This window comes from Pseudomonas sp. R3-18-08, assembly GCF_003852065.1.
GTDB lineage: Bacteria > Pseudomonadota > Gammaproteobacteria > Pseudomonadales > Pseudomonadaceae > Aquipseudomonas.
Window position 1 is genome coordinate 913,621 of sequence record NZ_CP027729.1, and the last position, 455,078, is coordinate 1,368,698.

The window sequence follows — 455,078 nt, forward strand, 5'->3', positions numbered from 1 at the left end:
CGCACCTACGCAAGCAAGGACCGCCAGGAGTATTCGCGCATTCTCGACTGGGGCCTGCGTCTGTGCTTCCTGCTGGTGCTGCCATGCGCCTTGGCCTTGGGAATCCTGGCTGAGCCCTTGACGGTCTCGCTGTTTCAATACGGCCAGTTCGACGCCCATGACGCCTTGATGACCCAGCACGCGCTGGTGGCTTACTCCGTCGGCTTGCTCGGTATTATCGTGATCAAGGTGCTGGCGCCGGGCTTCTATGCCCAGCAAAACATCCGCACGCCGGTAAAGATCGCGATTTTCACGCTGATCGTCACGCAACTGCTCAACCTGGTATTTATCGGCCCGCTGGCCCATGCCGGCCTGGCGTTGGCGATTAGCGCCGGTGCGTGCATCAATGCCGGCCTGCTGTTTTATCAACTGCGCAAACAACAGATGTACCAGCCGCAGCCAGGCTGGGGGGGATTCACCCTCAAGCTGCTCGTGGCGGTCGCCGCGATGTCCGCCGTGTTGCTGGGCCTGATGCATGTCATGCCGGCCTGGGACCAGGGCCATATGCTGGAGCGCTTCATGCGCCTTGGCGTGCTGGTGGTGGCGGGCGTGATGGTGTACTTCGGGATGTTGCTGCTGCAGGGTTTCCGCCTGCGCGATTTCAATCGCAAGTCCCTGGGGTAGAGAGTTAGCCGCGATAAAACGGCTGTTTTATCGAATCGATCCATTTGGCCTGTGCTGTTGCCTGTCGTCCGGGGCCGGGTGTGGTTATAATCGACCACTTTATGAGCAAGAAGCGCGTTATGCAGCTGGTTCGAGGTCTCCACAACCTGCGCCCCGAGCATCGGGGCTGCGTCGCCACTATTGGCAACTTTGACGGTGTTCACCGTGGCCACCAGGCTATCCTGGCCAGGCTGCGCGAGCGTGCGGTCGAGTTGGGCGTGCCCAGCTGCGTGGTGATTTTCGAGCCGCAGCCGCGGGAATATTTCACTCCCGAGACCGCGCCGGCCCGTCTGGCCCGCCTGCGCGACAAGCTGCAACTGCTGGCTGAAGAAGGCGTCGACCGTGTGCTCTGCCTGGCCTTCAACCAGCGCTTGCAAAGCCTGAGCGCCGCCGAGTTCGTCGACCGCATCCTCGTCGATGGCCTGGGCGTGCAGCATTTGGAAGTCGGCGACGACTTCCGTTTTGGTTGCGACCGCGTCGGAGATTTCGATTTCCTGCAACACGCCGGCGTCAACCAGGGGTTTACCGTCGAAGCCGCGCAAACCGTCGAACTGGACGGCCTGCGCGTGAGCAGTACCCAGGTGCGTAACGCCCTGGCCGCTGCCGACTTCGCCTTGGCCGAGCGTTTGCTCGGTCGCCCGTTCCGCATCGCGGGGCGGGTGCTGCACGGCCAGAAGCTGGCGCGCCAACTGGGCACGCCAACTGCCAACGTGCAACTCAAGCGCCGTCGTGTGCCACTCACCGGGGTTTACCTGGTGAGTGTCGACATCGATGGCCAATCGTGGCCGGGAGTCGCCAACATAGGCGTCAGGCCCACGGTTGCAGGTGATGGCAAAGCCCACCTGGAAGTTCACCTTCTGGATTTTGCCGGTGATTTATACGACCGGCGTTTAACGGTGGTTTTCCACCAGAAGCTGCGTGAAGAGCAGCGTTTCGCCTCCCTTGAGGCGTTGAAAACGGCGATCAATGCGGATGTCGCCGCCGCCCGTGCACTAGCCGCACCTAGCGCCCATCGCTAACCGAAGAGCCTTAAATGACCGACTATAAAGCCACGCTAAACCTTCCGGACACCGCCTTCCCAATGAAGGCCGGCCTGCCACAGCGCGAACCGCAGATCCTGCAGCGCTGGGACAGTATTGGCCTGTACGGAAAGTTGCGCGAAATTGGCAAGGATCGTCCGAAATTCGTCCTGCACGACGGCCCTCCTTATGCCAACGGCACGATTCACATCGGTCATGCGCTGAACAAAATTCTCAAGGACATGATCCTGCGTTCGAAAACCCTGTCGGGCTTCGACGCACCCTATGTCCCGGGTTGGGACTGCCACGGCCTGCCGATCGAACACAAAGTCGAAGTGACCTACGGCAAGAACCTGGGCGCGGATAAAACCCGCGAACTGTGCCGTGCCTACGCCACCGAGCAGATCGAAGGGCAGAAGTCCGAGTTCATCCGTCTGGGTGTGCTGGCCGAGTGGGACAATCCGTACAAAACCATGAATTTCAAGAACGAGGCCGGTGAAATCCGCGCCTTGGCCGAAATCGTCAAGGGCGGCTTCGTGTTCAAGGGCCTCAAGCCCGTGAACTGGTGCTTCGACTGCGGCTCTGCGCTGGCCGAGGCGGAAGTCGAGTACGAGGAAAAGAAATCCTCGACCATCGACGTGGCCTTCCCGATCGCCGACGACGCCAAGCTGGCCGAGGCCTTTGGCCTGGCATCGCTGGCCAAGCCCGCTGCCATCGTGATCTGGACCACCACGCCATGGACCATCCCCGCCAACCAGGCACTGAACGTGCACCCGGAGTTCACCTACGCGCTGGTCGATGTTGGCGATCGCCTGTTGGTGCTGGCCGAAGAAATGGTCGAGTCGTGCCTGGCGCGCTACGAGCTGCAAGGTTCGGTGATCGCCACCACCACCGGCTCCGCGCTGGAACTGATCAACTTCCGTCACCCGTTCTATGACCGCCTGTCGCCGGTATATATGGCTGACTACGTCGAGCTGGGTTCGGGCACGGGCATCGTTCACTGCTCGCCTGCCTATGGCGTGGACGACTTCGTGACCTGCAAGAAGTACGGCATGGTCAACGACGACATCATCAACCCGGTACAGAGCAACGGCGTGTATGTGCCGTCGCTGGAATTCTTCGGCGGGCAGTTCGTCTTCAAGGCCGACCAGCCGATCATCGACAAGCTGCGTGAAGTCGGCGCGCTGATGCAGGCCGACACCATCAAGCACAGCTACATGCACTGCTGGCGCCACAAGACCCCGTTGATCTACCGCGCCACCGCGCAGTGGTTTATCGGCATGGACAAAGAGCCGGCCAGCGGCGAAACCCTGCGCATACGCTCGCTCAAAGCCATCGAAGACACTCAGTTCGTCCCGGCCTGGGGCCAGGCGCGCCTGCACTCGATGATCGCCAACCGTCCTGACTGGTGCATCTCCCGCCAGCGTAACTGGGGCGTGCCGATCCCGTTCTTCCTGAACAAGGAAAGCGGCGAACTGCACCCGCGCACCGTCGAACTGATGGAAGAAGTGGCCCAGCGCATTGAACAGGAAGGCATCGAAGCCTGGTTCAAGCTGGACGCCGCCGAGCTGCTGGGCGATGAAGCGCCGCAGTACGACAAGATCAGCGACACCCTCGACGTGTGGTTCGACTCCGGTACCACCCACTGGCACGTACTGCGCGGCTCGCACCCGATGGGGCACGACAGCGGCCCGCGTGCCGACCTGTACCTGGAAGGTTCCGACCAGCACCGTGGCTGGTTCCACTCCTCGCTGCTGACCGGCTGCGCCATCGACGGCCATGCGCCATACCGCGAACTGCTGACCCACGGCTTCACCGTCGACGAAAACGGTCGCAAGATGTCCAAGTCGCTGAAGAACGTGATCGAGCCGAAAAAGATCAACGACACCCTGGGCGCCGACATCATGCGCCTGTGGGTAGCGTCGACCGATTACTCGGGCGAGATCGCCGTGTCGGACCAGATCCTGGCCCGCAGCGCCGATGCCTACCGTCGCATCCGTAATACCGCGCGCTTCCTGCTGTCGAACCTGACCGGCTTCAACCCGGCCACCGACCTGCTGCCGGCCGAGGACATGCTCGCCCTCGACCGTTGGGCCGTGGACCGTACCCTGTTGTTGCAGCGCGAGTTGCAGGAACACTACGGCGAGTACCGTTTCTGGAACGTCTATTCGAAGATCCACAACTTCTGCGTGCAGGAGCTGGGTGGGTTCTACCTCGACATCATCAAGGACCGCCAGTACACCACCGGCGCCAACAGCAAGGCGCGCCGCTCGGCGCAGACCGCGCTCTACCACATCAGCGAAGCGCTGGTGCGCTGGATCGCACCGATCCTGGCGTTCACCGCCGACGAACTGTGGGAGTACCTGCCGGGCGAGCGTAACGAGTCCGTCATGCTCAATACCTGGTACGAAGGCCTGACCGAACTGCCGGCCGACTTCGAACTGGGTCGCGCGTACTGGGAAGGCGTGATGGCCGTGAAGGTTGCGGTGAACAAGGAACTGGAAGTGCAGCGCGCGGCCAAGGCCGTGGGTGGCAACCTGCAAGCCGAAGTCACCCTGTTTGCCGAGGATGGCCTGAGCGCCGACCTGGCCAAGCTGAGCAATGAACTGCGCTTTGTGTTGATCACCTCCACCGCCAGCCTGGCGCCATTCGCCCAGGCTCCGGCAGACGCCGTGGCGACTGATGTACCGGGCCTGAAGCTCAAAGTGGTCAAGTCGGCGTTCCCTAAATGCGCGCGTTGCTGGCACTGCCGTGAAGATGTCGGCGTGAACCCGGAGCATCCGGAAATCTGCGGTCGCTGCGTGGATAACATCAGCGGTGAAGGCGAGGTTCGCCACTATGCCTGATGCAACCAGTCGTTTCGGACGTCTTGGCTGGCTCGTATTGAGCGTGCTGGTCCTGGTCATCGACCAGGTCAGCAAGGCTCATTTCGAAGGCACCCTGGAAATGTTCCAGCAAATCGTGGTGATCCCGGATTACTTCAGCTGGACCCTGGCCTACAACACCGGCGCGGCCTTCAGCTTCCTCGCCGATGGCGGCGGCTGGCAGCGCTGGCTGTTCGCACTGATCGCCGTGGTGGTCAGTGCGGTGCTGGTGGTCTGGCTCAAGCGCCTGGGCCGTGATGACACCTGGTTGGCCATTGCCCTCGCCCTGGTGCTGGGCGGCGCGCTGGGCAACCTGTACGACCGCATTGCCCTGGGCCATGTGATCGACTTCATCCTGGTGCACTGGCAGAACCGCCATTATTTCCCGGCGTTCAACTTCGCCGACAGCGCCATCACCGTTGGTGCAATCATGCTGGCGCTGGATATGTTCAAGAGCAAAAAAACCGGAGAGACCGTCAATGACTGATCAGGTATTGGCTGAGCAACGCATCGGCCAGAACACGGAAGTCACTTTGCACTTTGCATTGCGCCTGGAGAATGGCGATACGGTCGACAGCACTTTCGATAAAGCCCCGGCGACCTTCAAAGTCGGCGATGGCAACCTGTTGCCGGGTTTTGAAACGGCGCTGTTCGGATTCAAGGCTGGCGATAAGCGCAACCTGCAGATCCCGCCGGAAAATGCCTTTGGCCAGCCCAACCCGCAAAACGTGCAGATCATCCCTCGTTCGCAGTTCGAAGGCATGGACCTGTCGGAAGGCCTGCTGGTGATCTTCAATGATGCGGCGAATACGGAATTGCCCGGCGTGGTCAAAGCCTTCGATGACGCGCAAGTGACCATCGACTTCAACCATCCGTTGGCCGGCAAGACACTGACCTTTGACGTCGAGATCATCAACGTCAAGGCGCTGGTCTAAAATGTGGGAGGGGGCTTGCTCCCGATAGCGGTGGGTCAGTCTGACAATTCGCTGACTGACACTGCCATTCGGGAGCAAGCCCATTCCCACCTTTGATCTCCATTGTCCCTTCGGTCAGCAACACATCTGACCCTAAGTGGCTGCAAGACACGAGGCACAGCATGCAAATCAAACTCGCCAACCCCCGTGGCTTCTGCGCCGGCGTGGACCGGGCGATCGAAATCGTCAACCGCGCCCTGGAAGTCTTCGGCCCGCCGATTTATGTGCGGCATGAAGTTGTCCACAACAAGTTCGTGGTCGAAGACCTGCGTGCTCGCGGCGCCATCTTCGTCGAAGAGCTCGACCAGGTGCCCGATGATGTCATCGTTATCTTCAGTGCTCATGGCGTGTCCCAGGCCGTACGCACCGAAGCGGCTGGCCGTGGCCTGAAAGTGTTCGACGCCACGTGCCCGCTGGTGACCAAGGTGCACATTGAGGTGGCGCGCTACAGCCGTGATGGCCGCGAATGCATCCTGATCGGCCACGCCGGCCATCCGGAGGTCGAAGGCACCATGGGCCAGTATGACGCCAGTAATGGCGGCGCGATCTACCTGGTAGAAGACGAAAAAGACGTTGCCAGTTTGCAGGTGCAAAACCCTGAACGCTTGGCCTTCGTCACCCAGACCACCTTGTCCATGGACGATACCAGCCGCGTTATCGACGCCCTGCGCACGCGATTCCCGGCCATCGGCGGCCCGCGCAAGGACGACATCTGCTACGCCACGCAAAACCGCCAGGATGCAGTCAAGCAGCTGGCCGATGAGTGTGATGTGGTGCTGGTGGTCGGCAGCCCTAACAGCTCCAACTCCAACCGTTTGCGCGAGTTGGCTGAGCGCATGGCGACGCCGGCGTACCTGATCGACGGCGCCGAGGACATGCAGCGTAGCTGGTTCGACGGCGTAGAGCGCATCGGCATTACGGCAGGCGCCTCGGCCCCGGAAGTTCTGGTGCGCGGCGTGATCCAGCAATTGCACGCCTGGGGTGCCACCGGCGCCGACGAGTTGGCGGGCCGGGAAGAAAACATTACGTTTTCAATGCCCAAGGAATTACGGGTTCGCTCGCTGCTCTGAACCCCTGGCGGCTGGGTTAACCTCGGCATAGCGCCTGCTCGGTCTTGTCACTGCGCAGGCTGATACGCCCGCTGGGAGCGAGCACGACCTGATACAGGCTCTGGGCCTGTTGTGTGTCGCACACATGCACGGTGCCGGCACGAAATCCCCCGCCCGCAAACACCGGTTCTCCCAAACCGCTGAAACGAACCTGGCTGCTGACCGGGCCATTGCCGGCAACCGGTACTTGCCCGCTGTCCTGTCGCTCCAGTAGCACCGGATTCTCGTCGTCCAAGTGGCCGCGCCCACTGATATCCAGTATCACCCGCCATCCTTGGCTCCAGTCTTCATCCCGCGCATGGATCACCACCGCACGATTGCGTGCAATCGCCTCGGTGCGCGCGTAACGCAGCCCGTCGGCCAGTGCCTGGGCCACGCTTTGTCGCTGCTGCGATTCCAGCAAACCCTTGAAGTTGGGTATGGCCAGCTGCGCCAGAACACCCGTCACGATCAATCCCAGTAGTAATTCGATCAGGGTGAAACCTCGTTGTGTCATGTGCGCTCCCTCCGTGGATGCGGGTGATCTTCAAGTGGCAGGCATAGGTATAGCGCTTGGTCCCTGGTGCTGAATGATGGCCTTTACGTCCAATGTATTTCCCTTTGTTCCGGTAGCGGCAGCGGCGGAAAACCGACGCTAGTCTTTGGGCACACAGCAGGTTTTTCCTGTTTCCCTGAGGCCTTCGACATGGATGACGACGGTATGCCTTTCTGCCGGAATACACTTTCTCTACGCGCTTTTCATCGGCGCCAATCCGGCATGACGCTGATCGAGGTGCTCGTCGCGGTGCTGGTTTTGTCGATCGGACTGCTGGGGGCTGCGGCGATCCAGCTCAACGCGCTCAAGTCCACCGACAGCGCAAGGATGACCAGCCAAGCCAGTTTTATTGCCTACGACATGCTCGACCGTATTCGCGCCAACGCCGCTGCCGATTACTCCCGAGTTAGCGCTGGCAGCACCTCGACCACCAGCGTGCGTGACCTGGACCTGCGTGACTTCAAGTCCAATATCACTGGTTTTGCCGGCAAGGACGCTGAGGGTGCGATAGCGGTCAGCGGCGATGAGGTCACTGTCAGCATCAGTTGGGAGGATGTCAGGAGCAGGCTGGGTGAGCGGCAAACCTTCACCCTGACCAGTCGGATCGCCAATGGGCAAGGGCGGTTGCAATGATCCGTCCTGCGCGAGGTTTCGGGCTGGTGGAGTTGCTGCTGGCGCTGGCCGTCGGGCTGGTGGTAGTGCTCGGGGCGAGCCAGGTGCTGATCGGTTCGCGGTTGACCCAGGCCAGCCAGCAGGCCGCCATGGTGCTGCAGGACGATGCGCGGTTCGTCCTGAGCAAGATGACCCAGGATATTCGCCAGGCGGGCATGCTGGGGTGTCTGGCCACGGCTTTTATCGACAACGCCCCGGCGGCCTTTGATCGGCCGATTGGCTGGGAAGTGTCGGCAAGCGCAAAGTCACTGACTCTGGTGACCGCCAATGCCAGCGACGGTGCAGGCAAGCCCGACTGGACGGTGGTGTCCGACTGCAAGGAGGCCGCTCAGGCCTTCACCGGGACGCCGTCTGGGATTGCGCCCGGGCAGATTCGTTTCGCCATACGCGAGCTCACCTACACCTATGAGACGGGCCAGTTGAAGATCAGTACTCCGTCAGCTCCGGCCAAGGCCGTATTAATGGATAACGTACGGGCCTTCGAGATCAGTTTTGGTGTGGCGGCCAGGCCTGAATCGACCGGCGTGGTGCGTTACGACAGCCACCCGGCCGACGCATCGTTGATACGCAGCGTGCGCATCCTCATGACCCTGCAAGACCCCACCGGTCGGGTGAAGGACCAGGCCTACGCCGTTGTGGCGGCACTGCGCAACCGGCTGGAGTAGGGCGATGAAAATGATGCGGTGTAGCCAGGTGCGGCAGGCGGGGATGGTATTGCTGATCAGCCTGGTATTTCTGCTGTTGTTGTCACTCGTGGGTTTGTCGTCGATGCAGGGCGCGATCGCTCAGCAGAAGGCGGCCAATAGCCTCTGGCAGCGTAATCAATCGTTCCAGACGGCTGAAAGTGGCCTGCGGCTGGGGGAGTCGGCGGTGCGCACGGGCGGGCAGGTGATGCCGGTTTGCCAGTCGATCATCAGTTGCGCGCCGCCCGATGAAGCTTCATCGGTGGAGGGCGCCGGACACAATCCGGTCTCGGCGGTGACGTGGGTGGCGTTCAAGGACGGGGTGTATGGCGTTCAATCCCTGGGCGTGGGTTCGGGCCACGCACATTTGCCGCCGTATGCCCCAGCCGCGCTCTTCCGGGTGACGGCCGTCGGCCTTGGTGGCCAATCGCGCACCGTGCTGGAGGCTGTGTATGCGCGGGTGGAGGAGGGCGACGGCGAACGGTTTCGGCGAGTCTTATGGCGGCAACTTCAATAAGGAGCAATCGAATGGGCATGGACAGCCAGGGCTTTACCCTGATCGAATTATTGATCGCCGTGGCGATCATTGCGTTGCTGGGCGGGATCGCTTACCCCGCATATACCGTCCAGGTGAAAAAGGTCCACCGGGTGCAGATCGTCGCGCTGCTGGCCGAGCAAGCTCAGTACCTGGAGCGTTTTTACACGCGCAACGGCACTTATATTGATGCAAGCGGCGTCAGTACAGGCAACGATCACTATAGAATCAGCGCAGTCTTGAACCCTCAGGATTTTGCCTTGCTGGCCACGCCTGCCACGGGCTCTGCCATGGCGGACGACGCCTGTGGCCGGTTCAGCTTGACCAGCACCGGCATGCGGAGCAATCCGGGAGCGGCGCCAGAGATGTCGCTCAAGGCATGCTGGGGGTAGTGATGAGAGTCCTGGATGAATGGGCGCCGGGCGCGCTTTTCCCTTTTTATCGGCTGGATCAAATGATGGCTAAGCAACAGCGAGTAGTGATTGTCGGCGGCGGAGTGATTGGCTTGTTGACGGCATACAACCTGGCGAACCGGGGGCTGGCGGTCATATTGCTGGAGCGCGCCGGGCTTGGGCAGGAGTCTTCCTGGGCCGGCGGCGGAATTGTTTCGCCGTTATATCCGTGGCGTTATAGCCCGGCGGTGACTGCCTTGGCCCACTGGTCCCAGGATTTCTACCCGCAGCTGGCGCAACGGCTGTTCGCCGCGACCGGGGTTGATCCTGAGGTTCACACCACGGGCCTGTATTGGCTCGACCTGGATGACGAAGCCGAGGCTCTGGCCTGGGCTGCGCGTGAAGGCCGGCCCTTGAGTAAAGTGGACGTGTCGACCGCCCATGACGCGGTCCCGGTGCTGGGCGGCGGTTATTCGCGGGCGATCTACATGGCCGACGTGGCCAATGTGCGCAATCCGCGCCTGGTCAAATCACTCAAGGCGGCGTTGTCGGCGCTGCCCGGTGTGACGATTCACGAGCAGTGCGAGGTCGCTGGATTTATCGTGGAAGGCGGCACTGTGGTGGGCGTGAATACGTCTGCTGGCGTCATCACGGGTGATCAGGTGGTGCTTGCGGCCGGTGCCTGGAGCGGGGCGTTGCTGGGAAAACTGGGCTTGGCGCTGCCCGTGGAGCCGGTAAAGGGCCAGATGATCCTCTACAAATGCGCGCCTGATTTTTTATCGAGTATGGTCCTGGCCAAAGGACGCTATGCGATCCCGCGACGGGATGGGCATATTCTGATTGGCAGCACCCTGGAGCATGAGGGGTTCGATAAAACGCCGACCGAAACCGCGCTGGAAAGTCTCAAGGCTTCTGCGGTGGAACTGCTTCCCGCCCTGGCGGACGCCGAGGTGGTGGGGCATTGGGCGGGGTTGCGGCCCGGCTCGCCGGAAGGCATCCCTTATATCGGCGAGGTGCCCGGCTTCAAGGGCCTGTGGCTCAATTGCGGGCACTACCGCAATGGCCTGGTGCTTGCCCCGGCGTCCTGCCAGTTGTTTGCTGACTTATTGCTGGGGCATGCGCCGATCATCGACCCGGCACCTTACGCGCCCGCCGGTCGACTCAACGCTGGATAGACTTCGGCCCTTGCTGCAGGTGTGCCTGGGTGCAATACCATTGCTGGCCCGAGCTCAGCGCACGATCCTGCGGCACATGCACGCCGCAATGGGCGCAACGCACCATCAGTGCGGCATTGGGTTCGCCGGTACGGGATTGGCCGGCCGCTGGGCTTTTAAATTTGCGCCAGAGCCATACCGCAGCGGCAATGACGGCGATCCAGAACAATAGACGAAGCATGATGGGCAGTTTCTCGATGAGGAATGCGCCAGTTTAGCCAAGGTCGCCATGGGCGCACAGCGCAATAAATACTCGCCCATGAAAAAGGGAGCTCCTGAGAGCTCCCTTTTGCGTTGCGTCGAACGGTCAGTCGAACACACCGAAGGTCATGTAGCTGAACCACGAGCGGTCCTGGTTGTTGCCCAGGGCTTGCGGCTCTTCCTCTTCGATCACGTCGCCGTTCTCGTCGTGTGGCTTGAGATCCGAAGGAATCGCGTCCTTGGCGTCCTGGTACTGCTTGATCACGTCCTGGTTGGCGCGTGTTTCACCCGGTGGCAGCGGTGGACGGGACTCGATCAGGCCCAGGGTGTATTTGCTCAGCCACGAACGGTTGTCGGCTTCGTCAACCTGAGGCACGAACTGGCCGTCTTTCAGGCTTGGGTGGTCCGGGTAGTTGAGCTTGAGGGTTTCCAGGCTGGTGCCTGCCAGTTCGTCCAGATGCAGGCGCTGGTAAGCCTCGGTCATCACGGCCAGCCCGTCACCCACCGAAGGGGTTTCCTGGAAGTTCTCCACCACGTAGCGGCCACGGTTGGCGGCGGCCACGTACGCCTGACGGGTCAGGTAGTAGTGGGCCACGTGGATCTCGTAGGAAGCCAGCAGGTTGCGCAGGTAGATCATGCGCTGCTTGGCGTCCGGCGCGTAGCGGCTGTTCGGGTAGCGGCTGGTCAGCTGGGCGAACTCGTTGTAGGAGTCGCGGGCAGCGCCCGGGTCACGCTTGGTCATGTCCAGCGGCAGGAAGCGCGCCAGCAGGCCGACGTCCTGGTCGAACGAGGTCAGGCCCTTCATGTAGTAGGCGTAGTCCACGTTCGGATGCTGCGGGTGCAGGCGGATAAAACGCTCGGCAGCGGACTTGGCTGCTTCCGGCTCGGCGTTTTTATAGTTGGCGTAGATCAGCTCGAGCTGGGCCTGGTCGGCATAGCGTCCGAACGGATAGCGCGACTCCAGTGCCTTCAGCTTCGCTGTGGCGCTGGTGTAGCTATTATTGTCCAGGTCTGTCTGAGCTTGCTGGTACAGCTCGACTTCGCTCAGGTTTTCGTCGACGACCTCCTTGGTTGACGAGCAAGCAGCAGTCATGGCGAGGATGGCGATCAGCAGCAGGTGTTTCACTTGCATGGCGGCTTGCGTCCCTATGACGGCCGCTGTCTTGGGCGGGGCCGTCCTGTTATGATGAGCGCCCCGTTGAAAGCCTCGGGGCAAAAGACGCCGTATTTAACCACAAGCGCGCAGCCGAAACCAAAGGCTGTGCCACGCCTAGTCTGAGCATGTCCGATAAAATTGAACTTCGCGCAGAGGTGCCGTCCGAATTGGGCGGCCAACGCCTCGATCAAGTCGCCGCACAATTATTCGCTGAGCACTCGCGCTCGCGCCTTTCCGCCTGGATCAAAGACGGCCGCCTGACTGTGGATGGAGCGGTTATCCGCCCGCGAGACATAGTGCATGGCGGTGCGATTCTTGAGCTGACTGCCGAGCAGGAAGCCCAGGGAGAATGGGTCGCCCAGGACATCGAGCTGGATATCGTCTATGAAGATGACGACATCCTGGTCATCAACAAACCCGCAGGCCTGGTGGTTCACCCGGCTGCCGGGCACGCTGATGGCACCTTGCTCAATGCCCTGTTGCACCACGTGCCGGACATCATCAATGTGCCGCGCTGCGGCATCGTGCACCGTCTGGACAAGGACACCACCGGCCTGATGGTGGTGGCCAAGACCATTCAGGCGCAGACGCAACTGGTTACTCAATTGCAGAGTCGCAGCGTCAGCCGGATCTACGAGTGCATCGTGATCGGCGTCGTGGTGGCCGGGGGCAAGATCAACGCCCCTATCGGTCGCCACGGCCAGCAGCGCCAGCGCATGGCGGTGATGGAGGGCGGCAAGCAGGCCGTCAGCCACTATCGCGTGCTGGAGCGTTTCCGTTCCCACACGCACGTGCGGGTCAAGCTGGAAACCGGTCGTACCCACCAGATCCGCGTGCACATGGCCCACATCAACTTCCCGTTGGTCGGCGATCCGGCCTACGGTGGTCGCTTCCGTATTCCGCCGGCGGCCAGCCAGACCATGGTTGAATCGCTCAAGACGTTCCCGCGCCAGGCGCTGCATGCACGCTTCCTGGAACTGGATCATCCGACGAGCGGTAAGCGCATGAGCTGGGAATCGCCGCTTCCAGACGATCTGGTCTGGTTGTTGTCGCTGCTCAAGCAGGATCGCGAGGCGTTTATCGGATGAGTGACTGGCTGATACCTGACTGGCCCGCGCCGTCTCAGGTCAAAGCCTGCGTCACGACCCGTGCGGGCGGCGTCAGTGTGGCGCCGTTCGACAGCCTCAACCTGGGCGATCACGTCGAGGACAGCCTTGAGGCCGTCCTGGAAAATCGTCGCCGTCTTACCGATGCCTTCGGTATCCAGCCGGCCTGGTTGCGTCAAGTCCACGGCACCACTGTGGTCAAGGCCGACCCGGGCCGTATCGCCGAAGCGGATGGCAGTTGGACCAGCACCCCTGGTATCGCCTGCACCGCGATGACGGCCGATTGCCTGCCTGCATTGTTCTGCAATCGAGCGGGCACCCGTGTGGCGGCGGCGCATGCCGGTTGGCGTGGGCTCGCGGCCGGGGTGCTGGAGGCAGCCTTCGACAGCCTGGGTTGCGACCCCGCCGACGTGCTGGTCTGGCTCGGCCCGGCCATTGGTCCGCAGGCCTTTGAGGTAGGCCCCGAGGTGCGTGAAGCCTTCATGCAACAACTGCCCGTGACTGCCCGGGCCTTCGTGCCCAGCCGTAATCCCGGCAAGTTCATGGCCGATATCTATCAGCTTGCTCGTCTGCGCCTGGCAGCACGGGGCGTTACCGCTGTGTATGGTGGCGGTTTGTGCACCGTGACCGACCCGCGCTTCTTTTCCTATCGCCGCAGCCCACGCACGGGCCGATTCGCCTCCCTTATCTGGCTCGAACGCTAGACTGTCCTGATCTGTATCAACCATCCGCTGCTTGAATCCCCCAGAATCCACCCCATCTATAGGGGTATCTGGCAGGTTTCTTCATTCAGGATGTTTCTACAGCTCCGGCCTGCTCAAAAGGAAGGTGACTTATGCGTATTGATCGTTTAACCAGCAAATTGCAGTTGGCCTTATCGGACTCCCAATCCCTGGCGGTCGGTCTCGACCACCCGGCAATTGAACCTGCGCACTTGATGCAGGCGCTCCTGGAGCAACAAGGTGGTTCTATCAAGCCCTTGTTGATGCAGGTGGGCTTTGACATCAACAGCCTGCGCAAGGAGTTGAGCAAAGAGCTCGACCAACTGCCGAAAATCCAGAATCCTACCGGCGACGTGAATATGTCCCAGGATTTGGCGCGCCTGCTGAACCAGGCCGACCGCCTGGCCCAACAGAAAGGTGACCAGTTCATCTCCAGCGAGCTCGTGCTGCTCGCCGCCATGGACGACAACAGCAAGCTCGGCAAATTGTTGCTGGGCCAGGGCGTGAGCAAGAAAGCCCTGGAAAACGCCATCAACAATCTGCGCGGCGGCGAGGCGGTGAATGACCCCAACCACGAGGAGTCGCGCCAAGCCCTGGATAAATACACCGTTGACCTGACCAAGCGCGCCGAAGAGGGCAAGCTTGACCCGGTCATCGGCCGTGACGACGAAATTCGGCGCACCATCCAGGTGCTGCAACGCCGTACCAAGAACAATCCCGTGCTGATCGGTGAGCCTGGCGTGGGTAAAACCGCCATCGCCGAGGGCTTGGCCCAGCGCATCATCAATGGCGAAGTGCCGGACGGCCTGAAAGGCAAGCGCCTGCTGTCCCTGGACATGGGCTCGCTGATCGCCGGCGCCAAGTTCCGTGGCGAGTTCGAAGAACGCCTCAAATCCCTGCTCAATGAATTGTCCAAGCAGGAAGGGCAGATCATTCTGTTTATCGACGAACTGCACACCATGGTCGGCGCCGGTAAAGGCGAGGGCTCCATGGATGCTGGCAATATGCTCAAGCCTGCCCTGGCGCGAGGCGAGTTGCATTGCGTCGGTGCCACCACGCTCAACGAATACCGTCAGTACATTGAAAAGGACGCGGCTCTGGAGCGGCGTTTCCAGAAAGTGCTGGTGGAAGAGCCCAGCGAAGAGGACACCATCGCCATCCTGCGTGGCCTGAAAGAGCGCTATGAGGTCCACCATAAAGTCGCGATCACCGACGGCGCGATCATTGCGGCGGCCAAGTTGAGCCATCGCTATATCACCGATCGTCAATTGCCCGACAAGGCCATCGATTTGATCGACGAAGCGGCCAGCCGGATTCGCATGGAGATCGACTCCAAGCCGGAAGTGCTCGACCGCCTGGATCGCCGCCTGATTCAACTGAAAGTCGAATCCCAGGCGCTGAAGAAAGAAGAGGATGAGGCGGCGAAGAAACGTCTGGAAAAACTCCAGGAAGAAATCGTCCGCCTGGAGCGGGAGTATTCGGATCTCGAAGAAATCTGGACCTCGGAAAAAGCCGAAGTGCAGGGTTCGGCGCAGATCCAGCAGAAGATCGAGCAGTCGCGCCAGGAGCTGGAAGCCGCACGCCGCAAGGGCGACCTGAACCGCATGGCCGAGTTGCAGTACGGGGTGATCCCGGACCTGGAACGCAGCCTGCAGATGGTCGACCAGCATGGACACAGCGAGAACCAGTTGCTGCGCAGCAAGGTGACCGAGGAAGAAATAGCCGAGGTGGTCTCCAAGTGGACCGGCATTCCTGTGTCGAAAATGCTCGAGGGCGAACGCGACAAGCTGCTGAAGATGGAAAGCCTGTTGCACCAGCGCGTTATTGGCCAGGAAGAGGCCGTGGTGGCGGTGTCCAATGCGGTGCGGCGTACCCGCGCCGGGTTGTCCGACCCGAATCGACCAAGTGGTTCGTTCATGTTCCTCGGCCCGACCGGCGTGGGTAAGACCGAGCTGTGCAAGGCCTTGGCCGAATTCCTCTTCGATACTGAAGAGGCGATGGTGCGCATCGACATGTCCGAGTTCATGGAGAAACACTCGGTGGCGCGCCTGATCGGCGCCCCACCAGGCTATGTGGGCTACGAGGAGGGCGGTTACCTGACCGAGGCCGTGCGGCGTAAGCCTTACTCGGTGATCTTGCTGGACGAGGTCGAGAAGGCGCACCCGGATGTGTTCAACATCCTGTTGCAAGTGCTCGAGGACGGCCGCCTGACCGACAGCCACGGCCGTACAGTGGATTTCCGCAACACGGTGATCGTGATGACCTCCAACCTGGGCTCGGCGCAGATCCAGGAGTTGGTGGGCGATCGCGAGGCCCAGCGGGCAGCGGTGATGGATGCGCTGACCTCGCACTTCCGCCCGGAATTTATCAACAGGGTGGATGAAGTGGTGATCTTCGAGCCTTTGGCCCGGGATCAGATTGCCGGTATCACCGAGATCCAGTTGGGACGCCTGCGTGCACGCCTGGCCGAGCGCGAACTGGCGCTGGAGCTGAGCAGCGAGGCGTTGGACAAGCTGATCGCGGTGGGTTACGACCCGGTGTATGGCGCACGGCCGTTGAAGCGTGCGATCCAGCGCTGGATCGAAAACCCGCTGGCACAGCTGATCCTGTCGGGCAGCTTTATGCCCGGCACCCCCGTCAAGGCGACGGTGGAGAACGACGAAATCGTCTTCCATTAAGCCCGGCAGCCAGTGCTAAAAGAGGAGGCCCCGCATTGCGGGGCCTTTTTTTTCGATAGGGCGTTGAACTGTAAGGCAAAGGCTTGTAAAGTGCGCCCCGCAGCAACGTCAGCCCACGGGTTTCTTCTCCCCAAGAAGAAATCAGAAAGAAGCGCAAATCATTGTCTTAAAAGCAATTTAAAGGGTTGACAGGGGTTTTTAAGATTGTAGAATAGCGCGCCTCAGAGACGCTAACGTAGCGATACGGACAGGGTCGAAGAGAAGGTTTTACCGCAGTAAAAGTTGCACATTGAAATATGTAGTTCCGTGATAGCTCAGTCGGTAGAGCAAATGACTGTTAATCATTGGGTCCCAGGTTCGAGTCCTGGTCACGGAGCCAATTTCAAACCGGGGTATAGCGCAGTCCGGTAGCGCGCCTGCTTTGGGAGCAGGATGTCGGGAGTTCGAATCCCCCTACCCCGACCATATTTGGGTCGTTAGCTCAGTTGGTAGAGCAGTTGGCTTTTAACCAATTGGTCGTAGGTTCGAATCCCACACGACCCACCATTTTTGAGACCAGTTAACGCTGGAATCAGATCTTAAGATCAGAGGCCAAAAGCACTGATCGAAGAAGGCGACTGAAAGGTCGCCTTTTTATTACCGGGGTATAGCGCAGTCCGGTAGCGCGCCTGCTTTGGGAGCAGGATGTCGGGAGTTCGAATCCCCCTACCCCGACCATATTAAAAATCCTCGTATCGAAAGATACGGGGATTTTTTTTGCCTGCAATTATCTCAAATTCAACACAATCCTAATGTGGGAGGGGGCTTGCTCCCGATGGCGGTGGGTCAGTTAAGTATTCATACCTGACACACTGCCATCGGGAGCAAGCCCCCTCCCACATTAATCGAGTCCCACCAGAAACCGAGTTGTCAGTGCAGTTTCAGACGCGGCTCAGTCCCACGTCCAATCTTGCTGCCTAGCATCAGCATCGCCGTGCGGAAAAAGCCATACAGCGCCATCTGGTGCATACGGTACAGCGACACGTAGAACATCCGCGCCAACCAGCCCTCCAGCATCACACTGCCGGTCAGGTTGCCCATCAAGTTGCCCACCGCGGAAAAGCGCGACAGCGAGATCAGCGAGCCGTAGTCGGTGTACTTGTAGGCCGGCAGCGCCTTGCCTTCAATCCGCAGCTTCAGCGATTTGGCGAGCAATGAGGCCTGCTGGTGAGCGGCCTGCGCGCGCGGCGGCACATTGCGGTCGGTGCCCGGTTGCGGGCAGGCGGCGCAATCGCCAAAGGCGAAGATGTTTTCGTCGCGGGTAGTCTGCAGCGTCGGCAGCACCTGCAGTTGGTTGATGCGGTTGGTCTCCAGGCCATCGAGGTCCTTGAGAAAACCCGGTGCGCGAATCCCGGCGGCCCACACTTTAAGGCTGGCCGGGATTACCTGGCCGCTGCTGGTGATCAGCGCGTCGGCGGTCACTTCGCTGACGGCCGAGTTGGTCAGCACGGTCACCCCAAGTTTTTCCAGGGTTTTATGCACAGGCCCGCCAATCCGCTCCGGCAGCGCGGGCAATACCCGAGGGCCGGCTTCGATCAGGGTGATGTGCATGTTTTCCGGCTTGATACGGTCCAGGCCGTAAGCTGCCAGCTCATGGGCTGCGTTATGCAGTTCGGCGGCCAGTTCAACGCCGGTGGCGCCGGCGCCGACGATGGCGACGCTGATCTGTTCAATGGTGTCGGTTTGCCCGGCGTGGGCACGCAGGTAATGGTTGAGCAGCCGCTGATGGAAGCGCTCGGCCTGCTTGCGGGTGTCGAGGAACAGGCAATGCTGCGCCGCGCCCTCGGTGCCGAAATCGTTAGTGGTGCTGCCCACTGCAATTACCAGGCTGTCGTAACTCAGTACGCGCGCAGGTACCAGCTCCCGGCCTTCTTCGTCGAGGGTGGCGGCCAGTTGGATTTTCTTTTGTTCACGGTCAAGCCCGCTCATACGCCCCAGTTGGAACTCGAAGTGGTTCCATTTCGCCTGGGCGACGTAATTGAGTTCGTCTTCCGAAGAGTTCAGCGAGCCGGCCGCGACTTCGTGCAGCAGCGGTTTCCAGATATGCGTCAGGTTGGCGTCCACCAGCGTGATGCTGGCTTTGCCGCGTTTGCCCAGAGTCTTACCCAGGCGGGTCGCTAGCTCCAGGCCGCCGGCACCGCCGCCGACGACAATAATACGATGGGTCATGGGGATATCTCGCAAGGCTAAAAGAAATCGGAGCAGTTACCCCCGCGAGCGCCAGGCAGCTCATAGCGTCAGGTAACTCAAAAGGCGGCTCAGCAAGCCGAGCCCGATCACCACCACCAGCACCACACCAAGGAGCAGCCACGGCCTGAAAGGCTTGCGCTCGACTCTGTGCTGGGAGAGTTGCAGGTACTCTTCGACATGCTGTTGGTCATCGGGTTTCAGGCGGCTGGTCATAAAAGCCTCGTCAGGTAGACGTTGCAAAAGGGCGCCACGTTACAGCCGGGGCATCAAAGGCTGATGCCCACATCGAACACTATGCTGCGGCCCAGGTTGTTGCGCAAGAAATCCGGCGCGTCCGGATGTGCGAACAGTACCCGCGCAAAGGTTGGCCCCACCAGCGACAGCGAACGCCAGCCCTGGCGCAGATATTCGGTAGGCGGTGGGAAGTGGCTGTTGAGGTCCAGCACTTCGCGCTTGAGGCTGGTGAAGGCGATGAGGTCCAGTTCCCCCAGGTCCATTCCGCGTTCTTTGTAGTTATGCGCTTTTTTGCGCAGGGTCGGGGCCAGGCGCAACAGGAACTCGTGGGCAGGGATGCGCCTTGGCTTGGCTTCGCGGCGCACCAGCTGGCTCAAGGAAAAGGCGCTGCGCCGGCGCAGCAATTCGTCGCGCCATTCGTCGTTCAGCCGGCGGCCTTCGTCCAATACAAAGAACACCTCAAAACTGGCGTCGCGAAACAGCACGTCCGGCGGCTCCTGGCCGGCGGCGTGGAACTCCTCGGCGCGATAGGGCACGTTCAAGCCTTGCAGCAGGCGCTGGCAGACCCAACGCTCACGCTCCCATTTGCGGGCATTGGACAGGAACGCGTTGGCTTGTTCGGCTGCTACGGTGAGCAGGCGCAAATAATCTGAGTCATCCATAGGCGTAGCTTAGCGTTCAAATGATGACCGCAGGAAGACTCGTTGCGGGCCCGGCGTTGCTCAGCCTTACAGCTGGCTACCCGGTAACCTGGCGATGTAATCTGACCATCCGGCAGCGACTCTGGAAACGAGGCGTTCATGTTTACGATCAACGCGGCCAGGCCCATGACGGGCCATGAGGCGGCTAGGCAGGTGAAACGGTGATCGGCGCGGCGGTACTGATGCCGCAGACCCTTGCCATCGGCTGGCTGTTGTATGCCCCGCTGGTGGTCTGGGCGATCTGGCGTGCGCCTTGGGTTGAGTTGTTTGCCGACCGACGGCGCCAGCATTTGCTGTTCGGCACGGTGTTCGCGCTGTTCATGTTATGGCTGGTGCGGCGGGATTTCGATACGGGGGTGTCTTACCATTTTATCGGCATGACCGCCGTGACCTTGTTGCTGGACTGGCCGTTGGCGATCGTGGGTGGGTGTGCCGCGCAGTTGGGTTTGGTATGGCTGGGGCGTCAGGGTTTCGCCGCAGTCGGTGTGAACGGCCTGCTGTTGATTGGGCTACCGGTGCTGGTGACCGAAACCTGTGCGGCGCTGGTAGAGCGGGCGCAACCGCGAAACCCTTTCGTGTACATCTTCTGTTCCGGTTTTTTGGCTGCCGCCTTGTCGGCGTTGCTCTGCCTGTTGGCCGGCCTGGGGCTGCTATGGTTCTATGGACGATTTGCGATGCCGGAATGGCTTGAAGACTTTGTCGGCTACCTGTGGCTGATCATCTTTCCCGAAGCGTTTATCAACGGCATGGTGATCAGTGCCTTGGTGGTGTTCTGCCCGGACTGGCTGGAGACGTTCAACCGCACCCGCTATCTCTCGGCACCCTGGAAGGATGACGATTCGCGGGGTTGATCCAGATCAAACACCGGATGGCCGCACGGGCCCATGCTCGTCGAAATTTCAGGAGCACGAATCATGAGTGTGTACGAATGGGCGCGGCAAGAGTTGCGCAGGAGCCAGGACGCGGCACAGGAAATCGGGTTTGATCCGGGCCTGACCCTGCGCGCCATGCTCAGCGCGGTGGTGGAGCAGAGCAAGGGCGTGCGCAGCTTTGAAGACCTGGCCGACGAGTTGCAATACCTTGCGGAAAACCTCGACGACCAGCAGGAATACGCCTTTATGCGGCCTTAGTGGCGTGGCGGCAGGTCTTCGGAAAACAACTCGTCTTCGGCGTCCGGGGCCACCGGGATCTTATGTTCTTCAGCAGCCCAGGCGCCCAGGTCGATGAGTTTGCAACGGTCCGAGCAGAACGGCCGGTTGAGGTTGTCGGGTTTCCATTCCACGGGGGCGCCGCAGGTTGGGCAATCGACGGTCAAGGGTTGGCTCATGATCGGCCTCCACGCAAAGTAAGGTAAAAGTGGTGCAGTCGCTCGACCTCGCCGTGCAGCCAGGCAAGGTCCTGGTCATTGACCAGTACGTCATCGGCATGGTTCAGGCGGTCTTCGCGGCTCGACTGAGCCTTGAGAATGGCCTGCACCTGTTGCTCGCTGATGCCGTCGCGCTGCAGGGTACGCTGAATCTGCAGGGATTGCGGCACGTCGATCACCAGGATGCGCTGGGTCATGCTGTACTGGCCGGATTCGATCAGCAGCGGTGAGACCAGAATCGCATAGGGTGATCGGGCGCGCGCCAGGTGGTCGCGAATTTCTTCGGCGATCAGCGGATGCAACAAGCCTTCCAGCCAGAGACGTTCGGCGGGTACGTCAAAAATCAATTTTCGCAACGCGGCGCGGTCCAGCTGGCCGTCCGGCTGCAGCACACCGCTGCCGAAATGTTCGGCAATGCGTGCCAGCGCCGGCCGGCCGGGCTCAACCACCCAGCGGGCGGCATGATCGGCGTCGATCAGGTCGACACCCAACTTGGTGAAGTGTTCGGCCGCAGCGCTTTTACCGCTGCCGATCCCGCCCGTAAGGCCGAGAATCCAGGGTGTTGCAACAGGAGTGGTCATCTGAAACCGACAGACTGCAAATAGAAGTCGGTTATTTGACCACCCCAGAGCAATGCAATCCAGCCGGCAATTGCCAAGCAGGGGCCAAATGGCATCGGCACCGACGCTCCGGTCTTGCGCCAGCGCATCAGCAGCACGCCGACGAACACGCCGAGCAGCGACGCCATCAACAGCGTCATCGGCAGGATTTGCCAGCCACCCCAGGCTCCCAACAATGCGAGTAGCTTGAAGTCACCATGGCCCATGCCATCCTTGCCGGTGGCCAGCTTGAACAGCCAGAACACGCTCCAAAGGCTCATGTAGCCAAACACCGCGCCCCATAACGCCTCGGGCAATGTCGCCAGCAGGCCCGCGCTGTTGACCATAAGCCCCAGCCAGAGCAATGGCAGCACCAATGCATCCGGCAGCAACTGGTGATCCACATCGATCAGGCTCATGCCCAGCAACCCCCAACTCAGCAGCAGCACCGCGCCCGCCTGCCAGCTGAAACCGAAGTGCCAGGCGACAGTGGCGCTGATCAGCGCGCATGCCAGTTCGGTGAGGGGGTAACGCGCGCTGATGGTTGCATGGCAATGTCTGCAACGCCCCTTGAGCATCAGGTAGCTGAGCACGGGGATGTTTTCCCAGGGGCGAATCCGCTGGTCGCAGCGCGGGCAGCACGAGCCGGGGTGCATGAGGTTATAGACCGGCCCCGCCGGTACGACGGGCAGGCCGAGAATTTCATGGGCTTGGGCGCGCCATTCCCGCTCGAGCATTTTGGGCAGGCGCCAGACCAGCACATTGAGGAAACTGCCAACGATCAGGCCCAGCAGCAGCGCCACGCCCACAAACACCCAGGGCTGCTCGCCCAGCAACGCACTCAAAATGCCGACCCTAATTGAAACACCGGCAGGTACATCGCAATCACCAATGCACCGACAATGCTCCCCAGCACGACCATTATCAGCGGTTCCATCAGGCTGGTAAGGTTATCGACGAGGGTTTCTACGTCGGCCTCGTAATGGCTCGCGACCTTGTCCAGCATGCGGTCCAGCGTGCCGGACTCTTCGCCGATTGCTGTCATCTGGATCGCCATGCCGGGAAACAGCCCGCTGGCGGCCATGGATTGATTCAACTGCATACCCGTTGATACATCGTGGCGCATATGTTCGATTGCCTGTTTGAAAGGGCCGTTACCGACGGCGCCGGCCACTGAGCCCAGTGCCTGCACCAGGGGAACACCTGCCGCAAAGGTGGTTGAAAGCGTGCGGGCGTAGCGGGCGACGGCCGCTTTGTTCAACAGTTTGCCTGCCACGGGAATTTTCAACAAACCCGCCTCCAGCCCGTGGCGAAAACCCGGCGAAACACGGTAGGCGTGGCGCCAGGCGCCTATTGCCACGCCCAGGCTCAGCGCCAGCATCCACCAGGCCTGTCGCAGAAAGTCGGAGAGGGCGATGACCCCCAGGGTAAAACCGGGCAACGGGCTGTCGACCCCGGCGAACAGGGTCTGGAACTGCGGCACCACCTGCATCAGCAACACTGCGCTGACCAGGCTGGCCACCACCAGTACGGCGAGAGGGTAGGTCATGGCTTTCTTGATCCTGGTCTTGAGCCGTTGGCTTTTTTCCAGATGAATGGCCACTCGCTCCAGCAGCGTTTCCAGGGCACCTGCCTGTTCACCGGCGGCAATCAGGTGGCAGTACAGCTCATCGAAATAACGGGGGTATTGGCGCAGCGTGCTGGCCAGGCTGTTACCGGCGGCGACGTGTTGTTTCAGACCCTCGACCAACTCGCGCAGCGCTCGGTTCTCGACGCCCTCGCGGATGATGTCGAAAGCTTGCAACAAGGGGATGCCAGCCTTCAACAGCGTCGCCAACTGGCGGGTGAACAGGGCGATGTCGGCGGACTGAATCGGCGGAGCCAGGCTTGGCAGGCCCGACGATTTCCTGCGCACATGCTCGGGGCAGATGCCTTGCTGGCGCAGTTGCGCCTTGATCAGCGCCAGGTCATGCCCCGTGGTTTGCCCGCACACCCGGCGGCCTTTGCGGTTGATGCCTTGCCAGGTGTAGATCGTTGAGGTGTCGTTCATGTCGCCTTCGCACATGCAGGTTGAGAATTTACAGCTTAGTCAGAGGGCGGATGCAGGCCAGGCTGGCGTTGGCCGATAAAATGTCAGATTGTGCGTCTGGTACGCGATGGGCCACGCAGGGATGAGTACACTGGCGCCGCTGCACAATACGGGGCGCAGGACGCGCCTTGTCATGGTTCTATTCTGGAGAGTGAAAGTGATGCGTCAGAAAGGCTTTACCTTGATCGAATTGTTGATCGTCGTGGCGATCATCGGCATTTTGGCCACGATTGGCTTGCCCATGTACACCAAGCACCAGGCCAAGGCCAAGTTCACAGCGGGGTTGGCGGAAATCAGCGCGTTGAAGGCCGGCTACGAGGATGTCATCAACCAAGGCACGGTGCCCAAGCTTGATCTGATCGGCGGCAACAGTCCCACCGCCAATTGCAAGATCGACGTGACAGGCGATGTTGCGACGGGTAGCGGCTCCATCAGCTGTGAAATCCTGGATGCGCCTGCGCCCGTGCTGGGCAAGACCATCACCTTGACGCGCAGCGCCAACACCGGCTGGACCTGTGTAACCACGGCCGATGCGCAATACGTCGCCAAGGGCTGTGGGGCCAACGGAGCATGACGGCGACCGGGCGGTGAGCGAGCTGGTTGCCGCATGTTCAATGCGGTGCTAGCTTTAGCCCACCGCCCGTGTAGCTCAGCCGGTAGAGCAGCGCACTCGTAACGCGAAGGTCGCAGGTTCGATTCCTGTCTCGGGCACCAAGGCAACACTGTTTCAAGGGCCTGTTTCAAAGGCCTGCTTCAAAGGCAATGTTTTCAGATGATCCCAGAATGGTTCTGAAGGCCAGACGAGCGGGTATTCGCGCCCACTCTTTTGTATCTGCGCAACCTTGATGACCCAGATGCATCCCCATTCCTCGATCTAAGAGAACGACATGACCACGACTGAGATGACCCAGGAAGTTCGGCACCAGGAAGCGCTCGACAAATACCTCGAGGCAACGCCGCAGCTTAAAGAAGAGATCAAGGACCTGAGCGCGGATGACCAGCGTGATCAGGTCCAGTGGGCATTCGAGGACGAGGCAGAAAGCCAGGGCCTCCAGCCTTGGGAACTGACCCTCAAATACACCTCTACACCGGAAGAATTCGAAGCCACACGCCTGGCCTTACACAAGGAGGCCGCCGAAGTGCTGGGCGTTGAATGGGAAGAGTACTGCGAGATGAACAATCTCGTAGTTTGAAGGCAGGCTGTAGGAGCGAGCTTGCTCGCGAAAAACGTTAACGATACCGCGTGAACTCTGAATGCACGCGGTGCCTTTGAGTTTTTCGCGAGCAAGCTCGCTCCTACAGTCAGGGCGCTTTAGATACTCAACCGCATCGACAAATCCACCGCCTTCACATCCTTGGTCATCGCGCCAATGGAGATGTAGTCCACGCCGGTCTCGGCGATGGGCAGCAGGGTGCTTTCATTGATCCCGCCGCTGGCTTCCAGCTTGGCCTTGCCCGCGTTCAGCCGCACGGCTTCGCGCATGTCGTCCAGGCTCAGCTCATCCAGCATGATGATGTCGGCGCCCGCCGCCAAGGCTTCGCGCAACTCCTCAAGACTCTCCACTTCGATTTCCACCGGTTTGCCCGGCGCAATCTTGTGGGCGGCGCCAATTGCCTGGGCAATGCCTCCGCAGGCGGCGATATGGTTTTCCTTGATCAGGAAAGCGTCATACAACCCGATGCGATGATTGTGGCAACCGCCGCAGGTGACCGCGTATTTCTGTGCCAGGCGCAGGCCCGGCAGGGTCTTGCGGGTGTCCAGCAGCTTGACCTGGGTGCTGGCGACGAAATCCGCCAGGTATTGGGCGCGGGTGGCGACGCCGGACAGCATCTGCAGGAAGTTCAGCGCACTGCGCTCACCGGTGAGCAGCGAACGCGCCGGGCCTTCAAGGTGAAACAGCGGCTGGTCGGGACTGACACGCTCACCGTCGGCGACCTGCCAATGCACCGCGACGCGCGGGTCCAGTTGGCGGAATACCGTATCCACCCAGGCGGTACCGGCGATAACGGCGGCATCGCGGGTAATGATCGTGGCCTTGGCCAGCCGTTCGGCCGGGATCAGCTGTGCGGTGATATCGCCACTGCCGATGTCTTCCAGCAGTGCGCGACGCACGTTGGCTTCGATTTCGGCGGTGAGGTCAGCAAGACGCAGATTCGGCATAACAGGCTCCACAAACAAAGTGTCGCGATTATAGGGGTTGTATGGAATGGAACCCAGGCTGGTCAGTCATTTAGCGCGCAGGGGCAGAGTTTGCTGGCGCAACCGCCCTCATTTGCCAGATAATCTCGCGCCTTGCAATTGGCGTCATAGCTTTGACGTCCTGATGGTGACCAGGTATTGGCAGCGCCCAAAGGGCTTGCCTGCGTTCCTTGCCCATCTCAACACCCGCCGTTTCAGGAGGCCAGGATGCACAATGACGGGAAGGTGGTGCCGATCAAGCAGGCTCAAGCCACGCCATCGCCGCTCGCACGCCTGCCGGTGGTGGTGTTGCAGGTGCGTGACAAAGCCGCGCAACACCTGCAGCAGGGGTTGCAGGAATTGTTCGATAACGCCGACGACACGTTGTTCGAAATGGCCGACAAGGCCCGTAGCACCGTCGACCAGCATATTTTCTTCGAGGCCATGCGCGACCTGCGCCTCAAGCGCAAGAACTTCGAACGCGTGTTCATGGAGCAGCTGTTTGCGGCCTTCGCCAACCTGGGCCAGGCCGATAGCGTCGGGTTGCATCCGGTGCCGGTGGTGTCCTACGAGGTGACCAGCGGTACGCCGGCGGATGCGCGGGAAAAGGCCGTGGCGCTGGAGGCGATGCTCGGTCGCGTGCAACACCGTGACGGCTTGGCGCTCGGGCAATTGAGCGCGCGGTTGAGTGAGGTGTTGGGCAGGTGCATGAGCGATCAGGAGAACCCCCTGGGCCCGGCACGGCTTTGCCAGTTTTTTCTGCAGGCGGGCCGCAGCCTGGGGGTGGAGATCCGGGTCAAGCTGATCATGCTCAAGCTGTTCGAGAAATACGTACTCAGCGATGCCGACCAGCTCTATGGCGACGCCAATCAACTGCTGGTCGCTACCGGGGTGCTGCCTGAACTCAAGAGCGTGCCGTCCCGTCGTGCCGGTGGGCGTGCGGCGCGTGAGCTTCAATACCAGGCCCGTGTGCCGGCTGCCGAACCGCCGTGCGACGAAAACGGCCAACAAGCCTTTGCCGCGTTGCAAGCCCTGCTGGTCGCGGTGCGCGGTAGCGTAGCGCCGACGCTTGAAGCCACTGCGCAACCGCAACCCATCGCCACCCGCGACCTGCTGCGCCTGCTTTCGCATTTGCAACAATATGTACCGGAGCCTGCGGCGGAGGACGATTTCGACCTGCGCAACCAGCTCGAACAGTTGCTGACCCGAGTCAGCGTCAAGAGCGGCAAGTCGCGGGTGGTGGAAACGGCAGACGAGGATGTGATCAACCTCGTCGCTCTGCTGTTTGAGTTCATCCTCAATGACCGCAGCCTGCCCCACGCCTTCAAGGCCCTGATCGCGCGCCTGCAGATCCCGATATTGAAAGTCGCCGTGCTGGACAAGAGCCTGTTCAGCTGCGCCGGGCATCCGGCACGCCGCTTGCTCAACGAGATCGCCAGTGCCGCCCTGGGTTACAGCCCGCAGAATGGCGATCAAAACGACAGCCTGTACCAGCGTATCGAACAGGTCATTCAGCGCCTGTTGACTGAGTTCGTTGAAGACCCGGCAATTTTTTCGCAGTTGCTGACGCAACTGAGCACATTTATTGAAGAAGAGCGCCAGCGCAGCGAGTTGCTCGAACAGCACACCCGTGACGTCGAGCAAGGGCGCCTGCGTACCGAGGTGGCCCGCCAGCGTGTGGCCCAGGCGCTCAACCGGCGATTGTTGGGCAAGGCCTTGCCGCCGTTCGTGGTGCAATTCCTGCAGCAAACCTGGAGCCAGGTACTGTTGCTGGCCACTCTCAAACATGGCGAACAATCGGTGCAATGGCAGACCGAACTGCGCACCATGGACGACTTGATCTGGAGCGTCGGCCTGCGCGAAGACACCGAGGCCGGCCGGCATTTGCTCGAGCAATTGCCAGGGTTGCTCAAGGCATTGCGCGACGGGTTGGCCAGCGCGGCGTTCGATCCTTTCAGTACGCGTGAATTCTTTTTGCGCTTGCAGGCCTTTCACGTTCAGACCTGCGAAGGCGAGGGCGACGACAGGCTGATTGAAGTCCGCGAGCCCTTGGTTCTCGGCAGCCAGTTGTCGGACGCCTTGGAAGACCTGCCCGAAGATGACCCGGACCTGCTCAAGGTTCACCAGTTACGGATCGGCGGCTGGGTGGAGTTCCAGCAGGGCCCGGACACCATGCTGCGGTGCAAGCTCACCGCGATCATGACGCCAGCTCATCGTTACATTTTCATCAGTCGCACGGGGCTCAAGGTGCTGGAGCAAACCGCCGGCCAATTGGCCATGGCGTTCAAGCAGGGCGCCCTGCGCAGCCTGGACGAAGGTTTGCTGTTCGAGCGCGCGCTGGCTGCGGTGGTTGGCAACCTGCGTCAACTCAATCGCGGCAAGTGATCGCAACGGCAGGGCGGAACGCGGCATACTGGTAACACTTCGTCTCATTCAAGGAGCCTGTATGCAGTTGGACCCCGTCAGCGGTTGGTTCGAGGGCATTCGCCATTGCCCCTCGCCCAACTTCAACGAGCGCCCGGCAGGCGAGATATCGCTGTTGGTGATACATAACATCAGCCTGCCCCCGGCGCAGTTCGCCACGGGCAAAGTGCAGGAATTTTTCCAGAACCGCCTGGATGTCTCGGAACACCCCTACTTTGAAGGCATTGCCAGCCTACGGGTGTCTGCACATTTTCTGATTGAGCGCGACGGCACGGTCACGCAATTTGTCGCATGTCGCGACCGGGCCTGGCATGCGGGCGTGTCCAGCTTTGATGGGCGTGAAGTGTGTAATGACTTCTCCCTGGGGATCGAGCTGGAAGGCACCGACGAGCTGCCATTCACCGATGCCCAATACGCGGCGCTGATTGACCTGACGCGCCAATTGCTCGCAGCCTACCCTGGGATCACTGCCCAACGTATCTGCGGTCACAGCGACATCGCCCCCGGCCGCAAAACCGACCCGGGCCCGGCTTTTGATTGGATGCGCTTTCGCAGCGCGCTGCAGGATGGAGGATATAAACAATGAGTTTCCTGGTGCTGGTGCTGGCGGTGTGGATCGAGAAGTTCTCGGCCTTGCGCCAGCGGTTGCAGCGCGACGGCGGCTGGCTGCGTGAGCTGGCCAAGCTCGAATCGAGCCCGCGCATGGGGACGCGGCCCTGGCTGATCCTGCTGGTGTTGGTGGTGCTGCCCGTGGCGTTGCTGGGCTTGTTGCTGCTGGTGCTGGAGCCTGTGGCCTATGGCTTGTTGGCGTTGCCGGTGCACGTCCTGGTGGTGATCTACAGCCTGGGCCGTGGCGATCTGCTGGCCGCGCTGGGGCCGTTTCGTGATGCCTGGCGGCGGGGCGATCTGCAAGCCGCCGAGCATGTGGCCGAGCGTGACTTGACGCTGGGTGCCGACAACGGCGCGCAGTTGCTCGAGCGGGTTCAGGGCTATTTGCTGTGGCAGGCCTACCAAAGCTTTTTCGCGGTGATTTTCTGGTATTTCCTGTTGGGCCCGGTGGCCGCTCTGGCCTACCGCCTGCTGGCGCTGGCCAGTGAGCACAGCCGGAACCCGCTGGTGGCCGAGCGCGCCACGCAATTGCGTCATGCCTTCGACTGGCTGCCGGTGCGCCTGCTGGCGGCGAGCTTTGCCCTGGTGGGCAATTTCGTCGGGGTCAGTCGGGTGATGCTCCACGAACTGCTGAACTGGGATATCAGCGCAGCACAGTTGGTGGAAAAAGTCGGCCTGGCCGCCGCAGAAATACCGCCGCCAGCGGTGGGCGCCGAGGGCATCAACAGCCTTGATCGCCTGTGGGAACTGCTGCTGCGTGCGGCGGTGCTGTGGTATGCCGGCTTTGCCATCTGGACTGTGTTGCCCTGAGCCACTCGGCAGGGGTTAACCCCCTGCCGTTAACCTTACGTTACAAAACTCCCTTTCAAATTGAGCTATACAGACAGAGCGCCAAATAGTGGCTATCTGCCGCCGCCCTGCGCCTCAATAAAAATAAAAGAAAGGGGGATCACCCGTGAAGCGCTTGCTCTATCCCGCCGTCGCATTGATGAATCGCCTGAGTTTCGGCATGAAATTCAGTCTGATCAGCGTGCTGTTCCTGCTGCCGATGCTGGCGACCAATTACTTTCTGGTGCGTGACGCCTGGGCTGAATTCCAGGGCACCCGCATCGAACTGCAGAGCCTCGATCTACTCGGCAGCAGCCTGATAGTGCGGCGCGAGCTGGAGGCGCTCAATAACCAGGTGCAGATTAATACGACCCTCGGCCAGTCCGGCAAGGCCGGCGACTTGGAAGCCAGGATCGCTGCCGTGGAGCAGAGCGTGCTCAGCCGTGTGCAGGGGCTCAGCGCGATGGCTACCCAGCCTGAGCAGGTTGCGGCCTTCGACACCAAGCGTGACGAACTGATTGCCGCGTTCAAGGCTCAGCAACAGGAAACCTCACTGCTCAACAAAAGTGCGTTGATCGGCAAATTGCTCAACCAGGCCCAGATACTCAGCCAGATCATCGCCAGTCAATCCGGCTTGAGCCGTGATCCCCAGAGCGATCTGCGCCAGCTCAGCGACCTGATCACCGCCGTCACTCCACAAGTCACTCAGCTGCTGGGGGAGGGCCGGGCGATGGGCGCGTATTCCCTCGGCCAGGGTTTTATCAATTCATCCTCCAGCACACGCTTCGACGAACTGCTGCAGCAGCTGGAAAAACTCCAGGGCGAATATGCCTTGAAGCTGCAGGATGCGCTTGGCGCCAGCCATGCCGCGCAGGCAGCACTCGATACTGCGGCGCAGGCCAGCCGGGCCAGCCTCAAGCAGGGCGCGGAGTTGTTCGAAGAACAAGTGGTGGTAGCTGAAACCCTCGACACACCGTGGCAGGGCTTTTACGACGGCGTCAGCCAACTGATGGCCAAGACCTATCAATTGGATGACGCCACCCTGGCATTCCTCAAGCAGCAACTGGAGCAACGCCTGGCACAAAAGCGCCTGCACATGGTGCTGCTGGTCACGGCGCTGGCGGCAGTGTTTGCGCTGATTTTCTATTTATACGCGGGCTTCTATGCGTCCACACGCATGACCTTGCGCAGCCTCGGGGCGATGATGGACAAGGTGGCGGCGGGCGATATGACAGTCACCTTCGTTGCCGACAGTCGCGATGAGCTGGGGGACCTGGGCCAGGTATTCAATGGCACCGTGGCCAAGATCCACGACTTGATCGAACGCGTCGGGCACACGGTCGCCCAGGTCGAGTTGCAAGCCGGGCAGGTACAAACGGTGTCGGCGCAGAGCAACCAGGCAGTGGCCGGCCAGCGCAGCCAGATCGAGCAAGTGGCAACCGCGATGAACCAGATGTCATCCACCGCGCAGGAGGTCGCGCGCAGCGCCGCAGCCGCCGTCGGCAGCGCCCGCAGTGTCAACGATGAAACCGTCAGCGGCCGTGGGCTGGTGCAATCCCAGCAAGGCAGCATCGCGCGCCTGGCCACGGAGATCGATGAGTCGGTGCGGGTGATCAACCAGTTGGCGGCCGACAGCCAGGCCATCAGCAGCGTCCTGGAAGTCATCAAAAGCATCGCCGCGCAAACCAACTTGCTGGCGCTCAACGCGGCTATCGAGGCCGCGCGCGCGGGTGAGCAGGGGCGTGGTTTTGCGGTGGTGGCCGATGAGGTGCGTACGCTGGCCCAGCGTACCCAGCAGTCCACCGAAGAAATCGAGCAGATGATCGGGCGCCTGCATAGCGGCGTCGGCGCAGCGGTCAAGGCCATGGGCGCCAGCCATGACACGGCCAGTGGCACGGTGGGGCAGTCGGAAAAAGTCCAGCAGGCTTTGGAAAACATCCTTGGTGCGGTAGGAATGATCGTCGATCAGAACCAGCAGATCGCCGCCGCCGTGGAGCAGCAAACGGCCGTCGCCCATGATATCGATCAGAATATCGTCGCCATTCATCGTGCGGGTGAGCACGCGGCGCAGGGCGCCGACCAGACCGAAGCGGCCAGCCGCCAGTTGTCGCTGCAGGTGACGCAGTTGAAGCAATTGATTGGCGCGTTTCGCGTGTAGGAATTTTCGTTCGGATTTGATGCTGTCTGGCGTGACTGAACGCCATTGCCATCGACGAACCCTTTGTCTGTACGTATTGCCACGCGTGCCTGCAGCGGTGTTGCCAGAAACAGTTGAGTCAATTCCGCGCCCTGGACCATTGGGCGCTGGTGCGGCCGAGCATGATCATGCTGACATGCGCGACCTTGCTGGCGGCACTGTGTGCTGAATGGCTGGGGCTACTCACGGTGATCAGGCAGTTCAATATTTCCCTGACGACGCTGTTGATCCATTGCCTGGTGCTGCGCTACGCCCGTCATCGACAAAGGATGACCTTAAACCTGCAAGCCGTCAGCCCGCTACCAATTGAACACTTCGCACGCGTTGCGTGTGCTCGCCTCAGCCAGCCGAGAAGCGCTGATACCCATCCGTTCGGCCAGGGCGTGGCAGATAGCCGGCAAGTGCGCGGGGCTGTTGCGCTGGCCCGGGTACATGGCCGGGGCCATATCCGGGGCGTCGGTCTCCAGCACCACGGCTTCCAGGGGCAATTGGGCCAGCACCCGGTGCATGCGCAAGGCCTGCGGCCAGGTGGCGGCGCCGCCCAAGCCGAGTTTGAAGCCGAGCTTGATGTACTCGCGGGCTTCTTCCTGGCTGCCGGCGAACGCATGAATGATGCCGCCACGCGGTAGGCGGATTCGCTTGAGCGTGGCGATCACTGCCGCATGACTGCGGCGTACATGCAGCAAGGCCGGCAGTTGAAAGTCCACCGCCAGTTGCAGCTGGGCCTCAAACAGCGCTTGCTGGCGCTCGCGGTCCAGGTGCTCCAGAAAGTAATCCAAACCGATTTCACCCACGGCACAGAGCTGCCGATGGCCCTGCAGTCGCGTCAGCCAGTCGCCCAACTCCAAAAGGTCGGCGGGGCGATGCTCATCGAGATACACCGGGTGCAGGCCGAAGGCGGCGAACAAGCCTTCATCCTCCAGCACCAGATCCCACAACCTTTGCCAACTTTTCTGATAAACACCGAGCAGCACCATGCGTTTCACACCCTGATCGCGGCTGCGGGCGAGGACTTCGTGGCGATCGCCATCGAAGTCCGCAAAATCCAGGTGGGTGTGGGTGTCGATCAGCTCCACGCTCAGGCCTCGTGAATGCGCTGCTTGAAGGTGCGGCTGATCCCGTGCACGCCGGGCTGGTAGTGTTCTTCTTCAATGGCGGCCAGCGCCAGGCGCAGGGCGGTGTCGGCGATCAGTTGATGCTGCTGGGCCATGGCGTTGACCGGCAGCGGCAGGAAGTCCAGCAACTGAGTATCGCCGAAGGTACCCAGGCGCAACGGCCGCGACTTGAGTGGAACGTCGTGCAGCGCATCGAACACGCCTTGCAGCAGTACGTAGGACGTGGTCACCAGGGCGTCAGGCAAGTGCCCCAGGCGTTGCAGTAATTGCTCCATCAGCTGTCGCCCGCAGTCTCGGCTGAAGGCTTCGCCCTGTTCGATGATCACCTCACCAGTAAAACCGTGCAGGGCTTCACGGAAGCCTGCGGCACGTTCCTGGCTGATGCTCAGCTCCGGGCGCGCGCCGATCAGCGCGATTTGCTTGGGCAACGGTTGCAGCAGGCTGCTGGTGAGTTGCTGACAGGCTTGACGGTCATCGCTGACCACCGAGCAGAACTCGCTGGGCTCCATGACCCGGTCGATGGCGATCACCGGCAAGCCTTTGGCTTGCAGTTCGCGGTAGCTGTCATCGCTGGCCGGTAAGCAGCTGGCGACGAACAACGCGTCGCAACGCCGCGCGCGGAACAGTTGCAGCAGTTGGCGTTCGCTGTCGGCCTCGTCATCGGAGCTGGCGATCAGCAATTGATAGCCGCGCGCCCGCGCACCCTGTTCAAGCAACTTGGCAATACGTGCGTAACTGGGGTTTTCCAGATCCGGCAGGATAAAGCCCAAGGTGCGTGTGTGCCGGCTGCGCAATCCGGCGGCTTGTGGGTTAGGCGTAAAACCATGGGCCTGGACCACGGCCCGCACTCGCTCGACAGTCGCGTGACTGATGCGCTGTTGTTCGGCCTTGCCATTGATGACATAGCTGGCGGTGGTCACGGACACACCGGCCAGACGTGCGATATCACTGAGTTTCAAACCGGGATTTCCTTGTTTTTTAGAGCGTGCCCCGACATTTTGTTCAATCCTAACCGATTCCAGCCTGCGACCAATGTCCCACAGCAGGCGCCGAGTGGCCCTTCAAGCTTGCGCAATTAACGCGTAATCTGCCATAAATTCTAGATTAAACGTTTCAGCAAGCGTATTTTTACGATGTTCGCCACTGAGTAGCTACTGCCAATTGACTACTCAGTCAGTTGTTTCCGAACACCGCTAAGCTGATTTATTCAAAACAATACCTAGTGCGCACCTCGCACTAACTAGGAGAACGGCATGCTCGAGCTCACTGTAGAGCAGATATCCATGGGCCAGGTGGCGGTGGATAAATCTGCTGCCTTGCACCTGCTCGCTGAAAAACTGGTGGCCGATGGCCTGGTCGCCGAAGGTTATCTCAGTGGTTTACAAGCCCGTGAAGCCCAAGGCTCGACCTTTCTCGGCCAAGGCATTGCCATTCCCCACGGCACCCCGGAAACCCGCGACCAGGTGTTTTCCACCGGCGTGCGTCTGTTGCAGTTTCCCGAAGGCGTGGACTGGGGCGATGGCCAGGTCGTCTACCTGGCCATCGGCATCGCCGCCAAATCCGATGAACACCTGCGCCTGCTGCAACTGCTCACTCGCGCCCTGGGTGAAACCGACCTCGGCCAGGCGTTGCGCCGTGCCGGTTCCGCCGAGGCCTTGCTGAAATTGTTGCAAGGCGCGCCGCAGGAACTGGCGCTGGATGCACAGATGATCAGCCTGGGCGTATCGGCCGATGATTTCGAGGAATTGGTGTGGCGCGGCGCGCGCCTGTTGCGCCAGGCCGATTGCGTGAGCAACGGCTTTGCCGCCGTGTTGCAGCAAGTCGATGCGCTGCCCCTGGGGGATGGCCTGTGGTGGCTGCACAGCGAACAGACGGTCAAGCGCCCGGGCCTGGCGTTCGTCACGCCGGACAAACCCATGCGCTACCTGGGCCAGCCACTTAATGGCCTGTTCTGCCTGGCCAGCCTGGGCGAAGCGCATCAGGCGCTGCTTGAGCGCCTGTGCGCCTTGTTGATCGAAGGGCGCGGCCAGGAATTGGGCCGCGCCACCAGCAGTCGTGCCGTGCTTGAAGTGCTGGGTGGCGAGCTGCCGCCCGACTGGCCCAGCGCCCGCGTCACCCTGGCCAACGCCCACGGCCTGCATGCGCGCCCGGCGAAGATCCTGGCGCAACTGGCCAAGCAGTTTGACGGCGATATCCGCGTGCGCATTGTCGACGGCCCGGTCGGCGCCGTATCAGTCAAAAGCCTGAGCAAGTTGCTGAGCCTCGGCGCGCGGCGTGGTCAGGTGCTGGAATTTGTCGCCGAGCCGACGATCGCGGGCGATGCGCTGCCGGCGCTGTTGGCTGCCATTGACGAAGGCCTGGGCGAAGAAGTCGAGCCGTTGCCGACGGTCAGCGCCCAGCCCGTCACCGTCGACATCGAACCGGTCATCAGCGCGCCACTGCCCGGCAGCCAGATCCAGGCAATTGCCGCCGCGCCCGGTATCGCCATCGGCCCCGCGCATATCCAGGTGCAACAGGTGTTCGACTACCCGTTGCGCGGTGAGACCTGCGCCGTTGAACGCCAGCGTCTGCTCGCCGCGCTGAGTGATGTGCGTCGCGATATAGAAGGCCTGATCGAACGCAGCCAATCCAAGGCCATCCGCGAGATTTTCATCACCCACCAGGAAATGCTCGACGACCCGGAACTCACCGACGAAGTCGACACCCGTCTCAAGCAAGGCGAAAGCGCCGAAGCCGCGTGGATGAGCGTGATCGAAGCGGCCGCCAAGCAACAGGAATCATTGCAGGACGCCTTGCTCGCCGAACGCGCCGCTGACCTGCGCGATATCGGTCGCCGCGTATTGGCGCAACTGTGTGGCGTCGACACCGCTCAGGAACCTAATGAGCCCTACATCCTGGTAATGGACGAAGTCGGCCCTTCGGACGTCGCGCGCCTGGACCCGGCCCGTGTCGCCGGCATCCTCACCGCCCGTGGTGGTGCCACGGCCCACAGCGCCATCGTCGCCCGTGCCCTGGGCATTCCTGCGCTGGTCGGCGCCGGGGCGGCGGTGTTGCTGCTCAACGCCGGCACGCCTTTATTGCTCGACGGCCAGCGCGGCCGCCTGCACGTCGACCCCGACACCGCCACCCTGCAGCGCGCGACAGTCGAGCGCGACACCCGCGAACAACGCCTGCAAGCCGCCTCGGCGCAACGCCATGAACCGGCGCTGACCCGTGACGGCCACGCGGTGGAAGTGTTCGCCAATATCGGCGAAAGCGCCGGGGTTGCCGCTGCGGTGGAACAGGGCGCCGAGGGCATCGGGCTGTTGCGCACTGAGCTGATTTTCATGGCCCACCCGCAGGCGCCGGACGAGGCCGCCCAGGAAACCGAATACCGTCGCGTACTCGACGGCCTCGCCGGGCGTCCGCTGGTGGTGCGGACCCTCGACGTGGGCGGCGATAAACCGCTGCCGTACTGGCCGATTGCCGAAGAAGAAAATCCCTTCCTCGGTGTGCGCGGTATTCGCCTGACCTTGCAGCGCCCGCAGATCATGGAAGCGCAATTGCGTGCGTTGTTACGCTCGGCGGACAACCGGCCGTTGCGCATCATGTTTCCCATGGTCGGCAGCGTGGATGAATGGCGCGCCGCCCGGGATATGACCGAGCGCCTGCGCCTGGAAATTCCGGTGGCCGACCTGCAACTGGGGATCATGATTGAAGTTCCGTCGGCCGCGCTGCTGGCGCCGGTACTCGCCAAGGAAGTCGACTTTTTCAGCGTCGGCACCAACGACCTGACCCAATACACCCTGGCCATTGACCGTGGCCACCCGACCTTGTCGGCCCAGGCCGACGGCTTGCACCCTGCCGTCCTGCAATTGATCGACATCACCGTGCGCGCCGCCCATGCCCATGGCAAATGGGTCGGTGTGTGCGGCGAGTTGGCGGCCGACCCGCTGGCGGTGCCGGTGTTGGTCGGCTTGGGGGTGGATGAGTTGAGCGTGTCGGCGCGCAGCATTCCCGAAGTGAAGGCGCGCGTGCGCGAATTCAGCTTGAGCGAGGCCCAGGGCCTGGCGCAAAAAGCACTGGCGGTGGGTTCGCCCGCCGAAGTGCGTGCCCTTGTGGAGGCCGTGTAGATGGCAAAGATTCTGACCCTGACGCTGAACCCGGCGTTGGACCTGACGGTGCGCTTGGCGCACCTGGCGCCCGGCGCAGTCAACCGCAGTGAAACCCTGCTCACCCATGCCGCCGGCAAGGGCGTGAACGTGGCGCAGGTGTTGGCCGATCTGGGCCATGAGCTGACCGTGAGCGGCTTCCTGGGTGAGGGCAACCCGCAGGCCTTCGAGGCGCTGATTGCACAACGTGGCTTTACCGACGCGTTTGTTCGCGTGCCCGGTGACACCCGCAGCAACATCAAGATTGCCGAGCACGATGGCCGCGTCACCGATATCAACGCACCGGGGCCTGAGGTGTCAGTGCAGGCGCAGAACGCGCTGCTCGAAAAACTGGCGCGGATCGCGCCAGGCTTCGACGCGGTGGTGGTCGCCGGCAGCTTGCCGCGTGGCGTCACCGCGCAATGGTTTCAGCACATGCTCGAGCAATTGAAAGGCCTCGGTTTGAAAGTAGCCCTGGACACCAGCGGCGAAGCCTTGCGCGCCGGGTTGAAGGCAGGCCCGTGGATGGTCAAACCCAATACTGAAGAGCTCGCCGAAGCGCTGGACAACGCCACCGATGCCATCCGCCAGCTGCATCAGCAGGGCGTGGAGCATGTGGTGGTCTCGGACGGTGCTGCCGGCGTGAACTGGTACAGCGCGGGCGCAACCCTGCATGCCACGCCGCCCAAGGTGACAGTTGCCAGCACCGTAGGCGCCGGCGATTCGCTGCTGGCCGGCATGCTCCACGGCCTGCTGCGCGACGAAGCGCCTGAGCAGACCCTGCGCCGCGCCACGGCGATTGCCGCGATGGCGGTGACGCAAATCGGTTTCGGCATCAGCGATGACGCGCAGTTGGCGCGCCTTGAAAGCGGCGTCGATGTGCGCACGCTGACAGAACAATAAGAGGGTTTGTGATGAAGTTAGCCATTGTTACCGCCTGCCCGAACGGCATGGTTACCAGTGTGCTGTGCGCCCGCTTGCTGGACGCCGCCGCACAGCGCCAGGGCTGGAGCACCAGTGTCGAAGTGGTGGACGTGCAACGCCCGGACAGCCAGCTGTCCCAGGCGACCCTCGATGACGCCGAGTGGGTGTTGCTGGTCAGCAGCACCCCGGTGGATATGCAGCGTTTTGTCGGCAAGCGCGTGTTCCAGAGCACGCCGGCCCAGGCGTTGGCGGATGTCGACGCTGTGCTGCGCCGGGGCGCCGAGGAGGCGCAGGTGTATGTGGCGACCGAGGCGCCGGCCGGGAACGCCCCGCGCATTGTCGCGATTACCGCCTGCCCCACCGGCGTGGCCCATACGTTCATGGCCGCCGAGGCCTTGCAGCAGACCGCCAAGCGCCTGGGCTACGACTTGCAGGTCGAGACCCAGGGCTCGGTCGGTGCGCGCACGCCATTGACGCCTGAGGCTATCGCCAACGCCGACGTGGTGCTGCTGGCGGCGGACATCGAAGTCGCCACCGAGCGCTTCGCCGGCAAGAAGATTTACCGCTGCGGCACCGGCATTGCCCTCAAGCAATCGGAAGCCACGCTCAACAAGGCGCTGGCCGAGGGCGCGGTGGAAAACGCCGCCAGCGGTGCGGTGGCAAAATCGGAAAAAACCGGCGTGTACAAACACCTGCTCACCGGGGTGTCGTTCATGTTGCCGATGGTGGTGGCGGGCGGTCTGTTGATCGCCTTGTCCTTCGTGTTCGGCATCCACGCCTTTGAAGAGAAGGGCACCTTGGCGGCGGCGCTGAAAACCGTCGGCGATCAGGCATTCATGCTGATGGTGCCGTTGCTGGCGGGCTACATCGCCTACTCGATTGCCGACCGCCCCGGCCTGGCGCCGGGCATGATCGGCGGGTTGCTCGCGGGCACCCTGGGCGCTGGCTTCATCGGCGGCATCTTCGCCGGTTTCCTCGCCGGCTACAGCGTCAAGCTGATCTCACGCGCGGTGCGCTTGCCGCAAAGCCTGGAGGCCCTCAAGCCGATCCTGATCATCCCGTTGCTGGCAAGTTTGTTCACTGGCCTTGCGATGATCTATCTGGTCGGGCCTCCGGTGGCACGCTTGCTGACCGGGCTGACGGATTTTCTCAGCACCATGGGCACCACCAACGCGGTGCTGTTGGGCATCCTGTTGGGCGGCATGATGTGTGTCGATCTGGGCGGGCCGATCAACAAGGCGGCGTATGCGTTTTCCGTCGGCCTGCTGGCGGCGTCGAGCGGCGCGCCGATGGCCGCGACCATGGCGGCCGGCATGGTGCCACCGATTGGCATGGGCATCGCGACCTTCCTGGCCCGGCGCAAGTTCGCCCAGACTGAGCGCGAAGCCGGCAAGGCCGCGATGATTCTCGGCCTGTGTTTTATCTCCGAAGGGGCCATCCCGTTTGCGGCCAAAGACCCGTTGCGGGTGATCCCGGCCAGCATTGCCGGCGGCGCGCTGACGGGGGCGCTGTCGATGTACTTCGGGTGCAAACTGGCCGCGCCCCACGGCGGCTTGTTTGTGCTGGTGATTCCGAACGCGATGAATCATGCGTTGCTGTATCTGCTGGCGATTGTGGCCGGTAGTGTGCTGACCGGGTTGGTGTATGCGCTGATCAAGCGGCCGGAAGCGGCCGAGTTGGCGGCGGGCTGAAAATGTGGGAGGGGGCTTGCCCCCGATAGCGGTCTGTCAGCCAGTGCATCTGGTGCCTGACACACTGCCATCGGGGGCAAGCCCCCTCCCACATTTGGATTTTCAGTGTCTGTGAGGACGGTGTCATAACTGTTTCATCGTCGCCTGCTTAAGTTGGCCTTTTGATACTCAAGAGGGCACCCGCATGAGCCACTTCGATCTCGGCCGTCGCCGCGTGATGCAAGCTGTCGGCGCCGGCCTGTTGTTGCCGGGCCTGGCGCCGGCGGTAATTGCGTCGGTAAAGGACCGTCCGCTGCTCACCGATGGCGTGCAGTCCGGTGACCTGCTGGGCGACCGCGCGATGATCTGGAGCCGCAGCGACCGCCCCGCGCGGATGGTGGTGGAGTGGGACACCCGCAGTGTGTTCAGCAACCCACGCCGGTTCGTCTCGCCCCTGGCCGATAACCGCAGCGATTTTACGGCCCGCGTTGAACTCACCGGGCTGCCCGCCGATCAGGCGATTTTCTACCGCGTGCATTTCGAAGACGCCCAGACCGGCATTGCCAGCGAGCCGTGGTTCGGCCACTTGCGCAGCGTGCCGCAACAGCGTCGCGACATCCGCTTTGTGTGGAGCGGCGACACCGTCGGCCAGGGTTTCGGTATCAACCCGGACATCGGCGGCATGCGCATCTACGAAGCCATGCGCCTGCGCCTGCCGGACTTCTTTATCCACAGCGGCGACACCATCTACGCCGACGGCCCGGTGCCGGCGCAACTGGCCACTGAGGGCGGGCGCATCTGGCGCAATATCACCACCGAAGCCAAGAGCAAGGTTGCCGAAACCCTCGAAGAATATCGCGGCAATTACCGCTACAACTTGATGGATGAAAACGTGCGGCGCTTCAATGCCGAGGTGCCGCAGATCTGGCAGTGGGACGACCACGAAGTGATCAACAACTGGTCATCAAGCAAGCAGTTGGACGAGCGCTACCAGACCCGCGACATCAATACCCTGGTCGGCCGCGCGCGCCAGGCCTGGCTGGAATATTCACCGATGCGCCGACAAAGCGCCGACGGCGGCGGGCGGATTTATCGCAAGCTCAGCTATGGGCCGCTGCTGGATGTGTTCGTGCTGGACATGCGCAGCTATCGCGGCCCCAACGACGACAACCTGGGCGGCGCAAAACCCTTCCTGGGGCGCGAACAGTTGGACTGGCTCAAGCGCGAACTCAAGGCCTCCCAGGCGCAGTGGAAAGTGGTCGCGGCCGACATGCCCATCGGCCTCGGTGTGCCGGACGGTGAGGTCAGCCCTGGCGTGCCGCGCTGGGAAGCGATCGCCAACGGTGATCCCGGCCCGGCCCAGGGGCGTGAGCTGGAAATTGCCGAGCTGCTGGGCTTCCTGCGCGCACACCAGGTGCGTAACCACGTATGGCTGACCGCTGACGTGCACTATTGCGCCGCGCATCACTACCACCCGGATCGGGCGGCGTTCCAGGATTTCGAACCGTTCTGGGAGTTCGTCGCAGGGCCGCTGAATGCAGGCAGCTTCGGGCCGAATCCGTTGGACAAGACCTTTGGGCCAGAGGTGGTGTTCGAGAAGGCACCGCCTGCGCAAAACACCTCGCCGTTTGCCGGGTTTCAGTTTTTTGGCGAGGTGCAGATTGATGGGCAGACGGCGGAGTTGACGGTGATTTTGCGCGATCTCGATGGCGTCTCGGTGTTTGAGCAAAAACTGCAACCCGTCTGACCTGGAACGCGGTAAAAACTGTGGGTGGGGGCTTGCTCCCGATAGCGATGGATCAGCCAGCCTATTTTTAGCTGGTCCACCGCCATCGGGAGCAAGCCCCCTCCCACATTTGATCTTCAGTGTCTGTGAGGGATCAGTACACATCCCGGCGATAGCGGCCTTGCTCGATCAAGCGCTCCACCGTTTCACTGCCGAGGATATCCACCAGCGCCTGATCCACCCCCGTCGCCATCCCCTGCAAGCTGCCGCACACATAAATCGCTGCGCCCTCGGCCAGCCATTTGCGCAACACGTCTGCCGATTCACGCAGGCGATCCTGCACGTAGATTTTCTCCTCCTGGTCCCGCGAGAACGCCAGGTCCAGCAGGGCCAGATCACCACTGGCCAGCCAGCCTTGCAGTTCTGCCTGGCACAGGTAGTCGTGGGCGATATGGCGTTCGCCGAACAGCAGCCAGTTACGCTGCTGACCGTCGGCGATGCGCGCCTTGAGCAAGCTGCGCAAGCCGGCCAGGCCCGTGCCGTTGCCCAGCAGGATCAGCGGCACCGCTGCTTCGGGCAGATGGAAGCCGCTGTTGCGGCGCAGGCGCAGGCTGATGCCCGCGCCAATGGCGGCGTGTTCAGTCAGCCAGCCGGAACCCAGGCCCAGGCTGCCATCCGGGTGGCGTTCCTGGCGCACGATCAGCTCCAGCACACCGTCGCTGGCAATCGAGGCGATCGAGTATTCACGCAGGCCCAGCGGTATCAGCGCATCGACCAGTGTCTGGGCATGCAGGCCGACCAGATGGGTGCGGTTATCCGGCAATTGGCGCGTGGCCAGGGCCTGGTTGAGCGTTTGCGCCAGGCCCTCAATCAACACGCCCTCGCTGCCGGCCAGGCCCAGCCCTGCCAGGAAGTGCTCAACGGCTCGCGGGCTATTGCGCGGCAGGATTTCCACCAGGTCACCGGCCTGCCAACTGAGGGGCGAGGGCGGTGTGAGGCCGAGCAGGTAGACGGGCGCGCCGACGCTGCCAGGGTTGAGCAGGGTGCGTTGGCGCAGAGTCCAGTGTTCGAACTGGGCGGTCTGCCAGGCCGCTGCCGGCGTGTGGCCGGTGAGCTGGCCGAGCTGCTGTTGCCAGGTCAGCAAGGCCTCGGTATCGCCGCTGTCGACTTCCACCGGCGCAAACAGCGGATTGCCGCCCTGGTGGGTCAGCCAGAAATGCAGGCGCCGGGCAAAGCCGCAAAAGTGCTCGTACTGCCGGTCACCCAGGGCCAATACCGAGTAGTTCAAGCCCTTGAGGGACACGTCCTGGCCGAGCACGCTGCGTTCGAAGCCACGGGCGCTGTCGGGGGCTTCGCCGTCGCCGAATGTGCTGACCACGAACAAGGCATTTTCCGACTGGCTCAGGTCGTGCTGGCTAAGCGTGCCCAAGGGCTGCACCTTCACCGGCAGACCTGCCGCCTGCAATTGCCCGGCCGTCTGCCAGGCCAATTGTTCGGCGAAACCGCTCTGGCTGGCGAAGCCGATCAACCAGGCCGGGGCATCGCTGGAGTGGGCGTCAAGACCCTTGCGTGCGTCCCTTACCTGGCGTTTTTTTCGGCGCCGGTCTAGGTACAGCAACCAGCCGGTAACGAAGAACAGCGGCATGCACAACGCGCTCAGGGTGAGCACGATCCGTCCTGCCAGGCCCCAATAGCTGCCGGTGTGCAGGGCATAGACGCTGGTCAACAACTGCGACTTATAGCTTTTGCTGGCGTAACGCTCATGGGATTTGACCTCGCCGGTGGCCGGGTCCAGGTTGATCTGGTTCAGTGCACGGTCATGGGGTGAGTCTTCCAGCAGGTAATACACGGTGGCCGGTTGCCCGGCGACGGCCGGCAGACGGATGTTGTAGGCGCTCAAGCCAGGCCCCGCGTTGCTGTAGATGCTGCTCCAGATGGCTTCATAGTTGGCCACGGGCGCAGGGCCAGCGGGTGGCGGGCCGCGCTTGAGCGTGCGCTCGTTCTGCGGCGCGTCGGACAGCAGTTGGGTCACGCCACGGTTGTACCAGTCGTACGACCAATACAGCCCGGTCAGTGCCGCCAGCAGATAAAACAGCAGGCACCAGGTGCCGAACACCGAGTGCAGGTCCCAATTGAAGCTGCGGCCCTTTTTACGCCAGTCCAGGATCAACCACACACGCCAGTTCTTCACCTGGCGCGGCCAGCGCAGGTACAGGCCGGAGAGGCAGAAGAACAGCAGGATCAGGGTGCAGGCGCCAGTGATCGTGCGCCCGATGTCGCCTATCGCCAGGAAGCGGTGCAACTGCAGGATGAAGCCGAATACATCCTGGCCTACGGCGTCGCCCAGGTAGTTGCCGGTATACGGGTCGAAGTAGCGTAGCGGGCCCCGGCGCTCGCCCGGTGGCGGGGTGAAGGACACGCGCCCGGCATTGCCGCTGTCGCGTTCCACCCAGAGCATCGCCACGGTGTTGCCTTCGGTGGCTTCCAGTTTGCGCACCAGTTCGGCGGGCGGCAGCACCCCGGCTTCGCGTTTTTCAACATGCAAGACGTGCGGGTTCAGCGCCCGCAGTATTTCATCCTGGAAGGAGTACGCAGCCCCGGTGATCCCCATCAAGGCCAGCACCAGCCCGGCAGTGATGCCGAAGAACCAGTGCAACTGGAACAGGGTTTTCTTCAACACGTCGGACCGCCTCGCTCAACTGGTTATGAATGTCACGGCGCGCATTATGCCGTGGCTTATCGAGAAATATTCTGTTTAGCATGCAAAAGCCCCACGCATCCGATGCGTGGGGCTCAAGTCGTGGCGCGCTTGCGCTTAGAAGTGGAAGCTGGTGGTCAGCAACGCCGTACGACCGGCCGCCTGGTTGGCGAAGTGCGAGGCGTAAGCCTTGTCGTAATAGGTTTTGTCGGTCAGGTTCTGCACGTTCAATTGCAGGTCGACGTTTTTAGTCAACTTGTAGCTGGCCATGGCGTCGTAGCGGGTGTAAGACGGCACGTACACGGTGTTGCCCGCATCGCCGTAAACCTCGTCGACATAGAAGGCGCCGCCGCCGACGGTCAGCTTGGGCGTGATGTCGTAGGTGGTCCACAGACTGAACGAGTTCTTCGGCGTGTTGGGCATCTGGTTACCGGTGTTGGAACCGGCGCTCACCACGCCGTTACGCCCGTTGAGGCCGGACTTGACCAGTTCGCTGTCCAGGTAGGTGTACCCGGCGAACACTTGCCAGTGCTCGGTCAGCTTGCCGCTGGCGGACAACTCGACGCCGTCGACTCGTGATTCGCCGGCGTTCTCGTAGGTGAGGGCATCAACCAGGACGCGGGTGTTTTTCTTCTCGGTACGGAACACGGCGGCGGTCAGGGACAGGCGGTCGTGGAACAAATCCCACTTGGTGCCCAGCTCGTAGTTGACCGTCTCTTCCGGCTGCAGGTCGCTGATGGCGGCACCGGCTGACAGCGGGTTGCCATCGGCGCCTTCACCCACCAGGCCACCGGCCGGCGTGGCCGACGTCGCGTAGGAAGCGTAGATACTGCCATTGTCCAGCGGCTTCCACACCAGGCCCGCCTGCCAGTTGAAGAACTGGCTGTCATCCTTGATTTTGCTGCGCCCGGTGGTGGCGTTGGTGTTGGCTTCGGTATCGAACGTGTCGTAGCGCAGGCCGACGTTCAGCAGCCATTTCGGATCCAGTTCGATGGTGTCGAACACGTAGGCGGCGCGGCTGGTGGCCTTGGTGTTGGTGCCGTTGTAGTTGCGCGCGACGCTGCCGTTCCAGGCATCGTCCGGGTTCGGGTTGCTCAGCGAGGTGCACTGGCCACCCAGGCTGCCTTTGGCCACGGTGCACACCGGGTTGGCGTTGGGGCTGACGGTGTAGCCGCTGACACGGGTTTCTTCACCGGTGAATTCCAGGCCGGTGGAGTAGGTGTTCTTGAAGCCCAGCGCCTGGAAGCTGCCGAACAGGTCGGTCTGGTTGGTGGTTGTGGTGGTGGTGGACACGCGGCTGTTGGCCCGGCGCCAGACAGTGCCGAACTTGTTGACGTTGAGCTTGCTGTCATCCGGCTGGGTGAGCACATAGTCCTGGCCGGTGCTGCCGTGGCGCAGGGTGTTCTTCAGCGTCATGTTGTCGTTCAGGTCATGCTCGATGGAGAACGTGCTGATGTCGGCGCGGGTCTTGCGGAAGTCGCGGCTCTTCAAACCATAGAAATTGTTGCTGTCGCCACCGTCGTCGGGTTTGTCATGCCCGTGGGCGGTGGCGGTCGACGAACCGTAGCCATACGGCATTCCCGAATCCGGCAGGTCGTCGCTTTCCATGTGGTAGTAGCTGAGGTTGACGCGGGTCGGTGTGCCCAGGCCAAAGGTCAGCGAAGGCGCCACACCCCAGCGGTCGTAATTGATCGCGTCGCGACCGGCCACGTTTTGTTCATGGCTCATCAGGTTCAGGCGAAATGCCGCGCTGTCGTCGAGGAACTGGCGGTTCACGTCGAGCACGTAGCGGCGGGTCTGGTCGGAACCGTAGGTGAAGCCGCCGTTGGTGAAGTCCCGCGCTTGTGGGGTTTTGCTCACCAGGTTGAGGCTGCCACCGGCTGAGCCGCGACCGCCGAAGGACGAGTTGGGGCCCTTGCTGACTTCGATCGATTCAATGTCGAAGATCTCCCGGCTCTGGCCGCCGGTATCGCGCACGCCGTCCAGGTAGGTGTCGCCTTGGGCGTCGAAACCACGGATGAACGGACGGTCGCCCTGGGGGTTGCCGCCTTCACCGGCGCCGAAGGTAATCCCCGGTACCGTGCGCAGGGCGTCCTGCAGCGAAGTGGCGGCGGTGTCTTTGAGCACTTGCTGCGGGACGACGGTGACCGAGCGCGGTGTGTCTACCAGCGGTGCGGTGTATTTCTGCGAAGCGGCTTTTTCTACCTGATAGGAAGGGGTGACCTGCTCCTGACCGGTAATGTTGGTGGCGCCGAGGGAGATAGGGTTGCGCTCGCCTTGTTGTTCGGTGTTCTCAGCCGCCTGTGCCAGGTGGGCAGCAGAGCTGGCGCTGAGGGCTACGCCGATGGCCGAAGCCAGCATGCGTGGTGAACTGGCGGTGGTTGTTGGTGTGATGCGCGACATGACGTGTCCTTTCCCCAAGGATGTGAGGTCGCGGAATATAGGGCTAACAAGACTTTCTATCAATTGCGATACATTGCTATTCGCATCTAATTTACATTCTTTACACTTTTTGCTTACGGTTTTTACAGTCTCGTTCGTCTCGACGTTTTACACAGAGGATAAGAATCAATACCATTGGCACCCCTCTGATCGCAGGTATTGCCCCATGTTGCTGCATATTCCCGGCCTGTTCTCGCGCGAGGAAGTGCAGCGCATTCGCCAAGCTCTGGAAGCGGCCGAATGGGCCGACGGCAAAGTCACCGCCGGCCATCAATCCGCCAAGGCCAAGCACAACCTGCAATTGCCCGAAGGCCACCCGTTGGCCAAGGAAATCGGCGCGGCGATGCTGGAACGCTTGTGGAGCAACCCGCTGTTTATGTCAGCGGCGTTACCGCACAAGGTGTTTCCGCCGTTGCTCAACTGTTACACCGCCGGTGGCAGTTTCGACTTCCATATCGACAACGCCGTGCGCCAACCCAAAGGCAGCCACGAGCGCGTGCGCACCGATCTGTCGTCCACGCTGTTCTTCAGCGACCCCGACGAATACGACGGCGGCGAACTGGAAATCCAGGACACCTTCGGCCTGCAGCGCGTCAAGCTTCCCGCCGGCGATATGGTGCTGTACCCCGGCTCCAGCCTGCACAAGGTCAACGCGGTGACACGCGGCGCGCGCTACGCCTCGTTTTTCTGGACCCAGAGCCTGGTGCGCGAAGACAGCCAGCGCACCCTGCTGTTCGAAATGGACGGCGCCATCCAGCAACTGAGCTGCGACGTGCCCGATCACCCGGCGCTGATCCAGCTCACCGGCACCTATCACAACCTGCTGCGTCGCTGGGTCGAGGTCTGAGATGGGCTTTTTATTGCGTCGCCAGGAAGTGCTCAACGTCGAGCAGTTGCAATCGATGCTCGATGATTCCCCGGTGCGCGCGGCCCAGGCGATCCTGATCGCGGCCAGGGAAGGCGTGGTCGATGCCCAGGCCTTGCTCGGGCAAATCCTGCTGGAAGGGCGTGGCATCGCACGGGATGAAGCACTGGCGTTGCGCTGGTTCCGGATTGCCGCCCAGGGCGGGCATTTGATGGCGCGCAATATGATTGGGCGGTGTCTGGAGCATGGTTGGGGTTGCACGGTGGATGAGGCGGCGGCTGCGCGTGAATACCGGTTGGCAGCAGAGGCCGGGTTGGATTGGGGGCAGTACAACTATGCCAACCTATTGGCGACCGGCCGTGGCGTTGTGCGAGATCAGGCCCAAGCGCTGATGCTTTATCGCCAGGCGGCAGAGCAGGGCCATGCCAAGTCGATGAACCTGGTGGGGCGTTATCTGGAAGACGGACAGTATTGCCCGAGGGATTTTGAAACGGCCGTTGAGTGGTACCGGCGTTCAGCCGAAGCCGGGGATTTTCGTGGGCAGTTCAGTTATGCGGCGGTGTTGGCGGATAGTGGCCGAATCGAAGCGGCACTGGAGTGGTTGCACAAGGCGCTGGCAGGCGGGAATCTCAAGTTCTTGCGGATAGCACACCAGACGCTGGCAGCGGCCAACCATCCACAGATTCGCGCGATGGCTGAAGCCTTTCGGCACCGGGCTGCCGATCTCTCTTAGCTCATCTGAGCCAGACCGGGGCACAAAAACTGACACTTGATCGGTGGCGAAAATAGCTCGCACATCGTCATCATCCCGTCACATACGCCCGCTTGAAGGTTAAGCGGGCTTTTTCATTGGTGTGACTCGTGTGTATAAAAAAGCGCATTGCTGACTGGCGTGTGTAATATACACACCAGGGTGAGGCGATGAGAAGTCGAGAGGTGATTGAGCTACTGGTAGCGGACGGTTGGTTTGAGGTGGCGGTGAAGGGTAGTCATCACCAATTCAAACATCCAGTGAAGCGAGGGCGGGTGACGGTCCCTCATCCCAAGTCAGAACTTGCAAAGGGCACTCTGCATAGTATTTTCAGATCGGCAGGCCTGAAATGATGGCCCCGATTGATGAGTTGAATGAGTTCCCAGGCGCTCATTCAGAGGAGGAACAATGAAATTTCCCGTGGTAGTCCATAAAGATGCTGATTCGGATTACAGCGTGACGGTTCCGGATATTCCGGGATGTTTCTCGGCCGGAGGATCTTTTTCCGAAGCGCTGGACAATGTGCGTGAGGCGATAGCGCTGCATCTGGAAGGATTGGTTGCCGATCAGGAAGCGCTCCCCCAGGCGCTGGAGGTCGATGCACATTTGGATAATCCGGATTTTGTCGGCGGTGTATGGGCGATAGTCGACTTTGATCTCACGCCTTATCTGGGCAAGTCAGTCCGTTTCAACGCTTCCTTGCCGGAACAGTTGCTGTTGCGCATTGACGAGCGGGTGCTGAAGGATCATCGGTATGCGTCGCGGTCAGGTTTTCTGGCGACGGCAGCGCTGCGTGAGCTATCTGCCTGACGCAATGCGCGAAACTCCACCTGACAGCCATAAAAAAACCCATGACACGTCATGGGTTTTTTATACGCAGCGTGCTTACACGTAAAACGACTTCAACGGTGGAAACCCATTGAACTCAACTGCGCTGTAGCTGGTGGTATAGGCACCGGTCGACAGCCAGTACATGCGGTCACCAATGGCCAGGTTCAGCGGCAGGCCGTACTTGTAGTTTTCGTACATGATGTCGGCGCTGTCGCAGGTCGGGCCGGCGATGACCACTTCTTCCATCTCGCCTTTCTTCTCGGTCCAGATCGGGAACTTGATGGCTTCGTCCATGGTTTCGATCAGGCCGGAGAATTTGCCCACGTCCGTGTACACCCAACGCTCGACAGCGGTGCGCGATTTACGCGCCACCAGCACCACTTCGCTGACCAGGATGCCGGCGTTGGCGATCAACGAGCGGCCGGGCTCGAGGATGATTTCCGGCAGCTCATCACCAAAGTCTTCCTTGAGGAAACGGATGATTTCCTCGGCGTAGGTTTCCAGGCTGTTGGTGCGCGTGATGTAGTTGGCCGGGAAGCCGCCGCCCATGTTGATCAGCTTCAGATGAATGCCGTCTTCTTCCTTCAAGCGTTCGAAGATCACTTTGACCTTGGCGATCGCCGCATCCCATACGCTGATGTCGCGCTGCTGCGAGCCGACGTGGAACGAGATGCCGTAAGGCACCAGGCCCAGGTCGCGGGCGAGGATCAGCAGGTCCATGGCCATGTCGGTCTGGCAGCCGAACTTGCGCGACAACGGCCAGTCAGCCGTGGTCGAGCCTTCGGTGAGGATACGCACATAGACTTTCGAGCCCGGCGCGGCCTTGGCGATGTTGCGCAGGTCGGCTTCGGAGTCGGTGGAGAACAGGCGCACGCCTTTCTCATAGAAGTAGCGGATGTCCTTGGACTTCTTGATGGTGTTGCCGTAGCTGATACGGTCGGCGCTGACGCCGCGGTCCATGACCTTGTCCAGCTCGTAGATCGACGCGATATCGAAGCTCGAACCCTTGTCTTTCAACAGGTCGATGATCTCGACAGCCGGGTTGGCCTTGACCGCGTAATACACCTTGGCGAATTCGAAACCGGCGCGCAGGTCATCGTAGGCCTGGCTGATCATCGCGGTGTCGATCACCACGAACGGGGTTTCTTGCTTGTCGGCGAACGCCTTCATTTTGTCAAACGTGGCGCGCGCGAAATAGTCTTCGACGTTGATCGACATGCTGGGAACTCCTAAGGGCAAACTGTAGTAATCAATGGGTGCAACTGAACGTCCTCCGTATCCCCACTTTGGTTCGCCTACTTCCCAAGGCATGTCGCCGAAAGCAAAAAGGCCATGGGATACGCTTCCCTTGGCCTTGCTGTCTCGTCGTCAGTACTTGAGCCGGATGGATCGTTTCCAGCATGGACGTTCGGCGCGAACTTTAGGGCTTGATGGGCGTGGGATCAACTAAAAATGTCGCGTTTTTGCACGCGTTCGTCGCGCGACCCCGTGCAGCTACTATGTAACCGACCGGTGTGACGGATTGATGTTCCCCGGATGGGTTAAATCCACGGTATTTCCCTGACACACCAGAGAGCAAAATGTGGGAGGGGGCTTGCTCCCGATGGCGGTGGGTCAGTCACATCACCAGTCACTGAAACACTGCTATCGGGAGCAAGCCCCCTCCCACATTTTTAACTGTGTTGTGCCAGGTCAGGCCAGTGCGGTCTCAGCAGGCGAAACAATGCTGGTCTTGCCCCCGCGCGACTTACCGGAACTCAGGTATTCGGCAATCGACTCCTGCGTCACCTCGCCCAGGAACACCCGCTCGGCATCCATCACCGGCAACCACGAACGGTTGAACTCGTACATCCGCGACAGCAGGATGCGCAAGTGCTCGTCATACGCGGCGGTGGCGTTGAATTCGCGCAGGTACTGGCCGCAGGTACCGGTCTGACGGTGCAGGTCGCGACGGCGTACATAGCCCAGCGCCTTATTCTCGGCGCAGGTGACCACCACATAGCGGCGGTCGTGCTCGTCCATCAGCTCCAGTGCGTCGGCCACCGGCGTTTCCGGGCTCACCGACGGCGCGTTGTCCGCTGCATCTTCGGCCTTCACCAGCAGCAGGCGCTTGAGGGTGCTGTCCTGGCCGACGAAATTGCTCACGAACTCGTCCGCCGGGTGCGCCAGCAGCGTATCGGGATGGTCGATCTGCAACAGCTTGCCGGCGCGGAAGATCGCAATCTTGTCCCCCAGCTTGATGGCCTCGTCGATGTCGTGGCTGACCATGATCACGGTCTTGTTCAGCGCGCGTTGCATCTCGAAGAACTCGTTCTGGATCATCTCGCGGTTGATCGGGTCGACCGCGCCGAACGGTTCATCCATCAGCAACAACGGTGCATCCGCCGCCAGGGCGCGGATAACGCCGATGCGCTGTTGCTGCCCGCCCGACAATTCACGCGGATAGCGGTGCAGGTACTGCTTGGGCTCCAGCTTGATCATGCTCATCAGTTCGCGGGCGCGGTCGTGGCATTTCTGTTTGTCCCAGCCGAGCAGCTTGGGCACCACCACGATGTTTTCTTCGATGGTCATGTTCGGGAACAGGCCGATCTGCTGGATCACGTAGCCGATATTGCGCCGCAGGGTCACTTCATCGAGGTCGGTGGTGTCTTCGCCGTTGATCAGGATCTTGCCCGAGGTGGGCTTGATCAGGCGGTTGATCATTTTCAGCGTGGTGCTCTTGCCACAGCCCGAAGGGCCGAGGAACACACAAATTTCGCCTTCGTTGACGGTCAGGCTTACATCGTTGACGGCGGTGACAGTCTTGCCGTTGCTTTGAAAAGTCTTGGACAGGTTTTGAAGTTCGATCATTTGAGCAATCCTTTTGGAGTCAGCGAGCGTTGCAGCCATTGCAAGAGCAGGTCGGCGAAGATGGCCAGGAGACTGACCAGCACGGCGCCGACGATCAGCATCGACATGTCGCTGCGGCTGATGGAAGCCAGAATAAGTACACCCAGACCGCCGGCACCGATGGTGGCGGCGATGGTCATCACGCCGATGTTCATCACCACGGCGGTGCGCACACCGGCGAGGATCACCGGCACGGCAATCGGCAGTTCGACCATGCGCAGGCGCTGGGCGAAGGTCATGCCGATGCCTTTGGCGGCCTCGCGAATGCCCGGTTCGACACCGGTGAGCGCCAGGTAGGTGTTACGCATAATTGGCAACAGGGAGTAGAGGAACACGGCGGTGATCGCCGGCATCGGCCCCAGGCCCTGGCCGAACTTGGAGTAGAACGGCAGCAGCAGGCCGAACAGCGCGATGGACGGTACGGTCAGCAGCACCGTGGCGCTGGCCTGCAGCGGCCCGGCCAGGGTCGGGAAGCGCGTCATCAGGATGCCCAGGGGCACGCCGATCAAGATCGCGAGGACAACCGCGACGCCGACCAGGGTGATGTGCTGCCAGGTCAGTTGCAGGACTTGGGCCCAATCAAGATGGGAAAAGGCGTTGAGAAATTCCATGTCTTTTCCTCTTATTGATTGATCGGATGCTGGCGCAGGAAATCTGCGGCAACAGCGGACGGGCTTTCATGATCGACGTCGACCCGCGCATTCAGCTGGCGCATGGTTGCGTCATCGAACAGAGCGGCCAGTGGCTTGAGCTCGGCCGCCAGTTGCGGGTGCTGGTCGAGGTATTCCTGGCGGATCACCGGGGCGGCGGTGTAGTCCGGGAAGTAGTGCTTGTCGTCTTCCAGCAGCTTGAGTTTGAAGGCATTCAGGCGACCGTCGGTGGTGTAGACCAGACCGGCAAACACCTGGCCATTGCGCAACGCGGTGTAGACCAGGCCTGCGTCCATCTGCCGGGTGTTTTTGCGCGTTAGGTTCATGTCGTACAGCTTGACCATGCCGGCCAGGCCGTCGGAGCGGTTGGCGAACTCGGTGTCCAGGGCGACCAGGCGGTGTTCCCGGGTGTCTGCGGCCATGGCGCGGGTGAGGTCACTGATGCTGTTGATTTCGGGATGTTCCTTGGCGACTTTCTCCGGCAACGCCAGGGCGTAGGTGTTGCTGAAGCGCGACGGCGAGAGCCAGACCAGGCCTTTTTTCGCGTCGAGTTCCTTCACGCGAGCGTAGGACTGTGCGCTGTCGAGTTTCTCGTCGATGTGGTTGTACGCCACCAGCGACACGCCGGTGTATTCCCAGATCAGGTCCAGCTGCCCGCTTTCCTGGGCGCTGCGCGCCAGGTTACTGCCCAGGCCGCCGGTCACGCGGGCGTCGTAGCCCTTGGTGCGCAGGTACTGGGAGGTGATTTCGGCGAGCAGGGTCTGTTCGGTGAACACCCGTGCGCCGATGCGGATTACCGGTTTTTCAGCGGCTTGCGCAAAACCTGCAAACAGCAGGACGCAGCTCAATATCAAGGTCAGTTTTTTCATGTGATTTCCTTTGCCAAGCCTTAAGACGGACGCAACCCGCGTTCCAGCCAGAGGCGGCTGGCCATGGTCACCAGGCCATCGAGCAGCAATGCCAGCAGTGCGGTGCATGCGGCACCGAGCAGCAGTTGCGGCTGGTTGTTCAGGGCGATGCCGGGGAAGATCAGGCTGCCCAGGCTGTTGGCGCCGATCAGGAACGCCAGCGGTGCGGTGCCGACGTTGATCGCCAGGGCCACACGCACGCCACCGATGATGATCGGCACGGCGTTGGGCAACTCCACGCGAAACAGCACCTGGCGTGGCGTCATGCCGATGCCGGTGGCGGCTTCTTTCAGCGAGCCTTGAACGTTTTTGAGGCCTTCGTACGTGTTGCGCACGATGGGCAGGAGGGAGGCGAGGAACAGCGCGAAGATCGCCGGGCCGCTGCCGATGCCGAGGACGCCGAGGGCGATGGCCAGTACGGCCAGGGGAGGGACGGTGTTGCCGATGTTGAAGATCTGCATGAAGCGTTCTGCACGCCCGACCATATTCGGTCGGCTGAGCAGGATGCCGGCGGGGAGGCCCACAATCAGGGCGGCCAGCATGGAAACTAAAACCAGAATCAGATGAGCTTGCAGGTAAAACAACAAATCGTCGCGGTACAGTTCGATCGTGTTGATGCCGATCCAGTGGACCAGCAGGGCCAGGAGCGCGACGACAACCGCACCTCCTATCAGCCCTTTGCCATAGCGAATAGCCACAGGCGGACTCCTTTTTTTCTTTTGTCGGCGAACACATTCTCCGGTGGCAATGCCATGGCTGGCTGCCTCTGAATGAGTTCGCGAAAAGCAGCTCGCCGATACTGGCAACGCAGTATGCGATCGAGCCATGAGCGCAGCCTCGTCAGGCTAACTTGCTGATTTTTCAGCCCCTGTTCCGAGTGCGATAGCAGGGGAGTGGACGTCTCTACCTTTTAAAAGGTTCCACACTTGGGAGCATTTAGCCACCCCCAATGGGCTCAACGGTGGTCTGTAACCCTGGGTTTGCGCTATACTCGCCGCCCTTTTTTGACTCACCTGCCAGGCGATTTCCCATGACCCACCAGGCCGCCGAAGTCGCGAAACGCCGCACTTTCGCTATTATTTCCCACCCCGATGCCGGTAAAACCACCATCACCGAAAAGCTCCTGCTGATGGGCAAGGCAATCGCGGTGGCCGGCACGGTGAAATCCCGCAAATCCGACCGCCATGCGACATCCGACTGGATGGAGATGGAGAAGCAACGGGGTATTTCCATTACCACGTCGGTCATGCAGTTCCCGTATCGCGACCACATGGTCAACCTGCTCGACACCCCGGGCCACGAAGACTTCTCCGAAGACACCTACCGCACCCTCACTGCGGTGGACTCGGCGCTGATGGTCCTCGACGGCGGTAAAGGCGTCGAGCCACGCACCATCGCGTTGATGGATGTGTGCCGTTTGCGCGACACGCCGATTGTCAGCTTCATCAACAAACTCGACCGCGATATCCGTGACCCCATCGAGCTGCTGGATGAAATCGAAGCCGTCCTGAAGATCAAGGCCGCGCCGATCACCTGGCCGATTGGTTGCTACCGCGACTTCAAGGGCGTGTACCACCTGGCCGACGACTACATCATTGTCTACACCGCCGGCCATGGTCATGAGCGCACCGATGTGAAAATCATCGAAAAGCTCGACTCCGACGAAGCCCGCGCCCACCTGGGCGACGAGTACGACCGCTTTGTCGACCAGCTCGAACTGGTACAGGGCGCCTGCCATGAGTTCAACCAGCAGGAGTTCCTCGACGGTCAACTGACCCCGGTGTTCTTCGGCACCGCCCTGGGCAACTTCGGCGTCGACCACGTCCTCGACGCCGTCGTGAACTGGGCGCCAAAGCCCCTTGCCCGTGTCGCCAACGAGCGCACCGTTGAACCGGTGGAAGAAAAATTCACCGGCTTCGTGTTCAAGATCCAGGCGAACATGGACCCCAAGCACCGCGACCGCATCGCCTTCATGCGTATCTGCTCCGGCCGCTACGAAAAAGGCATGAAGATGCGCCACGTGCGCACCGGCAAGGACGTGCGCATCGGCGACGCCCTGACGTTCTTCTCCTCCGAGCGTGAACAGCTCGAAGAAGCCTACGCCGGCGACATCATCGGCCTGCACAACCACGGCACCATCCAGATCGGCGACACCTTCACTGAGGGTGAAGTGCTGGGCTTTACCGGTATCCCGCACTTCGCCCCGGAACTGTTCCGCCGCGTACGCCTGCGCGATCCGCTGAAATCCAAGCAACTGCGCCAGGGTTTGCAACAGTTGGCCGAAGAAGGCGCCACCCAGGTGTTCTTCCCCGAGCGCAGCAACGACATCATCCTCGGCGCCGTCGGTGTGCTGCAGTTCGATGTGGTGGCCAGCCGCTTGAAAGAGGAATACAAGGTCGAGTGCTCCTACGAGCCGATCACCGTGTACTCCGCGCGCTGGATCGATTGCAGCGATAAGAAGAAGTTGGAAGAGTTTTCCAACAAAGCGGTGGAAAACCTGGCGATCGACGGCGGCGGTCACCTGACTTACCTGGCGCCGACACGGGTCAACCTGGCGCTGATGGAAGAGCGCTGGCCGGATGTGAAATTCCGGGCGACTCGCGAGCACCATTAAGGGCTGAGCGGTAAAGAACAGGGCGAAGCTGTGATGGCTTCGCCCTTTTTTATGCCTGCTGCAAAGCCAAAATGTGGGAGGGGGCACACTGTAGGAGCGAGCTTGCTCGCGAAAAACGTCCAGGCAACGCGTTCATTCTGGATAAACGCGGGGGCCCTGAGTTCTTCGCGAGCAAGCTCGCTCCTACAGTATTGAGGGCTTGCCCCCTCCCGCATTTGGATCTTCATAACGCCATGAATTGGCGAGAACCCGGCTTCGGGTCTAGCGTTTACCCACCGACTGTAAAGGAGACTACCGTGCGAAATGCTCAACGTGTCATCCCTTTGGTGTTGCTGGCCATCCTGGGAGTGACGGCCTTTCCGGCGTTGGCCGACGCCGGGGCGCCCCAGTGGAAAGACACCGGCCCGGTCACCAAGAAAAAGCAGAACGAGGTCAACTCGGGCAGTTGGAAACCGCAGCCCCAGCCCACAGACGTCAGGGATCCGGAAAACCCCATCAATGAAGGGGAAGACAGTGTGACCTTCGACGACGGCGAAACCTGATGCCCCTGAGGGTGACCGCGATTCCTGATGAGGCATACAAAGGGCGAAGCTGTCATGGCTTCGCCCTTTTTTGTATTTAGGAAATGACGGTTAGTTACGGGTGGTTTTGCCCCACTCGCAACAGTTTCAATGCCAGTTGGGTGCCCGCCTGGATGTATTCAACTTGTGCATACATCGCATCTTTTACATAGGCTTCCCCCAAGTCTGTAACTTCCTGCGATGCAGCATACTCTGCACTCAGGTACAGCAAATGCATGGAGATATCCATCGAGTTCTGAAACGATTTAAGCGTATTGTTTGGCCCTAATTCGTCAATGACCTTCTGCCAGCGAAGGTCGGCTTCGGCTTGGAGAGTCTTGTATTCAGCCATTGAAACCTCATCATCGGCATAGATGTCGTTAAGAAGGGTTTCCAGGGATTTGGAGATAGAGCATTTTTCGCGGATGACAGTCATGAGATAGCCCGTTTGTTAATGATGAGAGTCGGGTATTCTTAATCAGGCTTTATGGAATTAGAAGCGCATTATCTTTGTTTTTTAGTTGCTGTTACATATTTAAGAAGTTTTCTTTCTGCCTTGAAGTTAGAGCGTGGAAGTCGTGTGGGAAGTTTGTAATTGTTTGGGTGGAAAACTACCGCGACGATTCGGACGAAGGCGACAGCCAGACAGAGGCCGTGCGCAAAAAGAAGCCCCTCCCGCCCGGCTGATGCGCAACCTGACGGGAAGGGCTGTAGAACTCAGACTTTGATCGTTCCCACGCTCCGCGTGGGAATGCATCCCTGACGCTCCGCGTCACCTCAACGGCGGGACGCGGAGCGTCCTAGGCGGCATTCCCACGCGGAGCGTGGGAACGATCGTCAGGCCACGAACTGCTCCGCATAGTGGCAAGCCACCTGGCGATTATCCAACGGCCGCAACAGCGGCTCCTCGGTGCTGCAGCGTGCCGTCGCGTACGGGCAGCGCTTGTGGAACGCGCAACCTGACGGCGGGTTCAGCGGGTTGGGCAGCTCGCCGACGATCTTGATCTTCGGCTTGTTCGGGTCCGGGTGGATGGTCGGCGTCGCCGACAGCAGCGCCTGGGTGTACGGGTGCAGGGGGCGGGCGTAGATGTCTTCCTTGGGGCCCACTTCCACCGGGCGGCCGAGGTACATCACCATCACGTCATCGGCAACGTGCTGCACCACCGCGAGGTTGTGGGAGATGAACACGTAGGCCGTGTTGAATTCCTGCTGCAGGTCCATGAACAGGTTGAGCACCTGGGCCTGGATCGACACGTCCAGTGCCGAGGTTGGTTCATCCGCCACCAGCACTTTGGGCTGCAGCATCATCGCCCGGGCCAGGGCTATACGCTGGCGCTGGCCACCGGAGAACATGTGCGGGTAGCGCTGATAATGCTCAGGGCGCAGGCCCACTTGCTTCATCATCGCCTGCACTTTTTCGCGGCGTTCGGCGGCGGACAGGTTGGTGTTGATCAGCAGCGGTTCGCCAAGCTGATCACCGACCTTCTGCCGTGGGTTCAACGAGGCGTACGGGCTCTGGAACACCATCTGCACGTCTTTGCGCAATTGCTTGCGCTGGGCCTTGTCGGCGCCGGCCACTTCCTGGCCGGCGATTTTAAGGGAGCCGGATGACGGCTCTTCGATCAGCGTGAGGGCGCGGGCCAGGGTGGACTTGCCGCAACCCGACTCGCCCACGACGGCGAGGGTCTTGCCGGCTTCCAGTTCGAAAGACACACCATTGAGGGCACGCACCGTAGCGTGGCCCTTGAACAGGCCACGGGACACTTCGTAGTGACGGGTCAGGTCGCGGGCGGTAAGAACGACGGCCATTACGCCACCTCCTGGTTCAAGGGGTAGAAGCAGCGCGCAAGGCTGTTGGTTTTCGGGTCGAGCGCAGGGCGCTCGGTACGGCAGTTCTCACGCACATACGGGCAGCGCGGCGACAGCAGGCAACCTTGCGGACGGTCGTAACGGCCGGGCACGATACCCGGCAGCGTGGCCAGGCGTGTGGCGCCCAGGCTGTGCTCGGGGATCGCCTTGAGCAGCGCTTCGCTGTAAGGGTGCGCTGGAATGTCGAACAGTTGCGGGACCTGGCCGACTTCAACGGCCTGGCCGGCATACATCACGCACACGCGCTGGGCGGTTTCAGCCACCACCGCGAGGTCGTGAGTGATCAGCACCAGGCCCATGTTCTGCTCTTTTTGCAGGGCCAGCAGCAGGTCCATGATCTGCGCTTGAATGGTGACGTCCAACGCGGTGGTCGGTTCGTCGGCGATCAGCAGTTTCGGCTCGCCGGCAATCGCCATGGCGATTGCCACGCGCTGACTCATACCGCCGGACAGCTGGTGCGGGTAGGCATCCATACGGCTGGAAGCGCCAGGGATCTCCACTTTTTCCAACAGTTCGATGGCGCGCTTGCGCGCTTGCTTGCCGGACATTTTCAGGTGCAGGCGCAGCACTTCTTCAATCTGGAAGCCCACGGTGTAGCTGGGGTTCAGCGCGGTCATCGGGTCCTGGAACACCATCGCCAGGTCTTTGCCGACGATCTGGCGACGCTGGCGGTTGCTCAGCTTGAGCATGTCCTTGCCGTCGAAGTTCAGGGCATCGGCGGTGACGATGCCGGGGTGCTCGATCAGGCCCATCAGCGCCATCATGGTCACGGATTTACCCGAGCCCGACTCGCCAACGATGGCCAGGACTTCGCCTTTGTCGACGGTAATGTCGAGGCCATCGACCACTGGCACGGCGGTCTCGTCGCCGAAGCGAACGTTGAGATTCTTGATTTCTAACAGTGACATGGGAATCTCCTCAGGCGGCGTTCTTGAGTTTCGGGTCCAGCGCGTCGCGCAGGCCGTCACCCATCAAGTTGATTGCCAGCACGCTGAGCAAAATGGTCAAGCCCGGCAAGCTCACGACCCACCAGGCGCGTTCGATATAGTCGCGGGCCGATGCCAGCATGGTGCCCCACTCCGGCGTTGGCGGTTGTACGCCAAGGCCGAGGAAGCCCAGGGCGGCGGCATCGAGGATCGCCGACGAGAAACTCAAGGTGGCCTGCACGATCAGTGGCGCCATGCAGTTGGGCAGCACGGTGATAAACATCAGGCGGGGCAGGCCGGCACCGGCCAGGCGCGCGGCGGTCACGTAGTCGCGGTTCAGTTCGCCCATCACCGCGGCGCGGGTCAGACGCACGTAGGACGGCAGCGACACAATGGCGATGGCGATCACGGTGTTGATCAGGCCAGGGCCGAGGATGGCGACAATCGCCACGGCCAGCAGCAGCGACGGCAGGGCCAGCATGATATCCATCAAGCGCATGATGGTCGGGCCCAGCAGGCGCGGGAAGAACCCGGCGAACAGGCCGAGCAGGATGCCCGGAATCAGCGACATCACCACGGAGGACAAGCCGATCAACAGCGACAGGCGCGAACCCTGGATCAGGCGCGAGAGCAAATCCCGGCCCAGTTCATCGGTGCCCAGCAGGAACTGGATCTGCCCGCCTTCCAGCCATGATGGCGGGGTGAGCAGGAAGTCGCGGTATTGCTCGCTCGGGTTATGCGGTGCAACCCAAGGGGCGAAGATCGCGCAGAACACGATCAGCAACATGAACAGCAGGCCGGCAACCGCGCCTTTGTTCTTGGAGAAGGCTTGCCAGAATTCTTTGTACGGAGACGGGTACAGCAGGCTCTGATCGACTGCTGACACTGGAGTAGAGGTAGTCATGGTCATGATCTCAGCGCTGGTGACGGATGCGTGGGTTGGCGAAGCCGTAGAGGATGTCCACCACGAAGTTCACCAGGATCACCAGGCAGGCGATCAACAAAATGCCGTTTTGCACCACCGGGTAGTCCCGCGCGCCAATGGCTTCGATCAGCCATTTGCCGATGCCGGGCCACGAGAAGATGGTTTCGGTCAGTACCGCACCGGCCAGCAACGTGCCGACTTGCAGGCCGACCACGGTCAATACCGGGATCAGCGCGTTGCGCAGACCGTGTACGAACACCACGCGCGCCGGCGACAGGCCCTTGGCCTTGGCGGTACGGATGTAGTCTTCGCGCAGCACTTCGAGCATCGACGAGCGGGTCATCCGCGCAATCACCGCCAGCGGGATGGTGCCCAGCACGATGGCCGGCAGGATCAGGTGATGCAGTGCGTCCCAGAACGCGTCCGGCTCGTCGGCCAGCAAAGTATCAATGAGCATGAAGCCGGTGCGCGGCTCGATGTCGTAGAGCAGGTCGATACGCCCGGAAACCGGGGTCCAGCCCAGGCTTACCGAGAAGAACATGATCAGGATCAGGCCCCACCAGAAGATCGGCATCGAATATCCCGCCAGGGAGATGCCCATCACCCCATGGTCGAACAGGGATCCTCGTTTCAAGGCCGCGATCACCCCGGCCAACAGGCCCAGGATACCGGCGAACAACAGGGCGGCGATGGACAGTTCCAAGGTCGCCGGAAAGAGTGCGGTGAACTCGGTCCACACGCTGGTGCGGGTACGCAGCGATTCGCCAAGGTCGCCTTGGGCGAGCTTGCCGACGTAATCCAGATATTGCGCATACAGCGGCTTGTTAAGGCCAAGGCGCTCCATTGCCTGGGCATGCATTTCGGGGTCAACCCGCCGCTCGCCCATCATGACTTCTACGGGGTCGCCTGGAATCATGCGAATCAACGCAAAGGTCAGCAACGTGATGCCGAAGAACGTGGGGATCAATAACCCCAGTCGGCGGGCAATAAAACTAAACATCTTGGTGTGTACCTCAATCAGCCGGTTAGGCAGGTTCGGCGCCGTCAGGGTCGACGGCGCCGAGCGTTTTTCTTATTTACTTCACCTGGGTGGTGGCGAAGTTATTAGTCCCCAGAGGGCTTTGGGTGAAGCCTTCTACGTTCTTGCGCATGGCGGTGAACAGTTTCGGATAAGCCATGGGTAGCCATGGTTGGTCCTTGTCGAAAACGTCCTGGGCTTGTTCATAGAGTGCGGCGCGCTGGGCGGGTTCAGCGGTGGCGCGCGCTTTGTCGATCAAGTCCTGAAACTCTTTGTTACACCAGCGCGCGTAGTTTTCGCCGTTTTTCGCTGCATCGCAACTCAGGTTTGGCGTCAGGAAGTTGTCAGGGTCGCCGTTATCACCGACCCAGCCAGCCGAAACCATATCGTGCTCGCCGTTTTTAGCGCGCTTGAGCATCTCGCCCCATTCCATGACTTTGATATTCACCTTCAGGCCAATCTGCGCCAGATCCGCCTGCATGCGTTGGGCGCCGAGCATCGGGTTGGGGTTGGTCGGGCCGCCGCCGTTACGCGTGAACAGGGTGAATTCGGTGCCTTCCGGCACGCCGGCTTCCTTGAGCAGGGCGCGGGCCTTGTCCAGATCGCGAGGCGGGTTCTTCAGTTTGTCGCTGAAACCCAGCAAGGTCGGCGGATAAGGACCGGTGCCCACCACCGCATTGCCTTTGCCGAACAGGGCTTCGGTATAGCCGGCCTTGTCGAACGCGATGTTGATCGCGTGACGCACCCGCGCATCGCTCATGTATTTGTGGGTCGTGTTCAACGCGGTGTAACTGGTGGTCATCGCCGCCAGTTCATCGACTTTCAGGTTCGGGTCTTTCTTGATGCTTGGAATGTCATCCGGCTTGGGGAACAGCGCGATCTGACATTCATTGGCCTTGAGCTTCTGCAGGCGCACGTTGTTATCGGTGCTGATCGCCAGGATCAGCGGGTCGACTGCCGGTTTGCCACGGAAGTAGTCGGGGTTGGCCTTGAAGCGCGCCTGGGCGTCTTTCTGATACCGGGTGAAGATGAACGGGCCAGTGCCGATAGGCTTGGCGTTGAGGTCTTCGGTCTTGCCGGATTTGAGCAACTGGTCGGCGTATTCCTTCGAATGGATTGAAGAGAATGCCATGCCCAGGTCGGCCAGGAAGGGTGCTTCAGGACGGGTCAGGGTAAAGACGACGGTGTGGTCATCGGTCTTCTCTACGCTCTTGAGCAGTTCCTTGAAGCCCATGCTTTCGAAATACGGGTAGCCCACGAGGGACTTTTTATGCCAAGGGTGATTCGGGTCCAGCTGACGCTGGAAACTCCAAAGCACGTCGTCGGCGTTCAGGTTGCGCGTGGGTTTGAAATAGTCGGTGGTGTGGAACTTGATGTCGTCACGCAGGTGAAAGGTGTAGGTCAGGCCATCGGCGCTGATCTCGGGCAGGTCTTTGGCCAGCGCTGGAACGACTTCGGTGGTGCCGGGCTTGAAATCCACCAGGCGGTTGAACATGGTTTCCGCAGCGGCGTCAGCGGTCACGGCGGTGGTGTACAGGACCGGGTCAAAACCTTCCGGGCTGGCTTCGGTGCAGACCACCAGCGGTTTGGCCGAAACGCCGATCGCCACGCTCAGCAGCGCAGCGGCCATGGCAGCTTGTAACGGGAGCATTTTCATTCAGAGCCCTCTGCAATCGATGGAGCCAGAAACGCGTAGGCGGCGGGCTCGTCCTGAGCCCGCCGCCTGCCTGGCGCTAATTAAAGAATGTTGAACGGAATGGTGGTGACCAGACGGAACTCTTTGATGCTGCCGTCGGACTGGAACTCGCTGCCACGGTGCTCAACATAGGTTGCGCGCACGGTAGTGGCTTTGAGTGGGCCGCTCTGCAGGGCATAAGAGGCGCCTACACCGTATTCCTGGTGCTTCTCGCCGTCCTGGGACTGGATGCCGTCGTAGGCGAACTTGGCCCGGCCGTTGTTGCCGGTGTAGTGGGTGCCGTCGATGTCCCAGCCGCGCGCCGAGTAGGCGTTGAACTTCAGGCCTGGCACGCCGTATTCGGCCATGTTGATGGCGTAGGCGATCTGGAAGGACTTCTCGTTCGGGCCGTTGAAGTCCGAGGTCAGGGAGTTGGCCAGGTAGATGCCGTTGGTTTCGTGCAGGTAGTCGAAGTACTCGTTACCGTTCACTTGCTGGTAAGCGAAGGTCAGGCTGTGTGCCTGGTGAGTCAGGCCCAGGGACAGGGAGAAGGTATCGTTGTCGATTTCCCCCATCTCTTTTTTGCCTTCATCGACCGTCTTGTAGTAGTTGAAACCGGTGGTCAGGCCCAGTTGCTTGGCGTCGCCCAATTCGTGGGTAGCACCGAAGTAGTACTGGTTCCAGAAGTCCTTCACGTTGGCGGCGAAGAAGCTGGTCTTCAGGCTTTTCAGCGGCTGGTAGTTCACACCCAGGGTGGAGACTTTGTCGGTTTCTGCGCCATTGCCGTATTCGCTGCGGAATTTCGACAGGCTTTGTTCGCTACGCGGTGACACGCGATCGAAAACACCGCCCTGGAACGACAGGTTGCTGAACTCTTCGCTGTTGAAGCTCACACCCTGGAAGCTGGAAGGCAGCGCACGGTTGCCGATGGTATCGACGATGCCGCTGCTGAAGTTCTGGCGACCGGCGGTCAAGGTAGTGTTGGACACGCGGAACTGCACGTTGGCCAGACCCAGCTTGCTCCACTGGTCTACGGCGTCGCCGTTGGAGTCGGCCAGGGTGCGGTTGGAGCCGCCTTTGATGTCACGCTTGCTGCGGTCCAGCACCAGCGCGTTGTACACCGCCACTTCGGTCTTGACGCCAACAGTGCCCTGGGTGAAACCCGAGCTGGCGTTGAGGATGGTGCCCTGTACCCAGTTGGTACGGTTACGGTCGGTCAGGGTTTGGCCATGCTTCTGGTAGGCGAAGGTGCCCCCACGGTATTTGCTTTCATGGGAGTACCAGTTACGCGTGGTACCGCCCAGGCTGAAATCTTCGATAAAGCCTTTGGCTTCGCTTTGCGCGCTGGTGCCGGCCAGGGTGGTAGGAACGAAGTCCTGGCTCTGCGTTTCAGCGTAGGCGGTGGCCGTGATGCTGCTGATGGCCAAGGCCAGAAGCGCTTTGCTGCTCAGTTTCATGGGTGAAGCTCCTTTGGTTCTCTTTTTTATGCCGGTCTTTTTAGGTGAACCGGCTATTGGGTGTGTAACTCGTTCAAGCTATTGCAAACGTTTGGCGTAGGAAAAATCCCAACAAAAGGCTGCACGTTTGCCGAAGGGCCGCTTGGCCCTTCGCCATCCGGTTATTTTTTCTTATGGGGTGATACTGACGCCCGAGAACACGTTGCGGCCGAAGGGGCTCACCTTGAAGCCTTCGACTTTGGCGCTTAACGGCTGGTTGACCGTCGAGTGGGCGATTGGCGTGATCGGCACCTGCTGCTTGAGCAGTTGCTGCGCCTGTTTGTACAGAACAGTCCTTTGTTCGCGGTCGGTCACGACCTTGGCTTGCTTGACCAGCTTGTCGTACGCCGGGTCACACCACATGGAGTAGTTGTTCCCGCCGATGGCGTCGCAGCTGTAGAGGGTACCCAGCCAGTTGTCCGGGTCACCGTTGTCACCGGTCCAGCCGATCAGGCTGACATCGTGCTCGCCGTTCTTGGTGCGCTTGATGTATTCGCCCCATTCGTAGCTGACGATTTTCACTTTCAGGCCGATCTTGGCCCAATCGTTCTGCAGCATTTCCGCCATCAGCTTGGCGTTGGGGTTGTACGGCCGTTGCACCGGCATCGCCCACAGGGTGATCTCAGTGCCTTCCTTCACGCCGGCGGCCTTGAGCAGTTCCTTGGCTTTTTCCGGGTTGTAGGCGGCGTCCTTGATGCTGTCGTCGTAGGACCACTGGGTCGGCGGCATGGCGTTGACCGCCAGTTGCCCGGCGCCCTGGTACACCGCATTGAGGATGCTCTGCTTGTTCACCGCCATGTCCAGCGCCTGGCGCACTTCGAGTTGGTCGAAGGGCTTGTGGCGCACGTTGTAGGCGATGTAGCCAAGGTTGAAGCCGGGCTTGGTCAGCAGTTGCAGGTTCGGGTCGGCCTTGAGCGCGTCGACGTCGGCGGGACGCGGGTGCAGGGTGACCTGGCATTCGCCGGCCTTGAGCTTCTGCACGCGCACCGAGGCGTCGGTATTGATGGCGAAGATCAACTGGTCGAGCTTGACCTTGCTGGGGTCCCAATACTGTTTGTTGGCCACATAGCGAATCTGCGAGTCTTTCTGATAACGCTGGAACACGAACGGGCCAGTGCCGATGGGCTTCTGGTTGATATCGCTGGGTTTGCCTTCCTTGAGCAATTGCTCGGCATACTCGGCCGAGAGGATTGCGGCGAAGCTCATGGCGATGTTTTGCACGAACGCGGCATCCACCGTATTCAGGGTGATCACCACGGTGTGCGGGTCGGTTTTTTCAACCTTGGCAATGTTCTTGTTCAGGCTCATGCCGTTGAAGTACGGGAACTCGGTAGGGTAGGCCTTGCGGAACGGGTGGTCAGGGTCAAGCATGCGGTTGAACGTGAACAGCACGTCGTCGGCATTGAAGTCGCGCGTTGGCTTGAACTCCTTGTTGCTGTGGAACTTCACCCCTTCGCGCAGATGAAAGGTGTAGGTCAGCCCGTCTTCGGAAATATCCCACTTGGTTGCCAGCCCAGGCACTACGTCAGTCGCGCCTTTTTCGAACTCGACAAGGCGGTTGTATAACGGCTCAGCGGCATCGTTGTCGGTGGCGGTGGTGTATTGCGCCGTGTCAAAGCCCGCCGGGCTGCCCTCGGAGCAGAACACCAGGCTCTTCTTTTCGGCGGCCTGAGCCGTGGTGGCCACAGCCAGCAGGCTGGCGGCAAACATTGCGGATAGAACGGTGGTATGGCGCATGACGATTCCGATCCTTGTGTGTAGTTATCAACAGCGAGCAATCCCTCAGGCCTGTAGCCAAGGGGACATCACTGGTCCCACATGCGGTAAGTGCCTTTCCCGAATTGGTACCTCTGTAGTCCTACGACGTTATGGGTCGCGGACTTCACAGTAAATGCGCCAAATCGGATTGACCCTGTAGGCAACGGAGGCACGAAGCGCAGTTCATTGCTGTAAGGCGGCAACGCTTGCGGGTGTGGTCTGTTTCCTACGGGTCTGGCAGATGTAATAACGGCGACGTTATGAGCGTCGCCGCTATCGATCCTTACTTGCCGCTTACGCTGACGCCATAGAAGGAGTTCAAGCCAAACGGGCTGATCTTGAAGTCCTGCACGGTGTTGCGCATGGGTTGATACACCGTCGAGTGCGCGATAGGTGTGTAAGGCAGTTCACGTTTAAGCAGTTGTTGCGCCTGTTTGTACAGTTCGGTGCGCTTGGCAACATCTGTGGTCGCCTTGGCCTGGCTGATCAGGGCGTCGTAGTCTTTGTTGACGAATTTGGAGAAGTTGTTGCCGTTCAATGCCGGGGATGAAAACAGCGTGCCGAGCCAGTTGTCCGGGTCACCATTGTCACCGCTCCAGCCAATGATCATGGCCTGGTTCTCACCACCTTTGGAACGCTTGATGTACTCGCCCCACTCGTAGCTGACGATGTTGACCTTCAGACCGATCTGTTTCCAGTCGCTCTGCAGCATCTCGGCCATCAGCTTGGCGTTCGGGTTGTACGGACGCTGTACTGGCATGGCCCACAGGGTGATCTCGGTGCCTTCCTTGATGCCGGCTTCCTTGAGCAGTTCCCTGGCTTTTGCCGGGTCGTACTTGGCATCCTTGATAGTGGTGTCATACGACCACTGGGTTGGCGGCATGGCGTTGACGGCCAGTTGACCAGCGCCCTGGTACACGGAGTCGATGATCTGCTGCTTGTTCACCGCCATATCCAGCGCCTGGCGAACCCGCAGGTCAGCCAGTGGGTTCGGCGTGGTCTGGCCTTTAAGCACAGGCATCACGTTGTAGGCGATGTAACCCAGGTTGAAACCGGCCTGGTGCGGCATTTTCATGTCCTTGTCCGCTTCCAGTGGCTTGATGTCCGCCGGGCGAGGATAGGCCGTGATCTGGCACTCGTTCTTCTTCAGTTTCTGGATGCGGACCGATGGGTCCGTGGAAATGGCGAAGATCAGGTTGTCGATCTTGACGTCTTCAGGCTTCCAGTATTCCTTGTTGCCGGTGAAGCGAATATTGGAGTCTTTCTGGTAGCTCTTGAACACGAACGGGCCAGTGCCGATTGGCTTCTGGTTGATGTCGCTGGCCTTGCCTTCCTTCAACAGCTGGGCGGCGTATTCGGCCGACTGGATCGAGGCGAAGCTCATCGCCAGGTTCTGGATGAAAGCGGCGTCCACGGTGCCAAGGGTGAACTTGACGGTGTGATCATCGACTTTTTCGATGTTCTTGATGTTCTTGTCCATCTCCATGTCGGAGAAGTACGGGAACTCAGTGGGGTAGGCTTTGCGGAACGGGTCGTCCTTGTTGATCATGCGGTTGAACGTGAAGAGCACGTCATCGGCATTGAATTCACGCGTCGGCTTGAAATATGGAGTGGTGTGGAACTTGACGCCTTCCCGAAGGTGGAAGGTATACGTCAGGCCGTCCGGGGACACGTCCCAGCTGGTAGCGAGGCCAGGAATCACGGCGGTGCCGCCACGTTCGAACTGGCTCAGGCGGTTGAACATGGTTTCGGCCGAGGCATCGAAGTCTGTTCCGGTGGTGTACTGGCCTGGGTCAAAACCGGCCGGGCTCCCTTCGGAGCAGAACACCAGGTTAGTTGCCGCTTGGGCAAACGGGGCTGCGGCCATAAGGCCAGCGCTCACTAAGAACGGAAGGACTGCGTGTTTAAGCATGTTGGCCTCATGATTTGTTGTCATTTTTGGTGGTGAGGGCGACCTCGTGAGTCGGCCTGCGGATACTTATGCAGGCGCCATACCCATTGCAAGATGTTGAACGGTTGCAAGCGCCAAACAGTGGGACGGGCGTACAAGAATGTCGCATTTATGAAAGTTTCGACATAAATGCATCTATTTGGCGGGTTTTTTCGGTGCGCCGTGCGCACCGAAAAGGCCCAACCGACGTGTCTAGTGCACTCGGTTGGGGCGTTGTTGTTACTTATCTAGACTCACGCCATAGAAGGGGGTCAGCCCAAAGGGGCTGATCTTGAAATCGCGAACTTCCTTGCGCAGCGGCTGGAATACCGTCGAGTTCGCAATAGGCGTTATAGGTACTTGTTCCTTAAGGATTTGTTGAGCCTGCTGATACCACTTGATGCGCTGCTCGCGGTCGTTGCTGACCTTGGCCTGCTGCACCAGCTTGTCATAGGCCGGGTTACACCATTTGGCGTAATTGCTGCCCTTGACCGCGGCACAACTGTAGAGCACGCCGAGCCAGTTATCCGGGTCGCCGTTATCGCCGGTCCAGCCGTAGATCATGGCGTCATGCTCGCCATTTTTGGCGCGCTTGATGTATTCGCCCCACTCATAGCTGACGATGTTGGCCTTGATGCCGACCTTGGCCCAATCCTGCTGGATCATTTGTGCCGACATGCGCGCGTTCGGGTTGGAGGCGCGTTGCACGGTCATCGCCCACAGGTTGATGGTGGTACCTGGTGCAACCCCTGCTTCTTTTAGTAGCGCCCGGGCCTTGGCCGGGTCGTAGGGGGCGTCCTTGATCGTCGGGTCATAAGACCACTGCGCGGGAGGGAGAGCGTTCTGCGCCAATTGTCCGGCGCTTTGGTAAACAGCCTTGATGATGGCCGGTTTGTCGATGGCCATATCCAGCGCCTGGCGCACCTTGAGTTGGTCCAGCGGCGGGTGGGTGACGTTGTACGCCAGGAAACCCAAATTGAAGCCGGCCTGCTGCTGCACGCGCAGGTTTGGGTCCTGCTTGATCACCTCGATGTCGGACGGGCGCGGGTAGCCGCTGACCTGACATTCACCCGCCTTGAGTTTCTGCACGCGTGCGGCGGCGTCAGGGGTGATGGCGAATACCAGGTTGTCGAGCTTCACGTCCTCGGGTTTCCAGTACTGCTTATTGGCAACGTAGCGGATCTGCGAGTCTTTCTGATAGCGCTTGAACACGAACGGGCCGGTGCCGACCGGTTTCTGATTGATGTCCTCGGCCTTGCCCTGTTTCAAGAGCTGGGCGGCATATTCGGCCGATTGCACCGAAGCGAAACTCATCGCCAGGTTCTGCACGAACGATGCATCAACGTTGTTCAGGTTGAAGCGCACGGTGTGTTCGTCGAGTTTGTCGAGACTCTTGATCGTGGTGTTCAAGCCCATGTCGGTGAAGTAGGGCGATTCAGAGGGGTAAGCCTTGCGAAACGGGCTCTCGGCATCCAGCAGGCGGTTGAAGGTAAACAACACGTCATCGGCGTTGAAGTCGCGGGTGGGGGTGAAGAAATCGGTGGTGTGGAACTTGACGCCGTCCCGCAGGTGGAAGGTATAGGTGAGACCGTCTTCGGACACTTCCCAGCGGGTGGCGAGGCCGGGCTCGACTTCGGTACCGCCGCGCTTGAACTGGGTAAGGCGGTTGAACACGGTTTCGGCGGAGGCGTCGAACTCGGTGCCGCTGGTGTATTGGCTGGGGTCGAAGCCGGCGGGGCTGGCTTCGGAGCAGTAGACCAAGGTGGTGGCCGCCTGGGCCAGTGGCGTGAAGGCCAGAACGCCGACGGCGAGAAGTAGCGGTTTGAAGATGACTCTTTCCATGATGCCCCCCTGAAGTGACAGACATAAAGCGCTGCCCGAATTCAAACGAAGATAACCGAGGTTGTCGTCAATGTGGGAGTGAAGATAGGTTAAATTGCCGTCTGCACGGTTCAGACAGCGCACTTGTTTTAGTCAGGCGCTTAGGGTCAGCTTATGAAAAATTGCACGGAAAGCGAAAGTTTGCCGATGTAAGGGTGTACATGGAAAGAGGCGCCACCATCATCGTGATGCGCTACGTTGGTCGAAGCGAACGGGCTTGTATTCAAAGGTCCACCACTTCCAAGGGTTCCAGTATGGGTTTTTCTTCAAGGTTCTGAAGTGCTTCATTACATCTTCATTAACATCGCGTTCGGCGAGAAGTCTGATGTCATTTCTGAGGCTGTCCGTCATCGTGATGTTTTTTTGATTGGCTTGGTTTACATAGTGGTTTTCAATTGTGTCAGTGAAGCGCTTTATTGCTTCCGGCGTCACGCCCACCGTTACCGTGCCTTTATAACCTTTTACAGGGCGATCTATGAGTCGCTGGAACTCGGCGGCAAACGAAGCGGTGCCGCCATCTGCAGAGCCGCATGATAGAAGGCGAATATTTCCATAGTCTTGTGGGTTAATGCTTTGAAAACGTAAGGTGTCGAGTAAATCCTGTGGCGTATTAAGTTCCCCATCATATATAACTTTAGCGATACCTGTGGTGGGGTCGGATAGGCCATGCACCAGTATGTTCAAACGAGTGTCCTTCCCCAGCTTGGTGCTATCTACAAAGGTGTAGAGTTGCTCATCGATTTCCTTGAGTTGGCTTATTTTTCCATCCAGCGTGCTGAAATTGTTTTTATCGGCGAATAACTCATCAATGCTCGACGAATCCTGGCGTGGAATCAATTGTCTGAGTGTGGCGATTTTTTCGTCGGTCAAGTGGGGTGTGGACAGGGTATCGTTGTCTGGCGACGGCGTTAGCCCCGCATCGACGGGGTCTGCCTGATTTGAAGCTTTGCTCACCCGCACTAATTCCAACTGATGTGTTTGCTCATCGGACTGCCACCTGTAATGCGCGCCATTAGAGAAGTTCGCCGGCGGTGCTTCTGCCCCGTGCACTCCAATGGGTGCAAGTTCGTGCGCCAGTTGCAGGCCGGATATGACTGCCGCGGCATTGCCGCTAACCCGATCCTCTGCGGTCTGGCCATAGAGGCTATCGTGCACGCCGAAAACGATATTGCCTGCATTGCCAACGATAGGTAAGTAACCGAAGGTGTTGCCCCAAAACTCTTTTGCTTCTTTCCAGTGTTGCTGAGAGGCGCCAAATACCTCGGTTTGGTCTGCCCACAATGCATTTTTCGCATTCATCGCCTGATAGTGAGGGGCAATGCCGTTTTTGAGGTCACCGAATTTCAGGTAGTAATCGCTGTCGCGCGATTGTGCGTAATTGAATAATTCTCGGACCGGCACGGCCTTATCCGAGAGGGGCCCCTTTCTGCCCGGAAACGTGGAATGCTTGTCTAGAATCAAAGCGTTGAGTACGTAACCGGCGCTTACCCAGTGAGCGTCGTGACCGCCTTGCCTATCGCGGGCGTTGAAACGGTTGAGTAATTGGGCATGGTTATGTTTAGCCCAGTTGGCGAAGTTGTCATCTCCGTCTATTTCACTGACGGTGCCGTTCTTCAAATCGATCATCAGGCCTTTGTTGGGGCGGTGATCGTAATCACCGTGGTAATTGATGTAGGGAATAAAGGCATACCCGGCCAATGGATAGCCGTATAGGTTCGGAATGACGGCGTTCCCATGGTTTTCCAGTGTGCGAGTAATTGCAGCCTGAGCGGCAGGGGTCAAACGTTCATAACTGTGTTTGTCGTCACGTAGACTTTGCAATGTTCCCTGCAACACATAGGCGTCTGCTTCGCCCGAGCGTTTCGCAAGTGCTCCCGAAGCGTCGCGCAGGGGGGCGGCGACATCATGTTCCCAATGATCTTGCAAATGGCTGCCCAGCACTTCCAGTTCGTCAATTTTGTTTTTATCTTGCGCACTGATTTGCATACCCTGGAAGTTCAGCGGGCCACCCCTTGGCACCTTGTCATGGGCAAATGCTCCGGCGGCAATCTCCCAGGCAAAGTAGGTGCGTACGTTCCTACTGGTTTCCTCCTGGGGTGTGCCCATTCCTACATAGGAGTAGAAGGTGACCGTGACTTCCTCCTGGGGGTCGTAGCCAGCTGCCAACAACCCACCGCTGAAGTAACCGGCAGGTTCGAGGAACGGGCGAGTTTGCTGGAACCGGGTATTGCGCTCACCGTCGCTGCCGCTTTCGATGTGCTTGATTTGTGTGGCGACACGATCGGCGTAGGCTTGGATACGCTGCTCGCGTTCGCGCTGCGTATAGTTCGCCGTTGGCGGAATAACGTTGACTGAACCGTAGATGATGGTCTTGGAAGTATCAAGCTCATGCTCGGGTGTCGGTGCTGGAACTGGATGCAGTCCGAACGAATTTTTAGGAGGGGGTGGGTCTACCCTTTCTTCCTGTGCCCATTTTTTTGTTGTGTGCGAGTCATCTATTCCCCGTTGCTGACGATTGTTCGTGGGCGGTGTGGGGAAGGAGGTTGGCGTGGGAGCGAGAGCCGCCGCTATATTCATAATCAACTCACATTAATGATTGGATTAATAATCGCCGTTGACCGAAAAACAAAAGAATCGTTATGCGCAATGTTCTGTGGGTGGGATGTGTCTTAGTTGGATGGTTGTTCGATGCTCTGTTTCAAAGTAATCGTGGTCGCTACAGTGGGTGGATAATTAGGCGGCTTAAGTTCCGAGCTTATATCGAGGGTTTTTAACGAGAAGTCTCCAGGGTGTAGCGGGGGAGGTGGAGAAAGTGACTGTAGTCTAAAGCCTTTGAGTTTGTCGTAACGGTCCTGGTGTTCCGTAGGCGGCAATAAAAAAGGCGTAACCCTTAAAGGATTACGCCCTGTTGGTATGTCGAAAACTTATTGCAAAACTTCAATGACACCGTCTGCACTCATGTTGACCTGGCTGGTGCCGGCCTCCACTTCAGGCGTTGGCGCCGAATCCACCATGGCCGCTTTCATCATCATCCCGCCGCGCGCATACGGCTGTGGATAACCGTTGGTGTTGAAGTTCAGGTTAACGATCTTGTAGCCCTTGCCGCCCAGCGCATCGGTGGCCAGTTGCGCGCGGGCCTTGAACGCGGCAACCGCGTCTTTGAGCAGCGCGTCTTCGCTGGCCTTGCGCGTGCTGTCAGCGATGGCGAAGTCCATGTTGTCCATTTTCAGGGTGTTCAACAGCTCGCCGGTGAGTTTGGACAGCGCCGGGAAGTCCGCGCTTTCCAGGCGCAGTTCGGCGCGTTCGCGCCAGCCGGTGATTTTCTGATTCTTGCTGTCGTAGATCGGGTAGCTGTTGCGGCTGCCTTGGCGCAGGGTCACGGCCTTGACTTCGCGCGCCTGGCCCAGGGCCTGGTTCATGGTGGTGGTGATTTCAGCGGCAAGCTTGGCCGGGTCGGCGTTTTGCGCTTCGGTGTAAAGAGTGACGATCATCTTGTCGCGCGCCACTTCCTGGCTGACTTCGGCGCGCAGCGAGATCTGGTTGTAATGCAGTTCATCGGCGGCCATGGCCGGCAGGCTGGCCAGGGCGCTGGCGCCGAGGGTGAGAACCGCTGCACTGCGAGTGAAACGAGACATGAAAGCTCCTTGGGATTGTCGTGTTCGGTATGACTGTAGACGGTGGCATCGGGTTCTTCGGGTTTACACATTCCCTACATCTTGCAGCAGCCCCGACGAGCGGTCATCTGCGCGCCTGCGTCAAAGAGCCACACGCGCCGTGCCAGGCGGTCTGCTTCGTTTATACTCGTGCCGATCCGCCTGCAGCGCTCATCGGGAGAGCTCATGCTCGCCGCCGTAAAACTGACTTCCGCCACCCGCCAGAACCTCTGGCGCCTGACGTTCATTCGCACCCTGGTCTTGGCCGCACAGGCAGGTTCCGTCGGGCTCGCCTATTGGTTCGACCTGTTGCCGCTGCCCTGGCTGCAACTGGCGGTGACCCTCGGCTTCTCCACCGTGTTGTGTGCGTTTACCGCGATTCGGTTGCGCACCACATGGCCGGTCACCGAATTGGAATATGCCCTGCAATTGGCGTGCGACCTGTTTATCCACAGTGTGTTGCTGTATTTCTCCGGCGGTTCCACCAACCCGTTCGTTTCTTATTATCTGGTGCCACTGACCATTGCCGCCGTGACGTTGCCGTGGCGCTATTCGGTGGTGCTGTCGGGCATCGCGTTGACGCTGTACACCTTGCTGTTGGCGCAGTTCTATCCTTTGCAGACGTTTCCCATCGCCCGGGAAAACCTGCAGATCTACGGGATGTGGCTGAGCTTTGCGCTGTCCGCCGCCGTGATCACGTTTTTTGCCGCGCGCATGGCCGAAGAGTTGCGTCGCCAGGAAGAACTGCGTGCAATTCGCCGTGAAGAAGGCCTGCGCGACCAACAATTGTTGGCCGTCGCCACGCAGGCCGCAGGTGCCGCCCACGAGTTGGGCACGCCGCTGGCGACCATGAGCGTGCTGCTCAAGGAGATGACCCAGGACCATCACGACCCGGCGTTGCAGGATGACCTCAGCGTGCTGCAGGAACAGGTCAAGCAGTGCAAATTGACCCTGCAGCAACTGGTACGCGCCGCCGAAGCCAATCGCCGCCTGGCGGTAGAAATGCAGGATGTCACCCAGTGGCTCGACGAAGCGCTGAACCGTTGGCACCTGATGCGTCCCGAAGCCAGTTACCGTTTCAGCCTGTTGGGCCAGGGCAGCGTACCGCGCATGGCGCCGCCGCCTGATCTCACCCAGGCCTTGCTCAACCTGCTGAACAATGCGGCCGACGCCTGCCCCGAAGGCCTGGGCGTGCAGTTGGACTGGGACGCGGAAAACGTCACCATCAGCATTCGTGACCACGGCGCGGGTGTGCCGTTGGCCATTGCCGAGCAGATCGGCAAACCGTTCTTTACCACCAAGGGCAAAGGCTTCGGCCTCGGCCTGTTTTTGAGCAAGGCCAGCGTGACCCGCGCGGGCGGCTCAGTGAAGCTCTATAGTCATGAGGAAGGTGGCACGCTCACCGAGCTGCGCCTGCCCCGTGTCGCACGAGGAGATATCGATGAGTGACGAGATCCAAGTCGAAGGCGAAGAACTGCCGCATCTGTTGCTGGTAGATGATGACGCCACCTTTACCCGCGTGATGGCCCGCGCCATGAGCCGTCGCGGTTTTCGCGTCAGCACCGCGGGCTCAGCCGAAGAAGGCCTGGCCATCGCCCAGGCCGACCTGCCGGACTATGCCGCGCTCGACCTGAAAATGGACGGCGACTCCGGCCTGGTGCTGTTGCCCAAGCTGCTCGAACTCGACCCGGAAATGCGCGTGGTGATCCTCACCGGTTATTCCAGCATCGCCACCGCCGTCGAAGCGATCAAGCGTGGCGCGTGCAATTACCTGTGCAAGCCGGCGGATGCCGATGACGTGCTCGCCGCGCTGCTTTCCGAGCACGCCGACCTCGACACCCTGGTGCCGGAAAACCCCATGTCGGTCGACCGCCTGCAGTGGGAACACATCCAGCGCGTACTGACCGAGCACGAAGGCAACATCTCCGCCACTGCTCGCGCCCTGGGCATGCACCGTCGTACGTTGCAGCGCAAACTGCAGAAGCGCCCGGTACGGCGCTGAACGAAGACTGAACAATCTGCCTCAGGCTGCACGGAGCCGTGAACCGATCGCCTATGATCGGTTCAAACGCCTGTCATAATTTCCTACCGAGCCTGAACGATGAATCAGAACGCTGAATACTCCGCGGTCAATGATGCGGTGCGTGGGCAATTCTTCCGCCGTACCTGGGCGATGATCACGCCGTATTGGCGCAGTGAAGAGAAGGGCCGGGCCTGGTTGCTGCTGGCTGCCGTGATTGGTTTGTCGCTGTTCAGCGTGGCGATCTCGGTGTGGATCAACCACTGGTACAAGGATTTCTACAACGCCCTGGAAAAGAAGGACACGGCCGCCTTCTGGCAATTGATCGGTTACTTCGGCGGCATCGCGGCCGTGGCGATCCTCGGCGCGGTGTATCGCTTGTACCTGACCCAGATGCTCACCATCCGCTGGCGTGCCTGGCTGACCGAAAAGCACTTCGCGCGCTGGCTTGCCCACAAGAACTACTACCAGCTGGAGCAGGGCGGCTACACCGATAACCCGGACCAGCGGATTTCCGAAGACCTCAATACCTTTACCACCAGCACCTTGAGCCTGGGCCTGGGACTGCTGCGCAACGTGGTCAGCCTGGTGTCGTTCTCGATCATCCTGTGGGGCGTGTCGGGCAGCATCGAAGTGTTTGGCATCACCATTCCCGGCTACATGTTCTGGTGTGCGCTGCTGTATGCCGCCGTGGGCAGTTGGCTGACGCACCTGATCGGGCGACGCTTGATCGGCTTGAACAACCAGCAACAGCGCTTCGAAGCGGACCTGCGTTTCTCCATGGTGCGGGTGCGTGAAAATGCTGAAAGCATCGCCCTCTATAACGGCGAGCCGAATGAAAAGCAGCGCCTGAGCTCGCGCTTCGGCAAGGTCTGGCACAACTTCTGGGACATCATGAAAGTGTCCAAGCGCCTGACCTTTTTCACCGCCGGCTACAGCCAGATAGCGATTATCTTCCCGTTTATCGTCGCCGCGCCGCGCTACTTCACCGGCAAGATCGAACTGGGCGAGCTGATGCAAATCAACTCGGCGTTTGGCAATGTGCAGGAAAACTTCAGTTGGTTCATCAACGCCTACTCGGAACTCGCGGCGTGGCGTGCCACCAGCGACCGTCTGCTGAGTTTCCAGCAGGCCATGAGCGACAACGAGCAGCGTGCCCCGGCCATTGATGTGAGCCCTGAAGGCGAACAGCTGGTGATCAAGAGTCTGGGCATGGACCTGGCCGATGGTCGTCACTTGCTCACCGACGCCGACATGATCGTGGAGCCGGGTCAGCGCGTGATGCTCAGCGGGCGTTCCGGCAGCGGTAAAAGTACGCTGCTGCGCGCAATGGGCCATTTGTGGCCGGCAGGGCATGGCAGCATTCGCCTGCCGGCGACGCGTTATCTGTTTCTGCCGCAGAAGCCTTATTTACCGATTGGCACGTTGAAGGCCGTGTTGAGTTATCCACAAGAGGACAGCGCTTACCCTGCGCAACGTTATGCACAGGTACTGGAAACCTGTCGCCTGCCGCATCTGGTCAGCCGTCTGGATGAAGCCAACCACTGGCAGCGCATGCTCTCGCCCGGCGAGCAGCAGCGCCTGGCCTTTGCCCGCGCCTTGCTGTTCGCGCCGCAATGGCTGTACATGGACGAAGCGACGTCGGCCATGGATGAAGAGGATGAAGCGACGCTGTATCAGGCGCTGATCGATCAATTGCCGGGGCTGAGTATCGTCAGCGTCGGTCATCGCAGCAGCCTCAAGCGTTTCCATGGGCGGCATGTGCGGATCGAGGGTGGGCGGTTGCAGGAACAGACAGTGTCCTGAGGCGGGGCTCGATCAATGTGGGAGGGGGCTTGCCCCCGATGGCGGTCTGTCAGTCACAGATGCATTGGCTGATCCACCGGAATCGGGGGCAAGCCCCCTCCCACATTGGATCTGCATTGTCAGGAAAATTGAGGCCCAATAAAAAGCCCGGCTGATCATCGATCAGCCGGGCTTTGTGTTGCTGGAAGCTAACTTACTTCTTCAAGCCGTAATGCTCATCCAGCATGCCTGGGGCGTCCGGCGTTTTTGGCGCGTAGTCCCGTGGCGGTTCCTGGTTTTCCCGGGGCGGGGTCAGGCGTTCCCGTGGGGTCTGCGGTGCATCGGAATGCAACGCGGCCAGCAGGCGCTGGCGGGTGATGTCGTCGAGGGCCAGGCGGTTAGCGCCATCGGCGAGATGATCCTGTACTTCCTGGTAGCTCTGGGTGAGCTTCTTGACCAGGGTCGCGGTGCTGTTGAAGTGGGTAACAACCTCGTTCTGATAACTGTCAAAACGTTCCTGAATGTCATCCAACTGACGCTGCGTGCGGTTAGGCGCGGCATTCGGCAGCAGGCGAGCAACCAGGAATCCAATGGCGACACCGGCAACCAGGGCAAGAGTCGGCAACAACCAAACTAAGAGCGAGTGTTCCACGAGTCCTTCCTCTATAAACGGCTTTGCTTTACGTTAACGGCTCAAACCTGCGCTGTATACCGCGATTAAGCTCGCAATGATGCCATGCACAGACTTTTAGCTAGACGAGTCGACCCCTTGAGAGGTCACGGAGTTCATCCTTGCTCATGCGTGAAACCCCCGTTTTGATCAATGGCCCGGTGGGTCAATTGGAAGCCCTGTACCTGGATCACCCCGCCCCACGCGGCCTGGCGCTGATCTGCCACCCTAACCCGGTGCAGGGCGGGACCATGCTCAATAAAGTTGTCTCGACCCTGCAACGCACCGCCCGCGATGCCGGCTTGATTACGTTGCGTTTCAATTATCGTGGCGTCGGCGCGAGTGCCGGTAGCCACGACATGGCCAGCGGCGAAGTTGACGATGCCGAAGCGGCCGCCACGTGGCTGCGGGAAAAACACCCTGATCTACCGCTCACCCTGCTGGGCTTTTCCTTCGGTGGCTACGTGGCCGCCAGCCTCGGCGGGCGCCTGGAAGCCAAGGGCGAGAAGCTGGCGCACCTGTTCATGGTGGCTGCCGCAGTGATGCGCCTGCGTGACACGGATGTGCTGCCACATGATTGCCCGTTGACGCTAATCCAGCCGGAAACCGACGAAGTGGTCGACCCGCAAGTCGTTTACGACTGGTCTGGCGCCCTGAAACGCCCCCATGAGCTGCTGAAAGTGGCAGAATGCGGACACTTTTTTCACGGCAAGCTCACCGATCTGAAGGATCTGGTGCTGCCGCGCCTCTCGAATTGATAGCAGTCTGATAAGCGATTACCCATGACGACGCGTACCCGTATCCTCACCGGCATCACCACCACCGGCACGCCGCACCTGGGCAACTACGCCGGTGCGATCCGCCCGGCAATCCTTGCCAGCCAGGACGCCAATGCCGATTCCTTCTACTTCCTGGCCGACTACCACGCCCTGATCAAATGCGATGACCCGCAGCGCATCCAGCGCTCGCGTATGGAAATCGCCGCGACCTGGCTGGCCGGTGGCCTGGATGTGAACCGGGTGACGTTCTATCGCCAGTCCGACATCCCCGAGATTCCCGAGCTGACCTGGCTGCTGACCTGCGTGGCCGCCAAGGGCCTGCTCAACCGTGCCCATGCCTACAAGGCCTCGGTGGACAAGAACGTCGAGAGCGGCGAAGACCCGGATGCGGGCATCACCATGGGTCTGTACAGCTACCCGGTGCTGATGGCGGCGGACATCCTGATGTTCAACGCGCACAAGGTGCCGGTGGGCCGCGACCAGATCCAGCACGTGGAAATGGCCCGTGATATCGGCCAGCGTTTCAACCATCTGTTCGGCAACGGTAAAGAATTCTTCACCATGCCCGAGGCGTTGATCGAAGAAAGCGTCGCCACCTTGCCGGGCCTGGATGGCCGCAAGATGTCCAAGAGCTATGACAACACCATCCCGTTGTTCACCAGCGCCAAGGACATGAAGGAGGCGATCTCGCGGATCGTCACCGACTCGCGCGCGCCCGGCGAGGCGAAGGACCCGGACACCTCCCACCTGTTCACGCTGTACCAGGCATTTGCGAGCAAGGCCCAGGAGCAAGAGCTGCGCAGTGAACTGCTGCAAGGCCTGGGCTGGGGTGAGGCGAAGAATCGTCTGTTCCAGTTGCTGGATGGGCAATTGGGTGAAGCGCGCGAGCGTTACCACCAACTGATGTCGCGCCCGTCAGACATGGAAGATCTGCTGCTGGTCGGCGCCAAGAAGGCCCGTGCCGTGGCGGCACCGTTCCTCGCCGAACTGCGCGAAGCGGTGGGCTTGCGTTCGTTCGTCAACCAGGCTGCGGTGCCGGTTGCCCCCAAGAAAAAGGCGGCGAAGGCCGCGCGTTTCGTAAGCTTTCGTGAAGACGACGGCAGCTTCCGCTTCCGCCTGTTGGCCGCCGACGGCGAGCAACTGCTGCTGTCGCGCACCTTCGCCGACGGCAAGGCGGCGGGCGCGGTGACCAAGCAATTGCAAAGCGGCGGTACCTTGGACATACGTACCCAAGCCCTGGGCTTCAGCGTATGGCTGGGCGACGCGGCCGTGGCCGACAGCGCCGAGTTCGCCGACAGCGCGTCCCGTGACGCCGCCATCGCCGCCTTGCGCGTCGCGCTGACCCCCTCCGAGGATTAACCCGACCAAGGGTTGATTGCCATTATCCAGGGCCGTCGTTACAGTGACGGCCCGTTTTTGTTGCCTTGCTAACGAAATTATGACGCCCCTAGAACGATATCAAGCTGATCTGAAACGCCCTGACTTCTTCCATGACGCGGCCCAGGAAAATGCGGTGCGTCATTTGCAGCGCCTGTACGAAGACCTGGTCGCGGCTTCGCAAAGCAAGCAGGGCATGCTCAGCAAGCTGTTTGGCAAGAAAGACCGCACACCGGTCAAGGGCCTGTACTTCTGGGGTGGCGTCGGCCGGGGCAAGACCTACCTGGTGGACACCTTCTTCGAAGCGCTGCCGTTCAAGGAAAAGGTCCGCACCCACTTCCACCGCTTCATGAAGCGCGTGCACGAAGAGATGAAGACCCTGCCTGGGGAGAAGAACCCGCTGACGATCATCGCCAAGCGTTTCTCCGACGAAGCGCGGGTGATCTGCTTCGATGAGTTCTTCGTCTCCGACATCACCGATGCCATGATCCTCGGCACCTTGATGGAAGAGCTGTTCAAGAACGGCGTGACCCTGGTTGCCACCTCAAACATCGTGCCCGATGGCCTCTACAAGGATGGCCTGCAGCGCGCACGCTTCCTGCCGGCCATTGCGTTGATCAAGCAGCACACCGATATCGTCAACGTCGACAGCGGCGTCGACTATCGTTTGCGTCACCTCGAGCAAGCGGAGCTGTTCCACTTCCCGCTCAATGAGGCGGCCCACGAAAGCCTGAAGAAAAGCTTCCGCGCGTTGACGCCGGAATGCACCCAAGCCGTGGAAAACGACAAGTTGATGATCGAAAACCGCGAAATCATCGCCTTGCGTACCTGCGATGACGTGGCATGGTTCGAATTCCGCCAACTGTGCGACGGCCCGCGTAGCCAGAACGACTACATCGAATTGGGCAAGATCTTCCATGCGGTGATCTTGAGCGGTGTGGAACAGATGGGCGTGACCACCGACGACATCGCGCGGCGTTTTATCAACATGGTCGACGAGTTCTATGACCGTAACGTCAAGCTGATCATCTCGGCGGAAGTCGAGCTCAAGGACCTCTACACGGGCGGTCGCTTGAACTTCGAATTCCAACGCACCTTGAGTCGTTTGCTGGAAATGCAGTCCCACGAATTCCTGTCGCGCGGCCACAAACCGTAAGGCCGATGTAGATCAAAGTGTGGGAGGGGGCTTGCCCCCGATGCGGTGGATCAGTCAGTGCATCTGTTACTGACAGACCGCTATCGGGGGCTAGCCCCCTCCCACATTTTGTTTAATCACGCGGCCTGCTGGAACTGCTGGCGATACTGATTCGGCGACAACTCCGTGTGCTGCCTGAACAACCGCGCAAAGAAACTCGCATCGTCATAACCCACCTCATAGCTGATGGTCTTGATGCTCTTGCGGCTGCCCGACAGCAGGCCCTTGGCCGTCTCGATACGCAGGCGTTGCAGATAATGCAGCGGCTTGTCGCCGGTGGCGGTCTGGAAGCGTCGCATGAAGTTGCGGATGCTCATGCCGTGCTCGCGGGCGACGTCTTCAAAGCGGAACTTGTCGGCGAAGTGTTCTTCGAGCCAATGCTGGATCTGCAGGATGATCACATCCTGGTGCAGCTTCTGCCCGCCAAAACCGATGCGCCCTGGCGAGTAGCTGCGCTGCACTTCATACAGGATGTCGCGGGCCACGGCCTGGGCGATGTTGGCGCCGCAGAAGCGTTCGATCAAATAAATGTAGAGGTCGCAGGCGGAGGTGGTGCCGCCGGCGCAATACAGGTTATCGGCGTCGGTCAGGTGCTTGTCCTGGTTGAGCTGCACCTTGGGGAAGCGTTCGCTGAAGGCGGTGAAGAAGCGCCAATAGGTGGTCGCTTCCTTGCCATCGAGCAGGCCGGCTTCGGCCAGCCAGAACACACCGGTGGCTTCTCCGCACAGCACGGCGCCGCGGGCGTGCTGTTCGCGCAGCCAGGGCAGTACCTGTGGGTAGCGGGTGCACAAGGCCTCGAAGTCGTCCCAGAAGGCGGGCAGCACGATGATGTCGGCGTCTTCCAGGCCGCCGTCCACCGGCATGATCACATTGCTGAAGCTGCGTACCGATTGCCCGTCGGGGCTGACCAGGCGCGTCTCGAATGCGGGCGTCAGGCCCAGGCCCTGTTGCTTGCCATATCGCAGGCTGGCGAGATGGAAGAAATCCTTGGCTTGCATGAGGGTTGAAGCGAAGACCCGATCGACGGCCAGGATGCTGACGCGCCGCAAGGGCGTGGAGATTTGGTTAGACATAATTTCATTTATTCTTATAGGGGAAAGTGGTCACCAGACGGCTGGATCGTCTTATTTTTTGTCGCATGTGTCCAGTGTCCCGTGACGCATTCGCGGCATAGGCTCTGTGAGCCCGTCCTTGTCCGACAATCCTCACAGGTGAGCCATGATTCCCAGAACGTTATTTAGCCCGGAGCACGAACTCTTCCGCGAAAGCGTGCGTACCTTCCTCGAAAAAGACGCCGCGCCATTCCATGGGCAGTGGGAGAAACAGGGTTACATCGACCGCAACCTCTGGAACAAGGCGGGGGAGGCGGGGATGCTGTGTTCGCACGTACCGGAAGCATACGGCGGGCTGGGCGCGGATTTCCTTTACAGCGCGGTCGTGATCGAAGAGATCAGCCGCCTGGGCTTGACCGGCATTGGCTTTTCCCTGCATTCGGACATTGTTGCGCCGTACATCCTGCATTACGGCAGTGAGGCGTTGAAGCACAAGTATCTGCCCAAACTGATCTCCGGCGAGCTGGTCACGGCCATTGCCATGACCGAGCCGGGGGCCGGTTCCGACCTGCAAGGGGTCAAGACCACGGCGGTGCTGGACGGTGATGACTATGTGATCAACGGCTCCAAGACGTTCATCACCAACGGCTACCTGGCCGACCTAGTCATTGTGGTGGCCAAGACCGACCCCAAGGCCGGCGCCAAGGGCACCAGCCTGTTCCTGGTCGAGGCCGACACGCCGGGCTTCGACAAGGGCAAGCGCCTGGAGAAGGTCGGTATGAAGGCCCAGGACACCTCGGAGTTGTTCTTTCAGGATGTACGCGTACCCAGGGAAAACCTGCTGGGCCAGGCGGGCATGGGCTTTGCCTACCTGATGCAGGAGTTGCCCCAGGAGCGGCTGACCGTGGCGATTGGCGCGCTCTCTTGCGCTGAAGCGGCGTTGCAGTGGACGCTGGATTACACCCGCGAGCGCAAGGCGTTTGGCAAGGCGATAGCCGACTTTCAAAACACCCGCTTCAAGCTGGCAGAAATGGCCACCGAGATTCAGATCGGCCGCGTGTTTGTGGACAAATGCCTGGCGCTGCACCTGGAAGGCAAGCTGGATGTGCCTACCGCTGCAATGGCCAAATACTGGGCCACGGACCTGCAATGCAAGGTGCTCGATGAGTGTGTGCAACTGCACGGCGGCTACGGCTTCATGTGGGAATACCCGATAGCCCGCGCGTGGGCCGACGCGCGGGTGCAGCGGATTTATGCGGGGACCAATGAGATCATGAAGGAGATTATTGCGCGGGCGCTTTGATGCTCGTTCCCACGCTCCGCGTGGGAATGCCTCAGATGACGCTCCGCGTCATGGCTCTTGCAGCGGACGCGGAGCGTCCAAGCCGGCATTCCCACGCAGAGCGTGGGAACGATCAATCAAGGCGCCGGATTTGGATGATCCTTCTGAATCGCCTCAATCCCTTCCAGCACTTCCTTGGACAATTTCAAATCAGCACTGGCAATGTTGCTGTCCAGCTGCTCCAGGCTCGTGGCCCCGATAATATTGCTGGTCACAAACGGCTGTTGCGTCACAAACGCCAACGCCATCTGCGCCGGGTCCAGCCCATGCTCCCGCGCCAGTGCCACATAACGGCTGCACGCCGCTTCCGACTGTGGGTTGAAATAACGACTGAAACGGCTGTACTCCGTCAGACGCGCCTTGGCCGGGCGCGCACCGCCTTCGTACTTGCCGCTGAGCATGCCGAATGCAAGTGGCGAGTAGGCCAGCAAACCGCATTGTTCGCGGATGGCAATTTCAGCCAGGCCCACTTCAAAGCTGCGGTTGAGCAGGTTGTAGGGGTTCTGGATCGACACCGCGCGGGTCCAGCCACGGGCTTCGGCCAGGGCCAGGAATTTCATGGTGCCCCACGGGGTTTCGTTGGACAGGCCAATGTGGCGGATCTTGCCGGCCTTGACCTGCTCATCCAGCGCTTCCAGGGTTTCCTCCAGCGGGGTGAGGTCGTCTTCGTCCTTGTGCTTGTAGCTCAACTGGCCAAAGAAATTGGTGCTGCGCTCCGGCCAGTGCAGCTGGTAGAGGTCGATCCAGTCGGTCTGCAGGCGCTTGAGGCTGGCGTCGAGGGCGTCGACGATATGCTTGCGGTTGTGGCGCAGGTAGCCATCGCGGATATAGTCGATGGTGTTGCCGGGGCCAGCGATCTTGCTGGCGAGGATCCAGTCGGCGCGATCGCCACGGTTCTTGAAGTAATTACCGATATAACGCTCGGTGGTGGCGTAGGTTTCGGCCTTGGGCGGTACCGGGTACATTTCTGCCGTGTCGAGGAAGTTGATGCCCGCGGCCTTGGCCCGTTCGATCTGTGCGAAGGCCTCTGGCTCGCTGTTCTGCTCGCCCCAGGTCATGGTGCCCAAGGCAATCGCGCTTACGTTCAGATCGGTCCGGCCCAGCTGTCGATAATCCATCGGGTACTCCTTCAGGGGAAAACATTCATAAAAGCAGGTTGAATTTTTTTTCGCAATCTGCATAATTGCCCACCTCTTTCTGCAGTGGAAGTGATGCGCCGTCTGCCGAAGAATCTTGCCGTTGAACGGACGCGCTGACCCGAGCCCCCGATAGCGTCTGTATCCGGCTGCCTTTGACCTTGTCAAAGTACGCACTATTCAGTAAGATCCGCCGTCTAATTTACAGGGCGGCCCCTGAGGCTATTAAAGAATGACAACTTTTACTGCAAAACCGGAAACAGTTCAGCGCGACTGGTTTGTCGTCGACGCCGCTGGTCAGACCCTGGGTCGTCTGGCCACTGAAGTCGCCAGCCGTCTGCGTGGCAAGCACAAGCCTGAATACACCCCGCACGTTGATACCGGTGACTACATTGTCATCATCAACGCTGAGCAGGTACGTGTTACCGGCAACAAAGCGCAAGACAAAATGTACTACCGTCACTCCGGTTTCCCAGGCGGTATCAAGTCTTCCAACTTTGAAGGCCTGATCTCCAAGAAGCCTGAAGCCCCGATCGAAATCGCGGTCAAAGGCATGCTGCCTAAGGGCCCACTGGGTCGCGATATGTTTCGCAAGCTGAAAGTCTATGCGGGCGCTGTACACCCTCATGCTGCTCAGCAGCCCCAAGAACTGAAGTTTTAACGGAATAGTTCATTATGTCGGCGACTCAAAATTACGGCACTGGCCGTCGCAAAACCGCAACCGCACGCGTTTTCCTGCGTCCGGGCACTGGTAACATCTCGATCAACAACCGCACTCTGGAAAATTTCTTCGGCCGCGAAACTGCCCGCATGGTAGTTCGTCAGCCGCTGGAACTGACCGAGACTGTTGAAAAGTTCGACATCTACGTCACCGTTATCGGTGGCGGTGTAAGTGGTCAAGCTGGCGCAATCCGCCACGGTATCACTCGCGCTCTGATGCAGTACGACGAAACCCTGCGTGGCGCTCTGCGCAAAGCTGGCTTCGTTACTCGCGATGCTCGTGAAGTTGAACGTAAGAAAGTCGGTCTGCGTAAAGCGCGTAAGCGTCCGCAGTACTCGAAGCGTTAATTCGCTTTACGTTCCACAAAAACGCCCAGCCTCCTCACGGAGCTGGGCGTTTTTTATTGCCTGCGATTTATGCACATTTTTCGCCGTGACAACTTGCCACATCCACAGACCCCCTATACTACAAGGCCTGGGGTGGTGGCCTGGGCAATTCCCTTGTCATCCGTGGGGCTTTTCATTACCATCCGTCAAAATTTTTATAAGTAAAGATTCAACACTTAGTAGACGCCTGATTTAACAGGCCAAAAAGCTGATGGGAGAGGACTGAATGAGCAATGACGGCGTGAATGCAGGCCGGCGTCGCTTCTTGGTAGCAGCCACATCCGTGGTGGGTGCTGCAGGAGCGGTGGGGGCTGCGGTCCCGTTCGTGGGGTCATGGTTTCCCAGTGCCAAGGCGAAAGCCGCAGGTGCACCGGTGAAGGTGAATGTCAGCAAGATCGAGCCAGGGCAGCAGATGATTGCTGAATGGCGCGGCCAGCCGGTATTCATTGTTCGTCGTACCGAGGAAATCCTGGGGAATCTGAAAAAGATCGAAGGCCAGTTGTCTGACCCTAAATCCGAGAATTCCGACCAGCCCGCCTACGCCAAGAACGAAGTGCGTTCGATCAAGCCAGAGATCCTGTTGCTGGTAGGTCTGTGTACCCACCTGGGTTGCTCACCCACCTTCCGCCCGGAAGTCGCCCCTGTCGACTTGGGCAAGGATTGGGTAGGCGGTTATTTCTGCCCGTGTCACGGTTCCCATTACGACCTTGCCGGCCGTGTCTACAAGTCTCAGCCCGCGCCCCTGAACCTGCCGGTTCCTCCGCATACCTACGAAACTGACGACCTCATTGTCATTGGCCTCGATAAGGAGAACGCGTGATGAGCAAGTTCATGGATTGGGTGGATGCGCGTTTCCCCGCCACCAAGATGTGGGAAGACCATCTCAGCAAATATTACGCGCCAAAAAACTTCAACTTCTTCTACTTCTTCGGCTCCCTGGCACTGCTGGTGCTGGTCAACCAGATCGTCACCGGTGTGTGGTTGACGATGAGCTACACGCCGTCTGCGGAAGAGGCGTTCGCCTCCGTCGAATACATCATGCGTGACGTCGAGTACGGCTCGATCCTGCGCCTGCTGCACTCCACCGGCGCGTCGGCGTTCTTCATCGTCGTCTACCTGCACATGTTCCGTGGCTTGCTCTACGGCTCGTACCAGAAGCCGCGCGAGCTGGTGTGGGTGTTCGGCATGCTGATCTACCTGGCGCTGATGGCCGAAGCCTTCATGGGCTATCTGCTGCCGTGGGGCCAGATGTCGTACTGGGGCGCCCAAGTAATCATCTCGCTGTTCGGGGCGATCCCGGTGATCGGCAACGACCTGACCCAGTGGATTCGTGGCGACTACCTGATCTCCGGTATTACCCTGAACCGCTTCTTTGCCTTGCACGTTGTCGCCTTGCCGATCGTGATCCTGGGCCTGGTGGTGCTGCACATCCTGGCGCTGCATGAAGTGGGTTCCAACAACCCGGATGGCGTGGACATCAAGAAGCATAAGGACGAGAACGGCATCCCGCTCGATGGCATTCCATTCCACCCTTATTACACCGTGAAAGACATTGTCGGCGTGGTCGTGTTCCTCTTCGTGTTCTGCTCGATCGTGTTCTTTTTCCCGGAGATGGGTGGTTATTTCCTCGAGAAGCCTAACTTCGAACAAGCCAACGCGTTCAAGACGCCCGAGCACATTGCCCCGGTCTGGTACTTCACGCCGTTCTACGCAATCCTGCGTGCGATCCCCGACAAACTCATGGGCGTGATCGCCATGGGCGCGGCGATCGCGGTGCTGTTCGTGCTGCCGTGGCTGGATCGCAGTCCGGTCAAGTCCATGCGCTACAAGGGCTGGCTGAGCAAGATCTGGCTGTGGGTGTTCTGCATTGCATTCGTGATCCTGGGCGTGCTGGGCGTATTGGCGCCGACCCCTGAGCGCACGTTGCTGTCGCAGGTCTGCACCTTCCTGTACTTCGCCTACTTCATTCTGATGCCGTTCTACACCCGGCTCGAGAAGACCAAACCGGTTCCGGAAAGGGTGACTGGCTGATGAAAAAATTATTTGCTGCATTAGTGCTTGCGGCCCTGCCGCTTCTGTCTTTGGCTGCCGAGCATGGCGCGGAACTGGAAAAAGTCGACATCGATGTCGCCGATAAAGCCGCTTTGCAAGATGGTGCACGTACCTTTGCCAACTACTGCATGGGCTGTCACAGCGCCAAGTTCCAGCGCTACGAGCGGGTTGCCGATGACTTGGGCATCCCCCATGAGTTGATGCTGGAGAAACTGGTGTTCACCGGAGCCAAGATCGGCGACCACATGAACATCGGCATGAAACCGGCAGACGCCAAGGCCTGGTTCGGCGCAGCACCGCCCGACCTGACCCTGGTGGCGCGCGTACGTGGCACCGACTGGCTCTATGGCTACCTCAAATCCTTCTACGAAGACCCCGCCCGCCCTTGGGGCGTGAACAACAAAGTGTTCCCGAACGTCGGCATGCCTAACGTTCTGGTCGGCCTGCAGGGGCGCCAAGTGGTAGGATGCAAGCAAGTCCAGGTCGTTGAAGACGGCAAGAAGCAATATGATCCGTTGACCGGCACGCCGCTGACCCATGAGGCGTGCGATCAACTGACTATCGTACCCAAGACCGGTACGCTGAATGAAGAGCAGTTCGACGAGAAGGTCAAGAACCTGGTGACCTTCCTGGCCTACTCGGCCAACCCGGTCAAACTGCAGCATCAGCGCATCGGTACCTACGTCTTGCTGTACCTGGCTTTCTTCTTCGTATTCGCCTATCTGCTCAAACGCGAGTACTGGAAGGATGTGCATTGATCCAACCGTAAGCAATTGCTGTTAATCTTGCGCGCCCAGCGGCATCTCTGAACACGTAGCGTCGGTTGTTCCAGACGTTACAGAGATGCTCCCTGGGCGCGCTCGTTTTTGAGCTTTCGATAATTTCAACAAGCGAGGAGGACCGCCATGGGCGTGACCAACCGGTTGGCCTGTTACTCCGACCCCGCCGACCACTATTCCCACCGAGTACGCATCGTGCTCGCAGAGAAGGGTGTCAGCGCCGAGATCATCAGTGTGGAAGCGGGCCGTCAGCCGCCGAAACTGATCGAAGTGAACCCTTACGGCAGCTTGCCCACCCTGGTCGATCGTGACCTGGCGTTGTGGGAGTCAACCGTGGTGATGGAATACTTGGATGAGCGTTACCCGCATCCGCCTTTACTGCCGGTGTACCCGGTGGCGCGCGCCAACAGCCGCCTGCTGATCCATCGGATCCAGCGTGACTGGTGCCGGCTGGTGGATGTGATTCTGGATTCACGCAGCAAAGAGCCGGCCCGTGTCGTGGCGCGCAAGGAATTGCGCGAAAGCCTGACCGGCGTTTCGCCACTGTTCGCCGACAAGCCTTTTTTCCTCAGTGAGGAACAAAGCTTGGTGGATTGCTGCCTATTACCCATACTCTGGCGCTTGCCGATTATGGGCATTGAACTGCCGCGGCCTGCCAAGCCGCTGCTTGATTACATGGAGCGCCAGTTTGCGCGTGAGGCTTTCCAGGCGAGTCTGTCTGGTGTCGAACGCGATATGCGCTAAGGCTTAAGGAGCCGCTGATGAACTCCAGTCGACCCTACCTGGTCCGCGCGCTCTATGAGTGGATTGTGGACAACGATTGCACCCCGCACATGCTGGTCAATTCCGAATTTCCTGCGGTGCAGGTTCCGCAGGGTTTTGCCAGTGACGGACAGATTGTATTGAACGTATCGCCCAGTGCCGTGCGCCACCTGCACATGGACAACGAAGCGGTCAGCTTCGAAGGGCGTTTCGGTGGCGTGCCGCATACGCTGTTTGTGCCGATTGGCGCCATCCTCGGGATCTATGCCCGTGAGAATGGCCAAGGCATGGTGTTCGATCTGGAGTCGCCTTTCGAGGATGACGAAACGATCGAAAGCGAAGGCGGCGATGATGTGCCGCCACCTGATAACGAGCCACCGCGCCCTACGGGCCGGCCGAGCTTGAAAGTGGTGAAGTAAGCGGCTGTTGCCTTCGGGCGAGCCTGAAAAATGCCTCGGCGGTTGCCGGGGCATTTTTTTGCCTGCCGCGCAGAAGTGAAAGTCTCGACAGGAACGGTGATCGTACAACCGCCATGGGCTATGATGCGTCTTCAGTTAGCCGAGAAAGATGATCCATCATGGAAAACGCCAACGCCGCCCCACGTCTGCCCCGCAAGCGCCGCAGCCTTGCCCAGGAATTGGTCACGGTGTTGTCCGAACAAATCCGCGACGGCCAGCTCAAGCGTGGCGACAAGCTGCCCACTGAGTCGGCGATCATGGATGCCCATGGTGTGAGTCGTACCGTGGTGCGCGAGGCCATCTCGCGCTTGCAGGCGGCGGGGCAGGTGGAGACGCGTCACGGCATCGGTACGTTTGTATTGGACACGCCAAGCCCGAGCGGTTTCCGGATCGATCCGGCCACCGTGGTGACGTTGCGCGATGTGTTGGCGATTCTGGAGTTGCGGATCAGCCTAGAGGTGGAATCGGCAGGCCTGGCCGCCTTGCGCCGCAGTGACGAGCAGCTGGCGGCGATGCGTGCGGCCCTCGATGCCTTGAATGAAAGCGCGGCCCATGCGGGTGATGCGGTGGCGTCAGACTTTGCGTTCCACCTGGAAATAGCGCTGTCCACCGGCAACCGTTATTTCACCGACATCATGACCCACCTGGGCACCAGCATCATTCCGCGTACCCGCCTGAATTCGGCGCGTCTGGCCCATGATGACCAGCAGCATTACATGGGGCGCTTGAGCCGCGAACACGAAGAGATTTATGAGGCTATCGCGCGCCAGGATTCGGATGCGGCGCGTGCGGCCATGCGCTTGCATTTGACGAATAGTCGGGAGCGGCTGCGCCATGCCCATGAAGAGGCAGAGGCGCAGCGTGGGTGAGCTGACGTGTTCAGGCTAGATCGAATTCTATTCCTGTAACGCTGCCATCAGCGTCATAGACGAACGTCTTTTTCAGTACTTCCCAAACCTGCCCATCCATACTCAGAAAATCACCTTTGTTCGGTAATTCCTCAATACTAATGTTCGCAGTGCTATTTTTCTTGGTGCCTTTGAATTTGACCGGGATTTTAGTTGTCATGATCAAGCCTCATTGAGCAGGAACAAAATAGGGTAGTGCCCGCACGTTGCCTATGCTCCCTGCAAGTGCATGTGGGCTTGACCACGTTAGGGGGCCTGGGGGTGGGGAGGGTACTGTCAGAATTCACAGTTCTGACGAGCGGTATCAAGCGCGGCCATGGTCCTGCCCAGCCACGGAAGAGGCGTGCCGGTTTTGTCATCCTTGAGTAACTTGTGCGTACTCCACCGCCCCCCATCATCTGTCCAGCTTGTCGTTCAGATCATTCACATCCTTGCGCCGCAATTCATGGCGTACGCCATTTCCAATGCCTGGTCGGTATCGGTTTGATGAGCGGCCACCGCCTGTTGCAAGGCCGCGCTCTGTCGTAAGACATCGTTCTAGTTGGCTGTGTGCATATACAGTCAGGCCGAGAGTTGAGGAAAAACCCGTAGATCAAGAACTCTGCTTCATCGGCAAGCTTGAGGTGAACACTGACGATTTGCAGTTGACGAATCTTTTTATAGTTGTACGATGACGTACGACATCGCCAAAACCAACAATAACCTTTCGACAGAAAGTCTTTACCCAGGGTGTTCGAATAATGAATCCACAAGAACTGAAGTCCATCCTCTCCCACGGTCTGCTGTCTTTTCCGGTGACCGATTTCAACGCCCAGGGTGACTTTCACCAGGCGGGCTATATCAAGCGTCTGGAATGGCTTGCCCCATACGGCGCCACCGCGCTGTTCGCTGCGGGCGGCACCGGTGAGTTTTTCTCCCTGGCCGCCAGCGAATATTCCCAAGTGGTGAAGACCGCTGTTGATACCTGCGCCACCAGCGTGCCGATTCTTGCCGGTGTCGGGGGCGCGACCCGCCAGGCCATCGAATACGCTCAAGAGGCCGAGCGCCTGGGTGCCAAGGGCTTGCTGCTGCTGCCGCACTACCTGACTGAAGCCAGCCAGGACGGGGTTGCCGCCCACGTTGAAGCGGTGTGCAAGTCGGTCAAGATCGGCGTGGTGGTGTACAACCGCAATGTCTGCCGCCTGACCGCGCCGCTGCTCGAGCGCCTCGCCGAGCGTTGCCCGAACCTGATCGGCTACAAGGATGGCCTGGGTGACATCGAGTTGATGGTGTCGATCCGCCGTCGTCTCGGCGACCGTTTCAGCTACCTCGGCGGTCTGCCGACCGCAGAGGTTTACGCCGCTGCCTACAAGGCCCTGGGCGTGCCGGTGTACTCCTCGGCGGTGTTCAACTTCATCCCGAAAACCGCGATGGATTTTTACCACGCGATTGCCAAGGATGATCACGCCACTGTCTCCCGGATCATCGACGATTTCTTCCTGCCCTACCTGGACATCCGTAACCGCAAGGCCGGTTACGCCGTGAGCATCGTCAAGGCGGGTGCGAAAATCGCCGGCTATGACGCCGGCCCGGTGCGCACCCCGCTGACCGACCTGCTGCCGGAAGAATACGAAGCCCTGGCCGCGCTGATCGACAAGCAAGGCGCGCAATAACTTATCAACAAGGCCGCTGAGCAATCAGCGGCCTTTTGCGTCAGGAGAAGATTCGTGTCCCAAGCAAAACGTTTCGAGAACTACATCAACGGTGAATGGGTTACCGGCACCGACTACTGCACCAATATCAACCCGTCGGACCTTTCCGATGTGATTGGCGAATACGCCAAGGCCGATGTCGCCCAAGTCAACGCCGCTATCGAGGCCGCCCGCGCCGCATTTCCGGCCTGGTCCACCTCCGGCATCCAGGCGCGCCATGATGCGCTGGACAAAGTCGGCAGCGAAATCCTCGCCCGCCGTGAAGAGCTTGGTACCCTGCTGGCCCGGGAAGAGGGCAAGACCCTGCCCGAAGCCATCGGTGAGGTGACCCGCGCCGGTAACATCTTCAAATTCTTCGCCGGTGAATGCCTGCGCCTGTCCGGCGATTACGTGCCGTCGGTGCGCCCGGGCGTCAATGTAGAAGTTACCCGTGAAGCCCTTGGCGTGGTCTGCCTGATCACCCCCTGGAACTTCCCGATCGCCATCCCGGCCTGGAAAATCGCCCCGGCCCTGGCCTATGGCAACTGTGTGGTGATCAAGCCGGCCGAGCTGGTGCCCGGCTGTGCCTGGGCCCTGGCCGACATCATTTCCCGCGCCGGTTTCCCTGCCGGGGTGTTCAACCTGGTGATGGGCAGCGGCCGTGTAGTGGGCGATGTGTTGGTCAACAGCCCGAAAGTCGACGGCATCAGCTTCACCGGTTCGGTGGGCGTGGGCCGTCAGATCGCCGTCAGTTGTGTGTCGCGCCAAGCCAAAGTGCAGCTGGAAATGGGCGGCAAGAACCCGCAGATCATTCTCGACGACGCCGACCTCAAGCAGGCAGTCGAGCTGTCGGTGCAGAGCGCGTTCTACTCCACCGGCCAGCGTTGCACTGCATCCAGCCGCCTGATCGTCACCGCCGGCATCCACGACCAGTTCGTCGCGGCCATGGCCGAGCGCATGAAGTCGATCAAAGTCGGCCACGCACTCAACAGCGGTACCGACATTGGCCCGGTGGTCTCCCAGGCCCAGTTGGACCAGGACATGAAGTACATCGACATCGGCCAGAGCGAAGGTGCGCGGCTGGTCAGCGGTGGCGGTCTGGTGACCTGCGACACCGAAGGCTACTACCTGGCGCCGACGCTGTTTGCCGACAGCGAAGCCGCCATGCGCATCAGCCGTGAAGAAATCTTCGGCCCAGTGGCCAACGTGGTGCGCGTGGCCGACTACGAGGCGGCGCTGGCCATGGCCAACGACACCGAGTTCGGTTTGTCGGCGGGCATTGCCACTACGTCGTTGAAGTACGCCAACCACTTCAAGCGTCATTCCCAGGCCGGCATGGTCATGGTCAATTTGCCCACCGCCGGCGTGGACTACCACGTTCCGTTCGGTGGCCGTAAGGGTTCGTCCTACGGTTCGCGTGAGCAGGGTCGCTATGCGCAAGAGTTCTACACCGTGGTGAAAACCAGCTACATCGGTTCGTAATACGCAACACAGACTCGCATCCCTGTAGGAGCGAGCTTGCTCGCGAAAAACTCAAGGGCACCGCGTGCATCCTGAATGCCCGCGTATTCGTTGACGCTTTTCGCGAGCAAGCTCGCTCCTACAGGGGGCGGCACACAACAAGACAATTACCCGCAAAAAAAATAATTAGTGGGAGTACTTCTACATGCAAGCGACCAAGCCGACCCACGTCCGCTATTTGATCCTGCTCATGCTGTTCCTGGTGACCACGATCAACTACGCCGACCGGGCAACTATCGCCATCGCCGGCTCCAGCCTGCAAAAAGACCTCGGCATCGACGCGGTCACCCTCGGTTACATCTTCTCTGCATTCGGTTGGGCCTACGTCGCCGGGCAAATTCCCGGCGGCTGGCTGCTCGACCGGTTCGGTTCGAAAAAAGTCTATGCCCTGAGCATCTTCACCTGGTCACTGTTCACCGTGCTGCAAGGCTATGTCGGTGAGTTCGGTATCTCCACGGCCGTGGTTGCGCTGTTCATGCTGCGCTTCATGGTGGGCCTGGCCGAAGCGCCATCCTTCCCGGGTAACGCACGGATTGTGGCGGCCTGGTTCCCTACGGCCGAACGCGGTACGGCCTCGGCGATCTTCAACTCGGCGCAGTACTTCGCCACGGTGTTGTTTGCACCGCTGATGGGCTGGATCGTTTACCGCTTCGGCTGGCAGCACGTGTTTATCGTGATGGGCGTGATTGGCATCGTGTTCTCGCTGATCTGGCTGAAAGTTATCCACAGCCCGCGTCAACATCCGATGATCAACACAGCCGAGCTCGATTACATCGCGGCCAACGGCGCAATGGTCGATATGGACCAAGACAAGGGCAAGGGTAAGAAAACTGACGGACCGAAGTGGGATTATATCCGCCAGTTGCTGACCAACCGCATGATGCTAGGCGTGTACCTGGGCCAATATTGCATCAACGGCATCACTTACTTCTTCCTGACCTGGTTCCCCGTGTATCTGGTGCAAGACCGTGGCATGACCATCCTCAAGGCGGGTTTCATCGCCTCGCTGCCGGCCATCTGCGGGTTTATCGGCGGCGTGCTGGGCGGGGTGATTTCTGATTATCTGCTGCGCAAAGGCCATTCCCTGACCTTCGCTCGCAAGGCGCCGATCATTGCCGGCCTGCTGGTGTCCAGCAGCATCATTGCGTGTAACTACGTCGACGTTGAATGGATGGTGGTGGGCTTCATGGCGCTGGCCTTCTTCGGCAAGGGCGTTGGCGCACTGGGCTGGGCGGTGGTGTCCGACACCTCGCCGAAACAAATCGCCGGCCTCAGTGGCGGCTTGTTCAACACCTTCGGTAACCTGGCGTCGATCACCACGCCGATTGTCATCGGCTACATCATCGCCACCACCGGTTCGTTCAAGTGGGCGCTGGTGTTCGTCGGCGCCAACGCGCTGGTGGCGGTGTTCAGCTACCTGGTCATCGTCGGCCCGATCAAGCGTGTAGTACTCAAAGAGCCGCCAGCCAAGGGCCCTGAGTTGACCAACCTAACCGAAGCGCATTCCTGAGGTTCGTGTGATGCAGTTGATTGAACATGCCGACTCGCCGCGCTCGATTCGTTTGCACGAGCGCGACAATGTAGTGATCGTGGTGAACGACCAGGGCGTCCCGGCCGGCACCGAATTCCCGGACGGCCTGGTCACTGTGGAGTTCATCCCTCAGAGCCACAAGGTAACCCTGGAAGACATTCCCGAAGGCGGCCAGATCATTCGCTATGGCCAGACCATTGGCTACGCGCTGGCGCCGATCCCGCGTGGCAGCTGGGTGCAGGAAGACCAGTTGCGCATGCCCACCGCGCCGCCGCTGGACAGCCTGCCGTTGTCCACCGAGGTGCCTGAAACCCAGGCGCCGCTGGAGGGTTTTACCTTTGAGGGCTACCGCAATGCCGATGGCACTGTGGGCACGCGCAATATCCTCGGTATCACCACCACGGTGCAGTGCGTGACCGGCGTGCTGGACCATGCCGTCAAGCGCATCAAGGATGAATTGCTGCCCAAGTACCCGCACGTCGATGACGTCGTGGCGCTGACCCATAGCTACGGCTGCGGGGTGGCGATCACGGCCACGGACGCCTACATCCCGATCCGTACCGTGCGCAACCTGGCGCGTAACCCGAACCTGGGCGGCGAAGCCCTGGTGATCAGCCTGGGCTGCGAGAAACTGCAGGCCGGGCAAGTGATGCACGACAACGACAGCTCCGTCGACCTGAGCGAGCCTTGGCTGTACCGGTTGCAGGATTCCAGCCACGGCTTTACCGAGATGATCGAGCAGATCATGGCGCTGGCCGAGGTGCGCTTGAAAAAGCTCGACCAGCGCCGCCGCGAAACGGTGCCCGCGTCCGAGCTGATCCTGGGCATGCAATGCGGCGGCAGTGATGCTTTTTCCGGCATTACCGCCAATCCGGCGCTGGGGTATGCGTCAGACCTGTTGTTGCGTGCCGGGGCCACGGTGATGTTTTCCGAAGTGACGGAAGTCCGTGACGCTATTTACCTGCTGACGTCTCGGGCTGAGAGCAAAGAAGTTGCCCAGGAGCTGGTCAGGGAAATGGACTGGTACGACCGTTACCTGGCCAAGGGCGAGGCGGATCGCAGCGCCAATACCACGCCGGGCAACAAGAAGGGCGGGTTGTCGAACATCGTCGAGAAGTCGTTGGGCTCCATCGTCAAATCCGGCAGCAGCGCGATCAACGGCGTGCTCGGCCCAGGCGAGCGCGTCAAGGGCAAGGGCCTGATTTTTTGCGCGACCCCGGCCAGTGACTTTGTGTGCGGCACCTTGCAACTGGCGGCGGGCATGAACCTGCATGTGTTCACCACCGGGCGTGGCACACCTTACGGCCTGGCGATGGCGCCGGTGGTCAAGGTGTCGACACGCACCGAACTGGCACAGCGCTGGCCGGACCTGATCGATATCGACGCCGGGCGCATCGCCACCGGGCGCGCGAGCATCGAGGAGCTGGGCTGGGAGCTGTTTCACTTCTACCTGGATGTGGCCAGCGGCAAGAAACAGACGTGGGCGGAGCGGCACAAGCTGCATAACGACATCACGTTGTTCAACCCGGCGCCGATTACCTGAGACCGAGTCGCCTGCAATCGGGGGCAAGCCCCCTCCCACATTCGACCGCGTTCTAATGCTGGAACTCGGTCAACTGTGGGAGGGGGCTTGCCCCCGATAGCGGTCTAACAGGCACCATTGAGCTGTATGGCTTATCATTAGCCAACTAACGACGCTCACCAAGGTTCTCCCCGGCATGCTGGCAATCTTCCTCACCACGCTCACCATCACCGCGCCGGTGTTCGCCATGCTCTTCCTAGGTGTGCTGCTCAAGCGCATCCGCTGGATCAACGACAACTTTATCCATACCGCCTCGTCCCTGGTGTTCAATGTCACCATGCCGGCGCTGCTGTTCCTGGGCATCCTGCATGCCGACCTACATTCGGCGCTCAAGCCGGGTTTGCTGATCTACTTTGCCGTGGCCACGCTGGTGAGCTTTGCCATGGCGTGGGGCTGGGCGATTTTTCGCTGCAAGCGTGAAGACCGCGGCATCTACACCCAGGGCGCGTTTCGTGGCAATAACGGGGTGATCGGCCTGGCGCTGGCTGCCAGCATGTACGGCGACTATGGTATCTCCCTCGGAGCGATCCTCGCGGCACTGGTGATCCTGTTCTACAACACCCTGTCGACCATTGTGCTGGCGGTGTACAGCCCGGTGATCAAGTCCGACCCATGGAGCATCTTCAAGAGTGTGGTGGCCAACCCGCTGATCATCAGCGTGTTCGTCGCGGCGCCGTTCGCCTATTTCCAGATCGGCCTGCCCGGCTGGCTGGAAAAGTCCCTGCAGTACCTGGCCGACACCACCTTGCCGTTGGCGTTGATCTGCATTGGCGGCACCCTGTCCCTGGCGGCGCTGCGCAAGAGCGGCAAGATGGCATTGAGCGCGAGCCTGATGAAGATGGTCTGGCTGCCGGTGATCGCCACAGGGGGCGCGTGGCTGCTGGGGTTCCGGGGGCCGGAGCTGGGGATTTTGTTCCTGTACTTTGGCGCGCCGACGGCGGCCGCAAGCTTTGTGATGGCCAGGGCCGCCGAAGGCAATCATGAACTGGCGGCGGCGATTATCGTGATCACCACGCTGATGGCGGCGGTGACCACCAATATCGGGATCTTCGTGTTGCAGGCCGGTGGCTGGATCTAAGCTCTTTTCTGAGCGGTCATTGCGATTCCCTCTTGTGTTGGCGGTGCCAGGCGCGCAGCGACGTGAACAACAGCCCCACCCCTAACGCCGGCAAGACGTAAAACAGCATCAAGTGTTCAAGCTTGGTGGCCAGGGGCATGCCGGTGGTAAACGCCATGACGTGCAGGCCATACGCCAGATACAGCCCCAGCAACACCAGGCCTTCTGCCCGCGTGACGCGGTAGCCGGTATAGAACACCGGCAGGCACAGGACGATGGCGCCGAGCATGACCGGCAGGTCGAAGTCCAGCGCGTTGGGCGAGACCGACAGCGGCGCAGGCGCCACCAGGGCGGTGAAGCCCAGCACGCCTAGCAGGTTGAACAGGTTGCTGCCGATCACATTGCCCACGGCGATCTCGCGCTCGCCACGCAGGGCGGCAATCAACGAGGTGGCGAGGCAGGGCAGCGAAGTGCCAACGCCGATCAGCGTCAGGCCGATGACGCGCTCCGACAAGCCCAAATCGCCCGCCACCTCTACGGCCGCACCCAGCAGCAAATGCCCGGCCAGCACCAGCACCAACAACCCGCCGAGCATCAACAGCACGCTGCTCAGCCAGGGTGCCTTGGTCATGCTGGCCAGCGTGCGTGGACGACGCGAGTGGCGCGTCTGGTAGTGCAGCACACCGAGGTAGGCCAACAGCGCAACCAGCAGCAGCAGGCCGTCGAACGGCGTCAGCGCCTCGTTGGCAGCCAGGACGAACACCAGCAGGCCGGCGACGATCATCACCGGAATATCCAGACGCACCAAATGGCGCGACACCCGTAACGGAATAATCAGCGCGGACAGGCCCAGGGTGACGAGGATATTGAAGATGCTGCTGCCGATTACGCTGCCCACGGCAATGTCGGTGTTGCCGGCCAGGGTGGCCTGCAGGCTGACGGCCATCTGTGGCGCGCTGCTGCCGAAGGCTACGATGCTCAGGCCGATGATCAACGGCCGCACCTTGAGGCTGGCGGCCAGGCGCACTGCGGCCCGCACCAGGATTTCAGCACCGACGATCAACAGCAGCAAGCCGCTGACCAGTTCGAGCAGGCTCCAGGGTGAGAGGGCGTTCAATCCAAAAATGCTCAAGGCTGCCTCGATCAGTTGTTCAGGGCTTGCAGGCGAACCCGCGCGGTGCCGCTGCCGAGCATACGCAGTTGCTCGGCAGCCTTGCGTGAAAGGTCGATCAGGCGGCCGCGGGTGTGGGGGCCGCGATCATTGATACGCACCACCACAGAGCGGTTGTTGTCGAGGTTGGTGACCTTGACCTGAGTACCGAAGGGCAAGCGCCGGTGGGCGGCGGTCAGACCGTTCTGGTTGAACGCTTCACCGCTGGCGGTGCGTTTGCCATGGTGCTTGGCGCCGTAATAGGAGGCGGTGCCGGTTTCGTCATAGCCGTTGGGATCGATGAGGCCGTTGGCGCAACCGGTCAGCAGGGAAAAGACAGCCAGGAGGCCGAGTAGACGCTTCATTCCAGGTATTCCCGTATCAAATGTGGGAGGGGGCTTGCTCCCGATAGCGGTGGGTCAGCCACTGATGTGTTGACTGAATCACCTCTATCGGGAGCAAGCCCCCTCCCACAGGAGGTCCGAGTCGAGCATGAACACTCACTCGGCTCCTTCACCGCTATCAGCCCTCAAGCTTGCTTTTGAGCAATTCGTTGACTTGTTGCGGGTTGGCTTTGCCTTTGGATGCTTTCATCGCCTGACCAACAAAGAAGCCGAACATCTTGCCGCGCTTGGCTTCGTCAGCCGCGCGATATTGTTCGACCTGCTCGGCGTTCGCCGCGAGCATTTCATCGAGCACGGCCGAAATAGCGCCGCTGTCGGTGACTTGCTTGAGGCCACGCTTCTCGATGATGTCATCGGCGCTGCCTTCACCGGCGGCCATCGCTTCGAACACGGTCTTGGCGATTTTGCCGGAGATGGTGTTGTCCTTGATGCGCAGCAGCATGCCGCCCAGTTGTTCGGCGCTCACCGGCGCTGCGTCGATTTCCAGGCCCTGCTTGTTCAACAGGCTGCCCAGTTCGACCATCACCCAGTTGGCCGCCAGCTTGGCGTCGCCGGCAATGCTCACGACCTTTTCGAAGTAGTTGGCTTGCTCACGGCTGGACGCCAAGACGCTGGCATCGTAGACCGACAGGCCGAACTGCGCCTGGAAACGTTCGCGTTTTTGCTGTGGCAGTTCCGGCAGGGTGGCGCGGATATCGTTGAGGAACGAGTCCTCCAGCACCACCGGCAGCAGGTCCGGATCGGGGAAGTAACGGTAGTCGTTGGCTTCCTCCTTGCTGCGCATGGCGCGGGTTTCATCTTTGTTCGGGTCATACAGGCGCGTTTGCTGGATGACTTTGCCGCCGTCTTCGATCAGCTCGATCTGGCGACGCACTTCGCTGTTGATCGCCTTCTCGATGAAGCGGAACGAGTTGACGTTCTTGATCTCGCAGCGGGTGCCGAACTCGACCTGGCCCTTGGGGCGGATCGACACGTTGCAGTCGCAACGCAGCGAACCTTCAGCCATGTTGCCGTCGCAGATGCCCAGGTAGCGCACCAGCGCGTGGATTGTCTTGACGTAGGCCACGGCTTCCTTGGCGCTGCGCATGTCCGGCTCGGAGACGATCTCCAGCAAAGGCGTGCCGGCACGGTTCAGGTCGATACCGGTGGCGCCGGGGAATTCTTCGTGCAGGCTCTTGCCGGCGTCTTCTTCAAGGTGCGCACGGGTCACGCCGACACGCTTGATGGTGCCGTCTTCCAGCGGGATGTCCAGGTAGCCCTTGCCGACGATCGGCAGTTCCATCTGGCTGATCTGGTAGCCCTTGGGCAGGTCCGGGTAAAAGTAGTTCTTGCGCGCGAACACGTTGTGCTGGCCGATCTCGGCGTCAATCGCCAGGCCGAACATCACCGCCATGCGCACCGCTTCCTGGTTCAGCACCGGCAGCACGCCTGGCATACCCAGGTCGACCAGGCTGGCCTGGGTGTTGGGTTCTGCGCCGAACGTGGTGGCGCTACCGGAGAAAATCTTCGATTGGGTGGCGAGCTGGGTATGAATCTCCAGCCCGATCACAACTTCCCATTGCATAGTGTTCTCCTCAGAAGCCGGTAGGGGTGCGAGTGTGCCAGTCGGTGTTCAACTGGTACTGGTGCGCCACATTGAGCAGGCGGCCTTCCTGGAAATACGGGGCGAGCAATTGCACGCCGACCGGCAGGCCATCGACGAACCCGGCGGGCATGGACAAGCCCGGCAAGCCCGCGAGGTTGGCGGTGATGGTGTAAAGGTCTTCCAGGTACTCGGCGATCGGGTCGCCGGTCTTGGCGCCGATCTTCCAGGCCGGGTTCGGCGTGGTTGGACCGAGGATCACGTCGACTTCTTCAAAGGCTGCCATGAAGTCGTTCTTGATCAGGCGGCGGATCTTCTGCGCCTTGAGGTAGTACGCGTCGTAGTAGCCAGCCGACAGGGCGTAGGCGCCGACCATGATCCGGCGTTGTACTTCCACGCCGAAGCCTTCGCCGCGGGAGCGCTTGTACAGGTCGGTGAGGTCTTTCGGGTTTTCGCAGCGATAGCCGAAGCGCACACCGTCGAAACGCGACAGGTTGGAGGACGCTTCAGCCGGGGCGATCACGTAGTAGGCGGGAATCGCGTGCTGGTTGTTCGGCAGGCTGATGTCCTTGATCACGGCGCCGAGCTTTTCCAGCTCCTTGATGCTGTTGTGCACCAAGTCGGCGATACGTGGGTCGAGACCGGCGCTGAAGTATTCCTTGGGCACGCCGATGCGCAGGCCCTTGAGCGACGTGTTCAGGCTGGCGCTGTAGTCCGGCACCGGTTCATCAATGCTGGTGGAATCCTGTTTATCGAAGCCGGCCATACCTTGTAACAATATCGCGCAGTCTTCAGCCGTTCGGGCCAGAGGGCCACCCTGATCGAGACTCGACGCGTAGGCAATCATGCCCCAGCGGGACACGCGACCGTACGTCGGCTTCAAACCGGTGAGGTTGGTGAAGGCTGCCGGTTGGCGGATCGAGCCACCGGTGTCGGTGGCCGTGGCGGCCGGCAGGAAGCGCGCGGCAACGGCGGCGGCCGACCCACCGGACGAACCGCCGGGTACGTGGTCCAGGTTCCACGGGTTTTTCACCGCGCCGTAGTAGCTCGACTCGTTGGCCGAACCCATGGCGAATTCGTCCATGTTGGTCTTGCCCAGGGTCACGGCCCCGGCGGCGGCCAGCTTGGACACCACGGTGGCGTCGTAGGGCGCCTTGAAGTTGTCGAGCATCTTCGAGCCGCAACTGGTGCGAATGCCCTGGGTGCAGAACAGGTCTTTGTGGGCGATCGGAGCGCCCAGCAGCGCGCCGTTCTCACCGTTGGCGCGACGCACGTCGGCGGCCTTGGCCTGGCTCAGGGCCAGCTCTTCGGTGAGGCTGATGAAGCTGTTGACCTTGGGGTCCAGCGCGGCGATGCGCGCCAGCAGGGTCTTGGTCAGCTCTTCGGAAGAAAACGTTTTGTCGGCGAGACCGCGGGCGATCTCGGCCAGAGTCATGTGATGCATGAAAGGCTCTTTCCCTTTAGTCGATGACTTTCGGAACCAGGTACAGGCCGTTTTCGACCGCTGGCGCGATGGACTGGTAGGCCTCGCGGTTATTGCGCTCGGTCACGACGTCTGCGCGCAGGCGCTGACTGGCTTCCAGCGGGTGAGCCAGGGGCTCGATGCCGTCGGTGTCGACGGCCTGCATTTGGTCAACCAGCCCGAGAATGCTGTTCAGGGCTGCGGTGGTCTGTGGAAGATCGGCGTCATTGAGGCCAAGCGAGGCCAGATGCGCGATTTTTTCCACGTCGGAGCGTTCAAGCGCCATGGGATTCTCCAGTGGAAAACAGAACGGAAGGCGTCCGTGTGTTAGATTGTCGGAACACTACCGCATTTCTACGGTCATAAGGCCGCGATTGTGGGGGTTGGTGCACAGAAAGTCGGCCAATTTAGCACATTGGCGCCTTGCCCAAAATCCCTGTCGTTGTTAGAGTTTGCCGCACTTTTTTACCCACGCGTTGCCTAGGGTCCCTTTCCCATGTTCAAGAAACTGCGTGGCATGTTTTCCAGCGATCTTTCCATTGACCTGGGCACTGCCAACACCCTTATTTACGTGCGCGAGCGCGGTATCGTCCTGAATGAGCCATCGGTTGTGGCCATTCGGACCCATGGTAATCAGAAAAGTGTCGTTGCCGTTGGCACCGAGGCCAAGCGGATGCTCGGCCGAACACCAGGCAATATTGCTGCCATTCGTCCGATGAAAGACGGCGTGATCGCCGATTTCAGTGTCTGCGAGAAGATGCTGCAGTACTTCATCAACAAGGTTCACGAAAACAGTTTCCTGCAGCCCAGCCCTCGTGTGCTGATCTGCGTCCCGTGCAAGTCCACCCAGGTGGAGCGTCGTGCCATCCGTGAATCGGCCCTTGGTGCCGGTGCCCGCGAAGTGTTCCTGATCGAAGAGCCGATGGCCGCCGCAATCGGCGCCGGCCTGCCGGTTGAAGAAGCGCGCGGTTCGATGGTGGTGGATATCGGTGGTGGTACCACCGAGATCGCCCTGATTTCCCTGAACGGTGTGGTGTATGCCGAATCCGTGCGTGTCGGCGGCGACCGCTTCGACGAAGCGATCATCACCTATGTGCGTCGTAACTACGGCAGCCTGATCGGCGAATCCACCGCCGAGCGCATCAAGCAGGAAATCGGCACCGCTTACCCGGGCGGCGAAGTTCGCGAAGTCGATGTTCGCGGCCGCAACCTGGCCGAAGGCGTGCCACGTGCGTTCACCCTGAACTCCAATGAAGTGCTGGAGGCTCTGCAAGAGTCCCTGGCCACCATCGTTCAGGCGGTGAAGAGCGCCCTGGAGCAGTCGCCGCCGGAGCTGGCTTCCGATATCGCCGAGCGTGGCCTGGTACTGACCGGTGGTGGCGCCTTGCTGCGCGACCTCGACAAGTTGCTGGCCCAGGAAACCGGCCTGCCGGTGATCGTCGCCGAGGACCCGCTGACCTGCGTGGCTCGCGGCGGTGGTCGTGCACTGGAAATGATGGATAAACACACCATGGACCTGCTCTCCAGCGAATAAGCTTGCCTGGATGGTTCATGCTCGGCCGGCAGGCAGCACTTTGCAGTGCTGCCTGCTGGCGTTTATCTTCTTCAATCTGCATCCAGGCCGGTTTGATGCCGTATGAATAAAGAGAACATTTGCCTGGGAGGAGCGGCCTATTAAACCGCTCTTCGCCAAAGGCCCCTCATTGGGCGTGCGCTTGTTGGTGCTGACCGTGCTTTCGGTCGCGCTGATGGTGGTCGACGCCCGTTTTGCGCTGCTCAAGCCTGTGCGTAGCCAGATGTCGCTGGTGTTGATGCAGACTTACTGGATCACCGACCTGCCGCAACGTCTCTACCAGGGCGTGGCCAGCCAATTCGGCAGCCGCACCGAGCTGATTGCCGAAAACGAAAAACTCAAGACCGAAAACCTGCTGTTGCAGGGCCGCATGCAAAAGCTCGCGGCCCTTACCGAGCAGAACGTGCGGCTGCGCGAGTTGCTCAACTCTTCGGCATTGGTCAACGAAAAGGTCGAAGTGGCCGAGTTGATCGGCATGGACCCCAATCCCTTTACCCATCGCATCATCATCAACAAGGGTGAGCGCGACGGCGTGGTCCTCGGCCAGCCGGTGCTCGATGCCCGTGGCCTGATGGGCCAGGTGGTTGAACTGATGCCCTACACCTCGCGCGTCTTGCTGCTGACCGACACCACCCACAGCATTCCGGTGCAGGTCAATCGCAACGGCTTGCGCGCGATTGCCAGCGGCACCGGTAACCCGGAACGCCTGGAGTTGCGGCACGTGGCCGATACCGCCGACATCAAGGAAGGCGACCTGCTGGTCAGCTCCGGCCTGGGTCAGCGTTTCCCGGCGGGCTACCCGGTGGCGACGGTCAAGGAGGTCATCCACGATTCCGGCCAGCCGTTTGCCATTGTGCGTGCCGTACCGACCGCCGCGCTGAACCGCAGCCGCTATCTGTTGCTGGTGTTCAGCGATAACCGCACCCCGGAAGAGCGTGCCAATGACGCCGCGCAGGCCCAGGAAGCGGAAGACAAGCAGAACGGCACCGCGCCTGTGATTCCCGCCACCGTGCCGAAACCGGCGTTCGTGGGGCCACCGGCGCCTGCGGTCGTACCCGCAACCGCAGCGCCTGTTGCCACACCGGCCAAGCCGGCTGCACACAGTGCACGCCCGGCGAAACCGGCGGCGACCACCGCGCCTGCCGCCAGGCCTGCGACAACCGCCCCGGCCACCACGCGGCAGAGGGAGGAATAATGGCCAGTACTCATTCGCGCAACGGCTGGATTGTCTGGCTGACCTTCGCCATCGGCTTGTTGCTCAGTGTTTCACCGCTGCCGCAATTCATGGAAATCCTGCGCCCGCTGTGGCTGGCGCTGCTGCTGGCATTCTGGTCGTTGAACCTGCCGCACAAGGTAGGCATGGTCACGGCGATGTGCCTGGGCTTGGCGGAAGATGTGCTCTATGGCACCTTGCTCGGCCAGAATGCGTTGATCCTCACCCTGATCACCTTCCTGGTGCTGTCGTTGCAGCAGCGCTTGCGCATGTTCCCGATGTGGCAGCAGTGCCTGGTGATCCTGGTGATCTTCGGCCTGGCGCAGTTGGTTCAGCTCTGGCTCAGCGCCCTGACCGGCAATCGCCAGCCTACTCTCGCGCTGGTATTGCCGGCCCTGGTCAGTGCATTGCTATGGCCTTGGGTCAGCTTCGGCCTGCGCGGGCTACGTCGTCGCTACAAAATCAATTGACGGATTGCGAGGCTCTGCCTGGTTACCGAACCCTACAGGGAGAGTCTGCAATGAATGTGCTTTATCTGGCCTCGGGTTCCCCGCGGCGACGTGAGTTGTTGACCCAGATCGGTGTGCCTTTCACCGTGGTCAGCGCCGCCATCGATGAAACGCCTCTTATTGACGAAACCCCCGTCGCCTATGTCGAGCGCCTGGCTCGCAGCAAGGCAGCGGCGGGTCTGGCTGTGCTCGAGCACAGCGCAGGCATCTGCGTGTTGGGTGCCGATACCGCCGTGATCGTGGATGGCAAGATTCTTGGCAAGCCGGTGGATCAGACCGATGCCTTGGCAATGTTGATGGCCTTGGCGGGGCGCGAGCATGAAGTCCTCACGGCTATCGCCGTTACCGACGGCCAGCGCTGTGAAACCCGATGTGTAAGCAGTCGCGTGGGGTTTCGTGAGATTTCTGTCCAGGAGGCTACGACCTACTGGCACAGTGGCGAACCCCAGGACAAAGCCGGCGGCTATGCTATCCAGGGGCTGGGCTCGGTGTTCGTGAGCGGACTCAATGGCAGCTATTCCGCCGTAGTCGGCCTGCCGGTGTGCGAAACCGCGCAACTGCTCGGCCAATTCGGCATACCCTGTTGGCAAAACCTTACCGCGCGCTGAACGCCTCTACTTGCGCGCCAAGCCATAAGCGATCGGTCACTATTGTGAAAACGCCTGAACGAGACCCAGCCATGAGTGAAGAGATTCTGATCAATATCACGCCGATGGAATCGCGCGTGGCGGTGGTAGAGAACGGTGTTCTGCAAGAAGTGCATGTGGAGCGCACCCAGAAGCGCGGGATCGTCGGCAATATCTATAAAGGTAAGGTGGTGCGCGTATTGCCGGGCATGCAGGCGGCGTTCGTCGACATCGGCCTGGACCGCGCCGCCTTCATTCATGCTTCGGAAATCTCCCTGCGTGAAGGCCCGGCGGTGGAAAGTATCAGCGCCCTGGTGCACGAAGGGCAGAGCCTGGTGGTGCAGGTCACCAAGGACCCCATCGGTTCCAAGGGCGCCCGGCTGACTACCCAACTGTCGATTCCGTCGCGGTACCTGGTGTATATGCCGCGCACGGCCCATGTCGGTATTTCCCTCAAGATTGAGGATGAGGCCGAACGCGAGCGCCTGAAGAAGGTGGTCAGCGACTGTGTAGCTGCCGAGGGCATCAAGGAAGCCGGTGGTTTTATCCTGCGTACCGCCGCCGAGGGGGCGGGCGCCGATGAAATCCTGATGGATATCCGCTACCTGCGACGTCTGTGGGACCAGATCGCGGCGCAGATTCAGACCATTGGCGCGCCAAGCGTCATCTATGAAGACCTCGGCCTGGCGTTGCGTACCTTGCGCGATCTGGTCAGCCCGAAAATTGAGAAAATTCGCATCGACTCGCGGGAAACCTTCCAGCGCACCACGCAATTTGTCGCTGAGCTGATGCCGGAAATTGCCGACCGCCTCGAGCATTATCCGGGCGAGCGACCGATCTTCGACCTGTATGGCGTCGAAGACGAAATCCAGAAAGCCCTGGAGCGCAAGGTCCCGCTCAAGTCCGGTGGCTACCTGGTGGTGGACCCGGCAGAAGCCATGACCACCATTGACGTCAACACGGGCGCGTTCGTGGGGCACCGCAACCTCGAAGAGACCATCTTCAAGACCAACCTCGAAGCTGCCACGGCGATTGCGCGCCAACTGCGCCTGCGTAACCTGGGCGGCATCATCATCATCGACTTCATCGACATGGAGGACGCAGAGCACCAACGCCAGGTACTGCGCACCCTCGAAAAACAGCTGGAGCGCGATCACGCCAAGACCAACATCATCGGCATCACTGAGCTGGGCCTGGTGCAGATGACCCGCAAGCGCACCCGCGAGAGCCTTGAGCAAGTGCTGTGCGAACCCTGCAGCAGTTGCCAGGGCCGGGGTAAATTGAAAACCCCGGAAACGGTCTGCTACGAAATTTTCCGTGAAATCCTACGGGAGGCACGCGCCTATCAGGCTGAAGGTTATAGAGTGCTCGCCAACCAGAAAGTGGTCGACCGCCTGCTCGACGAAGAGTCGGGCAACGTCGCCGAACTGGAGGGGTTTATCGGGCGCACTATTCGTTTTCAGGTCGAAACCATGTATTCCCAGGAACAATACGACGTGGTGCTGCTCTGATCCCCATTCGTTTTTCTTTTCCGAGACCGACAGGCAATGATCTGTCGTCCGACTACCGCTTTGAGGGTCGCCTGACATGGAGCGTCTGATACGCTTTTTTGCCGCTTTGACCCGTTGGGGGCTGGGCCTGTGTGCCTTGCTGCTGGTATTGGCTGCGGTGTACGTGAGCCTGGGGCGTGAATTGACCCCGCTGGTGGCCGAATACCGCGCTGAAGTCGAAACCAAGGCCCAGGCTGCGGTGCAGATGCCGGTGCATATCGGTAGCCTCGAAGGACGCTGGAGCGGCTTTGCGCCGATCTTGCTGGCCCACGACGTGATGGTCGGCGAGGGAAGCAGCGCGTTGCGCCTGGACCAGGTCGAGGTGGTGCCCGACCTCTGGGCCAGCCTGATGGCCCGTGAAGTGCGCATCGCCCATCTGCAAGTCAGCGGCGTGCAGCTGAGCGTCAAGGAAGACCAGGACGGGCGCTGGACGCTGCAGGGCTTGCCGTTACAAGACAGCCCGTCACTGGACCCGCAACAACTGCTCACCCGTATGCAAATGGTCAAGCGCGTCTCCGTGCTCGACAGCCAGGTGACCTTGCAACCGTTCGACCGGGCGCCGGTGACCGTGACGTATGTAGGCCTGAGCCTGCACACCGGCATGGCCCGGCAACGCCTGGACGCGCGCCTGACGTTACCCGACGGCCAACCGCTCGCCCTGAGCCTGCGCAGCCGTATACGCGCCAGCCAATGGAAAGACGCCGAGGTCGAGGCCTACCTGAGCCTGCCTCAAAGCGACTGGGCCAAGTGGATTCCGTCCCGACTGACCCAAGAATGGAAGCTCACCCAGCTCAAGGCCGGCGGTGAGTTCTGGCTCAACTGGGCCAACGGCACCGTGCAAAGCGCGGTGGTGCGCCTCAATTCGCCGCAGGTAAAGGGCAGCTATGCCGAGCGTCAGCCGGTGCATATCGAAAACCTGGCCCTGACCGCGTATGTGCAACGCAGCGACAGCGGCCTCAAGGTGCTGTTGGATTCGCTGGCGATGAACATCGGCGAAACCCGTTGGGAATCGCGCATGCAACTGCAGCAGAGCCTGGCCACTGATAAAACCCAGGAAGAGTGGAAACTCCAGGCCGATCGGCTCGACCTGACCCCCATCACGCCATTGCTCAATGCCCTGGCGCCGCTGCCGGAAGGGTTCGCCAAGGCCGTCGAGCACCTGAAAGCCACCGGCCTGTTGCGCAATGTGCTGGTGGACTTCCGCCCCCAGGACACCACTGATCAAAAAGTCAGTTTTGCTGCCAACCTCGAGCGTGTCGGTTTTGACGCGTACTTCGGCGCGCCGGCTGCGCGCAACGTGTCCGGCAGCATCAGCGGCGACCTGGGCCATGGCGAGTTGCGCATGGACAGCAAGGACTTCTCCCTGCACCTGTTCCCGATCTTCGCCAAGCCATGGCAATACATCCAGGCCAATGCGCGCCTGACCTGGACGTTGAACAAGCAGGGCTTCACCCTGATTGCGCCGTATATCAAGGTGTTGGGGGAGGAAGGCAAGGTCGCGGCGGATTTCCTGATTCGCCTGCATTTCGACCATAGCCAGGAGGACTACATGGACCTGCGGGTCGGCATGGTCGATGGCGATGGTCGTTTTACCCCCAAATATTTACCGGCAGTGCTGAGTCCGGCGCTGGATGAATGGTTGCGCACGGCGATCCTCAAAGGCGCGGTAGACGAAGGTTTTTTCCAGTACCAGGGCTCCCTGAGCCACAACGCATTGCCGGCTTCGCGCAATATCAGCCTGTTCTTCAAGGTGCATGATGCCGAGCTGGCCTTCCAGCCGGGTTGGCCCCATGTGAACAAGGTCAATGGTGAGGTGTTCGTCGAGGAGAGCGGCGTGCGTATCCTGGCGAGCAAGGGCCAACTGCTCGATACCCAGGTCAAGGACGTCTACGTCAATATCCCCCACGCGCCGGCCGGCAAGGACAGCCACCTGCTGCTCACCGGCGGATTTTCCGGTGGTTTGGGCGACGGTTTGAAAATCCTCCAGGAAGCTCCCATCGGCACCGCATCCACCTTTGCGGGCTGGAAGGGCGAGGGCAACCTGCAAGGCAGTCTGGACCTGGACGTGCCCCTGGCCAAGGGCACCGAGCCTAAGATCGTGGTCGACTTCAAGACCGACAAGGCGCGCCTGCAACTGGCGGAGCCCACCCTGGACCTGACCCAGCTCAAGGGTGACTTCCGTTTCGACAGCGCCAAGGGCCTGAGCGGCCAGAATATTTCGGCCCAGGCGTTCGACCGTCCGATCACCGCGCAGATTTTTGCCGAGGGCACACCCGGCAATATCAACACCCGCGTTACCGCCAAGGGGCAGGTGACGGTCAAGCGGCTCACCGACTGGTTGAAAATCAGCCAGCCGCTGCCGGTCTCCGGCGATATTCCGTACCAGTTGCAGGTGATCCTGGACGGCGCGGACAGCCAGTTGATGGTCAACTCCAACCTCAAGGGCGTCGCGGTGGACCTGCCGGCGCCGTTTGGCATGCCGGCGAGCCAGGGCCGTGACAGCACGTTCCGCATGACCTTGCAGGGCGATGAACGGCGTTACTGGTTTGACTACGGTGAGCTGGCGAACTTCACGTTTGCGGCACCGCCGGACAACTTCAATGAGGGCCGCGGCGAATTGTTCCTCGGCGATGGCGACGCGGTGTTGCCCGGCGCCAAGGGCCTGCGCATTCGCGGGGTGCTTTCGGAGCTGGACATCGACCCGTGGAAACAACTCGCCAACCGCTACGCCGGTAACGATCCGGGCGGCAATGCCAAGCAACTGCTCAGTGGCGCTGATTTCAAGGTAGGCAAGCTGACTGGGTTTGGTACTCAGTTCGATCAGGTCAAACTGCAACTGGATCGCAAGCCCGTGGCCTGGGGCCTGCAGTTCGACAGCCAGCAAGCCAAGGGCACGGTCAACCTGCCGGACGCGAAGGGCGCACCTATCGCAATCAATCTGCAGTACGTGAAGCTGCCTGCGGTCGACCCGACCGTACAGGCGGACGAGAACGCGCCGGACCCGTTGGCCGATATCGATCCCAAGGATATTCCGGCATTGGATATCGCCATCGATCAACTCTTCCAGGGCCCGGACCTGGTGGGCGCGTGGTCGCTGAAAGTCCGGCCGACCGCCAAGGGCCTGGCCTTCAACAGCCTGGACCTGGGCCTCAAGGGCATGCAACTCAACGGCGCCGGTGGTTGGGAAGGCGCGCCGGGGGCCAGCAGCAGTTGGTACAAGGGGCGATTGGACGGCAAGAACATTGCCGACGTGCTCAAAGGCTGGGGCTTCGCGCCCACGGTAACCAGCGAGGACTTCCACCTGGACGTGGATGGCCGCTGGCCCGGTTCGCCCGCCTGGGTTGGGCCCAAGCGGTTCTCCGGTAGCCTGGACGCAGCGTTCCGTAAAGGCCAGTTCGTGGAAGTGGAAGGTGGCGCCCAGGCACTGCGGGTGTTCGGCCTGCTTAACTTCAACTCCATCGGCCGTCGTTTGCGCCTGGACTTCTCCGACTTGCTCGGCAAGGGCCTGAGCTATGACCGGGTCAAGGGCTTGCTGGCGGCCAGTAACGGCGTGTTCGTGACCCGTGAGCCCATCACCATGACCGGGCCGTCCACCAACCTTGAGCTGAACGGCACCCTGGATCTGGTGGCGGATCGCGTCGATGCCAAGTTGCTGGTGACGCTGCCGGTCACCAACAACCTGCCTATCGCGGCGTTGATTGTCGGCGCGCCGGCCATTGGCGGCGCATTGTTTCTGATCGACAAGCTGATCGGCGACCGGGTATCGCGCTTCGCCAGCGTGCAGTACACCGTGCAAGGCCCGTGGAAAGACCCGAAAATCACCTTCGACAAGCCATTTGAAAAGCCAAACTGAGAGGCTGTGGAGTAGCATGGCCCCATGCCCTTTACGGAGTGTCGGCCCATGTCCTTTGCGGTAATTCAAATGGTCAGCCAGAGTGACGTGCTGGCGAACCTGGCCCAGGCACGCCGCCTGCTGGAACGCGCGGCGGCGGATGGCGCCAGGCTTGCGGTACTGCCGGAGAACTTTGCCGCCATGGGCCGCCGTGACATGGCTGACATTGGTCGGGCCGAGGCCCTGGGTGAAGGCCCGATCCTGCCATGGTTGAAACAGGCCGCCCGCGACCTCACCTTATGGATAGTGGCCGGCACACTACCGTTGCCACCCAAGGACCAACCGAACGCCAAGCCCAACGCCTGTTCGCTGTTGATCGACGACTGCGGTGAAATCGTCGCCCGTTACGACAAGCTGCATTTGTTCGATGTGGATGTGGCGGATGCCCGGGGTCGTTATCGCGAATCCGACGACTATGCTTTCGGAAGCAACGTGGTGGTGGCGGATACGCCGGTGGGGCGCCTGGGGCTGACGGTGTGCTATGACCTGCGCTTCCCCGAGCTGTACAGTGAGTTGCGCGCGGCGGGTGCTGAGTTGATCAGCGCGCCCTCGGCGTTTACGGCGGTGACCGGGGCCGCGCATTGGGATGTGCTGATTCGTGCACGGGCCATCGAAACCCAGTGTTACCTGCTCGCGGCTGCCCAGGGCGGTGTGCACCCGGGGCCACGGGAAACCCACGGGCACGCGGCGATTGTCGACCCCTGGGGGCGGGTGTTGGTCCAACAGGATCAAGGCGAAGCGGTGTTGGTGGCCGAACGCGACAGCAATGAACAGGCGTCGATACGGGCGCGCATGCCGGTGGTCAATCACCGGCGCTTTTTCTCGCAGGGCGCACAGCGACCTGCTTCAGAACGATGAATTTAAGGCCAAACCTATGAGCGAGTTGTTGTCCTCAGTCAGTGAACATCTCCTGGCACCCGGTGGCGTGACCATCGAAAGTCTGCAAACCGTGCTGGGCGATCTGGCCGGACCCGGCATCGACGCGGCCGACCTGTATTTCCAGGGGCAGATTTCCGAATCCTGGGCGTTGGAAGACGGCATCGTCAAGGAAGGCAGTTTCAACCTTGACCAGGGTGTAGGCGTTCGCGCGCAATCCGGGGAAAAAACCGGCTTTGCCTACAGCAACGCCATTACGTTGGAGGCCCTGGGCCTGGCTGCGCGTGCGGCGCGTTCGATTTCCCGCGCCGGCCAGAACGGCACGGTGCAGGCGTTCAGCACCCAGGACGTGGCGCAGTTGTACGCGCCGGATAATCCGTTGGAAGTGATCAGCCGTGCGGAGAAGGTCGAGTTGCTCAAACGAGTCGACGCGGCGACCCGCGCCCTGGACCCGCGCATCCAGCAGGTCACCGTGAGCATGGCCGGCGTGTGGGAGCGCATCCTCGTCGCGTCTACCGACGGCGGGCTGGCGGCCGATGTGCGGCCACTGGTGCGTTTTAACGTGAGTGTGATCGTCGAGCAGAACGGCCGCCGCGAGCGCGGCGGCCATGGCGGTGGCGGGCGCACCGATTACCGTTATTTCCTCGCCGAGGACCGCGCCATGGGTTATGCCCGTGAAGCCTTGCGCCAGGCACTGGTCAACCTGGAAGCGATTCCGGCGCCGGCCGGTACCTTGCCCGTGGTGCTGGGTTCGGGTTGGTCCGGTGTGCTGCTGCACGAAGCCGTGGGCCATGGGCTGGAAGGCGACTTCAACCGCAAGGGCAGTTCCGCCTATAGCGGGCGTATGGGCGAGATGGTCGCTTCCAAGCTGTGCACCATTGTCGATGACGGTACCTTGGCCGGTCGCCGGGGTTCGTTGAGTGTGGATGACGAGGGCACGCCCACGGAGTGCACCACCCTGATCGAAAACGGCGTACTCAAGGGCTATATGCAAGACAAGCTCAACGCCCGCCTGATGGGCGTGGCGCGCACTGGTAACGGTCGCCGCGAATCCTATGCCCACCTGCCTATGCCACGCATGACCAACACCTACATGCTCGGTGGCCAAAGCGATCCGGCAGAAATCATTGCTTCGGTGAAGCGCGGCATCTACTGCGCCAACCTCGGCGGCGGGCAGGTGGATATCACCAGCGGCAAGTTCGTGTTTTCCACCAGCGAGGCGTACTTGATCGAAGACGGCAAGATTACCGCGCCGGTCAAGGGAGCCACATTGATTGGTAATGGGCCGGAGGCGATGAGCAAGGTGTCGATGGTCGGTAACGACCTGTCGCTGGACAGCGGCGTGGGCACGTGCGGAAAGGATGGGCAGTCGGTGCCGGTGGGCGTGGGCCAGCCAACCTTGAAAATCGATGCGATCACCGTGGGTGGCACGGGCTCGTAAGCCCGCAAGCTTCGGGTGGCGAAGGTCGCCACCCGGGGAAGAGGATCAACGCAGGCCGCGTTGAGTCTCGTCCAGCTCACGGATGTATTTGAAGATTTTACGGCTGGTGGCCGGCGCCTTGTTATGCGCCATTTCATGTTGGGCTTGACGGATCAGGGAGCGCAATTGCTGGCGGTCCGCTTCCGGATAGTCCAATACGAATTTCTCCAGCACGGCGTCATCGCCCTCGATCAGGCGGTCACGCCAACGCTCCAGGTTATGGAAGCGTTCGTTGTACTGGCGAGTGGAGGCATCGGTTTGATCGAGCAAGGCCAGAATGGCGTCAGTATCCTGATCGCGCATCAGCTTGCCGATAAACATGATGTGCCGTTTGCGCGCGATATTCGCGGTGTGCTTAGGCGCATCGGCCAAGGCCCGACGCATTTCGTCGGTCAGTGGCAGTTTTGCAATCAAGTCCTTTTTGAGCGTTGTAAGGCGCTCGCCAAGGTCAACCAGAGCATGCAGCTCACGTTTGACCTGGGTTTTGCTTTTCTCCCCATCGAGGGAGTCGTCGTAAGAATCAACCATGGTGGCAGTCCGCAAAGAAACGCCGCCATGATAACCAGTCGGGGGCCGCTTGTCCGGCCCGGTCGCTCGATGGCCTTAACCGAGAGCAGAATTTGAGTGGAGAAAACCATGAGTGCAGCCCAAAGCGTCGGTCCGCAAGCGTTACCGGCACTGCAGGAACAAGTCGAGCAGATCCTTGCCGAAGCCAAGCGCCAGGGGGCCAGCGCCTGTGAGGTAGCGGTGTCGCTGGAGCAGGGACTGTCGACTTCGGTGCGTCAGCGGGAAGTGGAGACCGTAGAATTCAATCGCGACCAGGGGTTTGGGATTACCTTGTATGTGGGCCAGCGCAAAGGCTCGGCCAGTACCTCGGCCAGCGGCCCCGAGGCGATCCGCGAGACCGTTGCCGCCGCGTTGGCAATCGCCAAGCACACCTCCGAGGATGAAAGCTCAGGCTTGGCCGACAAAGCGCTGATGGCCAAGGACCTGCAGGATTTCGACCTGTTCCACGCCTGGGATATCACGCCTGAGCAAGCCATCGAACAGGCGCTGACCTGCGAAGCGGCTGCGTTCGACGCCGATGCGCGCATCAAGAACGCCGACGGCACCACGCTGAGTACTCACCAGGGCTGCCGTGTCTACGGTAACAGCCATGGCTTTATTGGTGGCTATGCGTCCACGCGCCACAGCCTGAGTTGCGTCATGATCGCCGAAGCCGACGGCCAGATGCAGCGTGATTACTGGTACGACGTGAGCCGCCAAGGCGAGTTGCTGGCCGACCCGGTCAGCATTGGTCAGCGTGCGGCGCAGCGTGCAGCCAGTCGTTTGGGCGCACGCCCGGTGCCCACGTGCGAGGTGCCGGTACTGTTTTCCGCCGAATTGGCCGGTGGTTTGTTCGGTAGTTTTCTTGGGGCGATTTCCGGCGGCAACCTGTATCGCAAATCTTCATTCCTCGAAGGCGCGATCGGCCAGAAGCTGTTCCCGGAGTGGTTGACCATTGATGAGCGCCCGCACCTGATGCGCGCCATGGGCAGCGCCTCGTTCGACGGCGACGGCCTGGCCACGTATGCCAAGCCGTTCGTTGAGAAGGGCGAGCTGGTGTCTTATGTATTGGGCACCTACGCTGGACGCAAGCTTGGCCTGCCAAGCACCGCCAACTCCGGCGGCGTTCACAACCTGTTCGTGACCCATGGCGATGAAGACCAGGCGGCGCTGTTGCGTCGCATGGGGCGCGGCCTGCTGGTGACCGAATTGATGGGCCAAGGGCTGAACATGGTGACGGGTGACTATTCCCGTGGCGCGGCGGGGTTCTGGGTGGAAAACGGTGAGATTCAGTTCGCCGTCCAGGAAGTGACGATCGCCGGGAACATGCGCGATATGTTCAAGCAGATCGTGGCCGTGGGTAACGACCTGGAATTGCGCAGTAATATCCGCACGGGCTCCGTGTTGATCGAACGGATGACAGTCGCCGGTAGCTGACCTGCGACGTTTCACCAAAAAGGCGCGCCATATCGATGATGGCGCGCCTTTTTTGTGCCGCTTGTAGATAGGATAAACCTGCTGTTCTTGTTTTGATTCTTAATATCATTTAATAATGAATATCATTACTGGATGAGTGTGGATCATGAGTTCTGTCTTGCATGAGGACCCGTACCTGGAAAGTTGGCGGTGGATGAGTCGTCAGATTCGCTGCGGGCTCGACCCCAATGAGCCTCGCCTGATCGAACATTACCTCAATGAGGGGCGCTATCTGGCGTGTTGCACCGCGACCCACCCGTGGACGATCGCCGAAACGTCATTTCGATTGCTCATCGACACCGCCAACGATATCGCGCTGCCCTGGCATTGGCGCTCCTCGTGTCTGGACCAGGCCTGGCGCCCCCTGCGTGACCTGGAAAAACTCTCTCACTGTGCCTGCCGCCTCAAGCGCTGGCAGGCCTTCGCCTGGCAGTTGGCAACATGCCAATTGCTGCCATCCCTCTCTCACGCCGACTTGGTGCAAGGATCTGATGATGAGTAACACCCGTATCGAACGCGACAGCATGGGCGAACTGCAAGTCCCCGCCGAGGCCTTGTACGGTGCGCAAACCCAGCGCGCGGTGAACAACTTTCCGATCAGCCATCAGCGCATGCCCGCGCAGTTCATTCGCGCGCTTATCTTGGCCAAGGCCGCTGCCGCCAGGGCCAACGTCGACCTCAAGCAAATCAGCGCAGGGCAGGGCAAGGCCATTGTCGATGCTGCCCAAGGCTTGCTGGAAGGCGACTACATGCAGCACTTTCCGGTGGATATCTTCCAGACCGGTTCCGGCACCAGCTCCAACATGAATGCCAACGAAGTGATCGCGACCCTGGCCAGCCGCTTGCTGGGCGAGGTGGTAAACCCCAATGACCACGTCAACTGCGGACAAAGCAGCAACGACATCATCCCGACCACCATTCATGTCAGCGCCGCGCTGGTGCTGCACGAGCAAACACTGCCGGCCTTGCTGCACCTGGTGCAGGTGATCGAGCAAAAGGCCGAAGCGGTCCACCCGTTTATCAAGACCGGTCGTACCCACTTGATGGATGCCATGCCGGTGCGCATGAGCCAGGTGCTCAATGGCTGGGCGCAGCAGCTCAAGGCCAATGTCGGCCACCTGCAAGACCTGCTGCCGGCGCTGCAGGCGCTGGCCCAGGGCGGCACGGCGGTGGGCACCGGCATCAACGCACACCCGGAGTTTGCCGCACGCTTCAGCCAGCACCTGAGCCACTTGACCCAGGTGACGTTCACGCCGGGCAAGAACCTGTTTGCGTTGATTGGCTCCCAGGACACCGCCGTCGCCGTCTCCGGCCAGTTGAAAGCCACCGCTGTATCGCTGATGAAGATCGCCAATGACCTGCGCTGGATGAACTCCGGCCCGTTGGCCGGCCTCGGCGAAATCGAGCTGGAAGGTCTGCAGCCGGGGTCGTCGATCATGCCGGGCAAGGTCAATCCGGTAATCCCGGAAGCCACGGCCATGGTGGCCGCCCAGGTGATTGGCAACGACACGGTGATCACCGTCGCCGGCCAATCGGGCAACTTCGAGCTGAACGTGATGCTGCCCATCATCGCCCAGAACCTGCTCAGTAGCCTGGAGTTGCTGGCCAACGCCAGTCGTTTGCTGGCAGACAAGGCCATCGCCAGCTTCAAGGTCAACGAAGCCAAGCTCAAGGAGGCGTTGGCGCGCAACCCGATTCTGGTCACTGCCCTCAATCCGATCATTGGTTACCAAAAGGCCGCTGAAATCGCCAAGCAGGCTTATCAGCAGGGTCGTCCGGTGATCGATGTCGCCCTCGAACACACCGACTTGCCGCGCAGCCAACTGGAAGTCCTGCTGGACCCGGAAAAGCTCACGGCCGGCGGCGTGTAATCACCGTCCCTGCTTTGGAGGCTCACCATGGAGCACTGGAAACGCACGATCGAACGGGCCAATCGCTGTTTTATGGCGGGCGAGCTGGTGGACGCACGCGAGGCCTACTTGCAAGCCCTGGCCCTGGCCCAGGTGTTGTTCGAACGCTGGGCGGACGCCGACGAAGCCGTGGCGGCTTGCGTCATTTCCCATCACAACCTGGCAGACCTGCACCTGCGCCTGAACCAGCCTGAGGAAAGCGCGGAATACCTCTGCGCCATTCACCAGCGCCTGCTGCAGGCCATGCAGGACGCGCGGCTCAGTCCGCAGTTGCGCGAGGCGGCGTTGCGCCAGAGCAGCAAAACCTACGTCGAACTGTTGAATTTCATCAGCGATCACGGCGAGTACCCGCGCACCCATCGCTTGCTGGGCAGCGCCGCTTCGCAGCCGACCCCCTCTCACTATGGAGCACATTGATATGACTTACACCCTGCCGGCTTTGCCTTACGCCTACGACGCCCTCGAACCCCATATCGATGCGCAAACCATGGAAATTCACTACACCAAGCATCACCAGACCTACATCAATAACCTTAATGCCGCAGTCGAAGGCACCGAGTTCGCAGGCTGGCCGGTGGAGAAGCTGGTTTCCAGCGTTGAAAAATTACCGGAGCAATTACGCGCTGCCGTGGTCAATCAAGGAGGCGGGCATGCCAACCATTCGCTGTTCTGGGCGGTCATGTCGCCTACAGGTGGCGGAAAACCCGAGGGGGAGCTGGGCAAGGCGATCGACGAGCAACTGGGTGGCTTCGACAGTTTCAAAGAGGCCTTTACCAAAGCGGCGTTGACCCGTTTCGGCAGCGGCTGGGCCTGGTTGAGCGTCACCCCGCAAAAGACCTTGGTGGTGGAAAGCAGCGGCAACCAGGACAGCCCGCTGATGAGCGGCAACACGCCGATCCTCGGTTTGGACGTTTGGGAGCACGCCTATTACTTGCTGTATCAAAACCGACGACCGGAGTACATCAATGCATTCTACAGCGTCATCAATTGGCCGGAGGTTGCCGCGCGCTATCAGGCCGCTTTGGCCTGATATTCACCCTATAACAAGATCTAAGGCCGGCTATGGGTACTGAAACACTGGCGATTAGCAGCGTGCGATTATTTCGCTACGCGTTAGGCTCCCTGCTTGTATTAGTCGGTACGGCATTGCTGGTGGCCCAGGGGCTGGCCTGGCTCGACCTGGAGCCACGCATCTTGCGCGCCTTGCAGGGCGGGGCAATCTGCGCACTCGGCACCGCCTTGGGCGCGGTGCCGGTGCTGGTAATCCGCCGAATGCCAGCGGCGTTGAGTGATACCTTGCTGGGGTTTGGAGCGGGGGTGATGCTGGCGGCGACCGCTTTTTCGCTGGTCGTGCCGGGCATTGCCGCCGCTGAGAGCCTGGGATTGTCGCCCTGGGGCGCGGCTGGCTTGATCAGCTTCGGCATTATGCTGGGTGCATTCGGGCTCTATCTCGTGGACCGCAAGGTTTCCGGCGCCAGCCCGGAAATGCTGGTGGGCACGCCGGATAAGCCGGTTATCCCGCCGCGAATCTGGCTGTTTGTGTTTGCCATCATTGCCCACAACATTCCGGAAGGCATGGCCGTGGGGGTCTCTGCGGGTGGCGGCATGGCAGATGCAGACAGCCTCGCCATGGGCATTGCTCTGCAGGACGTACCGGAAGGCCTGGTGATCGCGCTGGTATTGGCTGGGGCGGGAATGTCGCGGATCAAGGCGTTCCTGATCGGCGCTGCGTCCGGTTTGGTCGAACCGGTATTCGCAGTGCTGTGCGCGTGGCTGGTGAGCCTTGCCGAAGTGCTGTTGCCACTGGGGTTGGCGCTGGCTGCTGGTGCGATGCTGTTGGTGGTGACCCATGAGGTCATCCCCGAGTCACGCCGAAACGGTCACGATAAGCTCGCCAGCCTGGGGCTGTGCATCGGGTTCTGCTTGATGATGATGATGGATACGGCGTTGGGATGAAGCTTGCTCCTACAGCGGAAGGCGGTTATTCGCCTTCATCAAAGTAGTTATTGATCAGCTTCACCAGCGCGTCCATGGCTTCCTGCTCTTGTTCGCCTTGGGTTTCCAGATGAATCTTGGTGCCTTTGCCTGCGGCAAGCATCATCATCGCCATGATGCTTTTACCGTCGACCATCGATTCCGGCGTGCGCCCGGCGCGTATCTGGCAGGGGAACTGCCCGGCAACGCCGACAAACTTGGCTGAGGCGCGGGCGTGCAAGCCCAGCTTGTTGATGATTTCAATTTCCCGAGCCGGCATCGCAGTGGTGTTCCTTTCAGCTAAGGTCGCGGTGGCGAACCTGGACATTCTTGAGGGTTTGTTGCAGCACCTGGCCGAGCCGTTCCGTCAGGTAGACGGAGCGGTGGTGGCCACCGGTGCAGCCGATGGCAATGGTCACATAGGCACGATTGCTCGCGGCAAAGCGCGGCAACCATTTGAGCAGGTAGGTAGAGATGTCCTGGAACATCTCTTCCACATCCGCTTGTGCCGCCAGATAGTCGATCACGGGTTGATCGAGCCCGGATTGATCGCGCAACTCCGGCTTCCAATAAGGATTGGGCAGGCAACGCACGTCGAACACCAGGTCGGCATCCACCGGCATGCCACGCTTGAAACCAAATGACTCGACCAGAAACGCAGTGCCAGGCTCCGGCTGGTTCAGCAATCGCAGTTTGATCGCATCGCGCAGTTGGTACAGGTTCAAGTTGGTGGTGTTGATCTTGAGGTCGGCCAGATCGATGATCGGCCCCAGCAGCTTGGTCTCGTCCTGGATGGCTTCCGCCAGGGAGCGGTTGGCGCTGCTGAGCGGATGGCGTCGACGGGTTTCGGAGAAACGCTTGAGCAGAGTTTCTTCGTCGGCATCCAGGTACAGCACGTCGCAATGAATATGCTTGGCGCGCACTTCCTCAAGCAGTTCGGGGAAGCGCGAGAGATGGCTGGGCAGGTTGCGGGCGTCGATTGACACGGCAACCAGCGGTTGCGCCAGTTCGGTATGGATCAAGGCGCGCTCGGCCAATTCCGGCAGCAGCCCGGCGGGCAGGTTGTCGATGCAATAGAAGCCGCTGTCTTCAAGCACATTGAGGGCAGTGCTCTTACCCGAGCCGGAGCGGCCGCTGACGATGATCAAACGCATGATTATTGCCCGCTTTGCTCATCCAGGACGACCTGATACAACGCCTCATTACTTTTGGCACTGCGCAGTTTTTCGCGTACTTCTTTGCGGTCGAGCATGCTGGCGATCTGCCGGAGCAGTTCCAGGTGCGCATCGGTGGCAGCTTGTGGGACCAGCAGAACGAACAGCAGGTCGACCGGAGCGCCGTCGATGGCATCGAAATCGATGGGTTTTTCCAAGTGCAGTAGTGCACTGACGGGCGTGTCGCAGCCTTTAAGACGGCAATGTGGGATTGCGATGCCGTTACCAAAACCAGTGGAGCCCAGTTTTTCACGGTCAATCAGGGCCTTGAACACGACTTGCTCATCCAGCTCAGGCACTTCACGGCTGATCAGGTTGGCGATATGTTCGAGGGCTTTTTTCTTGCTGCCGCCCGGCACGTTCACGAGGGAACGGCCGGGGGTCAGGATGGTTTCAAGTCGGATCATGGGGGAGAGTTAACGACCTGTACCTTGCATCAGGTGCAGATTCTTTTCCTTATGCTTTTTGAGTTGGCGGTCAAGCTTGTCGGTGAGCAAGTCGATCGATGCATACATGTCTTCATGCTCGGCGTTAGCAACCACTTCGCCACCGGGTATCTGCAGGGTCGCTTCAATTTTCTGCTGAAGCTTATCGACCTTCATGATGACCTGCACGTTGGTGATCTTGTCGAAATGTCCTTCAAGCTTCTTCAGCTTCTGTTCGACGTATTCGCGCATGGGTGGGGTGACTTCTACATGGTGTCCACTGATGTTGACTTGCATACAGCTTCTCCTTCGTTGCCAGTGCATAAAGCGGCAGGCGAAAAGCGCCTGCCACTGGAACGCTGTGCCCCGCCCGTCACATCAAACGCTTTCGCTCGCTGGAAGGCGCGATCCCGAGAGACTCGCGGTACTTGGCGACGGTTCGACGGGCGACCTGAATGCCTTGTGCCTCCAGTAAACCAGCGATCTTGCTGTCACTCAACGGCTTTTTCTGATTTTCCGCGGCAACCAGTTTTTTGATGATCGCGCGGATCGCCGTGGACGAGCATTCGCCGCCTTCGGAGGTGCTTACATGGCTGGAGAAAAAGTATTTCAGCTCATAAATACCCCGTGGGGTATGCATGAATTTTTGCGTGGTCACCCGTGAAATCGTCGATTCGTGCATGCCGACCGCTTCAGCGATGTCGTGCAGTACCAGGGGCTTCATCGCCTCGTCGCCATATTCCAGGAAGCCGCGCTGGTGCTCGACGATCTGGGTGGCCACTTTCATCAGGGTTTCGTTGCGGCTTTGCAGGCTCTTGATGAACCAGCGTGCTTCCTGCAGCTGGTTGCGCATGAAGGTGTTGTCGGCGCTGGTATCGGCGCGGCGCACGAAGCCGGCGTATTGCGGGTTGACCCGCAGGCGTGGCACCGACTCCTGGTTCAGTTCCACCAGCCAGCGCTCGTTGTCCTTGCGCACGATCACATCGGGCACGACATATTCGGCTTCGCTGGACTCGATCTGCGAGCCCGGCCGAGGGTTGAGGCTCTGAACCAGCTCGATAACCTGGCGCAGCTCGTCTTCCTTGAGCTTCATGCGGCGCATCAGCTGGCTGTAGTCGCGGCTGCCGAGCAGGTCGATGTAGTCGCTGACCAGGCGCTTGGCTTCAACGAGCCAGGGGGTTTTGGCCGGTAGCTGGCGCAGTTGCAGCAACAGGCACTCGCTGAGCGTACGGGCGCCAATGCCGGCGGGTTCGAATTGCTGGATACGGTGCAGGACCGCTTCGATCTCGTCCAGTTCGATATCCAGCTCCGGGTCGAAGGCCTCAAGAATTTCTTCGAGCGTCTCGTCCAGATAACCCTGGTTATTGATGCAGTCGATCAGTGTGACGGCGATCAAGCGATCGGTGTCGGACATCGGCGCCAGGTTCAGTTGCCACAGCAAGTGGCTCTGCAGGCTCTCGCCGACCGACGTGCGGGTGGTGAAGTCCCATTCGTCGTCGTCGTTGCTGGGCAGGCTGCTGGCGCTGGTCTGGTAGACGTCTTCCCATGCGGTGTCCACCGGAAGCTCGTTGGGAATGCGTTCGTTCCATTCGCCGTCCTCGAGGTTGTCCACCGTAGGGGCGGTTTCCTGATAGGACGGTTCCTGTACATCAGGATTGGGCTTTTGCTCGATATTGTCGGCCAAGGGGTCGGTATTGTCGAAGTCGTCGCCTTCTTCCTGGCGTTCGAGCATCGGATTGGACTCCAGGGCCTCCTGGATTTCCTGTTGCAGGTCCAGGGTCGACAATTGGAGCAGGCGGATGGCCTGTTGCAGCTGCGGTGTCATCGTCAGCTGCTGGCCCATTCTCAGGACTAGCGATGGTTTCATGGCAGGGGCTTAACACCTTATTCGCCGGCGCAATGCGCCATCCACGACAGGGCGCGTGAGCGCCAAACATAAGCAAATTATATGCCTGATATCGGGGCCTTTGCCTAGAGCGCGGTAACAATAAAAAAGCTGAGAAAAAAGCTGAGGTTTTTATTGACTCGCCCGCGCGCTCGCAAAGGGCCCGATATCACCGTGTTTACAGGCGGAACTCGTGACCCAGATAAACTTCTTTCACCAGTTCGTTGGCCAGGATCGTTGCTGAATCACCTTCGGCAATCAATTGCCCGTCGTTGACGATATAAGCGGTTTCGCAGATATCGAGGGTTTCACGGACGTTGTGGTCGGTGATCAGCACACCGATGCCCTTGGCCTTGAGGTGGTGAATGATCTGCTTGATGTCGCCCACGGAAATCGGGTCAACGCCGGCGAACGGTTCGTCCAGCAGAATGAATTTGGGAGCGGTTGCCAGGGCGCGGGCGATCTCCACGCGGCGACGCTCACCACCGGACAAGCTCATGCCGAGGTTGTCGCGAATGTGGTTGATGTGGAATTCCTGCAACAGGCTTTCCAGTTCCTTGCGGCGGCCGTCGCGGTCGAGTTCCTTGCGGGTCTCAAGGATGGCCATGATGTTGTCGGCTACCGACAGTTTGCGGAAGATCGACGCCTCCTGCGGAAGATAGCCGATACCTGCGCGCGCGCGGCCGTGCATCGGCTGGTGGCTGACGTCCAGGTCGTCGATCAATACGCGCCCCTGGTCCGCCTGGACCAGCCCGACGATCATGTAGAAGCATGTGGTCTTGCCGGCACCGTTGGGGCCAAGCAGGCCGACAATCTGGCCGCTGTCGATCGACAGGCTCACATCGCGTACCACCTGACGGCTTTTATAGGCCTTGGCCAGATGCTGGGCTTTCAGGGTTGCCATTACTCGGCCTTCTTCTTCGGCTGGATGACCATGTCGATCCGTGGGCGAGGTGTGCTGAGCTTGCTGCCCTTAGCGCGACCCGCCTGGGCGACCTGGGTCTTGGTGTCATAGACGATCTTCTCGCCTTCGGTGGAGTTACCGTCGGCACTGAGCACCTTGGCCTGGTCGATCAATACAATGCGATTTTGCTGGGCATGGTACTGGATAGTCTTGCCATAGCCCTTCATCGGCCCTGGGTCTTCTGCCTTTTGCTTCTGCTCGAAGTAAGCCAGGTTGCCCACCGAGGTCACGACGTCGATATCGCCGGCCTGGGTGCGAGTCAGTGTCACCGTATTACCGGTGATCTTCATCGAACCTTGGGTAATGATCACGCCACCGGTGTAGGTCGCGACGCCTTGCTTGTCATCCAGCTGCGCATCGTCAGCCGAGATGTGGATCGGTTGCTGGCTATCGTTCGGCAGAGCCCAGGCGCTCACGCTTCCCAGTGCTGCGCCCAGACCGAGCAAAATAGGGAGGGTTTTAACGAGCCTCATACTGTCCTCTTACGTTCGATAGCAGGTGTATCCTGCTTTCTTTCAAATACGCTTTCATTCCCTTGCCGGTCGATACACCGCCAGCGCCGTCGATTCTAACGTCTTGCTCGGTCTGCGCATATTGCTGTTGTGGGAATACCGTCATGCGACTGCTGGTAATAATGGTGTCCCGGTTCTGCGCGTCTGTACGTGCGACGCGCACCGAGTCGATCAGTTCGATTTCGGTGCCGTCCGGATTGACCTCGCCACGCAGGCTGGTGACGTGCCATGGCAGTTCGGTGCCACGGTACATGTTCAAGTCCGGGTTGGTCAGCAGGCTGACTTCCGAGGCTTTCAAACGCTCGACCTTGTCGGAGACCAACTCGTACTGCACCTTGCCATCGGGCAGGAACTGCACGGTATGGGTGTTGGTGGCGAAGTTGTCGATGACACTTTCATCAACCTGCACGACAGGCTTGTCGAGAAAGCGCTCCGGGCTGATATTCCAGTAGCCCACCGCGAGCAACAGCGCGGCGATGGCTCCGAATAGCAGGAAGTTGCGAATCTTTTTGCTCAGCATATAACGCTCTATAAGTAGGCGGCGTGGGCCGCTTCAAGACTGCCCTGGGCACGCAGGATCAACTCGCAGAACTCGCGGGCGGCACCTTCGCCACCGCGGGCGGCGGTAATGCCATGGGCGTGTTCACGCACAAACGCTGCAGCATTGGCGACCGCCATGCCCAGGCCTACCCGACGGATCACCGGCAGGTCAGGCAGATCGTCACCCAGATAGGCGACTTGTTCATAGCTTAGGTTGAGTTGGCCAAGAAGCTCGTCCAGCACCACCAGTTTATCCTCGCGGCCTTGATACAGGTGAGGAATCCCGAGGTTTTGTGCGCGACGTTCCACAACGGGGGTCTTTCGACCGCTGATAATCGCTGTTTGTACGCCTGCCGCCATCAGCATCTTGATGCCCTGGCCGTCGAGCGTGTTGAACGTCTTGAATTCGCTGCCGTCTTCGAGAAAGTACAGGCGGCCATCGGTCAGCACGCCATCGACGTCGAATATCGCCAACTTGATGTGTTTACCGCGTTGCAACAGGTCGCTGGTCATTTACATCACTCCTGCACGCAACAAGTCGTGCATGTTCAGGGCGCCGATAGGGTGGTCGTGGTCATCGACCACCACCAGCGCGCCGATCTTGTGGTCTTCCATGATCTTCAGGGCTTCGGCTGCAAGCATCTCGGGGCGCGCGGTCTTGCCATGGGGCGTCATCACAGCATCGATGGTTGCGGTATGGATGTCGATGGCCCGGTCCAGGGTGCGCCGCAGATCACCGTCGGTGAACACGCCGGCCAGTCGGCCATCGGCTTCCAGGATCACGGTCATGCCCAGGCCCTTGCGGGTCATTTCCATCAACGCGTCCTTGAGCAAGGTGCCGCGTTGCACATGGGGCAGTTCATCGCCCGCATGCATGACGTTTTCCACTTTCAATAGCAAGCGGCGGCCCAGGGCGCCGCCGGGGTGCGAAAACGCGAAATCTTCAGCGGTGAACCCGCGAGCCTCAAGCAGCGCCACCGCCAGCGCGTCGCCCATGACCAGTGCCGCAGTCGTCGACGAGGTGGGCGCCAGGTTCAGCGGGCAGGCTTCATGGGCGACATGAACGTTCAAGTTCACTTCGGCGGCCTTGGCCAGTGTCGATTCCGGGTTGCCGGTGACGCTGATCATCTTGATGCCCAGGCGCTTGATCAGCGGCAGCAGGGTGACGATCTCGTTGGTGGTACCGGAGTTGGACAATGCCAGAATCACGTCATCCTTGGTAATCATGCCCATATCACCATGGCTGGCTTCGGCAGGGTGCACGAAGAACGCCGTGGTTCCGGTGCTGGCCAGCGTAGCGGCGATCTTGTTGCCGACGTGGCCGGACTTACCCATGCCAACCACGACAACGCGGCCTTTGCTGGCCAGAATCATCTCGCAGGCGCGTACGAAATCTGCGTCGATATGCGCCAGCAAACCTTCTACGGCTTCCAGCTCGAGGCGGATGGTGCGTTGTGCGGATTGGATGAGGTCGCTGGATTGGCTCATGTCTGAAGTCGTATAGCCTGACGAAAAGTCGGCGATTATAGCGGTAATGATCGATTCGCTCACATAAGTTCGTCAGGCTTTATTCTGAGCGTCTCCAGGATTCGTCTGAATAACATCGCCGGCAACGTTTTTCCCTGTGCTGAATCTGAACAAGCGCTGTTCCGGCCTTGGGGGCTCTGCACCAGCAGTGATATAGTTCGCGGCCAGTTCGGTCCGCCCAACCCATGGCGTAACTATTGCACATCCGTTGCAAACCAAAATCGCATACATGGTGTCTGAGTGAAAGGCTGCATCCCAAGGAGATTAGATGAGTGCCGATAACGCCTACGCGGTCGAGCTGAAGGGCCTTTCCTTCAAGCGCGGTACGCGCAGCATCTTCAATAACGTCGATATTCGCATTCCTCGCGGAAAAGTCACGGGCATCATGGGGCCTTCCGGTTGCGGCAAGACCACCTTGTTGCGCCTGATGGGCATGCAATTGCGCCCCAGTGCCGGCGAAGTGTGGGTCAACGGCCAGAACCTGCCGACGCTGTCGCGCAGCGATCTGTTCGATGCGCGCAAGCACATGGGGGTACTGTTCCAGAGCGGTGCGCTGTTTACCGACCTCGATGTTTTCGAAAACGTAGCGTTCCCGCTGCGGGTGCATACCCAGCTGTCCGACGAGATGATTCGTGACATTGTGTTGCTCAAGCTGCAGGCCGTAGGGCTTCGCGGGGCCATCGACCTGATGCCTGACGAATTGTCCGGTGGCATGAAGCGTCGTGTCGCCCTGGCGCGAGCCATCGCCCTTGACCCGCAGATCCTGATGTATGACGAGCCTTTCGTAGGCCAGGACCCCATCGCCATGGGCGTACTGGTGCGCCTGATCCGGCTGCTCAACGATGCCTTGGGCATCACCAGCATCGTGGTATCTCACGATCTGGCCGAAACCGCGAGCATCGCTGACTACCTCTATGTAGTGGGTGATGGCCAGGTGCTGGGGCAGGGGACGCCAGAAGAGCTGATGAACGCCGATAACCCGCGCATTCGCCAATTCATGACCGGCGATCCTGATGGCCCGGTGCCTTTTCACTTTCCGGCAGCGGACTACCGCGCAGATCTTCTGGGGAAGCGCTGATGCGCAAGACATCTCTTATCGAAAAGGTTCGCCTTTTCGGTCGCTCGGGCATCGACATCGTCGAAGTCCTCGGGCGTTCGACTATTTTCCTGTTCCACGCCTTGCTCGGCCGCGGCGGCATCGGCGGCGGCTTTGGCTTGCTGCTCAAGCAACTGCACGCGGTCGGCGTGATGTCCCTGGTGATCATCGTGGTCTCCGGGATGTTCATCGGCATGGTGCTGGCGCTGCAAGGCTTCAACATTCTGTCCAGCTACGGTTCAGAACAGGCGGTAGGGCAGATGGTTGCCCTGACGCTGTTGCGTGAACTGGGGCCGGTGGTCACCGCGTTGCTGTTCGCCGGGCGTGCAGGTTCTGCGTTGACCGCCGAAATCGGTAACATGAAGTCCACCGAACAGCTGTCCAGCCTGGAAATGATCGGCGTGGACCCGCTCAAGTACATTGTTGCCCCGCGCCTGTGGGCCGGCTTCATTTCCCTTCCGCTGCTGGCGATGATCTTCAGCGTGGTCGGGATCTGGGGCGGTTCGTGGGTGGCGGTGGACTGGTTGGGCGTCTACGACGGTTCCTACTGGGCCAACATGCAAAACAGCGTGACCTTCACGGGTGACGTGCTCAACGGCATCATAAAGAGCATCGTCTTCGCCTTTGTAGTGACCTGGATCGCCGTATTCCAAGGCTATGACTGTGAGCCCACTTCAGAAGGGATCAGTCGCGCCACCACCAAGACCGTTGTATACGCCTCGCTGGCGGTACTGGGCCTTGACTTCATTTTGACCGCCTTGATGTTTGGAGATTTCTGATGCAAAACCGCACTGTGGAGATCGGTGTCGGCCTTTTCTTGCTGGCTGGCATCCTGGCTTTACTGTTGCTGGCCCTGCGGGTCAGTGGCCTGTCGGCCAGCCCCACCGCCGACACATATAAACTTTATGCGTACTTCGACAATATCGCCGGTTTGACGGTCAGAGCTAAAGTGACCATGGCCGGTGTGACCATCGGCAAGGTCACGGCAATCGATCTGGACCGCGACAGCTTCACCGGCCGAGTGACGATGCAGTTGGACAAGAAGGTAGATAATCTGCCGACTGACTCCACGGCATCTATCCTCACTGCTGGCCTGCTGGGCGAGAAGTACATCGGTGTCAGCGTGGGTGGGGAAACAGCCCTGCTCAAGGATGGCTCGACCATCCACGACACACAGTCGTCGTTGGTGCTTGAAGACCTGATCGGTAAATTCCTGCTCAACACGGTCAATAAAGACGCCAAATGAGGAATCTGTTCATGCTCTCTACCTTGCGACGTGGTCTTCTGGTTCTGCTTGCAGCGTTGCCGTTGATGGCCAACGCAGCCGGTTCTGCCCACGAACTGGTGCAGGACACCACCAACAAAATGTTGGCTGACCTGTCGGCCAACAAGGAAAAGTACAAACAAGACCCGAGCCAGTTCTACAACGCGCTCAATACCATTGTCGGTCCGGTGGTGGATGCCGAAGGCATCTCCAAAAGCATCATGACCGTCAAGTATTCGCGCAAGGCCACACCTGCGCAGATGCAGCGTTTCCAGGAAAACTTCAAGCGCGGCCTGTTTCAGTTCTACGGTAACGCCTTGCTTGAGTACAATAACCAGGGGATTACCGTTGCTCCGGCCGGTGATGAGTCGGGTGATCGCACCAGCGTCAACATGACCGTCAAAGGTACCAATGGCGCCGTGTACCCTGTGCAGTACACGCTGGAAAAGGTCAGCGGCGAGTGGAAGCTGCGCAACGTGATCATCAACGGCATCAATATCGGCAAGCTGTTCCGTGACCAGTTCGCCGACGCGATGCAGCGCAATGGCAACGACCTGGACAAGACCATCAATGGTTGGGCCGGCGAAGTGGCCAAGGCCAAGGAAACTTCCGATAAGGAAGCCGGGAAACCAGCGCCATGACCGAGTCGGCTGTTCGTATCGGCGATGCCGGCGAGCTGTTCCTCAGCGGCGTGTTGGATTACCGCACCGGGCCCGACCTGCGCAAGCAGGGCCAGGCACTGATCAAGGCCAGTACCGCGCCCGCGCTGGTGCTGGATTGCTCGGCGGTAACCAAGTCCAGCAGCGTCGGTTTGTCGTTGCTGTTGTGCTTCATGCGCGATGCGGCTGCGGTAAAAAAGCCGGTCAGTCTCCGTGCGTTGCCTGAAGACATGCGCGAGATCGCCGAGGTTTCCGGCTTGACCGAGCTGTTGGCACACCCTTAATACACATTTATCAGAGAAGCCCCCCGTCAGAGTCCTGCTATGCGGGGTTCGCAGGCGCGGGGCTTTTTTTGTATGATGTGCGACCCGTGCGCACTGGGCGCCGATAGAGGTTGAGCATGCAGGCCCTAGAAGTTAAGAGCTTCCTTGAAGGAAAGCTGCCGGACACGGCTGTAGAAGTTGAAGGCGAAGGCTGCAATTTCCAGCTGAACGTGATCAGCGATGAACTGGCGGCATTGAGCCCGGTCAAGCGTCAGCAGCAGATCTATGCCCATTTGAACCCATGGATCACCGATGGCAGCATCCATGCGGTCACTATGAAATTTTTCAGCCGCGCGGCCTGGGCCGAGCGCACCTGAGCCCCAAGGCGTCGAGATTCTTATGGATAAATTGATTATTACCGGCGGTGCCCGCCTAGATGGCGAGATCCGCATTTCCGGTGCGAAAAACTCCGCCTTGCCGATCCTCGCAGCGACCCTGCTGTGCGACGGCCCTGTCACAGTGGCCAACCTGCCGCACCTGCACGACATAACCACGATGATCGAGCTGTTCGGTCGCATGGGCATCGAGCCGGTGATCGACGAGAAGTTGTCTGTCGAAATCGACCCACGCACCATCAAGACCCTGATTGCCCCGTACGAGCTGGTGAAAACCATGCGTGCGTCGATCCTGGTGCTTGGCCCGATGGTCGCGCGTTTCGGTGAAGCCGAAGTGGCCCTGCCTGGCGGTTGCGCCATTGGTTCGCGTCCGGTCGACCTGCACATCCGTGGTCTCGAAGCCATGGGCGCGGTCATCGACGTGGAAGGCGGCTATATCAAGGCCAAGGCGCCGGAAGGCGGCTTGCGTGGCGCGAACTTCTTCTTCGATACCGTCAGCGTGACCGGTACCGAGAACATCATGATGGCCGCTGCCCTGGCCAAAGGCCGCAGCGTCCTGCAAAACGCCGCGCGCGAGCCGGAAGTGGTCGACCTGGCCAACTTCCTCAACGCCATGGGCGCGAAGGTTTCCGGCGCTGGCACCGACACCATCACTATTGATGGTGTAGAACGTCTGCACACCGCTACCTACAAAGTCATGCCGGACCGCATCGAGACCGGCACCTACCTCGTCGCCGCCGCCGTTACCGGTGGCCGTGTGAAGGTCAAGGACACCGATCCGACCATCCTCGAAGCCGTCCTGGAAAAACTCAAGGAAGCCGGCGCAGAAATCACCACCGGTGAAGACTGGATCGAGCTGAACATGCACGGCAAGCGGCCAAAAGCCGTCAACGTGCGTACCGCTCCGTACCCGGCATTCCCGACCGACATGCAGGCGCAGTTCATTTCCCTGAACGCGATCGCTGAAGGCACCGGCGCCGTGATCGAGACCATCTTCGAAAACCGTTTCATGCATGTGTACGAACTGCACCGCATGGGCGCCAAGATCCAGGTCGAGGGCAACACCGCCATCGTCACCGGCATCGACAAGCTCAAGGGCGCGCCAGTGATGGCAACCGACCTGCGTGCTTCGGCCAGCCTGGTGATCTCGGCACTCTGCGCCGAAGGCGATACGCTGATTGACCGCATCTACCACATAGACCGTGGCTACGAGTGCATCGAAGAAAAGCTGCAGATGCTCGGCGCTAAAATCCGCCGCGTTCCGGGCTGATGCCCGCTGTTCTGTAGGAGCGAGGGGGACGCCTAGTTCTTGCTCGCGAAAAACGTCAACGATAACGCGTTTATCCAGAATCAACGCGGTGCCCATGAGTTCTTCGCGAGCAAGCTCGCTCCTACACACACACCGGTTTGTTTCAAATCGAGGCTGTAAGGGCCTCGATCTGTGTCTGGCGCCGTTTGCGACCGGACAGCAATAGCCTGATGAAGGACTGACATTTCCCATGTTGACCATCGCACTGTCCAAGGGCCGCATCCTTGACGACACGTTGCCGCTTCTGGCTGAAGCGGGCATCGTGCCGACCGAGAATCCGGACAAGAGCCGCAAGCTGATCATCCCCACGACCCAGGACGACGTTCGCCTGCTGATCGTGCGGGCTACCGACGTGCCGACCTACGTTGAACATGGCGCCGCCGACCTCGGTGTCGCCGGTAAGGACGTGCTGATGGAATACGGCGGCCAGGGTCTCTACGAGCCCCTGGACCTGCGGATCGCGTTGTGCAAACTGATGACCGCCGGTCGTGTCGGCGATGTCGAGCCCAAGGGCCGCCTGCGGGTGGCGACCAAGTTCGTCAACGTCGCCAAACGCTACTACGCCGAACAAGGCCGTCAGGTCGATATCATCAAGCTTTACGGCTCGATGGAGCTGGCGCCGCTGATCGGCCTGGCCGACAAGATCATCGACGTGGTCGACACCGGCAACACCCTGCGCGCCAACGGTCTCGAGCCCCAGGATTTCATTGCCGACATCAGCTCGCGCCTGATCGTCAACAAAGCTTCGATGAAAATGCAACATGCCCGTATCCAGGCGTTGATCGACACCCTGCGCACGGCAGTGGAGTCGCGACACCGCGGTTGACTCACCCGCGTAGCCCAAAGGCTGCGCCCGTCTATCCGCCTCATAGCCAGAATTCTCAGGTGCCCAAGCGGAGCGAACGGTAGTTTAGGGCGCCTGAGTTTTTGCCAATTCTATTGAGGCCCTCGCTATGACCACGTCCACTGCAATTGCCCGACTCAACGCTGCCGACCCGGATTTCGCCGATCATCTGGATCATCTGCTGAGCTGGGAAAGCGTGTCCGATGACTCGGTCAACCAGCGGGTGCTCGAGATCATCAAGGCCGTGCGCGAGCGCGGCGATGCAGCACTGGTGGATTTCACCCGTCAGTTCGACGGCCTCGACGTCAAGTCCATGGCGGACCTGATTCTGCCCCGTGAACGCCTGGAGCTGGCCCTGACGCGCATCACCGCGCCCCAGCGTGAAGCCCTGGAAGTGGCGGCGGCGCGGGTGCGCAGCTATCACGAAAAACAGAAACAGGATTCGTGGAGCTACACCGAGGCCGACGGCACCGTACTGGGCCAGAAGGTCACGCCGCTGGACCGCGCCGGCCTGTACGTGCCGGGCGGCAAGGCCTCGTACCCGTCGTCGGTGTTGATGAACGCGATTCCGGCCAAAGTGGCAGGCGTGACCGAAGTGGTCATGGTGGTGCCGACCCCGCGTGGTGAAATCAACGAGCTGGTGCTGGCTGCCGCCTGCATTGCCGGCGTCGACCGCGTGTTCACCATCGGTGGCGCCCAAGCGGTTGCCGCGTTGGCCTATGGCACCGAAAGCGTACCGAAGGTCGACAAAGTGGTGGGGCCGGGCAATATCTACGTCGCCACCGCCAAGCGCCATGTGTTTGGCCAGGTCGGTATCGACATGATCGCCGGCCCCTCGGAGATCCTCGTGGTGTGTGACGGCCAGACCGACCCGGACTGGATCGCCATGGACCTGTTCTCCCAGGCCGAGCACGATGAAGACGCCCAGGCGATCCTGGTCAGCCCCGACGCCGCGTTCCTCGATCAGGTCGCCGCCAGCATCAACAAGCTGTTGCCGACCATGGAGCGCGCCGAGATCATCGAGAAATCGATCAATGGCCGTGGCGCACTGATTCTGGTCCGCGACATGGAGCAAGCCATCGAAGTGGCCAACCGTATCGCGCCGGAGCACCTTGAGCTGTCCGTAGCGGACCCACAGGCCTGGCTGCCGTCGATCCGTCATGCCGGCGCGATCTTCATGGGCCGCCACACCAGCGAAGCCCTGGGCGACTACTGTGCAGGTCCGAACCACGTATTGCCGACCTCCGGCACCGCGCGTTTTTCGTCGCCGCTGGGGGTGTATGACTTCCAGAAGCGTTCATCGATCATCTTCTGTTCGCCCCAGGGCGCGTCCGAATTGGGCAAGACCGCCTCGGTGCTGGCCCGTGGCGAATCGCTGAGCGCCCACGCGCGCAGCGCTGAATATCGCATCCTCAAGGGAGAGTAAGGCATGAGCAAATTCTGGAGCCCTTTCGTCAAGGACCTGGTGCCTTACGTGCCCGGCGAGCAGCCAAAGCTGACCAAGCTGATCAAGCTCAATACTAACGAAAACCCCTATGGCCCTTCGCCCAAAGCGTTAGAGGCCATGCGGGCCGAGTTGAACGACGACCTGCGTTTGTACTCGGACCCCAACAGCGACCGCCTCAAGCAAGCGGTGGCGAAGTATTACGGCGTCGAGGCGAACAAGGTGTTCCTTGGTAACGGCTCCGACGAAGTCCTGGCGCATATCTTTCACGGCCTGTTCCAGCACGAGTTGCCGCTTTTGTTCCCGGATATCAGCTACAGCTTCTATCCGGTTTACTGCGGTCTTTATGGCATCAAGTCTGATCCTGTGCCGCTGGACGAACAGTTCCAGATCAACGTGGCGGATTACGCCAAGCCCAATGGTGGGATCATCTTTCCCAACCCTAACGCGCCAACCGGTTGCCTGCTGGCGCTGGACGCTGTGGAACAAATTCTCAAGGCCAACCCGGAATCAGTCGTGGTTGTGGACGAGGCTTATATCGACTTCGGTGGCGAAACTGCAATCACCCTGGTGGATCATTACCCGAACCTGCTGGTGACCCAGACGTTGTCCAAGTCGCGCTCGCTGGCGGGCCTGCGGGTTGGCCTGGCGGTGGGACATCCGGACCTGATCGAAGCGTTGGAGCGGGTCAAGAACAGCTTCAACTCCTACCCGCTGGATCGCCTGGCGATTGTCGGCGCTGCCGTGGCGTTTGAGGACCGTGAATACTTTGAGAAAACCTGCGGGTGGGTGATAGACAGCCGTGAAAAACTCACCGGCCAGTTGCAGGCCAAGGGGTTTGAAGTGTTGCCTTCGGCAGCCAACTTCATCTTTGCGCGCCACCCACAGCATGATGCGGCTGGCCTGGCGGCCAAGCTGCGTGAGCATGGGGTGATCGTGCGGCACTTCAAGCAGGAGCGGATTGCCCAGTTCCTGCGGATCAGCATCGGGACGCCGGAGCAGAACCAGGCGCTGATCGATGGGCTCGGCGAGCTCTAAGCCACACTGAAGATCTAAAAATGTGGGAGGGGGCTTGCTCCCGATGGCGGTGTGTCAGTCAACAGATGTATTGACTGTTACACCCCTATCGGGAGCAAGCCCCCTCCCACATTAGTTAGAGCAACGGCTCGTCAGGCTTTTTGTGCTTCCAACCATCATTGCCCGGCAGCAGCAGGTTCAACCCAATCGCTACCACCGCGCACAAGGCGATGCCCTTGAGGCCGAAATCGTCCGGGCCGGTGCCGGTACCCACCAGTACACCGCCAATCCCGAACACCAGCGTCACCGATACAATCACCAGGTTGCGCGCTTCACCCAGGTCAATCCTGTGGCGAATCAGCGTATTCATCCCCACCGCCGCAATCGAGCCGAACAGCAGGCACAGAATTCCGCCCATCACCGGCACCGGAATGCTCTGCAGCAGCGCGCCGAACTTGCCGATAAACGCCAGGCTGATGGCGAACACCGCGGCCCAGGTCATGATTTTCGGGTTGTAGTTCTTGGTCAGCATCACCGCGCCAGTCACTTCGGCGTAGGTGGTATTGGGCGGGCCGCCAAACAGGCCGGCGGCCGTGGTGGCAATCCCGTCACCCAGCAACGTGCGGTGCAGGCCGGGCTTCTTCAGGTAGTCGCGACCGGTCACGCTGCCGACCGCTATCACGCCACCGATATGTTCGATCGCAGGGGCCAGGGCCACCGGCACGATAAACAGAATCGCCTGCCAGTTGAACTCCGGCGCGGTGAAGTGGGGCAGGGCAAACCACGGTGCGGCGGCGATCTTCGCCGTGTCGACCACGCCAAAGTAGAACGACATGGCAAACCCCACCAGCACGCCAGAGATGATCGGCACCAGGCGGAAGATGCCCTTGCCGAACACCGCCACGATCAAGGTGGTCAGCAGCGCGGGCATCGAGATCAGCATGGCCGTCTGGTAGTGGATCAGCTCGGCGCCGTCGCCCGACTTGCCCATCGCCATATTGGCGGCAATCGGCGCCATGGCCAGGCCGATGGAAATGATCACCGGGCCGATCACCACCGGCGGCAGCAGTCGGTCGATGAAACCGGTGCCTTTGATCTTCACGGCAAGGCCCAGGAAGGTATACACGAAACCCGCTGCCATCACCCCGCCCATGGTCGCTGCCAGGCCGAATTGGCCCTTGGCGAGGATGATCGGGGTGATGAATGCAAAGCTCGAAGCCAGGAACACCGGCACCTGCCGCCCGGTCACCACCTGGAACAGCAACGTGCCTAAGCCTGCGGTGAACAGTGCGACGTTTGGATCAAGACCTGTGATCAGCGGCATCAACACCAGCGCGCCAAATGCTACGAAGAGCATTTGTGCGCCAGACAGGATCTGGCGCCAAAGCGGGTCGTTGAAATCATCCTGCATGCTCACGCGTCCTTCTGCTTGGTGCCGAATATCTTGTCACCGGCATCGCCCAGGCCTGGGATGATGTAGCCGTGTTCATTCAGGCGCTCGTCGATGGAGGCGGTGTAGATCTGTACGTCAGGGTGCGCTTTCTCGACGGCGGCAATGCCTTCGGGCGCGGCGACCAGCACCATGGCGCGGATGTCCTTGCAACCGGCTTTTTTCAACAGGTCGATGGTGGCGACCATGGAGCTGCCGGTGGCGAGCATCGGGTCGATGATCATGGCCAGGCGTTCGTTGATTTCCGGGACGAGTTTTTCCAGGTACGTGTGGGCCTGCAACGTTTCTTCATTGCGGGCCACGCCGACGGCGCTGACCTTGGCGCCCGGGATCAGGCTGAGCACGCCTTCAAGCATGCCGATACCGGCGCGCAGGATCGGTACCACGGTAATTTTCTTACCGGCGATTTTCTCGACCTGTACGGGACCGGCCCAACCGGGGATCTCGTAGGTTTCCAAGGGTAAATCCTTGGTGGCTTCGTAAGTGAGCAGCGCTCCAACTTCCTGAGCAAGCTCACGGAAATTCTTCGTGCTGATGTCGGCACGGCGCATAAGGCCGAGTTTGTGTCGGATCAGCGGGTGGCGGATCTCGCGAGTGGGCATGGGAAAGGCTCCGGCGGCGGGCAAAAAAACCGGCCTAGATTAATCTATCCGAGGGTGTTGTCCTATAGACATCAAGTACGTTAGTCCATAAAGGCTTGATTGGAGCGCAGTAGAAGCGTAACTTCGCCCGCTTTTCTTGCCACAGCACCCCTTGGAGAGCGCCATGTCCGCTGATCTCGAGCATATCCGTCAAATCATGCACGAGGCTGACTGCCTGTACACCGAAGCGCAAGTCGAAGCAGCGATCGCCAAGGTCGGCGCGCACATCACCCGCGAAATGGCCGACACCAACCCTGTGGTGTTCTGCGTGATGAACGGTGGCCTGATCTTCGCCGGCAAATTGCTCACTCACCTGCAATTCCCGCTGGAAGCCTCTTATCTGCACGCCACCCGCTATCGCAACGAAACCAGCGGCGGCGATCTGTTCTGGAAGGCCAAGCCGGAAGTTTCGTTTATCGACCGTGACGTGCTGATCATCGATGACATCCTCGACGAAGGGCACACCCTGGGCGCGATCATCGACTTCTGCAAACATGCCGGCGCGCGCAAAGTGCACACCGCCGTGCTGATCGACAAAGACCATGACCGCAAGGCGCGCCCTGAGCTCAAAGCCGATTTTGTCGGGCTGCCGTGCATCGACCGCTATATCTTCGGTTATGGCATGGACTACAAGGGCTACTGGCGCAACGCCAATGGCATCTACGCGGTTAAAGGAATGTAATCGATGGCCCGCTTTCTTGATCAGACGTTATTTGCAGAGTTGGCCGAGAAAGCGGGCGCCAGCCCCCGTGGCCGGCACCATCACAATTTCCACCAGATGGAAGAGCCGTGTCATCGCCTCGCCGTGGCCCTGCAGCCGAGTACCTATGTACCGCCGCATCGGCACCTGAGCGCGGACAAGGCGGAAACCTTGCTGGTGCTCCAGGGGCGACTGGGCCTGCTGATATTCAGCGACACCGGTGAGGTCATCACCAAGCGCGTGATGCAGGCAGGGGGCGAATGCGCGGGCGTCGACCTGCCGCCGGGCGTGTTCCATGGCCTGGTGGTGCTGGAGCCTGATACGGTGATGTTCGAGTGCAAGGCCGGGCCCTATCGACCGGTGGGCGAGGGTGAGTTGGCCGATTGGGCGCCCCGCGAGGGCGATGCCGGTGTGGCTGACTACCAACGCTGGATGCTCGCCCAGTTCGATTGAGCTGCGGCGCAGCCTGAACGCAGAAGATCAAAGTGTGGGAGGGGGCTTGCTCCCGATGGCGGTGGCTCAGTCAATACGTCGGTGACTGGCACTCCGCTATCGGGAGCAAGCCCCCTCCCACATTGGCTCTTCAGCGCTTTCGAAGCCTGTGCACCACAGGTAGACTTCAACCCCCGTATCAATGTCTGCAGGCTGGAGTCGGTAATGCGTAAAGATAAAAAACAGGTGATCGGTGACGAGATCGGCGACGACCAGATCAAATTGTTCCTGAACTTCGAGCCGGTCGATGCGACGTCCCCATCCCTGCACAAACTGATCAAGGCCTATCGCGGCCTGCGTATCGACGACTTCGAGCGTTTCCTGGGCTTCTTCAAGGAAGCCGGTCTGGACCTGGATGGCAAGGATGAGCATGGCCAGACCTTTGTCGACCTGATCAAGGACCAGCGCAACGCCGCCGAGTACATCGAGCTGATCGACAAAGCCCGCGGCTGATTATCCGAGCCATAAAAAAACGCCCCGGCCTCATAAGAGTCCGGGGCGTTTCGCTTTTAACGGCAGGAGCGAGCTTGCTCGCGAAGAACCTGAGAGCGCCGCGTCAAACCAGATGCGCTGCGTTATCGTTATCGTTTTTCGCGAGCGAGCTCGCACCTCCATCTACCAGCTCCAGGCTGATGTTGTTTTGCGTATTGATCTTGCGATACAGCTCGGCATCCGTCTCCAGCACTTTCTCGCGCGCCGGGAAGATCTCGTGCAGCTTGGTGGCCCATTCGCCCTTGGCTTTCTCCGGGAAGCAGCGCTCGATCAGGTCAAGCATGATCGACACCGTCACCGAAGCGCCCGGCGAGGCACCCAGCAACGCCGCCAGCGAACCATCCTTGGCCGCCACCAGCTCGGTGCCGAATTGCAGCACACCGCCTTTCTTCGGGTCTTTCTTGATGATCTGCACCCGTTGGCCGGCCACTTCCAGGCGCCAGTCTTCGGCTTTCGCCTCGGGGTAGAAGCGGCGCAGGGATTCCAGGCGCTGCTCCATGGACTGGCGCACTTCGCTGACCAGGTACTTGGTCAGGTCCATGTTGTCGCGCGCCACGGCGAGCATCGGGCCGATGTTGCCGGCACGAATCGACATCGGCAGGTCCAGGAACGAGCCGTGCTTGAGGAATTTGGTGGTGAACCCGGCGTATGGCCCGAACAGCAGGGACTTCTTGCCATCCACCACGCGGGTATCCAGGTGCGGTACGGACATCGGTGGCGAGCCCACGGCGGCTTGGCTATAGACCTTGGCCTGATGCTGCCTGACCACTTCCGGGTTGTCGCAACGCAGCCACTGGCCGCTGACCGGGAAACCGCCGAAGCCTTTGCTTTCTTCGATGCCCGACGCCTGCAGCAGCGGCAACGCCGCACCGCCGGCGCCGAGGAAGACGAACTTGGCATCCACGTCGCGGCTGTTGCCGCTGTTGACGTCCTTGATGCTGACGGTCCAGCCGGCACCATTGCGCTTAAGGCCGGTGACGCGCTTGCAGTACTTGACCTGGGCGTCCGCCGAACTGGTCAGGTGGCTGAGCAGTTGGTTGGTCAGGGCGCCGAAGTTGACGTCAGTCCCATTCATCACGCGGGTCGCGGCGATTTTTTCGTCCAGCGGGCGGCCCGGCATCATCAGCGGCATCCACTCGGCCATCTCGCTGCGGTCTTCGGTGTAGTGCATGTCCGAAAACGCATGGTGCTGGCTGAGGGTTTCAAAACGCTTCTTGAGGAAGGCAACGCCGTTTTCGCCCTGCACGAAACTCAGGTGCGGGACCGGGCTGATAAAGGATTTGGACGAGCCAAAGGTGCCTTTTTTGGTCAGGTACGCCCAGAACTGTTTCGACACCTCGAACTGGGTGTTGATGTGCACGGCTTTCTTGATGTCGATGGAGCCATCGGCGGCCTGCGGCGTGTAGTTCAGCTCACACAGCCCGGCGTGGCCGGTACCGGCGTTGTTCCACGGGTTGGAACTCTCCGCGGCACCCGAATCCATCAGCTCAACGACTTCCAGCTTGAGGCCGGGGTCGAGCTCCTTGAGCAGTACGGCCAGGGTGGCACTCATGATGCCGGCCCCTACCAGAACTACGTCGACTGCTTCGTTATGCGCCATTTAACGCGTCTCCAAAATCTGCAGCACCAAATTGACGGCATGGCTGCCAGGAGTGACGGGGCGGTTCACGTGTTGCCCCAGGTTACCCATGGCCAGGATCGCCATGTCCGTTTCGCAATTCTTTGCAACTTCAGCGCACGCTTCCTGCCCGGCTAATCTGCCTATGAACGCATTCATGGGCGCCTGTGGCAATTCGACTTATGGTCAAAGCGTGCGATTCGTGCAACCAATCCGTAGCGGACAGGCTCAAGCTCCGGTTGTTGAGGAGTACTCGATCCTGTGTTGGGCTGTTCCAGACGCTGATGGTGCTTGTACAAACGCCAAACTATTCATTTGCTCGCCACACTCTTGTGAAGTTGTGAAAACCCGTTTTTTCACGCTCTTTTGAAGACGTGAACCTCAAAAAAGGGCTGCCCAGCCTGGCACCTGGCCCGTGAAACGGGCAAAAAACTCAAGTGGCCGAGCGCAATGGCAGCTCTGGCAGATTCGATAAAAGACGGGTGGTTTGCAAAGGAAACAGCAAGCACGCCAGCTTCACTCGATCTGTGTGGGCGGCTCTCTGTGGGCAATTGGGAGGTTAATGCCGAGGCAATAACGATGCAGCGGGGCCCGATCAGGAGACGTCCTTATAATCGGGGGGAGATTGTAGCGAAGAACGCCGGGGAAATGGGCGTGTTTTATGACTTTTATTAGTGCGCTGGTCAGGAGGCCAACGCTTGTCGCGAAGATGCGCGTACAAACTCGGGGCTGACCCGTGCACTGGCCGGCAGCGGGCGGTGCATCCAGCCAAGGTGTGTCTCTGCAACTTCCACCCAGCCTTCACCGACGGGCGGCACGCTGCATTGCTTGAACGCCAGGCAATGGCCGTGGGCGTCGAGCAGGGCGAAGTGGCGATGGCGGGCGTGGGAGAAGAACAATGACTTGAGAAGGCGCATGACGATGTACCGGTTGCGTTACATGCTTGAAGGTTCTCAGTCTGCCATGACATTGGAATGACGCTTTTATGTGAAATTGTAATTTGCCCCATGCCTTCAGCTGCGGTTCAGGATTGCTGGTGAGTGACGCGCGAGCACCGTTATACTGGCGGCCTGTGTGCGCCTAGTCCTGGAGAAATGAGTATGTTGCAACGCCTGTTGTTCGGTTTGATCACTGTGACCAGTTTGGCTTTGGTTGGCTGCGCCAACAGCCCGCAACAACTCAGCCCGCAACCCAAAGTCACGGCGCAGTTGGCCCCGGTCGGTCACGGCCAGCCGGTGTCGGTGCGTGTGGTAGATGGCCGTCCGTCACCTACGCTGGGTTCGCGTGGCGGCCTGTACCCGGAGACCGCGCTGATTTCGGTGACCGGCGAGGACGTGCTGCCCAAGCTGCAGGCCCAGGCTGAAGCCGCTGTGCGCTTGTTGGGCTTTACCCCGACCAACACGCCGGGTGCGCCGCAACTGACCGTCACCCTGGCCGAACTGAAATACCAGTCGCCCAAGGAAGGTCTGTATGTGACCGAAGCGTCCATCGGCGCGACCTTCAAGTCCGACGTCAGCGCCGGTACGCGTCGCTACAGCGGCCGCTACGCCGCATCCCTCAACCAGCGTTTCGGCATGTCGCCGAACCAGGAAACCAACACCAAGCTGGTCAGCGATGTGCTCAGCGATGCCTTGACCCGACTGTTCAAAGACCCAAGCATCGGCCAGTTGCTCAGTTCGCAATAAGCTGTTCAAAAAAAACCGGGCTCATCGCTGAGCCCGGTTTTTTTACGCCTGGCGCTTCACGCCGCCGTGTCGACATAAAAATCCAACATGCTCACGCCAGTGAGTAAATCCAGCTCCGGCAGGTCGGCATGCACCTGCCCGGCGAGGGCGCAATACACCAGCCAGTGGCGGTCCTGGACGTTGAACGCAAGGCCGCCGACCAATGCCTCCTGTTCATCGCTTGGGGCAATCAGATACAGCCGGTCCTGGTTTTGCGCATGCAGCATGACAAGCACCTCACGTCGAAGGGCATCAGAGTGGCTTGTTAAGGTGACGTTCAGGTGACGCTGTAAATTACTGGATACATTAGTCGTCAACGGGGAGGGAGCATTAACGGCGCAGGAAGCCACTATCGTTCAGGTTTGTAGCTGAACCGATACCCGAATACTGTTTCGCCGAGGTTTGCGATGGCGTTGTCCGCGCTGCTCATCAATGCTGTAGCCCTATTGATTGCCTGCTCGGGCGCCGTAGTGCTGTTCCTGACCCGCCTGCGCGCGCAACGTGCGATGGCCGACCTCGCCCTGCGCAGCGAAGAGCGGGCCATCGACCAACCGATGCTGTTTCTGGATACGCGCACCGAACGGGCCTATCGCCAGGCTTACCGCGCCGGGTTTGCGGGCCTGGGGCTGGCGCTGGTGTTGTCCTGGTTCAGTACCCATTTGTAAGTACGCCGCCAAACAAATGTGGGAGGGGGCTTGCTCCCGATAGCGGTGGGTCAGTTGCAAATACCTGCACTGACACACCGTAATCGGGAGCAAGCCCCCTCCCACATTTTTTGACCGGTGTTTACAACGGGATCCCCGCCTTCACCCGATACTGATTACGCACCGGCATCGCATATTGCGTCACCAGGTACGGACGATGCTCGGACGGGCATTCGTGCAAGCGCCGCTCCCACTCCGCCTTCGCCTTGGCCAGTTCGTCGGCCGGGAATACGTCTGCGGCCTTGGGCACTTGCAGTTGTGGGTCGGCATCGTTCCATTGGGCATACGCCAGGTAATGCACCGGGAACAACCGATAACCGCCCAGGATCTGCCGGTCCATTTCGGCAGCCAGCAGCTTGGTGTCTTCGAAGCGCTCGGTAATCGGCGGCGCGAAGTTCACGTGCACCCGGCCTTTGTAGCCGGTGATGCCCAGCGCAATACTGACGTCATCCTCGCCCGGCGCCTTGCAGTAGGTGCCGGTGGTGGCGCGGATATACAGCTCGCGGGCCTTGGCGGCGTCGCACGGGTCGTACTCGTAGCTGATCGACACCGGTGTCAGGTTCAACGACTGGATGACTTCGGCGAACGGCTCGTCCTTGCGGCTGACGTGGAACATCTTGAGGATCGCCGATTCGGTGCGATCATCCCCATCCTTGGCCCGACCTTCGGCCTGGGCGATCCAGATCGACTGGCAGTCGTTGCGGATCGAATGGTTGATGTAGGCCGACAGCAACTGGTAGGCCGCCATCTTTTCCTTTCGCCCGGTGATCGAGCGGTGCACGATGAAGCTCTTGTTCAAGCGCATCAGGTCGCTGACGAACGGCTTTTGCAGCAGGTTGTCGCCGATGGCGATGCGCGGCGTAGGCAGGCCGGCATGGTAGACGGCGTAGTTGACGAAGGCCGGGTCCATCACGATGTCGCGGTGGTTGGCCAGGAACAGGTAGGCGCTGCCGGACTTCAATTGCTCGACGCCGGTGTAGGTGACGCCGTCAGTCGCGCGGTCGATGGTATGGTCGACGTAATACTCGACTTTATCCTGCAGCGTCGCCACGGTGGTGACACCGGCGAATTCACGGCGCAGCTTGCGTGCGATCATCGGCTTGAGCAGCCAGCCCAGCGCACCGGCGAAGCGCGGGAAGCGGAAGTGGGTCAGGATGTCCAGAAAGGCCTTGTCACGGAACAGCCGGTCCAGCACTGCCGGGACTTCGCTGTCGTTGTAAGGTCGGATGGTATCGAATTCGCCCATCATGCTCTCTTGTTAGAAACGGCTAGGGTAAGTAGAGGAAATACCAGGGTGCGGCCTGAGTAATGGGCTCAGCCGAAATATAACCCTGTAAATAGACCGGCGATTATACGCACAAGTCACTCAGGAGACCGCGATGCTGGAAAATGCGCTGTACGATTGTCCTTATTGTGGTGAAACGGTCGAAACGACGGTGGACTTGTCCGGCGGTGATCAGGTTTACATCGAGGACTGTCAGGTGTGCTGCAGGCCGATCAGTTTCAACCTGCAGGTGCACGGCGAAGAGTGGATGCTCGAGACCCGCAGCGAGAACGAATAAACAACAGGTAACGCGATGCAGCGAATCTACGAACCGGAAAACCTAATGGAAGGCGAGCTGCTGCAACAGATGCTTGCCAGCGAAGGAATAGAGGCGCACCTGGTGGGGCGCCATTTGCTCGGCGGCACGGGTGAACTGCCGATCTTCGGCTTGCTGGGGCTGGAGGTCGACAATAATCAGGCCGCCTACGCCCGCGAACTCATCACCGCCTATAACGCCGCGCAACCCTTGCCCGGCGACGAACCCGACAGCTTCCCCGACGTATTGGTCTGTTAGGCTGTCGGTCGGTTTACCCCAAGAGTCGTGTTGCCCCATGTGTGGACGTTATGCCCTGTTTCGCTGGAACCCCGCTTTTGCTGCCTTGCCGGGGTTCCCGGCCGACCAGCAGGCCCAGTGGAATATTTCCCCCAATGATTCGGTGCTGATCCAGCGCGCCCTCGACGGCCAGCTCACCCTGGCGCGTGCACGTTGGGGCCTGACGCCGCCCTGGCTCACCGACCTGTCCCGCACGCCGGCCCATGCCCGCGCCGAAACCCTGGCCGAGCAACCGATGTTTCGCGAAGCGTTTCGCCAACGCCGTTGCCTGCTGCCGGCCAACGGGTTTTACGAATGGCGCGGCACCCAGCGCAAACGCCCGTACTGGCTGACGCCGGGGGAGGGATCCACGTTGTTTTTCGCGGCGATCTGGGAAGCGTATCCGGTGCAGGAGCAGGTGTGGTTGAGTGCGGCGGTGGTCACGCAAGCTGCACAGGCTCAGCGCCGGCCGTTGATCCTGGATGAAGCAGGGCAGGCCGCCTGGCTGGACCCCGCGACACCGCTGGCGGTGCTGCAAAGTCTTTTGGCCAGTGAGCCCGCCGCTTTGCGCGAGCGGGTCCTGGCCAATATGGTCAACGATCCCAAGCTCAATGGGCCGGAGTGCCTGACCCCGGCTTGAACCGTCGACATTCAGCGGTTAAATGTCTGATGTATCTGGCGCCGATACAAATGTCCGCCTACGATACGCGCCATGTTTCCAGGGAGCGTGTTCATGAAGAAGTCATTGGCGGTAAGCGGGTTGGTTGCAGCGATGCTGCTGGCCGGGTGTCAGTCGGTCAACACCACCAGCGGCGGCGCGGTTGGGGTTGAGCGCAAGCAATACATGTTCAGCATGCTGTCGAGCCAGGAAGTCGACCAGATGTACGCCCAGTCCTACCAGCAGACCCTGGGTGAGGCGAGCGGCAAAGGCGTGTTGGACAAGACCAGCGCCAACGCCAAGCGCGTGCAGGCCATTGCCAATCGCCTGATCGCCCAGGCACCGACCTTCCGCCCGGATGCGGCGCAATGGAAGTGGGAAGTGAACCTGATCAAGAGCGATGAGATGAACGCCAACTGCGGGCCGGGTGGCAAGATCCTGGTGTACAGCGCGTTGATCGACAACCTCAAGCTCACCGATGACGAACTGGCCGCCGTGATGGGTCATGAAATCGCCCACGCCTTGCGTGAACACGGCCGCGAAGCCATGTCCAAGGCCTACGGCATCGAGATGGCCAAACAGGGCGCCGGTGCATTGTTCGGCCTGGGCCAGGACAGCCTGGCGCTGGCCGATACCGTGGCCAACTATGGCATGACCTTGCCCAACAGCCGCAGCAATGAGAACGAAGCCGACCTGATCGGCCTGGAGCTGGCCGCCCGCGCCGGCTACAACCCGAACGCCGCCATTACGCTGTGGAACAAGATGGCCAAGGCCTCGGAAGGCGCGCCGCCGGAGTTCATGAGCACGCACCCGGCGTCCGACAGCCGAATCGCCTCGTTGCAGGCGGCGATTCCGAAGGTGATGCCGCTGTACCAACAGGCCAAGAAGTCCTGACCTCTGTGAAACACTAAATGTGGGAGGGGGCTTGCTCCCGATAGCAGTGGGTCAGCTGATAAATGCTTAGCTGATACACCGCAATCGGGGCAAGCCCCCTCTCACATTGGATTGGGTTTGCAGATTTAGATCCAGCCACTGCTTTGCATGGCCTTGTACACCGCCACAATCGCCAGTACGAAAAACGCCGTTGCCGCCAATCGACGAATCAACGTCAACGGCAGCTTCTCCGCCGCAAAATTCCCCGCCAGCACCACCGGCACGTTGGCAATCAACATCCCCAGCGTAGTGCCGATAATCACCAGCCACAGTTCCGGGTATTGCGCGGCGAGCATCACCGTGGCGATCTGGGTCTTGTCGCCGATTTCCGCAATGAAGAACGCAATCAGCGTGGTCAGGAATGGCCCGAACTTGCGCGTGGTGCTGGCTTCATCATCGTCGAGTTTGTCCGGCACCAGCGTCCACAGCGCGGTGGCGCAGAAGCTGGCCGCGAGAATCCAGTGCAGTACCGCATCGGAGAAGAAACTCCCGAACCAGGCGCCTACTGCACCGGCCGCCGCATGGTTGGCCAGGGTCGCGGCGACGATGCCGGCGATGATGGGCCAGGGCTTGCGAAAGCGAGCAGCGAGAATGAGCGCGAGCAGTTGCGTCTTGTCGCCGATTTCGGCCAGGGCAACGATTGCGGTAGGAACGAGTAGTGAATCCAGCATCAGGTAGGTTTCCAGGGGCGGGTCGACACGGCTATGACACGTACAGCCTTCCCGCCCCGGGTAAGGTGTACGTGTCATAGGTCTTGTCAAACCCCGGTCCGTCTGTGCGGACTCCTGGGTCGCATACGCCATGGTCTGCTGACCAAGTATGTTGACGTATGCCGGATGAGCGTGGGGCTCAAAGGAGACTACTCCCCTAGGACGGAGCGGATTCTGCCTAGGCAAAACCCATTCGGCAAGCCTTCTTTTTCAAACGCCCGTCAGGGGCGCTTGGCCCGATAGATGCGAAAACCATTGCCTTCGGCTTTGACTGCGCAGATGCCCAAATGCTCTTCGATCAGCGGCTGGTACTTCAGGAAACTGTTGGCGACCAGGCGCAGTTCGCCGCCTTTTGCCAGATGTTTTGCGGCTTTTCGCAGCAAATTTTCCGTAGCGAAGTAATCGGTGTGCACCCCGACATGGAACGGTGGGTTGCTCAAAATCGCGTTCAAGCCCATCGGCGCGGCGTCGATGCCGTCACCGGTCAACACTTCGGCGTCCAGGCCATTGGCAGCCAGGGTCAGGCGACTGCTGGCGGCGGCGAATGCGTCCACATCGAGCAGCGTCACGGTGTTATGCGGGTAGCGACGTTTTACCGCAGCGCCCAATACGCCGGCGCCGCAACCAAAGTCGAGCAAATGCCCGCTGGGCAGCTTGTCCAGGTGCGCCAGCAACAGTTCGGTGCCCCGGTCCAGGCGACCATGGCTGAACACGCCCGGCAGGCTTACTACCTTGAGCGGCCCGTCGGCCAGCGGCACGTCGAAGGTCTGCGCCAGGCTATCCAGTTCGCGCGCTTGCGGCGCGTTGCCCACGGTGACTTGCCAAAGCTGACAATGCCGCGCGTTATCCAGTTTGCGCGGTTTGCCGAAGGGGATCATCTGCTTGGCGGCGCTTTCGATACCGGCTTTTTTCTCGCCGACCAAAAACAGCTCGGCACCGGGCAGGCGCGCGGCCACGGTGTTGAGCAGGTAGTCGGTGAGGTCTTTGGACTTGGGCAGGAAAATCACCGCCGCATCGAATGCGCGCTCGGGCACGGTCACGCCGAACTGGCTGCGCTCGGGAAAACGCGCCGCAAGCGCCGCCTGATCGCCGGCATGCCAGCACCAGCCATGGGCATTGGGCAGGCGCCCGAGCAAATCGTCGGCCGGCAAACCGACCAGCAGCAGGTTGCCTTGAAAAAGTTCGGCCTGGCGAAGCAGTACTTCACTGCGCGGATCCATGGTCTGCTCCTTGAAAAGGGGCGCAGTTTATCAACTGACGACGCGAAGCGGGGCACCGTTGAAAAAGCCCAGCGCGTTTTCGCGCAATTGCCCGACGATCCGTTGCCGCGCTTCACGGCTGCCCCAGGCGTTATGGGGCGTGACGATCAGCCGAGGGATGTCAGCGGCCAGCAGCGGGTTGCCCTGGACCGGAGGCTCGACACTCAGCACATCCGTGGCTGCACCGCCCAGGTGCCCGCTGCGCAGCGCATCGGCCAGCGCCTGTTCGTTGATCAAGCCACCGCGTGCGGTGTTGACGACAAACGCGCCGGGCTTGAGCAGCGCGAGTTCGCGCGCGCCGATAAGGTCGCGGGTGTGCTCGTTGAGCGGGCAATGCAACGTCAGCGCATCGACTTGCGCCAGCAGTTCATCCAGCGGCACGCGGTCGGCGCGGGCAGGGCGCCCGGGAATCGCGCCGAGCACCACGCGCATACCGAACGCTTCGGCCAGGCGCGCCACGGCACTGCCCAGCTCGCCATGCCCGAGCAGGCCGAGGGTTTTGCCCTCCAGCTCGACAATCGGGTAGTCCAGCAGGCAGAACTGCCTGGCCTGCTGCCATTTGCCCGCGGCCACATCCCGTTGATAGTCGTTCAGGCGCGTGGCGAGGTTGAGCAGCAGCATGAGTGTGTGCTGGGCCACCGACGGCGTGCCGTAACCCTGGCAGTTACTCACGGTGATGCCTTGGGCGCGGGCGGCGTCGAGGTCGATGTTATTGGTGCCGGTGGCCGACACCAGGATCAGCTTGAGGTCAGGGCAGGCCGCCAGGGTCTGGGCATTGAGCGGGATTTTGTTACTGATGGCGACGTGAGCGCCCTGCAAGCGTTCGAGCACATTCTGCGGCGTGGTCTGCTCGAACAGCTGCAGCTCGCTGAAGCAGTCGCGCAGGCCACTGAGGTCGAGGTCGCCGAGGTCCAGGGAGGGGTGATCGAGGAAGACGGCGCGGCGATTGTTCATGATCAACTGTACCTTTTGCGACGAGGTTCGAAGGCGTAATCTGCTGAGCCTATCAGATGAAATAATCAGTTACTTCATGGAGTGAGCATGTACGTCGCCGAGTTTTTGACCGTAGCTTTGATTCACTTGTTGGCGGTGGCAAGCCCCGGGCCGGACTTCGCCGTGGTGGTGCGCGAAAGCGTGACCCACGGCCGGCGCGCCGGTACCTGGACCGCGCTGGGCGTCGGTTCGGCGATTTTTCTGCACGTCGGTTACTCGTTGCTGGGCATCGGCTTGATCGTGTCCCAGTCCATCGTGTTGTTTAATGCACTGAAATGGGCGGCAGCGGCCTACCTGCTGTACATCGGCTTCAAGGCACTGCGCGCGCAGCCGGCCAAGCCTGTGGCCGAAGGCGAACTGCATCGCGAGGCGGGCGAGCGCACCCCACGCGGCGCGTTCACGGCGGGTTTTGTGACCAACGGCCTGAACCCCAAGGCCACGCTGTTTTTCCTGTCGCTGTTCACGGTGGTGATCAACCCGCACACACCGTTGGCGGTGCAGGCCGGTTATGGCGTGTATCTGGCGGTGGCGACGGCGCTGTGGTTTTGCCTGGTGGCCATGCTGTTCAGCCAGCAACGCGTGCGCGCCGGGTTTGCGAAGATGGGGCATTGGTTCGATCGCACCATGGGCGCGGTGCTGATTGCGATCGGGGTCAAGCTGGCGTTTACCAGCATGAAGTAATCGCCGCTCACTCAAGCCGGCACGGTCAAAATGTGGGAGGGGGCTTGCCCCCGATTGCGGTGGATCAGTTGATAAATACTTGGCTGACACACTGCTATCGGGGGCAAGCCCCCTCCCACATTGGACTTCAGTGAGTTCAAGATGCTGGCTAAAAGCTAGCATTTGCTGGGCCCTGCAAATCATTCCTTTGGCTGATTTGGTTGAAACATAACGTCTCTACAGTGCAGGTCTTCACGCCAAGACCGCGCAGTCATAAAAGGGATTCGTATGTTGCAGACCCGTGTCATTCCCCCGCCGAAGGCGCTTACCAGTACCCGCTGTTGATCAAACGCCTGTTGATGTCCGGGACCCGTTACGAAAAGACTCGCGAAATCATCTACCGCGACAAACTGCGCTACACCTACCCGACTTTGATCGAGCGCGTCGCGCGCCTGGCCAATGTGCTGACCGAAGGCGGGGTCAAGGCCGGTGACACGGTGGCGGTGATGGATTGGGACAGCCATCGTTACCTGGAATGCATGTTCGCCATCCCGATGATCGGCGCGGTGATCCACACCATCAACGTGCGCCTGTCGCCGGAACAGATCCTCTACACCATGAACCATGCCGACGACCGCTTTGTGCTGGTCAACAGCGAGTTCGTGGGGCTTTACCAGGCCATCGCCGGGCAACTCACCAGCGTCGACAAGACCTTGCTGATCACCGACGACGACAGCAAGACCGCCGACCTGCCCAACCTGGTGGGCGAGTACGAAACCCTGCTGGCTGCGGCGAGCCCGACGTACACCTTCGAGGATTTCGACGAGAATTCCGTTGCCACCACCTTCTACACCACCGGTACCACCGGCAATCCCAAGGGCGTGTATTTCACCCACCGCCAACTGGTGCTGCACACCATCGGCGTGGCGACCATCATGGGCAGCATCGACAGCGTGCGTTTGCTCGGCACCAACGACGTGTACATGCCGATCACGCCGATGTTCCACGTACATGCCTGGGGCCTGCCCTATGTGGCGACCATGCTCGGCCTGAAGCAGGTCTACCCCGGCCGCTACGACCCGGAATACCTGGTGGCGCTGTGGCGCCAGGAAAAGGTCACCTTTTCGCATTGCGTGCCGACCATCCTGCAAATGCTGCTCAATGCCAAGGCCGCCCAGGGCGTGGATTTCGGCGGTTGGAAAATCGTCATCGGCGGCAGCGCGCTCAACCGTTCGCTGTACGAAGCCGCCAAGGCCCGTGGCATTCAATTGACGGCCGCGTACGGGATGTCCGAGACCGGGCCGCTGGTGTCCTGTGCCCACCTCAATGCCGAGCTGATGGCCGGCAGCGAAGATGAACGCACCACCTACCGCATCAAGGCTGGCGTGCCTGGCCCGTTGGTGGAAGCGGCGATCATGGACACCGACGGCAACTTTCTGCCGGCCGACGGCGAATCCCAGGGCGAACTGGTACTGCGTGCGCCCTGGCTCACCGAAGGCTATTACAACGAGCCGCAAAAGGGCGCCGAGCTGTGGGCCGGTGGCTGGATGCACACCGGTGATGTCGCCACCCTGGACGCGTTCGGCGTCATCGATATCCGTGACCGCATCAAGGACGTGATCAAGACCGGTGGCGAATGGATCTCCTCGCTGGCCCTGGAAGACTTGGTCAGCCGTCACCCGGCGGTACGCGAAGTAGCGGTGGTGGGCATTGCCGACCCGCAGTGGGGCGAGCGCCCATTTGCCCTGTTGGTGCTGCGTGATGGCCATGTGATAGGCGCCCGTGAGCTCAAGGAACACCTCAAGCCGTTCGTTGAATTGGGCCACTTGAGCAAGTGGGCGATTCCGAGCCAGATCGCCGTTGTTACGGAAATTCCCAAGACCAGCGTCGGCAAGCTCGACAAAAAACGTATCCGTATCGACATCATCCAATGGCAGGCCAACAACAGCACGTTCCTGTCGACCCTCTGACAGCGCTCGCCGCGCCCGTTCGGGCGCGCGCTGCTCTATCTCAAGCCTTTACTTGTGATTTGCCGAATTTCAGCCATCCTTGCCGCGTCGACCTTCGTCGGCGTGGCGAAAGGGTCGTGGCAGACGGGTTGGTGATGCAAATCACACTTTAGAGGGATCAAGCACTACCCCCTGCTGGCTATAGTCCCTTCCAGAGTTTTTCGTGGATGTTGCGCTTCGGGCGAGGGTCGCCCGGTTGTCGCTCGGCATTGGAATCGTTGTATCCCGGCCGTTACATGCATCTTCCGAAAGAGCTCACTGCCATAACAATAAAATGCACATGGAGTAGCGTCGATGACCTCAGTAAACCAGTTCTGGCGCCGGGCACGACTGCCCCTGGCCGTCAGTCTCGCTTCTACGCTCGCCGGGCCCGCATTCGGCGTCAGTTTCAACATCGGTGAAATCGAAGGGAGTTTTGACTCATCCCTGTCGGTAGGCGCCAGTTGGAGCACGTCCAAGGCCAATCGCGACCTGATCGGCGCCAACAACGGCGGCAAGGGCTTGTCCCAGACCTCCGATGACGGGCACCTGAACTTCAAGCGAGGAGAAACGTTCTCGAAGATCTTCAAGGGCATCCACGACCTGGAACTGAAGTACGGCGACACCGGTGTGTTTGTGCGTGGCAAGTACTGGTACGACTTTGAGCTCAAGGACGAAAGCCGTCTGTTCAAGGACATCAGCGACAACAACCGCAAGGAAGGCGCCAAGTCGTCGGGCGGGCAGATCCTCGATGCGTTCGTCTACCATAACTACTCGATCGCCGACGCGCCGGGTTCCGTGCGGTTTGGCAAGCAGGTGGTGAGCTGGGGCGAAAGCACCTTCATTGGCGGCGGTATCAACTCCATCAACCCGATCGACGTGTCGGCGTTTCGTCGTCCAGGGGCCGAGATCAAGGAAGGCTTGATTCCGGTCAACATGTTCTACGTGTCCCAGACGCTCACCGACAACCTGTCGGCCGAGGCGTTTTACCAGCTGGAATGGGACCAGACCGTTACCGATAACTGCGGCACCTTCTTCTCCCAGCCGGACGTGATTTCCGACGGCTGCAGCAATAACCTGCGGGTACTGAACAAGCGCTCGACCATCCCCGGCGCAGCACTGCCGACCTTGGGCGCCCTGGGTGTGGACGTGAACAGTGAGGGCGTGCTCGTGCGCCGTGGCCCGGACCGCGATGCCCGCGACAGCGGCCAGTTCGGCGTGGCCATGCACTACAACTTCGAGCCGCTGGATACCGAATTCGGCGCCTACTTCATGAACTACCACAGCCGTGCGCCGATCTTCAGTGCACAGGGTGCGCCGTCGTCGGCCTACACCCGTCCACTGGGTCCGCTGGGTGCCTTGCGTCCGTTGATCGTGGCGGGCAGCTCCAACTACTTCGTCGAGTACCCGGAAGATATCCGCCTCTACGGTTTGAGCTTTTCCACCACCCTGCCTACCGGCACCGCGTGGAGCGGTGAGTTGAGCTACCGTCCGAATGCGCCGGTGCAGTTGAGCACCACCGATATCCTGTTTGCCGGCGTTACGCCGATTCCGGGCTTTGGCAACGCGTCGGTGCTCAAGGGCTCGCCAGGCCAGGACCTGCACGGTTACAACCGCAAGGAAGTGACCCAGTTCCAGACCACCTTCACGCACTTCTTCGACCAGGTAATGGGCGCCAGCCGCCTGACCACCGTCGGTGAAATCGGCGTGACCCATGTGGGTGGGCTGGAAAGCAAATCCCAGGCCCGCTACGGCCGCGACCCGGTATTCGGTCCCGGCACCTTGCCAGGTGGGTTCTGCAACGCGCTTAACAACTCCACCGCCACCGGCGCCGGCTTGCCCAATGCGGCTGGCCTGAACACCAACTGCAACAACGACGGCTACACCACCGCCACCTCCTGGGGTTATCGCGCCCGTGCCATCTGGGAATACCCGGACGTGTTCGCCGGCGTCAACCTCAAGCCCAACGTGGTCTGGTCCCATGACGTCAAAGGTTACTCGCCGGGCCCTGGCGCCAACTTCGAAGAAGGGCGCAAGGCGGTCAGCCTGGGCCTGGATGCCGAATACCAGAACACCTACACCGCGAGCCTGGCCTACACCAACTTCTTTGGTGGCAGGTTCAGCACCGTGGATGACCGTGACTTTGTCGCGTTGAGCTTTGGCGCCAACTTCTAAGCACACTCTTTTCAAGTGGCATGTATTCAGGAAGACCAGAGTATGAAAATAACTAAAAGTCTGTTGCACGTGGGTGTGCTTGGGCTGTCGATCCTGGCGAGCAACGTCATGGCGGCGGTCTCGGCCGATGAAGCAGGCAAGCTCGGCACCAGCCTGACCCCGATGGGCGCCGAAATGGCCGGTAACGCGGCCGGCACCATCCCGAAATGGACGCCGATGCCGACCAACGCCGGCGCCGTGGACGCCAAAGGCTTCCTGGCCAACCCTTATGCCAGCGAACAACCGCAGTTCACCATCACCGCGCAAAACGTCGAGCAATACAAAGACAAGCTGGCGCCGGGGCAGTACGCGATGTTCAAGCGTTACCCGGACTCGTTCAAGATGCCGGTCTATCCGACCCATCGCGGCGCTACGGTGCCGGCGGAGGTGTTCGCTGCGATCAAGAAAAACGCCACCACCACCAACCTGGTGTCTGGCGGCAACGGCCTGGAAAACTTCGAGACGGCCGTGCCGTTCCCGATTCCGAAAAGCGGCGTGGAAGTCATCTGGAACCACATCACCCGTTATCGCGGCGGCAGCGTCACCCGCCTGGTCACCCAGGCCACACCGCAAACCAACGGTTCCTACAGCCTGGTGTACTTCCGCGACCAGTTCGTGTTCCGCGACAAGATGAAGGACTTCGACCCGAAAAACCCAGGCAACGTGCTGTTCTACTTCAAGCAGCAAGTCACCGCGCCGGCGCGCCTGGCCGGTGGTGTACTGCTGGTGCACGAAACCCTCGACCAGGTGAAGGAGCCGCGTTCGGCGTGGGTCTACAACGCCGGTCAGCGCCGCGTGCGCCGGGCGCCGCAAGTGTCCTATGACGGGCCGGGGACTGCCGCCGATGGCCTGCGTACCTCCGACAACCTCGACATGTACAACGGCGCGCCGGACCGCTACGACTGGAAACTGGAAGGCAAGAAGGAAATCTACATCGCCTCCAACAGCTACAAGATCGATGATCCCAAGCTCAAGTACGCCGACATCATCAAGGCCGGCCATATCAACCAGGACCTGGCGCGCTATGAGCTGCGCCGTGTCTGGCATGTGGTCGCGACCTTGAAGGAAGGCCAGCGCCACATCTACGCCAAGCGTGATTTCTTCATCGACGAAGACACCTGGCAAGCGGCGGTGATCGACCACTACGACGGCCGTGGCCAACTGTGGCGCGTCGCCGAAGCCCATGCCGAGAACTACTACGACAAGCAAGTGCCGTGGTACGCCCTGGAAACCCTCTACGACTTGCAGTCCGGCCGCTACCTGGCCCTGGGCATGAAGAACGAAGAGAAACAGGCCTATGACTTCGGCTTCACCGCCACCACCAGCGACTTCACTCCAGCGGCCCTGCGCCAGGATGGCGTGCGCTAACCTGAACCTATGTTGATACCCCTGTGGGAGGGGGCTTGCCCCGATAGCGGTCTGACAGTCGATGAATACGTTGACTGATCCGCCGCCATCGGGAGCAAGCCCCCTCCCACATTTTTGTTTGGGGCGTTTGCGGGATATTTTTTGTCGCAGTTCTTTTTCAGGCATTTGTTGCAAAGATCTACAATCCCGCCGCTTTTACCGCTAGTCTGCGGACATCTGCAATGCCGACAACAGCCTTCTACAAGAGCCCGGCGATGACTGATCTGTCCCGAATCCAAGGGCCTGCCAGCGCGGTGATTCCGACCCTGGAAGGCCGTTTCTACAGGCCGCCGCTGCCTGACGGCTACGTGCTGCGCCCACGCCTGTGCGAACGCCTGGGCGCCGGCCTGGAAGGGCGACTGTTGCTGGTCAGCGCGCCGGCGGGGTTTGGCAAGAGTTCCTTGGCGGTGGAGTTCTGCCAGAGCCTGCCCGCCCACTGGCAAAACCTGTGGCTGGGCCTGAGCCCACGGGACAGTGACCCTGGCCGTTTTCTCGAGCGCCTGCTCGAAGGCTTGCGCCAGTACTTCCCGCAACTCGGCGCCCAGTCCCTGGGCCTGCTGAAAATGCGTCAGCGTCACCAACCCTTTGCCTTTGAAGAATGGCTCGACGGCCTGCTCGATGAGCTGACGGTGCACCTGTCTGTCCAGGCGCCGCTGTTGCTGGTGCTGGATGACTACCACCTGGCCCAGGGGCCGGTGCTGGACCGTTGCCTGCAGTTTTTCCTCAATCATTTGCCCGACGGCCTGGTGGTACTGGTCACCAGCCGCCAGCGCCCGGACTGGCACCTGGCGCGCCTGCGCCTGTCGCGGCACCTGTTGGAGTTGCATGAGCAAGACCTGCGTCTGACCCATGACGAATCCCTGGCCGTGCTGGACCGGCACAGCAGTTCGTTACGTGGCGAGGCCTTGGAAAACCTGATTCGCCGCAGCGAGGGCTGGGTCGCCGGCCTGCGCTTCTGGCTGCTGGCGGCCTCCGAAGCCGGCAATGACGGCGCCCTGCCGCAGGGCCTGAATGGTGGCGAAGGGCTGATTCGCGATTACTTGCTGGAAGAGGTCATCGATTGCCTGCCTGCAGAGGTGCAAGCGTTCCTCTACGACACCGCACCCCAGGAGCGCTTTTGCAGCGAGCTGTGCGATGCGGTCCGCGAGGCCCATGACAGCCCGGAAATCCTGCGCTACCTGCAGGCCCATCAGGTGTTTCTGGTGCCGCTGGATGAACACGGTCACTGGTACCGTTATCACCATTTGTTTTCCGACCTGTTGCGCGCCCGCCGCGAAAAGAGCGCCACGTTACCGTTGGCCAGTCTGCACCTGCGCGCCTGTCGCTGGTTCAACGCCCAGGGCCTGATCGATGAGGCGGTGGAGCAGGCGCTGCGGGCCGGGCACCTGGATGTGGCGGCGAACCTGGTGCAGAACCTCTCCGAAGAGCAACTGCTGGCCGAGCAGAATGTCGGCATGCTGCTGCGCTGGAAGATGGACTTGCCCGACAGCCTGTTGATCAGCACCCCGCGCTTGATCGTGCTGTACAGCTGGGCGCTGGGGCTGGCGTGCCAGTTGGATGCGGCGCAGGAGCTGTCCGGCTACCTCAGTCGCTTCCTGCCGGCGCCGTCGGCCACCGCGCAAAAATCCATGCTGGCCCAATGGCTGGCACTGAGCGGGATCATCGCCCGTGGGCGCGGGGACCGCGAATTGACCCAGCGCTATTGCAACGAGGCGCTGGAGAGCCTGCCGCACAAGCGTTACGGCCAGCGCTTGATGTGCCTGTCGACCCTCTCCAACCTGGCGATCGTCGATGCCGATCTGTGGCGGGCTCGTGGCTTGAACCGCGAATCCCTGGAACTGGCGCAGCGCGTCGGCAACCCGCTGTTTGAAGCCTTGGCTCATTACGACCGGGCCCGGGTGCTGCAAGCGCGGGGCGAGATCCTGCGCGCCGTGGACGAAGTGCGCCAGGGCCTGCTGCGCCTGCAGGGGCTGGCACCCCAGCGGCTGTACGCCGTACGCGCGCGGTTGTCGTTGTATGAAGGCTACCTGCAACTGGTGCGTTGCCAGCCCGAAGCCGGGCTTGCGCGTTTGCGTGCTGGCCTGACCGAAGCCCGTGCCTGCCGGGATATCAGTGTGCTGATCGGGCATTGCGTGATCGCCAGCTTCGAAGGGCGGCGAGGCGATTTCTCCGCTGCCTTTGCCGAATTGGCCGAGGCTGAGCGCTTGATGCATATCTGGGACGTGCCGCCGATCTACTACCTGGCGATGATCACCCTGATCAAATGCGAGTTGTGGCTGGCCCAGGACCGTACCGATCTGGCCGATGCGTGGCTGACCCGGCTGGGTCAGACCTACACGGGCGAGCAGGCGGCCGCCGCACCGGAGTTTCATCCGCACTTGCCACAACATGTGGAGCTGCAACAGGCCGCGCTGGACGCCATTCGCCATCAACCCGATAGGGCATTGCAACGGCTTGAGGACCTGGCGCAACAGGCGCTCGGCAGTGGCCGCCAGATGATTGCCCTGATGGCGCTGACCCAGCAGGCCGAGGTGCTGCTGGCGTGTGGCCAGGAAGCCAAGGCCAGGCCGGTATTGGCCCGCGCACTCGAAGCCGGCGCGGGCGGCGCATTGCAACCGTTCCAGCGGTTGCTGGAGGACTATCCGGATTGGCTGCGCGAGCAGTTGGGCAAGCCACCCCACCAGCCGTTGCACCAGGCTTTGCTGGCGCTGCTACCGCCAAGCGTCGCCGTCGGGATCGCGCCTCACCATGAAACCCTGAGCACGCGGGAGCTGGCGGTCCTGCAACTGATCGCCCAGGGGTGTTCAAACCAGGAGATCAGCAACCAGCTGTTCATTTCCCTGCACACGGTAAAAACCCACGCCAGCCATATCAACAGCAAGCTGGGCGTGGAGCGCCGCACCCAGGCGGTGGCGCGGGCCAAGTCGATGGGCTTGCTGGCTTGAGTGCGCCACCGTTCATTGCGCGCTCGGGCACTGCGTCAGGGACGAGCCTGCGGCGCGGTTGATCAGCGCGGCGAAGCGCTTGAGGTTGTTCTGGTGCGCCACCACCACGTCATCGATGCTCGGGCCTGCCGGTGACCGCAAGGTTGAGCGGCAGGTCAGCGCAGGGCGATCACCGCCGCCAGCCGGTCTGAGACGCCAACGCACGTCGAGCAGCGCGTATTGCCCAGGCACCGAATCGAAGCGCTGTACTTGCACGCGCAATGACACGGCTTGCCGGGCATCGCTGCCGGCCAACTGGTCGACCAGCGCGCTCCTCAGCTCATCGGCGAGGGTGGCGGCCCACCACTGGGTTTCCAGGATCGCCAGGCCGCTGTCGCCCTGGCGGATCACGATCTGTGCGCGGTCGACCTGGGGCGGCACGGTGATGCTTTCAATGCGGACTGAATCGGCATCCGCCCGTGTGGCGTTATTCAGGTGCGCCGGGGTCAAGGTGTGGAATGCAATCGGCTCGCTGCGGCATGCCGCGAGCAACAGCAGGGCGGTCACCAGGGTGATTTTCAACGGCACTGTCATGGCGGCTCCAATGGTCATTTGCGGGGTGGCCCTTGCAGGTCAAGGGGCGCGGCATTATCGGCGCGACCGCGAATCAGCGACTCCGGATGCCGGCCCAGGTAATCCGAAAGCTCGCGCAAGGAGCGCGACATGCGCGCCAGTTCGTCCAGGGTCTGGGTCAGTTGCTCGCGTTGCGGCGAGTCTTCGGCCAGGGTGGAACTGGCCGACTGCAGGGTCTTGCTCACGTCGCCCAGGGTCGTCTGCACGCCGGGCAGGGTCTTGGCATTGAATTGCGCCAGGCCCTTGCGCAGCTCGACCAGGCTGGCATCGAGATTGCCGGCGATACGCTCGACCGGCAGTTGGCTGATCTTGTTGACGATGCCTTCGAATTTCTCTTGCAGTTGTTCCAGGTTGCCGGGAAGGGTGGGGATGCCCACTGGGCGCTGGTTCGGGTCAAACGCGACTTTCTCGGCCTTGGGGTAGAAGTCCAGGGCGATGTACAGCTGACCGGTCAGCAGGTTGCCGCTGCGCGCCTGGGCGCGCAGGCCGTTTTCGATGAAGCTGCCGATCAGGCGCACGCCGGCCGCTTCATCGTCAGGGTTATTGTTCATCGCCTTGAGCAGCTTGGTGTGCGCCTGGCCGAGCAGTTGCGGATAGATCACGATGCCGACGTTGACCGGGAAGCTGCGCTTTTTGGCGTCGAAATCCAGGTTGATCGAGACCACTTTGCCAAACTCGACGCCGAGGAATTCCACCGGTGCGTCGACCTTCAGCCCGCGCAGGGCCTGATCGAAGCGCAGCACCATGTACTGCCCCTTGCCATTGGGCGGGGCGAGGGCGCTTTGCTGGTCTTCGAACAGTTCAAAGTTGCGGTTTTCCTCGGCGGGCTTGTCGTTGGGATTGTAAGGCGGTGCCTGGAAGGAGACGCCGCCCATCAACATGGACGACAACGATTCGGTCTTCAGCGCAAAGCCATTGGCGCCGACGCTGAGGTCGACACCGCTGGCGTTCCAGAAGCGCGTGTTCTCGGTGACATACGCGTCATTGGGCGCATGCACGAACACCTCGATATTCACGCCCTTGCCCTCGCTGTCCAATTCATAGGCAACAACCTGGCCGACCGGGATTTTGCGGTAATAGACCGGCGAGCCGATATCCAGCGACCCCAGGCCCTGGGTATGCAGGGTGAAGCGTTTGCCTGGCTCGCCATAGGTGATGGGCGGCGGGTTTTCCAGGCCTTTGAACTGTTTGGCGCGGGTGTCGGACTGGCCGATATCGGCACCGATGTAGTCGCCGGAGAGCAAGGTGTCGATGCCGGACACACCGCCGGCGCCGATGCGCGGGCGCACCACCCAGAACTTCGAGTCTTCGCGGGTGAAGCTCTCCGCCTGCTTGGCCAACTCGACGGTGGCGTTGACGCTTTTCTGGTCATCGCTCAAGGCGACACCGGTGACCTGGCCGATGACCACGTTGCGGTACTTGACCTCGGTCTTGTTGGCGACCAGCCCGCTGCCGGTCTTGAAGTTGAGGGTGATGGTCGGGCCCTGTTGCAGCACGCTATGGACCACCAGGGAGATACCCACCAGCACAGCGACAATCGGCACGATCCATACCAGCGAAACGCTGAAGCGACGCGTCTTGATTACAGGTGTTCCCGCAGGGGTGTCAGCATCAGCCTTGGATGAGCTCATCCGAGGTCTCCTCAATGTGTGGATTTTCCCAGATCAGCCGGGGATCGAAACTCATGGCCGCGAGCATCGTGAACACGACCACCAGACCAAAAAACAGAATGCCCAGGCGCGGCTCGATGTCGCCCAGGGCCTGGAACTTGACCAGCGCGGCCACCAGTGCCACCACGATCACATCCAGCATCGACCAATAGCCGATCAGCTCGATAAACCGGAACAGCTTCGAGCGCTCCTTGCGCGCCCACTGGCTATTGCGCTGCACAGTGATCAGCAGCAGCCCCAGTGACACGAACTTGATGCCCGGCACGGCAATGCTGGCAATGAAAATGATCAGCGCAATGTCCCAGGCGCCATGCTGCCAGAATTCCAGCACGCCGCTCATGATGGTGCTGTCCGCCCCGGCGCCGAGCATGGTGGTGTTCATCACCGGCAATATGTTCGCCGGCACATAGAATGCCAGTGCCGTGAGCAGGTAGGCCCAGGTGCGGGTCAGGGACTGAACCTTGCGCCGGTGCAACGGGGCGCCGCAGCGCTCACACTCGGTGGGTTCGCTGCGCATGTCGCACGGCTGGCCGCAGGTGTGGCACAGGCACAGGTTGAGTTCGCGGGCGGTGGGCGGTGAATTCATAGGGTGTCCCACAGATCACGCACATCGCGCCCGGCGATGCGGATCAGCAAAAGACTGAGGGCGGCCAGCGCGAACAGGCCGATGCCGGGTATCACATCGAGCATGCCGGCCAGCTTGAACACCGCCACCATCGCGCCCAACAGGCACACCTCCAGCATGCTCCAGGGCCTGAGGGCTTCCAGCCAGCGCATGCACAGCTTGAAGGCCGGTGAGCGCCTGCCGGAAAGGGCGAAACTCAACACCCAGATCAGCAGCAGCAACTGAAACACTGGCGCGATGATCATGGAAATCGCCGCCACCAAAGCGATGAACGTGATCGGCCCCTGGCTCAGCGCGACCACCGAATCCCAGAGTGTCGCGCTGTTCTTCAGGCCCTGCAGGCTGATGCTCATCACCGGATAGAAATTGGCGAACGCCCACAACACCGCAGCGGTGAGTGTCAACGCGAGGCGCTGCTGCACCGACAGGCCGTTGTAGCGCTGCAGTACTCCCTCGCAGCGTACGCACAGGGCTTTCTGATGCTTGGCGAGCGTGACTTTCTGATAAACGCAGTCGCAGTGTTCGCAGATGATCGGTTGATTCGCCATAGGGCTGCTCCAAAAGCGACTGGCTCCGGTGCTGGCCGTTGCCGGAGAGTCAATCGCGTTTGCGTAGCTTAGCAGCCGATGCCACCGTTTTACCTATTACTCGGCATCCTCTCCTTTCTGTAAGGCATTGACGGTTACGCTGTTGCGCCGAGCATTGTGCGTCGCCATATCAGACGCGCCAACGTGATCAACCAGTTGCACAAGGCGACAACCAGGATGATAGAGAGCAACGTCGACATGCCATGGTTGACGATTATTTTACCGGCCAATAACGGAAAGCCGAACACGCCGACAAAGTAGGAAAGACTGAATAAAACCAGTGATTGCGCGGTCTGGCCCGCGGGGGCTTCATTGGCTGCTAGCCCGTTTATTACAGAGTAAGTCAGCCCATAACCTACCCCGAGCACAATGGCGGCCAGCAAATACGCCGCCGAAGAGTGTACGAAGAAGGTGAACATCAATACCGAAATCACCATCAGCGCACTTAACAGGCTCGACATCAGGTAGGGATCGCGCTTGACGATATACCCCGCGACCAGCAGGCGACAGGAGATCGCCGCGCTCATGAAACCCAGGAAAAACAGGGAATAATCGAGATGGTTAAGCGCGGCATAGGAGGTTTGGAAGCTCGAAAGCCCGCCGAAGATTGCGCCGCCGAGGCCGACCATGATGATGGCAAATACCGCCTTGGAACCAAGCACCGCCTGTGCTGCCCGGGCGCTGATCCTGCACACTGTCACCGGCCCAAGACGTGCTTGCTGCTGCTTGATGTAAGGGGCGAGCAGGAAAAACAATGCCCCTCCAGCCAGGCTGGCAATGGCGGCGATGATAAATGCGGACTCCACCGAATGGCCCAGCGCCTCGGCGCCTCGCCCTACCAGCGGCCCCGTGCCGATACCACTCATCATGCTGCCCGACAGCAATGCAAAATACTTCACACGCCGGGCAGGCTCTATGATCATCGCCACAATGATCGGCCCAAGGGTGTAGAAAACGCCCCATCCAAACCCCAGGATCAAGCCGCTGGCCAGCAGTGCCACGCCGAAAGCTGGCACGCTCGCGAAGCCCAGGCAAGCCGCTGCCAGCAGCACAGCACCCGCTGCGATGGCTCTGGGAGCACCGATCAGATCGGTCAAGTGGCCTGAAAATATGACTGCCAGGAACGTGCTGAGCATCGCAACCGAGATAATCGTACCGGCGTCGGACTCGCTGCCGCCGCTGTCCCGCAGCTTCATGGCCAATAAGAACGTAGTGCCGTAGGACAGGGATAGTAGATAGCTGCCCAGGCAAAATAGGCCGAATAGCCCGTTGCCAGTTGCGTGGCTCGCGGACGATGGTGAAGACATGGGTTCTTTCCTTGTGGAATCGACAGTCTGATAGCCAGAGGGGATATTAATCAGCGGCGCGTTCTAGTGCGGCGGTCACCCGATCGATATCTTCCTTTCGGATCTTCGACATTTGCGTACGTCTTTTGGAAGCTCGATATCTATAGCAGACCATTAACGACAAACGTCATAGATTCAAAGTTTATGGACTGAACATTAACCGTTCTTAAACATACTGCGGGCTCGATCAGTTCTGGTGTTTATGTGCCAAGCGATTGCCGGCTGGCAGTAGCGTCTAACAAGCGTTGCAACAAAACCCCAGCTAGTGTTCAGCCGGTGTCTGCTACGGTCTACGTAGCGCCCAGTGGCTGGCCTTTTTATTCTGCCGGGCCGCGCTCACGGAATTTTTACCGCTTGCCATGTTCCAAACCCGGCACAGGTCCGTTGCCCATGTCCTCTGCATCACAGAATGCAAAAGTAGGAGCTTCCTTCATGTTCACTCCGCGTCGTCTGCTTGTTGTCGCCACCGCCGTAGCCCTGTTGTCCGGCTGCGCTTCACCCAACCCTTATGACGGCAGCCAGGGACAGGCCGGCAATGGTTCCGAAAGCGGCATGAGCAAGACCGCCAAGTACGGCGGCCTCGGCGCGCTGGCCGGGGCATTGGCCGGTGCGGCCATCGACCATAACAACCGTGGCAAGGGCGCGCTGATCGGCGCAGTCGTTGCGGGTGCCGGCGCCGCCGGCTATGGCTACTACGCCGACCAGCAAGAGAAAAAACTGCGCGAAAGCATGGCCAATACCGGGGTTGAAGTGCAGCGCCAGGGTGACCAGATCAAGCTGATCATGCCCGGCAATATCACCTTCGCCACCAACTCCGACGCCATCTCCAGCAGCTTCTACCAGCCGCTGAACAACCTGGCCAATTCCCTCAAGCAGTTCAACCAGAACACCATCCAGATCGTTGGCTACACCGACAGCACCGGCAGCCGTCAGTTGAACATGGACCTTTCCCAGCGCCGTGCGCAGAGCGTGGCCAACTACCTGACCTCCCAGGGCGTCAGTGCCGCCAACCTGAGCGCACGCGGCGCCGGCCCGGATAATCCGATCGCCAGTAACGCTGACGTCAATGGCCGTGCCCAGAACCGTCGCGTAGAAGTGAACCTTGGCCCGATCCCAGGCCAGCAGTACGGCCAGCCGGGTGCCCAGCAACAGGCGCCACAACAGAACAACCAGTTCCAGGGCAACCCGTACTCTCAATACCAGTAAACAACCGCCACAAAAAAGGGCGCCGTGCATTGACTGCACGGCGCCCTTTTTTTGACTTGCGGCTACATCAGTCGATGTATTCGAACACCTTCACGATTTTCTGCACACCGGACACACCCTGTACCAGGTTGGCCGCGCGAGTGGCTTCAGCCTGGGTCAACAGGCCCATCATGTAGACGATACCGTTGTCGGTGACGATCTTGATGCGCGAGCCCGGAACGGCGCTGTCGGTGAGCATCTGCGCCTTGATCTTGGTGGTCAGCAAGGCATCGTTGCTGATGGCCAGCAGCGTGATCGGGTCCATGACCTGCAGTTCGTTGTGCACCTTCTTGACCCGTTGCACCGCCGAGGCGGCCTGTTCAGCCTGGGCCTTGAGTTCGGCGCGCGGGGTTTGCCCGGCCAGCAGCACGACGCCGTTGAAGCTGGTGACCACAATGCGTGACGCGCCATTGCCCAGGTCCGTAGCCGCTTTGGCGACGTTGACCTTGACCTTGGTTTCAATCAGCGAGTCATCGATGGTGCTGCCGAAGGTACGTGTGCCCCGGTCATCCTGGATGGGGGTGTCCCGTGTAGCGGTGATTGCCGTACTGCAGCCGCTGATGGCGAGGCACAGCGTGATGGCCAAAAGGCTGAGGCGATTAACGGTCATTCTTCACTCCCGAACAGTTGGCTGTCGATCAGATCGCACAGGCAGTGGATCGCCAGCAGGTGGACTTCTTGAATGCGTGCAGTGACATTGGCCGGAACGCGAATCTCCACGTCCTCGGGCAGCAGCAACGAGGCCATGCCGCCGCCGTCGCGCCCGGTCAATGCTACGACAATCATTTCGCGATCATGTGCGGCCTGGATCGCTTGAATGATGTTCGCCGAGTTGCCACTGGTGGAAATCGCCAGCAACACATCGCCCGGCTGGCCGAGGGCGCGGATCTGTTTGGAGAAGATTTCGTTGTAGCTGTAGTCGTTGGCGATCGAGGTGATGGTCGACGAATCGGTGGTCAGGGCGATCGCCGGCAGGCTCGGGCGCTCGCGCTCAAAGCGGTTGAGCAGCTCGGAGGAGAAATGCTGGGCGTCACCGGCCGAGCCGCCGTTACCGCACGAAAGCATTTTGCCTTCGTTGAGCAAGGCGTTGACCATGACCTGACTGGCTTGCTCGATGTGCGGTGCAAGTACGTCCATCGCCTGTTGCTTGGTGTCGATGCTGGCCTGGAAAAGCTGGCGAATTCGGGATTGCATGTCCATCTGTGTGACCTTAATGAGCGCGGCTGTTTGGCACAGAAATGTGCAGCCCGCAAAGCAAAGAGCAAAAGTGTGGGGTGAAGGTGCCGGGTGAGTCAGCTGTCGAAGGCATCTTTGAGCCAATTCAGGTCAGCTGGGCCCGACGGTGTGCTTTCCATGGCAACCACATCGAAACGGCAGGGGCTATTGGCCCAGCGATGCTCCTTGTGCAGGAAAAACTGCGCGGCGAGTATCAGCTTTTGACGCTTGCGCCCATCGATACTGGCGAGCGCGCCACCCCATTGTGCGTGTTTTCTGTAGCGGACTTCGACGAATACTACTGTATCGCCGTCAAGCATGACCAGATCAAGCTCACCGCGTTTACATAACCAGTTCTGCGCCAGAAGGCGCAGACCCTGTTGTTGCAGATAGTTCAGCGCGTAGCGTTCGGCATCCTTGCCGCTTTGTGCGCTGGACGGTTCGGGCATCAGCGCGGGGTATCCGGCAGGCGCTGGATCTCGCCACCCACGAACTTCGCCCACGGCATCTGGCGGTCAACGCGCTGGTTGGCGCTGATGCCCAGGTTACCGGAGAGGCCGTCGACACGGGTGTCCGGCAGCGCCTTGAGCTGACCCAGGCGTGGCGCCAGGCGATAGGCATCCACGCCCATCGCATACAGGCGGCCCAGGCTGCCATTGGCCTGCGGCCATTGTGCGGCGACCTGGTTGCGCAGCGGGTCGGTGGTGTTGAGCAACCAAGGGGTTTCGCAGAACATCACGTTGGTCATGTCCAGGTACTGGTTGCGGTCGCCACTGGCACTGAAGACGTGGGACGTCGCATAGACCGGCACATCACCGGCGTATTGGAAGTTCAGGGTCGGCTTGATCTGCTGGGCCAGTTGCGGGGTGACGGCCAGGAAGATGAACTCGATGTCCTGGCGACGCGAAGGCTGGGCGGCAACGTCAGTGCCGACGGTGTCTTGCAGGCTCTTGGCGCGGCCTTCGCTTTTGCGCAGTTGGAACAGGTCGGCGATCTGCTGGGCCAGGGCCACAGGCTGGTCGACATACTCGACGCCCATGACGGTGCCGCCGTTGGCTTCCCAGTCCTGGCGGAAGGCCTTGTAGACACGCTCGCCCCATTCGCCACGGGGCACCATGGCGGCGGCGCGATGCAGGCCGTCGGCACGGGCGCGGCGCGACACTTCACGGGCTTCATCTTCAGCGGCCAGGCCGAACTGGAACAACTGCGCCGGGGTTTGATCGCCTTCGCTGTAGTTCAGCGCCAGGGTGGTGATCGGCAATTGCGGGCGTGCACTGAGCTGTTTGACCAGTGGCTTTTCCAGCGGGCCAACCACCAGCTGCACGCCGGCGGCCTGGGCCTTGGCGTAGAAGTCGTCGATGGAGGTCAGGCGCGAGCTGTCGTAGAACTCAATCACCGGCGGCTTCTGCCCGGCCTGTTCGGCCTGGTAGTGAGCGGCCATGAAGCCTTCACGCAATGCCTTGCCGACCGACGCCAGGGCGCCTTCCTGCGGCAGCAGCAGGGCGATTTTGGTCAGGGGCTGGCTGGCCAGCTCCTTGAGTTTGGTCAAGGGCGTTGGCAATTGCACGGCCGCCGGATGGCCCGGGTTGCGTGCGCGCCAGGTGTCGATGGCGGTTTGTTGCTGCTCCAGCGTGCCGGCGCCCTTGACCGCCTGGGCCAGGGTGATCCAGCCGTCCAGCGTCGGGTTGCCGGTGGCTTGCAGCTGCTCGGCGGGCAGAGCGGCAATCAACACCCAGATCGCTTCGTGGTTGCTGTTGGCGGCGTCACCGGTGAGCAGCGGCGCCATGGCGACACGCTCCCGTGCTGCCGCCAGAGTCTGGCCGTCGGCTTCATAGGCGCGGGCATGCACGGTGCCGGTGCGCACTTGTTGATCGACCGGCAGCTCCTTCAGGCTTTGCAGGCTGGGGTGGTTCAGCGCCGTCAATGCAGCCTTGGGCTGGTTGCGGGTCATCGCCAGCTCGGCGGCCAGGGTGCTGGCAAACACTTGCGCGGCTGGCCTCAGGACATCCAGGGGCACCTGCGCAAGAATCTGCGAGGAACGGCCGGGGTTGTTCTGCTGGTAGGCCAGGTCAGCCGCACTCAGGCGCAGCAATGCGGCCTTTTCTGGCGTCTTGGCGGCCGTGGCCTGTTCGAGCAGTTGCTCGATACTGGCGTCGGGCGTGCGTGGTAGGTCGCCAAGGCTGGACGAGGGCGAGCTGGCGCAAGCGGCCAGCAAGGCAGCGAGGCAGAGGGCGGAGAGCAGCCGCAGGCAAGCGATCATGTAAGTGTTCCTGATACCGATCAAATTAGCGTGGAAGTGTACCCAAGCACTGGCCCAGGCGCGATGTTCGTGGCGTGAAACCGTGGATTTAGGTCGTGCAATTGTTGCGTTTTACTAACAATGGCTGAAACGACATCCGCCGTGACGGCATATTTTCAGCGCGTTGACGCGCTACAATGTGGCTTTTGCCAACCATCGAGGTGTGCGTTTTGACTGCTCCAGGTCCTTTGAATTCCACTGCAGGCTCGCTTTTTGTCGTGGCGACGCCCATTGGCAACCTGGACGACATCAGTGCCCGGGCATTGAAAGTGTTGCGCGAGGTTAAATTGATCGCGGCGGAAGACACGCGACACTCCCAACGGTTGATGCAGCATTTTGGAATCCCCACGCCACTGGCGGCCTGCCATGAACACAACGAGCGCGAGGAGGGCAGCCGTTTTATCACCCGTTTGCTGGCAGGTGATGATGTTGCGTTGATCTCCGATGCGGGCACGCCGCTGATTTCCGACCCTGGCTACCATCTGGTCCGCCAGGCACGCGCCGCTGGTATCAATGTAGTGCCTGTTCCAGGCGCGTGCGCGCTGATTGCAGCATTATCTGCAGCCGGCTTGCCGTCGGACCGCTTTATCTTCGAAGGCTTTCTGCCCGCCAAGACGGTAGGGCGTCGCGCGCGCTTGCAGGCGCTGAAGGAAGAGCCGCGCACCTTGATTTTCTACGAAGCCCCGCACCGCATCCTGGAATGCCTGCAGGACATGGAGCTGGTGTTCGGCGGAGCGCGCCTGGCGCTGCTGGCTCGCGAGTTGACCAAGACCTTCGAAACCCTCAAGGGCCTGCCGCTGGAAGAGCTGCGCGCATTTGTCGAAGGCGATAGCAATCAGCAGCGCGGAGAATGCGTGGTGCTGGTGGCCGGCTGGACGGCTCCAGAGGATGAAGATGCGGTCGGTAGCGAAGCCATGCGCATCCTCGATTTGCTGCTCAAGGAGATGCCGCTCAAGCGGGCTGCCGCCCTCGCCGCAGAAATTACCGGGGTGCGCAAGAATGTGTTGTATCAGGCGGCGCTGGATAAACAGAAAGCCGAATAGTTCCGGGGCCGGGCCGGTGTTTCGTCCGATGGTGATGGCAATGCTGCACTTTTAATACTTGTCCTGAGGCCGTCGTGCCGTTAACCTGCGCGGCGGAGAGTCGATTGGACAGTCGCTGCCCTCTATGAAAATTAGGGGGGGGAGGAAAGTCCGGGCTCCATAGGGCGAAGTGCCAGGTAATGCCTGGGAGGCGTGAGCCTACGGAAAGTGCCACAGAAAATAACCGCCTAAGCACTTCGGTGCCGGTAAGGGTGAAAAGGTGCGGTAAGAGCGCACCGCACGACTGGCAACAGTTCGTGGCTAGGTAAACCCCACTTGGAGCAAGACCAAATAGGGTCCCAAGGCGTGGCCCGCGCTGGGACCGGGTAGGTTGCTAAAGATGTCCAGTGATGGCCATCGTAGACGAATGACTGTTCAAGACAGAACCCGGCTTATAGATCGACTCTCCACCTTTTTCCTTCCGTCCGAACCTCGGCCAGAAAACCGGTAGCAACGCAAGAATCCCTCCCTGCCAAATCATTGGCAGATGCGTCTTCGTAATACCAAAAAAATCTTACTCTTAATAAATTACTTTAACTCTGGGCCATAGCGCTTTGAGTTATCTGTGCTTGTTAAGTCAAAAACCACGCTGAACTCGGGTTTCTCCTCCCCTTACGCTCGTAAATCTCCGTTCTGTAAGGCTTTTCCGTGTATCCGCGCCTTGACGGTGTGGTGGGCGCATTCCTATAGTGTGCGCAAGTGGCGGAAAGTGGCACAAAGTGGGTTTTTTGAACGTAAAACGCTAAAATTTGGAGAAACGCACCTGTGTTTCGCGGAGCTAATGCTATCAGTCTCGATGCAAAAGGCCGTCTCGCCATGCCGAGCCGGTATCGTGACGAGCTCATTTCGCGAAGTTCGGGGCAGTTAATTATCACGATTGACGCGGTTGACCCTTGTTTGTGTGTGTACCCACTCGATGAGTGGGAGTTGATCGAAACCAAGTTGCGCGCTCTGCCTTCATTGCGTGAAGAAAACCGCCGCCTGCAGCGTTTGCTGATCGGTAATGCCGTCGACCTTGAACTCGATGGCAGCGGTCGTTTCCTGGTGCCGCCGCGTTTGCGCGAATACGCCAGGCTCGACAAGCGCGCAATGCTGGTAGGCCAACTGAACAAGTTCCAATTGTGGGACGAAGATGCCTGGGATGCTGTTTCTGCAGCTGACCTGGCTGCTATTCAACAACCGGGCGCCATGCCTGATGAACTGCGTGATTTGATCCTGTGACTATTGATAGCGGCTTTAACCACATCACCGTACTGCTTGACGAAGCCGTTGAGGCTCTCGCCGTACGCGCGGATGGCTGCTATTTGGATGGCACCTTCGGCAGGGGCGGGCACAGTCGGTTGATACTCAGCCAGCTCGGGCCCAACGGTAAACTCCTCGGGTTCGACAAAGACCCTCAAGCGATTGCCACCGGGCAAGCGCTAGCGGCCGAAGACGGCCGCTTTGTCGTTGTGCAGCGCAGCTTTGCCGAGCTGGGCGCCGAAGTCGCCGAGCGCGGCATGGCGGGCAAGGTGGCCGGGATTCTGCTCGATCTGGGCGTGTCTTCGCCGCAGCTCGATGACCCGGAGCGCGGCTTCAGCTTCATGAACGATGGCCCCCTCGACATGCGCATGGACCCTACCCGTGGCGTCAGCGCCGCGCAGTTCATCGCCACCGCGCCGGTGGAAGAAATTGCCCGGGTGTTCAAGGAGTACGGCGAAGAACGCTTCGCCGGTCGCATGGCCCGCGCCGTGGTCGAGCGCCGCGAAATCCAGCCGTTCGAACGCACCGCTGACCTGGCCGAAGTGCTGAAGGTCGCCAACCCCGCATGGGAGAAGGGCAAGAACCCGGCGACCCGCGCATTCCAAGGCCTGCGCATTCACGTCAACAACGAATTGGGCGATCTGGAGGCTGGCCTCGAGGCTGCCCTGGACGCGTTGGAAGTGGGCGGTCGCCTGGTGGTGATCAGTTTCCATTCCCTGGAAGACCGTATCGTCAAACTGTTCATGCGGCGTCTGGTCAAGGGCGAGTCCGACAACCTGCCGCGCAATCTGCCGGTGCGTTTCGAAGCCTTTGTGCCGAAAATCAAAATCCATGGCAAAGCGCAGTTCGCCTCCGAAGCCGAACTCAAGGCCAACCCACGTTCGCGCAGCGCCGTCATGCGCGTCGCGGAGAAGTTGCGGTGAGCAAGCTTTTCGCCAAACCCCTGCCGGGCGGCAGCTTCTTTATGTTGCTGCTGTTTATAGGCGTGCTGGTGTCCGCGATTGCGGTGTCCTACAGCGCGCATTGGAATCGTCAATTGCTCAATACCCTCTATGGGGAATTGAGTGTGCGCGACAAGGCGCAGGCGGAATGGGGCCGATTGATCCTGGAGCAGAGCACGTGGACGGCCCATAGCCGTATCGAAGTGCTGGCCACCGAACAACTGAAAATGCACATTCCGGGCGCGGCCGACGTACGCATGGTGGCGCCATGATGAAACTTGAAGGCGCACTCTATCCATGGCGCTTCCGCCTGATGCTCGGCTTGCTGGCATTGATGGTGGGTGCGATCGTCTGGCGGATCTTCGACCTGCAGGTCGTCGACCGTGACTTCCTGATCGGCCAGGGCGATGCCCGTAGCCTGCGGCATATTCCGATTCCTGCGCACCGCGGCCTGATTACCGACCGCAACGGCGAGCCTCTGGCCGTGAGTACCCCGGTGACCACCCTGTGGGCCAACGCCAAGGAACTGCAGGTGGCCAAGGACAAGTGGCCCGAACTCGCCGCTGCCCTGGGTCAAGACCGCAAAGCGCTGACCGAACGCCTGGAAGCCCAGGCCAACAAAGAATTCATCTACCTGGTTCGCGGGCTCACCCCGGAGCAGGGCCAGCAAGTGCTCGACCTGAAAATTCCGGGTGTCTATGGCATCGAGGAATTTCGTCGTTTCTATCCGGCCGGTGAAACCACCGCGCACATGGTCGGCTTTACCGATATTGATGACCATGGCCGCGAAGGTGTCGAGCTGGCCTACGACGAGTGGCTGGCCGGCGTTCCCGGCAAGCGCCAGGTCATCAAGGACCGGCGCGGCAGACTGATCAAGGATGTTCAGGTCACCAAGAACGCCAAGGCCGGCAAGCCCTTGGCGTTGTCGATTGACTTGCGTCTGCAGTACCTGGCCAACCGCGAACTGCGTAACGCGATCATCGAGAACGGCGCCAAAGCCGGCAGCCTGGTGATCATGGACGTGAAGACCGGCGAAATTCTCGCCATGGTCAACCAGCCGACCTATAACCCGAACAACCGTCGCAACCTGCAGCCGGCGATGATGCGCAACCGCGCAATGATCGACGTGTTCGAGCCGGGTTCGACCATGAAAGCCATCTCCATGAGTGCCGCCCTGGAAACCGGACGCTGGAAGCCCAGCGACAAGGTCGAGGTGTACCCAGGCACTTTGCAGTTGGGCAAATACACCATCCGCGACGTGTCGCGCACCGAGGGCCCGGTGCTGGATCTGACCGGCATCCTGATCAACTCCAGTAACGTAGGGATGAGTAAGGTCGCCTTCGATATCGGCGGCGAAACCATCTATCACCTGGCGCAAAAAATCGGCCTGGGCCAGCCTACCGGGCTCGATTTCCCAGGTGAGCGCGTCGGCAACCTGCCGAACTACCGCGACTGGAAAAAGGCCGAGACCGCCACGCTGTCTTACGGCTACGGCCTGTCGGTGACCGCGATCCAACTGGCCCATGCTTTCTCGGTATTGGCGAATAATGGCCGAATGGTTCCGCTGAGCCTGATCCATGTGGACGAAGCGCCGAAAGCCACCCAGGTGATCCCGGAAAAAGTCGCCAAGACCATGCAAGGCATGCTGCAACAAGTGATCGAGGCGCCGCGTGGCGTATTCCGCGCCCAGGTGCCGGCCTATCACGTGGCCGGCAAGTCCGGTACCGCGCGTAAAACCTCGGTGGGCACCAAGGGTTATGCGGAAAATTCCTACCGCTCATTGTTCGCCGGTTTCGGCCCGATGAGCGACCCGCGCTACGCCATCGTCGTAGTGATCGATGAACCGAGCAAGGCCGGTTACTTCGGTGGCCTGGTCTCGGCGCCAGTGTTCAGCAAAGTGATGTCCGGCACCCTGCGCCTGATGAACATCACGCCGGACAATCTTGCGCCAACCCAGCAAGCGAACGCCGCACCCCCGGCCGCTGCTGTAAAAGCCAATGGAGGGCGCGGCTGATGTCTCTTAGCCTGAACAAGATTTTTGCCCATGCCGGCCGCGATCTGTTGATTCGCGAGTTGAGCCTGGACAGCCGCAATGTGCGCGCCGGTGACCTGTTCCTGGCCGTGCCCGGTGGCAAGTTCGATGGCCGTGCGCATATTGCCGATGCCCTGCAACGTGGTGCTGCCGCTGTTGCTTATGAAGTGGAAGGCGCTACTGTGCTGCCGATCACCGATGTGCCGTTGATTCCAGTCAAGGGCTTGGCCGCGCAGTTGTCCGACATTGCCGGGCGCTTCTACGGTGAACCGAGCCGCCACCTGAACCTGGTGGGCGTGACCGGCACCAACGGCAAGACCAGCGTGACTCAACTGGTTGCCCAGGCCCTGGACCTGCTGGGTCAGCACTGCGGCATCGTCGGTACCCTGGGCACCGGCTTCTATGGTGCGCTGCAAAGCGGCCTGCACACCACGCCGAATCCGATTGCCGTGCAGGCGACCCTGGCTGACCTGAAAAAAGCCGGCGCCAAGGCGGTTGCCATGGAAGTGTCGTCCCATGGTCTCGACCAGGGCCGTGTCACGGCCCTGGCGTTTGACGTGGCGGTGATGACCAACCTGTCCCGCGACCACCTCGATTACCACGGCACCATGGACGCGTATGCAGCGGCCAAGGCCAAGCTGTTCGCCTGGAATCACCTGAAGTGCCGGGTAGTGAACCTGGATGATGCCTTCGGTCGCCAACTGGCAGCTCAAGACAGCGAAGCGCGCTTGATCAGCTATAGCCTGGAAGACACTCGTGCGTACCTGTACTGCCGCGAAGCCCAGTTCAGCGACGAGGGCGTGCGCGCCACCCTGGTAACGCCACAAGGCGAGCACCATTTGCGCAGCACGCTGCTCGGGCGTTTCAACCTGAGCAACGTATTGGCAGCCATCGGCGCCTTGCTCGGCCTGGATTACGCCCTCGACGAAATTCTGAAAGTACTGCCCAAGCTGGAAGGCCCGGCCGGCCGCATGCAGCGCCTGGGTGGCGGTACGCAACCGTTGGTGGTGGTCGATTATGCCCACACCCCTGATGCACTGGAAAAAGTCCTGCTGGCCCTGCGCCCGCACGCCAAGGGCAAGCTGTTGTGTCTGTTCGGCTGCGGCGGCGACCGTGATCGCGGCAAGCGCCCGTTGATGGCCGAGATTGTCGAGCGCCTGGCCGACGGCGTGCTGGTGACCGACGACAATCCGCGCAGCGAAGACCCCAGCCGGATTTTCGACGATATACGCGAAGGCTTCAAAGACACTGCCAGCGTCACGTTCGTGGCGGGTCGCGGCGCAGCCATTGCCCAATTGATCGCCAGTGCCAGCGCGGATGACGTGGTGGTGCTGGCCGGCAAGGGGCATGAGGATTACCAGGAAATCAATGGCGAGCGCCATGCCTTCTCCGATCTGGTCGAGGCGGGTCACGCCCTGGCCGCCTGGGAGGTCGCCCATGCTTAAGCCGATGACCTTCAGCGAACTGGCCCAGGCGTTGTCGGCCCGGGTGCTGTCGGGCGATTGCACGTTCGACGGCGTCAGTATCGACAGTCGCAATATCCAGCCCGGCCAGCTGTTCATCGCACTCACAGGCCCGCGGTTTGACGGTCACGACTACCTGAACGACGTCGCCGCCAAAGGCGCCGTGGGTGCCCTGGTGCAACGTGAAGTGGCGCACGCCACGTTGCCACAGTTGCTGGTCGCCGATACCCGCTTGGCCTTGGGCCAATTGGGCGCGCTGAACCGTGCCGCGTTCGACAAGCCGATTGCCGCGATCACCGGCTCCAGTGGCAAGACCACCGTCAAGGAACTGTTGGCCGGCGTACTGCGCACGCGCGGGCCGGTACTCGCCACCCGGGGCAACCTGAACAATGATTTCGGCGCACCGCTGACCCTGCTCGAACTGGCCCCGGAACACACGGCGGCAGTCATCGAGCTGGGCGCTTCACGCGTCGGTGAGATTGCCTACACCGTGGCGCTGACCAAGCCCCATGTCGCGGTTATCAACAATGCCGGTACCGCCCACGTCGGTGAATTCGGTGGCCCGGAAAAGATCGTCGAAGCCAAGGGTGAAATTCTCGAAGGCCTCGACGCTTCGGGCACCGCTGTACTGAATCTTGACGACAAGGCTTTCGAGACCTGGCGCGTACGCGCGGCCGGTCGCAAGGTGCTGACCTTTGCGGTGCACAACGCCGCAGCCGATTTTCATGCCAGCGACATCACCGTCGATGCGCGTGGTTGCCCGTCCTTCACCTTGCACACGCCGCAAGGCAGTGAACACGTGCAACTGAACCTGCTGGGCAACCATAACGTTGCCAACGCCTTGGCCGCTGCCGCTGCCGCCCATGCCTTGGGTGTGTCGTTGTTCGGCATCGCCACAGGCTTGGGCGCAGTGCAGCCGGTCAAAGGACGCACCGTCGCGCAATTGGCCACCAACGGCATGCGCGTGATCGATGACACTTACAACGCCAACCCGTCGTCCGTGAACGCCGCCGTGGATCTGCTCAGAGGCTTTGATGGCCGCAAGGTGCTGGTACTCGGCGACATCGGCGAATTGGGCGAGTGGGCTGAACAAGGGCACCGCGAAGTCGGCGCCTATGCCGCCGATAAAGTCGACGCGTTCTACGCCGTCGGCCCGAACATGGCGCACGCGGTAAACGCCTTCGGCCCCGGTGCGCGGCACTTTGCGACCCAGGGCGAATTGATCCAGGCGTTGGCTGCGGCTGAACACGACACACACACAACCATTTTGATCAAGGGATCGCGCAGCGCGGTGATGGAAAACGTCGTCGCAGCCTTGTGTGGCTCAAGTACGGAGAAACATTAATGCTGCTGCTGCTGGCTGAGTATCTGCAACAGTTCCACAAAGGCTTCGCGGTCTTTCAGTACCTGACCCTGCGCGGGATCCTGGGTGTGCTGACCGCGCTGTGTTTGTCGCTGTTTCTGGGGCCGTGGATGATCCGCACCCTGCAGAACCTGCAAATTGGTCAATCGGTTCGCAATGACGGCCCGCAGTCGCACCTGTCCAAGTCCGGCACCCCGACCATGGGCGGCGCGTTGATCCTGTCGTCCATCGGCGTCAGCACCGTGCTCTGGGCTGACCTGCATAACCGCTACGTGTGGGTGGTGCTGCTGGTGACCCTGCTGTTCGGCGCCATCGGCTGGGTGGATGACTACCGTAAAGTGATCGAGAAGAATTCCAAGGGGCTGCCGAGCCGCTGGAAGTACTTCTGGCAGTCGGTATTCGGCCTGGCGGCGGCAATCTTCCTGTACACCACCGCACCAAGCGCCGTGGAAACCACCTTGATCATCCCGATGCTCAAGGACGCCAGCATTCCACTGGGCATCGGTTTCGTGGTGCTGACCTATTTCGTTATCGTCGGATCGAGCAACGCGGTCAACCTGACTGATGGCCTCGACGGCCTGGCGATCATGCCGACGGTGATGGTCGGCGGCGCCCTCGGCATTTTCTGCTACCTGTCGGGTAACGTGAAGTTCGCCGAGTACCTGCTGATTCCCTACGTACCGGGTGCGGGTGAGCTGATCGTGTTCTGCGGCGCGCTGATCGGCGCCGGCCTGGGCTTCCTGTGGTTCAACACCTACCCGGCACAAGTCTTCATGGGCGACGTCGGCGCACTCGCACTGGGCGCGGCGCTGGGCACCATCGCGGTGATCGTGCGCCAGGAAATCGTGCTGTTCATCATGGGCGGTGTGTTCGTGATGGAAACCCTGTCGGTGGTCATCCAGGTGGCTTCCTTCAAATTGACCGGGCGCCGTGTATTTCGTATGGCGCCAATTCACCACCACTTTGAACTCAAGGGCTGGCCCGAGCCACGCGTGATCGTCCGTTTCTGGATCATCACCGTGATTCTGGTACTGGTCGGCCTTGCCACCCTGAAACTGAGGTAGAAACGAGTGTCCCTGATCGCTTCAGACCACTTCCGCATCGTTGTCGGCCTCGGCAAGAGCGGCATGTCCCTGGTTCGCTTCCTGGCGAACCGGGGCACGTCGTTTGCCGTGGCCGATACGCGGGAAAATCCACCGGGGCTGGTCACGCTGCGCCGTGACTACCCGCACGTGGAAGTGCGTTGTGGCGAATTGGACGTCGAATTTCTGTGCCGCGCCGATGAGCTTTACGTGAGCCCCGGCCTGGCGTTGGCCACACCGGCCCTGCAAGCGGCAGCGGCGCGTGGCGTGAAGCTGTCCGGCGATATCGACCTGTTTGCGCGTCACGCCAAGGCACCGATCGTGGCGATCAGCGGTTCCAACGCGAAAAGCACCGTGACCACCCTGGTCGGCGAAATGGCGACGGCTGCCGGCAAGCGTGTGGCGGTGGGCGGCAACCTTGGGGTGCCGGCGCTGGACCTGCTCAGCGACGACGTCGAGTTGTACGTGATGGAGTTGTCGAGCTTCCAGCTGGAAACCACCCATGACCTCGGTGCCGAAGTGGCGACCGTGTTGAACGTCAGCGAAGACCATATGGACCGCTACAGCGGCCTGCCGGCGTATCACCTGGCCAAGCATCGTATCTTCCGGGGCGCCAAGCAGTTTGTGGTCAACCGCCAGGATGCCTTGAGCCGTCCACTGATAGGCGAAGGCATGCCTTGCTGGACGTTTGGTCTGAGCAAGCCTGATTTCAAAGCCTTTGGCATTCGCGAAGAGAACGGCGAGAAATACCTGGCCTTCGAATTCCAGAACCTGATGCCGGTGCGCGAGTTGAAAGTTCGTGGCGCCCATAACCAGTCCAACGCCCTGGCGGCCTTGGCGCTCGGCCACGCGGTGGGCCTGCCCTTCGACGCTATGCTCGCCAGCCTGCGCACCTTCGCCGGCCTTGAGCATCGCTGCCAGTGGGTGCGCGACCTCGACGGCGTCAGCTATTACAACGACTCCAAAGCCACCAACGTCGGCGCTGCCCTGGCGGCCATCGAAGGCCTGGGTGCCGATATCGACGGCAAGCTGGTACTGATCGCCGGTGGCGACGGCAAAGGTGCCGACTTCAAGGACCTTAAAGCGCCGGTCGCTGCGCATTGCCGCGCCGTGGTGCTGATGGGCCGTGATGCGGACCTGATCGCCGCAGCCCTGGGCGACGCGGTGCCGCAAGTGCGCGCTACCTCCCTGGACGACGCGATCGCCCAGTGCAAAGCCCTGGCCCAGCCGGGTGATGCGGTGCTGCTGTCGCCGGCCTGCGCCAGCTTCGACATGTTCAAGAACTATGAAGAGCGCGGCCAGCTGTTCGCCCGCGCCGTGGAGGCTTTGGCATGAGCCTCAACCTGAAAAACATCATCAAGCCGTACCCGTCGCCGATCATTACCGGGCGCGGCATCGACCTGGATTTCCCGATGCTCGCCGGTTGCCTGGCGCTGCTCGGCCTGGGCCTGGTGATGATCACCTCGGCGTCCTCCGAAGTGGCCGCCGTGCAGTCGGGCAACACCCTGTACATGATGATCCGTCACCTGGTGTACCTGGTGATCGGCCTCGGCGCGTGCATCGTCACCATGATGATTCCGATCGCTACGTGGCAGCGCCTGGGTTGGCTGATGCTGATCGGGGCGTTCGGCTTGCTGGTGATGGTGATCCTGCCCGGCATCGGCCGCGAGGTGAACGGTTCGATGCGCTGGATCGGCTTCGGTGCCTTCAACGTGCAACCCTCGGAAATCGCCAAGGTGTTCGTGGTGATCTACCTGGCCGGCTACCTGGTGCGCCGTCAGAAAGAAGTGCGCGAAAGCTGGATGGGCTTTTTCAAGCCATTCATCGTGCTGCTGCCCATGGCCGGTCTGCTGCTGATGGAGCCCGACTTCGGTGCCACCGTGGTGATGATGGGCGCCGCCGCCGCGATGCTGTTCCTGGGTGGCGTCGGCCTGTTTCGCTTCACCTTGATGGTGGTGCTGGCGGTCGCGGCCGTGACGGTGCTGGTGCAGGCGCAACCCTACCGGATGGCCCGTCTGATTACCTTTACCGACCCATGGTCCGACCAGTTCGGTTCCGGCTACCAGTTGACCCAGGCGCTGATTGCCTTCGGTCGCGGCGAGTGGCTGGGCGTGGGCCTGGGCAACAGTGTGCAGAAGCAGTTCTACCTGCCCGAAGCGCACACCGACTTCGTGTTCTCGGTACTGGCCGAGGAACTGGGCGTGGTCGGTTCGCTGTGCACCGTCGCGTTGTTCGTGTTCGTGTGTGTACGCGGCATGTACATCGGCTTGTGGGCCGAGAGGGCCAAACAGTATTTCGCCGCCTATGTGGCGTACGGCTTGTCGTTCCTGTGGATCGGCCAGTTCCTGATCAATATCGGCGTGAACGTCGGGCTGCTGCCGACCAAGGGCCTGACCTTGCCGTTCCTCAGTTATGGCGGCAGTTCGTTGGTGATTTGCTGCGCCTGCCTTGGCTTGTTGTTGCGCATCGAGTGGGAGAGTCGTACTCACCTGGGCAGCGAAGAGATGGAGTTCAGCGAAAGCGACTTCGCCGAGGAGCCGACCCATGGGCGCTAACGTGCTGATCATGGCTGGCGGCACCGGGGGCCATGTGTTCCCGGCCCTGGCCTGCGCGCGCGAATTCCAGAACCGTGGCTACAGCGTGCACTGGTTGGGAACGCCGCGTGGCATCGAGAATGAGCTGGTGCCGAACGCCGGATTGCCGCTGCACCTGATCAACGTCACGGGCTTGCGTGGCAAGGGCAAGTTGTCGCTGCTCAAGGCGCCGTTCGTGTTGCTCAAGGCGGTATGGCAGGCACGCCAGGTCATCCGTGAGTTGCAGCCTGTGTGTGTGCTCGGCTTTGGCGGTTATGTGACCGGCCCCGGTGGCGTGGCGGCAAAACTCGCCGGTGTCCCCGTGATCGTGCATGAACAGAACGCCGTCGCCGGTACCGCCAACCGTTTGCTGGTGCCATTGGCCGCGCGGGTGTGTGAAGCCTTCCCGAATACCTTCAGCGCGTCGAGCAAGCGCCGTACCACCGGCAACCCGGTGCGCACCGAGCTGTTCATGGACATCGCCCGCCAGGCGCTGGTCGGACGCAAGGCGCACCTGCTGATCCTCGGCGGAAGCCTGGGCGCCGAGCCGCTGAACAAATTGCTGCCGGAGGCGCTGGCGCAACTCCCTGTGGAATTGCGGCCTGAGATCTTCCACCAAGCCGGCAAGCACCACGATGAAGTCACCGCCACGCGCTATCGCGAGGCCGGTGTCGAGGCGACTGTGCAGCCCTTCATCAAAGACATGGCCCACGCCTATGGCTGGGCCGACCTGGTGGTCTGTCGCGCTGGTGCGCTGACCGTCAGTGAACTGGCCGCCGCCGGTCTGCCGTCGTTGCTGGTGCCTCTGCCCCATGCAATCGACGATCACCAGACCCGCAACGCCGAATATTTGGCCGGGGAGGGCGCTGCCTTCCTGCTGCCGCAAAGAACGACTGGCGCCGCCGATTTGGCCGCACGCCTGACCGAGGTTTTGATGCAACCGGAACGACTCAACAGCATGGCGAGCACCGCAAGCCGCCTGGCCAAACCTGACGCAACCCGCACCGTGGTCGATATCTGCCTGGAGGTGGCCCATGGTTGAGAATCAGAAAGCCATGCCGCAACCGGAAATGCGCCGCATCCGTCGCATCCACTTCGTCGGTATCGGCGGCGTGGGCATGTGCGGGATTGCCGAAGTATTGCTGAACCTGGGCTATCAGGTGTCCGGCTCTGACTTGAAAGAGTCGCCGGTCACCGAGCGCCTGAAGTCCTTTGGCGCGCAGATCTTCATCGGCCACCGCGCCGAGAACGCCGCCGAGGCGGATGTGCTGGTGGTGTCCAGCGCTGTGAACACGTCCAACCCGGAAGTGGCTACCGCCCTCGAGCGCCGTATTCCGGTGGTGCCGCGTGCCGAGATGCTCGCCGAGCTGATGCGCTACCGCCACGGCATCGCCGTCGCCGGTACCCATGGCAAGACCACCACCACCAGCCTGATCGCCTCGGTGTTCGCCGCCGGTGGCCTGGACCCGACCTTCGTCATCGGTGGCCGCCTGAATGCAGCCGGCACCAATGCCCAGCTCGGCACCAGCCGCTACCTGATCGCCGAAGCCGATGAAAGCGACGCGAGCTTCCTGCACCTGCAACCGCTGGTCGCCGTCGTCACCAACATCGACGAAGACCACATGGCAACCTACGACGGTGACTTCAACAAGTTGAAGAAAACCTTCGTCGATTTCCTGCACAACCTGCCGTTCTACGGGTTGGCCGTGGTGTGCCTGGACGATCCGGTGGTGCGCGAGATTCTGCCGCAGGTCAAGCGTCCTACCGTGACCTACGGCTTCAGCGAAGACGCCGACGTGCGCGCGATCAATGTGCGCCAGGAAGGCATGCAAACCTTCTTCACCGTGCTGCGCCCCGACCGCGAGCCGCTGGATGTGTCGGTCAACATGCCGGGCAACCACAACGTACTGAACTCCCTGGCGACCATCTGCATCGCAACCGATGAAGGCGTCAGCGATGAAGCCATCGTCGAAGGCCTGTCGCGCTTTGCCGGTGTCGGCCGCCGCTTCCAGGTCTACGGCCAGCTGCCGGTTGAAGGCGGTGAGGTGATGCTGGTGGATGATTACGGTCACCACCCCACCGAAGTCGCCGCCGTGATCAAGGCCGTGCGCGGTGGCTGGCCGGAGCGTCGCCTGGTGATGGTCTACCAGCCGCACCGCTACAGCCGCACCCGTGACCTGTACGACGACTTCGTCAATGTATTGGCCGATGCCAACGTGCTGTTGCTGATGGAGGTGTACCCGGCCGGTGAAGAACCGATTCCGGGCGCCGACAGCCGCAAGCTGTGCAACAGCATCCGTCAGCGTGGGCAGTTGGACCCGATCTACATCGAGCGGGGCGTCGACCTGGCGCCGATCGTCAAGCCGCTGCTGCGCGCCGGCGACATCCTGCTGTGCCAGGGTGCCGGTGATATCGGTGGCCTCGCGCCCAAATTGCTGGCCAGTCCATTGTTCGTAAAAGAAGCGCTTGCTGCCGAAAAGGGGAAGTCGAAATGATCACTGACTACGCCTCCCTGTTCTCCACTGTCGCGCCTGCCGACTTCGGCCGCGTTGCCGTGCTGTTCGGCGGTAAGAGCGCCGAGCGCGAAGTGTCGCTCAAGTCTGGCAATGCGGTGCTTGAAGCGCTGCAAAGCGCCGGTGTGAACGCATTCGGCATCGACGTGGGCGATGATTTCCTCGCCCGCCTGCTGGCCGAAAAGATCGACCGCGCCTTCATCATTCTCCACGGCCGTGGCGGTGAAGACGGCAGCATGCAGGGCCTGCTGGAGTGCGCCGGCATCCCCTATACCGGCAGCGGCATCCTGGCATCGGCACTGGCGATGGACAAGCTGCGCACCAAGCAGGTGTGGCACAGCCTGGGCATTCCTACACCACGTCACGCCGTGTTGCGCAGCGAGGAAGATTGTATTTGCGCAGCCAAGGAACTGGGCCTGCCTTTGATCGTCAAACCTGCCCATGAAGGCTCCAGTATTGGCATGGCCAAAGTGAACTCGGCCGCTGAATTGATCGACGCATGGAAAGCGGCAAGTACCTACGATTCGCAAGTGTTGGTGGAACAGTGGATCCAGGGTCCCGAGTACACCATCGCCACCCTGCGTGGCCAGGTATTGCCGCCTATCGCATTGGGCACGCCCCACACTTTTTACGATTACGACGCCAAGTACGTGGCCTCCGATACCCAGTACCGGATCCCCTGCGGCCTTGACGCAACCAGGGAACAGCAATTGATGGACCTCACGGCGCAAGCCTGTGAGGCGCTGGGTATCGCCGGTTGGGGGCGGGCAGACGTGATGCAGGATGACCAAGGGAATTTCTGGTTCCTGGAAGTCAACACCGCCCCCGGGATGACCGACCACAGCCTGGTCCCTATGGCCGCCCGTGCCGCCGGCCTGGATTTCCAGCAGTTGGTGCTGGCGATCCTGGCCGACAGCATTGAGCCAAGAGGCTAAGCACATGAAAGGCGCATCGCTTCGTCATCAGCCCCCACAAGCACCGAGCCGCAAGCCGGTGCCACGGGGTGCCAGCCGCATGGTGGCCAAAGAGCCGATGTCGGCGCGCCTGCCCAAAGCCAACTTTGGTTTCATCAAGGCGCTGTTCTGGCCGGTGTTGCTGGTAGTACTGGGCTTTGGCACCTACGAAGGGGCGCAGCGTCTGTTGCCGTATGCCGACCGGCCGATCACCAAGATCAGCGTGCAGGGCGACTTGAGCTACATCAGCCAGCAAGCGGTACAGCAGCGCATCAGCCCGTTCCTGGCGGCGAGCTTCTTTACCATTGACCTGGCCGGCATGCGCGCAGAGCTGGAACAAATGCCGTGGATCGCCCATGCCGAAGTCCGCCGCGTATGGCCGGACCAGGTAACGATCCGCCTGGAAGAACAGCTGCCCGTGGCCCGCTGGGGCGATGGTGCGCTGTTGAACAACCAGGGCCAGGCATTTGCGCCGCGTGAAGTGGCGAATTATGAGCACCTGCCGCAGCTGTTCGGGCCGCAGCGGGCGCAACAGCAAGTGATGCAGCAGTACCAGGCCTTGAGCCAGATGCTGCGGCCACTGGGCTTCTCCATCGCACGCCTGGAATTGCGTGAGCGGGGCAGCTGGTTTCTGACGACCGGGGCAGGCAGTTCCGGCCCGGGCATCGAGTTGTTGCTGGGACGCGACCGCTTGGTGGAAAAGATGCGCCGCTTTATTGCCATCTATGAAAAAACCTTGAAAGAACAGATTACGAACATTGCGAGCGTCGACCTGCGTTACGCCAACGGCCTGGCCGTCGGTTGGCGTGTACCGGTAGCGCCCACGGCAGCACAACCCGCTGTCGCGAAGAATTAAGAAGAGGCAGGACCCATGGCAAACGTGCAAAGCGGCAAAATGATCGTCGGTCTCGATATCGGCACCTCCAAGGTGGTGGCGCTGGTGGGCGAGGTCGGTGAAGATGGCACGATCGAAATCGTCGGTATTGGCACGCATCCGTCCCGGGGCCTGAAGAAGGGCGTGGTGGTGAACATCGAGTCCACCGTGCAATCGATCCAGCGCGCCATCGAAGAAGCGCAGCTGATGGCCGGTTGCCGGATCCACTCGGCGTTCGTCGGCGTGGCCGGCAACCATATCCGCAGCCTGAACTCCCACGGCATCGTGGCGATCCGCGACCGTGAAGTCAGCGCGGCCGACCTTGAGCGCGTCCTCGACGCCGCCCAGGCCGTGGCGATCCCGGCTGACCAGCGCGTGTTGCACACCTTGCCCCAGGACTACGTGATCGATAACCAGGAGGGCGTTCGCGAGCCACTGGGCATGTCGGGCGTGCGTCTGGAAGCCAAGGTCCACGTAGTGACCTGCGCCGTCAACGCCGCGCAGAACATTGAAAAATGCGTGCGTCGCTGCGGCCTCGAAATCGACGACATCATTCTTGAGCAGTTGGCGTCGGCCTACTCGGTGCTGACCGACGACGAAAAAGAACTGGGCGTGTGCCTGGTGGACATCGGCGGCGGCACCACCGATATCGCGATCTTCACCGAGGGTGCGATCCGTCACACCGCCGTGATCCCGATTGCCGGCGACCAGGTCACCAACGACATCGCCATGGCGTTGCGCACACCGACCCAGTACGCCGAAGAAATCAAGATCCGCTACGCCTGCGCCCTGGCCAAGCTGGCCGGTGCCGGTGAAACCATCAAGGTGCCAAGCGTCGGCGACCGTCCACCGCGCGAGTTGTCGCGCCAGGCCTTGGCCGAAGTGGTCGAGCCGCGCTACGACGAGCTGTTCACCCTGATCCAGGCTGAGCTGCGCCGCAGCGGCTACGAAGATTTGATCCCGGCCGGCATCGTGCTGACCGGTGGCACCTCGAAGATGGAAGGCGCGGTCGAACTGGCCGAAGAGATCTTCCACATGCCGGTGCGCCTGGGCGTGCCCCATGGCGTCAAAGGCCTCGGCGACGTGGTGCGCAACCCGATTTATTCCACCGGTGTGGGCTTGCTGTTGTACGGGCTGCAAAAGCAGACCGATGGCATTTCCCTGTCGGGCCCGAGCATCCGTGACAGCTACCGCAGCGATGACGAAGCGAAAGCGCCGTTGTTCGAGCGGTTGCAGGCTTGGGTAAAAGGCAATTTCTGAAGATTTACCGCGACACCGCAACACCCGTAATAAGCAGTAGGCGAAAAAACTAGAGAAAACGAAAGGAGAGGGAACATGTTTGAACTCGTAGACAACATCCCCGCTAGCCCGGTTATCAAAGTAATCGGTGTCGGCGGTGGCGGCGGCAACGCTGTCAACCATATGGTCAAGAGCAACATTGAAGGCGTTGAATTCATCTGCGCCAACACTGATGCCCAGGCGCTGAAAAGCATCGGCGCGCGGACCATCCTGCAATTGGGCACAGCCGTGACCAAGGGCCTCGGCGCTGGCGCCAATCCGGAAGTCGGCCGCCAAGCCGCCCTGGAAGACCGCGAGCGTATTGCCGAAGTGCTGCAAGGCACCAACATGGTGTTCATCACCACCGGCATGGGCGGCGGTACCGGTACCGGTGCAGCGCCGATCATTGCCGAAGTGGCCAAGGAAATGGGGATTCTGACCGTCGCTGTTGTGACCCGTCCGTTCCCGTTCGAAGGCCGCAAGCGCATGCAGATCGCCGACGAAGGCATCCGTCTGCTGTCTGAAAGCGTCGACTCGTTGATCACCATTCCCAACGAGAAGCTGCTGACCATCCTGGGCAAGGACGCCAGCCTGCTGTCCGCGTTCGCCAAGGCAGACGATGTACTGGCCGGTGCCGTTCGCGGTATCTCCGACATCATCAAGCGTCCCGGCATGATCAACGTCGACTTTGCCGACGTGCGTACCGTGATGAGCGAAATGGGCATGGCGATGATGGGTACCGGCTGCGCCAGCGGTCCGAACCGTGCACGCGAAGCCACCGAAGCCGCCATCCGCAACCCGCTGCTGGAAGACGTGAACCTGCAAGGTGCGCGCGGCATCCTGGTGAATATCACCGCAGGTCCTGACCTGTCCCTGGGTGAGTACTCCGACGTGGGTAGCATCATCGAAGCCTTCGCGTCCGAGCACGCCATGGTCAAGGTCGGCACCGTTATCGACCCGGACATGCGCGACGAACTGCACGTAACCGTGGTTGCGACCGGCCTGGGTGCAAAAATCGAGAAGCCTGTAAAGGTCATCGACAATACCGTCCATACCAGCCACGCAAGCCAGCAAGCGGCCGCTCCAGCGCCTTCGCGCCAGGAACTGCCGTCGGTGAACTACCGTGACCTGGACCGTCCGACCGTGATGCGCAACCAGGCTCAGGCCGGTGCTGCGGCGTCCCGTAGCCCGAATCCGCAAGACGATCTGGACTACCTGGACATCCCGGCATTCCTGCGTCGTCAGGCCGATTAATGGAATGTATCAGGGCTATGAAGGTGATTGGTGTTCAGCAAAGGTCTGGTCTGCTATTATCGCCAGCCTTTGTTGATACCAGTTCGCAATTTGCGCTGAAGCGGTCCAAGCCATGATTAAACAACGCACCCTGAAGAATATTATTCGTGCCACAGGTGTAGGTCTGCACTCCGGGGAGAAGGTATACCTGACCCTCAAGCCCGCACCTGTCGACACCGGCATCGTGTTTGTGCGTGCCGACCTGGACCCTGTGGTGCAGATACCTGCTCGCGCGGAAAACGTTGGCGAAACCACTATGTCGACCACGCTGGTCAACGGTGACGTCAAAGTGGACACGGTGGAGCACTTGCTCTCGGCCATGGCCGGTTTGGGCATCGATAACGCCTACGTCGAGCTCTCCGCGTCCGAAGTCCCGATCATGGATGGCAGCGCTGGACCCTTCGTATTCCTGATTCAATCTGCCGGCCTGGAAGAACAGAACGCAGCCAAGAAGTTCATTCGCATTCTGCGGGAAGTGACAGTAGAAGACGGCGACAAGCGCGCCACCTTCGTCCCGTTCGAAGGCTTTAAAGTGAGCTTTGAGATCGATTTCGATCACCCGGTATTCCGTGACCGCACCCAAAGTGCAAGCGTGGATTTTTCCAGCACTTCGTTCGTAAAAGAAGTCAGCCGCGCCCGTACCTTTGGTTTCATGAGTGACATCGAGTACCTGCGCAAGCACAACCTCGCACTCGGCGGCAGCGTTGAAAACGCCATTGTGGTCGACGCGGATGGTGTACTGAACGAAGACGGCCTTCGCTATGAAGATGAATTCGTGAAGCACAAGATCCTCGATGCAATCGGTGACCTCTACCTGCTGGGCAATAGCCTGATAGGCGAGTTCAAAGGCTTCAAGTCGGGCCACGCCCTTAACAACCAGCTGCTGCGCAAGTTGATTGAGCAGACAGACGCTTGGGAAGTCGTGACCTTCGAAGATGCCAGCACCGCACCGATCTCTTACATGCGTCCCGTTGCGGCGGTGTAAGTAACAACTCTCTTCTTTAGTTTTAAAGGCTGCCTTCGGGTGGCCTTTTTTTATGCCCCGGCGTTGATCGTCCGATTGCGGCCACTGTGCTTGGCCTCATACAACGCCTGGTCGGCCCTGAGTAGCAAGTCCTCTAGGGACAGGCCGCTGCGCTTTTCCCAGGTACTCATGCCGATGCTCACTGTGATGGGCTGCTCGTCCCATGCCGCCCGTGGCAAGTGCTCAACACCATTGCGGATATGCTCGGCGATCACCCACGCGCCCTTGGCGTCGGTATCGGGCAGCACCACCGCGAATTCTTCACCGCCGTAACGTGCGGCGAGGTCGGCCGGGCGGCGGATATTGCTGTCGATCACCTGCGCCACCGTGCGCAATGCGTCATCCCCGCCCTGGTGGCCATGGCGGTCGTTGAAGGCCTTGAAGTGGTCCACGTCGATCATCAGCACCGTCAACGGCTCGGTTGAACGTTGCGCGCGGTCCCATTCCAGGCGCAGGCGTTCATCGAGGGTGCGGCGGTTGGCCAGGCCAGTGAGGGCATCGGTACCTGCCAGTTCTGACAGCACTTGCTCGGCCCGGTGGCGCCGTCGCAGCTCCATGCTTAGCGCCCAGGTCAGCCACAGCAGGCCAACGCATAGCACCCCTGTCGCGAGGCTGACCAGCCACGCCGCCCGTCGCCATGGCGCGAACACTTCGTCGCTGGCCAACGCCACCGCGACGATCAGCGGCAAATCGCCCACATTCGAAAAACTGTAGAGCCGAGGCTGCTGGTCGAGGCTGGAGACGCTGCGGAAAGTGCCGTCTCGCTCGCGCAGCATGCGCGCCACATTGGGCCGCTGGCTCAGGTCCTTGTTGATGATATCCACTTCCAGCAACGGCTCTTGCGCCAGCAGGATGCCCTGGTGGTTGAGCAGGTTGATGGTGCTGTCGCTGCCGATATTCAGGCTGCTGAACAGTTGGTGGAAGTACGACAGACGCATGGAGGCGACAGCCACACCCAGGAAACGCCCGTCCGACGACGAAACGCGGCGGCTGAATGCAATGCGCCACGGGTCATCGCATTCGCAGCGGGCCCTGAACGGGCGACTGATATACAGCCCGATGTCGGGATTGGCGCGATGAATCTGGAAATAGTCGCGGTCGGCGAAGTTGCCGGCCTTGGGCGTGAGCAGGGACGAGTCGGCAATCACCTCGCCGCTCGGGCCCAGCAACAGGATGTCGCCCTTGTACGGCGCTGTGGCGGAGCGGTCGAACAGCACCAGGTGCCGGATGCTCGCGGACACGCCCTGCAGGTCAGTGCGCTCGGTCGCGGCGATCAGGCCTTTGAGAGCCATGTCATAGAGCTCGACGTTGCGTAGCACATCGGCATCGATCAGCTGGGTGATGGTATTGGCGGTGCGCTTGGCGGTCTGCAAGGTGTTGGCGTGTTCGCGATTCAACAGTGCGGTGACGATCCCTACGATCAGCAATACTGTGAGGGTGCTGCTCAGGATCAGCAGGCGTTCCGGGCGGCGGGTAGGGCGGGCAAGGCTTGAACTCATCGGGCGTACTTCTGCTCTGAGGATGCCTTTAGCGTAGTAGCAACTCCGAAAGATGGCGCAGAAGCAAAATGTGGGAGGGGGCTTGCTCCCGATGGCGGCGAATCAGTCAAAGTATTATTGACTGACACTCTGCCATCGGGAGCAAGCCCCCTCCCACATTAGGTCTTCACTGTTATTCAGATCGTGGTTAGAACACGTTGATTGGGTAGTCCACGATCACGCGGTACTCATCCACATCCCGATCCACCGCCGAGTAGCCATTGCCGCCACGGTTGGTCGCCCATTGCAGGCGTACCGCCAGGTTCTTGGCCTTGCCGCCCTGCACCACGTATTTCAGGTCGATATCGCGCTCCCAGTGCTTGGCGTTCTTGCCGTCGGCGCTGTACCAGCTGCTGTAGCCCCGGCTGTTCGGGTCTACCGTGGTCAGGTCGGTCTTGCCGCTGATATACGACACGGCGGACGTCAGGCCAGGCAAGCCGAGACCGGCGAAGTCGTAGGCGTATTTGAGCTTCCACGAACGCTCGTTGGGGCCGTTGAAGTCCGAGTATTGCTGGGAGTTGTCCAGGTACACGCTGTCACCCTGGGCAATGTAGTCGAACGGCGTGTTGCCGTTGACCCGCTGGTAGGCGGCGGTGACGCTGTGGTTGCCCACGCCCAGGGTCATATGCAGGCTGTAGGTGTTGTTGTCGATAGCGCCCAGCAGTGCCTGGCCGGTGTCCTGGGTGTGGTAGTAATGCAGGCCGGGGGTCAGGCTGACCAGGTCGTTCAGTGCATAGGTGTACTCGAGGTCGTAGTAGTACTGGTGCCACACGTCCTTGAGTTCGGCGGCGTACAGGTTGCTGGTCAACTCGGGGATGCCGCTGAACGCTGCACCGGCCCAGTTCAGGTGCTGGGCGTCGGCGTTGGCCGGCAATGCGCCGTAGCTGGTGCCGATGCGCCGGTGGCCGCTCTGGTTGTAGAGCTTGGTGAAGCTGGCCTGGCCGCCTTCGAACATCCAGCCGTCGAGGCTGTGGTTGGCCAGGCTCACGCCGCGAAACGTCTGCGGCAGCATGCGAGTCATGCCGCCGGCGATCACCGGGTTGTTGAGGAACAGGTCGCCGGCCTTCAACTCGGTATCGAACGCGCGCAGTTTCAAGGTGCCGCCAGCGGTGGAGAACGTGCCGGGCGCCTTGCCGTTGCCGCTACCGTACGGAAGGATGCTGGAACCGTCGGTGCCACCGCCGCCGTCGAGCTTGAGACCGAGCATGGCGTTGAGGTCCAGGCCGACGCCTACGGTGCCTTGGGTGTAGCCGGAGGTGAAGGTGCCGATAAAGCCCTGGCCCCATTCCTTGCTGTCATCGGTATGCAGGTCGCGACGGTCGCGATTCATGTAGTAGTTGCGGGTGTCGATCGTGAGGTGCGAACCCTCGACGAAACCCTCGGTGGGCGTGGCGTCTGCCCCGTGGGCAAGGGGAGTGATCGTTGCTGCGATGGCGAGGAATAACGGGGTGAATGTCAGCGAGTTCTTCACCGGTGGAGCTCCTTTGATCAATCATGAACGGCCAGTGTCGTGGGGTGTGCCTGGCCTTTTTTACGGCAAAAAAAAGCCGCTGAAGTCAGCGGCTTTAAGACAGATTCCCAGTGTAGAGCCCTGGAAATAAGTCGAGGGAAATTCGGGTGAGGGTTCGGCTGTCTTTACCGTCGCGCTCATCGATGCGTCAAAGTAACGCAGGCGAGCGGTGCGATACAGAGTGTAACAAGATAATGACTGTTGCCCAAATCGTAACAGTTAGGGCGGCTGGTTGGATTGAACTGATGCGCCGCGGTCCACCTGTGGGAGGGGGCTTGCTCCCGATAGCGGTGGGTCAGCCGGCTCATCTGTAGCTGACTCGCCGCCATCGGGAGCAAGCCCCCTCCCACATTTTGATCGCGGCGTGTTAGACGGGCAGGGTGATGCCGAAGGTATTTTCGCCGCCTTCGCTGCGCACAAACACATCGCCGCCATGCATCAACGCAATCGCCTTGACGATAGCCAGTCCCAACCCATGATTGGCCCCGCTGTTGCTGCGCGACGCGTCCACCCGATAGAAACGTTCGAACAGTCGAGGCAGGTGCTCGCTGGCAATCACCTCGCCTGGGTTGGTCACGCCGATCATTACCTGATGCTCCAGCACATCGATGTTCACGTCGATGACCTGCCCAGGCGCGGTGTGCTGCACCGCATTGCTCAAGAGGTTGATCAGTGCGCGGCGCAGGTGGGCTTTTTCGATATGCACCTGGGCGTCGCCCTGTACCCGCACCTGAACCTGGGCATCTTCGAAGATGAAGTCCAGGTAGTCGAGGGTGGTGGCGACTTCATCGGCCAGGGAGCTTTCAATCAGCTTGGTGGCCTTGCTGCCCTGGTCGGCACTGGCGAGGAACAGCATGTCGTTGATAATCGAGCGCAGCCGTTCCAACTCTTCCAGGTTCGATTGCAGCACCTCGAAATAATGCTCGGCCGAACGCCCGCGCGTCAGCGCGACCTGGGTCTGGCCGATCAGGTTGGTCAGCGGCGAGCGCAGTTCATGGGCCACGTCGGCATTGAAGGATTCGAGGCGCGAGTAGGCGAGTTCGACGCGGTCGAGGGTGGCGTTGAACGAGTTGACGAACTGGCTCAGTTCCGGCGGCAGCGGTGACAGTTGCAGGCGCCCGGAGAGTTTGGGCGGCGCGAGTTTCTGTGCTTCGTCCGAGAGTTTTTCCAGCGGCTTGAGACCGATGCGCGACACCCAGAAGCCCAGCAACGAAGCCATCACCACGCCGACCAGCGCCAGGCTGATCAGCGCTACCAGCAGATGATGCTGGGTGGCGCGGAAATTCTCGGTGTCTATGGCAATCATGAAGCGCAGCGGTGGGCGTTGGTCCTTGGCGGCAAACTGGCTCACCAGCACCTTGAACGGGTAATCGTGGCCGGGCAGGTGCAGGTCGCGTTTACCGGTCGGGCCCTGGGCAAAGGCGCGAATCTGCGCATCCGGTTCACCGTATTCGAAACTTGGGTCGCTGCTGACCACCCAGAAGCGAATGCGCTTGTCTTCCTCCCCCAGCAGCTTGAGCTTGGCCTTGATCTTGACCCAATGCTCGGGCGTGCCGAAGCGGTTCACCGAGGATTCGAGCACGCTGTAGCGCGCATCCAGCTCGGCCCCCGGCAACAACCCCAGGCCGCGATCCACTTGCTGGTACAGCGCGCCGCCGATCAGCACGAAGATCAGCAGCGCCACCAGGGTGAACATGCCGCTCAGGCGCAGGGCGATGGAGTTAGTCGGCACTGCGGCTCTCCAGCACGTAGCCCATGCCACGAATGGTGTGCAGCAGCTTGTGCTCGAACGGCCCATCGAGTTTGGCGCGCAGGCGCTTGATCGCCACTTCGACCACGTTGGCGTCGCTGTCGAAATTGATGTCCCAGACCATCTCGGCAATCGCCGTCTTGGACAGGATTTCGCCTTGACGCCGCGCCAATACGCTGAGCAACGAGAACTCCTTGGCGGTCAGGTCCAGGCGCACACCGTTGCGACTGGCCTTGCGGCTGATCAGGTCGATCCACAGGTCGGCAACCGTCACCTGCACCGGCTCATGGCCGCCACTGCGGCGGGTCAACGCTTGCAGGCGCGCCACCAGTTCGAGGAAGGAAAACGGCTTGCCTAGATAGTCATCCGCGCCTTCGCGCAGGCCACGGATGCGGTCTTCCACGCGCTCGCGGGCGGTGAGCATGATCACCGGTGTCTGTTTGCGTGCGCGTAAAGCACGCAATACGCCAAACCCGTCGAGCGCCGGCAGCATCACGTCGAGCACGATCACCGCGTAGTCGTTCTCCAGCGCCAGGTGCAACCCCTCGACGCCTTCGCGCGCCACGTCGACGGTGTAGCCTTGCTCCGTCAGGCCGCGGTGCAGGTAGTCCGCGGTTTTTTCTTCATCTTCAATAATCAGGACGCGCATCAGCCTTTTGTCCAGGGCAGGGCCTTGGCCTCAGTGTGTGGTCGCCAGCTCGAGCGCTGGTTTGGGCCTGTGGAAAAATCGTTCAAGGTACAAGTATATGACCGGCGTGGTGAACAGCGTCAGCGCCTGGCTCACCAGCAAGCCGCCGACCACGGCGATGCCCAGTGGCTGGCGCAGTTCCGCGCCAGGGCCTGAGCCGAGCATCAACGGCACCGCGCCAAGCAGGGCGGCGAGGGTGGTCATGATGATCGGCCGGAACCGCGTGACGCAGGCTTCGTAGATCGCGTCCTCAGGCGCCAGGCCGCGTACGCGCTGGGCCTCCAGGGCGAAGTCGATCATCAGGATGCCATTTTTCTTGACGATGCCGATCAGCAGCACCAGGCCGATCAAGGCCATGATCGAAAAGTCCTGGCCCAGCAGCCACAGCATGATCAACGCGCCCAGGCCCGCCGAGGGCAAGGTGGAAATGATTGTCAGCGGGTGCACGAAGCTCTCGTACAGCACGCCCAGGATAATGTAGACCGCGACCAGTGCCGCGAGGATCAGCCACGGCTGGCTGGCCAGCGAGCTCTGGAAGGCCTGGGCCGCGCCCTGAAAATTACCGATGATCGTACTGGGCATGCCGATGTCATTCTTGGCCTGGTTGAGCATGATCACCGCATCGCCCAGCGCCACGCCGGGGGCCAGGTTGAACGACAGGTTGGCGGCCGGGAACATGCCGTCATGGCTGATGGACAACGGTCCCACGCTCGGTGGGTCGACCCGGGCCAGCGCCGACAGTGGCACCATCTCGTTGGTCAGCGGCGAGCGCAGGTAAAAATAGTTCAGGCTCTCGGCCTTGCCGCGCTGTTGGCGGTCCAGCTCCAGCACCACCTGGTACTGGTTGATCTCGGTCTGGTATTCGTTGATCTGGCGCTGGCCGAACGCGTCGTACAGCGCCTGGTCGACGTCGGTGGCGGTCAGGCCGAAACGCGCGGCCGCCTGGCGGTCGATGGTGATGTGGGTGATGCTGCCGCCCAATTGCAGGTCGTTGGACAGGTCCCGAAAGGCCGGGTTGCTGCGCAGTTTTTCGGTGAGGCGCTGGGTCCAGGTGTTCAGGGTCGGGCCGTCGTTGCTCTTGAGTACGTATTGGTACTGGGCGCGGCTGGGGCCGGAGCTCAAGTTGATATCCTGGCCGGCGCGCAGGTACAAGACGATGCCCGGCACCTTCGCCAGTTGCGGGCGGATGCGGTCGATGAACTGGCTGGCCGACACATCGCGATCACCCCGGTCTTTCAAGGCGATCCAGAAGCGCCCGTTGGCGATGGTCTGGTTGCTGCCGGTTACCCCCACCGAGTGGGAGAAGGCTTGCACCGCCGGGTCGGCCTTGACGATGTCGGCCAGTGCCTTGTGCTTGGCGACCATGTCCGGGTACGACACATCGGCTGCCGCCTCGCTGGTGCCCAGCACGAAACCGGTGTCCTGCACCGGGAAGAAGCCTTTGGGGATAAACACATAGCCGACCACGGCCAGGGCCAGGGTCACCACGAAGATCGCCGCCATGCTGCGTTGATGGGCCAGGGCTCGCCGCAGGTTGCGCGCATAGCCGGCCAGCAGGCGCTCGCTGAAGGTGGGTTTGGCATGGGCGTGATGGGTTGGCGCACGCATGAACAGTGCGGCGAGGGTGGGCGCCAGGGTCAGCGAAACTACCACTGAAATGAGGATGGTCGAGGTGGCCGTCAGCGCAAATTCCTTGAACAGCCGCCCGACCACGCCGCCCATGAACAGCAGTGGAATAAACGCCGCCACCAGCGAGAAGCTGATGGACACCACGGTAAAGCCGATTTCGCCGGAGCCTTTGATCGCGGCTTCGCGCTTGCCCAGGCCGGCCTCCAGATGACGGTGAATGTTTTCCACCACCACAATCGCATCGTCCACCACAAAGCCCACGGCAATCACGATGGCGACCAGGGTCAGGTTGTTCAAGCTGAAGCCCATCACATACATCAGCGCGAAACTGGCCACCAGCGACACACCGAGCACGGCAGACACAATCAACGTCGCCGACAGCTGGCGCAGGAACAGCGCCATCACCGCCACCACCAGCAGGATCGCGATCAGCAGGGTCATTTCCACTTCATGCAACGAGGCGCGGATGGTCTTGGTGCGGTCGGTCAGTACGCTGACCTGCACCGAGGCCGGCAGCATGGCTTCCAGGCGCGGCAGTGCTTGCTGGATGCGGTCGACCGTGTCGACGATATTCGCCCCCGGCTGGCGCGAAATCACCAGGTTGACCCCCGGCGTATCGCCTGACCAGGCCTGCACGTAGGCGTTTTCCGAACCGTTGACGACTTTGGCGATATCCCGCAGTTGCACGGGTGCGCCGTTCTTGTAGGACACGATCAACTGACCGTACTCGTCGGGGTGAAACAGTTGATCGTTGGTCGACAGGGTCGACACGCTGTTGGCCCCGTAAATCGCGCCTTTGGCCAGGTTCAGGCTCGATTGCTGGATGGCCAGGCGGATGTCCGCGAGCGTCAAGCCGACCGCCGCGAGTTTGTCGGGGGAGGCCTGCACGCGAATCGCCGGGCGCTGCTGGCCAGTGATGTTGATCTGGCCGACACCGTCGATCTGGCTGATCTGACGCGCCAGCAGGGTTTCCACGTAGTCGCTCAGTTCGGTGCTCGGCATGCTCGCGGAGCTGACGCTGAGGATCAGTACCGGGCTGTCGGCCGGGTTGACCTTCTTCCAGGTCGGCAGGCTCGGCATATCGCTGGGCAGCTTGCCGGAGGCGGTGTTGATCGCGGCCTGCACTTCCTGGGCGGCGGTGTCGATGCTTTTGTCCAGAGTGAATTGCAGGGTCAAGAGGCTCGAGCCCAAGGCGCTGCTGGAGGTCATCTGGGTCATACCGGGGATGGCGCTGAATTGCACCTCGAGCGGCGTCGCTACCGATGAGGCCATGGTGTCCGGGCTGGCGCCGGGCAGTTGGGCGGTGACCTGGATCGTCGGAAATTCCGCTTCCGGCAGTGGCGCAACGGCCAGCCGCGGGAAGGCAATGATCCCCAGCAGCACCAAGGCAAACGTCAGCAGCAGGGTGGCGACCGGGTGATCGACGCACCAGGCCGAAGGCGAGCGGCTGCCGCTCATGGCTGCACCTTGGCGTCGACGGTCTGGATCACCTGCGGCGGTTCCTTGAGCACTTGCACCTGGGCGCCCGCCTTGAGCCGCGACTGGCCATCGCTGACCAGCACGTCCCCGGCCTGCACGCCCTTGATGATGTTCAGCGCGCTGTTCTGGTAGGTGACTTGCACGGGCACCACCTCCACCTGCTCACCGTTGAGCCGGTACACGAAATGTGAGTCCAGGCCACGCTGCACCACCGTCGGCGGCACCACCAGGGCGTTCCTGTCGAGGGCGGTCTGGATCTTGATGGTCACCAGTTGCCCCGGCCACAGCTTCTGCGTGCCGTTCGGGAACTCGGCCTTGGCGCGCAGGGTGCCGGTGGTGGAACTGATCTGGTTGTCGATCAGGCTCAAGCGGCCTTCCCCCAGCAGGTCGCCGGTCTGGCCGTCGGTATCGGCCCCCAGGTAGGCATCGACGCTGGCTTTTTGCGGGGCGGCGATCAGGCCTTGCAAGGTCGGCAACATCTGCTGCGGCAGGGAAAACTCAACCGCGATCGGGTCGATCTGGGTGACCGAGAACAAGCCTTGGGTATCGCTCATGCGCAGGAAGTTGCCTTCATCCACCGTGCGAATACCAACGCGACCACTGACGGGGGAACGAATCTGGGTGTAGGAAAGTTGTACTTGAGCCGAATCAATCGCCGCCTGGTTGCCCTGCACGGTGGCCTTGAGCTGGTTCACCAGGGCGTGTTGCTGGTCGTAGGTCTGCTTCGATACGCCGTCGTCGATACTCAGTTCCTTGTAGCGTTTGAGGTTGACCTGCGCCACTTGCAACTGCGCCTGGCTTTCCCCCAACTGCGCCTTGGCCTGGTCGAGGCTGGCGCGGATCGAACGGTCATCGATGGTAGCCAGCAAGTCACCGGCCTTCACCCGTTGGCCTTCCTTGACCAGCAAGCGGGTGAGGATGCCGTCGATCTGCGGGCGGATCACCACGCTGTGCAACGACAACACCGTGCCAATGCCGCTGACGAACCGCGGGACATCCTGTTGCGCCACGCTCACCACGCGCACGGGAATAGCGCTGGGTGCCGCAAGCCGGGCCTTGGCGGGCCGAGTCAAGGTCCAGGCTGCCAGCGCCAGGACCAGAAGGGCGCCCACCAGCAGGGCCGTGTTTCGTTTTGTGGGCATAGAGGTGGCGCCAGGCAAAGGATCGGAAACGTGGAATGACCGTTATAGCCTTTTGATCGGGTCAGCAGAGTGACGGCTATCTGACAGCGCTGTCAGTTAAGCGGCGACCATTCGTACGACGACGCTTAAAGATCCGGGGCGCGCAGGTATACTGCGCGCCACTGTGGCCCGCTTGCCGGGCCCGCTTCATCTTTTGCGCACCTCGGAGCACCCATGACTTCCCCGATCCAACCCCCCGTTGAAGCGGTCGACCTCGTCGATTCGGTCGATGCCGACGGCGTTGAAAAAGCCGAAATCCCGGCGTTCAAGTTCCCTTTCAACCCGGGTGAACTGGCCGGGGCCAAGCAGGCCGCCCAGCCCTGGTACAAAGGTGGCGCGAAGAATGGCCATACCAAAACGCCAGGCATGGCGCCGCCGGGTACGCGTCGTTCGATGGGTAAACGTTGAGAGTAATGCGCATATTCGCCGTATAGGCAGTTGCCTACAACTCGCGTCGATATTTCTTATTGTAGGTCCGCGACCGTTTCTTGAAAGCTTGCGCAGCATCGCCTTGCCCTGATCATTTGTATCGGGACATGGCGACGCAGCTCTCTCCGGAAAAGGACGTTTCCCGTGGCTTTGATACATTTCTGTGTGGCGCTTGCCCTCCTGTTATCGGTGGAGGCCGTGGCCGCCGCCGAGCCGCCGCGACGCGAAATCCGCTTCGCTGTCGCGGCGCATTTTCCCCCCTTTCAAAGCCGTAATCCGCAAGGGCAATTGGTGGGGCTCAATATCGAATTGGGTAACGCCCTGTGCGTGCAGCTCAATGTGCATTGCACGTGGGTCGACCAGATCGTCATGGAAAACTTCCCCGCCCTCGATGCCCGGCAATTTGACGCGATCATGGGGATGGCACCGACCTTGAGTCGACAGCAGAGAGTCAATTTCAGCGATGACCTCTACCCGATCACCACCTGGCTGGTGGCCCGCAGAAACTCTGGCCTGAGCCCGCACAGGCGGTTACTCAAGGGCAAGCGGGTCGGGGTGTTGGTCAGGAGCAATCGCGAAGCCTTTGCCCGGTCGCAGTGGGCGCCGGCCGGTGTGATCATCGAGAGCTATTGGCTCAATGACCAACTGGTGCGCGGCCTGGTTGCAGGCGAGATCGATGCGACACTGCAGGGGGCGGTGGAAATCCGAGAGGCCTTGCTCGATACGCCTGAAGGCATGGACTTCGATTTCATGGGCCCGCCGGTATCGTCTGACCTGTTGGGCAACAGTGTCGCGATTGCACTGCGCAAAACCGATACCGTATTGCGTACCGAACTCAACCATGCCCTTGAGCAACTCAAGCAGAACGGCGAGTACCAGCGCATCCTCCAGCCCTATCACTTGGGCGGGTTCCCAGCCGCGCTATGAAGGCCGCCCATTGCGGGGAGCATTGGCCAGGCCAGCTCCGCTAACCAGGCCGTTTCCCACAACATTAAAAGAAGTATCTCTATTTTGAAGCGTAGTTGTGCCTGTTAAAGCTCTTGAGGGTTCGGCGCGATCAGTGATCAGCGGCTGGAAACCTCCATTCTTTACAAGGACTGACTCATGACTTTGATCCGACTGATGTTGGCACTGGTTCTATCCACGGCGACGGGTGTGTTGAGCACCACTGTGTCTGCGACTGAAAAATCATGGAAAATCATACGTTTTGGCGTAGAGCCACTGGTGCCACCCTTTGAGAGCCGTAACGCGCAGGGCGAGCTGGTGGGGCTGAATATAGAGCTGGGGAATGCGCTGTGCGCCGAACTCAAGGCTCGCTGCGAGTGGGTGGACCAGAGCTATGCGACCAATCTGGCCGCGCTTGAAGCCGGGCGCTTCGATGCGATCATGCCGATGTCCGCAACACCTGCGCGACGCCAGGCAATTGATTTCACCGATAACCTTTACCCCCTGGAAACACGGCTGGTGGCACGCCGCAGCCTGGGGCTGCTGCCTGATCAAGTGGCACTGAAGGGCAAGCGCGTGGGCGTGCTGGCGGGCACCAGTCGAGAAGCCTTCGCACGAGCACGCTGGGCTCCATTGGGTGTCGTGGTGAGCAGTTTCGCTGTCAATGATGAGCTCATCGCCAGTCTGCGAGCTGGTGAGATTGATGCAACCTTACAAGACAGCATCGAGATATCCGAAGCCTTGTTGAAAACACCTGAGGGGACGGATTTTGCCTTTGCCGGGCCGCGCATTCAGGATGAAATGCTCGGAACCGGTGTCGCCATCGGGCTGCGCAAATCCGACCCCGAGTTACGGCTTGCCTTGAACCAGGCATTGCAACGCTTGAAAGACAGCGGGCAGTACCTGGCAATTACCCAACGCTATCTTGCGCCCGCATCCGATGGGCAGAGTGCAGAAAGGACGCCTTTGAGCTTCACCGCCGCCGAGGCCGGCTTGCCCTTTTCGAACGCCGTGCAAGTCGGTTCCTTGCTGTACCTGTCGGGCTTACTTGGGCTGGATGATGCAGGTAAGCGCGTAGCCGGCGGAATAGAGGCCGAAACCGCCAGGGCACTGGAGAGCATGCGCGCGATTCTTCAGGAAAAGGGGCTGTCGATGGAGCGGGTGGTCAAGTGCACAGTAATCCTTGCCGATATCAAGGACTTCGCCGCCATGAACAGCGTGTATAGCCGCTATTTCTCAGCGGGCCACTTGCCTGCCCGAACCACGTTCGCCGCCGGCCGACTGCTGCTGGATGCATGCATCGAAATCGAATGTGTTGCCAGCTATTGATTTCGCCGATCAACGCGCGAGAGCAGGCAGCTCCCTGGATCATGCCGCCCGCAAGGAAATAAAGGCATAGTTGGCCGGTACTTCGGTGGCAATCTGCGCCCCGGCGTCCAGCAGTTGTTCAGCGATGTCCATCCCTGACACATGAAACACCCACTCATTGGCCATGGACGGCTGATCCGCCGCCAGTGCGGCCGCATGGGCAAACGCAGCCATGTCCGGCAAGTAGGCGGTAAAACCATCGCCCTTGAGCGCCGTGGTACGAATCCCCAGCAAGGCACACACGGCCTCCTTGGTTTGCACATCGTCACGGTCGGCCTGGCGTGAACGGCGGATCAGTTCAGCCAGTTCAGCATCCATCAATGCCCCGCCGACGATCAACGCCGGCCCCTGTTCCCAGGATTCCGGCGGGCAATCCTTGGCGCTCGGGTTCAGCGGGATGTGCGGATTGATCTCCATCGGGTAGATCCGGCACACCAGCGGACGTCGTTCATAGATGCCGCAGCGATTGTCTTCGTCAAGATTCCGACAGCGCCCGGCGTTGTAGGCCGCAAAGGTGATCGCCACGAATGCCTGGGTATTGCCGCTGGGCACCACCACTGAACGGCGTTCGGCGTGTTCACGCTGCTGCTGGGGCAAACCCAGGCCGCTGGCGAGAAAACCTTCTACCAGAACAATGACATTGCCACCGTCCGCCGCCCACTGCCGGGCTTCGTCGAGGGTCAGGGGTACGTGGTGATCGGAGCAGCATTTGCCACAACCTACGCAGGAAAAGTGAGTATTCATGGCGGATCTGTCACCAGGCAAGGTCAGAGGGCAAGCATGGGCGGTGACGGGTTTTTACCTCTATCCACCGCTTGGGCTCTCTGGAAGCAAGTTATGCGCCAGTGAACCTCAGTCCTCAACCACGTCGCGCAGGACGAACCGCATGCCTGCGCTTTCATACAGCTGCCGCGCGCGCAGATTGCTCTCCAGCACCTTGAGGTCCACATAGGGTTCGCCGCGCTGCTTGAAAACGTGGAAGGCATGCAGCAGCAACGCTCGGCCAAGCCCCTGGCCCTGGGCACAGGGGTGTATCGAGAGGTTCTTGATAAAGGCACTGGTCCAGCATTGCGCCACGCCGAGAATGCCCTCGGCGTTACTGGCTACCAGGCATAACGAGGGGTCGAACTCGGCATCGGCAACGAATTGCCGGCGCCATTGCTCAAGGCCCGCGACACGGCCACCGCCCTGATCCTGGGTCATGCGCAATACCGCGTGAATCGCCGGGGCCAGTTCATCGCGATAGTGATCCAGCTGGGTGTTGGCCGGCCACTGCGGCGCCGGCAGGCTGCCGGTCAGGTCGCGTCGCAGCAGTTGGAAATACTCAGCCAAGGCTTACAAACCCTTTTGCGCCACGGTTTGCGCAGCCACCACCAGGCACTTGGTCAGCTCGGGGGAGGAAAACTTGGTCAGCACCGCATCGGCGCCGGCCAGGCGGGCTTTTTCACTGTTCATCGCGCTGTCCAGGGAGGTGTGCAACAGCACGTAGAGCTGCTGGAAGTCCGGAGTTTCGCGCAGCGTGCGGGTGAGGGCATAACCGTCCATCTCGGACATTTCGATGTCTGACACCACCACATTGATTTGCTCGCCCGTGCCTTGCAGCTCCAGCAGCACATCGATGGCCTCCTTGGCGCTGCGCGCGGTGTGACAGGTCAGCCCGAGGTTGCGCAGCGTATGCACCGATTGCTGCAGCGCCACTTGGCTGTCGTCCACCACCAGGATGCGTGCATGGCCGAGGACTTCGGCTTCTTCCATGGTCAGGTCGGTCGGCGCGGCTTCTATCGGCGCCGGGGCGATGCCATGGATGACTTTCTCGATATCCAGCACCTGCACCAAGCCGCCTTCCACCTGGGTCACCCCGGTGATGAATGCGCGATTGCCGCCGGAGCCATAGGGCGGTGGGCGGATATCGGTGGTCAGGCAATGCACGATCTTGCTCACCGCCTGCACGTGCAAGCCCTGCTTGGAACGGCTGACATCGGTGACGATCAGGCAGCCGCCGTTTGGGTCCTGCAACGGCATCTCGCCCAGGGCGCGGCTCAGGTCGATCACCGCCAACGAGTTACCGCGCAACGTGGCAATGCCTTTGACGTGAGGGTGCGACTCCGGCAGTTTGGTCAGCGGAGGGCAGGGGATGATTTCGCTGACTTTCAGCAGGTTGATCGCCATCAGCTTGCCGCTGCGCAAGGTAAAGAGCAGAAGCGAAAGTGAGTCTGCGCGGGCTTTGGTGGTGGGCATAAAAACCTTCTGTGGATCAGGGGTGGCGATCTATGGAAGGTTATCGACCCTCTCACGAAAAACTAAAGGTGTGACCTGTGGCGAGGGAGCTTGCTCCCGCTGGGCTGCGAAGCGGCCCCAAAAAGCCTGGGAGCGCTACGCACTCCAGCGTGAGCAAGCTCGCTCGCCACAACAAGCGCGTTCCAACAGGGCGGGGTGTCAGCCTTTCCACACCTGTGGGTTCACCAGGTCCTGCGGGCGTTGGCCGAGCAGGGCGCTGCGCAGGTTGTCGAGCGCGCGGTTGGCCATGGCTTCGCGGGTTTCATGGGTCGCCGAACCGATATGCGGCAGCGTCACCGCATTGCTCAACTGGAACAGGGGCGACTCGGCCAGCGGTTCCTTTTCATACACATCCAGCCCGGCGCCACGAATGCGCTGGGTCTGCAGGGCCTGGATCAGCGCGGGCTCGTCCACTACCGGGCCACGGGAGATGTTGATCAGGATCGCACTGGACTTCATCAGCGCCAGCTCCCGGCTGCTGATCAGGTGACGGGTCTTGTCGCTTAGCGGCACCACCAGGCAAACGAAATCCGCTTCGGCCAGCAACTGGTCCAGGCTGCGAAACTGTGCGCCCAGCTCTTGTTCCAGCGCGCTCTTGCGGCTGTTGCCGCTGTACAGGATCGGCATATTGAAGCCCAGGCGCCCACGCCGGGCCACGGCCGCGCCGATATTGCCCATGCCGACGATGCCCAGGGTCTTGCCGTGTACATCGCAGCCAAACAACGGGGCGCCAACGCTGGCTTGCCACTGGCCGGCCTTGGTCCAGGCGTCCAGTTCGGCCACGCGGCGTGCGCTGCTCATCAACAGGGCGAAGGCCAGGTCGGCGGTGCTTTCGGTGAGCACGTCGGGGGTATTGGTGAGCATGATCCCGCGCTCGTTGAAGTAGGCGACATCGTAGTTGTCGTAGCCCACCGACACACTGGACACCACCTCCAGCTGGCGCGCGCCTTCAAGCTGTTCGCGGCCCAGCTTGCGGCCCACGCCGATCAGACCGTGGGCGTGGGGCAGGGCTTCGTTGAATTGGGCGTTGATGTCCCCCAGCTTGGGGTTGGGCGCAATCACCTCGAAATCCTGTTGCAGGCGTTCGATCATTTGCGGGGTGACACGGCTGAAGGCGAGGACAGTCTTTTTCATGGCAGGCGGGCTCATCGACTACGGAAGAATGCCAAGCAACCTAACATATTGTCAGGACCCCGTTGAACCCATGTGGGAGGGCAAGCTCCCTCCCACAAGGTTCTTTATTGTCTGCCAGGAATCAGTTGGCCAAACGCGCACCGCTCAAGGTGCCGCTCAACTCGTATGCCACCAATTCCGCTTGATGGGCCGCAAGAATCTCCGGCAGCGAACCGCGCAAGTATTCCACCCAGGTCTTGATCTTCGCATCCAGGTATTGGCGCGACGGGTAGATGGCGTACAGGTTCAGCTCCTGGGAACGGTAGTTGGGCATTACCCGCACCAGCGTACCGTTACGCAAACCTTCTATCGCGGCATACACCGGCAGCAGGCCGACGCCCATGCCGCTGGTGATCGCGGTTTTCATCGCGTCGGCCGAATTGACCAGGAACGGCGAGCTGTTCACCGCAACGCTTTCCTGGCCTTCGGGCCCGTTGAAGGTCCATTTATCCAGCTGGATCACCGGGCTGACCAGGCGCAGGCAGGCGTGATTGAGCAAATCCTGGGGCCTTTGTGCGCAGCCCTTGGCCTTGACGTATTCCGGCGAGGCGCAGGCGATGCTGTAGGTGATGCCCAAGCGTTGCGAGACGAAACCGGAATCCGGCAGTTCGCTGGCCAGCACGATGGACACGTCATAGCCCTCATCGAGCAGGTCCGGCACGCGGTTGGCGAGCGTCAGGTCGAAGGTCACGTCGGGGTGGGTGCGGCGGTAGCGGGCAATCGCGTCGATCACGAAGTGCTGGCCGATACCGGTCATGGTGTGCACTTTCAATTGCCCGGCGGGACGCGCATGGGCGTCGCTGGCTTCCGCCTCGGCTTCCTCGACGTAGGCGAGGATCTGCTCGCAGCGCAGCAAATAGCGCTTACCGGCCTCGGTCAGCGCGATGCGGCGAGTGGTGCGGTTGAGCAAGCGGGTTTGCAGGTGGGCCTCAAGATTGGAGACCGCGCGCGAGACGTTGGCGGTGGTAGTGTCCAGCTGCGCAGCGGCGGCGGTGAAGCTGCCGGCCTCTGCAACGCAACTGAACGCGCGCATGTTTTGCAAAGTGTCCATGGGGTGTTCTCAAGGGAGATGGCAAATTGTGACAGAAAGTTGCGCCGTCCAGTGATCCCTACCAACGGATTATCGCCTTAACGGTAACAAAGATTCACAGGAATGACAGCTTATCGGCGCTCATCGCGGGCCCTAGAATTGCGCCACCTCTCCCCGTAACACCCTCTCAGGAATTCGTCAGCGTGCCGCGTCGCATCAGCAGAGAGCTGAAGACTCTCAGTGTTTGGGCCTTTACGCTCGCCATCAGCGGCTGTATCGGAACCGCAGGAATCGGCCCCCAGGGCCAATCCTTGAATGCCAACGAGCTGGCCACGGACGAAGCGATCCAGAACGCCGCCAGCGACGCCCACTGGCCCATCGCCCGATGGTGGCAGGCCTACGGCGATCCGCAACTGAACCGCTGGGTCGAACTTGCCACGCAAAACAGTCCGAGCATGGCCATGGCCGCCGCACGGGTGCGTGAAGCGCGCGCCATGGCCGGGGTGGTGGAGTCTGCCGAGTCCCTGCAGCTCGACAGCGACACCACCCTCAAACGCCACAACTGGCCGAAGGATCAGTTCTACGGCCCCGGCGAATTGAGCGGTGCGAATACCTGGGATAACAATTCATCCCTGGGCTTGAGTTACGCACTCGACCTGTGGGGCCGCGAAAGCAACGCCACCGAGCGTGCCGTCGACCTGGCTCATATGAACGTCGCCCAAGCGCGCCAGGCCCAGCTCGAGCTGCAGAACAACGTGGTGCGGGCCTACATCCAGTTGTCGTTGCATTACGCCGATCGCGACATTGTCGCGGCCACCTTGGCCCAGCAACAGCAGATGCTGGATCTGGCCAACAAGCGCCTGGACGCCGGGATCGGCACGCACTTCGACGTCAGCCAGGCACAGACCCCGCTGCCGGAAACCCACCGTCAGTTGGACGCGCTCGATGAGGAAATCGCCCTGAGCCGCAACCAGTTGGCGGCGCTGGCCGGCAAAGGCCCGGGCGAGGGCGCGCAGTTGCGACGCCCCAGCCTGTCGCTGGCCGCTGCGCTGAAATTACCCTCGAACTTGCCTGCGCAATTGCTCGGCCAGCGACCGGATGTGGTCGCCAGTCGCTGGCAGGTGGCGGCGCAGGCGCGTGGCATCGATGTCGCCCATGCAGGTTTCTACCCCAACGTCGATCTGGTCGGCAGCCTCGGTTTCATGGCCACCGGTGGCGGCATGCTGGAGTTCCTTGCGGGCAGCAAATTCAATTACAACGTCGGCCCGGCCATTACCCTGCCGATCTTCGACGGTGGGCGTCTGCGTGCGCAACTGGGGCAAGCCAGCGCCGGTTACGACATCGCCGTGGCGCATTACAACCAGACCCTGGTCAATGCGCTCAAGGGCATCAGTGACCAACTGATCCGTCGCGAGTCCATGGACAAACAGGCGGCGTTTGCCGCGCAATCGGTGGCGTCGGCGCAGAAAACCTACGACATCGCGATCATCGCCTATCAACGCGGCCTCACCGACTACCTCAATGTGCTGAATGCCCAGACTTTGCTGTTTCGCCAGCAGCAGATAGAGCAACACGTACAGGCCGCACGCCTGAGTGCTCACGCCGAACTGGTGACTGCCTTGGGCGGTGGCCTCGGTGCCGACGACGATGTACCACGCAACGACAAGACCCTCCCCGGCAAGCCCCCTGCGGCGCTGGCCGTGTTCGATCACTGAGTAGATGGCCATGATTCCCTTGCCTGCACCTTTGCGCTGGCTGCACGCCCTTGAGTGGCGCCGTGGTTTTTTCGACTGGGCGCGCAGCGATGGCGTGACCTGGGTGTATATCTTCAAGGTGCTGCTCGCCGCGTTCCTCACGCTGTGGCTGGCGATGCGCCTGGAACTGCCGCAGCCGCGCACCGCGATGATCACGGTGTTCATCGTGATGCAACCGCAGAGCGGCCAGGTATTCGCCAAGAGTTTTTACCGCTTTCTCGGCACCTTGGCCGGGTCGGCGGTGATGGTGTTGCTGATCGCCTTGTTTGCGCAGAACACCGAACTGTTCCTCGGCGCCCTGGCCATCTGGGTAGGTATCTGCACCGCCGGTGCGACGCGTAACCGTAACTTTCGCGCCTACGGGTTTGTGCTCGCCGGCTACACGGCGGCGATGGTCGGCTTGCCGGCGCTGGCCCACCCGGACGGCGCCTTTATGGCGGCGGTGTGGCGCGTGCTGGAGATTTCCCTGGGGATTCTCTGCTCGACGCTGGTCAGCGCCGCGATCCTGCCGCAGACCTCCAGCGCGGCGATGCGCAATGCGCTGTATCAACGCTTTGGCGTGTTCGCGCTGTTCGTCACCGACGGTCTGCGCGGTCGCAGTCAGCGTGAAGGCTTTGAAAGCACCAACGTGCGCTTTATCGCCGAGGCAGTGGGCTTGGAAGGTTTGCGCAGCGTCACCGTGTTCGAAGACCCGCACATGCGCAGGCGCAACGGCCGGCTCAATCGCCTCAACAGCGAGTTCATGAGCATCACCACGCGCTTCAACGCCTTGCACCAGTTGCTGGCACGGCTGCGCGCCGATGAAGCCGATCATGTGGTGGCGGCGATCAAGCCCGGCCTGCAGGACCTGGCCGAAGTGCTCGACGGGTTTTCCGGCCAGGCGCTGACCAGCCCCGACGCGGCACGGTTGGTCAACTTGCTCAGTGCCTATAAGGACAGCTTGCCTGCCAAGGTGCGCAGCCTGCGCGCCGGCTTCCAGCAAAGTGCCCCCACCGAAGCCGAACAACTGGATTTTCATACCGCCTACGAGCTGCTGTACCGCTTCGTCGACGACCTGCACAACTATGCGCAAACCCATGCGTCCCTAGCCGATCACCGCCACGCGCGGGAGGACTGGGACCAGGCCTACACGCCGAAAACCAACTGGCTGGCCTGCGCCGCCGCCGGGATACGCGCCTCGTTCATCCTGGTCGTCCTCGGCAGTTATTGGGTAGCCACGGCCTGGCCCAGCGGCGCCACCATGACCTTGATCGCGGCCGCCACCGTCGGCCTGTCCGCCGCCACGCCCAACCCCAAGCGCATGGCCTTCCAGATGGCCTGCGGCACCATGATTGGTGCGCTGGTGGGCTTCGTCGAAATGTTCTTCGTGTTTCCCTTGATCGATGGCTTCGCGCTGCTGTGCGTGATGCTGGCGCCGGTGATCATTTTCGGCGCCTTTCTCGCCTCACGCCCGCAGTACGCCGGGGTCGGCGTGGGCTTGCTGATCTTCTTCAGCACCGGCTCGGTGCCGGATAACCTGACGCTCTACAACCCTTACAGCTTTATCAACGACTACATCGCCATGGTCATCGGCATGCTGGTGTGCGCCGCGGCCGGGGCAATCATCCTGCCGCCCAATAGCCGCTGGCTGTGGCGTCGCCTCGAGCAAGACCTGCGCGAGCAAGTGGTGTACGCGATCAGCGGCAAGCTCAAGGGCCTGGCGTCGAGTTTCGAAAGCCGCACCCGTGACCTGCTGCACCAGGCCTATGGCCTCGCCGCCGGCCAGCCGCAGGTGCAACGCGAGTTGCTGCGCTGGATGTTCGTGGTGCTGGAGGTCGGCCACGCGATCATCGAATTGCGCAAGGAACAGGCGATCCTGCCGGTGCACCCGGCGTACGCCGAATCCCAGCCCTGGCGCCAGGCGATCCGCGTGATGGGGCGCTCGCTGGTGCGGCTGTTCCTGCAGCCCAGCGCCAGCAACCTGGAGCGCGGGCTGATCGCCGTCGACCATGCGATCAGCCGCGTGCAGGCCACCGATGAACCGTTCGCACCGCACTTCGATACCTCGGCCCTGCGCCGCGTGAAAAGCTACCTGCACTTTATCCGCACCTCGTTGCTCGACCCGCAATCGCCGCTGGCGGCCCTTAAAGGCACCACGCAAGGAGCCATGAATGCCCCGTGAAATCGCCTTCCACGGCCTCTACATGCCGAGCATGACCCTGATGTTCCTGATCGCGGCCGCCCTGGCCTGGGCCCTGGACCGCTTCCTGGCCGGGTTCGACCTGTACCGGTTTTTCTGGCACCCGGCGTTGCTGCGCCTGAGCCTGTTCGTTTGCTTGTTCGGCGCCCTGGCGCTGAGCGTCTACCGTTGAGAATGCCCCGATGAAAAAGTTTTTCAGCCTGCTCGCGACCTTGCTGGTGCTGGCGTTGGCGATCTGGATTGGCCGCACGTTGTGGGTGCACTACATGCAAACACCGTGGACCCGCGACGGCCGCGTGCGGGCCGATATCATCAACGTTGCTGCCGACGTTACCGGCGAAGTGGTGGACGTGCCGGTACGCGACAACCAGTTGGTGAAAAAAGGCGACCTGCTGATGCAGATCGACCCCGAGCACTACCGCATCGCGGTCAAGCAAGCGCAGTCGCTGGTGGCGTCGCGCAAGGCCACCTGGGAAATGCGCAAGCTCAACGCCCACCGCCGCGCCGACCTTGACGCCCTGGTGATCTCCCGGGAAAACCGCGACGACGCCAGCAACATTGCCGACTCGGCCCTGGCTGATTACCAGCACGCGCTGGCGCAACTGGAAGCGGCTGAACTCAATTTGAAACGTACCCACGTCGTGGCGGCGGTAGACGGCTATGTCACCAACCTCAACGTGCACCGCGGTGACTATGCGCGTATCGGCGAGGCGAAGATGGCCGTGGTGGATATGAATTCGTTCTGGGTTTACGGCTTTTTCGAAGAGACCAAGCTGCCCCACGTCAAAATCGGCGACAAGGCCGACATGCAACTGATGAGTGGCGAGACCCTCAAGGGCCATGTGGAAAGCATCTCGCGCGGCATCTACGACCGCGACAACCCCGAAAGCCGCGAACTGATCGCCGACGTAAACCCGACCTTCAACTGGGTGAGGCTGGCCCAGCGCGTGCCGGTGCGGATTCATATTGATGAAGTGCCGGAAGGGGTGCTGCTGGCGGCGGGCATCACCTGCACCGTGATCGTCAACCAGGCGCAAAACTAAAATGTGGGAGGGGCCTTTCCCTAATGCCAGTCAGTTAAGGCTTTTTGTAGGAGCGAGCTTGCTCGCGAAAAACTCACAGGCACCGCGTTCATTCAGAAAGCACGCGTTATCGTTGAAGTTTTTCGCGAGCAAGCTCGCTCCTACAGACGGTGGTGTACGCTTAACTGACTGGCATTAGGGCTTGCCCCCTCCCACATTCTTTAATCGAGTCAGGCCTTGATAAAGGTTTCATGCAAATGGCGCCACAACAGCGCACCACTGGCCTGCTTCTCGAATATCACCGTGGCCCGTCGATCCGTCTGCGTACCGCTGTCATCAACCTGATGCTCGCGATAAGTCACCGTGGCACCGCGTGCATGCCTGTCAATCCCGGCCATTTCACTCAAAGTGATTTTCAACCCTGGACGCATGCCACCCAGGCGCGTGAACAGGGCATTTACCCCGGCTGTGTTGACCCGCGTACCCGTGGCGGGCGCGACCATGCTGAATTCGGGTGAGAAGCGCGCGAGCAGACTCTGCAGGGTACCTTCGGGCGCGACGCCGGCAAACCATTGCTCGATCTCGACGTGGGTCTGGATCACTTCTTCGAAAAAGTCGCTGTAGTCGATCATGGTGTACTCACTTTGAGGCGCTTAAATGGCGAATTACATTCACCAGAACGGGGGCGAAGGGTTTCAGGCGGTTGTCGGCGTCGGGTTGTTGCAGCTCTTCCCTTAGCATCATCAACAAGTCGAAATCGGCGACTTCAAGGTCATCGCCGTCCATACCGCTGTCATAGAGCAGTGCATCCAGGATGGACTTTCTGGCGCCGAACAGCGCGCGATTGTTTTCACGACTGTTTCCAAGGTTCAGTACTTGAATAGAGGTTACTGCTCTGGGAGTCAGGCCTTCCACACGACCGGACAGATAAAATTTCAGCTCGGTTTCGCACTCATTCATCAAGGAGGTAAGCGGCAAAGCCTGATGGGCGTGCGCTTTGCCGCACTGCTTACTACGGTTGCAACTGGCAACGATATTAGAGAAGTCCAACGAACGGTGTGGCGCTGTTTGCCTGGCCTCAACATGTTCGTTGTGGGCGCTGCCTGATGTGATTCCGTGGCAGCAATACGCACATAGGCCATGTTGTTCTTCGATACAGGCTTCTCGGATACAGGTTCTTTCTAGGGGGCTTAAATCTGTATAGCCGCCATTCGGGTGCGTACGCTTCCATTGTGTCAGGGCGGCCGGCTCATCTCCTTTGTTGATCTTACGCACTGCGCAACTCCAATTTGCGAATCAGCAGGGCGGCTTTGGCAAGTTCGATATGGCCAGGTTCAAGCTCTGCAGACAGCTCTTTAAAAAGCGTCTTGGCTTCTTCCAGTTTTTTGTCTTGCAGCAGCTCCAACAAACGATCAAGGCGCGCCTGAACTCCGCTGTTGCGCACATCGGTGTCCATGACGCTGAGCAGTACTTGATTGGCGTCCAGGCCGTAGAGGCCATTGCGTTCTTCCAGCTCGCCGTCGTCGAGGACGTAGCACAAAACGTTCTTGGTATCGCTGATCACCAAAGGGGAGTGGGTGGTGAGGATGAGTTGGCAGTTGGGGAAAGTTTCAGTGAGTTGGTGGATAAGGCGGCGTTGCCATTGAGGATGAAGATGGAGGTCTACTTCGTCGATTAGAACTATACCGGCGCCTTCAAGTGGATTGCTCAATGACGGGTTCATGATTGCCAAGCGGCGAGCAATGTCGCCGACAAGCGCCATCAGTGATTTCTCCCCTTGAGAAAGCTGAGAAACATTGAGTGTATTGCCTAATTTATCGATGGCCATATGCAATCTAGGCTTTCGTTGGACTCGAAGGTTTTTAAAGTGAGGCATGAACTTGTAGACGGCGGATCGCACAGCATTGAGCTGTGGGTCGCGTGACGCTAGGTGTAGATTTTTCAGTTCAGATACAAGTTTTTCATCCGAGCTAGAGATTTTTTTCAACTGTTCCATTACGGCTGAGGATATCCCTTGCTCGTTCTCAGTATCTTCCCTGTCACGGAACCATTCAAAAAAACGTCCGAAATCTACGCCACCATTTAGAGCGTTTTCGTATCCATCAAATTGATCGAATGGTTTTTCGGATTTTCGGGTTGTTAGTGGAACATCAAGGACGGATCTTTCGACAGGGTAGAAGGCCACAAGCGGAAGTGAGCCGTTGTCGTCAATCAACCCGATATGAACGCGATAGAGGTCAGCAAGCTCAGTTAGTTTAGTAAGAGAACTATTTATCTTTGCTTTATGCCCTGGCAAGGTGCGAGCGAGTGTCCACGAGTAAGTCGCGGAAGCTGATGTTGACTGGTGAGGTACACCGCCGACTTCAGCATCGATTGAGGCAAATCGCTCACCATTTTTGACCACATCTTCTTGGATGGGGCTGCCACCGCCATTATCGGTGCGAATGCGCCCTACCAGCCAACTTAACGACGTGGCTATTGACTTCAAAATCGTCGTTTTACCCGCCCCATTATTCCCCACAAACACCGTCACCTTCGACGCATGCTTTTCGGTCGGCGCAAAGGCGACTTCCAAGTCGGTAAAACGACCGACGTTATTCAGTCGAATTTTTCTGATTTCCATCGCATTACCCTTGTGGGGCCAGTCAGTGTCTATAGGCAGGCGGCGATTATGGCACTCATCCCAGGTTTTGGCAGGTGCGCTTCATAGATGCTTACAACACGCCACCCAACCCAAAGCGCTTCTTCAACATCGTCTCCAGCAACCCTTTGGGCAACAGCGTCGCCATCAAAGGCAACGCTCGACTGCCATTGCCCGAGCGCAACAGGCGCGGTGGCTGGGTTTGTTGTACGGCCTTGAGCACATCCGCCGCAAACTTGCTGGCCGAGGTCGGGTTGTCCTGCGAGGCCTGGGAGCGCGCACGAATGCCCTCGCGCAACGGCCACCACGGCGACTGTTCATTGATCAACAGCTCGGCCTGGGCCCCGGCATTCTTTGCAAAGCGTGTATCGATCGCACCGGGTTGAACCTCCATGACGCGCACGCCAAACGGCGCCAGCTCCATGCGCAGGGCGTCGCTCAAGGCATGTACGGCGGCTTTCGACGCGCAGTAGGCCCCGGCGAAGGGGGTGACCAGTACGCCGGAGACGCTGCCGATATTGATGACCAGGCCTCTGCCGCGCCGCAGGGCGGGAAACAGCGCCTGCGTCACGCCGACGATGGAAAACACGTTGGTCTCGAACTGGCGTTGCATCGCCTCGGTGCCGCCATCGAGCAGCGGGCCCATGGCGCCGTAGCCGGCGTTGTTGATCAGTACATCCAGTTCGCCCCATAGCTCGGCTAGGTGCTGCAAGGCGGCGCTGTCGTTGACGTCCAGCTTTACCGCATTGAAGCCGGCGGCGCTAAGGGCGGCGACGTCTTCGTCGCGCCGGGCGCTGGCCCACACCTCGAAGCCGGCGGACTTGAAGGCATCAGCCAGGGCGCGGCCTATGCCGCTGGAGCAACCGGTGATCAGTACGTTGGGCATGCATCAATCCTTTGTCAGTCCGAGAAACTGCCTTGCAGGTGCTCGGCACGAAATTCCAGGGTTTGTGGGCGGTAGCCGGGGCGTAACGGCGGGACGGGCAGGCAGTCGTCCCAAGTCGCACCGGCCTGCAGCTCGCCGGGGCCGCGATAGCGCGGGGCCGCGTACACGTTGTCGGCCAGGTTCACGGTGTCGCCGGGTGCGTAGGCGGCGATACGCCAGCGCAGTTCGGTGAGCGGTACATCGTTGCCGTTGTTCAGCGTCAGCTTCAATGGGCGGTCGGCAGGGCATTCCTGCGCAGCGTAGCTGACGCGCAGTTCCAGGCGGGCCAGTTGCGCGGCTTCGCGGTTGTCGAGCCACGCCACCCAGACTGCCACCAAACCCAGGCCGACGGCAGCGGCCAGCGACACCGGCAGGGCCTTGGCCGGATAGCGCAGCAGCAGGACCAGCCAGGTGATGATCAGCAACACACCAAAGAACATACACACAACCTCGCATAGGGATAAAACATCCTACTCGTGGGGCGGGCCGATTGCCTATGGTGCAGCGCTGCTTTCCCTCGTGCGCAGGTATCTATCCCCTCTGATGCAGGAACTGCATCGCTCTCTTTTGCCACGAAGTCTTTACAAGGAATGTCCTTGAAAGCCAGGAAGGTGCCCAACCGTAGATTCATGAAGTCAGGTGCTTTTATGACCGTCTCAAATATCGCCACACCCGTGTTGACCTCCCTCAGCGCACCTATGGCGCCGGTACCGCCCGCAGTGTCGGCAGCAATCAGTCAAGCACCCAATCCAGAGGTCGGCTCAACATCATTGCCGCGTATGCAGAACCTGGGGCTGACGAGCTTGCGGCAGACTGTCATGCAAGGTATCAGCGATCAACTCAGTTCATACGTTTCCCCTAGGCTTTCGATGAACTCGGAACAAACCAAAGGGGCTGCCTTGACGCTGGCTGGGGGGATGGCAAAAGTGGTTGGACAGAGCATGACGAAATCAGGTGGTGCAAGCTCCAAAGCGGTGGGTACGGCTTTGATATGGGGAGGCAAAACGGCTGAAAAAATTGGCAAGGGCACTTATAAAGAGGCTGGCAAGGATCACGGGACGGGTGATTACAATGCCTTTGCCCCGCGGAACTGGGCCAAGTAACCCATGGTGGCCTGCTATTGAGCTGCGGGCCCGCTGCCTGGGTCGGCATCTTGATGCACTGCACGGCCAAGAGTTTGGGTTTGCAAGGTGCGACGCCGTGGGACATTCATTGCATTAAAAAGCCCCCGCCTGACCGGCTGCGGATAGGGGACGCAGCCGGCTGGGCGGGGGCTTTCTGTACGACTCCTTTATTGCGCGATAGTTTTCACGGAAACACCACGTTCAATCGGCGTCGAGCGGCCGTAGATATCTTCGAACCGCTCGATATCGTCTTCGCCCAGGTAGCTGCCCGATTGCACTTCGATGATCTCCAACGGGATCTTGCCCGGGTTGCGCAGGCGGTGCACCGAGGCAATCGGGATGTAAGTGGACTGGTTCTCGCACAGCAGAAACACGTTGTCGTCACAGGTGACTTCAGCGGTGCCGCTGACCACGATCCAGTGTTCGGCGCGGTGGTGGTGCATCTGCAGTGACAGGCAGGCGCCCGGCTTGACCGAGATGTGCTTGACCTGGAACCGCCCGCCCATATCCACCGAGTCGTAGGAGCCCCACGGACGATACACTTCGCAGTGGTTCTGGGTTTCGCTGCGGCCCTGCTCATTGAGGGTGTTGACCATCTGCTTGACGCCCTGGACCTTGTCCTTGTGGGCAATCATCATCGCGTCCTTGGTTTCCACCACCACGATGTTGTCCAGGCCGATCACCGAGACCAGCTTGCCGTTGCCATGCACCATGCAGTTGCGGCTGTCCTGGATGACCACGTCACCCTTGCTCACGTTGCCGTTGGCGTCTTTATCGTTGACCGCCCACAGCGAGGCCCAGCAACCCACATCGCTCCAACCGGCGCTCAGGGGCACCACACAGGCGCGTTGGGTTTTTTCCATCACGGCGTAGTCGATGGAGTTGTCCGGGCAGCAGGCGAAGGTGGCTTCGTCGAAGGTCACGGTGTCGGCGGTCTGCTCGCTGCGCTCCAGGGTCAGGACGCAGGTGTCGTAGATGTCCGGATCGTGCTTTTTCAGCTCTTCCAGGAAACGGCTGGCGCGGAACAGGAACATGCCGCTGTTCCAGAAATAGCCACCGCTTTTGACGAACTCGACCGCACGTTTTTCATCGGGTTTCTCCACGAACTGCTGTACGCGGCTCACGCCTTCGGGCAGCAGCGAATCGTTGGTGGACTTGATGTAGCCGTAGCCGGTTTCCGGGCGCGTGGCCGGTACGCCGAAGAGCACCATTTCGCCGCGCTCGGCCGCCACGGTGGCCAGGGCCAGGGCGCGTTGCAGGGCTTTCTGGTCGTCGATGACGTGGTCGGCGGGCAGCACCAGCATCAACTCGTCACGGCCTTCATTGACCAGCATCATCGCGGTCAGGGCCACGGCCGGCGCGGTGTTGCGGCCGAACGGTTCCATCAGGATGCGTTGGCATTCAAGTTTGCGCGCGCTCAACTGCTCGTTGACGATAAAGCGGTGATCCTTGTTGCAGACCACGATCGGTGAGTCCATGCCTTCGAACACCAGGCGCTCCAGGGTTTGCTGGAACAGCGTGTGCTCGCCGGTCAGGGCCAGGAATTGTTTCGGGAACTGTTTACGGGAAAGCGGCCAAAGACGTGAGCCGCTACCACCGGAAAGGATTACTGGGATCATGTGTTTCTCCTTGAATCAATTTGGGTCAGAGCTACGAAGGTTCGTCGTTTCACTCTTGTTTTTGTCTCGGTCCGAACCGGCGCCTCGATCCCCTGTAGGAGCGAGCTTGCTCGCGAAAAACCTGAGAGCACCGCGATAAACCAGAGGCGCTGCGTCATCGTTGACGTTCTTCGCGGGCAAGCCCGCTCCTACAGTGGATTGCGTTCAGTCCGGGAAATAATCAGCGGGTCGACACCGGGCGTTTCACCCAGACTGGCGACAGGCTCGAACCCGAACCGGTGACGTACAGCACCGCTGCTTCACCGCGCTCCAGGGCAACCGGCTTCACATCGCCGACCTTCTTGTCGCCGTCATACAACGCCAGGCTCACCTTCACCGGGTTGATTTCACGTTCGCCACGGCCTTTGGCGGCTACCGACTTGACCACGTCGGTCTTGCCATCGGCGGTTTTCAGGGTCAGTGCCTTGTCGCTGAGGTTCTGCACGCGAACCAGGGATTTCTGCTTGTTCTTGAACGGCGGCTCTTCGATCAGTTGCGGCTGGCCGCTGCTGTTGTTGACCAAGGTGTAGTAGTGATCGGCGGCGAGCTTGACCGGCACGGTCTGGCTGCCGACCTTGGCGCTGTAGTCACCACCGGGCATGAAGCTGAAGTCGCTGCTGGCCAGCGGTGCGACGTCACTGAGATTGGTGCTGCCGACGGTGGCGCTGACTTCCTGGTTGCTGGCGTTGTAGATGCGCACGAAGCTCGAACCTTTTGGCGCGGTAGGGCCGTAGAGCGCGGCGTCACCACCGGCGAAGGCGGACATCGATACGAAGCTCAGGCCGGCGGCGATAGCCAGGGTCTTGGCGAGACGACGAGGAGTTGTAGTGAAAGTCATGTGAGTTACCTCTCTTTCAGTTTTGCGCCCGGTCGGGCGTCTCGGATTTAGAAGTGTTGATTGCCATGTTCTGTTGGCGCGAACCGGCTTCTTTAAGCTGCGCAACCCAGGCCGGGTCGGCATCACCGATTTCGTTATTGACGGGCAGATAGCGTTCAGGGAACTCCCAGATCAGCACCTGCGGCGGGCTGTTCTTGAAGTCATCACTTTTCAGGTAGCTGAGCATCGGCAGGATCGGGCCGTGGCCGTCTTCGGCGTAGCTGACCACGTCGCTGCCCAGGGCTTGCTTGAGGGCGCCGACGAAGTTCCAGTTGGGGTTGGCACTGTAGCTGGTGCCGACCAGTGCCACCGGGGTTTGGCTGTCGCTGAACAGCGCGTCGTCGCCCTGGGTTTCGGCCAGGTGCGTCACGCGTTTTTCCAGCGGCTCTTTAGGCGGCATCAGGTTTTCGAACAGCGGGTCCAGCGGCAGGAACAGACGCAGGTCGCCTTTATGCGGCTCGGTCTTTTCCGCTTCGGTAACAAAGCGCTGGGGCTCGCCGCTGAGCGGAGTCTTGTCGGTAATTGCCTTGGCCAGTTGCTTGGCGGCGATTTCGGCACCGTCCGGGGTCCAGTGGGTGTCGGTGCGCAGGAACACTTGCTTGCCGCCCAGCTTCGCCTGTTGCAGCGGGCCGAGCAGGTCCGGGGCGATGATCTTGTCCGCCGCGACACGGGCGTGGAAGTCCTGGTACAGGTTGGCGTGAATGCTCGCCGGTTTCACTTCACCCAGATGCTCCGGATACAGGCGCACCTTGGCCGGCACGATCGCCATCACCAGTTGGATGCCCTGGGCCTTGAGCTTCTGGCGCACACCTTCGACCAGCGCGTAATTGTCTTGCAGGTTCTGGTCTTCGTTGACGGCGGGGTTGAACTCCTCGTCGCTGTACAACCAGTGATCGCGGCCCAGCACCACGCCAGGGCGGCCTTCATTGAACAGCTTGTAGTCCAGCGCCGCCCAGAGGTTGGTGCCCAGGCGCTTGATCGGGAACTCGTCGTCGTAATGGGTCTCGACGGCTTTGGTCCAGCGACCGTTGAGCACGGTGGCATCGGCATTGGTGCTGAAGCCGAAGAAACTGCGCAGCGACCAGGCGCCCAGGGCCAACAGCACCACCAGGAACAGGCCGATATAGAGGACGCGTAATGAACGGGTCATGGTCGGCTCCCTCAGAATTGGAAGTAAAGGAACGGCGAGAAACTCTGCGCCGACAGTTTCAGGATCGACGCCACGAACAGCAGCAGCACGGCGGCGCGCATGGCGTAGCGTGGCCAGTCAGCGGTCCAGTAGGCCGGTTGCACGGCGGCGTCACGGCCCACCGTGAAGCCCGGCTCGTGGATGCTGCCGGGGTTGTCGCCCGGTACGGCCTTGATCAGGCTCGGATCGCTCGGCTTGGTCTTGTCGGCAGGGCGATTGCGGTAGAAATCGCGCAGGCCGAAGAACGCCAGCGTTGCGTAGGCCACCACCAGGGTCGCCACTTGCAGGCCGGTGAGGCTGGCGCGGTTGAGTTCCGACAGCGACCATTCGCCAAAGCTGAACATCGCACCGTACATACGCCCGGCGACGTGCAGGTTTTCCGCGCGGAAGATTACCCAGCCCATCACCACCAGCAGGAAGGTGAAGGCCCAGCGCAGCACATTGAAGCTGCGCGGCGCGGTGTTGAGGCCGATGGCTTTTTCAATCGCCAGCCACATGCCGTGCCAGGCACCCCACACGATGTAGGTGATGTTGGCGCCGTGCCACAGGCCACCGAGCAGCATGGTCAGGAACAGGTTGCGATAGGTGGTCAGCGTACCTTTGCGGTTGCCGCCCAGGGTGATGTACAGGTAATCGCGCAGCCAGGTCGACAGGCTGATGTGCCAGCGCCGCCAGAACTCGGTGATCGACTGGCTGATGTACGGCTGCTTGAAGTTTTCCATGAAGCGGAAACCCATCATCAAGCCCAGGCCGATGGCCATGTCGCTGTAGCCGGAGAAGTCGAAATACAACTGTGCGGTGTAGGCCAGCGCACCGAGCCAGGCATCGCCCGTGGTCGGGTTTTGCAGGGCGAAGCAGTGGTCCGCGACTACCGCCAGGGTGTCGGCGATAAACACCTTCTTGATGAAACCCTGCATGAACCGCGTGCAGCCCTCGGAGAACTTGTCGAGGGTGTGGGTGCGGTTGTTGAACTGGTCGGCCAGGTCGCGAAAACGCAACACGGGGCCGGCAATCAGGTGCGGGAAGATCGCCACGAACGCCGCGAAGTCGATCAGGTTGCGCGTCGCCGGCGTATCGCCACGGTACACGTCGATGATGTAGCTGATGGACTCGAAAATGTAGAACGAGATACCAATCGGCAACAGCACGTGGGTGAGGATGAACGGCTCCAGGCCCATCGACTTCATCATCACGTTGATGCTGTCGACGCCGAAGTTGGCGTACTTGAAGTAGCCGAGGATGCACAGGTCGACCGCCACGCCGAGCAACAGCCAGCGTTGGGCCGGCTTGGTGCGCACACCGGCGGCACCGACTTTGAGGCCGATCCAGTAATTCCACAGGGTCACTGCGGCGAACAAAGCCAGGAAGTCCACTCGCCACCAGGCGTAGAACACATAGCTGGCAATCAGCAGCAGCAGGTTGCGATAGCGTTGCCCGCTCAAATAGTACAAGCCGAGAAAGATCGGCAAGAACAGAAACAGGAACACATTGGACGAGAAAACCATCCCGATCTCTCCATGTTTAACCAACAGTCAAGGGCCAGAGCCCCCCAAACCCCCCACGAAAAAAGGGAGGTTGTATTGCAATCTCACTGAAGGAACCGGCTCAAAAATGTGGGAGGGGGCTTGCCCCCGATAGCGGTGTGTCATTCAACACAGATGGCGACTGATACACCGCCATCGGGGGCAAGCCCCCTCCCACATTTCCAGCCGTGTTCCGTCAGCTGCCTTTGTTGCCTTTTTCGTGCGTCGGGTCGTAGACCTTGGTCAGGTCACCACCCAGGCGGAACGTTTTGAATGGCTGCATGCCATGCTTGCGTTCGAGCACATCCGGGGCGCAGGTGTAGAGGGTGCAGAACGGCTCAAGCCAGGCGAATTTCATCGCCTGCTTCAAATCCTTCATGTCCTGCTCCTTGCCGTTCTTCTGTTCGAAGATGTCCGGGTCTTTCACCCCGGCCAGCACCTTGTCGCCCAGGCGCTTGAGCGCACTGTTGTTTTCCTGGCGCAGGTCCACACCGTTGACCAGGGCAAAGCTTGCGATCATCGACAGCGGCGGCAGGGCGTAGTTGTGGTACGACAAAGCCCGTTGCTGACGCTTCAATTCGTTGGGCAGGAAGCCTTGGTCGTCGACCTGGTTCACCCCGACCTTGTATTCCTTGACAGCCCAGTCGAACAGGTCGCGACGGTTAGTGGCGATGGACGTTGCCATCACCGACCAGGCGGCCCAGTACGAGTGGTTGTTGGTTTTTTCCAGCGGCAGGTTGTCCCAGTCGCTCACCACTTGATCGGCCAGCTTGTTGAACCAGGCCTCGATCAGTTGCGATTCCTGCTGATGGTTGGCCAGCGGGTGCGAGTCGGAAAACTTCAAGCGCACATAGGCCGAGGCCATGCTGCCCAGCGCCCATTTGCGCATGGACTTGCCGGTGTGGTTGAAGTCCTTGGACATCAAGGCGTCGGCCTTGGCCCACGACACCAGCCAGTTCAGCGTGCATTCGAGCTGCTGCGGACGACCGTCGCGCATGAACTGCATCACGCGCTTGCTGGTGTCTTTTTCCAGCTTGGTGATGTCGGCGGTGCTGTCGCGAAAGGCCTGTTCCGATTGCACGTTCAGGGTCGAACGCGCCTTGTCGGAGCCTTCGTACTTGCTGCGAAATTGCAGAGGCCCGGTGTAGGGCGTCGGCATGGCGTCGCAGTTTTCCTTGAAGTCGCCGGTCTTGAACGCTTCGATCGGTGCGAAATAGCCCTGGGGCGGCCGCAGGGGGGCGGCGGCGTTGACGGAGCCGGCAAACATCGCCAGGCCTAGCAGGGTGGGCAGCAATAACTTTTGCATAAGTAACCTCACTTCCCGAGCTGGGCGGTCTGCTGACCACTGCTTGGGAATACGTTGCGTGTGCAAATTTTCGCTTCGACCTTCTGCGCCGCAGCACCCTTTTCCGGGCCCTGCACTTCCACGGCCAGCAAGTTCTGCGAGGCCCAGTCTTCATCGGTGCGCAATTCAAAGGCGAAACGCCCGTCTGTATCGGATGTCTCGGGTTTTTCGATCTTGATGTCCTCGTGGCGCCCGTTCATGTACCAGAGGGTGGCTTGCAAGGTTTTCACCGAAGGATCGGCGAAGCGGATATCGACCTGATGGTTGGCGTTGCGCAGGTCTTTGTTCGCGCTGTTGACCATCAGTTCGTTTTTGCCTGGTTTGAGCGTGGTGCTGGCTGACATCTGTGCGGTCTTGCCCTCACAGCCGTTGTCGAGCAGCGCCATCATCTGGCGGTAGATGGTTTCCTGATCGAGACGGTACAGCGGCGAGAATTCCCAGATCAGAATCTTTGGCGGGTTTTTCTGGAACTCTTCGCTGCCCAGGTACTGGATCATCGAGCCTTCCAGACCACCGCCGGGGAAGGCGACGTTGAGGATGTCGGCACCGATTTCCTCCTGCAGGAAGCCGGCGAAGTTGTAGTTCTTGCCGCTGTGGCTGGTGCCCACCAGGGTGATCTGCGGGTTGCCCGAATCGCTGAACAGGTCACCGTCACCGGCTTCGCCCTTGGGCTCGGTGGTGAATTGGTCCATGTACTGGATCGCATAGCTGGTGCCGCACAGCTGCCCGGCCATGTTGTGCAGGGTGCCGGTCTTGCCCATGCGGCCCGAGCGCTTGGTCTCGAATTCGCGCTTGGGAATTTCCGCGTATTGCGGCATCTGCTTGACCTTGGCCGCCACGATTTTCGCGGTGCGCTGGGCGCCGTACGGCGTCCAGTGCTGGTCGCCACGGAAGTAAAAGTCGTGGGCCGGCAGTTCATCCGGCAACTGCTCGTTGGTCAGCGGCGAGAGGTCCGGCACCACGTAGCCCATCTTGGCGAAACGGCCGAGCATGGTCTTGTAGTTGGTCAGGGCCTTGTCGAAATCGTACTTGGCCTTTTCCTCGGGGTTGAGCTTGTTGCGGTTCACCAGGCCACGGGTCGGCTGGTAGACCACCACCAGTTCCACGCCCTTGGCTTTGAACGCATCGTGCAACTGCTGCATGCGCTTGTAGCCGGCCGGGGTGGTGTCGAATTCGGTACGCAGGTCTTCCTGGGTCCGGAACAGCCAGTCGCCCTGGGCTTGCACCAGGGTGGTGAAGTTCTGCTGGTAGCGCGTGGTGTAGTTCTTCGCGTCATGGGCCGCCGGGCACAGGCTGCAGCACGGCTCGGCGGTGAACGTCGGTGCTTTCACCTCGTCGGCGCGCACGCCCTGGCTGGCCGCGAGCAGGCCGAGGGTCAGACCCGAGAGGCTCAGCAATTTGATCATGTGTGGGTGCATAAGGGTCATCCTCAGTCCTGCATTTCGGTCTGGCGTTCGACAGGGTCGATCAGCACGGCTTTCTGCTGGCGTACCAGCAGGTCGAGAATCTCTTCCTGGCGCTCGCCAAGAACGCCGGAGAAGCTGATGCCGCTGGATTTGGTCGGCGCCAGCATCGACACGCGGTACAACTCGATACTCAGCGGCGAGTCGATGGACAACGGCCCGCTGCCGTTGCCCGCCAGTTCACCACCCACCACGATCAGCGAGACCTTGGCGTCGAACGGGTCAAGGGCGATGTCGCGGTCGGTGTCGGTCAGATCCTTGATGTGGCCGTACACACCGGTCAGGCCGTTGGCCATGGCGGTGTTTTCGTACAGCTTGATGTTCACGCTGTTACGTATGCGGATGCCGTGGCGACGGTTGCTGATCACCTTGTTGCCCCACAACAGGTTGTCACCGCTCTCATAGAGGGTGATGCCGTCGGTGTGGTTGCGGTAGATCTCGTTGTCGGCGATCAGGTTGTTGACGCTGTTACGGTCGATCACCAGGCCCGAGAGCTTGTTGTCATAGCTGCGGTTGTTGAAGATGAAGCTGTCGTTCACTTCCCGGGAAATGATGATGCCGTGCTTCTTCTTGGTGCCGTACACGGTGTTGTCGGCGATGATCAGGCCGTGGGAACGGTCATGGGGGTCAATGCCGTAGACGATGTTGTCTTTGTAGGTATTGCCCTTGATCACAAAGCCGGTGGTTTCGTAGCAGTAGAAGCCGTACCACATGTCCGAGAACTCGGAATCGATGATCCAGCCGGTCGGTTCAGGACGCTTGAGCACCTTGGCCATGTTCGGCGTGTACTGGGAAATACTCACCCCGTACGACTTACTGTTGGCGTAGCCGAAGCTGGCCATCTTGGTCTTGGAAATGTAGGTCTCGGTGCCGCCCCAGGCCAGCAGGAACGGGCGGAATTCCTTGGGCGACTTGAACAGCGCCGGGCCGTTGGTTTTTTCATCCCAGCCGGTGACCTTGGTGTCACGCACGAACAGTTGGCCGTCGTTGATCAAAAACGAACCGGCTTGCTGGGACAGGCGCAACTCCTGGGTCTGCTTGTCGATATCGAGGATGCCTTTACGGCCGACCACGATTGGCAATTTGGCCAGGAACACACCCGGCGACGTCTCGCTGAAGTACTGCTTGGGCACCTTGCCCAGCAAGTCCTTGAGGTTCATGTAGCCATCGTCGACAAAGATTGCCTGGGGAATGCCGTGCTGGCGCACCACCCATTCGGCCATCTTGTTATCGCCGCCGATAAAGTCCTTGAGGGCGTCTTCCTGCATCATGCGACGGATGCTGACTTTGCCCACCTTGGTCTTGACGATTTTCTTTTCCATGGCCGCAGCGGTGTAGCCCGACAGATCGGGCAGCGTCGGCTTGGCCATTTCCAGCGGCGCGGTCGGCGGGCTGGAAATGGTGTAGGTCTTGGCCTGTTGCAGTTCCTTGGCGATGGTCGGCGCCTTGGCCGCCGTATCGGCGAACGCTGGGGCACTGGCCACCAGCATTGCCGCGACGAGTAGGCTTTGAGCATTCATTGCGCAGGCTCCCATCAGAATTTCCAGATCACGTCGACAAAGGCGCGGTGCATGTACGAGTCGACCTGGCTGCCATAGGCATCGCCCGGTTTGAACACACCGGCGCGCAGGCGCACCAGCGCCGACGGCTCGTCGATCGACTGGCTGAGCGCGGCCGGCAACAGGCCTTTCTTGAAGTACTTGGTGACGACCAGGTCCATCTCCTGACCCAGGTCTTTCTTGCCATCTTCAAGGGGCAGGGACGTGCTGGACAGGATCGCGCCAGTCACGTCATCGGTGTTGTTCTGCACCGCATCGATGCCGTTGCTGCCCACCGGCTTGTTGCCGTCGACGCGCCAGAACTTGTGGTACACCAGGCTGGCGTCGTAGTCCTCGCGCAGCTGCCAGGAACCGAACAGGCTCATGGACTGCATGTTGTTCATCTCGCCGCGAAACGCTTCGCCGAAGCGATGCACCCGGGACTGGGTACCGGTCCAGTTCGAACGGTTGCTTTGCAGGCCGTTCTGTTCGTATTCGGCACTGGCGCGCGAATAGGCCGCGCCCACTTGCCACTGCGGGTCGAGACGCAGGCGCACGCCGATGTCGGTGGCCCAGCCGCTCACGTCATCGCTGCGCTTGGCGTTGGTCGGGCGGGTGCCGTCGGCGTTCAACGCGTTGACCGTGTCGCGGTCGCCGCGCATGCCGGTGATGCTCGCCCAGTAGTTGACGGTGTTGGTGTTGCGCCAGTTATAGGCGTCGCTGTTGGCTTCGATGCCGAGCCAGGTCAGGTCGCCGTTTTCGCGCTTGTCCAACGGGTCGCTGACCACGCCCGGTTCGGCGTAGTCGAGCTTGCCGTCGTCATGGGTGTGGTGGCCGCGCAGACCGATCCACTGGCCCGGCGTCCACTGGTAGGCGGCGTCGGCGTAGAAGTGCTGGCGGTCCTTGTCCTTGGGCGACAGTTCCTTGAGGTCGGTGCGGTATTCGCTGAAACGCTCGGCGGCGCCGACGTTGGCCTTGAGCAGGGTGGTGTCGAAGGTCCAGTTCAGCGCTTCGATATTGGTGTCGCGCCATTGGCCGTCGTCATTGCGCAGGCGCTGGCGACCGAACTTGAGGAGCTCGCCGGGGTAGGGCGTGAAGCCGCTGTAGCCGACCCAGAACTCGCGCAGGGCCAGGTAGTTTTTCTTGGCCTTGCGGTCGTCGTTGCTCGATTGTTCGGTGGTGTCATCCGCCGACTGTTGCAGGGTGTCGGTCTCGATGATGTCGCTGGACACCACCGCCTGGCCCATGGCGTAGGCGCTCCACGCGCCGCTTTCGGCGTAGATCCACGGGCGCAGGTCGAGGCCGATGCCGTTGACGTCGCCGCCTTTCTGGGTACCCAGGTCGCGGTCGTCTTCGGACTGCGCGGTGGCTTTGACTTCCAGGCCGAAGTTCTTGGCTTCGGTCAGCGCAGCCAGGGTCGGGCACGACCACAGCAGGGCGAAGGACAGGCCGATGCCGGCCTTGACGAATGGGTTGAGCTTCATAGGGATTCCTCGCCGTCTTCTTCTTGCAGGGCGTGCAGTTGCAGCGTGCTTTGGGCCAGGGTGCCGCGGGCGGCCAGTTCCTGCTGCACCAGGCGTTGGCCTTCGGCGCGTTGCTCAGGCGTCAGCGGGGCTTCGAGCTGGGTGGCCAGCTCATTGGCCTCTGGCGTGTCCTGGGCCTTGGCCAGCTGGCTGAAGACATAGGCATTCAGCGGGTCGGGCTTGGTGCCCTTGCCTTGGGAAAACAGTTGGGCGATGGCGAAGTCGGCGCTGTTCTGGCCGTTGCGCGCAGCGGTCAGCAGGTGGTCCAGGGCTTTTTGCGGATAGACCTTGCCCAGGTAGCCACGGCGGTAAATCTGGCCGAGGTAGTAATCGGCGGCCACTTCACGGCCCACGGCTTTTTCGAAATGGGCTTCGGCGGCCTTGGCGTCGGCCGGCACCCACTTGCCTTCGTAGTAGAGCTTGCCCAAGAGCAATTCTGCGCGCGGCTGGTCGGCGGCACGGCCGTTGTCGAGGTACTTCATCATCTGGTCGACGTCGCCCAGTTCGGGGAAGTCGTAGAGCAGTTGCGCCAGGCTGACCCAGGACGCCGGGTAGCCAGGGGCGATTTTTTCCAGCAGGGCCTGGGCGGTTTTCTCGTCCGGCGTGCCGAGGGTGGCATCGCCCAGCACACGGGCGACGCTGTCGACACGTTGGGCGGTGACGGTGCCACGGCTGTAGCCTGCTTCCATCTGCTTGAGCAGTTCGGCCTGTTGTTCCGGCTGGGCTTTTTTCTGGTAGACCGTGGCCAGTTCGACGTAGCAGATATCGGTGGTGTTCAGCGCGGCTTTGCAGATGCGCTCCACATCATCCAGATGCTGGTCGTAGGTGCCCTGGGTGCGGTACAGCAGCACCTGGGCCAGGCCGGCCTCTGGATAACCCGCTGCTTGCCATTTGCTGATCTGCTGCTGGGCATTCACGTTGGGGAAGCTGTGCGGGTATTGCAGGTACAGCATCGCCAGCGGGATCAGGGTGTTGCCTTCGCCATTGGCAAAGGCTTTTTTCAGCAGGCTTTCGGCTTCGTGGTGCTCGGCCTCGGTGGCGCCGGGCTTGGCCACCAGCAGGCGGCCAAGGCGTGCCTGGGCGCGGGGCGAGGTATCTGCCGCAGCACGGTAAGTGGCTTCGGCCTGTTTGATTTGCGCCGGGTCGCGGGTGCCTACCTGGATGTCGGCCAGGCCCACCTGGGCCTCGCTGTAGCCCAGGTCGGCCAGTTGCTGGTAATTCTGTTGCGCGGTGACGGTGTCGCCGCGTTTCAGTGCTTCGTTGGCCAGGCGTTGGTCAGGCAGGCCGGCACAACCGGCCAGGCTCACCGCAATCGCCAGCAACGCCACCGAACCCATGTGGGACCGGCGTTTGTGGCGAGGGAGCTTGCTCCCGCTGGGGTGCGAAGCGCCCCCAAGAGCCGGCTCCAGCTGCGCTGTCGAGCGGGAGCAAGCTCCCTCGCCACAGCAAGCCCGCTCCCACAGGGATTGTGTTGTTCTTGAAATAGGGTTCACAGGCATGTCCTCGCTTACAGACCGTGAGCCATGGCTTTATCGATCAGCCAGTTCAGCGAAGGGCCACGGTCGCTGGTGACTTCCACCGGGCGGCCGGCGTAGGTGCTGTCCAGCGGGGCGTCAGGCTTGATCTGCACGCGGATGTCCGAGGACAGGTCGGCGCTGTTCAGGCTGGTGCTGCTGACGATGGTGCCGGTGCGCACCTGTTCTTCGTCGGCGACCTGGAAGCTCACCGGCGTACCTGGGCGCACATCACCGAACTGGCGATAGCTGAAGCGGGCTTCCACATTGGCCTGGCTGCCGCGTGGCACCAGTTGGAAGATCACATCACCCTTGCTGGCGTACTGGCCGTCGGCGACCAATTGCTGGGCGACCACGCAATCACACGGCGAGGTCAGGGTGCCGGTCATTTGCTTGCCGAACAGCTCTTCGACCTTGGCCGGTTGCAGTTGGTCTTCATCCAGATGGCCCTTGAGTACATCGAGCATGCTGGTGCTGAAGGTGGCCAGTGGCGCGCCTTTGGCCGCTACCGCGTCACCTTTGAGCAGGCTTTGCACGGTGCCGTCGCGCGGCATGGTCACGTTCATGCCCGGCACGCTGACAAGCCCGGCCTGGGCGTGGCTGACGAAATACATGCCGTACAGCGACTTGAAGACAAAACCGAAGGCCGCCAGGCCCACCAGGAAGATCGCCAAGCTGAACGTCACGGCGCGCAGACGCCCGAACGCGGTCATGCCGCTGCCGCCGTCCTTGACCTTGCGCGCCTTGGTGAAGTTGTCGCGTTGCAGGGTGGCGAGCACGTCGCCCATGGTCACGATGTCACCCGACAGGTGCGAGGTGATCAGGTGGCGCAGGGTGGAAATGTCCTGGGCATCGAGGTTCTGGAACTGGCAACCGGTGCGGCCGGTCTGGCGGTCGTAGGAGCGAATCTGCAGCTCCACGTCCATCGCCAGGCCGAGGTTATCGATCACGAACTGCAGGCGACCCTTGTGCACCTGGCCGACGGTGAGCGGCTGGGTGGCGGTGAACGCCAGGCCGCCGGCGGACAGGTCGATGACCTTGGCTTCGGTCGGCGTGCGGTCGCTGTTGAAAAAGCGCAGCTTGGCCGGGATTTTTACCCGGGCGTGCTGGCGCTGGGCTTCGGATTCGTGGACAACGTTGGCGTTTACTTGGCTGTTCATAATGTTCGATTTCCTAGTTAATTCAGGCTTGGCAGGGTCAGACCATCATCAGCAACACGGCAACGAAGATGCTGCCGGCGGAGAAGGTCATGGTCCGAGACGACCAGGTGTTGAACCAACGTTGAAAGCTGGCCAAATCGCGGGTCAGTTTGGTGTCCTGGCGGGTCCAGGACTGTTGATCAAGGCGGAAGAATACGTAGATCTTCACCAACGCGCCCATGATCTGGTTGTAATAGAGAATCAGCGGGTAGGCCGGGCCGATCTTGTGGCCTGAGCACGACAGCAACAGGGTGAGAATCAGGCGGGTGATGCCGATCCACAGCAGGTACGCGAGGATGAACGCGCCGCCGTACTTGAAGGTGGCGATGATCGCCACAGTCAGGCCGAGCAGTGAGGTCCACATCGACACGCGCTGGTCGAACAGCACCACGCTGGTGAACAGACCGAGGCGACGTACACCCAGGCCCAGGGCGCGGGAGTTCTGGCGCAGGTTGTTGCCGTACCAGCGGAACATCAGCTTGCGGCTGGCCTTGATGAAGCTCTTTTCCGGCGGGTGTTCCACCGTATTGATCGCGGCATCGGGCACGTAGAAGGTGTCGTAGCCCAGGCGCATCAGGCTGAACCAGCTGGATTTATCGTCGCCGGTCAGAAACTTGAAGCGCCCCAGGCGCCAGTGTTGCAGCGAGTCGCTTTCCACGTCGGCGATAAAGCCAGGGTCGGTCACCACGCTGGCGCGGAACACCGACATCCGCCCGGTCATGGTCAGCACGCGCTTGGATAGGGCCATGGAGCACATGTTGATGTGGCGTTGGGCGAAGCGCAGTTTGTGCCACTCGCTCATGATGTAGCCGCCGCGCACTTCGCAGAACTCGTTGGTGGTCAGGCCGCCGACATTGCCGAACAACTGGAACCACGGCACAGTCTTGCGCACCACGCCCTCGGCGAGCACGGTGTCGCCATCGATCACGGCCACCACGGCGCGGTCATCCGGCAGGTGGCGCGAGATGGCACGAAAACCGAAGGCCAGGCCGTCACGCTTGCCGGTGCCGGCGATGCGCACGAAGTCGAGCTTGACGTGATCCGGCGGGTTGAGTTTTTCCCACAGGCTCTTGACCAGCAGTTCATCGGACATTTCCACCAGCGAGCAGACCACGGTGGTGGGGAAGCCACATTCGATGGCTTCGCGAATCACCGAGCTGTAGACCTGCGCGGTGGTCAGCGCGTCGATACGAAAACTGGTGACCATCAGGAACACATGGGATGGGTCGGCGGCCTTGCCCAGCTTGCGCACTTTGCGGCGCAGGTGCGGGTAGACCACGTAGAGGAACAGCATGCCGCGAAAGAAATGCGTTGCACCCATCGAGTAGCGCCAGATACCGACGGCGCCAATCAGGAAAATAAAGTTCTTCGATTGCGAATCGAAGGTGCTCGCCGGCAACGCCAGGGCGAGTCCCATCAGCAGGCTGAGGAACAACAGCCAACCGGCGGCTTGCAGGAATACATGTTTTAACTTGGACATAAGCGTCATCCGCAAGGAGAGGAGGTTTCAGGCTGCAAGCGCTGGGGATAAAGCCACTTGCAGCCTGAAACTTGCCGTTGCTGTTACCAGCAAATACCTTCGGTACGGCCGCTTACGCTGGTGGCCTTGGACATGAAGCCCACCAGGTCGACCACTTGCTTGCCATCCGGGGCGTTGTGCGCCAGGGCACGGAATTTCTCGTCGCGGTTACCCAGGATGATCACGTCGGAGTTGTTGATCACTTCGTCGAAGTCCGAGTTGAGCAGGGACGACACGTGCGGGATCTTGCCTTCGATGTAGTCCTTGTTCGCACCGTGTACGCGGGCGTATTCGACGTTGCTGTCGTAGATGCTCAGGTCGTAACCCTTGCCGATCAGCATTTCCGCCAGTTCCACCAATGGGCTTTCGCGCAGGTCGTCGGTACCGGCCTTGAAGCTCAGGCCCAGCAGGGCGACTTTGCGTTTGTCGTGGCTGGAAACGATGTCGAAGGCGTTCTGCACCTGGGACTCGTTACTGCGCATCAGCGAGTTGAGCAGCGGCGCTTCCACGTCCAGGGAACCGGCGCGGTAGGTCAGGGCACGCACGTCTTTTGGCAGGCACGAGCCGCCGAACGCGAAGCCAGGGCGCATGTAGTACTGGGACAGGTTGAGGGTCTTGTCCTGGCAGACCACGTCCATCACTTCACGGCCATCGACGCCGACGGCCTTGGCGATGTTACCGATTTCGTTGGCGAAGGTGACTTTGGTGGCGTGCCACACGTTGCAGGTGTACTTGATCATCTCGGCGACAGCGATGTCTTTGCGGATGATCGGCGCGTCGAGTTCTTCGTACAGCGACTGCAGGACATCGCCGGAGGCTGTGTCAAATTCGCCGATAACCGTCATTGGCGGCTGGTCGTAGTCGGCGATGGCGGTGGATTCGCGCAGGAACTCCGGGTTGACCGCAACGCCGAAGTCGACGCCGGCTTTCTTGCCGGAGCAGTCTTCGAGGATCGGGATCACCACGTTGGCCACGGTGCCGGGCAGTACGGTGCTGCGCACCACGATGGTGTGGCGGGTGGTCTTGTCACGCAGGACAAAGCCGATCTCGCGGCATACCGATTCGATGTAGTTGAGTTCCAGGTCGCCGTTTTTCTTGCTCGGCGTGCCGACGCAAATCATCGACAAATCGGTATCGCGAATGGCTTCGGCGAAGTTGGTAGTGCCACGCAGCCGGCCCGTCTGGATACCCTGGCTCAACAGCTCGCCCAGACCCGGTTCAACGATCGGCGATTTGCCGGCGTTGATCAGGTCGATCTTTTCCTTGGAGATGTCTACGCCGACCACTTCGTGGCCACGGGCAGACAGGCAACCGGCACACACTGCGCCAACGTAACCCAAACCAAATATGCTGATGCGCATCGCAATTACCTCTGTATTTAAATCATGCCATTAGATGGCCGGAGTTCATGTTTGCAAGCGTCACTGATGCCGCGAAAGTTGGGCGAATAGACGCCGACTTACCGCGTGCAGGCATGTTGAATAACGAGTGACTAACTATTGCACTCAAGTTGTGCGCGACCAGGCCTTATTATTGGGGCTTGCCCTGAAATGCAGCCGGGCTCCCTTGGAGGAAGGCTCCGGCGCCGGTGCTGCAAGGTCTTGATGCAGGCAAAATGCCTTTTTTATCAATGCCTTGAGTGCATGCACGGCTCATTTAGGTCAGGCGCTGCCTTGGCCTGTAGGGGATAGCAATGCGTACTTATCGCCACCCTTAACTCGATCAGTTGATGTTGTGACCATAGAGTCAAAGTGTTCTGTGACAACTTGACTACTTCCGTTGGTCGTTATGTAAGTCATCTCTTACAGCAGCAGAGAATTTCGTTACCGGTGGTATGAGCGGTGCTTCAGGATGAAGTTCCTGGCCGCTCATCCTGTTTCCGGAAATTTTTTGAAATATTAGAGAAGATGGCACTGGTACTATAGTGATAGCACTTGCTATTTAGGCCAGTAGTTGTGGGGAGTTGGCACGTTGAGATAGTTTTGTGCCACTACTGTTTAAAAAAAGTGGTGCCACTACGAAAAAAACCGACGAGTGTCGAGTGAAGAAATTGTTAGAGTTGTGTCTGGATGTTTTTCTGACGCCAAATAAATGACGATTTCAGGTTTGAACACAAAACAAAATGTGGGAGGGGGCTTGCCCCCGATAGCGGTGTATCAGTCCCTGTAGAGGTGACTGTTGCATCGCCATCGGGGGCAAGCCCCCTCCCACAGTTGATACTCAGTGTGTTTAAGGCCTTATTCCGGTGCGTGATCGCGCAAAAACACCAGGTTGTCCGGCTTGGACTGCTCCGCATTGAAGCGATAACCCTGTGCATCGAACTGCTTGAGCCTGGCCGGGTCGTTGATCCGCTCTTGAATCACAAACCGGCTCATCATGCCCCGGGCTTTTTTCGCGTAGAAGCTGATGATCTTGTACTGGCCGTTCTTCAGGTCCTTGAACTCGGTGTTGATGATGCGGGCATTCAGGGCCGTGCGCTTGACCGCCGAGAAATACTCGTTGGACGCCAGGTTGAGCAGCACATCGTCACCTTGTTCGGCCAGCGCCTCATTGAGCCACTCGCTGATGCGCGTGCCCCAGAAGGCATAGAGGTCCTTGCCACGGGCGTTGGCGAGTTTGGTGCCCATCTCCAGGCGATACGGCATCATCAGGTCCAGCGGGCGCAGCAGGCCGTACAGGCCGGAAAGCATGCGCAGGTGATCCTGGGCGTAGCTGAAGTCGGCGTCGCTGAAGGTTTCGGCGTTGAGGCCGGTGTATACGTCGCCCTTGAACGCCAGCAGCGCCTGTTTGGCATTGGCCGGCGTGAAAGCGGGCGTCCAGCTGCCGAAACGGGCGGCGTTGAGGCCACCGATCTTGTCCGACACGTGCATCAACTCGCTGATCTGCGCCGGGCTGAGTTCGCGCAGTTGCTCGATCAGTTCTTGGGAATGATCAAGGTATTGCGGCTGGGTGAAGCGCGGGGTTACCGGCTTGGACTCGAAATCGAGGGTCTTGGCGGGGGAAATCACCATCAGCATGAAGTTGGCTCCAGAAATCGTGGCGTGTAGCGTGGCTGCGATTCTAGGGGTTGGGGCGGTTTGACTCCACCTATGATGGCGATAGGCGCGATCCGCTATGATGGCCGGCAACTCTGGAGAGGGAGACCCCAAGTGCGATTAGCGTTTTTTGTGACGGCGTGCCTGTGGTGCCTGAACGTGCAGGCCGCGCCGGTTGATGTCGCCAGCCTCGACCGTGGCACCTGGCCGGAAAAACTCGGCAGCCCGGCGCTGTTCGATGTCGCCTCGCGTGCAGAAATCCTGATGTTTGCCCATGGCTTGATCCTCAGCGAAGCCCAGGACGAAACTGCGCTCAAGCAACGCCTGGGGCTTAAGATCATCAACCTGGCGGCCATCGACGACCTGCGCCGCCAGCTTTGGCAGCGTTTGCTGGAGAACTACACGTTTGCCCAGCAGAGCTGTGAGCAAGACGCCTCGTTCTGCTACCTGGTGGAAAACATGGACGACCTGCGCGAGCAGGCCGGCAAGTTCGAGGTCAGTGACAACTCTTTCTATATAGGCTGGGCCGCCCCCAGCCGGCAGTTCCATGGGCGCTATCTGGATGAACTGCTGCGCAAGGCCGCGCTGCTGCCGCAGATCAGCAGCGAAGTCGCGCGCTTCGGTGATCATGAACGCAATGGTGACGAGCTTAATGACCGGATGTTCCTGCTGACCTTCGACGGCGGGCCGGCACCGGTCGGTGGCAATACCGACTGGCTCGCCGACCACCTGCGCCAGCAAAAGATGAACGCTACGTTCTTCGCCCTCGGCAGCAGCCTGCAGACCCGTGTGGAACGCAGCTCGGCCGCCGATGTGCAGGCGCTGTACCAGGGGCAGTGCGTGGGCAGCCAGGGCTGGCAATATCGCTCTCACAGCCATTGGGTCGACTGGCAAGACTCGATCATCCGCAGCGCATCGTTGGTGCAGAACCTGCTGCCGGAAAACTATGTGCCGCTGTTCCGGCCGCCTTACGGGCAGCGCCGTGCGGACAGCCAGGGGTTCTTTCAGGCGCAAGGTCTGCAGGTGGCGTTGTGGGACATCGACTCCCAGGACGATCCGGGCAAGCTCAAGGCCGAGGAATCGGCGCAACGGGTGCTGACGCTGATGCTGTTGTGGCGCAAAGGGGTGATTGTGTTTCACGACACCCAGGACAAGGCGCGGTTGGCATTGCCGCTGCTGTTACAGGCAACGGCGCAAAGTGGCCTGGGTTGGCAGGAGTGTCGCGAGGCATTTCGCTGAAAATGCCCGGCCCTGTTGGGCGAGAAGCATTTTCGGGGTGATTTGCCGCGACATTTCGCAGCAGGCGGACTTCCGACTTTAACGGCCTGCCTGGCACTCGGCTAGTGCTATTCGTCATCCTGAAAAATAAACTTCAAAAAAGCGTCAAAGTGCTTTTTCCTGTCATGGGTTTTGCGGTATTACGAAGTCAGATCGCCGAACCCTGCAACACAGGTGGCGTCTTCCAAGACTCCTCATGTGGGCACCGCACTTGACGTCACTCAAGCTGCGGTCGGTGGTCGAATCGAGGCGCAGCACCGCCCAGGTATTGCGTCGACTGGCTCCCACAAAGGTGACCGAGTATGGATGATCATGGACGCACCCCTTCTTCCGACCAGCCAATCCTTTATGTGCTTGATACCAACGTACTGATTCACGATCCAAACGCACTGCTTAACTTTGAAGAACACCATGTCGCCATCCCGATGATCGTGCTGGAGGAGCTCGACAAACTCAAAAGCGGCCATCACAGCGTCGCCGCCGAATGCCGCCAGGCCATCCGCCTGATCGACAAGACCCTGGGTGAAGCCTCGCCCGAGGACGTTGAAGTCGGCGTGCCGATCCAGCGCGGCAAAAGCGGGCCCAAAGGTTTGCTGTCGATCCTGATGAGCAAGCGCAACGAGCCCAACAGCCTGCTGCCGGAAAACCTCAACGACAACAAGATCATCAACCAATTGGTCGACCTGCACGCGCGCGACAAGGACCTGCGCGTGGTGCTGGTGACCAAAGACATCAATATGCGCCTCAAGGCCCGAGCGTGTGGGATCGCGGCCGAGGACTACAGCACCGACCAACTGGTTGACGACGTGTCGATGTTGTCGCGCGGTTATCACATGATGACCGGCTCGTTCTGGGACCGCGTCAGCAAGGTCGAGACCCGCCAGGACCATGGCCGCACCTGGCACCAGGTCCAACTGATCGACAACCTGCCGGCCGTGCATATCAATGAATTCATCGTCGACGAACAGGGCTTCGTGGGTTGGATCAAAGAGATCCAGGTCGACAAGCTGCTGATCCTCGACCTGCATCAGGAACCCCTGTTGCACCAGGAAGCCTGGGGCCTGAAACCGCGCGATATCTACCAGAGCCTGGCGCTGTATGCGCTGCTCGACCCGGACATCCACCTGGTCAACCTGACCGGCGCCGCCGGCTCCGGCAAAACCATCCTGGCCCTGGCCGCCGCTATCGAACAGACCATGGTGACCAAGCGCTATCGTCGCATCATCGCCACCCGTAGCGTGCAGGGCCTGGACCAGGAAATCGGTTTCCTGCCCGGCACCGAAGCGGAAAAAATGGAGCCATGGCTGGGGGCGATCACCGACAACCTCGAAGCCTTGCACATGGATGACGAAAACACCCATGGCAGCGTCGACTACATCCTCAGCAAAGTGCCGTTGCAGTTCAAATCCCTTAACTACATCCGAGGCCGCAGCTTCCAGCAAAGCCTGATCCTGATCGATGAATGCCAGAACCTCACCCCGCACCAGATGAAAACCATCATCACCCGTGCCGGCGCCGGTTCCAAAGTGGTGTGCCTGGGCAACCTGGCACAGATCGACACCCCTTACCTGTCCGCGACCAGCTCCGGGCTGACCTACCTGACGGAACGCTTCAAAGACTTCCCGAACGGCGTGCACATCGCGCTGCAAGGGGTGCCACGTTCGATCCTGGCCGAATACGCAGAGTCGCATCTGTAACCATTCCTGTAGGAGCGAGCTTGCTCGCGAAGAACGTTAACGATAACGCGGGGCATCTGCTGCCCCGCGTTGTTCTCTGGTTTTTCGCGAGCAAGCTCGCTCCTACAAGGTTTACAATCGGTGCTCCTGATCAGGAGTATCGCTGTGCTGACTCATCTAGATTCCCAAGGTCGCGCCCACATGGTCGACGTCACCGACAAAGCCGTGACGTTCCGTGAAGCGGTGGCCGAAGCGCGGGTGCGCATGTTGCCCGAAACCCTGCAAATGATTGTCGACGGCGCCCACCCCAAGGGCGACGTGTTCGCCGTGGCCCGCATCGCCGGGATCCAGGCGGCAAAAAAAACCAGCGACCTGATCCCCCTGTGCCACCCATTGATGCTTACCGGCGTCAAGGTCGAACTGCGTGCCGACGGTGCCGACGCCGTGTACATCCTGGCGCGCTGCAAACTCTCCGGCCAGACCGGCGTGGAGATGGAGGCGCTGACCGCCGCCAGCGTCGCGGCGCTGACGATCTACGACATGTGCAAGGCCGTGGACCGGGGCATGACAATCGAAAGTATTCGCCTGCTGGAAAAGCTTGGCGGTAAAAGCGGGCATTTCAAGGCGGACCAGGCATGAGCATCAACGTATTGTTTTTTGCGCGTTACAGCGAAGCGATTGGCCTGGATTCGCTGGAGATGGAAGGCGACTTCGCGACGGTCGACGCCGTGCGCCAAGCGTTGGCGGTTGAGCCGGACTTTAAAGTGCTCAACGAAACCAGCCTGATGTGTGCTCGCAATCAGGAGCTGTGCTCCCTCGACGAGCCGTTGCAGGCCGGTGATGAAGTCGCCTTTTTCCCACCCGTGACCGGAGGCTGAACATGGCCATTCGTGTGCAGGTCGAAGCCTTTGATCCCGGCGCCGAAGTCAACGCGATGCATGCGGCCAATGTGGGCGTGGGCGCGGTGGTGAGCTTTGTCGGCTATGTGCGCGATTTCAATGATGGCCGCGAAGTGGCGGGGATGTTCCTGGAGCATTATCCCGGCATGACCGAAAAGGCCCTGGCAAAGATCGCTGTCGAGGCCGAGCAACGCTGGCCGCTGCTCAAATTGGAGGTGCTGCACCGCATCGGTGCCCTGGAACCCGGCGAGCCCATTGTCTTTGTAGCCGCCGCCAGTGCCCACCGCCAGGCCGCATTCGATGCCTGTGCATTTGTGATGGACTACCTGAAGACCCGCGCGCCGTTCTGGAAGAAGGAAAACACCAGTGAAGGGCCGCGCTGGGTGGAAGGGCGGGACAGTGATCATGTGGCGGCGGATCGTTGGAAAGCCTGACTGTTCATCAATCGGTGGCGCTTGCATAAATAAGTAGCCATCGCTGGTATTAATGATTATTAAACCTTATTAACTTATTTCGATTTAATCTACCTGACTGTCAGCTCTGACAGTTACCTCATTTAATTTACTGATCTCTAATCTTCTTACGCATCCGGCATTTAAGTGCGTGATGTTTTTCAGGTCGAAATGATTTTTGACCCGTCTTTGTACATCAGTGGACATTGATTTTGGAGAGCAAGATGATCAGACAATCAAAAAATATGAGGCTTTCACATTTCAAAGTCAGGTTTGCTGATGGTGCCGATTCTACGGATGCGTTATATGCCAATGGGCAGCATCAGCTTGAAGTTGTCGTTGAGGTTTTAAAGGAGGTTGTCGGGAGAGTCGGTAACTGGGTTAATACACCTTTAACAGATAGCGAGCGTGCGAGTGTAACAATCGTACCTGTGCCTACCGCGCATAATGTGAGCAGAGCGGTTGGGTGGAGTTGTGATACGGAAAAAAACGAATATGAACCGGGACTCTGGAATCGTACAGGGGAAGAGCAGGCCGAGCGTGCGCCAAGAAATATTATTGTTGACCCGCGTATCGAGATTGTTAGTCGCTATATGCGTCTTGAGGAAAACAAATATCTCGAGCCTATCCAGTTTATGGCGACAATTGTGTTGGACGGTGAGAGTGTCACTAATAGCTATTCTGAATACTCGACGGATTTTAAATCGTCGGTCTTTGTTGTACCCACCCTTCCACCTACGTTGCTTTCTACAGATCTCCAGCAAACGGTCGATTATGATGCTCTCACTGTGGATAATGCTGTCGATGTAGATGTGTACACCTGGGAAGGTACAAATGGCCTGCGCTTCGTTCATAACTATGGGTTGGTCAGTCCTTTGAATGTGCAAAATGAGGGGGATCTGTTTCAAACTGCCTATGGTTTTTCGGGGATTTTTAAAGGAGGGGTTTTCAAGGAGACAAGTGCATCAATTTGGACTTTAAATGACCTTCACAAGCAGCTTCCTGCAGTGCCGCCGGGTTCGGATCCGACTATCCGGCGAAAAAATAGTAGTGTCATGAGTGCCGCTAAACTTACTGCGTCGATACCCGGGCTTCCGAATCGTGACTCGGAATCTAATTGGCTGCTGCGTGATAACTTCGGTACGACTCATGCATTCCAAATTTCGCCGTATGAGGGTGGCAACCGCCTGAGTGTAGAGCCCGCTCAATTAGCAAGGCGACCTAAACACTTGCGAATCACCCTGACCAATGGCCAGGATTATACTGAGGCGCAGTATGCCAATGGCTTGCATCAATGCAAAGTTGTGATTGAGGTGAGCGTGGAGCGGCAAAGGGAGGATGGTCTGTGGGAAGAGACATTCCTGCGCGAAGGCGAGAGAGTCAGTGCAACGATTACGCTTTATTCGAAAGATGTGAACCAGCCGCTACCGGCAGGGTGGACATGCGATGATTCGCGAAACATCTATGAGGTCGGACTTTGGAATCGAAATTTAGAAAGTATAGAGGCAGATCAAACTGCGCTGCAGGAGACAGTGGCACCGAGTGCTATAGAGACAATTGATCGTTATATGCGTTTGGATACCGGTGCTTCAATTGAAAGTCGGAGGTTTATGGCCAGGATAGTTATAGGTGGCAAGGTTTATACCACCAATTTTTCTGCGGCCGACGTTAACTTTGACAGTTGGGTAAGTATTTCACCTCGGCGGCCTTATCGAGTGAGAGTTGCTGATCTTGTTTGTACTGTGGATCATGCGTATTGGGATAGCGGTAGGAATACGGACATTGATATCTGGTATTGGCTGCCCCCGTCCGGTTTGAAGTTTGTTTCCAATAAGGGACTGGATACGCCCTTGCGGATCGCTAGTGAAGGAACTGTGTTCCAGACTACGCAGGCCTATAAAGGCTCTGGGCTGTCTAGAAAGATCGGTATGGTTGTGGGGCGCGATCAGGAGAACCCGCTTGTCACTCTTGTGATGTTGCACCAGGACTTGCCAGAGCTGGATGATAATTATAATCGAGTCATACCATTTAACCGAGTAAATACGATTATGCGTGCGACATGGCTTTCCACCAGTAAGCATATCGCTGTGGGACAGGTCTTTTCACCTTGGCGTCTGTTGGATAATTATGGTTGCACGCATTCATTTGCGTTACGGCATAGCGCGCAAAATATTGAACTTTTGGACTATGATGACTGATTTAATTATCGCAGCTACTCTTTAGGCCAGGAGCTTGATATGAATATCTATTCCAATGCATTTAATTTTTCCTCGTACTTGAACGGTTCAGTCGACCCGCGTACAGGGCAATATGGATGCCAGATCAGTTTGGCGCAATTATCTCCTCAGGGTCCTATCGAAGTCAGTCGCAGCATTGTTTTATCATTCTCAGTACTCAGCTCCGAAAGTGCGCCGTATGGGGTGGGTTGGCGGTTGAGTAATACGCAGTTTGATCTCTCAAACGCCCAACTTACCTTGCTCAGTGGCGAGCGGTTTAAGGCACAAGGTATGCCTTCAGTTGGCGGCGTGATGGTGTTCAAAGATCGAAAACTTAAAGATCTGGTAGTAAGACGCACAGATGAAACCACGCTTCATGTGATTTATCGGGATGGCACTGTCGAAGTTTTGCAGCGTACCAGTAGCACGCTCCCTTATCGGATCACTTCCATACGATTTGAAAATGGTGAAGTGTTCACCTTCCGCTACGCCGCGGGCGGCGCTCTTGAGCGGGTTCTCAATCACAAGCAGGAAGAGTTGCTGGTGCTGACTTATGCAAGTGGAGCTCTGCAAACGGCTGATGCGCGGGTGGAGGGTGGTCGTTACGCACGTATGCGGTTTACTCAGACCAATGGTCGCCTCACAGGTGTTACCGCACCTTATGACCGTAGTGGCCCGCCTGGGGTCGCGGCCTATCAATTTACCTACAGGACACCGTTTCGTAACGGCCTGGTGGCAATCGAGCGGATGCAACTGCCTATGGGTGGGGATGAGCGGATCAGCTACACCGAGAACGGCCATCAATATGGCAATAACCAGTTCATTCCCAGAGTGTCCAGTTGGTCGCAAACCCCAGGTGCCAATCAACCTCCCATGATCCGGACTTATAGTTATAGTTCTGGCACAAACTTTACCGGCTTCCCCTATTCCGGTGGTTTTAATGAAGGGGAGGACAATCTGTATCTGATTGGCGGCGCTTATGACTATTGGACTGAGGAGCAAGCCATCGACTCGGCAAATGACAATGCCGTGCTGACTGTTACCCGTACCACCTACAACAAGTTCCACCTGCTGACCGAAGAATCAGTACTGCGTGAAGGTACGCGGGCCAAGACTACCATCGCCTATAACGTGATCCCCGGCCTGTTCCCCGCCCAGCCCCCCAACCTCCAACTGCCGAAAACCATCACCAAGCGCTATGAACTGGTGGCCGGTGGCACGGCGCGTGAAGAAATCCAGCAGATCGAGACAGACGACTACGGCAACGAACTGAGCCGCACCGAAGCCTCCGGGATACGCAACGAATACACCTATTACCCGATTACCGGCGAGAGCGGCAAGTGCCCGGCTGACCCCCATAATTTATTCCCGCGCTACCTCAAGCAAGAGCGCCTCATACCTGTGGGAGGCACGCCTGCACCCGTGCTCACGGAGTACACCTATACCCGCGTGCCGCAGACGGGCAGCAGTTACTTTGTTCTGCAGCAGTCGAGCAGCCAGGCCGGCGGGCTCACGATGCAGCAAAGCTACTACGAAACCCCCGGCGAGTTGGCTGGCCGGCTGAAGAGCAGCACCAGTACGGTCGAGGGGCAGGTATTGGTCAGTGATTTCAGTTACACCATTACAGATGACAACCTTGTGGAAACCCGACGCCTGACGGGGCGCGAGGGGCAGTGGCTTGAGGCGGTGCGAACGCTGTCGCTGGTCAATCGACGCCTGCTGTCGATGGTGCGAGACGGTGGCAGCACCCTGGCCCTGGCGTTTGATGTCAGCGGCCGGCTGATCGAAGAAACGGTTTCCCCCGGAAAACCGCAGCAAGCGAGTCGACGTTATGCCTACCATTTTGCAACGCAGGATAAACGTGCCCATCTGATCACCACGGATGCACAAGGTAACAAGGCCATTACCTACTTCGACGGCGCTGGTCGTCAGGTATCCGAGGCTCAACTGATTGGCGCGAACCAGGACCAGGAGCGTGCCACTGCAACGTGGCGGTATGACGCGCTTGGGCAAACCGTGGAGACGGTCAATTTCGATTACCTGGCCGACCGACAGATTTCACTGAGGAGCACCCATTCCTACAACCGTTGGGGCAATGCCAGCCGCGTGGCTCGTTCCAATGGCCGCGTCGAGATCAATGAGTACGACCCGCTGCTGAATCAAACAGAGGAAGGCTTTGCAGGCGGTGAGCGGCTGGTGAGCTATTTCAATGCGCATAACCAGCCGATAAAGGTGGAACGGCTGGACGCCAATAATAATAAAGTCGAAGTGGAGTCGCGCACCTACGATGGCCTGGGCCGATGTCTGTCGGTACTGGACGTCAACAAAAACAGTACTGAATTTGCCTACGATACGTTTGGCCGACTGCAGACGGTTCTTCAAAAACCGGTAGATGGTACCCCGCAGCGGCTGCGCAAAACGGACTATGCCCCAGGTACCAGCGCTGAACTGACCACTGCGATTACAGTCGACGGCAGGCGGCTGGGAACGCGCACTTACGACAGCCTGGGCCGAATGACCAGCCAGGCGCGAGGGACGGGCCAGGCTACGACCTGGGAGTATGAGGCGGGGTGGATCGAGCCGATCGCCATGGTGTCCCCCCGTGGAGTTCGTCAGAGCCTGACCTATGACAAGGAGTTGGATGTAGCGAGTCAGATTGAGATGACAGGGCTCCCCGTGAGCACCTATCGGCATGATCCGATTAGCGGCGCGTTGACCCGTTCGCAGACCAATGGCCTGATCCATGAGGTCTTTCTGGATGCCAACGGCCATCCCGAAAAGGACGTTCAAACCGCCAGCGGCACCACCTTGACCGCGCAGTACAGCTATTCCCCGGCAAGGCGCCTGCTTCATCAAACGGCGGCCGATGGCCAGAGCAGCCTACTTGAGTACGATACCCACGGACGATTCTCCCGAATGACCACCGGGCCCATGGTCATTGAACAGTCCTACGATACGTTGGGCCGGCCCGAAAGCCTGACCACCGCCTATGACAGTACGCGAGTCGTTACCAAGGTGTCCTACGATTCGCTGGGGCGGGAAGCCGAGCGCCGCTTTGAGCAAAACGGCGCGCTGTTGCGGGTGATGAGCAGCACGTATCACACCAACAGTATGTTGGCGACCCGGTTCCTTCGGAATGCGAGTTCACAGGTGGTGATCGGTGAAACCTTCACCTACGATGCCTACCTGCGGCTTAAGACCTATCGCTGTGAAGGCCTTGAACATCCCAAGGATCGACTGGGGCGTGCCATCACCGGGCAAGACTTCAGCTTTGATAACCTCAATAACATCACACGGGTAGTGACCACTTTTGCCGATGGCACCCAAGATACGTGCGAGCGTTTTTTCACCGGCGCTGACCCCACCCAACTGACCCGCCTGACTCACACGCTTCCGGTACAGAATTTCACAGCGGCCTATGATGCCGCCGGCAACTTGCAGACGAGTCCCGCAGGCCAGGCCTATACCTATGATGGTTTCGAGCAACTGACCGCTGTGCAGGCCAATGCCTTCAATTACAGCTATCAGTACGATGCCGAAGCCCGGCAGGTCGTCGCGTCTCGCGGCAATGAACCGCCCGTCATGCTGGCATACGCCGGGGACCGCCTCGATACCCTGGTTGAAGGCAGCAGGAAGATTCGCTACTTCGACGGTGCGGACCAGGTGATGGCGCGCACTGGCGGGGTGGAAGGCCCGCAATTGCATATGAACGATGCCGCCGGCAGCGTCCGCGGGATTTCGTCCCAGGGCCAGGCACCTGTGGGTCGCCACTACACGCCTTATGGTGATACGCAGATCCCTCTGGATGACGGTAAACCCCGCACCATGGCCGATGTGCAACTGCCTGCATTCAACGGCCAGCGGCTGGATGCGGCGATCAACCTGTATTTCCTTGGCAACGGTCAGCGTGCCTACGATCCAGACTTGATGATGTTCTTGCAGCCCGATCCGTTGAGTCCGTTTGATGAGGGAGGGATCAACAGCTACGCCTATTGTGCCGGTAACCCGATTAACCTGATGGACCCCAGCGGGTTGTGGCCAACTTGGCTGAAGTGGACGTTGACCGGATTGGGGCTCGCGCTTTCAATCGTGACGTTGGGGTTTGCGACGCCTGCATTTTTCGGAGCGGTGGCGGCTTATGCGGGCTGGACAGTGGGGGTGACCGTTACGGGGATTGCAGTTGCCTCCAAGGCGGCGCTGTTCACTACTGCGACGTTGGGCGTTATCGCTGGAACGCTGAGTACTGCGGCATTGAGTATTGCCGAGGTTGACAAAAAAATGGGTTGGGATCGTTCGAAACACATCCAAAACCTGGGATGGGCATCTTTCGCGTTTTCTATCGCGTCATGGGTAGTCAGCTTCGGGGGGGCTTATACATCGGCAAGTATGGCCTACAGCAACGCCTTGAAAACCGCAGCAGCCAAGGGCGTTGCCGGGAGCACCGCCTTTTTTAAAGCCCCGCTGGGGAGCGGTCTGCTAGCGGCTGGCAAGCGCATGGTAGGCCTGACCTATAGGTTTACCGATAAACAGGGTATTACCATCCGCAGCCAGTTTTTCGGTGGCTTTCGTTTCATATTGAGACTCGTCAACTTTTACCGGGCGGTAGAGGCCAGAATCAAAGCAACATCGGCAGAGTCCGCTCCTGACTCTGCCGAATCGGGCGCCTCTGAGTCGGCCCAGCCCCAGATGCAAGCAACAAGCAGTCGCTTGCTGGACATACTGACCAGCACTGCCGGTTACTACCAGGAATTCAGAGACGAGGCATCGCGCGTTCGCCAGCCCATCATGGGGGAGTTGTATCGGGGGTAGTGCCAGCGTTTGCCTGCGTCGCGCCCCTGTGGAGCGAGTTCGCTCCACAGGGGCGTGTTCCTTACGGGTGCTTACGTTCCACAGCCCGCAACAGATGCGTCGGTGGCGTCTCGCAACTGATCTTGCGCCCCAGCAGCGTCTCGATCGACGGCAGCTGATACGAGTCATCTTCCCCGGCAAAGCTGATCGAAACGCCCGCCGCACCCGCACGGCCGGTGCGGCCAATGCGGTGCACATAGTCGTCCGGCATTTCCGGCAGGGTGAAGTTGATCACGTGGCTGATGCCGTCGATATGAATCCCGCGGCCCGCCACATCGGTGGCCACCAGCACGCGGATCTTGCCTTCGCGAAAGCCTTCCAGGGTCTTGATGCGCTTGTGCTGCGGCACATCGCCCGACAGTTGCGCGGCGTTGACGCCATCACGCACCAGGCGCTCTTCGATGCGGCGCACTTCGTCCTTGCGGTTGGCAAATACCATCACCCGCTCCCAACCGTTGTCGTTGATCAGGTTGTAGAGCAGCTTGTACTTGTCGGCACCGGCGACGGCGTAGATGTGTTGCTCGACGTTTTCGCTGGCGACGTTGAGTGCTTCGATCTCGACGATGGACGGGTCGGTGGTCCACTGCTTGGCGAGGTTCATCACGTCTTCGGTGAAGGTCGCGGAGAACAGCAGGGTCTGGCGCTCGGCCTTTGGCGGGGTCTGGCGAATGATCTGACGCACCTGCGGGATAAAACCCATGTCGAGCATGCGGTCGGCTTCGTCCAGCACCATCACTTCGACCATGTCCAGGTGCACGTCGCCGCGCTGGTTGAAGTCGAGCAGGCGGCCTGGGGTCGCGACGAGGATGTCGCAATGACGGGCCTCGAGGTGCTTGAGCTGTTTGTCGAAGTCCATGCCGCCGACGAACGTCATCACGTTGAGGCCGGTGTACTTGGTCAAGTCGGCAGCGTCTTTGGCGATCTGCACCACCAGCTCCCGGGTAGGGGCGATGATCAGCGCGCGCGGCTCGCCCATGTAGCGCTCTTTCGGCGGCGGTGTCTGCAGCAGTTGGGTGATGATCGAGATCAGGAACGCGGCGGTCTTGCCGGTGCCGGTCTGGGCACGGCCGATAGCGTCTTTGCCGGCGAGGGTGAAGCCCAGCACCTGCGCCTGGATCGGCGTGCAGTACGGGAAGCCCAGGTCCTGGATGGCGTGCATCAGTTCCGGGGCCAGGTTGAAGTCATGGAAGCGGGTTTTGCCTTCCTGGGGCTCGACGACGAAGTCTCCAAGTTTCCACGGCGTCACGGGCGGCTTGGGCGCGCGTTCGCGGCGTGGTTTGGCGACAGGCACGGCGAGGATCTCTGCGGGCTCGGCCTGTTCGGGCGGCGTCACCGAGGCTGTTTTCGGTGCGGCGGCAGGTACGATCCGCTCGGGCTGCCTAGCGTCATTGCGGTTGCCGGGCTTGGGAGCGGGAGCACTGGGAACAGGCGCGAGCGGCTCAGCCTCGCTTTTGCCGAACATCTTCTTGAGTGCTTTGAGCACGGTCATCTCATTAATTGGTTAAGGAATGTACGCCGGCCAGTGTAATGCAAGAATCGGGCGCGGCGTAGTGCGTCTGTCATACAACTACATCAACGCGGGTTTCAGCGCAGGCGCTCGGTCAGCCAAGTGCCGATATCGCGTATCTCTTCGGGTAACACTTCGTGGCCCATTGGGTATTCCTGCCATGTCACGGTGACACTACGGTGCTTTAAATGCTCGTAGGCGCTGCGGCCCATGGCGTTTTGCACCACCTCGTCATACTGGCCATGCAGGCACAGGACAGGGATGCGTTGCTGGCTGGCGGATAATTCCAGCTCATCGTCGAAGGTTGGCGCATAAGTGGAGAGGGCGATCACGCCACCCAGCGGGCCCTGCCACTGTTTAAACGCAGTGTGGAAAACCACTGCGCCGCCCTGGGAAAAGCCCGCCAGGAAAACCCGCGAAGCGTCTATCCCGGTTCTCTTCTGCGCCTCGATCAAATCCGTGACCATTGTGGTCGACGCTTCCAGTTCTTCCAGGCTGATGGAACGGGCCGGGCTCATGGCCCTGATGTCGTACCAACTCGGCATCTCGTAGCCACCATTGATCGTCACCGCACGGGTGGGCGCCTGGGGCAAAACGAAGCGGGTGGTCAGTAAAGTTTGCTGCAGCATTTCGGCTACCGGCAGGAAGTCGTAGCGGTCGGCGCCCAGGCCATGCAGCCAGATAACACAGGCATCTGCGGGCTTGGCGGGCTCAAGTATCAAGGGTTCGGTCATGTCTGCTCCATAGCTGTGCGGGCGCTCCGATTAAGTGCGTCGGAACGGTGCGCGACAGGTTGATCTGTTAAGAGAATGTCGCAAGGGTGAATCTTTTGCCATTGAACATCGCCGTCAGCGGCTCAGCCAGCACTCTGGTACGGGCCTTGCTATGTGTAGGTCGATGTCAGAACTCTCCTAGGGCGGTAACACTATCAGTGACTGCCGCTTGTGGGAAAGCAACTGGAATTACCGCAAAAATCTCATGCTGCTCGACCCCAAAAAAAGCCAACACGGGTCGATATCGCCTCATAAGGGTGCGCTGAGGTTGGAGCTCCGACACAACAAGAGCAACTGGAGGTTTGAATGAAGGTATTGAAATCCACCCTGGCCATCGTGACCGCGGCCGCTGTATTGGGTGTCAGTGGTTTTGCCCAAGCTGGCGCCACCCTGGATGCCGTGCAGAAGAAAGGCTTCGTGCAGTGTGGCGTGAGTGACGGCCTGCCGGGTTTCTCGGTGCCGGATGCCAGCGGCAAGATCCTCGGGATCGACGCTGACGTGTGCCGCGCCGTGGCCGCCGCCGTTTTCGGTGACGCAACCAAGGTCAAGTTCAGCCAGTTGAACGCCAAGGAGCGTTTCACCGCGCTTCAATCGGGCGAAGTCGATATCCTGTCGCGCAACACCACCATGACCAGCTCCCGCGATGCGGGCATGGGCCTGAAATTCCCGGGCTTCATCACCTACTACGACGGCATTGGCTTCCTGGTTAACAACAAGCTGGGCGTGAAAAGCGCCAAGGAACTGGACGGTGCAACCATTTGCATCCAGGCCGGTACCACCACCGAGCTGAACGTTTCCGACTACTTCCGTGGCAACAACCTCAAATACACCCCGATCACCTTCGACACCTCCGATGAAAGCGCCAAGTCGCTGGAATCCGGGCGTTGCGACGTACTGACCTCCGACAAGTCCCAACTGTTCGCCCAGCGCAGCAAGCTGGCCGCGCCGAAGGACTACGTGGTTCTGCCGGAAACCATTTCCAAGGAACCGCTGGGCCCGGTCGTGCGTAATGGCGACGATGAGTGGCTGGCAATCGTGCGCTGGGTTGGCTACGCCATGCTCAACGCTGAAGAAGCCGGCATCACGTCGAAAAACGTCGAAGCTGAAGCCAAGTCCACCAAGAATCCGGACGTCGCACGTCTGCTCGGTGCTGACGGCGAATACGGCAAAGACCTGAAAGTGAAGAAAGACTGGGTCGTACAGATCGTCAAGCAAGTCGGTAACTACGGCGAAGTGTTCGAGCGCAACCTGGGCAAGAGCACCCCGCTGGAAATCGACCGTGGCCTGAACGCCCTGTGGAACGCCGGCGGCATTCAATACGCACCTCCTGTGCGCTGATCGCTGATGGTTCTGTCACCCGGTGGGCCAACCGCCGGGTGATGTTCTGTTCCATTCTTTCCGGGGCACTTCATGCAAAATCAAATCGGCGCACCCAAGCAGAAGCTCAGCTTCAGCGATCCCAAAGTGCGTGCGTGGCTCTTCCAGATCATCACGATAGTGGCGGTGGTCTCGCTGGGCTGGTACCTCTTCAATAACACCCAGACCAACCTGCAGCACCGGGGTATTACCTCTGGTTTCGACTTCCTTGAGCGCAGTGCCGGCTTTGGCATCGCGCAGCATTTGATCGACTACACCGAATCGGACAGTTATGCCCGGGTGTTTGTGATCGGTTTGCTCAACACCCTGCTGGTGACCTTTATCGGCGTGATCCTGGCGACCCTGCTCGGGTTCGTCATTGGCGTGGCGCGGCTGTCGCCGAACTGGATGATCAACAAGCTGGCGACGGTGTATGTGGAAGTGTTCCGCAACATTCCGCCGCTGCTGCAGATCCTGTTCTGGTACTTCGCGGTGTTCCTGACCATGCCGGGGCCGCGTAACAGCCATAACTTCGGCGATACCTTTTTTGTCAGCAGTCGTGGCCTGAATATGCCGGCAGCGCTTGCCGCTGAGGGTTTCTGGCCGTTTGTGGTCAGCGTCGTGGTGGCGATTGCGGCAATCGTGCTGATGGCGCGCTGGGCCAACAAGCGCTTTGAAGCGACCGGCGTACCTTTCCATAAATTCTGGGTGGGCCTGGCGTTGTTCATCGTGATCCCGGCGTTGTGCGCATTGATCTTCGGCGCGCCGCTGCACTGGGAAATGCCGGAGCTCAAAGGCTTCAACTTTGTCGGCGGCTGGGTGTTGATTCCCGAACTGTTGGCACTGACCCTGGCGCTGACGGTTTATACCGCGGCGTTTATCGCGGAGATCGTGCGCTCGGGTATCAAGTCCGTCAGCCACGGCCAGACCGAAGCGGCGCGTTCCCTGGGCCTGCGCCCCGGGCCGACGTTGCGCAAGGTCATTATCCCGCAAGCGTTGCGCGTGATCATTCCGCCGTTGACCAGCCAATACCTGAACCTGGCGAAAAACTCGTCGCTGGCCGCCGGTATCGGTTACCCGGAAATGGTTTCGCTGTTTGCCGGCACGGTGCTCAACCAGACCGGCCAGGCCATCGAAGTCATTGCCATCACCATGAGCGTGTACCTGGCGATCAGCATCAGCATTTCCCTGCTGATGAACTGGTACAACAAGCGCATTGCGCTGATCGAGCGGTGAGGAAACCTGCATGAGTTCGCATACGTTCAAACCTGATATGCCGCCGCCGAGCAAAGTCTTCGGGCCGATGGCATGGATGCGCGCCAACCTGTTTTCCAGTTGGCTCAATACCCTGCTGACCTTGTTGGCGTTCTACCTGATCTACCTGGTGGTGCCGCCGATTCTGAGCTGGGCGATCATCGACGCCAACTGGGTCGGCACCACGCGCGCCGATTGCACCAAGGAGGGCGCCTGCTGGGTGTTCATCCAACAGCGCTTCGGGCAGTTCATGTACGGCTACTACCCCGGCGACCTACGCTGGCGCGTGGACCTCACCGTATGGCTGGCCATCGTCGGCGTGGCGCCGTTGTTCATCTCGCGTTTTCAACGCAAGGCGGTCTACGGCCTGAGCTTTCTGGTGCTGTACCCGATCATCGCGTTCTTCCTGCTGCATGGCGGGATCTTCGGCCTGACCAACGTGGCGACCAGCCAATGGGGCGGCCTGATGCTGACCCTGGTGATCGCCACCGTCGGCATCGCCGGCGCTTTGCCCCTGGGCATCATGTTGGCGCTGGGACGGCGTTCGAACATGCCGGCCATTCGTGTGGTCTGCGTGACCTTCATCGAATTCTGGCGCGGCGTGCCGTTGATCACCGTGCTGTTCATGTCCTCGGTGATGCTGCCGTTGTTCCTGCCCGAAGGCATGGGCATCGACAAGTTGCTGCGCGCACTGATCGGCGTGATCCTGTTCCAGTCGGCCTATGTGGCTGAAGTGGTGCGCGGTGGTTTGCAGGCGATTCCCAAGGGCCAGTACGAAGCGGCCGCAGCGATGGGCCTCGGCTACTGGCGTTCGATGGGCCTGGTGATTCTGCCGCAAGCCCTGAAGATGGTGATCCCCGGCATCGTCAACACGTTTATCGCGTTGTTCAAGGACACCAGCCTTGTGATCATTATCGGCCTGTTCGACCTGCTCAACAGCGTCAAGCAAGCCGCCGCCGACCCGAAATGGCTGGGCATGGCCACTGAAGGCTATGTGTTCGCCGCCCTGGTGTTCTGGATTTTCTGTTTTGGTATGTCGCGCTATTCCATTCATTTGGAACACAAGCTCGACACAGGCCACAAGCGTTAGGAGTTGATGTGATGAGCGAAGCGATCAAACAGCCTGTGAGCCCTGAAGGCATTATCCAGATGCAGGGCGTCAACAAATGGTACGGCCAGTTCCATGTGTTGAAAGACATCAACCTCAACGTCAAGCAGGGCGAGCGTATCGTGCTGTGCGGCCCGTCGGGTTCGGGCAAGTCCACCACCATCCGCTGCCTCAACCGTCTGGAAGAACACCAGCAGGGCCGCATCGTGGTCGATGGCGTGGAATTGACCAACGACCTCAAGCAGATCGAGGCGATCCGCCGTGAAGTCGGCATGGTGTTCCAGCACTTCAACCTGTTCCCGCACCTGACCATCCTGCAGAACTGCACGCTGGCGCCGATGTGGGTGCGCAAGATGCCCAAGCGCAAGGCCGAAGAAATCGCCATGCACTACCTTGAGCGCGTACGCATTCCGGAGCAGGCCCACAAGTTTCCGGGGCAACTGTCCGGCGGCCAGCAACAGCGCGTGGCGATTGCCCGCGCGCTGTGCATGAAGCCGAAAATCATGCTGTTCGATGAGCCGACCTCGGCCCTCGACCCGGAAATGGTGAAGGAAGTACTCGACACCATGATCGGCCTGGCCGAAGACGGCATGACCATGTTGTGCGTGACCCACGAAATGGGCTTTGCCCGCACCGTGGCCAATCGCGTGATCTTCATGGACAAGGGCGAGATCGTAGAACAGGCGGCGCCGAATGACTTCTTCGATAACCCGCAGAATGATCGGACCAAGTTGTTCTTGAGCCAGATTCTGCATTGATGGATGTTTGAAAAAAATAAACCCGGCATGGCCGGGTTTATTTTTGTCTGTTCAGGAAGCCTTGAGCGCCTCCTGCTCTGTGTTCACGGTATGAGTGAAGCCCCGCAGGTCAGCGCCTTCGGCCAATACCTTGGCGTCGGCGAGCAAATGTGGGTAACGATCCAGTAATCGCATCAACAGAACCAGTGGCTTCGGTGGCAGAAGCTCGCCGCGCTCATAACGTGAAAAAGCGTTGTGACCGCCACCGGACAACAGTTGCACGGTTTCTTTTTGCGTAAGGTGCAGCTTGCGACGGATACGTTTCATCTCGCTGCCGATCATTGTCCGTGCGGCGTGGACGAGTTCATCGCTGGCCGCGCTATAACGGTCGGAGCAGTCAGGGTCATGCATGCCGTCGCCGCACAGTTGGCATTCCCAACCAGACAGGTCATCGACACGCCGTTCCATACCTTTGACACGGATAGTTTCGCTGCGGCTTTCAAAGCGCGTCATGGCGTCGGGTGCACCGCAAATGAAGCAATGTTGAGTTTTCATGAGTTCTTCTTCTTGAAGGAGATCACTGGAGGGTTACCGGCTGTGCAGTAAGTGACCTTGATGTAAATCTCCTGACCATGTGAACTGATGTGGTACACGTCCTGCCACACCCGGTGATCGGCATACGTGGTCATCGATTTGTACAACATCCTGTTTTGTAACTCGAAAACGACCTCTTGCATCTCGTTGATGTTCAGGCCGATCCGCGCACCTGTTTCCTTTGCTGCGAGCGTAAATGCCCGGCCTCCAAGCCGCCTGACATCCGCCTTGATCACCGCCAGATCGTAATGAGGTGTGTACTTTTCCATAAGACACCTGAGTCCAATAATTACCCTCTGAGGGTAATTTTACCAATCGAAAATTCTGTTCTTTTTCCTGCCTGAAAATCCTAGTGCGTTGCCTTTGTAGGCAACTCCGAATAGGCTGTAGGAAAATTCATCCTATGATTGGACGAAAGCGTAAAGCTCATGACAGACATCGCCCCGTTGATCAAACGCTCCCTGGTGGACCAGGCCCTGGAGCAGTTGCGCTGGCGCATAACCGAAGGAAAATGGGCCATCGGCGAACGCCTGCCCACCGAACCGGAGCTGTCTGCCGAGCTGGGCATCAGCCGCAACACCGTACGAGAGGCCATGCGTGTATTGGCGTTTTCCGGCTTGATCGAAATCCGCCAGGGCGATGGCAGCTATTTGCGTTCGATGACCGACCCGCTGGGGGCGATGCGTGCGTTGTCCCATTGCTCGCTGGAACAGGCGCAGGAAACGCGGCAGATCCTCGAAGTGGAAGCCATCGGGCTCGCGGCGTTGCGCCGCAGCGATGACGACCTCATCGCGCTACGCCAAGCCCTCCAGGCCAGCGCCGCGTTGTATCACGGTGAACTGGAGGCCTACATCAGCGCCGACCTGGTGTTCCACCAACGCTTGGTGGACGCGGCGCACAACCCAGCCCTAAGCGAGCTGTACCTTTATTTTTCAAGCATCGTCGGCGCCCAACTGCGCCAGACCCTGAACACCTCGCCGCGTCGTCAGGCCGTGTTCGACCTGCATATCGCCCTGCTCGACGCCGTGGAACACCAAGACCCGGAACGCGCCAAATCCCTCTGCCGGCAGTTGATCAATGAACCTTGAAGCCCCAAACAAGCAACGTGCAACCGAACTGGAAGAACTGCTGATCGATGCCGAAGCCGACGACGAGCTGGTCCAGCAGCACGAGCCGGTGGTCAGCCGGCCGTGGCTGTTACTGCTCGGCCTGGTCCTGGTGGCGCTGAACCTGCGCCCGGCGTTGTCGAGCCTGTCGCCGCTGCTCAGCGAAGTGTCCGCCAGCCTGGGTTTGTCGGGGGCCAGGGCCGGTTTGCTGACCACCTTGCCGGTGCTGTGCCTGGGGCTGTTCGCGCCGCTGGCACCGATCCTGGCCCGGCGTTTTGGCGCCGAGCGCGTGGTCCTGGGGATTCTGCTGACACTCACCGGCGGCATCATCCTGCGCAGTTCTCTCGGGGAATTCGGGCTGTTCGCCGGTAGCCTGCTGGCCGGTGCGAGCATCGGCATCATCGGTGTGTTGCTGCCGGGCATCGTCAAGCGTGATTTCGCCAGGCAGGCCGGCGCCATGACCGGTGTCTACTCCATGGCCCTGTGCCTGGGCGCGGCCCTGGCTGCTGGCGCGACCGTGCCCTTGAGCCATTATTTCGCGGGCAGTTGGGCCATCGGCCTGGGCTTCTGGATGGTCCCGGCCCTGGTGGCGGCGCTGTTCTGGTTGCCTCAGGTCGGCCAGAAACACAGCGCCCATCAGGCGGCTTACCGGGTCAAGGGCTTGCTGCGCGACCCGCTGGCCTGGCAGGTCACCGTGTACATGGGCCTGCAATCCTCCCTGGCCTACATCGTGTTCGGCTGGTTGCCATCGATCCTGATCGGTCGCGGCTTGAGCGCCACCGAGGCCGGGCTGGCGCTGTCGGGCTCGATCATCCTGCAGTTGTTCAGTTCCCTGGCCGCGCCGTGGCTGGCCACACGCGGCAAGGACCAGCGCCTGGCAATCGTGGTGGTGATGCTGCTGACGCTCGGCGGTCTGTTCGGTTGCCTGTACGCGCCACTCGATGGCCTATGGGGCTGGGCGATTCTGCTGGGCCTGGGGCAGGGCGGCACCTTCAGCCTGGCGCTGACCCTGATCGTGCTGCGCTCCCGGGATTCCCATGTCGCCGCCAACCTGTCAGGCATGGCCCAGGGCATTGGCTACACCCTCGCGTCGATGGGCCCGTTTGCGGTCGGCCTGGTGCATGACTGGACTGGCGGCTGGACGGCGATCGGTTGGATCTTCGCCGTGATCGGACTCGGCGCAATTATCGCGGGCCTTGGCGCCGGCCGTGCACGCTACGTAAACGTCACCAGCGAGAAAGTCTGAAGGCAGACACTTTCGACAGTGCCTGCATGGCACGCCACTCCAGTGCGCTGCCAGTGGATGGTGGCTTTTTCGTAGTTGTTGTATCGGCTTTCAATCACTCAAAAGGTTATCTGTTTCTGGTCGATAACGCCCAACAGGATTAGGCAATCATTCCTGCACTGGGCCCTCATGGCGATTGCATCAGTGTCACAGGTTGCCGCTGGATCAATAGCCATGGAGAGGGAGTGATGGTTTCGCCGCAAGGTTCAACCCCAGGAGCGAGCCGCAAACCAGATCCGCCGGTTGTCCCCCCGCTTCATTGGCGGCACATGAATATCCTGGTGGTGGAAGATCATTCAGCCTACCGGCTGCTGTTGGGCTGGATGTTGCAGAAGCTGGGCCTGGGGTACGAGTTGGCCACCGATGGGTTCATGGGGCTGGAGGCGTTTACCCGCCGGCCCTTTGATTTGGTGATCTGCGATTGCCAGATGCCGTTTATGGATGGTTACAGCATGGCCAGCGCCATTCGCCAGCATGAGCACGACCACGGATTGAGGCGAGTACCGATCATTGCCTTGACCGCCAATCTGCAAAGCGATACCCCCCGGCGCTGTCGCGAAGCGGGCATGGATGCCTGGCTGCTCAAGCCACTGACCCTGGAACAATTGCACGCCGTGCTGCTGCACTGGCTGCCTGGCAGTGATGCTCCGCAAGCCGGCCAGGAGACTGCGCCAGCCCCTGGCTGGCCAACCCGTGACACGCTTGTCGCGACGTTTGGCAGCGACGCGATCGTCGATCAGCTGCTCGAAGGCCTGCTGGTGGAAGCCTGGGAAGACTATCGCGTCTTGCGCCACGCCCGTTCAACGCTGAACGCCTCACTGGCTGCCGAGCGCCTGCATCGCCTGGTGGGTAGCCTGGTATTTCTGGGCGGCAGCGACCTTGAGTCCACTGCCACGCAATTGATCAAGCAGGTCCAGTCCGGCGATGTTGCTTCCCACTCGGTGCAACTGGAGCTGTTCCAGGCACGTTTGTGCGTTTATCTCGAATACCTGGCCCGTCTCTGAATCCGCGCCTGCAAGGGCTTTTCGTTTCCGAGTGAGCTGGTTTTGACTGTAGGTGTTTTCCTGTTGTTTTGTAGGCAAAAATTTAGCTAGTACAGAACATTGGGCATGGCTGCAAGTCACGCTTTGTTAGCTGTTGTTGATGATTGCTGGCGGAGGTATTTTGCGCTGATTCAAGTTGCAGTCATTCGTGGGTACCTATGCTTCGAGTAATTATTGCTGACGATCACCCTATTGTTCGCATCGGGCAAAGGGTCGTGATCGAGGCGAATGGAAGATGCACAGTGGTCGGTGAGGCCGACGGTCCTGATCAGTTGCTTGACGTGTTGAGCACAACCCCGTGCGACGTGCTGGTCACGGATTTCGCCATGCCAGGCGGCCAGCAGGCCGATGGCTACGGTTTGTTGGGCCTGCTGCACCGCCAGTATCCGCAGGTGCCGGTGATTGTGGTGACGATGTTCGCCAGCATCGCCATCTTGCGTGCAGCTTTTTCCCATGGTGTGCGCGGCGTGGTCGCCAAGAGTGCTTCGGCCAAGGAGTTGCCCCAGGCGATCAAGGCCGTGTGTGCGGGCCAGACCTTCACCAGCGAATCCCTGCGCTTGCAGTTGGTGGAGTCGGGGGTGGGCGACCAGTCCGGGCAGCCTAAGTTGTCCGACAAGGAGCGCGAGGTGGTGCGAATGTTGGCCAGCGGCATGACAGTCAGCCAGATTGCGGCACAGGTCAACCGCAGTATTTCCACCATCAGCAAGCAGAAAAGCACGGCCATGCAACGTTTGAGTATTTCGACGGATGTCGATTTGTTTGCTTATGCGCGCGATACGGGAATGGTGCCGTAGAAAGCAATGGCATTCTCGTGTTACGCGGACTATCGTTCGGCATCCCTGTTCATCCTGCGAAAACTGCCCATGAGTGATGTCCATAACGCCCTGATCACTGAGTTCTATAGCGCCTTTGAGCGCCTGGATGCCGAAGCCATGGCCGCCTGTTATACCCAGGACGTGGTGTTCAGCGATCCGGCCTTCGGCGAACTGCGCGGGCAGGACGCCGGCGACATGTGGCGCATGCTCACCACTCGGGCCAAGGATTTTTCCCTGACCTTTGACAACGTGCGCAGCGAGGGCAACGCGGGCAGCGCGCACTGGGTGGCGACCTACCTGTTCAGCGCGACCGGCAATACGGTGGTCAACGATATTCAGGCGCGCTTCGTGTTTCGTGACGGCAGGATTTGCGAGCATCACGACCATTTCGACCTGTGGCGCTGGTCGCGCCAGGCGTTGGGCACCAAGGGCCTGTTACTGGGCTGGACGCCCTTGGTGAAAAACGCCGTACGCGCCCAGGCGCGCAAAGGTTTGAAGGCATTCCAGGCCGGTCGTTGATAAGCTGGGTGCTTCTGTACAGTGCCGAATTCCGTCGTGAACACGCCTGAATCCAAACCCTGGTTCGTCTACCTGGTGCGCGCCGCCAATGGCTCGCTGTATTGCGGCATCAGCAATGACCCGGTGCGCCGGTTCGCCACGCATCAGAGCGGCAAGGGCGCGCGGTTTTTCCTCTCCAGCCCCGCCGTTGCGCTGGTGTATACCGAGCAATGTGCGAGCAAAGGCGAAGCACTGCGCCAGGAACGCCTGATCAAGAAATTGAAGAAGAGCGCCAAGGAGTGCCTGGCGACCAGTGGTTCATCAGGCTGACTGACAGGTTTCCATCAGGCGCAATAACAAAATATTTGCAAACAAGGGTGAGGTAAACCGTTCGCCCATCCGTGTAGTGCTTGAAACTGCGATCAATTCGCATTAACAGCGTTTTTACACGGGTGCTCACAGCATGAAATCGACGGCGGGCGGTAGGGTCAAACAGTGGCTGGGAGCCTCGGTATTTTCAGTCTCGGCGCTGGCGCTGCTGCCCCTGGCCGTGGCACAGGCGCAGGAACAGCAAAGCGCCCAGTTCACGTTTGCTCTGGCGGCCAAACCACTGCCCCAGGCGCTGAGTGATTTCAGCCGGGTCACCGGGATCAGCGTGATCTATACCGATGAAGCGCCTTACGGCCTCAACGCCCCGGCGCTCAACGGGCAGATGAGCGCGACCCAGGCGCTGCAACGCCTGCTGGGCAACTCCGGCTTCACCTTCCGCCAGATCGACGCCCGTACCCTGGCGCTGGAACCGCTGCCCGCCGACGGCGCGGTCAATCTCGGCGCCACCACCATCAGCGCCGCCAGCCCTGGCCAGGACAGCACCAGCTACCAGCCGCCGCCGACCAGCTCGGTGATGCGCTCCCAGGGCCTGCTGCTGGAAACCCCGCAAACCGTCAACGTGGTACCCGCCCAGGTCTTGCGCGATCAACAACCGCGCAACCTGGATGACGCGCTGGGCAATATCAGCGGCATCACCCAGTCCAACACCCTCGGCAGCACCCAGGACGCGGTGATGCTGCGCGGCTTCGGTGACAACCGCAATGGCTCGATCATGAAGGACGGCATGCCGGTGGTGCAGGGCCGTGCGTTGAACGCCACCGCCGACCGCGTGGAAGTGCTCAAGGGGCCGTCGTCGTTACTGTACGGCATCCAAGACCCGGGCGGCGTGGTCAACATCGTCAGCAAAAAGCCCGAGTTGGTGCAGTCCACGTCCTTGACCGCGCGCGGCTCGACCTTCGGCAGCGGCAAGAATGGCAGTGGCGGCAGCCTGGACACCACCGGCCCGATTGGCGACAGCGGCCTGGCCTATCGCCTGATCGTCGACCATGAAGACGAAGACTACTGGCGCAACTACGGCACCCACCGTGAAACCCTGGTGGCGCCGTCGCTGGGTTGGTATGGCGACGCGACCCAAGTGGTGTTCGCCTATGAGCACCGCGAGTTTCTGTCGCCGTTCGACCGCGGCACGGCCATCGATCCAAAAACCAATCACCCGCTGAATATCCCTGCGACGCGCCGCCTGGATGAGCCGTTCAACGATATGGAAGGCCGCTCCGACCTGTACCGCCTGACCGTCGACCACGACCTGAACGACGACTGGAAAGCCCACTTCGGCTACAGCTGGAACCGTGAAACCTATGACGCCAGCCAGGTGCGCGTGGTCAAGGTCAACACCAACGGCACCCTCACCCGCAGCATGGATGGCACCCAGGGCGCGCTGACCACTGACCGCTTCGCCACCGCCAGCCTTGAAGGCAAGGTCGACGTGGCCGGCATGCGCCACGACCTGGTGTTCGGGCTGGACGATGAATACCGCAAAATCCACCGCGCCGAGCTGATTCGCCAGGCGCCACGCGGCATTTTCAACTACAACGATCCGGTCTACGGCAACGAAGTGGCGGGCTCCAACGTCAGCGCGCCGGACAGCAACCAGACCGATCTGCTGCGCAGCGATTCGCTGTTCTTCCAGGATGCCCTGCACCTGAACGACCAGTGGATCCTGGTGGGCGGCGCGCGCTACCAGATGTACGACCAATACGCCGGTAAAGGCGTGCCGTTCACTGCCAACACCGACGGCAACGGCCAGAAGTGGGTGCCGCGTGCCGGGCTGGTGTACCGCTACACCGACGAACTGTCGTTCTACGGCAGCTACACCGAGTCGTTCAAACCCAACTCCACCATTGCGCCGCTGGCCAACAAAACGGTGCTGGAGGGCAGCCTGCAGCCGGAAGAATCCAAGGCCTGGGAGCTGGGTACCAAGTTCGACCTGCCGGGGCGCATCACCGCGAGCGCGGCGCTGTTCACCATCGATAAGCGCAACGTACTGGTGCAGGTGGGCGAGGGGTTGACCTCGGTCTACAGCGTGGCGGGCAAGGTGCGTTCCCGTGGCCTGGAGCTGGATGCCAGTGGCCAGCTGAGCGATAAGTGGAGCCTGATCGGCAGTTACGCCTACACCGATGCCGAGGTCACCGACGACCCGACGCTCAAAGGCAATCGCCTGCAAAACGTGGCGAAAAATACCGCGTCGCTGTCGGCCGTGTATGACTTCGGCAGCCTGTTGGGTGGCGATCAACTGCGCGTCGGTGCCGGTGCGCGCTACGTCGGCGAGCGGGCAGGGGATGCGGCCAACAGCTTCGAATTGCCGAGCTATACCGTGGCCGATGCGTTCGCCAGCTATGACACCAAAATCGACGGGCAGAAGGTCAAGTTCCAGCTCAATGTGAAAAACCTTTTCGACCGAACTTACTACACCTCTTCGGTGAACACCCAGTTCGTGTCCATCGGTGATGCGCGGCAGGTGTCGGTGTCCAGCACCCTTACCTTCTGACCGGATTTGCTTTTTTGTGGGAGGAGGGGGATTGCACCCTCCCACATTGACACCTGAGCTGTTAGCGTTGCCGGCATTCGATGCCTACGGAAACGCTACTGATGCACTTTGGAAGATGGCTACACACCTGCGCGCTGCTGGTCGGCTTGAGCTTGTTACTGGGCGGCTGCGCCAGCGTTTCACACCCCGCCACCCCAGCGGCGCTCGACCAACTGTTGGCCGACCCGGCGTTGCATGGCGCCACCGTCTCGCTGATGGTGCGCGACGCCCGCAGCGGCAGCACGCTCTACCAGCACAACCCACGCACACGGTTGGTGCCGGCTTCCAACCTCAAGCTGCTGACTACCGCGGCGGCGATGGATGTGCTGGGCGCGCAATACCGCTTCGCCACGCAGCTGCTCAGTGACGGCACGCGCCAGGGCGAACGCCTGACCGGCAACCTGTACCTGCGCGGCCTCGGCGACCCGACCTTGCAGCTCGCCGACTACCAGGCCCTGGCGGCGCAATTGGCCAGCCAGGGCATCCGCCAGGTCCAGGGCGACCTGGTGTTCGACGATACCTGGTTCGACGCCGAACGCTTGGGGGTCGATTGGTCCCAGGATGATGAAACCACCTATTACGGCGCGCAGATTTCGGCGCTGACTGTGGCACCCAATGCCGATTTCGACGCCGGCAGCGTGCTGGTCACGGCCACGGCGCCGATACGGACCGGCCTGCCGGTGACTGTCGAGATTTATCCGCCCACCGACTACCTTCAGCTGAGCAACCGCGCCCTCAGCGGGCCGGGCAACACCTATGGCGTCAACCGCCGCCACGGCACCAACCTGTTGCAGCTCAGCGGTGCGGTCGTGCCGGGCACCCAGAGTGCGCAACTGGTCAGCGTATGGGAGCCGACGCAACTGGTGGCCAACCTGTTCGAGCAGGCGCTGGCGCGGCAAGGCATCCAGGTGATGGGGCGCCGGGTGATCGGTGCTGCGAGCCCGGCCACGGCGAACGTGCTGGCCGAGCATCAATCGGCGCCCTTGCAGGAATTGATCACGCCGCTGCTCAAGCTCTCCAACAACAACATGTCCGAAGCCCTGCTCAAGGCCATGGGCCGCAAGACCGCCAACAGCGGCACGGCGGCGGCGGGCGTGGCGGCGGTGGCCGGGTTTCTCAAGCGACAGGGGGTGGATACGAGTACCTTGAACCAGGTGGACGGCTCGGGCCTGTCACGGCGTAACCTGCTGTCGTCGCAAACCCTGACCGACCTGCTGCTGGCCGCAAGCAAACAGCCGTGGTTCGATGCCTGGTACAACGCATTGCCAATTGCCGGCAACAGCGATCGTATGACCGGCGGTAGCTTGCGCTATCGGCTGCGCGCCACGGCCGCCGAGAACAACCTGCACGGCAAGACCGGTTCCATGAGCGGGGTGTCGTCCCTGAGCGGTTACCTCACCGATGCCCAAGGACGGCGACTGGTGTTTGCGATTATCAGCAATAACTACCTGAGCGACACCGCCAGCATCCATGCTCTGGAAAACCGCCTGGCCGTGGCCCTCGCGCAGTGGCACGACTGACTCAGGGCTGATAACCCATGCGCCAACTCACGGCCCGGGTCGCCGCCAGCAAGCGCTGCGCCGCCGGGCCATCTTCATCGGCGTGGAACAGCGAAGTAGGGCCGACCACGGTCATCACCGCCGCCACTTGCCCGACCGCGTTGAACACCGGCGCCGACAACGCATCCACCCCCGGCATCAGCAAACCATGCACAAAGTGCAGGCCACGGTGGCGGATCTGCTCGCAGGTGATGGCGTAGGCCTGGTCATCCGCCAGGGCATGGGCGGTGCCGGCCTGGATTTCGCGCTCACGCAGTTCCACGGTTTCCCGTGTCGGCAGATACGCACTGAACACCAGCCCGGTGGACGAACTGAGCAGCGGCAAGACCGAACCCAGTTGCGTCACCACCGTCACCGCGCGCACCGCCGGTTCGATCTGCACCACGGTCGCGCCCTGGTTGCCCCACACCGCCAGGAAGCAGGTTTCATTCAGGTCATCGCGCAGCTCCGCCAGGGGCATCGCGCCAACCTTCAGCACGTCCATGCTACCCAACGCGGCCAGCCCCACACGCAAGGCTTCGCGCCCCAGGCCGTAATGGTTGGTGGCGGCGTTCTGTTCAGCAAAGCCCGAGGCGATCAGCGCCTGCAGGTAACGATGGACCTTGCTCGCCGGCATCTGCACATGCTCGGCCAGGCGCGACAGTGAAGTGGCCGGCGACAGTTCGGCCAGGGCCTTGAGGATATCGGTGCCCACTTCGGCCGAGCGGACTTTCTGTTTACCGGTGTCGCGGGGCTTTTCCATGGGGGAGCGAGAATCCGAGAGATGAGTGGGCGTCTTTATAGCTTGACGGTCCATGGCGATCAAATTACGTTAAGCGTAACTGGATTACGATAAAAACAACTGACCCCCAGAGGATGCTCCATGAACCTCGAATACCTGTCGGGCTTCGGCAATGAATTCGCCAGCGAAGCCCTGCCCGGCGCGCTGCCCGTCGGCCAGAACTCGCCGCAGAAAGCGCCCTACGGGCTGTATACCGAACTGTTCTCCGGCACCGCGTTCACTATGGTGCGCAGCGAAGCCCGGCGTACCTGGCTGTACCGCATCCAGCCATCGGCCAATCACCCGGCCTTTAGCAAATTGGAGCGGCAGTTGGCCGGCGGGCCCCTGGGCGCGGTGACGCCGAACCGGCTGCGCTGGAACCCGCTGGACATCCCAGGCGAGCCGACTGACTTTATCGACGGGCTCGTAGGCATGGTCGCCAACGCCGGGTCGCAAAAACCGTCAGGCATCAGCATCCACACTTACCGCGCCAACCGCTCAATGGAGCGCGTGTTCTTCAATGCCGACGGCGAACTGTTGATCGTGCCCGAACAGGGCCGTTTGCGGATCGCCACGGAGCTGGGCGTGCTGGAGGTCGAGCCGCTGGAGATTGTGGTACTGCCACGCGGGCTCAAGTTCCGCGTCGAACTGCTCGATGCCCAGGCGCGCGGTTACGTCGCCGAAAACCATGGCGCACCGCTGCGCCTGCCGGACCTGGGCCCCATCGGCAGCAACGGCCTGGCCAATCCGCGCGACTTCCTCAGCCCGGTCGCCCACTACGAAGACCTCAAGCAGCCGACCACGCTGGTGCAGAAATTCCTCGGCGAACTCTGGGCCTGCGAGCTCGACCATTCGCCGCTGAACGTGGTCGCCTGGCACGGCAATAACGTGCCGTACAAGTACGACCTGCGTCGCTTCAACACCCTCGGCACGGTGAGTTTCGATCACCCGGACCCGTCGATCTTCACCGTATTGACCTCGCCCACCAGCGTGCACGGCCTGGCCAACCTCGACTTCGTGATCTTCCCGCCGCGTTGGATGGTGGCCGAGAACACCTTCCGCCCGCCGTGGTTCCACCGCAACCTGATGAATGAATACATGGGCCTGATCCAGGGCGCTTACGACGCCAAGGCCGAGGGTTTCCTGCCCGGCGGTGCGTCGCTGCACAGCTGCATGAGCGCCCATGGCCCGGACGGTGAGACCTGTACCAAAGCGATCAACGCGGACCTGGCGCCGCACAAGATCGATAACACCATGGCATTCATGTTCGAAACCAGCCAAGTGCTGCGCCCCACCCAGTTCGCCCTGGAATGCCCGCAACTGCAACCCGCTTATGACGCGTGCTGGGCTTCGCTGCCCGCCACCTTCAACCCGAATCGGAGATAACCCATGACGCAACCCACACAACCCCGCAGCTGGGTGGCCTCCGCCAACGGTCACGCGGATTTCCCCCTGCAGAACCTGCCGCTGGGGGTGTTCAGCATCAACGGCTCGGCGCCGCGCAGTGGCGTGGCGATTGGCGACGCGATCCTTGACCTGCACGCGGCCCTGGATGAGTTTGACGGTGAAGCGCGGCGTGCCGTCGAGGCGACTGCAGGCGGTCAGTTGAACGCCTTTTTCGAACTCGGCCGCGGCCCACGCGTGGCTTTGCGCGAGCGCCTGCTGGAACTGCTCGCCGAAGGCAGCAAGCTGCAAACCCGCGAGGCGCAGGTGTTGCACCGTGCCGCCGATTGCCAGATGCACTTGCCGGCGAAAATCAATGATTACACCGACTTCTATGTCGGCATCGAACACGCGCAGAACGTCGGCAAACTGTTCCGTCCCGACAACCCGCTGTTGCCCAACTACAAGTACGTGCCGATTGGCTATCACGGCCGTGCCTCGACCATTCGTCCCTCGGGTACGGATGTGCGCCGCCCCAAGGGCCAGACACTGCCGGCCGGACAGGCCGAGCCCACCTTCGGCCCCTGCGCCCGCCTGGACTATGAACTGGAACTGGGCATCTGGATCGGCCAGGGCAACACCATGGGCGACGCGATTGCTATCGGCGATGCGGCCGAACATATCGCCGGTTTCTGCCTGCTCAACGACTGGTCGGCACGCGATATCCAAGCCTGGGAATACCAGCCGCTCGGGCCGTTCCTGTCCAAGAGCTTCATCACCAGCATCTCGCCCTGGGTAGTCACGGCCGAAGCGTTGGAGCCGTTCCGCAAGGCGCAACCGCCGCGACCCGAAGGCGATCCGCAGCCGTTGCCCTACCTGCTGGACCCTCGCGATCAAAAGGCGGGCGCCTTCGATATCGAGCTGGAAGTGCTGTTGACCACCGCATCGATGCGTGAGCAGAACCTGCCGGCCCATCGCCTGACCCTGAGCAACACCCAGCATATGTACTGGACCGTGGCGCAAATGGTTGCGCACCACAGCGTCAACGGTTGTCAGCTGCAGGCCGGTGACCTGTTTGGTTCGGGCACGTTGTCGGGGCCGCAGCCGGGGCAGTTCGGCAGCCTGCTGGAGATCACCGAGGGCGGCAAAACACCGATTGAGCTGGCGTCCGGCGAGGTGCGCAAATTCCTCGAAGACGGCGATGAAATCATCCTGCGTGCGCGCTGCAACCGCGAAGGCTTTGCCTCCATCGGTTTCGGCGAATGCCGTGGCACTGTGGTCGGCGCACGCTGAGGGGGCAGGGTGATGGAACTCTATACGTACTATCGTTCGACCGCGTCCTACCGGGTGCGCATCGCCCTGGCGCTCAAGGGCCTGGACTTCACGGCGGTGCCGATCAATCTGCTGGTGCCGGCTGGCGGAGCCAATCGCCAGCCCGAGTACCTGGCGATCAATCCACAAGGGCGTGTGCCGGCCTTGCGCAGCGACGGTGAACTGTTGATTCAGTCTCAGGCGATCGTCGAATACCTGGAGGAACGTTATCCCCAGGTACCGCTGCTCTCCAAAGACCTGGCGGCGCGTGCCCACGAACGCGCCGTGGCATCGATCATCGCCTGCGATATCCACCCGTTGCACAACTCCAGCACCCAGAACCTGCTGCGCCAGTGGGGCCATGATGAGGCGCAATTGCTCGAGTGGATCGCGCATTGGATCAGCCAGGGGCTCGGTGCGGTGGAGCAGTTGATTGGCGATCACGGGTTCTGCTTTGGCGAGCAGCCAGGCATGGCCGATGCGTTCCTGATTCCGCAGTTGTATGCAGCCGAGCGTTTCAAGGTGCCGTTGGCGGCGTACCCGCGTATCGGACGGGTGGCCGCCTTGGCGGCGCAGCATCCGGCGTTCGTGCAGGCGCACCCGGCCAATCAACCTGACACACCATAATTCCCATAACTTGCACAGAAACAAAATGTGGGAGGGGGCTTGCCCCCTCCCACAGTTTTTGATCAGCGCCAGCCAATAAAAATAATTAAAGGTACCTTGCGATGCACAATCAGATTGCCAGCTTTCGCGCGGCACTCGACGCCCGTCCGGTGTCGCGCTATCAGTGGTTGATTCTCCTGCTACTGGCATTGCTACTGGTGACCGATGGCTACGACGCCCAGGTGCTCGGCTATGTCGTGCCGGCATTGGCCAAGGACTGGGGCCTGGAAAAAGCCGCGTTCGGCCCGGTGTTCAGCGCCAACCTGCTCGGCCTCACAGTGGGCTCGCTGCTGGTGACGCCACTGGCGGACCGGTTCGGTGTGCGGCGCATTCTACTGGCCTGTGTGCTGATCTACGCCAGCCTCACCGTATTGATGGTGTTCGCCAACTCCCTGACCACGCTGATGGCCGCACGCTTTATCTGCGGCATCGGCATGGGCGGCGCGATGCCCAGCGCCATGGCCTTGATGTCGGAATATTCGCCGCCACGCATGCGCACCCTGATGGTGACCCTGGCAGCCTGTGGCTTCTCGTTCGGCGGCGCGGCCGGTGGGTTTGTGGCGGCGGGGTTTATCGACGGTTTCGGTTGGCAGGCGGTGTTCCTGGCGGGCGGTGTTACGCCGCTGCTGTTGTTTCCGTTCCTGGTGTGGCGGTTGCCCGAATCCCTGCCGCGCCTGCTGCGCGATGCGCCGCCCTACACGCGCTTGCACAAGGTCACGGCGCGCATGTTGCCCGATTGGCGGGCGCCCCTGGCGAGCGAGGCGCAGAATCGCCAGGAACAGGGCAGCCGGTTGACCGTGGTGGAGCTGTTCCGTCACGGCTACGCGCGCCCGACCGTGCTGATCTGGGCGACCTTTTTCGTCAGCCTGATCCTGCTGTATTTCATGATCAGCTGGCTGCCGTCGCTGTTGCTCGAAAGTGGGCTGGCGCTGAACCAGGCCAACCTGGTGACCTCGATGTTCCTGTTTGCCGGCACATTGGGCGCCATCGGCATGGCCTGGTTCGCCGATCGGCTGAAAAGCAAAGTGCGCCTGTTGTCCGCTGTGCTGGCAGCGGCGGCGGTGTGCACGGTGCTGCTGGGCCTGAACCATGACAATCCGCGTTACCTGGTGGCGTGCGTGTTTGCCGCCGGGTTCTGCATCATCGGCGGGCAACTGACCCTCAATGCGTTCGCCAGTAATTTCTACCCGGCGCACGTGCGCGCCACCGGTACGGGCTGGGCATTGGGGGTGGGGCGATTCGGCTCGATCCTGGGGCCGTTGTTCGGCAGCCTGCTGCTGGCGATGCATATTCCGGTGCAGCAGATTTTCTTCTTCTGTGCGATTCCGGCGGTGATTGCGGCGCTGTTGATTATTCAGGTGCGGTCGCCAGGCACGAGCGATGCCATGAAGCCGTCGCCGGGCGACCTGCTCAAGGCGCCCTAATGCACCACGGAATTGGGCGGCAGATGTCCCAGCCGCTCGGTCAGGCGCAGGCGCTGGATAGGGTCTTCGCTGAGCATCAACGCGTGTTCCAGGTCAAACCGTTCGGCGCTCGGGCAGTCCAGGCGCTGATACAGGCTGGCCCGCGCCAGGTAGTCGGCGGCGCTGGCATTGCCCAGTTCGAGCACACGCTCGGCATCCACCAGGGCGGCCAGTGGTTCGTCGTTGGCGAGGTACAGCTGGCGCAGGTTACGTGACAGCCGTTGCAGGATCGCGCGCGGATCGGCGCTGTGCAGGTGCTCGGCTTGTAGTTTGAGATTGGCTCCGTACTGGCGGTGCAGCAGTTCGCGACAGTCGTTGGGGTACAGCCGCCGACCGCCGCAGGGGTCCAGCAGGTGATCGGCACCGGGTACTCGCAGCAGGAAGTGGCCGGGGAAATTCACCCCGACCAAGGGAATCTCCAGGCGCCGCGCCAGCTCCAGCGCGATCAGGCCCAGGGCCAGGGGTTGTCCGCGCTTACGTTGCAACACCTTGTCCAGCAGCGCGGCGGCGGGGCGCAGCGGGGTGAAGTCATCCTGGGCAAAGCCCAGGTCGTTCATGCAGCGCAGCAGCGGCTGGCCCAGTTCATCGGCCGGCAACGTGGGCATGCCCAGGCTGACCTGTTGTTGCAGCAGGCCGAACGCCTGCAGGATCAGTTGTGGCTGTACGCCAGCATCATGCTCGGCAGCAATCCACAGCGCGGCTTCGAACAGCGCAGGGGGCGAACGGTCCAGGCAGGCGAAAAAGGCTGTGCGGGGATTCATTGCATTCTCCGGCGGATGCCCTCGTTTTAGCCTTGCTGCGAATTTTCGTCCAGCATCTTAAGTAAATATCCCACGCCCTTATGCCGCAGGTCCCACGAAACGGGGATGCTTATTCCAGTGCAATCGAGCAGTTTGCTGCTGTCAGCCTATACTTGGGCCACTACCAGAAGTGATTCGGGAGCACGACGATGTTTGCGCTCATGCACAGCACCCGCCTGGAATCGCTGCACCTGAGCGTCGACCCGGTGAGCGGGCTGAAGGCGATCATCGCCATTCATAACAGCCGCCTGGGCCCGGCCCTGGGCGGCTGCCGCTATCTTGCCTACCCCGATGATGAAAGTGCCATGGCGGATGCCGCGCGCCTGGCTCAAGGCATGAGCTACAAGGCCGCTTTGGCGGGCTTGCCGGTGGGCGGCGGCACGGCGGTGATCCTGCGCCCCGCCCATGTGGAGAGCCGCGCAAGCCTGTTTGAAGCCTTCGGTCGCTGTGTGGAGCAACTGGGCGGGCGCTACATTACCGCCATCGACAGCGGCACCTCGGTCGCCGACATGGATTGCATCGCCCAACACACGCGGTTCGTCACCAGCACCACGGCCGCCGGCGACCCTGCACCGCATGCGGCCATGGGGGTGTTCACCGGCATCCGCGCCACCGCCATGGCCCGCCTGGGCAGCGACAACCTCGAAGGCCTGCGCGTGGCGGTGCAGGGCCTGGGCAATGTCGGTTACGCCCTGGCCGAACAACTGCACGCGGCGGGTGCCGAACTGCTGGTCAGCGACATCGACCACGGCAAGGTGCAACTGGCCATGGAGCAATTGGGTGCCCACCCCATCGCCAACGACGCTTTGCTCAGCACGCCCTGCGATATCCTCGCGCCTTGCGGCCTGGGTGCGGTGTTCAATCGCCAGAGCGTCGGCCAACTGCGCTGCGCCGCCGTGGCCGGCTCCGCCAGCGCGCAATTGACCAACCTGCAAGTGGCCGACCAACTGGAAGGGCGCGGCATCCTCTACGCCCCGGACTACGTGATCAATTCCGGCGGCCTGATCTACGTCGCGCTCAAACACAGCGGCGCCGAGCTGGCGAGCATCACCGCGCACCTGTCCAACATCGGCAAGCGCCTGACCGAAGTCTACGCCCATGCCCAAGCCGAAAAACGCTCCCCGGCACGGGTCGCAGACGAACTCGCCGAGCGCCTGCTGTACCAATGACCAGGCATTAAAAAGGCCCTGAATCCATGATTCAGGGCCTGTTCAATTCGGGCTTTATTCCGCCGCCGCGTTCAGCAACTCGGACAGCGCGTCCGGCTGGCTCTTGAACGCCTTGGCAAATACATCGCGGTTCTTCGCCATGTAGATCCCGGCTTCTTCCACCTGCTGCTCGCTCAAGGACGGCACGGCTTTTTGCAACACTTCTGCCAGCAACTCAGCGAGTTCAAGCATTTTGTCATGACGGTCAGCTTCGGCTTTATCCATGAACAAACGCTCCAGATCTCGGCTGCTGCGGTATACCACTTCGACGGCCATTCACCACCTCACATGCCTTCACGATAGTTGTCTTTTGCGACTACTGTATTTATATACAGCGAAAAGCATAAGCCAAACGCGGTGGTTTGGATAGTAGGTTTTTAATGTAGTTGGGAAATGGGGGTTTGCTACAGCGCAAATGCTCATTGTGGGAGCACGCTCGCCCCTTTGCTCTAGGTCTGGTGAGCGCCCTGATTAATCTGTGTCTCATGCCATCGAGCCATCATCTTATGCACGTGCTGGCCTTTTTTCTGCATGCAGAACAACCGTCACGTCCCTCCCGCATTATCCGGTCGAGCCGACCTAAGGAAACATCATCGTGAAAATCAACTGGGCCGAAAAGCTGCGCCAGCAAGTCCATGGGCTGGCCGAGTCGCTGGGCAATCTGTTTGTGGAGTCGTTCCACTACCTGGCGCTGTTCGCCATCGGGGCGGTCACTGCCTGGGCGGCGGTGATGGAGTTTCTCGGGATGCTGGAGAACGGGCATATCAAGATCGATGACATCTTGCTGCTGTTCATCTACCTGGAATTGGGCGCCATGGTCGGGATCTATTTCAAGACCAACCACATGCCGGTGCGCTTCCTGATCTACGTGGCAATCACCGCGCTGACGCGTCTGCTGATCTCCAACGTGTCCCATCACAACCCGCCGGACGTGGGCATAATCTACCTGTGCGGTGGGATTCTGCTACTGGCCTTCGCGATTCTCGTGGTGCGCTACGCGTCGTCGGCCTTTCCGTCGGTGAAGGTCGAAGGCCCGCGTCGCAAGGGCGAGGCGAGCCTGGAAACCGAGAAGGGCGAGCTTTAAAGCCCGACGCTGAACGGCAGGCTACGGGTGGGCGGTGGCTGCAAGAGCTTGTGATTGTCGCCATCGGTCATCACCGCGAGGATTTCCATGGCGCTGTGACCCTGCTCGATGGCGATGCCGAACTGGATGCTCTGCACCAGGCGCTTGAGCCGTTGCGGGTCGTTGCGTTGTTCGGCGCTGATCATGCGTTTGGCCACTACGCCGCTGTCATCGGAGAGCGTGAGCATGATGCTGCCATCCAGCCGCTGGATACTCAGGTTGACGCGGTATTGCGGGCTGAAGGTGTCGGTGATGATCTGAAAAGGGTTGTCCATGGTGCGTTACCGCCTGATAAGAACATGCAGTCATTGACGACCGGTGTCGGGAATAGTTCGCGTTGCCTGACCACCGGCCAAAGTCCGTTTTCCTCAGAGGCTGTACAGCAAGGGCCGTGCCGTATAGGGCTCTGCCAGACGATCAGCAACCCATGTGGGAGGGGGCTGGCCCCCGATAGCGGTCTTCCAGCCGAGCATTTATTGGCTGACACACCGCTATCGGGGGCAAGCCCCCTCTCACATTTGATACAGGTTGTGCCTGGGAACGGTGATCCGTTTCAGGGCAGTACGCAAAAAACGACCGCTGACGGCGCAATCATCCCGGTCAGCACTCCACCCAGCTGACCGCCAGGCCGCCCCGTGACGTTTCTTTGTATTTGTCATGCATGTCGGCGCCGGTATCGCGCATGGTGCGGATCACCCGGTCGAGGGAGATAAAGTGCTTGCCGTCGCCGCGCAGGGCCATTTGGGTGGCATTGATCGCTTTGACCGCCGCGATGGCGTTGCGCTCGATGCACGGCACCTGCACGAGCCCGCCAACCGGGTCACAGGTGAGGCCGAGGTTGTGTTCCAGGCCGATTTCGGCGGCGTTTTCCAGTTGCTCAGGTGTAGCGCCGAGGATCTCGGCCAGCCCGGCAGCGGCCATGGCGCAGGCCGAGCCGACTTCGCCCTGGCAGCCGACTTCGGCACCGGAGATCGAGGCGTTCTTCTTGCAGAGGATGCCGACGGCGGCGGCGGCCAGAAAGAAATTGACGACATCGTCATCGGACGCGTCGGCGTTGAACTTCATGTAGTAATGCAGCACCGCCGGGATAATCCCCGCCGCGCCATTGGTCGGTGCGGTGACCATGCGCCCGCCAGCGGCGTTTTCTTCGTTGACGGCGAGGGCGAACAGGTTGACCCACTCCATGGCTGATAAGGTCGAAGTGATCACGTTGGGCTTACCGATTTCCAACAGGCTGCGGTGCAATTTCGCAGCGCGCCGCGGTACATCCAGCCCACCGGGCAGAATGCCTTCATCGCGCAGGCCTTGTTCCACGCACTCGCGCATCACCGACCAGATATGCAGCAGGCCGCTGCGGATGTCTGCGTCGCTGCGCCACGCCCGTTCGTTGGCCATCATCAACTGCGAAACCCGCAGGCCGTGCTGGTTGCACAAGGCCAACAGCTCGACGGCGCTGGAAAAATCGTAGGGCAATTGCACATCGCTGGTGGGCGCAATGCCCGACGCGGCTTCGGCGGCTTCGATGATGAAACCACCGCCCACCGAATAATAGGTTTGCTCGCTTAGCAGGCCGCTGTCGCCATAGGCGTGCAGGGACATGGCGTTGGGGTGGTAGGGCAGGCTTTCGTCGAGCAGCAACAGGTCGGTGTGCCAGTCGAAGGCAATGTTCTGCTGGCCGGCGAGGAGCAGTTGACCGGACTCGCGCAGTTGCTGGATGCGTGCGTTGATCGAGGTGGGGTCGATGCGATCCGGCCATTCTCCCATCAAGCCCATCACACAGGCCCGGTCGGTAGCGTGGCCGACGCCGGTAGCTGACAGCGAACCGTATAAACGCACTTCGACGCGGCGGGTTTCACTGAGCAATCGCTGGTCGGTCAATGCCTGGGCAAAGGTCGCCGCAGCGCGCATCGGGCCGACGGTATGGGAGCTGGACGGGCCAATGCCCACCTTGAATAAATCGAAAACACTGATAGCCATGCTAAAGCCTTACAAGCAATGGAGTAGAAATCGCTGCCATGTTTTGTAGAGCAGGCGGAATTGACGCGATACTGAGCCTCTGGATCGGCACTGACCAACGAATTATCCTAAGACACTCTTTAGCAGGACTAAACGCTATGACCCGCCCCCTTCATGGCCAGACGTACGTCTGGCTGCATGTGTTTTCATGCGCTGCACGGCATTTGTCGTTCACCCGCTGCGCCGAAGAACTGCACATCACGCCGGGGGCGGTGAGCCAGCAGATTCGCCAGTTGGAGGAGCGCCTGGGCTTTCGACTGTTTCACAGACGCGCCAGGGGCGTGGAACTCAGCGCCGAAGGGCAGCGCCTGGCGGCGGTGGTGGGGGAGGCCTATGGCAGCATTGACGCCGAATTACAGCGTCTGGACGCTGGGATGATCAGCGGCACCTTGCGCCTGCGTTCGATCCCGTCGTTTCTTGGCAAGTGGCTGACCCCGCGTCTGCCACGGTTGCAGCAGCGCTTTCCAGACATTCAACTGCGCCTGGTCGCCGAAGACAGCAGTATCGCCCTGCACGAGGGCGACTTCGACCTGGCCATCGACCTGAACGACGGTAGCTACCCAGGCCTGTTATCCACAGCGCTGCTGGACGAACAGATCTTTCCGGTCTGCGCTCCCAGCCTGCTACGCGGGCGCCCGCCGCTGCATGGGCCGGCGGACCTGGTGCATTTCCCGCTGTTGCACGACATCACCGCCTGGCGTGGGAGTTATGAGTATGCCGAATGGGAGTTTTACCTGGATGCCATTGGTTACCACGACGCCGATGTGCGCCGCGGGCACACCTTCAACCGCAACCACCTGACCATCGAAGCCGCCATTGCCGGTATGGGCGTCGCGATTGCGCGACGCACATTGCTCAATGATGAACTGGAACGCGGCAGCCTGATCGTGCCGTTCGGCCTGGCCGTGCCCAACCACAAACGCTACGTGCTGCTGTATGCGCCAGGCGCATTGAACCATCCGGGCGTGCGCGCGGTGCATGATTGGCTGGTGGAGGAGGCGGGGATTTTCCGGGCGCTGCACCCAATGGGAGCGGGGCAATTGTGAGGATATTCAGGGGTAAGAAGATGTAACTAACTCCCCACCCTAACAGCGTTTTTGCTTGTCGTCAGGGTTAATTTGTAATGTGGGATTTATCTTTGCAAAGGGGTTGAATTGTTTCAGCGAGTGCTCAATTGTGTAATCAGGAGGTCATGGTTTCACCACCCCGGTGTTGCAGTTTGTGATCTCTGGCGAGCTAGCTGAAATAAGGGAAGAACTATGCAAATCCAAGTCAATAGCGATAACCATATTGAAAGCAGCATCCGACTGGAGGAGTGGGTACGTACTACCATTGAGAGCACGCTCGAACGTTATGAAGAAGACCTGACCCGTGTTGAGGTTTACCTGCGGGATGAGAACGGCGACAAGCCCGGTCCCCACGATTTAAGTTGCCGTCTGGAGGCACGTCCAAAAGGCCATCAAGCGATTTCGGTCTGCCATAAAGCCGATACGCTGGAACAAGCGATTGATGGCGCGGCCACCAAGCTCGACCACGCGCTGGAACATCTGTTCGGCAAACTGCAAGGCAAGCCCCGCGCTGCCGGTAAAAACCAGCCGACCACCAAAGTCAATGAAGATGAGCTTGAACAGGAGTTTCTGGAAAAAGAACGGGCCGTATTCAACGGCTGATAGTTTTTTTCACTCCCATTGAAAACGGGCCTGCGCATGCAGGCCCGTTTTCGTTCAACGGCGCTGTTTGAAGAAATACCCGCTAAGCATCGCCAGCCCGCAAGCACCCAACCCTGCAAAGAGCATGGCCCAGCCGGCGCCGTTGCGCAGCGCCGCCTGGGCCTCGTTGAACGCCAATCCCGGCGCGTCCAGCTTGCCCGCCGCGATGTGCTGGCTGAGGGCCGGCCAATCTATTGCCGTGCTTGGCGGCATGACCTCGGCCAGGTAATGGCTGATCCCCAGCAACAGCACCAGGCCCATCAACGCGATGTTGAGCGCCAGGGTGATCAGCCGTGCGCTGAAGTCGATACCTGAGGCCATGCCCGCGCGGTCAGCCGAGACGGCGCCCGTAGTGGTGTTGGTGGTAGGCGAGTTGGTCAGCGCCAGGCCGATGCCGGCGATCACGCAACTGAGCAGCACCAGCAGCGCGCTTGGCTGCGCGGCGCCATTGGCGGCGGCCATTGCCAGAAACCCCGCGCCCATCGTCGCCAGGCCCACCGGGATGATGCGTTCGGCGCCGTAGCGCAGGGCCAGGCGCTCGGCCAGCGGCGGCACCAGCAAGGTGGGCAAGGTGTAGGCGAGCAGGGCGCCGCCGGTGGTCAGGGTGTCGTAGCCCAGGCCCGCCTGAAAATACAGCGGCAGGTAGATCATGAACGGCCAGAAGCTGAAGTTCATGCCGATCGAGCCCATCAGCGCACCGGTGAAGCGCTGGATGCGCAACACCGAAAAATCGAACATTGGATGGGCGCTGCGCTTTTCAACCACGATGAATAGCAACAACGCCACCAGCGCCAAGCCCGCCCAGCCGAGCATTTGCGGTGTGGCGAAGCTATGCTCGGTGCCCTGGGTGATGAAGTACACCAGGGCGAACACCGCCAGCGTCAAGGTCAGCATGCCGGCGATATCGAGGCGATGGCTGGCCGGATCGCGGGATTCCTGCACGCTGATGCGCAATAGCACCAAGGTGAACAGGGTGAGAGGCACATGCGCGAGAAATACCCAGCGCCAGTCCGCGACGGCCAGGATCAGCGCACCGACCATCGGCCCGAACCCCAGGCCCACGCCGGCAATCACGCCCCAGATCGCGAATGCCCGGGCGCGTGCCGCCGGTTCCCGAAACAAGTGCGACAGTATCGCGAACTGGCAGATCATCATCGCGCCGGCGCCGATGCCCTGGACGAAACGCGCCACGATCAGCGTCGACGCGTCGTTGGCCAAGCCACAGGCCAGCGAGGCCAGGCCGAAGACCCACAGGCACAGCACCAGCATGCGTCGACGGCCAAAGCGATCGGCCAGGGTGCCCGCCGCCATCAGCACGCTGGTGCAGGCCAGGGTGTAGGCATTCATGATCCATTGGGCATCTTGAAACCCCGTGCCCAGTTCGCGTTCCAGGGTGGGCAGGATGACCGGCACGCTGGAGATTTCCAGGCCGAACATCAGGGCCACAAGGCACACGGCGGTAAGCGCCAGACCGTTTCTGGCGACATGCGGTGGGCTGAGGGCCGATAGCGTGGCGACGGGTGGCATGGGATGTTCCTTTCGAGAGTGGGAGGGATTATTCTCTCGGGAATCTGGTTCTTTATTTGCGATGATTTTTCCATGGATAAGGGAATGCAGGGCGACAAATTAATATGACCACTCCACGTTTTGATGGCGTCGAGCTGTTCGTGCAAATCGTCGAGAGCGGCAGCCTGAGCGCAGCCGCCGAGCGCCTGAATCTCACCCGTTCGGCGGTGGGCAAGGGCCTGGCGCGGTTGGAAGCGCGGCTGGGCACTTGCCTGTTGCAACGCTCCACGCGCCGCCAGCGTCTGACGGAGGATGGGCAGGCGTACTACGAGCACTGTCTGCGCGCGCTGGCAGAGCTGGAGGCGGCCGAGTCGGTGCTGGAAAGCGGCCGCCAGCAGCCACGCGGGCGCTTGCGGGCGAGTTTGCCGCTGGCGTTTGGTCACCACTATGCCGCGCCTGCGCTGTGGGGCTTGATGGACCGCTATCCGCAATTGGAGATCGATATCAGTTTCTCCGACCGCATGACCGATCTGGCGCAGGAAGGCTTCGATATCGCCGTACGCATCGGCCCATTGCCGGATACCGACCGCCTGAGTGCGCGGCGCCTGGGCGAGCAGGTCATGGGCCTGGCGGCGTCGCCCGCGTATTTGCAGCGCAGGGGGCCCATTGCCTGTATTGAAGACTTGTCGGCTCATCGCGGCATTGCCTACCGCAGTAACAGCGCTCATCGCTCGCGCCTGATCACGCCCTTGGTGTTGGACGACCTCCAGGCCGTGGCCGATGCGGCCATCGCGGGTGTGGGGCTGGCCTGGTTGCCGAGTTGGTTGATCGCCCACTATGCGCTGCGCGGGCAACTGGCGGCGGTGCTGGCCGATTTCCGCGAACAGCCGGCCCCCATCCATGTGATCTGGCCGACGGCGCCGCACATGCCGGCCAAGACCCGATGCGCCATTGATGCGCTGGTCGCGGCCACCCCCAGTTGCCTGGCGGGGAGTTAAAGGACCTCATCGGATCTCTAAGCGGTACTCGGTCCAAATGTGGGAGGGGGCTTGCTCCCGATAGCGATGGGTCAGTTAAAAATATACTGACTGACACTCCGCTATCGGGAGCAAGCCCCCTCCCACATTTGGATTTGTTGTGAGCTACAGAGGCAGTCAGAACGCAATCGAGGTTTGCACGTACACCGTGCGCGGCTCACCCACGTACTTGCCCTTGTTGTTATCGTCGAACGAGCGCGTGTAGTACTGCTTGTTGAAGATATTCTTCACGCCGACCGCGACGTTCAAGTCCGACAGCTGGGGGCCGAAGTCATACGCTGCGCGGCTGCTGAACAGCATGTAGCCGGGGATGCGTCCATTCGCGCCGTCGGCGCTTTCGGCCTGGGTGTTGGCGTTGTCGGCGAATTGGCTGCTCTGGTAGCTGCTGTCCAGGTTGAGCTTCCAAGGGCCTTCGGTGTAACCGACGCCGAGGGTGCCTTTGTGCCTGGACGAGAAGGGCACGCGGTTGCCTTTGTTCGGGCCGTCTTCGCGGATGGTCGCGTCGACATACGCATAGGTGGCGTACACATCGAAGCCGGCCAGTGCCGGGCTCAAGCCGTCGAGGGCATAGTTGATGCTCGACTCGATGCCCTGGTGCCGCGTTTCACCGCGTGCGATCACAGTGTCATTGGTTTGGTTGCTGTCGTATTGGTTGTCGAAATTGATCAGGAACGCACCGATTTCCGCGCGCAGGCTGCCGTTGTCATAGCGCGTACCGAGTTCCCAGGTGCGGGCTTTTTCCGGTTTCACTTCGCCGCTGCTCACGCGGTTGGGCATCTGGCTGTACTGCACGCTGCCGAACGAGCCTTCAGTGTTGGCGTAGAGGTTCCAGTCGTCGGTGAGGTGGTAGAGCACGTTCAACGCCGGCAGCGCAGTGTTGTAGTCGCCCTTGTAGTTGACGTTGCTCAGGTTGTTGGTCTGCTGGGACTTGATCATCTCGTAGCGGATGCCCGGCGTGAGGGTCCACTTGCCGATATCGATGCGGTCGTCGATGAAGAACGCATTGGCCTCGGTGCCGCCGCGCGTGTCGCGGTCGTTGCGGCTGTCGGTGGTCGGGATTTGCTGGTTGGCGGCAATCGGCGTGCGGTAGCGCAGCTCGTGGCCGGCTTCATTGATGTAGCGGTAGCCGACGCCGACTTCGTGCGTGGTGGGGCCGAGGTCGAAGCCTTGGGCGAAGCGGGTTTCCAGGCCGCGTACCCAGTACTCGCGCGGTGACAGCGAGAGGAAGTTGCCCTGGTCGAGGTAACCGCTGCGCAGCGTCTTGGTGAAGAAGCTGTTGACCGTGAACTCACGGCGGTCCTGCTCGTAGCGGTAGCCTAAGTTGAACATCGTACGGCGGCCCCAGAACTTATCGTAGGGGCGGGTCGACTGGTACGGGTCAGCCTTGTAGTCCTTGACGTTCAAGCCGCCGGGCATATCGGCCTGGCCTTCGTAGTACTGCGCCATGGCGTTGAAGCTGTTGGCGTCGTCCAGTTGGTATTTGCCCTTGAGGATCAGGTCGTCGATGCGCGTGTCGCTGTTTTCGCGCCAGTCGCCGCCACGGGTGCCGGAGTACAGGAGCGCGCCGCCCAGGCCATTGTCGGCGGTGCCACCGGCCAGCAGGTTGCCGGTGGTCTTGAAGCCGTCGTGGCTGGAGGACGGGCTGGTTTCGGTCTGCAGGCCGCCTTTGACGGTGGGCGCATCCGGGATCGCACGGGTCACGAAGTTGACGATGCCGCCGACGTTTTGCGGGCCGTAGCGCACCGCGCCGCCGCCGCGTACCACGTCGACCGCGTCCATGTTGCCCATGCTGATCGGTGCGAATGACAGTTGCGGCTGGCCATACGGTGCGAAGGGCACGGGAATGCCGTCCATCAACACCGTGGAGCGCGACGCCAGACGTGGGTTGAGCCCGCGAATACCGAAGTTCAGCGCCATGTCATGGCTGCCGGTGCCGTTGTTGTCCGGGGCGTTGACGCCGGGGATGCGGTTGAGCACGTCGCGGGCCTGGGTCGCGCCCTGGCGCTCGAAGGCTTCGCGGCGGATCACATCGCGCGCGCCGGGGTGTTCGAACACGTTGGTCTGCGCCGCATCGCCGAGCCAGTCGCCGACCACGTTGGAGGTCTGCAGTTCGAGGGTAACCGGGGCGCTGGCCGGTTGCAGGCTGTAGGCGTTGTCGCCCTCGGCACGGGCTTGCAGGCCACTGCCTTCCAACAGTTTATTCAGGCCTTCGGCGGTGCTGTAGGTGCCCGACAAGCCTGGGCTTTGCAGGTCGGCGGTGACCTCGGAGCCGAAAGTCACCAGCACCCCGGCTTCACGGCCGAACTGGTTCAGGGCCGCTTCCAGACTCGTCGGTGCGATGTGATAGGCCTTGGCTTCGCCCGCCATTACTGGGGGCAGCGCGGTCAGGCTGAGGCTGGCGCCGAGGAGGAGTTGGCGCAGGGTACGGGCAAGAAGCGTCGGTTGCAGGGGCATGAAGGGCGGTCCTGAGAAGGAAGGATCAAGGTGGCTTTCCTTCTCTGTCACGCGAGGACGGGAAAACGGCTCACTGTTTTTCTGAATAATTTCAGGCGCGGGCCTGAACCGTCACCCAGTAGCGGGTAAAGCGTCGCACGGTGACCGGCAGGCTGACTTCCAACAGGTCGAGGATGCGTTCGCTGTCATCCAGTGGATAGCTGCCCGACAGCAACAGGTTTGCCACCTGCGGATCGCAATTGAGCTGGCCGCGACGGTAGCGCCCGAGTTCGCCGAGGAAATCCTCCAGGCGCATATGCGCAGCCACAAGCATGCCGTCTGCCCAGGCACCGCTGTTGGCGTCAGTGGGGCGAGGGCTGTCCCAGCCTTTGCGGGTGTAATTGACCTGATGCGCAGCCTCGACCGTCAGCGGCAGGCCGCTGTAGTGGTTGGGCATCACGTCGACTTGGCCGTCGAGCACCGCCAGTTGAGTATGGTCGCTGAACTGCCGCACGTTCAGTCGCGCCGCCTGGCTGCTGAGCAGACCCTGGCTGGTGAGTACGCGCAGCGGCGTGGCACCGGCGCGGGCGGTCAGCAGGATTTCACCTTCGAGCAGGCGGATCAGTCGCTGCTGGCTATCGACATGCACATCCACCGCGCTGCCGGTGTTGAGCTGCAACTGGCTGCCGTCGGCCAACTGCACGGTGCGGCGCTGGCCGACGGGGCTGCGGTAGTCGGCGGTCAGCGGCGGCAGAATACGCTGCTGGCGCAGGCTCCAGGCTGCCGCCGAACCGGCGCCGAGGATCAACAACAGCTTCAGCGCCTGGCGCCGGCTGTTGGACGTCGGTGCATTCAACGCCGCGTGCGCCAGGGGCGAAGGCACGCCGCGCAGGCGCTGGTTGACGCGCTGGATCTGGTCCCACGCGCGCTGGTGCTCGCTGTGCGCATCCAGCCATTGCTGCCAGGCGGCCTGTTGGCGCGGGTCGAGCGTGCCTTGCTGCATTTGCAGCAACCAGTGCACGGCTTGTTCGGCAACGGGGGGCGAGATATTCATAGGGCGAAGTAGCAGCGCAGGGCGGCTTTATGCAGATGGCGTTTGACCGTGGCAATGGAGATGCCCAGTTGCGCACCGATTTGCGCGTAGGTAAGGCCATCGAGCTGGGCCAGCAGGAAGGCGCGCTTGACCTGGACCGGCAGGCCGTCGAGCAATTGGTCCAGCTCCACCAGGGTTTGCAGGATGATGGCGCGGTCTTCCTCAGACGGCGTCACCTGTTCCGGCAATTGTGCCAGGGCATCGAGGTAGGCGCGTTCCAGGTCCTGGCGACGGTAAAAGTTGAACAGCACGCGCTTGGCGACCGTGGTGAGAAAGGCGCGGGGTTCGTTCAGCGTTGGCGCTTCCCGTGCGCTGAGTACCCGGATGAAGGTGTCCTGGGCCAGGTCGGCGGCGCTTTCCGGGCAGCCGAGCTTGCGTCGCAACCAGCCGGTGAGCCAGTGGTGATGGTCGTTGTACAGAACTTCGACGGTGTTGGACGGCGGCAACGGGATCACTCCATCAGCATCGGCATGCTTTAGAGAACAAGAATTGTTCGCATTGTAGGGGCGGGGACGAGGTTCGGCAATCCGCGAAGCCGGTGATTCATCCGTTCTCTTTTGCTTATGAGAATATTTATCATTAGTATTGCGCGCTGATGAACTTGGCGCCTGTCGCATGAACAGCAAAACCCCTCTGCCCGCGTCCTATCGCCTTGCCGTCACCTCCCGGGTGCTGGCGGCGGTGGTCGGCGGTTATCTGATGGCCTCCCTGGCCGCTATCTGCCTCGCACTGTGGCTGCCCACCTCCCGCGCCGATGCGGTAATCACCGGCATGATGAGTTCGTTCGTGTTCTACCTGCTGGCGGTGCTCTGGTGTTTTGCCTGCCGCACGGCATGGCGTGCCTGGGCGGGGGTGATGCTGCCAAGCGCGCTGTTCGCCACCCTGGCGGGCATCGGTTTCTGGGTGGCGCGCACATGAAGGAAGGCTTTCGCCAAGCCATGGCCTGGCTGCATACCTGGGCGGGGTTGATCTTCGGCTGGCTGCTGTTCGCGATTTTCCTGACCGGCACCCTGGCTTATTTCAAGGACGAAATAACCCACTGGATGCAGCCCGAAGTGCAGGCCCACCCGTTGGACGACGCGCGCAGCCTCGGCGTGGCGCAGCGCTATCTGCAGCAGCAGGCGCCTACCGCCGCGCGTTGGTTCATCACCTTGCCCACCCGCCGCGACCCCGGCCTGTCGGTGATGTGGCAAGACAAGGTCGACCCCGGCAAGCGCGGCAATTTCACCCAGAAAATCCTCGACCCGGTCAGCGGCCAAGCGGTGCAAGCCCGTGAAAGCATGGGCGGCGAATTCTTCTACCGTTTCCATTTCCAGCTGCAAATGCCTTACCCGTGGGGCCGCTGGCTGTCGACCATCGCCGCCATGGTGATGTTCGTCGCGCTGATCACCGGCATCATCACCCACAAGAAAATCTTCAAGGACTTCTTCACCTTCCGTCCGCGCAAAGGCCAGCGTTCCTGGCTGGACGGGCACAACGCGGTGGGCGTGCTGGTGTTGCCGTTCCACCTGATGATCACCTATAGCAGCCTGGTGATTTTCATGAACATGGTGATGCCGGCGCCGATCATGGCTTCGTATGGCAACGACAGCCGTGCGTTCTTCAATGAGGTGTTCCCCAGTTCTGATAATGCGCCGGCGCTCGGCCAGCCGGGCACCTTGCTGGCATTGTGGCCGATGTATCAGCAGGCGCAGCAACAGTGGGCGGGAGGGCATGTCGGACGCTTGGCGGTGAATAATCCGAGTGACGTCAACGCCTCGGTGAACGTGTTCCGCGCCGGGTCCGACAGCGTGGTGCAGGATTTCGGCAGCAGCCTATCGTTCAGCGGCACCACGGGCGAGCTGTTGCGGGCCAGTGGCGAGCCGTCGTTGCCGGCGGTCATCGGCGGCGGTTTCTACGGTTTGCACATGGGCCATTTCGCCGGCCCGGTGCTGCGCTGGCTGTACTTTGTCTGTGGCCTGGCCGGCACGGCGATGATCGGCACCGGGCTGGTGATCTGGCTGGGCAAGCGCCAGCTCAAGCACGCCAAAACCGGCGTGATGCCTTTTGAGCTGCGCCTGGTGGAAGTGTTGAATGTCGCCAGCATGTCCGGCCTGGTGATCGCCATCGCACTGTTCTTCTGGGCGAACCGGTTGTTGCCGGTGAGCATCGCCGCGCGTTCCGACTGGGAAGTGCGCGCCTTCTTTATCGCCTGGGCCCTGAGCCTGCTGCACGCGCTGTTGCGGCGCGGCCGCCCGGCGTGGGTCGAGCAATTGAGCGTGGGGGCGCTGCTGTTGGTGGCCATCCCGTTGGTCAATGCACTGACCACCTCCCACCATTTGGGCGTTTCCCTCGTGAGTGGCGACTGGGCCATGGCCGGCTTCGACCTGACGTGCCTGGCCTGCGGCCTGTTCCTGGGCTGGGCCGCCTGGAAGATGCAGCGCCGCACGGCAACGCAGCCCAACGCGCCGCGCGCAGGGGCATTGACGTTCAAACAGGAGGCCAACTGAATGCTGCTCGCACTGCTCATGTGCTACGCCGGGTTTACTGCGCTGTGCCTGTCGACCGACCGCCATCACGGCGAGTTGCTGCGCAGCAAACCTTCGCCTTTACGGCGTTTGGGGTTGCATGCGGCCGGTTGGTCGCTGCTGGCGGTGTCGCCCTGGCCGGCGGTGGCCGCGATGGGGTGGGGCCAGGGGTTGGTGGAGTGGTGCGCGGTGTTGATGCTCAGCGCTTTGATGCTGGTGCTGCTGCTGCCATATCGGCCACGGCTGGCGTTGAGCCTCGCGGGCGTAGGCCTGCTGGCCAGCCCGGTCGCGGCGTTCGGCCTGTTCTGAGTTGCCCATGATGATCAGCCCTGCGCCGAAACCTCAAGACCGTTCGCACCCGGACGCCGCCGGTGGGCGGGCGCATTTTCTGCAGGTGTTCCTGTCCCAGCGTTCGCAGATGGAGGCGCTGGTGAGCCGCCGTGTCGGTTGCCGCGCAACGGCGGCGGATCTGGTGCAAGACCTGTTCCTGCGCTTCTGGCGTCGCCCGCTGGTGCAGGTCGAAGAGCTCAGCACCTACCTGCTGCGCTGCGCCAGCAATATCGCCATCGACCATTTGCGCAGCGAAGGCGCCCGCGTGCGCAGTAATGAAGGCTGGCTGCCCGAACAGCAGGGCAACCAGGGCTGCGAACCCCAGGCGGCCCTCGAAGCGGGCAATGATTTGCGGCATGTCGAAGCCGCCTTGCGCAGTTTGCCCGAGCGCACTCGCCAGATTTTCCTGCTCAACCGCATCCACGGCCGCAAATACGCGCAAATCGCCAAGGCGATGGGCGTGTCCCAAAGCGCTGTGGAAAAACACATGATGCGTGCCCTCCAAGCCTGCAAGGCGAGCCTGAGCGAACCGTCGCCCCCACGCACGCCAGGAAAAGCACCGTGAACGTGACTCCCACGCCCGCCCAGGAACAGGCCGCGCTCGCCTGGCTGAGCCTGCTGCACGACCAGCCCAGCAGTGGCGATCAAGCCAGCTTCAGCCAATGGCTGCGGGCCGACCCCGCCCATGTCCAAGCCTATGCCCAGGCCCAGGTGCTGTGGGAGTTGAGCGAAGTACCGGCACGCGCGTTGGCCGACGAAGACGCGCAGGCGTTGCAGGGCTACCTCAATGCGATGAACCGTTCCACGCGCTCGCGCACGTTGCGCTGGCCTGGCGCCTTGGCCGCGGCCGCCAGTGTGTTGTTGATGGTGGCGATGGGCGCCGGTTGGCAACCGTCGCGCTGGGTCGATGACTTCGGCGCCGATTACGTGACGGCGCCAGGGGAAGTGCGGACCGTGACCCTGGCCGATCAGTCCCACGTTACCCTCGACGCCGACAGCGCCATTGCCGTGGATTTCAGCCACGGCGAGCGGCATGTCCAGTTGCGTCGAGGGGCCGGGTTTTTCCAGGTTGTCCACACCGGCCAGCCGTTTATGGTCGAGGCGGGCAGCGGAGAAACGCGGGTGCTGGGCACGCAGTTCGAAGTGCGCCTGCAACCGGCGGGGGCACAGGTGACCGTGTTGTCCGGCCGGGTTGGGGTGACGCCCTCCAAACAGGCGCCGCAGCAAATTCTGACGGCAGGCCAGCAAGTAGTCTACGCCGAGGGTGTAGCCGAGCCGCTGCACGCGGTAGACAGCGAAGCACGCCTGGCCTGGCGCGATGGCTGGCTCAATTACTACAAGGCGCCGCTGGCCGAGGTGATCGAGGATTTGGCTCGCTATTATCCCGGCCGCATCCTGTTGCTCAATGACGAGATGGGCGCCAAACGCGTCAGCGGCAGCTTTCCAAGCAACGACCCGCTAGCGGTGCTCAATGCCCTGCAAGCGGTGCTGGGCTTTGAGCAGCACACACTGCTGGGCCGGATGATTGTGGTGCGCTAAGCCCGCACCACAAGCCAATGTGGGAGGGGGCTTACCCCCGATTGCGGTGGGTCAGCTACCCATAGGCTGGCTGACAGACTGCTATCGGGGGCAAGCCCCCTCCCACATCTGACCGGTGGTGTTTTACAGATTGGGTTATTTCAACGCCGCCATGATCGCATCCGGGTTGTAGTCGCGGATCAACGTGCCATTGACGTCGACAAACGGAATCCCGCCCCCGCCCAACGCTTCATACGCCTTGCGCGCCTGGGCGTCCTTCTCGATATCGAAGGCCTGGTAAGGAATGCCTTTCTGGTCCAGGAAACGCCGGGTCTGCTTGCAGTAGCCGCACCACTCGGTGGTGTAGAGCACCACGCGCGCCGAGGCGCGTACCTGCTCCGAAACAACCTGCGAGGGGTTGAACAGCCGCTCGATCTTGCCCCAGTTCTGAATCACCACGACCACCAGCAGCACCAGCAGGACTTTCTTGAGCACGCCGCCAAGCATCAGTTACGGCGCTTGAGCTGATCGGTCAGTTGGGTCGGCAGGCCCTTGATGATCAAGGTGCCGGCGGCTTCGTCGTACTCGATCTTGTCGCCCAGCAGGTGCGCTTCAAAGCTGATGGACAAGCCTTCGGCGCGGCCGGTGAAGCGGCGGAACTGGTTGAGGGTGCGTTTGTCGGCAGGGATCTCCGGCGACAGGCCGTAGTCCTTGTTGCGGATGTGGTCGTAGAACGCCTTGGGCCGATCTTCATCGATCAAACCGGACAGTTCTTCCAGGCCCATGGGCTCGCCGAGCTTGGCCTGGCTGCTGGCGTAGTCCACCAGGGTCTTGGTTTTCTCGCGGGCCGATTCGTCCGGCAGGTCTTCACTTTCAACGAAGTCGCTGAACGCCTTGAGCAGGGTGCGGGTTTCGCCCGGGCCGTCGACGCCTTCCTGGCAGCCGATAAAGTCGCGGAAATACTCCGAGACCTTCTTGCCGTTCTTGCCTTTGATAAAGGAGATGTATTGCTTGGACTGCTTGTTGTTCTGCCACTCGGAGACGTTGATCCGCGCCGCCAGGTGCAGTTGGCCCAGGTCCAAGTGGCGCGAGGGGGTCACGTCCAGCTCGTCGGTCACCGCCACACCTTCGCTGTGGTGCAGCAGGGCGATGGCCAGGTAGTCGGTCATGCCTTGCTGGTAGTGGGCAAACAGCACATGGCCGCCAGTGGACAGGTTGGACTCTTCCATCAGCTTCTGCAGATGCTCCACAGCCGTACGGCTGAAAGCGGTGAAATCCTGACCACCGTCAAAGTATTCCTTCAACCAGCCGCTGAACGGGTGCGCGCCGGACTCGGCATGGAAGAAACCCCAGGCCTTGCCTTGTTTGGCGTTGTAGCTCTCGTTGAGGTCGGCGAGCATGTTCTCGATGGCGGCGGATTCGGACAGCTCCGAGTCACGGGCATGCAGAACTGCGGGTGTGCCGTCGGGTTTTTTGTCGATCAGGTGGACGATGCAATGACGGATCGGCATAGGCTTCTCGGCTGGTTGAAGGGGAGCGGTGAGCCTCCCCAAAAAGTTGCCCAGTGTACCGCACCCATTGGTCAAGACGCGCCTGGAAGGGCGTTTTGGACGTTGTCCGACCGGCTATATGCCTTTTTTTCACGGTTTAGAGCGATAAAGCTGACCAAATGGGTATGTTGAGGCGGATATTTCCCCGTCTCTGTGCTAGTTTTGCCCGGTCTTACGCCAAGTCTCGGCGTTAAGCGTGCATTCAGCATTTGTCAGGTCGAACCAATCCCCGTTTCAAGCATCTATAACCCCGTTCTCCGAGGTTATAGCCGGGGTGCCAGGCCAAGAAGGTCGGGCTCGACGGCTGACACTGCACTCTGCAATCCATATGAATTTGATAGGGAAGGAACACCACAATGGCTATTACTAAAGACCAACTGATCGCCGACCTGGCTGAAGCAGTAGACGCACCGAAAACCACCGTGCGCGCTCTGCTGGACCAACTGAGCCAGGTTGTTGCTGATCAGCTGGAAAACGGCGGCGAAATCACTCTGCCAGGCGTTGGCAAACTGAAAGTGACCGAGCGTCCTGCCCGTACTGGCCGTAACCCTTCGACTGGCGCTGCCATCGAAATCGCTGCCAAGAAAGTTATCAAGCTGGTTGTGGCCAAAGGCCTGACCGACGCTGTTAACAAGTAAGACGCAGTAAAAAAAACCGTGCACCGGAGCGATCCGGGCACGGTTTTTTGTTGCCTGCGATTTGTAGGAGCGAGCTTGCTCGCGAAGGTCGTTAACGATGACGCGCCCGTCTTGGATGAACGTGAAGTCTTGGCGTTTTTCGCGAGCAAGCTCGCTCCTACAGGTGGCGCTATCGAACCCAGCGCTGGCGCCAGAGCTGCTGTTCGTTCTTGGTCTGGAAGGTCCAGGCCACAAAGCGGCTTTGCTTCTGCCCCTGGGACATTTCCACCACCTGGCTTTCCAGCACACCGGCTTTTTTCAGCGCGGTCTCGATCGCCGGCAGGTTTGACGCTTTTGACACCAGGGTGCTGAACCACAACACCTTGTGGGCAAAGTGCGCACTTTCAGCGATCAATTGCGTGACAAAACGCGCTTCACCGCCCTCGCACCACAGCTCGGCCGATTGGCCGCCGAAGTTCAACACCGGCAACTTGCGCTTGGGATCGGCTTTGCCCAAGGCGCGCCATTTACGCTCGCTGCCCTTGGTCGCTTCATCCATCGAGGCATGGAACGGCGGGTTGCACATGGTCAGGTCAAAGCGCTCGGCAGGCTCCAGCAGGCCCAGCAGAATATGCTTGGGATTGGGTTGCAGGCGCAGCTGGATGACTTTGCTCAGGTCGTTGGACTGCACGATGGCCTTGGCGGCGGCCACGGCGATAGGATCGACCTCCGAGCCCAGGAAGTTCCAGCGGTACTCCATATAGCCAATCAGCGGATAGACGCAATTGGCGCCCATGCCGATGTCCAGCACCTTGACGATGGAACCGCGCGGAATCTTGCCGTCGTTGACGCTGGCCAGCAGGTCGGCCAGGCAGTGCACATAGTCGGCACGCCCCGGCACCGGCGGGCACAGGTAATCGGCCGGGATGTCCCAGTGCTGGATGCCATAGAAAGCCTTGAGCAGCGCCCGGTTGAACACCCGCACCGCGTCCGGGTTGGCGAAGTCGATGCTTTCCTTGCCGTAGGGGTTGATGATCACAAATTGCGCCAGTTCCGGCGTGGTCTTGATCAGCGCCGGGAAGTCGTAACGGCCGGTGTGGCGGTTGCGCGGGTGCAGGGTAGCCTCTTTGCGCGGCGCGACGGGTTTGGCCGTGGCTGCGGTTTTAGGCTTCTTGCGTGGAGGTTTTGGCGTAGTGGGGGCGGTCATGATGATTCTGGTGTTGGCTCAAAGTGACGGGCATTGTCACACATCCTGAGCCCAACTCGTTCAAATGTGGGAGGGGGCTTGCTCCCGATAGCGGTGTGACAGGCAAAAAAGTTGAGACTGATACACCGCCATCGGGGGCAAGCCCCCTCCCACATTGACCGCATGCACAAAAAAAGAGACCCGAAGGTCTCTTTTTTTTCACACGGTTTGGCCCTTACAGGCTGGAAATCCGCGCATGTTGCTCCGCCAGCTTGCCCAAGGCCTGTTCAGCCTCGGCCAGTTTGGCGCGTTCTTTGTCAATCACTTCCGCCGGCGCCTTGTCGACGAAGGCCGCATTGGACAGCTTGCCGCCCACTCGTTGCACTTCGCCTTGCAGGCGGGCGATTTCCTTGTCGAGTCGGGCCAGTTCCGCGCCTTTATCGATCAGGCCGGCCATCGGCACCAGTACTTCCATGTCGCCGACCAGCGCGGTCGCCGACAGCGGTGCTTCGGCGCCATCAGCCAATACGGTAATCGACTCCAGTTTCGCCAGCTTCTTGAGCAGCGCATCGTTCTCGCTGAGGCGACGCTGGTCTTCGGCACTGGCGTTCTTGACGAACACGGCCAGCGGCTTGCCCGGACCGATATTCATCTCGGCGCGGATGTTGCGCGTGCCGAGCATCAAGGTCTTGAGCCATTCGATATCGCTTTCGGCGGCCTCATCGATACGTGCTTCGTTGGCCACAGGCCAAGGTTGCAGCATGATGGTCTTGCCTTCGATACCGGCCAGCGGCGCCAGGCGCTGCCAGATTTCTTCGGTGATGAACGGCATGAACGGATGCGCCAGGCGCAATGCCACTTCCAGCACGCGCACCAGGGTGCGACGGGTGCCGCGCTGGCGCTCGACCGGCGCGTTTTCGTCCCACAGCACTGGCTTGGACAGTTCCAGGTACCAGTCGCAATACTGGTTCCAGATGAACTCGTACAGGGCCTGCGCGGCCAGGTCGAAACGGAACTGGTCGAGCTGGCGGGTCACTTCGGCTTCGGTACGCTGCAGCTGCGAGATGATCCAGCGGTCGGCCAGGCTCAGCTCATAAGCTTCGCCGTTCTGGCCGCAGTCTTCGCCTTTATCCAGCACGTAGCGCGCGGCGTTCCAGATCTTGTTGCAGAAGTTGCGATAGCCTTCGACGCGGCCCATGTCGAACTTGATGTCGCGGCCGGTGGACGCCAGCGAGCAGAACGTGAAGCGCAGGGCGTCGGTGCCGTAGCTGGCGATGCCGTCGGCGAACTCGTCGCGGGTCTGCTTTTCGATCTTTTTCGCCAGCTTCGGCTGCATCAGGCCCGAGGTGCGTTTCTGCACCAGGGTTTCCAGGTCGATGCCGTCGATGATGTCCAGCGGGTCCAGGACGTTGCCCTTGGACTTGGACATCTTCTGGCCCTGGCCATCACGCACTAGGCCGTGCACATACACGGTCTTGAACGGTACCTGTGGGGTGCCGTCTTCGTTCTTCACCAAATGCATGGTCAGCATGATCATCCGGGCAACCCAGAAGAAAATGATGTCGAAGCCGGTGACCAGCACGTCGGTGGAGTGGAATTTCTTCAGGAATTCGGTCTGTTGCGGCCAACCCAGGGTGGAGAAGGTCCACAGGCCCGAGCTGAACCAGGTGTCGAGTACGTCGTTGTCCTGTTGCAGTGCCACGTCCGGCCCGAGGTTGTGCTTGGCACGTACTTCGGCTTCGTCGCGGCCTACGTAGACCTTGCCCGACTCGTCATACCAGGCCGGAATGCGGTGGCCCCACCACAACTGACGGCTGATGCACCAGTCCTGGATGTCGCGCATCCACGAGAAGTACATGTTCTCGTACTGTTTGGGCACGAACTGGATGCGACCGTCTTCAACGGCGGCAATCGCAGGCTCGGCCAGCGGCTTGGTCGACACGTACCACTGGTCGGTCAACCACGGTTCGATCACAGTGCCGGAACGGTCGCCCTTCGGCACTTTCAGGCCGTGGTCGTCCACGCTCACCAGCAATCCGGCGGCGTCGAAGGCTGCAACGATCTGCTTGCGCGCTTCAAAACGGTCCAGGCCGGCGTATTCGGCCGGGATCTTGCCGTCGATGCTCTCGTTCAGCGTACCGTCCAGGTTGAATACCTGGCAGGCCGGCAGTACGGCGGCGTTCTTGTCGAAGATATTGAGCAGCGGCAGGTTGTGGCGCTTGCCGACTTCATAGTCGTTGAAATCGTGGGCCGGGGTGATTTTCACGCAGCCGGTGCCGAATTCAGGGTCGCAGTAGTCGTCAGCGATGATCGGGATGCGGCGGCCAACCAGTGGCAGCTCGACGAACTTGCCGATCAGGGCCTGGTAGCGCTCGTCGTTCGGGTTAACCGCGACAGCGGCGTCGCCGAGCATGGTTTCCGGACGGGTGGTGGCGACGATCAGGTAAGCGTTGCCTTCAGCGGTCTTGGCGCCGTCAGCCAGCGGATACTTGAGGTTCCACAGGAAGCCTTTCTCATCGTGGTTTTCCACTTCGAGGTCGGAAATCGCCGTGTGCAACTTGGTGTCCCAGTTGACCAGACGCTTGCCGCGGTAGATCAGGCCGTCTTCATGCAAGCGCACGAAGGCTTCCTTCACCGCTTCCGACAGGCCGTCATCCATGGTGAAACGCTCGCGGCTCCAGTCTACTGACGAACCCAGGCGACGGATCTGACGGCTGATATTGCCGCCGGACTGGTCTTTCCATTCCCAGATTTTCTCCAGGAATTTCTCGCGGCCCAGGTCGTGACGGCTTTGGCCGGTGGCTTCCAGCTGGCGTTCCACCAGCATCTGGGTGGCGATGCCCGCGTGGTCGGTGCCCGGTTGCCACAGCGTGTTACGGCCTTGCATGCGGCGGAAACGGATCAACGCATCCATGATCGCATTGTTGAAGCCATGGCCCATGTGCAGGCTGCCAGTGACGTTCGGCGGTGGGATCATGATGGTGTACGAGTCGCCCGCACCTTGTGGGGCGAAATAGTTCTCGGACTCCCAGGTGTTGTACCAGGAAGTTTCGATAGCGTGGGGCTGATAGGTCTTATCCATGCGCGGCGGGACCCTAGTTGGCATTTATTCAGGAAAGCCGGCAAGTATAACGGGGGATAGGGCGAAGGGCGAGGCGAAGACAGGCTTGAGGTGCACGCGATCCAATGTGGGAGGGGGCTTGCTCCCGATAGCTGAGTGTCAGTCAGTGATGTTGTGACTGATCCACCGCTATCGGGAGCAAGCCCCCTCCCACATTGGATCTTTGTCTGGCTCAGGATTGGTACTGACTCAGCAACCGCTCCATCCGCGCATCCATCCGCCGCTTGATCTCGGCTTCGATATGCGGGGCAAAGTCGTCGATCACGTCTTGCATGATCAGTTGCGCGGCGGCGCGCAGTTCGTTGTCCAGGTGCAGCAGCAATGCGTCGGGCGCTTTTTCTGCGGCGGGAGCGGGCGGCGCGGCCACGGGCTTGGGCGCAGCAGGCTGGTTGTCGAGCATGTCGGACAACAATGGAATCTGTACCCCGGCCTCGACCGATTCGGTCAACAGCGGCGGTTGCAGGTCATCATCACCGAGCAACTGACGGATCGACTCGAGGTCGTCCAGCAAGTGGTCGTCTTTTTTCATCGGGTTGGGCGTGTCCATCATGTACTCAAAGTCGTTGTAGCCGGTGATCCTGCAGAGAATAGCCCTGTTCGCGGTAGAAACGGAAACTCTCTCGCGCGGCCTGACGAATAGCCGGGTCCTCCACCACCACTTCCGCCACACGGGCGAATGCCTTGGCGAAGGCCGGCACTTTCAGGTCGAGGTTGACCAGCAGGTCTTGGTGATCGCCGCAACTGTCGCCCAAACCCAGCACGACCAAGCCGTCGGGTTCGGATTCGGCGGGGCCGTGGGGCACGAAGCTTTCGCCCTTGAAGCGCCAGAGGCGGGCATCGAGGTCCTCGCGTTGGGCGGCATCGCTGCAATGCAGGTAGATGCGGTGGCCCATGCGCCAGGCTTTTTCGGTGAGCTTGCAGGCAAAGTCCAGCCGCGCTGAAGGATCGGCGCTGGGCAGGATGTAGAAATCGACTTGGGTCATTGCGGTTCCTGGGCTGCCGCCGTGAACTGTAGGAGCGAGCTTGCTCGCGAAGAACCTGAGAACAATGCGTTCATCCAGGATGAACGCGTTATCGTTGGCGCTCTTCGCGAGCAAGCTCGCTCCTACAGTTGACGGTGGCAGGCAGTGGGCAGGCGCTTAGGCCTTGGCGCGGTCCAGCAGGTACTGGGTCAGCAGGGGTACCGGACGGCCAGTGGCGCCCTTGTCCTTGCCGCCGCTGGTCCATGCAGTACCGGCGATGTCCAGGTGCGCCCAGTTGAAGTTCTTGGCAAATCGCGACAGGAAGCACGCTGCGGTGATGGTGCCGGCTTTCGGCCCGCCAATGTTGGCGATGTCGGCGAACGGGCTGTCCAGTTGCTCCTGGTACTCGTCGAACAGCGGCAGTTGCCAGGCGCGGTCGTCGGCGGCCTTGCCGGCGCTGAGCAATTGCTCGATCAGCTCGTCGTTATTGCCCAGCAGGCCCGATGTGTGGGCGCCCAGGGCAACCACGCAGGCACCGGTCAAGGTGGCGATGTCGATCACTGCCTGCGGCTTGAAGCGTTCGGCGTAGGTCAGCGCGTCGCACAGCACCAGGCGGCCTTCGGCGTCGGTGTTGAGGATTTCCACGGTCTGGCCGCTCATGGTCGTGACGATATCGCCTGGGCGGGCAGCACCGCCGCTCGGCATGTTCTCGGCGCAGGCCAGGATGCACACCAGGTTGATCGGCAGCTTGAGTTCCAGCACGGCGCGCAGGGTGCCGAACACGCTGGCGGCGCCGCCCATGTCGTACTTCATCTCATCCATGCCGGCGCCCGGCTTGAGGCTGATGCCGCCGGTGTCGAAGGTGATGCCTTTGCCGACCAGCGCGTACGGCTTCTCGGACTTCTTGCCGCCGTTGTACTGCATCACGATCAGGCGTGGCGGCTGGTCGCTGCCCTGGCCCACGGCATAGAACGAACCCATGCCCAGGTCCTTGATCTTTTTCTCGTCCAGCACTTCGACCTTGAGGCCCTTGAATTCTTTGCCCAGCGCCTTGGCCTGTTCGCCGAGGAAGGTTGGGTGGCAGATGTTCGGCGGCAGGTTGCCCAGGTCGCGGGTGAATGACATGCCGTTGGCGATAGCCGTTGCATGAGTGACGGCGCGCTCGACTTCAGCCTGGGCAGCCTTGATGGTCAGCAGGGTGATTTTTTTCAGCGCGCGGGGTTCGGCTTTCTGGCTCTTGAACTGGTCGAAAACGTAGCCGCCGTCCACCAGGCTTTCGGCCAGCAGACGGGTCTTTCCGTAGCTGTCACGGCCTTTTAAGACGATTTCATCGAGTGCCAGTGCCGCATCGCTGCCGCCCAGGCCTTTAAGGGTGGTAAGGATGGCGCTGATGATCTTGCGGAACGGACGATCATCCAGCTCGGCGTCCTTGCCCACGCCCACCAGCAATACGCGCTCAGCCTTGAGGTTCGGCAGGCTCTGCAGCAGCAGGCTCTGGCCGACTTTGCCGGCCAGGTCGCCGCGCTTGAGCACGGCGCTGATGGCGCCGCCGCTCAGTTCATCGAGTTGCTTGGCGGCAACGCCGAGTTTGCGGCCTTCGCCGACAGCGACCACGAGGGTGGCGGTTTTCAACGTTTCGGGGCTAACGCTTTTTACAACCAATTCCATTTTCGGGTCCCTTATACGGTCGGTGAGCCTGGCATGTGTACCCAGGCTTTAAAGCGTGGCAGCCTTGTAAACCGCCAGCGACAAAGGCCGCAGTTTGAACCTCGCCGGCGGAGCCTGACAACCCTCGAAGCACGCTTTGTGTGTGCGCATGAGGTTGCGCAGTGACAGGCGCGGTCAATCACAGGATAATGCGCCATCTTTTTAGCCGGCCCGCGCAAACGGGTCGACTCGGTATGCTTGCTTGTTTGGCCGCCTTAGCCTGACAACCCTGGAGTGTCTGGTTTGATCGTCTTCCGTTATCTATCCCGCGAAGTCCTGTTGACCCTGAGTGCCGTGAGTGCGGTATTGCTGGTCATCATCATGAGTGGTCGTTTCGTCAAATTCCTTGCACAGGCCGCCTCGGGCGCCCTGGATCCGGGCTCTTTGTTCCTGATCATGGGCTTTCGCCTGCCGGGCTTCTTGCAACTGATCCTGCCGCTCGGCCTGTTCCTTGGCATCCTGCTGGCATATGGCCGGCTCTATCTCGAAAGCGAGATGACCGTGCTGTCGGCCACCGGCATGAGCCAGCAGCGCCTGCTGGCCATGACCATGGTGCCGGCCGCCGGAGTTGCCCTGTTGGTGGCCTGGTTGAGCCTGAGCCTGGCGCCTCAGGGGGCCATGCAGTTCCAGCTGTTGCTGAACAAGCAGGACGCGATGACCGAGTTCGACACCCTCGAACCCGGGCGTTTCCAGGCGCTCAACGACGGCACGCGCGTGACCTATACCGAAGAAATGACCGAAGACCGTTCCAACCTGAGCGGCGTGTTCATTTCCCAGAAAAACCTCGGCAAGGACCAGAAAGACCGTGGCATCTCGATCCTGGTGGCCGACGGCGGCCGCCAGGAAGTGCGCCCCGACGGCAGCCGCTACCTGATCCTGGACAACGGCTATCGCTACGATGGCAGCCCGGGGTTGGCCGATTACCGCGTGATCAAGTACGACACCTACGGCGTGATGCTGCCCAAGCCCGATATCAGCGACGAAGTCACCGACCGCGATGCGCTCCCGACCGCATCGCTGTTCGGTAGCCAGGAGCTGCGCTCGATCGCCGAGCTGCAATGGCGCCTGTCGCTGCCGCTGCTGGTATTCATCGTGACCTTGATGGCCGTGCCGCTGTCGCGCGTCAACCCGCGTCAGGGCCGATTCCTCAAGCTGCTGCCGGCAATCCTGTTGTATATGGCGTACCTGACCATCCTGATTTCCGCCCGTGGCTCCCTGGAGAAGGGCAAGATTCCGCCCGCCCTGGGCCTGTGGTGGGTACACGGGATTTTCCTGGTGATCGGCCTGGGGCTTCTCTACTGGGAGCCTATCCGTTTGAAAATGAAGAGCCGTCGTGGCCTGAAGGAGTTGGCTCGTGGCTAAGCTCGATCGCTACATTGGTAGCAGCGTACTGATCGCCATCCTGGCGGTATTGGGCATCATCCTGGGCCTGGCCTCGCTGTTTGCGTTCATCGACGAAGTGGGCAACGTCACCGATACCTACACGGTCACCGACGTGCTGAGCTTCGTGGCGCTGACCGCGCCGCGTCGTCTCTACGACATGATGCCGATGGCCGGCCTGATCGGCTGCCTGATCGGCCTGGGCACCCTGGCCAGCAACAGCGAATTGACCATCATGCGCGCGGCGGGCGTGTCCATCGGGCGTATCGTCTGGGCGGTGATGAAGCCAATGCTGCTGCTGATGGCGTGCAGCGTGCTGATCGGCGAATACGTCGCGCCACCGTCCGAAGCCACCGCCCAGGCCAATCGCGCCCTGGCCCAGGGTTCGGGTGATGCGCAGAGTTCCAAGCACGGCCTGTGGCATCGCCAGGGTGACCAGTTCATCCACATCAACGCCGTGCAGCCCGGCGGGTTGTTGGTCGGGGTGACGCGCTACACGTTCGACAAGGAGCGGCACATGCTGAGCTCCAGTTTCGCCAAGCGCGCGCAGTATGACGGTGAAAAATGGCAGCTGAGCGACGTCACCACCACGCTCTTCCATAACGTGGGCCAGGGCATCAAGTCCAGTACCGAAGTGGTCAATGAGCCCACCCAGGCATGGGACATCGCGCTCAAGCCGGAACTGCTCAATACCGTGATCATGGTCCCGGAAACCCTGCCGATCTCGGGGCTTTGGAGCTACATCCACTACCTCAAGGAACAGGGCCTGAACAATGGCCGCTACTGGCTGGCGTTCTGGGTCAAGGTGCTGCAGCCGGTGGTCACCGCCGCGCTGGTGTTGATGGCGATCTCCTTCATCTTCGGCCCGTTGCGCTCCGTGACCCTCGGCCAGCGGGTATTCACCGGCGTGCTGGTGGGCTTCACTTTCCGCATCGCCCAGGACCTGCTGGGGCCGTCGAGCCTGGTATTCGGCTTCTCGCCGCTGTTTGCAGTGCTGGTGCCGACGTTTATCTGCGCCGTGGCCGGGTTCTGGTTGTTGCGCCGAGCCGGTTGATTGCGCGCACGCTGAATGCCCCCGCTGTAGGAGCGAGCTTGCTCGCGAAAATCTGCGATACGCCGCGTTCGTCCAGGATGAGCGCATTATCGTTGGCGATCTTCGCGAGCAAGCTCGCTCCTACGATATTGAGCCCCGTGGAAACGGGGCTTTTTTGTGCTCGTCAGCAAAGATGACGTCTGGCCTGAGCATCAGGTACAATTCCCGGCTATTTTTCAGCGGGCAATCTGCCTGCAGCCTTTTTGAGTGTTGATCCGTGAGTGATTTGAGTCATATCCGCAATTTCTCCATCATCGCCCACATTGACCATGGCAAGTCGACGCTGGCCGATCGATTCATCCAGATGTGCGGCGGCCTTGCCGAGCGTGAAATGGAAGCCCAGGTCCTGGACTCCATGGACCTCGAGCGTGAACGCGGGATCACCATCAAGGCCCATAGCGTCACCCTGTACTACACCGCCAAAAACGGCATCAAGTACCAGCTGAACTTCATTGACACCCCCGGCCACGTTGACTTCACCTACGAAGTCAGCCGCTCGCTGGCGGCCTGTGAAGGTGCCTTGCTGGTGGTCGACGCCGGCCAGGGCGTCGAGGCTCAGTCCGTAGCCAACTGCTATACCGCCATCGAGCAGGGCCTGGAGGTCATGCCGGTGCTGAACAAGATCGACCTGCCCCAGGCCGATCCGGACCGCGTAAAAGAAGAAATCGAAAAAATCATCGGCATTGACGCCACCGACGCCGTCGAGTGCAGCGCCAAGACGGGCCTGGGCGTCGACGAAGTGCTCGAGCGCCTGGTCAAGACCATCCCGGCCCCTACCGGTAACTACGAAGATCCGCTGCAGGCGTTGATCATCGATTCCTGGTTCGACAACTACCTGGGCGTCGTGTCCCTGGTGCGCGTACGCCATGGCCGCGTGAAGAAGGGCGACAAGATCCTGGTCAAATCCACCGGCAAGATCCACCTGGTGGACAGCGTCGGTGTGTTCAACCCCAAGCACACCGCCACCACAGACCTGAAAGCCGGTGAAGTGGGCTTCATCATTGCGGGTATCAAGGACATTCACGGGGCGCCGGTAGGTGACACCCTGACCTTGAGTTCCACCCCCGATGTCGACGTGCTGCCGGGCTTCAAACGCATCCAGCCGCAGGTCTACGCCGGCCTGTTCCCGGTCAGCTCCGACGACTTCGAAGACTTCCGCGAAGCCCTGCAGAAGCTGACCCTCAACGACTCGTCCCTGCAGTACACCCCGGAAAGTTCCGACGCCCTGGGCTTCGGCTTCCGTTGCGGGTTCCTGGGCATGCTGCACATGGAAATCATCCAGGAGCGCCTGGAGCGCGAATACGACCTGGACCTGATCACCACCGCGCCGACGGTTATTTTTGAGCTGGCGCTGAAAACCGGTGAAACGATTTACGTCGACAACCCGTCCAAGCTTCCGGATCTGTCGTCCATCGAAGACATGCGCGAGCCGATCGTGCGGGCCAATATCCTGGTTCCGCAGGAGCACCTGGGCAACGTCATCACCCTGTGTATCGAAAAACGTGGCGTGCAGCACGACATGTTGTTCCTCGGTACCCAGGTGCAAGTGACCTACGATTTGCCGATGAACGAAGTGGTCCTGGACTTCTTCGACCGTCTCAAATCCACCAGCCGCGGCTATGCTTCGCTGGATTACCATTTCGATCGTTACCAATCGGCTAATCTGGTGAAACTGGATGTGCTGATCAACGGCGACAAGGTCGATGCCCTGGCACTGATCGTGCACAAGGACAATGCGCACTACAAAGGTCGCCAGTTGACCGAGAAGATGAAAGAACTGATTCCGCGCCAGATGTTCGACGTCGCGATCCAGGCCGCCATCGGCGGGCAGATCATTGCGCGGACCTCCGTCAAGGCACTCAGAAAGAACGTACTGGCCAAATGCTACGGCGGTGACGTAAGCCGTAAGCGCAAGCTGCTTGAGAAGCAAAAGGCCGGTAAAAAACGCATGAAGCAAGTGGGCAACGTGGAAATTCCACAAGAAGCCTTCCTTGCGGTGCTCAGGTTGGATAGTTAGGTCCTATGTCACTAAATTTCCCGCTGTTGCTGGTCATCGCCGTCGCCGTTTGCGGCCTCCTGGCGTTGCTCGATCTGGTGTTCTTCGCCCCGCGTCGGCGGGCGGCTATCGCCTCCTATCAGGGCAGCGTCAGCCAGCCTGATGCGGTGGTGGTCGAGAAGCTGAACAAGGAGCCCTTGCTGGTTGAATACGGCAAGTCGTTCTTCCCGGTGTTGTTCATCGTGCTGGTGCTGCGTTCGTTCCTGGTGGAGCCGTTCCAGATCCCGTCGGGGTCGATGAAACCTACGCTGGACGTGGGCGACTTCATCCTGGTGAACAAGTTTTCCTACGGGATCCGCTTGCCGGTGATCGACAAGAAGGTCATCGAAGTCGGTGACCCGCAGCGCGGCGATGTGATGGTGTTCCGCTACCCAAGCGACCCGAACGTCAACTACATCAAGCGGGTGGTCGGCCTGCCGGGCGACGTGATCCGCTACACCAGCGACAAGCGCCTGTTCGTCAACGGTGAGTCGGTGGCCGAGAAGCTGCTGGGCGCCGAGCCGAATACCTTGGGCAGCGCCGAGTTGTACCAGGAAAAACTCGGTACGGTAGAGCACCAGATCCGCAAGGAAATGAGCCGCTACCGCGCGATGCCCGATGGCCAGTGGAAAGTGCCTGCCGGGCACTATTTCATGATGGGCGACAACCGCGACAACTCCAATGACAGCCGCTACTGGGACGACCCCACTATTCCCAAGGACCTGCTGGGCATGGTGCCTGACGAAAATATTGTCGGCAAAGCCTTCGCGGTCTGGATGAGTTGGCCTGAACCCAAGCTCAGCCACCTGCCGAACTTCTCGCGGGTAGGGCTGATCAAGTAATACAAGCGGCGCTGTGAACACAGCGCCGAATGCTTTTCTGGGGCTTGGACATTTTCCGCTGCCCCGCAGCACCCATCAGGATTTGAATTTGAACACTGCGTCAATCGTCGATGGCCGCCGGTGCCACCAACTAGATATGGATAAACCGTGACCGTTTCTCTCAGTCGTCTCGAGCGTCAGCTCGGCTACACCTTCAAGGACCAGGAATTGATGGTCCTTGCCCTCACACACCGCAGCTTTGCAGGGCGCAATAACGAGCGCCTGGAATTCCTCGGTGACGCCATCCTCAACTTCGCCGCCGGTGAGGCGCTCTTCGAGCGTTTTCCCCAGGCCCGTGAAGGCCAGCTTTCGCGTCTGCGTGCACGCCTTGTGAAAGGCGAGACCCTGGCCGTGCTGGCCCGAGGTTTCGGCCTGGGCGAGTACCTGCGGCTGGGCTCCGGTGAATTGAAAAGCGGCGGTTTCCGGCGCGAGTCGATCCTGGCTGATGCCCTGGAAGCATTGATCGGTGCGATCTACCTCGATGCCGGGATGGAAACGGCCAAGGAGCGCGTGGTCGCCTGGCTGGCGTCGGAAATCGAGAGCCTGACGCTGGTCGACACCAACAAAGATCCCAAGACCCGCCTGCAGGAATACCTGCAATCGCGCGGTTGCGAACTGCCACGCTACGAAGTGGTGGATATCCAGGGTGAGCCGCATTGCCGCGTGTTCTTCGTGGAATGTGAAATCACTTTACTGAACGAAAAAAGCCGAGGTCAGGGTGTGAGCCGTCGTATTGCCGAACAGGTAGCGGCCGCTGCAGCACTGATTGCCCTGGGCGTGGAGAATGGCCATGACTGATTCAACCGCAACACGCTGTGGCTATGTTGCCATCGTCGGCCGCCCGAACGTGGGCAAGTCCACGCTGCTGAACCACATCCTCGGCCAGAAGCTCGCGATCACCTCGCGCAAGCCGCAGACCACCCGCCACAACATGCTGGGCATCAAGACCGAAGGCAACGTGCAAGCGGTCTATGTGGACACCCCCGGTATGCACAAAGGCGGCGAAAAAGCGCTTAACCGCTACATGAACAAGACCGCTTCGGCGGCGTTGAAAGACGTCGACGTGGTGATCTTCGTGGTTGACCGCACCAAGTGGACCGACGAAGACCAGATGGTCCTCGAGCGTGTGCAGTACGTCACCGGGCCCTTGATCGTCGCGCTGAACAAGACCGACCGCATCGAAGACAAAGCCGAGCTGATGCCGCACCTGAGCTGGCTGCAGGAACAACTGCCAAACGCCCAGATCATGCCGATCTCGGCGCAGCACGGCCACAACCTCGAAGCCCTGGAACGCGTGATCGCCGGCTACCTGCCGGAGAACGAGCATTTCTTCCCGGAAGATCAGATCACCGACCGCAGCAGCCGCTTCCTTGCCGCCGAACTGGTGCGCGAGAAAATCATGCGCCAGATGGGCGCCGAGCTGCCGTACCAGATCACCGTTGAAATCGAAGAGTTCAAGCAGCAGGGCAAAACCCTGCACATTCATGCGTTGATCCTCGTTGAACGTGACGGCCAGAAGAAAATCATCATTGGCGACAAGGGCGAGCGCATCAAGCGCATCGGCACCGAGGCACGCAAAGACATGGAATTGCTGTTCGATTCCAAGATCATGCTTAACCTGTGGGTGAAGGTGAAAGGTGGTTGGTCTGATGATGAGCGTGCGTTGCGCTCCCTCGGCTACGGCGACCTGTAAGCACACCGCAGGGCTTAAAATGTGGGAGGGGGCTTGCTCCGATGGCAGTCTGTCAGTCACTTATGTGTTAATTGACCCACCGCTATCGGGAGCAAGCCCCCTCCCACATTAGGTTTATGTTGTTTTCAAGATCGAGAACCCATGTCCCCAACCCCACCCCCCAGCCAGCTCGCCTACGTCCTGCACAGCCGCGCCTACCGTGAGACCAGCGCGCTGGTGGACTTCCTCACGCCTCAAGGTCGCCTGCGCGCGGTTTTGCGCAGTGCGCGGGGCAAGGCCGGTACGTTGGCGCGGCCCTTCGTGGCGCTGGACGTGGAGTTTCGTGGCAAGGGCGAGTTGAAGAACGTGGGCCGCCTGGAAAGCGTTGGCACCTCTGCCTGGCTCAATGGTGATGCGCTGTTCAGTGGGCTCTACCTCAATGAGCTGCTGATTCGCCTGTTGCCCGCCGAAGACCCGCACCCGGCGGTCTTCGATCACTACGCCGCCACCTTGCTCGCCCTCGCTGAAGGCCGTCCCCTGGAGCCGCTGCTGCGCGCCTTCGAATGGCGCCTGCTGGATGACCTGGGCTACGGTTTTGAACTGCACAACGACCTGCACGGTGATCCCGTCGCTGCCGACGGCATGTACCGCCTGCAAGTGGACGCAGGCCTTGAGCGTGTGTACTTGTTGCAACCCGGTCTGTTCCAGGGCACCGAACTGTTGGCCATGAGCGAGGCGGACTGGACCGCCCCCGGCGCTTTGTCCGCCGCCAAGCGCCTGATGCGCCAGGCCTTGGCCGTGCACCTGGGCGGACGGCCGCTGGTCAGTCGCGAGTTGTTTCGAAAGCCCTGACATCCCCGTGTATGCTGTGCACCGATTCTTTCCCTTTTCAGGAGCGCTTCCGTGAGCACCAGCAATCGCATTCTTCTTGGCGTCAACATCGACCACGTCGCCACCCTGCGCCAGGCCCGGGGCACCCGTTACCCTGACCCGGTCAAGGCTGCGCTGGACGCCGAAGAAGCGGGTGCCGACGGCATCACCGTGCACCTGCGCGAAGACCGCCGCCACATCCAGGAGCGCGACGTGTTGCTGCTCAAGGACGTGCTGCAGACCCGCATGAACTTCGAAATGGGCGTCACCGAGGAAATGATGGCGTTCGCCGAGCGCATCCGCCCGGCGCACATTTGCCTGGTGCCGGAGACTCGTCAGGAACTGACCACCGAAGGCGGCCTCGACGTGGCCGGCCAGGAAGCGCGGATCAAGGCTGCCGTGGAGCGCCTGTCGAAGATCGGCAGCGAAGTGTCGTTGTTCATCGACGCCGACGAGCGCCAGATCGAAGCCTCGCGCCGCGTCGGCGCGCCGGCGATCGAGCTGCACACCGGTCGCTACGCCGATGCCACCACGCCGACCGAAGTGGCCGAGGAGCTGCAACGCATCATCGACGGTGTGAACTGCGGCCTCACTGAAGGCCTGATCGTCAACGCCGGCCATGGACTGCACTACCACAACGTCGAAGCCGTGGCCGCGATCAAGGGCATCAACGAACTGAATATCGGGCACGCGCTGGTGGCTCATGCGCTGTTCGTCGGCTTCAAAGGCGCTGTGGCCGAGATGAAAGCCCTGATTCTGGCCGCCGCCAAGCACTAGAAAACAATGCAAATCCAATGTGGGAGGGGGCTTGCTCCCGATAGCGGTGGATCAGTCAATATATGTACTGACTGACACCCTGCTATCGGGAGCAAGCCCCCTCCCACATTGGGACCCCAGTGAATTGTAGAATTGCACCATGCGGCAATGCGAACCCTTACTGTTTAGCCCGCGCAGGTGTATCGTATCTGCCCTTTGCGGGCCCTGGCCTGCGACCGATACGTGAGGTTGTTGTGTCCCAATCGTTTTCCCGTCGACAGATCCTCGGTGGCCTTGCCGGCCTGGCCGTCGTGGGTGTGGGTGCCGGTGGCGCCTATCGCTACTGGCTGGGCAAGGTTGCCGATGCCAACGCAGGAAGCGACTATCAACTGATCGCCGCGCCGCTCGATGTGGAACTGGTGCCGGGCCACACCACCCAAGCCTGGGCGTTCGGCCCCTCTGCGCCGGGCACCGAGCTGCGCGTGCGCCAGGGCGAATGGCTGCGGGTGCGCTTTATCAACCACCTGCCGGTCGCCACCACCATCCACTGGCATGGCATTCGCCTGCCGCTGGAAATGGACGGCGTGCCCTATGTCTCGCAATTGCCGGTATTGCCAGGGGAATACTTCGACTACAAGTTCCGTGTACCCGACGCCGGCAGCTACTGGTACCACCCCCATGTGAACAGCAGCGAAGAACTCGGCCGTGGCCTGGTCGGGCCGTTGATCATCGAAGAGCGCGAGCCCACCGGTTTCAAGCACGAACGCACCCTCAGCCTGAAAAGCTGGCACGTCGATGAAGAGGGCGCCTTCGTGGCGTTCAGTATTCCCCGCGAGGCGGCGCGTGGCGGTACGGCGGGGCGGTTGTCCACCATCAACGGCGTGGCCCAGGCGGTGATCGACCTGCCGGCCGGGCAGATCACCCGCGTGCGCCTGCTCAACCTCGACAACACCCTGACTTATCGCATCAACATCCCGGATGTCGAAGCGCAGATCTACGCGCTGGACGGCAACCCCATCGAGCCGCGCCCGCTGGGCAAGGAATACTGGCTGGGCCCTGGCATGCGTATTTGCCTGGCCATCAAGGCGCCGCCGGCAGGCGAAGAGCTGTCGATCCGCAATGGCCCGGTGCGTCTGGGTACGTTCCGCTCGGTGGCCAATACCGACGCGCCGAGCGAATGGCCGCCCGCATTGCCGCCCAACCCGGTTGCCGAACCGGACCTGGCCAATGCGGAAAAACTCAACTTCAATTTCGAGTGGGTCGGCTCGGTGTCGGTCAACCTCGACAACGGCAAGCCACCGAGCTTGTGGCAGATCAACGGCCAGGCCTGGGATATCACCGACAAAACCTGCGCCGACCGCCCGATCGCCAAATTGGAGAAGGGCAAAAGCTATATTTTCGAATTGAAGAACATGACCCAGTACCAGCACCCGATCCACCTGCACGGCATGAGCTTCAAGGTAATTGCCTCGAACCGCCACAAGGTCATCCCGTATTTCACCGACACCTATCTGCTGGGCAAGAACGAACGCGCCCGCGTGGCGTTGGTGGCGGATAACCCGGGGGTGTGGATGTTCCACTGCCATGTGATCGACCATATGGAAACCGGCCTGATGGCCGCCATCGAGGTGGCGTGATGCGCCAGATTCGCCCGGCGATCATCGACCGCAGCCGCGACCAAACCTTCATGCGCGAAGCTCTGGCACTCGCCGCCCAGGGCGCGGCGCTGGGCGAAGTGCCGGTGGGCGCGGTTCTGGTGCAAAACGGTGAAATCATCGGCCGCGGTTTCAACTGCCCGATCAGCGGCAATGACCCAAGCGCGCATGCCGAAATGGTCGCCATCCGCGCCGCTGCGCAAGCGATCAGCAACTATCGCCTGGTGGGCAGCACGCTGTATGTGACGTTGGAGCCGTGCAGCATGTGCGCCGGCCTGATCGTGCATTCGCGGGTGGCGCGGGTGGTGTACGGCGCGCTGGAGCCCAAGGCCGGGATTGTGCAGAGCCAGGGGCAGTTTTTTACCCAGGGGTTTCTGAACCATCGGGTGTTGTTTGAGGGTGGGGTGCTGGCTGAAGAGTGTGGGACGGTGTTGAGTGAATTCTTCAAAGCCCGCCGTGCCAAGCCACCGCTCTAAAGAACACTGATAAGCAAATGTGGGAGGGGGCTTGCTCCCGATGGCGGTGGGTCAGCTACAACCATGCTGACTGACACACTGCTATCGGGAGCAAGCCCCCTCCCACATTTAGATCCCTGTTGTTTCAGGAATATGGGGGTTACTTTTTGGCGATGATCACCGCCCGCATCGGCGCCGGTAGCCCTTCAATCGTCTTGCTGTGATCTTCCGGATCCAGGAAGTCGCTGAGGGATTGGTATTTCATCCACTCGGTCCCACGCTGTTCCTCCACCGTGGTCACACTCACATCCACGCAGCGCACATCACTGAAACCGGCACGGCGCAGCCATAGCATCAACGCCGGGACCGAGGGCAGGAACCATACGTTACGCATCTGCGCGTAGCGGTCTTCGGGTACCAGCACTTGTTGCTGGTCGCCTTCCACCACCAGGGTTTCCAGCACCAGTTCGCCGCCCTTGACCAGGGTGTCTTTCAGCGCCAGCAGATGTTCGATCGGTGAACGACGGTGATAGAACACGCCCATGGAAAACACCGTGTCGAAGCCTTCAAGGTTCGCCGGCAGGTCTTCGAACGGGAACGGCAGGTGCCAGGCCCTGGGTGCTGACAGGTACCGCTGCACCGCCTGGAACTGGCAGAAGAACAGCCAGTTCGGGTCGACGCCAATCACGCTGTCGGCGCCGGCGCCGAGCATGCGCCACATGTAATAGCCGTTGCCGCAGCCCACGTCGAGGATGCGCTTACCGTTCAAATTCAGGTGCGGCGCCACCCGCGACCACTTCCAGTCCGAGCGCCATTCGGTGTCCACATGCACGCCGAACAGGTGGAACGGCCCCTTGCGCCACGGGCTCAGGCCCATCAGCGCGGTGTGCATTTGCGCACGGGTGACGTCATCGCAGTCAGTGTCCAGCACCAGGCCTGTGAGCAGGTCGACTTGGCTGGGCTGGATCTTCGGCAGCGCGTCCAATGCACTTTGCCAGCGCTCCAGGTCGCCATGGCCTTTTTCCATTTTGCTATCGAGCTGCGCTTGCAGGCCCTGGGCCCACACGGCCAAGGGAGTGCCGACCAGATGGCGGGCGAGGGGAGACAAATCAATCATGGCAAGGCAATCAACGAGGCAAAGTTAAGACACTGGAACCACGGCACGACTTTCGAGAACCCGGCCGCCAGCAGGCGTTCGCGGTGTTCTTCGAGGCTGTCGGGCTTCATGACGTTTTCGATGGCGCTGCGCTTCTGGGCGATTTCCAGCTCGCTGTAGCCGTTGGCGCGTTTGAACGCGATATGCAGGTCGGTCAGCAGCGCCTGTTCCTGGGCATCGTTGAAGCGCAGCTTTTCCGAGAGGATGAGCGCACCGCCCGGCAGCAGCGACTGACGGATGCGCCCGAGCAACGCCAGGCGTTCATCGGGGGCGATGAATTGCAGGGTGAAGTTCAGCGCGACCACCGAGGCCGGCTGGAAGTGCAGGGCGAGGATATCGCCCTCGATCACCTCCACCGGCAGCAATTCCTGAAACATCGAATCCTGGCCATTGAGGTATTCGCGGCAGCGTTCGACCATCGCCGTCGAGTTATCCACCGCGATCACCCGGCACCCGTCGGTACGCACATGGCGGCGCAGGGCCTGGGTCACGGCGCCCAGGGACGAGCCCAGGTCATACAGCACACTGCCCGGCTGGGCGAACTGGGCGGCGAGCACGCCGAGGTTCTCAACGATGGTCGGGTAACCGGGCACCGAGCGCTTGATCATGTCCGGGAACACCCGCACCACGTCTTCGTTAAAGGCGAAGTCCGGCACCTGGGGCAGGGGCTGGGCGAATAGGCGATCGGGTTCTTTGCTCACGGTTGTTCCGGCGACGAGGAAGGAAAGGCCGGCATTTTAGCCAACTTGGCCCGCGGATGCGCGGGTTGTCTGATGGAAAGCCGAGGGCCGGCAGCGGCTAAGGTCAGCCCGTCAGTTCACCGTAATGGCGCAGTCGAACGTCTGGGCGGGTTCGGCCTCCGGCTCCCACGGTTGCTGGGAGGTCAGGCGCAAACGGCCTTGCCCGGCGGTAAAGGCCTGGAAGCGCCAGGTGGACTGGCCGCCGCCACCGATCACGCCGGATTCGCTGCTGCTGTATACCTCCGGGCTCAGTGCCCGCAACACGCCGCCGGCGGAATCCTGGATAGCCCAGCGGTAGCCGGTGGTGGGGTTGCTGGGCAGGGTGAGGATCAGGTTCTGACCGGATTTGAGCTGCAGCGGGCAGGCGCTCTGGTCGTCCACGCTGATGTTTTGCTTCGGCGCGCTGGCGCATGCGGCCAGCAGGGCAAGGCTCAAGGGGAGAAACAGGCGGGCAACGGTCATGGGGGCTCCGGTTGTACACGACGAAGGGCGAGCATAACCGAAGATGAGACAAGGTGTGACAGGAGGGGGTTGTGTTGGCAGGTCTGGCCTGATCGGGAGCAAGCCCCCTCCCACACTTGAAGGCATTCACAAATCAAAATGTGGGAGGGGGCTTGCCCCCGATAGCGCCAGCTCAGGCACTACATAACTGTCAGAACAACACTTTGGCCACATCCGCAAAGCGCTTGGCAAAGTGCACCGTCATGCCTTCCTTCAGGTACTCCGGCAGCTCTTCAAAGCTGCCACGGTTGGGCTCCGGCAGGATCAACTCGTGAATCTTCTGGCGCCGCGCCGCAATCACCTTCTCACGCACGCCGCCAATCGGCAGCACATGCCCGGTTAACGTCAGTTCGCCGGTCATCGCCACGCCTTTTTTCGGTGGCTGGTTGCGTGCCAGGGACAGCAGCGCGCTGGCCATGGTCACGCCCGCGCTCGGTCCGTCTTTTGGCGTGGCGCCTTCCGGTACGTGCAAATGGACGAAGGCTTCATCGAAGAACTTCGGATCACCGCCAAACGACTTCAGGTTGGAGCTGATGAAGCTGTAGGCGATTTCTGCGGATTCCTTCATCACGTCACCCAATTGCCCGGTGAGCTTGAAGCCGCGATTGAGCGTGTGGATGCGCGTCGCTTCGATCGGCAAGGTCGCCCCGCCCATGCTGGTCCAGGCCAGGCCGGTAATCACACCGGTGCCCGACAGCACTTGTTCATTGCGAAACACCGGCATGCCCAGGGAGGCTTCCAGGTCCTTGTTAGCGATCTTGATCACCGAATTCGGCTCATCCAGCAGCTTGACCACCGCCTTGCGCACCAGTTTGCCCAGCTGTTTCTCCAACTGACGCACGCCGGCTTCCCGCGCATAGCCATCGATCAACGCACGCAGGGCGCCGTCGCTGATGCTCAGGCTGGTTTTTGCCACGCCGGCTTTTTCCAGCTGCTTGGGCCACAGGTGGCGCTTGGCGATGGCGACTTTTTCTTCGGTGATGTAGCCCGACAGGCGAATCACTTCCATGCGGTCGAGCAACGGGCCGGGGATCGAGTCCAGGGTGTTGGCGGTGCACACGAACAGCACCTTGGACAGGTCCAGGCGCAGGTCCAGGTAGTGGTCGAGGAATTCGACGTTCTGCTCGGGATCGAGGGTTTCAAGCAGCGCCGAGGCCGGGTCGCCCTGGAAGCTCTGGCCCATCTTGTCGATTTCGTCGAGCATGATCACCGGGTTCATCACCTCCACATCCTTGAGCGCCTGCACCAGCTTGCCCGGCAGCGCGCCGATGTAGGTGCGGCGGTGGCCCTTGATCTCGGCCTCGTCGCGCATGCCGCCGACACTGAAGCGGTAGAACGGCCGCCCGAGGGATTCGGCGATGGATTTACCGACGCTGGTCTTGCCCACGCCCGGCGGGCCCACCAGCAGCACGATGGAACCGGCGACTTCACCTTTATAGGCGCCTACCGCGAGGAACTCGAGGATGCGGCTCTTGATGTCATCCAGGCCCGCATGGTGTTTATCCAACACCTTGCGCGCATGTTTCAGGTCGAGTTTGTCTTCGCCATACACGCCCCACGGTACCGAGGTGGCCCAGTCCAGGTAGTTACGGGTGACGGCGTATTCCGGCGAGCCGGTTTCGAGGATCGACAGCTTGTTGAGTTCTTCATCGATACGTTTCTGCGCCTGGGCCGGCAGCGTCTTGCCCACCAGTCGCTGCTCGAATTGTTCGACATCGGCGCTGCGGTCGTCCTTGGTCAGGCCCAGCTCTTGCTGGATGACCTTGAGCTGTTCCTTGAGGAAGAACTCGCGCTGATGTTCGCCGATCTTGCGGTTCACTTCGGCGGAGAGTTCTTTCTGCAGGCGTGCGACTTCGACCTCTTTGCGCAGCATCGGCAAAACTTTTTCCATGCGCTTGAGCATGGGCACGCAATCGAGCACTTCCTGCAACTCGTTACCGGTGGCCGAGGTCAGCGCGGCGGCGAAGTCGGTGAGCGGTGACGGGTCGTTGGGGCTGAAGCGGTTGAGGTAGTTCTTCAACTCTTCGCTGTACAGCGGGTTGAGCGGCAGCAGTTCCTTGATCGCATTGATCAGCGCCATGCCGTAGGCCTTGACCTCGTCGGTCGGCTCGCTCGGCTGGTGCGGGTATTCGACCTCCACCAGGTACGGTGGGCGGTGGTGCTTGAGCCAGGTCTTGATGCGCACGCGGGTCAGGCCCTGGGCCACGAATTGCAGCTTGCCGTTCTCGCGGCTGGCGTGGTGCACCTTGACCAGGGTGCCGTACAACGGCAGGGCAGAGGTGTCGAAATGGCGCGGGTCTTCGGGCGGTGTATCCATGAAAAACAGGGCGAGGGAATGGTGGTCGGATTTGCTCACCAGTTCCAGGGTTTCGGCCCAGGGCTCTTCATTGACGATGACCGGCAACACCTGCGCCGGGAAAAACGGCCGGTTGTGGATCGGGATGATGTAGACCTTGTCCGGCAGGTTTTGCCCAGGCAGGGCCAGGCCGGTGTTGGACGAGGTTTCGGCGTTTTCGGGGTCGGCGTAGTCGTTCAGGTCGTAATCAGGGACGTCTTGCTGGTCGCTCATGGGGCACCTGCATAAGGAAGTATGCAGCTTAGATGGGGCAGGGCAGCGGTGGTTTCAATGGTAGGGGTGAGATAGGAACATATTACATAAAGTTACTACAGCGCCTCGGTCAGCTGATTTTGTGGAGGTAGGCCGGCAGTGGCTGCTCGGGCAGTACCGAGAGCACCTTCAAGCGCTGCAACATTCGCTGCCGCGCCCGTTGCAGGTGTTCGCGCAGGTTCAGCGCGGCCGCGTCGAAAGCGCCATGGAGCAAAAGCTCCAGGATCAGGCGATGTTCGGCGAGCATGGCCGGATCGGCGCCGATTCCCAGCAATCGATGGAAAATCCGACTGATGATCATCGGGCTCTGGCCCTGGCGGATCAGCGCGGCGATCTTGCGGTTCTGCAGGCCGGCCAGGCAGCGCTGGTGCAAGTCCTCTTCGATCTGCTCGATGGCTTCCAGGCTGCATTGCGGGTTCTGCTGGGCCGCCGTGACCCGCTGCAACATGGCTTCGAGGACTTCCCGGTCGAGGCCCGGCGCGCTCTGGCGCAAGGCCTCGGGTTCGAGGCAGGCGCGCAGTTCGTAGTCTTCGGTGACTTCCCGCGCGGTCAACGGCCCGGCCAACCATTGGGAGTAGGGCTCTTTCTCCACCAGGCCACGGTCGCGCAGGCGCATCAGCGCTTCGCGGACCACCGCGCGGCTGACGCCGTAGTGGTCGGCGGCGGCTTGTTCGTCCAGGCGGTAATGGCCAAAGGCGATGCAGGTGGACAGTGCTGCGCCGATTTCCTCGACGATCCGCTCGCCCAGGGGCCGGGTGTCCACCAGTTCGTCGTCGCCGTTGAGGCCCAGGTGCGCGTGGCTCAGGGGCAGGCGCAGCGGCTCCACGGCCAAGCCTTCGGGATTGATCAGGTAGCCACGGCCGTTGAAGCGGCAGATCAGGCCCTCATCGTGCAGCAGGTCCAGCGCCTTGCGCACCGGCACGCGGCTGGTGCCGAACAGCTCGGCCAGCGGCGCTTCCAGCAGCACAAGCCCGTGGCGCGCGGTGCCGTTGACGATTGCGTCACGCATCACCTTGTGAATCATCGCGTAACGGGATGCCGGGGCGGACACTGGTTTCATCTGCTTCTCTGGGTCATGAATGCTAGGGCGTGACGATGGCCGGGGATTCTCTCATAGATGGGCCTGTCACTCCGCGCCACGTCGGTGGCACTTTCTTGGGGCCTTTGGCGCAGGACTGTTACTTTTTGCACCAAAATGTATTTATTCATAAAAGATACGTTATTTCATTGAAGAGCAGGCCCAGCGCTGACCTCAAGATATTTTGCTTCTTACAAAAGCCTCTATCCCGTGGATATTGGCGAAAATCCGAAATAATACGCGCGGACACACAAAGAGACTGGCACGAAAGCTGCCTCTATAAAACGTACATTTTATAAATATATACGTTTTATGGGGTGATCTTCATGTCAGACGCCACGTCAATGGCCGAAGCGTTCGCCACCGGTCGCAGCGACCCGGTGCAAGTGCTCGAACAAGCGCTTGCCCACGCGAGCAAGGCGCCCAGCGTGTTCATCTCGCTGTGCACCGAGCGTGCCTTGCGTGAGGCGCAAGCCTCCGCCGCGCGCTGGCGTGCCGGCCAGCCGCTGAGTGTGTTCGACGGCGTGCCCCTGGCCTGGAAGGACCTGTTTGACCTGGCCGGCAGCATCACCACCGCAGGCGCCGCGTATCGCCGCGAGGCGCCGGCCGCCCTGCTCGATGCGCCAAGCGTTGGGCTGTTGTGCCGCGCCGGGATGGTCAGCGTGGGCAAGACCAACCTCAGTGAGCTGGCGTATTCGGGCCTGGGCCTGAACCCGCATTTCGGCACGCCCCATAACCCCAACAGCAGCGACCAGCCGCGGATTCCCGGCGGTTCGTCATCGGGTTCGGCCGTAGCCGTGGCAGCCGGAATCGTGCCGATTGCCATGGGCACCGACACCGCTGGCTCGATCCGCATTCCCGCCGCCTTGAATGGCGTAGTGGGCTACCGCAGCAGCTGCCGCCGCTACAGCCGCGACGGCGTGTTTCCATTGGCGCGCAGCCTCGACAGCCTTGGCCCGCTGACCCGCAGCGTGCGTGATGCCCTGGCCATCGACGACCTGCTCCACGGCCGCGCGCACACCCATATCGCTCGCAGCCTGAAGGGCCAGCGGTTCGTGCTCGAGCAAGGCGCGCTGGAAGGCATTGAACCGGCGGTGCGCAATAACCTGCTGCGCGCGGTGGACCAGCTCAAGGCTGCCGGCGCGTTGATCGACCTGCGCCCCTGCGCCGCCTTCCAGGCCGCCCTCGACCTGATCCGGCAACACGGCTGGCTCGGTGCTTTCGAAGCCTTCGCCCTGCACCAAGCCCTGCTCGACAGCCCCGACGCCGAGCAACTCGACCCCCGCGTGCGCCACCGCCTCGAAGCCGCGCGCGGCTTGCCAGCCAGCCAACTGATCCACCTGACCGACGCCCGCAGGCGTCTGCAGAACCAACTGAGCGACGACCTCGACGGCGCTCTGCTGATCACCCCAACCGTCGCCCACGTCGCCCCGGCGCTGGCGCCGCTGGAGGCCGACGACGAATTGTTCATCAGCACCAACCTGGCAACCCTGCGCCTGACCATGCCCGGCAGCCTGCTCGACATGCCGGGCGTCAGCCTGCCCAGCGGCCGCGATGCCCTGGGCCTGCCCACCGCGCTGCTGCTCAGCGCCCCGTGTGGCGAAGACGCGCGCCTGCTCAGGGCCGCGCTGTCGGTGGAAACCGCCCTCAACCCTAAGGAGACACACCATGGCTAAAGACATCCTCTGTGCATTTGGCGTCGACGTTGACGCCGTCGCCGGCTGGCTCGGTTCCTACGGCGGCGAAGACTCGCCGGACGACATCTCCCGCGGCCTGTTCGCCGGTGAAGTCGGCGCGCCGCGCCTGCTCAAATTGTTCGAGCGCTACGGCCTGCGCACCACCTGGTTTATCCCCGGCCACTCGATGGAAACCTTCCCCGAGCAGATGAAGGCCGTGGCCGACGCCGGCCACGAAATCGGCGTGCACGGCTACAGTCACGAAAACCCCATCGCGATGACGGCCGAGCAGGAAGAAATCGTCCTCGATAAATCCATCGAGCTGATCACCCAGGTCACCGGCAAGCGCCCCACCGGCTACGTCGCGCCGTGGTGGGAATTCAGCAAAGTCACCAACGAGCTGCTGCTGAAAAAAGGCATCAAGTACGACCACAGCCTGATGCACAACGACTTCCACCCCTACTACGTGCGCAAGGGCGACAGCTGGACCAAGATCGACTACAGCCAGCACCCCGACACCTGGATGAAACCTCTGGTGCGCGGCGAGGAAACCGACCTGGTGGAAATCCCGGCCAACTGGTACCTCGACGACCTGCCGCCAATGATGTTCATCAAGAAAGCCCCCAACAGCCACGGCTTCGTCAACCCGCGTCACCTGGAAGAAATGTGGCGCGACCAGTTCGACTGGGTCTACCGCGAGCATGAACACGCGGTGTTCACCATGACCATCCACCCCGACGTGTCCGGCCGCCCGCAAGTGCTGCTGATGCTTGAGCGTTTGATCGAACACATCCAGCGCCATGCCGGTGTGCGCTTCGTCACCTTCGATGAAATCGCCGACGACTTTATCCGCCGTCAACCCCGCACCTGATCCCCACCCTTGAGGCGCGCTCCATGTCTATCTACAACAAGCTTGACCTGACTGGCTGGAAACCCCGGCAACTGACGTCCCAGGAAGTGCGCTTCGCCACCTGGATCGCGTTCTTCGCCTGGGTGTTCGCGGTGTATGACTTCATCCTGTTCGGCACCCTGCTGCCGGAGATCGGACGGCACTTTGGCTGGGGGGAAGTGGAGCAGGCGCAAATCGCGACCTGGGTGGCGGTGGGTACGGCGGTGGTCGCGTTCGCCATTGGTCCCATCGTCGATAAACTGGGGCGCCGCCAGGGGATTATTCTGACCGTGGCCGGCTCCGCGCTGTGCTCGGCGCTCACCGCGATTGGCGGGGCGTGGGGCAAGTCGCCGCTGATCCTGATTCGCTCGCTGGGTGGCTTGGGGTATGCCGAGGAAACCGTCAATGCGACGTATCTGAGTGAGCTGTACGGCGCCTCGCAAGATCCGAAGCTGACCAAGCGTCGCGGCTTCATCTACAGCCTGGTACAAGGCGGCTGGCCGGTCGGGGCCTTGATCGCCGCGGGGTTGACCGCGCTGCTGCTGCCGATTATCGGCTGGCAGGGCTGCTTCGTCTTCGCCGCGATCCCGGCCATCGTGATCGCAATCATGGCGCGCAAGCTCAAGGAAAGCCCGCAGTTCCAGATTCACCAGCGCATCAGCCAACTGCGTAAACGCGGTGCGGTGAGCGAGGCGCAGAACGTCGCCGTGACCTACGGCGTGGATTATGACGAACACAGCAAGGCCGGCCTCAAGGCCGCATTCCGGGGCCCGGCGCGGCGCGCCACCCTGGTGATCGGCGCCGCGCTGTTGCTCAACTGGGCGGCGATCCAGGTGTTCAGCGTGCTGGGCACCTCGGTGATCGTCAGCGTGCACCACATCTCGTTCGAGAACTCGCTGATCATCCTCGTGCTGTCGAACCTGGTGGGTTATTGCGGGTACCTCAGCCATGGTTGGATGGGCGACAAGATCGGCCGGCGCAACGTGATCGGCCTGGGCTGGATGCTCGGCGGCCTGGCATTCGCCGGGATGTTGTTCGGCCCGAGCAACATGCCGATGGTGGTCGGGTTGTACAGCCTGGGCCTGTTCTTCCTGATCGGGCCGTACTCGGCAGCGCTGTTCTTCATCAGCGAAAGTTTCCCCACCAGCATCCGCGCCACCGGTGGCGCGATCATCCATGCCATGGGCCCGATCGGCGCCGTATTGGCCGGGTTTGGCGCCACCCAGGTGTTGTCCGCCGGCAGCGACTGGCAGACCGCCGCGCTGTGGTTCGGCGCGCTGCCGTGCTTCCTGTCCGGCGCCTTGATGTTTGCCGCGCGCCATGTGCGTCCGGAAACCGTTCAGTAAGGAGTTATCGATGAGCCGTAAAGTTGCCTTGATTACCGGTGCTGCCAGCGGCATCGGCCAAGCCCTTGCCGTGGCCTACGGGCGCAGCGGCGTGGCGGTGGTGGGCGGGTATTACCCGGCCGATCCCCATGACCCGCAAAGCACGGTTGCCCTGGTGGAAGAAGCCGGCGGCGAATGCCTGATGCTGGCGCTGGACGTGGGCGACAGCGCCTCGGTGGATGCCATGGCCGAGCAAGCGGTGCAACATTTTGGGCGCCTCGATTATGCGGTGGCCAATGCCGGCTTGTTGCGTCGCGCGCCGTTGCTGGAGATGACCGACGCGTTGTGGGACGAGATGCTCAATATCGACCTCACGGGGGTGATGCGCACCTTCCGCGCGGCGACCCGGCATATGCGCGAAGGCGGCGCGCTGGTGGCAATTTCTTCGATTGCCGGCGGCGTGTATGGCTGGCAGGAACACAGCCATTACGCGGCGGCCAAGGCAGGGGTGCCGGGGTTGTGTCGTTCGCTGGCAGTGGAACTGGCGGCCAAGGGCATTCGGTGCAATGCGGTGATCCCAGGGTTGATCGAGACACCGCAGTCATTGGATGCGAAGAATTCGCTGGGCCCCGAGGGGTTGGCCAAGGCGGCCAAGGCAATCCCGCTGGGTCGGGTAGGGCGGGCGGATGAAGTGGCGTCGCTGGTGCAGTTCTTGACCAGTGATGCATCAAGTTATTTGACCGGACAAAGCATCATCATCGACGGCGGCCTGACCGTGCGCTGGCCTGATTGACGCTGCTCAATTCAGACAGGTGGGAGAGGAGTTCACTGTAGGAGCGAGCTTGCTCGCGAAAAACGCCCAGGCACCGCGTTCCTTCTGGATAAACGCGGGGTCCCTGAGTTCTTCGCGAGCAAGCTCGCTCCTACAAAAAGCAAAGCCCCCTCCCACAGTGGACCGCGTTTTACCATTGAGGAACTGCCATGCTCCAACTGACCAATCGCCGCGCCGTCATCACCGGGGCCGGCAGCGGCATCGGTGCCGCCATTGCCCAGGCTTACGCGGTCGAGGGCGCTCGCCTGGTGTTGGCCGACCGTAACGCCGCGAGCCTGGCCGAAGTCGCGATCACCTGTCGCAACCTGGGTGCCGAGGTGTTCGAATGCCTGGCCGATGTCGGTACCGTCGAAGGCGCCCAGGCCAGTGTCGACCGGTGCGTCGAGCACTTCGGCGGGATCGACATCCTGGTCAACAATGCCGGCATGCTGACCCAGGCGCGTTGCGTCGATCTCTCCCTCGAGATGTGGAACGACATGCTGCGGGTCGACCTCACCAGCGTGTTCGTCGCCAGCCAGCGCGCCTTGCCGCATATGCTCGCGCAGCGCTGGGGGCGGATCATCAACGTCGCCTCGCAACTGGGCATCAAGGGCGGTGCCGAGCTTTGCCACTACGCGGCGGCCAAGGCCGGGGTGATCGGCTTCACCAAGTCCCTGGCCCTGGAAGTGGCCAAGGACAATGTGCTGGTCAACGCCATCGCCCCAGGCCCGATCGAAACCCCGTTGGTGGGCGGCATCAGCGACAGCTGGAAACGCGCCAAGGCCGCCGAGCTGCCCCTGGGCCGGTTCGGCCTGGCGGACGAAGTCGCGCCCACCGCCGTGCTGCTGGCCAGTACCCCGGGCGGTAATCTGTTCGTCGGCCAGACCCTCGGCCCGAACGCCGGCGATGTCATGCCATGAGCGGGGCTTAGCCATGTGCGGACTCTGTGGCTTGCTCGGCGAAGACTTGCATTGGAGCGACCCCTTGGGCGATGCACTGCCCAGGCGACGCGAGCGCCTGCGCCGGATCGCGGCGATCAACCAGGTGCTGGCGGTGTTTCGGCTCAAGGTCGAGGATTTCCAGGGCGCGTCGTACCTGTTGCTCGGCGCGACCGGCAAGCAGGCCCTGGCCAGCGGCCTGGATCAACTCTGGCAGGCGGCCGAAACCATGCTCGGCCGCCCGCTGGACCCCCTTGACCCGCGTCTACTTGGCCACCTGGAAAACACCCCACTGTAGGAGCGAGCTTGCTCGCGAAAAACGTCAACCCTAACGCGTGTTGTCTGGATGTACGTGGCGCTCTCGGGTTTTTCGCGAGCAAGCTCGCTCCTACAGGGGGCGGAGGTAAATATGAGCATTGCTCTGAATGTGATCACCGGTTTCCTCGGCAGCGGCAAAACCACCTTGCTCAAGCGCCTGTTGCAGGGCGAAAGCCTGGGCGACACCGCGTTGTTGATCAATGAGTTCGGCGATGTCGGCATTGATCATCTGCTGGTGGAGGAAGTCGCCCCAGACACCGTCCTGCTGCCCAGCGGCTGTGTGTGCTGCTCGATTCGCGGCGAGTTGAAAGACGCACTGCTCGGCCTGTTGCAACGCCGCGAACGCGGGGAAATCCCGGCCTTCAAACGGGTGATCCTGGAAACCACCGGCCTGGCCGACCCGGCGCCGATCCTCGCCACGCTGAACAACGACGTGCAACTGCGCGGGCGTTTTCATATCGGCCTGGTGATCACCCTGGTCGATGCCAGCCATGCCGCCTTGCAGGAACGCCTGCACCCGGAGTGGCTGGCTCAGGTGGCGGCGGCCGACCGGCTGTTGCTGAGCAAGACCGACCTGGTCGACGATTGCGCCGCGCTGCGCGAGCATCTGCACGCCCTCAACGGCGGTACGTTGATCCTCGATACCCAGGCGATTCACAGCGGCGATCAACTGCTGCTCGGCGAGGGCGTGCGCGGCGCCGAGCCCGCCGTCGAGGTCAGTCGCTGGCAACTGCGTCAACCCGCCACGGCCAACCACGGCGCGGCGCAGGTGTGCTGCCTGAGCTTCGAGCAACCGTTGGATTGGGTCGGGTTCGGGGTGTGGTTGTCGATGCTGCTAAGATGCCACGGCGAACGAATCCTTCGCGTCAAAGGACTGCTCAACGTGAACGCAAGCTCGGCCCCCATCGTCATCCATGGTGTGCAGCACTGCCTGCATGCCCCGGTGCATTTGCCTGCCTGGCCAGGCACTGAGCGCCAGTCGCGCCTGGTGTTCATCCTGCGCGGCCTCGACCCCGCGCTGTTGCGCCGTTCCTTCGACGTGTTCGCGCGGCGGTTCGCGGCATGATCACACTGCGCGTGCTCGGCACCTCCGTGACCTTGCTCGAATGCCTGCGCGTGCGGGCCGAGCAGGAGCTGGGCATTCGTTTGGTGTACCAGGTGCATGATGTGGAACAAGCCCAGCGTATCGCGGTGATGCAGCCGGACAGCTACGACCTGTACGACCAGTGGTTCCACAACGTCGACTTCGTGTGGCCGGCGCGGGCGATCCAGCCGATCGACACGCGGCGCATCGCGCTGTGGCATGAGATCAACGACCTGCCCAAGCGCGGTCGACTCTCGCCCAACGACCGCCTGGGCAGTGGCAGCGTGCCGAGTGAGCGGCTGTTCGTGCAGCACGACGGCAGCCTCGGCAGCAGCGTGACCGAGCGCATCAGCATGCTGCCGCTGACCCACAACGCCGACAGTTTTGCCTATCGCCCCGAGCGTTTGCCCGAAGGTTTCTGCCACGGCAACGAAAGCTGGGGCTGGCTGCTCGACCCGGCGTGGCGCGCGCGCACCGCCCTGCAAAGCGATGCCGCCATCGGCGCCTTGGATGCCGCGCTGGCCGTGCAGGGTGCGGGGCTGGCGCAGTTCCGGGACATCGGCAATATGAGCATCGAGGAGATCGACGTGCTGGCCGAGATCCTGGTGCGCAAGCAGAAGGAGGGGCACTTTGCGGCGTTCTGGTCGGACGATGAAGAAGCCGCGCAATTGATGCTCAGCCCGAGCATCGACATCCAGAGCTTGTGGTCGCCGACCTTGATGCGCCTGCACCGTGCCGGGGTGAAATACCGGCTCGCCGTGCCGCGCGAAGGCTATCGCGCCTGGTTCGGCGGCTTGTCGTTGTCGCGCCATGCCCAGGGGCCGGTGCTGGATGCGGCGTATGCCTACCTGAACTGGTGGTTGTCCGGCTGGCCGGGGGCGGTGATGGCGCGCCAGGGTTACTACATCGGTAACCCGGCGCGTACCCGCGATCATCTGAGCAGCGCCGAGTGGGATTACTGGTACGCCGGCAAGCCTGCGCGTGAAGAGCTGTCGGGCAGCGATGGCTTGCCGTTGATCGACATCGGCGAGGTGCGCGACGGCGGCTCCTATGAGCAGCGCATGGGGCACATTGCGGTGTGGAATTCGGTGATGGACGAGCACAACTACCTGGTGCGCCGCTGGGGCGATTTCATGCGTGCACGTTGCCTGTAAGCCCCGCGAGCGCCTATCAGGCGTGCACAAAAAAGGCGGCTACCCATCAGGTAGCCGCCTTTGTTTTACCGCCGGGTTTACTTAATCCGGCAGTTTGAACGCCATCACGTAGTCACCCTGCTTGGTGCCCAGGGAACCGTGACCGCCGGCCATGACCAGCACGTATTGCTTGCCGTCCTTGCCGGTGTAGGTCATCGGGGTGGTTTGCGCGCCTGCAGGCAGGCGGCCTTCCCACAGTTGCTTACCATTTTTCACGTCGTAGGCACGCAGGTACTGGTCGAGGGTGCCGCTCAGGAACGCTACGCCACCTGCAGTGGTGAAGGTACCGCCCAGGCTTGGCACGCCCATGGTCAGCGGGATCGGAACCGGCGAGCTGTCACGCACGGTGCCGTTCTTGTGCATCCAGATGGTTTGGTGGGTGGTCAGGTCGACCGCCGCCACGTAACCCCAGGCTGGCGCCTGGCACGGCAGGCCCAGCGGCGAGAGCAGCGCCTCGAGGATCACACCGTACGGCGCGCCTTTGTTCGGCTGTACGCCTTGGGTTTCGCTGACACGTGGGCCTTGCTTGGCGATATCGGCGGCCGGGATCAGTTTCGATTTGAACGCCATGTAGCTCGGGTTCACGAAAGCGATCTGGCGGACCGGGTCAACCGAGATGCCGCCCCAGTCGAACACGCCGAAGTTGCCTGGGTAGACGATCGAGCCTTGCAGCGACGGCGGCGTGAACGGGCCATCGTAGCGCATCGACTTGAAGTCGATCCGGCACAGCATCTGGTCGAACGGTGTCACGCCCCACATATCGCGTTCTTTCAACGGCGGTGGCATGAAGTTCAGGTCGGACTTGGGCTGGGTAGGGGAGGTGCGATCGCCGGCAACGGCGCCCTGTGGTACCGGGATTTCATTGACTGGCACCACCGGTTGGCCGGTGGCACGGTCCAGCACGTAGATGCTGCCTTGCTTGGTCGATGCCATCACCGCTTGCTTGACGCCGTCAGCGGTCTTGATGTCGATCAGCGAAGGCTGGCCGCCCACGTCCATGTCCCACAGGTCGTGGTGGGTGAACTGGAAGGTCCACTTCACGTGGCCGCTGTCGATGTCCAGAGCGGTCAGGCCGGCAGCGTATTTTTCGGAGTCATCGGTACGGTCGCCGCCGTACTGGTCGGGCATCTGGTTGCCCATCGGCAGGTAGAGCATGCCGAGTTTTTCATCCACGGCGAACATGGACCACATGTTCGGCGAGTTGCGGGTGTAGGTCTTGCCCTCGGCCAACGGGGTGGTGTCGTCCGGGTTGCCGCTGTCCCAGTTCCACACCAGCTTGCCGGTGTGCACGTCGAACGCACGGATCACGCCGCTTGGCTCGTCGGTGGAGACGTTGTCGGTCACGTGACCGCCGATCACCACCAGGTTTTTGGTCACGGCCGGTGGCGAAGTGGAGTAGTAACCGCCTGGGGCGAAGGTGCCGATATTGGCACGCAGGTCGACCTGGCCTTTGTCACCGAAGTCTTCGCACATCTTGCCGGTGTCGGCGTTCAGGGCGATCAGACGGGTGTCGGCAGTCGGCACGAAGATGCGTTTCGGGCAGGCAGTCGGCGCGGCGGCCGGGCTGGCGCTGCCGGTCGGGCTCTGCTCGGAGGCGTAGGCGGCGTCATCGTGATACGACACGCCACGGCAGGTCATGTGCGCCCAACCCTTGAAGTTCTCGGCACCCTGGGTGGTGATCTTCGGGTCGAAACGCCAGATTTCCTTGCCGGTGTCCGGGTCCAGGGCAATCACCTGGCTGTGCGGGGTACACACGTACAGCATGCCGTTGACTTTCAGCGGGGTGTTTTCCGCGGTGGTTTCACCGGGATCGCCTGCGCCCGGAATGTCACCGGTACGGAAGGTCCAGGCCGGCACCAGCTTGTGCGCGTTTTCCGGCGTGATCTGGGCCAGTGGCGAGTAACGGTCGCCGAAGGCCGAGCGGCCGTACGAATTCCAGTCGCCATCGGCTTGGGCAGGCGCCGCGCTGGCCATGCCAGGCACCGCATCGCGGTCCAGTTGGCCGGTCTTGACCATTTCGCCGGGGTTGGTGAATTGGCTGGCCAGGGCGGCAGCGCCCGCCAGCACCACGGCCACGCTCAGGGCGCCGGTGCCCAGCGGCGCGGCTTGACCACGCAGCAACGGACGGCGAAACCATGGCAACAACATGACGATGCCCAAGGCGAACAGCAGGGCCAGGCGCGGCACCAACTGCCACCAGTCCAAGCCGACTTCCCATAGCGCCCACACCGTGCTGGCGAACAGCACCAGTGCGTACAGGCCCAGCGCAGCGCGGCGGGTGGCCAGCAGCAAAACGCCGGTCAAGGCGATGCCGATACCGGCCAGCAGGTAATACAGCGAGCCGCCGAGCATGCTCAGCTTGACCCCACCGGCCAGCAAGGCCAGCCCCATGATCAGCAGCAAGACGCCTAGCAACCTGGGCAGCAGGCGGCTTGGGCTTGAGGCACCATCAGTGCTCATAGTGTGTTTCTCCGTTACGTTGGAATTATGTAAGCCCGTGCTTCACTCACTGTAGATGACGATTCGGCGGGGGCTTGGTTCAGCGTTATTTTTGGTTTTTTCTGTGGATAACTCGGTTATCCACAGGCGGGCAATAAACCCCCAGGCGCAGGTCGATTTAAGACAGCGCTGTCTTTGCGTGAAGGGAAGATTCGGCAAATGGGGTCAGACCGAGAGGTGAAGCGTTTCAGGTTGTTGCGAAGGATAATGCGGCGAGGCGTTTAGAGAAAGGGTGAATCGCAAGATGCATCATTTCAGATTTGGTAACAGTGACTAAGTGTCGCTGTATAAAAGTGTGGGAGGGGGCTTGCTCCCGATGGCGGTGGGTCAGTCATTCAATGTGCCGACTGGCGCACCGCCATCGGGAGCAAGCCCCCTCCCACAGGGAATTTTCGGCGCGGTTTAGAAGGTGGTGCGGATGCCGACTTGCACGCTGCGCCCCGGCGCCGGCGCAATGTCGCGCAGGATCGAGCTGGCGTAGCGCACGGTCTGGTTGGTCAGGTTTTCGCCATTGACGAACGCCAGCCACTGGCTGCTGCCGACATTGAAGTGATAACCCGCGCTCGCGCCGAGGGTGGTATAGCCATCGGTGCCGCTTTCGTTACTCGGCACGCGCCCTTGGCCGGCGGCATGTTCTACGTCGATACGCGCCTGCCAGCGATCCAGCTCCCACAGCAAACCGCTGTTCAAGCGCAACGGCGCAATGCGCGGCAGGGCTTCGCCGGTGTCCAGGTTGGTTGCACGCGTGTAGTCGCCCGACAGCTCCAGGGCGAACTTGCCGTAGGCGCTTTCGCCAAGTTTCCAGTGATCCTGGGCTTCGAAGCCGGCGAAACGTGCGCGTACCCCGGAGTAGGTGTACTCGGGAATACCGCCTGCGTCTTCTTCACCTTCATCGTTCAACGTACGACCCGTGCCGAGCAGGCCGATGTAGTTGGAGAAGCGGCTATAGAACACGCCGAAGCTGCCCTTGTGGGTGCCATTGTCAAAGCGCAGAGCCAGGTCGCTGGACACGGCTTTTTCCTTCGACAGGTTGGCGTCGCCCAGTTCGTAAGTGCCGGTGGCGACGTGCGCACCATTGGCGTACAGCTCGTAGAACGTCGGTGCGCGCTCGGTGTAGCCCAGGGTGGCGGCCAACGACCAGATCGGCGTGAGGGTGTAGACCGCGCCGGACGACAGGCTGCCTGCGGTGAAGGTATTGGCCTTGTCGGCATTGGCGAAGCGCGCGTTGCCCTTGGCATCCGGGTCGACGCTGGTGTGTTCCAGGCGCCCGCCGAGGCTGAGGGTGAGGCGCTCGGTGGCTTGCATCTGCTCAAGAATGAACAGCGCGCCGGCGTTGGTATCGGTCTGGGGCACGAAGGCTTCTTCGCCCAGGGCCGAAAACTCGTTGCGGGTCACTTGCGCGCCGACCACGCCGTCGAATGGCCCGATGGGCTGGTGGCGGGCTTCCACGCGGGCTTCATAGCCTTTGTTCTTGAAGGTGGTGCCGGTCTAGCCCCCTTCGATTTCGCGGTGCTGGTAGTCGGTGTAGCCTGCGTCGATTTTCACCGAGGTAAACGGGCCTTGCAGGTTGCGGATTTCGGAGGCGAATGCGTAATGCTCCTGTTGCATGCGGATGCGTACGTCCTGCTCGGCGGGCGAGCCGTAGTTGCTGTCGTAGTTGCTGTAGGACAGCCCCGCGTAGCCATCATCCCACGTGTAGGACCCGCCCACCGCGCCGCCATCCTGGCGCCCGTCGCTGTTGCCCAGGCGACCGTTTTTGCCGGGGCCTGCGTCGGATTCGGGCGCGTGGCGGCTGCGCGCATAACCCGGAATTTTCAGGTCGTTGAATTCCCGCGCGTTGGCGTCCAGGTGCAAGGCGAAGGTGCCGTCGCCGGCCTCCAGCTTGCCCGCGCTGCTGCGCGTGGTGTCGGCGCCGCCGTAGCGCAGTTCACCGGCACCGTGGATGCCCTCGATGGCTGCGGTGGGGATGCGGTTGTCGAAGGTATTGACCACGCCGCCGATGGCGCTGCCGCCGTACAACATGGCCGCCGGGCCGCGCACGATTTCGATGCGCTCGACGTTGATCGGGTCCAGCGGCACGGCGTGGTCATAGGACAGTGACGACGCATCCAGCGCGCCCACGCCGTTGCGCAGGATGCGAATACGGTCACCGTCCTGGCCACGAATGATCGGCCGGCTGGCACCGGGGCCAAAGTACGAAGACGACACGCCCGGCTGCTTGTTCAGGGTTTCGCCCAGGCTGCCTTTTTGTTGCAGGGTCAGCTCGTCGCCCTCCAGCACGGTGGTGGGCGAGGCGAGTTGCGCGCTGCCCAGGGGATTGCCGGTGATGACTTGCGATGGCAGTTCCAGGGCGTGGGTTTCGGAGCAGATCAGCAGGGCGGCGGCGAGGGGCGACAGGCGCCAGAGACAGGAGAGCAACATCGGACATTCCTTGGCAGGATCTTGATAAGTATCGTTACAATATAACATCTCTTTTTTCGCTGAAAAGGGGAACTTTTACCGACGGGCTATATTCAATCCAGTGCTTCCACCGGTACGCCCCGTCCGCTAAGGTGCGCGGCTGTGTTTTCTCTCTCGCAAAAGGCCCGGCATGACCGCGACAAGCAACGACCCACTCCACGGCGTGACCCTGCAACACGTCCTCACCACCCTGGTGGAACACTACGAATGGGCAGGCCTGGCCGAACGCATTGATATCCGCTGCTTCAAGAGCGATCCCAGCATCAAGTCGAGCCTGACCTTCCTGCGCAAGACCCCTTGGGCGCGAGAAAAAGTCGAAGGCTTGTACGTCAAGCTGATGCGCACCAAACGCCCGCTGGACTGAACCCGTGAAGCGTTTTGTGGCGACGGCCGCGTTGGCCGGTTGGGTGGGGCTGGCGATTCAGCAATATCTGATTCTGTATTCGCGCTGGTCCAGCGGCGCCAGCTTGCTGGGCGGCTTGATCAGTTTCTTCAGTTTTTTCACGGTGCTGACCAATACCTTGGTCGTCGTGGTGCTGAGCTATTGGCTGGTCAAGCGCGAATCGGCCGGCAAGCGGTTTTTCCTCGCGCCGGGTATCAGCAGCGCAATTGCCGCGAGCATCGCTCTGGTAAGCCTGGCCTACAACCTGTTGCTGCGGCACTTATGGAGCCCCGAGGGCTTTCAATTCATTGCCGATGAATTGCTGCACGACGTGATGCCGGTGCTGTTTCTGATCTATTGGTGGCGGTGCGTGCCCAAGGGCACCTTGCGCCTCAAGCACATTGCCGGCTGGGTGGTTTACCCCTTGGTGTACTTCGCTTATGTGCTGCTGCGCGGGCATTCGCTTGGGCAGTATCAGTACCCGTTCATGGATGTGGACAGCCTGGGTTATCCACAGGTGTTCGTGAATGCTGGGGGGATTTTGCTGGGGTTCTTGCTGATTGCGCTGGCAGTGGTGGTCTTGGATAACCGCCTCAAATTACCCTCGACTTAAAGTGGGCACAGTCAATGTGGGAGGGGGCTTGCCCCCGATGGCGGTGTATCAGGTAACACAACTCTATCTGACACACCGCTATCGGGGGCAAGCCCCCTCCCACATTTTTTGATCGCGTCGGTCTCATTGCTCTTCACTGCCTTCCGCACGCCAGTAACCCACGGCCTTGAGGTACTCCTCATTGACCTTGTGGGTATCCAGCAACACCCGCCGCACCTGGCGCGACAGTTTGGTTTCGGTCGCGACAAAGCTGTACAACTTTCCGCCGGGCAGCGTGAGGTTGCGCACGACCTCAAGCAGTTCTGCCTCGCCGCGCACCACCCAGATAATCTCGACATCCGCCGCGCTCTGCAGCACTTGCTGCTCTGCGGCATCGGCAATTTCGATCACCGCCAGCACCTTGCGCCCGGCGGGCAATTCTTCCAAGCGCCGGCCGATGGCGGGCAGGGCGGTTTCATCGCCGATCAGCAGGTAGCTGTCGAAGATATCCGGCACGATCATCGAACCCCGTGGCCCACCGATATACAGGTGCTGGCCGACTTGCGCCTGCTCGGCCCAGGTGGACGCACGGCCATCGCCGTGCAGCACGAAGTCGATATCCAGTTCGCCACGGTTCAGGTCGTAACGCCGTGGCGTGTAATCGCGCATCGCCGGTTGCGGGCCGTCGCCCTTGATGGTGAACGTCGGGCTTTCCAGGGCTGCTTGTTCGGCGGCGTTCTGTGGGAACAGCAGCTTGATGTGATCATCGCTGCCCAGGCTGACAAAGCCCGCCAGTTCCGGGCCGCCCAGCGTAATGCGGCGCATACGCGGGGTGATGTCCACCACCCGCAGTACCTGCAGGCGGCGGCGTTTGACGTCGTGGGTCACGCGGTGAATGGCTTGTGTGTTCATTGGTCTTTCCCGTCGGCAATGGCTTGCGCGGTGCGGTTGAGCAGCGCCGCGACCCGCGCGATTTCTTCCGGGCTCCAGCGCCCGTGGTGCGAATGCAAGGCATGGCGCAGGTTGTGCACCGCCTCGTGGATTTCCGGTGGCCGGTCCTGGCCGCGCAGCGAGCGTTTGCTTACGTCCATGCGCATGCGAATGCCTTCGAGGGCAACCGCCTGTTCGCTCAATAAGAGACGACCGGCATCGGTGATTGTGTAGCGTTTTTTTCCGCCCTCGGCGTCGCCCGTGATCAATTCGCTTTCTTCGAGAAAGGTCAGCGTGGGGTAGATCACCCCGGGGCTGGGACTGTAGGCGCCGTCGAACAAGGTTTCGATCCGGCGGATCAGGTCGTAGCCGTGGCAGGGCATTTCGGCGATCAGCGCCGGTAGCAGCAATTTCAGATCACCCGGCGCAAAGACGCGCGGGCCACGCTCGGCCCGTTCGCGGCTGGAGCGTTTGTCAAAGATGTCGCGGCCGCTACCGGTTGCGCGGTGGGAATGGGGGTCTTTCATTGTCGTGCTCTCTGAAAAATCAAGATACAACTTAAGATATATCTTATCCTGCGTAAAGGCCTTCTCCGATGAGCGGTTCGGCGGCCGCCAAAGGCGATGACGGACTGGTAATGACGAACATACCGAGTTATTAAAAAACTAAGCCAGGATTAAAAGATTGAGTTAATACTCTAATTAGATGTTTAATTAAGCTTCGTTATATCGCCATGTAATACGTTTCTGACAGTCCGGGTTTTTAGCGCGCATAAGTCATAAGTTTATAGTGTCTTTGTAGGATATGTATTACAGCTGCTGATGGCATTATTTGGCTTTTTTGTTTTTGTCTCACTGGCCATATGGCCTATGGCTACATGCTTTAGAGAAGGCTCTGGCTTACTTTGTTTTTTATTCGGTGGAAGATATGCCTGCGTCCTAAGACACAGTCGGATCTTGCAAAGCTGTGCTCTTTAAATGCGTGAGAAAGTTGCAAGCTGATCGGGCTTTCAACTCAATTAAAGCGATATACAGGTACCTGATAATGCTCAAGAAAACTGCTTTCGTACTGCCACTGGTTATGTTGGCCTTCGGTTCTTCCAGCGTCTTTGCCGCCGGTGAAGCCACCAGCGTCATCAACATCAAGGCAACCATTCCTACCAAACAGTTCCATGCACAACCGCTCAACCCGGACTTCGGTCGCGATGAGACCATGACCTACAACACTGTGACCGGTAACCTGAGCAGCCTGCGCGAAACCTACGCGGTAAAAAATACCGACGGTTCGGTCAAGGCTTACATCGAAGGCGGTCCAGCTTCCCTGAGCAACGGCACTGCGTCCATTGCCCTGACCACTTCCTTCAACGGCGTCACCCTGACCGGCTCGCCGCTGGAAGTTGTCGATGATGCCAGTTCCACTCCAGGTACCCAGGCTGACCTGGTTATTGTTCCAGCCAAACCTGCCGACACGGATGCGGGTCTCTTCACCACCAACTTCACCGTGGTCTTCGACCACGAGCCTCGCGTCACCCTGTGAGCGCAATAAGTTGACCCGTAAGCGTCGTTTTATTGGGTAGCGATTACCGATCAACAGGCAGTGTCCCTGTCGGTTGATCGGCCTTTATTGTGTTGAAAATCCGTATTCAGAGTATTCCGTTCATGTTCCCGATGACTCCCATCGCGGCAGCGCTTGCCCTGTTGTTTTGTGCGGGTGCGTTAGCTGCTCCAGTGGCCGATGGCACAACACCGCGCAGTTTGCTGGCTCAGGCCAAGGGTTTGCCGGCGGACTTTGAAGAGCACTTTTTCGATGTGCCCCTGGCCGTTCGAGTTGAGCGTGACCAAGAGTTCGTAGGGGAGGCAATGATTGTCTTGTCTCGTGAAGACACCCTGACCCTGCTTTCGTTTAACGACCATGAAGGAAGCCCGGTCAAGGACGATGAACGTGAGCGCTGGGCCGAATACCTCAAGCAGCAAGTGCCACTGGGCACCTGCGAGAGTAATTGCCCCGACCAGTTGCTGGCCGTGCACTACAACCTGGAAAAATCCCTGGTCTCACTGCTGACCGAGAACGCCGAGCGCGACACCGAAAGCCGGCGTTACCACGAGCTTCCCCATGAGGGCAGCGCAGGCATGATTGTGCGTAACCAACTGAACCTCAACGGCGGCCAGGGCCAGGACACGGGCGGGCGTTTTGGGATTGACGCCAGCAGCAGCCTGGGCAATTGGAGCCAAGTGTTGAACGCGCAGTTCTCGCGCCTCGGCGGCCCCGATAACGACGCCCTCAACCATGCGGTGTACTCGCTCTACACCCAGCGCGAACTGGAAGGCCAGTTTTTGCGCCTGGGTTATTTCACACCCAATGCCGAAGGTCTCACCCGGCAACTGCGCACCTTCGGCGCCAGCCCCGACACCGCCATCGGCGTGATGTACGGCAGCTCCGACACCTTGATGATCAACAACCCCAAGGCCAGCATCTATCCGATTGCCATTACCGCCAACCGCCAGGGCTCGGTGGAGATTTATCGCAATGGCCTGCTGATCAACACCCAGCCCGTCACCAGTGGCCTGCAGAACCTGGACACACGTCCGTTGCCCGGCGGGATCTATGAGGTCGAAGTGCGCCTGATAGAAGACGGCCAGGTCACTAACACCACCCAGGAATTGGTCTACAAGCCCAACAACTGGCGCAACAACGATGACCGCTGGCGCTATAACGTATTTGCCGGGCAGGAAAGCAAGTTGCTCAGCAACTGGGATGAACAGTCCAGTGGTGACATGACCGCCGGCGTCTCCCTCAACTACCTGGCCCACCCGCGCGTGGTGTTGGGCGTTTCGGGGCGCCAGGTTAAAGACCGCATGCAATACGGCACCTCCATCGACTGGACGCTGGCCAGCTCCGCCAGCGTGTACGCCAACGTCTACCAGACCGACAACTACGGCACCGGTGTCGACCTCAACGGGCTCTATAACTATGGCGCCGGTACGGTGGTGTTTAACCATACCCGCAGTTGGCTGGACACCCGCAACACCTACGAATACCTGCCCGATGGCACGCGCATTCGCCAGGTGAATGTGTTTGTCGGCCAGACCAGTAACTCATCGATTTCCCTGAATCACCGGCTCAGTAACTTGCGTTCGGTGAGTGCCAGACTGTCCCACACCGAAGGTAACGTAGAAGGTGTTGGCCTGGACCTGGGCTGGAGCGAGCGCACCCATCTGTTTGGCAGCGACGCCAACTGGCGCTTGTCCTTGTATGACCGGCCGGGCAGTGCCAGCACTGGCGACAAGCGTAATCGCGGCGTCGATCTGAGTGTCAGCCTGGCCCTTGGCGGCCCGGGTGAACAGTGGTCCGCCAGCCTCGGGACGCGCACCGCCCGTGACGGCTCGCGTGATAACAACGCCTCTGTGACCTATCGCAAAGACCTGCAAGATCACCTGCTGCAAAGCGTCTCGGCCACGGCAATTACCGACACCTACGGCATCGGCATGTCGGGCATGGCCAGCTTTGAAACCGAAGCCCTGCAGGGCGATGCGTTTGTGCAGCAATCGTCGTTCAACAATGAGCTGAGCGGTGGCTTGAACCTGGAGAGCACCCTCGCCCTCGGCCGCCAGAAGATGGTGCTCACCAGCCAGTATTCCGGTACCGGCGCGGGAATGATTGTCGACGTCGAGACCGATATCGACGACATCGCCCTGCGCGCCGATGACTTCAGTGGCGGCAGCACCGCGTTGCGGATTGGGCGCAATTTTATCCCGATCACGGCCTACAAGGGTGGCGCGGTGACGTTCGACTTCGAGGGCAACCACGCGCCTTCGGCCTCGATCCAGCCGCACCGTGTCAGTTACCACCTGAACAAGGGCGGGGTGGAATACCTCAAGGTCAACGTGATGCAAACCGTGACCGTCCTCGGGCGCCTGGTCGACCCGCAGGGCAAACCGCTAAAGGGCCATCACGTCATCAACCACGCCACCCGTGGGGTGAGTGAAGTGGATGGTTTCTTCTCCCTGGAGATGAACGCCAGCTCGCCGACCCTGGAAGTGCGCCACAACAATCAGTTGCTGTGCCAGTTCCGTCTTGATCCGTCCAAAGCGCCCAGCGAAAACAATGTGCTGATGATTGGTGATCTGCGCTGCACGCCGGACACCTTGGCCGATTCCACCCTTAACGCTCAGACCGCCGGTTGAATGTCATGACGAGACCATCCCTCAGCATGAAAACCATGAGCGCACTGTTTAGTCAGGTTGTGGCCGTGGCAGCGGCCCTGTTGTTCAGCTCGTCGGCGCCAGCCGTTACTGAAGAGATCACGGCAGTGTTCCGTCCGGATCCCGGCAACCCGATGGTGAACCAGTTTGAGAACACCACGCCGCCTGGAGGGTATTGCCGTGATCACCCGACGTATTGTCAAAATGGGGTGTTCAGCATCAATTTTCCGATCAACTTCAACGCCGTCGTTCCGATTCAGCCTTTGGACCAGATACGTAACGGGCCGATGTTCCAAGTCCCTTCTTCGTTAACGGCAGTGACTGTCCGACACCGGGAAAAGGGGCATACAGAGCAGGTTCTGTTGCGGGTCAGCGGTATAGGCGGAGCCCATGAGCAGACGCAGCCACTGCATGAGGGTACATGGGAGGGGGGCAACTGGGTCAATGCTCCATCCCCGTGTCAATATGGCGGCGTAGGGTATGGCAACGCTTACTATTACGGGTTTTTCTGGCGGGTACCTCCAGGCGCCGGTGTTTGCTTTAAGCGCCCTACGCACATCCTCCCTGACTTCAAATACTCGAACTTGAGTATTTCCTATGAACTGATCACACCGAACCCTCTGGGTATGTTATCGGGCACTTATGAGGGGACTCATACTTTTCTGATCGGCCCTGGCCAGGACTTCGACATGGGTGACGTCATGTTGCCCGACGACAACGTATTAACGCTCAACTTCGTTCTGGACGTGGAGCACGCCCTTAAGGTCGAGCTTCCTGCGGGCGGTAATCGTATTGAGTTGGTCCCTCAGGGCGGCTGGCAAACCTGGTTGAACCAGGGCCGCAAACCCGCGCGGTTGTTCCGCGATCAGACTTTCAACATCTACGTGTCGTCGCGTTTCAAGATGCAGTTGGAGTGCGAGCGTGTAATCGGCGACACCTGCGCCTTGAAAAACGGTGACGGCCACAAGGTCCCCCTGGATATCAGCGTAAGCCTTCCCCACGGCCTGACTCGTCCCGATGGCTCCGGTGTTGATCGTCAACCTTTGCTCTTGAGCGGTGCTGGTACCGAGGAGTTCCAGCCAGGGTTCTACGTCAATCACCGCCCGGGAACGCTGCATTTTGAGGTCAAGAAAGAACATGCCGACACGATGGTGGCGCAGGGAGGCACCACCTATTCGGGGCAGGTGACGGTCGTTTGGGATTCGGAGCTTTGAGGTATATGTCCATGAAACATCTATTCGTGCTGTGCGCGCTCTGCTGGCTGCCGCTGTCACAGGCCGTGCCGAATATCAATGTCGGGGTGTTCTACGACTACCTCGACGGCGATAAATCCACCTACCTCAAGCGTGTCTTCAATGGCGGCGACAGCACGGCGTTTATCAAGGTCACGGTGATGGAAATTGTCTACAACGCTGACGGTACGTCTGAGGAAGTGGAGCTTAAGAGCAACGCCGACAACACCGCCCGCGACGGTCTGATGGCCACCCCGGCGCGCATGATCGTACCGGCCAATGGCATGCAGAGCACCCGCTTGCTGTACCTGGGCGAGCGCGAAAGCGAACGCTATTTTCGCCTGCGCTTCGTGCCGGTAATGCCCGAAAAAGACGATGAGTTTGGCGTCTCCAGCGACGATCGCGAGGCCTACAAAAACAGCCTGTCGGCAGGCGTCACGGTGTTGGCGGGATTCGGCACGGTGTTTTTCGTGCGCCCCAAAACCACCCGGTTTGACACGCGCGCCGAAGAGCGTGAGGGCGAGTACGGGTTGCGCAACGCGGGCAACAGCGTGGTAGTAGTCGATGAGTTCAAGGACTGCTCTACCGCTGAACCCCAGGACTGCCAGCCCACTACCAAGAGCCACATCCTGCCCGGTCGCGATTTCAGCTTTACCAAGCAGGCCGGTCGTACCTACCGCTTTACCTTGATCGAAGGCGGCGAGAAAAACACACATGAGGTCAAAGGCTGATGGTCATTGAGAGAGCCCATGCGGGCAAATTCCGCAAGGTCGTCCTGGGGATGTTGTTGGTGATCGGGGTGTTGCTCAGTGCCCAGGCCTTGGCCATTCGCGAAGTGCAGGTCTTCGACGTGTCGGTGACCATTCCCACCCGCGACTTTTATGTACTGCCGATCAACCCCGGATTCCTGGAGCGTGAGCAGGAAATGGCCTGGCAACTGGTGCCGGGCACCCTTAAACCGCTACGTGAACACTTCGATGTGAAGAACAGCGGCGGCGGCATTGCGGCGCGCCTGAACCAGGCGCCCGTGCTGTCCAACGGTCCTCGTTCGATTGCGTTGAACGTCACCTTCAACGGCCAGGTGTTGAGCCTGGACGAAACCCTGGTGGTGCCGGAAGCCGAAGCCCGTGCCGGTAAACGGGTGTTGTTGGAGATTGCCGCGGTAGAGCCTGAGGGCGGTTATACGCCGGGTGAATACTTTGGCAGCGTACATCTGCTGTTTGATGCGGTGAGGCCGTGATGTCGAGCGATTTAGCGAGGTGCTTATGAAATATCTATCTGCTGTATTGGTGTGCTGCCTGTGGTCCGTCAATGTCCAGGCCGGGCCGGCCATTCATGTCGGGGATTTTTACGACTACTTGAGTGGCGATAAAAACAACTACCTCAAGCGCATATTCAATGGCGGCACCAGTACCGCCTTCGTCAAGATCAACGTGACCGAGATGCTCTACAAGCCTGACGGCACGTATGACGAAGTCCCGATCAAGAACCAGTCGGACGCTCTGATCGCCAGCCCGGCGCGCCTGATCGTGCCGGCCACCGGCATGCAGAACACGCGCTTTGTGTTTATGGGCGAACGTGACCGCGAGCGTTACTTCCGGGTGCGCTACCTGCCCGTAGCGCCGGAGAAAGACGACGAGTTCCTGGCCACGGAAGAGGAGCGCAAGGCTTATGAGGACAAGATCGCGGGCGGCGTGCGGGTGATGGCCGGCTACGGCACGGTATTTTTCGTGCGGCCCAAGGACAGCCGTTATGACACTCGGATCGAAAACGGTGGCCGCAACTACACCTTGCGCAACGCCGGCAACACGGTGGTGGTGGTGGATGAGTTCAAGGACTGTTCGGCCAGCAATCGAACCGATTGTGCACCCACTACCAAAAACCACATCTTCCCGGGGCGGGTGTTCAGTTTCGAGAAACAGGCCGGGCGCGTGTACCGCTTTCATGTGGTGGAAGGCGGGACTGACAGGATTGTGGAAGTAAAGGGCTGAATCGTCGCGGCCCAGTACCTGTACGTGTCGGCCTCGGTCAGGTGAATAACAAAGTAGGTAACGTCATGCCCATACGCAAAAAACTATCCGTCGCGCTGATGCTGGCAGCCAGTGTATTTTCGTGGCCTGCACAGGCTGCGGATCAGGAGATCCGGGCGACGTTCGTTCCCGATCCATCCAACCCGATGGTCAACCAATTTGAGAATAAAACGCCCCAGGCGGGCGTCTGCGCTCAGTGGATGGCGGCCCGTTGCAAGCAACTGGGTATTTTCAGTCTCAGGCTTCCACAGCTTGCGTTCGTTACGGGAACGGGGATTGAAGCGAACCATGAAGACCCGAGACAAGGCTTCATGCTCACAGTGCCTTCCAGTTGGCGGGATGTGGAGGTGGTCCACGGGTCCGGCGACACAGAAATCGTGCAGATGCGGATTGCCGGTGTCGGTGGCGGCTGGAATATGTCCTATCCGCCGGGGGTGAGTGCCTGGGCGCGCCCAGGGGTGCCCTGGCAGTCGGCGTGGCAGTCCGCCCCGGCTCCCTGCGTGAGTACCAACTTTCTCGTGGCGGCTCTCGCCTATGCCCAGTTTTTCTGGCTGACGCCCGAGGGCGCCGGGGCATGTGCAAGGACACCGTCGGTGACGATTCCTCACTTCCGCTGGAGCGGGCTCGACTATGCGTATGAACTGCGTACCCCCAACCCGTTGACCATGCAGACCGGTGAGTACCGTGGCGCGTTGTCTTACACCATTGGCAGGGGCATGGACTTTGATATGGGGGATGAACTGAGCCCCAATATCGACAGGGTGACGCTCAATTTTGTCCTGAGTGTGGTACATGCCCTCAAGGTCGATATCCCTCCGGGGGGTAACCGCATCGAGTTGGTCCCCCAGGGGGGGTGGCAAAACTGGCTCAATCATGGACGTACGCCGTCGCGGCTGTTTCGCGATCAAACCTTTGTGATCGCCGCCAGTTCGCGTTTCAAGATGCAACTTGAATGCTCCCTTATTGCAGGCAATACCTGTGGTTTGCGCAATAACAATGGCGATGAGGTACCCGTGCAGGTTGCCGTCAGCCTGCCCTATGGCTTGGCCGGTCAGGACGATCAGGCGGTCAGCCGTCGCCCCTTGCGCCTCGACGGCATCGGTACCGAGCTGTTCCATCCGCGCTATTACGTCAATGATCGGCCAGGCACCCTGCACTTTGAGGTGACCAGGGATGACGTGGCCGAAATGCTCAAGCAGCCGGGCAGTACCTATTCGGGCATGGTCACGGTGATCTGGGACTCCGAGGTGTAATGCTCTGCGGGTGAAACAGTGACCGGCAGTGGCTTGTGACGCGTTCGGTTATTCGTACGCGTCCAGCAGTGCCTGTCGCGTCAAACGGCGCGCCAATTCGTTGTAGTCATCCTGGATGTCACTGTAAAGCCGTTGCACGGTGGCATCGGAGAAGGGTTCTTCGGCCAGCACCACGGTATGGGGGATCGTCAGTTCATTGGCCAGCGTGATGATCTGTTCGCGCAAACGTGCCTTGCGCTCAGGCGTCACCTCGGCGCCGATCCATTCCGTGTGGGCATCCCGTAGATCCTCCAGTTGGTTGCCGGCGTGTGTGCGTTTCTCGGCTTGAGCCTTGAACGCTTCCAGATGGGCGTCATGCAGGTAGTCGGCCCAGAACGGTTGCTCAAGAATGCCGTTGACCAGGCCGTCGCCCTGGGACAGCTCGATAACCTGGCGCACCGCAGTATCCAGATGTTCTTGAGTCAGCCCAGCCGTGTTGCGGTAGACCATGTGTTCGGACAGCCACGGCAGGTCGAGACGGCGTTTGAGCCCGGTTTGGTAGGCGAGGTACACCTGCACGTCATCGACCTGGTTTTCACCGCTGCCAAACGCCTGGCCCAATCCGCCCTCGCTTTCTGGCGCGATGCGATGCTGGATTTCCTTGTGGGCGATTTGGTTGATCTGCTCCAGGCGCCAGGTCTGTTTGGCCAGTGTCACCAGGTGACGTTCGAGGTGAGGGCTGTTGTCATTGCGGATGATTTCCAGCAGGGTTTCCACGCCGATGCGGTTGAACGTATGGGCCCCGGCATCCGCGCACAGGGACGGTGCGCCGGCCAAACTGAATATCCGCTCGCGAAACCCGGTGTTCTCATAGGCACGAAACACCACCTGCCAGACTCGCTGGGAGAGGTCCTCGCGACCTTGTTCAAACAACTGCGCATCGATTTCGGTTTGAAAACCTGCAGGCGGCTGCAACAGTCTGAACACCTCGAACAAACCCTGGGAGCCGTGTTCCGCTTCCACCTCGTCCCACACCTTCTGTGCCGTGGTGCGCTGTTCAGGTGTCAGGCCAACCATCCAGAATTGGCTGTCGGTTTTACCGCCGCGAGGCGTGGTGCGGTAAGGGTCGATCCCCTGGGCCCGGCGATAACTGACGAAGCGTTGTTCATCCTCGAATTCAAGCCTGGTCATATCCAGCCAACTGTTGGCCACAATCCTGGCGGCGGGAGTTTCTGGCGCAAACACGGGGACGGTGTTGATCGCCGTGTTTCTCAGGTCCAGCTCCAGCAGAGCGGGCCTCGGGCTTTCCAGCCCTTGCGGCCATTGAGTGATACCGGTTCTGTTGAGTATCAGCAGGCGCAGCTCCGGCATTTGGCTGACATCCGGTGGGGTTTCCAGGCGGGTATTACCTTCCAGATTCAACGCGCGCAACTGTGGGCATTGTTTAAGCGTGGCGTGGTCGGAGGGCGACCATGCAATAGGGTTGTCACCCAGGTTCAGGGCGGTCAGGCCGTTCATGGGCAATATCTGCGACGGCACCTTGTCGAGACGATTGGCCGACAGGTCCAGGTTGCGCAGGTTGTGGAAATTATCGAGAAAGGGTAATTCGCGATCGCCCAGCGCTGAGCCGCTGAGCTTCAAGCGGGTGACATGACTGAAGTCTGCTCGCAGTGGTCCCAGGCGTTCCAGGTGAAGACCCAGGGCCAGCCCGTTCAAGTCCAGCAGGGTACCGCGGGTTTTCGCTTCCATCGGTTGCATGCGCAGGTAGGCACCGTCTTCCCAGCAGGCAGTCAACTCATGGATGACCTGGTTTCGAGTGTGTATTTCAAGCAGGGCTTGATCGGTGCTTGCCATGGGATCTACGAGTGGTTTTTTGCGGAACCTGTTCATGTCTTCGTGCAGCGTCGCATGGTCAGCTTCAAGTGTGCCGAGCAGTTGCTCGCCTTGCATAGTGCTCAGGTGGGGCAGCACTTTCTGGATCTGTTCCTCAGTCAAACGCGGGCACAGCTTCATCAGCGTTTCCCGAGGGGTCGGCGGCTGTGGGGGTTGCCTCAGGACCCATCGACGGAAAGCCCCCCACATGGGTTTTTGCAGTAAGTGTTGTGTGGTGCGCTGCTCAGCCGGGGATAGCGGGCTGTCCGCTATCACGCTGCGGCGTTCGGCCGGTGGCGCCAGTTGCGCTTTGAGCCATTCCTTGAAGTTCGCGCCTTGACCTGGCCGGTAGTCAAGCGTGTCCGTGGGGACCACGCGCAACAACGCTTCATAAAAGCTGTACTGCGGCGGGGGAGTGGAAGGCGACGCAGCGTGCAGTTGGTAACGACCCTGGCCCTTGTACAGGAGTATTTTTTTTGTGCCCGCGTCGGCCGGCCCCACCTGGCAACGCAGGCTGCCGCTGGGCGTCTGATCGTGAATGGCAATGTTCAAGTCGCCCAGGGCATCGGTGTGCAGGCGCACGATATTGAGGGCCATGCGCTCGGTGTCCGGGGTCAGCAAGGCGTCTTGGTAGAGGCCTTCACTGGCATGGCTGGCGCGGACTTCATTGGCCAGTTCCCGGGCCAGGTTTTTCAGGCGCAAGGGGATGCGCCGTTCACGGCTCATCACGCTCGATTCTTGTGGCGAGGTGCGCAGCAGTAACGTGACCACCAGGTCTTTGGGCAATAGCGCAAACTGCTGTTGAATCAGTCGGCCCTGCGGGGTATTGAGCGCTTCATGGGTGCTGTAAAGGTGGTTGAACACGCTGGTGTTCTGCTGCACCAACTCATTGGCCAGGCGCTCACGCAGCGCCATGACGGGTTCGGGCACGGTTTGCGCGCCGGGCGCTGCAAGCAAGGCCATCCGCTCGGTGTCGCTCAGGAACGCGATGACCTGTTCGAACCACTGGCCGGCTTCCACAGCCTGATAGCTGAGGCGCAAAGTGTTGGCAGCGCTGGCGTCAGTGCCGCCGTAGACGATGGAGTGGCCGGTCAAGTCGCTGTTGACGAACACCCGGATGGCTTTGTTTGCCGGCCAACCCTGGAGTTCGGTAGTGGTTTGCACCGTCCAGTTGGTCGGCAGGTCCGCACTGGCCCCGGTGCGAACCTGCTGCGGAGCACTTTCGAGTTGCTGGCGCAGCTTTATCCGCTTGAGGCTGTCGGCCAATAGCGGCGGTGGGGTGTCGCGTTGGGCATACATCATGCGCAAGGCGTCATCGTGGGTGCCGCTGGTCTGGCAGGCCTGTTCAAGTTGGGCGGGGCTGAGGTCCTCCACCGCAGGCCCGAGGCGCCGACGCAGCGTCTCGCTGTCCCAGGTGTTGGGGGCCTCGCCCTCATGGATCCACGCGCCACTGGGGTGATGCTCGATGCTGGGTGAATAGGCGTCGGGACGGGTGGGATGCTTGATGCGATGGGTTTGGTGGCTGGCGTCGTGTTCGATGACGTAGTGCCGGTTATCCAGCGGCAGGACTTTCTGGTTCTGGTGCGTATGCAGGCCCAGTTCATCGGGCTGAGAATCGCTCGCCAGCTGCAGGTTGTCGTGGGCGTAAGGCGCCAGGTCCGGGTTCCACAGGCGCTGTTGCCCGTCGACTTCAACCGCGCGCAAATTGTCGACGAAGAGCGAGCGTTTGAACGCGCTCGCGACTTCTCCACCGGCGGCGAAGAGTGCCAGTTGGATCGTATCGGTTGCGACCGTGACGAGGTGTTCGGCGGCTTCTATAAACTGCCCTTCGGCCAGGTCTACCACGCCTTCGATCACATCGCTGGTCAGTTGGTAGGCGGTGTATGCCAACATCAGCTCGCCGAGAAACGGCACGAACGGAGTGATGACCAGCAGCGCGACATTGAAAATATCCGAGAGGATTTTTGTGAAGTTGTCCCACCAGGCCCAGCGCTCTGTTCTGTCGGCGTCGGCCGTAGGCACGGCGATGCTGCGTGCGTCGTTGAATATCTTGTTGAAGGATTGCTGGTAGCGGTATTCCCATAGATCGCCCTCGATGACGGGCGAGGAGAAGCGCAGGTTGGGATTGTCCAGCGGCGCTTCCCGCCATTGAGGGCGCGGGTCCAGTGGCTGCGCCGGGTGCCACCGAACGTTGGACAGCCGCTGATTGAGTCCGGCAAAGAAATGCCCGCGTTGATTATGGTCGACAAACTGGCTGAAGAACTGTTGGTAGGTTTGCCCCTGGCGAGACGGTATCGACGCATTGGTTTGCAGCTTGCGGGTCAGGTCGAGCATGAACGCAAGGCTGGAGGTGTATTCCTTGACCGGACTCTCGGGGTCATGGGGGATGTAGGCGATCAGTTTCGAGGCGCTGGAAACCCGATCCAGGTCAGCGGCGATCAACAGGATACCGCTCAGTGAAGCATCGAGGATGTGCAGTTGATAGAACCGCATCACGCCCCGTTCACCGCGCAACGCGCGCATCAACACGTGGTAGGTCGCGGCACTCAGGTCCGCGACCTGTTGGCCGTCGGTGGGCAGGTAAGCCAGGTGTGCCGCCGCCTTGAGCGCGGCTTTCTGGCTGGCGATGACCTGGTTTTTCAAGGTGGTGCGAGCGCTGAGGTCCGTTGGCAGCAAGTAGTTGTTCAGGTGTTGTTGATAGCGTGCGCCGAGGTCCAGTTCACGGCACGAGGCCTTGAACTGTGGGATGGACATCGTGTCGCTCAACGCCAGGGGCTGGAAGTGGCCACGGTAGTCGGGACGGGTGATATAGCTGGAGTCGCTTTCGAAGGATTCCCCGACGGCAAAGTTCTGCAAGGCCGCGTCGAGCAATGACACCTTGCGGCCGGTCACGCCCTTGAAAAAACTGTGGGCGTACCAAGGCAGTTTCTTGGCGATATACAGGTGCAGAAACGTTGCTTTGACGTCCAGGTCAAGGTGGTACTTGTCCAGAATGGCTTGTTTGAGCAGGGGTTCGGCAAAGGCATACACGTCCTGTATGTCGCGCAGTTGTCGGTCCACGGCGTTTTGCGTCCGCCAGCCTTCAGCATTGGCCGCCTGCAGGGCTTGATGCTCTGCGGGGAGGGCGCGGGTGTAAGCGGGCAGTCGAGAAAGGTCGGCGGCGCTCATCTGATGGGCCCGGGCCAGGGAGGTCGTGGCAAGCCAGTCCGGAATTGTTTGTTTGATCAAGTCATAGTGAGGGCCTTTATAGGCGCGCGCAGGCGTGCTGGAAGGCAGTAAACGTATAGGCATCAAGTTGAACTCGTTAAGTGGCTCGAGTGCTTAGCCTATCCGTCGAAATCAACAACAAACGTTCAATATATTGCAGCTAAGTTGGGACTGAAATGTGCGGGTTGTTCGGTGTGCGAATGCAGAATTTGTGCACTGAATGTGCCGGGCTCCCCCGGCTGGCACTGCGTCCGGCTGCCGGGTTGCAGATAAGGGCTGAGCAGCGGCGCCATGCCCTTGAGCACTTGCACCGGCAATGCCGAGGTGAAGGTGAAGCCTTGGGCCGAGGCGCCGGGGACGAATGCGGTCAGCGTGCCGAAATGGCGGTCGCCGATATAGAACACAAAGGTGGCGGTGCGGTTGATCGCCTTGGAGCTGAGTAGGCGCCCGCCGGCACCGATTGCTTCGATGCGGTTGTCGCCGGTGCCGGTCTTGCCGCCCATGGCCAGGGGTGTGCCGTCAGCCAGTTTGAAGCTGCCGGCCACACGTTTTGCGGTACCGGCATCCACCACCTGGGACAACGCCTCGCGCAAGGCGTTGGCGACTTCACTGGGCATGACCCGCTTGCCTCGGTCCGGGTTGTTGACCAGGCGGGTTTCATACGGGGTGCCGGCGGCAAAGTGCAGGCTGTCGATACGCACGGTCGGCTCGCGCACGCCGTCATTGAGAATGATCCCGACCAGCTCCGCCAGGGCCGCCGGGCGGTCTCCCGAGCTGCCAATGGCGGTGGCCAGGGACGGCACCAGGTGATCGAACGGGTAGCCCACAGCCTGCCAGCGTTGATGAATATCCAGGAACGCTTCGATCTCCAGCATGGTGCGGATGCGACTGTCGCGGGCGCTCTTGTGGCGGCTCTTGAACAGCCAGCCGTAGACTTCCTGGCGTTCGTGCTCACTGGCGGCGACGGCCTGGGTGAAGGTGGCGTCGGGGTGGTTCAGCAGGTAACCGAGCAGCCACAAATCCAGTGGATGGACCTTGGCGATATAGCCTTGGTCCGGCAGGTCGTAGGCGCCGGGACCGTAATCCTTGTAGAGCTTGGCCAGGCGTTCATCGGTGAGTTTTTCCGGGGCCTTGGTGGGCAGGTGCGCGCGCACGAAACGGTTGAAGCTGTCCTGGTTGGCCTGGGGCAGCAGATAACGGTGCACCGCGGCCAGGCGCATGGCGGTGGGGTGCATGCTGTCGAGAAAGGTGTCGAGCCGGGCCTGGGTGTCTTTGTTGCGGTAGCGCTTCCAGAAGCGCAGCAGGAAGGTGGTGCCCTCGCGGTCGGCGAATTGCGCCAGGTACTCCTGGCGGCGTGGGTCGCTGTCGTCCTTGAGCAACTCGGCGCTGCTGTTGGGGCCCTGATAGGTGCTGTAGCGCACCAGGTCGCGCATCAGGCGAATGAACGGCAGGTTGATCGACTCACGCAGGGCCTCGCGCAGCGTGGGGTTACGCCCGTTGTCTTCGTTGCGAAAGTTATTGAAGTGATGCAGGCCGCCACCGGTGAAAAAGCGTTCGCCGGGGCTGGCCGAATATTGCCGCTCGAGCGCCGCGTCGAGCATCTTCGGCAGGCTCCGGTCGCGGTTTTGCGCCAGGTAATCCACGGCCCAGCGCGACAGGCGATCCTGCTCGTCGACGCTGATCTTTTTCAGCTCGGCGGGGGGCTGGTCGGCATAACGATCGTGCAGTTCGCTGATGATTTGCAGGTAGGTGGTCAGCACCCGCAGCTTGGCGGTGGAGCCCAGTTCCAGTTTGCTGCTCTCGTTGATATCGAAGGGTTGGTCGGTGTTGTCGGTCTGTACCCGCACCCGTGCGCCATCGGCGGTCATCTCATAGAGCGTGAAGCTGTAGCGCACTTGCGCGGTGCTGGCGGGCGTCAACAGGCGTGGGCCGAGCAAGCCGATTTGCCCGGCGAAGGCGGGGTCGGCCAGGTGCTTGAGGTAGGTGGTGGCTTGGGTTTGCAAGTCATCCTGCAAGGTGCTGGTGGCGGACAGGTCCAGGCGGTCGAGGTCGTACAGCGGGCGATTGAGCAGGGCGGCCAGGCGGCTGCGGGCAACACTGATGCCTTTGTTGGTTTCAATCGGTTGAATCGTCGGCTGTTGCAGCCAATCGCGATAGCTCACCTTGCTGGCCAGGGCGGCCTGTGCCAGGGCCGGGTCGATGACCGCGTTCTGCGCGAGCAGGCGAATGTGGCTGTCGGTCAGGTTCGCCAGTTCGGCGTGGCCCTTGGACAGGTAGTGCGAGGGCCTGCGCTGGGCGATCATCAATGACAACACTTCCCGCAGGGCCAGGCCTTTTTGCCCGAGGTTTTGCGTGCTGCTGTCGGCGAGCAGGGCGTTGGTGCGGTTGAAGTCGGCGCCGTGCCACACCCGCAACCCTTCGGCCAGGCCATGCACTTCACCGTGACCGGGCACGGCGGACAACGGCACGCTGTTGAGGTAGTCGCGCACGATATTGCGGCGTGCCTGCAAGGTCTGCGGACCATCCTGGTAGGCGCGTACGCTGGCGGAAAACATCTGCCGCAGTTTCTCGCCGCCCGACAGGGTCAGGCCGTCGGGGGAGTGACGGTACTTTTCCAGCTGGGTCGCGAGGGTGCTGCCACCGGCGGTCTGCCCGGGCAAATGCAGGAGCCTGGCCACTTGTGACCAGGCCGCTTTGGCGAAGCGCGGCCAGTCCACCGCCGGGTTGGCTTCGGGCTGAGCCGGGTCGAGCAGGTCGCGGTTCTCGATGAACAGCAGGCTGTTGACCACCACCGGCGGGATCGCGGCGAAGTTTTCGTACAGTTGTTGCGGATAGTTGTATTGGTAGAGCGGCACGGCGCGGCAGTCGGTGATGGACAGCCCGGCCTGGATTTTTTCCGCGTAGGGCACGAACAGGCCCTTGGTGCTGTAGTCCATCAATTCGGCCGAAAAGCGCGCCTGGGTTTCAATCACATAACCGCGTTTGAGCAAGCGTGGCAGGAACGTGCCGAGGTCGCTGTAACCGAGACGCCGGTCGAAGGGGCCGGCGCCGGGATAGGCGATTGCCGGGCTGGGGCCGGGCTCCAACCGATAGGTCAGGTCACGGGCCAGGCGGCTCAGTTCCTGGGCCTGCAGGCGTGAGGTGCGCAGCTCCTTGGCGACGGCAAACCCCAGGGCCGCCAGCGCCATCAACACAATCAACCAGAACAGGCGCCGTGCGTAACGAGGCCTGGGTTTATTTTTGGATAAAGGCGCTGGGTCCGAACTGCCATGTACTTTCGCAGCCTTGCTCGATTCGGTTTGCCACAGTGCGCCCATAGTCGATTGATCCCTTCACGCAGATAGATCGGACTTGCCTGAAGTTTAGTCGCTGATGGCTGGGTGTGAGGGAATTGTGTTTTGAGTGTAGGAATCTTCCGGTGGATCTGCAGTGGCGCCTCCGCGACGTTTTGTCGCCCGATGCAGGTCAGATGCTCCTGTAAAATTGCATTTTGACCAACGCTTCCCCTAAATTGCCTCGTTTTTATAGTGAAAGACCCTACTCCGGGCTTTTTATACTGCACGCCCCGTTGATCTTGCCTGGCAAGACGGGCCCGTCCATGAGGCGGCCCCGGTTTCAACAAGGGCGCAGGCTACCGGCTTGCACCGTGGAAACTCGACGGACAATCCAATAACAAGATGAGGTTGTATCCCTATGCCAGTCGGCAACCAACTGCCCCATGGCGAGACCGCTTCATGCGGCCCGCTCAAACGCGAATTGGGTGAACGGCATATTCGCCTGATGGCCCTCGGTGCCTGTATCGGTGTCGGCCTGTTCCTCGGCTCGGCCAAGGCCATCGAAATGGCCGGCCCGGCCATCATGCTGTCCTACATCATCGGTGGCCTGGCCATCCTGGTGATCATGCGTGCCCTCGGCGAGATGGCCGTACACAACCCGGTCGCCGGTTCCTTCAGCCGTTATGCACAGGACTACCTCGGCCCGTTGGCCGGTTTCCTGACCGGCTGGAACTACTGGTTCCTGTGGTTGGTGACCTGCGTCGCGGAAATCACCGCCGTGGCGGTGTACATGGGCGTCTGGTTCCCCGACACCCCGCGCTGGATCTGGGCCCTGGCGGCGCTGATCAGCATGGGCACCATCAACCTGATCGCGGTCAAGGCCTTCGGTGAGTTCGAATTCTGGTTCGCCCTGATCAAGATCGTCACCATCATTGCCATGGTAATCGGCGGCGTCGGCATCATCGCTTTCGGTTTCGGCAATGACGGCGTGGCGCTGGGCATTTCCAACCTGTGGACCCATGGCGGCTTCATGCCCAACGGCGTGCAAGGCGTATTGATGTCGTTGCAGATGGTGATGTTCGCCTACCTGGGCGTGGAGATGATCGGCCTCACCGCCGGTGAAGCGCGCAACCCGCAGAAGACCATCCCCAGCGCCATTGGCTCGGTGTTCTGGCGCATCCTGCTGTTCTATGTGGGCGCGTTGTTCGTCATCCTGTCGATCTACCCATGGAATGAAATCGGCACCCAGGGCAGCCCGTTCGTGATGACGTTCGAGCGCCTGGGTATCAAGACCGCAGCGGGCATCATCAACTTCGTGGTGATCACCGCCGCGCTGTCATCGTGCAACGGCGGTATCTTCAGCACCGGGCGCATGCTCTACAGCCTGGCGCAGAACGGCCAGGCGCCCGCGACGTTCGGCACCACCTCGAGCAATGGCGTGCCACGTAAAGCGCTGCTGCTGTCGATCTTTGCCTTGCTGCTGGGCGTGTTGCTCAACTATCTGGTGCCGGACCAGGTGTTCGTGTGGGTCACCTCCATCGCCACCTTCGGCGCGATCTGGACCTGGCTGATGATCCTGCTGGCCCAGCTCAAATTCCGCAAAGGCCTGAGCCCGGCCGAGCAGGCGGGCCTCAAGTACCGCATGTGGCTGTACCCGGTCAGCTCCTACCTGGCGCTGGCGTTCCTGGTGCTGGTGGTGGGCCTGATGGCTTACTTCCCGGACACCCGCGTGGCGCTGTATGTCGGGCCTGCGTTTTTGGTGTTGTTGACGGTGTTGTTCTACGTGTTCAAGTTGCAGCCGACCAATGGGGCGGTGCGTTCTGCAGCCTGAGGGCTTGCCTGGGATGGTGGTGTGTCAGTCACACCGCCATCGGGGGCAAGCCCCCTCCCACATTTAGACCTGCAGCGACAACGCGATTCGTGCTGGTCCTGATTGGGCGCATAGCATTGTCCTGATCGAATAAACGCCGCAAAACCCATGTGGGAGGGGGCTTGCCCCCGATGGCCATAGGTATCTACACAACTTTGTAGCAGCCAACAGTAACCACGATGCGAAGCGAGCCGCTCTTGATCTTGCTCTTGATCTTAAGCGCCCCGTTAAACCACGCTGGCCGGAATTCGACAGTGATTTGGGGGGTAAACCGGCAGGGATGCCGGTTTAGCCGCCCCGCGCCATGGATGGCGCGTGGCGGCGGCCCCCCAAATCGCTGTCGGATTACGGGCACACCGAGCCTAAGCGAGGTGCCGAGTGGTGGGGCAAGAGCGTTTTGCTTACTTTTGCGCTTTTCAAAAGTGAGACGCCGTAAGGGCGGAACCCTAAGCAGCCGTTACCGCAGCAACGGATATGTACTCGCTCTGATCCAACATCCTGGTCGTCTGTCAGGCCGCCATCGGGGGCAAGCCCCCTCCCACATGTCAATCAGCCCGGTACTAACCAGGCGCGGCGACAGCGGCTCTGCGCTGGTCCAATCGCTTGTTGAATTCCAACCATGCGGCAAACAGCATCATCACTGCGGCCCCCACCAGCGCGGTGAATATCCGCATGGCGAAGGTGTCACCGGTCAGGGCGTTGGCCATGTCCGCCAACGGCGCCAACACCACACCCAGGCAAAAGACTTCCAGGGAGTAGCGCCCCATCCGCGCCAGTTGCCGGGCCAACCTGTGTTGCGTCCAGCCAACACCGGGGAGCAATTTGGCGGTGACATAGGCCAGGGCCAAAAAGTGCAGCAAGCGCACCGGTGACAGGTCGGTCTTGCTGATGGGGTACAGCCATTCGCCGATCAGGCTTGGCATCCAGGCGTCGTGCACCTCGGGCCAGCGCCACGACAGGGTAATCACGCAGCTCGTCAGCACATACGCCGCAGCCGCCAGGAACAATGGTTGGCGCAGCACAGGCCGCTGGTCAGCCGGGCGTGCCGAACGCAAGGCCGCCGCGCCGCCGAGGATAAACAGGCACTGCCAGGTCACCGGGTTGAAGTACCAGACCCCGCCGTTGCTGGCCGGCAGGTTCCAGCCCTGCCAGGGCGCCAGCAGGTACACCGCCACAGAAACGCCCACCGCGACCCTCGGCACACGCAACAGCAACGGCAGCGTGAGGGGCAGGCTCAGAATCAGCACGATATACAGCGGCAAAGGGTCGGTCAGGTTGGGCTTGAACCGCAGCAGCAATTCATCGACCAGGGCCTGCTGGGTATTGTTGAGGAAATACTCCAGGCCCATCTCCTGCACCAGGTCGCGGGTTTCGATATGGCTGTTGGCGAATATCACGATGCCCATCAACAGCGCCAGCAGGAAAATATGCACCACGTAGAGCGTCCACACCCTGCGCAGGATTCTTAAACAGGCGATGAAATAACCATCACGCTGCAGGATCTTGCCGTACGCCAGTACCGCCGCGTAGCCGGCCAGGAATACGAAGATTTCGGCGGCGTCACTGAACCCGAAGTTCTGCACGGTGACGTGGGCCAGGGGATTGTGGGGCACGTGATCCCAGAATATGAAGATCAACGCCAGGCCCCGAAAAAAATCGATGCGCGGGTCGCGTCCGTTCAGCATGGCAGCGGGCTCTTGAACAAGTTGTTGAGTAAGAGTGGCGAGCGCGCGCGTTGTCGTGCGCCGCACGTCGGGCGGGCGCAGGTTGGCGGTATTTGTAAGCGATTGCAAAAGGCTGGGTATTACCGAATGTCTCAGTCGTGGGTAAGGGCTACCTGTTAGTTCTGACAGTAGACGCTACAGGCAGGTCGTGGCTTGCTTAGGGGGTAACTGCAAAGGACGACGATATGGCCCGAGTATGGAAAGGTTTTACCTGCTACACATTGATTGGTATCGCCAATACGGTGATCCATTGGCAGCTGTTTTTCATGTTCCGAGTTGCGTTTGAATGGAGCCAGGCGCTGAGTAATTTCCTGGCATTCTGCGTGGCGGCGTCTTTCTCGTTTTATGTGAATGCCTTCTTTACGTTTGACATGCCGGCCTCCTTTGGCCGGTATCTGCTGTTCATGACCTGCATGGGCGGTCTGAGCCTGGGCGTGGGCTGGTTGGCGGATCGTTGGTACGTGCCGGGGCTTGTCACCGTCGTGGTGTTTTCATTGATCAGCCTGGTCTGCGGCTTTTTGCTGTCCAAGTGGGTGGTGTTTCGCGAGCGTGCGCGATGAAAATCTCGCTGGTGGTGCCTCTGTATAACGAGGAGCTTGCGGTGGGCGGGTTCTATCAGGCGGTTCGACATGAGCCCTCGTTGAGTGCGCATACGGTCGAAATCGTGTTTATCAACGATGGCAGTTCCGACCGCACCGCCGAGCTTGTGAAGACGATCGCCTTGGCCGACCGCGATGTAGTGTTGATCAACCTTTCGCGTAATTTCGGCAAGGAAGCCGCACTGTTCGCCGGGCTGGAATACGCCACAGGCGACGCCGTGGTGCCCATGGATGTCGACCTGCAAGACCCGATCGAGGTCGTCGCCCTGTTGGTTGCCCAATGGCAAAACAGTGCGGATGTGGTATTGGCCAAACGGCGTGACCGCTCCAGCGACAGCTACCTCAAGCGCCATAGTGCATCGCTGTTCTACCACCTGCTCAATCGCATCGCCTACACCCACATCGAAGAAAACGTCGGCGACTTCCGCTTGATGGACCGCAAGGTGGTGGACGTGATCAAAACCCTTCCCGAGCAGCAGTTGTTCATGAAAGGCGTATTGTCCTGGGCCGGGTTCAACGTGGCCATCGTCGAATACGACCGTGCGCCCCGCGTTAACGGCCAAAGCAAGTTCAATGCCTGGAAATTGTGGAACCTGGCATTGGATGGGATTACCTCGTTCAGCACCGTGCCGCTGCGGTTATGGAGTTATATCGGCGGCTTCATCTCGCTGTTGGCGTTGGTATATGCCGGGTTTCTAGCTGTGGACAAAGTGTTGTTTGGCAATGACGTGCCGGGGTATCCGTCGCTGATGACGGCGATATTGTTTTTGGGTGGGGTGCAACTGATCGGGATTGGAATATTGGGCGAGTACGTGGGGCGGATTTATATGGAGACCAAGCATCGGCCGAGGTATGTGGTGCGCGAAGTGATTTTTGGGGAAACACTTAATAGGTGAAGTAGCGATGAAAACAATCTATAGCGCATCGCCAAGCGCTAATACAATGCTGTTTTTTTTATGGGTGGCAGTATTGGTTATTGGCGTATGGACTCGCTTTCACGATATCGATAAGTCGGGTATTTGGATTGATGAAGCGTTCAGTTTGTTGTTGAGTGCTAAATCGCCGGCCGAGATATTTTTTCACACGACACGTGACGTTCACCCGCCTCTTTACTATTGGATGCTGCATGGATGGATACATCTGTTCGGGGAGAGCGTTCATGCTGCTCGTGTCTTGAGTGCAATGTTTGGTGTTTTGAGTGTAGTGTTGGCTATGTGGCTAATACGGCTGCTCAGCAGCCGACGAGCGATGCTGCTGGGCGGCCTGTTGATAGCCTTGTTGCCTATCGCAGTGCGCTACAGCCAGGAAATACGTATGTATGCCTTCCTAGCGACGTTAATGCTTAGCGCAACGATCGCCTTGGTTTACTGGCTTGAGAATTCTCGTAGTAGACGGCCGTTGATTTTGTATTGCCTGCTGATGGTCGGCGGACTCTACACACACTACTTCACCGTCGTGTGTGCCTTCGCGCACTGGCTTTACTTGGCGTTGTTGCTGCGTACCCAACGGGAAGAGCGGCGCTATTTGATGAGACCGGCTTGGTGGGTAGCCAATATAGTCATCTCGATAATGTTCATTCCTTGGCTGCCAAGTTTTATAAAACAGCTCCGTTATTCTAATTTTAATTGGATACCACCGCTGAAAACGGAGGACGTCGTCGGAGTATTTTGGAGGTTTTTAAGTTATAGCGATGGAGCGGAGTATTCTAGTGTGTTTTTTTATGGGTTGCCGGTCATATTGTTCATGATATCAGTGGCTATTGTGGTCAAGGGGGAAGGACAGCGAGATAAGCTTTTATTGCTGGTGACGTTTGCCTGGGTTCCGATAGCGCTGGTTGCCGTTGTCTCCTTGTTCAAGCCGCTATTAATCGATCGTTATTTGCTGTTTGCTGCTATGGCCTATCCAATGACTGTTGCGGTACTGCTTGATATGCTTCTGGTACGATGTAAAGTTGCGTTCGTGATATTGCTGGGAATGATGTTTTTTCTCGAGGGGCGTGGGCTGAGTGTCGTGTATGCCAAAGAGCCTAGCAACTTGTATGAGTTCAACCAATTTAATGTCTTGGCGAATACTGTAAATTCTTCCTATCAGCCAGGTGATGGTGTGCTGGTATTGGATTTTTTTATATATTTGCCGATGGTTTACTACTTCAAAAGCGACACATTGCCAATGTATTACGCGCCGAGGAACAGTGATGGTACATCGGGCCGTCCTGATGGCTATCAAACGTCGACGCTCAGTAGTGAAAAAGCGGACCAGATTTACGTGGAGAAACTGGGGGCGCTCACAACGGCTTCCGGTAGAGTCTGGTTGATTGACAATGTTCGGGGAGGGAGCTTGACTCATAAACTCCCTGATAACTGGCGACTGTTGCAAACTTTCACGGTAGGCGAGGCCAAGGCCGAACTCATTAACATCCGCCCAGCGGACGCGCCGCTGCAAACGCCTCTGGAGCCCCGAACTATCAGCACTCCTTAGCGTGGACCTTCAGGCTGCAGCGATTTCATGCGCCTCAAAACTATCCGCCCGCGCCATCTGCCACATCCGCGAATAGAATTCGCCATTCACCTCGCCGGTGAGCAGCTCGCCCGGTTTGAGGAACACATGCAGCTGCGAGAACAGCTTGATCTCGGTCGCCGACATGCGTCGCACCAAGTGCTTGGCCGACAACTGCGAAGGATGCTCCAGCCCGGCGGCGGCGAGCATTTCGGCCAGGGCGTGGAGGGTGTTGCGGTGGAAGTTGAACACGCGCTGGGCCTTGTCCGGTACCACCAGCGCACGTTGGCGCAGCGGGTCCTGAGTGGCGACGCCGGTCGGGCATTTATTGGTGTGACAGCTCTGCGACTGAATGCAGCCGATGGCGAACATAAAGCCGCGCGCCGAGTTGGCCCAGTCGGCGCCGATGGCGAGCACACTGGCGATGTCGAAGGCACTGACGATCTTGCCGCTGGCGCCGAGCTTGATCTTGTCGCGCAGGTTCAGGCCCACCAGGGTGTTGTGCACGAACAGCAGGCCCTCGCGCAGCGGCACGCCGATGTGGTCGGTGAATTCCACCGGTGCCGCGCCGGTCCCGCCTTCCTTGCCGTCGACCACGATAAAGTCCGGCAGGATGCCGGTTTCGAGCATGGCTTTGGCAATGCCCATGAACTCCCAGGGGTGGCCCAGGCAGAACTTGAACCCCACCGGTTTACCGCCGGACAACTCGCGAAGCCGGGCGATGAATTGCATCAGTTCGATCGGCGTGGAAAACGCGCTGTGGCGAGACGGCGAGATGCAGTCCTCACCCATCATGATGCCGCGGGTGTCGGCGATTTCCCGGGTGACTTTATGTTTGGGCAGGATCCCGCCATGACCGGGTTTGGCGCCCTGGCTCATCTTGATTTCGATCATGCGCACTTGCGGGTCCTGCGCTTGGGTGGCAAAGCGTTCCGGGTCAAAGCGGCCGTCACTGGTACGGCAGCCGAAGTAACCGCTACCCAGCTCCCAAGTGAGGTCGCCGCCGTTTTCGCGGTGGTAGGGGCTGATGCTGCCTTCGCCGGTGTCGTGGGCGAAGTTGCCGAGTTTGGCGCCTTGGTTCAGCGCACGAATGGCGTTGGCGCTCAGTGAGCCGAAACTCATCGCCGAAATATTGAACACCGACGCCGAGTACGGCTGTGTGCACTGCGGGCCGCCAACGATTACGCGAAACGCGCTCGGGTCGCTCAACGGCGCGGGTCGCATGGAGTGGCCGATGAATTCAAAGCCCGACTGATAGACGTCGATCAAGGTACCGAAAGGTTTGTCGGCGGTTTCGTTCTTGGCGCGTGAATACACCAGCGAACGTTGGGCCCGGGAGAAGGGCAGGGCATCGCTGTCGGATTCGAGCAGGTACTGGCGGATTTCCGGGCGGATGGCTTCCACCAGATAACGGATATTGCCCAGGATCGGGTAGTTGCGGCGCACGGCGTGGGGGCTTTGCAGCAGGTCGAAAATGCCGATCAAACTGAGCAGGCCGGTGACTATCGTGATGGGCCACAGCCATTCATGTTCGATAAAGGGCAGGCTGGCAAGGGTGAACAGGGTGCATACGGCAAAGAACGCGTAACGGCTTAGTAACGACAGGCTCATACGGTTTTCCTTGGTTCGGACTCTTGAGGTCGATCCGCCATTCTGCGCCTGTACTGAAACAGGGAACAAGGATCGAAGGCCCTGGGGCGCCATTTGCACAGGCCCAGGCCATGGAACCGTTCGGCGAAGGGCGGCCACTATCGTGCAGGACGCCTTTCTCTCATGCACTTGGAGTCATCGCTCATGTCGAACATATCTGCCGCTTTCGGCCCTTCCATCATTCATCAAGGCGCGTCCGCCGCGATCGACCGTGAGCAGCGGATGCAATCCGCTCATCACCACCACACTCCCCACGCGTTGCGCGACGGCACCCCACCGGGAAAATTCCAGCGGTTTGCCGCTGATGCGGCCAAGAGCCTGTGGTTTATCCCAGGCATGAGCAACATATTGCAAGGCATTGCACAGGCTAAGCCAGGCCTTGATGGCACCATCAGCGGGGCGCTGGACGGATTTCGTAAAACCCGCGAAGACGGTTTTGACAAGGCGCTTCTCGGTGCGGTTACCGGAGACTACAAGGCGGTGGCCGAGGGTTACGTCGGCGCGGTGGTAAAGAACGAAGCCACGCCTGAGTCCGTCAGGAAAGGGCTGCGCGAAGGTTCCGGCTTGTTAAGCCTGGCCGCGACGCTGCGCCAGCAAAAAATAGCGCTGCAGGCTTGATGGGTCACTGGCTGTACCCGGCGGCGTGCCCTACGCCGCCGTCTGCCGAATCGGCAGCACCACCCGAAACGTCGTGCCCTTGCCCAGCTCGCTGCTGACCGAGATATGCCCCCGGTGTTTCTTGACGATGCCGTAGGACAATGACAGCCCCAACCCGGTGCCTTCGCCCACCGGCTTGGTGGTGAAGAACGGGTCGAAGATCTTCTGCACGGTCTCGGGTGCGATGCCGCAGCCGTTGTCCGCCACTTCCAACCAGATGGTGTCGCCGTCCACGCCGTTGCTGATGGTGATGGTGCCGCGCTCCGGGCCCATGGCCTGGGCGGCGTTGATCACCAGGTTCATCACCACCTGGTTGAGCTGCGAGGCCAGGCATTCGATGTCCGGCAGGGGCGTGTAGTGCTTGACCACATCGGCCTTGTACTTGAGTTCGCTGGCGACGATGTTCAGCGTCGAATCGATGCCCTGTTGCAGGTTGGCGAACTGCCAGGTCTGGTCGTTATCCACCCGCGAGAAGTTCTTCAGGTCCTTGACGATCTGTACCACGCGACCAATACCGTCCTTGGACTCGCGGATCAGCACCGGAATGTCTTCCTTGAGAAACTCCAGTTCCAGTTCTGTGCGCAACGCGTTGAGCCGCTCGCGCTGGTCCTGCGCCGGGATCAGCGCTTCGCTGTGTTGATAAGCCTCCAGCATCTGTTGCAACTGGTTGAAGTAGCTGTCGAGGGTACTGAGGTTGGATGAGATGAAACCCACCGGGTTGTTGATCTCATGGGCAACGCCGGCCGCGAGTTGCCCCAGTGAGGCCAGCTTCTCCGACTGCACCAACTGGCTTTCCAGGTGCTTGCGCTCGTTGATTTCCAACTGCAACGCCTGGGTGCGTTGTTCCACCAGCTGTTCCAGATGCTGGGTTTGCAGGGACGCGCGCCGGGCCATGTCCCATTTATTGGCCAGGGTGTTGGCCATTTGCTGGACTTCGATGTTGTCGAACGGCTTTTTCAGGATCAGCAAGCGGTCATAGGCGTTCAGGCGCGACAGCAGGTCATCCCAGGAATAATCCGAGTACGCGGTACATACCACCACTTGCAGGTCGGGTGCGACCTTCCACAGCTGCTCGATGGTCTTCGCGCCGTCCCAGCCTTGGGGCATGCGCATGTCAACGAAGGCCAACGCGTAAGGGCGTTGCTCGGCCATGGCGGTGCTCAGCAAGGCCAGGCCTTCCTCGCCGCCATAGGCGCAGTGCAGCTCGAACGCCTGGGCTTGCGGCGTGGCGGTGTCGCCAAACAGCGCCGACTCCATCTCGTCCAGCGCCAGATTGGATTCTGCGCTCGGCATCAGGATCTTGCGGAAATCCTCATGGATGGACGGGGTGTCATCGATCAGCAGGATGCGCCGGTTGGGAGGCTGGTTCATGCGGTACTTCCGACAAGGGTCAAGGGAATCGTCAAGGTAAACACCGCGCCAAGGCCCGGTCCGTCGCTGTGAGCCGTGAGCTGGCCGTGCATTTCCACGGCGGCCAGGGCGCAGCTGTGCAGGCCGAAGCCGTGGCCTTCCTTGCGGGTGGTAAAGCCGTGGGTGAAGATCCGCGTCATATTCTCGACCGGTATGCCTTCGCCATCGTCCTTCACACTGATTTTAAGGGTCTGGTCACCTACCTGTTCGACCCTCAGGGTGATTTGCCGTGGCCGCTCGGAAAGACCGGTCATGGCGTACTTGGCGTTGCTGATCAGGTTGACCATGATCAGCAGCAACCGGTGTTTGTCCCCCAGAATCTGCGGCACCGGCGCGTATTCCTTGACCACCGTGACGTGGTGACGCGTCAGCGCGCCGGCGTTCATGCGCAAGGCATCGTCCATCAGGGCAGCGATATCCACAGGCTCCAGCAGCTTGGAAGCGCCGGCATAGGATTGCTGGGTCGAGACGATGTCCTTGATGTGGTCGACGCTTTTGCTCAGTTGCGCCAGCTCATCGCTCATGCCTTGCTGCTCGATGGCAATCGCGTCCACCAGTTGGTTCAGGTAGCCCGGCAGCAATTTGCCTTTTTCATCCTCGGTGAGAAAGCTGCCCAGGTCGCCCTGGTGCGCGTTGATCAGTTGCATGGCCTTGCCCAGGCCCAAGGCCTTGCTGCTGCGCAGTTTGCGGCTGACCAGGTCGGCGGAAATATTTACGCTGTTGAGCACGTTGCCGACGTTGTGCAGCACGTTGGTGGCGATCTCTGCCATGCCTGCCTGGCGGGCGCTGTCGAGCAGCTCGCTCTGGGCGTCCTTGAGTTGTTGCGTGCGCCGTTCCACCCGTTGTTCCAGGGTTTCGTTGGCCGATTGCAAGGCGCGGTTGACGCGGTTGATCTCGGCGAAACTGCGCAGCAGGCGCACGGCCAGGTAGAGCAGCAGCACCACCAGCAAGGTCGAGAACACCAGCAGGTAGCGGTGGTATTGATGTTCGATGAGGTCGGCGGCCTGCTGGTCCTGATCGAGGTGGGTGGTCAGCGCGTCGAGGTGCTCGGCCACGGGCACGGCGGCAATCCGTTCGAGCAGGCTGTTGACCACAGGCTGTTCGCGCAGGATCAGCGAAATATGATTGCTGAGGATATCCACCGGCGCCTGGAACTCAACCGGCAGGCTCTGTTTGTTGATCGCCAGTTTGCCCAGGCCCACCAGGATATCGGCGGCGCGCTCGTCGCTGGTGACCTGGGCGAACTCCAGGCTGCTGAGCAGCAGGTCGTAGGTGTCGGTGGCCACGCTTTGCATTTGCAGGCGGCCTTCGTCGTCAATGCTGTTGAATTGGGCCTGGATGTCATCTTCGGCGGTCGGCAGAAACGCCAGCGAATTACGCAACACCGCGTTGTGGGATTTGAACTGGTCCACCAGCCGGGCTTTGTCCTGGATGGCCGCCTGATAGGCCGCCTGGCTGGCTTGCCAACCCGGCAGGTCGGCAGCGCTGTGGTAGGCGCCGCGGCTCGCAAGTTCAGCGCCGATCCGGGTCATTTCCGTCAGGGGCATGACCAGCGGGTCGTAGTTATGGGTCAGCGCGATCCGCGCCTTGAGCACTTCGCTGTCCCACTGGGCATTGAGCTGCTGGAGCTGGCGGATCAGGTCGCGCGACTGGGTATAAGTGGCCGTCTGGTCGCGGGAAGACTTGAGGTACAAAAACACCAGCGTGGAGGCCAGGACCAGAGTCATCAGGCCAAGCAACACCTGGCTGGCGCGGCGGCGATACAGGCGTGACAAGCGTCTCATAGGGGCTTGCCCGCCCAGTTACCGGTCAGGGTCTTGAGAAATTGAATAATCAGGTCCTTGTCTTCCTGGGTCGGGTTACGCCCCAGTTGGTACTTGAACATCACATCGACTGCTTCTTCCAGGGTCTTGGCCGAAGCGTCGTGAAAATACGGCGCGGTGACGGCGACATTGCGCAGGCTGGGCACCTTGAACACATAGCGGTCCTCTTCGTCCTTTGTCAGCAGGTAGCGCCCCAGGTCCGACTCCTGCGGGTTGCCGCGTGCCTGGAAGTAATCGCCCATCACTCCGAATTTCTGGAACATATTGCCGCCGATGTTCACGCCTTGGTGGCAGGCGATGCAGCCGTACTCCTTGAAGCGCTGGTAGCCGTACTTTTCCTGGGTGGTCAGTATCGCGGTGTTGCCCTGCAGATACTGATCGAACCGCGAGTCGGGCGTGAGCAGCGTGCGCTCGTAGGTAGCCAGTGCGTTTTGCACGTTGGCGGCGTTGAGGCCATCGGGGTAAGACTGGGCGAAGGCGCGTTGGTAGACGGGCAGGGCCGCCAGGTTCTGCACCACGGTGTTCCAGTCGCTGCCCATTTCCACGGGGCTGGTGACCACCTGATCAACCTGTGCTTCCAGCGTGTCTACCCGACCATTCCAGAACTGCTTGAAGTTCAGGCTGGCGTTGAACACTGAAGGCGTGTTGAGCACCACAGGTTTACCGTCAAAGCCGATCGAGAACGGCTTGTTGTCGGCGCCGCCGGATTCCAGGCGGTGACAGCTGGCGCAGGACAGCGTGTTATTCGCCGACAGACGCGGCTCGTTGAACAACTGGCGGCCCAGCTCAACCTTGGCCGGGTCCAGCGCCGGTATCGCCGGCATGGGTTTGAGCGCCTCGTTCAGCGGTGCGGCGGCCAGCGGTGCGCCGCTGCCCAGGCACAACGTGAGAATGAAGCCGGTACGGGCAGTTGAAACATGGCTCAAGCGAGCACTCCTTGCGGCCTGGGGCTATTGATCGGGCATCAGTGTCGCGCTACCCACCTGCAGCAACTGGACGAAATCCTGCGGCGCCAAGGCTTTGCTGAAGAGAAAACCCTGGCCCTCCTCACAGCGCTGGGCTTTGAGGAAATTCAGCTGGTCGAGGGTTTCCACGCCTTCGGCAATGATGTCCAGTTTCAGGCTTTTTCCCATGCCGATGATAGCGCTGATCAGCTGTTCATCCTGACTATTAATGCTCAGGCCGCGCACGAAGGATTGGTCGATCTTCAGCACATCGATGGGAAAGCGCCGCAGGTAGCTGAGGCTGGAGTAGCCCGTGCCGAAATCATCCAGGGCCAGGCGCACCCCCAGCGCCTTGATCCTTTGCAGGATCGCCACGGTTTCATCGACGTTCTGCATCAGCACGCTTTCGGTAATTTCCAGCTCCAGCAGAGCGGGCGGCAGGCCGGTTTGTTCGAGGATGGCGGCCAGGTTGTCGACGAAGTTGCGTTGGCGAAAGTCGATCGCCGAAATATTCACCGACATGCGCAGCGGCGCCAGGCCCATGTGCCGCCAGGCTTGGGCTTGTGCGCAGGCCTGGCGCAGTACCCACAGGGTCAGGCGCACGATCAGGCCGCTGTCTTCGGCGACCGGAATGAACTCGGCCGGGCTGATCCAGCCGGACTTTGGATGAAACCAGCGTGTCAGCGCCTCCGCGCCGACGATCCGCCCGGATTCCAGCTCCAGCTTGGGCTGGTAGTGCAGCACCAACTCATCGCGCTCCAGCGCCTGGCGTAGCGCGCTCTCCAGGTTTTGCTGGTGCCGGGCGCGCAGGTTCATGTCTTCGGTATAAAAACTGAAGTCGTTCGGGCCGCGCTCCTTGCTGGTGTGCATGGCGGTTTCAGCCTGCTTGATCAACCCCACCGCGTTGGCGCTGTCGTTGGGGTAAACGCTGATCCCAAGGCTCGCGGTCACGCTCAGGTCCTGCCCGGCGACGTGCCGCGTCGCGCTGATGGCATTCAGCACTTTTTGCGCAATGTGCTGGGTTTGCTGGGGGTGCTGGATATCGTTGAGCAGGATCACGAACTCATCGGCGCCGTAACGAAACACCGAATCAGAGGCCCGTACCGTTGCCACCAGGTTCTGGCTGACCTGCTCGAGCACTTCATCGCCTACCGGGTAGCCCAGGGCATTGTTGATGCGCTTGAAGCGGTCGAGCCCGATAAACATCACCGCCAGTTGCGTGTCATGTCGCCGGCCCAGGGCGATGGCCTGGGTCAGCCGGTCGCCCAGCAGCGTACTGTTGGGCAGCCCGGTGAGGGCGTCGTATTGCAACAGGTGCGAGACCTTGAGCAGTTCCTGCACGCGTTCTTCGATGGTGCGCTCCAGGCTGATCACCTTTAGCGCGGCGTCCTGGGCCAGTTGCCATTTCCACGTCAGGGCGCTGGCCATCTGGCGGATTTCCAGGTGATCGAACGGCTTTTTCAGGATCAGCAACTGGTCGTTGTACTTCAAGCGCGCTTCGATCGCCTCGAAGGAATAGTCGGAATAGGCCGTGCACAGAGCAATTTGCAGGTTGGGGTCGACGTCCCACAGTTGTTCGATGGTTTGCAGCCCGTCCCAACCGGGGGGCATGCGCATGTCGATAAACACCAGCGCATAGGGCGCCTGGTCCTGCAGGGCCTTGTTCACCAGCGCCAGCGCTTCCTGGCCCTGGTAGGCAGAATCCAGCTCGAATGCCTGGCGTACCGGCGCGGCGGTGCCGAAAAGGGCCGACTCCAAGGTGTCCAGCGAGGGCTCGCCGTGCTCATCGGCGCAGAGGATCTTGCGAAAATCCTGGTGGATCGAAGCCGCGTCATCGACGATCAGGATGCGACGGTTGGCCCGCCCTGATTCCGGGCTCATGGTGCCCTGCGCCTGTGCAGAAGACTCGACGGCATAACGATTCCTTCCCTGGTTTTACAATCAAAGGGGTGTGAACATGCAGTGACAGCATAGCTGAGCTCCCTTGATATCGACGGCCAGTTGGCGTCAAATCAACAGCATTTTCGCGCTGCTGGCCTGGATCGGCACGGCGCACCGGTTCAATCGAGCTTCACATCGTTTAATTTGAAGGCAGAGTCGCCATGGATGAACAACTCGCTACGAAGTCCGCTGTGCTGCTGGTCGACGATGAAGAGTCGATCCTCAACAGCCTGCGCCGCCTGTTGCGCAGCCAGCCTTACGAGGTGGTGTTGGCCACCAGCGGCGCCCAGGCGCTGGAGATCATGGCAACCCGGCCCATCGACCTGGTGATGAGCGATGCGCGCATGCCCGGTATGGACGGGGCCACGCTGTTGGCGCAAGTCCACCGCCTGTACCCGGCCACCGGCCGCATCCTGCTCACCGGTTACGCCGATCTGACCACCATCGTCAAGGCGATCAACGATGGGCAGATTCACCGCTACATCAGCAAACCCTGGAACGACGAAGAGTTGCAGTTGGTCTTGCAGCAGACCCTCGAACATCAGCGGCTTGAACGCCTCACACGGGAGCAGAACGACCAGCTCAAAACGCTGAACGCCACGCTGGAAAAGCGCGTGACGGCGCGTACCGCCGAACTGCAACAGACCGCCGACATGCTCGACCTGGCCTACGACGAGCTCAAGCGCAGCTACGTGACCGGTACCGAAGTGTTTTCGCTGTTGGCCAACCTGCGGTTGCCCAAGGACAAGCAGACCAACCGCGCGTTGATCGAATTGATCCGCGTGTACTGCGCCGCCCAGGTCATGGATGAAGCCAGCACCCGCGACCTGACCATGGCTGCGGCGCTGTACAACATCGGCAAACTGAGCTGGACCGACAGCATGATGGTTGCGCCGTCCGACAAGCTGCACAGCACCCACCGCGCGCTGTATCGCGAATACCCGACCCAGAGCGAGTCGCTGTTGATGACCCTGGAGCCGATGAAGGACGCGGCGCGGATCATTCGTCATCACCAGGAGCGTTGGGACGGCTCGGGGTTTCCCGACCACCTCAAGGGCGAGGCGATCCCGGCGGGTTCGCGGCTGCTGAAACTGGCCGTGGACTTCATCGAGCTGCAAAAAGGCCTGATCCTGGAGCGGCACCTGAACAGCGACGAAGCGTTGCTGTATATCCGCAAGTACGCCGGGCGCCTTTACGACCCGGAATTGGTCGAGGATTTTGTGCAGGCCTGCGCCACCTTCCTCAGCGACGTGACCCTGGGCGACCCCACGGTCAAAGTCCTCACCACCCGCGAACTTGAGGACGGCATGGTCCTGGCGCGCAACCTCAACGCCGACAACGGCATGCTCCTGCTCAACGCCGGCAAGGTGCTGAACCTGCCGCTGGTGGACAAGCTGATCGCGTTCGAGTCGATGGAGGGCGCAAAATACAGCGTATTTATCAAACAACCCGACGAGATAACGATTCCCACATGAGCCCTTCAATTATCCGCATCGCTGCCGCTGTCCTGATCGATAAAGACGGCCAGACGTTGCTGGTGCGCAAACGCGGGACCCTGGCTTTCATGCAGCCCGGCGGCAAAATCGACGCGGGCGAACAACCGGTCGAGGCGCTGGCCCGCGAACTGCGGGAAGAACTGAACCTGCACATCGATCCGGCACAAGCGGTGTACCTCGGGCAGTTCTCGGGGCCCGCCGCCAACGAGCCTGGCTTTACCGTGCAGGCCGACATGTTCCAGCTGCACATCGACGTGGCGGTATCCCCGGCCGCTGAAATTGAAGAAATCCGCTGGATCGACCCCATGGGCGACGGCGGCCTGCCATTGGCGCCGCTGAGCCGTGACCAGATCCTGCCGCTGTACCGCGCGTCGCTGCTCGGCGCATGACGATTCGCCCACTCAATGCCTGCGATGTCGAGACCTATCGGGCATTGATGCTCGAGGCCTATGAGGTTTATCCCCAGGCGTTCACCTCCAGCGTCGCCGAGCGCGCAGCGATGCCGTTGAGTTGGTGGCAAAAGCGCCTGGACGGTGCGTTGGACCGTTTGCTCGGCGCATATGCCGGCGACGCACTGGTCGGCATCGTCGGCCTGGCGTTCGAGCCTCGGGAGAAAGCGCGGCATAAGGTGACGTTGTTCGGCATGTACGTGACTCCAGCCCATCAACGCAACGGCCTGGGCCGCCGGTTGGTGCAGGCGGCACTCGACCAGGCACGCGAGCACCCGCACCTCAAGGTAGTCCAACTGACCGTCACCGCCGGCAATGACGCCGCCTTTGCGTTGTACCGGCGCTGCGGCTTTATCCAGTACGGCCTGGAACCGTTGGCGGTGCGGGTGGGCCTGGACTACTTCGACAAGATCCACATGTGGCGTGAGCTGCGCGGCGAGGGTTAAGGGGCATTACATTCCCCAGGCGACCGACCTCGTATCGTGATAATCAAAGATACCCCGGAGTACGAAGACATCTTTGCCATCCTCTTTTGCGGTGCGCTCAATGGCCACCCGCCATCGACCACGGCCCGCGCCTGCCTCTATCTGGGGTAAATCAGTATAGGTGTAGTTGCCGATTTTTTTGCGGCTCACACGACCTGCCTGAATGTCCTGAGTGATCTGCTCGAGTTTGTTTCTCGCACTCTCTGATAGCAGCGGGCTTTGCGCTTCTAACAACTCGTCCTGCTTCACGATGTTGACCGCGGGGTCTCGGGCCGTTGGGGGAGCCGGGGAAGGTGTCGGTGCAGGGGATGGTTTTTCAATTTTTTTGGTGGGTACACGGGGGGCGTCAAATTCTAAAGACGCTGAAAACCGAGGGAGGTTCTTTTCAAAATCCGTGACGGCGACACTGTCGATCATTCTTACGCCAGACTCACCGCTCTTATATGTACCGCGTGACATGGCGACATAGGGAATACCGGATTTTTTAAAGTCCTCGGCGTAGGAGACCACGCCAAGTTCTTTGAGCTTTTCCTTGAATTTTATTGTTCTGAACAGGGTTAAGGATTTTTGTACTTCAGGGTTCGACAAAAGCGATTCCAGCGCCTCTTCGAGCGTAATTTTATTATCGGTAGCTATTCGGGTAAGCGTTTGTTGGCGTCCTTTTTCGTTTAGAAACGCCTTGAGCGAATCCAATGACCAAGTTGAAAGTTTATAATTTTCATCAAATTTATCCAGGCTCTTCATCTGCTTGGGTGTGATCGCATACCCTACAAACTGTGCGTTTGTGTCGGGGTCCTGAATTTTAATGGAGGCTCGGATTTCTTTTGAAAAGTTATCGTTTTTGCCAATTAGTCTTTTTATTTTTTTAAACAATTTATCTTTGTCCAACGGGAGCAGGGGAGGGACCAGGTTCGAGGTTGATCTGTTTATATGGACGTAGATGTCCGCCTCCGAATGCAGCCTCAACAATGCGTCACGTAATTCATTTTTGGCGCGTGGGCTTAAATTCCGCTGCCCCGAGATCCTGCGACGAAAGGTGGCTTCGTCGATATTACCCATCTGCTGTCGTGCGTTCGCCAGCAGCGCTCGCTTCTGTGGCTCCGTCATTTCTTTAATGAGGGGTTCGAAATACCTTAACTGCTCATCTGTCGAGTAGATACCAAGCGCCGCGATCAGGTCGGCATCGACTTGCTGTTCAGGCGTGAGCCCGCGCAGCATGCCCATCACCGTGCCGCCGCCCGCTGTCGTGCGTTCGAAACGTGGCTTCCAGCTTTTTGCGTCGCCCGGCACCGCCATAAAGCTCGCGCTGTTTCCTGCCGGGTCTTTTACATAGCGCGCACCGTCTTCGACAAAGGACTGAAACAGGTGATAACGCCCGCCTTCATCCCTCATCGCGATCAGTTGGTTATTGTGTTTGTCAAAAAAACACGGGGCGTTGCCCGATGTGCGCCACAGCGTGTAGTGGTTCGCCTGGGCAAATTCTTCCACGTCAAAGAATGCGTCGATCGGTTGGGGCAACCGATACGCGGCAACATCGACCCAGGCCGGCTCCAACGGCCGGATCGAAGCCTTTGTTACCGCGATGCGTGCCCTGTGGTGGGTGCCGATTTTTCGGACCAGCCCCGGCATACGGCGGCCCAGTTGTCTGGCCAGGCCTAGTCCTTTCTCTATGCCCCTGCGCACAAACGTCTGTGCGGCCTTGCCGGGCACCAGGCCGATAAAAAGATCGGCCACTTCAATGCCGAACATAAAGGCGTTTACGGTGGACTCGCGGGAAATCTGCGCATTGCTGCGTGAACGGAAAGCGGCATGCGCGAGTTGAAACCCAAACTGCACCAGATACAAATACGCGTGAAAATTGCCGGTTATCGTTGTTAAGGCATAGCGGTGCACGCCGCGTGTGTCGCTAAAGATCCGTGAGCGCTCGTGCGCATCGTTAGTGGCCATGCGCGCGCTGAAGTAGGCTCGCCATTGCGGTTTTGCCTTCAGCGCGTCCAGCTCTTTCAGGCCGTTGGCCAGTTCCCTGAACGGCGCTTCATCCGGGGCATCCGGTGTATACAGCACGCAGACGCCGCCAGGCGTGGTGCCTTTTCGCTGAATGATCAACACGCCGTTGATCACTTGCCCCCCTCGGCCTTCATCCAGTGCGCCGCCCATCACCAACAGGTTCACGTCGATCTCGAACGCGCTGACCCGGGGGCGTTCTGTGGAATCGGGGTACTCGACCACCGCCTTTATCCAGTCAAGCCCGCTCCCGGGCGTCTTGAATATAAACAGCTTGTAAACATCGGGATTCAACCGGCTCTCCAGGGCGTCCTTGTGCATTTTCGCCGCGTTGGCGCGCTGCCAGGCGGTGGCGAAGCTGTTGCCTTCGCTGCCCTGCGCAAAGGTTGACCTCAGGTACTCGGCGTATTTTCCTCCAATATCGGCTTCCTGGGCGAGCGCGCGTAAATCCGAATCGCCAAGCGTGCCCTTGGTGTTGCCGTCGGTATCGACAAGGGTGGCGGTGGCGCTGATGGTTCTGTGGAAGTCATGGGCGGACCATGGGTCGACATTGCGCTGGGCGTAACTGCCCAGTGTGCGCAGGTCTATGACGACCTGGCTCTTCCAGGTGCCATGGGTCAGTGTCTGGCCTTCCAGAAACCGTGGGATGTTTATTTTTTCATCGGCGGTGATGTAAACGACCGAGGTGTTCTCGTCGCGATAACCCATCAACTCCACCGGCAGGGAGGCGGATATACGCAGATGAACCAGGCTTTTATACGGGGCAATATCCACGTCGGCATAGGCCGGTTTCTGTTTTTTCAGGACCTTGTCTGTGTGTTCGAGTGAAAACGCTTCCAGTGTCTGAACCTTTTCAAGAAAAGGCATGAGCGCCGCATTGCTGTCACTCATCGCCTGTTCCAGTTGCCTGTAGCGGGCCTGGTCGTGCACGTCGGCGGTTTTCAGCCACTCGGGTTCGCGCACCTCTATCAGGCGCAGATTACGTGTGGCAAAGGCATCGGTGATATCCAGATACTGGGTGATGTCCGCCGCCGCCAGATCGAGTTCGCCGGCCACCGGCAATGCCTCCTTGCGCAGGGCTTCGCGCACAGCAAAATATTGTCGAATTCGCACTGAGCGAACACAGTGCGCCACGATATCGGCCTCTATCGTTGGCGGGCTTGCGGCCAGCACGGGCAAACCGGGCAGCCCTGCGCGGGCCGTTTTCGACAGGCTTGCGAGCAGGCGCTTGCCGGCCGGGCCGCCTTCGCGTATGCGCGCCGCCACGGCCTGATTCAAACGGTCCAGGCTTTCATATTCCTCAAACGCCTCGCCCGGGCTGTACAGCATCACGCTGCCCGTAGGCGGAGCCTTGCCCGTGGCATTGAGGATGAATGCCGCGGCGAACTCGCTGCCGTCCTCCAGCATCAGCCGGTATACCGCGGGCCTGTTGTCGATGGCGAAGGCCTTTTCCCGCGCCGCCGCAGTGGGGTACTTGAGCACATTGTCGGCCAGTGTCCGCCCGGCCGACGACAACGTGCCATCCACCGTGCGCAGCGCCAGTTGCTGGGCCAGCACCTGGCGACGCAAGGCAATCAGTTGTTCCTCCGGGTCGGGTTGGTCGTCCTCGGCGGTATCCCAGAACGCGTTCAGACTTTGGATGACGGCGATTTCCGTCGAGCCGGCCAACTGCGCCGCCGTGCCGTTTGAAGACAGGTGCTTGTCCGCGTCCAGTGTGTTGGGTTCCCGGTAGAAGGCACCGCTCTGTTGGGTCAGATAGGTGCCGCCGTCTGGCGTGCGCAACCGGGTGAGCAACGACCCCAACGGCTCGCTGGACAAGAGTTGCCGTTGCCCCTCCTGGTCCTCCCGGTAACGGCTGTAAAAGATCTGGTTGGGTTGATGGGCCGGGGCGAATGGGGAAATGCTTCAGTCAATTTATGCTGATACACCCTGCCCAGGCTTGGCTGTGCCTGTATCAGGTCGTTGGTTTGGACGTTGAGTTTGGCGAGCTCGCCGATGAGGTGCTCCTGCTGGTCCTCGGTCGAAGACGCCGGGGGGACCACAGGCCACGTCACAGGCTGAAAAGTGACGAGAGGCGTGTATTTGGCCTGGATCGGTTGTGGATCGTCACCCTGTCGGGCTGGGGAAGAAGGCAATGAGGTGTGCATGCGCGAACCCTTACTAAAGGGCGCAAGTTGAGCAAGGTGCTGTGCGCCCGGATGAATGTAAGGGGCGAGTGTAGGCGCGGCACCAAGGGGCCCAGCGGTGCATGTGTCTCGGACAGCCGAGCACTATGCAAGGTTGGTCTCAGGTAACGCATAGGTATCCACGATGCGAAGCGAGCCGCTCTTGATCTTGCTCTTGATCTAGGCGCCCCGTTAAACCACGCTGGCCGGAATCCGATAGTGATTTGGGGGGTAAACCGGCAGGGATGCCGGTTTAGCCGCCCCGCGCCATGGATGGCGCGTGGCGGCGGCCCCCCAAATCACTGTCGGATTACGGGCACACCGAGCCTAAGCGAGGTGCCGAGTGGTGGGGCAAGAGCGTTTTGCTTACTTTTGCGCTTTTCAAAAGTGAGACGCCGTAAGGGCGGAACCCTAAGCCGCCGTTACCGCAGCAACGGATATGTACTCGCCCAGATCCGACATCCTGGTCGGCTGTCAGGCCGCCATCGGGAGCAAGTCGAATCGTCGCACCGCCCCTCCCACATTTAGGTCGCGGGGTATCAGCTAGAGAGGCTTCGGCTCCTGAGCCGCCACAGGTTCAGGGCCGTGCCAAAGTTGGCAGGTAACGGAGAGCCTGTCGCGGGCCTCAGCGCACCGCACTCACGCCATCGAGCGTCGAAAATGACGTGTCCTTGGCCGTCAGCAAGAAGTCACGCATGTACGGCGCGTCGAGCATGTCCGCGCGGATGCCCGCATACAGCGTGGCGAACAAACCTTTCTCGCCCAGCCGCTTGGCCTTCACATAACCGCGTGAGCTGTACTCGTGCAGCGCCCAATGGGGCATGCCGCACACGCCACGGCCGCTGGCCACCAGTTGCATCATCATCACCGTGAGTTCCGAGGTGCGCACCTGGGCGGGTTCCACGTCGGCCGGCTCCAGGAAGCGGGTGAAGATGTCCAGGCGATCACGCTCCACCGGGTAGGTGATCAGGGTTTCCGTCAGCAGGTCCTGCGGCACGATGTAGGATTTATTCGCCAGCGGGTGCTGGTTGGCCACGGCGAGCATGGCTTCGTAGGTGAACAGCGGCACATAAGTGATGCCCGGCAGCTCCAGCGGGTCGGACGTCACCACCAGGTCGAGGTCGCCACGGGCCAGGGCCGGCAGCGGCGCGAAGGCAAAGCCCGAGGCCAGGTCGAGCTCGACTTCGGGCCAGGCATCGCGGAACTGGTCGATGGTCGGCATCAGCCACTGGAAGCAGCTGTGGCATTCGATGGCCATGTGCAGGCGCCCGGCGGTGCCGCCGGCCAGGCGTGCGATGTCGCGCTCGGCGCCGCGCAGCAGGGGCAGGGTGGCGTCCGCCAATTGCAGCAGGCGCAGGCCGGCGCTGGTGAAACGCACCGGTTTGGTCTTGCGCACGAACAGCGGCATGCCCAGGCGCTCTTCGAGTTCCTTGAACTGGTGCGACAGCGCGGACTGGGTCAGGTGCAGGCGCTCGGCCGCCTCCACCAGGCTGTCGGCTTCGCGCAGGGCGTGCAGGGTCTTAAGGTGACGGATCTCGAGCACGGGCTCTCCATGAAGACAATTTGTGACGAAGCGGAATGGCGTGAGTTTGTCTCATGTTGCAGCGCATGTCGACCAGGACCGCCTAGCACTCTTCATCAAACTGTCATCGAACTGTGGCAGCGCGCTTGAACAAACTTCATCAGACTCGCGCTCTACTGGGGTTCTGCATTTCGGTGTTTTTCATGCGCGTGTTGCTTTTACTGGCCGCTCTGTTGTTCGGCCTGCCGTCTTTTGCGGCTTCTCGATGTGACGTCAATGTCCCGACCCAAACGGTCGACCTGGCTCAGGTAAGCATCGCCTACCAGAGTATCGGGCGTGCGTCCGACCCTGCCTTGCTGTTGGTGATGGGCCTGGGCGGGCAGTTGATCCACTGGCCTGACGAAGTGGTCGTCGCCCTGTGCCAGCAAGGTTTTCGGGTAATCCGCTACGACAACCGCGATGTTGGCCTGTCCACCTGGCGCCAGGCACCGGCCAGCGCCAACCTGACTTTCGAGGTGCTGCGCTACAAGCTCGGCCTGCCGGTGGCGGCGCCCTACACGCTGACCGACATGGCCGACGATGCCTTGGGTTTGATGGATGCGTTGCAGGTCCGGCAATTTCACGTGCTGGGGGCGAGCATGGGCGGCATGATCGCCCAGCACCTGGCGGCGATGGCGCCGCAGCGGGTGGAAAGCCTGACCCTGATCATGACCAGCTCCGGCGCCGAAGGCCTGCCGGCCCCGAATGCGGCACTGGTGCAGTTGCTGTCGCGGCGCAGCGCGCCTAATCGTGAGGTGGCGTTGGAACAGCAGGCGGATTTGCTTGCGGCACTGGGCAGCCCGAATGTGCAGGATGATCGCCAGGCATTGCTGCATCAGGCGGCGCTGTCCTATGACCGTGCGTTCAACCCCGAAGGCGTGAAGCGCCAGATCATGGCGATCCTCGCCGAGCCGAGCCGCGTGCCGTTGCTCAACCAGCTGCGGGTGCCGACCCTGGTAGTCCACGGCACCGCCGACCCGTTGCTGCCGGTGATGCACGGCGTTCATCTGGCCGCGCATATCCAGGGCAGCCAGTTGAAATTGATTCCAGGCCTAGCCCACCGTTTCCAGGAGGCGTTCAAGGCGCCGTTGCTGGCGGCAGTGCTGCCTTACCTGCAAGCCCATCGCGAAGATACTGCGCACTGGGCGCAGATCGACCTGGGCGAGCCTTCGAAGCTGCTGTGAAGGTGGTGTATCGTGTCGCTTTTGCGGCGCATTAATGCCAGCGAGGTGGCCTGCCCATGAGTACTCCCCTGAAAATCGATTTCATCAGCGACGTGTCTTGCCCCTGGTGCATCATCGGCCTGCGCGGCTTGACCGTAGCCCTTGATGAGCTTGGCGCCGAGGTGCAGGCCGAGATTCATTTCCAGCCGTTCGAATTGAACCCGAACATGCCCGCCGACGGGCAAAACATCGTGGAACATATCACTGAGAAATACGGCTCCAGCGCCGAAGAGTCCCAGGCCAACCGCGAGCGCATTCGCGACATGGGCGCCGCGTTGGGCTTTGCCTTTCGCACCGATGGCCAGAGCCGCATCTACAACACCTTCGATGCGCACCGCCTGTTGCATTGGGCCGGGTTGGAAGGTTTGCAATACAACCTCAAGGAGGCGCTGTTCAAAGCCTATTTCACCGACGGCCAAGACCCCTCCGACCACGCGACCCTGGCGATCATCGCCGAAAGCGTCGGCCTGGACCTCAAGCGCGCCGCCGAGATTCTCGCCAGCGACGAATACGCAGCAGAGGTGCGTGAGCAGGAGAAGCTGTGGATCACCCGTGGCGTGACCTCGGTGCCGACCATCGTGTTCAACGACCAGTATGCCGTCAGTGGTGGCCAGCCGGCAGAAGCCTTTGTTGGGGCGATTCGCCAGATCATTAGTGAGTCCAAAAACTAAAGCCAGACACCGATCAAAATGTGGGAGGGGGCTTGCCCGCGATGACGGTGTGTCAGTCACCAATAGTTGGCTGACACACTGCTATCGGGGGCAAGCCCCCTCCCACATTGGTTTTGTGTAGGTCTCGATATACCCCTGGCCCATCCCTTGCATTGACCCCCTAAAGCCCACCCGGTCTGCGGTTGGGCGCTGCCATTAGGGATGAAACACTGCCTTGAATATTCTTGACCTCGACCACAGCCTCACCGGTCAGGCGCCGATTGCCCAGCGGTTGGCCAGCGGCCGGGCCACGCGCCTGGATCTGCTGGACCTGGGCCCGAAACTGCGCCTGTGGTCCACCGAAAAAACCTGGAAACGTTTCGTCGAACGCCTGGCCCAGCGGCCACGGCCCAGGGATGCGCGCCCGGAAATCCTGTTCGTCGGCTCTGGCGACTATCACCACCTCACGCCGGCGTTTCTCGCCGACCTGAAAGAACCCATCAGCCTGATCCACTTCGACAACCACCCCGACTGGGTGCGCTTTGCGCCCAAGCGCCACTGTGGTTCGTGGGTCAACCGCGCGCTGAAGATGCCGGCGATCAAACGCATCGTCACCCTGGGCCCTTGCAGCGACGACCTGCATAACCCGCAGTTGCGCGGCGGTAACCTCGGCGCCCTCAAGCGCGGGCAGTTGCAGCTGTTCCCCTGGCAGCACCCGCCCTCGAAAGTCTGGGGCCGGGTTGGCGATGGCGCCGGGCACCGACAGCAGGAAAATCACCTGCACTGGCGCAACCTGGCGGAGCTGGACTGGGCCACGTTCCTGGACCAGATGATCGCCAGCCTGCCCACCGACGCGGTCTGGATCACCCTCGACAAAGACGTGCTCGCCAGTGAAGACGCCGCCACCAACTGGGACCAGGGCGGCATGCGCCTGAGCCACTTGCTCCAGGCCCTGCGGGCGTTGGCCGCGCATAAACGCATCATTGGCATCGACGTGTGCGGCGAGTTCGCGGCGCCTGCCTTCAGCAACGCGTTCAAGCGCTGGGAAGCCAAATCCGACCAGCCCCCGCCCGAGCGTTGGAGCGCGCAGGATTTGCAGCGCAATGCCGCGACCAATGCGGCGCTGATCGATCTGTTCGAGGAGTTGTTCCCGTGAGCCTGACCGTCATAATGTTGCTGGCGCTTTCCATCGTGCTCGATGTGATCGGCCAGTTGTGTTTCAAGCTCGGTGTGGACCGTTTGCCGCAACTCGATGGCGGTTTCCGTCTGCGCGCGTTCTGGGGCCAGGTGCTCAATGCGCCGCTGCTCTGGGCCGGCATCGGGGCCTATGTCATCGAGTTTTTCGTCTGGCTCGAAGCCTTGTCCCGTGCGCCGTTGAGCCTGCTGTTTCCGCTGGCGGCGTTGGCGTATTGCCTGGTGGTGCTGGCGGGCCGTTGGGTGCTCAAGGAGACCGTCAGCCGCCGCCGTTGGCTGGGCACGCTGGTGATTACGGTTGGGGTGATGTTGGTGGCGATTGCGGGGGGCCAGGCATGAGTACGCAAACCGTCGACACGGGCTGGCTGCATGGGCGGCTTGGCACGCTGGTGCTGTGGGCGCTGTTGATCGCCACTGAAAGTGCCGGGCAGTTGTTTACCAAGGTGGCCGGTGATCAATTGGGGCAGATGGATTTCACCTGGCAATGGCTGGCGGATGTCGCGCGCAACCCGGGGATTCTGGCGGCGATTGCCAGTTATATCAGCGCGTTTTTCGTGTGGATGCTGATCCTGCGGCGCAGCAGTCTGTCGTTGGCCTTTCCGTTGAGTTCGCTGGTGTTCGTGGCGGTGTTGCTGGGGTCTTGGCTGGGGTTGGGAGAGCACATCAGCCCGCTGCATTGGGTGGGAGTTGCGGTGATTATTGCAGGCATCGCCCTGTTGGCCGAGGGCGAAGAAAACTGAAACACGGCCCCCTGTGGGAGGGGGCTTGCCCTAATGCCTGTCAGTTAGGGCTTTTTGTAGGAGCGAGCTTGCTCGCGAAGAACGTCAACGATAACGCAGCGAATCTGGTTTAACGCGGCGTTCTCAGGTTTTTCGCGAGCAAGCTCGCTCCTACAGTAAACCCCTCCCACATTTAATCGAATGTGTAGCTGATCGCCGTCTGCACCTGGCCCTGGTTCACCTCGCCGGCTTGCCTGACGATGCTGCTGTTGGCCGCCGAGCCGACCAGGTGCACCCAACTCGCACTGGTCAGCAATGACCAGTTGCGCGCCAGGGGGAACTGGAAGCTCTGGCTCAAGGTGACGTTCTGGAAACCGCCACTGGCGTTATAGGCCTTGAACCCCGTGGCGGCCGCCTCGTTATCGTCCACCCCGAAAAATGTCTGGTTCTGGCGCGCGTCGGCAAAGTGCGCCACCAGGCCGCTGCTGCCGATGATTCCACCGCCCAACGGGTAACCGAGTTCACCGCCGACCTTGCCCAGCACCCCGCTCTGGGAATGACCACCGCCCACGGCCTGGCCCAGCTGCGCGTAGACCCGCCAGAAATCGGCCGGCGCGTACTGGACGAAACCGCCGACCTCGGCCATGTCCGACACATTGCGCAGGCCTTGCAGCGCGCCGTTGGAGGTACGGCCTGACAGGTAATTGATGTACGGGCCGGCGGTGAGGCCGTGGGCGTTCAATGCGCTCCAGCTCAAGCCGTCATCGGTGCTCAGGCTGACGTCACCCCAGTCCAGGTCCAGGTAGGGCACGGGGCGGGTTTCGTAGCGGCTGCCGGTCGGGTCGTGGGGTTGGTAGCTGACGCCTGCGCCGACGTCTCCGGTGATGCCGCCGGCATGGGCGCTGAGGCTCAGCAGTCCGGCGAGCGCAGCGCATGTGATCCTTAACATGGTCACAGTTCCTGATGAGTGAACAGGCGCGCATGAACGCGCAAACCCTGGCGCCTGCGCAAGCACTCATCTTGTTTGTAGCAAGCTACAAAAATTGTAGCTTCCAGCGCACCTGTCGCCCGGAATATCCGGCAAAGCCCCAGCCCCGCTGGGCTTTGGCCAATTGGCACGCTCCCTGCTCTACCGGTAATGCAAGCGCATACAGCGCGCCTCTTTCCAAAGGTAGACGCAATGATCCAATGGCATATCGTGTGTGACTTCGACGGGACCATCACCCCCACCGATGTCATCGACAACGTCCTCCAACGCTTCGCCGGCCCCGAATGGGAAACCATCGAACAGGAATGGCTGGACGGGCATATCGGTTCACGCGAATGCCTGAGCCGCCAACTGGCGCTGATCAAGGCGACCCCGAGCGAATTGCTGGCCTATTTCGACAGTGTCGAGATCGACCCGGACTTCCCGGATTTCGTCGATCACGTCATGGGTCTGGGCGCGACCATCGAAGTGGTCAGCGACGGCATCGAGCAAGGCATCGCGCGCATTCTGTCGCGCAACTACGTGACCTTGCTGCCGATCCTCGCCAACCGCCTGCGCCAGGTCGACCAGAACAGCTGGCGCATCGACTTCCCGTATGCCAGCGACGCCTGCCGCGCCGCTTCCGGCAACTGCAAATGCAAATCCACGCCGCGCAACAAGCGCGTGCTGGTGATCGGCGACGGCAAGTCCGATATGTGCGTGGCTTCCACCGCCGACTTCGTGTTCGCCAAGGGCAGCCTCGCCGAGTATTGCATCGCCCACCAGATTCCCCATGCGCGCTTCGACACCTTTGCCGAAGTGCCTGCATTGCTGGCGCAACTGCCACAAGGCATCGCCGCCAACGCCACCTCCTTTACTGCCGACACTCAGGAAATTTTCCATCATGTCTGATATCCGTATCGCTACCGCCGAAGACCAGATCCTTCTGGATAAAGAAGCCAAGTACTGCTCCTACGGCGACACTGTGCATTACATCGAGCCGCCGCGTATTTTCAGCCGTTGCGAAGGTTCCTATGTGTGGGACACCGAAGACCAGGCCTACCTCGACCTGCAGATGTGGTACTCGGCTGTCAACTTTGGCTACGCCAACCCGCGCCTGAACAACGCATTGAAGCAACAGATCGACACCCTGCCGCAGATTGCCAGCCAGTACCTGCACAAGGGCAAGATCGAGCTGTCGGAAATGATCGCGGTGGACGCCAAGAACAAGTTCGGCCTCGACGGTCGCGTGCACTTCAACGTCGGTGGTTCGCAGTCGATTGAAGACTCGTTGAAAGTGGTGCGTAACGCGTCCAACGGCAAGAGCCTGATGTTCGCCTTCGAAGGCGGCTACCACGGGCGCACCCTCGGCGCCTCGTCGATCACCTCCAGCTTCCGCTACCGTCGCCGCTATGGCCACTTTGGCGAGCGCGCCAACTTCATCCCGTTCCCTTATCACTTCCGTGGCCCGAAGGGCATGACCAAGGAAGAGTACGGCAGCCACTGTGTGCAGCAATTTGCGCGGTTGTTCGAGACTGAATACAACGGCGTCTGGGACCCGAAAACCAACCAGTGCGAATACGCGGCGTTCTACGTCGAGCCGATCCAGGGCACCGGCGGCTACGTGATCCCGCCGATGAACTTCTATCGCGAGCTCAAGCACGTACTGGACCAGCACGGCATCCTGATGGTGTCCGATGAAATCCAGATGGGTTTCTACCGCACCGGCAAACTGTGGTCGATCGAGCACTTCGACGTGCAGCCGGACGTGATCGTGTTCGGCAAGGCGCTGACCAACGGCCTCAACCCGCTGGGCGGCATCTGGGCCCGTGAAGAGTTGATCAACCCGAAAATCTTCCCGCCAGGTTCGACCCACTCCACCTTCGCTTCCAACCCATTGGGCACGGCGGTCGGCCTGGAAATGTTCAAGATGACCAGCGAAGTCGACTACGGCGCGATGGTCATGGCCAAGGGCAAATATTTCCTTGAAGGCCTGCAGGACTTGCAGAAACGTTTTCCGATCATCGGCGACGTCGACGGCCTGGGCCTGGCGCTGCGCTGCGAAATCTGCGGCCCGGACGGTTTTACCCCAGACAAGGCGACCCTGGACTACATGGTCGAGGAGGGCATGAAAGGCGACATGCTGGTGGATGGCCAGAAGCTCGGCCTGATCCTCGACGTGGGCGGCTACTACAAGAACGTGATCACCCTGGCGCCGTCCCTGGAAATCAGCTACCCGGAAATCGACCTGGGCCTGAAGCTGCTCGAGCAACTGCTGGTGCGAGCGACCACACGGTGAGTGTCGGCGAGATCGACCTCGGTGAAGGTGATGCCGGCTTCGTTCTCGGTGCTGGTCCGGTCGGGATCCTGTTGATTCACGGCCTGACCGGCACCCCGACGGAATTGCGCCAGGTCGCCAGGGGGCTGGTCAAGGCGGGCAACTGCACGGTGTATGTGCCCACCCTGGCCGGGCACTGCGGTGATAACAGCGACCTGCAGGCCACCGGCTGGCGGGACTGGTACGAAGGGGTGCGCAAGACTTTCGCACAGATCGAGCGGCGTCACGCGCAAGTGTTCGTCGGCGGCTTGTCCATGGGCGCGGTGATGTCGATGTATGTGGCCGCCGAACACCCGGGACGGGTCGCCGGGCTGCTGATGTATTCCACCACCTTGAAGTACGACGGCTGGAGCATCAACAAACTGGCGTTTCTGACGCCGTTGCTGATGAAGATTCCGTTCGGCGTGCACCTGTGCAGCTTCGAAGAAAAGCCGCCCTACGGCATCAAGAATGAACGCCTGCGGGCCGTCGTCGAGCGGCAGATGAAGCAAGGCGAAAGCAGCGAGGCGGGGTTGCTGACCATGGAAGGTATCACCGTGCGCGAGTTGCACCGCCTGAACGCCGTGGTCAGGAAACGCATGCCCGAGGTCAAGGTACCGACGCTGGTGCTGCACTCCCTCGAGGACGACATCACCAGCCGCTGGAACGCCGATTACGTGGAGCGCCACCTCGGTGGCCCGGTGACCAAGATCCTGCTGGATAACTGCTACCACATGATCACCGTCGACCTGCAATACCGCCGGGTGATCGAGTTGAGCGCCGCGTTTGTCGAGCAGCACATTCGGTCCGTCGAACCTGAGCTGTTGTGGCGAGGGAGCTTGCTCCCGCTGGGCAGCGAAGCTGCCCTGAAACCGGCGGTCTCTTTTTAGCTGAAAGAACTCACTGCTGTTGAGGGGGCTGCTTCGCAGCCCAGCGGGAGCAAGCTCCCTCGCCACAAAGGGATCAGATGTGATAACCACCCAAGCCTACCCGTCTATCCGGGCCATCCAGCGCGATGCCTGGAATGACTGTTTTCCCGGTGCCCTGGAGGACTGGGACTATTACCTCGCGGTGGAAAACGCCGAGATCGATGACTTTCAGTGGCGTTACCTGGCGGTTTACGAAGAGGGGACGCTGGCGGCAGTGGCTGTTGCGTTCATCACCCATTATCGTCTCGACACGACACTGTCGGGCGCCGGCAAGCGCATGACCGAACGTGTGGCGCGACTGTGGCCGGGTCTGTTGCAACTGGGGTTGTATGCCCTCGGTTCGCCGGTGGCCGAGCGCTGCGACGTCGGTTTTGCCAGTGGCGTGGCGGATGCGCGGCGCCCGCAGTTGCTCAAGCACTTGCTGGAGGTCGCGCGCCGGGATGCGGATGACTTTGGCATCGGCCTGCTGGCAGTCAAGGACGCACCGAGCAACGACCCGCATTGGGCCGAAAGTTGCCGTGCGGCTGGCTTTCAAAGCATGCCGAGCCTGCCCACGGGCGTGTTGCCGCTGCCCTACGGCTCAGTGGACGCTTACCTTGGCTCGCTGGGTAAATCCACCCGCAAAGACCTGCGCCGCAAACTGCGCGCACCGGGGCCGCGGGTGGAGTGGCGGCACAACATCGATGATGTGCTGCCCGAGGTCATGCGCCTCTATGAAGCCACGCTGAAGCGCGCGGACTTGCAGTTCGAACGCCTGCCCGCCGGTTACTTCACGGGGATTCTCGAACAGCTGCAAGCGCGTGCGGTGTGTGTTCTTTACTGGGTGGACGAGCACCTGGTGGCGTTCAACCTGATCCTGCTCGACGAGCATCGGCTGATCGATAAGTTTTTCGGGCATGACATCGCGTTCAGCCGTGAGTACAACCTGTACTTCCGTAGCTGGCTGACCAATGTCGACTACTGTATTCAACACAATATTGCGGTGTACGAGTGCGGCCAGGCCGGGTATGCCAGTAAACTGCGCCTGGGCTGCCAGTTCCAGGGCAACAGCCTGTTCTTCCGCCACCGCAATCGGTGGGTCAACGGCGTGCTCAAGTTAGTCAAAATGTTGTTCCGACCGGATCGTTCCGACCCTGCCATGGCTGCTGCGATAAGCGAAACCTGATGATCACCAAGACCCGCCAGAAAGCCCGCCCCTTTGCCATTTCGCGCTGGAGCGTCCAGCGCAAGCTGGTGCTGGCCTTCTGGCTGGTCAGCGTCATTCCGACCATGATCGCGGCGGAATTGGCCGCCACCACGTTGTCGCAGATTTTCGACAGCAACGTGCGTATCTGGCTGCAGGAGTCGACCAAGATCGTCAAGGACGAGATCGGCGACATCCTTCACGACAACGCGCGCATGGCCAAGCTGTTCCTGCGCTACACCAGCCCACCCTCATCGCGGCAGGCCGAACGGCATGACCGGCTCACCGCCGACATCGCCGATGCCACCGACATTGATGTGGTGGCGCTGATTCGTAGCAGTGATCACAAGGTGGTGTTCAGCACCGCCGCCGACGACATCGTCAAGCAGATCAACCTGACCAGCAACACGGTGTTGCAGACCGTACAGGTGGCCGGCGTCAGCACGGGCCTGGTGGTATCGACCTTCGAGACCAACCGCGATGGCGTCGATTATCTGTTGCTGGTAGCCACCTACCTGGACAGCAGCTTCCTTACCAGCGTGGCCGATGTGCATTCCCTCGACCTGCGCCTGTACCTGGCCAATGCCACGGGGTTTTCCGAGATATTTTCCACCCAGCGCTTCGAAAACCACCCGGCGCGCATCCCGAAGAATGTCGAAGCCGAGCTGCGCAGCACCCGGCAACCGAGCGAGCAGTTCACCAACCAGTACAGCGGTTTGTACTGGCCGATATTCAACGATGCCGGCGAGCTGCAAGGCGTCATCTTCAGCGGCCTGCTGCGCCACACGAGCCTGGTGGGGCTGGTGAACCAGAGCAACTTGTTCGTGCTGATTTTCCTGGTCAGCTCGGCGCTGTCACTGGCGGCAGGGGTGTGGGTGTCGCGGCGCCTGACCCAGCCCCTGCGGGACTTGTCCCAAGGCGTGAATGCGGTGATCTCCGGCAACTACGCGCACCGGGTAGAGGTCAGTGGCGGCGACGAGCTGGCGCAACTGAGCAGCACCTTCAACCACATGACTGAACGCCTGGGCGAATTGCATCACCTGGAGGCCCAACTGCGCCGGCGTGATCGTCTGCATGCCCTGGGTGAAGTCGCCATGGGCCTGGCCCATGAAATCCGCAACCCGTTAGGGATCATCAAGACGGCCACTCAACTGTTGCACCGACGCGCCGACCTTCCGGACGCCGACAAACGCCACTTGGAGTACGTGATCAGCGAGGTCAGCCGGATCAACGACCTGATCACCGAATTCCTCGACTTCGCCAAGCCCAATCCGCCGATCCGCGTACAGCAACCGGCACGCCCGTTGGTGGAAGACATCCTCGGCTTCTGTGGCCCGGAGTTGAGTACTCACAATATCGATGCACAGATTGACGACCAGGCGCCCGACGCCACGCTCTACGCGGATGCCAAGCAGCTCAAGCAGGCCTGTCTGAACCTGATTCTCAACGCCATCGACGCGATGCCTGAAGGCGGGCGCCTCACCCTGGGTATCCGCAGCGTGGGTGACACTACCGTGATCAGCATCGCCGATACCGGCCAGGGCATTCCGGCGGATATGGTCGAGCGCATTTTCACGCCGTTCGTCACCACCAAGGCCTCGGGCACGGGGCTGGGCCTGGCCAAAGTCTATTCGATCATGGAGAGCCACGACGCCAGCATCGAGTGCGTCAGTGAGAAAGATGCCGGCGCCACCTTCAACCTGTACATTCCGGCTAACGGTGAAGACGACGGTGAGGATGAGAACGGGCATGACGCATAACGTATTGGTGGTCGACGACGAGCCCAAGCTCTGTGACCTGTTGTCATCCGCCCTGAGCCAGAACGGCATCCAGGTGTTTACCGCCGGTAATGGCCTGCACGCGCTCAAGGTACTGGAGCAGGAGGACATCGACCTGGTCATCAGCGACTGGCGCATGCCGGGCATGGACGGGCCGGCATTGCTGGCCGAGATCAAGCAGCGTTATCCGCAGTTGCCGGTGATCGTGATGACGGCCTACAGCACGGTGAAAAATGCCGTGCAGTCGATGCGCAATGGTGCCTACGACTACATTGCCAAGCCGTTCGATATCGACGAGCTGGACATTACGGTGGCCAAGGCCCTGCAGTTTCGCGACATCATGCGCGATAACGCGCGCTTGCGTGCCGAGCTGGATGAACACGCACAGTTCGACAGCCTGGTCGGTGACAGTCCGGCGTTTCGTAAAGTACTGCAGGCGGTGGACTCGGTGCGCGACAGCAGCGCAACCATCCTGCTGACCGGCGAAAGCGGCACTGGCAAGGAAATGGTTGCCCGCGCGATCCACAAGCATGGCAGCCGTGCCGACCAACCGTTCGTGGCGGTCAATTGCGCGGCGATTCCTGAGGGGCTGCTGGAAAGCGAGATGTTCGGTCATCGCAAAGGCGCTTTCACCGGCGCCGTGGCCGACCGGGTAGGGCGCTTCATGCAGGCCGACAAGGGCACGCTGTTCCTCGATGAAGTCGGTGATATGCCGCTGGCCTTGCAGGCCAAGATTTTGCGCGCCTTGCAGGAACGGGTCATCGAACCGGTGGGTGATCCCCGCGAGCGCAAGGTGGACGTGCGGGTGATTGCCGCGACCAACAAGAACCTGCTGGACGCGGTGGCCAACAAGGAATTTCGCGAAGATCTGTATTACCGGCTGAATGTCTTCCCGATTCCTTTGCCGGCCCTGCGCGAGCGCGTGGAAGACATCGCACCCCTGGCCCGGCACTTCGCCCGCACCCTCAGCGCGACCGCCGGCAAACGCATCACCGGGTTCAGCCCGGAAGCCTTGCAGGCCATGGCGGCGTACCACTGGCCGGGCAATATCCGTGAGCTGCAAAACTGCGTGGAACGAGCGACCATCGTAGCGGCTTCGCCGATGATCGAGGATATCGATTTGCCGGGGTATTTGTTTGCTTCGAAACCGAGCGAGGGCGGGGTGACTGCGATCCTCAGCGACGGGCCGGGTGTGCCACAGGATCTGGATGCGGCGCTGGCGGAAGTGGAGAAAGCCTACATTCTGGCGGCCTTGCAGGAGAGCAATGGCGTGCAGGCCGCGGCGGCAGCGAAGATCGGTATCTCGGAGCGCAGCTTCTGGTATCGCCTGAAGAAGCTGGGCATCCAAGTCGACAAAATAGTCCGCTGACACACTGTGATCAAATGTGGGAGGGGGCTTGCTCCCGATAGCTGTATGTCAGCCACAGATGTATTGACTGACCCAACGCCATCGGGGGCAAGCCCCCTCCCACATTTGGACTGTGGTGTGTCAGGAGTAGACGCGTACCGCTTGACGCAGAGGCTATTCAAATCGACAAACAGGCCGCTGACACACTGTGGTTAAAACTGTGGGAGGGGGCTTGCTCCCGATAGCGGTATGTCACCCATGAATTTATTGACTGACCCACCGCCATCGGGGGCAAGCCCCCTCCCACATTTGGACTGTGGTGTGTCGGGAGTGGACGCGTACCGCTTGACGCAGAGGCTATCCAAATCGACAAACAGGCCGCTGACACACTGTGATCAAAATGTGGGAGGGGGCTTGCTCCCGATAGCGGTGTGACAGCCACAGATGTATTGACTGACCCACCGCCATCGGGGGCAAGCCCCTCCCACATTTGGACTGTGGTGTGTCGGGAGTGGACGCGTACCGCTTGACGCAGAGGCTATCCAAATCGACAAACAGGCCGCTGACACACTGTGATCAAAATGTGGGAGGGGGCTTGCTCCCGATAGCGGTGTGTCAGCCACAGATGTATTGACTGACCCAACGCCATCGGGGCAAGCCCCCTCCCACAGTTTTGACCGCGTTGGGTCAGGTGTGGAGGCGTACCCACACGCTTACCAGGACGGTTGCCGCCATCAACCAGGCCACTGCGGCCACGGCGAGCGATGCCTCCAACCGCATCCGATCCACCATCACATACAACGTCGCCAAGTACACAAAGTACGGAATGATCGACCATATCCCAAACACAATGGTGGTCTTCAGATCCTCGACCGAGCGGCCCTTGCCGACGATGTAGTGGGCAATCAGCGCGAAGGTCGGAAACAGCGGCACCAAGCCTGCGATGTAATAGTTTTTGGTCTTGGCCAGTGCGGCCAATATAAGCACCACCGCCGCGCCGAGGGCGGCTTTCAAGAATAGATCCATCAGTGACTCAACCCGTATTTTTTGACCTTGTCGAACAGCGTGGTCTTGGCCATCCCCAGTTCCTGGCTGGCCTGGGTCAGGTTGCCGCCGCTGCGTTGCAGGGCGTCAACGAGCAGGTTGCGTTCGAAGGCTTCCACCGCCTCGGTAAAGGCCAGGCCGTGGGTGCTGCCGCCCGTGCCGCTTTTCTTGAACGCGGGCAGGCCCAGGGCGAAGCGTTCGGCGACGTTGCGCAGTTCGCGCACGTTGCCCGGCCAGTCGTGGCTCATCAGGCTCGACAGGGTCTGGTTGTCCAGCTCCGGGGCGATGCGATCGAAGCGCAGTGAGGACTGCTGCAGGAAGTGTTCGAACAACTGCAGGATATCTTCACGGCGCTCGCGCAGTGGCGGCAGTTCCAGGGTGACCACATTGAGACGGTAGTACAGGTCGCTGCGGAACTGGCTGGCGCGGCTCAGTTCATCAAGGTCGGACTTGGTGGCGGCGATTACCCGGCAATCCACGGCCACGCTCTGGTTCGAACCCAGGCGTTCAAGGGTGCGTTCCTGCAGGACCCGCAGCAGTTTGATCTGCAGGTTGATCGGCATGCTTTCCACTTCATCGAGAAACAGCGTGCCTTCATGGGCGTGCTCGATCTTGCCGATGCGGCGCTTGCCGGCGCCGGTAAACGCGTTGGCTTCGTGGCCGAAAATCTCGCTTTCGAACAGGTTTTCCGGCAGCCCACCGCAGTTCAGGGCGACGAACTGGTGGGCGTGGCGCCGGCTGAAGTCATGCAGGCAGCGCGCGACCAGCTCCTTGCCGGTGCCGGTTTCGCCTTCGATCAGCACGTTGGCCGACGTGTCGGCAACGTTGGCGATCAGTTCGCGCAGGTTTTGCATCGCCGGCGAGCGCCCGATGATGCGGCCCTCCAACGAATCGCGCTCGGCCAGTTGGCGCCGCAGCGACCAGACTTCCCGCGCCAGCCCACGCTGTTCTAGGGCACGACGGGCGACGTCTACCAGGCGTTCGGGGGAGAAGGGTTTTTCCATGAAATCGTAGGCGCCGTTGCGCATGGCGCCGACCGCCATGGAGATGTCGCCATGCCCGGTGATCAGCACCACCGGCAGGCTTTTATCCAGCGCCTTGAGGCGGGTGAGCAAGGCCAGGCCATCGATACCCGGCAGGCGAATATCGCTGATGACAATGCCGGCGAAATTCTCGCCGATATGGGTCAGCGCTTCTTCGGCACTGCCCACGCCAACGCTGGGGATGTCTTCCAGCGCCAATGCCTGCTGGCAACCCAGCAGTACGTGGGGGTCATCTTCGACGATCAGGACGGTGAGGTCTTGGGGTTCAATATTCATGTCGACTCAACTTTTTCAGCGCCCGCCAGCGGCAGGTTCAGGACAAACGCGGTACCACCAGCGGCCGGATGTTCCACGGCCAGGCTGCCGCCGGTGGCCGCCGCAAGGCTCGCGGAGAGGGTCAGGCCCAGGCCCAGCCCTTGCTCGCCGGGCTTGGTGGTGAAGAAGGGCTCGAACAGGTGTTTGCGTGCCTCGGGGTCGATGCCGTGGCCATTGTCGCGCACCCGCAGGCGATATTTGCCCTCGGCGCTCTGGCCTTCCAGCCACAACTGCGGCGCCGGTTGCGCCTGCATCGCATCGAGGGCGTTGCCGATCAGGTTGACCAGGATCTGCTCCAGGCGCGTCTGATCGATCTGCAACTGGGCATGGGTGAAGTCACGGTGCACGGCCAGGGGCAGGTTGTCCAGGCGCGCGCCGAGCACCTGGAACGCGGCGTCCACCGCCTTGGCCAGGTTCGCTTCGCCCTGGTCGTCACCGCGCCGGGCGAACGAGCGCAGGCTGGCGGTGATGCGACCCATGCGATCGATCAGTTCGTTGATGGTCTTGAGGTTGGCGCTGGCGGTGTCCAGGGCCCCACGTTCGAGGAAGCGCACGGTGTTGCCGGACAGGGTGCGCAGCGCGGCCAGGGGTTGGTTCAATTCGTGGGCGATGCTGGTGGACATCTGGCCGATCGCTGCGAGTTTGCCGGCCTGCACCAGTTCATCCTGGGCACGGCGCAAAGTCTCTTCGGCCTGGCGCCGTTCGCGGATCTGGCCTTTGAGGCGTTCATTGCTGGCACGCAGGTCGGCGGTGCGTTCGGCAATCCGTCGTTCCAGCTGGCTGTTGGCTTCCTGCAAGGCCTCCCGTGCGGCGAGGCGAGTGGCGATGACTTTGCGCCGCTCGTTCCAGGCAATCAGCAAAAACGCGACCAAGCCAAACGCGACGGCGACCAGGATGCCCTGGTTGATCGCGGCGCGGCGTAGTTCATTCAGCGGGGTGAGCAGGGTGAAGTTCCACGGTGTGTCATTCAGTGGCCGGGTTTGCGCCAGGTAACTGACTTCTTGCTTATCGTTGACCACTTCGCTGTTGGCCGGGAAGGTCAGCTTTTCGCTGCCTTCGTTCAGCCGCTCGCGGGCCAGGGGCTCCAGGGCGTCCAGTGTCGACCAGTAATATTGCAGGCTGTTAGCCAGCCGGTCCCTGGTGTCTTCGCTCAGGGGACGCACGGCCTTGAGGCGGCGGGCCGGGTCACTGGACAGGATGATGATGCCGTTTTCGTCGCTGACAAAAGCTTCGAGACGCGCGCGTTGCCAGCGCTCTTCAAGCGCTTCCAGGCGGACCTTGACCACGGCGACGCCAATGATCTTGCCATGCTCTTCCAGGCCGTGGGCCAGGTAGTAGCCGGGTTCGCCGTTGGTGCTGCCGATGCCGTAGAAACGACCGGGCTGGCCGCGCACGGCGTTCTGGAAATAGGCGCGAAAGGACAGGTCTTCACCCTGGTAACTGTCGGCATCGCGCCAGTTACTGGTGGCCAGCACTCGGCCGGTGGTATCCATCACGTAGATGGCGCGGCTGCGGCTGCGGCGGTTCAAGCCTTCGAGGTAATCGTTGACGGTCTTGCGGGTTTCCTGGTTGGGGTCAGCCAGGAGCAGGGAAACGCTGGATTCCAGCTCAAGGAGGCTGGGCAGGTAGGTGTATTTGCTCAGTTCGCTTTCGACGGTGCGAGCGTGCAACTCCAACTGGCGTTCGCCGTTGTCGCTGAGGGTGCGGATGCCATAGTACTCACTGACGCAGAAGCCGATATAACCCAAGCCGATCATCAGGGCGATGATCAACGGCGGCAGGAACAGTTGACGTATCAGGCGAGGCTTCACGGCAAGTGATGGCGGCGCAGCGCGATAGGGGGTGGGGTCGCATTTCATCACAGATGCCTTGGGTCAGCTACCGCCCTCCGGCCAACTGTAGGAGCGAGCTTGCTCGCGAAAAACGTCAACGATGACGCGTGCATCCTGGATGTCCGCGGTGCTCTTGGGTTCTTCGCGAGCAAGCTCGCTCCTACAGGGTGGGAGTGAGGCTGTTTTTAGTGCTGCAGGATTTTCTCAAGGAAGTGCTGCGCACGTTCGGAGCGGGCGCTGATGTCGCCGAAGAACTCTTCTTTCGGGCAGTCTTCGATGATCTTGCCGGCGTCCATGAAGATTACGCGGTCGGCCACTTTGCGGGCGAAGCCCATTTCGTGGGTGACGCACATCATGGTCATGCCTTCGTGGGCCAACTGCACCATCACGTCGAGCACTTCGTTGACCATTTCCGGGTCCAGCGCCGAGGTCGGTTCGTCGAACAGCATGACGATCGGGTCCATGGCCAGGGCGCGGGCAATCGCCACACGTTGTTGCTGGCCACCGGACAGTTGGCCTGGATGCTTGTGGGCATGGGCCGACAGGCCGACGCGCTCCAGCAGTTGCAGGCCCTTCTTGGTGGCTTCTTCCTTGCTGCGGCCGAGCACCTTGATCTGCGCGATGGTCAGGTTCTCGGTGATGGTCAGGTGCGGGAACAGTTCGAAGTGCTGGAACACCATGCCCACGCGCGAGCGCAGTTTCGGCAGGTTGGTCTTCGGGTCGGCGATGGAAGTGCCATCGACGATCACGTCGCCTTTCTGGAACGGCTCCAGCGCATTCACGCACTTGATCAGGGTGGACTTGCCCGAGCCGGACGGCCCGCACACCACGATCACTTCGCCTTTTTTAACCTCGGTGCTGCAGTCGGTCAGCACCTGGAAGTCGCCATACCACTTGTTGATGTTCTTGATAGAGATCATACGGCAAACCTTTTTTGCAGACGCTTGACCAGCAGCGAGGCGGAAAAGCTGATGATGAAGTAGACGACACCGGCGAAGATCAGGAACTCATTGGAGCGGCCGATGATGTCGCCGTTGGAACGGGCAGAGTTGAGGAAGTCCACCAGGCCCACGGTGTAGACCAGCGACGTGTCCTGGAACAGGATGATGCTCTGCTGCAGCAGCAGCGGGGTCATCTTGCGAAACGCCTGGGGCAGGATGATCAGGCGCATGGTCTGGCCGTAGGTCATGCCCATCGCCTGCGCGGCGGCCATCTGGCCCTTGGCGATCGACTGCACGCCGGCCCGCACGATTTCGCAGAAGTACGCGGCTTCGAACATCATGAAGGCCACGACGCAGGAGGTGAACGCGCCGATCGGCGTGTCTTCACCGGTGATCCAGCGCAGCACGAACGGCACCGCCAGGTAGAACCAGGTGATCACCAACAGCAGCGGGATCGAACGGAAGTAGTTCACATAGGCGCCGGCCACACGGGACAGCAGCTTGCTGGACGACAGGCGCATCAGCGCGAGGATCGTACCCAGGATGATGCCGCCGACCACGCCCATGACCATCAACTGCAGGGTCATGACCATGCCGTTCCACAGGCCCGGGATCGCGGGGATGATACCGCTGAAATCGAAGTCCATTATTTACCCCCCACGGAGATCAGGCCGGGCACCGCGACTTTCTTCTCGACCACGCGCATCAGCAGCATCAGGCTCATGTTCAGGGTGAAGTAGATCAGCGTGGCCAGGGTGAAGGCTTCAAACAGGTTGGCCGAAAACTCGGCGGTCTGCTTGGTCTGCGCCAGCAGTTCCATCAGGCCGATCAAGGACGCCACGGAGGAGTTCTTGAACACGTTGAGGAATTCGGAGGTAAGCGGCGGAATGATGATGCGATAGGCCTGTGGCAGCAGCACGTTCCAGTAGATCTGCGGCAGCTTGAAGCCCATGGCGCGCGCGGCGGCTTCCTGGCCACGGGGCAGCGCCTGGATGCCGGTGCGTACTTGTTCACACACACGGGCGGCGGTGAACAGGCCCAGGCACACGACGACGCTCAGGTAGGCCGAGGTGGTCGGGTTCAGGTCTTGTTTGTACCAGTCCTGCAGGTTCTGCGGCAGCAGATCGGGTATCAGGAAATACCAGATGAACAGCTGAACCAGCAGCGGCACGTTACGAAACAGTTCCACGTAGCAGGTCGCGATGCCCGATACGAGGCGGTTTGGCACGGTGCGCATGACCCCCAGAATGGAGCCCAGCAGCAAGGCGATGATCCATGCCACGACAGCGATGGCGATGGTCCAGCCCAGGCCGGCGATGTACCAGTCGAGATAAGTCTCGCTGCCAACGCCGGTGGACTTGAAGAACACGCCCCAGTCCCAGTTGTAATTCATTAGGGTCTCCCCTCGAGATCGATCGATGTACAAGCACCCGCTTGGGACAGTCCGTTCCCGCCTGACGTTGAACGTCAGGCACACGCAATCGGCTCGAAAACCGCCAGGTCGAGTGTTCCAAGTTAAAGCCAGCAGGTAATTACAAACGCCTGAAGGAGTTTGGCTCCCTCAGGCGATAAGGTTAGCCAGGTTTTAGATCTTTACTTCCGGAGCCGGTTTGTCGCTCGGGTTCTTGATCAGTTCCTTGACCTTGTCGCTCATCGGGAAGTTGAGGTTCAGGCCTTTTGGTGGAATCGGGCTTTCAAACCACTTGGCGTAGATCTTGTTGATTTCGCCGGACTTGTACAGGCTGGCGATGGCGTCATCCACGGCTTTCTTGAAGTCCGGGTCGCCTTTGCGAACCATGCACGCGTAGGCTTCGAAGGACTGCGGAGTACCGGTGATTACCCAGTCATCCGGCTTCTTGGCCTTGGCTTCTTCGCCGGCCAGCAGGGCGTCGTCCATCATGAAGGCAACCGCGCGGCCGCTTTCGAGCATCTGGAAGGATTCGCCGTGGTCTTTGGCGGAGATGACGTTCATGCCCATCTGCTTGTCGGCGTTCATCGCTTTGATGATGCGCTCGGACGTGGTGCCGGCGGTGGTCACGACGTTCTTGCCTTTCAGGTCGGCAAAGTCAACGTAGGACGGCTTGCCATCCTTGTCTTTCTTGACCAGCAGACGGGTGCCGATTTCGAAGATGTTGGTGGTGAAGTCAACTTGCTGGGCGCGTTCGGCGTTGTTGGTGGTGGAGCCGCATTCCAGGTCCGCGGTGCCGTTCTGGATCAGCGGAATACGGGTCTGAGACGTCACCAGGTTGTATTTGACCTTCAGATCGGGCTTGTTCAGGTCTTTTTTCAGGGCTTCAACGACGGCCAGTTGAATGTCATGGGAATAGCCCACGGGTTTGCCCGAGCCATCCGCAATGTAGGAAAACGGGATAGAGCTGTCGCGGTGAGCGAGAGTGATAGTGCCGGAGTCGTTGATTTTCTTCAGCGTGCCGGTGAGTTCGGCGGCGAAAACTGGAGTGCTGATCAGAGCAGCAGCGATAGCTGCGCCCAGGATATGGGGAACGATGCGCATCAATACTTCCTCGACATTTGTTTTTTTTATAAAGCCAGCTAAACGGCTCTCTTGTACAGCGAATGCCTTGACGGCTGCTGAGGCGTCTCAGGCAATCGTCAGGAAGTGTAGAGCATGAGTCGTGCCATACCTGAAACAAAAGCTTAACTTCATGATTTATATGAGTATTAACTTTTCATGACGGCAACGGTTCAGGGCTCGGGTACGGCAAACCGAATGAGGGGAGGTGTTGTGTTCGGAAAACCGAATGCCCAGCCCGGCTACTGTAGGAGCGAGCTTGCTCGCGAAAAACGCAAAAGCGCCGCGTTTATTCCGGATAAACGCGGCGCTCTCAGGTTTTTCGCGAGCAAGCTCGCTCCTACATTGTGGGGGGGGGGAGCGGTCAGGCCGCTTCGGTCTTGCTGCGGTTCTGTTCAACCTTGGACAGGTAGCGTTGCAGGTTGTCCTGCTCTGCTGCAGTGGTGAACAGGCCCAGCTTGGTGCGGCGCCACAGCACGTCCTGAGGCTGGGTTACCCATTCTTCGGCGCACAGGTAATCGACTTCGCGGGTGTAAAGACCACCGCCCAGGTGCTCACCCAGATCAGCCAGGGTTTGCACACCTTCCAGCAGGCGCCAGGTGCGGCTGCCGTAGGTGGTCGACCAGCGACGGGCGATCTCGCTCGGCACCCAGTCGAACTTGCTGCGAATGGCCTCGGCCAGGGCTTCTGGCGTGGTCATGTCTTCGCCGCCCGGCAGACTGGCCTTGGCGGTCCAGCTTGGGCGCATCTGGGTGAAGTACGGCGCCAGTTGCGCCATGGCCGATTCGGCGAGCTTGCGGTAAGTCGTCAGCTTGCCGCCGAACACCGACAGGATCGGCGCCTCGCCGCTGCCGCCGGACAGCGACAGGGTGTAGTCGCGGGTAATGGCCGACGGGTTGTCCGATTCGTCGTTACACAGCGGACGCACGCCCGAATAGGTGTGGACGATATCGTCACGACTCAGCTGTTTCTTGAAGTGCGCGTTGACCACCTTGAGCATGTAGTCGGTTTCACCTTCGGTGATCGTAACTTTCGCCGGATCGCCGGTGTATTCGCGGTCGGTGGTGCCGATGATGGTCAGGTGATTGAGGTACGGAATCGTGAAGACGATGCGCTGGTCTTCGTTCTGCAGAATGTGCGCATGCGCACCTTCGTAGAGTTTCGGCACGATCAGGTGGCTGCCCTGGATCAGGCGAATGCCGTAAGGCGAATCCAGCTTCAGGTCGTCCTTGATGAACTTGGCGACCCACGGGCCGGCGGCGTTCACCAGCGCCCGGGCGCGGATCGAGAACAGGCTGCCATCGGCGCGTTGCATGTTCATTTCCCACAAGCCGTTGCTGCGGTGGGCACTGACGCAACGGGTCTGGGTGTGGATATGCGCGCCTTTCTCGCGCGCGGCCATGGCGTTGAGCACCACGAGGCGGGCGTCGTCGACCCAGCAGTCGGAATATTCGAAGCCTTTGGTGATTTCGCTTTTCAGCGGGCTGTCGGCACCGAACTTGAGGCTTTTCGAACCGGCCAGTTTCTCGCGCTTGCCCAGGTGGTCATACAGGAACAGGCCGGCACGGATCATCCAGGCCGGGCGCAGGTGCGGACGGTGCGGCAACACAAAGCGCATCTGCTTGACGATGTGCGGGGCCTTCGCCAGCAGCACTTCACGCTCGGCCAGGGCTTCGCGTACCAGGCGGAACTCGTAATGTTCCAGGTAGCGCAAGCCACCGTGGATCAGCTTGCTGCTGGCAGAAGATGTGTGGCTGGCCAGGTCGTCCTTTTCGCAAAGGAATACCGACAAACCGCGCCCGGCTGCGTCTGCTGCAATGCCGACGCCATTGATCCCGCCGCCGATTACGGCAACGTCATAGACTTCGGCAAGCGGTGGTGCAGGCAAGGTAGAAGGGTTCATCGGCTGGCCTCGCGATCTTTTCGTATTGGAATTCGAACATTAATGTTCATTTGCGAAAATGGTAGCTGATAAATGCGCGCGCAGCCAGCCAACTTCGATTGAAAAAACTCATCGAAGGGTAGGGAAAGGAAAATTTGTGAACTGATAGTTCCCACGCTCCGCGTGGGAATTGAGCCCATGACGCCCTGCGTCACAGCGGACGCGGAGCGTCCTGCGGTGCATTCCCACGCGGAGCGTGGGAACGAGAAGTCAGACGACTTCCAAGCGAACCTTGTGCTGATTCAACAACTGCACCAACGCCGGCACCGGCTGCTGATCAGTCACCAGGCAGTCCACCAGACTGATCGGCCCCAGGCGGATCATGGCGTTGCGCCCGAACTTGCTGGAGTCCGCGGCCAGAATCACTTGTCGCGCGTTGGCGATGATCGCCTGGGAAACCCGTACTTCCTGATAGTCAAAATCCAGCAGGCTGCCATCCTCATCGATGCCACTGATACCCACCAAGGCAAAGTCGACCTTGAACTGATTGATGAAATCAACACTGGCCTGGCCTACCACGCCGCCGTCACGGCGCACATTGCCGCCGGTCAGCAACACATCGAAGTCGTCCTTGGCACTGAGCATGGTGGCGACGTTGAGGTTGTTGGTGATGATTTTCAGGTGATGGTGATTGAGCAGCGCACGGGCGATGGATTCGGTAGTGGTGCCGATATTGATGAACAATGAGGCATGATCGGGAATCTGCGCCGCGATGGCTTCGCCGATACGCTGTTTTTCATCGCGCATCTGGTCGGCACGCATGGCGTACGCGGTGTTCTCGACACTGGAGTCATAGGCTGCGCCGCCGTGGTAGCGGCGCAGCAGATTGGCGTCCGCCAGCTGGTTGATATCGCGGCGGATGGTTTGCGGGGTGACAACGAACAACTGCGCCATTTCCTCGATACTGACGTAGCCGCGTTCGCGGACCAGCTCGAGGATTTGTTGTTGGCGGGGAGGCAGATTCATGGGGCGTCCTTTGGGCTGCCATACAAAAGTGGCCCATGATGACGCAGGAATCCGCTCCCTGCCAGTTACAACCGGTGTAGATCCGGCGCTTGGCTTATTCGGCGCCTTCGTGCGGCTCCCAGTCGCGGGTGCGGCTGACTGCTTTTTGCCAGCCCGCGTAGAGTTTCTCTTTAGCCGCTTCATCCAGCTGTGGTTCGAATTCGCGCTCGATCACCGCTTTGCCGCGCAGCTCGTCCAGGCTGCCCCAGAAGCCACAGGCCAGGCCTGCCAGGTAAGCAGCGCCGAGGGCGGTGGTTTCGCGCATTTGCGGACGTTCGACCTGGGTACCGAGGATATCGGCCTGGAATTGCATCAGGAAGTTGTTGGCGACTGCGCCGCCGTCCACACGCAGGGCTTTGAGGCGTTCGCCCGAGTCCTGTTGCATGGCGTCGAGCACGTCACGGGTCTGGTAGGCAATCGACTCCAGGGCTGCACGAATAATGTGATCCACGCGTACGCCACGGGTCAGGCCGAACAATGCGCCACGGGCATACGGGTCCCAGTACGGCGCGCCCAGGCCGGTGAAGGCCGGGACCAGGTAAACGCCGTTGCTGTCCTTGACCTTGCCGGCAAAGTATTCGGTGTCGTGGGCGTCGTTGATGATTTTCAACTCGTCACGCAACCACTGCACGGTGGATCCGCCGTTGAAGACTGCGCCTTCCAGTGCGTAGGCCACTTCGCCACGCGGGCCGCAAGCGATGGTGGTGAGCATGCCATGCTTGGATTTCACCGCTTTGTCGCCGGTGTTCATCAGCAGGAAGCAGCCGGTGCCATAGGTGTTTTTGGCCTGGCCGGGCTCGACGCACATCTGGCCGAACAGCGCGGCTTGCTGGTCGCCGGCAATGCCGCCGATGGCGATGCCGCTTTTGGTGCGGCCGTAGATCTCGGACGAAGATTTAACTTCCGGCAGCATTTCCCGTGGAACGTCCAGAATCTCCAGCATCTTCGCATCCCATTCCAGGGTGTGGATGTTGAAGAGCATGGTGCGCGAAGCATTGGTGTAGTCGGTGACGTGGGTCTTGCCGCCGGTAAATTTCCAGATCAGCCAGCTGTCGATGGTGCCGAACAGCAACTCGCCGTTGCGCGCACGCTCGCGGCTGCCTTCGACGTTGTCGAGGATCCACTTGAGTTTGGTACCGGAGAAGTAGGGGTCGGTGACCAGGCCTGTGGTGTCGCTGATGTATTGCTCGTGGCCGTCGCGCTTGAGCTGCTGGCAGATCTCGGTACTGCGGCGGCACTGCCAGACGATGGCGTTGTAGATCGGGCGGCCGGTGACCTTGTCCCATACCACGGTGGTTTCGCGCTGGTTGGTGATGCCGATGGCGGCGACCTGGTCGTGGTGCAGGCCAGCCTGGGCCAGCGCCTCAACCATCACGGCGCTCTGGGTGGCGAAGATTTCCATCGGGTCATGCTCGACCCAGCCCGCCTGCGGGTAATGCTGGACGAACTCGCGCTGGGCGGTGCACACCACGTTGGCGTCACGATCGAAGATGATCGCGCGGGAACTGGTGGTGCCCTGATCGAGGGCAATGATGTAGTTCTTATTCTGAAGGTCGGTCATGTCAATTGCCTTGGACGAAATAAGGAAGTCAGAAATCAGCCGGGGTCACGAAGGGCAGGGACCCTGGCTGGCGCTTTCAGGAAATGCGGGTGTTGCCGTTGACAGCCGTGTCAGTTGTTTCAGCTATAGCAGGTGCGGCGCTCGGCAGGTGACGGGCAATCAGCCCGCGATACGCTGCGGCGCCGAGGCATGCGCCCACAATCGGCGCGAAAATCGGTACCAGGAAGTAAGGAATATCGCGACCGCCAGTAAAGGCCATTTCACCCCAGCCGGCGAAAAAGGTCATCAGCTTGGGCCCGAAATCCCGCGCCGGGTTCATCGCAAAGCCGGTCAGCGGGCCCATCGCGCTACCAATCACAGCGATCAACAGGCCGATCAGCAGCGGTGCCAGCGGGCCACGGGGCAGGCCATTGTTGTCGTCGGTCAGGGCCATGATCACACCCATCAGGATCGCGGTGATGACCATTTCCACCAGGAATGCCTGGGCCGTGCTGAGCAATGCATGAGGATAGGTGGAGAACACCGAGGCCAACTCCAGGCTGGCCTGGGAGCCACGCACCATGTGGTGGGTTTGTTCGTAATCGAAAAACAGATTGCTGTAGAGCGTGTACACCAGCGCGGCGGAGCAGAAAGCACCGGCGATTTGGGCGAGGATGTAGAACGGCAGTTTGCGTTTTTCAAAGTCGGCAAAAATACACAGAGCGATACTCACCGCCGGATTGAGGTGAGCCCCGGAAATACCGGCACTCAGGTAGATCGCCATGCTCACGCCGACCCCCCAGATAATGCTGATTTCCCACAAGCCAAAGCTCGCACCCGCGACCTTGAGCGCAGCGACGCACCCGGTACCGAAGAAGATCAGCAGCGCAGTGCCGAGGAATTCGGCCATGCATTGGCTCGAAAGTGAAGGCTGTTGAAGAGCAGTTGTCATGGAAAACCTCAGTTGTTGTTCTTGTCTGGCGCAGGCCTCAACGGGCCGTTGCGCGATTTTCACCGTGACGAGGATCCCCATCCTGTGTCACGGCTTACTGCTCGAGTACCGAGGGCTATTCCTACAGTATTCGGAAACGAAAAAATATAGACAAGAATGACCGCTGTCAAAGGTCGAAAGTGAACTGCCAGTCACTTTCGAACTATAGGTTTGATGAATGATCACGCTCATCACATTAAATAGGGTTGGCGGATAGGGCGGACTAGAGCGTTTTGTGCGGGGTTGGCCTAGAATCGAGTCTCAGTTTGCTAAGCCCGGAGAGGTCATGACCCCCGCATTGGATTTGTTGAAAAAAGTTCGCGCCGAACATCGCATCCATAGTTATGAGCACGATCCCAAGGCGGCTTCGTATGGCCTGGAGGCCGCGGAGAAATTGGCTCTCGACCCGGCGCAGGTGTTCAAGACCTTGCTTGCCAGCAGTGAGAAGGGCGAATTGTTGGTGGCGGTGGTGCCGGTCGTCGGAAGTCTGGATCTGAAAGCCCTGGCTCACGCGGCGGGCGTCAAGAAAGTCGAAATGGCCGACCCGGCGGCGGCGCAGCGCTCCACCGGGTATCTTTTGGGCGGCATCAGCCCTTTGGGGCAAAAGAAGCGCTTGCGCACGTTCATCGATGTGACGGCGCAGCCGTTTGCGACGATTTTTGTCAGTGCCGGTCGGAGGGGGTTGGAAGTAGAGTTGCCAGCCAGGGTGTTGGCTGAACATACCCAGGCCACCTTCGCGCCGATTGGCCGGGCCTGATGATCAGTCCTGTGGTGATCAAGTGTGGGAGGGGGCTTGCCCCCGATGGCGGTGGGCCAGCTAGAGATAAGCTGACTGACCCACCGCTATCGGGAGCAAGCCCCCTCCCACATTTGATCCGGTTTCGACAGCTGGATGCTTACGCCTGGAACAGCACCAGATGCTCGGCAGCCACTCGAATGCCCACATCCGTGCCCATCTGCTGATCGACGTGGCTGGGGAAAATCGACTCCAGCTGCGCGCCCGTCGGCAGTTGCAGACGGTACAGCGTTGACGCACCGAGGAAGGTCTTGCCAACAATCCGCGCTTTGAGCGCACTGTCCGGCGCATAGACGATGTCATCCGGGCGCAGCAGCACCTTCACCGCGCCACCGGTGGGCCAGGTATAGGCACGGTTGCCACGCAGCTCGCCCAGCTCAGTGCTGACGGACTCGGGCGAGCTCAATTGACCCTGGATGAAATAGCCCTGGCCGATAAAGCTGGCCACATACGGCGTCTGCGGTTCGTGGTAGAGGTTGTAGGGCGTGTCCCACTGCTCAAGACGGCCCTCCTTGAACACGCCCACGTGATCGCTGACGGCGAAGGCTTCTTCCTGATCATGGGTGACCAGGATCGCGCTGGTGCCGCGCGCCTTGAGAATGTCGCGCACTTCATGGCTGAGCTTGCGCCGTAATTCGCCATCCAGGTTGGAAAAGGGTTCGTCCAGCAGCAGCAGCTGCGGCTCCGGCGCCAGGGCGCGGGCGAGGGCGACACGTTGCTGCTGGCCACCGGAAAGCTCGTGGGGGAAGCGTCTGCCCAGGTCTTTGAGGTTGACCAGTTCCAGCAATTCGGCCACCACGCGATCTTTATGTGGGTGCTTGCGGATGCCGAAGGCGATGTTGTCGGCCACGCTCAGATGAGGAAACAGCGCGTAGTCCTGAAACACCATGCCGATGCGACGTTTCTCGGGTGCCAGCGTGAAGCCGGCACTGGAGATCACTTCGCCCGCCAGGCTGATTTCGCCTTCGTGCACCGGCTCGAACCCCGCAATTGCACGCAGGGTGGTGGTCTTGCCGCAGCCCGAGGAGCCCAGCAGGCAGCCGATGTCGCCAGCGTTGAGGTGCAGATTGAGGTTCTGCACCACCCGTTGATCTTGATAGCCGCATGCCAGATTGCGCAGGTTCAGCAGTAATGGCTGGCTCATGCGTGGTGGTACGACGGCGGGACGAGAAATTCGAGCAGGGCCTTTTGCGCATGCAGACGGTTTTCGGCCTGGTCCCAGGCGACCGAGCGTGGGTCGTCGAGCAGGTCGAGGCTGATTTCTTCGCCACGGTGGGCAGGCAGGCAGTGCATGAACAGCGCGTCCGGCGCGGCCAGGTCGAGCAGGGCACGGGTCACCTGGAACGGCGCGAACAGGGCCAGGCGCTTGGCGGTTTCGTCTTCCTGGCCCATGGAAGTCCAGACGTCGGTGCTGACCAGATGGGCGCCGACCACCGCGTCTTTCGGATCGCGCAGCAACTGCACGCGTCCATCGGCCTTGGCCATGAACTCGGCGCTGGGTTCGTAACCCTCGGGGCAGGCGATACGCAGGTGGAAGTCGAACTGGATCGCGGCTTCTATATAGCTGTTGCACATATTATTGCCGTCGCCGATCCAGGCCACGGTCTTGCCCTGAATCGAGCCGCGGTGCTCGAGGAATGTTTGCATGTCGGCCAGTAACTGGCACGGATGCAGGTCATCGGATAGGCCGTTGATCACCGGCACGCGCGAGTTGGCGGCAAATTCGGTCAAGGTGCTGTGGGCGAAGGTGCGGATCATCACCGCGTCAAGCATGCGCGACATCACGATGGCGCAATCGCTGATCGGCTCGCCACGGCCCAATTGGGTATCGCGCGGCGACAGGAAGATCGCCTGGCCACCCAGTTGGATCATGCCGGCTTCGAAGGACAAGCGGGTGCGGGTCGAGGACTTCTCGAAAATCATCCCGAGCACGCGGTTTTTCAGAGGCTCGAACAGTACACCGCGGTTACGCAGGTCTTTAAGCTCAATGCCTCGACGGATCACGCTGACCAGCTCTTCGGGCGTGCAATCCATCAGGGAGAGAAAGTGCCTTGCGCTCATCATTAACTACCTTTTGCAACAGACCGCAGATACTCAAAGCCTTGTTTATTGTGACAACGGGCGAGACCTGCGGCGAAAGCCGCACGGGGCGACGAAATAGGGGAAGGCGCGATATTGACATTAAATGTCGCGTCTTACCAATAGGGCTACGGTTTTTAAGGGTGTTCAAGCAGGGCGCCGAAGCGCGTTTGAAGACGGTTTCCTGACAGCAGCGGCCCATTTGTACACTGGCGCCGAGACCTTTTGCAATGCGCAGGGGCGGCTCCGGGCCTGGTTTTAGCGTTTCAGGCGCGTGCGGGGAGGTTTCCGAAACATTTGCTCACTCTTGGCCCTGCTTTGGCCTATGGCTGCCGATTCACCGCGCGAACGTTGCTGGCGCACCGAGCGGTCGCGGCCCATAGTTGAACAAAGCCCTTATAAAAGAGACTGGCCATGACCAAGACTCTCCATCACCGTGCCTGCCACCTGTGCGAAGCGATCTGCGGCCTTACCCTGGAAACCATCCAAGGCGACGACGGCAGCCTGGCGATCACCTCGATCAAGGGCGACCCGTTGGACACCTTCAGTCGGGGGCACATCTGCCCGAAAGCGGTGGCGTTGCAGGATATCCAGAATGACCCGGACCGCCTGCACCAGCCTATGTTGCGGGTGGGTAACGAATGGCAACCAATCCCGTGGGAAGACGCGTTTGCGCTGGTAGCTGAACGCCTTGCGGGCATCCAGGCCCGGCACGGGCAGAATGCGGTGGCGGTGTATCAGGGCAACCCCAGCGTGCACAACTACGGGCTGATGACCCACAGCAACTACTTTCTCGGCCTGTTGAAAACGCGTAACCGGTACTCCGCGACGTCGGTAGACCAACTGCCCCATCACCTCTCCAGCCACCTGATGTACGGCCATGGCCTGTTGCTGCCGATTCCGGACATCGACCACACCGACTTCATGTTGATCCTGGGCGCCAATCCTCTTGCCTCCAACGGCAGCATCATGACCGTGCCCGACGTAGAGAAGCGCCTCAAGGCCATTCAGGCCCGAGGCGGCAAAGTGGTGGTGGTCGACCCGCGCCGCAGCGAGACGGCGGCGATTGCCGATCAGCACCTGTTCGTGCGTCCTGGCGGTGACGCGGCCTTGTTGTTCGGGCTGCTCAACACCCTGTTCGCCGAGGGCCTGACCCGCGACAGCCATTTACCGGTTGAGGGTTTGGAGACCGTGCGCCAAGCGATCGCCGGGTTTACCGCCGAGGCCATGAGCCGTCAATGTGCGGTGCCTGCCGAGCAGATCCGCCGACTGGCGCGGGACTTCGCGGCGGCGGATAAAGCGGTGTGTTACGGGCGCATGGGCGTCTCGACTCAGGCGTTCGGCACGCTGTGTCATTGGCTGGTGCAACTGATCAACCTGGTGACCGGCAATCTGGATCGGGTAGGCGGCGCCTTGTGCACCACGCCGGCTGTGGATTTGGTGGCCTCGACCGGCGGCGGGCATTTCAATCGCTGGCAGAGCCGTGTGTCCGGGCGGCCCGAGTACGGGGGAGAGCTGCCGGTGTCTGCCCTGGCCGAAGAAATGCTCACCGCAGGCGAAGGGCAGATTCGCGCCCTGGTGACGGTGGCCGGCAACCCGGTATTGTCGACGCCTAACGGTCGTCAGTTGGAGCAGGCGCTGGAGGGGTTGGAGTTCATGGTCAGTATTGACCTCTACATCAACGAGACCACGCGTTATGCCGATCTGATCCTGCCGTCCACGTCGGCACTGGAGAATGATCACTACGACACCACCTTCAATATGTTCGCGGTACGCAACGTCACGCGCTTCAATCGCGCGATCCTGCCCAAGCCTGAAGGTGCGCTGCACGACTGGGAAATCTTCGTCGGCCTGGCCAAGGCGTTTGCGGCCCACACCGGCGTGGTGCTCAAGCCGACGATGCCACCCGCGCAGATGATCGACTTCGGGTTGCGCGCCGGGACTTACGGGGATGCATCGGCGCGCAAGCTGTCGGTGGCGATGCTGGCCGATCATCCCCATGGCGTGGACCTGGGGCCGCTCCAGCCAAACCTGGCCGAGCGGCTGAAAACCGCCGATTGCAAGGTGCAGGCGGCGCCGCTAGTGATCCTGGCGGACCTCGCGCGTTTTGCGGCGCAACCGGTGCCCGTGGCTGACGAACTGCTGCTGATTGGCCGTCGCCATGTGCGCAGTAATAATTCCTGGATGCATAACTATCATCGGCTGGTGAAGGGCAAGCCGCGCCATCAACTGCTGATGCATCCTGATGACCTGGCCAGTCGGCAATTGAACGACGGTCAGCGGGTGCGCGTCAGTTCGCGCATCGGCATGGTCGAAATCGAGGTGGTCGCCAGCACGGACATGATGCCCGGCGTGGTCAGCCTGCCGCATGGCTGGGGGCACGGGCGCCCGGGTGTGCAGATGAGCATCGCCAGCGGCCAGCCGGGGGCAAGTGCGAATGATTTGACCGATGAGCGGCAGTTGGACGAGCTCTCCGGCAATGCGGCGCTCAATGGCGTGCCCGTGAAAGTTGCAGCGGCGTGAGGCTGGCTGTCGGCGCGCCCGAGCATCCTGCAGGTTTTTTGCGTTACAATGCGCCACCGTGCCGACCCGTGAGTCGCAAAGTTCCTGCAGAGGTGTTCCATGGATATCATCGAAACGATCAAAGAGCAGATTGCCAATAACACCATTCTGCTTTACATGAAAGGCGCGCCAAACGCTCCCCAGTGCGGTTTCTCCGCGAAAGCGTCCCAGGCCATCATGGCGTGTGGCGAGAAGTTCGCTTACGTGGATATCCTGCAGAACCCGGAAATCCGCGCCAACCTGCCTAAATACGCCAACTGGCCGACTTTCCCGCAGTTGTGGGTGGCCGGTGAACTGGTTGGCGGTAGCGACATCATCACTGAGATGGCAGCTGATGGCTCGTTGCAAGCGCTGATCAAAGATGCAGCGGAAAAAGCGGCAGCCAAGACTGAAGCTTGATGCTTTGGTAAAAGGCCACGCAATAAAAAGCCCCGCCTCTCATAAGAGGGCGGGGCTTTTTTTGGTTTCTCTGTAGGAGCGAACTTGCTCGCGAAGCACTTAAGGCCTCCGCGTTTATCCAGAATGAACGCGTTGCCTGGATGTTTTTCGCGAGCAAGCTCGCTCCTACAGTAAAACTAGCTACCGGGGTTATTCGCCCATCTGCGATTGCAGGTAGTTCTCCAGGCTGACTTTGTCGATCAGGCCCAGTTGGGTTTCCAGCCAGTCGATGTGCTCTTCCTGGTCTTCAAGAATATCTTCCAGCAATTCCCGGCTGCCGTAGTCGCCAGTGGCTTCGCAGTGAGCGATGGCGGCCTTGAGGTCGCTGTGGCTCTTGCGTTCAAAGCCCAGGTCGCTGCTGATCATTTCCTGGGTGTGCTCGCCGATATTCAGCTTGCCCAGGTCCTGGACGTTCGGCAGGCCTTCGAGGAACAGGATGCGTTTGATCAGCGCATCGGCGTCCTTCATGGCCTTGATCGATTCCTTGTATTCGCGTTTGCCCAGCTTTTCCAGGCCCCAATCGTCATACATGCGCGCATGCAGAAAGTACTGATTGATCGCGACCAGTTCATTGGCAAGGATTTTGTTGAGTTGCTGGATGACTGTGATGTCGCCTTTCATGACTGGGGTCCTGCCCTGTAATCGCTGTGTAGGGGCAGAGTTTGAGCGGCGAAAAACCTGGTGTCAAACCTAAGTTATTGAATAATAAATGAAAATTAATCGGAATAAGAATGTTTGTGTTCCGCGTCTTGGCGCTAACTAATTGAATTGCAGGCATAAAAAAACCGGACACGGAGTCCGGTTCTTTAAAATACGCCTATTTAAGCGTGTGTAAATTCTGCTGTGTAGGGCACGCCAGCCTGGGCTGTCTGCAACTGCGTGAGGGTTTCCCGTACCACTTGCTTGGCGAGGCATGCGCATTTACCGCACTGGCTGGCAACGCCGGTGGTTTCGCGCACTTCCTTGTAGCTGCAGCAACCTTCATAGATTGCTTCGCGGATTTGTCCGTCGGTGACGCCAGTACAGAGGCACACATACATAAGGGAGAACCGTCGCGGGTTTAGGGCTTGAGTGCGATGGATCTTAATGTTAACGAGAATGATTGTCAAAGTAGTTTCATCAACGATCGCACGCACATTGCCTGCGCGCTGACGAACGGTTTTTTCGGTGTATGATGGTCAGTCTTTACGAAGCGTGACCGCGTCACAGGTTTGTTGCAGAGACAAGCCAGACTCGACGCTGGTCCTGTTACTTCAATCGTCACCCCTTCATCAGGAGATATCCAATGAGCGTACTCGTCGGCAAACAAGCCCCGGATTTCGACGTACCCGCCGTTCTCGGCAATGGCGAAATCGTAGACAGCTTCAAACTGTCTGAAGCCATCAAAGGCAAATACGGCCTGGTGTTCTTCTACCCGCTGGACTTCACCTTCGTCTGCCCATCCGAGCTGATCGCTCTGGATCACCGCATGGACGATTTCAAGGCGCGCAATGTTGAGGTGGTCGCCGTTTCCATCGACTCCCACTTCACCCACAACGCCTGGCGCAACACCGCCATCAATGATGGCGGCATCGGCAAAGTCCAATACACCATGGCCGCCGATATGAAGCACGATATCGCCAAGGCCTACGACGTTGAATCCGAAGGCGGCGTGGCATTCCGTGGCGCGTTCCTGATCGACGACAAGGGCGTCGTGCGCTCGCAGATCATCAACGACCTGCCGCTGGGCCGTAACATGGAAGAGCTGATCCGTCTGGTCGACGCTCTGCAATTCCACGAAGAGCACGGTGAAGTCTGCCCTGCCAACTGGAAAAAAGGCGACAAAGGCATGACCGCTTCCACCGAAGGTGTTGCGGCTTACCTGACCGAGAACGCTGGCAAGCTGTAAGCCAGATTCAAGGTAAAAAAAACCGGCCTGGAAAGGCCGGTTTTTTTATGCGCGGGATTCAACCTCAATCGTTGAAGTCTTCCCAACCGCCCATCTGTTTCCAGCGATTGACGATGCCACAGAACAGCTCGGCGGTCTTCTCGGTGTCATAGCGGGCCGAGTGCGCCTCGCGACCGTCGAAATCGATACCGGCTGCCTGGCAGGCTTTTGCCAGTACGGTCTGACCATAGGCCAGGCCGGCGAGCGTAGCGGTGTCGAAGCTGGAGAATGGATGGAACGGGTTACGTTTCATGTCCAGGCGCGCCACGGCGGCGTTCAGGAAGCCCAGGTCGAAACTGCTGTTGTGTCCGACCAGGATCGCGCGTTTGCAGCCATTGGCCTTCAGCGCCTTGCGTACGCCACGGAAGATGTCGGTCAGCGCCGCTTCTTCACTCACTGCCATGCGCAAGGGGTGATCGAGCTTGATCCCGGTGAACTCCAGGGCTGCCGCTTCGATGTTGGCCCCTACAAACGGCTCGACGCGGAAGAAGTGGGTGTGTTCCGGGTACACGAAGCCTTGCTCGTCCATGCCGATGGTGGTCGCGGCAATTTCCAGCAAGGCATCGGTGGCGCAATTGAAGCCGCCGGTTTCTACGTCGATAACGACAGGCAGGTAGCCACGGAAACGTTCGGCCATCGGGTGGCGCGAACCGCCCCCACCGGCGTGTTCCTGGTCGTCATCGTAATGGTCTTCACTCACTTGCTTTCCTCCAGCAGGCGCCAGCGCAGTGTTTCACCGGCGCGCAGCGGGATAACGGTCAACTCGCCAAAGGGCAGGCTGGCAGGGGCGGTCCAGTCTTCACGAACCAGGGTAATGCGGTCGGTATTCGCCGGCAGGCCATAGAAGCGCGGGCCATTGAGGCTGGCGAAGCCTTCGAGCTTGTCCAGGGCGTTGCGTTGTTCGAACGCTTCCGCGTACAGCTCGATGGCAGCAAACGCGGTGTAGCACCCCGCGCAACCGCAGGCGGCTTCCTTGGCGTGCTGCGCGTGGGGCGCGGAGTCGGTGCCGAGGAAGAACTTCGGGCTGCCGCTGGTGGCGGCGTCCAGCAAGGCCACCTGATGGGTGTTGCGCTTGAGGATCGGCAAGCAGTAGAAATGCGGCCGAATCCCGCCCACCAGCATGTGGTTGCGGTTGTACAACAGGTGATGTGCGGTGATGGTCGCGCCGACGTTGGCCGAAGCCTCGGTGACGAACTGCACGGCCTCTGCGGTGGTGATGTGTTCGAACACCACCTTGAGCGTCGGGAACAGCTCGACCACGCGGCGCATGTGCTCGTCGATGAAGATCTTCTCGCGATCGAACACGTCGACATCGCCACGGGTGACTTCACCGTGGATCAACAGCGGCATGCCGACCTCAGCCATGGCTTCGATGGCCGGCAGGATCTTGTCGATGCTGGTGACGCCGGAGTCGGAGTTGGTGGTCGCGCCCGCCGGGTACAGCTTGGCGGCGTGCACGAAACCGCTGGCCTTGGCCTCACGAATTTCTTCAGGCTGGGTGCGGTCGGTAAGGTAGAGCACCATCAGCGGTTCGAAGCGACTGCCGGCCGGGCGCGCAGCGAGGATTCGCTGGCGATAGGCATCGGCTTCGGCCGCGTTACGCACCGGGGGTACCAGGTTAGGCATGATGATGGCACGGCCAAACGTGCGCGCTACATCGGCCACGGTTTGGGGCAACGCAGCACCATCGCGAAGATGAATATGCCAGTCGTCGGGACGCAGCAGGGTCAGGCGGTCGGACATTGGGGATTCCAGGCGGGTCAATCTGGAGGGAATGCTACCGGAAAAGACTCGTGCAGGCACTCGCTATCAAGTTTTGCAGGATGCGACCGATAGCTCTGGGTATGCCTTAACGATGTATGACGCTTTGAAGTGTTGTAGAAACCAGTGGAGCCTCCCGTGCGCCAGCATTATCTAGCCCTGCTCAGTGTGTTCGCCAGCCTGCCCGCGATGGCCCTCACGTTCCAGACACGTCTGGAGAATATTGAGTGGAAGGTGGAGGGCGATCAGTTCGAGTGCCGACTGACCCAGCCGATCACCGATTTCGGCTCGGGTGAGTTCGTGCGTCGGGCGGGTGAGCAGGCGACATTTCGCCTGAAAGCCTATAACGGTTCGCTTGGTGCCGGCTCCGCCACATTATTGGCCGCCGCCGCGCCCTGGCAACCGGGCCGCGGCGATATCAACCTCGGTGCGGTACGCGTCGGCAGTGGTGATGTGCTGTTTAACAGCTCCCAGGCCCAGGCCGGGCGGTTGTTCACTGGCTTGCTCGAAGGACGCAGCCCGACCGTGCGACATTACGGTCGCGAGGGTGGTTACTCGGAGATTCGCCTGCTGCCGGTGAAATTCAACAAGGCCTACACCGACTATCAGTTGTGTACTACCAAGCTGTTGCCGATGAATTACGATCAGGTCAAGCAGACGGAAGTCGGCTTCCCCGGTGGTGGCATCGAGCTGGATGCCGCTGCCAAGAAGAAGCTGTCGGTGATTGTCGCGTTCATGAAAGCCGACCCCACCGTCAACCATATCGAGTTGAACGGCCATTCGGATAACAGCGGCAACCGCTTGACCAACCGCGATGTCTCGCGACGCCGCGCCTTGGCGGTGATGGACTACTTCAAGGCCAATGGCATCCAGGAGTCGCAGATCACCCTGCGCTTCCACGGCGAAAGCTACCCCTTGGCGCCCAACACCAATGCCGCCAACCGCGCACGCAACCGTCGGGTCAATGTGCAGCTCGAGCGCGTGGCGGCGCCCGAGAAACCGGCGCCCCAGGCCGCCGCACCCAGCAACCCCGCCGCCACCTCATAACGTGCGACCACCGGTCGCGCGTTCGACATAATCTGTCGCTTTATCTTCATTTGCTGTCGCGCCCCTGTAATTTCACGGTTTTGATCGGTAGAATCGTCGCCTTTCCGTACAACCCCGTGGAGTGATGGCATGGCCGACGTAAACAAGGTCGTTCTCGCGTATTCCGGCGGCCTGGACACTTCGGTGATCCTCAAGTGGCTGCAGGATACTTATAACTGTGAAGTGGTGACCTTCACCGCTGACCTGGGTCAGGGCGAAGAGGTCGAACCTGCACGTGCCAAGGCGCAAGCCATGGGCGTGAAAGAGATCTACATTGACGACCTGCGCGAAGAGTTCGTCCGCGATTTCGTCTACCCGATGTTTCGCGCCAATACTGTCTACGAAGGCGAATACCTGCTCGGTACCTCCATCGCCCGTCCGCTGATCGCCAAGCGCCTGATCGAAATCGCCAACGAAACCGGCGCAGATGCCATTTCCCATGGCGCCACCGGCAAGGGCAATGACCAGGTGCGTTTCGAACTGGGTGCCTACGCCCTCAAGCCTGGCGTGAAAGTGATCGCACCTTGGCGTGAATGGGACCTGCTGTCCCGTGAAAAGCTGATGGATTACGCTGAAAAGCACGCGATCCCGATCGAGCGTCACGGCAAGAAGAAGTCCCCGTACTCGATGGATGCCAACCTGTTGCACATCTCTTATGAAGGCGGCGTGCTGGAAGACACCTGGACCGAGCACGAAGAAGACATGTGGAAATGGACCGTCTCCCCGGAGAACGCTCCAGACAAGCCGCAATATCTGGAACTGACCTACCGCAACGGCGATATTGTCGCGCTGGATGGTGTCGAGATGACCCCAGCCACCGTACTGGCAACCTTGAACCGTATCGGTGGTGAACACGGTATCGGCCGTCTCGACATCGTCGAGAACCGTTACGTGGGTATGAAGTCCCGCGGCTGCTATGAAACACCGGGTGGCACTATCATGCTGCGCGCTCACCGCGCCATCGAGTCCATTACCCTGGACCGTGAAGTGGCCCACCTCAAAGACGAGCTGATGCCCAAGTACGCCAGCCTGATCTACACCGGTTACTGGTGGAGCCCTGAGCGTCTGATGCTGCAGCAGATGATCGACGCCTCCCAGGCTCATGTGAACGGTGTCGTGCGCCTGAAGCTGTACAAGGGCAATGTGATCGTGACCGGTCGCAAGTCTGATGAATCACTGTTCGACGCCAACATCGCTACCTTCGAGGAAGATGGCGGTGCCTACAATCAGGCGGATGCGGCGGGCTTCATCAAGTTGAATGCCTTGCGCATGCGCATCGCGGCCAACAAAGGCCGCAAGTTGTTCTGACTGTTTCGCTTGTCCTGAAAAAGCCCCTTATGCAAGGGGCTTTTTTTTGTCCTGAATATACCCATACGGGCATTAATTGAGGTGCGACGTTTACAAACGTTTAGTGTTTGTTTAAGGAATCTGCTTCAAAACCATACAGATGTTTTTTAATTTCAGCATTTTACTTTTCCTAGGAAAGGTTTTTTACATCTGAATAGGAACTATGTCTTACAGAATTTTCACTCATGTAGGAGCAATGGATATGTAATTTATGGAATTTTCTGTAGGAAAATGGAGTGTGTATAAATATGTTAAATGGAACTGAAACTGATGCGGTTTTTTCAGCCCTTCGTTTACGGTGCGGTGTCATACAAGGGGCATTTCCTGAAAGGCATGTGCGCCGCGTTTACCGCGTACACCCGGGGATGAGGATATTTCACTCAAAATATGTACGAGCAGGGAAAGGTCTGAAAGGCTCCATAAAGCCGAATACCTTAAAGTTGGCGAATTTTTGTAGGTTAATTCCTATCTTGCTGTGGGTTGGGTCTCTGCCTACTGTTGCTCGGGGGGGGGCGCTATGCCAACTAGCAGATGACTAGGCTATTGTGCTTTCTCTAAATAATTCGAACAGCGAAATTGGACTTTCTCATGAATAAAGTGCTGATCGTGGATGATCATCCCGTCATTCGGCTTGCTGTGCGCATGCTAATGGAGCGTCATGGTTATGAGGTCGTTGCCGAGACTGATAACGGTGTCGATGCGTTACAACTTGCGCGGGAACATATGCCGGACATTGTCATACTGGATATTGGAATACCCAAGCTCGATGGCCTTGAAGTTATTTGTCGGTTAGCTTCAACCAAGCAAGCCGTATCGTTCAAGGTACTGGTGCTGACGTCCCAGGCACCTGGTCATTTTTCCATGCGCTGCATGCAGGCCGGGGCTGCCGGCTACGTGTGCAAGCAGCAGGACTTGACCGAGTTGCTGAGCGCCATCAAGGCAGTGCTTTCCGGCTACAGCTATTTCCCGAACCAGGCGCTCAATTCGGTACGCTCCACGATGGGCAACGCCAGTGAAGCTGACATGGTTGAACGTTTGTCGGGGCGGGAAATGATGGTGCTCCAGCAACTGGCCCGTGGCAAAACCAATAAGGAAATCGCCGATGGCATGTTCCTCAGCAACAAGACCGTCAGCACCTACAAGACGCGCCTGCTGTTGAAGCTCAATGCCCGCTCCCTGGTCGACTTGATAGAACTGGCCCAACGCAATGGCTTGGTGTGAGCAAGGCGCTCCGCCGCTCTGATGTTCCTGTAACAACCGGCACAAAAAAGCCTCCGTCAGGGAGGCTTCCGACCGTCTGCCAGAGGGTCAAAGATCGAAGTCGTAATCGGCCAATTGTTTCTGCAAGCGTCGCTCTTCCAGAAGATTGTCGATAGTTCGGCGTTTGCTCAAATTGGTCTTGGCTACCTCTGCGACGGGCGCTGGCGCCTCATCGTCTTCCAGCTCCACCAGGTCGTCATCAACTTCGATTTGTTCTTTGCCAGTGCTCATAGGTTCACTCCAGGCTAAGACTGCCGTTGGCGCCCCTTATAGCGATAATCCACGAACGGGTAAAAAAGATTTTTTCAATCGATGGATAGAGAAAACCCCGGAACCCTCAATCGTCGGATGTCTTGTGCTTGTATTCGCAAAGATCTTCGATCCTGCAGCTGCCGCACCGAGGCTTGCGCGCCTGGCAAACATAGCGCCCGTGAAGAATCAGCCAATGGTGTGAATCAAGCAGATAGGGCTTGGGCACGAACTTCATCAGTTGTTTTTCGACCTCGACCACATTCTTGCCGCGAGCGATGCCGGTTCGGTTGCTGACGCGAAAAATATGGGTGTCCACCGCCATGGTGAGTTGACGGAACGCGGTGTTGAGCACCACGTTAGCGGTCTTGCGCCCGACTCCGGGCAACGCTTCCAGGGCTTCCCGGGTTTGCGGCACTTCGCTGGCGTGTAGTTCCATGAGCAGGCGGCACGTCTCGATCACGTTCTTGGCCTTGCTGTTGTACAAGCCGATGGTCTTGATGTACTCCGATAATCCCTCCACACCCAGGGCATAAATAGCCTCTGGCGTATTGGCCACCGGGAACAGCTTGGCCGTGGCCTTGTTGACGCCAACGTCGGTGGATTGGGCCGACAGGATCACCGCGATCAACAGCTCGAACGGCGAGGAGTACGCCAGTTCAGTTTTGGGTTCCGGATTGTCTTCGTGAAACCTGCGGAAAATTTCCAGGCGTTTTGCAGCGTTCATAAGGGCGGACGTTTCCTTGCAGGCGGTCGACGGGATTGTAGCAATACGCAGTGCGGCATCAGCTGTGGGTCAGGTGTTGCCGGTGGCGTCGGCCTCGGCATCATGCAGCGTCTGCTCGGCGGCGTTCAGCGCCGCGCTCAGGCTGGCCAGTTGTTGTTCATCAGCCTGTTGATCCTGGGCTTTTTTCAACTCGGCCCGGCGCATCGCCAGTTGAATCTTGGCGCGTTTGAGCTCAGGGCCCTGGGTGGTCGGCAGCGTTGGCGGGCGGCTGCCTTCCAGCGCGGCAAGCGCCTGCTCCGAGGCTTCGAACTGCCTTTGCAGGACAATCAATTGCGACTGCTGCTCAAAGGTCGGCGGATGCCCAAACGCTTTCAGGGACTTGTGCAGTTGAGCACGGCTCATGGCGAGATTGATTTTGGCTTGCTTGATCGCGGCATCCTGAGCGGCCTGATGGGGATCGGCTTGTGCCGCGGCCACCGGGGCCGTGCGCTTGGCCCGCGCCAGGCGTTCGGCGAGCTTGCAGGCTTCCTCACGTTGCAGGCGCGCGTTGCGCTGTTCGAAACGCCGCCGAGCGCGGTCGCGTTTGAGGCCACGTTCGTGCCGTTCGTGATCGCTGTCCGCCAGGCCGCCTACGATAGGCAAGACGTCAGCGAGTGGGCGCATCTCGATGCAGTCGACAGGGCAGGGCGCTACACACAGGTCGCAACCGGTGCACTCGTCGATAATTACCGTATGCATCAACTTGGCGGCGCCCACGATGGCGTCCACCGGGCAAGCCTGGATGCATTTGGTGCAACCGATGCATTCGGCCTCACGGATATAGGCGATCTGCGCCGGCGCGTCTCCACGGCTGGTATCCAGGGCCAGCACTGGCACACCCAGCAATTGCGCGAGCCCGGCGATGGTTTCCTGGCCTCCGGGTGGGCACTTGTTGATTGCCTCGCCGTTGGCGATGCCTTCGGCGTAAGGCTTGCAGCCCGGGTGCCCGCACTTGCCGCATTGAGTCTGCGGTAGCAGCGCGTCGATACGTTGAATGAGGTTCATGCTTTGATCATAGCGTTGACGCCAGGCCCACCGGTGCAGGCTGAAAAGCCCCGGCGCCGAAGCGCCAGGGCATCTTGCAGGGGTTACTTGATGCGTTGACCCGGCTTGGCGCCGCTGTCCGGGCTCAACAGGTAGATTTCTTCGCCGCCAGGGCCAGCCGCCATCACCATGCCTTCAGATATGCCGAACTTCATTTTTCGTGGCTTCAGGTTGGCGACCATCATGGTCAGGCGACCATCGAGCTTGGACGGGTCCGGGTAAGCGCTCTTGATGCCGGAGAACACATTGCGTCGCTCGCCGCCCAAATCCAGGGTCAGGCGCAGCAGCTTGTCGGCACCTTCCACGGCTTCGGCCTTGACGATCAGTGCAACGCGCAGGTCCACGGCGGCAAAGGTGTCGAACTCGATTTCATCGGAAATAGGGTCCTTGGCCAGCTCGCCGTTACCTGCGGGCGCAGTCGAGCCGGTGTCCGTCTGGCTGGCGACTAGGTCTTCTTTCGAAGCGTCGGTCATGGCCTGGACTTTCACCGGGTCGATGCGGGTCATCAGGGGCTTGAACGCGTTCAACTGGTGGTTGCTGAGCAGCGTGGCGTGGTCATTCCAGGTCAGTGGCGCGACGTTGAGGAACGCTTCTGCGTCGGCGGCCAGCAGCGGCAGCACCGGCTTGAGGAAGATCACCAACTGACGGAACAGGTTGATGCCGGTGGCGCAGATCGCCTGAACCTCGGCCTCTTTGCCTTCCTGCTTGTTCAGCGACCAGGGTGCCTTGTCCGCAATCCAGGCATTGGCACGGTCAGCCAGGCCCATGATTTCGCGCATTGCACGGGCAAAGTCACGGGCTTCGTAAGCGTCGGCGATGCTCGGCGCGGCGGCCAGGAACGCATCGGTCAGTTCCGGAGCGGCATTTTCAGCGACCAGTACCCCCGCATTTCCCTTATGGATGAACCCGGCACAACGGCTGGCGATATTGACGACCTTGCCGACCAGGTCCGAGTTGACCTTCTGGACGAAGTCTTCCAGGTTCAGGTCGAGGTCGTCGACGCCACGGCCCAGCTTGGATGCATAGTAGTAACGCAGATACTCCGGCGACAGGTGGTCCAGGTAGGTGCGCGCCTTGATAAAGGTGCCACGGGACTTGGACATCTTCTGCCCGTTCACCGTCAGGTAGCCGTGCACGGCAATGCCGGTCGGCTTGCGGAAGCCCGAACCTTCGAGCATCGCCGGCCAGAACAACGCGTGGAAGTTGACGATGTCCTTGCCGATGAAGTGGTACAGCTCAGCGGTGGAGTCCTTGCCCCAGAACGCATCGAAGTCCAGCTCTGGCGTGCGGTCGCAGAGGTTCTTGAAGCTGGCCATGTAGCCGATCGGCGCATCCAGCCACACGTAGAAGTACTTGCCCGGCTCGCCCGGGATTTCAAAGCCGAAGTACGGCGCATCGCGGGAGATGTCCCACTGCTGCAAGCCGCTGTCGAGCCATTCGGCGAGCTTGTTGGCCACGGCGTCCTGCAGGGTGCCGCTGCGCGTCCAGGTTTGCAGCATCTGCTGGAAATCCGGAAGCTTGAAGAAGAAGTGCTGGGAATCCTTGAGCACCGGGGTGGCGCCGGAGATGGCCGACTTCGGATCCTTCAAGTCAGTCGGGGCATAAGTCGCGCCGCATTTTTCGCAGTTGTCGCCGTACTGGTCTGCGGTGCCGCATTTCGGGCAGGTGCCCTTGATGAAGCGGTCGGCCAGGAACATTTTCTTTTCCGGATCGAAGTACTGGGTGACCGACCGCTGGTCGATGTGCCCGGCTTCCTTCAATCGCAGGTAGATCTGGCTCGAAAGCTCACGATTTTCGTCGGAGTGGGTCGAATGGAAGTTGTCGAAATCCACCAGGAACTCGGCAAAGTCGGCGCTGTGTTCAGCCTGCACATTGGCGATCAGTTGTTCCGGGGTGATGCCTTCCTTTTCGGCGCGCAACATGATGGCCGAACCGTGGGCGTCGTCCGCGCAGACGTAAATGCATTGATTGCCGCGATGCTTCTGGAAGCGCACCCACATATCTGTCTGGATGTACTCAAGCATATGGCCAAGATGGATGGAACCATTGGCATAGGGCAGGGCGCTGGTGACGAGGATCTTGCGTGGCTCGGACATGGGGCTCGGCTACTTGATGAAACGGAGGTCGGCCACTATAAAGCGCCGGGAAATTTATTTCACCCCGTGGTGCTGTTTCAGAATTTTCCATCCCTGCGAAAGCATGCCGCTGGCGGCCTGGAACGGTTAGGATAGCCGCCTGTTTCAGTCAGTCTTTTTTCGGGAGTTGCCCATGAGCGCCGTCAATCGCGCAGCGGTGGAAGCCGTTCTTCGCCAGTACACCGACCCCTATTTGAACCAGGACCCGGTCAGTGCCGGCTGTGTACGGGCTATCGAGGTCCAGGGTGACCAGGTATCGGTCCAGTTGGAGCTGGGCTATGCCGCTGGCCTGTTCAAAAGCGGATGGGCGCAGATGTTGCAGATAGCCATCGAAGGCCTCGATGGCGTGCGCTCGGCCAAGGTCGATATCCAGTGCGTGATCGCGCCGCACAAGGCCCAGGCGCAGATCCCTGGCCTGGCCAACGTCAAGAATGTGATCGCCGTGGCGTCGGGCAAGGGCGGTGTGGGCAAATCCACCACCGCCGCCAACCTTGCCCTGGCCCTGGCCCGCGAAGGCGCGCGCGTGGGCATCCTCGACGCCGATATCTATGGTCCGAGCCAGGGTGTGATGTTCGGCATCGCCGAAGGTACACGGCCGAAGGTCAAGGACCAGAAATGGTTTGTGCCGATCGAGTCCCTGGGCGTAGAGGTCATGTCCATGGCTTTCCTGACCGATGACAACACGCCGATGGTCTGGCGCGGGCCGATGGTCTCCGGTGCGTTGCTGCAATTGGTCACCCAGACCGCCTGGGGCGATTTGGACTACCTGGTGATCGACATGCCGCCCGGTACTGGCGATATCCAGCTGACCCTGGCGCAGAAAGTCCCGGTGGCCGGCTCGGTGATCGTCACCACGCCTCAGGACCTGGCGTTGCTCGACGCGAAGAAGGGCGTGGAAATGTTCCGCAAGGTCAACATCCCGGTGCTGGGTGTGGTGGAAAACATGGCCGTTCACATCTGCTCCAACTGCGGCCATGCCGAGCATCTGTTCGGTGAGGGTGGTGGCGAGAAGCTGGCGACTCAATACGGCGTCGAACTGCTGGCCTCGTTGCCGCTGTCGATGGCCATTCGTGAACAGGCCGATGGCGGCAAGCCCACTGTGGCTGCCGAGCCCGATGGGCAGATTGCCATGGTCTACCAGGAGTTGGCCCGCCATGTGGGCGCCAGGATAGTGCTGCAGGAAGCGATTGCTCCCGCGATGCCGACGATCACGGTCAGCGACGACTGAACCTTGCGTAGGAACGTTACCTGTCAGGCTCGTTACGCTTTTTCCGCAGTAACCTGTGTAAGCATTCGCTTACTTTTTTGTAGGTATTCGGTTTTTTTACAGGGTGTGAGCGTCTCGAATCCGTGAGCGATGTTTCTAACTGATTGAAATAAAACAGTTATTTATCTTTGTGTAAACGCCCGCGCCCTGCAGTCGCCCAGTTGGATCCCGTTGAACTTATTTTGGGATTCTCTAACATCAGCCCTGTGTCCACGGATTGGCACGGCCATCAAGGAATGATGGTTTGAAGGAATGTCGCAGGATGCGACTCATCAGGACGATGAAAAAGGAATACAGGGACTAGGGAAAAAATGTGGGCGGGTCATACCGCCCCTTTTTTCGCCTGTAGAAAAGTGAAACCGGATACGTAGAAACGCAAAAAGGCCCGCAAGGGGCCTTTTGGGACGGTGACGCTATCAGCGTTCGAGCTGTGCAATCTTACCTTTTTTGCCGTCCCACTCCGCTGCATCGGGCATCGGATCTTTGCGTTCAGTGATGTTCGGCCAAATCTCTGCCAGCTCGACGTTCAACTGAATAAATTCCTGCATCTCTGCCGGGACTTCGTCCTCGGAGAAAATCGCAACGGCCGGGCATTCTGGTTCACACAGGGCGCAGTCAATGCACTCGTCCGGGTGAATGACCAGGAAATTCGGGCCTTCGTAGAAGCAGTCCACCGGACACACTTCTACGCAGTCGGTGTACTTGCACTTGATGCAGTTGTCGGTGACGACGAAGGTCATTTCTAATTTTCTCCTCAGGCGGCGGCAGCGAAACCCCGTGTGGCAGGGCTCGCGAGGTTCGGGAGCGATAGTCTGCAGGCCAGGCTCATAGCCCGCAGCATCCCAAACCGCGCGAGAGTCTACCAGCTTGCAAGCGTCAGCGTTATATCCGAGTCTTCAGTGCATATAACATTTCGAGCGCTTTGCGTGGGGTCAAGTCATCCACGTCGAGCTTAGCCAACTCATCGAGTACCGGATGGGGCAGGCTGGCGAACATATCGCTCTGATGCGGCACGGCGGATTTCTTGCTGGCCTTGGCTGGGCTGGCGACGACCGTTTCATGGGGCAGGGCCGTGGTTTCGAGGCGGCTGAGGTGCTCGCGGGCGCGGGTGATCACATCATTGGGCACACCGGCCAATTGTGCGACCGCCAAACCATAACTCTGGCTCGCCGGGCCCGGCAGCACATGGTGCAGGAACACGATGCGCTCGTTGTGCTCGGTGGCATTGAGGTGCACGTTGGCTACCAGCGGCTCGCTTTCCGGTAACACGGTCAGTTCGAAGTAGTGGGTAGCAAACAATGTATACGCGCGCAGGTGAGCCAGGCGTTCAGCCGCGGCCCATGCCAGCGACAGGCCGTCGAATGTGCTGGTGCCGCGCCCGACTTCGTCCATCAGTACCAGGCTACGCTCGGTAGCGTTATGCAGAATGTTGGCGGTTTCGCTCATTTCCACCATGAACGTCGAACGCCCACCGGCCAAGTCATCACTGGAACCGATCCGGGTGAAAATCCGGTCCACCAGAGACAGCTCGCAACTGGCCGCCGGCACGAAGCTGCCGATGTGGGCCAGCAGCACGATCAATGCGGTCTGGCGCATGTAGGTGGATTTACCGCCCATGTTCGGACCGGTAATCACCAGCATGCGGGTGTCGTCGTCCAGCGACAGGTCGTTGGCGACGAACGGCGTGGTCAGCACCTGCTCGACCACCGGATGGCGCCCTTGCACGATACGCATGCACGGTTCGCTGACAAACCGTGGGCAGTTCAGATCCAGGTTCAGCGCACGCTCCGCGAGGTTGCTCAGCACATCCAGCTCCGCCAGGGCGGCTGCAGTGTCTTGTAGCGGTGCCAGGCGGCTGATCAAGTCTTCAAGCAAGGCTTCATAGAGCATTTTTTCCCGCGCTAGGGCGCGGCTTTTGGCCGACAGCGCCTTGTCTTCGAAGGCTTTAAGCTCCGGAGTGATAAACCGCTCGGCGCCTTTGAGGGTCTGGCGACGTTGATAATCGATAGGCGCCGACTCGGCCTGCTTGCTCGGCAACTCGATAAAATAGCCGTGCACCCGGTTGTAACCGACCTTCAGATTGGCCAGCCCGGTGCGGGCTTTTTCGCGCGCCTCCAGGTCAATCAGGAACTGCCCGGCGTTTTCGCTCAGCGATTGCAGTTCATCCAGTTCACTGTCGTAACCCGTCTTCAGAACACCGCCATCACGGATGATCGCCGGCGGATTGTCGATAATGGCCTTTTCCAGCAGGGCCGCGAGATCCGGGTATGTGCCAGCGGTGACGGCCAACTGCTGCAGGTGCGCAGTGTCCAACTCGGTCATCGCCGCCTGCAATTGCGGCAGAGCACCGAGGGCATCGCGCAGGCGCGCCAGGTCACGTGGGCGCGCGTTGCGTAGGCCGATTCGTGCCAGGATGCGCTCTATATCGCCAATTTCTTTGAGTTGCGGCTGCAGCTTTTCAAAGCGATAACCGTCCAGCAGGCAGGTAATGGAAGACTGACGCGCTTGCAGCACGCTCAAATCCCGCAGCGGGCGGTTCAGCCAGCGGGTCAGTAAGCGGCTGCCCATGGCGGTCTGGCAGCGGTCGACTACCGATTGCAGCGTATTGTCACGCCCGCCCGACAAGTTGGTATCCAGTTCCAGGTTGCGACGGCTGGCGCCATCGAGTACCACGGTATCGTCCAGACGCTCATGGCGCAGGCTGCGCAAGTGCGGCAGGGCCGTGCGCTGGGTTTCCTTGGCATAGCTGAGCAGGCAGCCGGCGGCGCCGATGGCCAGGGTCAAGGTTTCGCAACCGAAGCCTTTGAGGTCCTGCACGGAGAATTGCTGACACAGGCTTTTGAGCGCCGAATCTCGCTCGAAATCCCACGGTGCGCGCCGCTTGGTCCCACGGCGCTTCTCCGCCGGCAGGTCCTTGGGCCAATCGTCCGGAATCAACAACTCCACCGGGTTGATACGCTCCAGTTCCGCCAGCAGGTTCTCCCAGCCCTTGATCTCCAGCACGCTGAAATTGCCGCTGGTGATATCCAGTACCGACAGGCCGAACAAACGCTCATCACCCAGGACAGCCGCGATCAAGTTATCGCGCCGCTCATCCAGCAGCGCCTCATCACTGACCGTACCCGGCGTAATAATGCGCACCACCTGTCGTTCCACCGGCCCCTTGCTGGTCGCCGGATCGCCGATCTGCTCACAGATCACCACCGACTCGCCCAGCTTCACCAGCTTGACCAAGTAACCTTCCAACGAATGGTAAGGAATCCCACACATCGGAATCGACTGCCCCGCCGATTGCCCGCGCGCGGTCAGGGTGATGTCCAGCAACTTGGCGGCCTTCTTCGCATCCTCATAGAAGATCTCGTAGAAGTCGCCCATGCGATAGAACATCAACTGATCAGGGTGCTGGTTCTTCAGGCGCCAGTACTGCTGCATCATTGGAGTGTGGGAGGACAGATCGGAGGCGTTTTTACTCATTGGGTAATAGGCAAATTCGTTGAAAGTGATGGGGCAAAGGGCGCGCTTGGCCCAGCATTTTTTGCAATGGCGGCAAGGTTAACACGCGAGGTCGGGGGTTCGCAGTTTGCAAAAGGCCAGGTAATACGCGGGAAGAAAAACGGCTATGCATTAAAGGTGCACGAAGTGCCGTCTGTAGAGGTTTTACTTTGCCCTGCGACCGCTGGCAGGAAACAAACCTCTGATAACACCCAGGAAAGCCGCAAACAGATTGATCGAAGTTGCGGTGGTGATGGCCACTAACACGTTATCCGAGAACGGCGCTTTACCGGAGTAATACGTCGACCAGCCATTCCACACGAGGAGGACCGCCCAGAAGATCACGCCGCAGGCAGCAAACCAAAAGGCGCGCCCCGCATATTTCTTACGCAGCTGCCTTTCGGCCTTCTGGTCTTTCAGGTTCTGGTTTCTTTCATCGTCGGTGCCTATGGCTTGCTCGCCACCGGCTTGGGAGTCCTGGTCAGGCCCTGCCATGGGGGGCAGGGTCAGTTCCAGGTTGTCGAGTTCTTCACTCACGGATGCGGCTCTTTGGGTGAATGAGTGCTGCCATGTCTTCCCAGTCAATGGCGGAACCGTCGGCGCCCTTGAGGGCCCAGGCTGTGCCGTCCTCGTGGGAAAGGTTGGACAGTTGAGTGCCCGACCATTTGCCGTATTTGTTAATGATCCGGTCAATCAAACGATGGGTGTAGGTATCGCTCTCAGGAACCCTCGGTGTAACAAAGACAATGTCTTCGTCGTCGGGCTTCAAATTGCTGAGCAGCGAAGTCACGGGACGGCTGCCGTAGGATTTCAACTCATGGTAAAGCGAGGGAATGACCGGGCCATATTGCCAGCGGGCAAAGTGGTCATCCATAAGCGGTTGATCCCGCTCGCGCAGATGCCAGGACTGGGTATAGAACAGCAGCTTTTGCAGCTTCATCGGCGTCAGGCCTGAAAGCTTGCCTTCCTTCGCGCGTTCAATGAAGGCGTTAGCGACAGCTAGAGCTGAATAAGCCATGGGCACCTCCGTCGTTGCTGGCTAGGTTGTTACAGAGTTTATACATAGGCCCTGAATTGTCGATAAGCAAGGGCGGCTGTCAATCTGCGCCCTTTTTACATCCGGTCGCCCGCGAGTATATGAAGTCGCACGGAATGATAGAGGCTGTTTGACTGTTCGTATATACAGTATTTTGTTTCAGATTCGCCTAATCAGCTTGTTTATGCATAAATATGCAAATTAGCATTTGCCATCTGCAAAAACTCTCGTCACTATTCCGGTTATGCAAAAACGCAACGTTTCTATCGTCTTGAAAGAGCTGCTGGATCGCGACCGAATCTCCCCCACGGAGCTTCATCGGCGCACCGGCGTGCCTCAATCCACCCTGTCCCGGATCCTCAGCGGCAAGATCGTTGATCCGTCGGACAAACACATCTCACGCATCGCCGAATACTTCCGCGTCAGCACCGACCACCTGCGCGGGCGCGCAACGGTAGGTACCTTGCGTGATGACGGGCGCGACCCGATGCATTCGGAACTCAAGGACATAAGCCTGTGGGACGACGACACCCCCGTTAATGATGACGAGGTGTCGATCCCCTTTCTGCGTGAGGTTGAATTGGCTGCTGGATCAGGAAGATTCGTCATCGAGGAAAGCGAGAAGGCCAGCCTGCGCTTTGGAAAGCGCAGCCTGCGGCATAACGGCGTGCAGTTCGACCAGGCCAAATGCGTGACGGTACGTGGCAACAGCATGTTGCCGGTGCTGCGCGATGGCGCGACGGTGGGAGTGAATGCCGGCAAGAGCGGGATTGGCGACATCGTCGATGGTGACCTGTATGCCATCAATCATAATGGCCAGCTGCGGGTGAAACAGCTCTACCGCCTGCCGTCCGGGATTCGTCTGCGCAGTTTCAATCGTGACGAGCATCCGGACGAGGACTACAGCTTCCAGGATATCCAGGATGAGCAGATCAGCATCCTCGGCCATGTGTTCTGGTGGGGCATGTATGCCCGCTGACCTACTTACGTAAGACAAAGCCCGCCAACGAGCGTAATGCTGTTCACTTAAGCGGAGCAGCCTTACGGTCCACTGGGTACCGGGTTTTGGAAATCTTCACCGTCCTTGGCCTTCCCGGCCTTGGGCGGTGATCCAGAAACATTCCTCCTACTCCTCCCCTCAGCTCGCTTAGCCTCCTTCCTGTTGCCGATACCGGATTAGCGGCTGCCATCACTATCAACTGCACCGCTATGTACTGGCAGGCAGGCTTGAACCGTATATCCGAAGGTGCGCGGCCGAACGCTACAGCGGCTTGGCTGGCCTCTCGACGAATAATGTTATAAGCCAGCAAAAGCCCCCAGACCTCCTGATAAATCAGCTCGACTTTCTTACTGCGTAGCGTTACCGCGTTCTGTTGCATCGAGCTTTTGATATCCCTGAAGCCCAGCTCAATCTCCCATCGTTCCAGGTACAGCTCAGCCACAGCTGCGGTGTCGTAGTCCTCGACAGGCAAAGAGGTAAGCAGCGATCGGACTTTCCCATGGCTTTCATAGCTAACTTCACGCACTTCCCAACTCAGGGGCAACTCAGGATTTCGTTTACGTGCCTGAGGAGAAACCTTCATCCGGACGAGACGGTCGTGCTCGCCGTAGCGCTCTACTTCCTCCATGACCAAATTCTTGCGAGCAGGTGTCAGCCAGTGTCGGTTCGCGCCGCCGCCCACCACGCTTAGCAGTAGATCCGCGCCCCAGAAGCCTTTGTCGAACAAGGTGATCGAATTGTCCGGAATTTGCCCCAGAAACGTTCCGGCCAACCGCATTTCACTGCCCCGATAAGGGCTGAGCTGCGCATCGAGGATGACATGCGAACGGACATTCATCAGCGCAACGAGCCGCAGCATCGGAAACGGGGTCTGACGGTCGGTGCCGGTGTTACCGGAGCCAAAATGTTCTCTGAGCTCAGGTGAGTCAGCAGTTCGCAGTAGTGCACCGTCCACCGCGAAGACCTGTAGACCGTTCCAGTCATCTCCCTCGTAGCGCTCGTTGCCCCAATGTTTACCGGTCTGACGGAACAGCGATTCAACGGGGTCAGCGCCAAGCCTTTTGCGAGCTTCAGTTACCCCGCTTCGGGCCAGCAACTGATCAGAAGCCAAGCCTTGCGCGCAGATATTCAAACGCCTGGCGACCTCATGAACAGGCTCATCGCGGAACAGAGCCATGCCCAAAACTAGCCAAAGAACTTGATCGCTCGGCAAACGGCGCCGTCGTATCGTAGCTTGCGCCGAGAGGTTCAGCGCACTCGCTACCCACTCGATAGGGATGTTCTGAGTGAAGGTGCTCAGGTCAGAAAAATTGAAGAGATCGCCGAGGTCGAGCAACTGCTGCTGAATGGGCATAAAAAAATCCGATGCCAGGGGTCTGACATCGGATTCTCTAGAAAGCCCGGCTTGGACTCAAATGCTTAAGTGAACAGCATTACGCCAACGAGCGGGTTTTTTTCGTCTGCATAAAACCGGCAAACCTCCGGCCCGTCAGGCTTTTCATGCATGAGCGCATCCGTTTGATAAAAATAAATGCATTTGTGCATTGACTGTATATGCATACATGCATATTCTTCATCTCAAGCCAGCCAACAAGGCCTGGTGGAGGCGGCAAGGATGCTGCCAAGGAAGACAAGGAAGGCACGTAACACCGGCAAGGACGCCATCGAAGCGATGGCAAGGATGCCAGGCAACACCGGCAAGGATGCCGACGCTCTTTAGTGGTAGCGCTTCAAAAACAGGCAGCGATGAACCGGCCTTAACGGTTCAGAGGGTTGGCAACTGACCCGGGTGTGCAGCGTAAAGCACCAGAAGCAGTTATCCGGCAGACAGGGATCGTGGTCGGAAAAACATTGAGGAAAGGACCGTACCGCGCCAGTAGCGCCGAAAGTCCGCAGACAGCATTACTGAAAAGCCTGGGCAACCGGGCTTTTTGGAATGCCTACCTATCGAAGTATGTGTAATTGAAAAACGGACTATTCAGTGCTCAGCCAGGAGGCGTGACATGACAAACGAACAACAAGCGTTAGCGGAAATGCCTATCTGGCTGGTGATTATATTGGCGTTGATCGGCGGGGTGTCCGGCGAAATGTGGCGCGCCGACAAGGAGGGCGCCCGCGGCTGGTCGCTGATTCGGCGCCTGGCGCTCCGGTCCGGGGCGTGCATGGTCTGCGGGGTTTCGGCCCTGATGCTGTGCTACGCCGCCGGGATGTCGATCTGGACCGCCGGCGCCATTGGTTGCCTGACCGCCATGGCCGGTGCCGACGTGGCCATCGGCCTTTATGAGCGCTGGGCGGCCAAGCGCATCGGGATCAATGAAGGTTCCCGTCAGGACCCGCAGTAACCGCAAGGACGCTCAAATGACCCTTATCGAAAAGCCATCCCAACTCCCCCAGGCTATCGGCGTGGCGCTGCATGCAGCCTTCCCCGACCTCAGGGTCGGCAGTCACCAAGACTTCCAGAGCGACGCAGAAAAAACCGGCGTGATGGTCACGGTTGAAGGCAATGGCCCTGGCATTCGCTCCCGCGAAGGCCGCAAGGCCCATGCCCTGACCATATCGCTCACCGTCATGGTCGCCCCCGGCGCGTTGCCGTTCGATGCCTGCGACCTGGCCAGCCAGTTGATGGACCTGGTGTTGGACAACCGTTGGAGCCTGCCTCAGTCCCAGTGCGATTTGCCAACGACTATTGTCGCCGCTCCTTCTGGGCGTGCGACCGAAGCAACGGACTACGACACCTGGACAGTGTCCTTCACTCAAACCCTCTACCTCGGACCCGTGTTGCTTGATGATCCTACAGGCCAACCGCTGTTTGCCTCTACCTGGGACGTCTTGGACATCGATGATCCCGATCAATACAAGCCCTTGGCGGAGTAGCCCATGTTCGACACGCTGTTACGCATGCAACTGGGGCCGATTGTCGAGCGCCTGGCGGAGATGGAGGCCCAGCTCGAAGACCTCTACCGGCGCGCTGAAAGCTTCTGCCGAATTGGCGTTTGCCAACAGGTCGATGCCGCCAGCAATACCTGCAGGGTCAGCCACGGCGAGTTGCTTACGCCGGCCATCCGCTTTTTCAACCCCAGCGCCGGTGCGCAAACCGAAACCCGTATTCCATCCGTGGGCGAACAATGCCTGCTGCTCAACTACGGCGGTGGGGAAGGGGGCTCACAGTCTGTGGCGCTGTTCGGCCTCAACAGTAGTCTCTTTCCGCCTGTTTCCACTGTGCCTTCCTTGACCCGGCGGCGCCATCAGGACGGCACACAGAGCGACTATGACGACGCCAGTCATACGTTCAACTGGGTCAACGGGCCGACGATGCTCAGCGCTTCTCGCGAACAGGTCGACGTCAAGGTCGGCGCCGCCAGTCTGACCCTCAGCCCGCAGGGCATCACCCTGCAAATCGGCGGCACCGCACTGTTACTGGATGGCGGCGGCGCTCACTTCAGCGGCCCGGTGATAGACCACCAAGGTCGAGTCATCAGCCCCTGATAAGGACATTCCATGATCGGCATCGATCGCAACACCGGGGCAGCCGTCGATGACTGGCTGCAATTCGTGCAGCGCGCCACCCGAGCGCTGACCACACCCGTCGGCACGCGGCAGAAGCGTCCGCTGTATGGCTCGCTGATCCCGCAACTGCTCGGGCAGAACCTTGGCGATGACCTGCTGCTGCTCGCTCAAAGCCACGCGGCCCAAGCGTTTTACAACGCGCAGAACGGCATCGGCGATTTCCAGCCCGAGGTCATCGTCGCCACCCGCCAGGGCGCCGGGCTGCTACTGCGGTTTGCCGGCACCTGGAAAAACCGCCAACAATCCTTCGAGGTCGTGACATGAGCATGCTGATCCCTGGCCAGAACCAACTGGCCGAGCCGGCGATTATTGCAGTCGATGAGTTCGAGCCGCTGCTCGCCGAATTCAAGGCGTTCGTGGTCGATTACGTTGCCACCCGTGCGCCGCAAAGCGCGGCCAAACTCAAGGTCAGCCTCGACAACGAAAGTGAACTGCTGACGTTGGCGCTCGAAGCCTTTTGCGTGCGCCTGCAAACCCATGAGCGCAAATACAATGCACGCATCAAGCAGATGCTGGCGTGGTGGGCCACCGGCAGCAATCTGGATGCGCGCTTGGCTGACATGGGCCTTGAACGCCAGGTGCTCAATCCCGGTGACCCGGCGGCCTTCCCGCCCGTGCCGCCGACCCTGGAAAGCGACGACGATGCTCGCTTGCGCTATTACCTCGCGCCCCATGCCCCGGCTGCCGGCTCGCGGATGCAGTATCGCCGCGAAGTGTTCACCCTTGGCGAGCGACCCACCGTTAAGGTACAGAGCGCCTCGCCGGGCGTGGTGACCGTTAACTACACCTTCGACCCGGACGGCTATGCGGCACAGGTCAAGGACGGCAATGGCCGTCGCACCGCGCCCGGCGAGGTGATGGTCACCGTATTGTCTCGTGAGGGCGACGGTACCCCCTCTGCCGATTTGCTTGACGGTGTACGCCGACATTTCGCACGGCCGGATGTACGGCCGGAAACCGATCTCGTCACCGTCCAGGGCGCACAGATTCAACCCTACAAGATTCGCGTCATCGCCAAAATCAACGCCGGCCCGGACTCGGGCCTGACCCAAGTGGCGGCGCAGCAATTGCTGCAGACTTACGCGGACTCCTGCCATCGCCTGGAAGGGCGCGTCGACCCCAGCTGGATCGACTACGCCATCCACAGTGCAGGGGCGGCGCAACTGCAAATCCTTGAACCGCTGGCGCCGATTGTCAGCAGCGCGTTCCAGGCCCCGTATTGCACGGGTGTCGAAGTGGAGGTACGTACGCTATGAGTGAACCTGACGCGAGTTTGTTGCCGGCCAACAGTTCACCGCTGGAAAAGGCCCTGGACTTGGGCTTCGGCCAGTTGCTCGAGCGAGTCACGCCGCCGTTTCCGGCGTTGATGAACCCACTGCAAACCCCCAGCGAATTTCTTCCTTACCTGGCCGCCGACCGCGGCGTCAGCGAATGGGATGCCGACGCCAGCGAATCGGAAAAGCGCCTGACCGTGGCCTTGTCCTGGCAGATCCAGCGCCAGGCCGGCACACCCAAGGCGCTGAGCTATGCGGTGGAGTCACTGGGATTCACCCCCAACATCAGCGCCTGGTACCAGCAGCGGCCAATCGGTACGCCCTATACCTTCGACGTGCAGGCGATCATTGGGCGCAGTTGGTCCAGCGGCGACCACAACCGGCTCATCCGCCGCATCAACGCAGCCAAAAGCGAGCGGGATCAGGCGACGATTACGGTTGTTCACGAAACCGAAGGTCGGCTTGCGTTGACGCAGGTCCTTCATGCCCCGCTAAGCGACGGCGAGCTGTATTTAAACGGCGCGCTGCCGGAGTTGGCGTTGGCTGCTCGACTTAACAGTGTCGGCATTGCCCGGCACTACACCATTAACGACTACGACCTCAGGGCGCAGCCATGACAGATGAAATCACGCGCCTGGTGCGCTTCACCTCCAAGGGTTTGGATGAAGTGCTGCAGGCAAAGAATCAGGGCCTCAAAGGCGAAATCACCCACATCGGCGCCGGCACCGGCCGCTACAACCCTGATGGCACGGAAATGGTGTTGCGCGATGAGCGCCAACGGGTCGCCATCGTGGATTACGAAGACCTGGGCGAGCGCCAACTCAGGATGGCCGCACTGTTTGATGGCGACGGTGAGTATGAGATCGGCGAGTTCGGTTTTTACCTCGCCAGTGGGACTTTGCTGGCGGTGTATTCCGTAGAAGGGAAGTTGCTGACGTATAAAGCGGCGGCTGCGCGGGTACTTCAGAAGTTCACGCTGGATATTTCGCCGTTGCCGGTGGACAGCGTGACGATTGTGGTGGGGAATGACAATTTGAATGTGCTATTGACTGATGAAATTGCGGCCTTGTCAGCTGCGAGCATAGACAATATGGCACGCGGTGTAGGGGTTCTATTTCGAGTGATGGAAGTTGAAAGAAAATAGAGCGTTTTTAACTGATTTTACATGACGCTTTCCAGGCGTTTAGGAGCATTAATTTGAGTACCGAACAGCAACTTGCTGCCGTCGTAAATGCGGCGAATAATTTGACTAGCGTCATTACCGGAAAAGTTGGAGAAATTGACAGGGCGATAGTAGATGCCCGCCAAGCGTATGACGCTCAATTGGCGGAGTTGAAAAATAGACTCCCAAGATTGGCGGTCACCAAGAACTTCAATTTGTCCCCGAATGCCGACGGAACACTGATTGAAAATTGGGGGATTCATGCTGAAGTGACGCCCACTAAGCTGCGAACTATCACCTCTGTCTCTCAAGCGGCCGGACGCCCGCAAGCTGATGTGGATTTCTTGCTTCAGGTGCAGGCAGATGTGCGTGAACAATATCCAAACTTTGAAATCAGGGCCAGCGACTATTGGCGCACGTTCGTATACCTGTGGCAAATGAAGTGGTCGGTGTCAGACGTTAGTCCCTGGCTCGCGTTCCCTTACACTGTCGATATGGCCCTCGCGAATGGCTCTGGCGCAGTACCGCAGAACTCCTACCTGACGGTTGGTGCCTTCGTACGTCTTTTGGAGGGTAACGTGTCTGGAGCATGGAGTAATGGCGTTGAAAAAGGCAAATGGCGCTGGTGTTCCAGTGTTATTTCTCCTACGGAATTGTTTGGAACTTATTACCACCTGCACCCGATGCGCACCTCTTCAACCGGCGTTGTTGAGGTGATGCTCGCAGGGGCATGCACAGGCGTTGTAACCAACCCAGGTGATTGGGGAACGATGTTGGCCCTAGGCTGAGGAGAGAATATGAAACCACTATTTATACCTGCTGAACTTCATCCGATTATCAAGTGGGAAATGATTCGTAAGGCAAGGGATCAAGACTTGTCGGCGAGTGATTATGCAGCAATGCCAGACTATCCGATGCTCGACACCCATAAGCTCTTATTCGCTGAGTATCGTCAAAAACTGCGTGATATTCCTGATCAGGGAGAAGACCCAGACGCAGTGCTCTGGCCATCCAAACCCGATTTCCTGAAATAACTGATAACCGCGAAAGCGGTTTTTTTTCGCCCTCCCAAAGCCCCTCCCCGCAGGGGCTTTGGCGTTTCTCACCCGGAGAATCCTACCCATGCCCACCCGCCAAACCTACACCGTCCTCATCCCTTTCCCCATCGGTAACGGCCACTGGTCCACCGCTGGCGAGGAGCTTGAATTGCTGGACGTCGAAGCATCCGCCCTGCGCACCGCCGGTCGTCTGGAACTGACCAGCGTCCTCAATTCCACCCCCAAGAAGGCTGACTAATCATGGCTGAGGTTTTGAACTTCGAGCACAACGGCATCACCGTGAATGCCACCGAATCCCCCGAGGCCATGGGTGGCCTGGGTGATAACGTCATCGGCCTGGTGGGCACCGCCCCCAACGCCCATGCATCGATCCCGAAAAACGCTCCGTTCCGGATCAACAGCTTTACCACCCAGGCGCTGCTGGACCCTACCGGTACCGAGTCGGGCACGCTGTTCCAAGCGGTGTACCAGATCCTCAAAGTGGTAAAGGTGCCGGTCTATGTGGTCATCGTCGAAGAAGGCGCCACCCCGGCCGACACGGTCAACAATGTGATCGGCGGCAACGACCCCGTCACCGGCCGCAAACTCGGCCTGGCTGCCCTGGGCAGCGTGCCTGAAGACCTGACCATCATCGGCGCCCCAGGCTTTACCGGCACCAAGGCTGTGGCTGGTGAGTTCGCCTCCTTCGGCAAGCGCATCAAGGCCCGTGTGGTGCTGGATGGCAAGGACGCTTCGGTCGCCGATCAAGTGACCTACAGCGGCGAACTGGGCGGTGCCGACCTCGGCTTCGACCGTTGCCTGCTGGTGCACAACATGCCGTCGGTGTATTCCAAAGCCGCGAAAAAGAATGTGTTCCTGTCGCCGTCCTCATTGGCCATAGCCGCACTTGCCAAGGTCAAGCAATGGGAAAGCCCAGGTAATCAGGTGACCTTCGCCGAAGACGTTTCCCGCGTCGTCGAGTACAACATCCTCGACACCTCCACCGAAGGCGACCTGCTCAACCGTTATGGCGTGAGCTACTACGCCCGCACGGTGCTCGGCGGTTTCTCGCTGCTGGGTAACCGTTCCATCACCGGCAAGTTCATCAGCTACGTCGGCCTCGAAGACGCCATCAGCCGCAAGCTGGTCAAGGCCGGTCAGAAGGCCATGGCCAAGAACCTCACCAAGTCCTTCATGGACCAGGAGGTCAAGCGCATCAACGACTGGCTGCAAACCCTGGTAGCCGACGAAACCATCCCTGGCGGCAGCGTCTACCTGCACCCGGAGTTGAACAGCGTCGAGAAGTACAAGAACGGCACCTGGTTCATCGTCATCGACTACGGCCGCTACGCGCCGAACGAACACATGGTTTATCAACTCAACGCCCGCGATGAAATCATCGAGCAGTTCCTGGAGGACGTTCTCTAATGTTTACCAACCGAGTCAGACAGGCCATTGCGGCCACCCTTCAAGGCCTGCCGTTGTCGGCCACGGTCGATTCCTTTACGCCGCCGAAGATCGAGTTCGAAATGGACCCGATGACCGGCGGGCGCTTCATCGCCGAAGAGGTGGCCAAAAGCGCCAAGGTGCTGGGCGCAACCCTGGTACTGCAAGGGGTAGGTGCAGAAATTCTGCTGGCGCTTGGCGTCACGCAGGGTGATGACATCCTGTTGAACGTGCGTGAAGCCGGCCAGGACCAGGATGGCAAGACCTACTTCACCTACCACACCGTAGGCGGCAAGTTGAAGTCTCTGGCCGAAACCGCGCTGACGATGAACGCCAAGCCGGTCACCACCCTGGAGCTGTCCTGCCGCACCTACAGCCGTCTGGAAAACGGTATTCCGGTGATCGACATCGATGTGCGCACCCAGAAGTTCGTGCTCAACGGCGTCGACATCCTCGGTGACGCGCGCCGCGCCGTGCTGATGCCTTAATCCCCCTGGGGGCGGGTCAGCTCGCCTCCATACCCCATCAAGGAATTGCCCCATGGCCTGGATGCCTCCGTTACACATCCTGCTGTCCCCGATCACCGCCGACACCGGCGTCGTGATCGAGCAGATTCAACTGAAGCCGTTGTTCTACGCGCCACAGAAAGAAGCCCTGGCACGCGCCGGTGATGACGAGGATGACCAGTTTTTCGAACTGGCAAAGCTCGCCACCGGCCTGTCGGAAAAAGAACTCGACCAACTCAAACGGCCGGACTACGTCAGCATCGCGCAGTACGTACACGAGATGTCGACTCAGCCTGCATCGTTCTACCTCGATCAAGCTGATGCGCCACGCGAATCGTTGACCTGCGAGCAGGTCGCGCTGCTGCTGCCCCTTGAGGCCAGCGGCCGCACGCTTACCCACGTCACCCTGGAAATGCCCGCCCTGCGCGCCACCAAAGTGATGAAAAAGCTGCCCACCAATAAAGAACGTGCCGAGTTCATCACCGCGCATTGCGCCGGCCTGATGATTCCCGATCTCGCCGGACTCACCGTGCCCGACTGGACAGAGTTGCAGGGGCGCATCGACGATTTTTTAAACAAACCGGCGGACTTCTTTCGGAACGCGACATCGAAGTGATCCTCGATGTAGTACCGCTGGTTTACTCGGTAAGCGAAGCGGAAATCCTCGATTGGAATGCCGGGAAAGCAATGCGCCGCTATGACATCGCGATCAGTCGCCTTGGGCTCAAACAGGAGTAGAGCGGGATGGCAGACAGTAACTATGCGGGCGGGTCGGCCATCGTCAAGGACGGCTGGCTGACTCAAGGCTCACTGGCACAGGGTGGGGGCAGGCCAGCCTCAACCCGTTCGCGCAAACGCTGACGGGGCCGGCTGAGGCTGGGCCGGGGAGTGCTGCGAACCTGGCATTGGCATTGGCCGATGCCAGCCTGCAGATCAATCATCTGGCCGACGGTCAAAGCCGCCTTGTGCAGACGCTCGAGCTGTTCAACGTCTCGCTGCTCAAGGTGATGGACGCTCGGCAAGCCGACGCCGAGCTGGCTGGGGCGAGCGATACCACTACCAGCACGACGGCCAATACAGGCACACCGTCGCAGGCACTGGATGCCGCGATGACCGACCTGGACCAGCTGTTGCAATTCGTCAGGCACGAGCGCAAGTCAGTGCGTGAAGCCAACCTCGCCATGGCGTCGGAGCCTGTGGTGGCGGCCAGTGGCGCGAGCGCCGTTGACCTTGCGAAGGTCGAGTACGTTGCCGCCAAGTCGGGTATCGGCAGCGACCGAGTTGACGCTTCAGGCAATATCGACCAGGCCGGGCGCCAGGCTGACCTGCAGCAGTTTGCCCGCGACGCCGCGATCATGGCGACGGCATTCAAAATCGATGTCAAGCACGCCGGTGATCTCATGGGCGGCTGGCGCGAGTCAATGCATCTGGACCGCGCACAAACCCTGGACTTGGCCGACGCGACAACGGTGCTGGGCAATGTTGTCTCGCTCAAGGCCGAATCGGCGGATATCGCGGCCATCGTGCAACATCAGGGTGCTGCCGCGACGGATGCGGGCATGAGCCCCGCGCAGGCGGCGGCACTGTCGGCTGCGTTGCTGAGTGCCGGTAACGGCAAAGGCGCTGCTGGCCTCGGGCTGGAAAAAATCAGTGCCGCCCTGGCTAAAGGCGACAGCGCTTCCCCTGGGCAGCGTAACGCCTGGGCAGCGCTGAAGCTTGACGCCGAAGTGTTGGCCGGCGGAATGAAACAGGATGCTGCGCAGACCCTGGTCACCGTGCTGGAGGCACTCAAAGCGCAACCGGCCGAAAGGCAGGCGGCGCTGGCGACGCAACTGTTCGAAGGTAACCAGGCGATTCTGAGCCTGGTGCCGATGATCGACACTGTGAAGCTGGCCTTTTCGCAAGTGGCCGACACATCCAGCTACGCCACATCGGCGTTGGGGGATCATGGCGCTCTTCTGCGCTCGGCAGCGGTTCGCGCCGATTCCACCCAGGCCCGTCGGCAGGCCTACGAGGCCAGTACTACACGTTTGCAAACCGCTTCCGACACCGCCCTGGCGCCTGTTGTGGATACCTCGCTGACGGCGATGACCGGTTTGGTCAATCGCGTGAGTTGGTTGGCCGAAGCCCTGCCTCAGGCCACTGCCGCTGTCACGTTGGCGGGGGCTGCGCTGGTGCCGGTGATTTCCGGCGTCTTTGATGCGGTGAAGGACAAGGTCTTTGAAAAGGTCGCCGGGAAAATTCTTGGCGAAGGCGGCGCCATCGACTCATCTGCCCGCCCGCAGCACTCTCGAGGTAACGACGCACCTGCAGGCAAACGCACGCCGGGTTCGGCGTCGGGCGCTGGTCGGTCGCGCAAAACGGCGAAGGCCAGCAAAGCCGCCAAGGGGGCTGCGTTGGGGCTGGTGCTGGCGAACGCCGGAGTCGATGTCACCAAGGGCGCGCTGTCGGGGAATTTGGGTGAAGCGGTTGGCACCAGCGTGGGCTCGGTAGGCGGCGGGGTCGCCGGTGGTTTTGCTGGTGAGTTCACCGGCATGGCGCTTGGCCGAGCTGTCGGTACGCTGGCGGGGGCGGTGATCGGTTCGGTTGTGCCGGGTGCCGGCACGCTGCTGGGTGGCGTCATGGGCGGCGTTGCCGGTGGTGCCATCGGCAAGGTGGTCGGCGGTGCCGTCGGGACGTTCGTCGGCAGCGACGTTGGCGCCTGGCTGGCTGAAAAAGTGATGGGGTCCGAGGATCGCTTGCCGTCTCCCACGGAGGTCAGCACTCACCTCAATACCCCTCAAGCCGATAACCGCCAAATCAACTTTGCCCCGCAAATCACTATCAACGCGCCGGAACAAGCCAGCTATCAGCAATTGGCGACACTCGTGGTGCAACAGATCGAAGCGCAATTTACCCCGCTGTCGATGGACAACCTGCTGGCGACGCGACGTGGCGCAGCACTCACCGATGGAGCTGTGTGATGCGACAACAGATGGTATTGGGCACGTTTATTTTCGGGCTGTCGCGCGGGTTCGCCTACGACACCCTGGATCGTGGGAGCAGTGGTGGCTGGGTCAGGCTGAACATTATTGCCGGCAAGCCCAAATCCAGCCAAGTGGGCCAGGATCTGGAAACACTGGCCTTTCGCGGCAAGGCAGCGCGTGCCAAGGGCATGCAGCGCCTGGATGAGTTGCGCGCCCTGCAAGACCTGCGGGCACCGTTGCCGTTGGTGGACGGCCTGGGGCGTAACTGGGGTTTGTGGACCATCAAGTCGATCAGCGAAAAACAAACCAGCGTGATCGACGACGGTACAGCGATGGCGATCGGTTGGTCGCTGATACTGGAGGAGTTCGTCAATGCGTAGGGTTCGAAGTATCGCTGGCGACTCGGTGAACCTGCTGCTCTACCGAGAGCTGGGGCGTTGTGATGATGCCGCAGAAGAAGCGCTGTGGCGCTTGAATCCGGAGCTGGCGGAAAAGGGCGCGGTATTGCCGGCAGGCGTCAGCGTGCTGGTGCCCGAATTGGATGCGCAACCTGCCGCGAGCCGGCCGGTTTCAGCCTGGGATTAAGGAACGATCATGGCACTTGGATTCACACCCGTAGTGGAGTTGTATGGCGCCAATGCTGCGCTGTTCAACGAGCGGCTATTGGAATGGGAGCATGTCGACGCAGCGGGCTTTGTCTCCGACCAGCTCACATTGACCCTGGATATCGAGGGCCTTGAAGGGTTGCCCGAGCTGGGCGGGAAAATCGGCTTGCGCGTGGGGTACCTTGAGTCCGGCCTGGTGGATAAGGGCGTATTCAAGATCACTCAGCGTACTCCGTCGCTGTTCCCGATGCGCTTGGCGCTGGTGGCCACGGCAGCGCCGTTCGATCAGCACGAATTCAAGCAGCGCCGTACCGCCAGCCATGGGCCGATAACCTTGGGCGCACTGTTTCGCCAATTGACCAGCCGCTACGGATTTTCGCCGCGTGTGGCGCCTGAACTCGAGCGCGAGCAGATCGCGCACATCGATCAGACCAATGAAAGCGACATGGCCTTTCTGACCAGGCTGGCCAAACGCTTCGATGCGGTGGCCAAGCCTGTCGACGAGCTGTATGTGCTGGGGCGTAAAGGCCAGATCAAGTCGTTGTCGGGCAAGGCACTGCCGGATGTGCAGTTGTCCGTTACCCGTAACAATCGCCCGGGTGACCAGGCCTTTATCAGCGCCAGCTTCACCGAAGCCTGCCGTGCCAAATACAACGGCGCGCAAACGTCCTGGTGGGATGCGGCAGCCGGCAAAAAGCATGTCGTAGAGGTGGGCATCGCGCCGTTCAAGGTGGTGACGCAACGCTACCAGAGCGAGGACGAAGCGCGCTCAGCGGCGCAGGGAGAGATGCGGCGTGTGGGACGGGAAGGGTTGCAGATCAATGTGGTTTGCCCCGGTAATCCCTCGTTGGCCGCTGAAGGCTTGCTGCTGTTGGACGAGTCGTGGCCAAGCTTTATGCAGGGGCGCTGGTCGATCAAGAAGGTAACGGCCAGCGGTAAACGAGCAGACGGCTATCGGTGCACGATCCAGGCCAGCGGTTTGTCGGTGTAGACACTTTTTCAGAGTAAAAACCAATGCTGATAACACTTGCCCAGCTTCTGGGTGTGATGCCTGGGGCCCGCCTTCGAACGGGCATTTTTTTGTCCCCTTTAAATGCAGCCTTCGTTCGGTATGAAATTAGCAGTGCCAAACGCATCGCCGCCTTCCTCGCCCAGATCGGCCACGAATCCGCCGAATTGCGCTACGTGCGCGAGCTGGGCAGCGATCACTACCTCAGCAAGTACGACACCGGCACCCTGTCCGCCCGCTTGGGCAACACCCCGGAGGCGGATGGTGATGGGCAGAAGTACCGGGGCAGGGGGCTGATTCAGGTCACGGGACGGCGCAACTACCTGGCGTGCAGCCAGGCACTGTTTGGCGATGATCGCCTGCTGCAGCAACCGCAGTTGCTTGAACAACCCCAATGGGCCTGCGAATCCGCCGCCTGGTTCTGGCAAACCAACGGCCTCAACGAATTGGCCGACAAGGACCAGTTCACCACCATTACCCGACGTATCAACGGCGGCCTGAACGGCCTGCAGGACCGTGTGCAATTGTGGGAGCGGGCGAAGGCGGTGTTATGCGTTTCCTAGGCTGGTTGCGCTGGGTCGGCGTGTGCCTGCTGCTTGCGCTGGTGTGGCAAGTGCAGGCCTGGCGCTATGGTGCGCAGCTTGAGCAGCAGGCGGCGGGTCATGCGCTGGCACTTGGTCAGCAGCGCCAGGCCGCGTTCGAACAGCAACAGGCAGAACAACAAAAACGCCTGGCCCTGGAGCAACAGCTCAACGCCAGTGACCAACAACACACCCAGGAGTTGAGCGATGCCCAACGTAACCAAGCTGCTCTGCGCGACCGCCTGGCCACTGCTGATGTGCGGTTGTCAGTCCTTCTCGACAGCGCCGCCACTGGCTGCACAGTGCCTGCCACCTCCAGCGCCGGCGGCGTGGTTCATGCAGCCCCACGAGCCCGACTTGACCCGGCGCATGCTCAGCGAATTATCCGCATCACCGACGACGGCGATAACGCCCTGATCGCCTTGCGTGCCTGCCAGGCCTATGTGCGGGCCGTCGCGCGTTAGTCTTTTGATGCACTCTGCAACTTGCATGACCGATGGGCTGCTGTAGGGTAGGCGAACCACCGCCCATTCCTGGAGACGACCGTGAAGGAAATCACTCAACTGGCTGCTGAACTGGGGCGCCGTTTGCAGGTGCTCAATGCCCATGTCACCACCGCCGAGTCCTGCACCGGCGGCGGTATTGCCGAGGCCATCACACGCATACCGGGCAGTTCGGCGTGGTTCGAGGCGGGCTATGTCACCTATTCCAACCGACAGAAAACCCGGCAATTGAACGTGCCGGAAAAACTGTTTTCCAAAGTTGGCGCCGTCAGCCAGGAAGTGGTCGAAGCGATGGTGCGAGGGGCACAGGAAAAAAGCCTGGCGCGGTTTGCCGTGGCGGTAAGCGGCGTGGCGGGCCCGGACGGTGGTACGCCGGGCAAGCCGGTGGGCACGGTCTGGCTGGCGTTCGGTGTGGGCGATGAGGTCACGGCCGAGCTTGCGCACTTCCCCGGTAACCGCGATGAAGTCCGGCGACAAACGGTAAAAGCCGCGCTGGAGGGCTTGTTGCGACGAGCTGCAGCAGAAATAGACAATCAGGGGTAGGCGATCTTCGATCTTTGTGGAACAATACTGTCTACTTATACAGGTGTTGGCCGTCAGGCCTTATTGATTACGTGAGGACTTTAATGGACGACAACAAGAAGAAAGCCTTGGCTGCGGCCCTGGGTCAGATCGAACGTCAATTCGGCAAGGGTGCCGTAATGCGTATGGGCGATCACGACCGTCAGGCAATCCCGGCTATCTCCACTGGCTCTCTGGGTCTGGATATCGCGCTCGGCATTGGCGGCCTGCCAAAAGGCCGTATCGTCGAGATCTACGGTCCTGAATCTTCCGGTAAAACCACCCTGACCCTGTCGGTGATCGCCCAGGCTCAGAAAATGGGCGCCACCTGCGCATTCGTCGATGCCGAGCACGCCCTGGATCCTGAATACGCCGGCAAGCTGGGCGTCAACGTCGACGACCTGCTGGTTTCCCAGCCAGACACCGGTGAGCAAGCCCTGGAAATCACCGACATGCTGGTGCGCTCCAACGCCATCGACGTGATCGTGGTCGACTCCGTGGCTGCCCTGGTACCCAAGGCAGAAATCGAAGGCGAAATGGGCGACATGCACGTGGGCCTGCAAGCCCGCCTGATGTCCCAGGCGCTGCGTAAAATTACCGGCAACATCAAGAACGCCAACTGCCTGGTGATCTTCATCAACCAGATCCGTATGAAAATCGGTGTGATGTTCGGCAGCCCGGAAACCACCACCGGTGGTAACGCGCTGAAGTTCTACGCTTCGGTTCGTCTGGATATCCGTCGTACCGGTGCGGTGAAAGAAGGTGACGAGGTTGTCGGTAGCGAAACCCGCGTCAAAGTCGTGAAGAACAAAGTAGCCCCGCCTTTCCGTCAGGCAGAGTTCCAGATTCTTTATGGCAAAGGTATCTACCTGAACGGCGAGATGATCGACCTGGGCGTGCTGCACGGTTTTGTCGAGAAGTCCGGTGCCTGGTATGCCTACAACGGCAGCAAGATCGGTCAGGGCAAGGCCAACTCGGCCAAGTTCCTGGCGGATAACCCGGATATCGCCGCCACGCTTGAGAAGCAGATTCGTGACAAGCTGCTGACCCCTGCGCCAGACGTCAAAGCCGCCGCCAACCGTGAGCCGGTTGACGAGATGGAAGAAGCCGACACTGACATCTGAAGCAAACGATGACTGTTGTACTGGATACACTCGTTGCCGTACGGCGCACTGCAATGGACCTGCTCGCACGGCGCGAGCATGGTCGAGTCGAGTTGACGCGCAAATTGCGTCAGCGCGGCGCAGAGCCCGAAATGATCGAAACGGCCCTCGACCGCTTGACGGAAGAGGGGCTGCTATCGGAAGCCCGATACCTCGAAAGCTTTGTGTCCTACCGCGCGCGCTCCGGTTATGGCCCTGCGCGGATTCGCGAAGAGTTGAGCCAGCGTGGTCTGCAACGTGCCGATATTGACCTCGCCCTGCGTGAGTGCGGTATCAGTTGGCAGTCGCAGCTGGAAGAGACTTGGCGCCGCAAGTTTTCAGGGCATCTGCCAATTGATGCCAGGGAGCGTGCGAAGCAAGGCCGCTTCCTGAGCTATCGCGGGTTTTCGATGGACATGATCACCCGCTTGTTAAGCGGTCGGGACATGGACGACTGAACGCCACAAAACGAAAGGCCCACTATGAAAATAGTGGGCCTTTTTTTTTCGCCTGCAAAAAATCACGCAGGCTGTGGCGCCACTCGCTGCTGCGTCTCGCCCTGAGCCTGGGCCCAGTTTTCTGGCAGGTTGATGTAATCCACCAATTCGCGCAATCGCCCCTGGTCACGGCCATTGAAGTTGAAGACCAGTCGCGTCAAATGGCTGAACCTTGGCTCGTCATGGTCTTCGCCTGTGTAGGCAAGCTGCTGGAATGCTCCGCTCAGCCGCAGGCTGGCAAACTCATCCTGCAAATGCGCCAGGGCTCGATCACTGAGTGGATGATTCATACGCACTACGAACTCACGCTTCAGCCAGCGCGTTGAATGGAAATTGGCATAAAACCGATTGATCTCGTCCACGGCTTCTTCTGCGCTGTAGACCAGGCGTATGAGCTTGAGGTCGGTCGGCAGGATATAGCGATTAGCCTCCAGCTGGCTGCGGATAAAATCCAGAGCGCCTTGCCAGAAGCCGCCGCCGGGTGCGTCCAGCAGTACCACCGGCACCAGCGGGCTTTTGCCGGTCTGGATCAGGGTCAGCACTTCCAGGGCTTCGTCCAGGGTGCCGAAGCCACCTGGGCACAGGATCAGTGCGTCGGCTTCCTTGACGAAAAACAGTTTGCGGGTAAAGAAGAAGTGAAAGGACAGTAGGTTGTCTGTGCCATCGATGGTCGGATTGGCATGCTGTTCAAACGGCAGGGTGATGTTGAACCCCAGGCTGTGCTCCAGGCCCGCGCCCTCATGCGCCGCAGCCATAATGCCGCCGCCGCCGCCGGTGATGACCATCAGGTCGGAACGCGCCAACGTCGCGCCTACCTCTCGAGCCAATGCATACAGGGGGCTTTCCACCGGAGTACGTGCCGAGCCGAACACCGTAACCTTGCGCCGCCCCTTGAACTGTTCGAGCACACGGAAGGCGTGGTCCAACTCACGAATGGCGCGCAAGGTGATCTTGGCGTTCCAACGGTCGCGGTCGTCCTGGGCCATGCGCAGAACGGTGAGGATCATGTCGCGATACAAGGGGATATTTGCACTGTTGGGGGCGATCAGCTGGAGTTGCGCGTCCACCTGGTGCGTGAGGTCGGTGCCATTTTGTTCAAAAAGCTGGAGCAGGGAGTCATTCGATTCATAAGGCATTCAACTTCTCCTTCTTCACAGGGCCTGGGTAGCCGACGAGCGTCGGCAGGGGCCACGACACTGCATGTGTCGTTGCTTGCCGCAGGAGGGCAGGCCTCTTTTGCCCTGAAAAAACGTTGCAGAACAGCAGTGAATGCTGCTGCGGGCGGGCGGATGGAATGATGCGATCATGGGCCGAAAAACCCTTGGCTGGCAACCGCTTATTGGTCACTCGTCATGGCGTTGGTCGTGGAGGCGGGGGGAGTGCGCGTCGCCAGGCAGCCACGCGCGAAAGGCAAGCCAGGGTTACTTTTTCTTCTTGGTCGGAGCCGGGCAGTCGGCTTCGGCGAATTTTACCGAGGCTACAGGACGGTTGGTCTTGTTCTCGGTAATTTCGTAGCGCATGACCGCGCCCTTCGCCATCAGCTCGCGGTAGCCTGGGTTGGTGCAGACACTGCGGCCCAGTTGGAAATACACCGCCTTGGGATTGGCACGCATCTGTTCGGCGCGGTCAGGCTGCACGCTCAGATGATCGATCAGTTGCGTGCCTTCAACGGTGTAGGCCACTTCCAGGGTTTTCTCATCGATTTCCCGGGGCAGGTCCTTGTTGCTTTCGGTCGCGACGCTTTGCAGCTTCCGGTTCATTTGAGCCTCCAGCAGCGAGGCTGCATGGGCGCCCACAGGCAAGGCCAGCGCAATAGCGACGGATGGGGCAACGAGGCGCAGCATGGAACGCAGCATCAAACTCTCCTGATTCGGTTACTGGTGCATAGACCAGCCACTGCGCTGTGCGTTCAGTGGCGCGCAATTATAGGTGAGCGCTTGCCACTACAGCCAGGCGTATCGCTGGTAAACTGCGCGCACTTCAATTGCTCTTGAGTGACCCTGTGTCGATTTACCCGTCTGTATGGCGCATCCGATGAGCCACGCCGTCTCCCGCTTGCGTACCCAGCGCCTGGCCCGAGCCGTCAGGCCTTTTCTTAATCGGGGATCGCGTGCCGAGCGGTGCACCGGTTGCCGAGTGATTCCCGAGTATTGCCTGTGCGCATGGCGACCAACGGTTCAGGCCAACGCTGCCATGTGCCTGTTGATGCACGACGTCGAACCGATGAAGCCCAGTAACACCGGCTGGCTGATCGCCGACGTTATCGACGACACCACGGCGTTCGCCTGGTCGCGCACCGAAGTCGATCCGGACCTGCTCACCTTGCTGGCCGATCCGCAGTGGCAGCCGTACATCGTGTTCCCCGGCGAATTCGTGGCGCCCGAGCGGGTGGTCAGCGCGGTGAATACCCAGGCGGGCAAGCGCCCACTGTTCATCCTGCTGGACGGCACTTGGAGCGAAGCGCGCAAGATGTTTCGCAAGAGCCCCTACCTGGAGCATTTGCCTGTGCTGAGCCTGGCGCCGGAGCAGCTGTCACGCTACAAGTTGCGCCGCTCCAAGCGTGATGATCATTTCTGCACCGCCGAGGTTGCCGCGCTGTGTCTGGAGTTGGCCGATGATCAGCTCGCCAGCGAAGTCCTGGACGCCTACCTCGATGTATTCAGCACGCATTATCTGGCCGCCAAGTTTCAGTTGCCTCTGGACGCGACGGACAGTGTCCACAAGCGTTTGGCGCCTTATATCCCGGCGGCCTGACCCCTCGACGTTCGCATGATGGCACCTTAATCGCGTAACCCGCTAAAATCCCCATGGGCGTAGCGCTTGACCCCCCAGGCTGCGCTGGGCATGCTGGGCGCCGATTGGGGCGCTAGCTTGGTTTTTCGACGTTGTTTCGCGTGTTTTTGACGTTGAGCGTGCCCCGTGGCGATGGCTGCCTGGCTGTTGCTTGTGTACTGGCGGACCCTGAACCCATCAGGGCTCCCCTAAAAACAGGATCATTTAATCAATGGCCACATACGAAATCCTGATAGCCGATGACCACCCGCTGTTTCGCAGTGCGCTGCATCAGGCCGTAACCCTGGGCCTTGGCCCGGATGTGCGACTGGTCGAAGTCGCCAGCATTGCCGAGCTGGAAGCCCGCCTGACTGAAAAATCCGACTGGGACCTGGTGCTGCTCGACCTGAACATGCCCGGCGCCTATGGTTTTTCGGGGTTGGTGCTGCTGCGCGGGCAATATCCGCAGATTCCCGTGGTGATGGTCTCGGCCCAGGAAGACGCCGATGTGGTGGTGCGCTCCAAGGAGTTCGGCGCCAGCGGCTTCATTCCCAAGTCCAGCGCGATGGAAGATATCCAAAAGGCTGTGCGTGCCGTACTGGACGGCGATGTGTCCTGGCCACCGCAAGCGTTTGAAGAAATCAACGTGTCCGAGGAAGCCAAGGCGGCCCGTGATGGCTTGGCCAGTTTGACGCCCCAGCAGTTCCGGGTGTTGACCATGGTCTGCGAGGGCTTGTTGAACAAGCAGATTGCCTACGAGCTGAGCGTGTCGGAAGCGACCATCAAGGCCCACGTCACGGCGATTTTCCGTAAGTTGGGGGTGCGAACGCGCACCCAGGCGGCGTTGCTCTTGCAACAACTTGAGTCAATTTCGCAGCATTAAGTTACAACCGGTTCACGCTTTTTTGACTTTGCGTGATCTAGCTTCCCCACTTCTTTGGTTCAGTTGCCTACATCTATGTCGCCTTTCAAGGGTCAAACCGGTATCAAACGTATCTTCAACGCAGGGGGCTATTCCCTGGATGGCCTGCGCGCGGCTTTCACTGGCGAGGCGGCGTTCCGCCAGTTGGTACTGCTGAACGTCATCCTGATTCCGTTGAGTTTTTTCCTGCAGGTCAGCCGCGTCGAACGGGCGTTGCTGATTGCCGTGTGCCTGCTGGCGCTGATCGTCGAATTGCTCAACTCGGCGGTGGAGGCGGCCATCGACCGCATTTCCCTGGACCGCCACCCGCTGTCAAAAAATGCCAAGGACATGGGCAGCGCCGCGCAATTCGTGGCCTTGACCATGATCACGCTGGTGTGGGCGGTCATTCTGATCTAACGATCAGGCGATGCTCGGCAATACGATTTCGTCGCTGCGCTGAACCCCGGCGGTAAAAGCGCGGCACAGTTCCAGGAACTCGCGCATCGCCGAGGTCTGGTACTTCTGCTTATGCCAGATAAAGTAGAATTGCCGGGCCAGGTCCAGGTCCGGAGTCTCTACCGGCACCAGGCTGCCACGCCGGAACGCATCGCGCAGTGCCAGTCGCGAAATGCAACCAATCCCCAAACCCGACTCCACTGCGCGTTTGATCGCCTCGGTGTGTTCCAGCTCCAGGCGGATATTCAGTGCGCTACGATGATGGCGCATAGCCTGGTCAAATGTCAGGCGCGTGCCTGAGCCCTGTTCCCGCAGGATCCACGCCTCATGGGTCAGCTCATCCATGCTGGCCACGCCACGCTTGGCCAAGGGATGCTGGGGCGCGCAGAACACCACCAGCTCATCCTCCACCCAAGTCTGCACTTCGATGTCCGGATGACTGCAATCGCCTTCAATCAGACCCAGGTCAATTTCGTAATGCGCCACCTGATGCACGATATGCGCAGTGTTTTGCACATGCAGTTTCACTTGGCTCTCGGGGTGCTGCTGCATGAAGCTGCCGATCAGCAGGGTGGCCAGGTAATTGCCGATGGTCAGGGTGGCGCCCACGGCCAGTGAGCCAAAGCCGGACTTGCCATTGAGCAGGTCCTCGATCTCCTTGGCCTGGTCCAGCAGTGCCACCGCTTGAGGCAGCAATTGATGCCCGAGCGCATTGAGGCTCAGGCGTTTGCCGGCGCGGTCGAATAATTGGCAGCTGGATTGGCGCTCCAGCTCGGTAATCGAAGTGCTGGCGGCGGATTGGGATAAGGCCAGAAGGCCAGCAGCGCGGGAGACGCTTTCCTGCTGGGCGACGGCGACGAAGACTTGCAGTTGACGGAGAGTGAATCGCATATCGATATAACCGATAACCCTTATCTTAATAATCCAGTTAACAGATATTGTCGCCGCCATTAGAATGCTGTGCAATTGCGCACTTCACCTGTGGCGCAGGCCCATTTCCAGGAGTCCCCCGTACATGAGCAACATGAACCACGAGCGTGTCCTCAGTGTTCATCACTGGAACGACACTCTGTTCAGCTTCAAGTGCACCCGCGATCCGGGTTTGCGCTTCGAGAACGGTCAGTTCGTGATGATCGGCCTGCAACAGCCCAACGGCCGCCCGCTCATGCGCGCCTATTCCATTGCCAGCCCGAACTGGGAAGAGCATCTGGAATTCTTCAGCATCAAGGTGCCGGATGGCCCGCTGACTTCCCAGTTGCAGCATTTGAAGGAAGGCGACGAGATCATCATCAGCAAAAAACCGACAGGCACCCTGGTGCTTGACGATTTGAAGCCGGGCAAACATCTGTACCTGCTCAGCACCGGCACGGGCCTCGCGCCATTCATGAGCGTGATCCAGGACCCGGAGACCTACGAGCGTTTCGAAAAAGTGATCCTGTGCCACGGCGTGCGTTACGTCAACGAAGTCGCCTACCGCGAATTCATCACCGAGCACCTGCCGCAGAACGAATTCTTCGGCGAGGCCCTGCGTGACAAGTTGATCTACTATCCGACCGTGACCCGCGAGCCGTTCGAAAACGAGGGCCGCCTTACCGACCTGATGCGCAGCGGCAAGCTGTTCAGCGACATCGGCCTGCCACCGATCAACCCCGAAGACGACCGCGCCATGCTGTGCGGTAGCCCAAGCATGTTGGACGAGACCAGCGAAGTGTTGAACAGCTTCGGTCTGAAAGTTTCGCCGCGCATGCGTGAGCCGGGTGATTACCTGATCGAGCGTGCGTTCGTCGAAAAATAAACGCGATCAAACAATGTGGGAGGGGGCTTGCCCCCGATTGCGGTGGATCAGTCATAGATGAGTTGACTGACACACTGCTATCGGGAGCAAGCCCCCTCCCACATTTGTTTCCGGTTTATTTGGCCGGCACCACTTCCAGCACACAAATCAGCCCCGCCTCGGGATAGTGCCAACGCACATCCACATCCCAGAACTGCACACCGTACTCACGTTCGGGCCCAGGCGTCTGGTAGGCAGGGCGCGGGTCCTGCGCCAGGCACTGGTCGATCAACTCTACTAACGGCTCGCCAAGACGCTGCGCATGGCCCTGGGCCTGTTGCAGTGCAGTCTTGAGCCACTGCACGCCAATCAGTTGCGGCGCACCGCTGGCGATGCGGTTGGTGGCGGTATCAACGATGTCGGCATAGGGCACATACGGCTTGATATCCAGCACCGGCGTGCCGTCGAGCAAATCGATCCCGGAAATCCACAGGCGCCCCGGTTCTACCTTGTCCAGCTTTACCACCGACTGGCCGATGCCATTGGGCCGATGGGTCGCGCGGGTGGCGAATACGCCCATGGCGGTGTTGCCGCCCAGGCGTGGCGGGCGCACTTTAAGGCGTGGCTTGTCTTCCAGCGCCTGGTGGAACATAAACAGCAGCCACACATGGCTGACCTGTTCCAGGCCCTGCACGGCTTCGCCGCCATCGAACGGCGCCACCAGCTCCAGCACACCGCGGGCGGCCGGCGCCAGTTGCGGCTGGCGCGGGATAGCGAACTTCTCCTTGAAGCAGGAGCGTACGAAGCCGACGGGCGCGACCTGATAACTCATGGCTTACGCGCGAACCCGCAGCGTCAGCCCCTTGAGGAAGTTGCGCAGCAACTGGTCACCACAGGTGCGGTAGTTGGTGTGACCGAACTTGCGGAACAGCGCGCTCAGCTCCGGCTTGGACACTGGGAACTCGGCAGCCTTGAGGATGGCGTGCATGTCGTCTTCCTTCAATTCGAAGGCCACGCGCAGTTTTTTCAGGATGATGTTGTTGGTCACCGGGGTTTCGATCGGCTGCGGCGGACGGCTTTCGTCCTTGCCGCGCTTGAACATGACCAAGCCATCGAGGAAATGCGCCATCACCTCATCCGGGCAGAACACGAAGCCTTCTTCCTCATCTTTCTTGAGGTAAGTCAGCACGTCTTCCTTGGTTACGTCCATGCCGCCGAGCTTGATGATCTCGACCATCTTGTTGTCGCTGATGTCGAGCATGTAGCGCACGCTGCGCAGTACGTCGTTGTGAATCATGGTGGGCAATCCTGGTTTTCAACGGGGTAGACACTGCCCAATCAGGCAGTGTCGGGAAAAGGGCACCGGCTTAGAACTTCTCTTTGCCGGACAGGTAACGCCATTGGCCCACGGGCACTTTGCCAATGGAGACGCCACCGATGCGAATGCGACGGATAGCGACGACTTTCAAGCCAACGGCCTCGCAGAACAGCGCTATCACCCCCGGCTGCGGGTTTTTCAGCGCAAACCGCAGGCGGTTCTCGTTCTGCCAGCTGGCTTTCACGGCCGGCAGCTCCTTGCCTTTGTAGGTCAGGCCGTGGTTCAGGCGGTTGAGGCCGTGGGCGGCCATGTCGCCCTCAACTTCCACCACGTATTCCTGCTCGATCTTGGCGGCATCGGCGGTCAACTTGCGCAGAATCTTCCAATCCTGGGTGAACACCAGCAGGCCGCTGGCCTTGGCTTGCAGGTCGGCACTGGCGGTCAGGCGCAGGAAGTGACCCTTGAGCGGGCGCTTGCTGAAGCGGTGTTCTTCCGACAGCGTCTCGGCGCTGATCGACGCCATGGCCGTCTCGGCATCCATGCCCGCCGGAGCGTGCAGCAGAATGGTCACCGGCTCCGGCACGGTGGCTTTGGCCTCTGGGTCCAGCTCGACCTTCTGGGTGGTGACCTTGAATTGCGGTTCGTCGATCACTTCACCGTCCACCGAGACCCAGCCGCCTTCGATAAACAGCTCAGCCTCCCGACGGGAGCAACCGACCAGTTCGATAAGGCGTTTGGAGAGGCGTATGGGGTCAGTCATGACAAGGGCCGTAACAAAAGGGGGCGGCTATTGTACCTGTGTGGGGCCGGTTAATCCCGGCCCCATTTCAGCGTGGTGCTTTATTGATAAAGCGCGATTCAAAAGGGGGGTCAGCCACTGCCTATGTGCTGCTGCTGGCGCAGGCGCATATGCAGCAACGGATAAGGCTGGCCCAGGCCGTCGTGTTCCGTGCGCCCGATTACTTCAAAGCCTTGCTTGAAGTAAAATCCCAGCGCCTGCGGGTTCTGCTCGTTCACGTCCAGCTCATCGGCATTCATGCACTCGATCGCATAGCGCAGCAGTTGCCCGCCCAGGCCCTGGCCTCGAAACGGTGGGTCGATAAACAGCATTTCGACCTTGCCCGCAGCCACCCCGGCGAACCCGGTGATGCGTTGGCGCGCGTCCTTGGTGCAGATCAGCATCACGGCGTCCAGATAGCGAGTCAGCACCTGGTTTTTCAGGCGCAGGATGTAGCTGTCCGGCAAGAAGTCGTGGGTAGCCCGCACCGAGGCCTCCCAAATGCGTGTCAACTCTGGGTAGTCGCGGGTTTTAGGTGTGTGGATGACCGAATGTTGACGCATGCCCGCGACCCTTGCCTTAATGGGACTGATGGGCAAAACGATAGACGTAAAAAAGCCCCGCATCCTGTTCAAGAGCGGGGCTTTTTCATTTTTTTACAATCAATCGCGCTTTTCAGCCCACAAGTCATACTCGTCGGCGTCAGTCACCGTGCACCAGACCTTATCGCCTGGTTTCAAGCCGCTGGCGTCGTCGATAAACACGTTACCGTCGATTTCCGGCGCATCGAAGAAGCAACGGCCAACCGCGCCTTGCTCGTCGACTTCGTCGATCAGCACTTCGATTTCCTTGCCGATGCGCAGTTGCAGACGCGCCGAGCTGATCGCCTGCTGGTGCGCCATGAAGCGCTCCCAACGGTCTTGCTTGACGTCGTCCGGCACCACGGCCAGGTCCAGCAGGTTGGCCGGGGCGCCTTCAACCGGCGAGTACTGGAAGCAGCCGACGCGGTCCAGCTGGGCTTCGGTCAGCCAGTCCAGCAGGTACTGGAAGTCTTCCTCGGTTTCGCCGGGAAAACCGACGATAAAGGTCGAGCGGATGATCAGGTCCGGGCAGATTTCGCGCCAGTTCTTGATGCGCGCCAGGGTCTTGTCTTCGAAGGCCGGGCGTTTCATGGCCTTGAGCACCTTGGGGCTCGCGTGCTGGAACGGGATGTCCAGGTACGGCAGGATCTTGCCGGCGGCCATCAATGGGATCAGCTCGTCAACGTGCGGGTACGGGTAAACGTAATGCAGGCGCACCCACACGCCCAGGCTGCTCAAGGCTTCGCAGAGTTCGGTCATGCGGGTTTTCACCGGCGCGCCATTCCAGAAACCGGTGCGGTATTTGACGTCGACGCCATAGGCGCTGGTGTCCTGGGAAATCACCAGCAGCTCTTTCACGCCGGATTTGACCAGGCGCTGGGCTTCGTCCAGCACGTCGCCGACCGGACGACTGACCAGCTTGCCGCGCATCGACGGGATGATGCAGAAGCTGCAGCTGTGGTTGCAGCCTTCGGAAATCTTCAGGTAAGCGTAATGACGCGGTGTCAGCTTGACGCCTTGCGGCGGCACCAGGTCGATCAGCGGGTTGTGGTCCTGGCGCGGCGGCACCACGGCGTGTACGGCATTGACCACCTGCTCGTACTGCTGCGGGCCGGTCACCGCCAGCACGCTTGGGTGGACGTTGCGGATATTGCCTTCTTCCACGCCCATGCAGCCGGTCACGATGACCTTGCCATTTTCCTTGATGGCTTCGCCGATCACTTCCAAAGACTCAGCCTTGGCCGAGTCGATGAAACCGCAGGTGTTAACCACCACCACGTCGGCGTCCTGGTAAGTGGATACGACGTCATAGCCTTCCATACGCAGTTGCGTGAGGATGCGCTCGGAGTCAACCAGAGCCTTCGGGCAACCCAGGGATACAAAGCCGACCTTGGGGTTGGCTTTTGCGATGGTGGTGGACATGTCTAACCTCGGTATTGAATGACGCCGCCAGTCGGGCACGACACGGCGGTACACGGGCGTTTGTGACGCCTCTGATCAAAAAGTGCGCAATTCTAGCGGCGGGCCACGCACTTGACCAGCTTTATGCAGGGAAATGCGACGAGTGCTGCGCTATGCTTCGCGCCGTTGCGCGTAGGTAAAATCCTAAGGTCAACAAAACGTCTGTTACGAGAAGTAAAACAGCGCATGCTAGGGGCCGTTTGGGCACGTTGTTTTTAAAAGACCTCAGGTCAAAGGGCAGGAGTGGTTGATGGGTCAGGCAAGTAGTCAGGCAGCGGGTGCCGAGCATTCAAATGCCAAGCCGATTGGCATGCTGGTGGCAGCGGTCGGGGTGGTGTACGGCGATATCGGCACCAGCCCGCTCTACACCCTTAAAGAGGTGTTCAACGGCGGTTATGGGGTGCAGGTCAACCATGACGGCGTATTGGGGATCCTGGCGCTGATCTTCTGGTCGCTGATCTGGGTCGTGTCGATCAAGTACATGCTGTTTGTGCTGCGCGCCGATAACCAGGGCGAAGGCGGCATCATGGCACTGACCGCCCTGGCGCGTCGGGCGGCGGGGGAGCGCAGGAAGTTGCGCAGCTTCCTGGTGGTGTGCGGCTTGTGCGGCGCCGCGCTTTTCTACGGGGACAGCATGATCACCCCGGCGATTTCGGTATTGTCGGCCGTCGAGGGCCTGGAACTGGCTTTCGATGGCCTGGAACGGTGGGTAGTCCCTATCGCACTGGTGGTCCTGGTGGCGCTGTTCCTGATCCAGAAGCACGGCACAGACCGCATCGGCAAGCTGTTCGGCCCGGTGATGGTGACCTGGTTCCTGGTGCTTGGCGGCCTCGGCGTGTATGGCATCACTTTGCACCCTGAGGTGCTCAGCGCCATGAACCCGATGTGGGCCGTGCGCTTCTTCGAGGCGCACCCCGGAATTGGCGTGGCCATCCTCGGCGCAGTGGTGCTGGCCCTGACCGGGGCGGAAGCGCTGTATGCCGACATGGGCCACTTCGGCCGCAAACCCATCGCCCGCGCCTGGTTCATCCTGGTGCTGCCGGCGCTGGTGCTCAACTATTTCGGCCAGGGCGCCATGCTGCTGGGCGATCCGGAAGCGGCCCGCAACCCGTTCTACCTGCTGGCGCCAAGCTGGGCGCTGGTCCCGCTGGTGGTGCTGTCGACCCTGGCCACGGTGATTGCCTCCCAGGCGGTGATTTCCGGTGCGTTCTCGTTGACGCGCCAGGCGATCCAGTTGGGCTACATCCCGCGCATGCACATTCAACACACCTCCAGCGCCGAACAGGGCCAGATCTATATCGGCGCGGTGAACTGGTCGCTGATGGTCGGCGTGATCCTGCTGGTGCTGGGCTTCGAGTCTTCCGGTGCGCTGGCGTCGGCCTATGGCGTAGCGGTGACCGGCACCATGCTGATGACCACGATCCTGGTGTCTGCGGTGATGCTGCTGCTGTGGAAATGGCCACCGGTGCTGGCCGTGCCGGTGTTGCTTTGCTGCCTGTTGGTGGACGGGCTGTACTTTGCCGCCAACGTGCCGAAGATCATCCAGGGCGGCGCCTTCCCGGTATTGGCCGGGATCGTGCTGTTCGTGCTGATGACCACTTGGAAGCGCGGCAAGCAATTGCTCGTCGAGCGCCTCGATGAAGGTGGCCTGCCGCTGCCGATATTCATCAGCAGTATCCGCGTGCAGCCGCCCCATCGCGTGCAGGGCACGGCGGTGTTCCTCACGGCGCGGCCCGACGCCGTGCCCCACGCGCTGTTGCACAACCTGCTGCATAACCAGGTGCTGCACGAGCAGGTGGTGCTGCTGACCGTGGTCTACGAAGACATCCCGCGTGTGCCTGCGACGCGGCGTTTCGAAGTAGACGCCTATGGCGAAGGGTTCTTCCGGGTGATCCTGCACTTCGGCTTTACCGATGAGCCGGACGTGCCCGAGGCGCTGAAGCTGTGCCATCTGGACGAACTGGATTTCAGCCCGATGCGCACCACCTACTTCCTCAGCCGTGAAACCGTGATCGCCTCGCGCATCAAAGGTATGGCGCGTTGGCGCGAAGCGTTGTTCGCGTTCATGCTGAAGAATGCCAACGGCAACCTGCGCTTCTTCAAACTCCCGGTCAACCGGGTGATCGAACTGGGCACCCAGGTCGAAATGTAAGGCGCTGTCCTGCGGGAGCCGGCAATCGGCTCCCGGTTTACTTCTGAACCGTTTACCTGAACCGTTTACCTCTGAACCGTTTACCTCTGAACCCTGTGCGATCCGTCGTTGTCGACTAGGCTCTAAGCACCATGAAAGAGAGCCTTGGAGCTTGCCCACAGAACCCGAAGAGGTGCGCCATGAGTCAGCTGCTCGAACCCTACACCCTGCGTCAACTCACCCTGTTGAACCGCATCGCGGTCTCACCGATGTGCCAGTACTCAAGTGAGGATGGCCTGGCCAACGACTGGCACCTGGTGCACCTGGGCAGCCGCGCCGTCGGTGGCGCCGGGCTGATTTTTACCGAAGCCACCGCCGTGACCGCCGATGGCCGCATCACCGCCCAGGACCTGGGCCTGTGGAAAGACGAACAGATCGAGCCCTTGCAACGCATTACGCGCTTCATTGCGGCTCAAGGCGCGGTGGCGGGTATTCAGTTGGCGCACGCCGGGCGCAAGGCCAGCACGTATCGGCCCTGGATTGGCAAGCATGGCAGCGTCAAGCCAGCAGACGGTGGCTGGGTGCCGGTCGGCCCATCGCCCATCGCATTCGACCCCCAGCACACCCAACCCACGCCGCTGGACGAAGGGCAGATCCAGCAGGTGATCGCCGATTTTGTCGCCGCCGCCAAGCGTGCCTTGACTGCCGGCTTCGAAGTGGTAGAGATCCATGCCGCCCACGGTTACCTGCTGCATCAGTTCCTGTCGCCCATCAGCAACCAGCGTCAGGACCAGTACGGCGGCTCGTTCGAAAACCGTATCCGCCTGGTCCTGGAAGTCACCCGCGCGGTGCGCGACGTGTGGCCCCAGGACTTGCCGCTGTTTGTGCGCGTGTCGGCCACCGACTGGGTGGAGGACGGCTGGAACCCCGATGAAACCGTCGAACTGGCGCGCCGCCTGAAAGACCTGGGCGTGGACTTGATCGACGTGTCCTCTGGTGGCACCGCCGCCAACGCCGAAATTCCCACTGGCCCCGGCTACCAGACGCGCTTTGCCGAGCGTGTGCGCAAAGAGTCGGGCATCGCCACCGGCACGGTCGGCATGATCACCGAACCGGCCCAGGCCGAACACATCCTGCGCACCTGCCAGGCCGACCTCATCTTCCTCGCCCGTGAATTGTTGCGCGATCCGTACTGGCCGCTGCATGCCGACGATGACCTGGGCGGGCGCAAGGCGATCTGGCCGGCGCAATATCAGCGGGCGACGCACCGCGACCAGCCGATTCATGAGTCCGATCTCAGGGATTGATCCTTAGCGTATGCCTACAGAGCCCACCCTGATCCGGTGGGTTTTTTTTGCCCGCCTATATGAAGAAGGCGGATTTAAGCGACGAATGCATGGGAATCGACTGTAGGTATTTATTACCGATCTAATTATTTAAGTTAATACTCTAAAAAAATCCCACACGTAACTGGATTCTTTCTAAGCTTAAGGCAGGAGTATTGGATCGATATCAGGAGAAGTAGTCCATGGCCAAGTCCTATGGTGTAGCGGGTGGGGTGTTATCTTTTCTGACCCGCAGGATGTCCTTGCGTGGCCGCAGATTGAGTTCGGATGAAGTTGAATTGCTGGCGCATTATCGCGCCCTGACCGAGAGCGACCAGGTAGCGATGCGCTATCTGATCGGGGCGATGAAAACCGTGTCGCGGTTCTGAATGACGAAACGGGCTCGCCACGATGCCCGTCAGGCAAGGCGAACACGGTACCTGTGGCGAGGGAGCTTGCTCCCGCTGGACTGCGCAGCAGTCCCATCGTTTGGGGTCGCTTCGCGCCCCAGCGGGAGCAAGCTCCCTCGCCACAGATGGTTCAGGTGTATTTGCGCTTGTCCGGCGCGGGAGGGAAGTACTGATACAGCCAGGTTTCGCTCAAGGTGCGGTCCTGGGTGCGGATAAACAAGCGCAGCTCTACCGGCTCCACGCTGTCGCTGGTGGGGTACCAGTCGAACAGAATGCGATAGCCCTTGATGTTATCGAGCACCAGCACGCTGAAGTCTTTCACCTCGCCGTGGGAGCAGGTGACCACCGGCTCGATGCCCGTGCCGGGTGGCAAACGGTCCAGGCCGCCGCCCTTGAAGTCCACGGCAAAGCGGCGTGCCCACACCTCAGGGTAATGCTCGCCCGGGGCCCAACCTTCGGTGAACCCACCCATGCCTGAACGGGTCGCGTCGACCTGGGCCAGCGGTGTGCTCACCGGTGGCAGGGCGCTCCAGTAGAGCTTGTAGCCGTAGTTGAGCGAATCACCGGCCGCCACCGGCTTTTTCGGGGTCCAGAAGGCCACGATGTTATCGAGGGTTTCGCCGGTGGTCGGGATTTCCAGCAGGTCGATCGAGCCCTCACCCCAAGCGGTGGTGGGTTCCACCCACAGGCTGGGGCGCTTGCTGTACCAGTCCACCGTGTCCTGGTAACTGGCGAATTCGTGGTCGGTTTGGACCAGGCCAAAACCTTTGGGATTAGTGTCGGCGAATGCGTTGAATTGCAGCTTGGCCGGGTTGTTCAGCGGGCGGCAGATCCACTCGCCGTTGCCGCGCCACATGGCCAGTCGGTCCGAGTCGTGAATTTGCGGGTGGATGGTGTCGCACATCCGCCGCTCATGCGTGCCGCAACTGAACATGCTGGTCATTGGCGCAATCCCCAGCTGTTCGATGGCGGTGCGCGCGTTGATATGCGCGTCGATGGCCATCACTACTTGATTGGCCTGGCAGTCGATATCGAAGCGGTAGGCGCCGGTAGCGCTGGGCGAATCGAGCAGGGCGTAGACCACGAAGCGGGTAGCGTTCTTGTCCGGGGTTTCGAACCAGAACTGCGTGAAGTCAGGGAATTCCTCACGTTTTTTCGCATAGGTGTCAATGGCCAGGCCGCGCGCCGACAGACCGTACTGGCCGGTGGAGTCCACTGCACGGAAGTAGCTGGCACCGAGGAACGACAGCACGTCATGCCGGTCCAGCTCCGGCGCCTTGAACAGCTTGAAGCCGGAGAAACCCAGATCGCCGGTCAGTTGTTTAGTGTCGACCGTGGTTTTTTCATAGTTGAACAGCGAAGGGCGGAAATGCACTTCGCGGGCCTCGCGGGTGTTGGGGTCGACGCTGTGCATGCGCACCGGCGTCTTGAAACCCATGCCGACGTGGAAAAACTGCACGTCCAGCTGCCCCTTCAGTTCCTTCCACAACGAATGGTTGGCGTCATAGCCGATGGCGTTGAAATTCTGTGGCGTCATGGTCGCCAAGGTGGGCGGCAGCACCTGCCGAGTATCTTTATACGCGCTGCCGGCCAGCTGCTTGGCCTGGGCTTTGAGCGTTTCAAAATCGAATGCCACGGCCTTGCCATCGGCGGCACGGTTGCCGGCCCAGGCCTGCGCGGCCAACAGGCCACTGGCCGACAAACCGGTGTAGGCCGCAATGGCCATGGACGCTTTGAGCAAATTCCTGCGGTGCATAGAGACAACCTGTCGTGAGCGAATCCCGCGCCGTTCCTGGCACGTAACGGATCAGAAATAACGGTTCGGACATGCCTTCGGCCAAACGCAACGGACAATAAACAGACGCCGGATAGCTTAAGCGGTTCGATGGTGAAGGAAAAATCATTGATGGCGGGATGATTGCGCCGCTGTGCAACAAGACATTTCTGATATCAGGGTGAGCGTTACATCTGGAAGCACTCTAGATCGGGGCTTTTTTGCACTTAGTTTTACGCTGGGGGCCTATTGGTCCTACGAACCCAAGTGTCTGGAGGCTACGCATGAATACCCGTGGATTGCTCGATCAGTTGCTCAAGTCTGGTCAGGACATGTTGCAGAACAAGGCTGGCGGCCAGCGCCCATCAGCCGACAAAGGCGCCCTCGGTGGGCTGCTTGGCGGCGGCGGGCTCGGCAGTTTGCTCGGTGGCGCCGGCGGTGGCGCACTGGCGGCCGGCGCCATGGGCTTGCTGCTGGGCAACAAAAAGGCCCGCAAATTCGGCGGCAAGGCCCTGACCTACGGAGGCCTGGCCGCCTTGGGGGTCATCGCCTACAAAGCCTATGGCAATTGGCAGGCGCAGCAGGCCAGCGCGCCCCAGGGTGAGCCGCAGACCATCGACCGCCTGCCGCCGGCCCAGGTCGAGCAGCACAGTCAGGGCATTCTCAAGGCGCTGGTTGCCGCCGCCAAGGCCGACGGCCACGTGGATGAGCGTGAACGCGCGTTGATCGAAGGCGAGTTCACCAAACTCGATAACGACCGCGAGCTGCAAACCTGGCTGCACGCGGAGCTGAACAAACCCCTCGACCCGGCCGACGTCGCCCGCGCCGCCAGCACCCCGGAAATGGCCGCCGAAATGTACATCGCCAGCGTGATGCTGGTGGACGAGGAAAACTTCATGGAGAAGGCCTACCTGGACGAACTGGCACGCCAACTGAAGCTTGAGCCGGGTTTAAAGGTAGAGCTGGAGAAACAGGTACGTCTCAACACATAAGCAGCGCCGTGCATCCATTCAAGTGTGGGGAGAGCAAGCCTCTCCCACATTTAAATCGAGGCTGGTTCGAGCCGCCGCAATGGCGCAGCCCAATACTGGCACTGTTGCCAAAACCCCCGAAAACCATTGATTAGTAGACGCCTTCGCTCAGCTATACTCCCCTCCATTTGAATGGCCCTGCGAGGAATTACTGTGAAGAACTGGACCCTGCGCCAACGGATTTTGGCGAGCTTTGCGGTAATCATCGCGATCATGCTGCTGATGGTTGTGCTCTCGTATTCGCGGCTGCTGAAAATCGAATCCAGCGAAACCCTGGTCCGGGACGACGCCGTGCCTGGCGTGTTTTTAAGCTCGATGATTCGCAGCGCCTGGGTCGACAGCTACCTGCAAACCCAGGAGTTGGTGGGGATCCACAAGAACCAGGGCATTTCCGAGGACGACAAGCAGGATTACAAATCTTTCGAGGCGCGCCTTGAGAAGTACATGGCCGATTACGCGAAAACCATCAACTTCACTCGGGACCGCAACGAGTTCGATGCCTTCGAAAAATTCCACCAGAGCTACAACCAGACCCTCGCCAAAGTGCTTGAAGCGCAGCAGAACAACAACGCCGCCGAGGCACTCAAGCTGTTCAACGAACAACTGACGCCCGCCTGGGTCGCCGGCCGCATGAAACTCAATGACATCATCCTCGCGAATAAACAGGTCGCCGACGACGCCACCAGCGCCATCGACACTGCCGTCGAGGCCGCGAAGATCAGCATGGGCGTCTCGCTGCTGCTGGCGATTCTTGCCGCCGCGCTGTGTGGCCTGCTGCTGATGCGCGCAATCATGGCGCCGATGCAGCGCATCGTCGATATCCTCGAAACCATGCGCACCGGCGACCTGAGCAAGCGCCTGAACCTGGAGCGCAAGGACGAGTTCAACGTGGTTGAAACCGGCTTCAACGACATGATGACCGAACTGACCGCTCTGGTTTCCCAGGCACAGCGCTCGTCGGTGCAGGTCACGACCTCGGTGACCGAGATCGCCGCCACCTCCAAGCAGCAGCAGGCGACCGCCACCGAAACCGCCGCCACTACCACTGAAATCGGCGCCACTTCCCGTGAAATCGCCGCGACCTCCAAGGACCTGGTGCGCACCATGATCGAAGTGTCCACCGCCGCCGACCAGGCCTCGGTCGCCGCCGGTTCCGGTCAGCAGGGCCTGGCGCGCATGGAAGAAACCATGCACTCGGTGATGGGCGCCGCCGACCTGGTCAATGCCAAGCTGGCGATCCTCAATGAAAAGGCCGGCAACATCAACCAGGTGGTAGTGACCATCGTCAAAGTGGCGGACCAGACCAACCTGCTGTCCCTCAATGCCGCCATCGAGGCCGAGAAAGCCGGTGAGTACGGGCGCGGTTTTGCCGTGGTCGCCACCGAAGTGCGCCGCCTGGCCGACCAGACCGCCGTCGCGACGTACGACATCGAGCAGATGGTGCGTGAGATCCAGTCGGCCGTATCGGCAGGCGTGATGGGCATGGACAAGTTTTCCGAAGAGGTGCGCCGAGGCATGTTCGAAGTGCAGCAGGTGGGTGAGCAACTGTCGCAAATCATCCATCAGGTGCAGGCCCTCGCGCCGCGGGTGCTGATGGTCAATGAAGGCATGCAGGCCCAGGCCACCGGCGCCGAGCAGATCAACCACGCGCTGGTGCAACTGGGCGATGCCAGCAGCCAGACCGTCGAGTCCCTGCGCCAGGCCAGTTTTGCCATCGATGAACTGAGCCAGGTTGCGGTCGGTCTGCGCAGCGGCGTGTCGCGTTTCAAAGTCTGATGAGCGACCTCGCGGCTAAACGCGGCGCCGTCCCGGCAGCGAAAAAGGCATTGTTCCTGGTGTTCCACATCGGCAGTGAACGCTTTGCCCTCAAGGCGACGGAAGTAGTCGAGGTGCTGCCGCGCCTGCCGCTCAAACCCATCGCTCATGCACCGGTGTGGGTGGCGGGCATCTTTGCCCATCGCGGCGCGCTGGTGCCGGTCATCGACCTGAGCGCCTTGACGTTCGGCGTTGCGGCCCAAGCGCGTACCAGCACGCGGCTGGTGCTGGTCAATTATCAGCCACAGCCCTGGAGCGAAGCGCGTTGGCTGGGGCTGATTCTGGAGCAGGCTACCGACACCTTGCGTTGCGACCCCGCCGAATTCCAGCCCTATGGCCTGGATAACCGCCAGGCGCCTTACCTGGGACCGGTGCGCGAAGATGCGCTGGGCTTGATGCAATGGATTGGCGTCGCCGAGCTGTTGACCGATGACGTGCGCGCCTTGCTGTTTTCCAGCGAGTTGAGCCTATGAGCAGTGACCCGCGCTTCTGGGCCTTCCTTAAAGAACGCATCGGCCTGGATGTTGCCTCGGTGGGCGAGGCGATCATCGAGCGCGCGGTGCGCCAGCGTTGCCAGTTGTCCCAGGCGCAGACGGCAGAAGCGTACTGGCAGCTCCTGCACAGCTCCCATGATGAGCAGCAGGCGCTGATCGAAGCGGTGATCGTCCCCGAAACCTGGTTTTTCCGTTACCCCGAGTCCTTTGCCACCTTGGCCCGCCTGGCCCACGCACGGTTGGCCGAAATCAAGCAGATGCGCGCCTTGCGCATTCTCAGCCTGCCATGCTCCACCGGCGAAGAGCCCTATTCGATCGCCATGGCCCTGCTTGACGCGGGCCTGGCACCGCACCAATTCAAAGTCCAGGGCATGGACGTCAGCCCGCTGTCGGTGGAGCGTGCGCGCCGCGGCGTGTACGGCAAGAACTCGTTTCGCGGCGGCGACCTTGAGTTCCGCGATCGTCACTTCACTGAAGACGGCGGTGCCTATCGCATTGCCGACCGGGTTCGCGAACAAGTACGCCTGCAAGTCGGCAACTTGCTCGACCCGGCCCTGTTGGCCAATGAGCCCACCTACGACTTTGTGTTCTGTCGCAACCTGCTGATCTACTTCGACCAGCCGACCCAGAAGCAAGTCTTTGACGTGCTCAAGGAACTGACCCACGTCGACGGCGTGCTGTTTATCGGCCCGGCCGAAGGCGGCCTGCTGGGGCGCCATGGCATGCGTTCGATTGGCGTGCCGCAGTCGTTTGCGTTCAGTCGGCATGTGGAGCCGGCCGCACCCGCTCCGGTGTTTGTACCGATGCCGGTGCCTACGTTGCAGCGCAGTCCGGCGCCGATCGCGCTCAAGCCGCGCCCGTTCAGCACGGCCGGCACCCAGGCGCCACCGGTCAAAGCGCCGCCCCCGGAGGCAGGCGAGATGCTCAACCAGATCGCCATCTTGGCCAATCAAGGCAAAAGTGCCGAGGCCCGCGCTGCCTGCGAACGTTATTTGAACAGCCATCCGCCGGCCGCCGCCGTGTTCTACTGGCTGGGCCTGCTCAGCGATGTCGCCGGCAGCGCCGTGGAGGCGCAGAGTTATTACCGCAAAGCCTTGTACCTGGAACCGCAGCATCCGCAGGCCTTGATGCACCTGGCCGCGTTGCTCGAGTCCCAGGGCGACAGTGCGGGGGCGCGCCGTTTGCAGGCGCGCGCCGCGCGTAGCGAGCGAGCTGACAGTGAGTCCAAACGATGAGTAGCCCTGACGCGCTCGGCACCGCAGGCCTGGACCTGACCCTGGCCGACACCCAAGCCATTGATGACTGCTGGAACCGCATCGGCATTCATGGCGACAAATCCTGCCCCTTGCTGGCAGAACACATCCATTGCCGCAACTGCTCGGTGTATTCCGCCGCCGCCACGCGTTTGCTCGACCGCTATGCGCTGCAGCAGGACGACCGGCCCGCGCAGGCGGCTGGCGAACTCGACCACCAGGTGGTCACCCGCTCCTTGCTGATGTTCCGCCTCGGCGAAGAGTGGCTGGGCATCGCCACCCGTTGCCTGGTGGAGGTGGCGCCATTGCAACCGATCCACTCGCTGCCTCACCAGCGTTCCCGGGCGTTGCTGGGCGTGGCCAACGTGCGCGGGGCATTGGTGGCCTGCCTGTCGCTGGTGGAATTGCTCGGCCTGGACAGCAGCAGCACAGGCGCCACCGGCGGGCGCATCATGCCGCGCATGCTGATCATTGCCGCCCAGGATGGCCCGGTGGTTGTGCCGGTGGACGAAGTGGATGGCATTCATGCCATCGATGAACGCACCTTGAACGCCGCATCGGCCTCCGGCACCCAGGCCAGCGCGCGCTTCACCCAGGGTGTCGTGCAGTGGAAAGGCCGCAGCCTGCGCTGGCTGGACGAAGCCCAATTGCTGTCCGCCGTGACCCGGAGCCTCGCATGACCCCCGACCAGATGCGCGATGCTTCGCTGTTGGAATTGTTCAGCCTGGAAGCCGACGCGCAAACCCAGGTGCTCAGCGCAGGCCTGCTCGCGCTGGAGCGCAACCCGACCCAGGCCGACCAGCTCGAGGCCTGCATGCGCGCCGCGCATTCGCTCAAGGGCGCGGCGCGGATTGTCGGCGTGGAGGCCGGCGTCAGCGTGGCCCATGTCATGGAGGATTGCCTGGTCAGCGCCCAGGAAGGCCGCCTGTACCTGCAGCCTGAACATATCGACGCGTTGCTGCAGGGCACGGATTTACTGATGCGCATCGCCACCCCGGGCAATGACGTCGGGCCTGCGGATATCGCCGCCTATGTGGCGCTGATGGAGCGCTTGCTGGACCCGTCGCAACCCAGCGCGGCGCCCGCACCGAAACCCGCGCCAGTGATCGAAGCGCCGGAACCTGAGCCAGCGCCAGCCGTGCCGAGCGAGCCGCCGCGTCAGAGCAAACCGATGACCGAAGGCGGCGAGCGCGTGCTGCGGGTCACGGCCGAGCGCTTGAACAGCCTGCTGGACCTGTCCAGCAAGTCGCTGGTGGAAACCCAGCGACTCAAGCCTTACCTCGCCAGCCTGCAGCGCCTCAAACGCATTCAAAGCAACAGCCTGCGGGCCCTGGATGTCCTGGACGGTCACCTCAAGGTCGTCGATTTGAACCTCGAGGCCCAGGAAGCCCTGGCCGATACCCGCCGCCTGTTGAGCGAAGCCCAGGCGCTGCTGGCGGAAAAAAATGCCGAGCTGGACGAGTACACCTGGCAGGCCGGCCAGCGGGCCCAGGTGCTTTACGACACCGCATTGGCCTGTCGCATGCGCCCGTTTGCCGATGTGCTGGCCGGGCAAGCGCGCATGGTGCGCGACCTCGGTCGCAGCCTGGGCAAGCAGGTGCGCCTGGAAATCGAAGGGGAAAAGACCCAGGTCGACCGCGACGTGCTGGAAAAGCTCGAGGCGCCCCTGACGCATTTATTGCGCAATGCCGTCGACCACGGCATCGAAATGCCCGAGCAGCGGCTGCTGGCGGGCAAGCCGGCGGAAGGCTTGATCCGCCTGCGCGCGTCGCATCAAGCCGGGCTGCTGGTGCTAGAGTTGAGCGATGACGGTAACGGCGTCGACCTTGAGCGCCTGCGCGGCACCATTGTCGACCGGCACTTGTCCCCCGTGGAAACCGCGCTGCGCCTGAGCGAGGAGGAATTGCTGACGTTC

Annotated in this window: 411 protein-coding genes, 5 tRNA genes, 1 other RNA gene, 4 pseudogenes and 1 riboswitch (2 of these 422 only partly in view); of the genes and pseudogenes, 247 read left to right on the plus strand and 174 right to left on the minus strand. The window is 60.6% G+C overall.

Translation table 11 applies throughout. The annotated features are described in order from the left end of the window. The 6 genes from murJ to ispH all read left to right on the plus strand — a co-directional run. Nucleotides 1–663 carry the 3' portion of a murein biosynthesis integral membrane protein MurJ gene (murJ, locus tag C4J92_RS04065; RefSeq protein WP_124403040.1) on the plus strand. 876 nt of this gene lie to the left of the window's left edge, so the window shows 663 of its 1,539 coding nt (coding positions 877–1,539); its start codon lies off the left edge, out of view; its stop codon occupies nt 661–663. A gap of 119 nt (nt 664–782) precedes the next feature. Continuing rightward, the gene (ribF, locus tag C4J92_RS04070) at nt 783–1,721 is read left to right on the plus strand and encodes a bifunctional riboflavin kinase/FAD synthetase (protein ID WP_010213269.1); all 939 of its coding nucleotides are present in this window, start codon (nt 783–785) and stop codon (nt 1,719–1,721) included. A 14-nt stretch (nt 1,722–1,735) separates the two neighbouring features. Further along, a complete protein-coding gene (gene ileS, locus C4J92_RS04075; protein ID WP_124403041.1) occupies nt 1,736–4,567 on the plus strand; it encodes an isoleucine--tRNA ligase in 2,832 nt (943 codons plus the stop codon). Then, on the plus strand, nt 4,560–5,072 hold the full coding sequence (gene lspA / locus C4J92_RS04080; protein WP_124365775.1) for a signal peptidase II: 513 nt from the start codon (nt 4,560–4,562) through the stop codon (nt 5,070–5,072). Before ileS ends, lspA begins: the two co-directional genes overlap by 8 nt. A 7-nt stretch (nt 5,073–5,079) precedes the next feature. Further along, complete coding sequence (locus C4J92_RS04085) at nt 5,080–5,520, plus strand: peptidylprolyl isomerase (RefSeq protein WP_177412767.1); 441 nt, start codon at nt 5,080–5,082, stop codon at nt 5,518–5,520. A gap of 161 nt (nt 5,521–5,681) precedes the next feature. Then, the gene (ispH, locus tag C4J92_RS04090) at nt 5,682–6,629 is read left to right on the plus strand and encodes a 4-hydroxy-3-methylbut-2-enyl diphosphate reductase (RefSeq protein ID WP_124361227.1); all 948 of its coding nucleotides are present in this window, start codon (nt 5,682–5,684) and stop codon (nt 6,627–6,629) included. 19 nt (nt 6,630–6,648) lie between these two features. Here ispH and C4J92_RS04095 read toward each other — a convergent pair. After that, nucleotides 6,649–7,164 (minus strand): annotated as a pseudogene (locus tag C4J92_RS04095) (GspH/FimT family pseudopilin); the annotation flags it as partial. Between the two features lie 204 nt (nt 7,165–7,368). Here C4J92_RS04095 and pilV point away from each other — a divergent pair. The 5 genes from pilV (at nt 7,369) to thiO (ending at nt 10,660) form a co-directional block, all read left to right on the plus strand. Further along, nucleotides 7,369–7,836 (plus strand): type IV pilus modification protein PilV, encoded by a 468-nt coding sequence (gene pilV / locus C4J92_RS04100; RefSeq protein ID WP_124405762.1) that lies wholly within the window; start codon nt 7,369–7,371, stop codon nt 7,834–7,836. Then, on the plus strand, nt 7,833–8,540 hold the full coding sequence (locus C4J92_RS04105; protein WP_124403043.1) for a prepilin-type N-terminal cleavage/methylation domain-containing protein: 708 nt from the start codon (nt 7,833–7,835) through the stop codon (nt 8,538–8,540). Before pilV ends, C4J92_RS04105 begins: the two co-directional genes overlap by 4 nt. 4 nt (nt 8,541–8,544) lie before the next feature. Then, nucleotides 8,545–9,075: a PilX N-terminal domain-containing pilus assembly protein gene (locus C4J92_RS04110; protein WP_256657454.1), complete on the plus strand. Its 531-nt coding sequence runs from the start codon at nt 8,545–8,547 to the stop codon at nt 9,073–9,075. Between the two features lie 11 nt (nt 9,076–9,086). After that, nucleotides 9,087–9,485 (plus strand): type IV pilin protein, encoded by a 399-nt coding sequence (locus C4J92_RS04115; protein WP_124403044.1) that lies wholly within the window; start codon nt 9,087–9,089, stop codon nt 9,483–9,485. 65 nt (nt 9,486–9,550) lie between these two features. After that, on the plus strand, nt 9,551–10,660 hold the full coding sequence (thiO, locus tag C4J92_RS04120) for a glycine oxidase ThiO (RefSeq protein WP_124403045.1): 1,110 nt from the start codon (nt 9,551–9,553) through the stop codon (nt 10,658–10,660). Here the strand turns inward: thiO and C4J92_RS04125 are convergent. Next, the gene (locus tag C4J92_RS04125) at nt 10,647–10,880 is read right to left on the minus strand and encodes a PP0621 family protein (protein WP_124369541.1); all 234 of its coding nucleotides are present in this window, start codon (nt 10,878–10,880) and stop codon (nt 10,647–10,649) included. The genes thiO and C4J92_RS04125 overlap by 14 nt on opposite strands. Nucleotides 10,881–11,006: 126 nt before the next feature. Further along, complete coding sequence (locus C4J92_RS04130) at nt 11,007–12,032, minus strand: outer membrane protein assembly factor BamD (protein WP_124369542.1); 1,026 nt, start codon at nt 12,030–12,032, stop codon at nt 11,007–11,009. 149 nt (nt 12,033–12,181) lie between these two features. Between C4J92_RS04130 and rluD the strand changes: the two genes are divergently transcribed. From rluD to C4J92_RS04165, 7 genes are all read left to right on the plus strand, one after another. Beyond that, a complete protein-coding gene (rluD, locus tag C4J92_RS04135) occupies nt 12,182–13,144 on the plus strand; it encodes a 23S rRNA pseudouridine(1911/1915/1917) synthase RluD (RefSeq protein WP_016976299.1) in 963 nt (320 codons plus the stop codon). After that, nucleotides 13,141–13,866 (plus strand): peptidoglycan editing factor PgeF, encoded by a 726-nt coding sequence (pgeF, locus tag C4J92_RS04140; protein ID WP_124403046.1) that lies wholly within the window; start codon nt 13,141–13,143, stop codon nt 13,864–13,866. The genes rluD and pgeF overlap by 4 nt, the downstream gene beginning before the upstream one ends. A gap of 131 nt (nt 13,867–13,997) precedes the next feature. Beyond that, a complete protein-coding gene (gene clpB / locus C4J92_RS04145) occupies nt 13,998–16,562 on the plus strand; it encodes an ATP-dependent chaperone ClpB (protein WP_124361235.1) in 2,565 nt (854 codons plus the stop codon). Nucleotides 16,563–16,865: 303 nt separating this feature from the next. Further along, a tRNA-Asn gene (locus C4J92_RS04150) sits at nt 16,866–16,941 on the plus strand. Nucleotides 16,942–16,950: 9 nt separating this feature from the next. Next, nucleotides 16,951–17,027, plus strand: a tRNA-Pro gene (locus tag C4J92_RS04155). Between the two features lie 5 nt (nt 17,028–17,032). Next, nucleotides 17,033–17,108 (plus strand) — tRNA-Lys (locus tag C4J92_RS04160). Nucleotides 17,109–17,202: 94 nt separating this feature from the next. After that, a tRNA-Pro gene (locus tag C4J92_RS04165) sits at nt 17,203–17,279 on the plus strand. 192 nt (nt 17,280–17,471) lie between these two features. Here C4J92_RS04165 and C4J92_RS04170 read toward each other — a convergent pair. The 3 genes from C4J92_RS04170 to C4J92_RS04180 are packed head-to-tail and all read right to left on the minus strand — an operon-like array spanning nt 17,472 to nt 19,687. Continuing rightward, entirely contained in the window at nt 17,472–18,770 is a 1,299-nt protein-coding gene (locus tag C4J92_RS04170; RefSeq protein WP_124403047.1) for an NAD(P)/FAD-dependent oxidoreductase, read from the minus strand. Between the two features lie 60 nt (nt 18,771–18,830). Next, complete coding sequence (locus C4J92_RS04175; protein WP_124361240.1) at nt 18,831–19,004, minus strand: DUF3094 family protein; 174 nt, start codon at nt 19,002–19,004, stop codon at nt 18,831–18,833. 53 nt (nt 19,005–19,057) lie between these two features. Then, nucleotides 19,058–19,687 (minus strand): DUF1780 domain-containing protein, encoded by a 630-nt coding sequence (locus tag C4J92_RS04180; protein WP_083360208.1) that lies wholly within the window; start codon nt 19,685–19,687, stop codon nt 19,058–19,060. Between the two features lie 200 nt (nt 19,688–19,887). On the opposite strand from C4J92_RS04180, the gene C4J92_RS04185 reads away from it, so the two are divergent. Next, complete coding sequence (locus tag C4J92_RS04185; protein ID WP_124403048.1) at nt 19,888–20,577, plus strand: energy-coupling factor ABC transporter permease; 690 nt, start codon at nt 19,888–19,890, stop codon at nt 20,575–20,577. 63 nt (nt 20,578–20,640) lie between these two features. Further along, entirely contained in the window at nt 20,641–20,856 is a 216-nt protein-coding gene (locus tag C4J92_RS04190; RefSeq protein ID WP_124361242.1) for a hypothetical protein, read from the plus strand. On the opposite strand, the gene yacG is transcribed toward C4J92_RS04190, so the two are convergent. Genes yacG through C4J92_RS04210 form a run of 4 tightly spaced genes read right to left on the minus strand, consistent with a single transcriptional unit; the run spans nt 20,853 to nt 23,741 of the window. Beyond that, complete coding sequence (gene yacG / locus C4J92_RS04195; protein WP_065887991.1) at nt 20,853–21,053, minus strand: DNA gyrase inhibitor YacG; 201 nt, start codon at nt 21,051–21,053, stop codon at nt 20,853–20,855. The two genes, C4J92_RS04190 and yacG, sit on opposite strands and share 4 nt — an antisense overlap. Next, the gene (gene coaE, locus C4J92_RS04200; RefSeq protein WP_124403049.1) at nt 21,050–21,673 is read right to left on the minus strand and encodes a dephospho-CoA kinase; all 624 of its coding nucleotides are present in this window, start codon (nt 21,671–21,673) and stop codon (nt 21,050–21,052) included. The genes yacG and coaE overlap by 4 nt, the downstream gene beginning before the upstream one ends. Then, complete coding sequence (locus C4J92_RS04205; protein WP_124403050.1) at nt 21,670–22,536, minus strand: A24 family peptidase; 867 nt, start codon at nt 22,534–22,536, stop codon at nt 21,670–21,672. The genes coaE and C4J92_RS04205 overlap by 4 nt, the downstream gene beginning before the upstream one ends. Then, nucleotides 22,533–23,741, minus strand: a complete 1,209-nt coding sequence (locus C4J92_RS04210; RefSeq protein WP_124403051.1) for a type II secretion system F family protein — start codon at nt 23,739–23,741, stop codon at nt 22,533–22,535. The genes C4J92_RS04205 and C4J92_RS04210 overlap by 4 nt, the downstream gene beginning before the upstream one ends. Nucleotides 23,742–23,940: 199 nt before the next feature. Between C4J92_RS04210 and C4J92_RS04215 the strand changes: the two genes are divergently transcribed. From C4J92_RS04215 to C4J92_RS04225, 3 genes are all read left to right on the plus strand, one after another. Then, nucleotides 23,941–24,354 (plus strand): pilin, encoded by a 414-nt coding sequence (locus C4J92_RS04215; RefSeq protein ID WP_124368933.1) that lies wholly within the window; start codon nt 23,941–23,943, stop codon nt 24,352–24,354. A gap of 64 nt (nt 24,355–24,418) precedes the next feature. Further along, nucleotides 24,419–24,494 (plus strand) — tRNA-Thr (locus C4J92_RS04220). 173 nt (nt 24,495–24,667) lie between these two features. Continuing rightward, nucleotides 24,668–24,973 carry a DUF6388 family protein gene (locus tag C4J92_RS04225; RefSeq protein WP_124403052.1) on the plus strand — a complete coding sequence of 102 codons (306 nt, stop codon included), beginning with the start codon at nt 24,668–24,670 and terminating at the stop codon, nt 24,971–24,973. A gap of 119 nt (nt 24,974–25,092) precedes the next feature. Here the strand turns inward: C4J92_RS04225 and nadC are convergent, their stop codons facing one another. Further along, on the minus strand, nt 25,093–25,941 hold the full coding sequence (gene nadC / locus C4J92_RS04230) for a carboxylating nicotinate-nucleotide diphosphorylase (RefSeq protein WP_124403053.1): 849 nt from the start codon (nt 25,939–25,941) through the stop codon (nt 25,093–25,095). 246 nt (nt 25,942–26,187) lie between these two features. On the opposite strand from nadC, the gene C4J92_RS04235 reads away from it, so the two are divergent. The 5 genes and pseudogenes from C4J92_RS04235 to C4J92_RS27125 all read left to right on the plus strand — a co-directional run. After that, a complete protein-coding gene (locus C4J92_RS04235) occupies nt 26,188–28,344 on the plus strand; it encodes a DUF1631 domain-containing protein (protein WP_124403054.1) in 2,157 nt (718 codons plus the stop codon). Nucleotides 28,345–28,405: 61 nt separating this feature from the next. Further along, nucleotides 28,406–28,969: a 1,6-anhydro-N-acetylmuramyl-L-alanine amidase AmpD gene (gene ampD, locus C4J92_RS04240; protein ID WP_124369621.1), complete on the plus strand. Its 564-nt coding sequence runs from the start codon at nt 28,406–28,408 to the stop codon at nt 28,967–28,969. Then, the gene (ampE, locus tag C4J92_RS04245; protein WP_124403055.1) at nt 28,966–29,802 is read left to right on the plus strand and encodes a regulatory signaling modulator protein AmpE; all 837 of its coding nucleotides are present in this window, start codon (nt 28,966–28,968) and stop codon (nt 29,800–29,802) included. The genes ampD and ampE overlap by 4 nt, the downstream gene beginning before the upstream one ends. Nucleotides 29,803–29,947: 145 nt before the next feature. Then, the gene (locus tag C4J92_RS04250; RefSeq protein ID WP_124403056.1) at nt 29,948–31,978 is read left to right on the plus strand and encodes a methyl-accepting chemotaxis protein; all 2,031 of its coding nucleotides are present in this window, start codon (nt 29,948–29,950) and stop codon (nt 31,976–31,978) included. A 35-nt stretch (nt 31,979–32,013) separates the two neighbouring features. Beyond that, a pseudogene (locus C4J92_RS27125) lies at nt 32,014–32,364 on the plus strand (hypothetical protein); the annotation flags it as partial. Here C4J92_RS27125 and C4J92_RS04260 read toward each other — a convergent pair. Continuing rightward, a complete protein-coding gene (locus tag C4J92_RS04260) occupies nt 32,317–33,093 on the minus strand; it encodes a TatD family hydrolase (RefSeq protein WP_124403057.1) in 777 nt (258 codons plus the stop codon). The pseudogene C4J92_RS27125 and the gene C4J92_RS04260 sit on opposite strands and share 48 nt — an antisense overlap. Before the next feature lie 2 nt (nt 33,094–33,095). Further along, nucleotides 33,096–34,091 carry a catabolite repressor/activator gene (gene cra, locus C4J92_RS04265; protein WP_124361254.1) on the minus strand — a complete coding sequence of 332 codons (996 nt, stop codon included), beginning with the start codon at nt 34,089–34,091 and terminating at the stop codon, nt 33,096–33,098. Nucleotides 34,092–34,385: 294 nt separating this feature from the next. Between cra and ptsP the strand changes: the two genes are divergently transcribed. From ptsP to C4J92_RS04285, 4 genes are all read left to right on the plus strand, one after another. Next, nucleotides 34,386–37,244, plus strand: coding sequence for a phosphoenolpyruvate--protein phosphotransferase (ptsP, locus tag C4J92_RS04270; protein ID WP_124403058.1), 2,859 nt, complete (start codon nt 34,386–34,388; stop codon nt 37,242–37,244). Beyond that, on the plus strand, nt 37,245–38,165 hold the full coding sequence (gene pfkB / locus C4J92_RS04275) for a 1-phosphofructokinase (protein WP_124403059.1): 921 nt from the start codon (nt 37,245–37,247) through the stop codon (nt 38,163–38,165). It abuts the gene before it with no gap. A gap of 11 nt (nt 38,166–38,176) precedes the next feature. Further along, nucleotides 38,177–39,877 carry a PTS fructose-like transporter subunit IIB gene (locus C4J92_RS04280; RefSeq protein WP_124403060.1) on the plus strand — a complete coding sequence of 567 codons (1,701 nt, stop codon included), beginning with the start codon at nt 38,177–38,179 and terminating at the stop codon, nt 39,875–39,877. Between the two features lie 184 nt (nt 39,878–40,061). Continuing rightward, nucleotides 40,062–41,603, plus strand: a complete 1,542-nt coding sequence (locus tag C4J92_RS04285; RefSeq protein ID WP_124403061.1) for an alkaline phosphatase — start codon at nt 40,062–40,064, stop codon at nt 41,601–41,603. Nucleotides 41,604–41,736: 133 nt separating this feature from the next. Here C4J92_RS04285 and C4J92_RS04290 read toward each other — a convergent pair whose 3' ends face one another. Together C4J92_RS04290 and C4J92_RS04295 are read right to left on the minus strand one after the other, a co-directional pair. After that, the gene (locus C4J92_RS04290; protein ID WP_124403062.1) at nt 41,737–44,262 is read right to left on the minus strand and encodes a sulfite reductase flavoprotein subunit alpha; all 2,526 of its coding nucleotides are present in this window, start codon (nt 44,260–44,262) and stop codon (nt 41,737–41,739) included. A 135-nt stretch (nt 44,263–44,397) separates the two neighbouring features. Next, nucleotides 44,398–46,683: a TonB-dependent siderophore receptor gene (locus C4J92_RS04295; protein WP_124403063.1), complete on the minus strand. Its 2,286-nt coding sequence runs from the start codon at nt 46,681–46,683 to the stop codon at nt 44,398–44,400. 205 nt (nt 46,684–46,888) lie between these two features. Between C4J92_RS04295 and C4J92_RS04300 the strand changes: the two genes are divergently transcribed. The 4 genes from C4J92_RS04300 to C4J92_RS04315 all read left to right on the plus strand — a co-directional run bounded on the left by C4J92_RS04300 (nt 46,889) and on the right by C4J92_RS04315 (nt 49,148). Then, complete coding sequence (locus C4J92_RS04300) at nt 46,889–47,569, plus strand: Fe2+-dependent dioxygenase (protein WP_124403064.1); 681 nt, start codon at nt 46,889–46,891, stop codon at nt 47,567–47,569. 1 nt (nt 47,570) lies between these two features. Beyond that, the gene (locus C4J92_RS04305; RefSeq protein ID WP_124403065.1) at nt 47,571–48,320 is read left to right on the plus strand and encodes a tetratricopeptide repeat protein; all 750 of its coding nucleotides are present in this window, start codon (nt 47,571–47,573) and stop codon (nt 48,318–48,320) included. Nucleotides 48,321–48,508: 188 nt separating this feature from the next. Beyond that, a complete protein-coding gene (locus tag C4J92_RS04310; RefSeq protein WP_124369634.1) occupies nt 48,509–48,691 on the plus strand; it encodes a type II toxin-antitoxin system HicA family toxin in 183 nt (60 codons plus the stop codon). A 55-nt stretch (nt 48,692–48,746) separates the two neighbouring features. Next, complete coding sequence (locus tag C4J92_RS04315; RefSeq protein ID WP_124403066.1) at nt 48,747–49,148, plus strand: type II toxin-antitoxin system HicB family antitoxin; 402 nt, start codon at nt 48,747–48,749, stop codon at nt 49,146–49,148. A 75-nt stretch (nt 49,149–49,223) separates the two neighbouring features. Here C4J92_RS04315 and C4J92_RS04320 read toward each other — a convergent pair whose 3' ends face one another. The 5 genes from C4J92_RS04320 to C4J92_RS04340 form a co-directional block, all read right to left on the minus strand. Next, nucleotides 49,224–50,387, minus strand: coding sequence for a type III PLP-dependent enzyme (locus C4J92_RS04320; RefSeq protein ID WP_124361263.1), 1,164 nt, complete (start codon nt 50,385–50,387; stop codon nt 49,224–49,226). Between the two features lie 474 nt (nt 50,388–50,861). Further along, on the minus strand, nt 50,862–52,019 hold the full coding sequence (locus tag C4J92_RS04325; protein WP_003171711.1) for a betaine/proline/choline family ABC transporter ATP-binding protein: 1,158 nt from the start codon (nt 52,017–52,019) through the stop codon (nt 50,862–50,864). Next, nucleotides 52,016–52,669: an ABC transporter permease gene (locus C4J92_RS04330; protein WP_124361264.1), complete on the minus strand. Its 654-nt coding sequence runs from the start codon at nt 52,667–52,669 to the stop codon at nt 52,016–52,018. The genes C4J92_RS04325 and C4J92_RS04330 overlap by 4 nt, the downstream gene beginning before the upstream one ends. An 11-nt stretch (nt 52,670–52,680) precedes the next feature. After that, a complete protein-coding gene (locus C4J92_RS04335; protein WP_124403067.1) occupies nt 52,681–53,577 on the minus strand; it encodes a glycine betaine ABC transporter substrate-binding protein in 897 nt (298 codons plus the stop codon). Between the two features lie 20 nt (nt 53,578–53,597). Continuing rightward, nucleotides 53,598–54,314, minus strand: a complete 717-nt coding sequence (locus C4J92_RS04340; protein WP_124365807.1) for an ABC transporter permease — start codon at nt 54,312–54,314, stop codon at nt 53,598–53,600. A 332-nt stretch (nt 54,315–54,646) separates the two neighbouring features. Between C4J92_RS04340 and C4J92_RS04345 the strand changes: the two genes are divergently transcribed. Next, the gene (locus tag C4J92_RS04345) at nt 54,647–56,230 is read left to right on the plus strand and encodes a peptide chain release factor 3 (protein WP_110622073.1); all 1,584 of its coding nucleotides are present in this window, start codon (nt 54,647–54,649) and stop codon (nt 56,228–56,230) included. 296 nt (nt 56,231–56,526) lie between these two features. After that, nucleotides 56,527–56,772 carry a hypothetical protein gene (locus tag C4J92_RS04350; protein WP_124403068.1) on the plus strand — a complete coding sequence of 82 codons (246 nt, stop codon included), beginning with the start codon at nt 56,527–56,529 and terminating at the stop codon, nt 56,770–56,772. A 94-nt stretch (nt 56,773–56,866) separates the two neighbouring features. Here C4J92_RS04350 and C4J92_RS04355 read toward each other — a convergent pair whose 3' ends face one another. From C4J92_RS04355 to C4J92_RS04410, 12 genes are all read right to left on the minus strand, one after another. Further along, nucleotides 56,867–57,226, minus strand: a complete 360-nt coding sequence (locus C4J92_RS04355) for a hypothetical protein (RefSeq protein ID WP_124369639.1) — start codon at nt 57,224–57,226, stop codon at nt 56,867–56,869. A gap of 401 nt (nt 57,227–57,627) precedes the next feature. Next, nucleotides 57,628–58,599 (minus strand): peptide ABC transporter ATP-binding protein, encoded by a 972-nt coding sequence (locus C4J92_RS04360; RefSeq protein WP_124361269.1) that lies wholly within the window; start codon nt 58,597–58,599, stop codon nt 57,628–57,630. After that, entirely contained in the window at nt 58,599–59,567 is a 969-nt protein-coding gene (locus tag C4J92_RS04365; protein WP_124361270.1) for an ABC transporter ATP-binding protein, read from the minus strand. The genes C4J92_RS04360 and C4J92_RS04365 overlap by 1 nt, the downstream gene beginning before the upstream one ends. A gap of 10 nt (nt 59,568–59,577) precedes the next feature. Continuing rightward, on the minus strand, nt 59,578–60,489 hold the full coding sequence (locus C4J92_RS04370; protein ID WP_057724524.1) for an ABC transporter permease subunit: 912 nt from the start codon (nt 60,487–60,489) through the stop codon (nt 59,578–59,580). A 10-nt stretch (nt 60,490–60,499) separates the two neighbouring features. Continuing rightward, nucleotides 60,500–61,510 carry an ABC transporter permease subunit gene (locus C4J92_RS04375; RefSeq protein WP_124361271.1) on the minus strand — a complete coding sequence of 337 codons (1,011 nt, stop codon included), beginning with the start codon at nt 61,508–61,510 and terminating at the stop codon, nt 60,500–60,502. A gap of 76 nt (nt 61,511–61,586) precedes the next feature. Next, nucleotides 61,587–63,185, minus strand: coding sequence for an ABC transporter substrate-binding protein (locus C4J92_RS04380; protein WP_124403069.1), 1,599 nt, complete (start codon nt 63,183–63,185; stop codon nt 61,587–61,589). Nucleotides 63,186–63,265: 80 nt separating this feature from the next. After that, on the minus strand, nt 63,266–64,660 hold the full coding sequence (locus C4J92_RS04385) for an OprD family outer membrane porin (protein ID WP_124369640.1): 1,395 nt from the start codon (nt 64,658–64,660) through the stop codon (nt 63,266–63,268). Nucleotides 64,661–64,831: 171 nt separating this feature from the next. Beyond that, entirely contained in the window at nt 64,832–66,436 is a 1,605-nt protein-coding gene (locus C4J92_RS04390) for an ABC transporter substrate-binding protein (RefSeq protein WP_124369641.1), read from the minus strand. A gap of 304 nt (nt 66,437–66,740) precedes the next feature. Then, a complete protein-coding gene (locus C4J92_RS04395) occupies nt 66,741–68,369 on the minus strand; it encodes an ABC transporter substrate-binding protein (protein WP_124365814.1) in 1,629 nt (542 codons plus the stop codon). Nucleotides 68,370–68,627: 258 nt separating this feature from the next. Beyond that, complete coding sequence (locus C4J92_RS04400) at nt 68,628–70,229, minus strand: ABC transporter substrate-binding protein (RefSeq protein ID WP_124403070.1); 1,602 nt, start codon at nt 70,227–70,229, stop codon at nt 68,628–68,630. 219 nt (nt 70,230–70,448) lie between these two features. Next, complete coding sequence (locus tag C4J92_RS04405; protein WP_256657455.1) at nt 70,449–72,845, minus strand: hypothetical protein; 2,397 nt, start codon at nt 72,843–72,845, stop codon at nt 70,449–70,451. A 347-nt stretch (nt 72,846–73,192) separates the two neighbouring features. Continuing rightward, entirely contained in the window at nt 73,193–73,903 is a 711-nt protein-coding gene (locus tag C4J92_RS04410; protein ID WP_124369644.1) for an SIMPL domain-containing protein, read from the minus strand. A gap of 204 nt (nt 73,904–74,107) precedes the next feature. Here C4J92_RS04410 and C4J92_RS04415 point away from each other — a divergent pair, with 204 nt between their 5' ends. The 3 genes from C4J92_RS04415 to C4J92_RS04425 all read left to right on the plus strand — a co-directional run bounded on the left by C4J92_RS04415 (nt 74,108) and on the right by C4J92_RS04425 (nt 77,747). Then, nucleotides 74,108–75,370, plus strand: coding sequence for an ATP-binding protein (locus C4J92_RS04415; RefSeq protein ID WP_057724530.1), 1,263 nt, complete (start codon nt 74,108–74,110; stop codon nt 75,368–75,370). Beyond that, nucleotides 75,363–75,923 carry a response regulator transcription factor gene (locus C4J92_RS04420; RefSeq protein ID WP_010565532.1) on the plus strand — a complete coding sequence of 187 codons (561 nt, stop codon included), beginning with the start codon at nt 75,363–75,365 and terminating at the stop codon, nt 75,921–75,923. The genes C4J92_RS04415 and C4J92_RS04420 overlap by 8 nt, the downstream gene beginning before the upstream one ends. A gap of 99 nt (nt 75,924–76,022) precedes the next feature. Then, nucleotides 76,023–77,747, plus strand: coding sequence for an ABC transporter ATP-binding protein/permease (locus tag C4J92_RS04425; protein WP_124403071.1), 1,725 nt, complete (start codon nt 76,023–76,025; stop codon nt 77,745–77,747). Nucleotides 77,748–77,940: 193 nt separating this feature from the next. Here C4J92_RS04425 and C4J92_RS04430 read toward each other — a convergent pair whose 3' ends face one another. Next, nucleotides 77,941–78,378, minus strand: coding sequence for a YhcB family protein (locus C4J92_RS04430; RefSeq protein ID WP_057724532.1), 438 nt, complete (start codon nt 78,376–78,378; stop codon nt 77,941–77,943). A gap of 146 nt (nt 78,379–78,524) precedes the next feature. Here C4J92_RS04430 and C4J92_RS04435 point away from each other — a divergent pair, with 146 nt between their 5' ends. The 3 genes from C4J92_RS04435 to zapE all read left to right on the plus strand — a co-directional run bounded on the left by C4J92_RS04435 (nt 78,525) and on the right by zapE (nt 81,708). Next, the gene (locus C4J92_RS04435; protein ID WP_124403072.1) at nt 78,525–79,154 is read left to right on the plus strand and encodes an alpha/beta hydrolase; all 630 of its coding nucleotides are present in this window, start codon (nt 78,525–78,527) and stop codon (nt 79,152–79,154) included. A 24-nt stretch (nt 79,155–79,178) separates the two neighbouring features. Continuing rightward, complete coding sequence (locus tag C4J92_RS04440; protein WP_124403073.1) at nt 79,179–80,534, plus strand: tryptophan--tRNA ligase; 1,356 nt, start codon at nt 79,179–79,181, stop codon at nt 80,532–80,534. Nucleotides 80,535–80,613: 79 nt separating this feature from the next. Continuing rightward, complete coding sequence (gene zapE / locus C4J92_RS04445; protein WP_124403074.1) at nt 80,614–81,708, plus strand: cell division protein ZapE; 1,095 nt, start codon at nt 80,614–80,616, stop codon at nt 81,706–81,708. A 116-nt stretch (nt 81,709–81,824) separates the two neighbouring features. Here the strand turns inward: zapE and C4J92_RS04450 are convergent, their stop codons facing one another. Continuing rightward, the gene (locus C4J92_RS04450) at nt 81,825–82,745 is read right to left on the minus strand and encodes a GlxA family transcriptional regulator (RefSeq protein WP_177412769.1); all 921 of its coding nucleotides are present in this window, start codon (nt 82,743–82,745) and stop codon (nt 81,825–81,827) included. A gap of 220 nt (nt 82,746–82,965) precedes the next feature. On the opposite strand from C4J92_RS04450, the gene C4J92_RS04455 reads away from it, so the two are divergent. Beyond that, entirely contained in the window at nt 82,966–84,102 is a 1,137-nt protein-coding gene (locus C4J92_RS04455; protein ID WP_124403075.1) for an acyl-CoA dehydrogenase family protein, read from the plus strand. A gap of 116 nt (nt 84,103–84,218) precedes the next feature. Here the strand turns inward: C4J92_RS04455 and C4J92_RS04465 are convergent, their stop codons facing one another. Next, complete coding sequence (locus tag C4J92_RS04465) at nt 84,219–85,259, minus strand: NADP(H)-dependent aldo-keto reductase (RefSeq protein WP_124403076.1); 1,041 nt, start codon at nt 85,257–85,259, stop codon at nt 84,219–84,221. 250 nt (nt 85,260–85,509) lie between these two features. On the opposite strand from C4J92_RS04465, the gene rplM reads away from it, so the two are divergent. The 8 genes from rplM to C4J92_RS04505 all read left to right on the plus strand — a co-directional run bounded on the left by rplM (nt 85,510) and on the right by C4J92_RS04505 (nt 91,304). Further along, the gene (gene rplM, locus C4J92_RS04470) at nt 85,510–85,938 is read left to right on the plus strand and encodes a 50S ribosomal protein L13 (protein WP_003171742.1); all 429 of its coding nucleotides are present in this window, start codon (nt 85,510–85,512) and stop codon (nt 85,936–85,938) included. 14 nt (nt 85,939–85,952) lie between these two features. Further along, nucleotides 85,953–86,345, plus strand: coding sequence for a 30S ribosomal protein S9 (rpsI, locus tag C4J92_RS04475; RefSeq protein ID WP_003216038.1), 393 nt, complete (start codon nt 85,953–85,955; stop codon nt 86,343–86,345). Nucleotides 86,346–86,610: 265 nt separating this feature from the next. Continuing rightward, nucleotides 86,611–87,204 carry a ubiquinol-cytochrome c reductase iron-sulfur subunit gene (petA, locus tag C4J92_RS04480; RefSeq protein WP_034118089.1) on the plus strand — a complete coding sequence of 198 codons (594 nt, stop codon included), beginning with the start codon at nt 86,611–86,613 and terminating at the stop codon, nt 87,202–87,204. Beyond that, nucleotides 87,204–88,415, plus strand: coding sequence for a cytochrome bc complex cytochrome b subunit (locus C4J92_RS04485; protein WP_003171746.1), 1,212 nt, complete (start codon nt 87,204–87,206; stop codon nt 88,413–88,415). Before petA ends, C4J92_RS04485 begins: the two co-directional genes overlap by 1 nt. Then, nucleotides 88,415–89,194, plus strand: a complete 780-nt coding sequence (locus tag C4J92_RS04490) for a cytochrome c1 (protein ID WP_124403077.1) — start codon at nt 88,415–88,417, stop codon at nt 89,192–89,194. Before C4J92_RS04485 ends, C4J92_RS04490 begins: the two co-directional genes overlap by 1 nt. A gap of 147 nt (nt 89,195–89,341) precedes the next feature. Continuing rightward, nucleotides 89,342–89,959 carry a glutathione S-transferase N-terminal domain-containing protein gene (locus C4J92_RS04495; protein WP_124361287.1) on the plus strand — a complete coding sequence of 206 codons (618 nt, stop codon included), beginning with the start codon at nt 89,342–89,344 and terminating at the stop codon, nt 89,957–89,959. Between the two features lie 17 nt (nt 89,960–89,976). After that, the gene (locus tag C4J92_RS04500) at nt 89,977–90,396 is read left to right on the plus strand and encodes a ClpXP protease specificity-enhancing factor (protein WP_124403078.1); all 420 of its coding nucleotides are present in this window, start codon (nt 89,977–89,979) and stop codon (nt 90,394–90,396) included. A gap of 158 nt (nt 90,397–90,554) precedes the next feature. Beyond that, the gene (locus tag C4J92_RS04505) at nt 90,555–91,304 is read left to right on the plus strand and encodes a FadR/GntR family transcriptional regulator (protein ID WP_016971564.1); all 750 of its coding nucleotides are present in this window, start codon (nt 90,555–90,557) and stop codon (nt 91,302–91,304) included. A gap of 10 nt (nt 91,305–91,314) precedes the next feature. Here C4J92_RS04505 and C4J92_RS04510 read toward each other — a convergent pair whose 3' ends face one another. Further along, nucleotides 91,315–91,503, minus strand: a complete 189-nt coding sequence (locus C4J92_RS04510) for a hypothetical protein (protein WP_124403079.1) — start codon at nt 91,501–91,503, stop codon at nt 91,315–91,317. Nucleotides 91,504–92,083: 580 nt separating this feature from the next. Between C4J92_RS04510 and kdgD the strand changes: the two genes are divergently transcribed. The 5 genes from kdgD to C4J92_RS04535 all read left to right on the plus strand — a co-directional run bounded on the left by kdgD (nt 92,084) and on the right by C4J92_RS04535 (nt 98,725). Then, nucleotides 92,084–92,995: a 5-dehydro-4-deoxyglucarate dehydratase gene (kdgD, locus tag C4J92_RS04515; RefSeq protein ID WP_057724545.1), complete on the plus strand. Its 912-nt coding sequence runs from the start codon at nt 92,084–92,086 to the stop codon at nt 92,993–92,995. 54 nt (nt 92,996–93,049) lie between these two features. After that, nucleotides 93,050–94,495 (plus strand): aldehyde dehydrogenase family protein, encoded by a 1,446-nt coding sequence (locus tag C4J92_RS04520; protein ID WP_124403080.1) that lies wholly within the window; start codon nt 93,050–93,052, stop codon nt 94,493–94,495. Between the two features lie 184 nt (nt 94,496–94,679). Further along, on the plus strand, nt 94,680–96,044 hold the full coding sequence (locus C4J92_RS04525) for an MFS transporter (RefSeq protein ID WP_124403081.1): 1,365 nt from the start codon (nt 94,680–94,682) through the stop codon (nt 96,042–96,044). Between the two features lie 10 nt (nt 96,045–96,054). Next, nucleotides 96,055–97,608, plus strand: a complete 1,554-nt coding sequence (gene garD, locus C4J92_RS04530; RefSeq protein ID WP_124403082.1) for a galactarate dehydratase — start codon at nt 96,055–96,057, stop codon at nt 97,606–97,608. A gap of 175 nt (nt 97,609–97,783) precedes the next feature. Continuing rightward, nucleotides 97,784–98,725, plus strand: coding sequence for an AEC family transporter (locus C4J92_RS04535; RefSeq protein WP_124403083.1), 942 nt, complete (start codon nt 97,784–97,786; stop codon nt 98,723–98,725). A gap of 16 nt (nt 98,726–98,741) precedes the next feature. Here C4J92_RS04535 and C4J92_RS04540 read toward each other — a convergent pair whose 3' ends face one another. The 5 genes from C4J92_RS04540 to gatC form a co-directional block, all read right to left on the minus strand. Continuing rightward, on the minus strand, nt 98,742–99,797 hold the full coding sequence (locus C4J92_RS04540; protein WP_164487560.1) for a calcium/sodium antiporter: 1,056 nt from the start codon (nt 99,795–99,797) through the stop codon (nt 98,742–98,744). 50 nt (nt 99,798–99,847) lie between these two features. Then, on the minus strand, nt 99,848–100,219 hold the full coding sequence (locus tag C4J92_RS04545) for a septal ring lytic transglycosylase RlpA family protein (RefSeq protein WP_124361295.1): 372 nt from the start codon (nt 100,217–100,219) through the stop codon (nt 99,848–99,850). 157 nt (nt 100,220–100,376) lie between these two features. Further along, on the minus strand, nt 100,377–101,822 hold the full coding sequence (gene gatB / locus C4J92_RS04550) for an Asp-tRNA(Asn)/Glu-tRNA(Gln) amidotransferase subunit GatB (RefSeq protein WP_124403084.1): 1,446 nt from the start codon (nt 101,820–101,822) through the stop codon (nt 100,377–100,379). A gap of 10 nt (nt 101,823–101,832) precedes the next feature. Beyond that, nucleotides 101,833–103,284 (minus strand): Asp-tRNA(Asn)/Glu-tRNA(Gln) amidotransferase subunit GatA, encoded by a 1,452-nt coding sequence (gene gatA, locus C4J92_RS04555; protein WP_124365829.1) that lies wholly within the window; start codon nt 103,282–103,284, stop codon nt 101,833–101,835. Nucleotides 103,285–103,300: 16 nt separating this feature from the next. After that, nucleotides 103,301–103,588, minus strand: a complete 288-nt coding sequence (gene gatC, locus C4J92_RS04560) for an Asp-tRNA(Asn)/Glu-tRNA(Gln) amidotransferase subunit GatC (protein WP_005784804.1) — start codon at nt 103,586–103,588, stop codon at nt 103,301–103,303. 210 nt (nt 103,589–103,798) lie between these two features. Here gatC and mreB point away from each other — a divergent pair, with 210 nt between their 5' ends. The 8 genes from mreB (at nt 103,799) to tldD (ending at nt 114,982) form a co-directional block, all read left to right on the plus strand. Then, nucleotides 103,799–104,836, plus strand: a complete 1,038-nt coding sequence (gene mreB, locus C4J92_RS04565) for a rod shape-determining protein MreB (protein ID WP_002555108.1) — start codon at nt 103,799–103,801, stop codon at nt 104,834–104,836. Between the two features lie 139 nt (nt 104,837–104,975). Then, on the plus strand, nt 104,976–106,070 hold the full coding sequence (gene mreC, locus C4J92_RS04570) for a rod shape-determining protein MreC (RefSeq protein WP_124365830.1): 1,095 nt from the start codon (nt 104,976–104,978) through the stop codon (nt 106,068–106,070). Then, on the plus strand, nt 106,070–106,558 hold the full coding sequence (gene mreD / locus C4J92_RS04575) for a rod shape-determining protein MreD (RefSeq protein WP_124361299.1): 489 nt from the start codon (nt 106,070–106,072) through the stop codon (nt 106,556–106,558). Before mreC ends, mreD begins: the two co-directional genes overlap by 1 nt. Nucleotides 106,559–106,608: 50 nt before the next feature. Continuing rightward, the gene (locus tag C4J92_RS04580) at nt 106,609–107,205 is read left to right on the plus strand and encodes a nucleoside triphosphate pyrophosphatase (RefSeq protein WP_124403085.1); all 597 of its coding nucleotides are present in this window, start codon (nt 106,609–106,611) and stop codon (nt 107,203–107,205) included. A gap of 71 nt (nt 107,206–107,276) precedes the next feature. Continuing rightward, nucleotides 107,277–108,734, plus strand: coding sequence for a ribonuclease G (rng, locus tag C4J92_RS04585; RefSeq protein ID WP_124361301.1), 1,458 nt, complete (start codon nt 107,277–107,279; stop codon nt 108,732–108,734). 76 nt (nt 108,735–108,810) lie between these two features. After that, nucleotides 108,811–112,626, plus strand: a complete 3,816-nt coding sequence (locus C4J92_RS04590; RefSeq protein WP_124403086.1) for a YhdP family protein — start codon at nt 108,811–108,813, stop codon at nt 112,624–112,626. A 48-nt stretch (nt 112,627–112,674) separates the two neighbouring features. Continuing rightward, nucleotides 112,675–113,523: a carbon-nitrogen hydrolase family protein gene (locus C4J92_RS04595; RefSeq protein WP_124403087.1), complete on the plus strand. Its 849-nt coding sequence runs from the start codon at nt 112,675–112,677 to the stop codon at nt 113,521–113,523. Nucleotides 113,524–113,539: 16 nt separating this feature from the next. Continuing rightward, on the plus strand, nt 113,540–114,982 hold the full coding sequence (gene tldD, locus C4J92_RS04600) for a metalloprotease TldD (protein WP_124361304.1): 1,443 nt from the start codon (nt 113,540–113,542) through the stop codon (nt 114,980–114,982). 45 nt (nt 114,983–115,027) lie between these two features. Here tldD and yjgA read toward each other — a convergent pair whose 3' ends face one another. Next, nucleotides 115,028–115,549 carry a ribosome biogenesis factor YjgA gene (gene yjgA, locus C4J92_RS04605; protein WP_124361305.1) on the minus strand — a complete coding sequence of 174 codons (522 nt, stop codon included), beginning with the start codon at nt 115,547–115,549 and terminating at the stop codon, nt 115,028–115,030. 108 nt (nt 115,550–115,657) lie between these two features. On the opposite strand from yjgA, the gene pmbA reads away from it, so the two are divergent. The 6 genes from pmbA to C4J92_RS04635 all read left to right on the plus strand — a co-directional run bounded on the left by pmbA (nt 115,658) and on the right by C4J92_RS04635 (nt 120,909). Next, nucleotides 115,658–117,004, plus strand: a complete 1,347-nt coding sequence (gene pmbA / locus C4J92_RS04610) for a metalloprotease PmbA (RefSeq protein ID WP_124403088.1) — start codon at nt 115,658–115,660, stop codon at nt 117,002–117,004. Nucleotides 117,005–117,149: 145 nt separating this feature from the next. Then, on the plus strand, nt 117,150–117,545 hold the full coding sequence (locus C4J92_RS04615; RefSeq protein WP_124403089.1) for a FagA protein: 396 nt from the start codon (nt 117,150–117,152) through the stop codon (nt 117,543–117,545). Continuing rightward, nucleotides 117,538–118,914, plus strand: a complete 1,377-nt coding sequence (locus C4J92_RS04620) for a lyase family protein (protein ID WP_124403090.1) — start codon at nt 117,538–117,540, stop codon at nt 118,912–118,914. The genes C4J92_RS04615 and C4J92_RS04620 overlap by 8 nt, the downstream gene beginning before the upstream one ends. A 27-nt stretch (nt 118,915–118,941) precedes the next feature. Further along, the gene (locus C4J92_RS04625; RefSeq protein ID WP_124403091.1) at nt 118,942–119,370 is read left to right on the plus strand and encodes a hypothetical protein; all 429 of its coding nucleotides are present in this window, start codon (nt 118,942–118,944) and stop codon (nt 119,368–119,370) included. A 1-nt stretch (nt 119,371) separates the two neighbouring features. Continuing rightward, on the plus strand, nt 119,372–119,983 hold the full coding sequence (locus C4J92_RS04630; protein ID WP_124369664.1) for a superoxide dismutase: 612 nt from the start codon (nt 119,372–119,374) through the stop codon (nt 119,981–119,983). A gap of 32 nt (nt 119,984–120,015) precedes the next feature. Next, the gene (locus tag C4J92_RS04635) at nt 120,016–120,909 is read left to right on the plus strand and encodes a ZIP family metal transporter (RefSeq protein WP_124403092.1); all 894 of its coding nucleotides are present in this window, start codon (nt 120,016–120,018) and stop codon (nt 120,907–120,909) included. A gap of 25 nt (nt 120,910–120,934) precedes the next feature. Here the strand turns inward: C4J92_RS04635 and C4J92_RS04640 are convergent, their stop codons facing one another. From C4J92_RS04640 to C4J92_RS04685, 10 genes are all read right to left on the minus strand, one after another. Beyond that, nucleotides 120,935–121,207 carry an HPr family phosphocarrier protein gene (locus C4J92_RS04640; protein ID WP_124369666.1) on the minus strand — a complete coding sequence of 91 codons (273 nt, stop codon included), beginning with the start codon at nt 121,205–121,207 and terminating at the stop codon, nt 120,935–120,937. Between the two features lie 16 nt (nt 121,208–121,223). Further along, nucleotides 121,224–122,081: an RNase adapter RapZ gene (rapZ, locus tag C4J92_RS04645; RefSeq protein ID WP_124361313.1), complete on the minus strand. Its 858-nt coding sequence runs from the start codon at nt 122,079–122,081 to the stop codon at nt 121,224–121,226. Between the two features lie 2 nt (nt 122,082–122,083). Continuing rightward, a complete protein-coding gene (gene ptsN, locus C4J92_RS04650) occupies nt 122,084–122,548 on the minus strand; it encodes a PTS IIA-like nitrogen regulatory protein PtsN (RefSeq protein ID WP_124403093.1) in 465 nt (154 codons plus the stop codon). A gap of 9 nt (nt 122,549–122,557) precedes the next feature. Then, on the minus strand, nt 122,558–122,863 hold the full coding sequence (gene hpf / locus C4J92_RS04655) for a ribosome hibernation-promoting factor, HPF/YfiA family (protein WP_057724572.1): 306 nt from the start codon (nt 122,861–122,863) through the stop codon (nt 122,558–122,560). A 76-nt stretch (nt 122,864–122,939) separates the two neighbouring features. Beyond that, entirely contained in the window at nt 122,940–124,433 is a 1,494-nt protein-coding gene (locus C4J92_RS04660) for an RNA polymerase factor sigma-54 (RefSeq protein ID WP_124403094.1), read from the minus strand. A gap of 196 nt (nt 124,434–124,629) precedes the next feature. After that, the gene (gene lptB, locus C4J92_RS04665) at nt 124,630–125,355 is read right to left on the minus strand and encodes an LPS export ABC transporter ATP-binding protein (protein ID WP_003171806.1); all 726 of its coding nucleotides are present in this window, start codon (nt 125,353–125,355) and stop codon (nt 124,630–124,632) included. Next, entirely contained in the window at nt 125,355–125,888 is a 534-nt protein-coding gene (lptA, locus tag C4J92_RS04670) for a lipopolysaccharide transport periplasmic protein LptA (RefSeq protein ID WP_124403095.1), read from the minus strand. The genes lptB and lptA overlap by 1 nt, the downstream gene beginning before the upstream one ends. Beyond that, nucleotides 125,875–126,447 carry an LPS export ABC transporter periplasmic protein LptC gene (lptC, locus tag C4J92_RS04675; protein WP_124361315.1) on the minus strand — a complete coding sequence of 191 codons (573 nt, stop codon included), beginning with the start codon at nt 126,445–126,447 and terminating at the stop codon, nt 125,875–125,877. The genes lptA and lptC overlap by 14 nt, the downstream gene beginning before the upstream one ends. 8 nt (nt 126,448–126,455) lie before the next feature. Continuing rightward, nucleotides 126,456–126,980 carry an HAD family hydrolase gene (locus C4J92_RS04680; protein WP_124403096.1) on the minus strand — a complete coding sequence of 175 codons (525 nt, stop codon included), beginning with the start codon at nt 126,978–126,980 and terminating at the stop codon, nt 126,456–126,458. Then, nucleotides 126,981–127,955: a KpsF/GutQ family sugar-phosphate isomerase gene (locus tag C4J92_RS04685; RefSeq protein ID WP_124361317.1), complete on the minus strand. Its 975-nt coding sequence runs from the start codon at nt 127,953–127,955 to the stop codon at nt 126,981–126,983. 307 nt (nt 127,956–128,262) lie between these two features. Here C4J92_RS04685 and C4J92_RS04690 point away from each other — a divergent pair, with 307 nt between their 5' ends. From C4J92_RS04690 to hisC, 10 genes are all read left to right on the plus strand, one after another. After that, on the plus strand, nt 128,263–129,072 hold the full coding sequence (locus C4J92_RS04690) for an ATP-binding cassette domain-containing protein (protein WP_057724577.1): 810 nt from the start codon (nt 128,263–128,265) through the stop codon (nt 129,070–129,072). After that, nucleotides 129,072–129,869, plus strand: coding sequence for a lipid asymmetry maintenance ABC transporter permease subunit MlaE (gene mlaE, locus C4J92_RS04695; RefSeq protein ID WP_057021555.1), 798 nt, complete (start codon nt 129,072–129,074; stop codon nt 129,867–129,869). Before C4J92_RS04690 ends, mlaE begins: the two co-directional genes overlap by 1 nt. Beyond that, nucleotides 129,869–130,336: an outer membrane lipid asymmetry maintenance protein MlaD gene (gene mlaD / locus C4J92_RS04700; protein ID WP_003171814.1), complete on the plus strand. Its 468-nt coding sequence runs from the start codon at nt 129,869–129,871 to the stop codon at nt 130,334–130,336. The genes mlaE and mlaD overlap by 1 nt, the downstream gene beginning before the upstream one ends. An 11-nt stretch (nt 130,337–130,347) precedes the next feature. After that, a complete protein-coding gene (locus C4J92_RS04705; RefSeq protein WP_124403097.1) occupies nt 130,348–130,995 on the plus strand; it encodes a phospholipid-binding protein MlaC in 648 nt (215 codons plus the stop codon). Continuing rightward, nucleotides 130,992–131,297: a lipid asymmetry maintenance protein MlaB gene (locus C4J92_RS04710; RefSeq protein ID WP_124361319.1), complete on the plus strand. Its 306-nt coding sequence runs from the start codon at nt 130,992–130,994 to the stop codon at nt 131,295–131,297. The genes C4J92_RS04705 and C4J92_RS04710 overlap by 4 nt, the downstream gene beginning before the upstream one ends. 116 nt (nt 131,298–131,413) lie before the next feature. Then, nucleotides 131,414–131,653, plus strand: a complete 240-nt coding sequence (locus tag C4J92_RS04715) for a BolA family protein (RefSeq protein WP_124361320.1) — start codon at nt 131,414–131,416, stop codon at nt 131,651–131,653. 22 nt (nt 131,654–131,675) lie between these two features. Then, on the plus strand, nt 131,676–132,941 hold the full coding sequence (gene murA / locus C4J92_RS04720) for a UDP-N-acetylglucosamine 1-carboxyvinyltransferase (RefSeq protein WP_043050767.1): 1,266 nt from the start codon (nt 131,676–131,678) through the stop codon (nt 132,939–132,941). A gap of 229 nt (nt 132,942–133,170) precedes the next feature. Then, a complete protein-coding gene (hisG, locus tag C4J92_RS04725; RefSeq protein WP_003171824.1) occupies nt 133,171–133,806 on the plus strand; it encodes an ATP phosphoribosyltransferase in 636 nt (211 codons plus the stop codon). 127 nt (nt 133,807–133,933) lie between these two features. Continuing rightward, nucleotides 133,934–135,250, plus strand: coding sequence for a histidinol dehydrogenase (gene hisD / locus C4J92_RS04730; RefSeq protein WP_124403098.1), 1,317 nt, complete (start codon nt 133,934–133,936; stop codon nt 135,248–135,250). 3 nt (nt 135,251–135,253) lie between these two features. Beyond that, on the plus strand, nt 135,254–136,306 hold the full coding sequence (hisC, locus tag C4J92_RS04735; protein ID WP_124403099.1) for a histidinol-phosphate transaminase: 1,053 nt from the start codon (nt 135,254–135,256) through the stop codon (nt 136,304–136,306). Between the two features lie 115 nt (nt 136,307–136,421). Here hisC and C4J92_RS04740 read toward each other — a convergent pair whose 3' ends face one another. Together C4J92_RS04740 and upp are read right to left on the minus strand one after the other, a co-directional pair. Then, nucleotides 136,422–137,696, minus strand: coding sequence for a uracil-xanthine permease family protein (locus tag C4J92_RS04740; RefSeq protein WP_124403100.1), 1,275 nt, complete (start codon nt 137,694–137,696; stop codon nt 136,422–136,424). 2 nt (nt 137,697–137,698) lie between these two features. Beyond that, complete coding sequence (gene upp, locus C4J92_RS04745) at nt 137,699–138,337, minus strand: uracil phosphoribosyltransferase (protein ID WP_017138223.1); 639 nt, start codon at nt 138,335–138,337, stop codon at nt 137,699–137,701. 163 nt (nt 138,338–138,500) lie between these two features. Between upp and C4J92_RS04750 the strand changes: the two genes are divergently transcribed. The 3 genes from C4J92_RS04750 (at nt 138,501) to C4J92_RS04760 (ending at nt 140,021) form a co-directional block, all read left to right on the plus strand. Beyond that, nucleotides 138,501–139,058, plus strand: a complete 558-nt coding sequence (locus C4J92_RS04750; protein WP_065885799.1) for a hypoxanthine-guanine phosphoribosyltransferase — start codon at nt 138,501–138,503, stop codon at nt 139,056–139,058. 3 nt (nt 139,059–139,061) lie between these two features. Then, the gene (locus C4J92_RS04755; protein WP_124365850.1) at nt 139,062–139,529 is read left to right on the plus strand and encodes a WbuC family cupin fold metalloprotein; all 468 of its coding nucleotides are present in this window, start codon (nt 139,062–139,064) and stop codon (nt 139,527–139,529) included. Between the two features lie 204 nt (nt 139,530–139,733). Continuing rightward, nucleotides 139,734–140,021: a PA4642 family protein gene (locus tag C4J92_RS04760; protein WP_124403101.1), complete on the plus strand. Its 288-nt coding sequence runs from the start codon at nt 139,734–139,736 to the stop codon at nt 140,019–140,021. Nucleotides 140,022–140,124: 103 nt separating this feature from the next. Here the strand turns inward: C4J92_RS04760 and mqo are convergent, their stop codons facing one another. Together mqo and C4J92_RS04770 are read right to left on the minus strand one after the other, a co-directional pair. Then, complete coding sequence (mqo, locus tag C4J92_RS04765) at nt 140,125–141,660, minus strand: malate dehydrogenase (quinone) (RefSeq protein WP_124365852.1); 1,536 nt, start codon at nt 141,658–141,660, stop codon at nt 140,125–140,127. A gap of 701 nt (nt 141,661–142,361) precedes the next feature. Then, nucleotides 142,362–142,595: a hypothetical protein gene (locus tag C4J92_RS04770; protein ID WP_124403102.1), complete on the minus strand. Its 234-nt coding sequence runs from the start codon at nt 142,593–142,595 to the stop codon at nt 142,362–142,364. Between the two features lie 183 nt (nt 142,596–142,778). Here C4J92_RS04770 and C4J92_RS04775 point away from each other — a divergent pair, with 183 nt between their 5' ends. Further along, nucleotides 142,779–143,363 (plus strand): YajG family lipoprotein, encoded by a 585-nt coding sequence (locus C4J92_RS04775; protein ID WP_124361329.1) that lies wholly within the window; start codon nt 142,779–142,781, stop codon nt 143,361–143,363. A gap of 56 nt (nt 143,364–143,419) precedes the next feature. On the opposite strand, the gene C4J92_RS04780 is transcribed toward C4J92_RS04775, so the two are convergent. Then, nucleotides 143,420–143,629 carry a hypothetical protein gene (locus tag C4J92_RS04780; protein WP_124361330.1) on the minus strand — a complete coding sequence of 70 codons (210 nt, stop codon included), beginning with the start codon at nt 143,627–143,629 and terminating at the stop codon, nt 143,420–143,422. A 180-nt stretch (nt 143,630–143,809) separates the two neighbouring features. Between C4J92_RS04780 and C4J92_RS04785 the strand changes: the two genes are divergently transcribed. Beyond that, nucleotides 143,810–144,067 carry a hypothetical protein gene (locus tag C4J92_RS04785; RefSeq protein ID WP_124369671.1) on the plus strand — a complete coding sequence of 86 codons (258 nt, stop codon included), beginning with the start codon at nt 143,810–143,812 and terminating at the stop codon, nt 144,065–144,067. Nucleotides 144,068–144,188: 121 nt separating this feature from the next. Here C4J92_RS04785 and C4J92_RS04790 read toward each other — a convergent pair whose 3' ends face one another. Beyond that, complete coding sequence (locus C4J92_RS04790; protein ID WP_177413176.1) at nt 144,189–145,352, minus strand: 1-acyl-sn-glycerol-3-phosphate acyltransferase; 1,164 nt, start codon at nt 145,350–145,352, stop codon at nt 144,189–144,191. 133 nt (nt 145,353–145,485) lie between these two features. Between C4J92_RS04790 and C4J92_RS04795 the strand changes: the two genes are divergently transcribed. The 4 genes from C4J92_RS04795 to C4J92_RS04810 all read left to right on the plus strand — a co-directional run bounded on the left by C4J92_RS04795 (nt 145,486) and on the right by C4J92_RS04810 (nt 147,514). Further along, a complete protein-coding gene (locus C4J92_RS04795; RefSeq protein ID WP_124403104.1) occupies nt 145,486–145,668 on the plus strand; it encodes a CPXCG motif-containing cysteine-rich protein in 183 nt (60 codons plus the stop codon). Nucleotides 145,669–145,683: 15 nt separating this feature from the next. Beyond that, nucleotides 145,684–145,944 (plus strand): putative signal transducing protein, encoded by a 261-nt coding sequence (locus tag C4J92_RS04800; RefSeq protein WP_124403105.1) that lies wholly within the window; start codon nt 145,684–145,686, stop codon nt 145,942–145,944. A gap of 37 nt (nt 145,945–145,981) precedes the next feature. Continuing rightward, nucleotides 145,982–146,602, plus strand: coding sequence for an SOS response-associated peptidase (locus C4J92_RS04805; protein ID WP_124403106.1), 621 nt, complete (start codon nt 145,982–145,984; stop codon nt 146,600–146,602). A gap of 93 nt (nt 146,603–146,695) precedes the next feature. After that, the gene (locus tag C4J92_RS04810; protein WP_124361336.1) at nt 146,696–147,514 is read left to right on the plus strand and encodes a M48 family metallopeptidase; all 819 of its coding nucleotides are present in this window, start codon (nt 146,696–146,698) and stop codon (nt 147,512–147,514) included. A 125-nt stretch (nt 147,515–147,639) separates the two neighbouring features. On the opposite strand, the gene C4J92_RS04815 is transcribed toward C4J92_RS04810, so the two are convergent. From C4J92_RS04815 to C4J92_RS04825, 3 genes are all read right to left on the minus strand, one after another. Further along, nucleotides 147,640–148,224, minus strand: coding sequence for a TMEM165/GDT1 family protein (locus tag C4J92_RS04815; protein ID WP_124361337.1), 585 nt, complete (start codon nt 148,222–148,224; stop codon nt 147,640–147,642). Between the two features lie 89 nt (nt 148,225–148,313). Then, nucleotides 148,314–148,433, minus strand: a riboswitch (yybP-ykoY riboswitch). 51 nt (nt 148,434–148,484) lie between these two features. Further along, nucleotides 148,485–149,483: a class I SAM-dependent methyltransferase gene (locus C4J92_RS04820; protein ID WP_124403107.1), complete on the minus strand. Its 999-nt coding sequence runs from the start codon at nt 149,481–149,483 to the stop codon at nt 148,485–148,487. 30 nt (nt 149,484–149,513) lie between these two features. Beyond that, nucleotides 149,514–150,476, minus strand: a complete 963-nt coding sequence (locus C4J92_RS04825) for a 2-hydroxyacid dehydrogenase (RefSeq protein ID WP_372238375.1) — start codon at nt 150,474–150,476, stop codon at nt 149,514–149,516. A gap of 87 nt (nt 150,477–150,563) precedes the next feature. On the opposite strand from C4J92_RS04825, the gene C4J92_RS04830 reads away from it, so the two are divergent. The 5 genes and pseudogenes from C4J92_RS04830 (at nt 150,564) to C4J92_RS04850 (ending at nt 159,729) form a co-directional block, all read left to right on the plus strand. Then, a complete protein-coding gene (locus tag C4J92_RS04830; protein WP_124365860.1) occupies nt 150,564–151,196 on the plus strand; it encodes a LysE family translocator in 633 nt (210 codons plus the stop codon). 267 nt (nt 151,197–151,463) lie between these two features. Beyond that, nucleotides 151,464–153,145 (plus strand): annotated as a pseudogene (locus tag C4J92_RS04835) (fatty acid--CoA ligase). Nucleotides 153,146–153,478: 333 nt separating this feature from the next. Beyond that, nucleotides 153,479–155,338, plus strand: coding sequence for a DUF1302 domain-containing protein (locus C4J92_RS04840; protein ID WP_124403108.1), 1,860 nt, complete (start codon nt 153,479–153,481; stop codon nt 155,336–155,338). A 42-nt stretch (nt 155,339–155,380) separates the two neighbouring features. Continuing rightward, entirely contained in the window at nt 155,381–156,745 is a 1,365-nt protein-coding gene (locus tag C4J92_RS04845) for a DUF1329 domain-containing protein (RefSeq protein WP_124403109.1), read from the plus strand. A 254-nt stretch (nt 156,746–156,999) separates the two neighbouring features. Further along, complete coding sequence (locus C4J92_RS04850; protein ID WP_124403110.1) at nt 157,000–159,729, plus strand: LuxR C-terminal-related transcriptional regulator; 2,730 nt, start codon at nt 157,000–157,002, stop codon at nt 159,727–159,729. A gap of 12 nt (nt 159,730–159,741) precedes the next feature. On the opposite strand, the gene C4J92_RS04855 is transcribed toward C4J92_RS04850, so the two are convergent. The 5 genes from C4J92_RS04855 to C4J92_RS04875 all read right to left on the minus strand — a co-directional run bounded on the left by C4J92_RS04855 (nt 159,742) and on the right by C4J92_RS04875 (nt 164,530). Then, complete coding sequence (locus C4J92_RS04855) at nt 159,742–160,302, minus strand: membrane integrity-associated transporter subunit PqiC (protein ID WP_124403111.1); 561 nt, start codon at nt 160,300–160,302, stop codon at nt 159,742–159,744. 14 nt (nt 160,303–160,316) lie between these two features. Then, nucleotides 160,317–161,972: an intermembrane transport protein PqiB gene (locus C4J92_RS04860; protein WP_124369679.1), complete on the minus strand. Its 1,656-nt coding sequence runs from the start codon at nt 161,970–161,972 to the stop codon at nt 160,317–160,319. Next, nucleotides 161,953–162,597 (minus strand): paraquat-inducible protein A, encoded by a 645-nt coding sequence (locus C4J92_RS04865; RefSeq protein ID WP_124403112.1) that lies wholly within the window; start codon nt 162,595–162,597, stop codon nt 161,953–161,955. Before C4J92_RS04865 ends, C4J92_RS04860 begins: the two co-directional genes overlap by 20 nt. Continuing rightward, on the minus strand, nt 162,594–163,184 hold the full coding sequence (locus C4J92_RS04870) for a paraquat-inducible protein A (RefSeq protein WP_124403113.1): 591 nt from the start codon (nt 163,182–163,184) through the stop codon (nt 162,594–162,596). Before C4J92_RS04870 ends, C4J92_RS04865 begins: the two co-directional genes overlap by 4 nt. 134 nt (nt 163,185–163,318) lie before the next feature. After that, nucleotides 163,319–164,530: an MFS transporter gene (locus C4J92_RS04875; protein ID WP_124403114.1), complete on the minus strand. Its 1,212-nt coding sequence runs from the start codon at nt 164,528–164,530 to the stop codon at nt 163,319–163,321. A 471-nt stretch (nt 164,531–165,001) separates the two neighbouring features. On the opposite strand from C4J92_RS04875, the gene C4J92_RS04880 reads away from it, so the two are divergent. Next, entirely contained in the window at nt 165,002–165,775 is a 774-nt protein-coding gene (locus C4J92_RS04880) for an OmpA family protein (RefSeq protein WP_057724610.1), read from the plus strand. Nucleotides 165,776–165,842: 67 nt separating this feature from the next. On the opposite strand, the gene C4J92_RS04885 is transcribed toward C4J92_RS04880, so the two are convergent. From C4J92_RS04885 to C4J92_RS04900, 4 genes are all read right to left on the minus strand, one after another. Beyond that, complete coding sequence (locus C4J92_RS04885) at nt 165,843–166,424, minus strand: BON domain-containing protein (RefSeq protein WP_124361348.1); 582 nt, start codon at nt 166,422–166,424, stop codon at nt 165,843–165,845. Further along, a complete protein-coding gene (locus tag C4J92_RS04890; protein ID WP_007904374.1) occupies nt 166,421–167,014 on the minus strand; it encodes a phosphoheptose isomerase in 594 nt (197 codons plus the stop codon). Before C4J92_RS04890 ends, C4J92_RS04885 begins: the two co-directional genes overlap by 4 nt. A 92-nt stretch (nt 167,015–167,106) precedes the next feature. Then, complete coding sequence (locus tag C4J92_RS04895; RefSeq protein ID WP_124403115.1) at nt 167,107–167,478, minus strand: YraN family protein; 372 nt, start codon at nt 167,476–167,478, stop codon at nt 167,107–167,109. Next, complete coding sequence (locus C4J92_RS04900) at nt 167,478–169,289, minus strand: penicillin-binding protein activator (RefSeq protein ID WP_124403116.1); 1,812 nt, start codon at nt 169,287–169,289, stop codon at nt 167,478–167,480. Before C4J92_RS04900 ends, C4J92_RS04895 begins: the two co-directional genes overlap by 1 nt. Nucleotides 169,290–169,465: 176 nt before the next feature. On the opposite strand from C4J92_RS04900, the gene rsmI reads away from it, so the two are divergent. The 18 genes from rsmI (at nt 169,466) to lpxC (ending at nt 189,002) form a co-directional block, all read left to right on the plus strand. Further along, nucleotides 169,466–170,371: a 16S rRNA (cytidine(1402)-2'-O)-methyltransferase gene (gene rsmI / locus C4J92_RS04905; RefSeq protein ID WP_164487515.1), complete on the plus strand. Its 906-nt coding sequence runs from the start codon at nt 169,466–169,468 to the stop codon at nt 170,369–170,371. Between the two features lie 96 nt (nt 170,372–170,467). Next, nucleotides 170,468–170,821, plus strand: an RNA gene (rnpB, locus tag C4J92_RS04910) — RNase P RNA component class A. 354 nt (nt 170,822–171,175) lie between these two features. Further along, nucleotides 171,176–171,631, plus strand: coding sequence for a division/cell wall cluster transcriptional repressor MraZ (gene mraZ, locus C4J92_RS04915; protein ID WP_004371993.1), 456 nt, complete (start codon nt 171,176–171,178; stop codon nt 171,629–171,631). Continuing rightward, nucleotides 171,628–172,575, plus strand: a complete 948-nt coding sequence (rsmH, locus tag C4J92_RS04920) for a 16S rRNA (cytosine(1402)-N(4))-methyltransferase RsmH (RefSeq protein ID WP_164484511.1) — start codon at nt 171,628–171,630, stop codon at nt 172,573–172,575. The genes mraZ and rsmH overlap by 4 nt, the downstream gene beginning before the upstream one ends. Further along, nucleotides 172,572–172,865, plus strand: coding sequence for a cell division protein FtsL (gene ftsL, locus C4J92_RS04925; RefSeq protein ID WP_124361353.1), 294 nt, complete (start codon nt 172,572–172,574; stop codon nt 172,863–172,865). Before rsmH ends, ftsL begins: the two co-directional genes overlap by 4 nt. After that, on the plus strand, nt 172,865–174,607 hold the full coding sequence (locus tag C4J92_RS04930) for a penicillin-binding protein 2 (protein ID WP_164485282.1): 1,743 nt from the start codon (nt 172,865–172,867) through the stop codon (nt 174,605–174,607). The genes ftsL and C4J92_RS04930 overlap by 1 nt, the downstream gene beginning before the upstream one ends. Then, nucleotides 174,607–176,070: a UDP-N-acetylmuramoyl-L-alanyl-D-glutamate--2,6-diaminopimelate ligase gene (locus C4J92_RS04935; protein ID WP_124403118.1), complete on the plus strand. Its 1,464-nt coding sequence runs from the start codon at nt 174,607–174,609 to the stop codon at nt 176,068–176,070. Before C4J92_RS04930 ends, C4J92_RS04935 begins: the two co-directional genes overlap by 1 nt. Beyond that, on the plus strand, nt 176,063–177,433 hold the full coding sequence (gene murF / locus C4J92_RS04940) for a UDP-N-acetylmuramoyl-tripeptide--D-alanyl-D-alanine ligase (protein ID WP_124403119.1): 1,371 nt from the start codon (nt 176,063–176,065) through the stop codon (nt 177,431–177,433). Before C4J92_RS04935 ends, murF begins: the two co-directional genes overlap by 8 nt. Continuing rightward, the gene (gene mraY / locus C4J92_RS04945) at nt 177,433–178,515 is read left to right on the plus strand and encodes a phospho-N-acetylmuramoyl-pentapeptide-transferase (RefSeq protein WP_124361357.1); all 1,083 of its coding nucleotides are present in this window, start codon (nt 177,433–177,435) and stop codon (nt 178,513–178,515) included. Before murF ends, mraY begins: the two co-directional genes overlap by 1 nt. 6 nt (nt 178,516–178,521) lie before the next feature. Beyond that, nucleotides 178,522–179,868 (plus strand): UDP-N-acetylmuramoyl-L-alanine--D-glutamate ligase, encoded by a 1,347-nt coding sequence (murD, locus tag C4J92_RS04950; protein ID WP_124403120.1) that lies wholly within the window; start codon nt 178,522–178,524, stop codon nt 179,866–179,868. Beyond that, the gene (gene ftsW, locus C4J92_RS04955) at nt 179,865–181,088 is read left to right on the plus strand and encodes a putative lipid II flippase FtsW (protein ID WP_124365876.1); all 1,224 of its coding nucleotides are present in this window, start codon (nt 179,865–179,867) and stop codon (nt 181,086–181,088) included. Before murD ends, ftsW begins: the two co-directional genes overlap by 4 nt. Next, nucleotides 181,078–182,148 carry an undecaprenyldiphospho-muramoylpentapeptide beta-N-acetylglucosaminyltransferase gene (gene murG / locus C4J92_RS04960; protein WP_124365877.1) on the plus strand — a complete coding sequence of 357 codons (1,071 nt, stop codon included), beginning with the start codon at nt 181,078–181,080 and terminating at the stop codon, nt 182,146–182,148. The genes ftsW and murG overlap by 11 nt, the downstream gene beginning before the upstream one ends. Beyond that, complete coding sequence (murC, locus tag C4J92_RS04965) at nt 182,141–183,601, plus strand: UDP-N-acetylmuramate--L-alanine ligase (RefSeq protein WP_124369687.1); 1,461 nt, start codon at nt 182,141–182,143, stop codon at nt 183,599–183,601. The genes murG and murC overlap by 8 nt, the downstream gene beginning before the upstream one ends. After that, nucleotides 183,598–184,554: a D-alanine--D-alanine ligase gene (locus C4J92_RS04970; protein ID WP_124403121.1), complete on the plus strand. Its 957-nt coding sequence runs from the start codon at nt 183,598–183,600 to the stop codon at nt 184,552–184,554. Before murC ends, C4J92_RS04970 begins: the two co-directional genes overlap by 4 nt. 4 nt (nt 184,555–184,558) lie before the next feature. Then, nucleotides 184,559–185,428, plus strand: coding sequence for a cell division protein FtsQ/DivIB (locus C4J92_RS04975; RefSeq protein WP_057724625.1), 870 nt, complete (start codon nt 184,559–184,561; stop codon nt 185,426–185,428). Between the two features lie 15 nt (nt 185,429–185,443). Then, nucleotides 185,444–186,706 carry a cell division protein FtsA gene (gene ftsA / locus C4J92_RS04980; protein ID WP_057724626.1) on the plus strand — a complete coding sequence of 421 codons (1,263 nt, stop codon included), beginning with the start codon at nt 185,444–185,446 and terminating at the stop codon, nt 186,704–186,706. Nucleotides 186,707–186,781: 75 nt separating this feature from the next. Beyond that, nucleotides 186,782–187,978 (plus strand): cell division protein FtsZ, encoded by a 1,197-nt coding sequence (gene ftsZ, locus C4J92_RS04985; RefSeq protein WP_003216225.1) that lies wholly within the window; start codon nt 186,782–186,784, stop codon nt 187,976–187,978. A gap of 112 nt (nt 187,979–188,090) precedes the next feature. Further along, on the plus strand, nt 188,091–189,002 hold the full coding sequence (gene lpxC / locus C4J92_RS04990) for a UDP-3-O-acyl-N-acetylglucosamine deacetylase (protein ID WP_124403122.1): 912 nt from the start codon (nt 188,091–188,093) through the stop codon (nt 189,000–189,002). Between the two features lie 50 nt (nt 189,003–189,052). Here the strand turns inward: lpxC and C4J92_RS04995 are convergent, their stop codons facing one another. The 6 genes from C4J92_RS04995 to C4J92_RS05020 all read right to left on the minus strand — a co-directional run bounded on the left by C4J92_RS04995 (nt 189,053) and on the right by C4J92_RS05020 (nt 198,777). Next, nucleotides 189,053–190,540: a diguanylate cyclase gene (locus C4J92_RS04995; RefSeq protein ID WP_124403123.1), complete on the minus strand. Its 1,488-nt coding sequence runs from the start codon at nt 190,538–190,540 to the stop codon at nt 189,053–189,055. Nucleotides 190,541–190,727: 187 nt separating this feature from the next. Further along, nucleotides 190,728–192,050, minus strand: coding sequence for an OprD family porin (locus C4J92_RS05000; protein ID WP_124403124.1), 1,323 nt, complete (start codon nt 192,048–192,050; stop codon nt 190,728–190,730). Nucleotides 192,051–192,456: 406 nt separating this feature from the next. Continuing rightward, complete coding sequence (locus C4J92_RS05005) at nt 192,457–193,821, minus strand: heavy metal sensor histidine kinase (RefSeq protein WP_124403125.1); 1,365 nt, start codon at nt 193,819–193,821, stop codon at nt 192,457–192,459. Continuing rightward, nucleotides 193,811–194,488: a heavy metal response regulator transcription factor gene (locus C4J92_RS05010; protein ID WP_124403126.1), complete on the minus strand. Its 678-nt coding sequence runs from the start codon at nt 194,486–194,488 to the stop codon at nt 193,811–193,813. The genes C4J92_RS05005 and C4J92_RS05010 overlap by 11 nt, the downstream gene beginning before the upstream one ends. Nucleotides 194,489–194,518: 30 nt before the next feature. Further along, complete coding sequence (locus C4J92_RS05015) at nt 194,519–197,614, minus strand: multidrug efflux RND transporter permease subunit (RefSeq protein ID WP_124403127.1); 3,096 nt, start codon at nt 197,612–197,614, stop codon at nt 194,519–194,521. Next, on the minus strand, nt 197,611–198,777 hold the full coding sequence (locus C4J92_RS05020; RefSeq protein ID WP_124403128.1) for an efflux RND transporter periplasmic adaptor subunit: 1,167 nt from the start codon (nt 198,775–198,777) through the stop codon (nt 197,611–197,613). The genes C4J92_RS05015 and C4J92_RS05020 overlap by 4 nt, the downstream gene beginning before the upstream one ends. A gap of 213 nt (nt 198,778–198,990) precedes the next feature. Between C4J92_RS05020 and C4J92_RS05025 the strand changes: the two genes are divergently transcribed. From C4J92_RS05025 to C4J92_RS05035, 3 genes are all read left to right on the plus strand, one after another. Then, entirely contained in the window at nt 198,991–199,224 is a 234-nt protein-coding gene (locus tag C4J92_RS05025) for a hypothetical protein (RefSeq protein ID WP_124361369.1), read from the plus strand. Nucleotides 199,225–199,389: 165 nt separating this feature from the next. Continuing rightward, a complete protein-coding gene (locus C4J92_RS05030; protein ID WP_124403129.1) occupies nt 199,390–200,172 on the plus strand; it encodes a transporter substrate-binding domain-containing protein in 783 nt (260 codons plus the stop codon). A 177-nt stretch (nt 200,173–200,349) separates the two neighbouring features. Then, nucleotides 200,350–201,519: a transporter substrate-binding domain-containing protein gene (locus C4J92_RS05035; RefSeq protein ID WP_124403130.1), complete on the plus strand. Its 1,170-nt coding sequence runs from the start codon at nt 200,350–200,352 to the stop codon at nt 201,517–201,519. 39 nt (nt 201,520–201,558) lie between these two features. On the opposite strand, the gene C4J92_RS05040 is transcribed toward C4J92_RS05035, so the two are convergent. From C4J92_RS05040 to C4J92_RS05060, 5 genes are all read right to left on the minus strand, one after another. Further along, complete coding sequence (locus C4J92_RS05040) at nt 201,559–202,302, minus strand: YkgJ family cysteine cluster protein (protein ID WP_124403131.1); 744 nt, start codon at nt 202,300–202,302, stop codon at nt 201,559–201,561. Between the two features lie 108 nt (nt 202,303–202,410). Next, nucleotides 202,411–202,890, minus strand: coding sequence for an N-acetyltransferase (locus tag C4J92_RS05045; RefSeq protein ID WP_124403132.1), 480 nt, complete (start codon nt 202,888–202,890; stop codon nt 202,411–202,413). A gap of 3 nt (nt 202,891–202,893) precedes the next feature. Continuing rightward, the gene (locus C4J92_RS05050) at nt 202,894–203,796 is read right to left on the minus strand and encodes a chemotaxis protein CheV (RefSeq protein WP_124369699.1); all 903 of its coding nucleotides are present in this window, start codon (nt 203,794–203,796) and stop codon (nt 202,894–202,896) included. 198 nt (nt 203,797–203,994) lie between these two features. Beyond that, entirely contained in the window at nt 203,995–204,969 is a 975-nt protein-coding gene (locus C4J92_RS05055) for a D-glycerate dehydrogenase (RefSeq protein WP_124403133.1), read from the minus strand. Nucleotides 204,970–205,090: 121 nt separating this feature from the next. After that, nucleotides 205,091–206,059, minus strand: a complete 969-nt coding sequence (locus tag C4J92_RS05060) for a LysR family transcriptional regulator (protein ID WP_124361375.1) — start codon at nt 206,057–206,059, stop codon at nt 205,091–205,093. Between the two features lie 182 nt (nt 206,060–206,241). Here C4J92_RS05060 and C4J92_RS05065 point away from each other — a divergent pair, with 182 nt between their 5' ends. From C4J92_RS05065 to C4J92_RS05080, 4 genes are read left to right on the plus strand one after another with little or no spacing between them, the layout of a single operon-like run. Next, on the plus strand, nt 206,242–207,753 hold the full coding sequence (locus tag C4J92_RS05065) for an efflux transporter outer membrane subunit (RefSeq protein WP_124403134.1): 1,512 nt from the start codon (nt 206,242–206,244) through the stop codon (nt 207,751–207,753). Between the two features lie 10 nt (nt 207,754–207,763). After that, a complete protein-coding gene (locus C4J92_RS05070; protein ID WP_124403135.1) occupies nt 207,764–209,953 on the plus strand; it encodes an FUSC family protein in 2,190 nt (729 codons plus the stop codon). Continuing rightward, nucleotides 209,943–210,143: a DUF1656 domain-containing protein gene (locus C4J92_RS05075; protein ID WP_124403136.1), complete on the plus strand. Its 201-nt coding sequence runs from the start codon at nt 209,943–209,945 to the stop codon at nt 210,141–210,143. Before C4J92_RS05070 ends, C4J92_RS05075 begins: the two co-directional genes overlap by 11 nt. 10 nt (nt 210,144–210,153) lie before the next feature. Then, complete coding sequence (locus C4J92_RS05080) at nt 210,154–211,014, plus strand: HlyD family secretion protein (protein ID WP_124403137.1); 861 nt, start codon at nt 210,154–210,156, stop codon at nt 211,012–211,014. 209 nt (nt 211,015–211,223) lie between these two features. Here the strand turns inward: C4J92_RS05080 and C4J92_RS05085 are convergent, their stop codons facing one another. The 5 genes from C4J92_RS05085 to C4J92_RS05105 form a co-directional block, all read right to left on the minus strand. Continuing rightward, complete coding sequence (locus C4J92_RS05085; RefSeq protein ID WP_124369704.1) at nt 211,224–211,625, minus strand: DUF4440 domain-containing protein; 402 nt, start codon at nt 211,623–211,625, stop codon at nt 211,224–211,226. 7 nt (nt 211,626–211,632) lie between these two features. After that, on the minus strand, nt 211,633–212,268 hold the full coding sequence (locus C4J92_RS05090; RefSeq protein WP_124403138.1) for a TIGR02646 family protein: 636 nt from the start codon (nt 212,266–212,268) through the stop codon (nt 211,633–211,635). Then, nucleotides 212,261–213,616: an AAA family ATPase gene (locus C4J92_RS05095; protein ID WP_124403139.1), complete on the minus strand. Its 1,356-nt coding sequence runs from the start codon at nt 213,614–213,616 to the stop codon at nt 212,261–212,263. The genes C4J92_RS05090 and C4J92_RS05095 overlap by 8 nt, the downstream gene beginning before the upstream one ends. Before the next feature lie 91 nt (nt 213,617–213,707). Beyond that, nucleotides 213,708–214,520, minus strand: coding sequence for an SDR family oxidoreductase (locus tag C4J92_RS05100; protein ID WP_124403140.1), 813 nt, complete (start codon nt 214,518–214,520; stop codon nt 213,708–213,710). 14 nt (nt 214,521–214,534) lie between these two features. After that, nucleotides 214,535–214,999 (minus strand): multidrug transporter, encoded by a 465-nt coding sequence (locus C4J92_RS05105; protein ID WP_124365897.1) that lies wholly within the window; start codon nt 214,997–214,999, stop codon nt 214,535–214,537. A gap of 207 nt (nt 215,000–215,206) precedes the next feature. On the opposite strand from C4J92_RS05105, the gene C4J92_RS05110 reads away from it, so the two are divergent. Further along, nucleotides 215,207–215,662, plus strand: coding sequence for a hypothetical protein (locus C4J92_RS05110; protein WP_124403141.1), 456 nt, complete (start codon nt 215,207–215,209; stop codon nt 215,660–215,662). Nucleotides 215,663–215,850: 188 nt separating this feature from the next. On the opposite strand, the gene C4J92_RS05115 is transcribed toward C4J92_RS05110, so the two are convergent. The 13 genes from C4J92_RS05115 to yaaA form a co-directional block, all read right to left on the minus strand. Continuing rightward, complete coding sequence (locus C4J92_RS05115) at nt 215,851–217,302, minus strand: mannose-1-phosphate guanylyltransferase/mannose-6-phosphate isomerase (RefSeq protein WP_124369708.1); 1,452 nt, start codon at nt 217,300–217,302, stop codon at nt 215,851–215,853. 220 nt (nt 217,303–217,522) lie between these two features. Beyond that, a complete protein-coding gene (locus C4J92_RS05125) occupies nt 217,523–218,179 on the minus strand; it encodes an alginate O-acetyltransferase AlgF (protein ID WP_043049782.1) in 657 nt (218 codons plus the stop codon). Nucleotides 218,180–218,195: 16 nt separating this feature from the next. Beyond that, entirely contained in the window at nt 218,196–219,368 is a 1,173-nt protein-coding gene (locus C4J92_RS05130) for an alginate O-acetyltransferase (protein ID WP_124403142.1), read from the minus strand. A gap of 11 nt (nt 219,369–219,379) precedes the next feature. Beyond that, entirely contained in the window at nt 219,380–220,912 is a 1,533-nt protein-coding gene (locus tag C4J92_RS05135) for an MBOAT family protein (RefSeq protein WP_124361386.1), read from the minus strand. A gap of 214 nt (nt 220,913–221,126) precedes the next feature. Then, entirely contained in the window at nt 221,127–222,236 is a 1,110-nt protein-coding gene (locus tag C4J92_RS05140; RefSeq protein WP_124361387.1) for a mannuronate-specific alginate lyase, read from the minus strand. A gap of 8 nt (nt 222,237–222,244) precedes the next feature. Further along, entirely contained in the window at nt 222,245–223,693 is a 1,449-nt protein-coding gene (locus tag C4J92_RS05145; protein ID WP_124405767.1) for an alginate O-acetyltransferase, read from the minus strand. 11 nt (nt 223,694–223,704) lie between these two features. Next, nucleotides 223,705–225,273, minus strand: a complete 1,569-nt coding sequence (algG, locus tag C4J92_RS05150; RefSeq protein ID WP_124403143.1) for a mannuronan 5-epimerase AlgG — start codon at nt 225,271–225,273, stop codon at nt 223,705–223,707. Next, a complete protein-coding gene (locus tag C4J92_RS05155; RefSeq protein WP_124403144.1) occupies nt 225,273–226,760 on the minus strand; it encodes an alginate export family protein in 1,488 nt (495 codons plus the stop codon). Before C4J92_RS05155 ends, algG begins: the two co-directional genes overlap by 1 nt. After that, on the minus strand, nt 226,757–228,136 hold the full coding sequence (gene algK / locus C4J92_RS05160) for an alginate biosynthesis TPR repeat lipoprotein AlgK (protein WP_124365904.1): 1,380 nt from the start codon (nt 228,134–228,136) through the stop codon (nt 226,757–226,759). The genes C4J92_RS05155 and algK overlap by 4 nt, the downstream gene beginning before the upstream one ends. 170 nt (nt 228,137–228,306) lie before the next feature. Beyond that, nucleotides 228,307–229,473: an alginate biosynthesis protein Alg44 gene (locus C4J92_RS05165; RefSeq protein WP_124365905.1), complete on the minus strand. Its 1,167-nt coding sequence runs from the start codon at nt 229,471–229,473 to the stop codon at nt 228,307–228,309. Nucleotides 229,474–229,510: 37 nt separating this feature from the next. Continuing rightward, nucleotides 229,511–230,992, minus strand: coding sequence for a mannuronan synthase (gene alg8, locus C4J92_RS05175; protein ID WP_164484512.1), 1,482 nt, complete (start codon nt 230,990–230,992; stop codon nt 229,511–229,513). An 83-nt stretch (nt 230,993–231,075) separates the two neighbouring features. Beyond that, nucleotides 231,076–232,392 carry a nucleotide sugar dehydrogenase gene (locus C4J92_RS05180; protein WP_124361395.1) on the minus strand — a complete coding sequence of 439 codons (1,317 nt, stop codon included), beginning with the start codon at nt 232,390–232,392 and terminating at the stop codon, nt 231,076–231,078. Nucleotides 232,393–233,268: 876 nt separating this feature from the next. Beyond that, nucleotides 233,269–234,048 (minus strand): peroxide stress protein YaaA, encoded by a 780-nt coding sequence (yaaA, locus tag C4J92_RS05185; protein ID WP_124403145.1) that lies wholly within the window; start codon nt 234,046–234,048, stop codon nt 233,269–233,271. 132 nt (nt 234,049–234,180) lie between these two features. Between yaaA and C4J92_RS05190 the strand changes: the two genes are divergently transcribed. The 7 genes from C4J92_RS05190 (at nt 234,181) to C4J92_RS05220 (ending at nt 245,396) form a co-directional block, all read left to right on the plus strand. Then, nucleotides 234,181–235,305: a polysaccharide deacetylase family protein gene (locus C4J92_RS05190; protein WP_124403146.1), complete on the plus strand. Its 1,125-nt coding sequence runs from the start codon at nt 234,181–234,183 to the stop codon at nt 235,303–235,305. Nucleotides 235,306–235,646: 341 nt separating this feature from the next. Beyond that, nucleotides 235,647–237,041 (plus strand): PhoH family protein, encoded by a 1,395-nt coding sequence (locus C4J92_RS05195; protein WP_124403147.1) that lies wholly within the window; start codon nt 235,647–235,649, stop codon nt 237,039–237,041. Between the two features lie 144 nt (nt 237,042–237,185). Beyond that, nucleotides 237,186–237,659, plus strand: a complete 474-nt coding sequence (moaC, locus tag C4J92_RS05200) for a cyclic pyranopterin monophosphate synthase MoaC (protein ID WP_124403148.1) — start codon at nt 237,186–237,188, stop codon at nt 237,657–237,659. Next, the gene (gene moaD / locus C4J92_RS05205) at nt 237,656–237,898 is read left to right on the plus strand and encodes a molybdopterin converting factor subunit 1 (RefSeq protein WP_124403149.1); all 243 of its coding nucleotides are present in this window, start codon (nt 237,656–237,658) and stop codon (nt 237,896–237,898) included. Before moaC ends, moaD begins: the two co-directional genes overlap by 4 nt. Before the next feature lie 2 nt (nt 237,899–237,900). Continuing rightward, a complete protein-coding gene (gene moaE, locus C4J92_RS05210) occupies nt 237,901–238,353 on the plus strand; it encodes a molybdopterin synthase catalytic subunit MoaE (protein ID WP_124369716.1) in 453 nt (150 codons plus the stop codon). Nucleotides 238,354–238,595: 242 nt separating this feature from the next. Continuing rightward, nucleotides 238,596–240,569 carry a hypothetical protein gene (locus C4J92_RS05215; RefSeq protein WP_124403150.1) on the plus strand — a complete coding sequence of 658 codons (1,974 nt, stop codon included), beginning with the start codon at nt 238,596–238,598 and terminating at the stop codon, nt 240,567–240,569. 39 nt (nt 240,570–240,608) lie between these two features. After that, nucleotides 240,609–245,396 (plus strand): RHS repeat domain-containing protein, encoded by a 4,788-nt coding sequence (locus C4J92_RS05220; protein WP_124403151.1) that lies wholly within the window; start codon nt 240,609–240,611, stop codon nt 245,394–245,396. 61 nt (nt 245,397–245,457) lie between these two features. Here the strand turns inward: C4J92_RS05220 and rhlB are convergent, their stop codons facing one another. Continuing rightward, nucleotides 245,458–246,924: an ATP-dependent RNA helicase RhlB gene (rhlB, locus tag C4J92_RS05225; protein ID WP_124403152.1), complete on the minus strand. Its 1,467-nt coding sequence runs from the start codon at nt 246,922–246,924 to the stop codon at nt 245,458–245,460. A gap of 95 nt (nt 246,925–247,019) precedes the next feature. Beyond that, nucleotides 247,020–247,676, minus strand: coding sequence for an alpha/beta hydrolase (locus C4J92_RS05230; RefSeq protein ID WP_124403153.1), 657 nt, complete (start codon nt 247,674–247,676; stop codon nt 247,020–247,022). A 345-nt stretch (nt 247,677–248,021) separates the two neighbouring features. Between C4J92_RS05230 and C4J92_RS05235 the strand changes: the two genes are divergently transcribed. From C4J92_RS05235 to C4J92_RS05250, 4 genes are all read left to right on the plus strand, one after another. Continuing rightward, complete coding sequence (locus tag C4J92_RS05235) at nt 248,022–249,053, plus strand: amino acid ABC transporter substrate-binding protein (RefSeq protein WP_048723770.1); 1,032 nt, start codon at nt 248,022–248,024, stop codon at nt 249,051–249,053. A 72-nt stretch (nt 249,054–249,125) separates the two neighbouring features. Continuing rightward, nucleotides 249,126–250,307: an amino acid ABC transporter permease gene (locus tag C4J92_RS05240; protein WP_124403154.1), complete on the plus strand. Its 1,182-nt coding sequence runs from the start codon at nt 249,126–249,128 to the stop codon at nt 250,305–250,307. 10 nt (nt 250,308–250,317) lie between these two features. Continuing rightward, nucleotides 250,318–251,415, plus strand: coding sequence for an amino acid ABC transporter permease (locus C4J92_RS05245; protein ID WP_124361406.1), 1,098 nt, complete (start codon nt 250,318–250,320; stop codon nt 251,413–251,415). 11 nt (nt 251,416–251,426) lie between these two features. Continuing rightward, nucleotides 251,427–252,191 (plus strand): amino acid ABC transporter ATP-binding protein, encoded by a 765-nt coding sequence (locus tag C4J92_RS05250; protein WP_003171943.1) that lies wholly within the window; start codon nt 251,427–251,429, stop codon nt 252,189–252,191. A gap of 51 nt (nt 252,192–252,242) precedes the next feature. Here C4J92_RS05250 and C4J92_RS05255 read toward each other — a convergent pair whose 3' ends face one another. Both C4J92_RS05255 and C4J92_RS05260 read right to left on the minus strand, forming a co-directional pair. Next, nucleotides 252,243–252,725 (minus strand): type II toxin-antitoxin system MqsA family antitoxin, encoded by a 483-nt coding sequence (locus C4J92_RS05255; protein ID WP_124403155.1) that lies wholly within the window; start codon nt 252,723–252,725, stop codon nt 252,243–252,245. Next, nucleotides 252,722–253,033, minus strand: coding sequence for a type II toxin-antitoxin system MqsR family toxin (locus tag C4J92_RS05260; protein ID WP_124403156.1), 312 nt, complete (start codon nt 253,031–253,033; stop codon nt 252,722–252,724). Before C4J92_RS05260 ends, C4J92_RS05255 begins: the two co-directional genes overlap by 4 nt. Before the next feature lie 159 nt (nt 253,034–253,192). On the opposite strand from C4J92_RS05260, the gene C4J92_RS05265 reads away from it, so the two are divergent. From C4J92_RS05265 to dacB, 8 genes are all read left to right on the plus strand, one after another. Continuing rightward, complete coding sequence (locus C4J92_RS05265) at nt 253,193–253,852, plus strand: FadR/GntR family transcriptional regulator (protein ID WP_124403157.1); 660 nt, start codon at nt 253,193–253,195, stop codon at nt 253,850–253,852. Further along, nucleotides 253,842–255,116, plus strand: a complete 1,275-nt coding sequence (locus C4J92_RS05270; RefSeq protein ID WP_124403158.1) for a CynX/NimT family MFS transporter — start codon at nt 253,842–253,844, stop codon at nt 255,114–255,116. Before C4J92_RS05265 ends, C4J92_RS05270 begins: the two co-directional genes overlap by 11 nt. A gap of 308 nt (nt 255,117–255,424) precedes the next feature. Then, the gene (locus C4J92_RS05275; RefSeq protein ID WP_256657456.1) at nt 255,425–256,159 is read left to right on the plus strand and encodes a response regulator; all 735 of its coding nucleotides are present in this window, start codon (nt 255,425–255,427) and stop codon (nt 256,157–256,159) included. 197 nt (nt 256,160–256,356) lie between these two features. Next, the gene (locus tag C4J92_RS05280) at nt 256,357–256,992 is read left to right on the plus strand and encodes a response regulator transcription factor (protein WP_124365922.1); all 636 of its coding nucleotides are present in this window, start codon (nt 256,357–256,359) and stop codon (nt 256,990–256,992) included. Between the two features lie 69 nt (nt 256,993–257,061). After that, nucleotides 257,062–257,532 carry a nuclear transport factor 2 family protein gene (locus C4J92_RS05285; protein WP_124403160.1) on the plus strand — a complete coding sequence of 157 codons (471 nt, stop codon included), beginning with the start codon at nt 257,062–257,064 and terminating at the stop codon, nt 257,530–257,532. A gap of 36 nt (nt 257,533–257,568) precedes the next feature. Beyond that, complete coding sequence (locus C4J92_RS05290) at nt 257,569–257,841, plus strand: GIY-YIG nuclease family protein (protein WP_124403161.1); 273 nt, start codon at nt 257,569–257,571, stop codon at nt 257,839–257,841. Nucleotides 257,842–257,974: 133 nt separating this feature from the next. Then, nucleotides 257,975–260,389 carry a TonB-dependent receptor gene (locus C4J92_RS05295; RefSeq protein WP_124403162.1) on the plus strand — a complete coding sequence of 805 codons (2,415 nt, stop codon included), beginning with the start codon at nt 257,975–257,977 and terminating at the stop codon, nt 260,387–260,389. Nucleotides 260,390–260,490: 101 nt separating this feature from the next. Beyond that, nucleotides 260,491–261,948, plus strand: coding sequence for a D-alanyl-D-alanine carboxypeptidase/D-alanyl-D-alanine-endopeptidase (gene dacB / locus C4J92_RS05300; RefSeq protein ID WP_124403163.1), 1,458 nt, complete (start codon nt 260,491–260,493; stop codon nt 261,946–261,948). Nucleotide 261,949: 1 nt separating this feature from the next. On the opposite strand, the gene C4J92_RS05305 is transcribed toward dacB, so the two are convergent. Continuing rightward, nucleotides 261,950–262,729, minus strand: a complete 780-nt coding sequence (locus tag C4J92_RS05305; protein ID WP_124403164.1) for an IclR family transcriptional regulator — start codon at nt 262,727–262,729, stop codon at nt 261,950–261,952. Between the two features lie 120 nt (nt 262,730–262,849). On the opposite strand from C4J92_RS05305, the gene hmgA reads away from it, so the two are divergent. From hmgA to C4J92_RS05325, 4 genes are all read left to right on the plus strand, one after another. Next, a complete protein-coding gene (gene hmgA, locus C4J92_RS05310; protein ID WP_124403165.1) occupies nt 262,850–264,133 on the plus strand; it encodes a homogentisate 1,2-dioxygenase in 1,284 nt (427 codons plus the stop codon). Between the two features lie 3 nt (nt 264,134–264,136). After that, a complete protein-coding gene (gene fahA / locus C4J92_RS05315) occupies nt 264,137–265,423 on the plus strand; it encodes a fumarylacetoacetase (RefSeq protein ID WP_124403166.1) in 1,287 nt (428 codons plus the stop codon). Between the two features lie 12 nt (nt 265,424–265,435). Further along, the gene (gene maiA, locus C4J92_RS05320) at nt 265,436–266,068 is read left to right on the plus strand and encodes a maleylacetoacetate isomerase (protein ID WP_124369731.1); all 633 of its coding nucleotides are present in this window, start codon (nt 265,436–265,438) and stop codon (nt 266,066–266,068) included. A 101-nt stretch (nt 266,069–266,169) separates the two neighbouring features. Beyond that, nucleotides 266,170–267,531, plus strand: coding sequence for an aromatic acid/H+ symport family MFS transporter (locus tag C4J92_RS05325; protein ID WP_124403167.1), 1,362 nt, complete (start codon nt 266,170–266,172; stop codon nt 267,529–267,531). Here the strand turns inward: C4J92_RS05325 and C4J92_RS05330 are convergent. Then, nucleotides 267,528–268,331, minus strand: a complete 804-nt coding sequence (locus tag C4J92_RS05330) for a SirB1 family protein (protein WP_124403168.1) — start codon at nt 268,329–268,331, stop codon at nt 267,528–267,530. The two genes, C4J92_RS05325 and C4J92_RS05330, sit on opposite strands and share 4 nt — an antisense overlap. Before the next feature lie 188 nt (nt 268,332–268,519). On the opposite strand from C4J92_RS05330, the gene C4J92_RS05335 reads away from it, so the two are divergent. Beyond that, on the plus strand, nt 268,520–269,539 hold the full coding sequence (locus tag C4J92_RS05335) for a Glu/Leu/Phe/Val dehydrogenase dimerization domain-containing protein (protein ID WP_124403169.1): 1,020 nt from the start codon (nt 268,520–268,522) through the stop codon (nt 269,537–269,539). A 54-nt stretch (nt 269,540–269,593) separates the two neighbouring features. Here C4J92_RS05335 and C4J92_RS05340 read toward each other — a convergent pair whose 3' ends face one another. Then, nucleotides 269,594–269,854: a YebG family protein gene (locus C4J92_RS05340; protein ID WP_003171979.1), complete on the minus strand. Its 261-nt coding sequence runs from the start codon at nt 269,852–269,854 to the stop codon at nt 269,594–269,596. A 319-nt stretch (nt 269,855–270,173) separates the two neighbouring features. On the opposite strand from C4J92_RS05340, the gene C4J92_RS05345 reads away from it, so the two are divergent. Further along, complete coding sequence (locus C4J92_RS05345; RefSeq protein ID WP_057724703.1) at nt 270,174–270,662, plus strand: phosphate-starvation-inducible protein PsiE; 489 nt, start codon at nt 270,174–270,176, stop codon at nt 270,660–270,662. Here C4J92_RS05345 and C4J92_RS05350 read toward each other — a convergent pair. Beyond that, nucleotides 270,659–270,976: a DUF3509 domain-containing protein gene (locus C4J92_RS05350; RefSeq protein WP_124361424.1), complete on the minus strand. Its 318-nt coding sequence runs from the start codon at nt 270,974–270,976 to the stop codon at nt 270,659–270,661. The genes C4J92_RS05345 and C4J92_RS05350 overlap by 4 nt on opposite strands. Before the next feature lie 325 nt (nt 270,977–271,301). After that, on the minus strand, nt 271,302–272,678 hold the full coding sequence (locus tag C4J92_RS05355) for an L-serine ammonia-lyase (protein ID WP_124403170.1): 1,377 nt from the start codon (nt 272,676–272,678) through the stop codon (nt 271,302–271,304). A 137-nt stretch (nt 272,679–272,815) separates the two neighbouring features. On the opposite strand from C4J92_RS05355, the gene C4J92_RS05360 reads away from it, so the two are divergent. Both C4J92_RS05360 and C4J92_RS05365 read left to right on the plus strand, forming a co-directional pair. Beyond that, nucleotides 272,816–273,763, plus strand: coding sequence for a LysR substrate-binding domain-containing protein (locus C4J92_RS05360; protein ID WP_124403171.1), 948 nt, complete (start codon nt 272,816–272,818; stop codon nt 273,761–273,763). Between the two features lie 213 nt (nt 273,764–273,976). Then, the gene (locus C4J92_RS05365) at nt 273,977–274,387 is read left to right on the plus strand and encodes an HPF/RaiA family ribosome-associated protein (RefSeq protein WP_124403172.1); all 411 of its coding nucleotides are present in this window, start codon (nt 273,977–273,979) and stop codon (nt 274,385–274,387) included. A gap of 54 nt (nt 274,388–274,441) precedes the next feature. Here the strand turns inward: C4J92_RS05365 and C4J92_RS05370 are convergent, their stop codons facing one another. Then, the gene (locus tag C4J92_RS05370) at nt 274,442–275,953 is read right to left on the minus strand and encodes an MFS transporter (protein ID WP_124403173.1); all 1,512 of its coding nucleotides are present in this window, start codon (nt 275,951–275,953) and stop codon (nt 274,442–274,444) included. A 104-nt stretch (nt 275,954–276,057) separates the two neighbouring features. On the opposite strand from C4J92_RS05370, the gene C4J92_RS05375 reads away from it, so the two are divergent. Continuing rightward, a complete protein-coding gene (locus C4J92_RS05375) occupies nt 276,058–276,930 on the plus strand; it encodes a LysR family transcriptional regulator (protein WP_124403174.1) in 873 nt (290 codons plus the stop codon). 156 nt (nt 276,931–277,086) lie between these two features. Here the strand turns inward: C4J92_RS05375 and fecA are convergent, their stop codons facing one another. The 3 genes from fecA to C4J92_RS05390 form a co-directional block, all read right to left on the minus strand. Continuing rightward, entirely contained in the window at nt 277,087–279,423 is a 2,337-nt protein-coding gene (gene fecA, locus C4J92_RS05380; RefSeq protein WP_124403175.1) for a TonB-dependent Fe(3+) dicitrate receptor FecA, read from the minus strand. A gap of 91 nt (nt 279,424–279,514) precedes the next feature. Continuing rightward, the gene (locus C4J92_RS05385; protein WP_124403176.1) at nt 279,515–280,456 is read right to left on the minus strand and encodes a FecR domain-containing protein; all 942 of its coding nucleotides are present in this window, start codon (nt 280,454–280,456) and stop codon (nt 279,515–279,517) included. Continuing rightward, complete coding sequence (locus tag C4J92_RS05390; RefSeq protein WP_124369744.1) at nt 280,453–280,941, minus strand: sigma-70 family RNA polymerase sigma factor; 489 nt, start codon at nt 280,939–280,941, stop codon at nt 280,453–280,455. Before C4J92_RS05390 ends, C4J92_RS05385 begins: the two co-directional genes overlap by 4 nt. 169 nt (nt 280,942–281,110) lie before the next feature. Here C4J92_RS05390 and C4J92_RS05395 point away from each other — a divergent pair, with 169 nt between their 5' ends. From C4J92_RS05395 to C4J92_RS05415, 5 genes are read left to right on the plus strand one after another with little or no spacing between them, the layout of a single operon-like run. Next, nucleotides 281,111–281,413 (plus strand): DUF3649 domain-containing protein, encoded by a 303-nt coding sequence (locus C4J92_RS05395; RefSeq protein WP_124403177.1) that lies wholly within the window; start codon nt 281,111–281,113, stop codon nt 281,411–281,413. After that, the gene (locus tag C4J92_RS05400) at nt 281,410–282,984 is read left to right on the plus strand and encodes a PepSY domain-containing protein (RefSeq protein WP_124403178.1); all 1,575 of its coding nucleotides are present in this window, start codon (nt 281,410–281,412) and stop codon (nt 282,982–282,984) included. Before C4J92_RS05395 ends, C4J92_RS05400 begins: the two co-directional genes overlap by 4 nt. After that, nucleotides 282,985–283,311 (plus strand): DUF3325 domain-containing protein, encoded by a 327-nt coding sequence (locus tag C4J92_RS05405; protein WP_124403179.1) that lies wholly within the window; start codon nt 282,985–282,987, stop codon nt 283,309–283,311. Between the two features lie 7 nt (nt 283,312–283,318). Then, nucleotides 283,319–283,897 (plus strand): RNA polymerase sigma factor, encoded by a 579-nt coding sequence (locus tag C4J92_RS05410; protein WP_124403180.1) that lies wholly within the window; start codon nt 283,319–283,321, stop codon nt 283,895–283,897. After that, nucleotides 283,894–284,871 (plus strand): FecR family protein, encoded by a 978-nt coding sequence (locus tag C4J92_RS05415; RefSeq protein WP_124403181.1) that lies wholly within the window; start codon nt 283,894–283,896, stop codon nt 284,869–284,871. Before C4J92_RS05410 ends, C4J92_RS05415 begins: the two co-directional genes overlap by 4 nt. 135 nt (nt 284,872–285,006) lie before the next feature. On the opposite strand, the gene C4J92_RS05420 is transcribed toward C4J92_RS05415, so the two are convergent. Both C4J92_RS05420 and yejK read right to left on the minus strand, forming a co-directional pair. Beyond that, a complete protein-coding gene (locus C4J92_RS05420; RefSeq protein WP_124403182.1) occupies nt 285,007–285,357 on the minus strand; it encodes a glutaredoxin family protein in 351 nt (116 codons plus the stop codon). Continuing rightward, nucleotides 285,357–286,361, minus strand: coding sequence for a nucleoid-associated protein YejK (yejK, locus tag C4J92_RS05425; RefSeq protein WP_057701465.1), 1,005 nt, complete (start codon nt 286,359–286,361; stop codon nt 285,357–285,359). Before yejK ends, C4J92_RS05420 begins: the two co-directional genes overlap by 1 nt. Before the next feature lie 395 nt (nt 286,362–286,756). Here yejK and C4J92_RS05430 point away from each other — a divergent pair, with 395 nt between their 5' ends. After that, entirely contained in the window at nt 286,757–287,038 is a 282-nt protein-coding gene (locus C4J92_RS05430; RefSeq protein WP_003188840.1) for an HU family DNA-binding protein, read from the plus strand. Nucleotides 287,039–287,207: 169 nt separating this feature from the next. On the opposite strand, the gene rlmF is transcribed toward C4J92_RS05430, so the two are convergent. From rlmF to C4J92_RS05455, 5 genes are all read right to left on the minus strand, one after another. Beyond that, nucleotides 287,208–288,224 (minus strand): 23S rRNA (adenine(1618)-N(6))-methyltransferase RlmF, encoded by a 1,017-nt coding sequence (rlmF, locus tag C4J92_RS05435; RefSeq protein ID WP_124361439.1) that lies wholly within the window; start codon nt 288,222–288,224, stop codon nt 287,208–287,210. 214 nt (nt 288,225–288,438) lie between these two features. Continuing rightward, nucleotides 288,439–291,285, minus strand: a complete 2,847-nt coding sequence (locus tag C4J92_RS05440) for a valine--tRNA ligase (RefSeq protein ID WP_124403183.1) — start codon at nt 291,283–291,285, stop codon at nt 288,439–288,441. Between the two features lie 211 nt (nt 291,286–291,496). Next, nucleotides 291,497–291,871 (minus strand): DNA polymerase III subunit chi, encoded by a 375-nt coding sequence (locus C4J92_RS05445; RefSeq protein WP_124403184.1) that lies wholly within the window; start codon nt 291,869–291,871, stop codon nt 291,497–291,499. Nucleotides 291,872–291,878: 7 nt separating this feature from the next. Beyond that, nucleotides 291,879–292,307: a DNA polymerase III subunit chi gene (locus C4J92_RS05450; protein ID WP_124403185.1), complete on the minus strand. Its 429-nt coding sequence runs from the start codon at nt 292,305–292,307 to the stop codon at nt 291,879–291,881. Nucleotides 292,308–292,463: 156 nt separating this feature from the next. Further along, entirely contained in the window at nt 292,464–293,954 is a 1,491-nt protein-coding gene (locus tag C4J92_RS05455) for a leucyl aminopeptidase (RefSeq protein WP_124403186.1), read from the minus strand. A gap of 282 nt (nt 293,955–294,236) precedes the next feature. On the opposite strand from C4J92_RS05455, the gene lptF reads away from it, so the two are divergent. The 10 genes from lptF to tadA all read left to right on the plus strand — a co-directional run bounded on the left by lptF (nt 294,237) and on the right by tadA (nt 304,811). Beyond that, nucleotides 294,237–295,355, plus strand: a complete 1,119-nt coding sequence (lptF, locus tag C4J92_RS05460) for an LPS export ABC transporter permease LptF (RefSeq protein WP_124365948.1) — start codon at nt 294,237–294,239, stop codon at nt 295,353–295,355. Continuing rightward, nucleotides 295,348–296,427: an LPS export ABC transporter permease LptG gene (gene lptG / locus C4J92_RS05465; protein ID WP_124403187.1), complete on the plus strand. Its 1,080-nt coding sequence runs from the start codon at nt 295,348–295,350 to the stop codon at nt 296,425–296,427. The genes lptF and lptG overlap by 8 nt, the downstream gene beginning before the upstream one ends. Before the next feature lie 256 nt (nt 296,428–296,683). Then, nucleotides 296,684–298,483 (plus strand): translation elongation factor 4, encoded by a 1,800-nt coding sequence (lepA, locus tag C4J92_RS05470; RefSeq protein ID WP_124403188.1) that lies wholly within the window; start codon nt 296,684–296,686, stop codon nt 298,481–298,483. Nucleotides 298,484–298,488: 5 nt separating this feature from the next. Beyond that, the gene (lepB, locus tag C4J92_RS05475) at nt 298,489–299,343 is read left to right on the plus strand and encodes a signal peptidase I (RefSeq protein WP_124361445.1); all 855 of its coding nucleotides are present in this window, start codon (nt 298,489–298,491) and stop codon (nt 299,341–299,343) included. 147 nt (nt 299,344–299,490) lie between these two features. Continuing rightward, nucleotides 299,491–300,180: a ribonuclease III gene (rnc, locus tag C4J92_RS05480; protein ID WP_003188856.1), complete on the plus strand. Its 690-nt coding sequence runs from the start codon at nt 299,491–299,493 to the stop codon at nt 300,178–300,180. Next, entirely contained in the window at nt 300,173–301,075 is a 903-nt protein-coding gene (gene era / locus C4J92_RS05485) for a GTPase Era (RefSeq protein ID WP_029297473.1), read from the plus strand. Before rnc ends, era begins: the two co-directional genes overlap by 8 nt. 141 nt (nt 301,076–301,216) lie before the next feature. Beyond that, nucleotides 301,217–301,906, plus strand: a complete 690-nt coding sequence (gene recO / locus C4J92_RS05490) for a DNA repair protein RecO (RefSeq protein ID WP_124361446.1) — start codon at nt 301,217–301,219, stop codon at nt 301,904–301,906. Nucleotides 301,907–301,957: 51 nt separating this feature from the next. Beyond that, nucleotides 301,958–302,701, plus strand: coding sequence for a pyridoxine 5'-phosphate synthase (gene pdxJ / locus C4J92_RS05495; protein ID WP_124365952.1), 744 nt, complete (start codon nt 301,958–301,960; stop codon nt 302,699–302,701). 233 nt (nt 302,702–302,934) lie between these two features. Further along, entirely contained in the window at nt 302,935–304,317 is a 1,383-nt protein-coding gene (locus C4J92_RS05500) for a multicopper oxidase family protein (RefSeq protein WP_124403189.1), read from the plus strand. Beyond that, nucleotides 304,317–304,811 (plus strand): tRNA adenosine(34) deaminase TadA, encoded by a 495-nt coding sequence (gene tadA / locus C4J92_RS05505; RefSeq protein WP_124403190.1) that lies wholly within the window; start codon nt 304,317–304,319, stop codon nt 304,809–304,811. Before C4J92_RS05500 ends, tadA begins: the two co-directional genes overlap by 1 nt. Nucleotides 304,812–304,950: 139 nt before the next feature. On the opposite strand, the gene cmoB is transcribed toward tadA, so the two are convergent. From cmoB to C4J92_RS05530, 5 genes are all read right to left on the minus strand, one after another. Further along, nucleotides 304,951–305,907: a tRNA 5-methoxyuridine(34)/uridine 5-oxyacetic acid(34) synthase CmoB gene (gene cmoB / locus C4J92_RS05510; RefSeq protein WP_124403191.1), complete on the minus strand. Its 957-nt coding sequence runs from the start codon at nt 305,905–305,907 to the stop codon at nt 304,951–304,953. After that, a complete protein-coding gene (gene cmoA / locus C4J92_RS05515; protein ID WP_124365955.1) occupies nt 305,904–306,647 on the minus strand; it encodes a carboxy-S-adenosyl-L-methionine synthase CmoA in 744 nt (247 codons plus the stop codon). Before cmoA ends, cmoB begins: the two co-directional genes overlap by 4 nt. Before the next feature lie 111 nt (nt 306,648–306,758). After that, entirely contained in the window at nt 306,759–307,148 is a 390-nt protein-coding gene (locus C4J92_RS05520; RefSeq protein WP_124403192.1) for a protease inhibitor I42 family protein, read from the minus strand. Nucleotides 307,149–307,338: 190 nt separating this feature from the next. Further along, a complete protein-coding gene (lon, locus tag C4J92_RS05525; RefSeq protein WP_124361454.1) occupies nt 307,339–309,756 on the minus strand; it encodes an endopeptidase La in 2,418 nt (805 codons plus the stop codon). A 109-nt stretch (nt 309,757–309,865) separates the two neighbouring features. Next, on the minus strand, nt 309,866–310,855 hold the full coding sequence (locus C4J92_RS05530; RefSeq protein ID WP_124369763.1) for a GntR family transcriptional regulator: 990 nt from the start codon (nt 310,853–310,855) through the stop codon (nt 309,866–309,868). A gap of 344 nt (nt 310,856–311,199) precedes the next feature. On the opposite strand from C4J92_RS05530, the gene C4J92_RS05535 reads away from it, so the two are divergent. The 8 genes from C4J92_RS05535 to C4J92_RS05570 all read left to right on the plus strand — a co-directional run bounded on the left by C4J92_RS05535 (nt 311,200) and on the right by C4J92_RS05570 (nt 319,068). Continuing rightward, nucleotides 311,200–312,549: an amidase gene (locus tag C4J92_RS05535; protein WP_124403193.1), complete on the plus strand. Its 1,350-nt coding sequence runs from the start codon at nt 311,200–311,202 to the stop codon at nt 312,547–312,549. Next, the gene (locus C4J92_RS05540) at nt 312,542–313,420 is read left to right on the plus strand and encodes a polysaccharide deacetylase (protein WP_124403194.1); all 879 of its coding nucleotides are present in this window, start codon (nt 312,542–312,544) and stop codon (nt 313,418–313,420) included. The genes C4J92_RS05535 and C4J92_RS05540 overlap by 8 nt, the downstream gene beginning before the upstream one ends. 23 nt (nt 313,421–313,443) lie before the next feature. Beyond that, nucleotides 313,444–314,784, plus strand: coding sequence for an MFS transporter (locus C4J92_RS05545; RefSeq protein WP_124403195.1), 1,341 nt, complete (start codon nt 313,444–313,446; stop codon nt 314,782–314,784). Nucleotides 314,785–314,794: 10 nt separating this feature from the next. Next, on the plus strand, nt 314,795–315,556 hold the full coding sequence (locus C4J92_RS05550; RefSeq protein ID WP_124403196.1) for an SDR family NAD(P)-dependent oxidoreductase: 762 nt from the start codon (nt 314,795–314,797) through the stop codon (nt 315,554–315,556). Nucleotides 315,557–315,744: 188 nt separating this feature from the next. Beyond that, on the plus strand, nt 315,745–316,494 hold the full coding sequence (locus tag C4J92_RS05555; RefSeq protein WP_124403197.1) for an SDR family NAD(P)-dependent oxidoreductase: 750 nt from the start codon (nt 315,745–315,747) through the stop codon (nt 316,492–316,494). 13 nt (nt 316,495–316,507) lie between these two features. Further along, nucleotides 316,508–316,810 carry a hypothetical protein gene (locus C4J92_RS05560; RefSeq protein ID WP_124403198.1) on the plus strand — a complete coding sequence of 101 codons (303 nt, stop codon included), beginning with the start codon at nt 316,508–316,510 and terminating at the stop codon, nt 316,808–316,810. A gap of 111 nt (nt 316,811–316,921) precedes the next feature. Then, entirely contained in the window at nt 316,922–317,896 is a 975-nt protein-coding gene (locus C4J92_RS05565; protein WP_124403199.1) for a GTP-binding protein, read from the plus strand. Next, nucleotides 317,893–319,068 (plus strand): PotD/PotF family extracellular solute-binding protein, encoded by a 1,176-nt coding sequence (locus C4J92_RS05570; RefSeq protein ID WP_124369769.1) that lies wholly within the window; start codon nt 317,893–317,895, stop codon nt 319,066–319,068. Before C4J92_RS05565 ends, C4J92_RS05570 begins: the two co-directional genes overlap by 4 nt. An 81-nt stretch (nt 319,069–319,149) precedes the next feature. Here the strand turns inward: C4J92_RS05570 and C4J92_RS05575 are convergent, their stop codons facing one another. Together C4J92_RS05575 and C4J92_RS05585 are read right to left on the minus strand one after the other, a co-directional pair. Beyond that, nucleotides 319,150–321,567, minus strand: a complete 2,418-nt coding sequence (locus tag C4J92_RS05575; RefSeq protein WP_124403200.1) for a glucose/quinate/shikimate family membrane-bound PQQ-dependent dehydrogenase — start codon at nt 321,565–321,567, stop codon at nt 319,150–319,152. A 441-nt stretch (nt 321,568–322,008) separates the two neighbouring features. Beyond that, nucleotides 322,009–324,027, minus strand: a pseudogene (locus C4J92_RS05585) (TonB-dependent receptor). 169 nt (nt 324,028–324,196) lie between these two features. On the opposite strand from C4J92_RS05585, the gene C4J92_RS05590 reads away from it, so the two are divergent. Then, nucleotides 324,197–324,430: a VF530 family DNA-binding protein gene (locus tag C4J92_RS05590; protein WP_024073644.1), complete on the plus strand. Its 234-nt coding sequence runs from the start codon at nt 324,197–324,199 to the stop codon at nt 324,428–324,430. A gap of 4 nt (nt 324,431–324,434) precedes the next feature. Then, nucleotides 324,435–325,061 carry a Pr6Pr family membrane protein gene (locus C4J92_RS05595; protein ID WP_124403202.1) on the plus strand — a complete coding sequence of 209 codons (627 nt, stop codon included), beginning with the start codon at nt 324,435–324,437 and terminating at the stop codon, nt 325,059–325,061. A gap of 123 nt (nt 325,062–325,184) precedes the next feature. Here C4J92_RS05595 and C4J92_RS05600 read toward each other — a convergent pair whose 3' ends face one another. Further along, nucleotides 325,185–325,952, minus strand: a complete 768-nt coding sequence (locus C4J92_RS05600; protein ID WP_124403203.1) for a siderophore-interacting protein — start codon at nt 325,950–325,952, stop codon at nt 325,185–325,187. Continuing rightward, nucleotides 325,949–326,497 carry a PadR family transcriptional regulator gene (locus C4J92_RS05605; protein WP_124403204.1) on the minus strand — a complete coding sequence of 183 codons (549 nt, stop codon included), beginning with the start codon at nt 326,495–326,497 and terminating at the stop codon, nt 325,949–325,951. The genes C4J92_RS05600 and C4J92_RS05605 overlap by 4 nt, the downstream gene beginning before the upstream one ends. Before the next feature lie 517 nt (nt 326,498–327,014). Between C4J92_RS05605 and C4J92_RS05610 the strand changes: the two genes are divergently transcribed. The 7 genes from C4J92_RS05610 (at nt 327,015) to C4J92_RS05640 (ending at nt 334,687) form a co-directional block, all read left to right on the plus strand. After that, nucleotides 327,015–327,506 (plus strand): CS1 type fimbrial major subunit, encoded by a 492-nt coding sequence (locus C4J92_RS05610; protein ID WP_124369776.1) that lies wholly within the window; start codon nt 327,015–327,017, stop codon nt 327,504–327,506. 122 nt (nt 327,507–327,628) lie between these two features. Beyond that, nucleotides 327,629–330,154, plus strand: a complete 2,526-nt coding sequence (locus tag C4J92_RS05615; protein WP_124403205.1) for a CS1-pili formation C-terminal domain-containing protein — start codon at nt 327,629–327,631, stop codon at nt 330,152–330,154. A 26-nt stretch (nt 330,155–330,180) separates the two neighbouring features. Further along, nucleotides 330,181–331,386, plus strand: coding sequence for a hypothetical protein (locus tag C4J92_RS05620; protein ID WP_305955733.1), 1,206 nt, complete (start codon nt 330,181–330,183; stop codon nt 331,384–331,386). A gap of 11 nt (nt 331,387–331,397) precedes the next feature. After that, entirely contained in the window at nt 331,398–332,135 is a 738-nt protein-coding gene (locus C4J92_RS05625; RefSeq protein WP_124403206.1) for a molecular chaperone, read from the plus strand. Beyond that, the gene (locus C4J92_RS05630) at nt 332,135–332,644 is read left to right on the plus strand and encodes a CS1 type fimbrial major subunit (protein WP_124403207.1); all 510 of its coding nucleotides are present in this window, start codon (nt 332,135–332,137) and stop codon (nt 332,642–332,644) included. The genes C4J92_RS05625 and C4J92_RS05630 overlap by 1 nt, the downstream gene beginning before the upstream one ends. Before the next feature lie 25 nt (nt 332,645–332,669). Beyond that, nucleotides 332,670–333,395 carry a molecular chaperone gene (locus C4J92_RS05635; protein WP_124403208.1) on the plus strand — a complete coding sequence of 242 codons (726 nt, stop codon included), beginning with the start codon at nt 332,670–332,672 and terminating at the stop codon, nt 333,393–333,395. A 65-nt stretch (nt 333,396–333,460) separates the two neighbouring features. Then, complete coding sequence (locus C4J92_RS05640; protein WP_256657457.1) at nt 333,461–334,687, plus strand: hypothetical protein; 1,227 nt, start codon at nt 333,461–333,463, stop codon at nt 334,685–334,687. 48 nt (nt 334,688–334,735) lie between these two features. On the opposite strand, the gene C4J92_RS05645 is transcribed toward C4J92_RS05640, so the two are convergent. Both C4J92_RS05645 and C4J92_RS05650 read right to left on the minus strand, forming a co-directional pair. Beyond that, the gene (locus C4J92_RS05645; protein ID WP_124403209.1) at nt 334,736–339,829 is read right to left on the minus strand and encodes an NEL-type E3 ubiquitin ligase domain-containing protein; all 5,094 of its coding nucleotides are present in this window, start codon (nt 339,827–339,829) and stop codon (nt 334,736–334,738) included. 62 nt (nt 339,830–339,891) lie between these two features. Next, nucleotides 339,892–343,062, minus strand: a complete 3,171-nt coding sequence (locus C4J92_RS05650; protein WP_124403210.1) for a transglycosylase domain-containing protein — start codon at nt 343,060–343,062, stop codon at nt 339,892–339,894. 376 nt (nt 343,063–343,438) lie between these two features. Here C4J92_RS05650 and C4J92_RS05655 point away from each other — a divergent pair, with 376 nt between their 5' ends. After that, entirely contained in the window at nt 343,439–344,851 is a 1,413-nt protein-coding gene (locus tag C4J92_RS05655; protein WP_124403211.1) for an amino acid permease, read from the plus strand. Between the two features lie 599 nt (nt 344,852–345,450). Here the strand turns inward: C4J92_RS05655 and C4J92_RS05660 are convergent. Further along, nucleotides 345,451–346,575 (minus strand): OpgC family protein, encoded by a 1,125-nt coding sequence (locus C4J92_RS05660; RefSeq protein WP_124403212.1) that lies wholly within the window; start codon nt 346,573–346,575, stop codon nt 345,451–345,453. Between the two features lie 224 nt (nt 346,576–346,799). Between C4J92_RS05660 and C4J92_RS05665 the strand changes: the two genes are divergently transcribed. The 3 genes from C4J92_RS05665 to C4J92_RS05675 are packed head-to-tail and all read left to right on the plus strand — an operon-like array spanning nt 346,800 to nt 349,691. Continuing rightward, nucleotides 346,800–347,174, plus strand: a complete 375-nt coding sequence (locus tag C4J92_RS05665) for a GtrA family protein (RefSeq protein WP_124369784.1) — start codon at nt 346,800–346,802, stop codon at nt 347,172–347,174. Next, nucleotides 347,171–348,109, plus strand: coding sequence for a glycosyltransferase family 2 protein (locus tag C4J92_RS05670; protein ID WP_124403213.1), 939 nt, complete (start codon nt 347,171–347,173; stop codon nt 348,107–348,109). Before C4J92_RS05665 ends, C4J92_RS05670 begins: the two co-directional genes overlap by 4 nt. 7 nt (nt 348,110–348,116) lie before the next feature. Then, on the plus strand, nt 348,117–349,691 hold the full coding sequence (locus C4J92_RS05675) for a glycosyltransferase family 39 protein (protein ID WP_124403214.1): 1,575 nt from the start codon (nt 348,117–348,119) through the stop codon (nt 349,689–349,691). A gap of 9 nt (nt 349,692–349,700) precedes the next feature. Here C4J92_RS05675 and C4J92_RS05680 read toward each other — a convergent pair whose 3' ends face one another. Then, nucleotides 349,701–351,320, minus strand: a complete 1,620-nt coding sequence (locus C4J92_RS05680) for an FMN-binding glutamate synthase family protein (protein WP_124403215.1) — start codon at nt 351,318–351,320, stop codon at nt 349,701–349,703. Nucleotides 351,321–351,503: 183 nt separating this feature from the next. On the opposite strand from C4J92_RS05680, the gene C4J92_RS05685 reads away from it, so the two are divergent. Beyond that, nucleotides 351,504–351,977, plus strand: a complete 474-nt coding sequence (locus C4J92_RS05685; RefSeq protein WP_124403216.1) for a hypothetical protein — start codon at nt 351,504–351,506, stop codon at nt 351,975–351,977. A gap of 30 nt (nt 351,978–352,007) precedes the next feature. Here C4J92_RS05685 and C4J92_RS05690 read toward each other — a convergent pair whose 3' ends face one another. From C4J92_RS05690 to C4J92_RS05705, 4 genes are read right to left on the minus strand one after another with little or no spacing between them, the layout of a single operon-like run. After that, complete coding sequence (locus C4J92_RS05690; protein ID WP_124403217.1) at nt 352,008–353,387, minus strand: ATP-binding protein; 1,380 nt, start codon at nt 353,385–353,387, stop codon at nt 352,008–352,010. Next, the gene (locus C4J92_RS05695) at nt 353,384–355,210 is read right to left on the minus strand and encodes a DAHL domain-containing protein (protein WP_124403218.1); all 1,827 of its coding nucleotides are present in this window, start codon (nt 355,208–355,210) and stop codon (nt 353,384–353,386) included. The genes C4J92_RS05690 and C4J92_RS05695 overlap by 4 nt, the downstream gene beginning before the upstream one ends. Next, nucleotides 355,207–356,175: a cytochrome-c peroxidase gene (locus C4J92_RS05700; protein WP_124403219.1), complete on the minus strand. Its 969-nt coding sequence runs from the start codon at nt 356,173–356,175 to the stop codon at nt 355,207–355,209. Before C4J92_RS05700 ends, C4J92_RS05695 begins: the two co-directional genes overlap by 4 nt. A gap of 24 nt (nt 356,176–356,199) precedes the next feature. Beyond that, nucleotides 356,200–358,074 (minus strand): bifunctional diguanylate cyclase/phosphodiesterase, encoded by a 1,875-nt coding sequence (locus C4J92_RS05705; RefSeq protein ID WP_124403220.1) that lies wholly within the window; start codon nt 358,072–358,074, stop codon nt 356,200–356,202. Nucleotides 358,075–358,295: 221 nt separating this feature from the next. Here C4J92_RS05705 and C4J92_RS05710 point away from each other — a divergent pair, with 221 nt between their 5' ends. The 3 genes from C4J92_RS05710 to C4J92_RS05720 are packed head-to-tail and all read left to right on the plus strand — an operon-like array spanning nt 358,296 to nt 360,525. Next, nucleotides 358,296–359,609, plus strand: a complete 1,314-nt coding sequence (locus C4J92_RS05710) for an HD domain-containing phosphohydrolase (protein WP_124403221.1) — start codon at nt 358,296–358,298, stop codon at nt 359,607–359,609. Next, entirely contained in the window at nt 359,606–360,019 is a 414-nt protein-coding gene (locus C4J92_RS05715; protein WP_124403222.1) for an NUDIX domain-containing protein, read from the plus strand. The genes C4J92_RS05710 and C4J92_RS05715 overlap by 4 nt, the downstream gene beginning before the upstream one ends. After that, complete coding sequence (locus C4J92_RS05720) at nt 360,016–360,525, plus strand: GNAT family N-acetyltransferase (protein WP_124403223.1); 510 nt, start codon at nt 360,016–360,018, stop codon at nt 360,523–360,525. Before C4J92_RS05715 ends, C4J92_RS05720 begins: the two co-directional genes overlap by 4 nt. Before the next feature lie 6 nt (nt 360,526–360,531). Here C4J92_RS05720 and C4J92_RS05725 read toward each other — a convergent pair whose 3' ends face one another. Beyond that, a complete protein-coding gene (locus C4J92_RS05725) occupies nt 360,532–364,386 on the minus strand; it encodes a dermonecrotic toxin domain-containing protein (RefSeq protein ID WP_124403224.1) in 3,855 nt (1,284 codons plus the stop codon). A 972-nt stretch (nt 364,387–365,358) separates the two neighbouring features. Continuing rightward, nucleotides 365,359–366,276: a transcriptional regulator MetR gene (metR, locus tag C4J92_RS05730; RefSeq protein ID WP_124361487.1), complete on the minus strand. Its 918-nt coding sequence runs from the start codon at nt 366,274–366,276 to the stop codon at nt 365,359–365,361. A gap of 182 nt (nt 366,277–366,458) precedes the next feature. Here metR and C4J92_RS05735 point away from each other — a divergent pair, with 182 nt between their 5' ends. The 5 genes from C4J92_RS05735 (at nt 366,459) to C4J92_RS05755 (ending at nt 370,101) form a co-directional block, all read left to right on the plus strand. Beyond that, complete coding sequence (locus tag C4J92_RS05735; protein WP_124361488.1) at nt 366,459–367,478, plus strand: alpha/beta fold hydrolase; 1,020 nt, start codon at nt 366,459–366,461, stop codon at nt 367,476–367,478. A gap of 56 nt (nt 367,479–367,534) precedes the next feature. Continuing rightward, complete coding sequence (locus tag C4J92_RS05740; RefSeq protein WP_124403225.1) at nt 367,535–368,188, plus strand: DsbA family oxidoreductase; 654 nt, start codon at nt 367,535–367,537, stop codon at nt 368,186–368,188. A gap of 214 nt (nt 368,189–368,402) precedes the next feature. After that, nucleotides 368,403–369,323, plus strand: coding sequence for an arginase (locus C4J92_RS05745; protein WP_124403226.1), 921 nt, complete (start codon nt 368,403–368,405; stop codon nt 369,321–369,323). Beyond that, nucleotides 369,320–369,700, plus strand: coding sequence for an EamA family transporter (locus C4J92_RS05750; RefSeq protein WP_124403227.1), 381 nt, complete (start codon nt 369,320–369,322; stop codon nt 369,698–369,700). Before C4J92_RS05745 ends, C4J92_RS05750 begins: the two co-directional genes overlap by 4 nt. Next, nucleotides 369,697–370,101: an EamA family transporter gene (locus C4J92_RS05755; protein WP_124403228.1), complete on the plus strand. Its 405-nt coding sequence runs from the start codon at nt 369,697–369,699 to the stop codon at nt 370,099–370,101. The genes C4J92_RS05750 and C4J92_RS05755 overlap by 4 nt, the downstream gene beginning before the upstream one ends. Nucleotides 370,102–370,273: 172 nt before the next feature. On the opposite strand, the gene C4J92_RS05760 is transcribed toward C4J92_RS05755, so the two are convergent. Beyond that, nucleotides 370,274–371,029, minus strand: coding sequence for a MipA/OmpV family protein (locus C4J92_RS05760; RefSeq protein ID WP_124403229.1), 756 nt, complete (start codon nt 371,027–371,029; stop codon nt 370,274–370,276). Between the two features lie 231 nt (nt 371,030–371,260). Here C4J92_RS05760 and C4J92_RS05765 point away from each other — a divergent pair, with 231 nt between their 5' ends. The 6 genes from C4J92_RS05765 to C4J92_RS05790 all read left to right on the plus strand — a co-directional run bounded on the left by C4J92_RS05765 (nt 371,261) and on the right by C4J92_RS05790 (nt 378,623). Continuing rightward, nucleotides 371,261–371,959, plus strand: a complete 699-nt coding sequence (locus C4J92_RS05765) for an MtnX-like HAD-IB family phosphatase (RefSeq protein WP_124403230.1) — start codon at nt 371,261–371,263, stop codon at nt 371,957–371,959. Beyond that, the gene (locus C4J92_RS05770) at nt 371,952–373,346 is read left to right on the plus strand and encodes an aspartate aminotransferase family protein (protein WP_124403231.1); all 1,395 of its coding nucleotides are present in this window, start codon (nt 371,952–371,954) and stop codon (nt 373,344–373,346) included. Before C4J92_RS05765 ends, C4J92_RS05770 begins: the two co-directional genes overlap by 8 nt. Beyond that, complete coding sequence (locus C4J92_RS05775; protein WP_124403232.1) at nt 373,343–374,254, plus strand: carboxylesterase; 912 nt, start codon at nt 373,343–373,345, stop codon at nt 374,252–374,254. Before C4J92_RS05770 ends, C4J92_RS05775 begins: the two co-directional genes overlap by 4 nt. 79 nt (nt 374,255–374,333) lie before the next feature. Next, nucleotides 374,334–375,458 carry a GNAT family N-acetyltransferase gene (locus tag C4J92_RS05780; protein ID WP_124403233.1) on the plus strand — a complete coding sequence of 375 codons (1,125 nt, stop codon included), beginning with the start codon at nt 374,334–374,336 and terminating at the stop codon, nt 375,456–375,458. Beyond that, nucleotides 375,458–377,236, plus strand: coding sequence for a HAMP domain-containing sensor histidine kinase (locus C4J92_RS05785; RefSeq protein WP_124361498.1), 1,779 nt, complete (start codon nt 375,458–375,460; stop codon nt 377,234–377,236). The genes C4J92_RS05780 and C4J92_RS05785 overlap by 1 nt, the downstream gene beginning before the upstream one ends. Next, nucleotides 377,226–378,623, plus strand: coding sequence for a sigma-54 dependent transcriptional regulator (locus C4J92_RS05790; protein ID WP_124403234.1), 1,398 nt, complete (start codon nt 377,226–377,228; stop codon nt 378,621–378,623). The genes C4J92_RS05785 and C4J92_RS05790 overlap by 11 nt, the downstream gene beginning before the upstream one ends. A 666-nt stretch (nt 378,624–379,289) precedes the next feature. Here the strand turns inward: C4J92_RS05790 and C4J92_RS05795 are convergent. From C4J92_RS05795 to C4J92_RS05850, 11 genes are all read right to left on the minus strand, one after another. Beyond that, nucleotides 379,290–379,628, minus strand: coding sequence for a GlpM family protein (locus C4J92_RS05795; RefSeq protein ID WP_124403235.1), 339 nt, complete (start codon nt 379,626–379,628; stop codon nt 379,290–379,292). Next, nucleotides 379,628–380,965 (minus strand): sigma-54 dependent transcriptional regulator, encoded by a 1,338-nt coding sequence (locus C4J92_RS05800; protein WP_124403236.1) that lies wholly within the window; start codon nt 380,963–380,965, stop codon nt 379,628–379,630. The genes C4J92_RS05795 and C4J92_RS05800 overlap by 1 nt, the downstream gene beginning before the upstream one ends. Next, complete coding sequence (locus C4J92_RS05805; protein ID WP_124403237.1) at nt 380,962–382,863, minus strand: sensor histidine kinase; 1,902 nt, start codon at nt 382,861–382,863, stop codon at nt 380,962–380,964. Before C4J92_RS05805 ends, C4J92_RS05800 begins: the two co-directional genes overlap by 4 nt. Before the next feature lie 158 nt (nt 382,864–383,021). Next, nucleotides 383,022–383,756 carry an amino acid ABC transporter ATP-binding protein gene (locus tag C4J92_RS05810; protein ID WP_124361503.1) on the minus strand — a complete coding sequence of 245 codons (735 nt, stop codon included), beginning with the start codon at nt 383,754–383,756 and terminating at the stop codon, nt 383,022–383,024. Then, nucleotides 383,753–384,424 (minus strand): amino acid ABC transporter permease, encoded by a 672-nt coding sequence (locus tag C4J92_RS05815; protein WP_124403238.1) that lies wholly within the window; start codon nt 384,422–384,424, stop codon nt 383,753–383,755. The genes C4J92_RS05810 and C4J92_RS05815 overlap by 4 nt, the downstream gene beginning before the upstream one ends. After that, entirely contained in the window at nt 384,424–385,170 is a 747-nt protein-coding gene (locus C4J92_RS05820; RefSeq protein WP_024073702.1) for an amino acid ABC transporter permease, read from the minus strand. The genes C4J92_RS05815 and C4J92_RS05820 overlap by 1 nt, the downstream gene beginning before the upstream one ends. A gap of 192 nt (nt 385,171–385,362) precedes the next feature. Beyond that, nucleotides 385,363–386,289: a glutamate/aspartate ABC transporter substrate-binding protein gene (locus C4J92_RS05825; protein ID WP_124369809.1), complete on the minus strand. Its 927-nt coding sequence runs from the start codon at nt 386,287–386,289 to the stop codon at nt 385,363–385,365. Nucleotides 386,290–386,671: 382 nt separating this feature from the next. Next, complete coding sequence (gene glpD / locus C4J92_RS05835) at nt 386,672–388,210, minus strand: glycerol-3-phosphate dehydrogenase (protein ID WP_124403240.1); 1,539 nt, start codon at nt 388,208–388,210, stop codon at nt 386,672–386,674. Between the two features lie 249 nt (nt 388,211–388,459). Further along, nucleotides 388,460–389,215, minus strand: a complete 756-nt coding sequence (locus tag C4J92_RS05840; RefSeq protein WP_124361506.1) for a DeoR/GlpR family transcriptional regulator — start codon at nt 389,213–389,215, stop codon at nt 388,460–388,462. 94 nt (nt 389,216–389,309) lie between these two features. Next, complete coding sequence (gene glpK, locus C4J92_RS05845) at nt 389,310–390,815, minus strand: glycerol kinase GlpK (RefSeq protein ID WP_124361507.1); 1,506 nt, start codon at nt 390,813–390,815, stop codon at nt 389,310–389,312. A 76-nt stretch (nt 390,816–390,891) separates the two neighbouring features. Beyond that, a complete protein-coding gene (locus C4J92_RS05850) occupies nt 390,892–391,746 on the minus strand; it encodes an MIP/aquaporin family protein (protein ID WP_124361508.1) in 855 nt (284 codons plus the stop codon). Nucleotides 391,747–392,071: 325 nt separating this feature from the next. Here C4J92_RS05850 and ybaK point away from each other — a divergent pair, with 325 nt between their 5' ends. Continuing rightward, complete coding sequence (gene ybaK, locus C4J92_RS05855; RefSeq protein ID WP_124403241.1) at nt 392,072–392,542, plus strand: Cys-tRNA(Pro) deacylase; 471 nt, start codon at nt 392,072–392,074, stop codon at nt 392,540–392,542. A gap of 139 nt (nt 392,543–392,681) precedes the next feature. Here ybaK and C4J92_RS05860 read toward each other — a convergent pair whose 3' ends face one another. Together C4J92_RS05860 and argF are read right to left on the minus strand one after the other, a co-directional pair. Continuing rightward, a complete protein-coding gene (locus C4J92_RS05860; RefSeq protein ID WP_124403242.1) occupies nt 392,682–393,725 on the minus strand; it encodes an ABC transporter ATP-binding protein in 1,044 nt (347 codons plus the stop codon). Then, nucleotides 393,722–394,642, minus strand: a complete 921-nt coding sequence (gene argF, locus C4J92_RS05865; RefSeq protein WP_124403243.1) for an ornithine carbamoyltransferase — start codon at nt 394,640–394,642, stop codon at nt 393,722–393,724. Before argF ends, C4J92_RS05860 begins: the two co-directional genes overlap by 4 nt. Nucleotides 394,643–395,074: 432 nt before the next feature. Between argF and C4J92_RS05875 the strand changes: the two genes are divergently transcribed. After that, entirely contained in the window at nt 395,075–397,183 is a 2,109-nt protein-coding gene (locus tag C4J92_RS05875) for a molybdopterin oxidoreductase family protein (protein WP_124403244.1), read from the plus strand. A gap of 99 nt (nt 397,184–397,282) precedes the next feature. Next, nucleotides 397,283–397,621, plus strand: a complete 339-nt coding sequence (gene grxD, locus C4J92_RS05880) for a Grx4 family monothiol glutaredoxin (protein ID WP_110624405.1) — start codon at nt 397,283–397,285, stop codon at nt 397,619–397,621. Between the two features lie 189 nt (nt 397,622–397,810). Here the strand turns inward: grxD and bfr are convergent, their stop codons facing one another. Beyond that, a complete protein-coding gene (gene bfr, locus C4J92_RS05885; protein ID WP_124361513.1) occupies nt 397,811–398,281 on the minus strand; it encodes a bacterioferritin in 471 nt (156 codons plus the stop codon). 200 nt (nt 398,282–398,481) lie between these two features. Beyond that, complete coding sequence (locus C4J92_RS05890) at nt 398,482–398,700, minus strand: bacterioferritin-associated ferredoxin (RefSeq protein WP_124405770.1); 219 nt, start codon at nt 398,698–398,700, stop codon at nt 398,482–398,484. Nucleotides 398,701–398,945: 245 nt separating this feature from the next. Here C4J92_RS05890 and C4J92_RS05895 point away from each other — a divergent pair, with 245 nt between their 5' ends. After that, complete coding sequence (locus tag C4J92_RS05895; RefSeq protein ID WP_124361514.1) at nt 398,946–399,548, plus strand: peroxiredoxin; 603 nt, start codon at nt 398,946–398,948, stop codon at nt 399,546–399,548. Between the two features lie 64 nt (nt 399,549–399,612). On the opposite strand, the gene rnt is transcribed toward C4J92_RS05895, so the two are convergent. After that, the gene (gene rnt, locus C4J92_RS05900) at nt 399,613–400,287 is read right to left on the minus strand and encodes a ribonuclease T (RefSeq protein ID WP_124361515.1); all 675 of its coding nucleotides are present in this window, start codon (nt 400,285–400,287) and stop codon (nt 399,613–399,615) included. Next, nucleotides 400,284–401,330 (minus strand): dihydroorotase, encoded by a 1,047-nt coding sequence (gene pyrC / locus C4J92_RS05905; RefSeq protein ID WP_124403245.1) that lies wholly within the window; start codon nt 401,328–401,330, stop codon nt 400,284–400,286. The genes rnt and pyrC overlap by 4 nt, the downstream gene beginning before the upstream one ends. Before the next feature lie 156 nt (nt 401,331–401,486). Between pyrC and C4J92_RS05910 the strand changes: the two genes are divergently transcribed. From C4J92_RS05910 to C4J92_RS05920, 3 genes are all read left to right on the plus strand, one after another. Then, complete coding sequence (locus C4J92_RS05910; protein WP_124366011.1) at nt 401,487–402,395, plus strand: OmpA family protein; 909 nt, start codon at nt 401,487–401,489, stop codon at nt 402,393–402,395. Nucleotides 402,396–402,524: 129 nt separating this feature from the next. Continuing rightward, on the plus strand, nt 402,525–403,742 hold the full coding sequence (locus C4J92_RS05915) for an argininosuccinate synthase (protein ID WP_065886002.1): 1,218 nt from the start codon (nt 402,525–402,527) through the stop codon (nt 403,740–403,742). Between the two features lie 627 nt (nt 403,743–404,369). Next, the gene (locus C4J92_RS05920; protein ID WP_003188986.1) at nt 404,370–405,002 is read left to right on the plus strand and encodes a response regulator transcription factor; all 633 of its coding nucleotides are present in this window, start codon (nt 404,370–404,372) and stop codon (nt 405,000–405,002) included. Nucleotides 405,003–405,089: 87 nt separating this feature from the next. Here the strand turns inward: C4J92_RS05920 and C4J92_RS05925 are convergent, their stop codons facing one another. The 4 genes from C4J92_RS05925 to metG all read right to left on the minus strand — a co-directional run bounded on the left by C4J92_RS05925 (nt 405,090) and on the right by metG (nt 409,196). Then, nucleotides 405,090–405,272, minus strand: coding sequence for a PA3496 family putative envelope integrity protein (locus tag C4J92_RS05925; RefSeq protein ID WP_124361519.1), 183 nt, complete (start codon nt 405,270–405,272; stop codon nt 405,090–405,092). A gap of 106 nt (nt 405,273–405,378) precedes the next feature. Further along, nucleotides 405,379–406,017 (minus strand): endonuclease III, encoded by a 639-nt coding sequence (gene nth / locus C4J92_RS05930; RefSeq protein WP_124361520.1) that lies wholly within the window; start codon nt 406,015–406,017, stop codon nt 405,379–405,381. A gap of 69 nt (nt 406,018–406,086) precedes the next feature. Next, entirely contained in the window at nt 406,087–407,061 is a 975-nt protein-coding gene (gene rsxB, locus C4J92_RS05935; RefSeq protein ID WP_124403246.1) for an electron transport complex subunit RsxB, read from the minus strand. A gap of 83 nt (nt 407,062–407,144) precedes the next feature. After that, entirely contained in the window at nt 407,145–409,196 is a 2,052-nt protein-coding gene (metG, locus tag C4J92_RS05940) for a methionine--tRNA ligase (protein ID WP_124403247.1), read from the minus strand. Nucleotides 409,197–409,368: 172 nt separating this feature from the next. Between metG and apbC the strand changes: the two genes are divergently transcribed. Next, nucleotides 409,369–410,463, plus strand: coding sequence for an iron-sulfur cluster carrier protein ApbC (apbC, locus tag C4J92_RS05945; RefSeq protein ID WP_124403248.1), 1,095 nt, complete (start codon nt 409,369–409,371; stop codon nt 410,461–410,463). 455 nt (nt 410,464–410,918) lie between these two features. Here the strand turns inward: apbC and fdxA are convergent, their stop codons facing one another. The 4 genes from fdxA to C4J92_RS05965 form a co-directional block, all read right to left on the minus strand. After that, entirely contained in the window at nt 410,919–411,242 is a 324-nt protein-coding gene (gene fdxA / locus C4J92_RS05950) for a ferredoxin FdxA (protein WP_124361524.1), read from the minus strand. Between the two features lie 142 nt (nt 411,243–411,384). Further along, nucleotides 411,385–413,976, minus strand: a complete 2,592-nt coding sequence (mutS, locus tag C4J92_RS05955) for a DNA mismatch repair protein MutS (protein ID WP_124403249.1) — start codon at nt 413,974–413,976, stop codon at nt 411,385–411,387. Nucleotides 413,977–414,159: 183 nt separating this feature from the next. Then, nucleotides 414,160–414,531, minus strand: coding sequence for a hypothetical protein (locus C4J92_RS05960; protein WP_124403250.1), 372 nt, complete (start codon nt 414,529–414,531; stop codon nt 414,160–414,162). Continuing rightward, nucleotides 414,524–415,012 carry a Panacea domain-containing protein gene (locus C4J92_RS05965; RefSeq protein ID WP_124366018.1) on the minus strand — a complete coding sequence of 163 codons (489 nt, stop codon included), beginning with the start codon at nt 415,010–415,012 and terminating at the stop codon, nt 414,524–414,526. The genes C4J92_RS05960 and C4J92_RS05965 overlap by 8 nt, the downstream gene beginning before the upstream one ends. Before the next feature lie 262 nt (nt 415,013–415,274). Between C4J92_RS05965 and C4J92_RS05970 the strand changes: the two genes are divergently transcribed. Beyond that, complete coding sequence (locus C4J92_RS05970; RefSeq protein ID WP_124403251.1) at nt 415,275–416,009, plus strand: XRE family transcriptional regulator; 735 nt, start codon at nt 415,275–415,277, stop codon at nt 416,007–416,009. 43 nt (nt 416,010–416,052) lie between these two features. Here C4J92_RS05970 and C4J92_RS05975 read toward each other — a convergent pair whose 3' ends face one another. Then, a complete protein-coding gene (locus C4J92_RS05975; RefSeq protein ID WP_372238146.1) occupies nt 416,053–417,384 on the minus strand; it encodes an IS4 family transposase in 1,332 nt (443 codons plus the stop codon). Nucleotides 417,385–418,033: 649 nt separating this feature from the next. Here C4J92_RS05975 and C4J92_RS05980 point away from each other — a divergent pair. From C4J92_RS05980 to recX, 22 genes are all read left to right on the plus strand, one after another. Next, on the plus strand, nt 418,034–418,372 hold the full coding sequence (locus C4J92_RS05980; protein WP_124357270.1) for a phage holin family protein: 339 nt from the start codon (nt 418,034–418,036) through the stop codon (nt 418,370–418,372). Nucleotides 418,373–418,388: 16 nt separating this feature from the next. Then, nucleotides 418,389–418,904, plus strand: a complete 516-nt coding sequence (locus C4J92_RS05985) for a hypothetical protein (RefSeq protein ID WP_124403252.1) — start codon at nt 418,389–418,391, stop codon at nt 418,902–418,904. 3 nt (nt 418,905–418,907) lie between these two features. Further along, the gene (locus C4J92_RS05990) at nt 418,908–419,516 is read left to right on the plus strand and encodes a phage baseplate assembly protein V (RefSeq protein WP_124403253.1); all 609 of its coding nucleotides are present in this window, start codon (nt 418,908–418,910) and stop codon (nt 419,514–419,516) included. A 12-nt stretch (nt 419,517–419,528) separates the two neighbouring features. Next, nucleotides 419,529–419,861: a phage baseplate protein gene (locus C4J92_RS05995; protein WP_124361531.1), complete on the plus strand. Its 333-nt coding sequence runs from the start codon at nt 419,529–419,531 to the stop codon at nt 419,859–419,861. Then, nucleotides 419,858–420,853, plus strand: coding sequence for a baseplate J/gp47 family protein (locus C4J92_RS06000; protein ID WP_124403254.1), 996 nt, complete (start codon nt 419,858–419,860; stop codon nt 420,851–420,853). The genes C4J92_RS05995 and C4J92_RS06000 overlap by 4 nt, the downstream gene beginning before the upstream one ends. Next, on the plus strand, nt 420,850–421,488 hold the full coding sequence (locus C4J92_RS06005; RefSeq protein ID WP_124403255.1) for a phage tail protein I: 639 nt from the start codon (nt 420,850–420,852) through the stop codon (nt 421,486–421,488). The genes C4J92_RS06000 and C4J92_RS06005 overlap by 4 nt, the downstream gene beginning before the upstream one ends. Next, nucleotides 421,485–422,015 carry a hypothetical protein gene (locus tag C4J92_RS06010; protein ID WP_124403256.1) on the plus strand — a complete coding sequence of 177 codons (531 nt, stop codon included), beginning with the start codon at nt 421,485–421,487 and terminating at the stop codon, nt 422,013–422,015. The genes C4J92_RS06005 and C4J92_RS06010 overlap by 4 nt, the downstream gene beginning before the upstream one ends. A 53-nt stretch (nt 422,016–422,068) precedes the next feature. Next, nucleotides 422,069–422,821 carry a hypothetical protein gene (locus C4J92_RS06015; RefSeq protein WP_124403257.1) on the plus strand — a complete coding sequence of 251 codons (753 nt, stop codon included), beginning with the start codon at nt 422,069–422,071 and terminating at the stop codon, nt 422,819–422,821. A 9-nt stretch (nt 422,822–422,830) separates the two neighbouring features. Further along, the gene (locus C4J92_RS06020) at nt 422,831–423,067 is read left to right on the plus strand and encodes a tail fiber assembly protein (protein WP_124361536.1); all 237 of its coding nucleotides are present in this window, start codon (nt 422,831–422,833) and stop codon (nt 423,065–423,067) included. Nucleotides 423,068–423,155: 88 nt separating this feature from the next. Beyond that, complete coding sequence (locus C4J92_RS26925; protein ID WP_164484513.1) at nt 423,156–423,329, plus strand: hypothetical protein; 174 nt, start codon at nt 423,156–423,158, stop codon at nt 423,327–423,329. A gap of 2 nt (nt 423,330–423,331) precedes the next feature. Next, nucleotides 423,332–424,498, plus strand: a complete 1,167-nt coding sequence (locus C4J92_RS06025) for a phage tail protein (RefSeq protein ID WP_124366027.1) — start codon at nt 423,332–423,334, stop codon at nt 424,496–424,498. Beyond that, on the plus strand, nt 424,498–425,004 hold the full coding sequence (locus C4J92_RS06030) for a phage major tail tube protein (protein ID WP_124366028.1): 507 nt from the start codon (nt 424,498–424,500) through the stop codon (nt 425,002–425,004). Before C4J92_RS06025 ends, C4J92_RS06030 begins: the two co-directional genes overlap by 1 nt. A 52-nt stretch (nt 425,005–425,056) precedes the next feature. Then, entirely contained in the window at nt 425,057–425,638 is a 582-nt protein-coding gene (locus C4J92_RS06035; RefSeq protein ID WP_124403258.1) for a phage tail assembly protein, read from the plus strand. 295 nt (nt 425,639–425,933) lie between these two features. Then, entirely contained in the window at nt 425,934–427,985 is a 2,052-nt protein-coding gene (locus C4J92_RS06040) for a phage tail tape measure protein (RefSeq protein ID WP_256657458.1), read from the plus strand. Next, nucleotides 427,985–428,368 carry a phage tail protein gene (locus C4J92_RS06045; protein WP_124403260.1) on the plus strand — a complete coding sequence of 128 codons (384 nt, stop codon included), beginning with the start codon at nt 427,985–427,987 and terminating at the stop codon, nt 428,366–428,368. The genes C4J92_RS06040 and C4J92_RS06045 overlap by 1 nt, the downstream gene beginning before the upstream one ends. Then, nucleotides 428,361–428,573, plus strand: a complete 213-nt coding sequence (locus tag C4J92_RS06050; protein ID WP_124403261.1) for a tail protein X — start codon at nt 428,361–428,363, stop codon at nt 428,571–428,573. The genes C4J92_RS06045 and C4J92_RS06050 overlap by 8 nt, the downstream gene beginning before the upstream one ends. Nucleotides 428,574–428,582: 9 nt before the next feature. Further along, a complete protein-coding gene (locus tag C4J92_RS06055) occupies nt 428,583–429,584 on the plus strand; it encodes a contractile injection system protein, VgrG/Pvc8 family (protein WP_124403262.1) in 1,002 nt (333 codons plus the stop codon). 23 nt (nt 429,585–429,607) lie between these two features. Then, nucleotides 429,608–430,165 carry a glycoside hydrolase family 19 protein gene (locus C4J92_RS06060; RefSeq protein WP_124403263.1) on the plus strand — a complete coding sequence of 186 codons (558 nt, stop codon included), beginning with the start codon at nt 429,608–429,610 and terminating at the stop codon, nt 430,163–430,165. Continuing rightward, a complete protein-coding gene (locus C4J92_RS06065) occupies nt 430,153–430,647 on the plus strand; it encodes a lysis system i-spanin subunit Rz (RefSeq protein ID WP_124403264.1) in 495 nt (164 codons plus the stop codon). Before C4J92_RS06060 ends, C4J92_RS06065 begins: the two co-directional genes overlap by 13 nt. A gap of 81 nt (nt 430,648–430,728) precedes the next feature. Next, nucleotides 430,729–431,229: a CinA family protein gene (locus C4J92_RS06070; protein ID WP_124403265.1), complete on the plus strand. Its 501-nt coding sequence runs from the start codon at nt 430,729–430,731 to the stop codon at nt 431,227–431,229. A gap of 83 nt (nt 431,230–431,312) precedes the next feature. After that, nucleotides 431,313–432,371, plus strand: a complete 1,059-nt coding sequence (recA, locus tag C4J92_RS06075; RefSeq protein WP_005785454.1) for a recombinase RecA — start codon at nt 431,313–431,315, stop codon at nt 432,369–432,371. An 8-nt stretch (nt 432,372–432,379) separates the two neighbouring features. Further along, the gene (recX, locus tag C4J92_RS06080; RefSeq protein WP_124403266.1) at nt 432,380–432,847 is read left to right on the plus strand and encodes a recombination regulator RecX; all 468 of its coding nucleotides are present in this window, start codon (nt 432,380–432,382) and stop codon (nt 432,845–432,847) included. A gap of 62 nt (nt 432,848–432,909) precedes the next feature. Here the strand turns inward: recX and C4J92_RS06085 are convergent, their stop codons facing one another. Beyond that, a complete protein-coding gene (locus C4J92_RS06085) occupies nt 432,910–434,022 on the minus strand; it encodes a TIGR00730 family Rossman fold protein (RefSeq protein ID WP_124403267.1) in 1,113 nt (370 codons plus the stop codon). Nucleotides 434,023–434,307: 285 nt separating this feature from the next. Next, nucleotides 434,308–434,742: a PA3611 family quorum-sensing-regulated virulence factor gene (locus C4J92_RS06090; protein WP_124361549.1), complete on the minus strand. Its 435-nt coding sequence runs from the start codon at nt 434,740–434,742 to the stop codon at nt 434,308–434,310. A gap of 178 nt (nt 434,743–434,920) precedes the next feature. Between C4J92_RS06090 and C4J92_RS06095 the strand changes: the two genes are divergently transcribed. The 3 genes from C4J92_RS06095 to C4J92_RS06105 all read left to right on the plus strand — a co-directional run bounded on the left by C4J92_RS06095 (nt 434,921) and on the right by C4J92_RS06105 (nt 436,979). Next, nucleotides 434,921–435,640 (plus strand): tRNA-uridine aminocarboxypropyltransferase, encoded by a 720-nt coding sequence (locus tag C4J92_RS06095; protein WP_124403268.1) that lies wholly within the window; start codon nt 434,921–434,923, stop codon nt 435,638–435,640. Between the two features lie 250 nt (nt 435,641–435,890). After that, nucleotides 435,891–436,541, plus strand: a complete 651-nt coding sequence (gene erdR, locus C4J92_RS06100; protein ID WP_124361551.1) for a response regulator transcription factor ErdR — start codon at nt 435,891–435,893, stop codon at nt 436,539–436,541. Between the two features lie 75 nt (nt 436,542–436,616). After that, nucleotides 436,617–436,979: a diacylglycerol kinase gene (locus C4J92_RS06105; RefSeq protein ID WP_003189051.1), complete on the plus strand. Its 363-nt coding sequence runs from the start codon at nt 436,617–436,619 to the stop codon at nt 436,977–436,979. Nucleotides 436,980–436,982: 3 nt separating this feature from the next. Here the strand turns inward: C4J92_RS06105 and C4J92_RS06110 are convergent, their stop codons facing one another. After that, on the minus strand, nt 436,983–437,909 hold the full coding sequence (locus C4J92_RS06110) for a LysR family transcriptional regulator (RefSeq protein ID WP_164487516.1): 927 nt from the start codon (nt 437,907–437,909) through the stop codon (nt 436,983–436,985). A gap of 124 nt (nt 437,910–438,033) precedes the next feature. On the opposite strand from C4J92_RS06110, the gene fpr reads away from it, so the two are divergent. Further along, complete coding sequence (gene fpr / locus C4J92_RS06115; RefSeq protein ID WP_003189055.1) at nt 438,034–438,813, plus strand: ferredoxin-NADP reductase; 780 nt, start codon at nt 438,034–438,036, stop codon at nt 438,811–438,813. Nucleotides 438,814–438,928: 115 nt separating this feature from the next. Here fpr and tsaA read toward each other — a convergent pair whose 3' ends face one another. From tsaA to rimO, 5 genes are all read right to left on the minus strand, one after another. Continuing rightward, complete coding sequence (tsaA, locus tag C4J92_RS06120) at nt 438,929–439,624, minus strand: tRNA (N6-threonylcarbamoyladenosine(37)-N6)-methyltransferase TrmO (RefSeq protein ID WP_124403269.1); 696 nt, start codon at nt 439,622–439,624, stop codon at nt 438,929–438,931. 3 nt (nt 439,625–439,627) lie between these two features. Beyond that, complete coding sequence (locus C4J92_RS06125; protein ID WP_124361554.1) at nt 439,628–440,089, minus strand: DUF1456 family protein; 462 nt, start codon at nt 440,087–440,089, stop codon at nt 439,628–439,630. A gap of 70 nt (nt 440,090–440,159) precedes the next feature. After that, complete coding sequence (locus tag C4J92_RS06130) at nt 440,160–440,870, minus strand: rRNA pseudouridine synthase (RefSeq protein WP_124403270.1); 711 nt, start codon at nt 440,868–440,870, stop codon at nt 440,160–440,162. Nucleotides 440,871–440,980: 110 nt separating this feature from the next. Continuing rightward, the gene (locus C4J92_RS06135; protein WP_124403271.1) at nt 440,981–441,451 is read right to left on the minus strand and encodes a GNAT family N-acetyltransferase; all 471 of its coding nucleotides are present in this window, start codon (nt 441,449–441,451) and stop codon (nt 440,981–440,983) included. A gap of 99 nt (nt 441,452–441,550) precedes the next feature. After that, on the minus strand, nt 441,551–442,891 hold the full coding sequence (rimO, locus tag C4J92_RS06140) for a 30S ribosomal protein S12 methylthiotransferase RimO (protein WP_124403272.1): 1,341 nt from the start codon (nt 442,889–442,891) through the stop codon (nt 441,551–441,553). A 289-nt stretch (nt 442,892–443,180) separates the two neighbouring features. On the opposite strand from rimO, the gene C4J92_RS06145 reads away from it, so the two are divergent. The 3 genes from C4J92_RS06145 to C4J92_RS06155 all read left to right on the plus strand — a co-directional run bounded on the left by C4J92_RS06145 (nt 443,181) and on the right by C4J92_RS06155 (nt 446,775). Beyond that, nucleotides 443,181–445,082: a potassium transporter Kup gene (locus C4J92_RS06145; protein WP_124361561.1), complete on the plus strand. Its 1,902-nt coding sequence runs from the start codon at nt 443,181–443,183 to the stop codon at nt 445,080–445,082. 179 nt (nt 445,083–445,261) lie between these two features. Continuing rightward, nucleotides 445,262–446,368, plus strand: a complete 1,107-nt coding sequence (locus C4J92_RS06150) for an NADH:flavin oxidoreductase/NADH oxidase (RefSeq protein WP_124366074.1) — start codon at nt 445,262–445,264, stop codon at nt 446,366–446,368. 221 nt (nt 446,369–446,589) lie between these two features. Beyond that, a complete protein-coding gene (locus C4J92_RS06155; protein WP_124403273.1) occupies nt 446,590–446,775 on the plus strand; it encodes a hypothetical protein in 186 nt (61 codons plus the stop codon). Between the two features lie 151 nt (nt 446,776–446,926). Here C4J92_RS06155 and C4J92_RS06160 read toward each other — a convergent pair whose 3' ends face one another. After that, the gene (locus C4J92_RS06160; RefSeq protein WP_124366076.1) at nt 446,927–448,552 is read right to left on the minus strand and encodes a glucan biosynthesis protein D; all 1,626 of its coding nucleotides are present in this window, start codon (nt 448,550–448,552) and stop codon (nt 446,927–446,929) included. 302 nt (nt 448,553–448,854) lie between these two features. Between C4J92_RS06160 and C4J92_RS06165 the strand changes: the two genes are divergently transcribed. The 6 genes from C4J92_RS06165 to C4J92_RS06190 all read left to right on the plus strand — a co-directional run. Beyond that, complete coding sequence (locus C4J92_RS06165; protein WP_124403274.1) at nt 448,855–449,562, plus strand: tellurite resistance TerB family protein; 708 nt, start codon at nt 448,855–448,857, stop codon at nt 449,560–449,562. Nucleotides 449,563–449,754: 192 nt separating this feature from the next. Continuing rightward, nucleotides 449,755–451,377 carry a methyl-accepting chemotaxis protein gene (locus C4J92_RS06170; RefSeq protein ID WP_124403275.1) on the plus strand — a complete coding sequence of 541 codons (1,623 nt, stop codon included), beginning with the start codon at nt 449,755–449,757 and terminating at the stop codon, nt 451,375–451,377. Next, complete coding sequence (locus C4J92_RS06175) at nt 451,377–451,889, plus strand: chemotaxis protein CheW (protein WP_124361567.1); 513 nt, start codon at nt 451,377–451,379, stop codon at nt 451,887–451,889. Before C4J92_RS06170 ends, C4J92_RS06175 begins: the two co-directional genes overlap by 1 nt. Beyond that, complete coding sequence (locus tag C4J92_RS06180) at nt 451,886–453,145, plus strand: protein-glutamate O-methyltransferase CheR (RefSeq protein WP_124403276.1); 1,260 nt, start codon at nt 451,886–451,888, stop codon at nt 453,143–453,145. Before C4J92_RS06175 ends, C4J92_RS06180 begins: the two co-directional genes overlap by 4 nt. After that, the gene (locus tag C4J92_RS06185) at nt 453,142–453,843 is read left to right on the plus strand and encodes a chemotaxis protein CheW (protein ID WP_124403277.1); all 702 of its coding nucleotides are present in this window, start codon (nt 453,142–453,144) and stop codon (nt 453,841–453,843) included. The genes C4J92_RS06180 and C4J92_RS06185 overlap by 4 nt, the downstream gene beginning before the upstream one ends. After that, nucleotides 453,840–455,078: the 5' portion of a hybrid sensor histidine kinase/response regulator gene (locus tag C4J92_RS06190; protein ID WP_124403278.1), read on the plus strand. The gene runs 1,017 nt beyond the window's last position; only the first 1,239 of its 2,256 coding nucleotides appear in the window; its start codon is at nt 453,840–453,842; its stop codon lies beyond the right edge, outside the window. The genes C4J92_RS06185 and C4J92_RS06190 overlap by 4 nt, the downstream gene beginning before the upstream one ends.

Excerpts from the sequence above, each read along its gene's own strand:
- C4J92_RS05535 (WP_124403193.1), top strand. The coding sequence starts at position 311,200 with ATGTCAGACGCCACGTCAATGGCCGAAGCGTTCGCCACCGGTCGCAGC.
- C4J92_RS04405 (WP_256657455.1), bottom strand. The coding sequence starts at position 72,845 with ATGAATATAGCGGCGGCTCTCGCTCCCACGCCAACCTCCTTCCCCACA.
- C4J92_RS04410 (WP_124369644.1), bottom strand. The coding sequence starts at position 73,903 with ATGTCTCGTTTCACTCGCAGTGCAGCGGTTCTCACCCTCGGCGCCAGC.
- C4J92_RS05055 (WP_124403133.1), bottom strand. The coding sequence starts at position 204,969 with ATGAAAAAGACTGTCCTCGCCTTCAGCCGTGTCACCCCGCAAATGATC.
- C4J92_RS05850 (WP_124361508.1), bottom strand. The coding sequence starts at position 391,746 with ATGACAACTGCTCTTCAACAGCCTTCACTTTCGAGCCAATGCATGGCC.
- ftsZ (WP_003216225.1), top strand. The coding sequence starts at position 186,782 with ATGTTTGAACTCGTAGACAACATCCCCGCTAGCCCGGTTATCAAAGTA.
- C4J92_RS04715 (WP_124361320.1), top strand. The coding sequence starts at position 131,414 with ATGCAGGCCCTAGAAGTTAAGAGCTTCCTTGAAGGAAAGCTGCCGGAC.
- C4J92_RS05770 (WP_124403231.1), top strand. The coding sequence starts at position 371,952 with ATGTCTGATATCCGTATCGCTACCGCCGAAGACCAGATCCTTCTGGAT.
- C4J92_RS05070 (WP_124403135.1), top strand. The coding sequence starts at position 207,764 with ATGATTCCCTTGCCTGCACCTTTGCGCTGGCTGCACGCCCTTGAGTGG.
- C4J92_RS04420 (WP_010565532.1), top strand. The coding sequence starts at position 75,363 with ATGAGTGACGAGATCCAAGTCGAAGGCGAAGAACTGCCGCATCTGTTG.
- C4J92_RS04375 (WP_124361271.1), bottom strand. The coding sequence starts at position 61,510 with ATGTTTAGTTTTATTGCCCGCCGACTGGGGTTATTGATCCCCACGTTC.
- C4J92_RS04465 (WP_124403076.1), bottom strand. The coding sequence starts at position 85,259 with ATGGATTATCGACAGCTGGGCCGGACCGATCTGAACGTAAGCGCGATT.
- C4J92_RS04295 (WP_124403063.1), bottom strand. The coding sequence starts at position 46,683 with ATGTCGCGCATCACACCAACAACCACCGCCAGTTCACCACGCATGCTG.
- C4J92_RS05790 (WP_124403234.1), top strand. The coding sequence starts at position 377,226 with ATGACGCATAACGTATTGGTGGTCGACGACGAGCCCAAGCTCTGTGAC.
- C4J92_RS05710 (WP_124403221.1), top strand. The coding sequence starts at position 358,296 with ATGGATGAACAACTCGCTACGAAGTCCGCTGTGCTGCTGGTCGACGAT.
- C4J92_RS05365 (WP_124403172.1), top strand. The coding sequence starts at position 273,977 with ATGCAAATCCAAGTCAATAGCGATAACCATATTGAAAGCAGCATCCGA.
- C4J92_RS05145 (WP_124405767.1), bottom strand. The coding sequence starts at position 223,693 with ATGCACCCACACATGATCAAATTGCTGAGCCTCTCGGGTCTGACCCTC.
- C4J92_RS05980 (WP_124357270.1), top strand. The coding sequence starts at position 418,034 with ATGACAAACGAACAACAAGCGTTAGCGGAAATGCCTATCTGGCTGGTG.
- C4J92_RS04635 (WP_124403092.1), top strand. The coding sequence starts at position 120,016 with ATGGGTACTGAAACACTGGCGATTAGCAGCGTGCGATTATTTCGCTAC.
- C4J92_RS05455 (WP_124403186.1), bottom strand. The coding sequence starts at position 293,954 with ATGGAATTGGTTGTAAAAAGCGTTAGCCCCGAAACGTTGAAAACCGCC.
- C4J92_RS05605 (WP_124403204.1), bottom strand. The coding sequence starts at position 326,497 with ATGAAAGACCCCCATTCCCACCGCGCAACCGGTAGCGGCCGCGACATC.
- yjgA (WP_124361305.1), bottom strand. The coding sequence starts at position 115,549 with ATGGTTGATTCTTACGACGACTCCCTCGATGGGGAGAAAAGCAAAACC.
- C4J92_RS04875 (WP_124403114.1), bottom strand. The coding sequence starts at position 164,530 with ATGTCTTCACCATCGTCCGCGAGCCACGCAACTGGCAACGGGCTATTC.
- C4J92_RS05085 (WP_124369704.1), bottom strand. The coding sequence starts at position 211,625 with ATGATCGACTACAGCGACTTTTTCGAAGAAGTGATCCAGACCCACGTC.
- C4J92_RS04495 (WP_124361287.1), top strand. The coding sequence starts at position 89,342 with ATGGGCGTGACCAACCGGTTGGCCTGTTACTCCGACCCCGCCGACCAC.
- tsaA (WP_124403269.1), bottom strand. The coding sequence starts at position 439,624 with ATGAGTTATCAGGTCGCGCCCGTCGGCTTCGTACGCTCCTGCTTCAAG.
- C4J92_RS05655 (WP_124403211.1), top strand. The coding sequence starts at position 343,439 with ATGCCAGTCGGCAACCAACTGCCCCATGGCGAGACCGCTTCATGCGGC.
- recX (WP_124403266.1), top strand. The coding sequence starts at position 432,380 with ATGACTGTTGTACTGGATACACTCGTTGCCGTACGGCGCACTGCAATG.
- hisC (WP_124403099.1), top strand. The coding sequence starts at position 135,254 with ATGAGCAAATTCTGGAGCCCTTTCGTCAAGGACCTGGTGCCTTACGTG.
- C4J92_RS06150 (WP_124366074.1), top strand. The coding sequence starts at position 445,262 with ATGAGTCAGCTGCTCGAACCCTACACCCTGCGTCAACTCACCCTGTTG.
- C4J92_RS05740 (WP_124403225.1), top strand. The coding sequence starts at position 367,535 with ATGAGTACTCCCCTGAAAATCGATTTCATCAGCGACGTGTCTTGCCCC.
- C4J92_RS05590 (WP_024073644.1), top strand. The coding sequence starts at position 324,197 with ATGACCGCGACAAGCAACGACCCACTCCACGGCGTGACCCTGCAACAC.
- C4J92_RS05195 (WP_124403147.1), top strand. The coding sequence starts at position 235,647 with ATGGATGATCATGGACGCACCCCTTCTTCCGACCAGCCAATCCTTTAT.
- C4J92_RS04370 (WP_057724524.1), bottom strand. The coding sequence starts at position 60,489 with ATGACTACCTCTACTCCAGTGTCAGCAGTCGATCAGAGCCTGCTGTAC.
- lspA (WP_124365775.1), top strand. The coding sequence starts at position 4,560 with ATGCCTGATGCAACCAGTCGTTTCGGACGTCTTGGCTGGCTCGTATTG.
- C4J92_RS05015 (WP_124403127.1), bottom strand. The coding sequence starts at position 197,614 with ATGAGCGGCAGCCGCTCGCCTTCGGCCTGGTGCGTCGATCACCCGGTC.
- C4J92_RS05385 (WP_124403176.1), bottom strand. The coding sequence starts at position 280,456 with ATGAATATCTCGCCCCCCGTTGCCGAACAAGCCGTGCACTGGTTGCTG.
- C4J92_RS05330 (WP_124403168.1), bottom strand. The coding sequence starts at position 268,331 with ATGAATCCCCGCACAGCCTTTTTCGCCTGCCTGGACCGTTCGCCCCCT.
- C4J92_RS05760 (WP_124403229.1), bottom strand. The coding sequence starts at position 371,029 with ATGTTAAGGATCACATGCGCTGCGCTCGCCGGACTGCTGAGCCTCAGC.
- C4J92_RS06095 (WP_124403268.1), top strand. The coding sequence starts at position 434,921 with ATGAGCCACGCCGTCTCCCGCTTGCGTACCCAGCGCCTGGCCCGAGCC.
- C4J92_RS05375 (WP_124403174.1), top strand. The coding sequence starts at position 276,058 with ATGACCACTCCACGTTTTGATGGCGTCGAGCTGTTCGTGCAAATCGTC.
- C4J92_RS05140 (WP_124361387.1), bottom strand. The coding sequence starts at position 222,236 with ATGCAAAAGTTATTGCTGCCCACCCTGCTAGGCCTGGCGATGTTTGCC.
- hmgA (WP_124403165.1), top strand. The coding sequence starts at position 262,850 with ATGAACCTCGAATACCTGTCGGGCTTCGGCAATGAATTCGCCAGCGAA.
- C4J92_RS05625 (WP_124403206.1), top strand. The coding sequence starts at position 331,398 with ATGAAACATCTATTCGTGCTGTGCGCGCTCTGCTGGCTGCCGCTGTCA.
- C4J92_RS05670 (WP_124403213.1), top strand. The coding sequence starts at position 347,171 with ATGAAAATCTCGCTGGTGGTGCCTCTGTATAACGAGGAGCTTGCGGTG.
- rapZ (WP_124361313.1), bottom strand. The coding sequence starts at position 122,081 with ATGCGTTTGATCATCGTCAGCGGCCGCTCCGGCTCGGGTAAGAGCACT.
- C4J92_RS04535 (WP_124403083.1), top strand. The coding sequence starts at position 97,784 with ATGCTGGCAATCTTCCTCACCACGCTCACCATCACCGCGCCGGTGTTC.
- C4J92_RS04385 (WP_124369640.1), bottom strand. The coding sequence starts at position 64,660 with ATGAAACTGAGCAGCAAAGCGCTTCTGGCCTTGGCCATCAGCAGCATC.
- pgeF (WP_124403046.1), top strand. The coding sequence starts at position 13,141 with ATGAGTGACTGGCTGATACCTGACTGGCCCGCGCCGTCTCAGGTCAAA.
- C4J92_RS05685 (WP_124403216.1), top strand. The coding sequence starts at position 351,504 with ATGTCGAACATATCTGCCGCTTTCGGCCCTTCCATCATTCATCAAGGC.
- C4J92_RS05995 (WP_124361531.1), top strand. The coding sequence starts at position 419,529 with ATGATCGGCATCGATCGCAACACCGGGGCAGCCGTCGATGACTGGCTG.
- C4J92_RS05600 (WP_124403203.1), bottom strand. The coding sequence starts at position 325,952 with ATGAACACACAAGCCATTCACCGCGTGACCCACGACGTCAAACGCCGC.
- C4J92_RS05890 (WP_124405770.1), bottom strand. The coding sequence starts at position 398,700 with ATGTATGTGTGCCTCTGTACTGGCGTCACCGACGGACAAATCCGCGAA.
- C4J92_RS05920 (WP_003188986.1), top strand. The coding sequence starts at position 404,370 with ATGAATAAAGTGCTGATCGTGGATGATCATCCCGTCATTCGGCTTGCT.
- C4J92_RS04500 (WP_124403078.1), top strand. The coding sequence starts at position 89,977 with ATGAACTCCAGTCGACCCTACCTGGTCCGCGCGCTCTATGAGTGGATT.
- erdR (WP_124361551.1), top strand. The coding sequence starts at position 435,891 with ATGGCCACATACGAAATCCTGATAGCCGATGACCACCCGCTGTTTCGC.
- fpr (WP_003189055.1), top strand. The coding sequence starts at position 438,034 with ATGAGCAACATGAACCACGAGCGTGTCCTCAGTGTTCATCACTGGAAC.
- C4J92_RS05080 (WP_124403137.1), top strand. The coding sequence starts at position 210,154 with ATGAAAAAGTTTTTCAGCCTGCTCGCGACCTTGCTGGTGCTGGCGTTG.
- C4J92_RS05550 (WP_124403196.1), top strand. The coding sequence starts at position 314,795 with ATGAGCCGTAAAGTTGCCTTGATTACCGGTGCTGCCAGCGGCATCGGC.
- moaE (WP_124369716.1), top strand. The coding sequence starts at position 237,901 with ATGGCCATTCGTGTGCAGGTCGAAGCCTTTGATCCCGGCGCCGAAGTC.
- C4J92_RS04810 (WP_124361336.1), top strand. The coding sequence starts at position 146,696 with ATGAAGAAGTCATTGGCGGTAAGCGGGTTGGTTGCAGCGATGCTGCTG.
- C4J92_RS04510 (WP_124403079.1), bottom strand. The coding sequence starts at position 91,503 with ATGACAACTAAAATCCCGGTCAAATTCAAAGGCACCAAGAAAAATAGC.
- C4J92_RS05665 (WP_124369784.1), top strand. The coding sequence starts at position 346,800 with ATGGCCCGAGTATGGAAAGGTTTTACCTGCTACACATTGATTGGTATC.
- C4J92_RS06060 (WP_124403263.1), top strand. The coding sequence starts at position 429,608 with ATGCTGATAACACTTGCCCAGCTTCTGGGTGTGATGCCTGGGGCCCGC.
- C4J92_RS04775 (WP_124361329.1), top strand. The coding sequence starts at position 142,779 with ATGTTGCAACGCCTGTTGTTCGGTTTGATCACTGTGACCAGTTTGGCT.
- mlaD (WP_003171814.1), top strand. The coding sequence starts at position 129,869 with ATGCAAAACCGCACTGTGGAGATCGGTGTCGGCCTTTTCTTGCTGGCT.
- C4J92_RS05025 (WP_124361369.1), top strand. The coding sequence starts at position 198,991 with ATGACTTCCCCGATCCAACCCCCCGTTGAAGCGGTCGACCTCGTCGAT.
- C4J92_RS05975 (WP_372238146.1), bottom strand. The coding sequence starts at position 417,384 with ATGCCCATTCAGCAGCAGTTGCTCGACCTCGGCGATCTCTTCAATTTT.
- C4J92_RS05035 (WP_124403130.1), top strand. The coding sequence starts at position 200,350 with ATGACTTTGATCCGACTGATGTTGGCACTGGTTCTATCCACGGCGACG.
- C4J92_RS06155 (WP_124403273.1), top strand. The coding sequence starts at position 446,590 with ATGGCCAAGTCCTATGGTGTAGCGGGTGGGGTGTTATCTTTTCTGACC.
- C4J92_RS04895 (WP_124403115.1), bottom strand. The coding sequence starts at position 167,478 with ATGCCCGAACCGTCCAGCGCACAAAGCGGCAAGGATGCCGAACGCTAC.
- mreB (WP_002555108.1), top strand. The coding sequence starts at position 103,799 with ATGTTCAAGAAACTGCGTGGCATGTTTTCCAGCGATCTTTCCATTGAC.
- C4J92_RS05135 (WP_124361386.1), bottom strand. The coding sequence starts at position 220,912 with ATGGTTTTCTCGTCCAATGTGTTCCTGTTTCTGTTCTTGCCGATCTTT.
- C4J92_RS05620 (WP_305955733.1), top strand. The coding sequence starts at position 330,181 with ATGAAAACCATGAGCGCACTGTTTAGTCAGGTTGTGGCCGTGGCAGCG.
- C4J92_RS06130 (WP_124403270.1), bottom strand. The coding sequence starts at position 440,870 with ATGACTGACCCCATACGCCTCTCCAAACGCCTTATCGAACTGGTCGGT.
- hisD (WP_124403098.1), top strand. The coding sequence starts at position 133,934 with ATGACCACGTCCACTGCAATTGCCCGACTCAACGCTGCCGACCCGGAT.
- C4J92_RS05105 (WP_124365897.1), bottom strand. The coding sequence starts at position 214,999 with ATGTTCTTTGGTGTGTTGCTGATCATCACCTGGCTGGTCCTGCTGCTG.
- thiO (WP_124403045.1), top strand. The coding sequence starts at position 9,551 with ATGGCTAAGCAACAGCGAGTAGTGATTGTCGGCGGCGGAGTGATTGGC.
- pilV (WP_124405762.1), top strand. The coding sequence starts at position 7,369 with ATGCCTTTCTGCCGGAATACACTTTCTCTACGCGCTTTTCATCGGCGC.
- C4J92_RS05250 (WP_003171943.1), top strand. The coding sequence starts at position 251,427 with ATGAGCGAAGCGATCAAACAGCCTGTGAGCCCTGAAGGCATTATCCAG.
- C4J92_RS04440 (WP_124403073.1), top strand. The coding sequence starts at position 79,179 with ATGACGACGCGTACCCGTATCCTCACCGGCATCACCACCACCGGCACG.
- C4J92_RS05060 (WP_124361375.1), bottom strand. The coding sequence starts at position 206,059 with ATGGACACTTTGCAAAACATGCGCGCGTTCAGTTGCGTTGCAGAGGCC.
- C4J92_RS04490 (WP_124403077.1), top strand. The coding sequence starts at position 88,415 with ATGAAAAAATTATTTGCTGCATTAGTGCTTGCGGCCCTGCCGCTTCTG.
- C4J92_RS04790 (WP_177413176.1), bottom strand. The coding sequence starts at position 145,352 with ATGGGCGAATTCGATACCATCCGACCTTACAACGACAGCGAAGTCCCG.
- C4J92_RS04975 (WP_057724625.1), top strand. The coding sequence starts at position 184,559 with ATGAAAGGCGCATCGCTTCGTCATCAGCCCCCACAAGCACCGAGCCGC.
- C4J92_RS04485 (WP_003171746.1), top strand. The coding sequence starts at position 87,204 with ATGAGCAAGTTCATGGATTGGGTGGATGCGCGTTTCCCCGCCACCAAG.
- C4J92_RS05325 (WP_124403167.1), top strand. The coding sequence starts at position 266,170 with ATGCACAATCAGATTGCCAGCTTTCGCGCGGCACTCGACGCCCGTCCG.
- ptsN (WP_124403093.1), bottom strand. The coding sequence starts at position 122,548 with ATGATCCGACTTGAAACCATCCTGACCCCCGGCCGTTCCCTCGTGAAC.
- grxD (WP_110624405.1), top strand. The coding sequence starts at position 397,283 with ATGGATATCATCGAAACGATCAAAGAGCAGATTGCCAATAACACCATT.
- yejK (WP_057701465.1), bottom strand. The coding sequence starts at position 286,361 with ATGCCGATCCGTCATTGCATCGTCCACCTGATCGACAAAAAACCCGAC.
- maiA (WP_124369731.1), top strand. The coding sequence starts at position 265,436 with ATGGAACTCTATACGTACTATCGTTCGACCGCGTCCTACCGGGTGCGC.
- murG (WP_124365877.1), top strand. The coding sequence starts at position 181,078 with ATGGGCGCTAACGTGCTGATCATGGCTGGCGGCACCGGGGGCCATGTG.
- C4J92_RS05785 (WP_124361498.1), top strand. The coding sequence starts at position 375,458 with ATGATCACCAAGACCCGCCAGAAAGCCCGCCCCTTTGCCATTTCGCGC.
- C4J92_RS04225 (WP_124403052.1), top strand. The coding sequence starts at position 24,668 with ATGACCACGACTGAGATGACCCAGGAAGTTCGGCACCAGGAAGCGCTC.
- C4J92_RS04935 (WP_124403118.1), top strand. The coding sequence starts at position 174,607 with ATGTCTCTTAGCCTGAACAAGATTTTTGCCCATGCCGGCCGCGATCTG.
- C4J92_RS05430 (WP_003188840.1), top strand. The coding sequence starts at position 286,757 with ATGGCTATTACTAAAGACCAACTGATCGCCGACCTGGCTGAAGCAGTA.
- C4J92_RS04425 (WP_124403071.1), top strand. The coding sequence starts at position 76,023 with ATGAATCAGAACGCTGAATACTCCGCGGTCAATGATGCGGTGCGTGGG.
- C4J92_RS05965 (WP_124366018.1), bottom strand. The coding sequence starts at position 415,012 with ATGGCTTATTCAGCTCTAGCTGTCGCTAACGCCTTCATTGAACGCGCG.
- C4J92_RS04580 (WP_124403085.1), top strand. The coding sequence starts at position 106,609 with ATGAATGTGCTTTATCTGGCCTCGGGTTCCCCGCGGCGACGTGAGTTG.
- C4J92_RS05555 (WP_124403197.1), top strand. The coding sequence starts at position 315,745 with ATGCTCCAACTGACCAATCGCCGCGCCGTCATCACCGGGGCCGGCAGC.
- C4J92_RS06010 (WP_124403256.1), top strand. The coding sequence starts at position 421,485 with ATGACAGATGAAATCACGCGCCTGGTGCGCTTCACCTCCAAGGGTTTG.
- C4J92_RS04455 (WP_124403075.1), top strand. The coding sequence starts at position 82,966 with ATGATTCCCAGAACGTTATTTAGCCCGGAGCACGAACTCTTCCGCGAA.
- rluD (WP_016976299.1), top strand. The coding sequence starts at position 12,182 with ATGTCCGATAAAATTGAACTTCGCGCAGAGGTGCCGTCCGAATTGGGC.
- C4J92_RS05680 (WP_124403215.1), bottom strand. The coding sequence starts at position 351,320 with ATGAGCCTGTCGTTACTAAGCCGTTACGCGTTCTTTGCCGTATGCACC.
- C4J92_RS04620 (WP_124403090.1), top strand. The coding sequence starts at position 117,538 with ATGAGTAACACCCGTATCGAACGCGACAGCATGGGCGAACTGCAAGTC.
- C4J92_RS04615 (WP_124403089.1), top strand. The coding sequence starts at position 117,150 with ATGAGTTCTGTCTTGCATGAGGACCCGTACCTGGAAAGTTGGCGGTGG.
- C4J92_RS05840 (WP_124361506.1), bottom strand. The coding sequence starts at position 389,215 with ATGAATCTGCCTCCCCGCCAACAACAAATCCTCGAGCTGGTCCGCGAA.
- C4J92_RS05615 (WP_124403205.1), top strand. The coding sequence starts at position 327,629 with ATGTTCCCGATGACTCCCATCGCGGCAGCGCTTGCCCTGTTGTTTTGT.
- lpxC (WP_124403122.1), top strand. The coding sequence starts at position 188,091 with ATGATTAAACAACGCACCCTGAAGAATATTATTCGTGCCACAGGTGTA.
- C4J92_RS04345 (WP_110622073.1), top strand. The coding sequence starts at position 54,647 with ATGACCCACCAGGCCGCCGAAGTCGCGAAACGCCGCACTTTCGCTATT.
- C4J92_RS06000 (WP_124403254.1), top strand. The coding sequence starts at position 419,858 with ATGAGCATGCTGATCCCTGGCCAGAACCAACTGGCCGAGCCGGCGATT.
- ileS (WP_124403041.1), top strand. The coding sequence starts at position 1,736 with ATGACCGACTATAAAGCCACGCTAAACCTTCCGGACACCGCCTTCCCA.
- C4J92_RS04545 (WP_124361295.1), bottom strand. The coding sequence starts at position 100,219 with ATGAAGCGTCTACTCGGCCTCCTGGCTGTCTTTTCCCTGCTGACCGGT.
- glpK (WP_124361507.1), bottom strand. The coding sequence starts at position 390,815 with ATGACCGACCTTCAGAATAAGAACTACATCATTGCCCTCGATCAGGGC.
- C4J92_RS05450 (WP_124403185.1), bottom strand. The coding sequence starts at position 292,307 with ATGACCCAAGTCGATTTCTACATCCTGCCCAGCGCCGATCCTTCAGCG.
- C4J92_RS04590 (WP_124403086.1), top strand. The coding sequence starts at position 108,811 with ATGGAGCGTCTGATACGCTTTTTTGCCGCTTTGACCCGTTGGGGGCTG.
- lon (WP_124361454.1), bottom strand. The coding sequence starts at position 309,756 with ATGAGCGACCAGCAAGACGTCCCTGATTACGACCTGAACGACTACGCC.
- C4J92_RS06065 (WP_124403264.1), top strand. The coding sequence starts at position 430,153 with ATGCGTTTCCTAGGCTGGTTGCGCTGGGTCGGCGTGTGCCTGCTGCTT.
- C4J92_RS05520 (WP_124403192.1), bottom strand. The coding sequence starts at position 307,148 with ATGACCGTTGCCCGCCTGTTTCTCCCCTTGAGCCTTGCCCTGCTGGCC.
- murC (WP_124369687.1), top strand. The coding sequence starts at position 182,141 with ATGGTTGAGAATCAGAAAGCCATGCCGCAACCGGAAATGCGCCGCATC.
- C4J92_RS05445 (WP_124403184.1), bottom strand. The coding sequence starts at position 291,871 with ATGGACACGCCCAACCCGATGAAAAAAGACGACCACTTGCTGGACGAC.
- C4J92_RS05255 (WP_124403155.1), bottom strand. The coding sequence starts at position 252,725 with ATGAAAACTCAACATTGCTTCATTTGCGGTGCACCCGACGCCATGACG.
- C4J92_RS04685 (WP_124361317.1), bottom strand. The coding sequence starts at position 127,955 with ATGAGCCAATCCAGCGACCTCATCCAATCCGCACAACGCACCATCCGC.
- C4J92_RS05990 (WP_124403253.1), top strand. The coding sequence starts at position 418,908 with ATGTTCGACACGCTGTTACGCATGCAACTGGGGCCGATTGTCGAGCGC.
- tldD (WP_124361304.1), top strand. The coding sequence starts at position 113,540 with ATGAGCGAGTTGTTGTCCTCAGTCAGTGAACATCTCCTGGCACCCGGT.
- C4J92_RS05240 (WP_124403154.1), top strand. The coding sequence starts at position 249,126 with ATGCAAAATCAAATCGGCGCACCCAAGCAGAAGCTCAGCTTCAGCGAT.
- C4J92_RS04830 (WP_124365860.1), top strand. The coding sequence starts at position 150,564 with ATGTACGTCGCCGAGTTTTTGACCGTAGCTTTGATTCACTTGTTGGCG.
- C4J92_RS04335 (WP_124403067.1), bottom strand. The coding sequence starts at position 53,577 with ATGAAAAAACTGACCTTGATATTGAGCTGCGTCCTGCTGTTTGCAGGT.
- mutS (WP_124403249.1), bottom strand. The coding sequence starts at position 413,976 with ATGAGTAAAAACGCCTCCGATCTGTCCTCCCACACTCCAATGATGCAG.
- gatC (WP_005784804.1), bottom strand. The coding sequence starts at position 103,588 with ATGGCGCTTGAACGCTCCGACGTGGAAAAAATCGCGCATCTGGCCTCG.
- C4J92_RS05335 (WP_124403169.1), top strand. The coding sequence starts at position 268,520 with ATGTTTGCGCTCATGCACAGCACCCGCCTGGAATCGCTGCACCTGAGC.
- C4J92_RS04110 (WP_256657454.1), top strand. The coding sequence starts at position 8,545 with ATGAAAATGATGCGGTGTAGCCAGGTGCGGCAGGCGGGGATGGTATTG.
- C4J92_RS05215 (WP_124403150.1), top strand. The coding sequence starts at position 238,596 with ATGATCAGACAATCAAAAAATATGAGGCTTTCACATTTCAAAGTCAGG.
- C4J92_RS06005 (WP_124403255.1), top strand. The coding sequence starts at position 420,850 with ATGAGTGAACCTGACGCGAGTTTGTTGCCGGCCAACAGTTCACCGCTG.
- C4J92_RS05735 (WP_124361488.1), top strand. The coding sequence starts at position 366,459 with ATGCGCGTGTTGCTTTTACTGGCCGCTCTGTTGTTCGGCCTGCCGTCT.
- C4J92_RS04860 (WP_124369679.1), bottom strand. The coding sequence starts at position 161,972 with ATGAGCTCATCCAAGGCTGATGCTGACACCCCTGCGGGAACACCTGTA.
- C4J92_RS05695 (WP_124403218.1), bottom strand. The coding sequence starts at position 355,210 with ATGAGACGCTTGTCACGCCTGTATCGCCGCCGCGCCAGCCAGGTGTTG.
- ybaK (WP_124403241.1), top strand. The coding sequence starts at position 392,072 with ATGACCCCCGCATTGGATTTGTTGAAAAAAGTTCGCGCCGAACATCGC.
- upp (WP_017138223.1), bottom strand. The coding sequence starts at position 138,337 with ATGCCCACTCGCGAGATCCGCCACCCGCTGATCCGACACAAACTCGGC.
- era (WP_029297473.1), top strand. The coding sequence starts at position 300,173 with ATGACTGATTCAACCGCAACACGCTGTGGCTATGTTGCCATCGTCGGC.
- C4J92_RS05810 (WP_124361503.1), bottom strand. The coding sequence starts at position 383,756 with ATGATCTCTATCAAGAACATCAACAAGTGGTATGGCGACTTCCAGGTG.
- nth (WP_124361520.1), bottom strand. The coding sequence starts at position 406,017 with ATGAACGCTGCAAAACGCCTGGAAATTTTCCGCAGGTTTCACGAAGAC.
- C4J92_RS04285 (WP_124403061.1), top strand. The coding sequence starts at position 40,062 with ATGAGCCACTTCGATCTCGGCCGTCGCCGCGTGATGCAAGCTGTCGGC.
- C4J92_RS06045 (WP_124403260.1), top strand. The coding sequence starts at position 427,985 with ATGCGACAACAGATGGTATTGGGCACGTTTATTTTCGGGCTGTCGCGC.
- C4J92_RS05305 (WP_124403164.1), bottom strand. The coding sequence starts at position 262,729 with ATGGAAAAGCCCCGCGACACCGGTAAACAGAAAGTCCGCTCGGCCGAA.
- C4J92_RS05040 (WP_124403131.1), bottom strand. The coding sequence starts at position 202,302 with ATGAATACTCACTTTTCCTGCGTAGGTTGTGGCAAATGCTGCTCCGAT.
- C4J92_RS05050 (WP_124369699.1), bottom strand. The coding sequence starts at position 203,796 with ATGCCCACCACCAAAGCCCGCGCAGACTCACTTTCGCTTCTGCTCTTT.
- C4J92_RS04770 (WP_124403102.1), bottom strand. The coding sequence starts at position 142,595 with ATGCGCCTTCTCAAGTCATTGTTCTTCTCCCACGCCCGCCATCGCCAC.
- dacB (WP_124403163.1), top strand. The coding sequence starts at position 260,491 with ATGCACTTTGGAAGATGGCTACACACCTGCGCGCTGCTGGTCGGCTTG.
- C4J92_RS04880 (WP_057724610.1), top strand. The coding sequence starts at position 165,002 with ATGTTCACTCCGCGTCGTCTGCTTGTTGTCGCCACCGCCGTAGCCCTG.
- C4J92_RS04995 (WP_124403123.1), bottom strand. The coding sequence starts at position 190,540 with ATGAGTTCAAGCCTTGCCCGCCCTACCCGCCGCCCGGAACGCCTGCTG.
- C4J92_RS05575 (WP_124403200.1), bottom strand. The coding sequence starts at position 321,567 with ATGAGCACTGATGGTGCCTCAAGCCCAAGCCGCCTGCTGCCCAGGTTG.
- glpD (WP_124403240.1), bottom strand. The coding sequence starts at position 388,210 with ATGAACCCTTCTACCTTGCCTGCACCACCGCTTGCCGAAGTCTATGAC.
- C4J92_RS04395 (WP_124365814.1), bottom strand. The coding sequence starts at position 68,369 with ATGCTTAAACACGCAGTCCTTCCGTTCTTAGTGAGCGCTGGCCTTATG.
- bfr (WP_124361513.1), bottom strand. The coding sequence starts at position 398,281 with ATGAAAGGCGACATCACAGTCATCCAGCAACTCAACAAAATCCTTGCC.
- C4J92_RS06105 (WP_003189051.1), top strand. The coding sequence starts at position 436,617 with ATGTCGCCTTTCAAGGGTCAAACCGGTATCAAACGTATCTTCAACGCA.
- cmoB (WP_124403191.1), bottom strand. The coding sequence starts at position 305,907 with ATGATTGATTTGTCTCCCCTCGCCCGCCATCTGGTCGGCACTCCCTTG.
- petA (WP_034118089.1), top strand. The coding sequence starts at position 86,611 with ATGAGCAATGACGGCGTGAATGCAGGCCGGCGTCGCTTCTTGGTAGCA.
- C4J92_RS06165 (WP_124403274.1), top strand. The coding sequence starts at position 448,855 with ATGAATACCCGTGGATTGCTCGATCAGTTGCTCAAGTCTGGTCAGGAC.
- C4J92_RS06055 (WP_124403262.1), top strand. The coding sequence starts at position 428,583 with ATGGCACTTGGATTCACACCCGTAGTGGAGTTGTATGGCGCCAATGCT.
- C4J92_RS06090 (WP_124361549.1), bottom strand. The coding sequence starts at position 434,742 with ATGCTGCGTTCCATGCTGCGCCTCGTTGCCCCATCCGTCGCTATTGCG.
- C4J92_RS04900 (WP_124403116.1), bottom strand. The coding sequence starts at position 169,289 with ATGATCGCTTGCCTGCGGCTGCTCTCCGCCCTCTGCCTCGCTGCCTTG.
- rimO (WP_124403272.1), bottom strand. The coding sequence starts at position 442,891 with ATGTCCACCACCATCGCAAAAGCCAACCCCAAGGTCGGCTTTGTATCC.
- C4J92_RS04680 (WP_124403096.1), bottom strand. The coding sequence starts at position 126,980 with ATGACCAGCGACCTGTTGCAACGCGGTAAACACATCAAGTTGGCGATA.
- C4J92_RS04760 (WP_124403101.1), top strand. The coding sequence starts at position 139,734 with ATGCGTAAAGATAAAAAACAGGTGATCGGTGACGAGATCGGCGACGAC.
- C4J92_RS04825 (WP_372238375.1), bottom strand. The coding sequence starts at position 150,476 with ATGAACAATCGCCGCGCCGTCTTCCTCGATCACCCCTCCCTGGACCTC.
- garD (WP_124403082.1), top strand. The coding sequence starts at position 96,055 with ATGCAGTTGATTGAACATGCCGACTCGCCGCGCTCGATTCGTTTGCAC.
- C4J92_RS04865 (WP_124403112.1), bottom strand. The coding sequence starts at position 162,597 with ATGAATTCACCGCCCACCGCCCGCGAACTCAACCTGTGCCTGTGCCAC.
- C4J92_RS05530 (WP_124369763.1), bottom strand. The coding sequence starts at position 310,855 with ATGAAACCAGTGTCCGCCCCGGCATCCCGTTACGCGATGATTCACAAG.
- C4J92_RS06175 (WP_124361567.1), top strand. The coding sequence starts at position 451,377 with ATGAGCGACCTCGCGGCTAAACGCGGCGCCGTCCCGGCAGCGAAAAAG.
- C4J92_RS04115 (WP_124403044.1), top strand. The coding sequence starts at position 9,087 with ATGGGCATGGACAGCCAGGGCTTTACCCTGATCGAATTATTGATCGCC.
- C4J92_RS04300 (WP_124403064.1), top strand. The coding sequence starts at position 46,889 with ATGTTGCTGCATATTCCCGGCCTGTTCTCGCGCGAGGAAGTGCAGCGC.
- apbC (WP_124403248.1), top strand. The coding sequence starts at position 409,369 with ATGAGCGCCGTCAATCGCGCAGCGGTGGAAGCCGTTCTTCGCCAGTAC.
- alg8 (WP_164484512.1), bottom strand. The coding sequence starts at position 230,992 with ATGTCCAAGTTAAAACATGTATTCCTGCAAGCCGCCGGTTGGCTGTTG.
- C4J92_RS05765 (WP_124403230.1), top strand. The coding sequence starts at position 371,261 with ATGATCCAATGGCATATCGTGTGTGACTTCGACGGGACCATCACCCCC.
- ampE (WP_124403055.1), top strand. The coding sequence starts at position 28,966 with ATGAGTTTCCTGGTGCTGGTGCTGGCGGTGTGGATCGAGAAGTTCTCG.
- C4J92_RS04630 (WP_124369664.1), top strand. The coding sequence starts at position 119,372 with ATGACTTACACCCTGCCGGCTTTGCCTTACGCCTACGACGCCCTCGAA.
- C4J92_RS04315 (WP_124403066.1), top strand. The coding sequence starts at position 48,747 with ATGAAATTTCCCGTGGTAGTCCATAAAGATGCTGATTCGGATTACAGC.
- C4J92_RS04355 (WP_124369639.1), bottom strand. The coding sequence starts at position 57,226 with ATGACTGTCATCCGCGAAAAATGCTCTATCTCCAAATCCCTGGAAACC.
- C4J92_RS04785 (WP_124369671.1), top strand. The coding sequence starts at position 143,810 with ATGGCGTTGTCCGCGCTGCTCATCAATGCTGTAGCCCTATTGATTGCC.
- C4J92_RS05245 (WP_124361406.1), top strand. The coding sequence starts at position 250,318 with ATGAGTTCGCATACGTTCAAACCTGATATGCCGCCGCCGAGCAAAGTC.
- C4J92_RS05370 (WP_124403173.1), bottom strand. The coding sequence starts at position 275,953 with ATGCCACCCGTCGCCACGCTATCGGCCCTCAGCCCACCGCATGTCGCC.
- C4J92_RS05815 (WP_124403238.1), bottom strand. The coding sequence starts at position 384,424 with ATGGACTTCGATTTCAGCGGTATCATCCCCGCGATCCCGGGCCTGTGG.
- C4J92_RS05275 (WP_256657456.1), top strand. The coding sequence starts at position 255,425 with ATGAATATCCTGGTGGTGGAAGATCATTCAGCCTACCGGCTGCTGTTG.
- C4J92_RS05570 (WP_124369769.1), top strand. The coding sequence starts at position 317,893 with ATGATCACACTGCGCGTGCTCGGCACCTCCGTGACCTTGCTCGAATGC.
- C4J92_RS05970 (WP_124403251.1), top strand. The coding sequence starts at position 415,275 with ATGCAAAAACGCAACGTTTCTATCGTCTTGAAAGAGCTGCTGGATCGC.
- C4J92_RS04800 (WP_124403105.1), top strand. The coding sequence starts at position 145,684 with ATGCAGCGAATCTACGAACCGGAAAACCTAATGGAAGGCGAGCTGCTG.
- ribF (WP_010213269.1), top strand. The coding sequence starts at position 783 with ATGCAGCTGGTTCGAGGTCTCCACAACCTGCGCCCCGAGCATCGGGGC.
- C4J92_RS04190 (WP_124361242.1), top strand. The coding sequence starts at position 20,641 with ATGAGTGTGTACGAATGGGCGCGGCAAGAGTTGCGCAGGAGCCAGGAC.
- pmbA (WP_124403088.1), top strand. The coding sequence starts at position 115,658 with ATGAGTGCAGCCCAAAGCGTCGGTCCGCAAGCGTTACCGGCACTGCAG.
- ftsW (WP_124365876.1), top strand. The coding sequence starts at position 179,865 with ATGAGCCTCAACCTGAAAAACATCATCAAGCCGTACCCGTCGCCGATC.
- C4J92_RS04435 (WP_124403072.1), top strand. The coding sequence starts at position 78,525 with ATGCGTGAAACCCCCGTTTTGATCAATGGCCCGGTGGGTCAATTGGAA.
- C4J92_RS04210 (WP_124403051.1), bottom strand. The coding sequence starts at position 23,741 with ATGAACGACACCTCAACGATCTACACCTGGCAAGGCATCAACCGCAAA.
- C4J92_RS04280 (WP_124403060.1), top strand. The coding sequence starts at position 38,177 with ATGAAGTTAGCCATTGTTACCGCCTGCCCGAACGGCATGGTTACCAGT.
- C4J92_RS05610 (WP_124369776.1), top strand. The coding sequence starts at position 327,015 with ATGCTCAAGAAAACTGCTTTCGTACTGCCACTGGTTATGTTGGCCTTC.
- C4J92_RS05350 (WP_124361424.1), bottom strand. The coding sequence starts at position 270,976 with ATGGACAACCCTTTTCAGATCATCACCGACACCTTCAGCCCGCAATAC.
- C4J92_RS05220 (WP_124403151.1), top strand. The coding sequence starts at position 240,609 with ATGAATATCTATTCCAATGCATTTAATTTTTCCTCGTACTTGAACGGT.
- C4J92_RS05280 (WP_124365922.1), top strand. The coding sequence starts at position 256,357 with ATGCTTCGAGTAATTATTGCTGACGATCACCCTATTGTTCGCATCGGG.
- C4J92_RS04330 (WP_124361264.1), bottom strand. The coding sequence starts at position 52,669 with ATGGAATTTCTCAACGCCTTTTCCCATCTTGATTGGGCCCAAGTCCTG.
- C4J92_RS06125 (WP_124361554.1), bottom strand. The coding sequence starts at position 440,089 with ATGATTCACAACGACGTACTGCGCAGCGTGCGCTACATGCTCGACATC.
- fdxA (WP_124361524.1), bottom strand. The coding sequence starts at position 411,242 with ATGACCTTCGTCGTCACCGACAACTGCATCAAGTGCAAGTACACCGAC.
- murF (WP_124403119.1), top strand. The coding sequence starts at position 176,063 with ATGCTTAAGCCGATGACCTTCAGCGAACTGGCCCAGGCGTTGTCGGCC.
- mqo (WP_124365852.1), bottom strand. The coding sequence starts at position 141,660 with ATGGCGCATAACGAAGCAGTCGACGTAGTTCTGGTAGGGGCCGGCATC.
- moaD (WP_124403149.1), top strand. The coding sequence starts at position 237,656 with ATGAGCATCAACGTATTGTTTTTTGCGCGTTACAGCGAAGCGATTGGC.
- C4J92_RS05295 (WP_124403162.1), top strand. The coding sequence starts at position 257,975 with ATGAAATCGACGGCGGGCGGTAGGGTCAAACAGTGGCTGGGAGCCTCG.
- metG (WP_124403247.1), bottom strand. The coding sequence starts at position 409,196 with ATGTCCGAGCCACGCAAGATCCTCGTCACCAGCGCCCTGCCCTATGCC.
- C4J92_RS05410 (WP_124403180.1), top strand. The coding sequence starts at position 283,319 with ATGATGATCAGCCCTGCGCCGAAACCTCAAGACCGTTCGCACCCGGAC.
- C4J92_RS04170 (WP_124403047.1), bottom strand. The coding sequence starts at position 18,770 with ATGACCCATCGTATTATTGTCGTCGGCGGCGGTGCCGGCGGCCTGGAG.
- C4J92_RS04850 (WP_124403110.1), top strand. The coding sequence starts at position 157,000 with ATGACTGATCTGTCCCGAATCCAAGGGCCTGCCAGCGCGGTGATTCCG.
- C4J92_RS04320 (WP_124361263.1), bottom strand. The coding sequence starts at position 50,387 with ATGTCGATCAACGTCGAAGACTATTTCGCGCGCGCCACGTTTGACAAA.
- C4J92_RS05895 (WP_124361514.1), top strand. The coding sequence starts at position 398,946 with ATGAGCGTACTCGTCGGCAAACAAGCCCCGGATTTCGACGTACCCGCC.
- C4J92_RS04855 (WP_124403111.1), bottom strand. The coding sequence starts at position 160,302 with ATGACAGTGCCGTTGAAAATCACCCTGGTGACCGCCCTGCTGTTGCTC.
- C4J92_RS04755 (WP_124365850.1), top strand. The coding sequence starts at position 139,062 with ATGGCCCGCTTTCTTGATCAGACGTTATTTGCAGAGTTGGCCGAGAAA.
- C4J92_RS04325 (WP_003171711.1), bottom strand. The coding sequence starts at position 52,019 with ATGATCGAACTTCAAAACCTGTCCAAGACTTTTCAAAGCAACGGCAAG.
- C4J92_RS04415 (WP_057724530.1), top strand. The coding sequence starts at position 74,108 with ATGCTCGCCGCCGTAAAACTGACTTCCGCCACCCGCCAGAACCTCTGG.
- gatA (WP_124365829.1), bottom strand. The coding sequence starts at position 103,284 with ATGCATCACATGACTCTGGCCGAGATCGCCCGCGGTCTCGCCGACAAA.
- C4J92_RS04380 (WP_124403069.1), bottom strand. The coding sequence starts at position 63,185 with ATGAAAATGCTCCCGTTACAAGCTGCCATGGCCGCTGCGCTGCTGAGC.
- C4J92_RS06145 (WP_124361561.1), top strand. The coding sequence starts at position 443,181 with ATGGGTCAGGCAAGTAGTCAGGCAGCGGGTGCCGAGCATTCAAATGCC.
- C4J92_RS04705 (WP_124403097.1), top strand. The coding sequence starts at position 130,348 with ATGCTCTCTACCTTGCGACGTGGTCTTCTGGTTCTGCTTGCAGCGTTG.
- algK (WP_124365904.1), bottom strand. The coding sequence starts at position 228,136 with ATGGGTTCGGTGGCGTTGCTGGCGATTGCGGTGAGCCTGGCCGGTTGT.
- C4J92_RS05360 (WP_124403171.1), top strand. The coding sequence starts at position 272,816 with ATGACCCGCCCCCTTCATGGCCAGACGTACGTCTGGCTGCATGTGTTT.
- C4J92_RS04710 (WP_124361319.1), top strand. The coding sequence starts at position 130,992 with ATGACCGAGTCGGCTGTTCGTATCGGCGATGCCGGCGAGCTGTTCCTC.
- C4J92_RS05875 (WP_124403244.1), top strand. The coding sequence starts at position 395,075 with ATGACCAAGACTCTCCATCACCGTGCCTGCCACCTGTGCGAAGCGATC.
- C4J92_RS04780 (WP_124361330.1), bottom strand. The coding sequence starts at position 143,629 with ATGCTGCATGCGCAAAACCAGGACCGGCTGTATCTGATTGCCCCAAGC.
- C4J92_RS06025 (WP_124366027.1), top strand. The coding sequence starts at position 423,332 with ATGGCTGAGGTTTTGAACTTCGAGCACAACGGCATCACCGTGAATGCC.
- C4J92_RS05565 (WP_124403199.1), top strand. The coding sequence starts at position 316,922 with ATGAGCATTGCTCTGAATGTGATCACCGGTTTCCTCGGCAGCGGCAAA.
- pyrC (WP_124403245.1), bottom strand. The coding sequence starts at position 401,330 with ATGTCCGACCGCCTGACCCTGCTGCGTCCCGACGACTGGCATATTCAT.
- C4J92_RS04595 (WP_124403087.1), top strand. The coding sequence starts at position 112,675 with ATGTCCTTTGCGGTAATTCAAATGGTCAGCCAGAGTGACGTGCTGGCG.
- C4J92_RS05660 (WP_124403212.1), bottom strand. The coding sequence starts at position 346,575 with ATGCTGAACGGACGCGACCCGCGCATCGATTTTTTTCGGGGCCTGGCG.
- C4J92_RS05180 (WP_124361395.1), bottom strand. The coding sequence starts at position 232,392 with ATGCGCATCAGCATATTTGGTTTGGGTTACGTTGGCGCAGTGTGTGCC.
- ispH (WP_124361227.1), top strand. The coding sequence starts at position 5,682 with ATGCAAATCAAACTCGCCAACCCCCGTGGCTTCTGCGCCGGCGTGGAC.
- ptsP (WP_124403058.1), top strand. The coding sequence starts at position 34,386 with ATGCTCGAGCTCACTGTAGAGCAGATATCCATGGGCCAGGTGGCGGTG.
- C4J92_RS05720 (WP_124403223.1), top strand. The coding sequence starts at position 360,016 with ATGACGATTCGCCCACTCAATGCCTGCGATGTCGAGACCTATCGGGCA.
- C4J92_RS06020 (WP_124361536.1), top strand. The coding sequence starts at position 422,831 with ATGAAACCACTATTTATACCTGCTGAACTTCATCCGATTATCAAGTGG.
- algG (WP_124403143.1), bottom strand. The coding sequence starts at position 225,273 with ATGGGAGCCTGCGCAATGAATGCTCAAAGCCTACTCGTCGCGGCAATG.
- C4J92_RS06050 (WP_124403261.1), top strand. The coding sequence starts at position 428,361 with ATGCGTAGGGTTCGAAGTATCGCTGGCGACTCGGTGAACCTGCTGCTC.
- C4J92_RS05755 (WP_124403228.1), top strand. The coding sequence starts at position 369,697 with ATGAGTACGCAAACCGTCGACACGGGCTGGCTGCATGGGCGGCTTGGC.
- C4J92_RS05095 (WP_124403139.1), bottom strand. The coding sequence starts at position 213,616 with ATGGAAATCAGAAAAATTCGACTGAATAACGTCGGTCGTTTTACCGAC.
- C4J92_RS05825 (WP_124369809.1), bottom strand. The coding sequence starts at position 386,289 with ATGCGCATCGTTCCCCATATCCTGGGCGCAGCTATCGCTGCTGCTCTG.
- rhlB (WP_124403152.1), bottom strand. The coding sequence starts at position 246,924 with ATGACCGTGCTCAAAGCACTCAAGAAGATGTTCGGCAAAAGCGAGGCT.
- C4J92_RS04805 (WP_124403106.1), top strand. The coding sequence starts at position 145,982 with ATGTGTGGACGTTATGCCCTGTTTCGCTGGAACCCCGCTTTTGCTGCC.
- C4J92_RS04105 (WP_124403043.1), top strand. The coding sequence starts at position 7,833 with ATGATCCGTCCTGCGCGAGGTTTCGGGCTGGTGGAGTTGCTGCTGGCG.
- C4J92_RS05110 (WP_124403141.1), top strand. The coding sequence starts at position 215,207 with ATGACCGTCTCAAATATCGCCACACCCGTGTTGACCTCCCTCAGCGCA.
- C4J92_RS05630 (WP_124403207.1), top strand. The coding sequence starts at position 332,135 with ATGGTCATTGAGAGAGCCCATGCGGGCAAATTCCGCAAGGTCGTCCTG.
- rplM (WP_003171742.1), top strand. The coding sequence starts at position 85,510 with ATGACAACTTTTACTGCAAAACCGGAAACAGTTCAGCGCGACTGGTTT.
- C4J92_RS04885 (WP_124361348.1), bottom strand. The coding sequence starts at position 166,424 with ATGACCGTTAATCGCCTCAGCCTTTTGGCCATCACGCTGTGCCTCGCC.
- C4J92_RS05915 (WP_065886002.1), top strand. The coding sequence starts at position 402,525 with ATGGCCGACGTAAACAAGGTCGTTCTCGCGTATTCCGGCGGCCTGGAC.
- C4J92_RS06185 (WP_124403277.1), top strand. The coding sequence starts at position 453,142 with ATGAGTAGCCCTGACGCGCTCGGCACCGCAGGCCTGGACCTGACCCTG.
- C4J92_RS04845 (WP_124403109.1), top strand. The coding sequence starts at position 155,381 with ATGAAAATAACTAAAAGTCTGTTGCACGTGGGTGTGCTTGGGCTGTCG.
- C4J92_RS05860 (WP_124403242.1), bottom strand. The coding sequence starts at position 393,725 with ATGAGCCAGCCATTACTGCTGAACCTGCGCAATCTGGCATGCGGCTAT.
- hisG (WP_003171824.1), top strand. The coding sequence starts at position 133,171 with ATGTTGACCATCGCACTGTCCAAGGGCCGCATCCTTGACGACACGTTG.
- C4J92_RS04640 (WP_124369666.1), bottom strand. The coding sequence starts at position 121,207 with ATGCCGGCTCGGGAAATTGAAATCATCAACAAGCTGGGCTTGCACGCC.
- lptB (WP_003171806.1), bottom strand. The coding sequence starts at position 125,355 with ATGGCAACCCTGAAAGCCCAGCATCTGGCCAAGGCCTATAAAAGCCGT.
- C4J92_RS04235 (WP_124403054.1), top strand. The coding sequence starts at position 26,188 with ATGCACAATGACGGGAAGGTGGTGCCGATCAAGCAGGCTCAAGCCACG.
- C4J92_RS04870 (WP_124403113.1), bottom strand. The coding sequence starts at position 163,184 with ATGGCGAATCAACCGATCATCTGCGAACACTGCGACTGCGTTTATCAG.
- C4J92_RS04175 (WP_124361240.1), bottom strand. The coding sequence starts at position 19,004 with ATGACCAGCCGCCTGAAACCCGATGACCAACAGCATGTCGAAGAGTAC.
- C4J92_RS05925 (WP_124361519.1), bottom strand. The coding sequence starts at position 405,272 with ATGAGCACTGGCAAAGAACAAATCGAAGTTGATGACGACCTGGTGGAG.
- C4J92_RS05635 (WP_124403208.1), top strand. The coding sequence starts at position 332,670 with ATGAAATATCTATCTGCTGTATTGGTGTGCTGCCTGTGGTCCGTCAAT.
- C4J92_RS05640 (WP_256657457.1), top strand. The coding sequence starts at position 333,461 with ATGCCCATACGCAAAAAACTATCCGTCGCGCTGATGCTGGCAGCCAGT.
- C4J92_RS04310 (WP_124369634.1), top strand. The coding sequence starts at position 48,509 with ATGAGAAGTCGAGAGGTGATTGAGCTACTGGTAGCGGACGGTTGGTTT.
- C4J92_RS04740 (WP_124403100.1), bottom strand. The coding sequence starts at position 137,696 with ATGCAGGATGATTTCAACGACCCGCTTTGGCGCCAGATCCTGTCTGGC.
- C4J92_RS05125 (WP_043049782.1), bottom strand. The coding sequence starts at position 218,179 with ATGACTTTCACTACAACTCCTCGTCGTCTCGCCAAGACCCTGGCTATC.
- C4J92_RS05560 (WP_124403198.1), top strand. The coding sequence starts at position 316,508 with ATGTGCGGACTCTGTGGCTTGCTCGGCGAAGACTTGCATTGGAGCGAC.
- C4J92_RS04365 (WP_124361270.1), bottom strand. The coding sequence starts at position 59,567 with ATGTCACTGTTAGAAATCAAGAATCTCAACGTTCGCTTCGGCGACGAG.
- C4J92_RS04215 (WP_124368933.1), top strand. The coding sequence starts at position 23,941 with ATGCGTCAGAAAGGCTTTACCTTGATCGAATTGTTGATCGTCGTGGCG.
- C4J92_RS05400 (WP_124403178.1), top strand. The coding sequence starts at position 281,410 with ATGAAGGAAGGCTTTCGCCAAGCCATGGCCTGGCTGCATACCTGGGCG.
- lptA (WP_124403095.1), bottom strand. The coding sequence starts at position 125,888 with ATGAGGCTCGTTAAAACCCTCCCTATTTTGCTCGGTCTGGGCGCAGCA.
- C4J92_RS04815 (WP_124361337.1), bottom strand. The coding sequence starts at position 148,224 with ATGCTGGATTCACTACTCGTTCCTACCGCAATCGTTGCCCTGGCCGAA.
- C4J92_RS04390 (WP_124369641.1), bottom strand. The coding sequence starts at position 66,436 with ATGCGCCATACCACCGTTCTATCCGCAATGTTTGCCGCCAGCCTGCTG.
- C4J92_RS05020 (WP_124403128.1), bottom strand. The coding sequence starts at position 198,777 with ATGCCCACAAAACGAAACACGGCCCTGCTGGTGGGCGCCCTTCTGGTC.
- coaE (WP_124403049.1), bottom strand. The coding sequence starts at position 21,673 with ATGACCACTCCTGTTGCAACACCCTGGATTCTCGGCCTTACGGGCGGG.
- C4J92_RS06110 (WP_164487516.1), bottom strand. The coding sequence starts at position 437,909 with ATGCGATTCACTCTCCGTCAACTGCAAGTCTTCGTCGCCGTCGCCCAG.
- hpf (WP_057724572.1), bottom strand. The coding sequence starts at position 122,863 with ATGCAAGTCAACATCAGTGGACACCATGTAGAAGTCACCCCACCCATG.
- rsxB (WP_124403246.1), bottom strand. The coding sequence starts at position 407,061 with ATGAACCTCATTCAACGTATCGACGCGCTGCTACCGCAGACTCAATGC.
- clpB (WP_124361235.1), top strand. The coding sequence starts at position 13,998 with ATGCGTATTGATCGTTTAACCAGCAAATTGCAGTTGGCCTTATCGGAC.
- mreD (WP_124361299.1), top strand. The coding sequence starts at position 106,070 with ATGGCCAGTACTCATTCGCGCAACGGCTGGATTGTCTGGCTGACCTTC.
- C4J92_RS05010 (WP_124403126.1), bottom strand. The coding sequence starts at position 194,488 with ATGCGCGTCCTGATTATTGAAGATGAAGAAAAAACCGCGGACTACCTG.
- C4J92_RS05715 (WP_124403222.1), top strand. The coding sequence starts at position 359,606 with ATGAGCCCTTCAATTATCCGCATCGCTGCCGCTGTCCTGATCGATAAA.
- C4J92_RS05285 (WP_124403160.1), top strand. The coding sequence starts at position 257,062 with ATGAGTGATGTCCATAACGCCCTGATCACTGAGTTCTATAGCGCCTTT.
- C4J92_RS04360 (WP_124361269.1), bottom strand. The coding sequence starts at position 58,599 with ATGGCCGTCGTTCTTACCGCCCGCGACCTGACCCGTCACTACGAAGTG.
- yacG (WP_065887991.1), bottom strand. The coding sequence starts at position 21,053 with ATGAGCCAACCCTTGACCGTCGATTGCCCAACCTGCGGCGCCCCCGTG.
- C4J92_RS05645 (WP_124403209.1), bottom strand. The coding sequence starts at position 339,829 with ATGCCTATACGTTTACTGCCTTCCAGCACGCCTGCGCGCGCCTATAAA.
- C4J92_RS05340 (WP_003171979.1), bottom strand. The coding sequence starts at position 269,854 with ATGGCCGTCGAAGTGGTATACCGCAGCAGCCGAGATCTGGAGCGTTTG.
- C4J92_RS04890 (WP_007904374.1), bottom strand. The coding sequence starts at position 167,014 with ATGGACATGCAATCCCGAATTCGCCAGCTTTTCCAGGCCAGCATCGAC.
- C4J92_RS06135 (WP_124403271.1), bottom strand. The coding sequence starts at position 441,451 with ATGCGTCAACATTCGGTCATCCACACACCTAAAACCCGCGACTACCCA.
- C4J92_RS05805 (WP_124403237.1), bottom strand. The coding sequence starts at position 382,863 with ATGAAATGCGACCCCACCCCCTATCGCGCTGCGCCGCCATCACTTGCC.
- rng (WP_124361301.1), top strand. The coding sequence starts at position 107,277 with ATGAGTGAAGAGATTCTGATCAATATCACGCCGATGGAATCGCGCGTG.
- C4J92_RS04970 (WP_124403121.1), top strand. The coding sequence starts at position 183,598 with ATGATCACTGACTACGCCTCCCTGTTCTCCACTGTCGCGCCTGCCGAC.
- C4J92_RS05690 (WP_124403217.1), bottom strand. The coding sequence starts at position 353,387 with ATGAACCAGCCTCCCAACCGGCGCATCCTGCTGATCGATGACACCCCG.
- fahA (WP_124403166.1), top strand. The coding sequence starts at position 264,137 with ATGACGCAACCCACACAACCCCGCAGCTGGGTGGCCTCCGCCAACGGT.
- mlaE (WP_057021555.1), top strand. The coding sequence starts at position 129,072 with ATGCGCAAGACATCTCTTATCGAAAAGGTTCGCCTTTTCGGTCGCTCG.
- C4J92_RS05650 (WP_124403210.1), bottom strand. The coding sequence starts at position 343,062 with ATGGGCGCACTGTGGCAAACCGAATCGAGCAAGGCTGCGAAAGTACAT.
- C4J92_RS04840 (WP_124403108.1), top strand. The coding sequence starts at position 153,479 with ATGACCTCAGTAAACCAGTTCTGGCGCCGGGCACGACTGCCCCTGGCC.
- C4J92_RS05985 (WP_124403252.1), top strand. The coding sequence starts at position 418,389 with ATGACCCTTATCGAAAAGCCATCCCAACTCCCCCAGGCTATCGGCGTG.
- C4J92_RS04820 (WP_124403107.1), bottom strand. The coding sequence starts at position 149,483 with ATGGATCCGCGCAGTGAAGTACTGCTTCGCCAGGCCGAACTTTTTCAA.
- C4J92_RS06035 (WP_124403258.1), top strand. The coding sequence starts at position 425,057 with ATGGCCTGGATGCCTCCGTTACACATCCTGCTGTCCCCGATCACCGCC.
- C4J92_RS05155 (WP_124403144.1), bottom strand. The coding sequence starts at position 226,760 with ATGAAGCTCAACCCATTCGTCAAGGCCGGCATCGGCCTGTCCTTCGCC.
- C4J92_RS05820 (WP_024073702.1), bottom strand. The coding sequence starts at position 385,170 with ATGAATTACAACTGGGACTGGGGCGTGTTCTTCAAGTCCACCGGCGTT.
- C4J92_RS04690 (WP_057724577.1), top strand. The coding sequence starts at position 128,263 with ATGAGTGCCGATAACGCCTACGCGGTCGAGCTGAAGGGCCTTTCCTTC.
- C4J92_RS05545 (WP_124403195.1), top strand. The coding sequence starts at position 313,444 with ATGTCTATCTACAACAAGCTTGACCTGACTGGCTGGAAACCCCGGCAA.
- C4J92_RS04305 (WP_124403065.1), top strand. The coding sequence starts at position 47,571 with ATGGGCTTTTTATTGCGTCGCCAGGAAGTGCTCAACGTCGAGCAGTTG.
- C4J92_RS04525 (WP_124403081.1), top strand. The coding sequence starts at position 94,680 with ATGCAAGCGACCAAGCCGACCCACGTCCGCTATTTGATCCTGCTCATG.
- C4J92_RS05270 (WP_124403158.1), top strand. The coding sequence starts at position 253,842 with ATGAACCTTGAAGCCCCAAACAAGCAACGTGCAACCGAACTGGAAGAA.
- C4J92_RS04180 (WP_083360208.1), bottom strand. The coding sequence starts at position 19,687 with ATGGATGACTCAGATTATTTGCGCCTGCTCACCGTAGCAGCCGAACAA.
- C4J92_RS05795 (WP_124403235.1), bottom strand. The coding sequence starts at position 379,628 with ATGGATCTATTCTTGAAAGCCGCCCTCGGCGCGGCGGTGGTGCTTATA.
- C4J92_RS05130 (WP_124403142.1), bottom strand. The coding sequence starts at position 219,368 with ATGACCCGTTCATTACGCGTCCTCTATATCGGCCTGTTCCTGGTGGTG.
- argF (WP_124403243.1), bottom strand. The coding sequence starts at position 394,642 with ATGAGCGCAAGGCACTTTCTCTCCCTGATGGATTGCACGCCCGAAGAG.
- recA (WP_005785454.1), top strand. The coding sequence starts at position 431,313 with ATGGACGACAACAAGAAGAAAGCCTTGGCTGCGGCCCTGGGTCAGATC.
- C4J92_RS06180 (WP_124403276.1), top strand. The coding sequence starts at position 451,886 with ATGAGCAGTGACCCGCGCTTCTGGGCCTTCCTTAAAGAACGCATCGGC.
- C4J92_RS05165 (WP_124365905.1), bottom strand. The coding sequence starts at position 229,473 with ATGAACAGCCAAGTAAACGCCAACGTTGTCCACGAATCCGAAGCCCAG.
- C4J92_RS06030 (WP_124366028.1), top strand. The coding sequence starts at position 424,498 with ATGTTTACCAACCGAGTCAGACAGGCCATTGCGGCCACCCTTCAAGGC.
- C4J92_RS05705 (WP_124403220.1), bottom strand. The coding sequence starts at position 358,074 with ATGAGCCCGGAATCAGGGCGGGCCAACCGTCGCATCCTGATCGTCGAT.
- C4J92_RS05395 (WP_124403177.1), top strand. The coding sequence starts at position 281,111 with ATGAACAGCAAAACCCCTCTGCCCGCGTCCTATCGCCTTGCCGTCACC.
- C4J92_RS26925 (WP_164484513.1), top strand. The coding sequence starts at position 423,156 with ATGCCCACCCGCCAAACCTACACCGTCCTCATCCCTTTCCCCATCGGT.
- C4J92_RS05800 (WP_124403236.1), bottom strand. The coding sequence starts at position 380,965 with ATGAATATTGAACCCCAAGACCTCACCGTCCTGATCGTCGAAGATGAC.
- tadA (WP_124403190.1), top strand. The coding sequence starts at position 304,317 with ATGCGCCAGATTCGCCCGGCGATCATCGACCGCAGCCGCGACCAAACC.
- nadC (WP_124403053.1), bottom strand. The coding sequence starts at position 25,941 with ATGCCGAATCTGCGTCTTGCTGACCTCACCGCCGAAATCGAAGCCAAC.
- C4J92_RS05100 (WP_124403140.1), bottom strand. The coding sequence starts at position 214,520 with ATGCCCAACGTACTGATCACCGGTTGCTCCAGCGGCATAGGCCGCGCC.
- C4J92_RS05230 (WP_124403153.1), bottom strand. The coding sequence starts at position 247,676 with ATGACCGAACCCTTGATACTTGAGCCCGCCAAGCCCGCAGATGCCTGT.
- zapE (WP_124403074.1), top strand. The coding sequence starts at position 80,614 with ATGACGCCCCTAGAACGATATCAAGCTGATCTGAAACGCCCTGACTTC.
- recO (WP_124361446.1), top strand. The coding sequence starts at position 301,217 with ATGTCCCCAACCCCACCCCCCAGCCAGCTCGCCTACGTCCTGCACAGC.
- C4J92_RS06085 (WP_124403267.1), bottom strand. The coding sequence starts at position 434,022 with ATGCCTTATGAATCGAATGACTCCCTGCTCCAGCTTTTTGAACAAAAT.
- pfkB (WP_124403059.1), top strand. The coding sequence starts at position 37,245 with ATGGCAAAGATTCTGACCCTGACGCTGAACCCGGCGTTGGACCTGACG.
- fecA (WP_124403175.1), bottom strand. The coding sequence starts at position 279,423 with ATGCCCCTGCAACCGACGCTTCTTGCCCGTACCCTGCGCCAACTCCTC.
- C4J92_RS04750 (WP_065885799.1), top strand. The coding sequence starts at position 138,501 with ATGTCCGCTGATCTCGAGCATATCCGTCAAATCATGCACGAGGCTGAC.
- C4J92_RS04400 (WP_124403070.1), bottom strand. The coding sequence starts at position 70,229 with ATGGAAAGAGTCATCTTCAAACCGCTACTTCTCGCCGTCGGCGTTCTG.
- C4J92_RS06160 (WP_124366076.1), bottom strand. The coding sequence starts at position 448,552 with ATGCACCGCAGGAATTTGCTCAAAGCGTCCATGGCCATTGCGGCCTAC.
- C4J92_RS05440 (WP_124403183.1), bottom strand. The coding sequence starts at position 291,285 with ATGGATAAGACCTATCAGCCCCACGCTATCGAAACTTCCTGGTACAAC.
- C4J92_RS04930 (WP_164485282.1), top strand. The coding sequence starts at position 172,865 with ATGAAACTTGAAGGCGCACTCTATCCATGGCGCTTCCGCCTGATGCTC.
- lepB (WP_124361445.1), top strand. The coding sequence starts at position 298,489 with ATGTCACTAAATTTCCCGCTGTTGCTGGTCATCGCCGTCGCCGTTTGC.
- C4J92_RS05115 (WP_124369708.1), bottom strand. The coding sequence starts at position 217,302 with ATGATCCCAGTAATCCTTTCCGGTGGTAGCGGCTCACGTCTTTGGCCG.
- C4J92_RS04130 (WP_124369542.1), bottom strand. The coding sequence starts at position 12,032 with ATGCAAGTGAAACACCTGCTGCTGATCGCCATCCTCGCCATGACTGCT.
- rlmF (WP_124361439.1), bottom strand. The coding sequence starts at position 288,224 with ATGACCGCCCCCACTACGCCAAAACCTCCACGCAAGAAGCCTAAAACC.
- C4J92_RS05260 (WP_124403156.1), bottom strand. The coding sequence starts at position 253,033 with ATGGAAAAGTACACACCTCATTACGATCTGGCGGTGATCAAGGCGGAT.
- yaaA (WP_124403145.1), bottom strand. The coding sequence starts at position 234,048 with ATGCTGATGGTGATTTCCCCCGCCAAGACCCTCGATTTCGAGTCCAAG.
- C4J92_RS05265 (WP_124403157.1), top strand. The coding sequence starts at position 253,193 with ATGACAGACATCGCCCCGTTGATCAAACGCTCCCTGGTGGACCAGGCC.
- C4J92_RS04660 (WP_124403094.1), bottom strand. The coding sequence starts at position 124,433 with ATGAAACCATCGCTAGTCCTGAGAATGGGCCAGCAGCTGACGATGACA.
- C4J92_RS05405 (WP_124403179.1), top strand. The coding sequence starts at position 282,985 with ATGCTGCTCGCACTGCTCATGTGCTACGCCGGGTTTACTGCGCTGTGC.
- C4J92_RS04505 (WP_016971564.1), top strand. The coding sequence starts at position 90,555 with ATGGAAAACGCCAACGCCGCCCCACGTCTGCCCCGCAAGCGCCGCAGC.
- C4J92_RS05235 (WP_048723770.1), top strand. The coding sequence starts at position 248,022 with ATGAAGGTATTGAAATCCACCCTGGCCATCGTGACCGCGGCCGCTGTA.
- C4J92_RS05675 (WP_124403214.1), top strand. The coding sequence starts at position 348,117 with ATGAAAACAATCTATAGCGCATCGCCAAGCGCTAATACAATGCTGTTT.
- mraY (WP_124361357.1), top strand. The coding sequence starts at position 177,433 with ATGCTGCTGCTGCTGGCTGAGTATCTGCAACAGTTCCACAAAGGCTTC.
- C4J92_RS04125 (WP_124369541.1), bottom strand. The coding sequence starts at position 10,880 with ATGCTTCGTCTATTGTTCTGGATCGCCGTCATTGCCGCTGCGGTATGG.
- ftsA (WP_057724626.1), top strand. The coding sequence starts at position 185,444 with ATGGCAAACGTGCAAAGCGGCAAAATGATCGTCGGTCTCGATATCGGC.
- rpsI (WP_003216038.1), top strand. The coding sequence starts at position 85,953 with ATGTCGGCGACTCAAAATTACGGCACTGGCCGTCGCAAAACCGCAACC.
- kdgD (WP_057724545.1), top strand. The coding sequence starts at position 92,084 with ATGAATCCACAAGAACTGAAGTCCATCCTCTCCCACGGTCTGCTGTCT.
- C4J92_RS05540 (WP_124403194.1), top strand. The coding sequence starts at position 312,542 with ATGGCTAAAGACATCCTCTGTGCATTTGGCGTCGACGTTGACGCCGTC.
- ampD (WP_124369621.1), top strand. The coding sequence starts at position 28,406 with ATGCAGTTGGACCCCGTCAGCGGTTGGTTCGAGGGCATTCGCCATTGC.
- C4J92_RS05420 (WP_124403182.1), bottom strand. The coding sequence starts at position 285,357 with ATGCTTGGCGGCGTGCTCAAGAAAGTCCTGCTGGTGCTGCTGGTGGTC.
- C4J92_RS05075 (WP_124403136.1), top strand. The coding sequence starts at position 209,943 with ATGCCCCGTGAAATCGCCTTCCACGGCCTCTACATGCCGAGCATGACC.
- C4J92_RS05355 (WP_124403170.1), bottom strand. The coding sequence starts at position 272,678 with ATGGCTATCAGTGTTTTCGATTTATTCAAGGTGGGCATTGGCCCGTCC.
- murA (WP_043050767.1), top strand. The coding sequence starts at position 131,676 with ATGGATAAATTGATTATTACCGGCGGTGCCCGCCTAGATGGCGAGATC.
- gatB (WP_124403084.1), bottom strand. The coding sequence starts at position 101,822 with ATGCAATGGGAAGTTGTGATCGGGCTGGAGATTCATACCCAGCTCGCC.
- C4J92_RS04450 (WP_177412769.1), bottom strand. The coding sequence starts at position 82,745 with ATGCAAGCCAAGGATTTCTTCCATCTCGCCAGCCTGCGATATGGCAAG.
- C4J92_RS04625 (WP_124403091.1), top strand. The coding sequence starts at position 118,942 with ATGGAGCACTGGAAACGCACGATCGAACGGGCCAATCGCTGTTTTATG.
- rsmI (WP_164487515.1), top strand. The coding sequence starts at position 169,466 with ATGTGGCTTTTGCCAACCATCGAGGTGTGCGTTTTGACTGCTCCAGGT.
- lptC (WP_124361315.1), bottom strand. The coding sequence starts at position 126,447 with ATGCTGAGCAAAAAGATTCGCAACTTCCTGCTATTCGGAGCCATCGCC.
- C4J92_RS04795 (WP_124403104.1), top strand. The coding sequence starts at position 145,486 with ATGCTGGAAAATGCGCTGTACGATTGTCCTTATTGTGGTGAAACGGTC.